This is a genomic window from Dyadobacter flavalbus (genome assembly GCF_006149045.1).
Classification (GTDB): Bacteria; Bacteroidota; Bacteroidia; order Cytophagales; family Spirosomataceae; genus Dyadobacter; species Dyadobacter flavalbus.
On sequence record NZ_VBSN01000027.1, the window covers coordinates 288,357 to 749,729 of the forward strand.

379 protein-coding genes, 2 tRNA genes, 2 pseudogenes and 1 riboswitch (2 of these 384 running past the window's edge) are annotated in these 461,373 nt (G+C 44.1%); of the genes and pseudogenes, 209 read left to right on the forward strand and 174 right to left on the reverse strand.

Annotated features, from left to right (window positions below):
• The 4 genes from FEM33_RS06535 to FEM33_RS06550 form a co-directional block, all read left to right on the forward strand.
• On the forward strand, positions 1-1,754 hold the 3' portion of the coding sequence (locus FEM33_RS06535; RefSeq protein WP_139011273.1) for a sensor histidine kinase. It extends 64 nt beyond the left edge of the window; only the last 1,754 of its 1,818 coding nucleotides appear in the window; its start codon lies off the left edge, out of view; the stop codon is at positions 1,752-1,754.
• Between the two features lie 81 nt (positions 1,755-1,835).
• Entirely contained in the window at positions 1,836-4,478 is a 2,643-nt protein-coding gene (locus FEM33_RS06540) for a valine--tRNA ligase (RefSeq protein ID WP_139011274.1), read from the forward strand.
• A 166-nt stretch (positions 4,479-4,644) separates the two neighbouring features.
• Positions 4,645-5,982, forward strand: a complete 1,338-nt coding sequence (locus FEM33_RS06545; protein WP_139011275.1) for a DEAD/DEAH box helicase — start codon at positions 4,645-4,647, stop codon at positions 5,980-5,982.
• Positions 5,983-6,048: 66 nt separating this feature from the next.
• On the forward strand, positions 6,049-6,789 hold the full coding sequence (locus FEM33_RS06550) for a tetratricopeptide repeat protein (protein WP_139011276.1): 741 nt from the start codon (positions 6,049-6,051) through the stop codon (positions 6,787-6,789).
• 66 nt (positions 6,790-6,855) lie between these two features.
• Here FEM33_RS06550 and FEM33_RS06555 read toward each other — a convergent pair whose 3' ends face one another.
• Together FEM33_RS06555 and FEM33_RS06560 are read right to left on the reverse strand one after the other, a co-directional pair.
• Entirely contained in the window at positions 6,856-7,935 is a 1,080-nt protein-coding gene (locus FEM33_RS06555; RefSeq protein WP_139011277.1) for a YncE family protein, read from the reverse strand.
• A 15-nt stretch (positions 7,936-7,950) separates the two neighbouring features.
• Positions 7,951-9,834 (reverse strand): TonB-dependent receptor plug domain-containing protein, encoded by a 1,884-nt coding sequence (locus tag FEM33_RS06560; protein ID WP_229214118.1) that lies wholly within the window; start codon positions 9,832-9,834, stop codon positions 7,951-7,953.
• 108 nt (positions 9,835-9,942) lie between these two features.
• Positions 9,943-10,146, reverse strand: a riboswitch (cobalamin riboswitch).
• 189 nt (positions 10,147-10,335) lie between these two features.
• On the opposite strand from FEM33_RS06560, the gene FEM33_RS06565 reads away from it, so the two are divergent.
• Positions 10,336-10,860 (forward strand): thioredoxin family protein, encoded by a 525-nt coding sequence (locus FEM33_RS06565; RefSeq protein ID WP_229214119.1) that lies wholly within the window; start codon positions 10,336-10,338, stop codon positions 10,858-10,860.
• Between the two features lies 1 nt (position 10,861).
• Here FEM33_RS06565 and prfA read toward each other — a convergent pair whose 3' ends face one another.
• Positions 10,862-11,935, reverse strand: a complete 1,074-nt coding sequence (prfA, locus tag FEM33_RS06570; protein ID WP_139011280.1) for a peptide chain release factor 1 — start codon at positions 11,933-11,935, stop codon at positions 10,862-10,864.
• A 143-nt stretch (positions 11,936-12,078) separates the two neighbouring features.
• Here prfA and FEM33_RS06575 point away from each other — a divergent pair, with 143 nt between their 5' ends.
• A complete protein-coding gene (locus tag FEM33_RS06575; protein WP_139011281.1) occupies positions 12,079-12,663 on the forward strand; it encodes a hypothetical protein in 585 nt (194 codons plus the stop codon).
• A gap of 103 nt (positions 12,664-12,766) precedes the next feature.
• Positions 12,767-13,378 carry a M48 family metalloprotease gene (locus FEM33_RS06580; protein ID WP_139011282.1) on the forward strand — a complete coding sequence of 204 codons (612 nt, stop codon included), beginning with the start codon at positions 12,767-12,769 and terminating at the stop codon, positions 13,376-13,378.
• Here the strand turns inward: FEM33_RS06580 and FEM33_RS06585 are convergent.
• The 3 genes from FEM33_RS06585 to FEM33_RS06595 all read right to left on the reverse strand — a co-directional run bounded on the left by FEM33_RS06585 (position 13,373) and on the right by FEM33_RS06595 (position 16,275).
• Positions 13,373-14,893 carry a GH3 family acyl-acid amido synthetase gene (locus FEM33_RS06585; RefSeq protein WP_139011283.1) on the reverse strand — a complete coding sequence of 507 codons (1,521 nt, stop codon included), beginning with the start codon at positions 14,891-14,893 and terminating at the stop codon, positions 13,373-13,375. The two genes, FEM33_RS06580 and FEM33_RS06585, sit on opposite strands and share 6 nt — an antisense overlap.
• A gap of 110 nt (positions 14,894-15,003) precedes the next feature.
• On the reverse strand, positions 15,004-15,888 hold the full coding sequence (locus tag FEM33_RS06590) for an aldo/keto reductase (protein WP_139011284.1): 885 nt from the start codon (positions 15,886-15,888) through the stop codon (positions 15,004-15,006).
• Between the two features lie 30 nt (positions 15,889-15,918).
• Entirely contained in the window at positions 15,919-16,275 is a 357-nt protein-coding gene (locus FEM33_RS06595) for a DNA gyrase inhibitor YacG (RefSeq protein ID WP_138283602.1), read from the reverse strand.
• A gap of 746 nt (positions 16,276-17,021) precedes the next feature.
• Between FEM33_RS06595 and FEM33_RS06600 the strand changes: the two genes are divergently transcribed.
• Together FEM33_RS06600 and FEM33_RS06605 are read left to right on the forward strand one after the other, a co-directional pair.
• Positions 17,022-17,588: a Panacea domain-containing protein gene (locus FEM33_RS06600; RefSeq protein WP_139011285.1), complete on the forward strand. Its 567-nt coding sequence runs from the start codon at positions 17,022-17,024 to the stop codon at positions 17,586-17,588.
• Positions 17,530-17,850, forward strand: coding sequence for a hypothetical protein (locus tag FEM33_RS06605; protein ID WP_139011286.1), 321 nt, complete (start codon positions 17,530-17,532; stop codon positions 17,848-17,850). The genes FEM33_RS06600 and FEM33_RS06605 overlap by 59 nt, the downstream gene beginning before the upstream one ends.
• Here FEM33_RS06605 and FEM33_RS26290 read toward each other — a convergent pair.
• The 3 genes from FEM33_RS26290 to FEM33_RS06615 form a co-directional block, all read right to left on the reverse strand.
• Entirely contained in the window at positions 17,847-17,987 is a 141-nt protein-coding gene (locus FEM33_RS26290; protein ID WP_161597075.1) for a hypothetical protein, read from the reverse strand. The two genes, FEM33_RS06605 and FEM33_RS26290, sit on opposite strands and share 4 nt — an antisense overlap.
• A gap of 3 nt (positions 17,988-17,990) precedes the next feature.
• The gene (locus tag FEM33_RS06610) at positions 17,991-18,902 is read right to left on the reverse strand and encodes an IS1595 family transposase (RefSeq protein WP_139011287.1); all 912 of its coding nucleotides are present in this window, start codon (positions 18,900-18,902) and stop codon (positions 17,991-17,993) included.
• 671 nt (positions 18,903-19,573) lie between these two features.
• Positions 19,574-20,242: a hypothetical protein gene (locus tag FEM33_RS06615; protein ID WP_139011288.1), complete on the reverse strand. Its 669-nt coding sequence runs from the start codon at positions 20,240-20,242 to the stop codon at positions 19,574-19,576.
• 419 nt (positions 20,243-20,661) lie between these two features.
• Here FEM33_RS06615 and FEM33_RS06620 point away from each other — a divergent pair, with 419 nt between their 5' ends.
• Positions 20,662-21,000 (forward strand): single-stranded DNA-binding protein, encoded by a 339-nt coding sequence (locus FEM33_RS06620; RefSeq protein ID WP_139011289.1) that lies wholly within the window; start codon positions 20,662-20,664, stop codon positions 20,998-21,000.
• Between the two features lie 353 nt (positions 21,001-21,353).
• Here the strand turns inward: FEM33_RS06620 and FEM33_RS06625 are convergent, their stop codons facing one another.
• A complete protein-coding gene (locus FEM33_RS06625; protein ID WP_139011290.1) occupies positions 21,354-22,841 on the reverse strand; it encodes a xylulokinase in 1,488 nt (495 codons plus the stop codon).
• Positions 22,842-23,131: 290 nt separating this feature from the next.
• Between FEM33_RS06625 and FEM33_RS06630 the strand changes: the two genes are divergently transcribed.
• The 3 genes from FEM33_RS06630 to FEM33_RS06640 all read left to right on the forward strand — a co-directional run bounded on the left by FEM33_RS06630 (position 23,132) and on the right by FEM33_RS06640 (position 26,145).
• Entirely contained in the window at positions 23,132-24,595 is a 1,464-nt protein-coding gene (locus FEM33_RS06630) for a M20/M25/M40 family metallo-hydrolase (protein ID WP_139011291.1), read from the forward strand.
• A 44-nt stretch (positions 24,596-24,639) separates the two neighbouring features.
• Complete coding sequence (ispE, locus tag FEM33_RS06635; protein ID WP_139011292.1) at positions 24,640-25,449, forward strand: 4-(cytidine 5'-diphospho)-2-C-methyl-D-erythritol kinase; 810 nt, start codon at positions 24,640-24,642, stop codon at positions 25,447-25,449.
• Positions 25,450-25,533: 84 nt separating this feature from the next.
• Positions 25,534-26,145: a cytochrome c oxidase subunit 3 gene (locus tag FEM33_RS06640; RefSeq protein WP_139011293.1), complete on the forward strand. Its 612-nt coding sequence runs from the start codon at positions 25,534-25,536 to the stop codon at positions 26,143-26,145.
• Between the two features lie 62 nt (positions 26,146-26,207).
• Here FEM33_RS06640 and FEM33_RS06645 read toward each other — a convergent pair whose 3' ends face one another.
• The 4 genes from FEM33_RS06645 to ettA all read right to left on the reverse strand — a co-directional run bounded on the left by FEM33_RS06645 (position 26,208) and on the right by ettA (position 31,693).
• On the reverse strand, positions 26,208-27,758 hold the full coding sequence (locus FEM33_RS06645) for an OmpA family protein (protein ID WP_229214120.1): 1,551 nt from the start codon (positions 27,756-27,758) through the stop codon (positions 26,208-26,210).
• A 79-nt stretch (positions 27,759-27,837) separates the two neighbouring features.
• Positions 27,838-28,434, reverse strand: a complete 597-nt coding sequence (locus tag FEM33_RS06650; protein WP_139011295.1) for an LOG family protein — start codon at positions 28,432-28,434, stop codon at positions 27,838-27,840.
• A 35-nt stretch (positions 28,435-28,469) separates the two neighbouring features.
• A complete protein-coding gene (locus tag FEM33_RS06655; RefSeq protein ID WP_139011296.1) occupies positions 28,470-29,855 on the reverse strand; it encodes a UDP-N-acetylmuramate--L-alanine ligase in 1,386 nt (461 codons plus the stop codon).
• Between the two features lie 170 nt (positions 29,856-30,025).
• Positions 30,026-31,693 (reverse strand): energy-dependent translational throttle protein EttA, encoded by a 1,668-nt coding sequence (gene ettA, locus FEM33_RS06660; protein WP_138283593.1) that lies wholly within the window; start codon positions 31,691-31,693, stop codon positions 30,026-30,028.
• 70 nt (positions 31,694-31,763) lie between these two features.
• Between ettA and FEM33_RS06665 the strand changes: the two genes are divergently transcribed.
• Entirely contained in the window at positions 31,764-33,044 is a 1,281-nt protein-coding gene (locus FEM33_RS06665; RefSeq protein WP_139011297.1) for a DUF349 domain-containing protein, read from the forward strand.
• Positions 33,045-33,047: 3 nt separating this feature from the next.
• Here FEM33_RS06665 and FEM33_RS06670 read toward each other — a convergent pair whose 3' ends face one another.
• The gene (locus FEM33_RS06670) at positions 33,048-34,079 is read right to left on the reverse strand and encodes a LacI family DNA-binding transcriptional regulator (protein ID WP_139011298.1); all 1,032 of its coding nucleotides are present in this window, start codon (positions 34,077-34,079) and stop codon (positions 33,048-33,050) included.
• Between the two features lie 280 nt (positions 34,080-34,359).
• Between FEM33_RS06670 and FEM33_RS06675 the strand changes: the two genes are divergently transcribed.
• The 5 genes from FEM33_RS06675 (at position 34,360) to FEM33_RS06695 (ending at position 39,665) form a co-directional block, all read left to right on the forward strand.
• Positions 34,360-34,971, forward strand: a complete 612-nt coding sequence (locus FEM33_RS06675) for an RNA polymerase sigma-70 factor (protein WP_139011299.1) — start codon at positions 34,360-34,362, stop codon at positions 34,969-34,971.
• Positions 34,972-35,146: 175 nt separating this feature from the next.
• Positions 35,147-36,337 (forward strand): mannonate dehydratase, encoded by a 1,191-nt coding sequence (gene uxuA, locus FEM33_RS06680; RefSeq protein WP_139011300.1) that lies wholly within the window; start codon positions 35,147-35,149, stop codon positions 36,335-36,337.
• Between the two features lie 27 nt (positions 36,338-36,364).
• Positions 36,365-37,792 carry a glucuronate isomerase gene (gene uxaC, locus FEM33_RS06685; RefSeq protein ID WP_139011792.1) on the forward strand — a complete coding sequence of 476 codons (1,428 nt, stop codon included), beginning with the start codon at positions 36,365-36,367 and terminating at the stop codon, positions 37,790-37,792.
• A gap of 148 nt (positions 37,793-37,940) precedes the next feature.
• The gene (locus FEM33_RS06690; protein WP_139011301.1) at positions 37,941-38,936 is read left to right on the forward strand and encodes a sugar kinase; all 996 of its coding nucleotides are present in this window, start codon (positions 37,941-37,943) and stop codon (positions 38,934-38,936) included.
• A 63-nt stretch (positions 38,937-38,999) separates the two neighbouring features.
• Positions 39,000-39,665, forward strand: coding sequence for a bifunctional 4-hydroxy-2-oxoglutarate aldolase/2-dehydro-3-deoxy-phosphogluconate aldolase (locus FEM33_RS06695; protein ID WP_139011302.1), 666 nt, complete (start codon positions 39,000-39,002; stop codon positions 39,663-39,665).
• Positions 39,666-39,753: 88 nt separating this feature from the next.
• Here the strand turns inward: FEM33_RS06695 and FEM33_RS06700 are convergent, their stop codons facing one another.
• Entirely contained in the window at positions 39,754-40,299 is a 546-nt protein-coding gene (locus tag FEM33_RS06700) for an RNA 2'-phosphotransferase (protein ID WP_201747713.1), read from the reverse strand.
• Positions 40,300-40,520: 221 nt separating this feature from the next.
• On the opposite strand from FEM33_RS06700, the gene FEM33_RS06705 reads away from it, so the two are divergent.
• Positions 40,521-41,240 carry a DUF3784 domain-containing protein gene (locus FEM33_RS06705; protein ID WP_139011303.1) on the forward strand — a complete coding sequence of 240 codons (720 nt, stop codon included), beginning with the start codon at positions 40,521-40,523 and terminating at the stop codon, positions 41,238-41,240.
• Positions 41,241-41,245: 5 nt separating this feature from the next.
• Here FEM33_RS06705 and FEM33_RS06710 read toward each other — a convergent pair whose 3' ends face one another.
• From FEM33_RS06710 to FEM33_RS06740, 7 genes are all read right to left on the reverse strand, one after another.
• Positions 41,246-42,757, reverse strand: coding sequence for a tagaturonate reductase (locus FEM33_RS06710; protein ID WP_139011304.1), 1,512 nt, complete (start codon positions 42,755-42,757; stop codon positions 41,246-41,248).
• A gap of 120 nt (positions 42,758-42,877) precedes the next feature.
• The gene (lon, locus tag FEM33_RS06715) at positions 42,878-45,394 is read right to left on the reverse strand and encodes an endopeptidase La (protein WP_139011305.1); all 2,517 of its coding nucleotides are present in this window, start codon (positions 45,392-45,394) and stop codon (positions 42,878-42,880) included.
• Positions 45,395-45,526: 132 nt separating this feature from the next.
• On the reverse strand, positions 45,527-46,042 hold the full coding sequence (locus FEM33_RS06720) for a DUF6702 family protein (RefSeq protein WP_139011306.1): 516 nt from the start codon (positions 46,040-46,042) through the stop codon (positions 45,527-45,529).
• A gap of 4 nt (positions 46,043-46,046) precedes the next feature.
• Complete coding sequence (rseP, locus tag FEM33_RS06725) at positions 46,047-47,363, reverse strand: RIP metalloprotease RseP (RefSeq protein WP_139011307.1); 1,317 nt, start codon at positions 47,361-47,363, stop codon at positions 46,047-46,049.
• A gap of 159 nt (positions 47,364-47,522) precedes the next feature.
• Positions 47,523-49,340, reverse strand: coding sequence for a MutS-related protein (locus tag FEM33_RS06730; protein WP_139011308.1), 1,818 nt, complete (start codon positions 49,338-49,340; stop codon positions 47,523-47,525).
• Positions 49,340-51,151 (reverse strand): ABC transporter ATP-binding protein, encoded by a 1,812-nt coding sequence (locus FEM33_RS06735; RefSeq protein WP_139011309.1) that lies wholly within the window; start codon positions 51,149-51,151, stop codon positions 49,340-49,342. Before FEM33_RS06735 ends, FEM33_RS06730 begins: the two co-directional genes overlap by 1 nt.
• Before the next feature lie 204 nt (positions 51,152-51,355).
• The gene (locus FEM33_RS06740) at positions 51,356-52,429 is read right to left on the reverse strand and encodes an acyltransferase family protein (protein ID WP_139011310.1); all 1,074 of its coding nucleotides are present in this window, start codon (positions 52,427-52,429) and stop codon (positions 51,356-51,358) included.
• Between the two features lie 184 nt (positions 52,430-52,613).
• On the opposite strand from FEM33_RS06740, the gene FEM33_RS06745 reads away from it, so the two are divergent.
• The 5 genes from FEM33_RS06745 to FEM33_RS06765 are packed head-to-tail and all read left to right on the forward strand — an operon-like array spanning position 52,614 to position 56,652.
• A complete protein-coding gene (locus tag FEM33_RS06745) occupies positions 52,614-53,183 on the forward strand; it encodes an RNA polymerase sigma factor (RefSeq protein ID WP_138283577.1) in 570 nt (189 codons plus the stop codon).
• The gene (locus FEM33_RS06750; RefSeq protein WP_139011311.1) at positions 53,164-54,615 is read left to right on the forward strand and encodes a PorT family protein; all 1,452 of its coding nucleotides are present in this window, start codon (positions 53,164-53,166) and stop codon (positions 54,613-54,615) included. Before FEM33_RS06745 ends, FEM33_RS06750 begins: the two co-directional genes overlap by 20 nt.
• Before the next feature lie 49 nt (positions 54,616-54,664).
• Positions 54,665-55,165 (forward strand): QcrA and Rieske domain-containing protein, encoded by a 501-nt coding sequence (locus FEM33_RS06755; protein ID WP_139011312.1) that lies wholly within the window; start codon positions 54,665-54,667, stop codon positions 55,163-55,165.
• 13 nt (positions 55,166-55,178) lie between these two features.
• A complete protein-coding gene (locus FEM33_RS06760; RefSeq protein ID WP_139011313.1) occupies positions 55,179-56,069 on the forward strand; it encodes a DUF5777 family beta-barrel protein in 891 nt (296 codons plus the stop codon).
• A gap of 34 nt (positions 56,070-56,103) precedes the next feature.
• On the forward strand, positions 56,104-56,652 hold the full coding sequence (locus tag FEM33_RS06765) for a YceI family protein (protein WP_229214121.1): 549 nt from the start codon (positions 56,104-56,106) through the stop codon (positions 56,650-56,652).
• Positions 56,653-56,698: 46 nt separating this feature from the next.
• On the opposite strand, the gene lacZ is transcribed toward FEM33_RS06765, so the two are convergent.
• Positions 56,699-60,073, reverse strand: coding sequence for a beta-galactosidase, LacZ type (lacZ, locus tag FEM33_RS06770; protein ID WP_139011315.1), 3,375 nt, complete (start codon positions 60,071-60,073; stop codon positions 56,699-56,701).
• A 179-nt stretch (positions 60,074-60,252) separates the two neighbouring features.
• On the opposite strand from lacZ, the gene FEM33_RS06775 reads away from it, so the two are divergent.
• The gene (locus FEM33_RS06775; protein ID WP_139011316.1) at positions 60,253-61,020 is read left to right on the forward strand and encodes a type III pantothenate kinase; all 768 of its coding nucleotides are present in this window, start codon (positions 60,253-60,255) and stop codon (positions 61,018-61,020) included.
• 10 nt (positions 61,021-61,030) lie between these two features.
• On the opposite strand, the gene FEM33_RS06780 is transcribed toward FEM33_RS06775, so the two are convergent.
• On the reverse strand, positions 61,031-61,429 hold the full coding sequence (locus tag FEM33_RS06780) for a gamma-glutamylcyclotransferase family protein (RefSeq protein ID WP_139011317.1): 399 nt from the start codon (positions 61,427-61,429) through the stop codon (positions 61,031-61,033).
• 153 nt (positions 61,430-61,582) lie between these two features.
• Between FEM33_RS06780 and FEM33_RS06785 the strand changes: the two genes are divergently transcribed.
• A complete protein-coding gene (locus FEM33_RS06785) occupies positions 61,583-63,043 on the forward strand; it encodes a TonB-dependent receptor (protein WP_139011318.1) in 1,461 nt (486 codons plus the stop codon).
• Between the two features lie 176 nt (positions 63,044-63,219).
• On the opposite strand, the gene accC is transcribed toward FEM33_RS06785, so the two are convergent.
• The 9 genes from accC to FEM33_RS06830 form a co-directional block, all read right to left on the reverse strand.
• Positions 63,220-64,563 (reverse strand): acetyl-CoA carboxylase biotin carboxylase subunit, encoded by a 1,344-nt coding sequence (gene accC / locus FEM33_RS06790; protein WP_139011319.1) that lies wholly within the window; start codon positions 64,561-64,563, stop codon positions 63,220-63,222.
• Between the two features lie 34 nt (positions 64,564-64,597).
• Positions 64,598-65,083, reverse strand: a complete 486-nt coding sequence (accB, locus tag FEM33_RS06795; RefSeq protein ID WP_139011320.1) for an acetyl-CoA carboxylase biotin carboxyl carrier protein — start codon at positions 65,081-65,083, stop codon at positions 64,598-64,600.
• 89 nt (positions 65,084-65,172) lie between these two features.
• Positions 65,173-65,739 (reverse strand): elongation factor P, encoded by a 567-nt coding sequence (efp, locus tag FEM33_RS06800; protein ID WP_139011321.1) that lies wholly within the window; start codon positions 65,737-65,739, stop codon positions 65,173-65,175.
• A 40-nt stretch (positions 65,740-65,779) separates the two neighbouring features.
• Positions 65,780-66,769, reverse strand: coding sequence for a beta-ketoacyl-ACP synthase III (locus tag FEM33_RS06805; RefSeq protein WP_139011322.1), 990 nt, complete (start codon positions 66,767-66,769; stop codon positions 65,780-65,782).
• 88 nt (positions 66,770-66,857) lie between these two features.
• Entirely contained in the window at positions 66,858-67,796 is a 939-nt protein-coding gene (gene plsX / locus FEM33_RS06810) for a phosphate acyltransferase PlsX (protein WP_139011323.1), read from the reverse strand.
• Positions 67,797-67,928: 132 nt separating this feature from the next.
• Complete coding sequence (gene rpmF, locus FEM33_RS06815) at positions 67,929-68,123, reverse strand: 50S ribosomal protein L32 (RefSeq protein ID WP_139011324.1); 195 nt, start codon at positions 68,121-68,123, stop codon at positions 67,929-67,931.
• A 102-nt stretch (positions 68,124-68,225) separates the two neighbouring features.
• Entirely contained in the window at positions 68,226-68,780 is a 555-nt protein-coding gene (locus FEM33_RS06820; RefSeq protein WP_229214122.1) for a YceD family protein, read from the reverse strand.
• 74 nt (positions 68,781-68,854) lie between these two features.
• The gene (locus FEM33_RS06825) at positions 68,855-69,487 is read right to left on the reverse strand and encodes an acetyltransferase (protein WP_139011326.1); all 633 of its coding nucleotides are present in this window, start codon (positions 69,485-69,487) and stop codon (positions 68,855-68,857) included.
• 112 nt (positions 69,488-69,599) lie between these two features.
• Positions 69,600-70,247 carry a hypothetical protein gene (locus FEM33_RS06830; RefSeq protein ID WP_139011327.1) on the reverse strand — a complete coding sequence of 216 codons (648 nt, stop codon included), beginning with the start codon at positions 70,245-70,247 and terminating at the stop codon, positions 69,600-69,602.
• A gap of 107 nt (positions 70,248-70,354) precedes the next feature.
• On the opposite strand from FEM33_RS06830, the gene FEM33_RS06835 reads away from it, so the two are divergent.
• Complete coding sequence (locus FEM33_RS06835; protein WP_139011328.1) at positions 70,355-71,821, forward strand: M61 family metallopeptidase; 1,467 nt, start codon at positions 70,355-70,357, stop codon at positions 71,819-71,821.
• A gap of 13 nt (positions 71,822-71,834) precedes the next feature.
• Here the strand turns inward: FEM33_RS06835 and FEM33_RS06840 are convergent, their stop codons facing one another.
• Entirely contained in the window at positions 71,835-72,749 is a 915-nt protein-coding gene (locus FEM33_RS06840; RefSeq protein ID WP_139011329.1) for a TIGR01777 family oxidoreductase, read from the reverse strand.
• Between the two features lie 29 nt (positions 72,750-72,778).
• Positions 72,779-73,594, reverse strand: coding sequence for a lysophospholipid acyltransferase family protein (locus FEM33_RS06845; RefSeq protein WP_139011330.1), 816 nt, complete (start codon positions 73,592-73,594; stop codon positions 72,779-72,781).
• A gap of 225 nt (positions 73,595-73,819) precedes the next feature.
• Here FEM33_RS06845 and FEM33_RS06850 point away from each other — a divergent pair, with 225 nt between their 5' ends.
• Positions 73,820-75,295 (forward strand): M48 family metalloprotease, encoded by a 1,476-nt coding sequence (locus tag FEM33_RS06850; RefSeq protein WP_139011331.1) that lies wholly within the window; start codon positions 73,820-73,822, stop codon positions 75,293-75,295.
• Positions 75,296-75,910: 615 nt separating this feature from the next.
• On the opposite strand, the gene FEM33_RS06860 is transcribed toward FEM33_RS06850, so the two are convergent.
• From FEM33_RS06860 to FEM33_RS06875, 4 genes are all read right to left on the reverse strand, one after another.
• Positions 75,911-77,092, reverse strand: a complete 1,182-nt coding sequence (locus FEM33_RS06860; protein ID WP_139011332.1) for an ATP-binding protein — start codon at positions 77,090-77,092, stop codon at positions 75,911-75,913.
• 108 nt (positions 77,093-77,200) lie between these two features.
• Complete coding sequence (locus tag FEM33_RS06865; RefSeq protein ID WP_139011333.1) at positions 77,201-77,566, reverse strand: DUF1304 domain-containing protein; 366 nt, start codon at positions 77,564-77,566, stop codon at positions 77,201-77,203.
• A 91-nt stretch (positions 77,567-77,657) separates the two neighbouring features.
• A complete protein-coding gene (locus tag FEM33_RS06870) occupies positions 77,658-80,138 on the reverse strand; it encodes a glutaminase family protein (RefSeq protein ID WP_139011334.1) in 2,481 nt (826 codons plus the stop codon).
• 140 nt (positions 80,139-80,278) lie between these two features.
• On the reverse strand, positions 80,279-82,414 hold the full coding sequence (locus FEM33_RS06875; protein ID WP_139011335.1) for a protein-disulfide reductase DsbD family protein: 2,136 nt from the start codon (positions 82,412-82,414) through the stop codon (positions 80,279-80,281).
• A gap of 151 nt (positions 82,415-82,565) precedes the next feature.
• On the opposite strand from FEM33_RS06875, the gene argB reads away from it, so the two are divergent.
• The 3 genes from argB to FEM33_RS06890 all read left to right on the forward strand — a co-directional run bounded on the left by argB (position 82,566) and on the right by FEM33_RS06890 (position 88,435).
• The gene (gene argB, locus FEM33_RS06880) at positions 82,566-83,351 is read left to right on the forward strand and encodes an acetylglutamate kinase (protein WP_139011336.1); all 786 of its coding nucleotides are present in this window, start codon (positions 82,566-82,568) and stop codon (positions 83,349-83,351) included.
• A 134-nt stretch (positions 83,352-83,485) separates the two neighbouring features.
• Complete coding sequence (locus tag FEM33_RS06885) at positions 83,486-86,812, forward strand: SusC/RagA family TonB-linked outer membrane protein (protein ID WP_139011337.1); 3,327 nt, start codon at positions 83,486-83,488, stop codon at positions 86,810-86,812.
• A gap of 159 nt (positions 86,813-86,971) precedes the next feature.
• Complete coding sequence (locus FEM33_RS06890; protein WP_310588818.1) at positions 86,972-88,435, forward strand: SusD/RagB family nutrient-binding outer membrane lipoprotein; 1,464 nt, start codon at positions 86,972-86,974, stop codon at positions 88,433-88,435.
• Between the two features lie 213 nt (positions 88,436-88,648).
• Here FEM33_RS06890 and FEM33_RS06895 read toward each other — a convergent pair whose 3' ends face one another.
• Entirely contained in the window at positions 88,649-90,856 is a 2,208-nt protein-coding gene (locus FEM33_RS06895; RefSeq protein WP_139011339.1) for a phage head spike fiber domain-containing protein, read from the reverse strand.
• Positions 90,857-91,814: 958 nt separating this feature from the next.
• Positions 91,815-92,252 (reverse strand): hypothetical protein, encoded by a 438-nt coding sequence (locus FEM33_RS06900; RefSeq protein WP_139011340.1) that lies wholly within the window; start codon positions 92,250-92,252, stop codon positions 91,815-91,817.
• 160 nt (positions 92,253-92,412) lie between these two features.
• Here FEM33_RS06900 and FEM33_RS06905 point away from each other — a divergent pair, with 160 nt between their 5' ends.
• On the forward strand, positions 92,413-93,102 hold the full coding sequence (locus FEM33_RS06905; protein WP_229214123.1) for a hypothetical protein: 690 nt from the start codon (positions 92,413-92,415) through the stop codon (positions 93,100-93,102).
• Between the two features lie 42 nt (positions 93,103-93,144).
• On the opposite strand, the gene FEM33_RS06910 is transcribed toward FEM33_RS06905, so the two are convergent.
• Positions 93,145-94,857, reverse strand: coding sequence for a PQQ-dependent sugar dehydrogenase (locus FEM33_RS06910; protein WP_139011342.1), 1,713 nt, complete (start codon positions 94,855-94,857; stop codon positions 93,145-93,147).
• Positions 94,858-95,047: 190 nt separating this feature from the next.
• Positions 95,048-96,220, reverse strand: coding sequence for an AIR synthase-related protein (locus FEM33_RS06915; RefSeq protein ID WP_139011343.1), 1,173 nt, complete (start codon positions 96,218-96,220; stop codon positions 95,048-95,050).
• A gap of 252 nt (positions 96,221-96,472) precedes the next feature.
• Between FEM33_RS06915 and FEM33_RS06920 the strand changes: the two genes are divergently transcribed.
• The 3 genes from FEM33_RS06920 (at position 96,473) to FEM33_RS06930 (ending at position 100,026) form a co-directional block, all read left to right on the forward strand.
• The gene (locus tag FEM33_RS06920; protein ID WP_139011344.1) at positions 96,473-96,979 is read left to right on the forward strand and encodes a C40 family peptidase; all 507 of its coding nucleotides are present in this window, start codon (positions 96,473-96,475) and stop codon (positions 96,977-96,979) included.
• A 132-nt stretch (positions 96,980-97,111) separates the two neighbouring features.
• Positions 97,112-98,449: an argininosuccinate lyase gene (gene argH / locus FEM33_RS06925; protein WP_139011345.1), complete on the forward strand. Its 1,338-nt coding sequence runs from the start codon at positions 97,112-97,114 to the stop codon at positions 98,447-98,449.
• Positions 98,450-98,451: 2 nt separating this feature from the next.
• Positions 98,452-100,026 (forward strand): FG-GAP repeat domain-containing protein, encoded by a 1,575-nt coding sequence (locus FEM33_RS06930; RefSeq protein WP_229214124.1) that lies wholly within the window; start codon positions 98,452-98,454, stop codon positions 100,024-100,026.
• Between the two features lie 300 nt (positions 100,027-100,326).
• On the opposite strand, the gene FEM33_RS06935 is transcribed toward FEM33_RS06930, so the two are convergent.
• The 4 genes from FEM33_RS06935 to FEM33_RS06950 all read right to left on the reverse strand — a co-directional run bounded on the left by FEM33_RS06935 (position 100,327) and on the right by FEM33_RS06950 (position 109,818).
• On the reverse strand, positions 100,327-104,154 hold the full coding sequence (locus FEM33_RS06935; protein ID WP_161597076.1) for a malectin domain-containing carbohydrate-binding protein: 3,828 nt from the start codon (positions 104,152-104,154) through the stop codon (positions 100,327-100,329).
• A 948-nt stretch (positions 104,155-105,102) separates the two neighbouring features.
• Positions 105,103-106,737 carry a hypothetical protein gene (locus FEM33_RS06940; RefSeq protein WP_139011347.1) on the reverse strand — a complete coding sequence of 545 codons (1,635 nt, stop codon included), beginning with the start codon at positions 106,735-106,737 and terminating at the stop codon, positions 105,103-105,105.
• 137 nt (positions 106,738-106,874) lie between these two features.
• Complete coding sequence (locus FEM33_RS06945) at positions 106,875-107,894, reverse strand: T9SS type A sorting domain-containing protein (protein WP_139011348.1); 1,020 nt, start codon at positions 107,892-107,894, stop codon at positions 106,875-106,877.
• Between the two features lie 25 nt (positions 107,895-107,919).
• The gene (locus tag FEM33_RS06950; protein WP_139011349.1) at positions 107,920-109,818 is read right to left on the reverse strand and encodes a hypothetical protein; all 1,899 of its coding nucleotides are present in this window, start codon (positions 109,816-109,818) and stop codon (positions 107,920-107,922) included.
• A gap of 484 nt (positions 109,819-110,302) precedes the next feature.
• On the opposite strand from FEM33_RS06950, the gene ypfJ reads away from it, so the two are divergent.
• Positions 110,303-111,151 (forward strand): KPN_02809 family neutral zinc metallopeptidase, encoded by an 849-nt coding sequence (ypfJ, locus tag FEM33_RS06955; protein WP_139011350.1) that lies wholly within the window; start codon positions 110,303-110,305, stop codon positions 111,149-111,151.
• A gap of 21 nt (positions 111,152-111,172) precedes the next feature.
• Here the strand turns inward: ypfJ and FEM33_RS06960 are convergent, their stop codons facing one another.
• Positions 111,173-111,571 carry a response regulator gene (locus FEM33_RS06960; RefSeq protein ID WP_139011351.1) on the reverse strand — a complete coding sequence of 133 codons (399 nt, stop codon included), beginning with the start codon at positions 111,569-111,571 and terminating at the stop codon, positions 111,173-111,175.
• A 642-nt stretch (positions 111,572-112,213) separates the two neighbouring features.
• Here FEM33_RS06960 and FEM33_RS06965 point away from each other — a divergent pair.
• Together FEM33_RS06965 and FEM33_RS06970 are read left to right on the forward strand one after the other, a co-directional pair.
• Entirely contained in the window at positions 112,214-113,200 is a 987-nt protein-coding gene (locus FEM33_RS06965) for a ligand-binding sensor domain-containing protein (RefSeq protein ID WP_139011352.1), read from the forward strand.
• A 12-nt stretch (positions 113,201-113,212) separates the two neighbouring features.
• Positions 113,213-113,605, forward strand: a complete 393-nt coding sequence (locus FEM33_RS06970) for a LytR/AlgR family response regulator transcription factor (RefSeq protein WP_229214125.1) — start codon at positions 113,213-113,215, stop codon at positions 113,603-113,605.
• A 156-nt stretch (positions 113,606-113,761) separates the two neighbouring features.
• Here FEM33_RS06970 and FEM33_RS06975 read toward each other — a convergent pair whose 3' ends face one another.
• Positions 113,762-114,022: a DUF3072 domain-containing protein gene (locus tag FEM33_RS06975; RefSeq protein WP_139011353.1), complete on the reverse strand. Its 261-nt coding sequence runs from the start codon at positions 114,020-114,022 to the stop codon at positions 113,762-113,764.
• A gap of 153 nt (positions 114,023-114,175) precedes the next feature.
• Here FEM33_RS06975 and FEM33_RS06980 point away from each other — a divergent pair, with 153 nt between their 5' ends.
• From FEM33_RS06980 to FEM33_RS06990, 3 genes are all read left to right on the forward strand, one after another.
• Positions 114,176-116,920 (forward strand): sensor histidine kinase, encoded by a 2,745-nt coding sequence (locus FEM33_RS06980; protein WP_139011354.1) that lies wholly within the window; start codon positions 114,176-114,178, stop codon positions 116,918-116,920.
• A gap of 18 nt (positions 116,921-116,938) precedes the next feature.
• On the forward strand, positions 116,939-117,343 hold the full coding sequence (locus FEM33_RS06985; protein ID WP_139011355.1) for a response regulator: 405 nt from the start codon (positions 116,939-116,941) through the stop codon (positions 117,341-117,343).
• A 246-nt stretch (positions 117,344-117,589) separates the two neighbouring features.
• Positions 117,590-119,206, forward strand: a complete 1,617-nt coding sequence (locus FEM33_RS06990) for a M81 family metallopeptidase (protein WP_139011356.1) — start codon at positions 117,590-117,592, stop codon at positions 119,204-119,206.
• Positions 119,207-119,370: 164 nt separating this feature from the next.
• Here FEM33_RS06990 and FEM33_RS06995 read toward each other — a convergent pair whose 3' ends face one another.
• The 3 genes from FEM33_RS06995 to FEM33_RS07005 form a co-directional block, all read right to left on the reverse strand.
• Positions 119,371-119,874, reverse strand: coding sequence for a PRC-barrel domain-containing protein (locus FEM33_RS06995; RefSeq protein WP_139011357.1), 504 nt, complete (start codon positions 119,872-119,874; stop codon positions 119,371-119,373).
• Positions 119,875-119,925: 51 nt separating this feature from the next.
• Entirely contained in the window at positions 119,926-120,546 is a 621-nt protein-coding gene (locus FEM33_RS07000; protein ID WP_139011358.1) for an OmpA family protein, read from the reverse strand.
• A gap of 90 nt (positions 120,547-120,636) precedes the next feature.
• On the reverse strand, positions 120,637-121,548 hold the full coding sequence (locus tag FEM33_RS07005) for a YsnF/AvaK domain-containing protein (protein WP_139011359.1): 912 nt from the start codon (positions 121,546-121,548) through the stop codon (positions 120,637-120,639).
• A gap of 667 nt (positions 121,549-122,215) precedes the next feature.
• Here FEM33_RS07005 and FEM33_RS07010 point away from each other — a divergent pair.
• The gene (locus FEM33_RS07010) at positions 122,216-123,730 is read left to right on the forward strand and encodes a T9SS type A sorting domain-containing protein (protein WP_139011360.1); all 1,515 of its coding nucleotides are present in this window, start codon (positions 122,216-122,218) and stop codon (positions 123,728-123,730) included.
• Positions 123,731-123,954: 224 nt separating this feature from the next.
• Here the strand turns inward: FEM33_RS07010 and FEM33_RS07015 are convergent, their stop codons facing one another.
• From FEM33_RS07015 to FEM33_RS07025, 3 genes are all read right to left on the reverse strand, one after another.
• The gene (locus FEM33_RS07015; protein WP_139011361.1) at positions 123,955-124,575 is read right to left on the reverse strand and encodes a T9SS type A sorting domain-containing protein; all 621 of its coding nucleotides are present in this window, start codon (positions 124,573-124,575) and stop codon (positions 123,955-123,957) included.
• Positions 124,576-124,586: 11 nt separating this feature from the next.
• Complete coding sequence (locus FEM33_RS07020; RefSeq protein WP_139011362.1) at positions 124,587-126,824, reverse strand: phage head spike fiber domain-containing protein; 2,238 nt, start codon at positions 126,822-126,824, stop codon at positions 124,587-124,589.
• Positions 126,825-127,655: 831 nt separating this feature from the next.
• Positions 127,656-130,058 carry a TonB-dependent receptor gene (locus FEM33_RS07025; protein WP_139011363.1) on the reverse strand — a complete coding sequence of 801 codons (2,403 nt, stop codon included), beginning with the start codon at positions 130,056-130,058 and terminating at the stop codon, positions 127,656-127,658.
• A 772-nt stretch (positions 130,059-130,830) separates the two neighbouring features.
• On the opposite strand from FEM33_RS07025, the gene FEM33_RS07030 reads away from it, so the two are divergent.
• Together FEM33_RS07030 and FEM33_RS07035 are read left to right on the forward strand one after the other, a co-directional pair.
• Positions 130,831-132,012 (forward strand): acyltransferase family protein, encoded by a 1,182-nt coding sequence (locus FEM33_RS07030; protein WP_139011364.1) that lies wholly within the window; start codon positions 130,831-130,833, stop codon positions 132,010-132,012.
• 387 nt (positions 132,013-132,399) lie between these two features.
• Positions 132,400-133,710 (forward strand): T9SS type A sorting domain-containing protein, encoded by a 1,311-nt coding sequence (locus tag FEM33_RS07035; RefSeq protein WP_139011365.1) that lies wholly within the window; start codon positions 132,400-132,402, stop codon positions 133,708-133,710.
• A 39-nt stretch (positions 133,711-133,749) separates the two neighbouring features.
• On the opposite strand, the gene FEM33_RS07040 is transcribed toward FEM33_RS07035, so the two are convergent.
• From FEM33_RS07040 to FEM33_RS07055, 4 genes are all read right to left on the reverse strand, one after another.
• Positions 133,750-134,469 carry a hypothetical protein gene (locus tag FEM33_RS07040; protein ID WP_139011366.1) on the reverse strand — a complete coding sequence of 240 codons (720 nt, stop codon included), beginning with the start codon at positions 134,467-134,469 and terminating at the stop codon, positions 133,750-133,752.
• Between the two features lie 10 nt (positions 134,470-134,479).
• Positions 134,480-135,196 (reverse strand): hypothetical protein, encoded by a 717-nt coding sequence (locus FEM33_RS07045; protein ID WP_139011367.1) that lies wholly within the window; start codon positions 135,194-135,196, stop codon positions 134,480-134,482.
• Between the two features lie 361 nt (positions 135,197-135,557).
• Positions 135,558-135,992 (reverse strand): GNAT family N-acetyltransferase, encoded by a 435-nt coding sequence (locus tag FEM33_RS07050; protein WP_139011368.1) that lies wholly within the window; start codon positions 135,990-135,992, stop codon positions 135,558-135,560.
• Between the two features lie 24 nt (positions 135,993-136,016).
• On the reverse strand, positions 136,017-136,397 hold the full coding sequence (locus tag FEM33_RS07055; RefSeq protein ID WP_139011369.1) for a hypothetical protein: 381 nt from the start codon (positions 136,395-136,397) through the stop codon (positions 136,017-136,019).
• A 153-nt stretch (positions 136,398-136,550) separates the two neighbouring features.
• Here FEM33_RS07055 and FEM33_RS07060 point away from each other — a divergent pair, with 153 nt between their 5' ends.
• On the forward strand, positions 136,551-137,453 hold the full coding sequence (locus FEM33_RS07060; protein ID WP_139011370.1) for a manganese catalase family protein: 903 nt from the start codon (positions 136,551-136,553) through the stop codon (positions 137,451-137,453).
• A 269-nt stretch (positions 137,454-137,722) separates the two neighbouring features.
• On the forward strand, positions 137,723-138,568 hold the full coding sequence (locus tag FEM33_RS07065) for a CE1 family esterase (protein ID WP_310588808.1): 846 nt from the start codon (positions 137,723-137,725) through the stop codon (positions 138,566-138,568).
• Positions 138,569-138,673: 105 nt separating this feature from the next.
• Here the strand turns inward: FEM33_RS07065 and FEM33_RS07070 are convergent, their stop codons facing one another.
• A complete protein-coding gene (locus FEM33_RS07070) occupies positions 138,674-138,916 on the reverse strand; it encodes a hypothetical protein (protein ID WP_139011372.1) in 243 nt (80 codons plus the stop codon).
• Positions 138,917-139,496: 580 nt separating this feature from the next.
• Between FEM33_RS07070 and FEM33_RS07075 the strand changes: the two genes are divergently transcribed.
• The 9 genes from FEM33_RS07075 (at position 139,497) to FEM33_RS07115 (ending at position 150,185) form a co-directional block, all read left to right on the forward strand.
• Positions 139,497-140,039, forward strand: a complete 543-nt coding sequence (locus FEM33_RS07075; protein ID WP_139011373.1) for an RNA polymerase sigma-70 factor — start codon at positions 139,497-139,499, stop codon at positions 140,037-140,039.
• Positions 140,040-140,212: 173 nt separating this feature from the next.
• Positions 140,213-140,773, forward strand: coding sequence for a FecR domain-containing protein (locus FEM33_RS07080; RefSeq protein ID WP_139011374.1), 561 nt, complete (start codon positions 140,213-140,215; stop codon positions 140,771-140,773).
• On the forward strand, positions 140,760-141,986 hold the full coding sequence (locus tag FEM33_RS07085) for a hypothetical protein (protein WP_139011375.1): 1,227 nt from the start codon (positions 140,760-140,762) through the stop codon (positions 141,984-141,986). Before FEM33_RS07080 ends, FEM33_RS07085 begins: the two co-directional genes overlap by 14 nt.
• A 57-nt stretch (positions 141,987-142,043) precedes the next feature.
• Complete coding sequence (locus tag FEM33_RS07090; RefSeq protein WP_139011376.1) at positions 142,044-142,823, forward strand: class I SAM-dependent methyltransferase; 780 nt, start codon at positions 142,044-142,046, stop codon at positions 142,821-142,823.
• 85 nt (positions 142,824-142,908) lie between these two features.
• Positions 142,909-143,463, forward strand: coding sequence for a GtrA family protein (locus FEM33_RS26975; protein ID WP_139011377.1), 555 nt, complete (start codon positions 142,909-142,911; stop codon positions 143,461-143,463).
• Between the two features lie 482 nt (positions 143,464-143,945).
• Positions 143,946-144,323: a hypothetical protein gene (locus FEM33_RS07100; RefSeq protein ID WP_139011378.1), complete on the forward strand. Its 378-nt coding sequence runs from the start codon at positions 143,946-143,948 to the stop codon at positions 144,321-144,323.
• Positions 144,324-144,444: 121 nt separating this feature from the next.
• Complete coding sequence (locus tag FEM33_RS07105) at positions 144,445-145,527, forward strand: efflux RND transporter periplasmic adaptor subunit (RefSeq protein ID WP_139011379.1); 1,083 nt, start codon at positions 144,445-144,447, stop codon at positions 145,525-145,527.
• A gap of 25 nt (positions 145,528-145,552) precedes the next feature.
• Positions 145,553-148,759: an efflux RND transporter permease subunit gene (locus FEM33_RS07110; protein ID WP_139011380.1), complete on the forward strand. Its 3,207-nt coding sequence runs from the start codon at positions 145,553-145,555 to the stop codon at positions 148,757-148,759.
• Complete coding sequence (locus tag FEM33_RS07115) at positions 148,749-150,185, forward strand: TolC family protein (protein WP_139011797.1); 1,437 nt, start codon at positions 148,749-148,751, stop codon at positions 150,183-150,185. Before FEM33_RS07110 ends, FEM33_RS07115 begins: the two co-directional genes overlap by 11 nt.
• 136 nt (positions 150,186-150,321) lie before the next feature.
• On the opposite strand, the gene FEM33_RS07120 is transcribed toward FEM33_RS07115, so the two are convergent.
• Positions 150,322-151,047 (reverse strand): NUDIX hydrolase, encoded by a 726-nt coding sequence (locus tag FEM33_RS07120; RefSeq protein WP_139011381.1) that lies wholly within the window; start codon positions 151,045-151,047, stop codon positions 150,322-150,324.
• A gap of 342 nt (positions 151,048-151,389) precedes the next feature.
• Here FEM33_RS07120 and FEM33_RS07125 point away from each other — a divergent pair, with 342 nt between their 5' ends.
• Positions 151,390-151,773 carry a hypothetical protein gene (locus tag FEM33_RS07125; RefSeq protein WP_139011382.1) on the forward strand — a complete coding sequence of 128 codons (384 nt, stop codon included), beginning with the start codon at positions 151,390-151,392 and terminating at the stop codon, positions 151,771-151,773.
• Positions 151,774-152,039: 266 nt separating this feature from the next.
• Here FEM33_RS07125 and FEM33_RS26675 read toward each other — a convergent pair.
• The 5 genes and pseudogenes from FEM33_RS26675 to FEM33_RS26980 form a co-directional block, all read right to left on the reverse strand.
• Positions 152,040-153,410, reverse strand: a pseudogene (locus tag FEM33_RS26675) (nucleotidyl transferase AbiEii/AbiGii toxin family protein).
• Entirely contained in the window at positions 153,407-153,691 is a 285-nt protein-coding gene (locus tag FEM33_RS26680; protein WP_229214126.1) for a hypothetical protein, read from the reverse strand. Before FEM33_RS26680 ends, FEM33_RS26675 begins: the two are co-directional and overlap by 4 nt.
• A gap of 951 nt (positions 153,692-154,642) precedes the next feature.
• Positions 154,643-155,179 (reverse strand): putative antibiotic biosynthesis monooxygenase, encoded by a 537-nt coding sequence (locus tag FEM33_RS07150; protein ID WP_139011384.1) that lies wholly within the window; start codon positions 155,177-155,179, stop codon positions 154,643-154,645.
• A gap of 1,174 nt (positions 155,180-156,353) precedes the next feature.
• Positions 156,354-156,779 (reverse strand): hypothetical protein, encoded by a 426-nt coding sequence (locus FEM33_RS07155; RefSeq protein WP_139011385.1) that lies wholly within the window; start codon positions 156,777-156,779, stop codon positions 156,354-156,356.
• Positions 156,780-156,896: 117 nt separating this feature from the next.
• Positions 156,897-157,016: a transposase gene (locus tag FEM33_RS26980; protein WP_139011386.1), complete on the reverse strand. Its 120-nt coding sequence runs from the start codon at positions 157,014-157,016 to the stop codon at positions 156,897-156,899.
• A gap of 83 nt (positions 157,017-157,099) precedes the next feature.
• Here FEM33_RS26980 and FEM33_RS07165 point away from each other — a divergent pair, with 83 nt between their 5' ends.
• Positions 157,100-158,137, forward strand: coding sequence for a hypothetical protein (locus FEM33_RS07165; protein ID WP_139011387.1), 1,038 nt, complete (start codon positions 157,100-157,102; stop codon positions 158,135-158,137).
• 785 nt (positions 158,138-158,922) lie between these two features.
• Here the strand turns inward: FEM33_RS07165 and FEM33_RS07170 are convergent.
• Complete coding sequence (locus FEM33_RS07170) at positions 158,923-159,738, reverse strand: S1 family serine peptidase (protein ID WP_139011388.1); 816 nt, start codon at positions 159,736-159,738, stop codon at positions 158,923-158,925.
• Between the two features lie 297 nt (positions 159,739-160,035).
• Here FEM33_RS07170 and FEM33_RS07175 point away from each other — a divergent pair, with 297 nt between their 5' ends.
• The 4 genes from FEM33_RS07175 to FEM33_RS07190 all read left to right on the forward strand — a co-directional run bounded on the left by FEM33_RS07175 (position 160,036) and on the right by FEM33_RS07190 (position 162,722).
• Complete coding sequence (locus FEM33_RS07175) at positions 160,036-160,419, forward strand: Imm50 family immunity protein (RefSeq protein ID WP_139011389.1); 384 nt, start codon at positions 160,036-160,038, stop codon at positions 160,417-160,419.
• Positions 160,420-160,669: 250 nt separating this feature from the next.
• Positions 160,670-161,059: a tetratricopeptide repeat protein gene (locus FEM33_RS07180; RefSeq protein WP_139011390.1), complete on the forward strand. Its 390-nt coding sequence runs from the start codon at positions 160,670-160,672 to the stop codon at positions 161,057-161,059.
• Positions 161,060-161,182: 123 nt separating this feature from the next.
• The gene (locus tag FEM33_RS07185) at positions 161,183-161,473 is read left to right on the forward strand and encodes a helix-turn-helix domain-containing protein (RefSeq protein ID WP_139011391.1); all 291 of its coding nucleotides are present in this window, start codon (positions 161,183-161,185) and stop codon (positions 161,471-161,473) included.
• Position 161,474: 1 nt separating this feature from the next.
• Positions 161,475-162,722 carry a type II toxin-antitoxin system HipA family toxin gene (locus FEM33_RS07190; RefSeq protein ID WP_139011392.1) on the forward strand — a complete coding sequence of 416 codons (1,248 nt, stop codon included), beginning with the start codon at positions 161,475-161,477 and terminating at the stop codon, positions 162,720-162,722.
• Between the two features lie 238 nt (positions 162,723-162,960).
• On the opposite strand, the gene FEM33_RS07195 is transcribed toward FEM33_RS07190, so the two are convergent.
• The 3 genes from FEM33_RS07195 to FEM33_RS07205 form a co-directional block, all read right to left on the reverse strand.
• Entirely contained in the window at positions 162,961-164,361 is a 1,401-nt protein-coding gene (locus tag FEM33_RS07195) for an RNA-dependent RNA polymerase family protein (RefSeq protein WP_161597079.1), read from the reverse strand.
• 1,072 nt (positions 164,362-165,433) lie between these two features.
• Entirely contained in the window at positions 165,434-166,708 is a 1,275-nt protein-coding gene (locus tag FEM33_RS07200; protein ID WP_139011394.1) for a relaxase/mobilization nuclease domain-containing protein, read from the reverse strand.
• Complete coding sequence (locus tag FEM33_RS07205; RefSeq protein WP_139011395.1) at positions 166,696-167,085, reverse strand: plasmid mobilization protein; 390 nt, start codon at positions 167,083-167,085, stop codon at positions 166,696-166,698. The genes FEM33_RS07200 and FEM33_RS07205 overlap by 13 nt, the downstream gene beginning before the upstream one ends.
• Before the next feature lie 1,149 nt (positions 167,086-168,234).
• On the opposite strand from FEM33_RS07205, the gene FEM33_RS07210 reads away from it, so the two are divergent.
• The 3 genes from FEM33_RS07210 to FEM33_RS07220 are packed head-to-tail and all read left to right on the forward strand — an operon-like array spanning position 168,235 to position 174,086.
• Positions 168,235-169,683: a DNA methyltransferase gene (locus tag FEM33_RS07210; RefSeq protein WP_262711979.1), complete on the forward strand. Its 1,449-nt coding sequence runs from the start codon at positions 168,235-168,237 to the stop codon at positions 169,681-169,683.
• On the forward strand, positions 169,676-172,252 hold the full coding sequence (locus FEM33_RS07215) for an ATP-binding protein (protein WP_139011397.1): 2,577 nt from the start codon (positions 169,676-169,678) through the stop codon (positions 172,250-172,252). The genes FEM33_RS07210 and FEM33_RS07215 overlap by 8 nt, the downstream gene beginning before the upstream one ends.
• A 13-nt stretch (positions 172,253-172,265) precedes the next feature.
• Positions 172,266-174,086 carry a hypothetical protein gene (locus FEM33_RS07220; protein WP_139011398.1) on the forward strand — a complete coding sequence of 607 codons (1,821 nt, stop codon included), beginning with the start codon at positions 172,266-172,268 and terminating at the stop codon, positions 174,084-174,086.
• 185 nt (positions 174,087-174,271) lie between these two features.
• Here FEM33_RS07220 and FEM33_RS07225 read toward each other — a convergent pair.
• From FEM33_RS07225 to FEM33_RS07265, 9 genes and pseudogenes are all read right to left on the reverse strand, one after another.
• Positions 174,272-175,359 (reverse strand): annotated as a pseudogene (locus FEM33_RS07225) (IS481 family transposase).
• A gap of 460 nt (positions 175,360-175,819) precedes the next feature.
• Positions 175,820-177,040, reverse strand: coding sequence for a site-specific integrase (locus FEM33_RS07230; RefSeq protein ID WP_139011399.1), 1,221 nt, complete (start codon positions 177,038-177,040; stop codon positions 175,820-175,822).
• Between the two features lie 251 nt (positions 177,041-177,291).
• Positions 177,292-177,367 (reverse strand) — tRNA-His (locus FEM33_RS07235).
• A gap of 98 nt (positions 177,368-177,465) precedes the next feature.
• Positions 177,466-178,074, reverse strand: a complete 609-nt coding sequence (locus tag FEM33_RS07240) for a superoxide dismutase (RefSeq protein ID WP_139011400.1) — start codon at positions 178,072-178,074, stop codon at positions 177,466-177,468.
• A 61-nt stretch (positions 178,075-178,135) separates the two neighbouring features.
• The gene (locus tag FEM33_RS07245; protein ID WP_139011401.1) at positions 178,136-178,588 is read right to left on the reverse strand and encodes a nucleoside deaminase; all 453 of its coding nucleotides are present in this window, start codon (positions 178,586-178,588) and stop codon (positions 178,136-178,138) included.
• An 82-nt stretch (positions 178,589-178,670) separates the two neighbouring features.
• The gene (locus FEM33_RS07250; RefSeq protein ID WP_139011402.1) at positions 178,671-181,100 is read right to left on the reverse strand and encodes an Ig-like domain-containing protein; all 2,430 of its coding nucleotides are present in this window, start codon (positions 181,098-181,100) and stop codon (positions 178,671-178,673) included.
• 76 nt (positions 181,101-181,176) lie between these two features.
• Positions 181,177-184,239 (reverse strand): serine hydrolase domain-containing protein, encoded by a 3,063-nt coding sequence (locus FEM33_RS07255; RefSeq protein WP_139011403.1) that lies wholly within the window; start codon positions 184,237-184,239, stop codon positions 181,177-181,179.
• A 180-nt stretch (positions 184,240-184,419) separates the two neighbouring features.
• Entirely contained in the window at positions 184,420-185,127 is a 708-nt protein-coding gene (locus FEM33_RS07260; protein WP_139011404.1) for an ATP-binding cassette domain-containing protein, read from the reverse strand.
• Between the two features lie 38 nt (positions 185,128-185,165).
• Positions 185,166-186,281, reverse strand: a complete 1,116-nt coding sequence (locus FEM33_RS07265; RefSeq protein ID WP_139011405.1) for an acyltransferase family protein — start codon at positions 186,279-186,281, stop codon at positions 185,166-185,168.
• 232 nt (positions 186,282-186,513) lie between these two features.
• Here FEM33_RS07265 and FEM33_RS07270 point away from each other — a divergent pair, with 232 nt between their 5' ends.
• A complete protein-coding gene (locus tag FEM33_RS07270; protein WP_139011406.1) occupies positions 186,514-186,921 on the forward strand; it encodes a hypothetical protein in 408 nt (135 codons plus the stop codon).
• A 15-nt stretch (positions 186,922-186,936) separates the two neighbouring features.
• Here FEM33_RS07270 and FEM33_RS07275 read toward each other — a convergent pair whose 3' ends face one another.
• The 5 genes from FEM33_RS07275 to asnS form a co-directional block, all read right to left on the reverse strand.
• Positions 186,937-188,604, reverse strand: a complete 1,668-nt coding sequence (locus FEM33_RS07275) for a complex I subunit 4 family protein (protein WP_139011407.1) — start codon at positions 188,602-188,604, stop codon at positions 186,937-186,939.
• Positions 188,605-188,640: 36 nt separating this feature from the next.
• A complete protein-coding gene (gene nuoL, locus FEM33_RS07280) occupies positions 188,641-190,590 on the reverse strand; it encodes an NADH-quinone oxidoreductase subunit L (protein WP_139011408.1) in 1,950 nt (649 codons plus the stop codon).
• A 63-nt stretch (positions 190,591-190,653) separates the two neighbouring features.
• Positions 190,654-191,865 (reverse strand): serine hydrolase domain-containing protein, encoded by a 1,212-nt coding sequence (locus tag FEM33_RS07285; protein WP_139011409.1) that lies wholly within the window; start codon positions 191,863-191,865, stop codon positions 190,654-190,656.
• 93 nt (positions 191,866-191,958) lie between these two features.
• Positions 191,959-193,098, reverse strand: a complete 1,140-nt coding sequence (locus FEM33_RS07290) for a T9SS type A sorting domain-containing protein (protein ID WP_139011410.1) — start codon at positions 193,096-193,098, stop codon at positions 191,959-191,961.
• A 67-nt stretch (positions 193,099-193,165) separates the two neighbouring features.
• Positions 193,166-194,602 (reverse strand): asparagine--tRNA ligase, encoded by a 1,437-nt coding sequence (asnS, locus tag FEM33_RS07295; protein ID WP_139011798.1) that lies wholly within the window; start codon positions 194,600-194,602, stop codon positions 193,166-193,168.
• 195 nt (positions 194,603-194,797) lie between these two features.
• Here asnS and FEM33_RS07300 point away from each other — a divergent pair, with 195 nt between their 5' ends.
• The 3 genes from FEM33_RS07300 to FEM33_RS07310 all read left to right on the forward strand — a co-directional run bounded on the left by FEM33_RS07300 (position 194,798) and on the right by FEM33_RS07310 (position 196,395).
• A complete protein-coding gene (locus FEM33_RS07300) occupies positions 194,798-195,436 on the forward strand; it encodes a hypothetical protein (RefSeq protein ID WP_139011411.1) in 639 nt (212 codons plus the stop codon).
• Positions 195,437-195,456: 20 nt separating this feature from the next.
• A complete protein-coding gene (locus FEM33_RS07305) occupies positions 195,457-196,233 on the forward strand; it encodes an enoyl-CoA hydratase/isomerase family protein (RefSeq protein WP_139011412.1) in 777 nt (258 codons plus the stop codon).
• Positions 196,234-196,321: 88 nt separating this feature from the next.
• Positions 196,322-196,395: transfer RNA gene (locus FEM33_RS07310), tRNA-Arg, on the forward strand.
• Positions 196,396-196,865: 470 nt separating this feature from the next.
• Here the strand turns inward: FEM33_RS07310 and FEM33_RS07315 are convergent.
• The 3 genes from FEM33_RS07315 to FEM33_RS07325 all read right to left on the reverse strand — a co-directional run bounded on the left by FEM33_RS07315 (position 196,866) and on the right by FEM33_RS07325 (position 199,496).
• Complete coding sequence (locus tag FEM33_RS07315; RefSeq protein WP_139011413.1) at positions 196,866-197,282, reverse strand: helix-turn-helix domain-containing protein; 417 nt, start codon at positions 197,280-197,282, stop codon at positions 196,866-196,868.
• 165 nt (positions 197,283-197,447) lie between these two features.
• Positions 197,448-198,212 carry a type I methionyl aminopeptidase gene (gene map, locus FEM33_RS07320; RefSeq protein ID WP_139011414.1) on the reverse strand — a complete coding sequence of 255 codons (765 nt, stop codon included), beginning with the start codon at positions 198,210-198,212 and terminating at the stop codon, positions 197,448-197,450.
• A 288-nt stretch (positions 198,213-198,500) separates the two neighbouring features.
• Complete coding sequence (locus FEM33_RS07325; protein WP_139011415.1) at positions 198,501-199,496, reverse strand: TolB family protein; 996 nt, start codon at positions 199,494-199,496, stop codon at positions 198,501-198,503.
• 539 nt (positions 199,497-200,035) lie between these two features.
• On the opposite strand from FEM33_RS07325, the gene FEM33_RS07330 reads away from it, so the two are divergent.
• Together FEM33_RS07330 and FEM33_RS07335 are read left to right on the forward strand one after the other, a co-directional pair.
• Complete coding sequence (locus tag FEM33_RS07330; protein WP_139011416.1) at positions 200,036-202,198, forward strand: CBM96 family carbohydrate-binding protein; 2,163 nt, start codon at positions 200,036-200,038, stop codon at positions 202,196-202,198.
• Between the two features lie 461 nt (positions 202,199-202,659).
• Positions 202,660-203,181, forward strand: a complete 522-nt coding sequence (locus tag FEM33_RS07335) for a VOC family protein (protein WP_229214128.1) — start codon at positions 202,660-202,662, stop codon at positions 203,179-203,181.
• Between the two features lie 177 nt (positions 203,182-203,358).
• On the opposite strand, the gene FEM33_RS26835 is transcribed toward FEM33_RS07335, so the two are convergent.
• Complete coding sequence (locus FEM33_RS26835) at positions 203,359-203,490, reverse strand: hypothetical protein (protein WP_262711976.1); 132 nt, start codon at positions 203,488-203,490, stop codon at positions 203,359-203,361.
• Positions 203,491-203,906: 416 nt separating this feature from the next.
• Here FEM33_RS26835 and FEM33_RS07340 point away from each other — a divergent pair, with 416 nt between their 5' ends.
• On the forward strand, positions 203,907-204,332 hold the full coding sequence (locus FEM33_RS07340; RefSeq protein ID WP_139011417.1) for a response regulator: 426 nt from the start codon (positions 203,907-203,909) through the stop codon (positions 204,330-204,332).
• A gap of 465 nt (positions 204,333-204,797) precedes the next feature.
• Here the strand turns inward: FEM33_RS07340 and FEM33_RS07345 are convergent, their stop codons facing one another.
• Positions 204,798-206,435: an ABC-F family ATP-binding cassette domain-containing protein gene (locus tag FEM33_RS07345; protein WP_139011418.1), complete on the reverse strand. Its 1,638-nt coding sequence runs from the start codon at positions 206,433-206,435 to the stop codon at positions 204,798-204,800.
• Between the two features lie 148 nt (positions 206,436-206,583).
• Here FEM33_RS07345 and FEM33_RS07350 point away from each other — a divergent pair, with 148 nt between their 5' ends.
• The 4 genes from FEM33_RS07350 (at position 206,584) to FEM33_RS07365 (ending at position 211,560) form a co-directional block, all read left to right on the forward strand.
• Positions 206,584-206,832, forward strand: a complete 249-nt coding sequence (locus tag FEM33_RS07350; RefSeq protein WP_139011419.1) for a hypothetical protein — start codon at positions 206,584-206,586, stop codon at positions 206,830-206,832.
• Between the two features lie 989 nt (positions 206,833-207,821).
• Positions 207,822-208,667 carry a ThuA domain-containing protein gene (locus tag FEM33_RS07355; protein WP_139011420.1) on the forward strand — a complete coding sequence of 282 codons (846 nt, stop codon included), beginning with the start codon at positions 207,822-207,824 and terminating at the stop codon, positions 208,665-208,667.
• Between the two features lie 503 nt (positions 208,668-209,170).
• Positions 209,171-210,358, forward strand: a complete 1,188-nt coding sequence (locus FEM33_RS07360) for a glucuronyl esterase domain-containing protein (protein ID WP_201747705.1) — start codon at positions 209,171-209,173, stop codon at positions 210,356-210,358.
• A gap of 269 nt (positions 210,359-210,627) precedes the next feature.
• Entirely contained in the window at positions 210,628-211,560 is a 933-nt protein-coding gene (locus FEM33_RS07365) for a D-2-hydroxyacid dehydrogenase (protein ID WP_161597081.1), read from the forward strand.
• A 26-nt stretch (positions 211,561-211,586) separates the two neighbouring features.
• Here FEM33_RS07365 and FEM33_RS07370 read toward each other — a convergent pair whose 3' ends face one another.
• Positions 211,587-212,000 carry a DUF6157 family protein gene (locus FEM33_RS07370; RefSeq protein WP_139011422.1) on the reverse strand — a complete coding sequence of 138 codons (414 nt, stop codon included), beginning with the start codon at positions 211,998-212,000 and terminating at the stop codon, positions 211,587-211,589.
• A gap of 596 nt (positions 212,001-212,596) precedes the next feature.
• Between FEM33_RS07370 and FEM33_RS07375 the strand changes: the two genes are divergently transcribed.
• Entirely contained in the window at positions 212,597-214,963 is a 2,367-nt protein-coding gene (locus tag FEM33_RS07375) for an ATP-binding protein (protein WP_139011423.1), read from the forward strand.
• Between the two features lie 181 nt (positions 214,964-215,144).
• Positions 215,145-218,336, forward strand: a complete 3,192-nt coding sequence (locus tag FEM33_RS07380) for a PAS domain-containing protein (RefSeq protein WP_139011424.1) — start codon at positions 215,145-215,147, stop codon at positions 218,334-218,336.
• 141 nt (positions 218,337-218,477) lie between these two features.
• On the opposite strand, the gene FEM33_RS07385 is transcribed toward FEM33_RS07380, so the two are convergent.
• The 3 genes from FEM33_RS07385 to FEM33_RS07395 all read right to left on the reverse strand — a co-directional run bounded on the left by FEM33_RS07385 (position 218,478) and on the right by FEM33_RS07395 (position 221,418).
• A complete protein-coding gene (locus FEM33_RS07385) occupies positions 218,478-218,903 on the reverse strand; it encodes a VOC family protein (RefSeq protein WP_139011425.1) in 426 nt (141 codons plus the stop codon).
• A gap of 214 nt (positions 218,904-219,117) precedes the next feature.
• The gene (locus FEM33_RS07390; protein ID WP_310588809.1) at positions 219,118-219,882 is read right to left on the reverse strand and encodes a ThuA domain-containing protein; all 765 of its coding nucleotides are present in this window, start codon (positions 219,880-219,882) and stop codon (positions 219,118-219,120) included.
• A 660-nt stretch (positions 219,883-220,542) separates the two neighbouring features.
• Positions 220,543-221,418 (reverse strand): hypothetical protein, encoded by an 876-nt coding sequence (locus FEM33_RS07395; RefSeq protein ID WP_139011426.1) that lies wholly within the window; start codon positions 221,416-221,418, stop codon positions 220,543-220,545.
• Positions 221,419-221,857: 439 nt separating this feature from the next.
• On the opposite strand from FEM33_RS07395, the gene FEM33_RS26535 reads away from it, so the two are divergent.
• A complete protein-coding gene (locus tag FEM33_RS26535) occupies positions 221,858-222,031 on the forward strand; it encodes a hypothetical protein (protein WP_171036600.1) in 174 nt (57 codons plus the stop codon).
• Between the two features lie 20 nt (positions 222,032-222,051).
• On the opposite strand, the gene FEM33_RS07400 is transcribed toward FEM33_RS26535, so the two are convergent.
• From FEM33_RS07400 to FEM33_RS07415, 4 genes are all read right to left on the reverse strand, one after another.
• Positions 222,052-222,996: a D-2-hydroxyacid dehydrogenase gene (locus FEM33_RS07400; RefSeq protein ID WP_139011427.1), complete on the reverse strand. Its 945-nt coding sequence runs from the start codon at positions 222,994-222,996 to the stop codon at positions 222,052-222,054.
• A 198-nt stretch (positions 222,997-223,194) separates the two neighbouring features.
• Positions 223,195-225,576 carry a M1 family metallopeptidase gene (locus FEM33_RS07405; RefSeq protein ID WP_139011428.1) on the reverse strand — a complete coding sequence of 794 codons (2,382 nt, stop codon included), beginning with the start codon at positions 225,574-225,576 and terminating at the stop codon, positions 223,195-223,197.
• Positions 225,577-225,604: 28 nt separating this feature from the next.
• A complete protein-coding gene (locus tag FEM33_RS07410; protein WP_139011429.1) occupies positions 225,605-226,228 on the reverse strand; it encodes a HupE/UreJ family protein in 624 nt (207 codons plus the stop codon).
• Positions 226,229-226,466: 238 nt separating this feature from the next.
• Positions 226,467-227,957: a M14 family zinc carboxypeptidase gene (locus FEM33_RS07415; RefSeq protein WP_139011430.1), complete on the reverse strand. Its 1,491-nt coding sequence runs from the start codon at positions 227,955-227,957 to the stop codon at positions 226,467-226,469.
• 380 nt (positions 227,958-228,337) lie between these two features.
• On the opposite strand from FEM33_RS07415, the gene hisH reads away from it, so the two are divergent.
• The 14 genes from hisH (at position 228,338) to FEM33_RS07485 (ending at position 240,999) form a co-directional block, all read left to right on the forward strand.
• Positions 228,338-228,925: an imidazole glycerol phosphate synthase subunit HisH gene (gene hisH / locus FEM33_RS07420; RefSeq protein ID WP_139011431.1), complete on the forward strand. Its 588-nt coding sequence runs from the start codon at positions 228,338-228,340 to the stop codon at positions 228,923-228,925.
• Between the two features lie 18 nt (positions 228,926-228,943).
• Positions 228,944-229,666: a 1-(5-phosphoribosyl)-5-[(5-phosphoribosylamino)methylideneamino]imidazole-4-carboxamide isomerase gene (gene hisA / locus FEM33_RS07425; protein ID WP_139011432.1), complete on the forward strand. Its 723-nt coding sequence runs from the start codon at positions 228,944-228,946 to the stop codon at positions 229,664-229,666.
• 3 nt (positions 229,667-229,669) lie between these two features.
• Entirely contained in the window at positions 229,670-230,443 is a 774-nt protein-coding gene (hisF, locus tag FEM33_RS07430; RefSeq protein WP_139011433.1) for an imidazole glycerol phosphate synthase subunit HisF, read from the forward strand.
• A gap of 95 nt (positions 230,444-230,538) precedes the next feature.
• On the forward strand, positions 230,539-231,168 hold the full coding sequence (hisIE, locus tag FEM33_RS07435; protein ID WP_139011434.1) for a bifunctional phosphoribosyl-AMP cyclohydrolase/phosphoribosyl-ATP diphosphatase HisIE: 630 nt from the start codon (positions 230,539-230,541) through the stop codon (positions 231,166-231,168).
• A gap of 13 nt (positions 231,169-231,181) precedes the next feature.
• Positions 231,182-231,517, forward strand: a complete 336-nt coding sequence (locus FEM33_RS07440) for a phage holin family protein (RefSeq protein WP_139011435.1) — start codon at positions 231,182-231,184, stop codon at positions 231,515-231,517.
• Positions 231,518-231,577: 60 nt separating this feature from the next.
• Positions 231,578-231,916 (forward strand): phage holin family protein, encoded by a 339-nt coding sequence (locus FEM33_RS07445; RefSeq protein WP_139011436.1) that lies wholly within the window; start codon positions 231,578-231,580, stop codon positions 231,914-231,916.
• 97 nt (positions 231,917-232,013) lie between these two features.
• Entirely contained in the window at positions 232,014-232,421 is a 408-nt protein-coding gene (locus tag FEM33_RS07450) for a hypothetical protein (RefSeq protein WP_139011437.1), read from the forward strand.
• A complete protein-coding gene (locus FEM33_RS07455) occupies positions 232,418-233,203 on the forward strand; it encodes a phosphoglycerol geranylgeranyltransferase (protein WP_139011438.1) in 786 nt (261 codons plus the stop codon). The genes FEM33_RS07450 and FEM33_RS07455 overlap by 4 nt, the downstream gene beginning before the upstream one ends.
• A gap of 137 nt (positions 233,204-233,340) precedes the next feature.
• On the forward strand, positions 233,341-233,541 hold the full coding sequence (locus tag FEM33_RS07460; RefSeq protein WP_139011439.1) for a hypothetical protein: 201 nt from the start codon (positions 233,341-233,343) through the stop codon (positions 233,539-233,541).
• 585 nt (positions 233,542-234,126) lie between these two features.
• The gene (locus tag FEM33_RS07465; RefSeq protein WP_139011440.1) at positions 234,127-234,321 is read left to right on the forward strand and encodes a hypothetical protein; all 195 of its coding nucleotides are present in this window, start codon (positions 234,127-234,129) and stop codon (positions 234,319-234,321) included.
• A 68-nt stretch (positions 234,322-234,389) separates the two neighbouring features.
• A complete protein-coding gene (locus tag FEM33_RS07470) occupies positions 234,390-235,004 on the forward strand; it encodes a SprT family zinc-dependent metalloprotease (RefSeq protein WP_229214129.1) in 615 nt (204 codons plus the stop codon).
• Positions 234,982-238,380 (forward strand): type IX secretion system sortase PorU, encoded by a 3,399-nt coding sequence (gene porU, locus FEM33_RS07475; protein ID WP_139011441.1) that lies wholly within the window; start codon positions 234,982-234,984, stop codon positions 238,378-238,380. The genes FEM33_RS07470 and porU overlap by 23 nt, the downstream gene beginning before the upstream one ends.
• A gap of 102 nt (positions 238,381-238,482) precedes the next feature.
• Positions 238,483-239,634 (forward strand): type IX secretion system outer membrane channel protein PorV, encoded by a 1,152-nt coding sequence (gene porV / locus FEM33_RS07480; protein ID WP_139011442.1) that lies wholly within the window; start codon positions 238,483-238,485, stop codon positions 239,632-239,634.
• A gap of 84 nt (positions 239,635-239,718) precedes the next feature.
• Positions 239,719-240,999, forward strand: coding sequence for a M16 family metallopeptidase (locus FEM33_RS07485; RefSeq protein WP_139011443.1), 1,281 nt, complete (start codon positions 239,719-239,721; stop codon positions 240,997-240,999).
• Between the two features lie 11 nt (positions 241,000-241,010).
• On the opposite strand, the gene FEM33_RS07490 is transcribed toward FEM33_RS07485, so the two are convergent.
• The gene (locus FEM33_RS07490; RefSeq protein WP_139011444.1) at positions 241,011-242,333 is read right to left on the reverse strand and encodes a cryptochrome/photolyase family protein; all 1,323 of its coding nucleotides are present in this window, start codon (positions 242,331-242,333) and stop codon (positions 241,011-241,013) included.
• Between the two features lie 110 nt (positions 242,334-242,443).
• Here FEM33_RS07490 and FEM33_RS07495 point away from each other — a divergent pair, with 110 nt between their 5' ends.
• Positions 242,444-243,298: a 3-keto-disaccharide hydrolase gene (locus tag FEM33_RS07495; RefSeq protein WP_139011445.1), complete on the forward strand. Its 855-nt coding sequence runs from the start codon at positions 242,444-242,446 to the stop codon at positions 243,296-243,298.
• Positions 243,299-243,392: 94 nt separating this feature from the next.
• Here the strand turns inward: FEM33_RS07495 and murA are convergent, their stop codons facing one another.
• From murA to FEM33_RS07515, 4 genes are all read right to left on the reverse strand, one after another.
• A complete protein-coding gene (gene murA / locus FEM33_RS07500) occupies positions 243,393-244,700 on the reverse strand; it encodes a UDP-N-acetylglucosamine 1-carboxyvinyltransferase (RefSeq protein WP_139011446.1) in 1,308 nt (435 codons plus the stop codon).
• 43 nt (positions 244,701-244,743) lie between these two features.
• On the reverse strand, positions 244,744-245,484 hold the full coding sequence (locus FEM33_RS07505; RefSeq protein ID WP_139011447.1) for a DUF4290 domain-containing protein: 741 nt from the start codon (positions 245,482-245,484) through the stop codon (positions 244,744-244,746).
• A gap of 101 nt (positions 245,485-245,585) precedes the next feature.
• Positions 245,586-249,497 carry a putative type IX secretion system sortase PorU2 gene (porU2, locus tag FEM33_RS07510; RefSeq protein ID WP_229214130.1) on the reverse strand — a complete coding sequence of 1,304 codons (3,912 nt, stop codon included), beginning with the start codon at positions 249,495-249,497 and terminating at the stop codon, positions 245,586-245,588.
• A gap of 25 nt (positions 249,498-249,522) precedes the next feature.
• Positions 249,523-250,029, reverse strand: coding sequence for a dihydrofolate reductase (locus tag FEM33_RS07515; RefSeq protein WP_229214131.1), 507 nt, complete (start codon positions 250,027-250,029; stop codon positions 249,523-249,525).
• Between the two features lie 231 nt (positions 250,030-250,260).
• Between FEM33_RS07515 and FEM33_RS07520 the strand changes: the two genes are divergently transcribed.
• The 3 genes from FEM33_RS07520 to FEM33_RS07530 all read left to right on the forward strand — a co-directional run bounded on the left by FEM33_RS07520 (position 250,261) and on the right by FEM33_RS07530 (position 253,982).
• Entirely contained in the window at positions 250,261-250,635 is a 375-nt protein-coding gene (locus FEM33_RS07520; RefSeq protein ID WP_139011448.1) for a PadR family transcriptional regulator, read from the forward strand.
• 29 nt (positions 250,636-250,664) lie between these two features.
• Complete coding sequence (locus FEM33_RS07525) at positions 250,665-253,217, forward strand: PspC domain-containing protein (RefSeq protein WP_139011449.1); 2,553 nt, start codon at positions 250,665-250,667, stop codon at positions 253,215-253,217.
• Between the two features lie 63 nt (positions 253,218-253,280).
• Positions 253,281-253,982 (forward strand): head GIN domain-containing protein, encoded by a 702-nt coding sequence (locus FEM33_RS07530; protein WP_139011450.1) that lies wholly within the window; start codon positions 253,281-253,283, stop codon positions 253,980-253,982.
• A gap of 57 nt (positions 253,983-254,039) precedes the next feature.
• On the opposite strand, the gene FEM33_RS26295 is transcribed toward FEM33_RS07530, so the two are convergent.
• On the reverse strand, positions 254,040-254,180 hold the full coding sequence (locus FEM33_RS26295; protein ID WP_161597082.1) for a hypothetical protein: 141 nt from the start codon (positions 254,178-254,180) through the stop codon (positions 254,040-254,042).
• Positions 254,181-254,399: 219 nt separating this feature from the next.
• Between FEM33_RS26295 and FEM33_RS07535 the strand changes: the two genes are divergently transcribed.
• The 6 genes from FEM33_RS07535 to FEM33_RS07560 all read left to right on the forward strand — a co-directional run bounded on the left by FEM33_RS07535 (position 254,400) and on the right by FEM33_RS07560 (position 259,084).
• Positions 254,400-255,242 (forward strand): outer membrane beta-barrel protein, encoded by an 843-nt coding sequence (locus FEM33_RS07535; RefSeq protein WP_229214132.1) that lies wholly within the window; start codon positions 254,400-254,402, stop codon positions 255,240-255,242.
• A gap of 17 nt (positions 255,243-255,259) precedes the next feature.
• Complete coding sequence (locus tag FEM33_RS07540; RefSeq protein ID WP_138282699.1) at positions 255,260-255,775, forward strand: acyl-CoA thioesterase; 516 nt, start codon at positions 255,260-255,262, stop codon at positions 255,773-255,775.
• A 55-nt stretch (positions 255,776-255,830) separates the two neighbouring features.
• On the forward strand, positions 255,831-256,199 hold the full coding sequence (locus tag FEM33_RS07545) for a Rid family detoxifying hydrolase (RefSeq protein ID WP_139011451.1): 369 nt from the start codon (positions 255,831-255,833) through the stop codon (positions 256,197-256,199).
• A 141-nt stretch (positions 256,200-256,340) separates the two neighbouring features.
• The gene (gltX, locus tag FEM33_RS07550; protein ID WP_139011452.1) at positions 256,341-257,891 is read left to right on the forward strand and encodes a glutamate--tRNA ligase; all 1,551 of its coding nucleotides are present in this window, start codon (positions 256,341-256,343) and stop codon (positions 257,889-257,891) included.
• 108 nt (positions 257,892-257,999) lie between these two features.
• Positions 258,000-258,251, forward strand: coding sequence for a hypothetical protein (locus tag FEM33_RS07555; protein ID WP_139011453.1), 252 nt, complete (start codon positions 258,000-258,002; stop codon positions 258,249-258,251).
• 53 nt (positions 258,252-258,304) lie between these two features.
• Complete coding sequence (locus tag FEM33_RS07560; RefSeq protein WP_139011454.1) at positions 258,305-259,084, forward strand: TIGR00266 family protein; 780 nt, start codon at positions 258,305-258,307, stop codon at positions 259,082-259,084.
• A gap of 118 nt (positions 259,085-259,202) precedes the next feature.
• On the opposite strand, the gene FEM33_RS07565 is transcribed toward FEM33_RS07560, so the two are convergent.
• The 3 genes from FEM33_RS07565 to FEM33_RS07575 all read right to left on the reverse strand — a co-directional run bounded on the left by FEM33_RS07565 (position 259,203) and on the right by FEM33_RS07575 (position 265,840).
• Positions 259,203-260,774: a RagB/SusD family nutrient uptake outer membrane protein gene (locus FEM33_RS07565; RefSeq protein WP_139011455.1), complete on the reverse strand. Its 1,572-nt coding sequence runs from the start codon at positions 260,772-260,774 to the stop codon at positions 259,203-259,205.
• A 36-nt stretch (positions 260,775-260,810) separates the two neighbouring features.
• Positions 260,811-264,038 (reverse strand): SusC/RagA family TonB-linked outer membrane protein, encoded by a 3,228-nt coding sequence (locus FEM33_RS07570; RefSeq protein WP_139011456.1) that lies wholly within the window; start codon positions 264,036-264,038, stop codon positions 260,811-260,813.
• A 710-nt stretch (positions 264,039-264,748) separates the two neighbouring features.
• Complete coding sequence (locus tag FEM33_RS07575; protein ID WP_139011457.1) at positions 264,749-265,840, reverse strand: Gfo/Idh/MocA family protein; 1,092 nt, start codon at positions 265,838-265,840, stop codon at positions 264,749-264,751.
• 219 nt (positions 265,841-266,059) lie between these two features.
• Here FEM33_RS07575 and FEM33_RS07580 point away from each other — a divergent pair, with 219 nt between their 5' ends.
• The 8 genes from FEM33_RS07580 (at position 266,060) to FEM33_RS07615 (ending at position 277,784) form a co-directional block, all read left to right on the forward strand.
• Positions 266,060-268,096: a DUF3858 domain-containing protein gene (locus FEM33_RS07580; RefSeq protein ID WP_139011458.1), complete on the forward strand. Its 2,037-nt coding sequence runs from the start codon at positions 266,060-266,062 to the stop codon at positions 268,094-268,096.
• 14 nt (positions 268,097-268,110) lie between these two features.
• Entirely contained in the window at positions 268,111-270,045 is a 1,935-nt protein-coding gene (locus FEM33_RS07585; protein ID WP_139011459.1) for a DUF3857 domain-containing protein, read from the forward strand.
• Positions 270,046-270,168: 123 nt separating this feature from the next.
• Positions 270,169-271,107 (forward strand): dihydrodipicolinate synthase family protein, encoded by a 939-nt coding sequence (locus FEM33_RS07590; RefSeq protein ID WP_139011460.1) that lies wholly within the window; start codon positions 270,169-270,171, stop codon positions 271,105-271,107.
• 381 nt (positions 271,108-271,488) lie between these two features.
• A complete protein-coding gene (locus FEM33_RS07595) occupies positions 271,489-272,970 on the forward strand; it encodes an aldehyde dehydrogenase (NADP(+)) (protein ID WP_229214133.1) in 1,482 nt (493 codons plus the stop codon).
• A 115-nt stretch (positions 272,971-273,085) separates the two neighbouring features.
• Entirely contained in the window at positions 273,086-274,087 is a 1,002-nt protein-coding gene (locus FEM33_RS07600) for a 4-hydroxyproline epimerase (protein ID WP_139011461.1), read from the forward strand.
• Between the two features lie 141 nt (positions 274,088-274,228).
• Positions 274,229-275,488 (forward strand): NAD(P)/FAD-dependent oxidoreductase, encoded by a 1,260-nt coding sequence (locus FEM33_RS07605; RefSeq protein WP_139011462.1) that lies wholly within the window; start codon positions 274,229-274,231, stop codon positions 275,486-275,488.
• A 206-nt stretch (positions 275,489-275,694) separates the two neighbouring features.
• A complete protein-coding gene (gene tnpA / locus FEM33_RS07610) occupies positions 275,695-276,153 on the forward strand; it encodes an IS200/IS605 family transposase (protein ID WP_139011463.1) in 459 nt (152 codons plus the stop codon).
• A gap of 215 nt (positions 276,154-276,368) precedes the next feature.
• The gene (locus FEM33_RS07615; protein ID WP_139011464.1) at positions 276,369-277,784 is read left to right on the forward strand and encodes an APC family permease; all 1,416 of its coding nucleotides are present in this window, start codon (positions 276,369-276,371) and stop codon (positions 277,782-277,784) included.
• Between the two features lie 256 nt (positions 277,785-278,040).
• Here the strand turns inward: FEM33_RS07615 and FEM33_RS07620 are convergent, their stop codons facing one another.
• Both FEM33_RS07620 and FEM33_RS26900 read right to left on the reverse strand, forming a co-directional pair.
• Positions 278,041-278,511 carry an SRPBCC family protein gene (locus FEM33_RS07620; protein WP_229214134.1) on the reverse strand — a complete coding sequence of 157 codons (471 nt, stop codon included), beginning with the start codon at positions 278,509-278,511 and terminating at the stop codon, positions 278,041-278,043.
• 137 nt (positions 278,512-278,648) lie between these two features.
• On the reverse strand, positions 278,649-278,852 hold the full coding sequence (locus tag FEM33_RS26900; RefSeq protein WP_310588810.1) for a hypothetical protein: 204 nt from the start codon (positions 278,850-278,852) through the stop codon (positions 278,649-278,651).
• A gap of 237 nt (positions 278,853-279,089) precedes the next feature.
• Here FEM33_RS26900 and FEM33_RS07630 point away from each other — a divergent pair, with 237 nt between their 5' ends.
• The 3 genes from FEM33_RS07630 to FEM33_RS07640 all read left to right on the forward strand — a co-directional run bounded on the left by FEM33_RS07630 (position 279,090) and on the right by FEM33_RS07640 (position 282,615).
• Positions 279,090-280,490 carry a S8 family peptidase gene (locus tag FEM33_RS07630; protein WP_229214167.1) on the forward strand — a complete coding sequence of 467 codons (1,401 nt, stop codon included), beginning with the start codon at positions 279,090-279,092 and terminating at the stop codon, positions 280,488-280,490.
• Between the two features lie 237 nt (positions 280,491-280,727).
• Entirely contained in the window at positions 280,728-281,756 is a 1,029-nt protein-coding gene (locus FEM33_RS07635; RefSeq protein ID WP_139011466.1) for a hypothetical protein, read from the forward strand.
• Positions 281,757-282,006: 250 nt separating this feature from the next.
• Positions 282,007-282,615 (forward strand): DUF6985 domain-containing protein, encoded by a 609-nt coding sequence (locus FEM33_RS07640; RefSeq protein WP_139011467.1) that lies wholly within the window; start codon positions 282,007-282,009, stop codon positions 282,613-282,615.
• 112 nt (positions 282,616-282,727) lie between these two features.
• On the opposite strand, the gene FEM33_RS07645 is transcribed toward FEM33_RS07640, so the two are convergent.
• From FEM33_RS07645 to FEM33_RS07680, 8 genes are all read right to left on the reverse strand, one after another.
• A complete protein-coding gene (locus tag FEM33_RS07645) occupies positions 282,728-284,113 on the reverse strand; it encodes an aminopeptidase P family protein (protein ID WP_139011468.1) in 1,386 nt (461 codons plus the stop codon).
• A 45-nt stretch (positions 284,114-284,158) separates the two neighbouring features.
• Positions 284,159-285,730 carry a glycoside hydrolase gene (locus tag FEM33_RS07650; protein ID WP_139011469.1) on the reverse strand — a complete coding sequence of 524 codons (1,572 nt, stop codon included), beginning with the start codon at positions 285,728-285,730 and terminating at the stop codon, positions 284,159-284,161.
• A gap of 66 nt (positions 285,731-285,796) precedes the next feature.
• The gene (locus tag FEM33_RS07655; protein WP_139011470.1) at positions 285,797-286,960 is read right to left on the reverse strand and encodes an NRAMP family divalent metal transporter; all 1,164 of its coding nucleotides are present in this window, start codon (positions 286,958-286,960) and stop codon (positions 285,797-285,799) included.
• Positions 286,961-287,091: 131 nt separating this feature from the next.
• Positions 287,092-290,853, reverse strand: a complete 3,762-nt coding sequence (locus FEM33_RS07660; RefSeq protein ID WP_139011471.1) for a hydantoinase B/oxoprolinase family protein — start codon at positions 290,851-290,853, stop codon at positions 287,092-287,094.
• A 54-nt stretch (positions 290,854-290,907) separates the two neighbouring features.
• Positions 290,908-291,786 carry a helix-turn-helix domain-containing protein gene (locus FEM33_RS07665; RefSeq protein ID WP_139011472.1) on the reverse strand — a complete coding sequence of 293 codons (879 nt, stop codon included), beginning with the start codon at positions 291,784-291,786 and terminating at the stop codon, positions 290,908-290,910.
• 107 nt (positions 291,787-291,893) lie between these two features.
• A complete protein-coding gene (locus FEM33_RS07670; protein WP_139011473.1) occupies positions 291,894-295,658 on the reverse strand; it encodes a PVC-type heme-binding CxxCH protein in 3,765 nt (1,254 codons plus the stop codon).
• On the reverse strand, positions 295,655-296,131 hold the full coding sequence (gene tnpA / locus FEM33_RS07675) for an IS200/IS605 family transposase (protein ID WP_139011474.1): 477 nt from the start codon (positions 296,129-296,131) through the stop codon (positions 295,655-295,657). Before tnpA (FEM33_RS07675) ends, FEM33_RS07670 begins: the two co-directional genes overlap by 4 nt.
• Positions 296,132-296,350: 219 nt before the next feature.
• Positions 296,351-297,475, reverse strand: a complete 1,125-nt coding sequence (locus tag FEM33_RS07680; RefSeq protein WP_139011475.1) for a Gfo/Idh/MocA family protein — start codon at positions 297,473-297,475, stop codon at positions 296,351-296,353.
• A gap of 237 nt (positions 297,476-297,712) precedes the next feature.
• On the opposite strand from FEM33_RS07680, the gene FEM33_RS07685 reads away from it, so the two are divergent.
• Positions 297,713-298,267, forward strand: coding sequence for a GNAT family N-acetyltransferase (locus FEM33_RS07685; protein WP_139011476.1), 555 nt, complete (start codon positions 297,713-297,715; stop codon positions 298,265-298,267).
• Between the two features lie 146 nt (positions 298,268-298,413).
• On the forward strand, positions 298,414-299,856 hold the full coding sequence (locus FEM33_RS07690) for a glycoside hydrolase family 125 protein (RefSeq protein WP_139011477.1): 1,443 nt from the start codon (positions 298,414-298,416) through the stop codon (positions 299,854-299,856).
• Between the two features lie 97 nt (positions 299,857-299,953).
• On the opposite strand, the gene FEM33_RS07695 is transcribed toward FEM33_RS07690, so the two are convergent.
• From FEM33_RS07695 to FEM33_RS07705, 3 genes are all read right to left on the reverse strand, one after another.
• Positions 299,954-300,814: a pirin family protein gene (locus tag FEM33_RS07695; RefSeq protein WP_139011478.1), complete on the reverse strand. Its 861-nt coding sequence runs from the start codon at positions 300,812-300,814 to the stop codon at positions 299,954-299,956.
• Between the two features lie 120 nt (positions 300,815-300,934).
• On the reverse strand, positions 300,935-301,771 hold the full coding sequence (locus tag FEM33_RS07700) for a sugar phosphate isomerase/epimerase family protein (RefSeq protein WP_139011479.1): 837 nt from the start codon (positions 301,769-301,771) through the stop codon (positions 300,935-300,937).
• A 376-nt stretch (positions 301,772-302,147) separates the two neighbouring features.
• Positions 302,148-302,576, reverse strand: a complete 429-nt coding sequence (locus FEM33_RS07705; RefSeq protein WP_139011480.1) for an META domain-containing protein — start codon at positions 302,574-302,576, stop codon at positions 302,148-302,150.
• Positions 302,577-302,882: 306 nt separating this feature from the next.
• On the opposite strand from FEM33_RS07705, the gene FEM33_RS07710 reads away from it, so the two are divergent.
• Entirely contained in the window at positions 302,883-303,743 is an 861-nt protein-coding gene (locus tag FEM33_RS07710) for an AraC family transcriptional regulator (protein ID WP_139011481.1), read from the forward strand.
• A 47-nt stretch (positions 303,744-303,790) separates the two neighbouring features.
• On the opposite strand, the gene FEM33_RS07715 is transcribed toward FEM33_RS07710, so the two are convergent.
• Genes FEM33_RS07715 through uxuA (FEM33_RS07730) form a run of 4 tightly spaced genes read right to left on the reverse strand, consistent with a single transcriptional unit; the run spans position 303,791 to position 308,147 of the window.
• Positions 303,791-305,224, reverse strand: a complete 1,434-nt coding sequence (locus FEM33_RS07715) for a Gfo/Idh/MocA family protein (protein WP_139011482.1) — start codon at positions 305,222-305,224, stop codon at positions 303,791-303,793.
• Positions 305,225-305,251: 27 nt separating this feature from the next.
• Positions 305,252-306,091 carry a ThuA domain-containing protein gene (locus FEM33_RS07720; protein ID WP_139011483.1) on the reverse strand — a complete coding sequence of 280 codons (840 nt, stop codon included), beginning with the start codon at positions 306,089-306,091 and terminating at the stop codon, positions 305,252-305,254.
• 16 nt (positions 306,092-306,107) lie between these two features.
• A complete protein-coding gene (locus FEM33_RS07725) occupies positions 306,108-306,893 on the reverse strand; it encodes an SDR family NAD(P)-dependent oxidoreductase (protein WP_229214135.1) in 786 nt (261 codons plus the stop codon).
• Between the two features lie 21 nt (positions 306,894-306,914).
• Entirely contained in the window at positions 306,915-308,147 is a 1,233-nt protein-coding gene (gene uxuA / locus FEM33_RS07730; RefSeq protein ID WP_139011484.1) for a mannonate dehydratase, read from the reverse strand.
• Positions 308,148-308,374: 227 nt separating this feature from the next.
• Between uxuA (FEM33_RS07730) and FEM33_RS07735 the strand changes: the two genes are divergently transcribed.
• On the forward strand, positions 308,375-308,770 hold the full coding sequence (locus tag FEM33_RS07735) for a Uma2 family endonuclease (protein WP_229214136.1): 396 nt from the start codon (positions 308,375-308,377) through the stop codon (positions 308,768-308,770).
• A gap of 24 nt (positions 308,771-308,794) precedes the next feature.
• Positions 308,795-308,929, forward strand: coding sequence for a hypothetical protein (locus tag FEM33_RS26840; protein WP_262711977.1), 135 nt, complete (start codon positions 308,795-308,797; stop codon positions 308,927-308,929).
• Positions 308,930-308,958: 29 nt separating this feature from the next.
• On the opposite strand, the gene FEM33_RS07740 is transcribed toward FEM33_RS26840, so the two are convergent.
• The 4 genes from FEM33_RS07740 to FEM33_RS07755 form a co-directional block, all read right to left on the reverse strand.
• Entirely contained in the window at positions 308,959-310,290 is a 1,332-nt protein-coding gene (locus tag FEM33_RS07740; RefSeq protein ID WP_139011485.1) for a DUF3748 domain-containing protein, read from the reverse strand.
• 54 nt (positions 310,291-310,344) lie between these two features.
• The gene (locus FEM33_RS07745) at positions 310,345-312,576 is read right to left on the reverse strand and encodes a hypothetical protein (RefSeq protein ID WP_139011486.1); all 2,232 of its coding nucleotides are present in this window, start codon (positions 312,574-312,576) and stop codon (positions 310,345-310,347) included.
• Positions 312,577-312,627: 51 nt separating this feature from the next.
• On the reverse strand, positions 312,628-313,815 hold the full coding sequence (locus FEM33_RS07750) for a sialidase family protein (protein ID WP_139011487.1): 1,188 nt from the start codon (positions 313,813-313,815) through the stop codon (positions 312,628-312,630).
• A gap of 262 nt (positions 313,816-314,077) precedes the next feature.
• On the reverse strand, positions 314,078-316,003 hold the full coding sequence (locus tag FEM33_RS07755; protein ID WP_139011488.1) for a PfkB family carbohydrate kinase: 1,926 nt from the start codon (positions 316,001-316,003) through the stop codon (positions 314,078-314,080).
• Positions 316,004-316,565: 562 nt separating this feature from the next.
• Between FEM33_RS07755 and FEM33_RS07760 the strand changes: the two genes are divergently transcribed.
• Positions 316,566-317,102 carry an RNA polymerase sigma factor gene (locus FEM33_RS07760; RefSeq protein WP_139011489.1) on the forward strand — a complete coding sequence of 179 codons (537 nt, stop codon included), beginning with the start codon at positions 316,566-316,568 and terminating at the stop codon, positions 317,100-317,102.
• Positions 317,103-317,172: 70 nt separating this feature from the next.
• Here the strand turns inward: FEM33_RS07760 and FEM33_RS07765 are convergent, their stop codons facing one another.
• A complete protein-coding gene (locus tag FEM33_RS07765) occupies positions 317,173-317,781 on the reverse strand; it encodes a hypothetical protein (RefSeq protein WP_139011490.1) in 609 nt (202 codons plus the stop codon).
• Positions 317,782-317,845: 64 nt separating this feature from the next.
• Positions 317,846-318,685 (reverse strand): prolipoprotein diacylglyceryl transferase, encoded by an 840-nt coding sequence (lgt, locus tag FEM33_RS07770; protein ID WP_139011491.1) that lies wholly within the window; start codon positions 318,683-318,685, stop codon positions 317,846-317,848.
• Positions 318,686-318,735: 50 nt separating this feature from the next.
• Here lgt and yidD point away from each other — a divergent pair, with 50 nt between their 5' ends.
• Positions 318,736-318,945 carry a membrane protein insertion efficiency factor YidD gene (gene yidD, locus FEM33_RS07775; RefSeq protein WP_139011492.1) on the forward strand — a complete coding sequence of 70 codons (210 nt, stop codon included), beginning with the start codon at positions 318,736-318,738 and terminating at the stop codon, positions 318,943-318,945.
• Here yidD and FEM33_RS07780 read toward each other — a convergent pair whose 3' ends face one another.
• Both FEM33_RS07780 and prmC read right to left on the reverse strand, forming a co-directional pair.
• Positions 318,946-319,899 (reverse strand): AAA family ATPase, encoded by a 954-nt coding sequence (locus tag FEM33_RS07780; RefSeq protein WP_139011808.1) that lies wholly within the window; start codon positions 319,897-319,899, stop codon positions 318,946-318,948.
• A gap of 66 nt (positions 319,900-319,965) precedes the next feature.
• Positions 319,966-320,826, reverse strand: a complete 861-nt coding sequence (prmC, locus tag FEM33_RS07785; protein ID WP_139011493.1) for a peptide chain release factor N(5)-glutamine methyltransferase — start codon at positions 320,824-320,826, stop codon at positions 319,966-319,968.
• Between the two features lie 91 nt (positions 320,827-320,917).
• Here prmC and ribD point away from each other — a divergent pair, with 91 nt between their 5' ends.
• On the forward strand, positions 320,918-321,997 hold the full coding sequence (gene ribD / locus FEM33_RS07790) for a bifunctional diaminohydroxyphosphoribosylaminopyrimidine deaminase/5-amino-6-(5-phosphoribosylamino)uracil reductase RibD (protein ID WP_229214137.1): 1,080 nt from the start codon (positions 320,918-320,920) through the stop codon (positions 321,995-321,997).
• Here the strand turns inward: ribD and FEM33_RS07795 are convergent.
• A complete protein-coding gene (locus FEM33_RS07795) occupies positions 321,983-322,756 on the reverse strand; it encodes a shikimate dehydrogenase family protein (RefSeq protein ID WP_139011494.1) in 774 nt (257 codons plus the stop codon). The genes ribD and FEM33_RS07795 overlap by 15 nt on opposite strands.
• A 252-nt stretch (positions 322,757-323,008) precedes the next feature.
• Between FEM33_RS07795 and FEM33_RS07800 the strand changes: the two genes are divergently transcribed.
• From FEM33_RS07800 to FEM33_RS07815, 5 genes are all read left to right on the forward strand, one after another.
• Positions 323,009-328,390: a S8 family serine peptidase gene (locus FEM33_RS07800; RefSeq protein ID WP_139011495.1), complete on the forward strand. Its 5,382-nt coding sequence runs from the start codon at positions 323,009-323,011 to the stop codon at positions 328,388-328,390.
• 123 nt (positions 328,391-328,513) lie between these two features.
• The gene (locus FEM33_RS26685) at positions 328,514-328,834 is read left to right on the forward strand and encodes a nucleoside hydrolase (RefSeq protein WP_229214138.1); all 321 of its coding nucleotides are present in this window, start codon (positions 328,514-328,516) and stop codon (positions 328,832-328,834) included.
• Position 328,835: 1 nt separating this feature from the next.
• Positions 328,836-329,495, forward strand: coding sequence for a nucleoside hydrolase (locus FEM33_RS07805; RefSeq protein WP_229214139.1), 660 nt, complete (start codon positions 328,836-328,838; stop codon positions 329,493-329,495).
• A 139-nt stretch (positions 329,496-329,634) separates the two neighbouring features.
• A complete protein-coding gene (locus tag FEM33_RS07810; RefSeq protein ID WP_139011496.1) occupies positions 329,635-332,241 on the forward strand; it encodes a family 20 glycosylhydrolase in 2,607 nt (868 codons plus the stop codon).
• Between the two features lie 26 nt (positions 332,242-332,267).
• On the forward strand, positions 332,268-333,515 hold the full coding sequence (locus tag FEM33_RS07815; RefSeq protein WP_139011497.1) for an MFS transporter: 1,248 nt from the start codon (positions 332,268-332,270) through the stop codon (positions 333,513-333,515).
• 277 nt (positions 333,516-333,792) lie between these two features.
• On the opposite strand, the gene FEM33_RS07820 is transcribed toward FEM33_RS07815, so the two are convergent.
• The 8 genes from FEM33_RS07820 to FEM33_RS07855 all read right to left on the reverse strand — a co-directional run bounded on the left by FEM33_RS07820 (position 333,793) and on the right by FEM33_RS07855 (position 343,974).
• A complete protein-coding gene (locus FEM33_RS07820) occupies positions 333,793-335,835 on the reverse strand; it encodes a M13 family metallopeptidase (RefSeq protein ID WP_139011498.1) in 2,043 nt (680 codons plus the stop codon).
• A gap of 38 nt (positions 335,836-335,873) precedes the next feature.
• The gene (locus tag FEM33_RS07825; RefSeq protein WP_139011499.1) at positions 335,874-337,364 is read right to left on the reverse strand and encodes a peptide MFS transporter; all 1,491 of its coding nucleotides are present in this window, start codon (positions 337,362-337,364) and stop codon (positions 335,874-335,876) included.
• 159 nt (positions 337,365-337,523) lie between these two features.
• Positions 337,524-338,432: a DUF8428 domain-containing protein gene (locus FEM33_RS07830; RefSeq protein ID WP_139011500.1), complete on the reverse strand. Its 909-nt coding sequence runs from the start codon at positions 338,430-338,432 to the stop codon at positions 337,524-337,526.
• A 153-nt stretch (positions 338,433-338,585) separates the two neighbouring features.
• On the reverse strand, positions 338,586-339,365 hold the full coding sequence (locus FEM33_RS07835; protein ID WP_139011501.1) for a TPM domain-containing protein: 780 nt from the start codon (positions 339,363-339,365) through the stop codon (positions 338,586-338,588).
• Positions 339,366-339,372: 7 nt separating this feature from the next.
• Positions 339,373-339,813 carry a TPM domain-containing protein gene (locus FEM33_RS07840; RefSeq protein WP_139011502.1) on the reverse strand — a complete coding sequence of 147 codons (441 nt, stop codon included), beginning with the start codon at positions 339,811-339,813 and terminating at the stop codon, positions 339,373-339,375.
• A gap of 87 nt (positions 339,814-339,900) precedes the next feature.
• Complete coding sequence (locus tag FEM33_RS07845) at positions 339,901-340,482, reverse strand: LemA family protein (protein ID WP_139011503.1); 582 nt, start codon at positions 340,480-340,482, stop codon at positions 339,901-339,903.
• Between the two features lie 132 nt (positions 340,483-340,614).
• Positions 340,615-341,814 carry a deoxyribodipyrimidine photo-lyase gene (locus FEM33_RS07850; protein ID WP_139011504.1) on the reverse strand — a complete coding sequence of 400 codons (1,200 nt, stop codon included), beginning with the start codon at positions 341,812-341,814 and terminating at the stop codon, positions 340,615-340,617.
• 135 nt (positions 341,815-341,949) lie between these two features.
• The gene (locus FEM33_RS07855) at positions 341,950-343,974 is read right to left on the reverse strand and encodes a CHU_0125 family OmpA-like outer membrane integrity protein (protein ID WP_445438727.1); all 2,025 of its coding nucleotides are present in this window, start codon (positions 343,972-343,974) and stop codon (positions 341,950-341,952) included.
• Between the two features lie 345 nt (positions 343,975-344,319).
• On the opposite strand from FEM33_RS07855, the gene rpsL reads away from it, so the two are divergent.
• From rpsL to FEM33_RS08050, 39 genes are all read left to right on the forward strand, one after another.
• The gene (gene rpsL / locus FEM33_RS07860) at positions 344,320-344,733 is read left to right on the forward strand and encodes a 30S ribosomal protein S12 (protein WP_026631225.1); all 414 of its coding nucleotides are present in this window, start codon (positions 344,320-344,322) and stop codon (positions 344,731-344,733) included.
• Between the two features lie 117 nt (positions 344,734-344,850).
• On the forward strand, positions 344,851-345,318 hold the full coding sequence (rpsG, locus tag FEM33_RS07865; RefSeq protein WP_138282754.1) for a 30S ribosomal protein S7: 468 nt from the start codon (positions 344,851-344,853) through the stop codon (positions 345,316-345,318).
• A 370-nt stretch (positions 345,319-345,688) separates the two neighbouring features.
• Positions 345,689-347,809 carry an elongation factor G gene (gene fusA, locus FEM33_RS07870; protein ID WP_139011505.1) on the forward strand — a complete coding sequence of 707 codons (2,121 nt, stop codon included), beginning with the start codon at positions 345,689-345,691 and terminating at the stop codon, positions 347,807-347,809.
• A gap of 141 nt (positions 347,810-347,950) precedes the next feature.
• Positions 347,951-348,256, forward strand: coding sequence for a 30S ribosomal protein S10 (gene rpsJ / locus FEM33_RS07875; protein ID WP_026631228.1), 306 nt, complete (start codon positions 347,951-347,953; stop codon positions 348,254-348,256).
• A gap of 278 nt (positions 348,257-348,534) precedes the next feature.
• Complete coding sequence (gene rplC / locus FEM33_RS07880) at positions 348,535-349,155, forward strand: 50S ribosomal protein L3 (RefSeq protein ID WP_139011506.1); 621 nt, start codon at positions 348,535-348,537, stop codon at positions 349,153-349,155.
• Between the two features lie 5 nt (positions 349,156-349,160).
• On the forward strand, positions 349,161-349,790 hold the full coding sequence (gene rplD / locus FEM33_RS07885; RefSeq protein WP_139011507.1) for a 50S ribosomal protein L4: 630 nt from the start codon (positions 349,161-349,163) through the stop codon (positions 349,788-349,790).
• Between the two features lie 2 nt (positions 349,791-349,792).
• Positions 349,793-350,080 carry a 50S ribosomal protein L23 gene (gene rplW / locus FEM33_RS07890; protein WP_025764313.1) on the forward strand — a complete coding sequence of 96 codons (288 nt, stop codon included), beginning with the start codon at positions 349,793-349,795 and terminating at the stop codon, positions 350,078-350,080.
• A 41-nt stretch (positions 350,081-350,121) separates the two neighbouring features.
• Complete coding sequence (rplB, locus tag FEM33_RS07895) at positions 350,122-350,946, forward strand: 50S ribosomal protein L2 (protein WP_139011508.1); 825 nt, start codon at positions 350,122-350,124, stop codon at positions 350,944-350,946.
• 9 nt (positions 350,947-350,955) lie between these two features.
• On the forward strand, positions 350,956-351,234 hold the full coding sequence (gene rpsS / locus FEM33_RS07900) for a 30S ribosomal protein S19 (protein WP_138282760.1): 279 nt from the start codon (positions 350,956-350,958) through the stop codon (positions 351,232-351,234).
• Positions 351,235-351,284: 50 nt separating this feature from the next.
• A complete protein-coding gene (gene rplV / locus FEM33_RS07905) occupies positions 351,285-351,674 on the forward strand; it encodes a 50S ribosomal protein L22 (protein ID WP_138282761.1) in 390 nt (129 codons plus the stop codon).
• A gap of 18 nt (positions 351,675-351,692) precedes the next feature.
• The gene (gene rpsC, locus FEM33_RS07910) at positions 351,693-352,529 is read left to right on the forward strand and encodes a 30S ribosomal protein S3 (protein WP_139011509.1); all 837 of its coding nucleotides are present in this window, start codon (positions 351,693-351,695) and stop codon (positions 352,527-352,529) included.
• 42 nt (positions 352,530-352,571) lie between these two features.
• Positions 352,572-353,003 (forward strand): 50S ribosomal protein L16, encoded by a 432-nt coding sequence (gene rplP, locus FEM33_RS07915; RefSeq protein WP_139011510.1) that lies wholly within the window; start codon positions 352,572-352,574, stop codon positions 353,001-353,003.
• Between the two features lie 35 nt (positions 353,004-353,038).
• The gene (gene rpmC, locus FEM33_RS07920) at positions 353,039-353,233 is read left to right on the forward strand and encodes a 50S ribosomal protein L29 (RefSeq protein ID WP_139011511.1); all 195 of its coding nucleotides are present in this window, start codon (positions 353,039-353,041) and stop codon (positions 353,231-353,233) included.
• A gap of 15 nt (positions 353,234-353,248) precedes the next feature.
• Entirely contained in the window at positions 353,249-353,512 is a 264-nt protein-coding gene (rpsQ, locus tag FEM33_RS07925; RefSeq protein WP_139011512.1) for a 30S ribosomal protein S17, read from the forward strand.
• Between the two features lie 2 nt (positions 353,513-353,514).
• On the forward strand, positions 353,515-353,883 hold the full coding sequence (gene rplN, locus FEM33_RS07930; RefSeq protein ID WP_026631237.1) for a 50S ribosomal protein L14: 369 nt from the start codon (positions 353,515-353,517) through the stop codon (positions 353,881-353,883).
• 47 nt (positions 353,884-353,930) lie between these two features.
• A complete protein-coding gene (gene rplX, locus FEM33_RS07935; protein ID WP_139011513.1) occupies positions 353,931-354,272 on the forward strand; it encodes a 50S ribosomal protein L24 in 342 nt (113 codons plus the stop codon).
• 67 nt (positions 354,273-354,339) lie between these two features.
• On the forward strand, positions 354,340-354,900 hold the full coding sequence (gene rplE, locus FEM33_RS07940) for a 50S ribosomal protein L5 (protein ID WP_139011514.1): 561 nt from the start codon (positions 354,340-354,342) through the stop codon (positions 354,898-354,900).
• 25 nt (positions 354,901-354,925) lie between these two features.
• Positions 354,926-355,195, forward strand: a complete 270-nt coding sequence (gene rpsN, locus FEM33_RS07945) for a 30S ribosomal protein S14 (RefSeq protein WP_138282768.1) — start codon at positions 354,926-354,928, stop codon at positions 355,193-355,195.
• Positions 355,196-355,270: 75 nt separating this feature from the next.
• Entirely contained in the window at positions 355,271-355,669 is a 399-nt protein-coding gene (gene rpsH / locus FEM33_RS07950) for a 30S ribosomal protein S8 (RefSeq protein WP_031528740.1), read from the forward strand.
• Between the two features lie 21 nt (positions 355,670-355,690).
• Positions 355,691-356,248, forward strand: coding sequence for a 50S ribosomal protein L6 (rplF, locus tag FEM33_RS07955; RefSeq protein WP_139011515.1), 558 nt, complete (start codon positions 355,691-355,693; stop codon positions 356,246-356,248).
• Between the two features lie 45 nt (positions 356,249-356,293).
• Positions 356,294-356,647, forward strand: a complete 354-nt coding sequence (gene rplR / locus FEM33_RS07960; RefSeq protein ID WP_139011516.1) for a 50S ribosomal protein L18 — start codon at positions 356,294-356,296, stop codon at positions 356,645-356,647.
• Positions 356,648-356,661: 14 nt separating this feature from the next.
• Entirely contained in the window at positions 356,662-357,177 is a 516-nt protein-coding gene (gene rpsE, locus FEM33_RS07965) for a 30S ribosomal protein S5 (protein WP_138282771.1), read from the forward strand.
• Between the two features lie 29 nt (positions 357,178-357,206).
• Positions 357,207-357,386, forward strand: a complete 180-nt coding sequence (rpmD, locus tag FEM33_RS07970; protein WP_139011517.1) for a 50S ribosomal protein L30 — start codon at positions 357,207-357,209, stop codon at positions 357,384-357,386.
• A gap of 13 nt (positions 357,387-357,399) precedes the next feature.
• Positions 357,400-357,846, forward strand: coding sequence for a 50S ribosomal protein L15 (gene rplO, locus FEM33_RS07975; protein ID WP_139011518.1), 447 nt, complete (start codon positions 357,400-357,402; stop codon positions 357,844-357,846).
• A gap of 55 nt (positions 357,847-357,901) precedes the next feature.
• Complete coding sequence (secY, locus tag FEM33_RS07980; protein ID WP_139011519.1) at positions 357,902-359,215, forward strand: preprotein translocase subunit SecY; 1,314 nt, start codon at positions 357,902-357,904, stop codon at positions 359,213-359,215.
• Between the two features lie 6 nt (positions 359,216-359,221).
• Positions 359,222-360,016: a type I methionyl aminopeptidase gene (map, locus tag FEM33_RS07985; protein ID WP_139011520.1), complete on the forward strand. Its 795-nt coding sequence runs from the start codon at positions 359,222-359,224 to the stop codon at positions 360,014-360,016.
• Between the two features lie 15 nt (positions 360,017-360,031).
• A complete protein-coding gene (gene infA / locus FEM33_RS07990; protein WP_015813810.1) occupies positions 360,032-360,250 on the forward strand; it encodes a translation initiation factor IF-1 in 219 nt (72 codons plus the stop codon).
• Positions 360,251-360,287: 37 nt separating this feature from the next.
• The gene (ykgO, locus tag FEM33_RS07995) at positions 360,288-360,404 is read left to right on the forward strand and encodes a type B 50S ribosomal protein L36 (RefSeq protein WP_015813811.1); all 117 of its coding nucleotides are present in this window, start codon (positions 360,288-360,290) and stop codon (positions 360,402-360,404) included.
• 5 nt (positions 360,405-360,409) lie between these two features.
• Positions 360,410-360,787 carry a 30S ribosomal protein S13 gene (gene rpsM, locus FEM33_RS08000; protein ID WP_138282776.1) on the forward strand — a complete coding sequence of 126 codons (378 nt, stop codon included), beginning with the start codon at positions 360,410-360,412 and terminating at the stop codon, positions 360,785-360,787.
• A gap of 46 nt (positions 360,788-360,833) precedes the next feature.
• Positions 360,834-361,229, forward strand: a complete 396-nt coding sequence (gene rpsK, locus FEM33_RS08005) for a 30S ribosomal protein S11 (RefSeq protein WP_138282777.1) — start codon at positions 360,834-360,836, stop codon at positions 361,227-361,229.
• A gap of 82 nt (positions 361,230-361,311) precedes the next feature.
• Complete coding sequence (gene rpsD, locus FEM33_RS08010) at positions 361,312-361,917, forward strand: 30S ribosomal protein S4 (protein ID WP_138282778.1); 606 nt, start codon at positions 361,312-361,314, stop codon at positions 361,915-361,917.
• Between the two features lie 126 nt (positions 361,918-362,043).
• The gene (locus FEM33_RS08015) at positions 362,044-363,033 is read left to right on the forward strand and encodes a DNA-directed RNA polymerase subunit alpha (RefSeq protein ID WP_026631251.1); all 990 of its coding nucleotides are present in this window, start codon (positions 362,044-362,046) and stop codon (positions 363,031-363,033) included.
• Positions 363,034-363,105: 72 nt separating this feature from the next.
• Positions 363,106-363,669 (forward strand): 50S ribosomal protein L17, encoded by a 564-nt coding sequence (rplQ, locus tag FEM33_RS08020; RefSeq protein ID WP_139011521.1) that lies wholly within the window; start codon positions 363,106-363,108, stop codon positions 363,667-363,669.
• Positions 363,670-363,816: 147 nt separating this feature from the next.
• On the forward strand, positions 363,817-364,920 hold the full coding sequence (gene carA, locus FEM33_RS08025) for a glutamine-hydrolyzing carbamoyl-phosphate synthase small subunit (protein WP_201747706.1): 1,104 nt from the start codon (positions 363,817-363,819) through the stop codon (positions 364,918-364,920).
• 274 nt (positions 364,921-365,194) lie between these two features.
• Positions 365,195-366,466 carry a phosphopyruvate hydratase gene (gene eno / locus FEM33_RS08030; protein ID WP_139011522.1) on the forward strand — a complete coding sequence of 424 codons (1,272 nt, stop codon included), beginning with the start codon at positions 365,195-365,197 and terminating at the stop codon, positions 366,464-366,466.
• A gap of 54 nt (positions 366,467-366,520) precedes the next feature.
• Positions 366,521-366,853, forward strand: coding sequence for an FtsB family cell division protein (locus FEM33_RS08035; RefSeq protein ID WP_138282781.1), 333 nt, complete (start codon positions 366,521-366,523; stop codon positions 366,851-366,853).
• A gap of 48 nt (positions 366,854-366,901) precedes the next feature.
• On the forward strand, positions 366,902-368,434 hold the full coding sequence (gene gpmI, locus FEM33_RS08040; protein WP_139011523.1) for a 2,3-bisphosphoglycerate-independent phosphoglycerate mutase: 1,533 nt from the start codon (positions 366,902-366,904) through the stop codon (positions 368,432-368,434).
• Positions 368,435-368,677: 243 nt separating this feature from the next.
• Complete coding sequence (locus FEM33_RS08045) at positions 368,678-369,139, forward strand: hypothetical protein (protein ID WP_139011524.1); 462 nt, start codon at positions 368,678-368,680, stop codon at positions 369,137-369,139.
• A gap of 390 nt (positions 369,140-369,529) precedes the next feature.
• Complete coding sequence (locus tag FEM33_RS08050) at positions 369,530-370,411, forward strand: DUF8428 domain-containing protein (RefSeq protein WP_229214140.1); 882 nt, start codon at positions 369,530-369,532, stop codon at positions 370,409-370,411.
• 102 nt (positions 370,412-370,513) lie between these two features.
• Here FEM33_RS08050 and FEM33_RS08055 read toward each other — a convergent pair whose 3' ends face one another.
• From FEM33_RS08055 to FEM33_RS08070, 4 genes are all read right to left on the reverse strand, one after another.
• Entirely contained in the window at positions 370,514-371,407 is an 894-nt protein-coding gene (locus FEM33_RS08055; protein ID WP_139011526.1) for a polyphosphate kinase 2 family protein, read from the reverse strand.
• A gap of 30 nt (positions 371,408-371,437) precedes the next feature.
• The gene (gene rdgB, locus FEM33_RS08060; RefSeq protein WP_139011527.1) at positions 371,438-372,016 is read right to left on the reverse strand and encodes an RdgB/HAM1 family non-canonical purine NTP pyrophosphatase; all 579 of its coding nucleotides are present in this window, start codon (positions 372,014-372,016) and stop codon (positions 371,438-371,440) included.
• 80 nt (positions 372,017-372,096) lie between these two features.
• Positions 372,097-373,005 carry an FKBP-type peptidyl-prolyl cis-trans isomerase gene (locus FEM33_RS08065; RefSeq protein WP_139011528.1) on the reverse strand — a complete coding sequence of 303 codons (909 nt, stop codon included), beginning with the start codon at positions 373,003-373,005 and terminating at the stop codon, positions 372,097-372,099.
• 53 nt (positions 373,006-373,058) lie between these two features.
• Positions 373,059-374,093 carry a DHH family phosphoesterase gene (locus tag FEM33_RS08070; RefSeq protein WP_139011529.1) on the reverse strand — a complete coding sequence of 345 codons (1,035 nt, stop codon included), beginning with the start codon at positions 374,091-374,093 and terminating at the stop codon, positions 373,059-373,061.
• A 201-nt stretch (positions 374,094-374,294) separates the two neighbouring features.
• Between FEM33_RS08070 and FEM33_RS08075 the strand changes: the two genes are divergently transcribed.
• The gene (locus FEM33_RS08075; protein ID WP_139011530.1) at positions 374,295-374,714 is read left to right on the forward strand and encodes a nucleoside-diphosphate kinase; all 420 of its coding nucleotides are present in this window, start codon (positions 374,295-374,297) and stop codon (positions 374,712-374,714) included.
• A gap of 51 nt (positions 374,715-374,765) precedes the next feature.
• Here FEM33_RS08075 and FEM33_RS08080 read toward each other — a convergent pair whose 3' ends face one another.
• Entirely contained in the window at positions 374,766-375,278 is a 513-nt protein-coding gene (locus FEM33_RS08080) for a fasciclin domain-containing protein (protein WP_139011531.1), read from the reverse strand.
• A gap of 95 nt (positions 375,279-375,373) precedes the next feature.
• Here FEM33_RS08080 and FEM33_RS08085 point away from each other — a divergent pair, with 95 nt between their 5' ends.
• The 8 genes from FEM33_RS08085 to FEM33_RS08120 all read left to right on the forward strand — a co-directional run bounded on the left by FEM33_RS08085 (position 375,374) and on the right by FEM33_RS08120 (position 385,359).
• The gene (locus FEM33_RS08085) at positions 375,374-376,009 is read left to right on the forward strand and encodes a 3-keto-disaccharide hydrolase (protein ID WP_139011532.1); all 636 of its coding nucleotides are present in this window, start codon (positions 375,374-375,376) and stop codon (positions 376,007-376,009) included.
• A gap of 294 nt (positions 376,010-376,303) precedes the next feature.
• On the forward strand, positions 376,304-377,701 hold the full coding sequence (locus FEM33_RS08090) for a histidine kinase (RefSeq protein ID WP_310588812.1): 1,398 nt from the start codon (positions 376,304-376,306) through the stop codon (positions 377,699-377,701).
• A 2-nt stretch (positions 377,702-377,703) separates the two neighbouring features.
• The gene (locus tag FEM33_RS08095) at positions 377,704-378,486 is read left to right on the forward strand and encodes a LytR/AlgR family response regulator transcription factor (protein ID WP_139011534.1); all 783 of its coding nucleotides are present in this window, start codon (positions 377,704-377,706) and stop codon (positions 378,484-378,486) included.
• 313 nt (positions 378,487-378,799) lie between these two features.
• Positions 378,800-379,552, forward strand: coding sequence for an undecaprenyl pyrophosphate synthase (gene uppS, locus FEM33_RS08100; protein WP_139011535.1), 753 nt, complete (start codon positions 378,800-378,802; stop codon positions 379,550-379,552).
• Positions 379,553-379,558: 6 nt separating this feature from the next.
• Positions 379,559-382,153 carry an outer membrane protein assembly factor BamA gene (bamA, locus tag FEM33_RS08105; protein ID WP_139011536.1) on the forward strand — a complete coding sequence of 865 codons (2,595 nt, stop codon included), beginning with the start codon at positions 379,559-379,561 and terminating at the stop codon, positions 382,151-382,153.
• 52 nt (positions 382,154-382,205) lie between these two features.
• Entirely contained in the window at positions 382,206-382,847 is a 642-nt protein-coding gene (locus tag FEM33_RS08110) for an OmpH/Skp family outer membrane protein (protein ID WP_139011537.1), read from the forward strand.
• An 11-nt stretch (positions 382,848-382,858) separates the two neighbouring features.
• The gene (locus FEM33_RS08115; RefSeq protein WP_138282797.1) at positions 382,859-383,512 is read left to right on the forward strand and encodes an OmpH/Skp family outer membrane protein; all 654 of its coding nucleotides are present in this window, start codon (positions 382,859-382,861) and stop codon (positions 383,510-383,512) included.
• 251 nt (positions 383,513-383,763) lie between these two features.
• On the forward strand, positions 383,764-385,359 hold the full coding sequence (locus FEM33_RS08120; RefSeq protein ID WP_139011538.1) for a hypothetical protein: 1,596 nt from the start codon (positions 383,764-383,766) through the stop codon (positions 385,357-385,359).
• Positions 385,360-385,378: 19 nt separating this feature from the next.
• Here FEM33_RS08120 and FEM33_RS08125 read toward each other — a convergent pair whose 3' ends face one another.
• Positions 385,379-386,122, reverse strand: coding sequence for a lipoprotein signal peptidase (locus FEM33_RS08125; protein WP_139011539.1), 744 nt, complete (start codon positions 386,120-386,122; stop codon positions 385,379-385,381).
• 49 nt (positions 386,123-386,171) lie between these two features.
• The gene (locus tag FEM33_RS08130) at positions 386,172-387,374 is read right to left on the reverse strand and encodes a proline dehydrogenase family protein (protein ID WP_139011540.1); all 1,203 of its coding nucleotides are present in this window, start codon (positions 387,372-387,374) and stop codon (positions 386,172-386,174) included.
• 179 nt (positions 387,375-387,553) lie between these two features.
• Here FEM33_RS08130 and FEM33_RS08135 point away from each other — a divergent pair, with 179 nt between their 5' ends.
• Entirely contained in the window at positions 387,554-388,648 is a 1,095-nt protein-coding gene (locus tag FEM33_RS08135) for a chorismate mutase (RefSeq protein WP_139011541.1), read from the forward strand.
• Between the two features lie 61 nt (positions 388,649-388,709).
• Here the strand turns inward: FEM33_RS08135 and FEM33_RS08140 are convergent, their stop codons facing one another.
• Positions 388,710-389,312, reverse strand: a complete 603-nt coding sequence (locus FEM33_RS08140) for a thymidine kinase (protein WP_139011812.1) — start codon at positions 389,310-389,312, stop codon at positions 388,710-388,712.
• A 102-nt stretch (positions 389,313-389,414) separates the two neighbouring features.
• Here FEM33_RS08140 and FEM33_RS08145 point away from each other — a divergent pair, with 102 nt between their 5' ends.
• Positions 389,415-390,524: a DUF8457 domain-containing protein gene (locus FEM33_RS08145; RefSeq protein WP_139011542.1), complete on the forward strand. Its 1,110-nt coding sequence runs from the start codon at positions 389,415-389,417 to the stop codon at positions 390,522-390,524.
• A gap of 29 nt (positions 390,525-390,553) precedes the next feature.
• Here the strand turns inward: FEM33_RS08145 and FEM33_RS08150 are convergent, their stop codons facing one another.
• Positions 390,554-391,408 (reverse strand): hydroxymethylglutaryl-CoA lyase-like TIM-barrel protein, encoded by an 855-nt coding sequence (locus FEM33_RS08150; protein WP_139011543.1) that lies wholly within the window; start codon positions 391,406-391,408, stop codon positions 390,554-390,556.
• A gap of 154 nt (positions 391,409-391,562) precedes the next feature.
• Positions 391,563-392,624: an NAD-dependent epimerase/dehydratase family protein gene (locus tag FEM33_RS08155; RefSeq protein WP_139011544.1), complete on the reverse strand. Its 1,062-nt coding sequence runs from the start codon at positions 392,622-392,624 to the stop codon at positions 391,563-391,565.
• A gap of 246 nt (positions 392,625-392,870) precedes the next feature.
• On the opposite strand from FEM33_RS08155, the gene FEM33_RS08160 reads away from it, so the two are divergent.
• Genes FEM33_RS08160 through FEM33_RS08170 form a run of 3 tightly spaced genes read left to right on the forward strand, consistent with a single transcriptional unit; the run spans position 392,871 to position 398,821 of the window.
• Positions 392,871-393,602, forward strand: coding sequence for a hypothetical protein (locus tag FEM33_RS08160; protein WP_229214141.1), 732 nt, complete (start codon positions 392,871-392,873; stop codon positions 393,600-393,602).
• A complete protein-coding gene (locus tag FEM33_RS08165) occupies positions 393,599-396,370 on the forward strand; it encodes a TonB-dependent receptor (protein WP_139011545.1) in 2,772 nt (923 codons plus the stop codon). Before FEM33_RS08160 ends, FEM33_RS08165 begins: the two co-directional genes overlap by 4 nt.
• 48 nt (positions 396,371-396,418) lie before the next feature.
• Complete coding sequence (locus FEM33_RS08170; RefSeq protein ID WP_139011546.1) at positions 396,419-398,821, forward strand: hypothetical protein; 2,403 nt, start codon at positions 396,419-396,421, stop codon at positions 398,819-398,821.
• Positions 398,822-398,843: 22 nt separating this feature from the next.
• On the opposite strand, the gene FEM33_RS08175 is transcribed toward FEM33_RS08170, so the two are convergent.
• Positions 398,844-399,305: an Lrp/AsnC family transcriptional regulator gene (locus tag FEM33_RS08175; protein ID WP_139011547.1), complete on the reverse strand. Its 462-nt coding sequence runs from the start codon at positions 399,303-399,305 to the stop codon at positions 398,844-398,846.
• Positions 399,306-399,473: 168 nt separating this feature from the next.
• On the opposite strand from FEM33_RS08175, the gene FEM33_RS08180 reads away from it, so the two are divergent.
• On the forward strand, positions 399,474-400,427 hold the full coding sequence (locus FEM33_RS08180; protein WP_139011548.1) for an NAD-dependent epimerase/dehydratase family protein: 954 nt from the start codon (positions 399,474-399,476) through the stop codon (positions 400,425-400,427).
• 107 nt (positions 400,428-400,534) lie between these two features.
• On the forward strand, positions 400,535-401,719 hold the full coding sequence (gene kbl, locus FEM33_RS08185; RefSeq protein WP_139011549.1) for a glycine C-acetyltransferase: 1,185 nt from the start codon (positions 400,535-400,537) through the stop codon (positions 401,717-401,719).
• Between the two features lie 95 nt (positions 401,720-401,814).
• Here the strand turns inward: kbl and FEM33_RS08190 are convergent, their stop codons facing one another.
• Positions 401,815-402,615 carry a transglutaminase-like domain-containing protein gene (locus FEM33_RS08190; RefSeq protein ID WP_229214142.1) on the reverse strand — a complete coding sequence of 267 codons (801 nt, stop codon included), beginning with the start codon at positions 402,613-402,615 and terminating at the stop codon, positions 401,815-401,817.
• 187 nt (positions 402,616-402,802) lie between these two features.
• Here FEM33_RS08190 and FEM33_RS08195 point away from each other — a divergent pair, with 187 nt between their 5' ends.
• From FEM33_RS08195 to FEM33_RS08215, 5 genes are all read left to right on the forward strand, one after another.
• The gene (locus tag FEM33_RS08195; protein ID WP_139011551.1) at positions 402,803-403,336 is read left to right on the forward strand and encodes a YceI family protein; all 534 of its coding nucleotides are present in this window, start codon (positions 402,803-402,805) and stop codon (positions 403,334-403,336) included.
• Positions 403,337-403,501: 165 nt separating this feature from the next.
• Positions 403,502-404,854 carry a neutral/alkaline non-lysosomal ceramidase N-terminal domain-containing protein gene (locus tag FEM33_RS08200; RefSeq protein ID WP_139011552.1) on the forward strand — a complete coding sequence of 451 codons (1,353 nt, stop codon included), beginning with the start codon at positions 403,502-403,504 and terminating at the stop codon, positions 404,852-404,854.
• Positions 404,855-404,857: 3 nt separating this feature from the next.
• Positions 404,858-405,943, forward strand: coding sequence for a Gfo/Idh/MocA family protein (locus tag FEM33_RS08205; protein WP_139011553.1), 1,086 nt, complete (start codon positions 404,858-404,860; stop codon positions 405,941-405,943).
• A gap of 25 nt (positions 405,944-405,968) precedes the next feature.
• Positions 405,969-406,538 carry an acyl-CoA thioesterase gene (locus tag FEM33_RS08210; protein WP_374756423.1) on the forward strand — a complete coding sequence of 190 codons (570 nt, stop codon included), beginning with the start codon at positions 405,969-405,971 and terminating at the stop codon, positions 406,536-406,538.
• Positions 406,535-406,954, forward strand: coding sequence for a DUF2141 domain-containing protein (locus FEM33_RS08215; RefSeq protein WP_161597083.1), 420 nt, complete (start codon positions 406,535-406,537; stop codon positions 406,952-406,954). The genes FEM33_RS08210 and FEM33_RS08215 overlap by 4 nt, the downstream gene beginning before the upstream one ends.
• 48 nt (positions 406,955-407,002) lie before the next feature.
• Here FEM33_RS08215 and FEM33_RS08220 read toward each other — a convergent pair whose 3' ends face one another.
• Positions 407,003-408,562, reverse strand: a complete 1,560-nt coding sequence (locus tag FEM33_RS08220) for a helicase HerA-like domain-containing protein (RefSeq protein WP_139011556.1) — start codon at positions 408,560-408,562, stop codon at positions 407,003-407,005.
• Between the two features lie 218 nt (positions 408,563-408,780).
• Here FEM33_RS08220 and FEM33_RS08225 point away from each other — a divergent pair, with 218 nt between their 5' ends.
• From FEM33_RS08225 to FEM33_RS08240, 4 genes are all read left to right on the forward strand, one after another.
• A complete protein-coding gene (locus FEM33_RS08225; RefSeq protein WP_139011557.1) occupies positions 408,781-409,800 on the forward strand; it encodes an alpha-E domain-containing protein in 1,020 nt (339 codons plus the stop codon).
• A 62-nt stretch (positions 409,801-409,862) separates the two neighbouring features.
• Positions 409,863-410,705, forward strand: a complete 843-nt coding sequence (locus FEM33_RS08230) for a transglutaminase family protein (RefSeq protein ID WP_139011558.1) — start codon at positions 409,863-409,865, stop codon at positions 410,703-410,705.
• Between the two features lie 109 nt (positions 410,706-410,814).
• The gene (gene glmM / locus FEM33_RS08235; protein WP_139011559.1) at positions 410,815-412,218 is read left to right on the forward strand and encodes a phosphoglucosamine mutase; all 1,404 of its coding nucleotides are present in this window, start codon (positions 410,815-410,817) and stop codon (positions 412,216-412,218) included.
• Between the two features lie 123 nt (positions 412,219-412,341).
• On the forward strand, positions 412,342-413,490 hold the full coding sequence (locus FEM33_RS08240) for a cysteine desulfurase family protein (protein ID WP_139011560.1): 1,149 nt from the start codon (positions 412,342-412,344) through the stop codon (positions 413,488-413,490).
• Positions 413,491-413,508: 18 nt separating this feature from the next.
• Here the strand turns inward: FEM33_RS08240 and hemH are convergent, their stop codons facing one another.
• The 6 genes from hemH to FEM33_RS08270 form a co-directional block, all read right to left on the reverse strand.
• Positions 413,509-414,579 (reverse strand): ferrochelatase, encoded by a 1,071-nt coding sequence (gene hemH / locus FEM33_RS08245; RefSeq protein WP_139011561.1) that lies wholly within the window; start codon positions 414,577-414,579, stop codon positions 413,509-413,511.
• A 93-nt stretch (positions 414,580-414,672) separates the two neighbouring features.
• A complete protein-coding gene (locus FEM33_RS08250) occupies positions 414,673-415,620 on the reverse strand; it encodes an N-acetylornithine carbamoyltransferase (RefSeq protein ID WP_139011562.1) in 948 nt (315 codons plus the stop codon).
• Between the two features lie 74 nt (positions 415,621-415,694).
• Entirely contained in the window at positions 415,695-416,831 is a 1,137-nt protein-coding gene (locus tag FEM33_RS08255; RefSeq protein WP_139011563.1) for an aspartate aminotransferase family protein, read from the reverse strand.
• A gap of 39 nt (positions 416,832-416,870) precedes the next feature.
• Positions 416,871-417,878 (reverse strand): N-acetyl-gamma-glutamyl-phosphate reductase, encoded by a 1,008-nt coding sequence (gene argC / locus FEM33_RS08260; protein ID WP_139011564.1) that lies wholly within the window; start codon positions 417,876-417,878, stop codon positions 416,871-416,873.
• 11 nt (positions 417,879-417,889) lie between these two features.
• Entirely contained in the window at positions 417,890-419,092 is a 1,203-nt protein-coding gene (locus tag FEM33_RS08265; protein WP_139011565.1) for an argininosuccinate synthase, read from the reverse strand.
• A 132-nt stretch (positions 419,093-419,224) separates the two neighbouring features.
• A complete protein-coding gene (locus FEM33_RS08270) occupies positions 419,225-419,929 on the reverse strand; it encodes a GNAT family N-acetyltransferase (RefSeq protein WP_139011566.1) in 705 nt (234 codons plus the stop codon).
• 337 nt (positions 419,930-420,266) lie between these two features.
• Here FEM33_RS08270 and aat point away from each other — a divergent pair, with 337 nt between their 5' ends.
• The 5 genes from aat to FEM33_RS08295 all read left to right on the forward strand — a co-directional run bounded on the left by aat (position 420,267) and on the right by FEM33_RS08295 (position 425,242).
• A complete protein-coding gene (gene aat, locus FEM33_RS08275; protein ID WP_139011567.1) occupies positions 420,267-420,878 on the forward strand; it encodes a leucyl/phenylalanyl-tRNA--protein transferase in 612 nt (203 codons plus the stop codon).
• Between the two features lie 127 nt (positions 420,879-421,005).
• Positions 421,006-422,037: a glutamate 5-kinase gene (gene proB, locus FEM33_RS08280; protein WP_139011568.1), complete on the forward strand. Its 1,032-nt coding sequence runs from the start codon at positions 421,006-421,008 to the stop codon at positions 422,035-422,037.
• Entirely contained in the window at positions 422,037-423,287 is a 1,251-nt protein-coding gene (locus tag FEM33_RS08285; protein ID WP_139011569.1) for a glutamate-5-semialdehyde dehydrogenase, read from the forward strand. Before proB ends, FEM33_RS08285 begins: the two co-directional genes overlap by 1 nt.
• Complete coding sequence (locus tag FEM33_RS08290; RefSeq protein ID WP_139011570.1) at positions 423,281-424,363, forward strand: M20 family metallo-hydrolase; 1,083 nt, start codon at positions 423,281-423,283, stop codon at positions 424,361-424,363. The genes FEM33_RS08285 and FEM33_RS08290 overlap by 7 nt, the downstream gene beginning before the upstream one ends.
• A 51-nt stretch (positions 424,364-424,414) precedes the next feature.
• Positions 424,415-425,242, forward strand: a complete 828-nt coding sequence (locus FEM33_RS08295) for an enoyl-CoA hydratase/isomerase family protein (protein WP_139011571.1) — start codon at positions 424,415-424,417, stop codon at positions 425,240-425,242.
• A gap of 24 nt (positions 425,243-425,266) precedes the next feature.
• On the opposite strand, the gene FEM33_RS08300 is transcribed toward FEM33_RS08295, so the two are convergent.
• The 3 genes from FEM33_RS08300 to FEM33_RS08310 form a co-directional block, all read right to left on the reverse strand.
• Positions 425,267-426,829, reverse strand: coding sequence for an Rne/Rng family ribonuclease (locus FEM33_RS08300; RefSeq protein ID WP_201747707.1), 1,563 nt, complete (start codon positions 426,827-426,829; stop codon positions 425,267-425,269).
• Between the two features lie 264 nt (positions 426,830-427,093).
• Positions 427,094-427,936: a tetratricopeptide repeat protein gene (locus tag FEM33_RS08305; protein WP_139011572.1), complete on the reverse strand. Its 843-nt coding sequence runs from the start codon at positions 427,934-427,936 to the stop codon at positions 427,094-427,096.
• A gap of 29 nt (positions 427,937-427,965) precedes the next feature.
• Entirely contained in the window at positions 427,966-428,271 is a 306-nt protein-coding gene (locus FEM33_RS08310) for an HU family DNA-binding protein (protein ID WP_015813879.1), read from the reverse strand.
• A 138-nt stretch (positions 428,272-428,409) separates the two neighbouring features.
• On the opposite strand from FEM33_RS08310, the gene mutY reads away from it, so the two are divergent.
• From mutY to guaB, 4 genes are all read left to right on the forward strand, one after another.
• The gene (gene mutY, locus FEM33_RS08315; RefSeq protein ID WP_229214143.1) at positions 428,410-429,510 is read left to right on the forward strand and encodes an A/G-specific adenine glycosylase; all 1,101 of its coding nucleotides are present in this window, start codon (positions 428,410-428,412) and stop codon (positions 429,508-429,510) included.
• Positions 429,511-429,664: 154 nt separating this feature from the next.
• A complete protein-coding gene (locus FEM33_RS08320; protein WP_139011573.1) occupies positions 429,665-430,138 on the forward strand; it encodes a single-stranded DNA-binding protein in 474 nt (157 codons plus the stop codon).
• Between the two features lie 142 nt (positions 430,139-430,280).
• Entirely contained in the window at positions 430,281-431,597 is a 1,317-nt protein-coding gene (locus FEM33_RS08325) for a transporter associated domain-containing protein (RefSeq protein ID WP_139011574.1), read from the forward strand.
• Positions 431,598-431,715: 118 nt separating this feature from the next.
• Positions 431,716-433,191, forward strand: a complete 1,476-nt coding sequence (gene guaB, locus FEM33_RS08330; RefSeq protein ID WP_139011575.1) for an IMP dehydrogenase — start codon at positions 431,716-431,718, stop codon at positions 433,189-433,191.
• Positions 433,192-433,430: 239 nt separating this feature from the next.
• On the opposite strand, the gene FEM33_RS08335 is transcribed toward guaB, so the two are convergent.
• A complete protein-coding gene (locus FEM33_RS08335) occupies positions 433,431-434,087 on the reverse strand; it encodes a DedA family protein (RefSeq protein WP_139011576.1) in 657 nt (218 codons plus the stop codon).
• Between the two features lie 41 nt (positions 434,088-434,128).
• Complete coding sequence (locus FEM33_RS08340) at positions 434,129-434,923, reverse strand: phosphosulfolactate synthase (RefSeq protein WP_139011577.1); 795 nt, start codon at positions 434,921-434,923, stop codon at positions 434,129-434,131.
• A 181-nt stretch (positions 434,924-435,104) separates the two neighbouring features.
• On the opposite strand from FEM33_RS08340, the gene FEM33_RS08345 reads away from it, so the two are divergent.
• Genes FEM33_RS08345 through FEM33_RS08355 form a run of 3 tightly spaced genes read left to right on the forward strand, consistent with a single transcriptional unit; the run spans position 435,105 to position 437,099 of the window.
• Positions 435,105-435,572 carry a PaaI family thioesterase gene (locus FEM33_RS08345; protein WP_139011578.1) on the forward strand — a complete coding sequence of 156 codons (468 nt, stop codon included), beginning with the start codon at positions 435,105-435,107 and terminating at the stop codon, positions 435,570-435,572.
• 16 nt (positions 435,573-435,588) lie between these two features.
• Positions 435,589-436,422 (forward strand): nucleoside triphosphate pyrophosphohydrolase, encoded by an 834-nt coding sequence (gene mazG, locus FEM33_RS08350; RefSeq protein WP_139011579.1) that lies wholly within the window; start codon positions 435,589-435,591, stop codon positions 436,420-436,422.
• Positions 436,423-436,433: 11 nt separating this feature from the next.
• Positions 436,434-437,099 carry a thiamine diphosphokinase gene (locus tag FEM33_RS08355; RefSeq protein WP_139011580.1) on the forward strand — a complete coding sequence of 222 codons (666 nt, stop codon included), beginning with the start codon at positions 436,434-436,436 and terminating at the stop codon, positions 437,097-437,099.
• Here FEM33_RS08355 and FEM33_RS08360 read toward each other — a convergent pair.
• The 7 genes from FEM33_RS08360 to FEM33_RS08390 all read right to left on the reverse strand — a co-directional run bounded on the left by FEM33_RS08360 (position 437,094) and on the right by FEM33_RS08390 (position 450,744).
• Positions 437,094-438,734: a M1 family metallopeptidase gene (locus tag FEM33_RS08360; RefSeq protein ID WP_139011581.1), complete on the reverse strand. Its 1,641-nt coding sequence runs from the start codon at positions 438,732-438,734 to the stop codon at positions 437,094-437,096. The genes FEM33_RS08355 and FEM33_RS08360 overlap by 6 nt on opposite strands.
• A 145-nt stretch (positions 438,735-438,879) precedes the next feature.
• Positions 438,880-439,860 (reverse strand): Kelch repeat-containing protein, encoded by a 981-nt coding sequence (locus FEM33_RS08365; RefSeq protein ID WP_139011582.1) that lies wholly within the window; start codon positions 439,858-439,860, stop codon positions 438,880-438,882.
• A gap of 142 nt (positions 439,861-440,002) precedes the next feature.
• The gene (locus tag FEM33_RS08370) at positions 440,003-441,379 is read right to left on the reverse strand and encodes a glucoamylase family protein (protein ID WP_139011583.1); all 1,377 of its coding nucleotides are present in this window, start codon (positions 441,377-441,379) and stop codon (positions 440,003-440,005) included.
• Positions 441,380-441,406: 27 nt separating this feature from the next.
• Positions 441,407-443,071, reverse strand: a complete 1,665-nt coding sequence (locus FEM33_RS08375; protein WP_139011584.1) for a glucoamylase family protein — start codon at positions 443,069-443,071, stop codon at positions 441,407-441,409.
• Between the two features lie 95 nt (positions 443,072-443,166).
• The gene (locus tag FEM33_RS08380) at positions 443,167-444,660 is read right to left on the reverse strand and encodes a RagB/SusD family nutrient uptake outer membrane protein (protein ID WP_139011585.1); all 1,494 of its coding nucleotides are present in this window, start codon (positions 444,658-444,660) and stop codon (positions 443,167-443,169) included.
• 12 nt (positions 444,661-444,672) lie between these two features.
• Entirely contained in the window at positions 444,673-447,705 is a 3,033-nt protein-coding gene (locus FEM33_RS08385; protein ID WP_139011586.1) for a SusC/RagA family TonB-linked outer membrane protein, read from the reverse strand.
• A gap of 168 nt (positions 447,706-447,873) precedes the next feature.
• Positions 447,874-450,744 (reverse strand): triple tyrosine motif-containing protein, encoded by a 2,871-nt coding sequence (locus tag FEM33_RS08390; RefSeq protein WP_229214144.1) that lies wholly within the window; start codon positions 450,742-450,744, stop codon positions 447,874-447,876.
• A 113-nt stretch (positions 450,745-450,857) separates the two neighbouring features.
• Between FEM33_RS08390 and FEM33_RS08395 the strand changes: the two genes are divergently transcribed.
• Positions 450,858-452,234, forward strand: a complete 1,377-nt coding sequence (locus FEM33_RS08395; RefSeq protein ID WP_139011588.1) for a hypothetical protein — start codon at positions 450,858-450,860, stop codon at positions 452,232-452,234.
• Between the two features lie 438 nt (positions 452,235-452,672).
• On the opposite strand, the gene FEM33_RS08400 is transcribed toward FEM33_RS08395, so the two are convergent.
• Complete coding sequence (locus FEM33_RS08400; protein ID WP_201747708.1) at positions 452,673-455,474, reverse strand: TonB-dependent receptor; 2,802 nt, start codon at positions 455,472-455,474, stop codon at positions 452,673-452,675.
• A gap of 163 nt (positions 455,475-455,637) precedes the next feature.
• Positions 455,638-456,564 carry a malate dehydrogenase gene (gene mdh / locus FEM33_RS08405; protein WP_139011589.1) on the reverse strand — a complete coding sequence of 309 codons (927 nt, stop codon included), beginning with the start codon at positions 456,562-456,564 and terminating at the stop codon, positions 455,638-455,640.
• A 190-nt stretch (positions 456,565-456,754) separates the two neighbouring features.
• On the opposite strand from mdh, the gene FEM33_RS08410 reads away from it, so the two are divergent.
• The 5 genes from FEM33_RS08410 to ruvA all read left to right on the forward strand — a co-directional run.
• The gene (locus FEM33_RS08410; RefSeq protein ID WP_229214145.1) at positions 456,755-457,186 is read left to right on the forward strand and encodes a YkvA family protein; all 432 of its coding nucleotides are present in this window, start codon (positions 456,755-456,757) and stop codon (positions 457,184-457,186) included.
• 68 nt (positions 457,187-457,254) lie between these two features.
• Positions 457,255-457,455: a Sec-independent protein translocase subunit TatA/TatB gene (locus FEM33_RS08415; RefSeq protein ID WP_026631334.1), complete on the forward strand. Its 201-nt coding sequence runs from the start codon at positions 457,255-457,257 to the stop codon at positions 457,453-457,455.
• Positions 457,456-457,545: 90 nt separating this feature from the next.
• Positions 457,546-459,003 carry an Asp-tRNA(Asn)/Glu-tRNA(Gln) amidotransferase subunit GatA gene (gene gatA / locus FEM33_RS08420; RefSeq protein ID WP_139011590.1) on the forward strand — a complete coding sequence of 486 codons (1,458 nt, stop codon included), beginning with the start codon at positions 457,546-457,548 and terminating at the stop codon, positions 459,001-459,003.
• Between the two features lie 276 nt (positions 459,004-459,279).
• On the forward strand, positions 459,280-460,842 hold the full coding sequence (locus FEM33_RS08425) for a lytic transglycosylase domain-containing protein (protein ID WP_229214146.1): 1,563 nt from the start codon (positions 459,280-459,282) through the stop codon (positions 460,840-460,842).
• A gap of 33 nt (positions 460,843-460,875) precedes the next feature.
• Positions 460,876-461,373, forward strand: partial view of a Holliday junction branch migration protein RuvA gene (gene ruvA / locus FEM33_RS08430; RefSeq protein ID WP_139011591.1) — the 5' portion only. 93 nt of this gene lie beyond the right edge of the window; only the first 498 of its 591 coding nucleotides appear in the window; the start codon lies at positions 460,876-460,878; the stop codon falls past the right edge of the window.

A 461,373-nucleotide genomic window follows, 5' to 3' on the forward strand; every position in this document is an offset into this window, starting at 1 on the left:
CTTTTCAATGGTACTGGATCCGGGAAGCAATTGATATACGCAATGATCAGTTCAATCAGAAAGTTTCCGAGTCGGTTCAGGAAGTTGTGCACCGTCTGGAAAAACAGGAAATGATGTATCTTTTGCAGCGGCGGATCGATACAGAGCAGCAGAAAAGCAAGCTGGACCGCATTGCGCAGCTCAGGAACATGCCTTTTAAAAGAACGGCAGCGGCCAAGCAGCAGACCGTGCAGGAAAATGTGCCGCGTGCAAGGCCCAAATTTGAAGTTGTCATCGGGCCAAACGGCGAGGAAATTCATTATCAGATTATTACCGAGGCCGTTCCGACCGATGTACTGAGCCCGAATTTCAGGGTTATGGTGGATCATCAGCGGCGGATCATGGAAGAGTTTTTTCAGGCGCAGCAATACGGTCTTTCCGGAATAGACGAATTTGTGAAGAGGCGAATGGAAGATGAACAGCGTCTCGGAAATGCGTTCCGCGAAGTTTATAACCAACAAAATGCAAAACAGAACAATAAAGAAGTCAACAGTCCCGGAAACGATTCTGTAAACCGGCAAACGGCAAACAGACAGCTTGTCATGAACGGCAGGAATAAAAGTAACAGGGCCGTGATCAGTTCAGCCGATCTGGACAGAGCCGATCTTCTGAAACAGGTAATGCAGGATCTTATTTATACAAAAAGGCCGATTGAGCAGCGTGTAAACCGCTTTTTACTGGATACTCTACTGAAGAAACAACTGGTACAAAACGGAATAACATTGCCCTACGAATTTGCAGTGCGCGGCGAAAATACGAACAATCTGATTTTTTCCACGGCAGATTTAAAACCTTCGGAATGGGAAGAAAAATCGTATAAAGCATCCCTTTTTCCAAACGAAACCCTGAATGCACAAAATGCATTGTACGTGTATTTTCCGGATCAGAAAAAGTTTATTCTCAGCAACATGGGCGTGATGTTCGGCGGCTCGGGCGTGTTGATTCTGGTGATTATGGCTTGTTTTTACATGGCCGTAACCACGATCCTGCGCCAGAAAAAGCTTTCCGATATCAAGAATGATTTTATCAACAACATGACGCACGAGTTCAAAACGCCCATTTCCACAATTGCTCTTGCTGCGGAAATGGCGCAGGAAAACTCGGTGAAATTACAGCAGGCGGATGCCAGCCCCCGATTAAGCCGGTATCTTGGCATAATCCGGGAAGAAAATAAACGTTTGGGAACGCACGTCGAGAAAGTACTTCAGATGGCGCTGCTGGATAAAGGGCATGTAAAACTGAAAATCAGCGATGCAAACATCCATGATCTGATCGGCAACGCCTTGAATGCGCAAAGTGTGCAGATCGAGCAAAAGGACGGAGAAGTCGTTCTGGACTTTGAAGCGGATCAGGAAATTGTGTCCGGCGATGAAGTGCATATTTCCAACATACTTAATAACCTTGTGGATAATGCAATCAAATATTCGCCGGAAAAACTGTACATCGCCATAAAAACACAAAACGAAAATAACGGGATAGCCATTGCCATTTCAGATCACGGAATTGGCATGAGCCGTGAACAGCAGAACCGGATTTTTGATACTTTTTACAGGGTTCCAACCGGCAATGTGCATGATGTAAAAGGTTTCGGGCTTGGCCTGAGCTATGTTAAAAAAATGGTCGAGGCGCACGAGGGAACGGTTACCGTCCAGAGCAAACCCGGCGAAGGAAGTACTTTCACCGTATGGCTGCCTTTGCGTAAAGAAGAACAATAGTTTAGAAATTTCGCCTGCAACGCCTAACTTGCCTTCTTTTTAAGATAGTCAACGCTGGTTTCAGCAATTTCTGGTACTCGAATGATTTCCAAAACATATGCCCCGCAGGAAATAGAAGACAAATGGTATTCCTACTGGCTTGAAAACAGGTATTTTAATTCAAAGCCTGATCCTGACAAAGAACCTTACACGATTGTCATTCCGCCGCCCAATGTCACCGGTGTGCTGCATATGGGGCACATGCTGAATAATACGATTCAGGATATACTCGTCCGTAAGGCGCGCATGGAAGGAAAAGAGGCATGCTGGGTTCCCGGCACCGACCACGCTTCCATTGCTACCGAAGCCAAGGTTGTAGCCATGCTGAAAGAACGCGGAATCAGTAAAAAAGACCTCTCGCGGGATGAGTTTCTGGAATATTGCTGGGAATGGACGCACAAGTATGGCGGTATCATTCTTCAGCAGCTCCGCAAGCTCGGCGCGTCCTGCGATTGGGATCGTACGCGCTTTACAATGGAGCCTGACCTGTACGATTCCGTTATCGATGTTTTTATTGATCTTTATAACAAAGGAAAAATATACCGCGGCCACCGCATGGTAAACTGGGATCCGCAGGCGCGCACAACCGTTTCGGATGAGGAAGTAATTATGAAAGAGGTAAATCAAAGGTTGGTTTATCTCAAATATCCGTTGGTGGGGGAGAATGGAGAAGGGACGATGGAGGAAGGCGTTGTTATTGCTACGACGCGGCCGGAAACGATTATGGCGGATGTGGCGATTTGCGTGAACCCGAATGACGAACGTTATCAGCACCTCATCGGAAAGCAGGTTTCCATTCCGCTGATCCATCGGGCGATCCCGGTTATTGCCGATGATTATGTGGAAATGGATTTTGGAACGGGCTGTCTGAAAGTAACGCCTGCGCATGATACCAACGATTACGAACTGGGAAAAAGGCATAATCTTCCGATTATTGACTTGCTTAATGAAGACGGTACGCTGAATGAAAAAGCACAGATCCTGATCGGAGAAGACCGTTTTGCGGCGCGCAAAAAAATCATTAAGCTGCTGGAAGAGTCCGGAAATCTGGTAAAAGTGGAAGAATACAGGTCAAATGTCGGCCATTCCGAGCGTACGGATGCGGTGATTGAGCCGCGGCTTTCGGAGCAATGGTTTCTGAAAATGGAGGAAATCAGCAAGCCTGCTTTTGAGAACGTCATGAACGACACTATCCAGCTCATTCCTGCAAAATTTAAAAATACATACCGTCACTGGATGGAAAACGTCCGCGACTGGAATATCAGCCGCCAGCTTTGGTGGGGTCATCGGATTCCGGCCTTTTACCTGAACGACGGAACGATGATCATTGCGAAGTCCAAACGCGAAGCATTGCGGAAAGCGCAGCATGAATACCAGCTTTTTGCATTGACGGAAGAAGATATTACGCAGGACCCGGACGTGCTGGATACCTGGTTTTCATCGTGGCTGTGGCCGATTTCGGTTTTTAACGGGATAAAAGAGCCTGAAAATGAAGACATCAAATATTATTATCCGACCAATGACCTTGTTACCGCTCCGGAAATCCTGTTTTTCTGGGTGGCGCGCATGATCATTGCCGGTTATGAATACAAAGGCAATTATCCGTTCAAGAATGTTTATCTGACCGGAATCGTCAGAGATAAACTGGGCCGTAAAATGTCCAAGTCGCTCGGCAATTCGCCCGACCCGATTGATCTGATTGCACAGTATGGCGCGGATAGCATCCGGACGGGTATGCTGTTCAGTTCGCAGGCGGGAAACGATTTGCCTTATGACGAAAAGCTTGTTGAACAGGGAAGAAATTTCGGCAACAAAATCTGGAATGCATTCCGGCTTGTCAAATCTTTTCAGGTTTCACAAAATACAGAACAGCCCCAAGGCTCGGCGCTGGCCGTACAATGGTTTGATAGCAGATTAAATCAGGTTTTGGCAGAAGTACACGATCATTTTTCCAAATTCCGGATTTCCGATGCGCTGAATACGGTTTACAAACTGATATGGGATGATTTCTGCTCGCAGTTCCTGGAAATGATCAAACCCGGTTTTGAGCAGCCTATTGATGCAGCGACATACGAAGCCACACTTGATTTTTATGATCGTCTGATGCGGCTGCTTCATCCGTTCATGCCGTTTATTTCAGAGGAAATCTGGCAGAACATCCGTGAAAGAAAAGAGAAAGATTCCATTTGCATTGCAGCTTTTCCGAAGCCGAAAGAAACAGATCAATCTGTAATCAATGATTTTGAAATCCTGTTTGAACTTGTTTCCTCGGTAAGAAACCTGCGCAATGCGAAAAACATCAGTCCAAAAATTACATTGCCGCTTGCTGTCCGGACAGAAATGCAGGAGCGTTATCAAAAGCTGGAACCATTGATCCGGAAACTCGCTAATGTGGAAGCGCTTGTCTATGTGAACGAAGAAGGAGAAGGAACTTCGTTCCGTGTCAAGTCGGATGAGTTTTTTGTAAACCTGGCCGGTGAAGTGGACGTGGAAACAGAGCGCGAGAATCTTCAGAAAGAGCTGGATTATACGCTGGGTTTTCTGGAATCTGTAAAGAAAAAGCTTTCCAATGAGCGTTTTGTACAGAATGCAAAAGGAGATATCGTTGAAAAAGAACGCCTGAAACAAGCCGATGCCGAAGCCAAGATTGAGACGTTGAAAGAGGCGCTTGCAAGGTTAGTTTAACTGCATTGGGACTTAAAAAGTGATGTTTCAACTTTTTTGAAGAGCGTGTAAAACAGTTCCGGTTTATCAATAAATTGATTTGAATACAATGGCTTCATCTGGATTACGGATGAAGCCATTTATGCATAATATCGGTGACTGCATTTAGTTTTTGTACCTTTGCAGCATGCAAACTACGCAAAACAATTTTGAGCAATTCAAGCTTAACAGGCAATTACTCAACGCCATTGAAGAAGCAGGTTATACAGAACCTACTCCGATACAGGAACAGGCCATACCGCTGGCCATTGCCGGACAGGATATATTAGGCATCGCACAAACAGGAACCGGTAAAACGGCAGCCTATACTTTGCCTTTGCTGATGCGGATCAAATACGCGCAGGGCGAACATCCGCGGGCGCTGATTCTTGCACCTACTCGGGAACTGGCCATGCAGATTTCCGAAACAATCATACAATTAAGCAAATATACTGACATCCGTACGGTTGTACTCTACGGCGGAATAGGACCGAAAGCGCAGACAGAAGCCATTCGCAAAGGTGTGGACATTATTGTAGCAACGCCGGGCCGGTTTATGGACCTTTACTTTAAAGAAGAAATCATCGTAAAGCATCTGAATGTGATGATTCTGGATGAAGCGGATAAAATGATGGATATGGGTTTTATGCCGCAGATCCGCAAATTGCTGGAAATCATTCCGCGTAAAAGACAGAACATGCTTTTCTCGGCAACTTTTTCAGAAAAAGTGGAACGTTTGTCTTACGAATTTCTGGAATTCCCGACAAGAATTGAAATTACACCGCAGGCTACAACGGCCGAAATGGTGGCGCAATCCATGTACGAAGTACCCAACTTCCGGACCAAGATCAATTTGCTGACGAGCTTATTGAAAGATAAGGAAGTTTTTAACCGCGTACTGGTTTTTACACGCAGCAAGGAAGTAGCCGGGCTTGTGCACGAGCATTTGCTGGGCCGGGTTGTAAGGGAACAGGAACTGCGTGTAATTCATGCCAATAAAGGACAGAATACACGTATAAACGCCATGGAGGCATTCAGAGAAGGTTCTGTGCGGGTTATGGTGGCAACGGACGTGGTTTCCAGAGGGATTGATATTACCGAAGTAAGCCATGTCATCAATTTCGACGTTCCGCTGATTTATGAAGATTATGTGCACCGTATCGGACGCACGGGCCGGGCGAATAAAGTAGGCGAGGCCATTACTTTTATTACCATGGCCGACGAATATCATATCCTGAAAATAGAAAAAATGATCCGGATGACGATTCCGAGAAAAGAATTGCCGGAAGATGTTGAAATTGCGCCAACACCTCACAATGAGCGTCAGGATATGTTAAGGGAAATTGACAATCAGAAAAGGAAAGAAGATCCGACCTTTCTGGGTGCTTTTCACGAAAAGAAAAAAACCTTTCATCAGGCTCCGAAATCTGCCGGAAAAACGCATCAAAACCGCCGGAATGCAACAGGAAGAAGTAAAAGGCGGTAACGCAATACAATTTCAATTAATCCGTTTAACTTGGACAATAGAAAACCTGTTTCTATTAAATTTGTTATGAAAGAATCTGTTGTTTTTTGGATTGCAGTTTTGTTACCTGTTTTAGGATTTGCCCAGAACACGCATCTTGCAAGTGCCAGCCCGAATACCGATGCGAATGTTGCTCAGAAAAAGCCGCTTGAACTAAAAGAAAGACGTGTACTTCCGCTTTTTGGGGAAGCAGGCAAAACCTCCGAGCAGATTGATCACGAAATCAAGTTTCTGAGTGAATGTGACAGATCATTTTCAAGCCGGACCGAAGCCAGTAATTTCTTTGCGGCACGTGCCTGGGAATATCTTCAGGAAGGTGCGCTGGATACGGCCTGTTACCGTTTCAACCTTGCGCATTTGCTGAATGATAAAAATGTAGAGGCTTACTGGGGATTGGGCGTAGTTTCCTATCAACGGGAAAACTGGACGGATGCCAAACGCATGCTCAGCCGGGGTATCAACATTCAGAATGATAATGTTGCGCTGCTTGTGGATTTGTCTACAGTGGATTTGAAATTATATGCGCTTACCAATCGTAAAGAAGATCTGGATGAAGCCGGGAAATTGCTGAAACATGCAACGGAATTGGACTCAACTTATGCGCTGGGACAGTATAATCTCGCCTTGCTGCATTATAACCTGAACGAACCGGAAAAATCCTGGGAATATCTGCATCGGGGAAGAGCGCTGGATTTTTCACTGATGAATCTGGATTTTGTTGAATTGCTGAAAGCCAAAATGCCTGATCCTCAGGGATTTTTCAAGTAATAAATTACTCTTCAAACGAAAAAGGTCTCCGCGGAGACCTTTTCGTTTTTATATGATTCCTGAATATTACTTGAAGAAAAATCCGGTAGGAGCAACGCCTACTTTTACAGAATCGACAACACTTCCGTCCGTACGATAGCGAACTGCATATCCGGCCTGCGCGTACGAAGGCGTAACAGCAGCGTAAATCAGACCTTGTGAAGGATCGACGGACAAGCCGGTGAATATCCTTTTGATAAAGGGCGTGTTCACATCAATCTGTGCATCCGTAATGCCGAATTTGTACGTTTCACCGTGGCTTACGTAATTGGCATCGCTGTAAGAAAGTACAAAGAAAATCGTCTTGCGGTCGGAGCTGAAAGCGAAATTGCTGGCCGATTTTTTCTGGTCTGTACCGATTGCCAGCGTTGCTTCTGCCGCATTGGTTTCCGTGTTCATGCGGATGGCCTGCGTGCCGGCACTTACCCAAAGTTTTCCGTTTGCATCAATTCCGATCGGAGCAGGTGCTCCGTTCAGAGCAATGGTTTTTTCGATTTCGTCCGTGGATGTATTGATAACCGTGAGCGTTTTTCCTCCGCCGTAAGAAACAGTTCCTACGTAAAGTTTTCCATTGTTGTAAACCAGATTTTCAGGGCCCGAGTTAATGTTGATTTTTTTAACAAACCGGTTGGACGGAAGTTCTATAACAGCGATGTAACCCGTTTTGTAAGAATAATCCGCGTTACTTCCCCAGCAGGAAATATAAACCTTGTTACCGGCTGCAACAATTTCGCGTGGATTATCAATTTCCGAAGCTCCGATGGTCGTTACCGTTTCAAAAGTATTGCTGTTTACAATCACCGCTTTATCCAGTCCCGATCCCGAATTGTCAACAAGTACAACGCCGCGGTCGCCGATTTCGGCATAGCCCTGTACGCCGCCGTTAAGCGGAGCATTATTGACCGTCGAGAAAATATCCGCTTCCGCAGTAGTCTGTTCTCTTGTGAAAAAAGAAACGGCACCGTTATTCTGTGAAAAATTTCCTTCATTGATAACAAATACCCCCTGCACATAATTGCCTTTCGGAGTCGGGTCGCTCTGGTTACAGGACCACAGGAAAGAGGACAAAGATGCTGTTACTGCTAATCTGATTAACTGTTTGTTCATTTTTGATTGGATTTATTAAAAGTATTTTATTTTGGCCGGCTGATCATAGCTGATAATCAAACTTAATGCAAAACTTCTTCCGGGCATGGCATTGTTCCGTACATTCAGATAAAACGTATCGGAAATATTATTGATCTGTCCCTGAAAACGTATTTTGGCTTTGTTCAGGTGTAATGTCGTTTCTGCAAGCAAATTGGCAAGCATATAGCTGTCCAGGTGCTGCGTGTTGTCAAAAGTAGCAAAACGTTTGCTGGTTGTCTGGATCTGGGCAGTAAGCCGTGTGCTTTTATGCTGTATAAATGCAATGAAACTGCCGGTATGAACCGGAACAAACACAAGCTGCTTGCCAATAATATCGAGTGAATAAGCGTCATAAGCTTTTTCCTGCGTGCTTTTATTCAGTGCATAATTAAGATTTGCTCCCGATTTCCATTCTGCGGAGCTGTTTTTCCAGCCGGCCTGCAGTTCGATTCCTTTTGCAAGGACCTGCTGCAAATTCTCCACACGGTAATTTCTGGAAGCATTCCAGTAAGTCCAGTCTTTGATGCGGTTGTGATATGCAGTCAGAGAGGCAGAAAACGAATTGCTGTTATCCGGCAAATAATTCTGTTCAAAACCGATTTCCTTGTTCCAGCCATTTTCGGGTTTTATGTCCGGATTGCCGAGATCTTTCCAGAAACGTTCATTTAAGGTCGGAACGCGATAGCTTTTTCCAACGGAGCCTTTGAATTTCAAATTGTAATCCGGATTTCTGACCAGATAATATTCAGTGCCCAGTGAAGGCGTGAACGGCGGATTGTACCTGGTTACAAAAGCCTGACGCAGATTGACGGAAACAAGCAGGCAGGAAGTTGCCTGAAAACGCGTGAGCACGTAAAGGTCGCTCCGGTTTTCCGAATTGACCGGCGAAACGTAGCCTGCGACCTGCGCGCGGTAATGCGTCCATTCTCCGCCGGCTTTTACCTGAATGCTGCTGTTGTTGCCAAATGTACGGCTGAAATCTTTTTCAATCCGGTTCGAGAATTTGTCCGTAACTGCATGATCCGGCCTGGAAAGATCACCTTTGGCATAATCGATGATATCACGAACCCACGAAGTCCGGAAACTGAACGCTTTTTGCTGATACCGGATCATGGTCCGGTATGCTTTGGTAAAAGTCTGTTCCCTGCCGGCGGTATCTTCCGGAGTTAAAGTAAGGTTGTTTTCGGTCAGCCAGACATGCGCCGACAATTCCCTGCCGTTTGCTGACTGGAAAAATAAATCCTGAACCAAACCCCGCTGAAATGTTTCCGAAGGCAGTATGGCATATTTTCTTCGTTCGGTATACGGATAATCATTTTTGATGCGGCCATCGTACACGCTGGTTTTTCCGGAAAATGTATATTTTGGATGAATGGCTTTTCCGTATTGTGCCGTCAGCTGCGTCTGGCTATTGTTAAAACTTTCCTGCTGCCTGCCGATGGATAAATGCAAGGACTGGGCAGGCGCTGTGCTTCCGAGCAGAATGCTTCCGCCGACTGCATCCGAGCCTACAATGCTGGCCGCAGAGCCATACTGAACCGAAAGTTCATCAAATCCTGCAACAGGGATCGTTGAAAAATCCGTTTGTCCAAGAATAGGAGAGTTGATATTCAGTCCGTTCCATAAAACTGCCGTATGATTAGCCGACGTTCCGCGGAAGGAAACAGTATTTAATTGCCCATGGCCATAGTTTTTGAAAGCCAGCGGCGTGTACAAGGAAAGCAGATCGCTGATGTTCTGAAAACGGAAATTGTTCCGTGCAGCCGAATCCATTTTCTGTACTTTAAGCCCGCTCATAAACCGTTCCGGCGCAAATCCGCGAATGGTTACGGTTTCAAGCCCTACGCTGTCACTTTGCGCCTGAACATTTTCAGACACAAAAAAGCCGGCAGTGACAGAAAGAATCAGAAGAAGCTTCCGCTTGTTAAACACACAAAAAGGATAATGAATGAGCAAATGCTTTCCGTTCTTCCTCCGAAAACGTACAAACAGTAATTGGTTCCGGCAGGTCTCCTGGCTTGTCCTGCTGATTCCGGCGCCTTCCCGTTTGTCAGAACAGTGGCAATGCAGATAGAATCAGCGTTTGTGGACTTACAGTTGCGGGGACAGCTCCCGAATAAAACGGGATTCCCTATTAAGCCTTACTGCTGCATAAAAGCAGTGTTCGGCACCAAAACGCTGCAAAGGTAGGAAAATGAATTGATTTATGACGCCGGCTTGTTCTTCGTAAGTCGATACCCGACTTTTTCTGTTGGCTGTAATGGGTTGATATGTGGAGAAACTTAAATTCTTTGCCGGAACTTTTATACTTGTGTTTAACTTTATTCTGGCAAATAACTTCTTATGAAAAATTTGTTCAATTGCGTTCTTCCGGTCTTAGTGATTCTAATTTGCTTAACCGGTTTCCAATCCGACAAATCGGTTTCGGGAGCGCAGGGAATTCAGTGGCTGACAATTGAGCAGGCTTATGCCAAAACCAAGACGGAACCAAGAAAGATCTTGATTGATGTTTACACGGATTGGTGCGGATGGTGCAAAGTAATGGACCGCGAAACCTTCAGAAACAAGGCAGTAATCGATTACGTCAATAAAAAGTATTATGCAGTAAAGCTTGATGCTGAACAGAAACAGCCGATCATGCTGGATAATACAAAATTCGAGTTCATTGCAGAAGGCGGCAGAGGAATTCACCAGCTTGCGCTGGCATTAACGAATAATCAGCCGAGTTTCCCGACTACGGTATTTCTGGATGAGAAATTTCAGATGATACAGCCTTTGCCCGGGTACCTGAAAGCAAAGGAGTATCATCAGGTAATTACTTTTATCGGAGACGGATATTATAAAAAGGAAGCCTTTGAAACGTATAAATCAAAGACCTACAATGCCATTTACGCTTCCAGGTAAATTAAACGGTTTCTCCTTCCTGCATTCTTTCCGCGTTTTCGGCAATCCTTAATTTCTCAATGAATTCACCGATATCGCCTTCCATCACAGCCGGAAGGTTATAAACCGTATAGCCGATGCGGTGATCTGTAATGCGGCTCTGCGGATAGTTGTAAGTACGGATCTTATCGGAACGGTCGCCGCTGCCGACCATGGATTTACGCTGTGAACTGATGGCGTCGTTATGCTTTTTAAGCTCGATTTCGTACAATCTGGAACGCAGCACGCTTAATGCACGATCTTTGTTTTTCAATTGAGAACGTTCATCCTGGCAGCTTACGACAAGGCCGGAAGGGATGTGCGTAAGCCTTACCGCAGAATAAGTTGTGTTTACCGACTGTCCGCCGGCTCCCGACGACTGAAAGGTATCCACGCGGATGTCATTCATGTTGATCTGCACATCCACTTCTTCTGCTTCGGGCAACACAGCCACCGAAGCCGCGGAAGTATGGATTCTGCCCTGTGATTCGGTCTGAGGAACGCGCTGCACGCGGTGTACGCCGGATTCGAACTTCATTTTACCGTATACATCTTCGCCTTCCACTTTACAGATAATTTCCTTGTAACCTCCGTTGGTGCCTTCCGTAAAATCCATAATAGATGAACGCCAGCCCATTCTCTCAAAAAAGCGCTGATACATCCGGAACAGGTCGCCTGCAAAAATTGCCGCTTCGTCGCCGCCGGTTCCTCCTCTTATTTCCAGAATTATATTTCTGCTGTCATTCGGATCTTTCGGGATCAAAAGTTCTTTTATGGATTGTTCCAGTTCTTCCAGTTTCGGAGTGAGCTCGTCCAGTTCTTCTTTGGCCATTTCCCTCAGTTCCTCATCTTTTTCGGTTGCAATGAGCTCTTTGGTACCGGCAATGTCTTTCTGGATTTTCTGATAAGCATTATAATATTCAACAATACGGCCTAGATCTTTGTATTCCTTGCTAATTTTGGAATAGCGTGCAGAGTCGGATACAATTTCCGGCTGTATAATCTGTTGCGAAACTTCTTCGAAACGTTCTTTTATGGCTTCTAATTTATCAATCATCTCGGTAAAAATCTTTGGCATTACCCATTCGGGGCACAAAGATAGGCAATTTAGATAAAAGGAACGTTTTTAAGGTGTTCGCCGTATCTTGTGAATTTCACATTGTTACATAACGTTATCATAAAGTATAATTTAAATAAAAGATGAAACTGAAACTGTTTTATGCCGCAGCCTTGCTCTGCTTTTTATCAGCATGTGATATGGGCGGCCGTGTTGAAAATACAAAAGAACTTTCCCGGGAAATTAAAGCTTCACAAATCAAAAGGGTTACGAATACGCAGCTTGTTTATACTGCCGACGAATGGGGAAAAAAAATCGCTCAGATTGCCGAAAAATCGCTTAAAAACCAATTGGGCAAAACGCCTGAAAAAGCCGGCGAACTTTGTAAAAACCTTTCGTCCATACCTGTGGTTGAAGCTTTGCAAAAGGAATACGGCGTACGCGTGTCACTGGTGGGAAAAGAAGATATCACAAACACCGGTTTGGCTGCCAAGGAACGTGAAGTACTGGAAGCTTATCTGTACAGCGCCGAAAAAAAAATGACCGCCAACGATAACATTCAGCAATTGAATGACACGCTTCTGGTTTACAATGCACCCGTTGCAGCGGAAAGTCCGGTATGCAGAGTATGCATGGCGGGTTCGGATACTTCTTTTGCCGTATGGCGTTTGGTGTTTAATAAAAAGGATATAATCAGGAAGCTGGATGCCAAACAATTGAAAGATTAGCGTAGCAGAATGTTCGGTTAAGTTGTAAAGAAATTTCGTCTGTAATCTGGAATAATTTTTTTAACTTGACCCTGATCTGATACTTTTAAATCAGAACATTGCTATGTCAGATTTATTGAATAACCCGTCAGCATCTGATGAATTCGATCAGTACAAAATAAACAAGATTATCCCAAAAGTTCTTGAAAACGAGATTTTAAAGGCGCTGTCCTTTTATCCTGAATTAAAGGAAACGCACATCGATTTTGTTTTTAAAAAGAATATAAGGCGTTCGGTAATGCAGGCGCAGCCCAAGGTGCTTTCCATATTTGGCAAACAGCGGGCTTACAACATCAATATCAGCGCATTGTTCAGACTGAAAACGTCGGCCATTCCCATTCATCAGCTTCCGCCGAACATCATCATCGGCTGGATCGGACACGAACTGGGCCACATCATGGATTATGAAAACCGGAATATGCCGGGCATGATCCGGTTTGGCGTTGGCTATCTGCTTTCTTCAAAATACGTACGCGAGGCCGAACGGGCAGCAGACACTTTTGCTGTAAATCACGGGCTTGGAAAGTATATCCTGGAAACCAAGCATTTTATACTGAACAACGCAAATCTGTCAGAAAAATACAAACAGAAAATAGCCCGTTTGTATCTTTCGCCAGACGATATTATGGAACAGGTTATGAAGCTGGAAACCGGACAGAACGGAAAAAGCTCATAGGTTTTTTTCTGCAAAGCCGGCAAATTCAAGGAAATCTTCTTCTTTCATGACACGCGGAATTTTTACCTGTCCTCCAAGCTTTTTGGTTTCTTCACTCCATTTGTAGAAAATTTCTTCAGGTATGAGTTCAACTTCTACACCTTTGAGTGCTCTGGTTCTGGCGACGTTGTAATTCTTGTTGTTTTCTTTCAGGGTTTTGTCGAGTGCTTCTGCAACCTGAACTTTATCGAGTGACTTGTCGCAGCTTATGAACCACTTATGTATGTACTCTTCGTTTCTGTGAACAGCGGCTACAATGAATTCCTTCATGATGGTATCGTACTCTTTTTCAAGTACACGCAAAGCGTCGTTCATCTGATTTACAGAAAGCTGTGAACCCACTACATTAAGGAAATGCTTTGTGCGGCCGGTAATTTTTATTTCTGCTCTTGCCTTGTCCGTAATTGTAACGGTATCGCCGATCATGTACCGCCATGCGCCTGAAACCGTAGAAATCAGTAAAACATATTCCTTGTTTTCTTCTGCGTCATCCAGTGAAAATACCTTTGTGCCGGGTTTTACAAGTCCGTTTTCATCCACATGGTCGCCATCAAAAGGTACGAATTCATAAAAAATCCCGTTGTCCGGAAAAAGCGCCATGGAAGTTGTATCCGGCCGTTTTTGTATGGCAATAAAGCCTTCGGATGCAAGGTACGTGTCAATGTAGATAAGCGGATGCGCCAGTAACTGTTCAAGGCTTTTCTTGTAAGGCTCAAAGGCTACGCCGCCTGTTGTATAGACCATCAGGTTCGGCCATATTTCATGAATATTGCTGAGCTTGTGATAACTGATAATTTCTTTCAGCATCAGTTCTATCCAGGCCGGAATACCTGAAATGCAGCCTATATCCCATTTCGGAGCTTCTTCGGCAATTTTCCTGACACGTTCGTCCCAGTCTGAAATGTCGGCAATTTCACGTCCGGGTTTGTAAAATCCGCCAAACCAGGTTGGAAGGTTACTGGCGGAAATCCCGCTGATCTCGCCTTCTTTGTGGTCGTCTTTCTCGATCAGGCTTGTGCTGCTTCCCAGCATCAGGATTTGTTTGGTAAAAAAATCACCGGGCAGGTTGAATGCACTCAGACTGGCAATTTCCTGAATTCCTGCTTTTCGGATCGACTCGAGCATGGCATCTGTTACCGGAATGTGCTTGCTGTTGCTGGTTGTTCCGCTGCTGAGCGCAAAATAATTCTGTCCGCCCGGCCAGGTTACATTCTGATGTCCTTCCAGCAAATAGTGCCACCATTCGGCATGCATTTTATCATAGTCGTGAACGGGAACTTTGCTTTGGAATGCAGCAACGACATCTTCGCTTTCAAGAATTTCTGTAAAATGATAAGCTTTGCCAAACGCCGTAAGCCGTGCAGTTCCAAGCAGATTTTCAAGTACTTTTTTCTGTGCTTTTACAGGATCCGGATCGCTCATGATCATACCCGTAAAATCAATCGCTTTTTTGATAAGCTCGCCAATAACTGCCATTTGAACGTGGGATAAACTTTAAGAAATATTTTCAGCTGTATACGCTGTTTCAAAAAGTCATGCCGAAACACGTCTGCAATGCTCAGGCTTGTTCTGGATTTTACAGGTGATCAGTAAACTTTGTTTCCGGCAGCATGATATATTTCATACCAGTCTTCATTGCTCAGCCTGATTTCGGATGCACTTGCCGCATTTCTGATCCGGGATTCGGAAAGGGAACCGATAATCGGCAAAGTGCCCAGTTTCATCAGCCATGCCACAGCAGTCTGTTCTATGTTTGCATGGTAGTTCTTTCCGACTTCTTCCAGTTTGGCGCGCAGCCTTACTACTTTTTCATCGGTACCGTTCAGAATTTTACCTCCTGCAAGCGGCGCCCATGCAAGCGGTTTGCTGAAATTCTGTTTGATAAAATCAATCCGGCCATCTTCAATCGCCGTTGTGTTCATCAGGTTCAGCTCGATGTGATTGGTCACAATCGGGATTCTTAGATAAGATGCAAGCAGCTGGTGCTGAAAAACAGTGAAATTGGCAACGCCGATATGCTTGGCCTTTCCGGATTTTACAATTTCTGCAAGCGCCCCGGCCGTCTCCTCAGGATCGGTCAGAAAGTCACTTTGGTGCAGCAGAAAAATATCTACATAGTCGGTTTTAAGCCTTTGTAACGAGCCGTTGATGCTGTTGATAATGTGATTATGCGAAGTATCGTAGTAAGTCAGGTAACCGTTTTTAGATTTTCTTATCCCGCATTTGCTGAACAGGACAATATCGTCCCGTTTAAAAGATTTGTTCCGGATAATTTTTCCAAAGTGTTCTTCAATGGTAAAATCACCGTAAACATCCGCGTGATCAAAAGTGTTTATGCCCAGATCCAGGCAAAGGTTAACTGTTTTCTCGATCTGAGAAGTGGTTTGAACACCTTCATCGGTCCATCTCCAGAAACCATAAACTGCTTCGGACACTTTCGGGCCGGAATCGCTAAGACTTACTTTTTTCATTCGTGCGGAATTTGAATTTTTTGCAAATATCTATTTATCCAATCGTTTATCTTTTACAATCAGATAAAAATCATTTTCGAGGTCAAGATATCCATAATCGTAAACAAAATAATAGATACTGCCTTTCAATGTAGGGCGGACGCTGGTTATAAGGTTGAAGTCAAAGCCTTTGTTCACAAGAATGCTTTTGGTCGTTTTGGATTTTTCTTCCGGGCACAGTTCTTCCAGAATCCTGCGGTTTTTGCGCAGTTGATTGTTCATGTTCCGGATTACATTATAGGAATCTGAATTCAGCCGGTTGTTGTAGCTGTTCCGGCACATATCGGAGCAGAACTTTTTATCTACCCTTCCCATCAGAGGTTTCCCGCATTCAAGGCAATTCTTCATTCATTGTACTGGTTTAATTTGAATCCGTTTGCAGATTCAAACAGTGTGTATATATAACGACTCTTCGCGCAATATAGTAAAATTCATTTGTTCCGGGCAACCAAAAGCGCTTTTTCCGTTTGCAAACGACTGCAAATGTTTTTATATGACTGTAAACGGCGACTATATACGACTTGGGACAAGAGGGAAACAAAGGGCAAAGCCCTAAAAGTGGGAAGATTCAGAAAGTTGTAATTCATTAGTGTCAATACACTTAGGCTTTCTCATAGCCTGAATTACACTTTTAATTTCAAAGAGCGGATCAATCCCCTAATAGCATATACTGATCAAGTAAAACTCCTAGGGTACGGTCAGTACCGAGATTGCAAGAATTTCAAAAATACACTATGGCTTAGTACTTAGCAAATTTATAAATATGATATTAATAAAATCAAAAAATTGATATTAAAAATATCTTTTAACAAAAAAATTATTATATTTGAACCTATTTTAAGCCTAAAAGAACCCATTTTTTGTTAGTATGTACTTTAAAAGGAGTTTCTACAGTAATAATAGGTGATTATCAAGCACATGAACCAAAATATTTTTACTTTGTTTTGGTTCGTATATTTTATATCAATACTTTTAGTTTCTAAAATACCGTCTTTATTTATTATGAGTATCAACGCTTCCTTTTTCAACGTACTATTAAAAGGTTGACGATCTTATAGTTCCTCTTTAATTAATCTATTAAACTTTCATATACTATGATTGCAGCCAACAAAACAAATTCAGTTACTGAAAAAACTAGGGAGCTGTTAATATATATTGCCAATCAACTTCAGGACAAGCCAAATTATGGCGCAACACTCTTGAATAAAGCATTTTATTTTATTGATAGCGTTTCCTATTTGAAACGAAGAGAGCCTATTAGCTCTTTTTTGTACGAAAAACAAAAAAATGGGCCAACTCCTAAACCAAGTCAATTATTAAGTTTAAGAGATGAGCTATGCGAAAACGGAGATATTACTATTGTAGAAAAAGAACGGTTTGGGTTTATTCAGAAAAAACTTATTGCTAAGCGCCCATCAAATAATGAATTATTTAGTAAGGATGAAATCATTTTAATAGATGAAGTCTTGAAAAATATTTGCGATATTAGCGCTACGGATATAAGTGACTTCTCTCACCAGTTTATGGCATGGAAGTACGCGCGTGATAGAGAAGAATTGCCTCTTTTCACATATCTGTTAACTTATAAAACAGCATCTGAAAATGACAGGAATTGGGCGAATTCAAAACTTAACCAGCGAGTCACTATGTCAAATTATTAGAGAGAAAGAGTTTGACGAAAGCGTAAAAGAGATTTTAAAGGAATTTGATCGAATATTTGAACTTGATTCTGCGATAGATTGGGTTTTATCCCGAAATCCAACACCAGAAGAAATAGAAAAAATAGATGAGCTTGGTCATTATTTGTGGGTTACAGAAGATTTTACAAGATTTGGTATTCCATCAGTAAGAATTCTGTATAACTATGACGAGATTGAGAGAATTGTAACTTTGATCGGCATTGAAAAAAGCAGTTCAGATTAATCTGAACTGCTTTTTTTAGCCTCCTTCTTTCTTGGCTTTAAAGCCGCAGCAATCATATCTTCAAAGGTGCCTTTTACAGACACCTTTGTTTCATATTTATCAGCCCTCTTTTTTGGCTCTTTCTTTTTTTCTTCCATAACCTACTTCTTTATAAGGTCGGTATATCTTAATCTTTTACCTTCTGCACGTCCAACTGATAGCTCAAAACGGGTAGTGTCCTTAATCTTTCTGCTATTATAACGAAATCCGAATTCATTACAATATCTATGAAGATGTTTTGGGCTAACATTGTGGTATATACCGATAATACCTCTTTTTAGCAGGCTCCAGAAGTTTTCAATGTTGTTTGTATGGAAAACCCTATCAATAACATACTGTCCTTCTGAATGCTTAACAGCAGTATGTTTGTAATCTTTGCCTAATCCTACGTAGGATTTGTAAGAATCAGTTATTAAAGTAGCTGATGTACTTACTTTTGCCCTCATAATGCCTTGAAGTACTTCTCCTGTTGTTTCTTCAACAACATAAGTACTAACATTTCCTTCTCTTTCAAGAACACCTACAACAGGCGTTTTATCCTTTTCGCCTTCTTTTGTTTTCTTATTAGCGTGACGGTTTTTGTTTTTACCGCCTACATAAGTTTCATCAACTTCAACAGTTCCTTCAAGCAATTCTGGTGCATTTTCAGTCAGCATTTCACGTATACGATGCAAAACGAACCAAGCAGTTTTCTGAGTAATATTAAGATCTCGGCTTAATTGCAAGCTACTGATACCTTTTTTGTGGGCAGTACATAGGTACATTGCGGCAAACCAAGTGCGAAGGCCAATCTTTGTGTTTTCAAAGATAGTGCCGCTAATTACTGTGAATTTCTTATGGCATTCTTTGTTGCCACACTTGTAACCACGATTAGTAGTGTACACCTTTTGGCATCCGCAATGAGGGCAAGCAGGGGTGTCTCCCCAACGCTTTTCAGCTAAATAGTTTTTGCAGGTTTCTTCATCCTTGAAGAAGTCCAGAACTTGTAGTAAACTGTTGAATTGAGAAGTCATTTTTGCTTGTCCGTTTAACTTGTACAAATATACAAATTAATAACTTAATGGGACAAGGATTTACAAAAATATTTACAAAAACATTTACAAAAATTTGATTATATGCTTGTCTTTAATCAACTAAATTAGTACTTTTGTCTTGTAATGCAGATAGGTCGACTACAAATGAATGTAATCGACCATATTTGATACAAGTGAGACCGGATATATTTTCGAATCTCACAGGATTTCAAAAGACTAGTGGGGGAGCGACCCCTCTTTTGGCTTTAGCCAAGTCTAATTGAAATAATTTGAAATGGTTTCCATTACTCCCAATGGCTTACCATTTAATGTTCAGAATTACGATCTTTTGATCGTGATTGTTCTTTTTACAATAACACGTACTGGAACTATAACAGTGCGTTTAATTGAAATCGAACGGGTTGTGCGCCTTATCATCGTTTTAACCTGTTTAATTTGAATAGATAGACTCCCATCCTTTTAACGACGTGGGCGATTTATCACCGATTATCTGCAATTGTTAATCTTGAACATTAATAATTGCGAAAAATAATGTGGAGGGCGCGAGAGTCGAACTCGAATGTAGACAACGCCAATTGTTACCCGCGACCTTTGCGTCGCCCCCCTATTTCTTTCAAAAGCACCTGCTTAAACAGGTGCTTTTGTTATATTCACCTGCCATTTGGTGGATATATTTCCTGGACATTAAATTGATCAAAATTTAACCTTAGCCTTTTTTGAAGACTTTTTAATGACTCAGGCTTAGGTTGCGCCTTTTCAAATATCAAAGCAGACCCATAGTATCTGCCTCTCTCCCCTAAAATCTGTATTGCGCCAACTTCGCCTCGTTGATGGAGTGTTGTTAAAGCATTACTAATGCTTGACTCTAAGCGTTTCCTTTCTTCCTGATTACTTTCACCCATGCCATCTAAAAAGTCACTAAGTGATAAAAACTCCCTTGAGTTATCTAAAACACTTTTAGTATACTCCCGCCAACCTGGAAAACCTTGTTCTCGCCAAAATTTATTCTGTATTCGATAACTTGAATTTGATTCCGGAACCCTAGTTTCAATTCTTAGATTTCTATCTCCTGAATTTATTATCTCTGCATTATCTAGTAACTGCGAGCCAGATGTAAGAGCGTGGTAATTACCAGTATTAACTAGATGTTCATCCATAGCTAATTCCAATGCTCTTTGCGCTTCACTAAGCCTTAGTTGTGCTAAATGCACTTTATGCTCTGATTCATGTAACCTCTTTATAACAATAGATGCAAATTCGTCCGCTAAGGACTTATTTACTACTACTTGAATTGGCTTATGATCTGAAATAATTTTCATACAACAAAATTTCTATTACAATAGTACGAGATATGTTTATAAACTCCAAATGTTTTAAGAAAATTATCTAATAATTTGTAGACGTTCTCTAATTTGGGTCAATTTGTTAGTGATAACGTTAGAATACGTATATACGTTTCATTGAATATAATAGTTGTACAGCAGCACATTGTTTCACGTCTTTATCCGTTTGCAAGCGACTACACCCGACTATAAGCGATTATTACCCGAATCATATTTCTTCAATCCTGCACCTTTGTATCGCAAATCGGAGCAGGAAAAGTGTTTGTCCCAACTGCTATATAGTTGCCCTGTAAACAGTTAACAACCGAATCACTTTCCGACAATCCGCTTCATTTGCATTGTCGATTCACAATAAACGGATTAAAACAAACATTCATCATAAGTCTTTTATAAACATGAACACAGTGAAACTAATCGGAAACGTTGGCCGGGAAATTAATGTAAAGGAATTTGAAGGCGGAAAAGTGGCTACTTTCTCCCTAGCTACCAATGAAACCTACATCAACAGAAACAAGGAAGAAGTAAAAAATACGGCATGGCATTCGATTGTAGCATGGGGCCAGCTTGCGCAGCGCTGCGAAACGTTACTTGAAAAGGGGAAAATGATTGCGGTCGAAGGGCGTCTTAATTACCGTCAGTACCAGAACAAGGAAGATCAGACGGTAAAAGTAGCTGAAATTGTTGCATTCAGAATTGAGGAAATTGTCAGAGAACAACAGGAAATGAGGGCCTGATCTGATCTGGCGGCAACATTGGACCGGATAAAAAAGCAACTGATCAGAAGCATGCCGCTTGTATGTAAAAACCAGACAAACAGCATGCTTCTGATATAGGCTCAGACTAACAGTTAATGTATTATAAAATAATCGCAATCGCTTAAAATCAACTGAAGTCCTTGGCCTTGGTAATTTGCTTTGTATGCAAATTCTGGCTTTATGAAAGCTTTTAGCCACTATCCATCAGCGACAGCCATCAGCTGCTCGAATGCACATATACGGGTAATAACCAATAGCTAAATCCATTTGCCGAAACAATCCATTTTTTTATTTTCCGGCAGTCAACAGCTATCAGCTAAAAGCAAGAACATTCAGGCCAGGTTCTTTGCAAGTGCCAGTTTCCAGTTTTCATATGCTTCCTGTGTTGTTTCCTGCAGTATCGGATCCGGTTCAATGGTTTTGACAGCCGATAAACCTGTAAAAGCTTCATTCCGGTTCTTGTAATATCCAAGTCCGAAACCGGCTGCGCGTGCTGCCCCTTGTGCGCCGTCTGTATTGTAAAGCTCAACCGTTGCACCTGAAATATTGGCAAATGTTTCCCGGAATACGGGACTTAAAAACATGTTTGCTTCTCCGGCGCGTATACGCTTCAGAGCAACACCGACTGTTTCCATGATTTCCATTCCATAAAACAATGCAAACACAATGCCTTCCTGCGAAGCGCGTGCCCAGTGGCTTAATCCATGACGGCTGAAATGCAGTCCTTTAAAACTGCTGCCCGGATCCTGATTTTCCAGCATGCGTTCTGCGCCGTTTCCGAAAGGAAGACAAAGCAGCCCGGCTGAGCCGACCGGTGACTGTGCTGCAAGATGATTGATTTCAGGGTAAGACAAGTTTCCGCTTAATAACGCGTTTCGCATCCATCCGTTCAGGCTTCCGGTTCCGTTCACACAAAGCAGAACACCGTAACGCGCAGCTTCTGATAATGGATTTACATGTAAAAAAGTATTGACTCTGGATTTCGGGTCAAACTTGATCTGATCACTTACGCCGTAAACAACCCCGGAAGTTCCGGCCGTTGCAGCTACTTCACCGGGTTCCAGAACATTCAGTGAAAAAGCATTGTTTGGCTGGTCTCCGGCTCTGTAAGTAACGGGTATTCCGGCACGTAATCCAAGTTCAGCAGCAGCAGTTACTGTTACAAAGCCCTGTTCACTGAATGTCGGCAGAACTTCCGGCAGGATCTGCGGGTCAAACCCGAAATGGCTGAACAGGAAATCTGCCGGTCTTTTATTGATATAGTCCCAGAAAATGCCTTCGGAAAGTCCGGACGGCGTTGTTACAATATGGCCTGTCATTCTGGCTGCAAGGTAATCACCTGGAAGCATGAACTTGTGCACTTTTGCATACACTTCCGGTTCATTCTGCTTTACCCATCCCAGTTTGGAGGCTGTAAAGTTCCCCGGTGAATTCAGCAAATGCGGTAAAATGTATTCTTCTCCCAATGCTTCCATAGCCTGATTGCCGACTTCCACTGCACGGCTGTCGCACCAGATAATGGAAGGACGCAGTACATTCATATCTTTATCAACTACAACAAGGCCATGCATCTGGTACGAAATCCCGATCGCACCGACTTCTTCCGGAGCAACTGAAGACTTATTCATGACAGCCTGTGATGCCAGGCAGGCATTTTCCCACCATAATTCCGGCTGCTGTTCGGCAAATCCGGGTTTTGGAGCGGAAATGGTCATTTCCCTTTCAGGATAAAAGGCAGAAGCGACGACTGAGCCGGAATCTGCGTGAATCAAACAAGCTTTAACTGACGAACTGCCTAAATCAAATCCAAGGAAATACATTTTGAAATGCTTTAATTGTTTAAATATAAGTGCTGAAAAGTACAAAATTGATCAAATAATTTCATAAAAAATATTGTTAAGTGTAATATTTACACTTATCTGACTTTCAGAAATCTGTCAAATTTGAGTTTATTTTTCTCCCGCCATTTTCTTGTAGAAAAGATTCTGTATTTTAATTAACACATTGAAACCTTTGGAATCATTTTAGGACCTAATTTGTGTTTATCTTGCAGTAACTTCCATATAGTTTTCAAAAATTAATAAGTAACACGCGTCCTTAATCGGGTATTATGAAAAAAGTTGTACAAATCTTTTTATTTAGTGGATTTATTGTTTTGTTCGCCGGGTTCCGTGTCAGTGATAAAAATTGGGAAAAGCAATTTTCAAGAATAGATAACGAAGTCAGAAAGAACAGCAAAGCTTACGCCACGCTGGGCGAAGCAACCAAAAGCATCGGGCACCGCCTGACGGGAAGTGTCAACGGAGAACATGCAGAAGATTATGCATTCAAGCTCCTTAAAAGTTACGGGTTTAAAGATGTCGTTTTTCAGCCTTTTGAAGTGGAGGCATGGATGCGCGATACGGTAACTTTGTCCGTTGCACCCGGCAGCAGCGATAATTTCCGGGAAGTTCCTGTTGTTTCACTGGCGCACTCTCCGGTAGAATCCAATCTTCAGGGTGAAATCGTAGACGTTGGCAATGGTCTGGAAGAAGATTTCGAGGCCGCAAAGGAGATGGTAAAGGGCAAAGTTGTACTCGCCAATATCAATCTTGTCGGCGTTACGGACAGGAAAAATCTGCACAGATCAGAAAAGACAGCATTGGCTATTAAATATGGTGCAACCGGCGTGATTATGGTCAACGGTGCCCCGGGCAAAATCCTGCTGACCGGAACGGCTTCCGTAACAGGTGCAATCATTTCCATTCCTGCCGTTTGTATTTCCAACGAAAGCGGCGCAGAGCTCAGAAAATGGCTGAAAGAAGAAGGCCCGCTGGAAGCACATATCAACATGCATAACATTTCGAAGCCCATCAAGGCCAGAAATGTCATTGCAACGCTGAAAGGAAAATCAAACGAAAAAGTTATTATCGGAGGCCATCTGGATTCGTGGGACCTGGCGACAGGCGCTATTGACAACGGAATCGGTTCTTTTGCCGTTCTGGACATTGCAAGAACGTTTAAAGCATTGAAAGTAAAACCGGAGCGCACGATCCAGTTTGTGTTGTTCATGGGAGAGGAGCAGGGCCTTCTGGGATCCAAGCATTTTGTGAATGAACTGAAAAAATCAGGGGAAATTGACAAGGTAAGTTACATGATGAACCTTGATATGACCAACGATCCGAAAGGTGTGAATGCTTTTGGAAGAACGGAAATGAACGAATTCTTTACAAGCGTTGGCAATGCCATTCATCAGGTTGATCAGAGTTTTAAAAATGAAGCAGCGAACCGCGCCGGGCTTCATAGTGACCATCAGCCATTTATGCTGGAAGGCGTTCCGATTGCCGGTCTGTCGGGGCATCTTGACCCGGAAGTTCTTCAGTGCTATCATGCAGATTGTGATGATTTTAGTCTGGTGAACAAGGAGCAGTTTGAAAATACGGTCCGGATTGCTTCCATGTATCTGTATGCACTTTCCAATACGGACAAGCTGGCTGTCAAAAAGCTTTCGGACGAGAAGACGCGTGATTTCCTGATTTCGCAAGGGCTGAAAGAGGAACTTGTAATTGGTCAGGAATGGCGCTGGGAGCAGTAGTTTTTATTTAAAACCTCTAAATTGCAGTCAAAATCTTGACTGCAATGATTGTATTTCCAAATGCAAAAATCAACATTGGCCTGAACATTGTTGAGAAAAGACCGGACGGTTACCATAATATTGAATCCTGCTTTTACCCGGTCGGTTGGTCGGATGCGCTGGAGATTACGGTAGCCGATCATTTTGATTTTCAGTCTGACGGAATTGCCATTCCTGGAAACAATGCGGATAATCTTTGTGTGAAGGCATATAACATGCTTGCAGCGGATTATGCGCTGCCGCCCGTTCAGATGCACTTGTTGAAAGCCGTTCCGATCGGTGCAGGGCTGGGCGGCGGTTCATCGGACGCCGCTTTTGCCATTAAAGCTTTGGATCAGCAGTTTAACCTCAAAATTTCTTTTGAAAAACAACTGGATTACGCACGTAGATTAGGAAGCGATTGTGCTTTTTTCATTCTTAACAAACCGGCATATTGTTTTGAAAAAGGGGACCGGTTTGAGGAAATTGATCTGAAACTGCAGGGAAAATGGATTGTGATGGTAAATCCGGGCATACATATTTCAACAATTGAAGCCTATGCAGGAATAAATCCGCAACCTGGCCGTTCAGATTTACGTAATGTATTGCAACAGCCCGTATCAAAGTGGAAAGATCAGGTTAAAAATGATTTTGAAGCAACGCTTTTCTTAAAATATCCTCTTTTACAAAAGATTAAAGACGATTTATACGAATCCGGTGCAGCTTACGCAGCCATGAGCGGCTCCGGCTCAACACTTTACGGGATTTTTGAGAAGGAAAAAGATTTAGAAAAACATTTTAGTAAATTTAAAGTCTGGCAAGGTTTTCTAAGCTGAAATGGCGCTCTGGCCAGGTGAAAGCAGAACAAAGTTAGAAAAATGGCCAGTTGTTTAAACTTGCTTAAAAACGGAAATAAAAAAATGAGCTTAAAACCTACAACTAAAACAAAGGAAAATCCTTTTACAAAGCGGCGTGAGCCTCTTGGCTTCATGCTTTGGCTGGGCGTTGCGGGCAGCTCACTTCTGTTTACTTCTATTTTCATCATTTTCCTTGTCCGCATGCACAAGGAAATCGGCCATCTGATTGTACTTCCCGATATGTTCTGGCTGAGTACGCTGGTGATTTTATTCAGCAGTATCACGCTGCATGAAGCCAATCTTGCCTTTGTAAACGAGCGGTTTCTGCATTACCGCGTTTTTCTGGGCATAACGCTGCTTTTAGGCATAACGTTTATTTTATTACAGGCCGGCGGCTGGGCGGAAATGATTAATTCAGGTGTTTTTAACAACGCCAATACTTCTGCCGGTTTTATATATCTGCTTACGGGACTGCACCTTATTCACATTGCGGCCGGTGTAATTTATCTGCTTCACCTGTTCCGCAAAGCCATTAAAAACAGATCTTATGTGGATTCGTTCGTATACAGCGTAAATCCTCCCAACCGACTGCGTATCAAGCTGCTTACGCGTTACTGGCATTTTACCGGTGCGCTCTGGCTTGTCGTTTTTCTTTTTATTATTATTATTTACTGAGGTTTCCGGCTTTTGATTTCGGGTTACTGAAATAACAGATCATTGATCGGTATTTACTTGACTTATTTTTTCAGAATCTTGAATTCCACACGCCGGTTGCGCTGCTGGCCTTCGGGTGTATCATTTTTGGCTACAGGAACCGTTTCACCATAACCTTTGCTGGCCACGCGGTCGGGTTCAATGCCTTTTCCAATCAGATATTCCCTTACCGAATCTGCACGGTCCTGAGAAAGTTTCAGGTTGAATTCGTCGCTGCCGGTATTATCCGTATGTCCGCCCAGCTCGATGGTCAGCGTTTTATTTTCTGTCATGGAAAGCGCAATGCGGTTCAGTTCCGGAAATGACTCGCTGTTTAACGTGGATTTTCCTGTTGCAAAGAAAATATTGTTGAGCCTTACAATCTGGCCTTCTTCAATCGGGATCAGTTTAAGCGATTTGTTCGCAATCTCCTTGAATCCTTTTTCCCCGTTGTTTGTTGAGTCCGTCAGGTCAATGTTTTCTCCTTCCGCAATAAAATCCGGCGCAACGGCCCGCCAGCTGTATTTCTGGCCATAAGGGAGTACAATTTTGTATTCTCCGGTAGCCGGGTTGGTCGTTGCAGTTCCAACTTCTTCACCGTCCGCCAGGTTTTCATAAATAATGGTTGCTTCCACAGGCTTTCCTGTTTTGGAGTTGATCACTTTTCCGCTGACCATCACAACGGGATCAGCAGTTGGAACGCTGGCAACCGGTGCTTCGGTAGAATCCTCCGGGGCCGGTTTCGGGCTGAGATTGTAACGGACAACATCGCCTTTTCCCTCGGTTTCTTTAAACGAAGTCATATAAGCATAATCGCCCAGTGCAGAAATCGTGTAATAAGCGTCATATCCGTCCGAATTGATGGCCGGGCCGAGATTAACGGGCTTGCTCCATCTTTTCCATGTTTTATCAATCCGCTTGCTGAAATAAATGTCATTGCTTCCCAATCCGCCTTTACGGTCGCTTGAAAAATAAATCGTTACGCCGTCCGGCGCCAGAAAAGGCGTTGTTTCGGTAAATTCTTCGGTATTGATTTCCGGACCGAGATTCAGCGGTTTCGTCCATGTTCCGTCTTTCTGTTTGAAACTGACATACATATCATCGACCTTGCTGTTCTTTTTTTCACTAAAAGACATCACCAGCACTTTTCCATCGGTTGAAAGGTACCCACAGTCAAACTGGCCTTTGCTGATTTTGGAATAGCCCGGAATATCCAGTTTGTTGGGCGCGCCCCAGCCGCGCGACGTTTTTTTACTCGTCGAAAATCCTCTGGTTTCATAAACTCCGTTCTTGTACGCACCTTTAAGCAAAAGCGTATTTCCATCCGGCGTAATGCTGTAAAGGCTGTTATAATCCTCTTTGTTGAGCGGAGGCGGAAGCCGGCGGGCCGGAGTCCATTTGTCGTTTTTAAGCTCCGAAAACCAGATATCCTGGCTTCCTTTGGCTCCATGCGTATTCTGCGGATGGCTGATCCTTGAAAAATAGATCGTTTTCCCGTCCGGAGAAATGATCGGGCTTATTTCATTGAATTCCGTATTTACTGTTTTTCCCAGATTTTCCAGCTGCGCATAAACGCGTGCAGAAAGGAGAAACATACAAGTTAAAAGTAATGAAATACGCATTGCTTTGGAAGAGTATTTTAGTGTGGAGAAGCGGCTGTCAATGCTTCGTTAATTATTTATTGTCTATGTATAACGAGTTATCCAGCGGCTTATTTTCCGGACTTGCAAGTCGGAAAGCTTCCATTTTTTCCAGCAGTGTTACCGGATCAGCAGCCACGACCAGAAGATCACGGTTTGCTGCGTGCAAAAATCCTTCTTCAACCATTTTGTCCAGTTGCAGAAGCAGCAAATCGTAATAGCCGTTTATGTTCAGCAAGCCGACCGGGCCATTAAAAATACGCAGCTGCGACCAGGTAAGAATTTCAAACAGTTCATCAAACGTGCCGTATCCGCCCGGAAGCGCTATGACACCGTCGGATAAAGAAACCATTTTAGCTTTGCGCTCGTGCATGGTATCCACAAAATGAAGCTCGGTCAGAGTCTTGTGCGCTACTTCCAGCTTGGCCAGAAAATTGGGTATAATGCCCGTAACCGAGCCGTTGTTGACCATGGCGCCGTCTGCAACGCGTCCCATCAAGCCCATGTTTCCGCCTCCGTAAACAAGTTTTATATTTCTTCTGGCAAGTTCTTCACCAAGTGCATACGCGGATTCTGCATAAACCGGCTTGTTTCCGTGGTTTGAACCACAATATACTACAATAGATTGCATGAAATGCTTGTTTGAAGTGGAATATAGGGCATATATCAGAATGCAAGAATTTCTTCGGAAAGTTTTTTCAGATCTGTATCGCCGAATGTGCCTGAACTCATCATCAGCAAATTGGCATTTTCCCATTTGAGAGATTTAAGAAAATCGGTCAGTTCTGCCGAGTCTGTAAATACTTTCAGGTCATCTCTTTTAAAAGCTGCCCGGATTTCTTCTTCGGTAATGGATTCAAGCCGTTTGTGTTCCAGTGTCTGAGGATTGTAATAAACAACCGCGATATCGGCAGCATTCAGCTTTCTGCGGTATTGTTTTAAAAATGTCTTGTTCAAACTGCTGAACGTATGCAGTTCCGCGCAGGCAATCAAAGTCCGTTCCGGAAACTGCTCTTTCAACGCACCTGTTGTCGCCTCCACTTTGGAAGGCGCATGCGCAAAGTCGCGGTAAATATTCACAGTAGCTTTGCTGCCGAGCAGTTCCAGCCTTTTGGAAGCGCCTTTGAAAGTTTGTATAGCCGAGTAAAATTCTTCATCCGTAATGCCGAGGCGTTCACAAACGGCCCGTGCACCGCTGATGTTTTTCATATTATGGTTCCCGAAAACAAGAACCGGCACTTCACCGAGTTCGGCTGTAACAAGAATTGTCTTGCCGTCAACAACTTTATAAGGGTGCGCGTTATAGGAAGTACTGACTACATCCGGCCGTTCTTTCCGTCCGATTACGTCCAGCATATCGTCTGTTTCATCAAAAATGATGGCTCCCGCTTTCGGAAGCGAATCGGCCAGCAGTTCAAACTGCTTCACATAAGATTCCCACGTCGGGAACACATTGTAATGATCCCATGCAATGCCGCTGATGAGTGCAATATGCGGTTGATAATGCATGAATTTCGGCGTCGGGTCTAGCGGAGAAGTAAAATATTCGTCGCCTTCAATCACGATCAAAGGTGCATTTTCCGATAATTTCACCATGTTGTCAAATCCTTCGATCTGAGCGCCCACCAGATAATTAAACACACGGTTGTTGTAGTTCAGTACGTGGAGGATCATGGAAGTAATTGTCGTTTTTCCATGACTTCCGGCTATCACCACGCGCTGTTTATGCTGGCTTTGTTCAAAAATATATTCCGGATAGGAATAAACCTTGATTCCGAGTTCTCTGGCTTTTGCAAGTTCCGGATTATCCTGGCGTGCATGCATTCCAAGGATTACCGCTTCCAGATCGGCCGTTATTTTTTCAGGAAACCATCCGGTAATGGCCGGAAGAAGATCATACTTGGCAAGGCGGCCGGCAGAAGGCTCATAAATTTCATCATCGGAGCCGCTGACCAGAAACCCTTTCAGATGAAGTTCAATGGCAAGGTTATGCATGACGCTGCCGCCAATAGAAATGAAATGTATTTTATGCAAAGATGAAATCTGACCCATTTATAAAGTTTAGCTGTTTCCGGGCGAAAGTTAGCAAGAATTGATCTTTAGGCAAATTACGCGGTACCCGCTTTTGATATTGTCGGGCTTGTATAAAGAATAAAGGGATATGAAACCAAATGCGCCGGTATATGCATACAGGCGCATTTGACAAAAATTCTTTTGACGGCTTATGCCAGTTTTTTGTACTTGATTCTTTTCGGGGTTGCATCCGTTCCAAGTCTTTTCCGGCGGTTTTCTTCGTATTCCGAAAAGTTGCCTTCAAACCAGTAAACCTGCGAATCGCCTTCAAATGCCAGTATATGTGTAGCTACGCGGTCCAGAAACCAGCGGTCGTGGGAAATAATGACGGCACATCCGGCAAAGTTTTCCAGACCTTCTTCCAGAGCACGTAAGGTATTTATATCCAGATCGTTCGTAGGCTCATCCAGCAAAAGCAGATTGCCGCCTTCTTTCAGCGTCATGGCCAGATGCACACGGTTCCGTTCTCCGCCCGAAAGCGTTCCTACTTTTTTCTCCTGATCTCCGCCGCCGAAATTAAACCGGCTTACATAAGCCCTTGCGTTGGATTGCTTTCCGCCGATCATGATCCAGTCGTTGCCGTCTGCAATGCTTTGGTAAACGGTTTTGACCGGATCTAGGTTGTCGTGTTCCTGATCCACATAGGCAAGTTCGACCGTTTCACCTACATCAAAATGACCCGTAAGTGGTTTGAGCTGTCCGGTTATCAGTTTGAAGAGCGTTGTTTTCCCTGCTCCGTTCGGACCGATAATTCCGACGATGCCGTTGGGCGGCAAGGCAAAACTCAGATTTTCATACAACAGCCGGTCGCCGAATCCCATGGAAACGTTATGCGCTTCAATAACCTTGCTGCCAAGCCTCGGGCCGGCCGGGATAAAGATTTCCAGTTTTTCCTCTTTCTCTCTTGCTTCTTCACCCAGAAGCCGCTCGTAAGCACCAAGGCGTGCCTTGGATTTTGCCTGCCTGCCTTTTGTGCCCATGCGAACCCATTCCAGCTCACGTGCAAGTGTTTTCTGGCGTTTTGATTCGGTTTTTTCTTCTTTTTTCAGGCGTTCCTGTTTCTGTTCCAGCCATGAAGTATAATTTCCTTTCCACGGAATGCCTTCGCCGCGGTCGAGTTCCAGAATCCAGCCTGCAACGTTATCCAGAAAGTAACGGTCGTGCGTAACGGCAATAACGGTTCCTTTGTATTGTCTCAAATGTTCTTCCAGCCAGAGTACCGACTCGGCATCCAGGTGGTTTGTAGGCTCGTCCAGAAGCAGTACGTCAGGCTGGCGCAAAAGCAGCCGGCACAATGCAACCCTGCGCTTTTCACCGCCCGATAAAGTTGACACCAGCGCATCCGACGGCGGGCAGCGAAGCGCGTCCATGGCTACTTCCAGACGGTTGTCCAGGTTCCATGCATCGGCAGAATCCAGTTTTTCCTGCACTTCCCCCTGGCGTTCAAGCAATTTATCAAAGTCAGCATCCTCTTCTCCGAATGCTTCGTTTATCTGATCAAATTCTTTTAAAAGATTAACAATTTCCTGAACGCCTTCTTCCACTACTTCCCTTACCGTTTTGGAAGGATCCAGCTTCGGTTCCTGTTCCAGCATGCCTACAGAGTAGCCGGGCGAGAATACAACTTCGCCCTGAATATCCTTGTCAATGCCGGCTATAACGCGTAAAAGTGTAGATTTACCTGAGCCGTTCAAACCTAGAACCCCGATTTTTGCACCATAAAAAAAGGATAAATAAATGTTCTTGATAATATGCCGGTTGGGAGGAATGATTTTGTTAACCCCCGACATTGAGAAAATAATGGTTTCGTTACTCATTTTTTAGTTAATTTGTGCGTAACAAATATCGTTATATATCCCTACACTTAGCAGATAAAAAATTGAAAGAATGGAAAATGCCACATTGAATGATGAATACGGCTACGTTAAAGACAGCAAGGTATTTTTAAAGGGGTATTTGAATTTCCCCGACCGGCAAATTGGAGAAGTAAAGAGAACAGAGCAGGAAGCGATCGATTATTTTAAAAATCGCTTTAACATTGTTCTGAACAAAGTGGAACAACTGGAACAGGAAATTGATGAGGCGCTTAACAAAGGTTCTTATCTGACCAAGCTGATCCAGCTGCAACGTAAGCTGACCGGCTTTGATGCACTCGGGGATTTTGTCCCTCTGCTGCGCCGGCTGGAAGAAAAAGAAGAATATCTGAAAGGCTTGATAGAAGTCAATCAGCTGAAAAACCTTGAAATCAAGCGGGCACTGATTGAAGACGTGAAAGTGGCGGCAGCCATTCAGGATTATACCGTTGCAACGGACCAGATACAGGAAATAAAAGCAAAATGGATCCGTACGGGCCCGGTCGAAAAGGAATATCAGGAAGAAGTGGAAACTACTTTTCAGCAAATCCTGGACGATTTCTTCCAGCGCCGCCGTGATTATTTCGATGAACAGAACAAAATAAACCAGCATCGTATCGAAGAATATGAAAAGCTGATCAAAATAACCAAGACGCTGAGCTACTCACGCGATCTGGATGATGCATACCAGAAAGCCAGGGAAATACGCAATGCCTGGAACAATGTCGGTGAAGTGCCTCCAAAACGTTTCTTCAAGGTAAACAAAGCGTACAGGCATTTTCTGAAACTGTTTTACGATAAGTATAACCTTGCCAAAGGCATTGAGCCAAAAGTACGTGTAGATCCGCGTATCCTGGAACAGCAGAAACTGCTGCAGCAAGCCGAACATCTTTTGCGGCAGCCTGATATCGTTGAAGCTTCGCAGGAAGCAAAAGTATTGCTGAGCAAGTGGAAAGAAATCAAGATTCCGTTCAAAATGGCGGACAAGGAACTTGCCGAGCGTTTCCGTATGGTCTGCGACAAGATTTTTGAACTAAGTTATCTTGCACGCGTCATCAGCAGAAAATATCCGGCATTTGAACTGAAAAGCCCGGAAGAGCAGCTCAGAACAAAATACCGCGAACTGGAATGGCTGGCCAAACGTGAAAAAAGCGATCTGGAATTTGCCATCCTTGAATTTGACCGGACAGCAACCGGCGATCCGGAACAGGACAAACAAGCCGCCGGAAGGATCAATATCCAGAAACGCAAAGTCCAGATGAAAGAAAAAATCCTGTCCGAATTTGAACGAAAACTGAAAACGATTACGGGATAACGCTCATAAGTTAATTTCTTTTAAAGAGGATTTGTTGATAACAAGATTAGACTGAAGTACCCTGGTTTCGAATGCAGCCGGGGTACTTTTGCTTTCAATCAGATCCAGCAAAAGGGAAGTAGCCTGCTGCCCCATTTCAAAAGACGGCTGCGTAACAGAGCTTACCGGAGGATCAAGCAGTGAGGACATGGCCAGGTCACAGAAACCCACCACGGCAACATCGTCGGGCATGCGGTAGCCCAGCTGGCGCAATGCCCAGTGGATGCCCATTGTAATCCGGTCGCTGGCCCCGAAAATCGCATCCGGCCTTTCGCGCAGCGCCATCAACTGATACGTCCGTTCCGTGCCGCCTGCCTGCGTAATTTCACTGTGCAAAACCCATTCTTCCTGAAATGCAATGCCGTATTTTTTAAGCGCATCCTTGTAGCCTTCCAGCCTGAAACGCGTGATGGAAACCGGCTTGGGCCCGGCAATGTGCGCAATGCGTCGGCAGCCTCTTTCAATAAGGTGGCTGGTTGCCTCAAAAGCACCTTTGTAATCATCTACCCGGACTTTATGCGTTTGCATGGCTTCACTTACGCGGTCAAAAAATACCACCGGAATTCCCTGCTCCTGCAATTGCACAAAATGATCAATGTTCTCGGACTGGCTGGAAATGGCCACTACCAGTCCGTCCACCCGGCGGGACGCAATGTGCCGCGATGCTGCAAGTTCCCTTTCCAGCAACTCGTGACTCTGATAAATCATTGTATGATAGCCGCGACTGTATGCAATATCTTCCACGCCTCCGATTGCAGAGGAATAAAAACGGTTTGCAATATCCGGCACGATGACGCCAATGGTCTGCGTGCGGTTTTTAAGCAGACTGATGGCAATCGGGTTCGGGTAATAATGAAGTTTTTCTGCCAGCTCGATCACCTTCTTTTTGGTGTCTTCACTGATTTCACTGCTGTCCCGGAGCGCGCGCGAGACCGTGGATTTACTGACATGGAGCTGCTTTGCAATTTCTTTGATTGTAACGGAAACTTTTTTCATCTGCTGTTATTGGAATATTGCAAATTTGACTTTTTACTTAAAAAAACGAAACCGGAACTGTTGTTGCACCAATTACTTTACAATCTCCGATGTTCCGGGAAAAATTGCAAAACGGGAACGGTTCCGGGAACGGTTGCGTAAATTTATAGCTTTTTTTCAAGATTAATTTTTGCGAATCAACGAATCTATGTTTAAACTAGATTCCATATGGACGCAATTACTCCTGCTTTCACCACTACATTTCCAGGAAATTTTCTATAATTAACTCATCCCAATCTTAATGGAAGCAACATCTTTTACCAGCTCATTGCCGCCTGTTTATACACAGAAAAACATCATGGAAATTTTGTTTGGCAAGGTCGTAACATCCGGGGATTACAATGCTTTTCGGGAGTTGTTTACCAATCATTACAGATCGCTTTGTAATTATGCCATGCGCGTTGTAGTCAGCCGTGAAATTGCGGAAGAAGTTGTTTCGGATGTATTTGTAAAACTCTGGAAAAATCGGGAGCAGATTGAAGTTCATACCTCTTTCCAGGCTTACATTTACAGGGCCGTACGCAATCAGGCGCTGGATTACCTGAAGCTTCGGATTCACCGGCAGCATGAGCGCGAATCGCTGGATTCGGTACAATGGAACACCATGCATGCAGATCATTTTTCACCTGTTGACGAACTTTCGTTCAACGAGTTTTTTGATCACGTGGAAGGCTGCATTCAGGCTTTGCCGCGGCAGTGCCAGATTATTTTCAGGCTGAGCCGGGAAGAAGGGCTTCGTTACCGTGATATTGCAGAAAAACTGGAAATTTCGGTCAAAACAGTAGAAACGCAAATGAGCCGGGCCCTGAAAGTACTGCGTGAACGCGTTCCGGAACACAGGCTGGTGGCGTAGAGCTGTTGGCTGTTGGCTGTTAGCTATTGGCTACTCGCAGCTAATTATTAGCTCTTAACTGACTTCTAACTATAAAATTTATAAATTAATAATTCTGATATAAAGGCGATTGCCAAAAGCTAGCGGCTAAAAGCTAACAGCTAGTCGCTAACAGCTAATCGCTAAAAGCAAAAATATGGCATTAGAACAAACATGGCGCTGGTTCGGGCCGAATGATCCCGTTTCATTGCAAGATATCCGTCAGGCCGGCGCAACAGGAATAGTAACGGCACTGCATCACATTCCCAATGGAGAAATCTGGGAAAAAACAGAAATCCTGACGCGCAAAGCCCTTATTGAGCAGGCCGGACTTACATGGTCCGTAGTGGAAAGCGTTCCGGTTCATGAAGCCATTAAAACAAGAACCGGAGATTGTGAAACTTACATTCTGAATTATCAGCAGACATTGCGCAATCTGGGTGAATGCGGCATAGATACGGTTTGCTACAACTTTATGCCCGTGCTCGACTGGACCAGAACAGACCTTGACGCGCCCATGAAAGACGGCTCCACAGGTTTAAGATTTGATGCCGCGCAGTTTGCAGCGTTTGATCTGTATATTCTGAAAAGGTCTGAAGCCGAGCATTTGTATACTTCCGAGCAGAAGCAAAAAGCGAAAAGCTGGCTGAATAACGCAACGGAGGAAAATGTCAATAAGCTTGTCAGAAACATCATTGCCGGACTGCCGGGCTCGGAAGAAAGTTTTACAATTGAGGAATTTAGAAAAGTGCTGGATACCTACCGGAATGTAGGCGATCTGGAACTGCGTACGCATTTGTACCAGTTTATTCAGGCCATTGCGCCGGTGGCTGCAGAAGCCGGTATCCGTCTGGCCATTCACCCGGATGATCCTCCGTATGCGATACTGGGGCTTCCGCGTGTCGTGAGTACTGAAAATGATGCCATGCTTTTACTCGAAGCTTTTGACCATACTGCAAATGGTATATGTTTCTGCACAGGATCTTACGGCGTACGTCCGGATAATGACCTGAGCGGAATGGTTGACCGGCTCGGAAACCGCATTCATTTCATTCATTTACGCGCAACAAAGAGAGAACACGACGGAAGTTTTTATGAAGCCGATCATCTGGACGGCGACGTGGATATGTACAGCGTGATGAAAGCATTACTGGCGGAGCAAAAGAAGAGAGCAGCCGAAGGAAGGGCCGATCTGAGGATGCCTTTCCGGCCCGATCACGGGCACCGCATGCTCGATGACCTTTCTGCAACCAAAATAACAAACCCCGGCTATACTGCGATCGGGCGGCTGCGCGGCCTTGCGGAATTGCGCGGTCTGGAATATGCAATAGAAAGAAGCGGGTTATAAACATCAAATCAATTGTGATTCAGCATGATGGAAACGACAGGCACAGCCGTACAAAAGACCTTTATTACAGACGATTTTCTGCTGCGTTCGGAAACGGCGCGTACGCTTTATCATGATTTTGCAAAGGAAATGCCGATCATTGATTACCACTGTCATCTTCCGCCGGACCAGATCGCCGAAAACAGGCAATTTGAGAACCTGACGCAAATCTGGCTTTACGGCGATCATTACAAATGGCGTGCAATGCGGGCCAATGGCGTAAATGAAAGGTATTGTACCGGAAATGCAAGCGACTGGGAAAAGTTTGAACAATGGGCTGCAACAGTGCCGTACACGATGCGCAACCCGCTGTATCACTGGACGCATCTTGAATTGCTGCGTTACTTTGGCATTGATATTCTGTTAAATAAAGATACAGCTAGAGAAATTTATGACGAATGTTCGGCCAAACTGAAACAGCCTGATTACTGCGTACAAAGCCTGCTGGACAAGATGAACGTGAAAGTTGTGTGTACGACGGACGACCCGACGGATTCGCTTGCATATCATCAGCAGATCAGCGGCAGCGGTTTCAACATCAAAGTGCTTCCTACTTTCAGGCCGGACAAAGCCATGCTGCTGATTGATTCACCGGATGCATTTCGGGAATATATCGCAAAGCTGGAAAACGCTGCCGGAACCGGGAAAATTGATTCTTACGAAAGTCTGCTGAATGCCTTGCGTAACCGACATGATTTTTTTGCTTCGTTGGGCGGCAAGCTTTCCGATCACGGTCTGAACCATATTTATGCAGATTTTGATGAAGAAGCGGCGAAGCAGGCCTTTCATTCAGCTGTAAATGGCGGGTTGCCGACCGAAGCGCAGCGGAACGCGTTCAAGTCTGTTTTGCTTTATGATCTTGCCAAACTGGATCATGAAAAATCATGGACACAGCAATTTCACCTCGGCGCACTCCGGAACAACAATTCGCGCATGCTCCGGGAACTGGGCCCGGATACAGGCTGGGATTCCATCGGCGATTACAGCCAGGCGGAGGCGTTGTCCGCATTTCTGAACAAACTGGATTCTACGGATCAGCTTGCCAAAACCATACTTTACAATCTTAATCCGGCCGATAATGAAGTAATTGCCACGATGACCGGAAATTACAATGACGGAACTGTTGCCGGAAAAATGCAGTTTGGCTCCGGCTGGTGGTTTCTGGACCAGAAAGACGGCATGGAGCGCCAGATCAATGCACTTTCCAACATGGGTTTGTTAAGCCGCTTTGTAGGAATGCTTACGGATTCGCGCAGCTTTTTATCTTACCCACGCCATGAGTATTTCCGTCGCATTCTTTGTAACCTCATCGGAAATGACGTTGAAAACGGCGAGTTGCCCAACGACATTCCGTGGCTCGGAAAGCTTGTCCAGGATATTTGCTATCATAATGCGCGCAATTACTTTGGATTCTGAAAGCGGTTTTTTGCTTTAAAAAACTTTATAAAAATAGCCCTGATGAATAATGAGGGCTATTTTTGATATAAAACGTTTACTTTTACAATTATTCAATTTTTCAGGTTACGGGTCAAATTTCTAATCTGCCCGGCCAATAGTTCAGGATATGGCTCAGATCGTTTCTTTTGGAGAAGTCCTTATGCGGCTTTCCACCCCTGGTTTTTCCCGCTTCGAGCAAGCACGCCAGCTTAATGTTACGTATGCCGGCGGTGAGGCAAATGTTTCCACGGCACTCGCTTACTGGGGGCATCATACGGCGCACGTCACGCGTTTCCCGGATTCTCCGATTGGCCGGGCGGCTGCGCAGTATCTTCATTTTCATGGTGTTGACATTTCGCATATTATTTATGGCGGGCCCAGAATGGCCGTTTATTTTCTGGAAACCGGCGCTGCCATGCGCGGAAGCCAGATTGTATACGACCGTGCCAATTCTTCACTGGCCGAAATTGACCCGAAGGAAATTGACTGGGATTCGATTTTGAAAGATGCCAAATGGTTTCACTGGGCCGGCATCACGCCTGCATTGTCGCAGGGAGCTGCCGACGCGCTTCTGGACGGGATCAAAGTAGCAAGAAAGTACGGGATAACAGTTTCTGGTGATATTTTTTACCGGGCCAATTTGTGGAAATACGGAAAAAAACCATCCGAAATTTTGCCTGAACTTACCGCCGGAACGGATATTGTGATCGCGAACGGTGAAAATATAAAAGAGATATTCGGCATCGAAGGAAACGATTTTGTTGAATCCAGCGTCAATTTACAAAAGGCTTATCCGCAGGTCAGTAGGGTTGTGGACACAAAAAGAACGTCTTTGAGCGCTTCGCACAACCTTTTACGCGCTTATATGTGGAACGGAACCGAACTGCTGGAAACCGCAGACATTGAAATCAATCCGATTATCGACAGGGTAGGCGGCGGGGATGCTTTCATTGCCGGTCTTATTCACGGCCTTATTTCTTTTGATGATCAGCAGAAAGCACTGGAATTCGGCGTTGCGGCTTCTGCATTGAAACATACGATTGAAGGTGACGCGCTGATCTCGACCGTTGCGGAAGTGGAAGCAATCCGACAAGGCGAAACTTCCGGAAGAATACGGCGGTAATTCGTTATAAGTCAGGAAAAGAGAAAGAAATTAACCTAAACATAAAATTAACAGCAAGTAATCATGGACAAGGATACCATATTGATACTTTTGAACGAAGTCGGGATTTTACCGCTGTTTTATCATGCTGACATTGAAGTTGCCAAAGAAGTAATCAATGCAAGTTACCGCGGCGGCGCAAGGGCGTTTGAGTTTACAAACCGCGGCGACAATGCCTATCATGTTTTTACTGAGCTGGTCGCGTACACAAAAGAAAGCCTGCCGGGCTTAGCCATGGGAATCGGGACTATTTATGATGTGGAAACAGCACAGAAATTCATTGAAGCCGGAGCTGATTTCATCGTTACACCTTGTCTGAACCCGGAAGTTGGCCGTGCATGCGCCATTGCAAATATTCCCTGGATTCCGGGTGTGTCTACGCTGACCGAAATTTACAATGCCCAGCAGGCAGGCGCAGTCGTTGTGAAATTGTTTCCGGGCGATGTAGTGGGTTCTGCCTTTATCAAAGCAATCCGCGGACCCATGCCAAAAGTAAAAATCATGGTTACAGGCGGCGTTCAGCCAACGCGTGAAAGCATTAGTGAATGGTTTGGAGCGGGTGCATATGCCGTTGGCCTGGGCTCCAATTTATTTCCGAAAGACGTTATTGCAGAAGCAAACTATCCGTGGATTGAGCAGAAAATTGCAGAAAGCATTGCATTGGTGAAGGAATTCCGCAGCAGTAACTGACATTAACCGGATTATTCCTTTGTTCAGATTCAGAAAGGTTATATAGGCTGGCTGAAGAAGACAGAAATATAATTTTACAGCCTGTTTGTCATCTCTTCAGGTATTCAGAAGGAACATGATCCGTCAGCCATACTCCGTTTTCAGACAAGTAAAAACTGTATTTGTCTGAAAACATTTTTCCTGCAAGTACTTCAAATACAAAAGGTTTTCCATGCCTTGAGCCAACTTTTACAGCTGTATCCATATCAGCACTCAGATGAACATGATGCCTTTCTCTTTTTAAAATACCCTTTTCCAGAATACTTGCTCTGAATTTTTCGGCTGTTCCGTGAAACAGGATTTCAGGCGGGATTTTAGCTTCATAGCCGAGATCAACTTCAACGGAATGTCCCTGATTTGCCCTGATCCTGTCAAAAGTATCATTGAAGGCAAAACGCTTTTTCGAGTTGGTTTCAACAATATGTTTCAGTATTTCAAGGTTCAAAGTCACATTTGCCTTGTTTACCTTTTCGATCAGTATTTTTACATCCGTCCAGCCATTTTCATCCAGTTCTATCCCGGCTGCTTCGGGCTTGTGGCGAAGGATCAGACTAAGAAATTTACTGATTGTGGTATTTTCTTTTTCACTGATCATTGGATTTGAAAACTGCATTGAAAAAATCGTGTACCGGTATGTTCAACGGAATAATCATGATTACTTATTTTTTATAAATATAACCATATCGCCAGTTCGGCTAACAGATTTTTGCCTATCTTTTACGGCGGTAGCGGAAAATTATGTAACTTTTATGCTGGAAACAGTAGGTTATAATTTAAGTTCCGATTGCAGAATCCAGAATTTTAAGCTGTAAATCAATGCTTGTTACCGCTATTTTTTTATCACTGGTCTTCATTTTACTGGGCAGTATCGTTACTGTCAATAATGCAAAGTACATCTTGTCCGGCTACAACACCATGTCCGAATCGGACAGGGCAAAGATGGACGTTGCCGCATACCTCCGGTTTTTTAAAAAGTTTCACCTGTTTCTCGGTATTTCACTTTTAACGGGATTTCTGATCCTGACACGCCTGAATCATAACTGGGCAAGTGCATTCATTATTCTGTATCCTTTGGTAGCTTATGCATTTCTGATTGCACGCGGAAATGTTTATTACCGCGGTACAAAAGGGCAGAAAGCAGGAACTTACGTCGGGATTGCAATCCTGCTTGTCATTGCCATCGGAACCGGAACAACACTTTTTTCCAGTTTCAGAAACAGTAAAATCCGGCTTGCCGATGATCACCTGATTATAGAAGGCATGTATGGTTTTAGAATAGAAAAAAGCCAGATTACGGAACTGAATCTGGCTAAGGATACTCCCAAAATTTCTGTCAAGACAAACGGTTTTGCAGCGGGAGATTATGCAAAAGGAAGTTTCAGAACAACAGACGGACGCAATATCAAGCTGTTTGTCAATAAGACGGTCAGTCCGTATTTACTCATCCGTACAAATTCTGAAGAAATATATTTCAGCTCGGACGAAGTATCTTCTGCCGAGATGTACCTGAGGATAAAGTATTGGACACGCGAGTAACCTGCTTATTCGCTTGATTCCTGATCAAAACCGGTTATCTTGATTTCCTCTACGGATTCTGCCATATTTTCTTTGACTGCATCTGCAAATCCCGGCAATAACGTAAGATCCGTATCCCAGAGCGAAGTATCGCTTAAAACCTGCTGTGCAAGATCAACCGGCGAAGCTGCATTCTTCCATTTTTCGTCAAAATAAGCAGCCGAATCACAGCGGATGAGATATAGTTTTCCGTCACGGTCGCCAAAATAACTGCCTTCTTTATGGAAAACAGGCTTCATAAATTTCAGATAAGCGGCAAATCCTCTGGCAAAAAGCTGCGGTGCCTTTTCGGATTTTTTGTAATGATGAAGCAAAGTCGGAATGTTGCGCATTTTCATCTTAGCCGTATACTGAACCGTAATATCAATCAGCTGATGGCGTATAAACGGATTTCTGAACCTGTCAAGCACCTGATTTCCAAATTCCAGCGCTCGGTTCAGATTCAGTTCATAAGGGATTGCAGGGGCAATTTCATTCAGCATCAGATTAGAAACGAAAGCGGAAGTTTCCGGGTCTGTCATGCTTTCACTTACCGTATCGTGCCCGTGCAGAAAATTTATTCCGGATGAAAGCGTATGCGTTCCGTTCAGCAAACGCAGTTTCAGCTCGCGGTAAAGATCAATGTTCGGTTCGATAATGACACCGTTATCGGCATCTGCAAAACGCAGTACCGAGCGTACATGCGCATCGCCTTCAATGGCCCATAAACGGTAAACTTCGGAGACGATCTGCAGTTCGTCGGTAAAACCCTGCCTTTGCGACAATGCATTTATTGTTTCGGAATCAGGCTTTCCCGGAACGATCCTGTCTACAAGTGAACTGCAGAAATGATTATGATTTTCCAGCCATTGAACAAATGTTTCTTCCAGATGGTGCCTTCTGGCAAGTTCCAGCACGATTGAGCGCAGTTTCAGGCCGTTATCAACGATAAGTTCCGTGGGAACAATCACCATTCCTGCGTCCGGAGCGCCTGCAAATGCCTTGTAGCGTTCATACAAATAGGCAGTCAGTTTTCCGGGAAAAGAAGCGGGCGGCAAAGCGAAAATGTCATCGTCTGTCAATTGAATCCCGACTTCTGTTGTATTTGAAATTACTATTTTCAGTTCAGGATTTCTCGCGCATTCCAGAATTTCCGTCCAGCTGCTGCTTGCCGCCAGTGTTCTGCTAATGGAACTGTTTATTACAAATTCATCTACATTACGACCGTTTTCAATTCCCCGTATGACATGTGAAAAAAGGCTTTTCTGCGTTTCAAATGCATCCGTACCGCCTTGATTTGTTGATTTTACAACGACGATCCGCCCGTTAAAAATCCCTTGCTGATTGGCTTTATTGACAAAATAATCGGGAAGTCCGCGCAACAGAACGCCGGTTCCAAACTGAATGATTTTTTCCGGTAAAGCAAGTAGTTTCCGGTGTTCGGGCAAAAGTTCCGGACGCTCGTCCAGTAATTCGGGTGAAAGCTGCGGTAAAGACATTTGAAAAAATGATAAGTTATGATTACTGACGAGATTAAAGAATTAAAACCCTTAAGCAAAAAAGACGCCAGATGGCGTCCTTTGCTTATGATATTGCATTTTTATTTACAGCCCGACGGATCAGACACCCAGCGAAACATACCCGCTCTCTTCTTTTTCCTTCTTTTCATCAGGAAAAATGAAATTGGTTGCATTTCTGACTTTTTCGGGCAAAAGCGCAATGCCCAGTACTTCATCAATCTGATCTACATAATGGAATGAGAGATCTTTGATATAGTTGGCAGGCACTTCTTCCACGTCTTTACGGTTTTTAACGCAAAGGATAATTTCCTTGACACCCGCACGGCGTGCTGCCAGTATTTTTTCTTTAACCCCGCCAACAGGAAGCACTTTACCTCTCAAGGTTATTTCACCCGTCATCGCAATGTAAGGTTTTACACGGCGCTGCGTAAAAATGGAAGCCATGGAAGTCACCATGGTTACACCCGCCGAAGGTCCGTCTTTCGGAACGGCACCTGCCGGAACATGCACATGCAGATCGTAGTGATTGAAAATCCTGTAATCAATTCCCAGACGGTCGGCATTGGCTTTCAGGTAAGATAAAGCGGCAACGGCAGATTCTTTCATCACATCGCCCAGCTGGCCGGATAAAGTAAGGTTTCCCTTGCCGCGGCTCAGACTTGTTTCAATAAAAAGAATTTCTCCTCCGACCGAAGTCCAGGCCAGACCTGTAACCACGCCTGCAAAATCGTTGTCCTGATATAAATCCTTGTCAAATATTTCTGCGCCCAGATATTTCTCGATCAGTTCCGGTTTTACCGTTTTAGGATAATCCTGCTCCATTGCAACGGATTTGGCAATCTTGCGTACAACCGTCCCGATTTTCTGTTCCAGGTTTCTCACGCCGGATTCACGCGTATAACCTTCAATAATGCGTAAAAGCGAAGTGTCGTCCAGTTTTATATCGCCGGATTTCAATCCATGGTCCTTGCGCTGCTTTGGAACCAGGTACCGTTTTGCAATTTGTAATTTTTCTTCAATCGTATAACCCGTCATTTCGATAATTTCCATCCGGTCGCGCAGAGCCGGATGAATGGTATCCAGTGAATTCGCCGTGGCTACGAACAGTACTTTTGAAAGGTCATACTCCACTTCAAGGTAATTATCCGTAAAGGAAGAGTTTTGCTCGGGATCGAGTACTTCCAGCAGTGCCGAAGAAGGATCGCCGCGGTAATCCGAACTTACTTTATCAATTTCATCCAGAATGAACACCGGATTGGCGGATCCCGCTTTCTTGATGTTCTGAATGATTTTGCCCGGCATGGCACCAATGTACGTTTTTCTGTGGCCGCGAATTTCAGCTTCATCATGCACACCGCCCAGCGCCATGCGGATGTATTCCCGGTTCAATGCCTTTGCTATGGATTTTCCCAGCGACGTTTTCCCGACGCCTGGAGGTCCGTACAGGCAAAGGATCGGTGCTTTCAGGTTGCCTTTCAGCTTCAGTACAGCGAGATACTCGATAATGCGCTCTTTTACTTTTTCCAGCCCGAAATGGTCTGCATCAAGAACTTTCTGCGCTCTTACAAGGTCAAAGTTATCTTTGGTATATTGTCCCCAAGGCAAATCGACAAGCGTTTCCAGATAATTCATCGTAACCGGATATTCCGGCGCCATCGGATTGATCCGCTGAAGTTTGTTCAGTTCCTTGTCAAAATGAACGCGAACGGCATCCGACCATTTTTTCTGGCTTGCTTTCAGGCGGATTTCGTCCAGATCACGTTCCGGGCTGTCCATTCCGAGTTCATCATGAAGGACTTTGATCTGCTGACGAAGAAAATAGTCGCGCTGCTGCTGGTCTATATCCGAGCTGGCCTTTGTCTGGATTTCTCTTTTCAGTTCCAACATTTCAATTTCCCGCATCATGAATTCAAGCAGAAGCGTAGCCTGCTTGTGGCCGACTCTTTCTTCCAGAAGCTTCTGTTTGTCTGCCACTTCCACATTGATGTTGGAAGAAAGAAAATGAATCAGAAAAACCGGACTTTCAATGTTATCAAGCGCAATCCTTGCTTCCTGCGGAATTTCGGGGTTCAACCGCATGATTTTATGCGCTCCGTCCCGCAAAGACTGCAGAAGTGCCTTTGATTCTTTTTTGGTAGAACCCGTAAAGGAATCTTCTATGGCGCGTACTTCGGCGGTAAGATAAGGTTCTTCGCTGATGATGTTCTTGATCTCGAAACGCTGTCTTCCCTGCACGATTATAGTCACATTGCCGTCAGGAAGTGTGATCATTTTCAGGATCTGCGCAACTGTTCCGACGTTATAAAGATCTTCCGCGGTAGGGTCTTCCTTATTGGGAACAGCCTGTGTTACAGCGCCGAGAATTCTAAGATTGATGTCAGAATTTCTGTATATTTTTTTTACCAGCCGAATGGCTTTCTGGCGAACAACGGTAACAGGAATCACCATTCCTGGAAAAAGTACTGTTTGCCTGATCGGCAATATAGCAAGTTCATTCGGGAGTTCAAGAGGCTCATCGGAGCCATCAGGGCCACCAAGAGGGACAATTTCAAGGCTATCCATATCCGAATCGGACATAAGCAGCCGACTATACAAGTCAGAAGGTTCAAATTTCATAGGCGTTCTGTCAAAATGACAGATAATCTTTTCCCAATATATAAATAATGACTTTCAAAAGAAAGAGAATATATAAACAAAATAGCTATGCCACAATCCTTTGTGTCAGCTTTTCAGTCTGCAGAAATTCTTTTAAAGCGCATGCACTGTCTGCCCTTTTTTAAACAAGAATGTCTTTTTTTCGGAAGCAAGTTTTACGTTGGTCATATTGACCTGATCATCAAATACTTCCATTAATGTACTGTTTTGCAGTTTATAACCGCTGAGCGAGCTGTGAAAAGGAATTTCAAGGTAAACCCATGTTGCATCTTCTTCCTGCTCTTTTCCGATGTATTTGATTGCCAGCGGCTTTTTGCTGCTGTCTGTAATCAGAAACGATTTCAGGATATATTTTTCAACCAGAGGATCATTCTTATCGTCATTCCGGATCACTATACGCTTGTTGTTATTTTCAAGGGTCAGCCCTTTTTCAAGATCATCTGTAAAAATCCGGATGCTTACTTCAAATGCTTTTACCGCCGGATTGTATTGCATCTGCGTTACACTTACATGATAATCGTGAACCGAAGAAGCCAGCAGAAAAGCGGAAGAAAATGCAAGGAAAATCAATAAGAATCTTGTTTTCCCTTCCGTCTTTCTGTTGTTCATACTTTTAAAAAACGGCTTTCCAGACATCATTGAAGATAGCAAAGGCCATAAGACCAAGTAACAGAACCATTCCGACTTTCTGCGCATTTTCAAGGAATTTATCAGATGGCTTACGTCCTGAAATGATTTCGTAAGAAAGAATAACAGCATGTCCGCCGTCCAGTGCAGGAATCGGCAACGCGTTCATGAATGCCAGTACCATGGAAAGAAGGCCGGTCAGATACCAGAACCTGCTCCAGTCCCAAACGCCGCCAAACATGCGGGCAATCCCGATCGGGCCGCTCAGTGCTTTGGACGGAGAAACTTCACCCCGGAATATTTTGCCAAATCCTTTGATATTATTGTAAACGACGGCGAATGCGTCCTGTGTCCCCACAGAAATGGCCTGGCCCAATGAATATTCAACAGCTGTATAGTTCAGCAGACTTTCCGGATAAAAACCGATTGTGCCTTCCGGTGCAACACCCACCGTAAGTGTTTTTTGCGCGGCTCCGCGCTGCACAACAAGGTTAATCTTTTTGCCTTTCAGCTGCTGCAATTCGGCCTGCATCTCGTTAAAGAACCGAACCGGTTTTCCGTTGATCGAAACCACTTTGTCACCCGTTTCCAGACCTGCTTTTTCGGCAGGAGAAGCCGGAACAAGTTCTCCGATTTTAAAAGGTTCAAGCGGGCGGATGAAGTTTCCTTTTTCCTCCGGATCGGAAAGCTTTTCGATAAAGTTATTGGGAATATCAATATCAATTTCCTGACCGTTGCGGTTAACGGTGTAAGAACTGTTGCTGCCCAGAAATACATCCGAACTTACAACGTCATTAAAATTGGAAAACGGCTTGCCATTTACTTTGACAATTTTATCACCGGTTTTAAGGCCGATTTCCTGCGCAAGGTTTCCGGCAACAATACCGTATTTGTTTACTTCTGCACTGGAAAGAAATTTATCGCCTTCGTTGTATGCAATGAGGATAAAGATAAAAATTCCGACAACTACGTTGACAATAATACCGCCAAGCATGACGATCAGACGCTGCCAGGCCGGTTTGGAGCGGAATTCCCAGGGCTGAGGTTCTTTGTTCATCGCCTCTGTATCCATGGATTCATCGATCATGCCTGAAATTTTTACAAAGCCGCCAAGCGGAATCGCGCCGATTCCGTACTCTGTTTCACCTTTCTGAATACTGAATATTTTAGGAGGAAAACCAATGAAATACTTTTCAACTCTCATCCCGAACATTTTCGCGGCAGCCATATGCCCCCACTCGTGCAATCCAACCAAAATGGACAAGCCCAGTATGAGCTGTCCCGCCATTATTAATACTTCCATTCAGGTCTTGTATAATCGTTATTTGTTATTTAAAAATACCCGGCACTACTAAAAGGACTCGTTATAAATTTCAAAGTTAAAAACGTAAATGTAATCAGTAAAGTTACGCAAATCCGCCGATATCCTTACAAATGCCCGTTTGGGCTGTTGTATGGCCGTTTATTTATTTAAATCGATTTCGATTCCCATCATCCGCATAAGTTCCGAAGCATTGAAACTCCGGCATATTCCCTCATGAAGCTGATAATCGAATTTCAACTTGCCATTCTCAACGTCGGAGCGGAAATGGAAATTATGAACGTAGTTTTCATCAGCGCCCCACTCGCCGAGTTCCAGATCATGCGTGGAAACCAGCCCGGCAGATTTCTTTTCATGCAATTGCCGGATCAGTGCTTCCGCGCCTTTGTGCCGGTCCACCGAATTGGTCCCTTTCAGAATTTCGTCCAGCAGATAAAAAACAGGCGTTTCATTGTTTTCATTGGCAAGATCCAGCAGCTTTCTTAACCTTTTGAGTTCGGCGTAAAAGGATGAAGTGCTTTCTTCCAGCGAATCCTGCGTACGCATGCTGCTGAAAACCCGCACGGGTGAACAGCTGAACCCGGATGCACTTACGGCAGCACCCATTTGCGCCAGCACCAGATTCAGTCCGATTGTTCTCAGGAAAGTACTTTTGCCCGACATATTTGAGCCCGTAACCAGAATCGTATGCCCGGTTCCCCGCATGCTGAAATCGTTGCTGATTCTTCTGTCCGCAGGAATAAGCGGGTGGCCCATGGATGAAGCATTTATAAAAACTTCGTTTTCCTGCGCCACTTCGGGTAAAATGTAATCCAAATTGGCAAATGCATGTCCGCCAAGACTGTTCATGGCTTCGATATCCGCAAGTACATTCAGCCAGTCGTTCAGTTTGCTATGATTGCTTTTTTTCCAGTTTTCAAGTCCGGCGAGGCAATGCAAATCCCAGAGCGTGGGTATTCCGGCAAAAAGGAAAAAGAACGGATTGTTTTTATAGTCCAGTTTTTCAAAAAGACTGCCTACACTTTTCAATGCAGCCGAAGACCCCTGAATCAAAGCTTTTCGGGCAAGCCACCATTGTGAGTGATAGGAAGTGGATTCTGCAATGGCCAGCAAATCGGAGTAAGCGGTAAGCGTTTGCCCAAGTGCCGTGGTTTTATCCGTAACCTGCTGAACTACAACTTGAAATCTTCTCAGAATAACCAGATGTACGCCAAGGCTCAATAAAAGCGGCCAGTAAGGAACAATGCCGGCAAACACAAGAACTGCAATGAAAGCGGTAACAAGCGGCCACCAGCGTAGCCGTAACGTGGAAGCGAGTTCTGCCGGGAGCGTTTCTGCTGCCCATAAACGAAAAGAGCTGATCTGTTTGGCGGCATGTTCGTGCAGTAAAGCCGTTGCTTCCCATAACTGGATAACGTCGGGGTTTTTTTTGAACTCTTCGGAGGCCTTCTGGCGCAATCGTATTTCTTCGGGAGAAGCATGGTTTTTAAGCCAGGAAGCAAGCCTTCTTGCGCCTTCTTCTGTCCGGGTGCGGTTCAGTAATTTATAAAGAGAATATTCGCCGAAAATGTCCAGATCGGTGGAATATGCATGATCTTTTTCCTGAAACGGAGTGCCGGTATCGGTGCGTTTGAACCGGAACTGCAGTCTTTCCAGTTCATCTTCATTAACGGTCTGAAGGTTGCGCTGAAAATCCCGGCTTCGGCGTGCCGCCTGCTGGCGCCGCATCAGAACCAGAAATACAATCAGCAGAACAAAAAGCCCTGAAATCCATAAAACCCCGCCGTTTTTGTTCCATAACCAGCCAAGAACAAGCATTCCGGCAAAAACAGCAAGCCTCGCAACGGCCAGAAAATTAAACTTTCGCTGTGCTTCCGCTTCCGCTGCACGGGCTTTTACAAGCTGATTTTCGAAAAAATTCTGTGAAGCCGTTTTAACAGATTCCGTAGTGTTTTCCATTAATTGGTTTCAGCGTTTTCAAACTGTAATTTAATAAGATTTGCATAAAGGCCGTTGTCCAGCACGGTAAGTTCCTGATGTGAACCCGACTCGGCTATACGTCCTTCCCGGATTACATAAATCATATCCACTTTGCGGATGGTGGCCAGCCGGTGCGCGATGACAATCGTTGTACGGTTTTTCATCAGTTCATCCAGCGCAATCTGGACGAGCTTTTCCGATTCCGCATCCAGCGAACTGGTGGCTTCGTCGAGTATCAGGATTTTCGGGTTTTTCAGAATAGCCCTTGCAATGGCAATGCGCTGACGCTGGCCTCCGGACAGTTTTACGCCGCGCTCGCCGACAATCGTTTCAAATTTTTCAGGAAACGAATCAATGAATTCAAGCGCATAGGCTCTTTTTGCTGCATCGTAAATTTCATCGCGGGAAGCATCGGGTTTTCCGTAAGCAATGTTTTCATAAATCGTGCCGCCAAAAAGCATTACTTCCTGCGGAACAATCGCAATATTTTTACGCAACTCCGAAAGCCCGTACGTATGAAGCAGTTTGCCGTCAATCCTGATTTCTCCGGACTGATAATCATAAAACCGCATCAGTAATTGTACAATCGTTGATTTTCCTGCGCCGCTGTACCCGACAAGCGCAATTTTTTCACCTGCATTGATCTGAAGTGAAATCCCTTTTAAAACCGGAAGGTCTTTTCGGGAAGGATAGGAAAAGTGAACATCATTGTAAACGATTTGTCCTGAAATCGGACTTGCAACGGCATTTTGTGCAGATTCCAGCGTTAACTCCGGCGTTTCTTCCAAGATTTCAAAAATTCTTTCCGAAGCGCCGATTGTTTTATTGATCTGCGCGTACAAATCGCCCATTCCGCTGATGGAAGCGCCGATGAATGTCGTGTAAAGTATAAAAGTAAAAAGGTCTGAAAGCCCGAATTCGCCTGCCTGAACCAAACCCGCTCCATACCAGATCACACCGACGATCCCGCCAAACAGTGCAAAAATGATGAATGAAACAAATCCGCCGCGGAAAGTGGCCGCATACAGCGAAAGGTCCACAACTCTTTTCAGAATGGTTTTGTAACGGTTTACTTCCAGGGGCTCGTTTGTAAATGCTTTCACCACATTGACGGATTGCAGCGTTTCTTCAACAACAACATTGGCCGCGGCCAGTTCGTCCTGCGCCTTTCTGGAAAGCCTGCGCATATGCCGCCCGAAAAACACGGATGCAATCACCAGAACCGGAAAAGTGGCAAGCATAAACAGCGTCAGCTTCCAGGAAGTGTAAAAAAGGATGGAAATGCCGATCACCATCGTGGCAATCTGACGAAAAACCTCGGCAAGCGTAAAAGACAACAAACCCTGCAACTGCGAAACGTCTGAAGTAATCCTGCTTGTGAGTTCACCGACCCGCCGCTGTTCCAGAAACGCAATGGGCAGCGTAATGATCTTGGTAAAAACATCGGACCGGATATTGGTCATCGCCAGCTCGCTTACTTTGGTGAAAAGATAAATCCGGAAGTAGGAAAATATAGCCTGGCAAATCAGGATGAAAAAAAGGAACAGCGTAATCTGGTTGATTGTATACCTGGATTTGCCTTCAATTACTTCAATAATGCTTCCGATAAGTTTGGGAAAAGCCAGGGAAGTACCGGTGGAAAGCGCCAGAAAAACAAGTCCGATGAAGAAAGTAACGCGGTACGGTTTCATGTACCGGAAAAGGCCCAGCGTGGTTTTGAGCCCTTGCCAGCTGATTTTCCTTACTGCAAAAGGAGAGGGTTTGTCGGTATTGTCGTTGCGGTCAGCCATTATGAATTAATATAGTGCATTCAAGCCGTCAGCCGGCTATCCGGTTTAAAATGTCAGGCAGCAAAAGTAATTAATATTATCAAGTAAGTGATGCTGCGGAACAAGGCGGAAAAGAAAGCGGCTTTCGGGTTTGATACAAGCATTAATATTTTGCCGGGAATCGCCGCAGCAATAGTGCTGTTTTATGCTGACGTGCACAGCTCATCATGCAATGGTTTGCTGTGCATGCAGTTTTTTGCCGAGCCGGTTTTTATACCATTTCCGGATCAGGTCATTGGACGGGATTTCGATAAAGAAATTTACGATATAAGCCAGAAAGATAGAAATGCCAAGCGCAAGAACAATAGCGAGGTATATATTAAAATGCAGGATTTCCGTAAAAGTTGAAATCAAGTGAAGTCCAACGTATTGATGGATCAGGTAAAGGCAATAGGAAATTTTACCAAGCTGAATAAGCAGCATTTTATCCAGAAAACGCAGCTTTCCGTAAATAAACAAGGTGAAAACGATATAATAAAAGGCAAGTATGAAATAGTGTTTGGTAGCTGAAATGTAATACAGTGATTTTCCTCCTTTGCTGTGCAGGTAACAGGAAGCCATCAAGCTGAAAATTAGTAATAAAATGTTTTTAGTCGTTTTCTGACCTTTAAAAAGCTGATAAAACAAAATGCCGGAATAAAACAGCGGAAAGTGATTTACAAGCTGGACTTTACTGGCAACGATTTGATGCAGGCCGGCATAGTTTTCCGAGAAAACATGAAACACAATGATCAAAACAAGAAAAGCGAAGCCGATATCTTCAATGCGCTTTAAAGTCCCGGTCATATAAACGGCCAGAATCCATAGATAAAAATTAATTTCTACCAGTAAGGTCCAGTACGATCCGTCCAGATCTTTCTCTGAAAAATAAGCCGGCAGCATCGTTGCGTTAGCGAGAAATTGGCTGATGCTCAGGTTTTCAGGTTCGTAAACCAGCATGAAAATCGCAGTCACGAGCATGCAGCACCAGAAAGCAGGATATAACCTTGCAAAACGAAAAACGACAAAGTCCTGCCAGCGATGGATTTTCTGAATGGTAAGAAATATTACAAACCCGCTGATCATAAAGAAAATATCAACGCCTGTAACGCCAAACCTGAAATCCCAGCCCAGCAGATTCTTGTTACTGCCGGAAAAGTGAAAAAGTACTACACTCAGTGCCGCAAGCCCGCGCAGGGCATCAAGTTCGGGTATTCTGTGAAAGCTCTGCTTCTGAGGGGCAGCGTGCATCGGGAACATGAAGTAATGGAACTGCCGCCAATTTAAAGATCATATTCTTTAAATGTATTGTTTTACCTTCAGTTATGGAAAATTTGTTCTTAAAAGTCTTAGAATAAATTCTGTAAAAAAATATTAAATTTTATTCAGCTATCAAGCAACCCTTGCTTTGCAATGATCGTATAAGTCAAAAAAAGCGAATAGCATGCCCGAGTATACCTCCGCCGTTCTTCAAGAACTACTCGACGGCTGTTTACAGAGAAACCGTCGTTGTCAGGAGCTGTTGTATAAACAGTTTTATGGCTATGCTATGAGCATTTGTCTGCGCTATACACGCAACCGGGAAGAAGCGAAGGAAATTCTCAACGACGGATTTATGAAGGTTTTTACAAAGCTCGAAAGCTTTGATCCCAACCGTTCATTCAAAACGTGGCTGACGAGGATCATGATCAATACGGCGCTGGACCATTACAGGCATGAAGTCCGTAACAATGTGTTTGATGATGTGGAAACAGCAGATCAGGTTTCGGTGGATGAAACGGTGATCAGCAAACTCTCGCACGAAGAACTCATCGGTCTGATCCAGAAACTGACGCCTTCTTACCGCCTTGTTTTCAGTTTATCAGTTATTGACGGCTATACACACGAAGAAATTGCAGAACAACTGAATATTTCGGTTGGAGCGTCCAAGTCAAACTTGTCGCGTGCAAGAGAAAAACTCAGAGAAATGTTATCCAGAATAAACATTGACAATTATGACAGAGTTGCCAGATGACGAACTGGACAAGCTCTTCAGAAAGTCATCCGAAGAGCTTGATCCGCAATTTGATCCTTCAGACTGGATCAGCCTGAAAAAACGTCTGGATCAGCAGGACGGCAAAACGCCGGCTGCCTGGTTCCGGAAGTGGTGGCCGTTTGTACTGCTTGCCGTGCTGATTCCGGCTGGAATTGCAATTTATTCTCTGAACCGGAAACCGGAGGTAAATGAATTGGTGCGTGAGCGGGAATTTGAGAGGAAGGGAGAAAAGGAGGAAAGGGAGAAAGGAGGAAGCGGGATGGAGAAAGGTAGCCGGGATGTTGGGAAGGATGAACGGGTTTCCGGGATTGATACGAAGGAAGAAAGCAGGACGGAGGAAAGGGATGAAGTGGTTAGCGAACCATTGATCTCGAAAAGCGGAAATTCTGAAATTACGGTGAAAGATCAATTAAAAATATTGCCCCGGCGCCGGTCTAAGACAGGCGGAGTGTACTTAGAGCCTGACCGCTCAGGAGGGAAAGGAGGCGACGGGGCTTTTTTTAAAAATGGAGGTAAAGCAACTAAGACTGAAACACGTGCCTTGCAAGCGGGTAATAAGAGCAGGCCAACAATAAATGCGGTTACGGAAAATACGGTTGCGGAAAAAAATGATCCGGTTCCTGATAAAAGTTACAAGACTGACTTAACCGAAACCCAGCGTACAGCAGAACTTGCCGATAAAGAAGCAAGAATGGCTTTTTCAGTTAAAGAGCTGGGCAAAAAAGGGTTGTCATGGAAAAAGCCGGATGAGATTGCTGTCGTTATTCCGGAGAAAACAGACTTTGTACAACCTCCGCCGGCTTCTGGTCAAAATCAGGATTTGGCAAAATGGGCGGTACGCTTCGGGTATTCGCCGGATCTGAGTTCAGTTGGTTTAAAGAATTTTTCAAAACCCGGCTCGGCAGTTTCGCTGATGGTCGAATATGCAGTTTTAAATAGAGTTTTTGTACAAACCGGTGTCGTAAGAAGTGTAAAAGAATACAATGCAAAATCCGGAGAATACATTTGGCCATACAAATATCCACCGAAAGTATATCCTGACAATGTAGACGGAACCTGTAACATATTCGAAGTGCCTTTAAATTTCCGTTACGATTTAGCTCTGAATGAAAAGTCGCGATGGTTTGCCGGCGCGGGTTCTTCTTCCTATTACATGCAGAAAGAAAAATACATTTACAACTATCCGCCGCATACCTATGGTGTAAGTCCCGGATGGAAAGGAAAAACGGGATGGTATCTGTTCAGCCATATCAATGCATCCGCCGGGTATGAACACAGGTTATCAAAAAAGCTTTCCCTGCTTGTCGAGCCGTATGTAAGGATTCCTGTAAAGAGGGTTGGTTACGGAAAAGTCAATCTGTTTACAACAGGAATCTGGATTTCTGTTCGCTACACGCCCGTGTTCAAATAATGCATAACATACCTAACCGATTATTTTTTACTCGCCAACCAAAACCACTATGAGAGCATCGAAAGAAGAAGGAATGAAAAGAGGGGAATTTCTTAAAAGTCTGGGCCTGAGCACTTCCGCATTGATGGCATTTTATTGCCTCGGAACTGCAATGACTTCCTGCGGTTCCAGTACGGATCCGGAACCTGAACCGCAGCCTGGCTCCGGAACCGGCCTTTCGGGAACAACAACCGGAAGCGGAATCAACTTTAATATTGATCTTACGCATGCCACTTACGCACCGCTGAAAACAGCCGGCAATTATAAAATCATCGGAGATGTACTGGTGGCATTTACAAGCGCAAGTTCTTATGCAGCACTTTCCAAGATTTGTACGCACCAGGGAGCCGAACTGAGATACAGAAAAGACCTGAATGATATTTACTGTGATTCTCATTCTTCAGAGTTTACATTAACCGGAGCTGTAAAAAAAGACCCGGCCACAACACCGCTGAAGGCTTATAAAACAACGCTGTCCGCAGACGGAAATACATTGACCGTTACCGCTTAAACCCTCCTCTATCATGAAATTACTCCGCCTGGTAATTGCTTTTGTTTGCTCCGCCAATTTCCTGTATGCGCAGGACGATTTGCTTGGAGAACTGTCCAGACAGGATAGTCTTGTATCATTTCCGGTAACGGCTACTTTCAAGTCTACAAGGATTGTAAACGGCCATTCTGTGGAAACCATGAAAAAAAACCATCTCGATTTTCGTATTTCACACCGTTTCGGAAGGCTTAATTCAGGCGCTTATCAGCTTTTCGGGCTGGATCAGGCGACGATGCGAATGGGGTTTGAATACGGGATTACAGACCGGTTTATGGTTGGTGTCGGCCGGAGCACGTCCCAGAAGGTTTATGACTTCTTTGGCAAACACAAGCTGCTTCAGCAAACGACGGGAGCAGGAAATATGCCGGTATCGGTAACGCTTTTCGGAGGTATGGGCATTGCTACGGTTAACAGGGAACTGGAATTTCAGGATAAAATCTATTATTCAGCACAGGTTCTTATCGCCCGGAAATTCGGTGAACGCTTTTCTCTTCAGCTTTCACCTTCTTATCTGCACCGCAATCGCCCGGAAATTGCAGGCGATGAGAAAATCCTGCTAGCCATGGGTATCGGCGGAAGGTACAAGCTTTCCAAACGCGTTTCGCTGAACGGAGAGTATTTCTATACGGCCCGCGAAAAAAATACAGTTACGGCTCCATACCATGATTCCATGTCTTTCGGCGTGGATATCGAAACCGGTGGCCATGTTTTTCAGCTGCATTTCACCAATTCGCTGGGCATGATCGAAAAGCAGTTTATCGGAGAAACGACCGGAAGCTGGGGCAAAGGCGATATTCACTATGGCTTCAACATTTCCCGGACATTCAGCTTTGACAAAAAAAGTAAAAGAGAAGCAGCCAACTGACCATTCACAAACTATGAAACTGCATTTTTCTCGCATGGTTATCATAATCGTGCTCAGCACCGCTTTGCCTTTCGGGCGCGCATTTGCACAAACCGGAATGTATGCGACAACAACCGGCAATACGCGTTTTTCTTCAGAAACGCCTCTGGAAAATATCAATGCGGAGAACAAAAAGTCGCAGGCTATTCTGAATACGGCCAATAACGAGCTGGCGATCCGCATGAACATGAGGGATTTTGTCTTTCCGAACAAGCTGATGCAGGAACATTTCAACGAAAATTACATGGAGTCGGAAAAGTATCCGACGGCAACGTTCAGCGGCAAGGTTGACAATGCGCCGGACTATTCCAAAGACGGTCAGTACGATGTTTCGGCCACGGGCAAGTTTACCGTTCACGGCGTAACGAAGGAAAGGACGATTAAAGGAAAGATGAAAATAGAAGGCGGGAAAATTACAGTGAATTCGGATTTCGACGTTGCGCTTGCGGATCACAAAATTGACGTTCCTGAAATTGTCTTTGTTAAAATCGCGCAGGTTATCCGTGTAAAAAGCCAGTATGTGCTGGCGCCTTATAAAAAATAAAAAATGCAGGCTTGCCGGCTTTTCCGAACCGGCAAGTCTGTGAAATTTATCTTCTTCTCCTTCTTCGTGCAGGTTTTCTTTTGCTAACTGTCTTTTTACGGACCGGCGCTTTTTTTACCACTGCTTTTCTGACGGGTTCTGCGATTTCCGCTTCGGTTTCATCATCGGCTTCGTTCAGTTCTGTTTCGCTGCCGGTTGCTTCTGAAATCGCATTTCCATCGGTATAAGGCAGCTTTGATGCCAGTATTTGCTCCATGCCCGAAGTTTTATCAACCGCTTTCAGTCGGAAAGAATAGGAATATGTCCTTGCCGGAAGCAAGTATTCTTCATGAACCCTTGGCGACCAGCTATCGTCGCCTCCAAGCCCCATTTGTGCAAGATCCAGATTCACGTAAGTGCCCGAACCGCGTACAAGCGTCGCAGCACGTTTTTTGGCTGCCAGCAATTCCTTGTCCGAGTAATCATGAACATTGAAATTAAAAACAGAATCGCTGATCATCAGCAGTCCGGTTCCTTCCTGATTGGAAACCAAAGCCCAGCGTACATCCGTTTTATTTCCGTTTTCCTGCGGTGTAATGTACGGAAAATGCTGTTCGGCTACTGTTCCGCTGTATAACCCTGTTCTTCCGCTTGTTTTGCGGTCTGCATAGGTTTCATGCGGGCCGTTTCCATACCATTGCACTTTACTGAAAGCAGCCGGCATTTCGAACTGCATTCCTACTTTGGCAAAAAGCGGCCATTCGCCGTCCGGAACAAACGTGTTGCTAACATGAATGTCGCCGGAAGCAAAAACAGTGTAAATGGACTGGGTTGTAATTTCTCCTTTTTTGCTTTTGAGCGTTTGCTTTTGTGTAACCTGATATGCCTGCGAGCTGATTCGCCGGCTTTGCAGCTCGCTTGCCGTTTTTTCAAGAGAATCCAGCCCGGCCTCGCGCCACTGGGCTGCAAAGCTTTTTGGACCGCCGCCTTCATCATTATCTGTCGGAACCCGCCAGAAGCTGGCATGAACCCCGTCTTTAAGCATTTCTTCTCTTTTATTTTTGAAGGAAATCATGCCTGCTTTTTTATCAATGGTTACAGAAAAATCCTGGCCGCTGACCATTACGCGTCCTGAATTCACCTGCGTAATCCGCAATGGCTTTTCATCGGAAAGGCTGAGTTCAGGAACCGCCGCGTGCGGGACAGCTAAGGGAATCTGGCTCCATGCTACTTCAAACCCTTTTGGCGCCCATGCAGCAGCTTCTTTTAACCGGATAGAAATATTCAGAAAATACTCGGCATTGGGTTTCAGGTTAGCAGGCAGTTCATAAGGAACGGAAACCTGTCTTTTCTGCGAAGCCATTACGTTAAGGTCCGGTATCGTGCCGCCTTTGCCCAATAATTTCCCATTTTCCTGCAAGGTCCAGACCAGTTCAAAGTTACTGAGCGTCTGAAAGTCGTATTGGTTATGAACCGTTATCAGTTTGCTGCCGGGTTTCAGAGTATCCGGCGTTTCAAATTTTACGTATTGATAAACCTTTTTAACCTCGTTCAGCTCCGGCTGAGGAATCCGGTCGGGGTTAATGAGTCCGTCTCCGGCATTTGCTCCGTCCATGTAATTGAAATAATCCCAATACAAAGTGCCGTCGGGTTTTTTCAGACGCAAGCCCTGATCTACCCAATCCCAAATAAAACCGCCCTGCATGGTCAGGTTGCTTTCAATCACATTCCAGTAATTCTGAAGGTTTCCGATGCTGTTTCCCATTCCATGCGCATATTCACACAGAATAAGCGGCCTCGATTTGTCTTTTCTGACGAGCTCAATCATATCCTGTGTAGAAGGATACATAACCGAAATGATGTCAAAACTGCTCAGCGAAGTGGGTTTATAATCTTTCCGGCCTTCATAGTGAATCGGTCTGGTCGGATCGGCGAGATGTATAAAATCGGCCATATCCACAAAGTTCTGCCCCATTCCGGATTCATTGCCCAGCGACCAAATGATAACCGAAGGATGATTTTTGTCTCTTTCCACCATCGCGTTCCCTCTTGCAATAAAGGCTGATTTCCAAACCGGATTATCGGCCAGAATGATGTTCTTGCTCCACAGTTCATGGCTTTCAATATTGGCTTCATCCATGACATATATTCCGTATTGATCGCAAAGGTTATACCATTCGGAAACGTTGGGATAATGTGAAGTCCGGACGGCATTGATGTTATGCTGTTTCATGAGCATAATGTCTTTCAGCATCGTTTCACGGCTGATCACACGTCCGGTTTCAGGATCAAATTCATGCCGGTTAACGCCTTTGATCGTGATCGCTTTTCCGTTTACAAGCAACTGGCCGCCTTTCACTTTTACATCTCTGAACCCGATTTTCTGACTGGCCGCTTCCAGCACTTTGCCGTCAGAATTCATGAGCTGAATCGTAAGGGTATATAAATAAGGGGTTTCCGCATTCCATTTCGCAGGCGACGGGACCGGAATTTCCAGTCTGACGGCTCCTTCCTTAAATGGTGCCAGCGTACCAACCATCTGGCTTACGGGCGTAACAACCACGGATTTTGCTGCGTCGTAAAGGGTAAATAAAACCTGATGGGCGCGGATTTCTTCGTTACTATAGTTTTTTATAAAAGCACTTAACTTTAAAGTCGCATTTTCATAATCTGCATCCAGGTTTGTACGGACGGAAAAATCGGTCAGAACCACTTTGGGTAAAATCAGCAGATTGACATCCCGGTAAATTCCCGACAACCGCCAGAAATCCTGATCTTCAAGATAGCTTCCGTCCGACCAGTTAATTACCTGAACGGCCAGATGGTTTGTTCCGGCTTTTACATCCTGCGTTATATCAAATTCAAACGGCGTCATGCTGTCTTCATGATACCCGATTGCCACGCCGTTCAGCCATACATAACAGGCTGACTGCACGCCTGCGAAATGCAGGAAAACTTCCTTGTTCTTGATATCATCTGTAAAATTGAAAGTAGTTCGGTACATGCCTACCGAGTTCGTATCTGCGTCAATTCTCGGCGGATTTGCCTTAAACGGATATTTGATATTGCTGAAAATAGGCCGGTCGTATGCGCGTCCTTGTCTGGCCCCGAAAACCTGCCAGTTGGACGGAACCGGAATATTGTCCCAGCTTGCATCCGGCAAGGCAGGGTTGAAGAAGTTCGGCAGCGCTCTGGAAGGATGAGAAGCCCATTTGAATTTCCACTGTCCGTTCAGTGAGCGTACAAGCGGCGTATTTTTATCACCTGCAAGCGCACTTTTTTCGTCTGCATAGGGTATGAAATCAGCATGCGGCTTTTCTGTATTGATGCTGATAACCTGCGGGTCCTGCCATTCCGGTACGGTCTGCGCATGCCCGTAAAACAGGTTGCCAGTCAGAAAGTAGAACAGTAAAATAAGTCCGCAGCGAACAGATATATGCATATACAACGATTTAAAAGCAGATTTTTATCAAATACTGGCTTCATCCGGATGTTACCTGAACGCGCCGTTTTTTTGCTAAAATTATGTATATTCAAAAATAAACTGCTGTGAAATGAATATCCGGATGAAGTTTTATTGAATATTGCCGTTGATTTTTTTGCAGATGTAATTTCTTGATTATGCTTTTAGCTGTTGACGTTGGCAATACGGATACTGTTTTCGGGCTTTACCAGTCCGGAGATTGGGATTATATCTGGCGTATGCAATCGCTTGTCCACGAGAATGAATCGTATTTTGAGTCAAAGCTCAGGCTGCATTTTCTGGAAGCAGGACTTTGGTACGGCGACGTGGAAACAGTAGTTTTAAGCAGCGTTGTTCCGGACCTGACGCCGGTAATCCACAGAATGCTGCGTGCGCTGTTTGGAAATGATGTTGTTCTCGTCGGTCCGGGTGTTTTTCCTGAACTGGATATTGCTATTGATCATCCGCATGAAATCGGTGCAGACCTAATCGCCAATGCCGTTGCCGTAATGACGCGGTATGAGCAGAATTGTGTCGTTGTGGATTTCGGTACGGCGCTTACTTTTACTACGGTTTCCAAAAACAGGCAAATCCTTGGCGTTGCCATTCTGCCCGGACTGGTCACTGCGGTAAAAGCACTTTTTGCAAATACAGCCCAGCTTCCCGAAGTGCCGCTGGTTTTGCCCGAAAGTGCCATTGGAAAAAACACGACGCATGCTATTCAGGCTGGCATATTGCTGGGTTATGAAGGGCTTGTCAAATCCATGCTGCAGCGTATCCGTACAGAGCTGGGCGGAGATTGCATTGCCGTTGCCACGGGCGGCCTGTCTTCCATTATTGATACGCTTCAGGACGAGTTTGTGGAAATAGACCGGAAACTTACGCTGGACGGCCTTCGGATAATCGGTGAACGTACAAGAGCATAATGCGGCTTCCTTACAAAGAAAATTTTCTGAAATCACCTTCCGGGATGACTGGCAAATCATGTACTTGCTGATTGTAAAGGTATGCCCAACAATGGATTATTCCTCCGTTTGTACGCGTTACGGGAATCACTTTCCGGAGATATAGGCTGTCTTTTTCATTTTCAAAAACGTCTTCATATTCGTCAAGTTGTTTCAGCAGCTCTTTCTGTTCGGACAATCTGTATATTTCTCCGTATACTTTGGACGGATTTTCTTTGAGATAAACCGCACCCGGATACCAGCTTACAAGGTACAGCAGGCCCGGGAAATGGCCATTTCCGTCATACTCGGAAGCATCCTGAAGTATCCTGGCAAAAGGATTGTCAAAACCTTTCATCAATGTGCCGTATGTAAAAAGATATTCGGACATGCTGCTGACGGGCCTTTGGCCGGAAACAATTTATCGTACTGATAATTTAGAATTTTCCGTTTATAACTATTATCAGTTAACTCCGGTTATAGTTAAAAGTGGTATTTTTCTTATATTTACAAATAAAGCTTTTCATCTTATTAATATAAAGTTATGTACGAAAAGAATCTTGGTACAAAACAAAAAGCGTTGAGAATCAATCTGGACCGCCGTATTTACGGTTCGTTTGCAGAAATCGGCGCTGGACAGGAAACGGCAGCGTACTTTTTTAAAGCAGGCGGAGCATCGGGCACAGTTGCCAAAACCATGTCGGCTTATGACATGACTTTCAGCGACGCCATTTACGGAACAGAAGAGGGTGGAAGATATGTGGTGGAATCCCGCCTGATGAAAATGTTGAACCGGGAATATAATCTGGTTGAAAAGCGCCTCTCGGAAAAACGCGGTGCCGACAGTCAGTTTTTTGCATTTGCCAATACGGTTGTTGCGCTTAATTTTCAGAAAACAAATGAATCGCACGGCTGGATCGGTCTGCAGTTTCAGCTTACGCCGATGGGCCCTACAAATTATGTGGTAATCCATGTGCGCATGCGTGACGATGAAAACATTCTGCAGCAGCAGGCTCTGGGAATTATTGGCGTTAATCTGATGTATGGCTGTTTTTTCTATTATAAATCGCCTGAAATTCTGCTGATGTCGCTCATGGACGATCTGACGACGGATCGCATCGAAATCGATATGGTGCGGTTCAGCGGACCGGATTTTGCCAAGGTTGATAACAGGCTGATGAGCCTTCGTCTGGTTAAAAACGGCTTTACGGATGCTGCCTTGTTCGGCAGTGACGGCGGTGTATTGCAGCCTTCTGAAGCTTTGTATAAAAAGCATATCCTGATGATGCGCGGACGTCTTCGGCCCATTACCAACGTTCACATTGATCTGATCAGCAATGGTCAGAAGCAGTTTCTGGCAGAGCCGGATGTGGATGAATCCAAAGTGGTCCTTATTTCCGAGCTGACGCTGCATAATCTGAAAGGCGGCGACCGTGATATTGATGAAAAGGATTTTCTGGACCGGGTCGATATCCTTTGTTCTCTGGGACATATGGTGATGATTTCCAACCATCATGAATATTACCGTCTGGTGGCGTACCTTTCAAGGCTTACCAAACTGAAAGCCGGCTTGCTCCTCGGAAGTCCGAGTTTGCAGGATATTTTCGAAGAAAAACATTACGAATTTCTGCCCGGCGGTATTCTCGAATCGTTTGCAACGCTGTTCAGCCGCAAGGTGAAATTATTCATTTACCCGACTTTACAGCCAGACGGCTCCGTTTACAGCTGTGAGAATTTTGTAGTGCCGGATCATTTGCGCCCGCTTTTTCAGTACCTCATCATCAATGACAAAATTGAGGATATCCGGAATTTCAATAAAGAACACATGCATATTACAACAGACAGTGTTCTGGAAAAAATAAAAAGGGGTGAACCCGGCTGGGAAAAACTGGTGCCCGAAAACGTTGCACAAATTATCAAGGAAAAATCTCTTTTCGGCCTTCCAAACGAAGATAATTATGTGGATACGGTCAAGCAGATTCATCAGGCGGTTGGCAATTTGTGATAGCTTTTGTGCATGGAAGTGAAGTTTGATTCGTGTGGATTGGTGTATTCGTGGCTTGAAAATGACAGTATTTTCAACTGTAACCATTTTTCTGAAACAATATATAATCAAAAGGAGCTGCAAACATACGTTTGCAGCTCCTTTTGATTATATACCTTTAAATTCCTGCTTTGAAATCAAAGCGTTGTAAAATCAAATGTTTCAAGGTACTTGGTCGTGAAGTTTCCGGATTTAAATCCCGGATCATCCATCAATTTAATATGAAACGGAATCGTTGTTTTAATTCCTTCGATGACAAATTCCTGTAAAGCACGCTTCATACGCGTAATTACTTCTTCCCGTGACTGTCCGCTTACAATCAGTTTTGCAATCATGGAATCGTAATTCGGCGGGATCGTATATCCGCTGTAAACATGGCTGTCAATACGGATTCCGTGTCCTCCCGGAAAATGCATATTGGTTATTTTGCCCGGCGAAGGTCTGAATCCGTTGGCTGGATCCTCAGCATTGATGCGGCATTCCATGGCATAAAGCTTCGGCGTGTAATTAACACCAAGAATCGGCTCTCCGGATGCAACCTTGATCTGTTCCTTGATGAGGTCAAAATCAGTTACTTCTTCGGTTATAGGATGCTCCACCTGAATACGGGTGTTCATTTCCATAAAGTAGAAGTCACCGTGCTTGTCAACAAGAAATTCAATGGTTCCGGCACCTTCATAGCCGATTGCCTGAGCACCTTTTATAGCTGCCGCTCCCATTTTCTCACGAAGCTCGGGAGTGATAATCGGAGAAGGGGTTTCTTCAACAAGCTTCTGATGCCGGCGCTGGATCGAACAATCCCGTTCCGACAAGTGGCAAACTTTGCCAAACTGGTCTCCGATAATCTGGATTTCAATATGTCGCGGCTCTTCTACAAATTTTTCCAGGTAAAGGCCGTCATTTCCAAATGCCGCCGCAGATTCGGTGCGGGCATCATTCCAGGCTTTTTCAAATTCGTCCGGCTTGTTGATGATACGCATTCCGCGTCCGCCGCCACCGGCTGTCGCTTTTACAATAACCGGATAGCCGATTCCTTCTGCAAGTTTTTTTCCTTGTTCTACCGATTCCAGCAGGCCTTCAGAACCCGGAACAACGGGAACGCCGGCTTTGATCATGGTTGCTTTGGCTGTGGCTTTATCGCCCATTCCGTTAATCTGAGCCGCAGTTGCACCAATGAATTTAATGCCGTAATCAGCACAGATTTGAGAAAATTCAGCATTTTCAGACAAAAATCCGTAGCCGGGATGGATGGCATCTGCTCCGGTAACCTCTGCTGCCGAAATAATATTCTGAATGCTCAGATAGGATTGTCTGCTGGGAGGAGGCCCTATGCAGACTGCTTCGTCGGCAAAGCGGACGTGCAAACTGTCACGGTCGGCAGTGGAATAAACTGCTACTGTTTTGATCCCCATCTCACGACAGGTTCTTATTACGCGCAAGGCGATTTCTCCTCTATTGGCAATGAGTATCTTTTTAAACATGTACTGGATGAAGTTTTACAGATCGTTCATTGCATTATGCAGGCTCAACAAGAAACAATGGCTGATCAAATTCAACCGGAGTTGCATTTTCAACCAGTATTTTTACAATTTTTCCGGAAATTTCAGATTCAATTTCATTGAAAAGCTTCATGGCTTCAATAACGCATACTACTTTTCCCGGCTTGATTTCATCTCCAACGTTGATAAAAACAGGTGTTTCCGGATTGGAAGCCCTGTAAAAAGTACCGATCATCGGAGATTTTATTGTGACTAAATTGCTGGAAGCCGGCCCGGCAGTAATTACCGGCTCAGCAGGTGCCGATTGTGTAACCGGTGCAGTCGGAGCCGGTGTTGCTATGGAAGGTGCAGCACTTACCGGCGATGCGGAAGTTACTGATGCCGTAGGAGCAGAGCCATAACGCTTTACCTTGATTTTCAAATCTGTGGTTTCAATATTCACTTCATCAAGACCGGACTGGGCAATGAAGTCAATTAATTTCTGAATTTCTCTGGTTTCCATTTAGTCGAATTTAAACTGTGGGGATTGATCCGCTGAGGCCTGATTATAAGCTTCTTGAAAAGGCCATTTACCTCTCACAGATAACAATATTATGATTTTACTCTTTCAACGTAATCGTAAGTGCGGGTATCAACTTTGATTTTTTCTCCTTCCTGAATGAACAAAGGAACCATAATTCTTGCACCGGTTTCCACTTCAATGGCTTTTTTCGGGGAATTTGCAGTATCACCTTTCAGACCTGGCTCCGAGTAAGTCACCACGAGTTCAACGAACGGAGGCAGTTCACATAAAAGAGGGCTGTCATTTTCCGTATTGATCAGGATTTCCACTTCCTGGCCTTCTTTCATCAGATCGGCGTTGGTTATCAGTTTGTCATCAATCGAAACCTGATCGAAAGTTTCAGAATTCATGAAATTGAATCCGGCTTCATCCTTATATAAAAACTGGAATTTATGTCTTTCAACGCGTACCGGTAAAATCGTAGCGCCGGATGAAAATGTATTGTCAAGCACTTTGCCCGAAGTAAGGCTTTTTAGCTTTGTGCGAACGAAGGCATTTCCTTTTCCTGGCTTGACATGTTGAAATTCAATTACCTGAAAAAGGTCGTGATTGAAATTCAACACTAACCCGTTACGCAAATCTGCAGTAGTTGCCATTTTATAGTAATTAATTGTATTTTCTAACAGAATTTCAGGCTCAGTAAGCCCATTTTAAATAGATTGATCCCCAGGTAAAACCACCTCCGAAAGCAGCAAGCACAAGATTATCGCCTTTTTTAAGCTGTGATTCATAATCCCATAAACAAAGCGGAATCGTTGCTGAGGTTGTATTTCCGTAATTCTGGATATTCATCATGACCTTGTTCATCCCGACGCCCATGCGGTTTGCCGTGGCTTCTATAATACGCTTGTTGGCCTGATGCGGAACCAGCCATGCAATGTCATCGCCTTTCAGACTGTTTTTTTCCATGATTTCCGCAGAAATGTCAGCCATGTTGGTTACTGCAAATTTAAAAACCTGCGAGCCGTCCTGATAAACATGATGCCATCCCATGTCAATGGTTTCATGCGTTGGCGGGTACCTGCTTCCTCCTCCTTTCTGGTGAAGATACGGCTGGCCTGCTCCGTCCGAACGGATAATGGAATCAATAATGCCATTTCCTTCGGTATTTGGTTCTAGCAAAACGGCACCGGCGCCGTCTCCGAAAAGTACGCAGGTCTTGCGGTCTGTATAATCTACGATTGCGGACATTTTATCCGTTCCGACAATGACGATCTTTTTGTATTTGCCGGTTTCAATAAACTGGGAGCCAAGTGTAAGCGCATATACAAATCCCGAACAAGCTGCCTGAATATCAAAGCTTCCGACATTGCGGATACCGACCATATCACAAATCAGATTGGCAGTACATGGAAAAATAAAGTCGGGCGTAGTAGTGGCGCAGATCAGCAGATCTATTTCATCAGGACTTGTATTGGTTTTGGCCAGTAATCCTTTTACAGCCTCGGCGCCCATATGTGAACTCCCCAAACCTTCACCTTTGAGTATATGCCTTTCCTTGATCCCCGTACGGCTGACAATCCATTCGTCGTTTGTCGCAACCATTGTTTCCAATTCGGCATTTGTCAAAATATAATCAGGCACATACCCTTGTATTCCTGTTATAGAGGCTTTTATATGGGTCATGATAAAGTTAACTATTCAAAATCCGGAAAGATTTTGGTAAAAAGGACAGTATCGTTTTATTCATACAAGCAGTTTTAAGCATTCAGAATCAATTTAATGCCTGCGTAATATGTAAATATGCTTTTGACTTGACTTGCTTGTAAGCCCAGCCGATCATGTTTTTTATGGCCAGCGGTGACGATATCCCATGGGCAATCATAACATTTCCATTCACACCGATAATCGGGCTTCCACCAATGGATGCATAGTTCGTCTGATCCACAAAATCATCTTTGAAACCTCTTGTTTTTGAAATTTCATAAAAAGATTCGCCCAGTTTGAACAGCACATTGCCGGTAAAACCATCCGTCACAATTACATCTGCTTTATTGGTAAAGAGATCTTTCCCTTCAATATTTCCGGTAAAGTTAATTCGTTTGTTTTGTTTTAGCAGCGGATAAGTTGCCTGAGATGTTAAAGAGCCTTTCTGCTCTTCTTCGCCGATGTTCATCAATGCAACACGCGGGCGGTCAATCTGGAAAGTATGTTGGGCAAAAATAGATCCTATTTCGCCAAATTGGGCAAGTACTTCCGGTTTGCAATCTGCATTTGCGCCAATATCCAGCATGATTGCGTATCCTCCTCCGACCTGCGGAACAAGTCCGGCAATGGCTGGCCTCAGCACACCTTCAATCGCTTTTATACTGAAAAGGGCGCCAACATGCATGGCTCCGGTATTACCGGCACTGCAGAATATATCGACTTCTTTTTCTTTCAGAAGCTTGAAACCGGTTCCAATGCTGGAATTAGGTTTTTGAGAAAGCGCTTTTGTCGGATGTTCACCCATTTCAATAACATCCTCTGCATGAACGATGTCAATGTTAACAGGCTTAAAATCTTTCTGGTTAAAAATATCCCAAATTACACTTTCCCGGCCGATTAAAACGATTCTCGCCTCGGATGGTAGTTCAGAAGCGGCATCAATAACCCCTTCAACAATTGCCTGTGGAGCTAAATCTCCCCCCATAGCATCTACCGCAATTTTCATTTACACGCTGTTATTTTAGACAAATAAGTTAGAAATCGAAGGTGTAAATTTAGCAGATGTACCGTAGTAAAAAAGAATTTCGCAACAACTTTTATACGGCTGCTGCGAAATTGATATGCTCATCGACTGAAACTAAACCGTTTTCGTATAGTTTTCAACTACAACTTTACCTCTGTAAACCAGGTTTCCCTCGTGAACGTGTGCACGGTGAAACTGGTGGATTTCACCTGTTGAAGTGTCTGTAGCTAATTGCTTTCCGGTAAGGAAGTCATGCGCTCTGCGCGAATCGCGACGGGAAGTGGAATGTCTCCGCTTAGGATGTGCCATGATGCTTTATGTTCTGTATTGTTTATTTTATTGTAAATCTTTTATTGTTAAGGCAGACTTCAAAACTGTTTTCAGATCTGATTTAACAGGTAACTTGTTTTATTAATGATCGCCTTTCAGCTTTTTTAATGCTTCCCAGCGTGGATCAATCTTTTCTTCCTCTTCTTCCACATCATCCTCGGAAGTATCTGAAGAATAAACTAGAATGCCGTCTTCTTCATCCAGCAGGTCTGTTTCGTCTTCTTCCGTGCGTAGGCTCGGATGTATTTTTTTTATCGGAAGCGATAAGGCTATAAAATCAAAAAGATAACGTGCTACGTTTATTCTTGTCGTATTTCTGTTTATAATCTCGATTTCCTCCGTAAGCTCTTCATCATGATCGCCGAACTTCAGGATAATCCTTTCATTTGTATCAATGGGCTCTTCAAACGGTTCAAGGCTCCGGTCACAAATTAAAGTTACAACTCCTTCCGTATGAAAGTTGAGTTGGATCATGGTTGCCGATTTGTTGAGAACAATATGCGTTTTGAAATGGCCTTGCTCAATCAGGTCCTGCTCCAGTTCCTGAAAAAAAGCATCGCCGGATTCCATGTCATATTCATACTGTTTGTCCTCCAAACCGTAAATGTCTATGTTGTATTTACTTAGCTCTTTCACTTTTTCTGTCAAAAGGATTGCAAAGGTAGTGTCTTTCGGTTTAATAAAAAAACTATGGATAAATTTTATTGGCTTCAGATCTTTCTGGCAGGGTTGCCAAAGTACGTGGTACCCGCCGGAACATTTTCCACTACGACGGAACCTGCACCGATCCGTGCATTTTTTCCTACTTCAATGCCGGCTACAATAATTGCACCTGAGCCCACAAATACGCCGTCACCCAGTCTTACGCGGTCATTGATCAGAGCGCCGGTTCCGATTGTGACATAATCCCCGATCAGGACGGAAGTATCCACGACCGAAGCCGTTTGTACAAGGCAATGATGTCCGATTACCGATCTCGCTCCGATTGTTACACGGGCTGCAATCAGGTTTCCGTGGCCGATAGAAGCCATATCCGAAATAACGGCTGTATCATGAATGGCGTTTACAGGCATTTTTTTGCATTCTTCCAGCAGCGTTTCTACAAGCCGTTCACGTACGGAGCGTTCGCCAATGGCTACAAAAGCCTCACATTTTGATCCGATAATATTGAGAAATCCGGGATCATCGGTATTTCCGAGAACACTGGTGTCGCCAAATTCTTTTCCGTGCAGTTCCTTGTGGTCGTCAAGAAGTCCATAAACCAGTACGTTGTTACGCCTGAATATGTCCAGAGCCTGAACGCCAAGATCGCCTGCGCCAAAAATTAATACGGGATTTTCCATATATGGTTGTTTATATACTCAGTTTTGCTTTGTCGCAAAGTTTTTTGTGAAGACTAAAAAATCAAACCACCGGCGGAATGTGAGTTTTTGCGGAATATTCCATCTGAACAAATCAGAGAAATGTGACCCGAAAAACGAACGGGCTTCCGTAAGGTGAAAGGTTCTGCCGGCTGTACGGATCAATCTGGGTGTTGTAGCTGAAATTGTATAAACCTGTAAAATGGACTTCTTTGATAAACCTTCCGCCGATTGGCATGGAGTAAGCCGCGCCGGCCATCGGAGAAGCGAGCCACTGCCGTTTCTGATAGGAACCTTCCACATTCAGGGCTTCAAATTCTGCAATGATCTTGACTTTGGGAACAACAGAATACATCAGAAAGCCGCGCCCGCCGTAATATGCGGTATTGATGTCATAATATTTATATCTGAAATACATTAAGGTAGGGCCCAGGCCGGCAATCAGCTTTTCCGTCAGTTCGTAACCCGCCATGGGCGAAAGATTGATGTTGGTGACCGTTCCCAAGCTTAAACCAAAGCTTCCGCCAAGCCTTAGCCTTTCCAGAAACGGCAATTGGCTGAATTCCACATCTTTCTTTTTCTCAACCGGTTTTGGTGCTTGTACCGGCTTTTCCTCGGTTTCCTGCGGGTTTTCGTTCCGAAGCGAATCCGGACGGTAATATTCATCGTTCTGCGCCATTAATGTCGGGCATGCCAGAATCATAAGCAGCATTGTGCAAAGCAGGAGGATTTTATTTTTCATCTGAAAGTCGTTTATTTATAGTATTGCAACTAGTAACGTAGAAATCCGGAATTTTGGTTTATCTGTGCGCCGCGGTTTCATTTTGCTTTTATAACCTGTTAAAATCCATGCATTACGCTATTTCTGTACCTGATCCGCAAACCCGTTTACTGCACATTATTTATACAATCCCGGGCATTGAAACAGACTTTATTGAAGTTCAGCTTCCGGCGTGGAGGCCGGGCCGGTACGAAATTCAGAACTTTGCCAAAAATATTCAATTTATCGAAGCCGTTTCAGCAACAGGTCAGAAATGCGATTTATACAAAGTAACCAAAGACCGCTGGCGGGTTGGAACGGCTGGCGAAAATGAAGTACAACTCCGGTACACGTATTATGCCAACGTCAGGAATGCCGGAACCAGTTATGCGGATGAGGAACTCTGGTATCTGAATTTCATCAATTTCTGCATGTATACTGAAGGCCGCATTTCGGAAGCTTACACGATTGATCTTGATTTGCCCGAGAATTATACAATTGCCTGCGGCTTGTCCTCAGCAGGTAAAAATAGCTTGTACGCAAAGGATTTTTATGAACTTGTAGACAGTCCTTTGCTGGCGTCGCAGACTTTACAGAAAATTGAATATCAGGTTGAAAATGTACAGTTCTCGGTCTGGATGCACGGTAACATTCGTCCGGACTGGAAACGCATCGAGCATGATTTCCGGCGTTTTTCTGCCGAACAGATTGCTACAATGGGCGAATTTCCCGAAACGGAATATCATTTTCTGAACCTCATTCTGCCGACAGCATTTTATCACGGCGTGGAGCATCATAATTCTACGATGATCGTACTCGGGCCGGATGATGAAGGCGAAGGCATGTACGCCGATCTGCTGGGCGTAAGTTCGCATGAACTGTTCCACGCCTGGAATATTATCCGAATTCGCCCGAAGGAACTTTTGCCGTACGATTTTACTAAAGAAAATTATTTCCGGACGTGTTTTGTGGCAGAAGGCTGCACAACGTATTACGGCGATCTTTTCCTAAGGCGAGCCGGCGTTTTTGACGATGCGGCTTATATAAAGGAACTGGAAGTTTACATGAAAAGGCATTTTGAACACAGTGCAAATGCCACGCAGTCGCTTGCCGATTCCTCGTTTGATTTATGGCTGGACGGCTACGAAAAAGGCATTCCCGACCGTAAAGTTTCCGTATACCATAAAGGTGCGCTGGCTGCGCTGATCCTTGATCTTTATCTGAGAAAAATATCGGATCACAGGCAATCCATTGACGATGTAATGCGCTTGTTATGGGTTCGTTTCGGCAAGCCTTTTATCGGTTATGCATTACAGGATTATATAAATGTAGTCGAAGAAGTTGCCGGAGAATCGCTGGAATGGTATTGGAATGACTGTATTTTTACCGCCGAACCGCTTGAAACAAGACTGAACGAAGCCCTTGAATTTGTCGGATTGCACATGTCAGTTTCTGATGATGGCCATATTCAGTTGAATGTAACGGAAGATCCGGATGCCAAAATACAGCGGGACAAATGGCTGTCTTCTGTTCAGGTTTCTGAATCTGAAGAATAAAGATTCTTCGTATTTACTTACTGAATACTTCTTTCAGAGCCTCGGATAGATCAGGATATTTATACTGAAAATCGGTTTCTTCCGCAATCCGTTTGTTAACAAGATAACTGCTGCCGAGCACCACGTTGGCCATTTCTCCGAAAACCATTCTTAGTGCAAAAGCAGGCACATTAGGCAAAAACTGAGGTTTGTCCAGTGTTTTGCAAATCTGTTTTGTAAGTTCTTCGTTTGTAACCGGTGGGCTGGCCACTGCATTGTAGGCTCCGTTCCACGTTTCCTTTTCCATGGCATCGATATACATTTGGCAAATGTCGTCAATATGAATCCACGGAATCCATTGCTTGCCCGAGCCCAGTGGTGCGCCGAATCCGAAACGCGCCGGCGATGCCATTTTCGGAATTGCTCCGCCTTCCATGCTCAGCACAATGCCAGTTCGGAGTATGACGGTACGGACTCCAAGCTTGGCAACGGCGCCGGCTGCTTTTTCCCATTCTATAGTAACGTGTGAAAGAAAGTCGTTGCCGGGAGGCGAGCTTTCGGTATGCCGGATGTCGCCGGTGTCTTCACCGTAGTAGCTGCTTCCGGAAGCGGAGATGAAAGCAGCAGGTTTGATGTTTTTTTCCTTTAGTTTTTGCGCAATCAGCAGAATGCTGTCGGTACGGCTGGAAATAATGGTTTTTTTACGCTCTTCGGTCCAGCGTTCGTCTGCAACGCCGGCACCGGCAAGATGGATCAGAAAATCGGTATTTTCCAGTGCATTTTCTTCGATGTATCCTTTCGCAATATCCCATTCAAAAACCTGAACAGACTTTATATCCTTCTTCTTCCGGCTCAGATAAGCAACGTCGTAATTTTTTTCAAGAAGAAGTTCGGTAAGGCGTTTGCCGATTACGCCGGTTCCGCCTGTGATCAGTACTTTTTTGCCCATAGAAAAATACTTTAAAAAAGCATTCCATGTCAGGATGCAGCAGTTGCCATTCCGTCTTTAGGAGCTTCCTGCTCAATGGCTTTTGTAACCCGTTCAATCATGCTTTCAATGGACTCATCGGGTAAAAAATGCATCGGCGCTTTAAACTGCACCGTAAGTTTTGTGTTCCGTTTTTTAAACCGTAATCCTTTCTTGTCAAATGCACGTCTGAAGCCATTGATCACAACCGGAATGACAATCGGCTGATGTTCCTTGATCAGATGCGCCGTTCCTTTTCTTACCGGCGCAAACGGCTTTGTTGTACCCTGCGGAAAACTGATTACCCAGCCATGCCCAAGCCCGAGTCCGATTCGGTCCTGTGCGGAATTGTCGAGCTGCCTTTGTACATTTTCTCCGTTGGCGCGCCAGGAGCGTTCAATCGTAATGGCGCCGCCCATGCTGAACAATCTTGGCAAAATTCCGCCTTTCATCGTTTCGGCGGCTGCAACATAATAACACCTGGCGCGCGGAGAAAATAGATAGAACGGAGGCGAAATCGTGTCCTTATAACCCCATTTGGCCGCACAGAAAATATGGTAAAACGCAATGACATCGGCAAAGTAAGTCTGGTGATTGGAAAGAAAAAGCACGCCGTGATCGGGAAGATCAAGCAACTGGTCGCTGCCGATGATCCTGATTTTATTGACAGCCGTATAGCGGTAATAAGTAAACCAGCCCAGCACAAAGATGAAAAACCTTTTGATGATCAGATAATTGCCGAAAGGATCTTTTTCGAAAATGCCCATAAAGTCAAGCCGGACCAGCCATGACGGTAAAAGACTGTAATTACTTTTTTCTGAATTCATCGTGTAAATGTATGCTCTGCTTTGCAGCTGAACCGGCAACTTTGTAGTAAAATGAAAATCTGCATCCTATTCCGGCGTAATTTATGTAATAAGCACAGTTAATGTAAATATATTTTTTGCACAAAGTCCGGCGTACAAAGCTCTGTTCAATTTGGCATGATTCTTTCGTAGAATTCCTTACGATTTCAATTATTATTTCCTTAGTAACATTCGATTTTTGGTTTTATGAAAATAAAATTTCAACTACACATTATTACAAGCTTTATAGTAGCTGCCGGCTTCCTGACAGGATGTTCCAAAAATCCGGTTACCGGAAAAAAGGAGCTTATTTTTATGTCGCAGGAAAAGGAAATTGCGCTTGGAGCTGAATCGCATCCGTCCGTAGTGGCCACCATGGGGATTTATGATGACAAAAACCTGCAGGCATTTATCAATGAAAAGGGAAAGGCCATGACCAAAATTTCGCACCGGCCCGATCTTCCTTATCAGTTTTTTATAGTTGATTCTCCCGTTGTGAATGCTTTCGCTGTGCCGGGCGGTTACGTATACTTCACAAGGGGAATCATGGCACATTTTAATAATGAAGCGGAATTTGCAGGTGTACTCGGTCACGAAATCGGGCATATTACGGCACGCCATTCGGCACGTCAGCAAACTTCGCAGATTCTGGGGCAGGTTGGGTTAATGGCCGGAATGGTGCTTTCCGAAACGGTAAGAGGCCTTGCCGATCAGTCGCAGCAGGCATTGGGATTATTGATGCTGAGTTACAGCCGTGATCATGAAACGGAGTCGGACAAGATTGGTGTGGAATATTCCAGCAAAATCGGTTATGACGCACACCAGATGGCCGACTTCTTCGGAACGCTGAAAAAACTGAGTGAAAAAAGCGGACAAAGCATTCCTACTTTCCAGTCTACGCACCCCGATCCGGGCGACCGTATGAACAAGGTTGAGAAACTGGCAACCCAATATCAGACGGAGCATCCGGCCAAATACAACGTAAACCGAGATACTTATCTTCGCAAAATAGACGGCATTGTGTACGGAGAAGATCCGAAGCAGGGTTTTGTTGAAAATAACGTTTTTTATCATCCCGAACTCAGACTGCAGTTTCCGGTTCCTAGCGGCTGGCAATATGAAAATACACCGATTCAGTTTCAGATGGCTGCAAAAGATGGAAAATCGATGATGATGTTCATGATGGCTGAAGGAAAATCACTGGAAGCGGCAGCGCAGGCAACTGTCAAGAATTACAGTCTGCAGGTTCTGGAAAATACTAAAACGACGATCAACGGCAATCCGGCAATCGTGATGGTTTCAAAGCAAGTGGCGCAGTCTGAAAACGGCCAGGCGCAGGCACAGTCTGCGGAAAGTACGATTCAGGTTGCAACATGGCTTATTCAGTACGGGGGAAATATTTATGCCATGCATGGCGTTTCGGCAGCCGGCAATTTTGACAGCAGCCTGAATCAGTTCCGGTCCGTAGCGCAAGGTTTCAAATCGGTTTCAGACCAGAATATACTGAGCAGAAAACCGGACCGTATCCGAGTAAAATCGGTTCAGCGTGACGGCACTTTACGCGACGCTCTGAAAGACAATGGCCAGCAGGATAACCGTCTGGACGAACTGGCAATTATCAACGGCATGGATTTAGGTGAAAAAGTTACTAAAGGAATGCTGATCAAGACGTTGGGTAAATAAGTAAAGAGGCATTAAATCAAAAAAGCCTTTGTTATGGAATCATAGCAAAGGCTTTTTTACATTTTGATCAATCGAATAACTTAGTAAAACATCTCTAGATTCTTATTTCATTGCCTCAATCCGACTGCAAAATAACATTAGTTCCCTGAAAGTCAGAAACAGATTGGCCTGGCGGGGATTGTAGCCGGTTTGTTTTTCAAAATTGACGAAGCCGCTGTAAATCTCCCATAAATTTTCGACCATTTCGGCCGGACTGCTCAATTCAAATAATGCTTTTACTTGCTGGCCATAAGCCAGGCATAGCGAATCCGAAAACTCGAGAGTGTGTGTTTGTTGTTTCGTTTTCGTGTTTTTAGGAAATAAAAAGCCCTGTCTAAGGTGTCCTAATGCACACGAAACGAGGCATCCGGGGGGCTTTCGCCGCACCCGCACCATAACAGGGCAGATCGTCTAAGATTTTTCATTGTTTCGCGTTTTTATTAGGAATGCGAATATTCAGAAAGTGTTAGGAGAAATGCAAATGGGGAGTTTGCCTTTGAATAAGTGGAAGATGCCGATGGCTAATTGAGACAGAACTCCGGTTTAAAAAGAATCTTTTCTGCAATCTGAAATGCATTATTCAATATCTATAATCTTACGAATCACATCCATCATTTCAATCAACGGAACAACTTTAACATCGCCAGAAATCATGTAACTGTTTTTTCCGGGAAAAACAAAATACTTGTGCGTAGCCTGGATATCTTCACAGCCAGTACTGAATCCTTTGCTGACAGCAGGTGTCAAAGACCTTTTAATTTCAATGGCAATTCTTGTCTGATGATTAATTTCTAAAACAAGGTCTATTTCTGCTCCGGCTGCGGTGCGGTAATAATAGGGAATAACCCAGTCCGGCAGAACAGAAAGCAGATTTTCAATAATAAAACCTTCCCAGCTTCCACCCAGAACCGGATGCCCGAGCAAGTCGTCCTGATTTCTTATTTTAAGAAGAGTATGCGTAATACCGCTGTCACGAATGTAAATCTTGGGCGTACGAACAAGCCGCTTTCCTGCATTTACAGACCAAGGTTGCAGTTTGCGGACTAAAAATAAATCTTCCAGCAGATCCAAATAACGGTTAGCTGTCGGAACACTTATTCCAAGACCGGCTGCAATACGGCTCATGTTTGAAATACCGCCCTGAACATTGGCGAGCATTGTCCAGAAGTTGCGCAAAACAGCAGCGGAAATTCGAAAGCCTAACTGCGGTATATCGCGTTCCAGATAAGTTGTGATCAGGTTTTGGCGCCACTCAAAACTGCTGCTATTATTTTCAGCAAGGAAACTTTCAGGGAATCCGCCTCTCAGCCATAATTTATCAATATTATCCTTATCGATTTCCGTTGCTTTCAAACCCGTTAACCTGATGTAAGCAATTCTTCCTGCCAAGCTTTCGGAAGATTGTTGCAACAGATCGAGCGATGCAGAACCTAATATCAGAAACTGTCCTGATTTTTGGCCTGCTCTTCTTCGTTTATCAATAACTCCTCTTAAGACGGCAAATATTTCCGGAGTCCGTTGAATTTCATCCAGAATAATAGTCCGATCCGAATGTGAGTTAAAATAGAGTTCAGGTTCGCTCAGCTGTGCAGCATCCGAAGGCGATTCCAGATCAAGGTAAATGGGTTCAGGAGAAATCTTTTCTGCAATCTGAAATGCAAGCGTAGTTTTGCCAATTTGCCTCGGCCCAAGAATGCCAACAGCAGGGAATTGCTTCAATAAATTGAATATGTCGTTTTGTGATTCTCGTTCTATCATCCTTGTAAATTTAACGCTCGATGTTAAATTTACAAGGATAAATTCATTTCAGCTCTAAAAAGTACTATTTCATTATTAGAAAGTACATCTTCTGGTTTTCGGATTTTCTCACCTGAGATGTAATACAATCAAGGCCACAATCGCCGGCAGCGCTTGTACGAAAAATATCTTTCTACTTGCAGTTAATGCTCCGTAAATGCCAGCTACAATAATGCAGGTCAGAAAGAAAACAGCAATGTAAAATGCCCAGTTGTGGTCCGTAATAAAAAATGTCCAGATTAATCCTGCGGCCAGAAACCCGTTGTACAAACCCTGGTTTGCAGCCAGTACTTTTGTCGGCCTGAACAGCTCCGGAGCCAGCGAACCTTTAAACGTTTCCTTGCCTTTTGTTTCCCATGCAACCATTTCGATGTACAAAATGTAAAGATGTTCAAGCGCAACAAGGCCGACGAGGATTTTTCCAAGCATTTCCATTTGGTTCGGATCGGTTAATTGAGAAATGTTACAATGCTTTTTTTTAATGTAAATGCAGTTGCCGGATTTCCGGCAACTGCATAGCAATAGTTTACTTCATTTTCTCTTTCAAAACTTTCATCCAGTACCCGCCGACAACGGACCGCGCACGAAATCCTACTGACTTCCCGTCCACCGTTTCGTGCCAGTCGGAAAGTGGAATGCGGTCGGGCGTTTCCATGGCGTATTTGTAAACCGGCTTGATAAGAGCGTCAAAGTCGTTTTGATTTTGGGCCAGTGTTGCCGTCCATACGATCCAGTCTGATTTGGTATAGGTTTTGCGGCTGTCGAGCGGCAGGCCGAAAAGCTGCTGTCTGGTGAGGTAATAGTTGATTTCCTTTTCAGCAACTGTTTCCGGAAAAACGTTTAGTGCAAGAAGCTCATCCCAAACCAGATTATATTTCTGGCTCCACGAATCCTTATTGTCGAAAGTAAGGGCATAATGATCGCCGCTGTCGGCAAGTTCCATCCACTTTGCTGCGAATTCTTTAACTAATGCATTTACTTCTGTGGCTTCCTTGCTGTCACCCAGCTGCTCGGCCATTTTTGCATAAGAAGCCAATCCCATAATCGCCTTAATGGACAAGTTCGCGTTCCGGGCCAGATGTCCGGCAAAATCATCGGTACAAAGCTGGTTAGCCGGATCAAAACCTTCTTTTTTCAGATAATTGGCCCAGGTTGTAAGTACTTTCCAGTGCTTTTTGGCATAATCAATATTGTTTTCAGCTTTACAAATTGCATACGTCAGAATGAGCATGTTACCCGATTCTTCCACCGGCATGTCTTCGCCGTAAGTCTGGCCGTTGGCCTGCGGATACGTTCCGACGTCGTGCGCTGCAAAAGGCTTTGTCCATTTTCCGCTTTCGGAATAGTAAAAGATCGGTTCCATCATTCCTTTCAACAAAACCGGATTGTAAAGCAGGAACAAAGGCGCAGAAGGATACGTAATGTCCACCGTACCAATAGAACCGTTACTGAAATTCTCTTTGGAAAAAAACAACGGTGTGCCATTCTGATCGGCAACCAGCTTATGCGCTGCAATTACCTGACGATAAGCCAATACGCAAAGTTCGGCATATTCTTTTCCGCCGGCCTTTAATGCATCTTCATAAATCGTTTTGTCAGTTTCTGCACACATTTCAAGAATTTTGGTAAAATCGTCTTCTGCATTTTTCAGCTCGTTCTGAATCGTGTTGTTTCCATCCTTATTCCACCAAGGACGCAGGTTTTTGCCAAAATACTGAACCGAATAGCCATCGTCATACCCGAGCATGGCATGAAGCGATTTGTTTTCAGCGCCCACTTTGCCGGCATCCAGAACTACTGCCATGGATGTGGAAGCAGCATTTCCGTCTGTTCCGGGTTTATTATTCAAAATACCATTTGTAGTAAAGGATTTTACAAGATCCGTTGAAGCGCCTGTTGCAAAGCTTTTTGCAATGTTTGAAGGTGCGGACAAGTACGCTTGTCCCCAGTCAATACGGACGTTGTCTCCTTTGCGGGCAAGTAATTTCTGTTCTTTGTTAGCCAGAGAGAGCATCAGCAATCCGTTTGCATTGGCAGTTTTTCCTGTAACATCCTGGCTGTAATCATTCACTGCCCACAAACCTGAAACCGCATTCAATATCTGAACGTCATGCGTTTTGCCGTCGCTGGATTTTACGTCATATACAACATAATTTACCGGTCTGGAAAGCAGTTCGAGGTTGCTCATAATCAGCGGCGCTACAAACTTTGCGGTCAGATGAACAGGGCCGGCTTCAAATTCGTAAATCGTTTGCGTAGCTTTCATTTCAAAGCCGCTTTGCTTTGCCGAAAGAATTATGTTGCCGCCTTTCGATGCTTTTTCATCCACAATGCCGATATCAATATAACCGGGACCAGCACCGTTCTTGCAATAAGCAGCCAGCATGTTCTTTCCTTTTTTAAGCGATTTGCGGGCTGCTTCGCTGATTGGTTTTAATTCATAATCGCCCGTGAAGCAAGGAGCACATTCGTAAGCCGGAACGCCGTTGATAAATACTTTTACATCATCGTCGTGAAAAATATTCAGGCCCGGTTTTTCCAGATCGGTTTCGGCCAATGTAAACTCACGTCGGTACCATACTTCATTCGGAAATATGGTGCCGGTTTTCAGCATGTTATCGTTACGCTCTTTGGTGCCGAACGGCGCTTGCCCGCTTTTCCATGCAGCCGAATTGTAACTTTCTTTAAACCAGTTTTCACCAGGGTTAGAAATCGTATATTTTGCCGTATAGCCCGTTTCTTTAGCTACCGGAACAAGGATTTTCAGCTCAGGACTGGCGGCTCCAAGAAAGCGGTATGTTTTGCCGTCCACGCGGATAAGGCCATCCATGGGGTGTGGTTTTCCGGTCCAGTGCTTGGTTATGGAACCATTGAGCGCATCGCCAAATGACCATACGCTGGTATAAGGATCAACGGTAACAAGCGGAACAGCGGGCGGACGGAAGTTTTGTGCAACTAATGTAAAGGAGGAAAAAAGAAGAAATGCGAGCGACCAAAATTTTGCCATCGGTTTTCAAACGGGTTTATAAGAAGATCATAAAGAACCTTCAAATAAGCCATAATCCTGCAAAATATATTGGCATTTAGTAAATGCTTGATAAAAAAATAACATGCTGTGAAGACACAGGTGTTATTTTTTATGCCAAACTACATCGCTTTCTCAAATGCAGCCTTGCCGGTATCCAGAAACGAAGCAAACTTGGCTGGATCCAGATCGTAATTCTTTGGAGCCACAAGCAGGTTTCCGTTATGGTCCACAAGGCAGTAATGCGGCTGCGCATTGTTGTTGTATTTTACAATCTGAAGATCCGCATTCTGCGCACCAATTGTCTTTTTGACCTTGTTGTCGTATTTGGAAGTATACCATTGCGATTCAGGAAGTTCTGTTTTGTCATCGACATAAAGCGCAACGATCACGTAATCATTTCTCAGACGTTGCTGTACGGCAGGATCCACCCAGACGCGCGCTTCCATTTCACGGCAATTGACGCAGCCATGACCGGTAAAATCGATAAATACAGGCTTGTTAACCTTTTTTGCATAGGCCAGAGCATCTTTGTAATCGAAAAAACCTTCCAGTTCATGCGGCAAATGAAAAAGATCGGAATACTTGCGGGCTTCACCGGAAACAGCGAAAGGCGCAACGCCGGCCGTTCTTTTTCCAAGATCAAAATCCAGCGTGGACTGCGGCGGAAGATAACCGGCCAGTGCTTTCAGTGGCGCGCCCCACATGCCCGGAATCATGTAAACAACGAATGTGAACGTGACAATGGAAAGCAATAACTTGGGAACGCTCACTTTTTCCACAACCGAATCGTGCGGCGTCCTGATTTTACCAAGAAGATAAAAGCCCAGCATTGAAAAGATTACAATCCAGAAAGCAAGGTAAATTTCCCTGTCGAGCAGCCGCCAGTGATAAACCTGATCGGCAATGCTCAGGAATTTCAATGCAAGAGCCAGTTCCAGAAAACCCAGCACAACCTTAACGGTATTGAGCCAGCCGCCGGATTTCGGCAAAGATTTCAGCCATTGCGGGAAAAGGGCAAACAAGGTAAACGGAATTGCAAACGCCGAAGAAAACGCAGCCATTCCGATAATCGGTTTTACAACCGCGCCGCCCGCAGACGCCACGAGCAAACTGCCGACGATCGGGCCGGTGCAGGAAAACGAAACCAGAACCAGCGTAAAAGCCATAAAGAAAACGCCTGCATAACCGCCGCGATCCGCACGTGCATCCATTTTGTTTACAAAACTGCTTGGCAGAACAATTTCAAACAGCCCCAGAAAAGATAACCCGAAGACAAAGAATATGGCAAAGAACAACAAGTTCGGCAGCCAGTGCGTACTCAGGAAATTGGCGAATGCAGGGCCGTTGAGTCGTGAAACCACGGTTCCGATCAGGGTATAAATCAGCACGATGGAAATGCCGTACATAAAAGCTTTCAGCTTTCCTTTTTCCTGATTGGTAAAATAGCTTACCGTCATCGGGATAATCGGGAAAACGCATGGCGTAAGCAATGCAACAAGCCCGGAAAGAAATGCAGCCAGCGCAAATCCCAGCAATGAATTTCCCGCAGCAGGATCTTCGGCGGTAAGGGAAACATTGGCTGCCGTGTTGATTTCAGGTGCATTGGACGAAGTATTTGCCTCAGACGAAGCTGTATCCATTGTTGCTGCCGATACTTTTTCAATGGAATCAGCCGAGCCGCTGGAAGTAGAAATGGCCGGAGAAGTTGTGTTTTTATCCGCCGGCGCCGTAGCTCCGACAGCCGGTGCTGTATTGTTATTAACCGGAGCGGAAGCAGCAACAACTTTTAATCCTGTAAACTCAAAATCATCGTTTCCCGGAATGCACAAACCGGTAACGTGGCTGCAAGTCTGGTATTCAGAACTTCCCTTTATAACCGGATTGTCGGCCAGAACTTTGATAGTCTGCTTGAAAACGCCTTTTTTCTCAAAATAACGAACATTGCCGCCCCATACTTCTTCAAATTTCGTTTTCGGGTTCTGCGGTTTCAGTTTGCCGACCACTTCAAACGTGTTGTTCTTTTCAAAATTGAACGTTGTAAGCATCGGGCCCAGATCCGGATCGAAATCCGATGAGTACATATACCAGTCTTTGTCAATAACCGCAGTAAAGATGAGATCCACGGTTTCCCCTTTTCGGACTTCATTTTTGGAAAATGAATAAGTCCAGTGCGCTTTGGCTTTTTGTATCTGTGCAAAAACGGTATTTGTAAAAAGGAGATAAATACCTACTAATAAGAATATACTGCGTTTCATATTGCTGTTCGGAAAATAGGCTGAAGGCGTCAGCTTTGGATAGTCAACGTAATTTTGCCAAAAAAATTCACGAATTAAAATTCCCTTTCTCACCGAATCCCGTTTCTGTTACCTTTGTCGGCTTAAATTCAGAAAAGTAAATCTTATTTCAATGTCCCAGGCTCTTTACATTATAAAAATAGGCGGCAACGTGATTGATAACCCCGCGGCATGTTCCCGGTTTTTGAGCGATTTTGCCAAACTGGACGGACACAAAATTCTGGTGCACGGCGGAGGGAAAATCGCCACGCAAATCGCTGCTGATCTTCAAATTGAAACGCAAATGGTGGAAGGAAGGCGGATCACGGACAAGCCGATGCTGGACGTGGTTACAATGGTATACGGCGGATTGGTGAACAAAAATCTGGTTGCGCAGCTTCAGGCATCCAACTGCAATGCCATCGGCTTGACAGGCGCTGACGGCGGCATCATACGTTCGGTGAAAAGACCTGTGAAAAATATTGATTACGGATTTGTCGGTGACATTGAGGCTGTAAATAATGCGCAGATTGATGCATTGCTGAACAGCGGCCTTGTTCCCGTGATTGCTCCGCTTACTTACAGCTCGGAAGGTTTGCTGCTGAACACCAATGCGGATACAATGGCTTCCGCAACGGCAGTTGCCATGTCAGCCGATTATAATGTAAATCTTGTGTATTGCTTTGAGAAAAAAGGAGTCCTTTCTGATCCGGAAGATGACGATGCCGTTATTTCCACATTGAACCCGGAATCGTATGCAAATTACAAGTCAGCCGGCGTTATAAACAAAGGAATGATCCCGAAGCTGGACAATGCTTTTGATGCCCTTCATCATGGTGTCAGGAACGTAATCATCTGTCATGCCCATGATGTGCTTGCATCCGCAAACGGCAGTGCAGGAACGCTTATTACTTTATAATCATGTACATTTAATTTGGCTTTTTAGCTTTTTGACAATAAATTAATAATTTTTTTTAAGAAGTAGGGCATATTTAAATAAATTAATTGTTAAGATTGTATTAAATTTTAATACCTCAAATTAATCAACCACTCATGGGAAAAATTTTACAAAGACTTATTGTCATGCTGATGATGGTAAGCAGTCCTGTTTTCGCTCAAACGATTACAGGAACCGTTAAGTCGGGCTCCGATGGCCAAGCCTTACCGGGAGTTTCGGTTCTGGTTAAAGGTACCACCAATGGTACGACGACGGATGCTGACGGAAAATTCAGTATTGCTGCTTCTCAGAACAGTACACTTGTTTTTTCATTTATCGGTTACAAATCGATCGAAGCACCGGTAGGAAACAAGACAACACTGGACGTCGTTCTGAACGAAGATGCGTCGCAATTGAATGAAGTAGTAGTAACGGCACTTGGGATTTCCAAAGAACAACGTGCACTGGGTTATGCCACAGCAATCGTAAACAACGAAGCTTTAATCAAAACGGCTTCGCCAAACTTTGCAACGGCACTTTACGGAAAAGCACCGGGTGTGACGATCAATGCAACGCCGGGCGGAGCTACTTCTGGTGTAAGTATCAACATCCGCGGTTTCAGCTCCATTACAGGTAATACACAGCCCCTGATCGTTCTGGACGGTATTCCGATTCGTAACGGTGAGGCTCGCAACGGTGACTTCTGGGCGGATCAGCGTTTGCGCGGAAACGGTCTTCTGGATTTGAACCCTGCTGATATCGAGAACATTTCGGTATTGAAAGGTGCTTCTGCTGCTGCATTGTATGGCTCGGAAGCTGTTAACGGGGTTTTGCTTGTAACTACCAAAACTGGTAAAGGTAAAAAAGGCCTTGGAGTTGATTTTAACGCCAGCTACAATGTTGATAAAATTGCTTATTTGCCACGTTATCAAGATGTAAGAGGTCCGGGTTATCCGTTGAACTACAACAATGGTGGTCAGGATGCAGCAGGTTTTATCTACTACGATACCGACGGTGACGGCGTTAAGGAAACAAGAGGCTTACTTGGTGCAACAGTTAACTTCGGTCCTAAATTTGACGGACAGCCAGTAATGGCTTGGGATGGAAAGATCAGACCTTATTCTCCATCCGGTAACAGCTATGCCGATTTGTTTGAAAATGCGAGCAGCTCAAACATCAATCTCTCTATTTCAAAGGCAACTGACAATGCAAATATCCGTTTTTCATTTACCCGTCAGGACAATGGAATGATTAGCTATAAGTCTAAAAACAGCAAGAATATCGCTAACCTAAATGCGAGCTTCAACCTGAACAAAAAGCTGAAAACGGATTTAATGGTTAACTATGTAAACCAATATACTTACAACAGACCTTTTAAAGTGGATCGTATGATCAACAACTTTACGGGTATGATGAACCGTTTTGAGTCAGCTGACTGGTACAATGACAAATACCAGACAAGTCTTGGCTATAAATTTGTAACTGGTGCAGGAACGCAAAGCTTGACTCCAAATGAGAACATTATTTACAATGGTTTCAAAGCAGATATTGCGGATTACGTTTGGAACACGAGAAAGAACCAGTATTTTGAGTACACAGACCGTGTAATCGCAAGTATTACCCAGCACTGGGACATTCTTGAAAGTCTGAAACTAAGAGGCCGTATCGCAACTGACTGGACCAGCGAAAGAATGGAAAACCAAGAATACAGTTCATTACCGCTTGCATTCGGATACTCAGGTAATTTTGGAATGGATAACAACTTGTACAATAATGTTTACGGTGATTTACTTTTGACCTATACAAAGAAATTTGGTGAGGATGTAACATTATCTGCGCTTGGAGGTTATACTGCAAACAGAACACTGAATACCTTTATTCAAAGATCAACTAATGGTGGGTTGAGCACTGAAAACTTCTTCGACCTTGGTGCAAGTGTAAACTTCGCCAATGGCAAGCAATCCAGAATCAGATACTTGCGCGATGCTTACATGGGAACACTTAATTTCGATTACAAAAGCCTTTTCTTTGTTGAAGGAACAATCAGAAGAGACCGTACTTCTTCATTGGCACCTGGTAACAATGCATTTGTTTACCCTTCTGTTAATGCCAGCTTTGTGTTCTCTGACGCATTTAGTCTTCCAAAGTTTTTCAGTTATGGTAAATTGAGAGGTTCGTTCGGGATTGTGGGTAATTATCCTGAAATCTATCGTGCTAACGTAGCATTTGGGCAAGGAAATCTTAGTGTACAGGAAAGAGGAGGTGCTTCGGTACTTTATACTAACATGAGTGCAGATCGTGGTAACGACAGAATTCGTCCGGAGCAAAAACGTGAATTTGAATTTGGTTTGGAAACTAAATTATTCCAGAACCGTATCGGATTAGATATTGCTTACTACAATGCACAGATCGTAGACCAGATACTTCCGCTGAACATTGCAGCTACTACAGGTGCAAGAACCATTCTTGCCAACATCGGTACTTTAAGAAACCAGGGTGTTGAAGTTGCCTTTAATGTAAGCCCGATCAGAGCTACCAGCCTGAATGATTTCAACTGGGATCTTACTTTGAACCTGGCAAAAAACGCAAACAAGGTAGAAAAGCTTACAAATAATTCAACAGAGCTGCTGCACGCTGATTACGATGGAAATGCTGCACAGGTAAGATCAATTGTTGGTCAGCCAATGGGAGATATTTTTGCGCATGGTATTCTTAGAAATGCGCAGGGGCAAGGTATAGTAGGACCAAATGGTTTGTATCAGTTAGATGGAGACAACTGGATTAAAGTAGGTAATGCGATGCCAAAACTTACCGGAGGTTTACTGAATACTTTCAGCTATAAAAACTTCACTGTTGATGCGGTAATTGACTTCCGTGTAGGCGGACATATTATGCCAACAGGTATTAACTGGATGACATCAAGAGGGTTGACCAAGGAGAGCCTCAATTATATGGACAAGGAGCATGGCGGACTTTCTTACTACGTAGATGAGAATGGTAAAGGTGTTCAAACATCGGAAGCAGCAGGGCCTGCAGGACAGCCGGTGTACAATGATGGTATGCTGATGGACGGTGTAACTGCATCGGGTGAAGTGAATACAAATGTGGTTTCACAGGCGGTTTACTACAATTCAACTTATAACTGGGGAGGACCTCAATACGGTAATGCGCGTTACGAACTGTATGTTCAGGAGAATACTTACTTTAAAATGCGTGAGCTTTCACTGGCTTACCGTCTGCCTTCCAACATCGGAAGAAAATTGGGTGCCCAGAACGTATCACTATCAGTGTTTGGACGTAACCTTTTCTTCCTGTACAGGACTGTAAAAGATCTGGATGCAGAGCAAACGAACATCAGTTCAAGATGGTATGAAAACATCAGCAACGCAGGTAGCAATCCATCTTTCCGCACTATGGGTGTAATGCTGAGAGCCAGCTTCTAAATTTTAAAATTGATCATGACAATGAAAAAAATATCATCATTCTTATTGGCAGGACTTATGCTGGTGGCTGCGTCTTGTCAAGAATCCGAGTTTACTAAAAGGTATGCGGATCCTGCAAAGATTTCCGAAACAACTATCGAAAAGCAGTATACCGGTATTATGTACACAAACCGGGAGTATATACTGCCAGGTTATGGAAACTACTTTGTTACTTTGAGAACCACGCTGAATCGGTACAATCAGGCAGTAGGTTGGCCTTTCGAATCAGGTAATTATGTACCAGGTTCAGCCGGTGTACAGGAGGTTTGGTACAACTACTACAATACCTTGTCTCAATTCCGGGAATTAGAAAAGGTTTATGCAAGTAAATCCGCTGAAGAGCAAGCTAACAAAAAGATCTTTATGCTAACAGCCAGGGTCTATTTGTACGATTATACACAACGCATTGTTGACCTTTTTGGAGCAATTCCTTTTACAGAAGCAGGTATGGTAAGCGCCAACAATGGCGATTATGTACAATCAAGTGCCAAATTTGATTCACCAGAATCTATTTACACATTAATGCTTGATGACTTAAAGTCAATTGCAACTGAATTGAATGGAACCACATTGAATGCAGGTTATCAGAAATCTTTTCAGACTTCTGATTTTGTGAACAAAGGAAGCATTGATTTGTGGAAACGTTATACCAACTCGCTTCGTCTTCGTATGTTGATTCGCGTATCTGCTGCGCCTGACTTCAAAGCGCGTGCAACTTCTGAAATCGGTGAGATTCTGGGTAATACTACTACTTTTCCAATTGTTGAAAACAACGATCAGAATATTCAAATCAATGTTTTTGATATCAATACAGATATCAATTCAAAAGGATTTAAGGATGGTATCGCATCTGGCGGTGATTGGTTTGGAAACACTGCAAGCAAGAAAATGATCGATCACATGAATACCAATGCAGATCCACGCTTGAAAATCATTTTCGAACCTGGTCAAAAGGCGAACGGTGTTTATGCTGGTATCGACCCGCTTGCAACTTCGGCTCTGCAGACAACCATGTATCAGAATGGACTGGTTTCAATTTACAACCGATATACATTGAGTAACAACCAATTCTTTCCGGGTGTAATTATCAATGCAGCTCAGGTAAACTTGATCAAAGCAGAATATTACCTGAACAATGGAAATGAGGCTTTGGCAAAAACAGCTTATGAAACTGCAATCGCGCAATCTGTTGATTTCTATAATGATATTCTTGCTGTGACTAATGCAACAGGTATTACGGATGCAACTATTCCTGATCCGGCAACTAGTGCGCAAGTCACTGCTTACATTGCAAAAGATGCTGTCAACTGGACAAAAGCGACAACGCCTGCTGCAAAACTCAGCCTGATTGCTACTCAGAAATGGCTGCATTTCAACATCGTTCAGGCTTATGAAAACTGGTCAGAAATCCGCAGACTCGACATGCCAACATTGCAGTTCCAGGTGGACAATGCCAATAACCAGACTACGCCTCCTGTAAGATGGAACTATCCGGGTAACGAAGTAACTTACAACCCGACCAATTATGCGGCTGTAAGGGAAAATGACAAACTTACAACCAGGCTTTTCTGGGATGTAAAATAATCGGAAACGGTAATTTACGGTATTGCAAAACGGGCCGGCATTCATGCCGGCCCGTTTTGTTTTTTATCGCCAGAGGTTACTGCTGTTTGCAGGAAAGTACCTTGGTAAAACAGAAATACATAAAAGCAAAATGGCTGAAATACTTGCATAACAAGCAATTTCAGCCATTTATACAGATTGAATTTTTTTGATTTAAAAACTCAATGCAGGTAACTAGACAATCAGTAAAGGCTGTGCGATGCGTGACCGAAGGGAATTGTCGTACGAAAGTTCCATATTGGCGTACTCAATGGTAAGTGTCTGCGGCATCGGCGAACGGTAAATTCCGAATTTCCAGTATGGTCCGATTCTATCAGGATAGCCGATCTCAATACCCGACAGATCAATCACTTCTTCTCCGTTTTTCCACCATTGCAGTTGCCCTCTTGTAGTTGAAAATCGCGTGCGCATTACAATCTTGTGCCAGACTCCACGCGTAAACTGACTGCTTCCTCTGAGTACTGATTTCGGACTTTGCCTGTGCGGATTGTTAGGCGTTGAGCAGGTGAAAACATTTACGGTATCCAGACCATCCAGCCGCAAGGCAAGAATTGGCGGTGAAGGAACATCGTGCTCGTCAGGACTTGCATGAAACTGGCCAATGTAGCAGAATTCAGTAGGAGCCAGATTAAGTGCATCGCCCTCTGCTATGCGCATGGAAAATGAAAGCCAGATGTCCTGATCAAAAGGAAGATCTGAATTCTTCATGTAAAACTCCGAACGTTCCCGGTTCTGGTTATTTATATCACCGTACCAGACGTCTCCGCTTTTGACCTCAAAGCGATAAATAGGGGAGGATTTATTAATGGCTTTCAGCAACGACCATCTTTTATTGGCATGCTGTGCATTATACATTCTTTCGAAAAAAGTAATCAGCGTGCCGCTTTCCCCAACTTCTGCATATTCCTGCGGAAACAGGTTTTGTGCCGTTTCTTCCTTGCTGATGATACTGTCGTCCGTATCATAAAAGTTGATAACCTGCGTTACGCTTGCAGAAGTCGGTATTTCATAGTTGCCGTCGATCTTGCTTGTCCATTTTCCGCCATCCATTCTTTGTATAAATACATCATGCAGACCGCTGTTTTCGGGTTTGATCAATGTCACAACATCCGCGGCACGTTTGACCGGCCTTTCATTGGTACGGATGTAACTGGTTGCCGTCAGACCTTTCTCCACTTGTACGCCCCAGGCATAAATTCCGCTTGATCCGTCGCCCTTGTAAAACTGGCGGCCATTCTGTTCTTCCAGTCCGATAACTGTGAATGTGTAAGGAAGGTAAGTGATAAAAGTAGCAATGCATCTGAACCAGCCGTTGTTTACTTTCTGAACCAGTGCCGAGGAGAAAATACTGCTTTTGTTTCCAACAATCCCTTCGGTCAGGTCAAAATGGACAGTCAGTCCGTTCACATTAAAGTAAGCCCATTTGCGCTCGCCTGCTTTCAGATAGGCGCTCATGGTGTAAGTTCTTCCTATTTCCGTAGCGATAATCGGACTTGGAACAATATAATGTGAAGTAAATGAGGTATTTTCCTGAATTCTGTATGCCGGGTTTTCACCATCCGGGGATTTCCTGCCGCTTTCTTCAACGGTAGCATACTGCTTCCGCCAGTTGCTGTTGATGAGTGTCTGTGAATACGGAACAAGGTTTATTGCTGCCGGTTCAATAAGCACGCCTTCAAGTAATGGATTGTTTGCCGCAACATTGTAATTGTACCGCAGAGGGTAACCGGTAGAGTTGCCGCCTTGTTCCAGCAGGCTGCCTGATATGTAAAGAAATTTGTTTTCCCGGCCTTCATAATTTATTGAATCGCCGTCGCTCAGAAGGTAAACGTGCAATCCTGAATTCGTATCCAGGTCGGGCATTCCGGTAATGGAAAGTTTCCACCAGCCATTTTCCTGATAAGCGTATTTGAGGTCGATCAAATTGGAACTGGCGGAGATGACTGAACCGGTTTCAAGATCAAATTTGACGCTCGGGTTTCCTCCGGTATAACTTGCAGAATTAGCAAAACTGAACTGAACACGGCTTGCGGTTGCGGCTTTAAGGTATACGCTGATGGTAACCAGTTCTCCCTGAACAACCGTTGCATTCAGTGAAAGCCGGTGTTCGCCCGAACCTTCGGTCTCGAACAGCTTCATCGCATTACCGGGCCTGTCAATGGCAGAAACATTTTCGGATGCAATGGCGACGGCTCCTACTTTAATCCAGGCGCTGCTGTCTAAATCCTCATTGATGGTAAGGCCCTCTCGTCCTGGCTCGGTAAAATGCAGATAACCGTCTGATCCGTAATATGATGCCTCACTTTCTCTTGAACTGGAAAAATCGTTGCTTACATATGCAGGCTCCTGCCTGAAATCAAAAACTTTTATAGGTGTTAACATCTGCCAAAAAAATAATAAAATTATAAATCAGTATACAGTACAGAGTTATAGAATATATTTTACTAAATGTTAAGTTGAAAAGTGTAGTTATACTCATCCGAAGTTCATCATAAATGCGCTGTCAGTCATCAATGCCTTTCGTTGAATTTTGAGAAAGACACTTGAAGCAACACTTGATAAATAACTTAAGAATCTATATACAGCCCGGCATTCAAACAACAATCCTGTACTGAATATTGAATTTTCTTACCCAAACTTAATTGAAATCTGATGAAATTCAGGAAAAACCTGAAGTGTGCGTGTCCGTTATAACTAAATGGATTACAAAAATATTGCTTATCTAACTTTGCTAAACAATATAACCGGTTTAAGCCAAAATTAAACTATTTTCTTTTTTTAATATACCGAAATCTTTAAAAAAGAATGAAAAATATGCAGAACCGATGCATTAACATACAATCGTACAGAAGTATAACGAAAGTTCAAAGGCTTATATACAAGCAGAACCAAGGTCGGTAAATATGATTATAATAATTTTTTTTCCGGCATTTTCATGTAAATGCATTCCCTGGAATATGTTATTTTAAAGGGAAAGTATCGATTGATCAAACCGCATTCGCTGCATTGTCAAAGTGGTTTAGAATTCTGTAAACCATCCGGAAATGACCAAGTATTTTTCAATTTAAAGGTGAATTATTTCTACCGTACCAGACAATACGAAGGCTTTTTTTGGGGTATAATCAGCTCGTTGCAATTAGCTTTCTGCGATCAGAAATGCAGCAGTTAAAAAGTAAATTGTACAACCAGTTATTCAATCGATTTCAAGTAATTATTTGTCAGTAAAATAATAAATTCGGAATCCGTCTTTTTACTCTTGCTTTGATACAATCATTCCCGGACATTCGAATCAGGGATACAAATGCCGGGAATATATGATTTGCTTACGTTTCAGAAAACCTTATTTATTTGTTCCTTTAATCACCAGAGCAGTTACCAGTCCACCGACAAGATACCAGGCGACTGTCAATGCTTTTGTTGTGTTTGTACGGTTTACAGGCGCATCGTTCAGGCCGAGCGGTTTTGTGAGGGTTAATGCGCCGATTCCTGCCGCAAGCCCGATTCCGGCTCCGCGCAAAAGCACATTCTCCTTTTTTCCTGCACCGATCAGACTGTAATACAATGCATTGCTTACGACGTCAGCAGCCAGTGTGGCAGCGTACAACGCATTGCCTTTCGGAGGTTCTATGCCTGCACTTTCGAGGATGCCGGACAGGGCTTCTTCTCCGACCAGATCAACCCTCGGAGCATTCGGGAAAAAACGTTTTGCACTTTCATGCAGGATATTGAGCACAACGGCACCTGCAAGCCCGGCGGAAATATTGTTTATTGCTTTCATATTGGATTTTTAACTGAATTTATTCCAATATTTAAAATATTGTGCCCTGCCAAAAATCATGCGTTTTGTGTTCCGTGTGGATAAATCCGGTTATTTTATAAATTACATGCGTATTAACAGAACTTTTATGATCCGTTTCAGAGCCTTAATGCTGTTGCTTTTGACTTCAATTATAACTTTGTTCGGGTGTAAGGGCTTGAAAGACAATCCTAAATTTGCTTTTGCCGACGGCGTTTACCATTCCCGGGTACAAGGCAAAAAGGCGCAGGTTTACATTGAAAATACCGAAGATTCCGTTATCGTCTATGCGCTGAAAAAAGGCTGGCAGCGGCTTTCCCTGAAAGCTTCCTCGCTTCCGAAACAAAGCTATCCGCAGAAAGCAAATGCAGAAACCATTCGTGCAAACCGCTATTGGCAAAATGGTTTTGATGTCGATATCCTGACTATTCCGCTCAAATTCCGGCCTTCCGCACCATCATTTCCCAGACAGTTCAGCAATAATCTTAATGGTGCGGTTTATCTCGGTTTCCGAAACGATACTTACCGGCTTTCCTATGACAGAAACCCGATTGGACAGATCAATCAGAAAATTAAGCATTACGGTATTTCCGCCGGTATCATCACCGGACTGGGTGCTACCGCCATGAATCCCTATGTTACCAGTAATCAGATTGCCATTGAGTACGACGGCATGATCTGGTCAAAAGGCGCTGCGGTCATTATGGGGATCGACAATTTTACGTTCGGCATCATAGGCGGCATCGATCATTTGCTGGATAAAAACAGTGTATACTGGCTTTATAACGGCAAGCCTTATCTCGGCCTCGCTGTTGGTCTGAACCTGAACTGAAATGCTTTTCAGTTCAGGTTTTTACAACATTATAAAAAGTGTTTATTCCTTTACAAGTACTTTCTGCTGAACGACTTTGTCCGCTCCGGCCATACGGACTGTATAAATCCCGGAAGCCAGGGTTTTCAGAGGAATGCTTACAGCACCGTTTCTGCCGGAAATCTCTTCTTTCTGTGAAATCTGTCCTTTTGTATTAATCAGTTCAAACGACTGAAACGGCTCGTTAATAACTAGATTGATCATGCCGTTGCTGATTATGGAAGGCCTTACAAAGTTTTCGCTGAACATGCCGGTCGTGTTAACGGTAATCATTCGGGAGTATTGGAAAGTATTGTCCGTATCAATCATTTTCAGACGGTAGTAAAAGCTTCCTTTTTCTGTGTTCCGGTGAAAAAAGGTATAATCGGAGCCGGATGAAGCATTTGCGGCCAGTATAGTTCCTGCTTTTTCAAAACGGATCGCATTGTTGCTGTATTCTATCTCAAACTCGCGGAAATTTCTTTCTTCGGTAGTTTGCCAGGCTAATCTTACACCTTCATTGCCGGCAGAACCGGAGAAGTCAACTAACGTTACCGGCAGGCCTTCTTCGGTAAAAATGCTGTACACCGCATTGCCTGCAACGGCATATAGTTCACCGCTTTCATCTTCGCCAATGTCCACAACGCCGGCCAGCGTGGAAGTCTGGTATTCTTTTACAGAGCCATCGGCAAGTATCTTGTGAATGTCGCCCGAATAATAATCCATTCCGATATAGTAGCCATACATCAGCGGGTTTTTCCGGCCTCTGTACACCACGCCGCCGATTACCGATTTTCCTCTTTCGGTACTGTTCGGGTAAGTATAAACCGGTATGGTATAATTTTCTGCCGGTCCGCAGCCGGTTCTGTCCGCACCTGGCGTTGCCACATTTCCTTCATAGCATTTCCATCCGAAATTGGCACCATTTATGCTTTCATCAGGTAAAAAATTGATTTCTTCCAATGCACCCTGGCCTACATCGCCGATCCAGATACCGTGTTCTTCCCGGTCAAAGCTCCAACGGAACGGATTTCTCAGGCCTGTTGCAAAAACTTCATTTCCGTACGGATTATCAACCGGTATTTTATAACTGCCCGTTTCTCCTGCCGGCATATTGACATCAATCCTCAGTATTTTCCCAAGCAGGCTGGATATGTTCTGGGCATTTCCGGGAACATCGTTGGCACCGCCGCCATCGCCTGTGGACAGATACAGAAAGCCGTCGTTATACCCGAAGTGAAGTTCTCCGCCGTTATGGTTTCTGTTTACGGGATGCGGTATTTTCAGGATTTCAAAACGCGTATCTGCATTGACTGTATTAGCCGGGGAAGCTGCGGCAGTATATCTTGCCAGAACCAGATCGCCGGCCAGATCCGTATAATAAGTGTAAATGTAGCCGTTCGTTGCAAAATCGGGGTGAAATGCAATACTCAGCAAACCGCCTTCGCCCTGCGCACCAACCGTTGAATCCGGCAAATTCATATTCAGATAGGTGGCAGGTGAAGCCAGTGCATTTGCTTCAAAAACTTTCACAACGCCTCTTCTTTCAGCAATAAAAATCCGGTTGGAACCATCGCCGGCATGTACGATCTGCATCGGTGCTGTGAGGTTTGTCATCACAGGCGTCATGTTGATTTTAACGTCAGGAGCCTGTGAAATGGCCTGGCCGGCAAGCATTATGGAAAAAAGCAGCAGCAGAAAATTTCGGGAAAATCCAGTAAAGTCAAGATTTTTCATAAGCCGGAAGTTTAAGATGATGAAGAATGTTTAAAATAGTTCTACATGCTCATCTTATAACATTGTGCCAGTAAAATCCGGACTCCTTCCATGGCTTTGATATTGCAAAAAAAAAGTATAATGCTGAAACAGAGAACATAAAAAAGCCTTTCAATCTGCTGACTGAAAGGCTTCAACTGCTTTGCAGAAATTAGTTATAGTGATATTCGCCGGATTCGTTCCGTATGGTCAGTTTCTTCACAGGAGATTCTTCTACTCTTCCGATCACCTGCGCATCTATTCCAAAGGATCTGGAAATGCTTATGACCTTTTTTGCATGTGCTTCGGGCAAATAGATTTCAAGCCTGTGGCCCATGTTGAAAACTTTGTACATTTCCTGCCAGCTTGTTCCGCTTTCCTGCTGGATAAGCCTGAACAAGGGCGGTATGGGCAACAAATTATCCTTGATAATGTGAAGGTTATCAACAAAATGTAGAATTTTCGTCTGAGCGCCGCCGCTGCAGTGCACCATGCCGTGAATGTGCTGGCGCATCTTGTCGAGCAATGCTTTTGCCACCGGTGCATAAGTACGCGTCGGGGAAAGGATCAGCTGGCCTACATTCAGCGGACTGCCTTCAACGGGATCTGTCAGTTTTCTGGTGCCGCTGTAAATCAGATCGTCATTTATTTCAGGATCAAAGCTTTCCGGATATTTCCCTGCCAGATATTTTCCGAGTACGTCGTGCCTTGCCGATGTAAGCCCGTTGCTTCCCATTCCGCCGTTGTAGGCATTTTCGTAAGTTGCCTGTCCGTACGATGCAAGTCCTACAATCACGTCGCCGGCTTTGATATTGGCATTGTCGATTACTTCGGACCTTTTCATGCGTGCAATCACGGTACTGTTTACGGTAACCGTCCGCACAAGGTCACCTACATCCGCCGTTTCGCCGCCGGTACTGTATATTTCAACGCCGTAGCTGCGCAGCATTTCCAGGATTTCTTCGGCTCCGTTGATTACCTCGGCAATGACTTCGCCCGGAATGCGGTTCTTGTTTCTGTCAATCGTGGAGGAATAAAGCATCGGGCCGGTTGCGCCCACACACAAAAGATCGTCCGTATTCATTACAATGGCATCCTGCGCAATGCCTTTCCAGACTGAAATGTCACCGGTTTCTTTCCAGTACAAGTACGCCAGAGAAGTTTTGGTCCCTGCGCCGTCCGCGTGCATTATGGTGCAGTATTCGGGATCGGCAGCAAGCATATCGGGGACAATCTTGCAGAAAGCCTTTGGAAAAAGCCCTTTGTCTATTTTTTCAATTGCCTTATGTACATCTTCTTTGGATGCCGAAACGCCGCGCTGGAGATAACGGTCGGTTGTTTTCATCTGAACCTGTTTATTGGTTTTAATCCTTTTAAAGGCACAAAAATAGGCAAAAAGGTGCTTAAACCTTTACTTTAATGAAGATCACATTTCTTCAGATCAATCAATAACTTACAGAAAGTATTGAAAATTAATCAAAATATAGAATTAGATATGCTTATAAAAAGTCCTAGTTTTACAAATATCAGCTTAAAATAGTAAAAGCAATACAATCTCCTGTTCATGGGTTTGGATGCCGGATTAAAACCATTTTTCATGCAATTTTTAAGTCGTTCCTTTGTCTCCTTTGCCTTATTACTAACTGTTACTTCCACTTGCAATCTAGCACTGGCCAATTCCGGGGCAGCAAGGCCGGCGCCTCCCGACAGCCTTCATGCAGTACAATCATTGGTTTCCTTTGCAACAAAGCATCTGCATATTCCATACCGTTCGGGCGGGGCTTCCAAAAAAGGTTTTGACTGTTCAGGATTTGTAAGATACTGTTTTGACAAGTGGAATATTTCCCTGCCGCATTCCAGCTCCGCACAGGCAGAACACGGCGAAACCGTCAAACTGGATGATGCAAGGCCGGGCGATCTGATTTTCTTCAAAGGCAACAGTGCGGCAAGCGAGCGCATCGGGCATGTCGGGATCATCACCGAAGTAGCTCCGGGCTATGTGCGTTTTATCCATTCTGCATGGAAAGGCGGCATTCGCTACGATCTGCTGAATGCCAGTTATTATCAAAAGCGCTTTGTGGCAATCAAAAGGTTAATGGATTGACAATGCTTTAAATTAAAATCCTTTTACTTGTTTTAAGGCAGCAGAAATAAAGGCTTAATCCTGATTTCTTCCCGATTGCTTGTAAATTTGCCGGATCAAAATGATCTTTTACATTACTTATTTTCAAGTATTTTGAAACTCTGGCAAAAGGAAAATACCGTAACTTCTGAAAAAATCGAAAAATTCACAGTCGGAAAAGACCGTGAAATGGATCTTCATCTGGCTGAATTCGATGTGCTGGGAAATCTGGCACATGCGGAAATGCTTCAGACCATCGGCCTGCTTACTGCTGACGAACTGGAAGCATTGCGCGGTGAACTGAAACAGATTTATCAGTTAATTGAAAATGGCGGGTTTGTCATTGAAGACGGCGTCGAAGATGTTCATTCGCAAGTGGAGCTGATGCTTACGCGAAAACTGGGCGACACCGGGAAAAAAATCCATAGCGGCCGCTCACGCAACGATCAGGTGTTGGTGGATATGAAATTATACACGCGTGCGCGCCTGTTTGAGGTTGTTCAGGCAACAGAAAAACTGTTTGACGTACTGGCAAGCCGCTCCGAAGAACATAAAAATGATCTGCTGCCCGGCTATACGCATCTTCAGATTGCCATGCCTTCGTCTTTCGGCTTATGGTTCGGTGCTTATGCAGAAGGATTGATTGATGATGTTATCCAGCTAAATGCTGCTTACCGCCTTGCCAGCCGCAATCCGCTTGGCTCCGGTGCGGGCTATGGTTCTTCTTTTCCGCTGAACCGGCAGCTTACGACCGATTTACTGGGATTTGAAGGCATGCATTACAATGTCGTGTATGCGCAAATGAGCCGCGGCCGTACGGAACAGGCTGCTTTAACGGCGATTTCTTCACTGGCCGCAACCGTTTCCAGACTGGCGATGGACGTTTGTCTGTACAACAGCCAGAATTTCAGTTTCATTACTTTGCCCGATGAACTGACAACCGGAAGCAGCATTATGCCGCATAAAAAAAACCCGGATGTGGCGGAATTGTTACGGGCGAAAACCAACCGCATGAAAGCTTTGCCGATGGAAGTAACGATGGTTCTGAGCAATCTTCCTTCCGGATATCACCGTGATATGCAGCTGTTAAAGGAAATTCTGATGCCGGCTTTTGACGAAATTCTGGAATGTCTTGATATTGCTGCTTTTATGCTGGAAAATATGAAAGTAAAGCAAAACCTGCTGGACGATCCCAAATATGATCTGCTTTTCAGCGTGGAGCGTGTCAATGAACTGGTGATTAACGGCGTGCCTTTCCGTGACGCTTACCGGCAGGTCGGAGCCGAAATCGGTGACGGAAGTTACACTGCACCGCGCGAACTTAAGCATACGCACGAAGGCAGCATCGGCAATCTGCAGACGGACAAAATCCGTGAAAGAATGAAGCGGGAAATTGCTGTGTTTGAATATGACAAGGTCAAAAAGGCTCTGCAAGATCTGATTCGCCAATAAGTATGATGCCGTCAGCAAAATTATGCCTGCTCATTGCTTTTTCAGTATGGATGATGAGTTTTACGGTAAATACCGGAACCTCAGACCGCACTTCTGTTTTGCTGGCTGATAAAAAGCTGATTGTATCCGATTCCGCTTCGCAAGGAAAGCAGCTGGCGATGCAGTATTGCCAGCGCTGCCATCTTTTTCCCGAGCCTGCTTTGCTGGATAAAAACACGTGGGCAAATAGTGTATTGCCAAATATGGGACAACGCCTTGGAGTAAAATTTCCGGGTAAAGACCCGTTTGCAGACCTGCTTCCGGAGGAGGAAAAAGAAATCCGAAGGCTCAATATTTATCCGGATGCCGCGCAACTTTCGAATGCGGAATGGGAGAAAATTGTAAAATACTACACGCAGGAGGCTCCTCCGGAGCCGCTCCCGCAAAAGCCCCAGCCGCCGGTTTCAGATCAGCTTGCCTTTTTCAGTGCAAAGGAAATCACAGTTAGCGACAATGCGGTTCCTAAAACCACGCTGCTGAAATACGACCGGACTTCTTCCCAACTATATGTTGGCGATGCGCAGAATGCATTGTATGTGCTGGACAGCGCATTTCAGCTCAGCGATACATGGTGGCTTGATACGCCGCCGACAGATATGGATTTTCCAAAAAATGCGCCCCCGTCCTTGCTCACAATCGGGGTTTTTGCGCCTTCCGAACAGAAGCTCGGACGACTGATGTCGCTGGAAAAAACGGCTGGCCCGGCCGGAACAAGTTTGAATATTCAGCTTCTGCCACGGCCTGTACAGTTTGCATCCGCGGATTTAAATATGGACGGGAAAAATGATGCAGTAATCTGCGGTTTTGGAAACCATTCGGGAAAATTATGCTGGCTAGATAATTTCCAGCCTGAAAAAGAGCATGTTCTGAAAAATCTGCCGGGTGCAAGAAAAGTAGAGATTGCAGATTTTAACCACGACAAAAAACCGGACGTCATCGCGTTGATGGCGCAGGCCAAAGAAGAAATTTCTGTTTTCTATAATCTTGGAAACGGGAAGTTCAGGGAAAAAGTAGTGCTGCAATTCCCCCCTTCTTATGGAATGAGCTACTTTGAACTTGCCGATTTTAATAAGGACGGTTTTCAAGATATTCTGCTGACTAACGGCGACAATTGGGACCTTTCTCCGATAAAGAAGAATTACCACGGTGTAAGGATTTACCTGAACAACGGCAAGGACAGTTTCAAGGAAGCCTGGTTTTACCCGCTGTATGGCGCCAGCAAAGCCGTAGCAAGGGATTTCGATCAGGATGGTGACCTCGATATTGCCGCAACTTCCTTTTATAATGACCTGGATAATCCGGCACACGGGTTTATTTATCTTTCCAATGAAGGTAAAATGAATTTCAAGGCATGTTCCACGCCTGCTGCTGCTCCCGGCAAATGGCTGACGATGGAAGCTGCGGATTTTGATAAAGACGGCGACGTCGACATTGTGCTGGGTTCCTATTTTCACACAGTCGGCGAAGTTTCCAAACTTGTTTCACACGGCGTTATGTCTTTCCCGCAAATGCTGCTGCTTACGAATACGAAAAAGTAAGTTTATGATATGGATATCAGCAGCTGTTAGCCATTCGCTTGCAGCTTTTGGATGTTCGCTTATAGCTGTTACAAAGGTGAAACGCTTGATGAAAGCAATAGACGGAAATTCATAATCCTGATTGATTTTCTAGTTACTTACTGCAAATCCGGGAGTTGATTTAGAGAATAAGCCGGACATTTATTTTCTCCGAATACTTTACAGTTCCGGTTTGAATTTGCTTTAAAACAAAAATGCAGCAGCCGGTTAAAGCTGCTGCATTTTATAAAGCTTTCCGAAAAAGTCCGGAAAGCTTTTTTGTTATTCAACGATCAGTTTGGATCGGGTGATTCCGGATTCGGAAGAAACACTGATGATGTAAATTCCTTTTTCGGCATCATTTCCTAATTGCAGCGAAACATTTGCATTTCCTGTATTGTCCGCAGACACTGTTTTGCTCTGCAGTATTCTGCCTGAAATGTTGATGACAGAGAAAGTTACTTCTTCATTTGCACCGAAATTCTTTGCATCAATATTGATGTTGCCGCCGAAATTCGGGTTAGGGAAAACGTTGATTTCTCTTTGCGTTATTTCAGGTTCCAGACTGATTTCTGCTTCCTCAACGCCGGTACGCTGATTGTTGTTATTGACTTTAAAGATTTCAATTCCCGCAAGTGCAAGCCTGTTGACATTAGGAGCATATTGAATGTTCAGTACGCCATCGCTAACCGTTGTGTTGAAATCTTTAACCAGTGCCGTTCTGTAACCAACTTCTTTGAAAATATCGAAATCGGATATGATTTTCTGGTTTTCCATCGTCGCACTGAATACACGCGCGCCTTGTTCCGACCAGTAATTTTCCACAAAGTGCATTCGGATCATATAATTTCCATTCGCAAGCGGAATATTGTATCCGGTTGAAGCCAAGTCAGTCGAAGCCGACAAGTAAGTCTGGTAAAGCACATCAATGTCTGTTCCTTTTACGTCGCTTAGCGTTACCTGCTTGTCAAGTCTTACAGATCCCGTGCGGTAGTTAACGTCATTTTCATAAACATTTCCGCCAATCGTCACATTGCTGTCCGAGCCGCCTTTGATCCTTTTCACAACGCTTACCGTAGAAGTGCTGTTGTTTCCGATTCCGTAAAGCGGGATGCGGAGCGGCGTATTTGCATTGTTGTAACTGATCAGCAACTCTGCATTCTTGATTCCGACGCTGTTCGGGCTGAACTTCACGCTTACAGGCGTTGTACCTTGTGCCGAAAGTGTTGTTGTGCCCGGCGCTCCAACGGAGAATTCACTGGCGTTCGGACCTGAAATTTTCACGCTTTTGATATTAACCACAGGATCGGTTGTGCCGTTGGAATACGTTGTTCCTGTATTTTTTAGCGTAACATTTACAGATGCACTTGCGCCCGTTAGCGTCGCATTGAAATTGACGGCAGAAGTTGAACTGGCCAGGTCAGAGTAATTCACTGTTCCTGATTCCGGTTTCACGTTTTCAATGTAATAGATAAGATCCTGATAATCGTAGTTGGTCGCCGAATTGTTGATGTAGTCCACATTCACAAAATAGGCATTCGGGACAACATTTCCGTTGCGGTCAATCACTTTCAAGAACCGGATACCAATCAGATTACCCGTGTTTTTTGTTCTGTCAGACCAGGATGTAGAACCGATTTTGATACCGAAAGAACCGGACGGCGTAAATGAAGCCTGTGCCAGTTTGGTAGCAGAATTTCTGATTCTTGGAGACAAAGATTGTCCGTCAAGTTCACTGTGCGTAAACAAAGTCGTCAATGTGCCGCTTCCTTTGGCATGGTACCTGAACGATTCAACCGAGGCGCAGCAGCCATGGTATGCAGCCATCTGATACACAGTAACAGGCTTGCTTTGATCCGCTCTTACAAAGTAAGAAGCAGGAACTTCATGAGAACTTGGTACGACCGAAGTTCCTTTGATCGTTCCGTCATTGGCCGTATAACCCGTTTTGGACGTAAACCCGAATGCATTGATGATTTCCTGTGCATAAGGCTCGTTCTTGCCTTCACCGGCTTTCTGGTACAAACCGTGAAGCACTACTTTTTTCACCGGCGCATCCTTGTCATTGCTGTTGATGGTCAATGTATCATGAAAGACTTTAACCCTTGTCGAGGCATCTTTGGCAATAAACTGAACCGTAACATCGGCATAATTACCGCTGCTGATATTTACCGGATAGGAAGGCGAAGTGCTCGTATTGACAGCAGCGATTTTCCATGCGGAAGTATTGGACAAAGTCAGGCTGCTGATGACAAGCTGGGATGCTCCTTTGCTGTTTATCCTGAGTTTTACCTTGTCATGGTTGGCATTGTAGGCTGTTGTATCCGGGCTTGTTCTTCTCCACGGTGTCTGGATCAGTGAAAAAGTAAGCTGGTCGTTGGCCGGGAAGTTATCCAGGTTTTTCAGGACCATATAGCCATTGCCCGACGGAGCAGGCGGTGAATAGATACTGAAAGTGTAAGTGTTGGAAATAGTCTGGTTGTTGTTGCCATCCGAAGCTTTTACTGTGAGGCTGTAATTTCCCGGTGTATTTACTGTAAAAGGCACTGTGTAATTTGTGTAGGCACCTCCGTTTATTGCATACTGGAAAGTTTTCAGGCCCGATCCGCCCGCATCCGAAGCAGTCAGGAATATTTTTGCTTCTTTGTCGTACACGCCGGCAGATCTCAGCGTTCCCGTTATTCTCGCACTTGCGGTCGGAGCCGTTGCATCCGTTACAGTAGTAGCCGGTACAATTGTAACATAGTTTATTTTACTGTTTACAGCCCCTTTTGCATCAATGGTCAGCCGGCCGTCGCTAACTTGTACAACAGCCGTTGAAACCCGGAATTTGTTGGAGGAAGAAGGCCTGAAATCAGTTATTGCAGGCAATCCTTCAATATTGATCTGATGATTGCTGTCGTAATAATTGTTGTCACCTGCACTCACCGTTACGCGGTAAGTGCCATTGGCAATAACATATTCCCAGTAGCCCGGATCTGTATTATTGGCCGTTCCGTTCATAATCAGCAATGAAAGTTGGCTTGCCGTAACGGTTCCGGTTCTTAACCGCGTATTGGCGGTATAATCAGCAGGCTGTCCGCTAACCGATGAAAACCAGCCGTAACCGCGACCTGCGTCAAATGGCAAGCCGTTATCCGCCTTGTAGCCGGAAGGGGCAGCAGTGCCCTGCGGACGAAAGTTGATGCTTGCAGTTTGTGCTGCTGCTGCGAGTGAAACCGCGGCAAAGTCATCAAATGTATAGGTTACCGCCGAAGAGCCATTGCGGTAAGTTGCAAATATTCCTGCGTATAAATCCCCGCTTGTCAGGTTCATTTCACCGATGCTCAGAGAAGAGGATGCATACTGGGTTCCGGTGCTGGCAAAAGTTACGCCGTCAGTAGAGTAAAAGCCTTCTACGGTTTCAGCCTGCGTATCGATCACCATTCGCAGCGTTACAGTTTGGGAGTTCAGGCCACTGATGGTTTCTGTTCTGCGCTGGTCGGGATTGGCCGTGCCTGAAAGAGTGCTGGATACATCGTTGGTCTCTTTTCTGAGTTCAACCTTGTTGCCGGTAATTCCGAGTTTAATGAAAGTCTTGTCATTGAGCCCGTACCAGAGTCCGGCCTGCTGCGACTGCGTACCGTTGTATGGATTGACAAGTTTTACCTGAAGCTGGATTTTTGAAGTCGGGCTGATCTTTGCACCCAGCACGTTCAGCTGGTTGTTGTTGGTCAGGTAATCAATTCCTTTGCCTGCAACGATCTGCAGGCGGCCGCTTGCAAGTGTAATTTTGGACGGTTCATAGCCCGGCACCGATGTGTTGGACGGCGAGCCATCTACGGCAAGGCGGGTTCCCGAGTATGCGTTAACCGTTGTAAAACCGGTTCCCTGTCCGTTTTTATCTGCAATCGTTCCGGAAACAGCCGAGTTAAAGGACAGTGAAAACGGCAGGTTAACGTTAACCGCAGTGCAGGCCAATGTACTTACCGGCGAGCAGCCGTCTGCGAGAAGTTTGTTGTTTTCCGTGGCAGACTTGCTTTGCACGGCAGAAAAAAGCACAAATGACAGGATGGTCATCAAATGCATTTTTCTGAGCGGGGCGAGTAAATAAAAGGGTTTAATGTACATACATTTTGTCATAATTTATTATTTTGATTTTGATGAGTAATAATGCATTAGATGTAATTCCGGGCAATTTTTAAGTAAGGTAAATTCCATTTAAAAGGGCAAAGTGTAAGAATGAAGAATTGGATTGAATATTTTAGGAATTGTTTAAAATTGAAACTTTATACAGTTTTGTTCATCGAAATTAAAGGTTTGAATATATCATAATTCCAAACCGTGCACATTGACAATTCCTGATACTTAAACGATATTTTATATACGCCGGTTGCTTTGTCAAAATATTTATTTTTCCCGTTCTGAAACATCTTTTTATAGGTAATCCTTGTTAACTCTCTGATCTGTAAAGAAAATATGATTTAAGAATTTGAAGTATGTTATGCCGGGATTAAACATGATAAATATTTGAAGAAGATGGCAGCTGATTATTAATCCTTTGAAGTACTTGAAAGAATGGCTGGCAATGCAGTAAATTATCAATGAACTTTTTACTGTTTATCACTTTACAAATATAAACCTGTTAAGTTTAATCAATTTTAAATGATAACAAAAATGCTTAAAAATTATTATACGGATTGGAAATATCTGCCGGAATGGACAAAATAAAATGTAAGACGGACAATAGCATCTTTTAATTTAAATACCTTTCAGCCATCGTTTTAATTATGTGAAACTTATTAGAGAAACATTAAAATTACTGACATGCAATATTGTACATTTCCGCAGTGAATTCGAACAGAAATCAAGATGATGCCCTGATTAATATTAAGATGCTGCATAAAGTATGTGAAAATGTTGTGTGAAGATGCTTGTCAGGCTGTACAAGCCTGCATATTGGTTAAGGTGCTGAAAGCTTACAAACGTGTTTCAAGTGAATACAAAAAAAGGCCGTCCCGATTTACCCGGGACGGCCTTTTTTTGTAACAGACTTAATTAATAATCACATTTGGAAGCTTAGTTCGCGCTAATGGCAGTAACAACAGTATTATTACTGATATTGCTTTCACCGCCACCAATTTTAAGAAGTGTTGCAGTGACTTTCCGGGTTTCACCGCTAGCCAAGGTTGTCTGCCTTTGCAGTGTAAAGCCTAATATTGCATTGCCTAATGCCCCAATGGTAACTCCGGGTTTTGAAGTTATAAAAACATGTTGTGAGTCCTCGATAATATCCCAGTTACTATTTTGGTTAGCCTTTCCACCCAATACTTGCGATATTGTATTGTTTGTTTTCCATGTAATATCAAAGCCGGCTGGTTTGGTAATTGCAAACCTGACGGGTTTGTAAGTAGGCTTGCCTTTAACTTCCCATATGGTTACTATAAAATCCCTGAGCTGTGCAGCGTTGAAGTTCTGCTCATCGATATCAATGGTCGGTGTCAAATCCGGTTCGCAAAGGGAATTGTTAACGGCTACAGTTACTTTTGCTGTAGAATTGCCCGTATTGTAGCACTGGTTCAGCGGGTCGTAAAAGAATGCATAGTAAGTGCCGGCAGCAGCAGCAGACGGGTTAGCAATTGCCGCACCTGTATGTGAAGCATTATCAAACCATACCAATGAAGTCCCTGGCTTGGCAGGCAGATTGCCGTTAAAGGCATCGCTTAAATTTGCCGTATTGATGTCACAACCGATATTTAAAATTTTTACAGGTATTGTAATCTGAGCATTTCCAGCCCAGCATGGCGGAGCGCAAGCTTTAATGTTTACTTTAACCTCATAGGATGGATTACTCCAGCATGCAGCATTGTCAGACTCGAAAAATGCATAATAACTTTTGGAGGTGACAATAGCAGATGGGTTAAGAACGGTGCCGCCAGTATGATTTGGGTTATCATACCACACTACCTTGCTACCCGCAGGCGCGCTGGTCCCATTGGTTAATACCGAATTAAGATCCACAGTCAATGCAGGGCAAGTATTTTCCAAAGTCTTATATGCTTGCTTTGGATCCGGCTCAATTTGAGGAGCTTTAGAACCTGCTATACATAAATCTACAACAGCATTTTCCCCAATATCTAAACTGGCAGCTCCATGAAGGGTGGAACCCTGAATAAAATGGGCAGTAAAAGTAATTGTTACCGAATTACTTAGAGCAGTGAAAGGCATCTCCATTTTGATCCACTTATCTCGATTGGCAGCGGTAAATGTAATATTTTGCTGTGCAGAAGTCGCCTCAGTTGGATCTAAAACAGCTTTAAAAGAACCTGCATAATCACCCATCGGCTCCTGTGGGCTTGAATACCGGGTGGTCAGTATAGAGTAGGTCAGTTTATATTGATGGCCCGGTACCAAACCATCAATATTAGTGGTTACTCCCTTGTCAGAAGCATATTGATAATGGGTGTTGATGGAAAGAAAATTACTTGCTCCTGATGGCAAAGCAGGTATGGAAGTCTGCCAGGGATAGTCTGGGGCTCCTCCCAAATGGGTTTGTGTCGAAACATGGATTCGGTTTGGGTCATTGTTTAAGGCAAAAAAACCGAAAGAAGTCTTACCCAAGCCAGGTTTATCGTCAGTCTTATACACATGTTGGGCCGTTGCAAACTCAAAGCTTGCCAACACTATAAATAATAGGAAAAATATCTTTTTCATTTTTAATAAATTAAATCATTCAAGAAATGATACTAAATGTGTTGAAGTTACTTCTAAATGAGGACAGGCCATGTTGGTATAAGGGGGACTAGTGGGTGTAATCCAGCTAGTCCCAGATGAGTCCTTAAGTTGTTTCCTTATTTTGTAACAATTAATTTATAGCTGTTAATTGTCCCTCCGGTGAAAGTGATCTGCACCAGGTAGATTCCTGCCGGCCAACCTTTTACATTGATGTTCTTTTCAAGGCTTCCTTGTGATTTGTACACGGACCTTCCCGCTGTATTGGATACGCTGATAGCTGATACTTTTGACCAGTCAGCCATATCAATGCTCAACATATCCGACACCGGGTTAGGATAAAGTGCTATAGAAGCCAGAGCATCAAAGTATAGTTTACGTATACGGCTATACGCGCTGGTTCCGTCTTTATCAATCATGTGCAAACGATAAAAGTTCTCGCCGGCAAAAGGAGCCTTGTCCACAGCCGAATAGGAAATCAGAGACTTGCTTTCACCTTGCGCAGCAACGATCTGGAAAGTCTCCCATTTCTTTCCGTCTGCACTTTTTTGCACTTCAAACCGGTCACTGTTGGTTTCTTCTGTTGTTTCCCATTCAAGCAAGGCAGTTGCTTCTTCTTTTTGAACCCTGAAATCTGTAAGTGTAACTGGCTGGGGCTCTTCAATTACTTCCATGCCGGTTGTACTGTTATCATTATCAGGATGGTTGCCTACTGTTTGCGGGCCATTGAAAGAGAGCGATGCGGTTATTGTGGAAGACACAGGAGCCAGAATTGCTCCTTTCACTATAACACGAAAAGTCTTCGCCTGACCGGCTGCAAGATCGATGTTATACAGCAGCTTTACACTGTGTAAATTTTGTAAAACGATTGATAATCCTGTCAGAGGCGTACCATCATCGTTGGTAACATCAATAATATCCAGATACTCTGGAACCGAGATGGTTGGCCGCAGTTTGTTAGCCGGTGCGCTAAGCCCGCCAAACGACTCATTCAATAGCTTTACTGCTATATATCCTTCCTCATTTTTTATTAGTTTATTAGGCTGACCAAGTATATTGATACTTACATCTTGTGCGCTAAGTTGCTGGCAGAACATCATGCTGGCAAGCAGAGCTATATTGACAAATGAAAATTTCATTTCGTTAAATTTAATATGTTAATGACTAGTTATTAGCGTCTACGGATGTAACGGTATTGTTGTTCAGGTCGTTAAGATCACCACCTGTACCGGCTACAATCGTTGGCGTAATGTTTTGGGTTGTATGAACAGGCACACCATCTTTCCTTTTGATATGAAAACCGATTAATGCCTGGCCATTGGCCGGAATTATTACGCCTGGTTTGGATTTAACAAAAATCAGATTGTCATTTTCAGAAAATTCCCAATTGCCATTTTCATTAGGTGTACTGCCCGATACGTTTGAATTTCCGCTAAAAATCGGATAGGTTATATCAAAGCCGCTCAATTTTGTGATCGTAAATTCAATTTGCCCCGAAGTAGCTCCTCCATTGATTTCAGTAAGTTTAACAATAAAGTCACGGTCGGCACCCGCATTAAAGCTGCGATCATCAATTTGCATGCTCGGTGTCAAGTCTGTACAAGCCTTGATAGTTACTGTTACACCATTTTCTGACAAGTCCGTGTTGTAGCAGTCCATAACGGGATCCCAGTAAAATGGATAGTACACGCCTGCGCCGACTGCTTCCGGATTTGCAATTTTGGTAGGATTTGTATGCGTAGGATTGTCAAACCAGACAATAACTGTGTTAGGCAATGGATCCAGTGACTCTAATGCATCGTTCAGATTGACTGTATTTGAATTACATACGTTGGTAAGGTTTTTAGTAGTAATCTGAACTTCACGTGTGCCATCAATGGAAGCCGCACAGAAGCAGTCATCTTTTACCAGCACACTGGCTTCTGACTGGTTCGTATTGTAGCAGTTCATAGCTGCATCATAATAAAAAGCATAATAGGTACCCGGGCCTACCGCTTGCAGGTCAGCACCGCTGATTTGCTTTGGATTGGTGTGCGTTGCATTGTCAAACCAGACCAGCTCAGTTCCTGCCGGTTTATTGCTTACCGTAATTGTTGAAAGATCAAACTTCAGATCCGGACAACTGGCCGAAACCGAAGTTTGGCTTAGAATAGCCTGTGCGGTGCCTGCTTTACAAACCGGAGGAGGAATACAGATGATATTATCCACCGTAACTGCTGCAGTAGAGTTGTTGGTATTAAAGCAATCATTTCCTTGATCATAAAAGAAAGCATAATAAGTTCCTGCCGGTGCTTTTGTTGGATCTGCGACCCAGGTTCCCGGATCATGCGTAGGAGTTGTATACCAAACCAATTCAGCACCTTGTGGAATGTTGCCTGTAAAAGCGCTCGTAAGATCACCTGTTTTTACAGGGCATACTGGTGTAATGGTCGTTGAATTTAAAACTACTTCATTAATGCCTGATTTACATAGATCTTTTATGGTAGAAACCTGAAAGTTTAAAACCGTATTAGTTAACGTGCTTGCATGAGGGGCAACAACTAGCCATTCATCCGATTTGGTTGCTTTAAAGGTCAAGGTTTTAGCGTCGCTCCAACTATCAAAACTAGGTGGAAAAGTGGAAGCTAGGGATTTTCCTTCAAGACCGATATTAAAACCTGGAAGGTAGTATTCAACAATTTCTTGAGGTACCTTGTTTATCCTGTACCTGCTAGTCATTGAGCGATATATTATTTCATATGGATGTCCAATAACCAATCCGGTAATTGCCGTTTTTACATAGGGGGAGCTGGGGTAAGTGGGCTTAGCAAACATAGATAAAAATTTACTTGGCCCAATAATTGTTTGTGGTGACCCAGCTTTAACCCATGTATACAATGCATTTCCTCCAAGGTGAGTTTGGCTGGAAACGGCTGTCTCCATACTCGGCGATGCTAGCCAGTCGGTAGGAAGTTTATTCAAGCCATAATCACCTTGATCCGTTGGAGCAATCTTTGGCTGAGCGAACAGAAGACCATAACTGCATAGCAGCATGGTTAAGATCAGTGTAATTTTTTGTTTCATATGATTTTATTTTAGTTTTTAAACGCTGAAGTGTGATCAGCTAAATCCATTTTCCTGCAATGATAGGATGTATAAATTTGTGATAATTACGTACTTACCAACGGGCGTATTCTGGTTACCAAATGGTCATTCTTGTAGCGTATCTGGGAATTGAATCGGGTAAGCTGAGGCAGATTAGTGGCAACAGGAGCTGAAATATCTGTGATACAACTGTCTGGTCAGAAAAAGCAGGTATTTACAAACTTTGACGGCCGGCCTGACAAATCCGGTGAAGAACTGTCTTGTTCAACTTGCAATAATCTCAGAAAGCTGCTTTTCAGATACAACAGTCTATCGATGGATTTGCGGATATACGCACACCCACAACAAATCTTTGTAAAAGCAGAATAAATTTATTGTCCCGCGAATGTTTTGTGTACGGGGACTTAAACTATGGCACGTTATTTACATAAAAATTTACAGTAGCAATTAAACTGTTTAATGTATGCGTTGGCAGGATTTACGAAGAAGTGGAAATGTTGAAGACCGCCGCGGAATGTCCGGTGGCGGCAAATTTGCAATAGGCGGAATCGGGGCAATAATCATGCTGGCAATCGGTCTACTGACCGGCCAGGACCCCGGTGTGATATTATCCAATATACAGGGAAACCAGACAACCGAACAGGCACAAACCCGCCCTCCCGGCCCGCGCCCGGATGACAGGACTGCTGATTTTGTTTCCGCTGTTCTGGGAAGTACGGAGGATGTTTGGACCGAGATTTACGCGGCCAATGATGCACAGTACGAAAAACCGACTTTGCAGATATTTGAAGATGCCACGCAGAGCGGCTGCGGAGGAGCATCTTCGGCAATGGGGCCGTTTTACTGTCCGGCTGATCACAAGGTTTATATTGATCTTGACTTTTGTAATGAACTCAGAAACAGGTTTAAGGCACCGGGGGATTTTGCAGTCGCCTATGTCGTTGCGCATGAAGTAGGCCATCACGTACAGAATACAATGGGCATTTCCGAGCAGCTTCAGAGGCAGCGCGGACGCATCAGTGAGGCTGAGTACAACAAACTTTCGGTCAAGCTGGAACTTCAGGCTGATTTCCTTGCTGGCGTATGGGCAAACCACGCACAGCAAATGAGCAACATTCTGGAACCGGGCGACCTTGAAGCTGCGCTTACTGCCGCCAATGCGATCGGTGACGACAAGCTGCAAAAGGAGTCACAGGGATACGTCGTACCGGATGCATTTACGCACGGTACTTCACAGCAACGAATGTACTGGTTTAAAAAAGGTTTCGAAACGGGCGACCTCAATCAGGGAAAATACGAGGATATAAGATAACAACCCGAAGCCGGATAATATTTACTGTCCGGCTTCTTTTATAGCTTTGAAAAGCTCGTCGGAAAGGGATTCTATGGAAGGCTGTTTTTTAAGGATTCTTTTAATTCCCAGATCGTTAATCGTTTCCTGCGTAATCAGTGGCTCTATTCCGGACAGAATGAATATGCTGGTTTCTTCCAGTTCCGCAGCGTTCCTCAATAGTGGAATGCACTCATTGGCATCCATATAAGGCATATGCCAATCCATGAAAATATAGTCGGGTATTGCATAATGATCGTCTTTCAAGATATTGACTGCTTCCGGGCCACTGGAAGCAAACGTGCAGTTGACATCCGGAAAAACCTGTTTCAATGCATACTGAAACAACTCCTGATCGTCTGCATCGTCATCAATCAAAAGACAAGTTACATTTCCTTCCATGGCATTATGCTGTTTAACTGTCAATATGCATTGGTTCCACAATTTTTATGCCTTGAAAGCCTTTTTGCAGCCATTTCAAATAACAAACTTTTCAAAAGGGCAAATTAACTGATGCTTCGGTGCCTTGCCGTAAACAGAAGCTGATCTGAACAGCCGTACCTGTATGAAAGCCGGCTTTTTTACATTATCCGGAGGAGAGAAAATTTTTCCGCAAATCAGAATTTTTTAATCCGTTATACCTCAGCTTCGTACCGGGCTCTTAATGTTGAAAAAACCTGCCGCATACCGGTCACATGCCAAAAAGTAGACTTGGGATGTCAAAAATTACATTCGGGACAACTTGTGTTTTACAATGCCTGGCGCAAACATCAAATTTGTATCACGCTGTTAAACGAGGCACTTCACTCACAGCAGGATAAACTAAATCTGTTAGCCATGAAATTGTATTCTATCCCAGAACTTCCGGCTTTCATGCTGAGGAAAGTTGCATGTTGCTATAAAGAAAAATCCGGCATATTCCTGCGCTGAAACCAGCCATGCAAAACCTGAAAACAAAAATGAACGAAGGGTTGTAATGGCCATGCGCGTATAATTGCTTCCGTCAGCCCCGTGATAAATCCCAACCGAATTTTATATTCTGTAATGAAACGTTTACTAAGTGTGCTTTTACTGATTACCGGAATGCTGGAAGGATGTAAAAACAATCCGGAAAAAATTACTTTCCAGTCTCCGGAACCGGAATGGGTTATCTACAATGCTGCCAATTCCAGGCTGCCCGACAATCAGGTTAACGCCATTGCCATTGATACAAAAGATGTTAAATGGATCGGAACAGCAAACGGACTTGCCCGGTTGGAAGGCACCGGCTGGACATTGTACAATCCTGAGAATTCCGGCTTGCCATCAGCCGTTATACAGGCGCTGGCCGTGGAAGAAAACGGCGCGGTCTGGGCGGGAACAAACAAGGGGCTTGCAAGATTTGACGGAGCAAAATGGACGGTTTACAAAACAGATAACAGCGCGCTGGAAGCAAATGCCATCACAAGCATTGTGCATGACAGCAAACGCCATATAACCTGGATCGGTACGGAGAAAAATCTGGCAAAATTCGACGGCAGCAAGTGGGAAAGCCTCGATCTCGCAGATAACATGATCATTTCTCTGGCCGTTGACAAAAACGGGGCAATTTGGGCGGGTACTTTCAATCACTTTGCTTTTATCGGAGGAATCAGCAAGTACGATCAGGGGAAATGGACGGTTTCCCGGCTTGACCTTAAAGGCTATCCTTCCACTTTTCCGTTTGCTCTGGCAGTTGACAATCAGAATGCCGTGCTGGCCGTACTGGGCGGAACTTCTGTAAAAAGCGTGGTCCGCATCAGTGACGGTTACTGGCAGGAAGTGAGGCAGCCGGAAAAAGCAAGCGGTTTGAAAACCATCCTGCTGGAAGGCGATAAAATCTGGGTGGGAGGAAACACACTTGCACTGTTTGGCAATCCCGGCGCCGAATGCCTGACCGTACCCGAATCAGGTTCCAGTATCAGTGCAATGGCCCTTGACAGTAAAGGCAGAAAATGGCTGGGTACCGTTTTCGGAGGAATTGCAGTTTATCAAACATCATTAAAACAATAAATTATAACAGCCATGAAAACAACAGTAATGAATCCATTTTCAAGAGTAATTACACTTGCAGGCAGCAACACCGCCAACCTGGTGCCAGTATATACCCCGGGCAAAGTGCTCTGGCTGGCGGCTCACGAAATAACGCATCTTCAGGGTGAAGGAAATTATACTTACATCCATACGCGCCAGGGCAAGAGGCATATAGTTTCCAAAACGCTGAAAAATGTTCAGGAAATATTGTGTGCGGACTTTTTACGGGTGCATAAATCTTACGTGATTAACCCGGAATACATAACAGCCCGCCTGGATGCAGATATGCTGCTGATGAGCTGCGGACATAAAGTTCCTATTGCAAGAAGAAGAATCAGAGAAGTTCAGGAACGGATATCCATTGGTTATCTGGCCGTAGGATAGAATTTCCTGCCGGAACCCGAATAAATAAAATGACCAGGAACAACTATTTCGTTTCTGGTCATTTTGATTGTCCGGGCATTTTTCCCGGACTTTGATGCGTTTGCTGCTGATGAAATTTGTTTTTCTGACGGTAAGTCAAAGTAATGGTTCAAAAGATTAATTGTTCAGTCCTCTTCCTGTTTTGTGCTGAAGTTCGTCAATGCGCTTGGATGCATTGGCTTTACTGAGGTTTTCATCAAATTCAACACCCGCTTCGTCAGAAAGTGTTTTAAGATACGACTTCTGAGCACCAGTCATAGGCTCGTCGCCCGTAGTCCATTCGTCCGGATCTTTAACTGTATTGGAACCTTGTATATCCTGGTTTTTGTTTGCAGAATCTCCCTTCTCATCAAACAATTCTTCATTTTTATTACTCATTTATTATAAACACCAGGATGGAAATGATTGTTCCTGTTATTCTGGTCTAAAAATTGTAAGATTCCCCGGATTAAAATAATTGGTTCTGGATTAGGTATAAATTCGCCTAAAGATTCAAAATAAGTGTATATTGAATATGGAAGCCGAACAACCATGACAACCGTGAACGAGGAAGTTAAAAAAAACGGGATTTTTGATCTGATACCGCCGTCTGTTGATCAGGGTCATATCATATGCAAAGTTTTGTATAATGAAAATGATGATGCCTGTGATCTCCGTTTTCTGGATTTTTATGCAGTGCCCGAATCGGAAAGCGCCGACGCGGTACCGGAAATAGTTGGAAAGACAGTCCGTGAACTTTATCCCGAAACGGCATCCTGCTGGATTGAGAAAGCAGATCATGCAAGCCGCACAAAACAGCAGACGTATATAGAGTATTATACCAATGCCTTAAAGCACTGGTTTGATGTTTACTTCCTTTTTACCGGAAGCAAAGATGAAGATCATGTTTCGGTTATTTTCAGGAATGTAACCGGACAAAAGCAAAATGAAGCGGTGAATGCTTTTTTGCTGGAAGTTCAGGACAGCATGGCAGGGCAGGATACAGCAGAGAAAATCGCGCACACGGCAGGGGAGAAAATCGGCTCGTTTCTGGATGTTGCATTTTGCCAGTTTTTACATATAGAATATACCCTTGCAGAATGGGAGCTTCTTTATCAATGGCATACAGAAGACGGACAGGTAAATCACGAAATCATATCCATGCCGTACTGGCGGGACGAAGCATTCAGGCATGCGGCACGCGCCGGCAAAAGTATTGTATTCCCAAAGCAGGGCAACGAGCCGGAAAAGGCTGAAAGTGCAGACACAGCCGGAAAGGAGTTATCTTATGTAGCTGTTCCGTTTCACCGCAATGATGCGCTGACATTCGTTCTGATCGTCGGAAATCCGGGCCTTCGGAACTGGCAGCCTTTTGAAATAAAACTGATTGAAGAGTCGTCTGCCCGGGTTTTCCCGCACCTCGAACGTGCGTTGGAAAAAACGGCTATGAAAGAAAAGGAAGCACTTACGCAAATTGTAGTTGACACTACAGAACTTGCAACATGGGAATGGAACCTGATTGTAGATGAAATAAACTGGAACAAGCAGCATTTTGAACTTCTGGGCATGGAACCGAAGGATGAACGGGTCAAATCGGAGGCTTTTCTGAACCATATTTATCCAGACGACAAGGAATTCGTTACCGCAGAGCTGGCAAAGTCGGTTCACGAAAATCTACCTTTCAGTGCAGAGTTCCGTATTGTCCGCGACGATAATATCATCAGGTGGATGAGTGGCTACGGCCGGGTTACGCAGCAAAAAAACGGGGTTACAACGCATATGAGCGGCGTAATGCTGGATATTACCGAGCGTAAACAGACTGAAATAACACTGCGCAACAGCGAGGAAAGGCTGCGGAAGCTTATCAATGATGTTAAGGATTATGCTTTGTTCATGATCAGCACAGATGGTATAATCATCGAATGGTCGCCAGGTGCGGAAAAGATCAAGGGGTACACGGACGAGGAAATTATCGGAAAGCATTTCTCCATCTTTTATACACCGGAAGAAATAGCTGACAGTCAGCCTGAAAAAGAGCTGGCAAAGGCTATGGCCGAAGGACATGCTGAAACGGAGGGCGTGCGCGTGCGTAAAAGCGGAGAACGTTTTCTGGCGAGTGAAGTGGTGACGGCTGTTTATAATATCAACGGCAAGCTGACCGGCTTCAGTAAAATAGCCCGCGATATTGGAAAGCACAGGCAAGTACACCGGTTGCCAAAACAGCCTGCGGAACAATTTAGAAGTGTAGTTAACAGCATATCGGAATATGCCATCATTATTTACGATACCGGCAATTACATAACCGACTGGAATCCCGGCGCCCAGATTATGTTCGGCTTCACTCCCGAAGAAGCAATCGGGCAGTTTGCAGATATTATTTATACAGATGAAGATAAAGCAGCAGGCATTCCGGAAAAGGAAATTCTTGCTGTCCGGAAGGAAGGACGTGCGGTTGACGAGCGTTATCATGTGCGTAAAGACCAATCGCAGCTGTATGTTTCCGGCATCATGTCGCCGCTGTACAATAAGGACGGAAAGCTGGCCGGGTATGTGAAAGTCGCACGTGACCTGACGGAGCGTAAAAAAATGGAACAGACCCTTAAAGATGCAGACCGCCGGAAAGATGAATTTATGGCCATGCTGGGACACGAACTGCGCAATCCGCTGGCACCGATCCGGAATATACTTCAGATCCTGAAACTGACCCACCAGAACGACGAAGCGCTGAATTCTTCTGTTGATATGATGATGCGGCAGGTGGATCACATTGTTCATCTGGTAAATGACCTGCTGGACATGAGCCGTATCAACAATGGAAAAATAAATTTTCGTCCCGAACGCACCGACCTGGTTTCGGTTACAAAACGTGCAATAGAGATGGCCAGGCCAATGTTTCAGGCCGGAAACAGGGTTTTAACAGTTCATTTGCCTGAAGAATCTATTTACATTGACGGAGATATTACACGTATTATTCAGATTATTAATAATTTGCTGAGCAATGGCGTTAAATATACTTTGGCAGAAGGCCGGGTAATACTTACTTTGGAGCGTGTAGAAGATGAAGCCGTGCTGAGTGTAAAGGACAATGGCGTAGGAATTGCCAGAGAGCATCAGAATGAAGTTTTTGAAACCTTTGTTCAGATCAATGCAACAATTGACCGATCCATGGGCGGCCTCGGACTTGGGCTTTCTATGGTCAAGCAGCTGGTCGGGCTGCATGGCGGATCTGTAAAAGTGATTAGCGCCGGGCTTGGTACAGGAAGTGAATTCATAGTAAAATTTCCTGTAATAGATTAATAATTAACCAACATACAAATGTCAACTCCACAGATAAAAGAAAAGGACGAGCGCCGGCGCATACTGGTTATTGATGATAATCATGATGCTGCCGATACCTTGGCCATGATGCTTCAACTCACAGGCAATGAAGTAAAAACCTGTTACAACGGACTGGACGGCGTGGCAGCTGCCGAAAGTTTTCAACCGGTAGCCGTTATGCTGGACATCGGAATGCCGGATGTCAACGGATACGAAACCTGCCGGATGATCCGGGAAAAGGAATGGGGAAAATCGATCGTTATCATCGCACTGACCGGCTACGGGCAACAGGATGACATTCAGAAAAGCAAGGAATCCGGGTTCAATGCACACCTGGTGAAACCCCTGCATTTGCCTGATCTTACAAAACTTCTCGATATACTGCTGCCAAAAGCGGAATAGCCTTACTTCACGCTATCAAAAACGGATACCTTGCCTGAAACAAACCGGAAATTTCATTTTCGACAAGATCGTAAATGCCGGCTTGTAAAGGCTTGCCGTTATTCCGTTTTTTGCAAAATTTGATTTATTGGTTAATAAATAGAAGTTAGCAAACATCCTCGGAAAGTTTTGTTTCAAATTTACAGCAGTCCTGGGAAGTTGATTATATTTAAAATAATCTATTGTTTATTTCCTAAAACTCAAAATATGAAACTGGTATTTTCCCTGATTGTTTCTTTTTACCTGATGACTGTTCAGGCGCTTTTCCCTGAATATAACAAGAAAGCTGCTCCGCCCGTACAAGCAGGCAGGCAAACGAACAAGCAACCACAAACAAAGGAACTTCCGAGAATTGCCATCGCCGGACTGGGCATAGAATCCAGTACATTTTCGCCTGCACTCACCAATGAAGAGGCTTTTCATGCAAAGTACGGAGCTGAAATATTTACTTCGTACCCTTTTTTAACAGCCGATTCGCTGGACCGGAAACGAGCCAACTGGCTTCCTGCGCTGGTCGGGAAATCATTGCCGGGCGGTGCAGTTACAAGAGAAGCTTACGAATCGCTTGTAAAACAGACGCTTGATCTGCTTAAAAGGAATGGTCCTTATGACGGTCTTTTCTTTGATATTCACGGGGCCATGAGCGTTGTGGGCCTTGATGATCCCGAGGGCGATCTGATCGTAAGAATCCGGGAAGTTGTCGGTAAAAAGACGGTTATTTCAACTTCCATGGATTTGCACGGAAATGTTTCATGGCGGCTGGCACAAAATACGGATCTGATCACCTGTTACCGCATGGCGCCGCACGAAGATGCCATGCAGTCGAAGAAACGTGCTGTTGAAAATCTGTTGGCCAGAATCGAAAGCGGAAAGGGCAAGCCTGCATACAAAGCCTGGATTCCGGTTCCGATATTGCTGCCGGGTGAAAAAACAAGTACAAGAATTGAACCTGGAAAAAGCCTTTACGCGAAAGTTGCGCCTGCATCGGTACAGCCGGGAATTGTGGATGCGGCAATCTGGATCGGTTATGCATGGGCCGATGAACCCCGCAATCATGCCGTAGTAATGGTGACCGGTGATGACAAGGAGAAAGTAACCAGCACGGCTGAACAGCTTGCATCAAGTTTCTGGAAAGTACGTTCGGAATTCGGGTTTGTGGCGCCTACGGGCACGCTGCAGGAAAGTCTTGACAAGGCCATTGCCAGCCATAAACACCCGTTTTTCATCAGTGACTCAGGCGATAACCCGACTGCCGGAGGCGCAGGCGACGTGACCTGGACGTTAAAGGAAATTCTTGCACGGCCTGAATTCAAAGCAGAAAACGGGCCTTCTTTGATATATGCTTCCATTCCCGGGCCGGAGTTTGTAAAAAGCGCCATTGCTGCCGGGGTAGGAGGAAAGGTGGACGCCTATGCAGGTGCGAAAGTGGATGCACGGTTTGCTCCGCCGATCAGACTTGCGGGCATTGTGGAATCCATTGAACACGGCGACAAAAATGCAGAGACCGAAGTAGTTGTGAAAGTCGGGAGCGTGCATGTGATTGTAACGCAAAAACGCAAGCCTTATCATAAAGAAAACGACTTTACAAGACTGGGCCTCAATCCCCGGAAATCAGATATTGTTGTGGTCAAAATCGGTTACCTTGAACCCGAACTTTATGCCATGCGGGCAGACTGGATACTGGCGCTTACGCCCGGCGGTGTAGATCAGAATCTGGAAAGACTGCCGTATAAAAGGATCAAAATGCCGATGTTCCCGTTCAGCAAAAACATGGCCGATCCGGATCTTTCAGCCAAAATCGTTCCTTCGTCGGATGGTATATAAGTTTGATGAGTGCAAGTAGCTGTTGGCTTCTGGCTGTTAGCTTCTGGCTTTTAGCTTTTACTTGTTCAACTTGAATTGAACAGCTAAAAAAAGACCAGCTGTAAAACATTGGATTTAGATCCTTTGTTTTACAGCTGGTCTTCTGCTTTGTATATTATTAAAACTTACTGATTCGTATTCCAGCGATTGCCGTAAAAGCGTTTCTGATTAAAATGCTCATGCTCGTAAAATCCTTCCGGATGGCTTTCGTAAGAAGTGGCGCCTGCTGCTACTGCCGCTGCCAGCCCTGAAAAAGTATTCCGGATAGCAGACTCGGTTGCCGGTGTTATGTTTCCTTTTTCGTATTCAGGCAATCTGTAAACCTGTCTGGAAGCCAGCTCGGCAATAATTACTTCGTCGTCACTTTCATGCAGCGTTGCCAGTCCGATTGGTAACAGGACGTTCTTCGAGCTGGAGTTCACCTCGTTTGCATCCAAATCCATAACGATATACAACACCTTGCGGGATACTTTATCAAAAATCAGTTCCTGTACTTCTCCGATTTTATTGCCCGATACATCTTTGACTTTCCAGCCTTTGATATTGGGTTGTCCGTCTGCTATCTCGAAATCACTTCCGCCCAGTTCTTCAAGGCGGTTGTTATCTGTTGAATTTTCATTGATGGCCATTGTTGTTTCATTTAAGGTTTTAACCACTTTCTGCTAAGTCAAAATGCGGTTTTACTTTTGTTTCATCACTACAATTTCAACCCTGCGGTTCATTTGTCTTCCTTCCGCAGTTGAATTGGATGCAACCGGGTCATTCTGCCCTTTGGATTCAACAGAAATCTTGTCGTTGGAAATGCCGGCATTTTTTATCAGCCAATCTTTAACCGATTCTGCGCGCTGCTTGCCAAGTTCGGCATTATGGCCTGCTGAACCGGTTGAATCTGTATTTCCGTAAACAGCTACCGAACCTCCGGTAAAACGCTTCTTGAGGGAAGCCGATATTTGCTGAAGCTGTTTTTCAGCACCGGACTGAATGTTGGAATCATCCGTTGCAAACAGTACATTTTCACCCAATCCGTAAATGGTGTAATTATCGTTTCCTCTTACTGTAATGCTTGTATCCGTTATTTCTTCATAAGATGCATTCGGGGCATTAAAGTCGATATTGCCCCAGTCAGGAACGGTCACCGCTTCAATTTTTGCAGAACTGTCTTCTGTTACAACTTCTGTTTCAGCTACATCATCTTTGCCGCAGCTTCGGAACAGGAAAATAAGAGCGAGGATAACAAGTGCAAGAATAAGCCATATCCACCATGGCGATTGTTTTTTAGGTTGTACGTCGAGTTCGGCCATAACTATTTTAAAAACGGTTGTTATAAATTAAAAATAAAGGCTTCAGCTTCTGCTGAAGCCTTTATCACTGACTTCTGAAATGAAATTGAATTACAGATCCAGACCTGATTTTCTCAGTCTTTCCTCATCTGTAAGATCTTCAACCTCAACTTGAGTACTGCGTACGGTATCGCTGATCACTTCTTCTCTTTCGTCCACATCTTTTACAAGACTTACTTCTTCAACCACGCGTGCTTCTTTGGATACAACCGGAACTTCGGCATGCTCGATTACTTCGATTGTTCCTTCTTTGAATGTTGTAAAATCAGCTTCTGTAGCAAGACGGTCAACGGATGTTCTTTCTACGGATACAAATTCTTCTCTCAAACGGATGCTTTCCTCAACAGGGCGGTGTACAATACGGCTTTTCAGTCTTACTCCGCCAGTTTGTACTTCACGTTTTCCAACATGCAGTTCTTCTTTAATAACAGGTATAGCGCCGGTGCCGGTTACATTATCGCCGACAGTTGTTCCGGTTGAAAGCGTTGAGTCCGTCAAATCGGTTGAAAGCGGAGTACTGCCTGTTACGCCGGTTAAGGTCGGATCGACATAAGCTGTATCTGTGGTCAGCGTGGAACCTGTCGCCAGCGTGGAATCGCCGTATGATGATTTTGAAGTATCTTCATCAATATCAACTGCTCCGTAATTGTCCAGAATCCTGGCTGCTTTTTCAGCTTCGTCTGCTGTTCTTGCATGTACCGTCAGGATGGTTCCTCTGCGGCCTGCTTCTGTATACCGGTCCAGATCATCATCATCGTCACCGAACAGGTTCCTGAAGAAGTTTCCGATTCCATCGGATGATTCATCTTTTCTGTGCGAATCTGCTGTGTAATCAGTACCTGTTGTTGTCGAAGATGTTTTTATATCAACATTATCGCTTGTAAATCCATTTGCAAGCAGATACTTCTGAGCTTCCTGTGCTTCACTTGTATATTCGAAAATTCCTACTACTGTACTTGACATGATCTTGGTATTTTAGGTTGTGGAATGATTAATTGTAATACGGAGTGCTCATAAAATTTTTGTGCCAGCCGGAATTCATTGTGCCGGCTGCTGCTGCTCAGCAATCATTTGCCGGATCCGGAGTCTGCCCATGCTGTTGAATGATAAAATTGCTTTCACAGCAGTATAAAGCGCGTATAAACCCTCGGTGCATTTACGCCGAAACAGCGGTTCAGGAGCTTTGTACCGTCTATATTATATATGTTTTGAAATGCTGCGGAAATTCCGGTTTCTGCCTTTCGTGTTTACAGTTGAGGAATGATACTCCCATTTTGCGGCTTGTTGTACTTGAATATCTTCGATTAAATCCCTGTTTTACAGAGCTGATCATCAGAAATCAGTCATGCCAGAACTTAAAAGTTAACAAACGCTTTACATTGGAATTCAGGATTCGCCAGTGCAGTTGAAACAAAAATCCGTACAGAAACCCGGATGTGGTTTTATGTGTAAAAGTTATTCCGATTCGTATGTGCCCGTTTTATCAGAATTACAATTTGTACCGGTAAGTAATCCGGTCCGGCCATTGGATTGATCGATTCGCTTTCAAAATGTGCTAAGCCATAATATTGAATCACTATTTATCTGCGGGCAAAGTGATCAGAATTGAATTAACTCCATTTAAAAAACCATGAAAAGAAAATTATTACACACAGCAGCTTTGATGTTCTCCTGCTTTGGTCTGGTGCAGGCACAGTTTCTGCCGAAAGTAAATACGCCGGCATGCTTGTCCTGCGTACCGGCTGGCTGGCACGGCTCCAGTGTTCCCGCAGGTCACATGCCGTCGGTTTCCAAGAACCTTTATTACGGAAGTCCTTACAAACTGGATAACTTCACACAAGTGGACTATTCATTTGCTCCGACATTGCCTGCTGCCCCTTCCGGGAAGTCTACTTTCTTGAGTATCAATAACACAAAGGATATTCAAACGTCGGCATTTTCAGTAATTACCGGATTGGTAAAACACCACCGTTACAAGGTAAATTTCAGTCTGAGTACGGCCAGGATTCATTATAATCACAAGAAAACGGGCAACCAGATGAACTATGCCGTTTCAGGCTACGCCAAATCTGCAAAGGTAAGTCTGAGCAATGGTGCGTTCGGATCGGAAGAAGTTGTTTTTACGCCGGGTACACACACGGACAAATGGGTTCCGGCCAGCATTACATTTACAGCGCTTGACAAGCAAGCAGACCTGCATTTTACAGGTACCGGCAGCAATGCCTCGCCGGGAATTGCAAACCTGGATTTCCCGGCGGCACCAGTTCAGCCATTGTGCAGTGCGACTCCGAAGCAGATTGCTCTGAAGACAAACAAGGTCAATGCATTTTATTCCAAAACTTTTGATCTTGCAAGTTCCAAAAACATTGCGCAGCTTCCTGTCGGTACGCCGGACAATATTCCGGACGGATTTTCTGTGAAGGTTTTTGACAATCCGAATCACACGGGAAGCCCTGTAAAAACGATATCAAAAACCGGAACGTTTTATTACTTTTTCTATGACGAAGTATTTGGCTGCTATAATACAGACCATTCCACAGCCAAACTGACGGTTGAATACATGGCAGAAGTTCAGGTGCCTTTAAAAGCTTCCACGCTGACAAATACATGTCCGCAGAATACAGCCAATCTTAATAATGCCGTTGCAACATTTAACGGAAGCAGCTACCCGGTTGTATGGTTTGACAATCCGACGCACAGCGGCCTGAGAGTAAGAACGCCGGAAGCAGCAACGACCGGAACTTACTATGCTTTCTTTTACGATGTTGAAAAAGGATATTTCCTGACGGACCATTCCGTTGCGAAGGTAAAAACACTGCAGTGCGTAACGCCGGTTCTGAACATCAATGCAAGAACTGCGGCAAACGAAGCACCGGAAAATAGCGGAATTCAGGATACGGATGTAACATCGGAAATAAATGTTTATCCGAATCCTGTATCTGATTTACTGAATATTGAATCAGCAGACTGGGAAAATGTTTCTGCTGTTCAGATTTATAATGCAAATGGCAAGCAGGTTTACCAATCCGGTTCAAAGCCTGCAAATACGGTAGACACCAAAAATCTGCCTGCCGGTACTTACCGGGTAAAAGTATCCGGAAAAGACCATTCTGTCCATAATTCCAGAATCCTGATCGTGCGATAAAAAGCAGCGTTTATGCTGAAATGAATGTGACGGCCCGCAGATGTCAAGGTACATTCAGTCAGCCTGCAAGTAATCCTTACTGGTACCAATGGATTTTGCATCTTCCTTCCCGGACATTTTCGGGAAGGTTTCTTTATTGTTACGGTTGTATACAGATCTCAAAACAAAAGAGAACCTGAAAATGCATTCAGGTTCTCTCCATATGTGGTAAGATGCTTTTGCGCTTAATTGCCGTGCATCACCTTTAACGTTTTTGTAAATTCTTCGCAGCTTACTTTAACGAGCAGCATTCCTTTTGCATATGGTTGTACATCAAATGTAAACTGATCCGTAGTATTCGATTTGGTTACTTTCTCTTTAATGAGCGTATTTCCGCGGATGTCAAAAATTTCAACTTCAGGAGTGGTATTTGCCGGTCCGGTAATGCTGGCAACTACTTTTCCGCCGCGTATGGGGTTTCCTAAAAGTACTGCGTCCCATTCCAGTTCTGCTTCTACATCTTTGGATGGCATTCCCGGATGCAAATAGGAGTCGGTTGTTTCATGATCAATGTAAACCGATAATTCTGTGGTTCCGTCTTCACCTGTGTACTCAATAATGCATGAATGATCAGGAATCTGTAAATTTCCCTTTTCGCCGGTAATACTGATAACCTGCTTTTTCCCGTCTACCAAAAATTGATATTTTCCATCAGGAGTGGGCATGGTTATGCTCAGTGGCCTTGTGCCCGGACCAAGCGGCTGAATCTGTTTCTGCTTTGCGAGAGACGGCAAAGCGATTCCCGACATGACAGTAGCCAATCCCATGGCTGTCATCTGAATAAATTTTCTGCGTTCCAATGTCATTTTTGATTTACTTAGGCGATTGCTAAAGGTTTTGAAACCCTGGAATAAAGGGATGATGATTTAGTGATTTCCATGTTGGCAAATTCAATGGCAAGACTTGCCGGATGCGCATTGCGGTAAATACCGAATTTCCAGTAAGGCCCTATCTCGTCCGGATAGCCGATCCCGATGCCTGAAAGGTTGATTAATTCCTTTCCGTTTTTCCAGAACTGCAGCTGGCCTTTGGTCGGTGAGAACCTTACCCGCATTACTATTCGGTGCCATTCACCTCTCGGAAGCTGCGTAGTGCCCCGTAGTACAGCTTTCGGGTTTTCTCTGTGCGGATTGGCTGTAGTTGCGCAGGTATAAACAGTCATCGTATCTGTACCTTGCAGCCTGAGTCCGAGCACAGGGCTGGAACTCACATCCCTGTCGTCCTCGCTGGCATGAAATTGTCCGATGAAACAAACCTCTCCTGAATCATAATCAAGCGCTTTGCCGGGTAGAATCCGAATGGAGTAAGAAACCCAAATGTCCTGATTGTGCGGAAGGTTTGCATTCTTTTGGTAAAATTCCGAACGTTCCTTCGGCTTTGTACTGTTTGCATCTCCGGCCCATCTGTCGCCCGAGTTGACCTGTACACGAAATATCGGAGCCGTTTTGTTTAAGGCCTGCTGAAGAGACCACGATTTATTAGGCGTCTGTGAATTGAACTCGTTCCCCAGAATCATGACCCGCGTGTTGGTTTCGCCGACACTTGCGTAGTCCGGAGGAAAAAGCTGCTGAGCTGTTTCGTCCTTCAGTTCCAGAGGCTGGTTTGGCTTGTAAAAATTAACAACTTGTACGGCATTTTCAGAAGCGTCAATTTCAAAATTTTCAGACTGGTTAACCAGCCATGTTCCGCCGTCCTTGCGCTGTACAAAAATGTCATTTCGCTCTGCACTGGCCGGTTTAGGCAAAACAACTTCATCTGCTGATCTTGTGGCCGGACTTTCTTTTGTACGGATGTAGCTGGTCATTTTTTCACCTTTTTCCAGCTGGATTCCCCATACAAGAATTCCGCTGTTGCCGTCTCCCCGGTAAGATGGCGTTGAGTTGGAAGGCTCAGGTCCTATTTTGGTAGAGGCAGAACTGCCGGCTTTGAATGTAGCAGAGCAACGGTACCAGCCATTCCCTGCGCTTTCCATAAAGACGGCAATGTAACTGGGATTGAAAGTTCCTACTTTTCCATTGGCGAGGTCAAAATGTGCTGTGGATCCGTCTATGTTGAAATAGGCCCATTTACGTTCGGATGCTTTCATGAATGCACTGAAAGTGTAAGTGCTTCCCGAGGACGTAGAAATTGAATTAGCTGGTGAAATATAGTGTGACGAACTATTTCTATCTTCTTTGAGCTTGAATGCATTCAGAGTTCCGTCCGGAGAGCGGGTACCTGTAGTGACAATAACCGAATACTGCTTCCGCCATGAGGAATGATCAAGCAACTGAGAGTACCGGATCAGGTTTGTTGCTGCTGCTTCAATAAGTGCACCGATCAAAGTAGGCGTGCCTTCCAGGTTATAATTATACCTTAAGCCAAGATTGGTGACTACCGTATTAGGTATATATGTAGTCGCACTGGAGCCTTGTTCAAACTGTGCGCCCCATGCATAAAGGTATTTGTTCTCATTTCCTTCATAATTGATAGAATAACTGTCATTTAACATATAAATATGCAATCCGGATGATGTTCCGAGATCCGGATTACCTGTTATTTTCAGTCTCCACCAGCCGTCACCGCTATTACTTGCCTGATAACTAAGTACATTTGAGCTTGTAGAATAAAATTTACCGGTTGAAAGATTAAATTTAACACCCGGGTTTCCACCTTTGAAAGCCGATCCGTTCAAAAAACTGAACTGTACTTTGTCGCATGTTCCTGCTTTTACATATATGCTGATCGTAAGTGGCACGCCTTTTGCTACTGTTAAAGAGCGGGAGATTCTGTGTTCCCCCGAACCGCTCTTTTCCTTGATTCTGTTTGCCGACTTAGAGCCGTCGATTGTTGAGATGGTGCCGGGTATGGATGCCGTTGAACCTACGCGCATCCAGTCGCTGGTTGTAAAATCCTCACTGTGTGTCAGCATGTTACTGCCTTGTTGGTCAAAGTGAAGATAACCGTCGGCTCCGTAAAATGATGCTTCGCCCTTTCTGGAAAAAGTCAATGAACTGTTCAGGGATGCACCTTGTCTGAAATCAAATTCTTTTAGTGGGGATAATATTTCTGCCATAATTTGTGGAACATTATTTTATTTAACAAACAACAATACTGGGGTACGTTGAAATGGAATAAATTTTTAATCGACTTGTATAGCTTTTGAATAGGCACAAAGTTTCCGGTACACAAAAGTTTCCAATCAAGGTTACTCAGTGTCCTGATTTAAAAAAAACGTCTATTTTTTAACATTGTAAGGGGTTAACTGCAAACAGGAAACGACGTTTTCGTGCCTGTCGCAGTATTCTCATTCAAGTCATTTCCGAATTTGAAAACGCGGAAACAGCCTGACAGCAAATCCGAAAACTTACTGTGAAAAATTATTTAATGTACTTTGTTGATGACAGATAATTCAAACTTTTTATTTTTTCAGGTGCATCACCATAACTGGCTTAACCGATGCTGATAGTTAGATAATCCAACAGGTTATCTATATAGAGGAGTAGACTTATGATACAAACCTATTAAAAAAATTTAATAAATAGGTTGTCATGACAAATAAAATTTGAAAAATATCCGGAAAACGTGCCTGTTTTTCAAACTTGAAATACAATTTTTTATTTAGATAATACAAGTTCTGATTTCGGCATTTTTGCAAGCATTTAATTTGCAAGTTACTATAAATCAAACAGTTAAATTTACAAACAGAAGATTGCATTTCTATTGTTAGTCTACTGTATTTATATACTATGTATGCAACTAAAACAAGGCAAAAATTTTTTTAAATTATTTAAAAAAATTCTAGAACCTGGATATTTTTCGATGTAGTGTGTTGTCAAATTTCGTTGTAGAAGGATATTAAGTTTTATAAGTCCGTAAACCTAGTTTGTAGATTAACTTCTTCATTTTAGCCCTCTTCTCCCTCATCCGAACCACTGTTTCTTTCTTTTTCCTTAGCGCGATTGAGCCGGTAAGAAAATGTAACTACAAACTGCCGCGTACGCCACAGCGATTCGGAACTTGAATAATAGCCTGCGTTTTCCGTAATGCTGCGCTGCTTCCGGCTGTTGAGCAAGTCGCGTACGCTTGCTGTAACCGTTGCTTTTCCTTTCAGCACATCCCGTGCGAGGCCAAGGTCAATAGAATACTGCGCCAGATTTTTTCCCTGTGTAGTTTTTCTTGGTGCCCGATAATTCAGCGAAGACTGAAAATCTACATTTTTGAACAAAGTAGCTCTGGAAGAAACCCGGCTTGTCCAGGTATATGTATCGCTTTTGAGAATAATATCATTGTAAATGCCCTGATTTACCGCCCTGAATATGTTGGCATTGGCTGTCCATTTCCACCAGCTGAAAGGATCGTAGGTAAGGTTGAATTCAAAGCCATAAGAATCGCCTGTGGATAAATTGACAGGAGTAATTCTCGTAAATCCGGTAGAGTCCACGGAAGTTATATTTTCAACAACACCAAGCCTGTGCCGGTAATAAATGCTTGATAATAAGGTTCCTTTTTCCATATTGAGCAGATGTCCGGCTTCAAAGGAATGCGTATATTCGGGGTTCAGCAATGGATTTCCAGCCCTGAAAACACGTGAATCGCTGAAATTGGAAAACGGAAGCAAATCCCGGAAACCCGGCCGGCTGAGCCTGTAACTGTAACTGAGTTGTAAAGTCTGGGAATCTTCGAGCTTGTACGAAAGATGAACGCTGGGAAACAAATTAAAATACTTCCGGTGACTTGTAAGGCCGGTTTTTTTCAGTTCTGTCAGAATATCGGAATACTCGCCGCGTAAGCCTGCCTGTATGAAAAACTTGCCGAACTGATTGCTGGCCATAAGGTAAGCTGCATGTATTTTTTCATTGTATCCGAGCCTGTTATCAAAATCCGGAAGGATGATCCAGTTCATATTTTCATTCTGCTGATGTACAGAAAAATCATTGTCCAGCAAGCGTACGGAGCTTTTCAGACCGGTTTCAACTTTGCCGCTTTTTCCGAAAGGATGAATGTAGTCCAGCTGAAAAAGCATGTTTTTCTCATCTTCTGTATTAAAGGAGCGTTGATGAATGCTTGCCGTTTCGCCGGCTGTACTTTCATTGAACCGGGAAGATTCTGTTTCATCACTCAGAATGTATTTTGCAACAATAGCCAGACTCTGATCTTTTCTTTCAAAAGTTTTGCTGTAATCAATTGTAGCTTCAAAATTGTTCCTCGGCTCGGTTTCCCTTTCTGTGCGGAGTACCGTCCGGGTAAGAATATTATTAAAGTCAAAGTCCCGGTATTCCAGCAATGACTGATTGGTATTGCTGGATCTTCTGTAAGATACACTTCCTGTGAGCGTATTGAAGTTGTTTATGAAATAATCCATTCCAGCCGTAAAGTTGTTGGAAATGCTGCTGCGGTTTCGTTTGCTGGTCTGCTCATATACGAAACTTGTATCTGCGCTGTTGTATTCCTGACGCGAATTACCTCTTCCTGGCCCTTCGCGGTACATGTTTCCGTAACTGGCAATCAGGTTTACCTTTCTTTTTCTGTAATTGATATTGAACGAGCCGCCAAAGTTGTACGGATAACCGCCCGTAGCTGTAAATGAGCCGTTTAGTCCATATCTGATGTTTTTCTTCATGATGATATTGAGAATTCCGACTTCACCTTCCGCATCATATCTGGACGAAGGATTCGTAATGATTTCAATGCTTTCAATGAGGTCGCCGGGGATCTGCCGCAATGCATCGGCCGGATTCATGCCGATCATTCCGGATTGTTTTCCATCAATCAGAATTCGTACGTTCTGGCTTCCGCGCAATGCCACGTTGCCTTCGACGTCTACAGTGACAGACGGCATGTTGTTAAGGATGTCAGAAGCGTTGCTGCCAATGTTGCTCAAATCCTTTCCTACATTGAAAACGCGCTTGTCAAGCTGCAGATCCATCTGGCTTTTTTCACCTTTTACCACCAGTTCTTCCAATACCTTTGCATTGGATTTCAGGGAAATTATTCCCAGATCAATACTTTGGCCAGCAACGTTGACATCGGGAACGATCTTCTCATCCAGTGTTAAATAACTGATTTTGAGGAAATAATTTCCAGGTTTTGCCGGGATTGCAAATCTGCCGTTTTCATCCGATGCAATGCCGCCGGAAAGAACCGAATCTTTGGATGTATAAAGCGCTACATTGGCAAAAAGAACAGGCTGTTTGTTCCCGTCTTCAAGCTGCCCGCCGATTACATATTCATCGGCGGCCTCATCCTGGGCAAAACAAGGTGAGATCAGGAAAACTGACAAAGCCAGTATTAACGACAAGATTTTCATAGCAGCATTGATTTGAGTAGCCGTTGTACAAGGTTTGGGCAAATGGGGTCCGATGTTATATACCAGCTGGCAAAAATCTGTGCCACAAATATTTATCTATGAAGTTAATTGCTGTAAAAGGCAATCGGCCGTAAGTTGAAATCCTGTTTTCCGGAAATTACAGAAAGAATGATCTGATCACTTTTTTGCTGAAAACTTCCCTCAGCCATAAAAAAAATACTGCCACGCTTTAATTTAAAATTATTCGTACCGTTTAAACCGACTTAATGGATTTAGATCGATCAAAGTACTTGAAGGTTCAGTAAAGGATTGAATATGAAAGATTGCTGCCCCAATCTCTATTTAGTCCTAGCATATCTTTTCAGAAAGCACGCGTGTTGTCTAATTGGTTTGCACACGCCGGTCAAATGATTTTGAGACGGAGATCGTCAGTAATTCCACTCTCAAAGTTGTGGATTTCTCTTTTTTCTCCCAATTTGCAGCAGCCGGTGAGAAACCGATGATTACCTTTCAATAAATGAGTATCACCTACTGCACATTGGCTTTTGAAAGCAAAATCGTATCGGATAGTATTGCAGAAAGAAGTTTTTCTGTGAAAGTAAAGGTACAAAGGCATAAAGGTTACAACGTAAGGGGTGCGGCGAGAGAAGTTTGCTTCAGGAATACAAACGTTGGCGGTCCATTCAAAAATTAACCTGTTCCGCATTACTGATTGTAAAGGGCTGGAAAACACACACCTGATCAGGAAAAATAAATTTATAGTCTTCTGCTGATGATTGAAAATGTTACACAGCCCCAAACAGGAATTTCGCACAAAGTCCAGCGCATTTTCGGATTAGACCTGATGCGGGCTTGTTCTATATTAATGGTGTTTCTTGCGCATTCCATACCTATAAATCCCTTTGCAAACCTGTTTCCTTTTGATTATCTGTTCATTGGCGTGGAGGCATTCTTTGTGCTCAGCGGATTGCTGATCGGACGTATCATCCTGAATACCATCTTCAGGCCCCGCATCAGCTGGCGATCTATCCGGTCTTTCTGGGTGAACAGATGGCTGCGCACCTTTCCGGCTTATCTGCTGACCTTTGCAATCCATTATTATATATATAGTCCGTCACCAAACAGGTTATTTTATTTGATTTTTGTACAGAATATAGTTACTCCGCCGCCCGGTTTTTTCCCGCATTCATGGAGCCTGGCTGTTGAGGAATGGTTTTATCTGCTTTTCCCGTGTTTGCTTCTGGCAGCAGCGTACATGCTGGGAAATTACCAGAACCGGCATCGCATTTACCTGACCGGCATTGTGTTCGTGATCTTGCTCGGATTGCTTGCAAAGCTTGGGTACCATTTGTTGTACTCGCAACATTTTATCCCTTATCTGCTTGAAAATAAGATGCTTTTTCCAGGCTGGAAGGTTTTTGATTCACCTGCCGGCAACTGGGACAATATGCGGAAAATGGTTCCGTTCCGGATTGATTCCATAGCATACGGATGCCTGATCGCATATATTCTTGAAAAATACAGCTTGTCTCAAAAAACCAGGGTTTGGCTGCTCGTGGCAGGAATCATCGGCATTGTATGCTGTTTTCCAATTATCAAGCATACGATTGCACAAGGGAAAGCCAATTTTTTTACGGATGTTTTCCTGCTTCCGTTCTGTTGCTGCTCTTTCGCACTGATGCTGCCGTATGCGGTATCCTGCCCGCGTCCGGGAAAGTGGGCCGTTAAGCTGGTGACAACCATCAGCCTCACATCCTATTCTTTTTATCTGATCCATGTTTTGATACTTGAACGGGCTATAAACCTTTATCAAAACAATTCCACAGAAGCATTCGCTCCAAAATGGGCGGTTTTTGCTGGTGCATACGGCATCATATATCTGGTATCCTTGCTGATGTATAATCTGGTGGAATTGCCTTTTATGAATTACAGAAAGAAGCTCTCTCCGAATTGATCTCTCCATCTGAATTTCTTCCATTACCGACTTTCTTCTGAAAACCGGGTTTTCTCAACTTGTAACTCCAAAATGTAACTTATGGTTATATACGTTAGCTATTTTCTTATGCAATCGTTTGCATTCTGTATTTAGTTCAGCGAATAAAGCTGCGTGGTTACTTCAGAAGGATTATATCTGACTTTTGCAGGATGCATTTTTTTGTTTTTGTAACCAGGTGTTGAAAGAGGATGGTTCTGTAAAGCATTTTTTCTTTTACAATCATGCATATGGAGCAAATCCCTTCGGGATTTTTCTTTCATATTAATGCTGGATCCACATTTAAAATGTTGATTAAATTCGATATATTGGCTTGGTTATAAGCACAATTCCTGACCACGAAAATCCATGAATCCAACACGTCTTTTTAGCGCCGGAGCAATCATTTTTACAGCACTGGTCTTGCCTGTATATGGTCAGCAGGCAAGCCGGGGAAACTTGTATATTTTTGGCGGCTCGCAAATGACGCTTACTGGTTTTCATACTTTTAAGAACAGCAAGAAAGGAATGTTTCCGGGCGTTATCATTACAGACCGGCAGGCACCGATAAGCATTCTCAATTTTGCAGATAATACATCTCATGCCGGTGCAGGAGAAAATACGCATGTTGATGGCTACGTCCAGAAATATGGCCATACACCGTTTATTTTTCCGGTTGGTGACAACGGATTTTACGGGCCTTTTGCTGCTTCCGGCGACGGTACTACGGGCGCTTACTATCATGCCAATCCTTCCATAGCCGTTACAAGCAATATAACAGGCGGCAATTATCCGGCACTTCCGGCCGGCGCTCCTTTTCCGGTAGAAGCGAAAGCCGATACACTTCAAGCAGTGAGCACGGTGGAATACTGGGATATTGACGGTACCAATGCAACTCCCTTAACACTGACGTGGGACCCGGGCAGTAACCTGGCTGCATTGACGGGCTCAAAGCTGAGCCTTCTGACAATCGCTGGCTGGAACGGAGAAAAATGGACTGTAATTCCGTCGGCTGTGGATTTTACTTCTGTTTTGGGAATCGCCAGTAATTTGTCCAAAGGTTCCATTACGTCTACGGTAGCCATTGTTCCGAACCAGTATAAAGCTTACACATTTGCTGCGCGTATTGAAAACTACCCGGGATCTGTAATCCGGTTCTCGGCGGAGCCAAAAGATAATACGGCCGTTTTGAAACTGAATGAAAGTGAAAAACCCGATGCTGATTTGATTGAAATAGAACGCAGCGTAAAAGGTGTAAACTGGGAAAGAATAGGCAAGTTTGAAGCCTCAGCCCTGAATTCAGAGGTAAACAGCTATTCTTTTATTGATGATAAAACGGTCATCGGAGAAAACCTTTACAGACTCCGAACTGTAAACCATGACGGCACTTTTACATACAGTCCGGTCAAAAGTGTAATGATGGAAAGAGGCGTTGAGGAAATAGCTGTTTTCCCCAATCCTGCTTCGGACCGATTGAAAGTAAGTCTGAAAAATGAAGTCAGATGGAGCCAGGTCAAAAGCTTTAAAGTAAGCAATGTCAAAGGCCAGGATTTTACAGATCTGGTTAAGGTACAGGATGAAGAACTTAACCTGAACGGACTTAGTAATGGAACTTACATTATTTCAGTGACCGGGCAATCGGGCAAAGTTTCACATACCAAGTTTGTTGTTGCCAGATAAAGTTGGATTTTCAGATTGCCAAAGTTGATTTTTAAACAATCAATTCTGATAAATCAGACTAATATATCCCGCAGTAACTTTGGTAGTGCAGCCAGGCTGAGGATTTTTAATGTCTGCCCTGATAGAAAACCCGACCCGGTCATAAGATGAAATTACAGCCGGAACGGAAACATTATAGACAAAATTTTCGGCATACACCGGCGAAAGTCTGTCGCGCGTTCCGGAATTTTCAATTACAACGCCGTTTCGCACCAGATCTACAGACAAGCTCATTAAAGAAGTGCCCGTACAGCCACTGCTGTTCACCATTTCAAGTCGGGTCCTTACATCATAGTTTCCCGGCTGGCCTACAATAAATCCCTTTTCATCGAGAATCCATACTCCGCCGCTAAATAGTCTGAAATTTGGATACGGAATAATTTGTACACTATCATCTTGTAATTCAGTTGTATGTGCCCCGTCGCAAATTCCTCTTGCAAACGGGCTCAGGCTGTTGGGAGTTATCAGCTTCCAGCTTGCTCTTCCCTGCGCATCGCTTGTAAGTACCCGGCCGTTTCCTTGCGATCCGTCCCGGATCGTAATCTGGCCGGTGGATTTGTCTATCCGGAACCTGCGGCCGTTGGTTACGCCTTCTACTTCCAGACTGGCATTGGGATCGACTTTCGTAATGTTATTCCCGATTTTGAATTGTGCAAATGCAGCTTCGGAAAAGACAAGCATTGCGAAAAAGTACGAGCAGAACAGGAATGTTTTTTTCATCAGACGGCCATTAATTTTGATAAACCATCTGAAAACTTCCGGCTACGACTTTGGTTGTGCAGCCCGGTTGGGGATTTTTTATATCTGCCTTAATGGAAAATCCTATGCGGTCACCACCCAAAGCACCACCCAGAACGGAAACATTGTAAACGAAATTTTCAGCATATACCGGTGCCAGCCTGTCATCCGTGCCGGAATTTTCCAGTACAACGCCATTTCGTATCATATTTACCGATAAGCTCATCAGAGAAGTGCCCGTACAGCCGGCGCTATTCACCATTTCCAGTCTGGTTCTGATATCATAATTTCCTGTCGTGCCGACTATTAATCCAATCGGATCAACGCTCCATTCTCCAATTAAAACAGAAATATTAGGATATATAATCGTTTGCGCAATGCCATTTTCCAGTACATCTGTGTATGCACCATAATAAATTGCTCTTGAAAAAGGAGCAAGGCTTGTTGAATAAATCTGCTTCCAGCTTGCTCTTCCCTGCGCATCGCTTGTAAGTACCCTGCCGTTTTCCTGCGATCCGTCCCTGATCGTAATCTGTGCTGTAGATTTGTCTATCCGGAACCTGCGGCCGTTGGTTACGCCTTCCACTTCCAGACTTGCATTGGGATCGACTTTCGTAATATTATTCCCGATTTTCAGTTGTGCAAATGCAGCTTCGGAAAAGATGAGCATTGTGAAAAGGAACGAGCAGAACAGGAATGTTTTTTTCATTATGAACATGAATAAGGACGATTATCAAGGTTTGCTGACAGCTTTTTACAGCATGAAATATTGTATTCAATTTGATGAAAATAATTGGATTTACAAGTGTATTTCCTGCAAACTGCATACAACAATCCGTAATTTTTAATACGTCGTTTATTCAGATTCTGAAATCTTCAGAAACAAGTTTATTTGTTTGTTTCACTGTCATTTATATACTAAAACTAATTGCATGAACATGCACGCATGAAGCTGCAGTTATTCTGTGAATACCTTGCAAATAGTTGTATTTTCAAGTCTTTGCAAAGCAATTTTCAGGATTGGCTTATTCAGCCTGAATGATTTGGCAAAAAGAAAAACCCAGCATTGTTTATTCGAAAGAAAGCAAAAAGTAAAAGCCGTCTTCCGACTCGCCGTTGCCGGTAATAATCCAGCCTTGCGACCGGTAAAAGTTTAAAGCTCTTTCGTTTTTCTGCAGACATTTGAGTGTAGCCGGCCGGGCCATTTTATCCAGACAAGCATTCAGGAGCGATTTGCCAATGCCTTTGCCGGTGAAAGAAGGATTTACAAAAAGAGAATGAATGAAATTGTCAGGCGGCCACCATGCAATGAACCCGACGGGTATGTTCTGACTTACGGCCACAAGCAAAGTTTCATCTTCAGTTACCGCATCAAAATCGTGCAGCTGAAAAGTGTCAGGGCCAATCCAGGGAAAAGCAAACCGGCGCGCCTGCATATAAACCTGCCGCAGTTCCTGCGTATGCTGCGGCGTATATTCCAGAATGGTGAAGATCGGATCTTTCATGTGTGTACAGCTCTTTTAGGATGACTAAAATAAAACATTTGTTGGTATTTTATCAAACATGATTTTACCGGAATGATCAAAGGGAGCAGCTGTATCGTGCACGGGTGGCTGCCTGCTACTCATCGTCACTGATGAAAACAGGAACATAATGTGGCTGTCCTTGCAGCAGTTTGAGCCGCCACGCAGCGTATATTGGTAGCGGTATGCAGCAGTTAAGGGTGAATTCCGGAAAGTGCTTATTGAAAAAGTGTAAATCGAGGTCAGCCAAAGAAGAAAATTGAAGCAAACTGGCTGTGATTCAGGATAATCTTTACGAATTGGCTCGGAACCGGCATATTCAGTCGTGGGTATATGCAAAAATTGTTCCTTCTGTAATAACAACCGATAAATAACTGAAATGTGCATGATTAATGCCATTATGGTGACAAAATTGTGGAAGTAATTCAGCTTTGATCCAAAATACTTGTGAAATTCTGAAAAACTTACGGGAATGACATTTGTTGAGTACTGTCTCTTGGTATCAATAACAGTAATAACAATTCAAACTCATGTCAGATTATGATTCTAAGAATGGACCGGCTGCCTATTGAGCTGCCAACACCTACCAATCCATCGCCCAACGACGCAGCAGCTATTCAGGAGTTGCTGGGAGGAAAATTTGGAGAGATGTCGACCTTGATGAATTACACGTTCCAGTCATTTAATTTCCGTGGACGCAAACGCCTCAGACCCTTTTATGACCTTACAGCAAGTATAGCAGGCGAGGAGTACAGCCATATTGAAGTGGTATCTTACGCCATTAATCTCTTATTGACCGGAACAACAAAACGTGGGTTTGATCCGGAACCGGGCCCGCTGAAAGAAAGCGTGAATGCCCGTCTTTCCCGTCACTTTATTGCCAGCGGACAAGCTTCTTTGCCGATGGATTCCATGGGCGACTGGTGGACAGGCCAGAACGTGTTCAGCAGCGGTAACCTGAAGCTGGATTTGCTGCATAACTTCTTTCTGGAGTGCGGAGCAAGAGCAAACAAAATGCGCGTTTATGAAATGGTCACAGATCCTACCGCACGTGAAATGGTTGGGTTCCTGCTTGTTCGCGGCGGTTTGCATGTTGTTGCCTATGCAAGAGCACTGGAAATTCTGACCGGCGTGGCGGTTACCAAACTGGTTCCTGTTCCTGACCTGAGCAACAAAGCTTTTCCGGAAACACGGAAGTATGAGGAAAACGGCGTTCACAGAAAGCTGTATACATTCAGCAAGGACGATTATCAGCAGGCCGGTCTGGTTTTCAACGGGCCGCATCCTGAAGACGGATTGCCTCTGGAAGTAGTTTTCGGTTCACCTGAAGGCGTGCCGATGCCGGACCTGGAAGAAGAGCCGCAACTGAACTCGCCGGGCGCAGACGGCATCGATCCTGAAATGTTCCGTGACATCGCCATGAAGCTGGGTATTAAATTCTGATTTCTGGTTAATAATATTTTTATAGCGGACAGGAATTTGCTTTCCTGTCCGCTATTATTTTTTCGGCAAATTTTATAATGGACGTTACAGTCGCATTGACAAATCAACAATTGTTGATTGCTCCATATCAAACTGCCACATTAATTATCCTTCGGTTGAAAATCATTCCGGTTTTTAAAATGAAAAACAGAAGTTAAATGTATCTTGCCTGAAACATTCAGCTATTCTTTTTCAGCATGTCCGGAAATTTTCTTTCAGCACTTTTATTATTGTTTTGTATAACAGCGCAAGCGCAGCTTGTATCGGATTCGCTGCTGATTGAAGGACGGCAACGGAGTTTTTTATACAATAAACCGAAAGCCGTCAAACCCGGCGCAAGCCTTGTCTTCATTATGCACGGCTCGGGCGGCGATCCGCAAAGTATCGTAAGTCATGCCACGAAGCTGGAAGCCAGATCCGAAGCTGAAAACCTGATCATTGTTTATCCTGCGGGTTATAAAAGATACTGGAACGAATGCCGGAAAGCTTCTACGGCTTTGACGAATGTTGAAAATGTGAATGAAGAAGCCTTTTTTGACGGCATGATCGCCTATTTTAAAAGCAAATTCAACATCAATGAAGCGCATGTTTTTGCCAGCGGTTTTTCCGGCGGCGGTCATATGGCCTATAAACTCGCTTTGACAATGCCCGGAAAGATTAAAGCCATTTCTGCCATTGTAGCCAATTTGCCGACGCAGGAAAATATGGATTGCACGCCTATGAACGTACCCATTCCGGTGATGATCACCAACGGCACAGCCGACCAGACAAACCCTTATAACGGCGGCGAAGTCAATACGCCGGGCGTAACGCTGGGCACCGTTCGTGCGACGGAACAATCGTTTCAATACTGGGCAAAGCTGGATGGACATGATGGAAATCCGGCCAAAACGATGCTGCCGGATGCAGACAAGAACAATGATGTTACAGTTGAAAAATACACGTATCAGAAAAAAGGAAAACCCGAAGTCACGCTGCTGAAAGTAATCAACGGCAAGCACGAGTTTCCAACTGATTTCGATGTTTTCGAAGAATCCTGGGCTTTTTTCAAAAGGCAGATTACGGCAGAAAAATAAGCATTCAAGGAACGTCGGTCCTTTTAAAGCAACTGAAATCTTTTTTGTATAAATAGAGTAAAGAACCGTTTCGTCCTTCGTCCTTTACTCCATTTTCCCTTTATGCTACTTTCCAATTTTCTCAAGGCGCTGGAAGAAAAACAGCAACTCCCTGAAAGAAAGAAAAATGTCATGCATACGTGGATTGTGGCCGGCTTCCTTTTGGAATGCCATGAAATCGCTGTAAATCATCCAGAGATCATTTGTCCAGGCTGCTGGACTGCTTACTGCAAGTAATTCTTCCACTTCTTGTCCATAAGCGAGAAGTCTTAAATCCGAAGATTGCGAAGTGTGCGTGTTTGTGTTCATTTCTTTTACGAATTAAAGGATAAAAAAAGCCCTGTCTAAGGTGTCCTAACGCTCGTAAAAACGTTCGGGGGACTTTCGCCGCACCCACACCATAACAGGGCAACTCTTGCAAGATCATTCATATGTTTACGAAATTAGGAGCGCCAAGATTCAAAATATTTCAGGAAAATTGCAAATGCAGATAGTGAAAGACTTACATTTTTATGATGTAAAAAACAACTTTTAGGCGTAAGCAAATTTGGTTGAAGCTAAAACGCAGTAGAGCATTAGCATGACTAACAATTCAGCAAAAGTGCCTTGTCTTAGGTGTCCAAACGCTCATAGAAGCGCTTAGGAAGCTTTCGCTGATCCTCACCATAACAAGGCAATGCTTTTGAGTTTTTTCTGCTCAGGATTTCAAAATGCAAAGTTCCGGAAGGTTTTACAGCAATTGCAAATTTAAAAAACAAAAGAATTATAAAGGTTCAGTAAACCCGAATGTACAGTTGTAAATTACTTAGCATCCAATGCGAAGCTTCGTAAGGGTATGATCCTGATTCTGTGTCTCGTGCCTGAGGGTATTTATAATCAGGTGTAAAGAATGAGTAAACAGGATATCTTGATAAAAGCAATTGCGCAGGCTTTTCACGAGCATTATGAAGCTTTACACCGATATGCATACACGATTTTAAGAGAAAATGAGACGGCAAAGGATGTCGTGCAAAAGGTATTTCTGTCACTTCTGGAGCGAACGGACAAGCTTGAAATCAAAATTTCCCTTCAATCTTACCTTTTTAGATCCGTTTATAACCATTGCATCAATCATCGGAACAGAACACCAAAATTTGTGGATCTGGATCAGGTTTCAGATGAATTCAGTAGTGGCAGGAATAGCATTAACCAAGTAGAAGTGAATGAAGTACAAAAACAAATCAGTGCGGCCATTGAAAAATTGCCGCCTCAATGCAAAATCGTGTTCCTGAAGAACCGTGAGGAAGAAAAAACCTATTCTCAGGTGGCATCAGAAATGGGAATTGCGGTTAAAACAGTAGAAGCACAGATGACAAAAGCACTAAAAATTTTGCGTATAGAGCTGGCAGAATTTCTGTCCTGTCTAGTGACCATGATTAACCTTTTTAATTAAAAGAAATCGTGACAGACATACAACCTTTACTCACTAGGTATATTTCGGGTGAAGCAACACCGGATGAAGCCGAAGTTATTGAAGCGTGGATCAATGAATCTGCGCAAAACCACAAAGAATTTCAATGCCAATGGAAGATTATCGAACTGACATTCGCAGGCGGAAATCACCAATTGCCGGATATAGAAACGGAATGGAAAATAACAGAAAACAAGTTAAAGAAATGGAACGGAATCTCTGCAGATGCAAATGCCTGGTATAAACTATTTTTTTATAAGTTACTCGTAATGGGAGTTATCACAACCATTGTAACTGCCATTTTCGTGTTAAACCCTTTTGATAAGGAAGCAAAAGTTACAGAAAAAGCGGATAAAGACAGCCTATTGCTTTCCGGTAAAAAGGAGTTAAGTATTCCTAATGACGAACCGGTAAAAATGAGTAAGCGGGAAAGGAATAACATCAGTGAAACGTATACAAGTTTAACCAAATACAACAGCATTGTCTTTGATTTCAGCGATATGCCATTAAATAAGGTTGCAGGTTCTCTTGAAAAAGAGTATGGGGTTTCAATCATACTGGAAAATCCGGATGCAGGAAATTGCAGAATTACTTCACGTTTTGAGCATAAAACATTAACAGAAATATTGGACATCATGGGATTTACACTTGGGTTCAAATACAAATATTTACCTGAAATAAATCGTATTCTGATACTGGGAAATGGGTGTAAATAAAACTTGTTTTTTGTTACTATTAATTATTATTATAACCGTACTGAATCATCAAGGTTATTCACAAAGAAAGACAAATAGAAATTTGTCATTAAGGTTGCAACTAAAAGGCAAGATTTCCCTTGATTCACTTACCCGGTATGTACATTTGCACACAAGAATCCGATTTTCCTATAATTCAGAAAAAGTCAGCAACAACTTAATAATCACATTGCCTAGAAAGCAATATTCTCTGGCAGAATTACTAAAACACATTACTAAAACGACTTCGTTAACCTATCACATTCTTCATGAATATGTTATATTCCAAAGTAAACCGGATTTAAAAAATCATCTAATTTCAGGCATAAACCATACGGATAAAAAATCGGAAAAGAATAGTAATCAAAAATTAACAGGTAAATTTCAACAATATAATCATGTAAAGGGTAGGAAACTGAAATCTTTAAAATTCGCGCAAGTCAATCCAAATACAGATGAAAAATTAGTTAACGTTAGACAACATAAAGAAACTGATTTTGATATTTGGACAAGCAGGATCTACGAGATGAAGCGAATCGCAAAATATAGTGAAAAACCAGTTAAAGGTATTAATTATACTTTAAGAGGTTCCCAATCAATCGGTAAGCTGAATAGTACGATACAGATGACAGACAAATTTTCAAAACCTGCTTCTGTGTTCAAATGGCATATTAATGCCGGTATGTACGCTTCGGAATTGTCTTATGCAAATATTGCGTATGAGGTTGGTTTCAAGCCAATCCATTTGTTTTCTTCTGTGGGTACTAACTTTAAAATTGCCAATTGGCGAATTGGCCTTGGTGCTGTGTTGAAAGATAAAGTCAAATCACAATATCAAATAAGCGCTACTGTCGGGTTTTTAAGACAAAAGGAGTCGTTTGGTTCTGGGCAATCAAAAGAAAATACATTGGTGAATGGAATATTATACACAGGCGCTATGTCGTGGAATAAAAAACTAACCTCAAAGTGTATTTTAAAGATAGGGCCTACTTTCAATATTCTGAAAACAAGGTATTTTATTAATGACAAACCGGCACTTGTCCGCAACTTTCCATTCGGAACAAAGTGGTATGAAAGTGAATTAAGTCTGATTGATCCGCCTTTTTTACTGCAAAATACGTATTCCATAGACAAGTCATCCTGTGTTAAAAAATGGATTGGACTATCAATGGGATTTTATTACTGTTTTTTATAATATATAATAAGGGTGTTCAATGCTATTTGTGACTTACTTAAAACATGTAAACACACTATGATAGCATTATTGAATACAGCGGAAAGGATTAATGATTCGTATCAGATAAACAGCTATGTTTTTCAGCGTCATGTATTTGCCTATAAAGCAGCAATAAAGTATCTGAAAGGTCTTGTTATTGAGCTTGGTTGCGGTACCGGCTACGGGCTTGAAATATTATCTCCTTATTGTGACTGGATTGCAGGAGTGGACAAATATCAGCCCGATTATAAATGCATTAATTCTAAAAGTGCTGTTTTCAGGAGTTATTTACCACAGTTGAATAACATTGGCAGTAATTCATTTAATACCGTAATTTGCTTTCAGGTTATTGAGCATATTGAGGATGATGTCCTGTTGCTAAATGAAATCCACCGGATCCTTAAACCAGGTGGAAAAGTCATTCTTACAACGCCCAATAAACTCATGTCATTGACACGGAATCCGCATCATATAAGAGAATATACGCCTGAAACAATGAAAGAACTGGTTGCTTCCAATTTTAAAATATATGATATCAAGGGAGTCTATGGGAATAGTTTGGTTATGCAGTATTTTGAATCAAATAAAATAAATATAAGAAAATTCAGCCGTCTAGATATCTTTAATTTACAGTATCGATTACCTGCTGTTTTATGGAAAATTCCTTATGATATTGCAAATAACATTAACCGATTTTTGCTCTATCAGCAAAATGCCATTATTTGTGATTGTATCAAATGGAATGACTATTATCTTGATCATGTTGGAAATGAATGCCTGGATTTTTTCGTAGTAGCTGAAAAGGACATTAATTAAAAAAAATATCGTTTAAAATTAAAAACAACTTTCAAAAGATAGTTAATGAAAAAGATAGTTAAAAGTAATTTGAGTAAACAGGCGGATGAATATAATTGATTTGGTTTACCTGCCATTTAGACGAATCTTTTCAATACAGACTTTCAGATATGTTTGCTGTGGCAGCTTCGTCACAGCATTAGGAATTGTTGTATACTATTTTAGTTATCATTTTTTACTTGATTGTTTTTTTACAGAAAAAATAATCAATGGACAATATACAGAGCAGATTGTAATAGGCCGTTTTTTACTTACTAAATACCTTTCAGCATACCTTGTATCTCTGGTCGTTAGTTTCCCTTTGGGATTTTACTTGTCCAGATCTGTTGTATTTCAGGATTCTCAACTTACAGGCAAAATACAGCTGCTTCTTTACGTATTGTTGCACCTACTGAATGCAATCCTGAATTATTTTCTACTCTATTTTCTTGTGGAGTATTGCGGATTTTGGGTAACTCCGTCCCAGTTCATCGCAACAATAGTAATTGCCGGTTTCAGCTATTACTTTCAAAAACACATTTCTTTTTACAGGCAAAGGCAGCCTGTTCTTTCTGCGAAACTTTTTACTACGCAGGAAAACAGACAGCGTCATAAAATCTGATTGCCATTGATTAATCAGCCTCAAATTTTAATCCATAAAGTAGTCTCGCTATTAGTTTGAAATACCCACCTTATGTATATAGCTCACATAAGGTCTGCAAAAAAAGTAACTAAAATTGGGGCAGCATTGTAGTTAAAAAAACAGACCCTGTGTTTTTTATGACAAACGAAATATAATTTTTTATAGAAAAGGCCGGCCGAATGCATCGTGCGAAAACGAGTGGATTTACGAAGAAAACATTTATACGCTATTGATTTGTAATATTCGTATGGTTATAATTTATCCTAATTGATTCATATAGAAAAAGACAATAGGAATATTTAATGTTATTTTAATTTGGATTTAATGCCATGCTAACCAACGTTGGCGCTATTTGTGACCAAGTTTAGACCGGAGCTCAATATTTTACACCTCGTCTTTATACGGTTTTGCCGCCAATGATAAAGTTGTTCAGATTCTACTTTTCAATTTGTATCCTCCTGTTGACTGCATTTGTTCAACGCCATGGAGGTGCAGATGAGTCTGTTTACCTTTCTTCATTTCAAAATTTCAACGTTTCGGCACTTCCCGGCAATGGTGTTTTAACCAGTAACCTGCATCTGAACTTCGAGGCAGACCATTCCGGTAAGGAAAGAAAAAGTGCTGTAAGTGTTGCCGTGAATGCCGAAGAAAAGGAAGATGAATCAGTTGCTTCCAGAAAGTACATTGCCGTAAGCAAGGGCCTTCATGCTGCCTTATGTACGCAGACTGGCAGGCAACTCTGCCATCATATCAGCAGAAGCATATTTTACTTCAGGCATTTTACTTATTCTGCAACTTACAGGTTGCTGTATCTCAAACTGAAAGTCTTCCGGATCTGATACCAAATCCTGAACAGGCGCAGTCGCCTGTTTTTCCCGGCACGCCGCACCTATTGAATGCGGCACATAATGCTGAAACAAGAATTATCAAGAAAACCATATTGTATTAACTAACAAAATAATGAAGAGGATTCTCATGGCCATGAGCTTGTGTGCGTTGTTGTTCGGCACAAGCTGTGAATCAAAAAAAGAGGAGAAAGAAGAAGAAGTGGAATATTCGGTGACAAGTCCTTTGCAGAAAGATACGCTGGTTACCAAAGAATATGTCGCTCAGATTCATGCCATCAGCCACATTGAGCTGAGGGCTCTGGAAAAAGGTTATCTCGAAAAGATTTATGTAGACGAAGGTCAGTCGGTAAAGAAAGGTCAGCTGATGTTCCAGATCATGCCGATGATTTATGAAGCTGAAACAAAAAGGGCGCAGGCAGAGGCCAACTTTGCTGAAATTGAGTACCAAAACACAAAATCACTTGCGGACAGCAATGTGGTTTCCAAAAATGAGCTTGCTCTGGGCAAAGCCAAATTTGACAAGGCAAAAGCAGAACTGGGATTGGCGCAGGCGCATTTGAGCTTTACGCAGATCAAGGCTCCGTTCAATGGTATTATGGACCATTTTCAGGCAAGGCTCGGAAGTCTTGTGGATGAAGGCGACTTGCTTACAACCTTGTCGGACAACAGTAAAATGTGGGTTTATTATAACGTACCCGAAGCTGAATACCTGGATTACAAAACGCAGATCATCAAAGACGGCGCACTGAAAGTAGGACTGCTGATGGCCAACAACAAGATGTTTGATTATCCCGGCGTGGTTGAAACCATTGAAGCTGACTTTAACAATGAAACGGGTAACATTGCTTTCAGAGCTACATTCCCGAATCCGCAAGGACTTTTGAGACATGGCGAAACGGGTAATATCGTAGTGAAGATGCCATTTAAGGATGCGCTGATCATTCCTCAGAAAGCTACCTTCGAGGTTCTGGAAAAGAAATACGTTTATGTGCTGGATAAAAATAATGTGATCAGATCCAGGGAAATTACCATAGCAGCCGAGCTGCCGCACATTTTTGTGGTTAAGTCCGGTTTGAACAAAGACGACAAAATACTTCTGGAAGGCTTGCGTCAGGTCCGCGAAAACGAAAAGATACACTCCAAATTCGTGCAGCCTGATTCTGTAATCTCCAATTTAAATCTTTATGCCGAATAACCGGGTATTCTAAAAACACAAAGACATGTTCAATCAATTCATAAGAAGACCTGTATTCGCTATTGTGATTTCGATCATGATCGTCTTTATAGGCATCCTGGCAATTGAGAAATTACCCATTTCCCAGTTCCCGGACATTGCCCCGACAACCGTAAATATTTTTATAGCTTATCCCGGAGCCAGTGCCGACGTACTGGTGAAATCCACGCTCATTACGCTGGAACAGGCGATCAATGGTGTTCAGGACATGCGGTATATCGCTACCGATGCAACCAGTGCGGGGGAGGCGACGCTCAGGATCATCTTTGAGCCCGGGACCGACCCCAACGTTGCCGTTATCCGTGTAAAAACAAGGGTGGACCAGGTTATGCCGCTTTTGCCGGAACTTGTACAGCGGGAAGGGGTTATTATTTCGCCGGTTCAGCCGAGTATGCTGATGTACGTCAACCTTTATTCCAAGGAAAAAAGCATTGACGAAAAATTCCTGTTCAACTACGCTACGGTTAAAATGATTCCGGAAATCCAGCGGACCAAAGGGATTGCCAGAGCGCAGATCTTGGGTAGCCGCAGGTATGCCATGCGTCTTTGGCTAAACCCGGAGCGTATGCGTGCGTATAATGTCTCTACGGAAGAAGTAATGAAGGCGGTAGGAGAACAAAGTATCGTAGGCCGGCCGGGCCGGATCGGGCAAAGCTCGGGTATCGCTGCACAATCGCTGGAATATGTACTTACTTATAAAGGAAGGTACGATAAACCGGAAGAGTATGAAAACATCATTATCCGGGCAAATCCGGCGGGTGAAAGCATCCATTTAAGGGATATTGCCAAAGTGGAACTGGGAAGTGAATTCTTTGATATTTATTCCAACCTGGACGGGCATCCTTCGGCGGCCATCGTATTGCGACAAAATTACGGCAGTAACGCCAGTGATGTAATTGAAGAAGTAAAGAAGAAGCTGGATGTAATGAAAGCGTCCTTTCCTCCGGGCGTGGATTACAAAATCAGCTATGACGTTTCCCAATTCCTGGACGCGTCGATCGAGCAGGTTATTGATACATTGAGAGATGCGTTTATCCTTGTTGCGCTTGTTGTTTTCGTATTTCTTGGCGACTGGCGTTCTACTTTGATCCCGATCCTTGCTGTTCCGGTATCGTTAATTGGTGCGTTCTTCGTGATTCAGGGTTTCGGGCTTTCCATTAACCTGATTACGCTTTTTGCCCTTGTACTCGCCATTGGTATTGTGGTCGATGACGCGATTGTCGTCGTCGAGGCCGTGCATGCGAAGTTTGAAGAGGAGCCGGGCATATCGCCTTACAATGCGGTGAAAAAAGTACTTGCCGAAATCAGCGGAGCCATTATCGCGATTACAGCCGTTATGGTGTCTGTATTTCTTCCGATCTCTTTTATGTCGGGCCCGGTGGGTACTTTCTACCGCCAGTTCTCGATTACCATGGCGAGTTCCATTGTAATCTCGGCCTTGATCGCCCTTACGCTTACTCCGGTGCTCTGCGCCATGCTGCTGCAAAATCATCATGGTCATGCGAAGAAGAAAAACGTACTTACCAAAGCGTTGGATAGCTTTAACCGGATTTTTGACCGGCTTACAGGAAGATACGTAGGCTTGTTGAAAAGAATTGTCAGCCGCAGGGTTGTTACCTGGGCCGTATTGCTGCTTTTCTGCGCCGGAATTGTATTTGTGAACAAAATTCTGCCGTCCGGATTTATCCCGAATGAAGACCAGAGTACGATCTATGCGATTATCCAGACACCTCCGGGTTCTACGCTGGAAAAGACCAACGAAGTTTCCCGCCGTCTTCAGAGAATTTGTGAAGAAGTGGGCGGAATTGAATCGGTATCTTCTCTGGCCGGTTACGAAATCATGACCGAGGGTAGGGGTTCCAACGCCGGTACCTGTCTGATCAACCTGAAACCATGGCATGACCGTGACAAGAACGTGAAGGAAATCATGGAAGAGCTGGAAGCCAAAACAAGAGGGCTTGGAGCCGTGGTCGAATTCTTTGAACCGCCTGCCATTCCTGGTTTCGGTACTTCCGGCGGTTTCTCCATGCGTTTGCTGGATAAAACATCCGATACGGACTATGCCGAATTCGACAAGATCAACAAGAAATTTATGGATGATCTGGCTAAGCGTCCGGAGCTTACGGGTTTGTTCACCTTCTTTGCCGCGAATTACCCGCAATACGAATTGCAGATTGACAATCAGCTGGCCATGCAGAAAGGCGTATCGATCGGAAAAGCGATGGACAACCTCAACATCATGATCGGTAGTACGTACGAGCAGGGTTTTACAAGATTTAACCAGTTTTTCAAAGTGTACGTGCAGTCTGACCCGAGTTTCAGAAGGCTTCCATCGGATCTTTTAAAGCTTTTTGTAAAAAATGATGCAGGTGAAATGGTGCCTTATTCTTCCTTTATGACATTGAAGAAAGGGCAGGGGCCAAACGAGATCACCCGTTTCAACCTTTATAATTCAGCAGCCATCCAGGGTCTTCCGGCCAATGGCTATACGACTGCGGATGCCATTCAGGCTATTCGGGAAGTTGCGGCCAAAACATTGCCGCAAGGATACGACATTGCTTTCGAAGGTCTTTCTTACGATGAGTCGATCCGTGGAAATGAATCGCTTGTTGTATTCATGATCGTACTGGCATTCGTATACTTTGTACTGGCAGCGCAGTATGAAAGCTTTATTATTCCGTTTGCAGTCGTGTTATCGCTGCCGGTCGGGGTATTCGGTTCGTTCCTGCTGCTGAAAATGATGGGCCTGGAAAACAACATCTACGCACAGATCGGATTAATCATGCTTGTCGGTTTGTTGGGTAAAAATGCCGTACTGATCGTGGAGTTTGCCGTTCAGAAGCGGCAGCAGGGAGAAACAATCCTGAACGCAGCCATTGAAGGTGCCAAAGTCCGTTTCCGTCCGATCCTGATGACTTCGTTCGCCTTCGTTGCAGGTTTGATACCGTTGATTATTGCAACAGGCGCGGGAGCGATCGGCAACCGTACAATCGGTGCCTCGGCCATGGGCGGTATGTTGTTCGGGACTATTTTCGGGGTTATCATCATACCCGGGTTATACTATATATTTGGCAGCCTGGCCGATGGCAGAAAAATGATCAAAGACGAAGAAGACAGCTCATTGTCCGAAGGCTTCGTTCATGCGATCGACACTTTCCCTCAAATACAAGAAACTCAAAATGATGCGCAATAACAGAATATTGAATTGGGTCGGGGTGGCTTTCATGGCCCTGGCTTACAGCGGGTGCAATGCGCCGTCACTGGTTCAGAGAACGCCTAATAAATCAGCAATCCCTGCGAGTTACAACAACTCGCAGGACACCACCAACTCGGCCAGGCTGCGGTGGAAGGAATATTTTACAGATCCGAACCTGACTGCACTGATCGATACTGCTTTGCATAATAACCAGGAACTGAACATTACATTGCAGGAAATCGAGATCTCGAAGCAGGAAATTCGTGCAAGAAAAGGAGAATATCTTCCTTTTGTAGGATTACGCGCCGGAGCCGGAATTGAAAAAGCAGGCCGCTATACGCAGGTAGGTTCCAGCGAAGCAACTACGGAAATCAAGCCGGGAAGAGAAACGCCTGAGCCGCTGCCGGACTTCGTTGTAGGTGCCTATGCGCGTTGGGAAGTCGATATCTGGCACAAGCTGCGGAATGCAAGAAAAGCAGCAGTAAACAGGTATCTGTCGTCTGTTGAGGGTAAAAACTTTATGGTAACCAACCTGATTTCCGAGATTGCCAATTCGTATTATGAACTGCTGGCAATGGATACACAGCTGGCCATTGTTAATCAGAACATCCAGATTCAGAATAATGCGTTGCAGATCGTGAAAATGCAGAAGGAAGCTACCCGTGTAACGGAACTTGCCGTTCGCAGGTTTGAAGCACAGGTACTTAATACGCAGAACCGGCAGTATGCCATTCGTCAGCGGATTGTTGAAACAGAAAACAGGATCAACTTTTTGCTGGGCCGTTTCCCGCAGCCTGTTGCACGAAACAATCAGAATTTTGACACCATGATGCCGCAAATGATCCGCGCCGGGATTCCGTCGCAATTGCTGGAAAACCGGCCGGATGTAAGGCAGGCGGAACAAAATCTGGCAGCTGCCAACCTGGATGTACAGGTGGCACGTGCAAATTTTTATCCTTCACTGGGTCTGAATGCAGCTGTGGGTCTGCAGGCTTTCAATCCGATTTATCTGGGAAATGTACCCAAATCGCTAATGTCCACGCTGGTTGGTGATCTTGCAGGGCCATTGATCAATAAGAATGCGATCCAGGCTACTTATTACAGCGCCAATGCAAGACAAATCCAAAGTATCTATGATTACGAAAGAACGGTCCTGAATGCTTATATCGAGGTTGTAAACCAGCTTTCCAATATCAGTAATCTGGAACAGAGTTACAGTACCAAATCCAGGGAAGTGCAGGCACTGAATGAATCGACCAACATTGCAAACCGGCTTTTTACATCAGCAAGGGCCGATTATATGGAAGTACTGCTTACGCAGCGGGAGGCATTGGAATCCAAATTCGATTTGATTGAAACCAAAATGCAGCAAATGAACGCTACGGTGAATATTTACCGGGCACTGGGCGGCGGCTGGAACTGACAGCACCGCATTGCTGTGTAAATAATTGCTTTCAGGTAATTATTTAAAATACACTAAAAGGGAGTAATTGGAGGGTAGAAAACTCTTTCAATTACTCCCTTTTTGTTGCAGAACCCTTTCAGGACGTTTAAATAGATTACTTCTTAATGCGGTACAGGAACGGGGCTTTATTTGCCGCGCCTGTAAATTTCTTATCCAGCCGTTCCAGCACGTTCAGGTCCAGAATTTTTTTCTGAAAATTGTTCCGGGCAAAGGGCTTGTCAAAAACCGTTTCGTAAAGTTCCTGAACTTCCTTCATGGTGAAAGTTTCCGGAAGCAGGTTAAAAGCAATCAGTTTTTCGTCCAGGCTGAGCCGCAGCGTATCCAGCGCTTTTGCAACAATCGCATTGTGATCCATGATCATGGCCGGAAGTTCCTTTATGTTATACCAGTGGATCGACTCATCAAGATCCGTTTTCTGAGGCGTCACTTTGTTGATGTCCACAAGCGCATAGTATCCGACCGAAACAAATCTCCGGGTAAACCAGTCGTATTCTTTCCGGTTGAGGCCGTTGCCGGTCAGCCTTTCAGGATTAAGCGAAATCAGTTTATCTATAAATTCCAGACTGTTCCTGGCGGCTTTCCCGAAAACGTAAAACTGTTCCAGATAAATTTCCGAGATCCCGGTCCGCTCCTGAAGAATTCTGTTTGCAGCCGCGTCCATGTCTTCACTCTGATAAACAAAACCGCCCGGTACCGCCCAGAAATCTCCGTTGAAATCAAGTTTGGGAACCAGTACTTTCAATTGCTTTTCATGATAACCGAATATGACGCAATCTATGGAAAGCTGCTGAATGTAGTTCTGTTCACTGGGATGATGCATAGGGCAAATTTAAAAAATGAATGTAATTAAAGATTTCTCTTTCTTCTCGGCAGTAAAGATAAAACTGTACCGGAAGCCAAAATTTTAACCATTAATCCCACCGGCTGTATTACTATTCCTATGTTGGTACAATGCAAATGAATAATATAAAAATAATTATTGTCTAAATTATAGACAATAAAATAATTAATGATAACTTTATCCGGTCATCAACGGATAAGCTGCTTGAAACAAAAGCATGAATCAGTTATAATCAGAATAGCATATTCCGGTTTATGGCCTGCAATTTATTTTTAAGTGCAAGTAACCCTGAAAAGCATTTCAATTTAACCAACCATAACAATGAAAAAAGCAAGCATTCTTTTCATCTTATTGCTGACGGCAGTTGTCTTCAAAGGCTATTCCCAAACAGCTGCTACAAATGATTTCTTTGCAGGAAAATGGGAAGTTTTAGTTGTTGGCACACCAAACGGTGATTCCAAGCTGGTTACTGATCTTGTCAGAAAAGACGGTAAACTCACAGGCGAACTGAAAGATCCGACAGGCCAGAATCCGGAGGTACTTCCGATTACGAGCATTGTAGAAGAAGGGAATAAAATAACCCTTTATTTTACTGCACAAGGAACCGACGTAAGCCTGGATCTTGCAAAAGTAGACGACACACATCTGAAAGGATCCGTTATGAGCGGAATGTTTGATGCCAGCGCAGTACGAATTAAGGAGTAGTTTTGGGATGAAGGGAGGGAGAGTTGAGGGAGAAAGGATTAAGGGAGGAAGGATTAAGGGAATAGGGTTTCTTGACGATAGTCCGAAGCTGATCTGGTTCTCCTTCCAGCATCTTTTCAAGGCCAAGTTTCTGCAACCTGCCAGGAAAGTCATTAAGCGCGTCACGGCTCATGAACTGCTTCAAAAATTCATCTGTTCAGAGTTTGGGAAATGCCTGTGGTTTTTGGCGGTGATAACTGCGATTTTATTGCGCGTTTCGAACTTGCTTATTTCGGAGGTAGAAATTCAACCTTCGGTTTAGGTATGTAAAAAGTTGGATACAAAAATGGGCCGCCACCATCTTTATAAATAGTAACTCTTTCGCCGCTCTTTACGTAGGTCCAGGCTGCTTCGCCATCGTGAGTATTTGCGAACTTCACTTCCATGGTATCATAAGGAATATTTACCAGAAACTCTTCCGTGCCATCATAATAGAAGAATGGGACTTCTTTTATCTTGATAGTTCTTCTTCTCGGGTTTTCTGTGAAATATCGTCTGTAAGCTGATTTGGTCTGAACCGTAATAATCGTGCTATCTGGCAAAATCTTGTCAATTGTAATTGAGTTTAAGGCATCCTCACAATGAGTCTCTGCAATGAAACTTTCGACGAAGTGTGTTACTGAGCTGTCAAGCTGGATTGACGTGTCAGATTTAGGCTTTTCGCTTTCTTGACGACAAGCACCTATTGTAACTATAAGAATACAGATTATCACGTATTTCATCAACTGCATTATAAAAGCTCGTTTAAAATCGACTTTCAGTTTTGACACAAGATCATGAAAATACTGCGGACTCCAAATATCCAAAACACTGGCATTTGGTATAAATCTCCGAATATCATCCTTGATTCGGTGGAAGTTAACCGCATCTATTCTCTCATTCAGCAAGTCCCGAAACTCAGCTTCACTGATATTTTCTTGCTCCCAATCTCCGCTATCTTTTGCACGTAGCGCGAAGTGCTTAAGATTCAATGGAACACCTTTTCGGATATACCATTCCATATCATACCAGTCGCGTCCTTTCACATTGTCTTTCCATTTCCTGAAAAGCAGCGCATGCATCTTTCCGGCGAAGAGGTCAGAAATGCTGAAACACTTCACATAAAAAGAGAATGGTTAGAGTAAAAGCTTTTCTTCGGTATCAAATCCCGTGGGCGGCATGGTATCGACTTCCAGTTTGATCTTTATGCTGGCTGTTTGCCCAAGCCCTTGCTGCGGCACTACGCCTTCTAGAACCAGTTCCCGCCAGATCGTCTCCGACTTTAAAAATGCGGAATCAATGTTCGTCTTAACCGCTTTCTGTTTTTCCTTGATCGATACATGCATTCCCAGCGCCTCAAATTCATTGATGATAGCAGGTATGTAAGTGTTGATCGAAAAATCAGGGTCAACTTCGAGCAGTGAGAAGTCAAGATCCTCAGAAAATCTGTCAAGGCCGTAAAAAATGCGGAGTGCTGTTTCGCCATAAAATGCAGCCCTTTCAAAGAAGCCTTTGCGATATAGTCCAGCCAAGGCAACTTCCTGCATAATTTCACGCAAAGCCTGAGTTGCATCATCCTTGTTGACGGGATTATAGCTCGCAAGCCAATCTTTGATCATAGGTCCTCAATGAATTTAACGATTTGCGCCAAGCTCTCGCGTTTAGGAGAATCCGTTAGCCAGGCTTCCATTGTTCTTATATCGAGCTGCTGCAACTGATCTTCATCTATTCGCAAGTTTTCAACCAGATAGTCACTGGCTGCAATTTTACTGCGCAGCTTCAAGCCCGCTGTATTGATTATTTTGTCAAATAAAGCTTTCTCTGGGGACGCAATAAGTGCATTCTGATCTTTCCCCATCGCCACCTGCCGTATCCCGAAGCTGTAATAAGGTAGCGGCATTCGTGTAAAACTGAATGCGCCGGTAGGCGTATCAAATCGCCGCGAAGCCTTTGTCGTAGCGGAGGAAACTTAAAACACTCGCTCGGGGATCAATCCGTAGTACGATAGTGCACTATCGAAAGACACATAGCTAGGGCCCAGCATGTGGTTTGCGAGAAGAAATGGCTCTGTACGTGTTTCTGAAAGTTTTGTAGATGGTAAGTATAAGCCTTTCTTGACTGGTTCGATAATTCCTGCAGAGATCAGCTCATGGATTTTATCGTTTGGGCGTTTGTAGTCCTTCAACAGCGAGGTGAGTAACTGATGCGTTAATGGCTGGTTGGAAAGGTTTCTTATGCTTTGGGATAGATCCATGTGTTAATTTAACAAGATAATCGGGAATACTCCGATTATCTTGCAAGAAAAGCACATTAAATGAAGGGAATTTCTTTTCCATTAATTAGCATTGACATTCACTTCGATCGACGTAGGTTTTATTTCCGTTGGAATTGATGTAGTAGCACCCGCCCCTTGGTCCCTTATTTAACTGTTGACCGTTGTGTGTACCACACGGAATAACCTCACCACAAGAGGCAAAGGCACTAAAAGTAAAGATAAGGAGGAGACCGTAAAGAACTTTTTTCATGTTAAATGGAGGAAGTAGTTGTGAAATACAACCAGAAGTTTTTCGTCCATTGGTCTTACTTGGGAAACTTATTTAGCGGTAAACCCTATGTGCATATCGCTTTTACTCATTTTCAACTCAGCGCAATCGCCTTTATTACTCAAAGCTGAAAGTGACGGGGTTTACCCCTTGACTGCAAATTCATGCGGCAGTTTAAGGAGCGGCGAGAGCCGGAGGGCGCCTAGCCGCGGTAAATAGCGCCTAGGCGGCCCCCTTTGGATTTGAAGTCGTCAATTTTTGCTTTGTATCTATCGTTGAGCTGAGGTGCAAAAGCGATACTGGCAATCTCATTTATCATCCGACGAACGTTCAGAAAGCCAAGGTTTCAGCACCTTTGTAACCTGGGGCATCACAACCCATGTCAGCAGCCCTACCATGCACCCAGCCACAATCAAAGTCCTGAATGCAGGATGGAGTCCCTGAATGTGCGGGCCAAGTACATAAGTCAGAAACAAACTGGCAGGATATACACCACAAAGCGTAGCCACCGCCATCTTCCATCGCGGTGGAGGAACAGGTGAACGGAACCAGGCTTCCAGGCCAGTAAGCTCCCGGTAGACCGGTTCTTCTGTCAACGTCGATGCATAGGCTTCCCAATCTTTGAAAAGCTTCGAATTGTAAAATGCATCCCGCTCGGCCTGATCGGCAAAAGTCCTTAATATGCCAATTTCCGGGCTTTCGCTGCCAGGCAAAGCAGTCATCATTGCGGCGCCGTGCACACCGCCATGCAAAAATGAATCGCCAAGAAAACGCCGAAGTGCATCTTTGAACTCCTCTTCTTTTCCTGGAAGGACTTTGCGGGTAATAGCGACGTGAATAGCCATAGGAGCGTTAATACGATTTGCGAGTGATAAGCGTAAATTTATAAAATACCCGTTGTTTCCGGCATCCATAACGGTGTGGACATTCAAAGACTTTGAGAAAACTGCTTTCTCTTCCTCCGCTTAGAGCTTCTGATTTGACCTGGCACGTAACCGTCATCCTTACCGGTGACAGTAGAGCATGAGTTAGTGACTGAAACTAGGTGCTGATCCGAATTGTGAATCTAGTCTATTGAAATGAGATTTACCTATCCTGTGTAAATTTGCCTTAGGATCAAAGTCTTCTGTGGTTGTTGATAGGCTGTTTGAAAGAAGTCGAGTTTGGTTGAAAAAGTTGAGTTTGGTCGGAAAGATATTTCCCCGAGGCGCAAATTGCTAGATGTCCAAGACTAGCTAACTTTAAAGCTAGTCTTAAATACGTCAGTACATTCATAATTGGGGGGCAACAATTGTTTGATGGCTTCTTCTAACGTGTGGATTTGAGTTTTCCGAACAGTTCGATGAAATCTGCTTTTGTTTTTACATCTCTAAAACCAACAATCAAACAGTGATCCTTTGTTTCCTGGCGTTACAATCCAACTCCTCTGTGTGCCGCGAATGTTCTTTAATGAGACCTTATTGGGGAGATGGCCATCGAACCAATTGCTGTCGATTAGTCCTTTGCCGCTGACCCTGAATTTAATAACCTCCTGGACAGTTTACAGTCGACCGTTTCTGCACTTACACCCACTTCCAGTCGATCGATTGAACTTTTGCCTGATGCTTGGGAAAATTGAAAATTTCCCGGTTTAAAGTTTGAATTATCCCGAACCAGTGGTTTGTGGGGTTCGAGCGGCACAAACCCTGACTTGGGAAATAAGCCAATATTTTCCGGTGTGGTTGCTGGTTTAGAAATTTGAGAAAATCACGAAAATCCGCATGGAACTATAAAGGAGAGGATTAGTATCCAGTTGTTACCGGCCATTAGTTCCATTCTGCAAATGGTTAATCCACAATGTGTTTGCAATGACATAATAAAACAAATGCACATATGGAACGGCGTAATTTTATAACGGCCAGGTTGACAACTTCACCTTTATTACGGATAAACATAATAGTTGGTGGCTCAAAATGATTCCTAAGGTGAAAAAGGAAGTTCACCAACAAATAACTTCTAAGAAACGCGGTTCTTAGAAAATTACCGTCTGTAAATCTTGTTATTCATTTTTGAAGTATTGTATTCACTCTTGATGGTGATATCATAATCAAGAGTGTTATTTATAAGTTTTGCTTTGCCAATGATGCTGTACTCCAACTGATCTGTAACAAATAGGTTGTTGAAATCCAGAACATTATTGTCAGAAACGGTTATGTTAGAAATGTAAATATCGTACTTAGATCGTGTAACGCTTCCATCCGGGTAAGTATTCGTAAAGAAGAAAACAATATTTACATGATTTAGATCTTGCTTAGTTATTTTCCACGTTTCGGTTGTATTTCCGGTACTGTCTTTTTTGGAGCCATAATATTCACCTACGAATTTTTCTGCCAAATCTGGCTCAGGGTTTTTTCTGCAAGAAGTTAATGTGCAAAATAAAAGAAACAGTAGAACTATGTTTTTCATTTAGAAAAGATTATAGTTTACAGGGATTGAAGCCTTACCCTAATGAGGATAGTGGACGTTTAAATTTATTTATTTCTAGTTTCTTGGTAAATGTTGCGGTGCTAAGTCAGCCAGTGCTTAGTGCGGATGAAATCTAGGTTTTTTTCGCCAGTTAAACAAGGTAGACTTGAAGATGTCGTATTCACGGCAAACGTCCATTGCTTCTCGGCTACCTTCATATTGTTTAAGGATCGCCACGACCTGGTAGGCGTATAGTTACTTTGCTAATTGTGCTGATGCACGTATCTTTGGACGTAATAGATCTTTGTGTAATCATACCTGTGAAAAAAGTATATATTTTTGCCATTTTTTTTCTTTGTCTATTCTGTCTGTCTTGCAGAAAGAAGTCAAAATCGGATATAGATCCTCTTGTACCGGCAGATGTCTATGTAACCTTATCAAACACCTATAGTAGCTATGGCCAATATTGGAAAAATGGTGAAATGGTAAATCTGGCTACTACTAATTCTTTCGCGAATGCCAGAGCAATTTTTGTATCAGAAAACGACATACACGTTGTGGGGGACGCTTCCGCGACTTCCAATATCGTTTTTTCTCCATTTACTGGACAATATTGGAATAATGGTGCTGTATCAAATGTCGATGGTGGTATACCTGCTAAGCTGTTATATGATGTTGTAGTTTCTGATGGAAATGTGTATATCTCTGGTGATGGGCTTAATACTATGCAACTCAAAATGCAAGCGGCCTACTGGAAAAATGGCGTCGCAATACCGCTCGATGAAGCTAATGTTAGAGGCTCGCGTGCGCGAGGAATTTTTGTGGCTGGGAAAGACGTCTATGTAGCAGGTTCACTTAACTTTCAGAATGAAACCGCTGTTTATTGGAAAAACGGAATAGTTGTAAGTTTAGGTGATCCTCTCAACACTTCCTTCGCTAACTCAGTTGCTGTATCCGGAAAAAATATTTATATTGTTGGTAGTGAAGGATCTAATGACGGGTCTAGGGCCAGATATTGGAAAAATGGGGCAGGAAACTATCTTACAGATGGCTCAGAATACAGTTCAGAAGCAGTTGATATAGCCGTTTCAGGCAAAGACGTGTATTGTATTGGGAACCTACAGTATTACGACAATACCAGAGTCGCAAAACTTTGGAAAAATGGAATATCTCAGAGCCTTCCCGGGGCCACTCGGGTTTCCAGTATTTTTGTGTTTAACAATGACGTATATGTAGCAGGTGAAGGTTTTGATAACGCAGTGAAGAGCCCTATGTATTGGAAAAATGGAGTACCGACTATATTGCCAAATAATGGTAATGGAGCTTTTGCCAGTTCAATATTTGTTAAAAAACAATAACTACTATCTTAATGGAGTAGTAGGATTATACCAGTGTATTTCTAAAAACCTTGTGACATTAAATAATGATGGACTACTTGTCTATTTGTTGAGATAGCGCCTAGCAATACTTGCCATGTGCGTAATTTTTCATAAATCCATTCCGATGTAGATTAGACAGGATGTGCACCATGCATACTTGGGTTAGAGAAGCTTATCCACCCTTCAACCGCTCCCTTAACCCCTTCATGTCCTCATAATCTTCACATCCAAAATCTTAGCATAAATCATCGTCTGCTTAGAAGCATTTTCCAATGTCTTTTTTCGTAAAACGTCGAACTACACGAATGACGCTGGAAAACATGAGATTTTTTGCATTTTCTAATACTTTCTGAAAAACAAAATGCCCGCAAATCATTGATTTACAGGCATTTTTTTGGGTTTTGGCCTTATTTCAAGGCGGCCACCGCGTGGGAGGGAGACGGGTCTCGAACTTTGCATTTAATCGGCTCGTATTCAAGGTTTTGTCTCCTTTAATTGAGATGAACTACACGAAAGACTCACTATTTTTTATACATATAGTACAACAGTATATTTGTTATGTATAATTCTTTTAACGAAAATTGAGTTGTTTGACGTGTGATTTTCGCTGGTTTTGAGGTGAGTTATTGGGTGGTTTTTGGTGTTCAAAGTTTGGAAAATGCCTGTGGATTTTGGCGATGGTAACTTCGGTTTTGCTGGAAGTAAATTTACAAAATATTTCGAAGATCCTGCCAATAACTATGGGTCAAAATTAGAATGTGTTTCTAGCTGTTTGCTTGACCAAATCTCACCTGAAATGCACGTCTTGAACACTCTTCGATACCTTTGAATACGTGTGAAATATTTGTAGCAGATAAGGTCAGGTATTTACCATTTATCTTCTCGGTGAATATTCCAATTAAGAGATAAGATAACTTCATTTGTTCTTCAATTATTTCATATGAGATCAGCCATAGCCCACAGCCACTCATTCCCCGCGGAGATTTTGCCTTGTAGGGATTTCCATGATTGTTTAATGTCTTGCCATGCATGTTAAGGAGATAATAATCCGATTTTGGCCGGTCATAGTAGTTGTAAACTCGATCAGGAGAGGATTGTAGCAAGTAAGTATTGCAGGCTAGTTTTAGTCTGTTCCCTTTGTGCCTGACTCTTGCTCCCGGAAATCCAACTAAGGCATATCTGTTAACTCTTACTGGTTGATGGTTTAGTAAAAAGCCGTCTTTACCTACTGGATTATATTGTAAGCTTAAGAATGCTCCTAAGTTGTTAGATAGCAATATGAAGGCAACGTCTAGCTTATTGTCCGGATGGTAATAAATATAGGCATCCGGGACGCTGAGATAGATCACTCCTGCCGGTCCTTGAACCAGTAGTTCGGGATAGTCCTTCACGACGTGAGCAGCAGTGAAGATAAAGTACAATCCTTGGTCATGGAAAAATACTCCTGATCCTAATGGCCTGATTATCCCATTGCGGGCAGACATTAGTGCAATGGTATGTCGGTTGATATGGCTCTCGGAGATTTCAAATAGTTTTCTATGATATTCATTGAATACTTTGTTGGCGTCTGAATCTGTCATTTGCTTGGCACAGGTTGAGCTTGTTATGAATTAGAGATCATTTGTATTTACGAACTGCGATAATCCGCCTCCTTTATATCATCCATAATGAATTCCCAATACTTCCTTCTTAAACAGCTTGGGTTGAAATCCTCGTAGCGTTGCTCTTGAACAACAAGCATTGTGTCAATGCTGTACTTCGGCAGGAGCTCATGCAGATTCTGAGAAGGTAATTTACCATGTTTTTGGAAATGTAATACGAAGTGATGTACATTACCGAGAGCTCATTAAAATCGGCGAACATGTGGCTGTCACTAATTGAAAAAAAGCGAAGCATTACAAGCGATTTACCGCGATAAGATCCCGCCGCTTGACGATGTTACATTGCATGAAATCAAAATTTTACCTGGTGAAGATACGATTATCACGATAAAAATTGATATCACCACGCTGCCCAGGGAGTTGCCTAAGAAGTGGCAGGCAAACGAAATAACTACTGTCCAACTGACATTTGATCTGATAAGGGCCAGAATCGAGAAGTTCGATTTGGACTCACCAGTGTCTACGGTAAACCGAGTAAGCATACTTGAAGATAGTGGTAGCAAAATAATGACTCTTGCCAGTAGTTCGGATGCGCAAGTGCTTGTAATACGTTCGAGCTGGATATATCTTCAATCAGTAAGTGCATACCAAAATGCTTAAAGGCAAGTTCCGAATACCCTTGATTTTTGGTAGTGTCAACAGCAATGTTGGCAAGTGGCACATTCAGCTTTCGGTTATATTTTCGTTAAGCGGAATTTTGATTGGCCGGATTGTCGGAAATTCCTGATAAGTTACACCTGCCAATATTAATCTCAAATTTATGAGTCTTCCTGTTGCAAAGCAGATCGCCTAGATTTCGTTGCTTCCTCAGCTAGGTTTCATGGCCTTTCTAACAGCAGTTTATTATGTAATGAGAACTCATCAGTTTGTGATCTTTGGGGCAGGTACTTATCTCGTAATATCCAATTTGCTCCGATTCCTTGCATTGGAGGATCATAATCAAGCTGTTAAATTTATCAAAGCCGTTGATTTTAGGAATGCAATTCCCAGGTTTCAATCTAGCTATGACTTTTTGGATAGCTATCTTTGGATTGATAAGTACCGGTATTTGACCCTTCTAAGCTCCTCTAAAATTTCGTTCAGAGAAATGGCATTGAACAATATTGCCTTCTGTTACAGTCAAATCGGCGAAGGAGAGAAAGCGATATCCTACTTTAAGCGAATGCTCGCAGAATACCCTGACAGCGACCTTGCAAAGGCAGCACTAAATTTTATTGCTGCGGTTCAAAAGGAAAATTGAAATTATTAGAGCGGAGAATCTCATTCAACATTTCTTCAGAGATAGACCTTTTGAATTGACGAGCAATATTGTCAATTGACAACATTATTGCTATTTTTGTTGATAATAGTCAACATTAAGACAATGAAAAAGCAAGTCCTTCTACCTAGATTCTTAAAAGTCCTAGAACAGCTGGGTGAAAACATCAAACTAGCCCGCAAGCGGCGGAAACTCACGACCATTCAGGTATCTGAGCGGGCGGGTATTGATCGTACCACACTGTATCACATTGAGAAAGGTAACCCGAGTGTATCAATAGGGGCATATTTCAATGTTCTGCGTGTCCTGGGTTTGCAAGACGATTTTCTCAAATTGGCGGCTGACGATGAGTTGGGAAGGAAATTACAGGATTTGAAACTGATTGGCAAGTCTTAGTATGGCAGACCGGACGGACATTTATATTTATGCAGATTGGATCAGCATGGCGGGGCCAAAGCTGATCGGGACGCTCTCCGCGCAACAGGCGAAGGGCAGAAAATCATTCAGCTTCACATATAATGGAGGGTGGATCGCTTCTCACGAACAGTTCCTGCTCGACCCAGACATCGCCTGGTTTGGCGGAGCGCAGTATCCTAACCAAAAAGAGAATTTTGGCGTGTTTCTAGACTCTATGCCGGATAACTGGGGGCGCACGCTTATGAAGAGACGAGCGTCCATCCTGGCAAAGCAAAATGGAAAGCAGGCATCTACCCTGTATGATATAGATTTTCTATTAGGAGTTCATGACGAAAGCCGAATGGGTGCATTACGGTTTAAACTTAATCAGGACGGCCCATTTTTGGACAATGATCCTGTCTCGCCTACGCCGCCATGGGCGACAATCCGCGAACTTCAGCATGGAGCAGAGCTCATAGAATCCAATGAAGACACTGCTGAAGTGAGGAAATGGCTGGCGATGTTGATGGCGCCGGGCTCCTCTTTGGGTGGGGCGAGACCGAAAGCCAACATCCTTGACGAGAAGGGGCAGCCCTGGATCGCTAAATTCCCTTCAAAAAACGATACAATCGATCGGGCGGCATGGGAATACCTGGCTTATCGATTGGCGATAAACGCAGGAGTCGAGATGGCTGAAAGCAAATTGGAGCATGTGGCGGGTAAGTATCATACTTTCTTTACCAAGCGATTCGACCGGGAAAAGAGCTCGCGAATCCATTTTGCCTCCGCCATGACCATGACAGGTAAGAATGAGGAACTGATTCGCGACGACATCCCTTCCTATCTCGATATAGTTGAATTTATACAGTTTTCAGGAGCCAGCGTGGTCGAAGACCTAGCCCAGCTATGGCGACGAATGGTATTCAATATACTCATATCCAATACGGACGACCATCTGCAGAATCATGGTTTTTTGCTCGAATCCACCGGGTGGAGGCTTTCGCCAGCTTTTGATATCAATCCCTCGATTGATAAGGATGGACTTGCGCTGAATATCGATATGGACAGCAACCAACTTGATTTAGATCTGGCTAAGCAGGTTGGAGTCTACTTTCGCTTGGCCGAAAAGGATATGGATGGTATTATAGATCAGGTGAAATCAGCAGTAGCCGATTGGCAGAAGTTGGCAAGTGAAATTGGAATAAGTCGTGGCGAGCAGACATTGATGGCTGCGGCGTTTCGGCTTTAAATGTCGTTTGACGCAAATTGATAGCGGCTTAATTGCTGTTTGTTAGGTTGAACCTACGGTATGCCTAGAAATTCAAGGCACATAGTTTCTTTGACGGTAAGGTTCAATGTCGGGATGTACTTCTCTCAACACTGGCGGGAGTTTTGCTGCCGCAAGCTAGATTGCGACGGTGGTTTTGAATGGATTAAATGCGTAGAAGATAATCATTATGCCGGCTATGGAAGGCTATTAATTTCTTCTACTTAGTATAACGAGTTGCTTTTGGAGCTTTCGGTAAATTATATGCCGTCTCAAATTTTTTAATTTCCCTCGTGACAACCTTCCAATGGTTCTTCATTTGTTTATTAATTCCAACTGACGCTTCATTTCCCATAATTCGTGCAGCGGTATGAGCATACGATATGTAATTCCCCCAAAATACTTTGCCGTTAACTTTTTTTCTAGCTGCTCCTAGATGAGTTTTTCCTCTAAAAATCCCAGCTCTAAAAAGCCATGCATCTTTCTTAATTTCAGCTGACTTGTTTTTTGCAACCTGGACTCGGGCATAGAATGCTCTACGTCGAATTGCTCTTTTCAAGCTACGATAATATTTGGAGATACTACTATTTCGAATTCTTATATTTTTTCCATCGAAGTCAAATCCTAGATAGCTAATTGGCTTATCCATAACGCAGTTTTGCCAATCACACACCTTTATGTTCCAAGGCAAGTCAATATTTTCACGACTTAAATGAGCAGAAATTGTTTTTTTATCTTGTAATTCTAACCAAAGGTCATTTTCAATAATTTCCTTGATTTTGCAAATAGCCCAATCAATATGCTCAGTAGGCAACACCAGTAGAATGTCATCAGAGTAGCGTCTATATAGCCCTTTGACCGTACTAGCCATTTTGGTAATCTCGATATCGGCGTTTAAAAAATATAGATTTGAAAGAGTCGCACTTATTGGCGTTCCTTGTGGAATTCCTTTTTTTTCATTTTTTGAATCGTATCTTCTTAATAGTTTGTGTTGATAAATAATAGATCTGAATTGAGGAAATGTTTTGAACAGTGACTTGTATTTAGAATTTTTTAACAGAGTAACTTTCTGTTTGTCAAAATCTGGTATCAATGGAATCAGCTCTTCTAAATCTACATAACTAGCATTAGTAACTGCCCTGAAAACTTGATAATGATCAATATCTAAAATATTTTGATCGAACAATTTACCCCAACTTTGTTTTAATTTTTTGTGATCCAGGTTGTCAAAAAAACTTGTAATGTCCAAGCAAACCACCGACAGCTCACAGGCTTCATTGGTAGATATGAAGTCGAATACTTCTTTTGCGAAATCTATTGTGCATTTGTTCCTATGTTCGTCAAATCGAATTGCTCGATAGCCAATTACAGAGTTATTTAGATCAACATTTGATTCATAAATTGGATTTAGTTTTTTTTCAATTAGATGTGAGTAATAGGCGAAAATTTGAGCATCTAAATGGTTGGGATAATATATTGGCCTAATCTTAGCCTTGTAAGATCTTCCAACTTTTCCGCCTTCTATAATATTGTTTTTGTCGCGCTTGTACCTGTGATCAACAATTTTGTAATGTAGTAGGGGTGAGAATCGATGTGCAGCTATATTTTCTTTTTTCTTCACATAGGACGAAATGTAACATTTCGTTGCTTTAAGATTCTTCCCACCCAGCCGTGGTGATATATGTAAATATGGTCTCAATCGGAGCCAATCTTTCATATCCATAGATTTAAAAATGTTGGTTGGTTAAAAATCGACGCTATCCTTTATTCATAAATGAATGCAGCCAGTTCGTGTCTTAACGCCCAAAAAAGGGCACGTCTTTTGGAAAATGAACATTGTTATTCACATAGACACCCAAATAATCCTGAGCAACATGATAACCGTTTCGCTTTACATCATAACGGGCACTCCTGTGTGGAACCCAGATGATATTTGCACCGCCTACCTCATTTAGATAGGGTATCTCCTCTTTGCAGAGAAGCAACTCAAACACTGTACTGCGGACTTAACCAACCAACAATGCAATTTACCAACTACTTCGAACCAGGTCAATAAGTTTTACCACAGAAAAATCACTCTTCACCCCAAAATCAATTCTTTTTATTAACTCTCCCAAAATGGTTGTCGCGAGAAGCATTTGTGTCTGCTCGTTTCAGATTAAAATATTCTCCTGCTAATTGAAAACGGCGAATCTTCTGCGGCTTCACAGGTGACGGAAATATTTGGAAATTCCGCTTGAAATTTGAATCACTGAGGTGACGCATCAATCCCATAAACGGTTAAAGCTTGATCTATCAGAGCCTCCTAAATTGGGTCCCCCATTACACAACCTATATCGAGAATTGTCGCACATAGAGGTATTGACTTTGCCCAGAGCCGAACTGGCAGCGTACCGATTCATTCAACACCTTTTGAGCGACAGCAGATGAATGTCGTAGCGTTGTCCCCGTATCCGTTTGCAGATGGGTCAAGATTTGTAATGATCTCAGAATCCAAACACAATTATTTTTCACCTCAGCGCAATCGCTATCCTCACTCAAAGCAAAAAGTGACGGGGTTCACCCCTTGACTGCAAATCCATAAGGTGGTTTAAGGAGCGGCACAGCCGCGGTAAATAGCCTTATGGATTTGGCGGTCGTCACTTTTTGCTTTGTACCTTTCGTTGCGCTGTGGTGCAAACGCAGATTTCAAATCAAAACCCCATCGAAAACCCTTTCTGCTTCTTCCGTTTTGGCTTCTTTAACGGATTCGGTATATACTCGCCATCCTTAACAGGAGACAACAAAGAATCAAGAGACTTATCATTCTCCAACGAACTACCATTTCCGACAAGATAAACATTACCCGCACTAGCAGCTTGCCCAACATCCATACCTATCTTTTGAGACTTTTGCTGATGAAGAGAAAAAGGATCCTCAATGCATCGCTCAGTGATTCCTTTCGCGCTGTACTGCTTACCTAATGTACTCCCATTGAAAACACATTTTGTACGATGGTCTATGTAAGTAATCCCATAAAGCAGCCCTTCTTCATTCTTTCGGGTTACCGTATCGATCCCGTCTTTTTGAAGAATATTGATAAGCTTGGGCAGTGACACATTGTGCTTACCAAGTAGAGTCAAATCTATACTATTTTTAACCCGTAATGAATCCTTGCTACAAGTAAGATGCATTTCATTGGCCTGAAAACACACTTGCAGATGCCGGTACGTCGGCTTGAAATGAAAGTCACTTGCCTTGATGGGCACCCCGACCCGCTTGCCATCCTTATCTAGCACCCGGTACAAGATGCCATTGTGCTTTCTGATTCTCGAATGTTCCGAGCCAATATCCGCAGCGACATTGAATTGATTAAGAACCGCATTTAATTCGCCGATCGTTGTGAACTTGTATTCTTTCAGAACGATATCGAGCACATTGGCAATGGCTTTCTTGGTTTCTGACTTTCCATACTCTGCTTTGACGCTGACCGGCTTCAAAGTAAACTCCTGCACTTTTCGATCTTGTGCCTTCACCAAACCAAAATCTATCTCAATCTCTTTCCTGGTTTTTTCCGATTGATTTTTGCCTAGGTTGTGCAGTGAGATCCGACTACCATCGGCTTTGATGTTGGTCGTCACAATATGCACGTGCGGGTGACCGGCATCCCGGTGCTCGTATACGAGAGCGGGTTGCTTCTCAAATCCGATGCCTTTCAAATAGGCTTTTGAAATCTCCGCAAGCTGTTCTTTGCCCAGCTTTTCCGACGGATCAAAGTTCAGGGACACATGAACCGTATTGACCTTTGTCCTTTTGTTCAAAGCCAGCTGCCGCTGAATCCGGTTTAGCTTTTGATCAAAACTCAGCGCATCCGCATCCTTGGGGTAGTTGATAGCCGAAATGCATTCTGCATGTCCCTGTTCCAGCTTTTTCTCATTGTATTGCAGCACAGCCCGTAGCCTACTGCTGGTGTGAATCACTGCAACCATCGGTCTGCCAATTTATCGGTTTGCGATTTGATCTTGTCCAGGACTGAAAATAGGAATGTCTTTTCAGCTTCGTAGCTGGCAATCCAGTTTCTGAATTCTGAAATTTGGTTGACGGCGTTGAGGCGTTTCGTCGCCTGGTTGAAGTTGTTGCCAAGTCGGTTAAGTTCTTCCCGCAGCTCCGACAATTCTTCGATCATTTGATCTTCCGAACCGTTCCTTTCGATCACCGTTACCGGTCGGTTGAAGATTAAGAGCCGTAAAAATTCACTTAATTTCCGACACGTTGTGCGGCCACGTTTGGCTTCCAAACTGGCGTATTCTTTGGGTGTTAACCGGAAGATTACAAGCTTTGTCTTGTTCGATCTTTCTTCTTTCATCACGATCCTATCTACACTTTCAAACATTAAAAACTCCTTCAAAAACCTGAACCGACTTTGGAGGGGAAGGCCAGATCGGGTGCGCAGCAACCGGCGATTGTATTACAATCGTACATCTGGCCAGACGCGCAAAGCAGGCGGCTCATTTGGATTTCAAAGTCTCTGAAACCAGGTACTGAGCTGAGTTGTGAATCTAGTTTATTGAAATGGGATTTGCCTATCCTGTGTAAATTTGCCTTAGGATCGGCAGAGGAAATCTAAGATTATGAGACCAAAGTTATTAGCCTGATAAAATCATTTGGTATACTATAATTTGTAAATCAATTATTCCTAAAATACCTAAATCAAGGTAAATCATCTTTATTGTACCGTATTCCCTTAGATTTGTCTGATTGGAAAAGAAAAATAACATTTCCTTAACTCATCGTAAAGGCTGTTTTGTGAAAGAAAAATTTTTCTTATCGGAAGTGTCCGCCGCAATTCGCTTAATAATAAATTGTCAAACAACTTACGTGTATCTTGTGGACAATCTGGCCGAAGCAGAATAAGACGTAGTTTCTCAAAAACGTCAAAAAAGACAATTTCAACTCCGCGAGATTAATTAACCTGATCATACAGCTTTGCGCTTAGGTAAGTGATGGCCTGATATGCATGCGGATTTGCCAGACTAAGGTTGCATTAGGCTTATTTGAAATCGGCTTGATCATACCGCTGGATTGAAATTTTTATCACACGCAACTCTATGGACTGCAAACTCTCAGAAGGCAGTAAACTTTATTTGAGTAAAAAATGAACAATCTCGGTTCATGTTTTAAAGTTTTTTTGAAAGATAAGGATATCGTCCCCTCAACGGAAGACTTCGTTCGGAATAAAAACTGCAATGTGAGAGGTAGCACATATGGAAGAAATCAATAAACTTGCAAATATGCGCATATCAAGGCATACCTTCGGCAATATTCTGAATAGCTGATGGTTTGAACAAAGTCTTAGGACACTTATGATGACTCGCAATGCAGATGTCAACCTAGATTTCGCATGTACTTATAGGACTTACTGGCCGAAAGAACGCAGTAACAGACTTGTCTAGAAGGGTAGCCAGTCAATCCCATAGACGGGAACTTGTATTATATTTGTATTATTGAAGAAATTTTGCATAAAGCAAAAACGCATAAACACGTAAACCACATGAATTCTGTACATTCTAGTCAAAAGGACGAAAATGCTTCTCTAGCATCGATAAGCTTACCGCCTCGACCTGAGACCATCGACGACAGGATAAGGTTTCAAATTGAAAAGCTGACGGAGGAAAATAGCTCGGTTTGGACTTCACCTGATTACAATCGTAGAGAATACCTTCACAGTTTCTTTCAATACCCCGCAATGATGGTTCCTGCTGTGCAGCGGCTAGTTGTAAATATAATTCAAGCGTCCAAGCCAGGCATCAAAAACGTGGTCGACCCATTTATGGGATCCGCGACGAGTCTGGTCGCGTGTATGGAAAATGGCCTTAATTGTTACGGCCAGGATGTTAACCCATTAGCTAAATTAATAGCCGAAACGCGCACAGGTCCATACTATGTAGAAGCCATAAAGGAAAGGAAGCTGCATCTTTTGGATGCAATATCCAAAGACGATGCAGTAAACATTGAGGCTAACTTTATCGGCTTGTGGAAGTGGTTCAAAACAGATGTAGCAATAGAATTGTCCAAAATAGTAAGGGCAATTCGAAAAGAGCAACGGCTCGCAATACGGCGGTTCTATTGGGTTAATTTGGCAGAAGTCGTCCGAATCAGTTCCAATGATAGAACGTCAACTTTCAAACTGCATGCAAGACCTATAGAAGAGATTAATGTCAGGAACATTTCTCCAATTAGAGAGTTTAAGAATCGTCTGAGTAAGAGCATAGAAGATTTAGAACGATTCCGAGATTTTTTGGCAGCTAATGGAAGACTGTCAAAAGGTTCGTACAAAGGAATAAAAAAAATTACCCTTCAGGATTCAACCAAGCGGATTGTCACTCCAAAAGGGCAAAAGGATTTTTTCGATTTGCTAGTGACTTCACCTCCCTATGGAGATAATAAGACGACTGTTACCTATGGACAGCATTCATTTCTACCTCTGCAATGGATTGATCTGGAGGACATCGACGAATCCGCAGGCAACGGGTTTTTAAAAACAACAATGGAAATTGATAGCCGATCACTTGGTGGTCGCATAAAACATTTATCGGATCTCCAGCTCGAGTCTTTATTCATCAAGTCGCGAACTTTTGAGATGGTTTACAAACAACTTTTATTTACTACTAATGAAAGGCTGAAAAAAGTCATGATCTTCATACAAGATCTGTTTAGCGTGGTTGAACAAATATCCTATGTTATGAAGCCAAATTCATATCAAGTTTGGACCATTGGTAACAGAACAGTGGGTGGAGTCGAAATACCAAATAATCAAATTCTTAAGGAGTTTATGTCACATGTAGGCTGCAAGTTAGTTGCCGAAATCGAACGTGAGATTATAAATAAGCGCATGGCTAGGAGAAATGGAGACTCGGTACTTATGAATGTTGAAGATATTTTAATTTTTAGAAAAGTTGGCTGAGAACGAAAAACCTCATTTTGATATAAGTGCAGCTGTTATCCGCCAACTAGGTGAAGAGCTAGTTACGGATGAAGTGACGGCTATCATGGAACTTATTAAAAATTCCTATGATGCTGATGCAGACTGGGTAAAAGTAGAAGTTAACTTGTTTGATTATTATTCGGATGAAAGGAAGTTTTATAAGGACTCTGCGCGGGGATTTATTTTAATTGAAGACAACGGATTTGGAATGTCTGATACCGATATTGCCAACAGTTGGATGAAGATTTCACTATCCGCCAAGAAGAAATTCAAAGAGGAAGGTAGATCGACACTCAAAGGTAGAACGCCGTTGGGAGAGAAGGGTGTCGGTAGATTGAGTACTCAAAGATTAGGCTCTCGGTTAGAAATGTTTACCGGGCAAGTGAATCATACTTCGCTAAGCCACGTAGCTTTTGACTGGGCTCTGTTTCAGGATGATACTTTACTCACTTCAGTTCCCGTACACATCGATAGTTTTCCGAAGAGACCAGAAAAGAAGGGCACATCACTGGTTATTACTAATTTAAAAGAGACAAATAAATGGAAAGGCGATTCCTGGGACAAATTTAGGGGACAGATTTCGCAAATGATTTTTCCGTTTAAAGAAAGACGTGCATTTGATGTTTATTTAAAGCTAAATGGAGAGACTGTTGACTTAGACGAAGTAAATCGCCAGGTGCGAAGCAATTCAGTGGCGCAGTATAATTTCCGTTTAGACGAACAAACTGCTTTTATCGAGGGAAAAATAAAGCTTCAAAAATTAAGTGGGGGTAATAAGAGGGACGATATAGCATTTTTTGAAGGCCAAGTGTTGCCTGACCAAGGAAGTGATTTTTTCCATTTCTTGACAGATAAAAAAGAAAACAAACAGCATTTTTTGTCTGACATCATCTATTCTGGGGAGGATGGAGTATTCTTCACATTCAGAAGGGAGGTTGAACTTTCAATGTTATCAAAAATCGCTTACATTGAGATTGATTCCCTTACTAGTCAAGATATTATTGATCATGAAGGCCTGATACCCTCGGAAACTTCTTTAAATGATCACTTAGATGACACCGCCTTGTTAGAGATTGCAGATCCCGGAAACTTTGAAGGAGAGATAAGCGATTTTAATTTTAAAGAGACAGATGAAATTGAAAAGGCATTCGACACCTTTTCCGAGTTCAAACGTCTAGTTCAAAATCAGGTAGGAATTCGCATTTTCAGAGATGGATTTGGTATAAAACCCTACGGCATCGATGGTCAAGATTGGTTAAAACTCTCGGGGAACCAAACCTCTGGCGGTTCATTTTACGGATTGAGACCTGGCAATGTCGTTGGATACGTAACCATCTCCGCAAGTGAAAATAGAGATTTGAAAGAAAAGACAGACAGAGAAGGGTTTGTTGATAGTGCTTACTCGCGGAATTTCTTTCGCATAATGGAATACTTTGTCGACGAAATAAATACTGTTCTAGAAAATACTCGCCGCAGTTTTAATAAGTATCGGTCGAAGAGAGCTCAGGCAAATTTAGGTATTCAGAGTATTTCGGACTCATTTGTAAAGCTCAGGGGTGCTTCGGAAAAGGCGAAAAAAAGTACTGCACGTGCCGCAACAGTTCGCTTTAATCTTGCCAATGTTACGAATCAGATAAAAGAGATTGTCGAAGAGAAGTCACAAGCCGAGGGTTACGATGCAGGTACTAATGAAATACTCGTTAAAGTAAATTCTATTCTTCAAGAGGCCGAGTTGTTATTAACAGAGGTTGAAAGTATTTTGGGTGATGCACGGATTTTAGACCAGCATGTTGAGTTTTTGCAGCCTCAAATAACGAACTTGGAACAGCAGTTATCTGATTTTGCACAGTTGGCTGGATTGGGGTTAACTGCCGAGGCACTATCTCACGAACTATCGAATATTGTAGACAGGATTCTTTTTGAGACAGACCGAATTTCGCAAAATTTAAGGTTGAGGATGGAGCCGGACTTCTTACCTGTGAAGGTCTATATCGAACATATTCGTAATGCTAGTAAATCGTTCAGAAAGCAATTGAGTCATCTAGCCCCGTCGCTTCGATTTGTAAGAGATGTGAAAGAAGAATTTGCCATTACAGAGTTTCTAGCCGATCTGGAAAGCTATTATGTTGAGCGCTTTGCTACAAAGATTCGGTTTAATGTACAGGTCGTGGGAAGAGGCTATATGGTTAATATGAATAGAGGGAAGCTCACTCAAGTACTTGATAACGTTATTCTCAACTCTGAGTATTGGTTAAATGAAAGAAGGCGAGGGGAACCCAATTTTTATCCGGAAATCAATATCGTCGCGCAAAGTCCATTCTTGCGAATATATGACAATGGCTTCGGAGTAGACCCTGCTGTTCAAGAACAGCTTTTTCAACCATTCGTAACAGCAAAGCCGAAAAATAAGGGAAGAGGGCTAGGTCTGTTTATTACTCAACAACTACTTGAAACTGAGGGATGTGAGATCCATTTACTAAATGTGAAGAATGATTTCGGAAGACGTTATATTTTTCAGCTAAATTTTTCAGCAGCAATTTCGAATTAAACACTACCCGCCAATGGAAGAACATGTAGACCCTCAACAAAAATCTGAAAATTCGCCTGTACAAAGACTTGAAGAATTGTTCAAGGTTTTGAACATCAAGGAGGCCTATTACGTAGATGACTACAACAATATTGATTTCTTGCCGACCGTCATTTCGAATACCAAAAGATTGTTTTTGGAAGACCGAGCTGCTGAAATAGATATAATATACGAGAAAAGGTTGGAATTGAACGTACCCGATGAGGATGCTTTGGGAGATCAGTTAATTGCGGTCTGGGAGGCCATGGAGGAACCAGATAAGCTAGTAGTGTTGCATCGAACTTTTGAGGCTCTGCAGCTAGACTTCAATGCTTCGGATTTTGAATACACAACACAACTTAAAAATAGCTTTCCAAACGGTTTTCTAAAATGTGTGAGTCCTGACGAGTGGTCCGAGCTCGTTAATGAGATTAGTGCTAATCCAGAGGAAAAGGTATTAATTTTATTTGACCAGGATTTGACTCACGCTCAAAATGAACGATTTAAAAATGGCACCACGAAGGGTCAAAACCTTATCGTTGAAGTCAAAGCGTCTGATATTCGTGAAAACGTGTATTGTGCACTTATCACTCATATTATTAAAGATACTTCGAAAGAATTGGAAGAGCGCGATCGGATAATAAATGACGCGGACAGCAGGTTGATAAAAAGTGATTTTTTAGCATTAGCTAAAGAGCGAATAAAGGATCCAGAATTGCTGTGCGATGGCATAAAAAAGACTTTGCTAAACGGCTTTTTCGAAACCGTGAAAGAGCGCTCCTTAAAGGTGATAGAAGAGGCCCGAGAGAAGGCCAGAATCTCATTTGAAAGATTAGATACATATGATTTTGATACGACCATATTGAGAAGCTCTTATAGTGAGGGAGTTTGGGAAGCCAATACAATATTTAGGATTACTGACAACTTTTTCGAGGAAGAGGTTAAGAGGCTAATGATTGAATCAAATTATCCAAAGGTAATTAATCCAATATTGAAAACATCTAAGCGGATTAGTGATATTCATTTTTCGTTTGATCAGAATAGTCAGCCATACAAGGAAAAATTTAAGCTCATGCACCTAGACACCTATTCTGCTGGTGATCAGATAAATAGACTGCATTCACCAATAGAGAACGGTGACATTTTTCAAATTACCGAAGGGAAAGGCACTGGATATTATATTTTGATCGGACAGGAGTGTGATCTCATGATGCGGACTGATCCACTTGGTTCACGAGGTAGTACCAAAGTTGCTACGTTGGCAAAGGTGAAGGTGATGTCTCGCGATGATCTTCAGAAAAAAATTGATAGTAAATCTGGCCACTTTTTTGCAAATAAGTTTAAATTAGATTATTTCATCGAAGGTTCTAGTGATGTAGGGTTAATATCATTTTTAGAGACTTTTAGTGTGAGTTTGGATGCCTTGGATCTTTGTGTCTTTCACCATGATGGACTATCGTCTATTAATGTTGCTGAGCCTGTATTCGATGCTGATTTGGTAAGTTCCGCATGGGAGGCTAGATACAATAAGCTTTTAGCAAGTTATAGAAAGGATGCAGTCACCTTAGATGCACTACTTGGTCAGGTTGAAAAGGTAGATCAAGCACAAAGAGAGCAAATGAAGGTAAGGCTTTACCCAAAATTATGTTTTACTGAAAGCCTAGGTATGGGTACATCATATAGTAAAAACGTATTCAATTTTGGGATAAAAAGGATTTTGCACTTGAAGCCTGATGGGGCCGATTATCTTCTTGAGAGATTTTATCGACACATGGCAAGAACGGCAGAGCAGCATGACTTTGCAACTCCAGTGTAATATGCATAACATGTACTAGCTACTACTTGATCTGACAGTGGTGAGTTATCGGACATTGATCAGACAACAACTTCACCTTTTTTCTATAATACAAAGATATGCCTTTGGTCTTCTCTGTCAAGGGTAAATGAACGGCTCATTCTTCGCCGCCCTTGACAGCTTCGCCCGTCGGCATTGGAAAAGTATTAAGAAGAAAAGGCTTTCGATGAATTTGATGTTTCAACTGACTGGCCTAATAACCTGATTCTGGCCAGATGCAATGAATCCATAAATGTTTGATACGGCGTTTTTCCATTGCAATACCGCCCGGAATGTGGTCTTTCTTTGTTGTATTCTTCCAGCCAGGAATCCAAGTCCTGCTGTATCTGCTCCAAAGAGTTATAAACTTTCTTGCGGAAAGCTATACTGTAAAACTCTTCAAGAATTGTTTTATGAAAGCGTTCGCAAATTCCATTCGTTTGAGGACTCTTTGCTTTCGTTTTTGTATGATCTATATCTTCTATTGTCAGATATAGCTGATATTCATGATGTTCTCTAGAGCCGCAATATTCGGTGCCACGGTCAGTCAGTATTCTCATTAATGGAATATCGTACTGCTGAAAAAAAGGCAATACTTTATCATTAAGTGTATCTGCTGCTACCAAGGCGTTTTTACGATCATAAACCTTTGCAAAAGCAACACGGCTATAAGTATCAATGAATGTTTGCTGATAGATTCTGCCTACACCTTTAATTTGCCCTACGTAGTAAGTATCCGCGCGGCGGCCGCCTGAGCTCCAAGATATCCCGGATGGTAAGTTTCTATTTCTCCGTGCGCCTCTTTCTCCTGTTTTGCTTTTTCCAGTGCTACAACTTGTGCTTCTGTTAGAATTAGGCCTTCCTTGGCGACCTTTGCCTCTAATGCTTTAAGACGCTTTTTAAATATTTCCAGATCATGTCGTAACCATACTGAACGCACCCCGCCAGGTGAAATAAATATTCCCCGCTTTTTTAGTTCGTTGCTTACACGCAGTTGACCGTAAGCGGGGGTGTCGATTGCCATTTTAACAACAGCTTGCTCAACTTCATGATCTACTCGGTTGGGTGGCAGTGGTTTTCTTCGGCTGATTTCCTTTAGAGCTGCTTCTCCGCCTGTTTCATACAAATCTTTAAATCTGTAAAAGCTATCTCGGCTATAGCCCATAATTTTGCAGGCTTGTGAGACATTACCTAATTGCCTGGCAAGTTCTAGTACACCAAGCTTGGGTTTGATGATCTTTTCGTTCGTGCTCATGACTTAATTGGTTTAGTTGAATTTAATAAAAATCTATTCAACTGTCAGATTAAGTCTTAACTATTACAGCATAACATGTTCCCAGACCCAGTACTCGTAGTTGTCCAGCCTGTCTCGGTTTGAGCTACACATCAACTAGAAAAGCCGCGTTTTCCATGTCATTTTTTGATAAAGTGATGTAATCCAACTTGCTCATTAGTAGGATCAAGATTATAGACGTTTGCTTATCATCCATACGTCAACCTGATAATGATGTTGAATTGCCATTAAAGCCGTTACGTAACGTCACCGTAGTATGGTTTCTGAAAATTTGTCACAGGCTAATTAAAATGTATAGAGGTGTCGTGTTATCGAAACGGCAATTAACATTGTGTTGTATGACAAAGTCCTATACTAGGTATACTTGTTTTCGGTAAGCGAAACGCCAAGCTGCCTAACTTGACGTTTCGCGTCCGCTACCCTACATCCCCTTCAACCTCTCCCGCAACCCCTTCATATCCTCACTAATCTTCACATCCAAGATCTTAGCATAAATCATCGTCTGCTTCAAAGACCGATGCCCAAGCATTTTCGAAACCGTCTCAATCGGCACCTTATTACTTAGCGTCACAGTCGTAGCAAACGTGTGCCGCGCAATATGAAAAGTCAGCGTCTTGGAAATGCCGCACAGATTGGCAATCTCCTTCAAATAAGCATTCATCTTCTGATTACTCAGAACCGGCAGCACAACACCAACAGCACAGCATTGCGGATAATCCTTATACTTATCAATAATTTCCAGGGCCGTATCCAGGAGGGGAATACGTGTAGGCGCATCCGTTTTCTGCCGCGTGGTGTCAATCCACGGCTCGCCGTCCATCCCAACGACAATGTCCGTGGTTTTCAATTGCTTCACATCGACGTAGGCCAACCCGGTGTAGCAGCAGAAAAGAAAGATGTCCCGCACCTGGCTGATCCGTTCAACTTCAAACACTTTCTCAGTAAGTCGTTTCAGTTCGTCCCTGGATAGTGGGTTCTTGACAACTTCCTTCTTCGTCAGTTTGAAACCTTGAAACGGATCTTTTTTCAACCATTTATTATTGACACAAATCAGCACAACCTTTTTCAGATTGCTCATGTACTTGATCGCTGAGTTATGATTGCAGCCTCGTGCGCTCCGGAGCCAAAAGTTGAATTCAGTAATAAATTCAAAGTTCAGGTCTTTGATTGCCATATCATCCTTCTTGTATTTCCACTTGATGAAGGATGCAGTGTGCTCCTTAGCCGTCTTGTATCGTTTCAAAGTGAGTGGTGCGAACTCCTGACCGACGAGTGCTTCCATCTGCTCGTTATGATGCTCGAAGACTTCCAGAATGGTGCGGGTTTCATTGCTCTTGCCAAGCAATATGTTTTTCAAGCCTTCCGCAGAAATTTCTTTGTCATCTTCGGTAAGAATCTTTTTAGCCTGATAGACTTTGGCAGTGAGCATGTCCAAATACGCATTAAGCGTCTTGGCGTCTTCCTTGTTACCGGCTGGCCGTCCGACTGAGGAATTCCACCTTTCGGTATTCCATAGCTTCTTGGTGGATAGCTCGGCGACCTTGCCGTCGACCGTAATTCGCAGATAGATGTAGCGGACTGTTCCTCTTTGATTTCTGGCGGGCTTTAAATAGAAAAGCAGGCCGAATGTTTTCTCCAACATAACACAAGCGTTTAAAAGTGGTTAAATATCGAGTTACCACGCTTGCCAATCAAGATGTTTACGACGTAAACAGGTTGTCTATCAATTTGTTATGCCGTTTCCAGTGAGTCTTCTTCTCAAAGTGAGTGAACTACACGAAAGACTCACTGAAAACATGAGAATTTTTGCATTTTTTGATAGGATCTGAAAAACAAAAATGCCCGCAAATCATTGATTTACAGGCATCTTATTTGACTTTGAACTATTTTCAAGGGAGGGAGACGGGTCTCGAACCCGCGACCTCCAGAACCACAATCTGGCGCTCTAACCAACTGAGCTACAACCTCCGTTTTGAGGACACAAACTTATAAAAAGGTTTACAGCTTGCAATGACTTTATTCAAATATTTTTGCAAGCTGTAAACCATGCTGTTCAGCTTTTAACGCTTACTTCGATGCAACATAAAGAGCGTCAGCAGCTTTCCAGTCTACTACGTTCCAGTAAGCATCGATATAATCCGGGCGCTTGTTCTGATATTTCAGATAATATGCATGTTCCCAAACATCCAGTCCGATGACCGGAGTGCCTTTTGCCTCTGCAATATCCATTAAAGGGTTATCCTGATTTGGTGTTGATGTGATGGCAAGTTCACCGCCGTCTTTTACGATTAACCACGCCCAGCCTGAACCGAAACGACCGGTCGCAGCTTTTTTGAACTCATCTTTGAATGCTGAAAATGAACCGAATTTGGAATCAATGGCTTTTGCCAGTTCACCCGTTGGCTCTCCGCCGCCGTTTGAAGAAAGGCTTTTCCAGAAGAATGAATGGTTCCAGTGGCCGCCTCCGTTGTTGCGTACCGGAGCTGGTGCCTTGCTGATGCCGGCAAGCAGTTCTTCTATGCTTTTACCTTCCAGTTCAGTGCCTGCAACCGCTGCATTCAAATTGGTAACATAAGCCTGATGATGACGGTCATGATGTATTTCCATTGTCAATGCATCAATATGTGGTTCCAATGCATTGTTAGCATAAGGTAAGGGATCAAGTGTAAATGCCATTTCAGTGTAGTTTAATGTTTGAAAAATATACGTAACAGTTGGCTAACAGCAGAAAAAAGGTTTATGTTCTTAATTGTCTAAAAAATTTAAGAAGCAGCTCCTGCGATTCCCCGGCAAGAATTCCGCGTGTCAGCATGGTTTTCGGATGCAGGATATTCTCACGAAGTCTGGAATAACCGCGTTTTTCATCCACAGCACCAAATACGACTCTCTTCATCTGCGTCCAGTAAAGTGCCCCTGCGCACATGACGCAAGGTTCAAGTGTAACATACAATGTACATTCCTGCAGGTATTTTCCGCCAAGATTGTCCGAAGCGGCCGTAATCGCAAGCATTTCGGCATGTGCAGTTACGTCGTTGAGTTTTTCCGTCTGATTGTACCCTTTTCCGATGATGCGCTCTCCGATCACAACGATTGCTCCGACCGGAATTTCACCTTCTTCGTACGCGAGTTGTGCCTGGCGCATGGCCTCGGCCATAAAAAAATTGTCAAGGATATCTGCCTGAATATTCATTTTTCAGAATTGTGTAAACATGAAAACGGGACATTTATATCTTGCAACAAATGTCCCGTCCGATTTATTATTAAGAAATCTTTCAGCGCTTCATAATACGTTTGACAGTATTAAGATTGCCGTTCCGGATGCGCAGCAGATACAATCCTGAAGGAAAGCCTGAAAAATCCATTTCCGTTGTTTTCTGCCGTATTGTTTTGACCATTCTGGAGCGGCCGTTCAGATCAATGATTTCCACATTTGCTCCTTTTGCAGAAATGGTCCCGGAAACTTCCACCGTACACTGCGATGCAATAATGGTAGGATATACATTGACCCAGTCTGCGCTAACAGGCGGTTCAATGCCCAGAATCGGATCAACCTGGATTCTGGCAGAGCCTGCACCTTTGCCAGTTCCACAGGCATTTGTAACCTTTGTGATGGTATAAAATGTCGTTGTTCTTGGTGAAACCCTGAAATTATAAGGCGTTACTGCCGCAGTGATCAATGAATCTTTCGCTCCGTCATTCAAGGTAAATGTCCAGGGTGCGTTGCCCGTAGTTATAACTTTAAGGTTTGCGCTCTGGCCAGCTAAAATGGATTGTGTTCCCGACAACGTCGCAACCGGCAACGGATTGGCCGTAATTGTTATCGCACTTACATTTCCTTTTACGATAAAATCCTCATTGGCTGCCGAACTGATCACTCTTACAAAATATCGTCCGCCCGCCGTGGTGTCCGGCAATGTCGCAGTTACAACGTTGGAAGTTGCAACCGACGGAATAGTATAAAATCTGCTGTCTTCATTAACTGCTGAAATCTGTACGCTGAATTTATTTTCTGCCGGAAATTCTCCGGATTGCTGAAACGGCACATTAAAGGTTTTTCCCGAACAAACTGCCGAAACAGAAGGATTTCCCGAGCTTATCATTGGAACCTTTACTGTAACAAGCGCGCTTCCGATCGGAATTCCTTTTCCGCAATCGTTAGAAACTTCTGTAACCAGATATGTAGTTGTAATGCTTGGCTTAACAGTAATTGTGTGCGTAGCCTCGTTTGTAGTATCCGTTGTACCATTTGATAATACATAAATCCACGGTCCGTCGCCTGTAAATCTCAGTGTAACTGATGCAGTCTGGCCAAGATCAATGCTTGCATTTCCGGATATGGTTGCAGAAGGCAATGGCTTGATGTGGATCTTGATTTCTTCTTTAGGACTTTCACATCCGTTTGCACCTGTCTGTGTGACGTAAAATGAATAATCCTGTACTTTCTCGGTAAACGGAGTAAACGGCACGCCTTGGAATTCGCCGCTGTTTGCTTCCCGGTACCATTTTAAAACAGATCCGGTTGCATCCAGAATCGGCGCATTTTCATTCTGGCAGTATGCAAGGTAAGTAGTCGTTTTTGGCTTAGGGGTCGTATTGATTTTTACATCAATTTTAGCCAGATTGCTTGTGCATCCTTCAAGCGTTTGTGCTACATAATAAGAAGTAGTTCCGCCTTCTGCTGTTGAAGGAACAGGGGCTGATTTCAGTTCGTCTGCTCCCGTCTCGTCCGTTTCATACCAGCTCAATGTCGCTTTGGAAAGTGCTTTGGCTGTCAATGGCTTTGCCTGTGTAAACTGGCAGTATTCAATGACAGACTTTTCAATTACAGGCGCAGCCGGTAAGGCGTTTACAACAACTCTCTGAACGGTTCTCTTTGCACTTTCGCAGCCTTTGGCGGTTTCCTGTGTTGCGTAAAAAACAAATTCGTCGGCTGTTTTCAGGCTGATGGAAGGAGCGTCGATGTTTGAACCGCCGGTTAGTGCAGTGTACCAGTTTACCTTATTTCCGGCTGCCTGTTTGGTTGAAAAAGTGTAAGGCTTGGCTTTGCTGTCCTGACAAACCGAATCGGAAATTACAAGTAAATTAGCTGGTAAGGAATGGACTGTGATGGTTATTTTTCCTTTTAAAACCGGGCTTTCGCACTTGTTTGCCTCCGTTTGTGTAATGAAGTAAATGGTCTCACCTGCTTTCTCCGTTGAAGGAACCGGCGCTTTGGCAAGTTTATTTCCGTCTTCATCATACCAGTTAATTTCTGTTCCATCGGCAATTAATGCAGAAGCTTTTTCGCCTACACAGTAGTCATCTTTTGAAACCAGGTCGGGCACTGCTGATAAAGCGTTTATGTTCAAGTTTGAACTGGCTTTTCCGGTTACAGCAGGAGATTTGGTGATAACTCTTACTTTATAGGCAGTTCCTGCGGGTGCATCAGCAGGAATATCCACATTGATCGGTGATTTGGTTCCTATTCCCAGCTCCTCGGGCGTTGCCGGAAAAGCGCCTTTTGCATCCGAAAGCTGTACGGTAAAAACAGTTCCTGCTGCAAAGGTTCCTGTCGTTGTGAAAGGCACTGAAATTTCACTTCCGGCACATATTGTAGCCGGACTTACGGTTCCGGTAGTAATGGTTTGGGCTATGGATGAAACTACTGCTGAAAGAATCGCAACGCAAGTAAAGAACCCTTTTCTAATAAATGTTATTTTCATGAAATCGTGTATATATCTTTTCACTTACCAGTTTAACTGTAAAGTTAGAGATATTTTTCCAATACACTTCCAACCATTACGGGAGCTCGCTCTTCCTTTCCGTCAGTGAACTATAAACAATGTCATGAATTTTTCTTCGCGTACGCTGCGTAGTAATACTTGTATTTTCAGCATCGGGATTTACACGGTTGGAAAGAAACACGAACAGCAGATCTTCTTCCGGATCCATCCAGACCATTGTACCCGTAAATCCGGTATGGCCGAAGGAATTCATGGAAGCCTGCGGGGACACATACGAACTGTTTCCGTCGCCGGGCGCTTTGTCCCAGCCCAGTCCGCGATGGTGCGATTCATCGTAAATCCTTGAAAAGAATGGCACTGTTGCAGCTTCGTAATACCTTTTTCCGGCATAACTTCCTTTCCACAGGTTCATCTGAAAAAGAACCGCAAGGTCTCTTGCCGTACCGAACAAACCCGCATGTCCGCTGACGCCGCCCACAATGGCCGCCATCTGATCATGAACAGTTCCCTGAAGCAACTGGCTGCGGAAACGGTAATCCTGCTCGGTCGGCGCAATCTGTTTCTCTGAAAAACGATGCAGTGGATTGAAACCCAGATAAGCCAGTCCGAGCGGCTCGTAAATGTTGGAAGAAACAAAAATGTCCAGCGGCTGTCCGCTTACTCTTTCCACGATCTTTTGCAGGGTCAGGAAACCAAGGTCGCTGTAAAGATAACCGTAACTGCCTGCCCGATCCCTTCTGTTGTTCATCGGCGATTCCACAACCCATTTCCATACCGAATCACGTAACGCGCCTTTTGCATACAGTTTTGGCGCAACCTGAAGATAATAGGCCGTGTCGGACTTGGAACTGTAATATTCGGGCAGCAATCCGCCGCCACCCGTTTTGGTCCGTTCCCACAGCGAAGGATAAAACGAAATCAGGCCCGACCGGTGTAAAAGCAAGTCACGGACTGTGAAGTTCTGCTTGTTCGTTCCGGCGAGTTCCGGCAGGTAAAAAGAGGCTTTCTGATCCAGCTCAATCTGTTTCCGGTCATACAAAAGCATTACTGCCTGCAAAGTAGCGGAAACTTTTGTGAGCGAAGCAAGATCGTAAATTGTTTCGGAAGTAACTTTTTCCGGCGTTCTGTAATTCAGCCCGCCGAATTGTTTGTCATAAATGATTTTTCCTCTTCTGGCCACCAGCACTTCGCAACCCGGAAATACATGGTTACTGACGGCCGCATTGGAAATTTCATCAATTTTTTTGAGCATCTCTCCATTCATTCCGACACTTTCCGGCGTTCCGAAAGCGATCCGGTTAATGGCTGTCGTGCTTACGCCGCTTCCGGATTTATAGGAAAGAACCGAAACGGGTAATTTGCCCTGCGAGCGCATCGCGCCAAAAATAATCTGCGGAACAATTTCCTGCTGATCTTTTCCGTCCTGGTTTGCACAGATGAGGACGTCGGTCTGCGGAAAAAACGGAATGCTGTAAGGCGTTCCGAACAGGCAAAGAATTACTTTTTTATTCCGTTCTTTCAGTTGTCCGACAAAATTCGCCATTTCAGCCGTTACGCCATAGTTCCTCCGCGGATTGGATGCGATCCCGTGTACATCTACGATAACCATATGGTAAGGCTCCAGATAACCGAGCATTTCAGTGATCTGCTCCTGTGACGACGGGCCTTCGTAAAAAGTATAGGAACGCATGGGCTTGTAAGTGGACAGCATTTTCTGAAATGCTGCGCTGCTTCCTTCTCCGATGCTCACCGAAGCCATTTTATCATCCATAACCGAGCCGATCGGGATCATATCATTGTCATTCCGGACTACCGTAACAGATGCTTCACAGAGTTCCCGGTACAATTCCTTGCTTCCTTCACTGTTCAGGTCTGCATACAGATTGTTGGTATCAACGGGTTTGTACTCGCTCAATCCGGCCCAGTACTTGGCCTGCAGAATCCGTTTTACTTTGTCATCAATAATTTTTTCGCTGATAATTCTGCGATTGATTGCGTCTTTGATCTTTGCAACCGTTTCTGCAATACTTTCGGGATAAAGCAATACGTCATTGCCCGCGATAAGCGCTTTCAGGTTTACTTCCGCAGCTTTGCCCGTTTTCAAAACACCTTTCATATTCATGGCATCCGTAAAAACCAGTCCGCGAAAACCAAGATCTTTACGTAAAAGGCCCGTAATGACTTTTTCTGATAGCGAACTTGCCAGATTAGGCGTGCTGTCCAGCGCAGGAATGTATAAATGTCCGCTCAGAACACCCATCAGACTGTCCGCGATCATGGCGCGGTAGGGGTAAAGATCGGTTTCGGTCAGTTGCTCGGGAGAATGCGTAAGTACGGGCAGTGTAAAATGAGAATCTGCATCCGTATCGCCGTGTCCCGGAAAGTGCTTGGCCGTGGCAATAACTCTATTATGCTGCATCCCTTTCATGTAGGCAACGGCTTTACGCGTTACATTCTCCCGGTCTTCACCAAATGAACGTATACCGATCACCGGATTGGACGGGTTGCTGTTGATGTCCGAAACCGGCGCAAAATTGATCTGGATTCCCAGACGGCTGCATTGCTTTGCAATGTCGGTGCCCATTCTGTAAACAAGCGCATCGTCCTGAATGGAACCAAGTACCATTTGTTTAGGAAAAGAAATCGTACTGTCGAGCCGCATGCCAAGTCCCCATTCCCCGTCAATGCCGATGAAGAGAGGAACTTTTGTCTGCGACTGATACCGGTTCGTCAGCTGGGCCTGCCTTACCGGCCCGCCCTGAAAGAAAATCAGGCCGCCGATATGATATTCATTGATCAGCCGGTCGATATATTTGTAATGCGATTCGTCGCGGTTGGAAAAAGTAGCGACCATAAACAGCTGACCGATTTTTTCCTCTATGGAAAGGGCGTTCAATGTGCTGTCAACCCATTCGTTTTCAGGAAGCACCAGAACAGGGTCCAGCCTTTTTCTGGCTTTTTTGGCAACAACCTTTTTGGCAACAGCAACTTCGGGTTTTACCAGAAAGCTGCTCCGGACTGCCATAAGTTTCCACGCAACGGAAACCACCGAGCTTAAAATAACCAGTACAATTATGCTAAGTACAACACGAAACCGGCTTAACCACCAATTTTTCATATTAAAAATCACTGAACTTTATAGAGGGAGAATTTAGATAAACGGAATGCAGCATTACAGATCCAGGTTTAACCATAGTTACAAAAATAACAATTTTGTGTGATCTTTAAATCCAAATAAATGTAGTTTTAAGGCAATTCTAATAATTGCTTTACTTATTATTTGACTGGCAACTATACATTAGCTCGTAAGCCTTCTGAAAATTTCTTCCAGTGAATTTCCGGTATTTCTCAGTTCCTGCAGCGAGCTGTCGTTCACTACTTTCCCTTTATTGATAATGATCACACGGTCGCACAATGCTTCCACTTCCTGCATGATATGCGTGGAAAAAAGCACCGTTTTATCCTTGCCCGCCGTACGGATCACATCTCTTATTTCCTGAATCTGATTGGGGTCTAGCCCGGTTGTCGGCTCATCCAGGATCAGCACCGAAGGATTGTGTAAAAACGACTGCGCCAAGCCGACGCGCTGGCGGTAACCTTTGGAAAGCTGCCCGATTTTCTTGCGTTTCTCCGTTTCCAGTCCGCACAGGACAATGACTTCCTCCACGCGCGATTGCAGCGAAGCACCTTTCATTCCGTAGAGTTTTCCCGAAAAAAGAAGAAATTCCGTTACGTACATATCCGTATACAACGGATTGTGTTCAGGCAAATATCCGATCGATCTTCTTGCCGGCATCGGTTCTTTGAAAACATCAAAGCCGGATACTTTTGCAATGCCTTCCGTAGCCTTGAGATAGCCCGTCAGGATTTTCATGGTTGTGGATTTGCCGGCACCGTTCGGGCCCAGAAAACCAACAATTTCTCCTTTTTTCAAAGAAAATGAAATGCCGTCAACGGCGCGCTGACTGCCGTAAACCTTGGCCAGATTGGTAACTTCAATGGACATTTCTAATGTGTGGATTTGGGATGAAAAACCTGATATGGTTATACTTTAAGGAAAAGCCTGTTCCGGAACAGCAGATACATAAATGCCCACTGAACCATAATAAATGCGATAATGGCACCCATTTCTTCAACCGGCTCCGGAAAATAGCTCAGGATTCCCCCGAACAATGCATGCGCGGTATAAAAGAAATCGATAAACCGGCCGATCATGTAAATGACAATGGAATTCATACCGATCACTACAAAAAACAACGTCCATTTACGGAAATTGAGAACATCGATAAACCAGTAAAACAAAGCCAGCAGCAATGTGCTGAAACCGCCGGCACAAAGTACAAACGAGCTTGTCCAGAGGTTTTTGTTGATGGGAAAAAAGTAATCCCAAACAAGGCAAAGCAGCAGGCTTACAATACCGGCAGCAACGAGATAAACGACTTTATTGTTCCGGTGAATAATTTCATCATTGACCCTCAGAAGTTCTCCTGCAAAAATGCCCATCAAACCCGTTGCAATGGCTGGAAAAGTAGACACAAGCCCTTCCGGATCGTGGATTGTAAGATGCAGACGGCCGGGAATAACCATTCTGTCGATGTAACTGGCCGGGTTGCATTCCATAGTCAGCAGGCCGGCGCCGCATCCCGGAACGGGATAAAATTTCATAAACAGGTAATACGTCACCAAGATTACTGCAAACAAAATCCATCTTGTTTTTTTTCCGGTATACAGGTAAATAATCTGCGCAAACATTCCCGCCAGACCAATCCGGGCCAGAACGCTCGGATAACGCATTTTTTCCCATTCTGTCTGGAAAATACCGTTGTTATAGATAATACCCAAAATGACCAGAATAATGCCGCGCTGAACTACTTTCCGGAGGAGCTGGGAAGCGGGAACGCCTTTGTCCAGCCGGCTGCCGAGAGAAAACGGTGTGGAAACGCCCGCCATAAACAGGAAAGTAGGAAAGATAAGGTCATAAGCGCGGAAGCCGTTCCACTCGGGATGCGTCAACTGATGCGCGATCAGAATGGCCCAGGACCAGCCTGTCACTTTTGCAAGCACTGCGAAGACTTCTTCGCCGCCTGAAATCCAGAACATATCAAAACCACGCAGCGTGTCGAGTGACAGCAGCCTGTGCGACGTAGAACTATCTTTCATTTGATAAAAAAGGGAATAGGGAAATAAAATTTGGAAAAAGAGGCATAATATGAAATAAAAACCAATCTAAATTACAGTAAAGTTGGGTAAAAAACCTATTGATACTTTCCCGCAAAAGTACATTTATTTAAATAAACATATTAATCTTATGGATAATGAAAGAATATATATTTCTCAAAAGCCTGCCTGCGTTATAAGGGTCCATTATTTCTTTACAAAAAGATTTTACTCCATGAAAAAATCCCTGATGCTGTATTTTCTGTTCGCAGCACTTTGTTTCACCAGCTGTGCAACTTCCAATACTTCGCGCAATGATGATGATGAAACGTACCGTACGGAAGAAACGGCCGTAAACAGCAAGCTGAACAACCGCAGGCCGGAAAAAAACATGAGCCGTTTCTCGGAAGAACTCGACTTGTCGAAGCGTCAGCAGAAACAGCTTAAAAAAATTGACCGGAGATATGCCCGCATGGAAAGAAAGCTTTCCAGAAATGACGATGCCAAACGCCGTGACCGCAAACGGCTGGCAGAAGAAAAAAGGCAGGAAATGATCGAGGTCCTGACCGCAGAACAGCAGCAAAAACTGGAATCCCTGTCCAAAAAAGGAAGGTTCAGCTTTGATCAGCTGTTCGGAAAATAACGGTTTTTCAAGGATTTATCTCAATCCTTCCAGCCATGCCTGCACAGTCGGCCCCGTCATATCAAACAGGATTCCCGGCAATATTCCGAGGAGAACCGTAAGGAATACAAGCGGAAGAAGCAGCCCGGTTTCACGCACGGTAAGGTCGGTCAGGACATGGCTGTTTTCATTTTTATACCAGAATTGCCCAAAAAACATACGCTGGTATGTCCACAGAAAGTAAGCCGCTGCAAGCACAATCCCAAGCGTCGACAGCGCCGGTATCCATACAGGCAGCGCATTGGACTGAAATGCGCCCATCAGCGTAAAAAGCTCGCCTACAAAGCCCGAAAAGCCGGGAAGCCCGAGCGATGCAAAAAACGCAATGCCGGTAATAATCGTAAAACGCGGCATGACGCCGATCAGTCCGCGGTAATGATCAATGTTGCGGTCATGCGTTCTGTCGTATATCACGCCGGTAAGCAGGAAAAGCATGGCAGATAACACGCCGTGACTGACCATCTGATAAATAGCGCCGTTAATTCCTTCTGCCGTAAGCGCCGAAATTCCCAGCAGCACAAAACCCATATGCGAAACGGAAGAGTACGCAATCATTTTTTTCAGATCACTTTGACCCAATGCATTGAAGCCGCCGTAAACAATGGAAATCATGCCCAGTACCGAAAGCGGGATCATGTTGTATTGCGCTTCAACCGGGAAAAACCCGTCCACAATCCGGATGAATCCGTAGCCCCCGATTTTCAGAAGGATGCCGGCCAGTACAACAGAAACGGGTGTCGGAGCTTCCACGTGTGCATCCGGCAACCAGGTATGCACCGGTACAACGGGTAATTTTACAGCAAATCCGATGAACAGAAACCAGAATGCAAGCAAACGAACCGGCATGTTTCCGATCAGATATTGTGAAGCCGCGTCCAGCAATGAGCCGGGAATGTAGTTTCCGGGATCAGCAAGAAACGCGAAACGAAAGGTGTGCACGAGTTGCTCGGGAGCAATTTTGCCGTCAACAAGCCATTGCTGAATCTGCGGAATAAGGTCGGGATGAACGGCATCTTCCATGCCAAGTATGCCCACGACCCGCGCTGTTTCCAGCGGATCAATGACCGAAAGATACAGGCAGATCATCACAATCAGAATGAGCAGCGATCCGAAAAAAGTGTAAATAAAAAATTTCAGAGCCGCATATTCCCTTTTTGGTCCGCCCCACAAGCCGATGAGAAAATACATCGGCAACAGCATAAATTCAAAAAACAGATAAAACAGGAAAAAATCCTGCGCAAGAAAACAGCCGATTACACTTCCGGTGAGCAGCAGGTACAGCGCAAAATAAGCCCTTGTTTTCTGCATGATATTCCATGAACTGATAACGCCCGCAAAAAGAACGACTACCGCCAGCAGAACCAACGGGAAACTGATTCCGTCCACGGCCAGCGCATAATCAATGGAAACAATTCCCAGCGAACCCACCGGCAGTGTTATCCAGTCCGAAACTTCACTCAGCTGATAACCGGGATTTTTATTATTGAAAGACAAATACAGATAAACAGAAACCAGCACTTCCAGTACAAGCGCAACAAGGGCAATGATCCGGTAATTTTCAGGGCGGTGAGATGGCCAGACAGCTACTGCCGCCGCGCCCAGTAATGGAATTGCAATTAATAAGGTGAGTATATGGTCAATCATCAAAAATTAGGTTAAATAGCCGGGCAAATGCAGCATTTACATGACAACCAGCCACAATATCAGTAAAAATACGCCTGCTGCCGTTACAATGTAATAAGACTGGATTTTTCCGTTTTGTATACTCCGGGCAGCCTGTCCTGCCAAGCGAATAATATATACAACGGAATTCACAATGCCGTCAACAAGATTTCTGTCAATCCAGCTTATGATATGCCCGAAAATCACACTTGCTTTTGCAACAGAATTGACCCATGCATCAATGTAATTTTTATCGAACACTTTCAGCCACTTTGTAATCCATGAAAATGGAATGATGAAGAAATGCTCATTGGAATAATCCCTGAGCCAGTTCCAGCCAGTTTTTGAAGCACTATCGGTTAAAGCTGTCTTTACATAAAATGGATCATTGCTTTTAACTTCTCTGTAAGCCAGGAAAATGGACAGGAAAGTGACAAGGCCTGCAATAACCGGAACCCATACCAAATGAACCGATTCCGCATAGCCGACAAATGACAAAAACCAGCCCGATGCATTAAACGGGTTCCACGAAAACCAGATGAATAACGACAATGCGGAAAGTACGGCCATCGGCAGCCACATCAATGCCGGCGATTCATGCGGATGAACAAAGGATGAGTATCTTTTTTCACCAAAGAAAACCAGCCAGACTTGCCTTGTCATGTAATAAGCCGTCAAACCGGCAGACAGGATAATGACAACCGGAAAAATGTAATATAGGGCTCCATGTTCAGCAGCCCACAAAAATCCTGCTGAAATAACCGCATCTTTTGACAAAAAACCTGAGAAAAAAGGAAGTCCGGCCAATGCTGCCGCACAGATTGTAAAACAGATAAAAGTAATCGGCAATGCTTTGCGCAATCCGCCCATTGTACGCATATCCTGCGGATCAAAAGGTTTATCCTTTTCGGAAGGCGTTACGGCATGAATGACTGAACCCGCAGAAAGAAACAGGCCCGCTTTGAAAAATGCATGTGTGGTCAAATGGAAAAAAGCCGTCTGCCAGCTTCCGAACCCTGCCGCAATTACCATCAATCCGAGCTGCGACATGGTTGAATAGGCAAGAACCCTTTTGATATCCCACTCACGGGTTGCTTTAATGGCTCCTGTGAGCATGGTGATGGTTCCTATGATCGCAATAACCAGCCGTGCGTCCGGCGTAAGCAAAAAGGAAATTCTGGCCAGTAAAAAAATACCCGCTGCAACCATGGTAGCCGCATGGATCAGTGCGGAAACGGGCGTAGGACCTTCCATGGCATCGGGCAGCCAGCCCGAAAGAGGAAACTGCGCCGATTTTCCCATGCAGCCTCCGAAAAGGCACAAACCGATTGCTGTTAAAATACCCGGACTGATTGAACCGGTTTCCAGGGAAAGTACTTCAAGATCAGAAGTTCCAACGTAATAAAACAGCATTAAAATTCCCGTCAGAAATGCAGCGTCGCCGATCCGGTTCAGTACAAAAGCCTTTTGCGCAGCCCATACCGCACGCGGCCTGAAATACCAGAAACCGATCAGCAGGTAAGAAGACAGGCCCACGAGTTCCCAGAATATGTACATGACAAGCAGACTTTCCGCCAGCACAATCCCAATCATGGAAAAAAGAAACAGCTGGATAAATGCAAAATACCGGTTCAGATTTTCGTCATCGTGCAGATAAGCCATGGAATACAGCTGAACAAGCAACGCAACCAAATGCACGACCAGCAGCATGATGCATGTAAGCGTATCGAAGCGGAAGGAAATTTCAATGGAAGTATTGCCGATCGCAATCCAGTTGAACCGGACAATATGAAGCATTTCCGGATCTGCATATTTCAGACTGATGATCAAACCTGCGGCTGTAACAAGTGCCCCGATCCAGCCGGCAAGCTTGTTAATATTTTTACCTCCAAGCCATAATAATATGAAAACCAGAAACGGCAGCCCCAACAGCAGAAAAGCAGGTAAAAGGTATGCGGAATCGGGCATGAGGAACTGGAATTCGTTTGTTTCCGGCAAATATCCTGAATTCGTGTTCGAATTCAAACAATGCTAGATCTCTTTCTCAATATCTTCCATTTTGGAAGGGCCATGAATGACCTGAAGAATTTCTTTTAAATCGTAAGTCGAGCGGTTGTAAGTATTGCCCAGAACAATAATCACGGCTTCATCTTCCGGACAAACCCAGAGCATCGTATTATACCCTTTCCACCAGCCGCCATGATAAATAAAACGAGGAGTATTGTCTTCTTTGATGTGCATCCGGAAACCATATCCGTAATTGCGTATGCCGGCACGTTCAAAACTTCTTGGCTTGAAAGCCTCATCAAGCAGTTTTTTATCAAGCAGCAGCCCTTGCATCAATCCGTTGTAAAAACGATAAATATCGCCCGTTGTCGAATACAAACCTTTGTCGCCCACAACGTCGTCGTAATAATCTTTTTCAAGCCGGCGGCCGTACTGATGCCCGGCGGTACGGTTTTGCATGGAGGCTTCGGTCGTATCGGTCACCAGAAAGGTATTCATCATGCCGAGCGGCAGCAGGATTTCACTGGAAAGATATTTTCCAAAATCGTCGCCGGTCACTTTTTCAACGATTGCCGCCAGCACACAATAATTGGTATTGCAGTAATTGAATGATCTTCCGGGACGGTTATAAGGCGCCGGCGTAGGCACTACTTTGGCGTACCAATCCATGATATCGAGGTTGTCAGGATATTTTTTTCCGTGCCGTACGCTGTCGTTAAATGAATAGATGTAATTCGGAAGCCCGCTGCGGTGACTTAAAAGCATGTCCACTTTTACGCCGTGGTAGGGGAAATCAGGAAAAAACCGCTGAATGGAATCGTCCAGACTTACACGTCCTTCCTGCACCAGTTTGAGCATGGCAACAGCCGTAAACGGTTTGGAAAGGGAAGCAAGCTGAAACCTTGAATTGCTGTTCAGTGAGTCCTTTTCCTTTATATGCGCATAGCCGAAAGAATTCTGGTAAAGAATTTTCCCTTTCTGGACAATCAGCACATTTCCGTTGAAGCCGGCATTCTTTTTCCTGCGGAATATATCTTCAATCCTGGATACTTTAAGCGCGGTTGCTGCATCCGGATTTTTCAACGGAACGGGATCAAGTACAGAAATCACTTTTCCGTCAACGACTCTTTCGCCCGGTGTAGACTTTGTTTTCCTGACAAGGCCCCAGGAAATCAGAAAAATCAGAACAGCTCCCACCGCTATCCACCAAACCTTCGGCTGCACTTTTTTTAACATAGGCTTTTGGCCATTAAATTTCATACGTTGCTATGCTGACAAATAAATCACAGGCATTTCTTATCTTCTGCAATACAAATTAAGCACATTAAATTATGGAACTAACACTTTCACATGTTCTTTACGCGCGTTTTTTTCGTAAGTCAAAACGTATAATCCGGACGGAAGAAGCTGTAAAGGAAACAGGTTGATGAAGTTGCTGGAATCCGCCTGAATGTGAAAAGGGATTTTTTTACCCGAAGCGTTAGTAAGGATCAGAAACTCAGGATCCACATGCGGCGCGTACAGCCGAATCCTGTCCGGCGCAGCCGGATTCGGTGATGCGGCAAGCAAAATCTGGTCCGGAAATGCAGTTATGTCCAGCGTTTTTGAAAAGGAAAAATCATTGTTCATATCCGTCATGCGCAGGCGGTAATATGCCGTTCCCGGCAGAGGCCCGTTATCTGTAAAAGTATATTGCGTGCGACCGGAAGCAATGCCCGCTGCATCCATATGGGCAATGGGAAAAAATTCCTTCATATCCGAACTGCGTTCGACGATAAAAGATTTGCTGTTCTTTTCCCAAGCCGTTTCCCAGGAAAGCTTCACCTTTCCTTCATCCGAAACCGCCTTGAAACTGGTAAAATCGACGGGAAGAATAATTGGTAAAACTTGACCGTTTATAATGATTTCGTCAAACCATAAAACACCAAATGTAATATGGCTTGCATTGTAGCCGTAAATTCTGACTGAAAAAGTACTTTCAGTCAGGTTGTTAAAAGTGACAGGCTGGCTGAAAGGATAAAAAATATTGAAATTCGGCAGGGAAGCCGCCGTCAGGTCCGAAGTGAAACCATCGAGGCTTGTACGCATTCTGATCTGTTTCGGCCCGGTATCCGACCTTCGGAGGCGAAATGCAATGGACGTGATGTTGTATTTGAAGGAATTGGCAGTAAATGTAAATTCCATGTACCTCGAACCTGAATTTGCAGCCGGCCACGGTCTTACGATATAAGCCGCTACAATCGCTTTATCTGTTGCGTAAATACTTGGCAACGCATACGTATTGGCGCCGCCGGCAAGCTTGGCATTGGCAGGCGTAAAATTCGCATGACTGGAAACGCCTGCCTGCGTATAATCCATCGTCCATTTTACCTGAAAATTCTCCTGCGCATGAGCTGTAAAAACAAAAGACAGTACCGCTGACAAAATCAGCAAAGTACTGTCTCTTAAGATATTGAAGTGCTTTTTCAAAAGTGTGTCTTTTAGAACTCACATGATTTACACTATCAATACGTAAAATTTCAAAAAGGTAACAAAATCAGAATTCAGCGCTTTTCGGGTAACGCGGGAACGGGATCACGTCGCGGATATTTCCCATGCCTGTCACAAACTGCACCAGACGCTCAAATCCAAGCCCGAAACCGGAATGCGGTGCTGTTCCGAACTTGCGCGTTTCCAGGTACCACCACAGATTTTGCGGATCAATGCCTACTTCATGCACTCTTCCAAGCAGTTTTTCATAATTTTCCTCCCGCTGGCTGCCGCCGATAATTTCGCCGATTCCCGGAAACAAGACGTCCATGGCACGTACCGTTTTTCCGTCATCGTCCAGTTTCATGTAAAATGACTTGATTTCTCTCGGGTAATTCGTCAGGATAACGGGTTTTTTAAAGTGTTTTTCAACAAGATACCTTTCGTGCTCGCTGGAAAGGTCAATTCCCCAGCCGACCGGATACTGGAATTTCTTTTCCTTATGCGGTTTTGATTTAAGCAAGATTTCAATGGCTTCAGTATAAGTCAGCCGTTCGAACGGATTGTCCACAACAAAGCTCAGTTTTTCAAGCAAAGGAAGCGAACGTTCATTCTGGGGCTTGCTTTTTTCTTCTTCGGCCAAGCGGTTTTGTAAAAAGTTCAGATCATCCTTGCAGTTTGTCAAAGCATAAGTAATCACCTTTTTTACAAAATCCTCGGCAAGATCCATGTTGTCTTCGAGTTCAAAGAAAGCCATTTCCGGCTCAATCATCCAGAATTCGGCCAGGTGCCGGGTTGTATTGGAATTTTCTGCGCGGAAAGTGGGCCCGAACGTATATATTTTGGAAAGTGCCATGGCACCAAGTTCGCCTTCAAGCTGTCCGGAAACTGTCAGGTTTGCTTCACGGCCGAAAAAATCTTCCTTGAAGTTGATATTTCCCTCTTCCGTTCTCGGCAGTTTGTTCAGGTCCAGCGTTGTAACCCGGAACATTTCTCCTGCGCCTTCTGCATCGGACGCCGTAATAACGGGCGTATGCAGATAGAAAAAACCTCCGTCATTGAAGTACTGGTGAACAGCAAAAGCCAGTGCATGACGTATCCGCAGAATCGCGCTGAACGTATTGGTACGCGGACGCAAATGTGCGATTTCCCGTAAAAATTCGAGTGAATGTCTTTTAGGCTGCAAAGGATAAGTATCAGGATCGGCAGTTCCGTAAACCAGAATATCGTCAATTTTGACTTCCACCGTCTGGCCGGAGCCAAGCGATTCCACAAGCTGGCCTGTTATTTTCAGACAGGAACCGGTTGTAACTGTTTGCAGCAATTCCGCAGAAAACTGGCCCGGCTCGGCTACTGCCTGTATATTATGAATGGTCGAACCGTCATTAAGTGCAATAAAAATTGCGTTTTTGCTTTCACGTTTTGTCCTTACCCATCCTTTTAGCGTAACGGTTTGTTTCTCAGGAGAAGTGTTTAATAGTTCTTTGATCTGCAACGGTCCCATTTTAATCTGATTCAAGCTGTGATTTCCTGTTTATTTTACTTTATCCGGCTTCCCGAACAAGGCGCAAAATTACAAATTACGCCACGAAAACCTATTCCGGTACACGAACTTACTTTTCTGATGGAACTGTGCGTTGCAGAGTCTGGTTTTCAGCTTAATTTTGTTTCTTGTAACCTGCATTAAAGAATCCCTGTTTTGAATAACCGCATCGCCATTATCCTGTCAGTCCTGTTTCATCCGCTGATCCTATCCACTTACCTTTTTGCAATCCTGTTTTTCCTGACACCGGAACTTGCAGGTGTCAGTGCGTTCGGGTTTCCGGCTCTGGGCAGCATTTTACTGCTTTTATTCCTGAACACGTTTATTGCGCCGGCTGTGGTGATTTATTATTTTCAGAAAATGGGCCTGATCAGCTCCCTGCATGTAGATGATCTTGCAGAACGCCGCCTGCCTTATCTGGCGAGCACCCTTATATATGCCATTGCCACTTATCTTTTTGGCTGGCACTTGCAGCCGGTCAGTGAACTTGCGCCGCAGATTTCCATTATTCTTGGAAGCGTAACCCTTTCACTGGTTCTTGTAACCGTCATCAGTCTGTTCTGGAAAATCAGCGCGCATGCCATCGGGGTCGGCGGAGCAATCGGGATGCTTTCCGGATTGCTTGTGCGTTCGGGCGAAAACGGGCTTCTCAATCCGTTGTTGATTGCCATTCTATGCGGCGGCTGGCTGCTGAGCGCACGGCTGCATCTGAATGCACACACACCGAAGCAGATTTTGGCCGGGTTTCTTTGCGGGATTCTGGTGAGTAGTATAACTGTTTATTATTTCTTTTGATATAAACACCTCATACGGTTATGTATCAGAACCTTTTATCTGAAAGTAAAAACGGCATTGCAACCATTACACTGAACCGTCCGCAGGTTTATAATGCGCTAAATGCTCAACTGCTGACTGAGATCACCAATGCAGTGCAGGCAGCCGCAGATGACAATTCCGTCAGAGTACTGATCTTAACCGGTGAAGGCAAAGCATTCTGTTCGGGAGCGGACCTGAAAGAAGCGTCGGAGTCTGACAAAAGTGCCGGAGAAATCCTGAATGATTATTACAATCCGCTGATCAATGCCATTCGTAACATTCCAAAGCCGGTCATTTGCAGGCTCAATGGGCTGGCAGTCGGAGCCGGATGTTCCCTGGCACTGGCGTGTGATATGGTTATTGCGAGTGAAGAGGCATATTTAAGCCTGCTTTTTGTACAGATTGGTTTGATGCCGGATGCAGGCGCGACTTTCTTTTTGCCCAGACTGGTCGGCATGGCGCGGGCTTTTGAACTGGCGACTACGGGACGCCGCATTTATGCACCGGAAGCAGCGAGCATCGGGTTGATTTACAGCTCCGTTCCAGCTATTGACCTTGACAAAAATGTAGCAGAAGCAGCTGCATATTACAGCACCGCACCGACTTTGGCCATTGGCGCCATCAAGCAGGTTTTTAACCAGTCTTTTCATTCCGATTTGTCGCAAATGCAGCAGCTGGAAATGATTCATCAGGAAAAACTGTTGAAAAGTCATGATGCAACGGAAGGAATTTCTTCTTTTCTTCAAAAGAAAAAGCCTGATTTTCAAGGTAAATGAAATGATTCAGAACTTTATTGACATTTTTAACGTCAAGAATTTGGACTGAAAGAAAGCATTCAATATCTTTGCAGTCCAATTCGGAAATGGTTTCGTAGCTCAATTGGATAGAGCACCTGACTACGGATCAGGAGGTTTGGGGTTCGAATCCCTACGAGACCACAAGCAAAGCGCCTTTCGCAAGACTGGCGCTTTTTTGTTATGTTTTGACTACCTGATTATAAATCAGGGGTTTAGCAAACAACTGTTCCTTCGGTAAATTACTTACAAGTAAAAGAAGTATAAAAGCCGTATTTTGTAAATCTTGTTAAAAAAAGGGACCTATTGAATATGGCGTTTATATGTTCCTTTGATAACAGTGTTTTTTCTCTGCTTGTGGTTCTTATATCGAGTTCAAGGCCATTTATACCGGTATTTTATGAAACAAGCCTAATGCCCAATCCTTTTTTCAGCCGCAGAGTGGCTTGCTGCTTGTAGAAAAGGTAAAAGAACGAATCCATTGCTTTGGCCTTGGTGGGGCCTACTGATTAATCGCGTGCTTACAGGCGGCTCCGCCGGAGCCGGATAATGTTGGACAATGCATCTTGCGATAAACTGATGGCTCCGCTAATCTATTTTGTGCCAGACTGGCTTTATCTTTCTCCGGTTAATCGCTCCAACCGCACCATCATATCATCCTTTTCCTTCAACATCCGTTCATATAAAGCAACTTTCTCTTCGTGAAGCTGAATAATCTTTTCAATCGGATGGAAAACGGGATTGTTATTTACCACAGCAGCATTGTTATTGAATGTGCTTGAAATAACGGTAATTGCCTGATCCTCATTAAAATTCCGAATTGCCTCAGCCGGAATTTTAAGAATTGCCGCAACCTGCTCCAAAAGCTCAGAATCGATTTTTTCTTTTTGTTCGAGTAAAGATATTTTTTGCTGATTCCAATCTTCGCCAAGCTCAAACGCCAATGCGTCCTGCTTGATCGAGAGCATTTCTCGAAAACGTTTCAAATTGCGGCCTTCATGAATTTTTGAGTTGGAGGTAGTATGTGTCATGCGGAAAGGTTTTACGTACAAAAGAATGCAAAAAATAAATAGTACACTCCAGACTCTGTTATCCGGAATGTTTTGGGAATCAGTTCAGAAAACGTTTCCATTATAATTAAACTTTTGTCATTGACCAAAGTCCGATAGGTTGTATTTTACAGCTTCGTTAAAACGTCAGTTGAAAATTCCGTTCATTTCCGTCAGTATCAGCGGTGCTTTATCGGTTACAACTATTGTATGTTCGTGCTGAGCCATAAATCCGCCTTTATTTCCTACCATTGTCCATCCGTCGCTGAGCTGGGCTGCGAAAGATGATGTTGTTGAAATAAATGTTTCAATCGCAACAACGGCGTTTTTCTTGAACCGCCTGTGGTCAGATTTGTTTCTGAAGTTCATCAATTCATCCGGCTGCTCATGAAGCCCTCTGCCGATGCCGTGGCCTGCAAGGTTCCTGATGACTTTAAAGCCGTGCTTTTTAGCCTCCGACTCCATCAGATAACCAATATCTGCTATTTTAACACCGCCTTTTATATGGTTGATAGCCTTGATCAGAATTTCCCTGGATGCATTGACAAGCTTCTGATGATGATTGATATCCTGTCCAAGTACAAACGAGCCGCCATTATCGGCCCAGAATCCGTTCAGCTCTGCCGAAACGTCAATATTAACCAGATCGCCTTCCATCAATTTCCTTTTATCCGAAGGAATCCCATGGCAAAATTCATTATTCACGCTGATGCAAGTCCATCCGGGAAATCCGTATGTGGTGAAAGGGGCTGATTTGGCACCGAATTCAGTCAGTAATTTTGCACCATACTCGTCAAGCTCTTTTGTCGTCATTCCAGGCTGGGCGTAGTCTGTCATTTTCTTCAAAGTGTATGCTACCGCCTCACTTGCTTTTTGCATTCCTGCTAAGTCGGACTCTTTTGTAATGGACATAAATCGGGTCGTAATGTTGAACAGCTGAACATCTTTATGCCAAAGTACCCGAAAGTAACGGTTACCTGACAAGGATGTTTTGATTTTGCAAAAATACGCATTTTTCTCTTTTGCCTGTTTGCGAGTCCTGGCTCGCCATGTATTACAGAGTAGATTGAAGACAAGCCAAATCCAAAATCAGGAGTTCTGAACACGAAATTTCTGCGCTCTATTGATAAATCATCGGAACCGTAATGCGCAAGAATTCCGGCAATGCAGTTCAGACGAACAGAAATGATTTTTTAATGGCTAATACCACTTTTTCATCAGCCCCGTCATGTAAAGGTCATAGCCCCCTTTGCCGCCCGGCCTGTCTGACGAGAAAATCATCAGATGATAATTGAAGTTATCCATTACTGGTAAAATGGGCCGGTATTCATTGTGGGGAGTATTGATCCGTTTTCCAGCATTCACAGGCGTGCCCCACTTTCCGTTTTGAAAAGTGGCATAATAAATGTCCTGACCACCTTCGCCGCCGGGCCTGTCCGACACAAAAACCATTGTTCCGTCATAAAAGGAAGGACACTTATCATCGTACGGACTCGACAACTCTTCCACTTTACGCAGTTTATAGGTTTTGGGATGAAGAAGGCTTTCAGGTGTGACCTGCTCACTTTCTGTTCTTAGAATGCTGAGCTCGTAAATGTCGAAGTTGCCGTCGCGGTTTGAGCTGAAATATATTTTATCTCCGAGATAGGAAAAACTGGGATAACCATCATCCTTGGAAGAATTCAGAATGTCAAAATCATAAGGTCCTTCGATGCCTTTACTGCTGTTCCGCATGTATTTGATCTGCATGTCACCTTTGGAATCGTCGGCATAAAACAGAAAAAAATTTTTTTCCGTTGTAATACCCTGAATATCCCGGTCAAAAAGCAAAGTCTTGGGTCCATATACGTTGAAATTGCCGTTCGCGCGGTTGATCATGCCTTCCAGGCCACCGTAGTCGGCAAACAGCGTGCCCTGCCATCCGCCAGACTTGTACATCTCTATGCCCAGTTGTTTGTCATATGTAAATACCGCTTTAAGATGGACAAGGTTAAAAACGTCTTTCCTGTCTCTTTTGGAAGAAAATGTCAGATACGTGTATCCGGATTTGTTATAATGCAAGTCTGAATTGTAATCATCAGACTCCGAATTGAACTCGTTCAGACTGACTACTTCTTCCAGAAAGTCACCGTCTTTTTTGCTCACAATTGGCCAGCAGCTCTGAAGCGCCAGCGCCATAACTATCAATTTCTTCATTTCAGATCGTTTCTTTTGCAGAAGACTCCTGAATTGGTTGTTTGGTTGTTTTTAGAAAGGTCACTTCCGCCTATTTTCCGATATTAGTCAATGCGCATATTTTATAGTTTAACATTAATTACGACTGTAAAATGTAATCTATAATAGTGATATATTCTTAGGTAAATGACGTGAATTAATTTTAACGCACACCATTTATTTTACCGTTTAATAAGTTTTTATAGTCTATTTCATTTACCCTGTAAATGCTTGCTCAGAGATAAGTAATTATGTATTTCGTAACTCTTTACTTACTTGTATTTACTTGACACTTTAACAAATTTTTATGCAGAATCGCTCACTTCATTACTACTCCCGATTTTCACTTTCTTTTTATGTACTAGCTTGATATCAAAGACCTAATTGGAGTTGAGCGACTGAGCATAAATAAAGCTTACAATTTCCCAAACAATCATTTTTTTGAATTTAGACCTATATTGTTTACAGCTAATAAATTTCCCTGTAATTGATTTTGTCGTTAACTAAAACAGTTTAAGCATATGAAGAAATTTTTACAAACCGTAATTGTCTTTGCACTTTCAATAAGTGCAGTATTTTCTCAGACTTGTAATGTAAATAGTTTAAAGACCCAAGCTGACATTGATAATTTTCATGTCACATATCCGGGCTGCAAGGTTATAAATGGCGATCTGAATATCATTTCCAGCAGTATTAAAAATCTGAACGGGCTGCTTGATATTACGAAAGTTGTTGGATCAATCAGAATCAATGACAATTCAGAACTGACAAGCATCGCTGGCCTAACCTCATTGGAACAAATAGACGGTGAAATCAATATTGAGAATAATGACAAACTGCCGTCTCTGCACGGACTTGAAAATCTCACCCGTCCCATGGGAAATGTTCGGGTTGTTTACAACGAAACGCTTACCAGCATTTCAGCTCTTAGTGGCCTGTCAACAATTCCGGGCTTTTTGTCAGTTGGTCAAAACGTATCTTTGACCAGCCTGACCGGATTAGAGAACCTAACCAGGATCGAAGGAGCTGTTTCAATTGCTGGAAATACCAAACTTGTTGATTTAAAAGGAATTGGTAACCTTACCTTTGTTGGTAGCTTTTTTTACCTCGGGTTTAATTATTCTCTTAAAAATCTCATTGGACTTGATAAACTGAAAAGTGTAGGCGAACGGCTCGAAATTACAGGCAATAATTCCATCACCAGCCTGTCAGGAATAAATCAACTTGAAACCGTAAGTGTAATTATTGCCACTTACAATCCAATGCTTACAGATTGTGCAATCCAGAATGTATGCAGCAGGATAAAAACTTACAATGTAAGTGTACACGACAATGCACCAGGCTGTAATTCAACTGAAGAAATATCCTATAACTGCTCCTTGCCGACAGCTCCGGTCCGGATCAATGCAGGCGGAGGCACTTTTACTACTGCTACAAAAAAGGTGTTCAGCGCAGATCAGTACTACTCAGGCATTGACCGTATCAGTGCCGCTGTAAGCGGTGACATTCTCAACACATCCAATGACCCGCTTTACCAGACAGCACGCTGTTCGCCTGCTTTCAGCTACAACATCCCGGTTGCGAACGGCGAAGTAAGCGTATACCTGCACTTTGCCGAGACTTACTATGGCGCTCCGGGCAAGAAAGGCGGAGCAGGCAGCAGGCAGTTTCATGTCAACATGGAAGGCGTTCGCAAACTGACCAATTATGATATTTTTGCCAAAGCTGGAGGTGCCATGCGTGCTACGGCAGAAACTTTTACAGTTAATGTAACAGACGGTATGCTCAACATTGATTTTCTTACCGGAGCAGCAGATCTTCCAAGAGTCTCAGCCATTGAAGTGATTAGGACAGGCCTCACTTTGCAACCCAATGCGGATGCCTACATCCGCGACGGCATTTACAACAATACCAATTACGGCTCTGAAAGTAATCTGGACATCAAGAATATAGCCGGTGAACTTTCGCCAAAACGCTCATCGTACCTCCGCTTTCAACTGCCGGCAAATACGGGTATAACTTCTGCCAAATTGCGTGTTTATGGCCATAATCATGAAAATTCAAAGGATATTTCTATCCATGCGTACGGAGTAGATGACGATAGCTGGACAGAATATGGTATTGTCAGAAGCAATGCTCCGGTGGTATCAACGCTTTCGCTGGGCTATGTTGCTGTCAACAGCGTTTACAAATATTATGAAATAGATGTCAGCAGCTATGTAAAAGCACAGCAGCAGGCGGGTGATGCACAAGTAAGTTTTCTTTTGGCCGACCCGAACAACCGCAATACAAGGATTGTTTTTAACAGTAAGGAAAACGGCTCTTTTCCGCCTCAGCTGATCGTTCAGACTACATTGCCCGTTGCAAACAGCAATACAAGGTTAAACCAGGAAATAGTGACCGTACAATCGGAAATGCAGGACAGCCAGGAATCCACTGTTTATCCAAACCCGGTAAAAAAACAGTTTACGGTTGGGATTTCCATGAAGCATGCCGGCCGGATTTCCCTGGAACTGATTAACGAGTCCGGAAAAGGATATGTGATCCCGGTCGCTGACAATATCCGGGCAGGTGAAAAAACCGATGTGGACATTTCCGGTTTTTCCCTGAATACAGGCATTTATCTTTTGAAAATAAATTCGGATGCCGCTGCGGAAGTTGTTAAAGTGCTGGTGACGGAGTAGGTCTGAAAAAAGGAGGAAGGGAGAAGGGGATAAGAGTTGAATGTGATATGAACAAGAAAGCCGCCATAGGTAAATGATGCGCGGCTTTCTTGTTTATTTAATAAGGCAGGTTACAGATGACACTATTTGACTAAAATGAAACAGGGAAAAGGTTCCATACAGGTTGTTGCGTCATGTTTTGCTGTTTGTTTCATTGTACTGGTTATCATTAACAGGCAACCACAATTTACCGGGCCGGTGCTGACGACATCCGGATTGGTCTTGTACTGATGTCCAATATTTTGTTTTATACCAATATATACTGATAGGTCCGGACAAAGCTATTTTGATATACCTGAACGAAGATCAGGCTCGGCTCATTAAGTTCAGATTTACAAAAATCTTCCCCAAATTCAAGTATAATTCAGGCCATCACGTATTATTATCCGTTAAACATCTGTACAATTAAAATTTTGGATTAAATGCAACTTAATGGAATTAAAACCCTGATGATCGGGTGCGGCGTGTTGTTAAGCGGTTTGGCTTTTTCTCAATCAAATTTCAGAAGTTCACAAATCGGTATGGGAGTGGTTGTTTCAGATATGGAACGCTCGCTGGATTTCTATGTGAATGGGATTGGAATGGTCCAAACCGGTAAGTTTACGATTAATGGCGAGTTTGGGAAAAGGGGCGGCTTGACCGGCGGAGATTCTGTTCAGGTCCAAATCCTGAAATTGGAAAACAGCCCGCAGGCCAGTGACTGGAAGCTGATGAGTTTTGGTAAGAAAGCGGCACATTCCAAGCCTAAATTTATCCAGGACGATACGGGAGTGCAGTACATTACCATTCAGGTGAAGTCATTAAAAGGAATTATTCAAAGACTGAAAGAGCGAAAGGTTACATTCCTGGGCAGTTCGCCAACGCCATTGAACAAAGATGCACATTTCTTGCTGGTACAGGATCCGGATGGCACTTTTGTTGAGCTGATTGGATCACTCGAATAATGAATGGGCCTGTTTGTCCAATAACGATTGTATATTCTGCTTTTTAGGCCAGAATACTCCGTTACGAGCACTTTGGTAACTTCCCAAAGCTCTTTGAGCTGGACTTTCAGGAAATATATATCCGCTGGCAACTTGTCGGGTAAGCCTACTTTCAGTCTGAATGAGTCGGCTTCGGTCTCAGGACGCTGCAACTGGCTGCCTGTCATGTTTGTCAGCTTCAAATCCGCTTCCCTGCATCCTGACAAATTCAGTCACATCCATTTCTGCATACGCCCATTCACCCCGCATACGTGCAGGCGACCTTTGCATAGTCCTCATCATATTGTGGGCATTGGCACAGGTAAGTCCCGTTTGGGTCCATGCATCATTCAATACGCCCCGAGCGGTGACCACGTATGCAAGCGGTGATTCATGATTGTGTCCAAAGACGCCTCTTTATGAGCTGATATCAAGAAGCTATGCGATATCGAAGTTAGAATTTCTCAGCCGGGCAGCCTGCCGTAAACAAGAAGAATGCAAAGACGTTCAATACCTATCCGGACATGCTCAATGCCAAAATTTGCCTATGTACCTCATGTCAGATATTTACCGCTAAATAAGTTTAAAATTAATTGTTGTGAACTGTAAGTATTATTTTATATTGGCTGTCTTTAGTAGCCCTTTGTAGCTTGCATTCTTGAAATCTCAAAGGAGTAAAGAGTTCATGTACAATTCAAACTAAACTTATGTCAGTTTCAGGACCAATATTAATAGTAGAAGACGATAAAGACGATCAGTTTATTACCTTGGAAGCTTTGAGAGAGTTGGGAGTTAGTAACCAGGTACTTTTTTTTGAAAACGGGCCGCAGGTAATTCAGTATTTTAGCTCAACTACCGAACAAGCTTTCCTGATTCTTTGTGATGTGAATTTACCATTAATGAACGGCATAGAGCTCAGAGATTACATTGACAGTTCTCCCGAACTGAAGAAGAAAGCCATACCATTTGTTTATTTTACAACATCCGGAAGCGCAGGAATGGTTAATGAGGCATATAAAGGTTCAATACAGGGTTATTTCCAAAAGCCTCAGAACTACGGTGAGCTGAAAGGCCGGTTATCTTCCATAATCGAATACTGGAAATCCTGTTTGCATCCCAATACTTTCCGATAGTATCTTCATAAGTAAAGTATCCGGCGTAATGCTGTAATTTCAAAACCGGCAAAGCCAGCCGTTGATACACAGCGGCCATTTCCGTTTTATATAAAATATTTTAGCATTTCAGATCTCTTCACCGGAAAATGCATACGCTACTTTCTAGAAAATAAAAATAATGTTAAAAGGCAAAACGGGCATGATGTAGCAGAAAAGGTGCCGCGTTGAACAGATAACACTTTATGCCGTATACGGAAAATGGCCCGGATTTGGATTGGGGAATATTTATGAGACTGGGCTTCAAAAACGGTTAAAAACCAAAATCAATGCGGTAAATTTTTGCGGATCAAGGCTGGCATTCGGTAACTTATACTGAATGCCAGCGTTTTGAATATTTTGAATCCGCAGTATTTTTATGATTGCGGGCAAAATTGAAAGCCAGCCCTTGAAGTGACATCTTTACTTAGAGCAAGGGATGAAATGCTACTTTGCAAGCTGCAGATCTGCTATACTTTTGATCCGGTTACGTTCCAGAAATGCATCAATCGTTTCAAAATGCTCGATTACACGTTTGTCTTTAAATTCGAAGACTTTCTGGGACAAGCCTTGTAAAAAATCACGATCGTGAGAAACCAGCACCAGCGTTCCGTCAAAGTTTCTGAGTGCTTCTTTCAAAACATCCTTGGATTTTAAATCCAGGTGGTTTGTAGGCTCATCCAGAATCAGCAGGTTTACGGGTTCCAGAAGCAACTTCACCATGGCAAGACGCGTTTTTTCTCCACCCGACAATACACTTACTTTCTTGTCGATATCTTCGCCCTGAAACATAAAGGCTCCCAGAATATTTTTAATCTGGGTTCTTACATCTCCTTCTGCGACTTCGTCTACCGTCTGAAAAATGGTCAGATTGGGATCCAGTAACGATGCCTGATTTTGCGCAAAATAGCCAACCTTTACATTGTGTCCAAGCTGACAGGTTCCATCCACATCGATCTGGCCCATGATGGCCTTGATCATCGTAGATTTTCCTTCACCATTCCGGCCTACAAACGACACCTTTTCGCCTCTTGAAATGGTCATGCTGGCATTTTTGAACACAACATGATCACCGTACGATTTTGACACATCTTTCACAGTAACCGGATAGTCGCCGGACCGTGGCGAAGGTGGAAAACGAAGCTTCAGAGCTGAATTGTCGACTTCATCAATTTCAATAATTTCCAGTTTTTCCAGCATGCGTTCGCGGGAAGAAACCTGATTGGTTTTGGAATATGTGCCGCGGAAGCGTTCGATGAATTGCAGGTTATCAGCGATCATTTTCTGCTGTTCCTGATATGCCTTGATCTGATGAGCCCTGCGCTCCTCGCGCAATACCAGATAATGTGAATAGTTGGCTTTATAGTCAAAAATCCGCCCCATAGTCACTTCAATCGTACGGTTGGTAATATTGTCGATGAAAGCGCGGTCATGAGAAATGACCATTACTGCATTTGACTTATTTATCAGAAAATCTTCCAGCCACATCACGGATTCAATGTCGATATGGTTTGTAGGCTCATCCAGCAAAATAAGGTCCGGCTTTTGCAACAGTATTTTGGCAAGCTCAATGCGCATACGCCATCCTCCGCTGAATTCGCTGGTTTGCCGCTGAAAATCTTCCGGCCTGAATCCCAGTCCCTTCAGGGCTTTTTCGACCTCCGCGTCATAATTGACTTCTTCCAGCTGGTAATATTTTTCACCCAGTTCAGTAACCTGTTCGATGATCGCCATGTATTCATCGCTTTCGTAATCTGTGCGGGTTTCGAGTTCAAGATTCAGTTTTTCCATTGCGTTACGCATTTCAAAAACCTGCCTGAATGCTTTGGCCGCTTCCTCAAAAACAGTGCAGTTGTCTTCGGTAAGTAAATGCTGCGGCAAATAGGCGATTACTGCATCTTTGGGTGCACGTACATGGCCACGATTGGCTTTTTGTTCACCAGCAATAATCTTCATCATGGTGGATTTTCCCGCTCCGTTCTTACCCATCAGGGCAATTTTATCAGTCGGATTAATCACGAAGGAAACTTCACTAAAAAGGGCAGAACCGCTAAATTCAACGGCCAAATTTTCAACTGTAATCATCTTCTCATTTTTTGAAGCCGCAAAGGTACGATGATACGGTTGAAAGAAACGAAAAAAGTCATTGAACCAATTGTTAATTAGCAGCGTATCCAGGTCAGGACACTACGTTCTACTTAATCATTTTACAAGCAGATAATCAACTAAAAATATGGACTTACGTACGACATTATCAGTAAATGAGAGCTTTATGGAAATGCTGTCCGATTGCAAAAACCGCGGAGCCAAAGCAGAGATGATTCTGGACATCAACGGACTGGAACGGGCTGAGGGAATAATCCAGCAAATTTTTTCAGATGATCCAAACCCCTACATTGAACTTCAAGATGGTAAAAAGATTGCAGAAAAAACAATCATTGCCCTCAATGGCATTTTCAGGCCTGAATATTCCGGATGCTGATTCGTGTGCATTTAAATCAGAAATTTGAAGTTAGCAAGACGGCAAAATCCAATGTAATATTATTCAATAATTGACCTTTATGTTATAAACAGGGAGCCGCTCTGCGGCTTTTGCTGCATGAAAGTTCTTGTCGAGATGCATTTTTGAACAGAAATACTTCTAAGAAGCAGATAATAAAAAAGCTCCAGAGCTAACTGTTTATAGCAGAAAAGCATTCAGCAAAGGATTATGCGGCTCCGGAGGAGCCTTCTTATGATCGGCAAACAGGCGGCCCCGCCGGGGCCTAACCATGACAATGCTTGATTTGTGGCTATAAACAGGGAGCCGCTCTGCGGCTTTTGCTGTATACAAGTTCTTGCCAAATAGCACTTTTGAGCAGAAATATATTCGAGAAGCAGGCAGAAAAAAGCTCCGGAGGAGCTAACTGTTTATAGCAGAAAAGCATTCAGCAAAGGATTATGCGGCTCCGGAGGAGCCTTCTGGTAATCAGTAATGAGGCGTCCCCCGCTGGGGCCTAACCATGACAATGCTTGATTTGTGGCTATTAACAGGGAGCCGCTCTGCGGCTATTGCTGTATGCAAGTTCTTGCCAATAGCACTTTTGAGCAAAAATATATTCGAGAAGCAGGCAGAAAAAGCTCCGGAGGAGCTAACTGTTTATAGCAAAAAAGCATTCAGCAAAGGATTATGCGGCTCCGGAGGAGCCTTCTGGTAATCAGTAATGAGGTGGCCCCGCTGGGGCCGATATTATTCAATGATTGATCTTTATGGCTATAAACAGGGAGCCGCTCTGCGGCTATCGATGTTCGGGAATACAGTCAGATTGCACGTTGGCGTTAACAAGTGTGAAGTTCCGGAATACGTAAACAGACAGCAGATTAAAATACCCTGATTGATCCATTCATTAGTATAAAGTAGTCCTGATATCTCTTCTCAAGGTATTTGTCGGAAGTTACTTGCATTGCAATGTTACTCTTTTACAAACAGGTATGAAAAGGACGATTAAAATTACTTTACGGGTTTTACTATGCATCATCCTCTTTGCAGGAGCAACAACAGCAATATTCCTTTATAAAATCAAGAATGGTTTTCCTGTGTCGTATGAAACAGAAAAGCCAGCAATAAATTTTCCGCCCAACCAACCGGCTATCCTGATTTTTTCCAAAACAACCGGCTTTCGTCATGCAGAATCGATTAAAGCGTCATTGCCGGTTTTTTCTGAAATAGCACGAGAAAATAACTGGTTTATTTATCAGACGGAAGAAGGCGGCATTTTTAATCCTGAGCAATTGAAACGTTTCAAGGTTGTTGTTTTCAATAATTCTACCGGCAGAGTTCTTAACGATGAACAACAAGAATTTTTGAGCCAGTATGTAGAATCAGGCGGTACTTTACTGGGCATACATGGAGCAGGAGATGATTCCCATCACTGGCCGTGGTATGAAACTCATTTACTCGGTACAAGATTTTCACATCATCCGCTCAATCCGCAATTCCAGAAAACTGCAGTGCATGTAGCGCTTGATGTCGATTCAACATTGACCCGTAATTTGCCTGCCGTCTGGACCAATGAAGATGAATGGTATGTTTTCTTCAGCCAGCCCGAAGGCATGCGGATCGTATCTTACATCAACGGAAATAAAATCATTCCCAATGGCAATTTGCTCTGGATCAGAGATAAAAATTTTGGTATGGGGCAAAATCATCCGGTTGCCTGGTATCGAAACGTCGGTAAAGGCAAAACTTTTTATACTTCCATGGGTCATAGTAAAGAAGTCTGGCAAAATAAAAATTTCGTCCAAATGATCGAAAATGCCATCATCTGGTCCGAGTAACAGGCATTCAGAAATATACAAACAGGCGGCCCCGCCGGGGCCCAACCATGACAATGCCTGATTTATGGCTATAAACAGGTAGCCGCTCTGCGGCTGTTGCACGAATGTTCTTGCCAAGGAGCAAGTTTAGTTTGCGACAATAAAGAAGCAGACACGAAAAGCTCCGGAGGAGCTAACTGTTTATAGCAAAAAAGCATTCAGTAACACATTATACGGCTCCGGAGGAGCCTTCCGGTTACTATTGACAATGCGTAATTTATGGCTATAAACAGGAAGCCGCTCTGTGGCTTGTGTGCTTATTACTTAAATTTTTTACCTGAAATTATCTAATACTTGGCTTCTAAAAGTATTCCGGACTAGAACCATGCTTATAAGAGGATTAGAAAAGGTGACAAAATAGGTACTTCCTTTCTCAATTCTTTATGGAAATAATAAGATAAACTGCATTGAAAGAATAAGGATTTAAGTATATGAAGCCTGACTAAAATGAAATGAAACTGATTATGATGAGAAAAATATTTATTGTTTTACTGGCTTCCGTGCTTCTTTCCTTTGAGCTGATTGCGCAAAATTATGACGAATCAAAAGTGCCTTCCTATATTTTGCCTGATGTTCTTGAATCTCAAAACAAAATGAAAATAGCCAATGTAAAAGATTGGGAAAGCATTCGCCGGCCGGAAATCCTGGCTCTTTTTGAAGAAAATGTTTATGGTATAATGCCAAAAAAATTTGATAACTCAAATTTTAAAATAAAGAATGAAAATAAGCTTTCCATGAACGGAAAAGCTCATTTAAAAGAGCTGGAAATAAGTGTCAGCAATAATAATCAAACTGTAATTATCAATCTGGTTTTGTTTGTTCCGACACGCGCGAAAAAGCCGGCAGCAACTTTTTTATTAATCAACAACCGGGGTAAAAATAATACTTCTCCGACAAGAGACACAATCAGCGGTTTCTGGCCGGCCGAACAGGTTATTGATGCGGGTTATGCCGTTGCCGCATTTCATGTAAATGACGCGGCTCCGGATGATAAAAATAATTACAGGAATGGAGTTCTGCGGTTATACCCCGAGCAGCTGAAAGCAGACAATGGGATGAAAGCCATCGGCGCATGGGCGTGGGCAGCCAGCAGGATAATGGATTATTTCGAAAAAGATAAGGACGTAGATGCTTCAAAAGTTATCCTGACAGGCCATTCGAGGGGAGGAAAGGCGTCATTGTGGGCAGCTGCACAAGATACCCGCTTTGCAATGTGCGTCACCAATTGTTCGGGAAATACCGGTGCGGCTTTGTCTCGCCGTCGTTTTGGAGAAACTGTAAAAGTTATCAATACTACTTTTCCGCATTGGTTTGCTGACAATTACAAGAAATTCAATGATAACGAAAGCGCATTGCCGCTGGATCAGCATATGCTCGTTTCTTTGATTGCGCCAAGGCCTGTTTACGTAACCAATGCTTCCGAGGATTTATGGGCTGATCCGGTCGGAACGTTCAAGTCTGTAAAAGAGGCTGAAAAAGTATATGAACTTTATAATGTAAAATCAGGTTTGCCGCAGTCAATTCCAGCGATCAATATGCCTTTTGTCAAACCTCCTCTGGCATATCATATTCGCGAAGGAAAACATGACATGACGTTTTACGACTGGGCTCAGTTTATTAAAACTGCTGATCTTTATTTTAACAGACAATAAATCTGATATTGAAAATGCTCGTATAAAAGGCCGTTAAGTATGGAAGATTTGGTCCTAATATGAACGTATATGGCCTTGATTCATTTTTATATTCAATGGTAAATATCAAGGCAGATACCCCTATTTGTTTGACGGATTATATTAGCAGCAATGCAGTTTGCTTATGCTGTTTTTAAAGCTGAAAATATTTTAGTCAAATTAAAAATCCGGATTTCTCTTTTATGGAATGGTATTTGTTCGATGGTATTCAAACAAATCATTTCAATTACATGAAGATCCTTTTATACGCCAAGCTGGAAAAAGAAATGCAATCGGAGTTAAAGAAGCATTTGCCGGATGATGCAGAAGTAATACTTGCATCTGATATTTCAGAAGAGGAAGTAAAAAGTGCATTGCAGTCTGCTGAGATATTAATCGGAAATCCGCCCGCAGACTGGTTTGGAAAAACTCCCGGCACATTGAAATTCTGGCAGCTTGAAAATGTTGGTTTTGAGCAATACAAGGATGTCGATTATAAAGGAAAAGCTGCTAATGTAGGTGATATATCTGCCGTACCCTGCGCCGAAACCATCGTGAGCGGAATTCTGGCATTTTACCGCGGCATCCATAAAATGGTCAGAAATCAGGTCAAAAAGGAATGGGTAGGAGAGAAGTCAAGTAATGAACTTCAAATTTTAAGTGGCAAAAAGGTCATCATCCTGGGTTCCGGAGCCATTGGCGAGCATGTTAATAAACTTCTGAATGCGTTTGGCTGCAGCATTCAAATGACTGCTAAAAGTGATCCGCAGGCGGAAATTCATTCATTTGAGCACTTATTGCAGCAATTGCCTGAAACAGATCTGGTTGTAAATACACTGCCGGGAAATCTTGACAAATACGTATCTCAGGAATTCTTTAATGCCATGAAAAAAGGAAGTCTTTATGCCAATGTGGGCCGAGGAAACACAACGGATGAAGCTGCGTTGATAAATGCGCTGGAAAGTGGCAGACTGGCAGGTGCTGTCCTGGATGTTTCGGAAGCAGAACCGCTTGATGAAGACAGCAAATTATGGGAAATGGAAAATGTAATTTTATCGCAGCATACGGGTGCAGAGCATGAAGGCAGAGACCGGGACAAGGTTGAAAAGTTCATTTCCAACATCAATAAGTATCTTAATGATGAAGAAATTGAAGATGAAGTTGAGCTTTCAGAAGGTTATTAGAAAAGGACGAAGTGGTTAATCTGCAATTACTTGGCTGACTTCATTGCCTTTATCGTCTTTATTTCTTTATCATTTATAAAGCGATTGTACTCGTCGGTTTCATTGCCGTACATAGCAACTTTGCCGTTCTGGTCGCAGTGTATTCCCCAGCCGTAACGCTTTGTTAAAGGCGAGGCACGCAGGCAAGGCTGACCTTTGGAAAAAAATTGTTTTCTCGCTTCTTCAAGTTCGCTTTCCGTCAAATCGTTCCGTTTGGCATAAACCCTGAACAATATATCATCCGAGGTATATTTATAAGGGTTTTTGCTTATCATATCGTGCTGTATGCCGGCAACTGTTTCTGCATTACCCTTCATTGGCGGTACTTCTCCTTTTGCAGCCGGACAGTCCTCCGCAACTTCAATAAATGTATTGGTATAGTTGGTTGGGTGAATTTTCATGCCAATCAGTATTAGGATCTTCCCTTGCGAAACCGGATAATTCATAAATATAGAAAACCGGGTGATTTTAATTGTCCTGTTACCTCATTGAACAGGCTCTTTTCAATAATTATGGTGTCACAAACCATGGCTTTATCTCATATTTAATATGGAGTCACGAAACGGCTCGAACCATGCAGGTGACTTTCATTGTCATGTCTAATGAAACGCTGAATTGTGTCTTTTGCCTCATAAAAGCTGTCAATGCATTTAAATCCACTCACTTTATGCTTATAAATGCTGTGAAAGTACAGCGCCGGCAGCCCGTTTGATAGGAGAGTTCTCTTCTGATGCTGCTACATGCATAAACTCTTGGTTTACTTCCGGATTTTTGTCCATCGTTGTTTACTTATGATTCCCAAATTAAATGGACTAAGCTTTTTTCAATTTTGTTCAACTGTTCAGAGGGCCAGGACATTCCTTTGCCGTTATACAAAGCGCTTGCCTGACTGCATTCCTATTCCTCGTTCGGCACAGTATTTTCAATATATTGCCTCTTAGTCAGCGTTGGTTACATATACAATCAGTTACACCTTAACATTACGTCTTTTACCAGAATGAGCCCTGCTGATATGCAATCCACATCGCCTTTTGCATCAGTATACGATACCGCATTTGCCAAAATGGACCAAGGCTTTTGCATCCTTGAAAAGGTCGGTAATCCGGCAGATCACCCTGTTGATTTCCGTTACCAAATGGTGAATCCTGCTTTTGAAAAGCATACGGGTTTATCAAATGTGACCGGAAAAACCATTTTGGAAGTAGTTCCGGAAGCTGACCAAAGTATTATGGATACTTACAATCAGGTTGCCGCTACAGGGCAGTCTGTACAATTCAAAGCTTATGTTACCGCATTAAACCTGTGGATAGAAGCCAGTGCCTTCCGCATTAGTGAACAGCCAGTCCTGATTGCAGTATTGTTTACCAATATTACCGAGCGAAAGCGTAACGAAGAAGCACAGGAAATATCTGAATTGAAATACCGTACCCTGTTTGAGACCATGGATCAGGGTTTTGGAATCGGTGAAATATTGCCTGCTGACAAGGAAGCCGGGACGCCTATCGACTGGCGCTGGCTGGAAGTAAACCCGCAGTTTGAGCGGCTGACCGGCCTGCCGCGCGACCTGGTGCTTACCCAGACGACGCGCCAGCTTATTCCCGGTTTGGAGGATACATGGTATGACGGCTATGCGCACGTTTATGAAACCGGCGAAACGGTCAGTTTCGAATCATTTTCGCCGGTGCTCAGCCGCTGGTTCGACGTGTACGTATTTGCCCTGGGCACGCCCGACACACGTCGTGTAGCTGTGCTTTTCAGCAACACCACCGAAAGCAAACGTCAGGAAAAACGGCAGACGCTGTTGCTGACGCTTTCCGATGCGCTCAGACCCCTAACTGACCCAGGTGTGATCATGACAACAATCAGTGAACTGGCAGGACGCTTTTTCGAGGCAAGTTGCAGCGGGTTTGCAGAAGTTCAACCGGCTCACAACCAGTTAACGATTGAATGTGAATGGAGCAACGGTAACATGCCGGGCAGGCAGGGATCACATCCGCTATCCAACATCAGCGACGAGACAATCCGGCAATATCAGTCGGGTCAAACGGTTGTTCTGAAAGATGCACTTTCCAGTGTTTGGGTCCCACTCATGAAAGACGGCAATTGGGTAGCGTTGTTTTTTGTAGAAGATGAAAGGGACCGTCCCTGGCCGGAAGCCGATGTGAAGTTGCTGGAAGAAATCGCCGAACGCAGCTGGGCAGCGGTAACCCGGGCAAGAGCCGAAGAAGCATTGCGTGCTGCGGACAGGCAAAAGGACGATTTCATGGCGATGCTGGGGCACGAGCTGAGAAACCCTTTGGCTGTCCTTTCAAATACACTGATGTTTCTTCAACTGTCGAAAGGGCAGCATCCGGATATGCCCTACGAACTGGGTATAGACCGGATGAGCTCTCAGGTAAAGCATTTGGGCCGTATGGTAGATGACCTTCTGGAAGTAAGCCGCATCCGGTACGGAAAAATCAGACTCGAACGTAAGCCGATCGACCTTGGCCAACTGGTTGGGCAGACTGTCGAGACTGCGAAAATGCTGTTTGAAGACCGGGGCCGCACCATTGAATTTATCCAGCCGGCTTCTGCAATCTCCGTCAACGGCGATGCTACGCGCATTGCGCAGCTGATCATGAATTTATTGGGAAACGCGTCAAAATACACAGCCGAAGGTGGCCATGCCTGGGTCACGCTGGACGTTGAACAGAACAATGCCGTTATCCGGGTAAAAGATGACGGAAAGGGAATCCCACAGAATGAGCTGAAATCAATTTTTGAGGTATTTGTGCAAGGTGAAACGTCTATCGACCGACCGTATGGAGGTCTGGGATTGGGACTGGCTGTTGTCAAAAAGATTGCCGAAGGTCATGATGGCAGTGTGGTGGCTTACAGCGCAGGTGTCAATAAAGGGAGCGAATTTGTTGTAAGAATTCCTGTGATTGCCGAGCAGCAAACCAAAGCTGAAACCGGAGCTTACGGACCTGCGGCATCAACCAATGCCATTCGGGTTCTGCTTATTGATGACAACCAGGAGCTGGTCGATCTGATGGGTATGCTCATGCAGGTATCCGGCTATCAGGTGCACATTTGTTACAATGGAAAGGATGGCATTGCCGCTGCCGGGAAGTTACGCCCGGACGTGGTCATACTCGACATTGCCATGCCCTATATGGACGGGTATGCCGTATGCGAACAAATCCGAAAGCAGCCATGGGGAGAAAAACTGCCGGTCATTGCGCTGTCCGGCTTTGGCCGTGAGGCAGATAAGCAACGGAGCCGGGCAGCGGGGTTTGACGAACATATTTTAAAACCTGTTGATTATAACATATTGGGTGAAAAGATTTCTCAGCTTATTGCAGAAAAGAAAGATTTGTAAGTTGAACTGCTTGTCCTCGAAAGTGCTCTTCAGCAATAATACCCTAAGAATAACCGTCAGTCCGGCAGTGGTTGACCATTCGACATTTTTCGCCATAAGCCTGGCACGGATTTTTCTGTACTTCACAGCTTTTTACAAATGATTAAACGCACGGATCCCGGAAAACTTTCGCATACATTTAATGACCATGACCACGGATCTTGTTGATGCTTTTCTAATAGATGAATACAAACAACTTGTTGAGCTGTTTGCCCAGGCTGTCTGGGAAACTGACGCGCACGGTCAGGTAGTAGCTGATTCCTCTTCCTGGCGGGCTTATACCGGACAATCAAAACAGGAATGGCTTGGCGAAGGCTGGGTGGGAGCAGTCCACCCGGAAGATCGCGGCTATGCGCTTGATCAGTGGCAAAAGGCTGTCAGTAGCCAAACGCCCGTCAACGCCGAGTTTCGCCTGCGTAGTCCTGGTGGTGGCTGGCGATGGACGAATGTGCGGGCTACCCATATTCTGGATGCGGATGGATCTGTAAAAAAATGGGTGGGCCTCAATATTGGCATTGAAGAAAAAAAGAAAGCGGAGCAACTCTTGCAGCAGGAGCAAATCCGCCTGCAGGAAGAAGTCAGTGACCGGACCAGCGAGCTCGCATCCAGCCGGCAATTGCATCAGGCCATCCTGGATAGCACGCTGGAAATGATTCAGGTTTTTACGGCTGTGCGCAGTGAAGATGGCCAGATCATCGACTTCGTCTGGCGCCTGAACAACCATGCTGCCGAGCAGCATTACGGTGATGTAATTGGCACAAGCCTGCTTTCTAACAACCCAGGAGTAATTGAGACAGGCATTTTTGATACCTTCAGACAGGTTGTCGAAACAGGTATTGCTGACAAGTCGGAACGCCATTACAACAATGAGCAGTTCGAGGGATGGTTTTATCAGTCAACCGTAAAGCTGGGTGACGGGGTGGCCACTACCACCACAGACATAACCGCCCTGAAAAAAGCCGAAGAACAAACCAGAAGCAGCCAATTGCTACTGCAATCGGTCATCGACAATTCGCTGGATATCATTCAGGTTTTTAAGGCAGTCCGCGATGAAACCGGTCAGATCATTGATTTCACCTGTGCGGTTAACAATAAGAAAGGGATTGAACAGAATGGGGATGTGATTGGCCGCAGTCTGCTGCAAGTAAACCCGGGTGTGGTCGCCTCAGGAGTTTTCGACCGTATGGTGAAGGTAGCCCAGACTGGTGAGCCCCAGCAACTCGAACAGTATTATGCCCATGAGCAGTTTGATGTATGGTTTTATCAGATGCTGGTAAACACCGTTGACGGTGTCGCCATGATGACGCGCGAGATCACCGAGCGCAAACAAAACGAGCTTAGGCGGGACTTTCTGCTCAGACTGAATGATGCGATTCGCCCGTTGGCTGATCCGGTAACCATACAGGATACAGCCGCCAGGCTGCTTGGTGAGCAGCTTGGCACGGACCGGGCTTATTATGCCGAGATGGATGAGACGTCTGGTAATTGTGCCGTCGTTCGGCAATGGCACCGCCCCGGTACAGGCAATGCCCGGAGCTATTCACTGGCTGAATGGTCAATGCCCGGACTGATTGATGGCCGGACGCGGGTGGTGCGGAACACGAATTCCGATCCTGCCATCGCTGATGACCAGCGTGAACCACTCCAGAGAAATCAGATCGGCGCAACCATTGTCGTACCGCTGGTTAAGGAAGGCAGACTGGTTGCCAAATTTGTTACTCATCAGCGGGCACCCAGGAACTGGACTGCGACGGATGTATCGCTGGCTGAGGAAACTGCGGAACGCACCTGGGCCGCGGTGGAACGGGCAAAGACAGTGGAGGCCTTGCGCCAAAGCGAAGAACAATTCCGGCTTTTAGGAGTAGCTTCTTCCGATAGCATCTATAAAATGAATCCCAACTGGACCCGGATGCGCTTGCTGAGCGGGAAGACATTTCTGGCCGACACCAATGACCCAGGCTCTTCATGGATCCAGACGTATATTCCTGCTGAAGATCAGCCTTGGGTACAACAGGTAATCCAGGAGGCCATCCGCACTAAAAGTACTTTCGAACGCGAGCACCGCGTCAGGAAAGTTGAGGGCGGAACCGGCTGGATATTTTCAAGTGCCATTCCGGTGTTCGATAAAAAGGGCGATATACAGGAGTGGCTGGGGGCGGCCAGTGACATTACCGCCCGGAAACTGGCAGAAGAAAAGCTCCATGACTCCAGCCGGCGCAAAGACGAATTTCTGGCCATGCTGGCCCACGAACTGCGCAACCCCATGGCAACGCTTCGTAACGGTGTGAGCATTCTTGAACTGACCAGCACGGAAGAGCCGGCCCGTTCCACGGTTGAAATGATGAGCCGGCAAAGTGACCATTTGGAACGCATGCTGGATGATCTGTTGGACGTGAGCCGCATCAGCAGTGGCAAGATTGAGCTGAAAACCGAGCGTGTCGATCTGGTAAGCCTGGTTGCGCAAGCAGTTGAATCGATGCAGTCGCTATTTCAGAAACAAGGACGGTCATTGAAGGCCGATTTACCTGCAACGCCTATTTACCTGGCAGGTGATGCCACCCGTTTGATGCAGGTGGTGACCAACCTGCTGACCAACGGGGCCCGCTATACCGGCGAGCAGGGACAAGTATGGCTGCGCCTGCGTGAAGAGCAGATGCAGGCTGTGCTTGAAGTTGGTGACAACGGCATTGGCTTACCGGCTGATCAACTTTCGTCTATTTTTGAGCTGTTTGTGCAGGTGGATAACTCCCTGGCACGCTCGAAAGGAGGCCTGGGCCTGGGATTAGCGTTGGTCAAGCGGCTCGTTGAGCAGCATGGCGGACGGGCCGAGGCCCGAAGTGAAGGCCTGGGGAAAGGTAGTGTTTTTACCATCTATTTACCAACTTTAATGTTACCAGCCATGCAAACGCCTACACCAGAACATCAGGCCTCAGAACCATTGGATTCCCGGCGCATTTTAGTTATTGACGACAATGCTGATTCTGCCCAGACAATGGGCATGCTCCTTAAACTGAAAGGATATGAAGCCCATACCCGGAACAGTGGCCAGGCCGGCCTGGAAGCAGCTGAGCAGTTACTGCCTGCGGCTATCCTGCTGGATATAGGTATGCCCGGCTTGGATGGTTATGACACATGCCGGTTAATCCGTCAGCAATCCTGGGGACAGAATATGCTGGTGCTTGCCTTGACGGGTTACAGTCAGCACGAAGACCGGCGTTTAACGAAAGAGGCGGGCTTTGATGAGCATCTGGTCAAGCCGGTCGATTTGGAAGTGCTGATCAACTTACTGAAAACAATGTTGGACAGGAACCATAAGATCACTAAACTGAAATAGCCATATATACGGAAAAAATCCGGATTTAAGATTTGTAAGACATGAGCGAAAATGACGTTTCATGTCATTTGTGAAGACACAAACAAGGCAATGCAATCATGTTTGTGTCTTCACAAACAAAGTGAACAAATTTGATTTTTGTCATGCATTCTCAAGTTTTTCAATATCCAGCTTCTTCATCTGCAGAATGGCCTGCATTACGCGTTGCCCTCTTTCGGGGTTCGACATCAGTTTGCTGATTATTGTCGGAACTACCTGCCATGAAAAGCCAAACTTATCCTTCAGCCAGCCGCACTGATCTTCCCGGCCGCCATCGGCAACAAGCTTTTCCCAATAGTAGTCAATTTCATCCTGCGTGTCACAGTTGATAACAAAAGAAACCGCTTCGCTGAATTTGAATTTTGGTCCGCCATTAAGACCCATAACTTTGTAGCCGTTCAGTTCAAAAGTGACTACAACCGGATTTTCATGCAGGATTTTTGAATTTTTGAATACAGAGCAGTAAAATTCAGCTGCAGCTTTCGCATTTCCGTCAAACCACAAGCAAGGATGTATGGAGCTGTTCATTGGAATAAAGTAAATTTGGATGGAAAGTAATTGGATACAAGTTTACTAAACCCTCAGCGGTTCGAAAGGGGGCTGCTGCGACTTTTAATGGGGTATGTTGCGACAGCTTCGGAACAAATCACGGCTTTGCCGCTAGCAATAACAGAAAAGGAGACAGATGCTGTTATCCGTCTCCTTTCCCGCTATTTGTTTGAAAGATGTATCTTCTTTGCTTTTACTTCACACCCTTTCCGGTTGCTGCCCAGTAAATGCCACCATAAAGATGATCCAAGAAAGTCTGGTCGGAATAGACAAGCCCGATATGGCCGAGGCCGGTATAAAAGGCTCTGCCTCCGTCATAATTATGGTACCAGGCAATCGGATGAAAATCGCCCATTCCTACACTTTTATTATCGGTGCCCCAGCTGGCTTTCGGGTCATAGCTTTTTTCATCAACGCCGATCAGGAATTTAAGATCGTCCGATTTATACGGTTTCTGGTATTCGTACCATTCATCGGTCCAGAGCATTCTTTTTGGAAACCGTTCCATGCCGGGAAAGTTGCTGTTTACGACATCAAGATAAGCGGTTTGCTGTTCCGGATGAATTTTAAACATCATTCCGGCCATTTTTGTATACCACGGCCATTCGTATTCAGTATCTGCCGCGGCGTGAATGCCAACCCAGCCTTTTCCCGACTGAATAAACTTTTCAAATGCAGTTTGTTGCTCTGCATTCAGGATATCGCCTGTCGTATTCAAAAAGATGACAGCATCGTAATTTTTAAGCTGTTTTTCATTGAAAACAGAAGCATTTTCCTGCCAGTCAACGGTGAAATTGTGCCTTGCTGCAAGGTTTCTTATGCCAGACACGCCTTCATGAATGGAAGTGTGATGAAATCCGGCCGTTTTGGTAAAGAGTAAAACTTTAAACTGTTGCGCATACGATGAGGCTGCACTTGCAATTACAAGAAACAGAACGAGTAATTTTTTTAGCATCATAAATTTTAATTCAAGTTTTTTGGTAAAAGTAACTTTGCAATGCGGATCTGCCAGATTCAGGACCGGCATATTATCAATAGTATTAAGGCATCGTTATAGCCGAATATACTTTTGATTAGCCTGCTTTTAATGTCTTCCTTTTAGAAATGTCTTTGTAAACGGAATCTTTTGCGGATGTTCAAGATCCGTGTTTTCCCGTAAATCCATATGATTTGAGATTTTAAAACCGGTTTTGCAAAGAACAGCCAGACCGGCAGCGCATATGTCTGGCCGGTGACGGTTGCTTATATTATTTATGAATTTCCGGTTTTTCTGGGCAGGATTTATTTCCCGGAACTGTCAGTAACATTCTTGCCGGCAGTTGCATACAGCTTATTATTTTCTTGCGGGCTGAAAATGAACAAGCTTGCACTGAATCAGTTACTATCAGTCTGTTTTGTTTCGATCGAGATTTTTCTGTCTTTCACTGCATGCAACTTCTATAATACAGGAATCCCGTACAAACGCAGCAATATAAATATCCGCCAGGTCTGTACAAAGTTCTGCTCAGGTATTACAATAAAAGAAATGAAGTTCATTGAGTAGCATACAAAAGCAAAGGATGTAACAGACAACTTAGCTGTTACATCCTTTGCTTTTTTGTGATTATATGCTAATCAATCAGCGTACATCGTGCTTTACATCGCCATACCTGACAAAACCATCCTGTGTTTTTACATACGGACGATAGTAAATTTCGGTATATGGAAAGTTAAGCAGGTACGAAAACTCATCCTGTTTCAGGTACTCGCCGGGAGCATAATTTGTTTTTACTACCAGCTTTGTATCATTGGTTAAGGTTGGTTCTTTATGAATGCTTCCGATTGCTTCCTGTTTGTAGCTGATAACGAAGCCATGTTCAACAGCCGGGCTGGAACCAACATCCGTTACCTGGGCTTTTAAAACATCAAAAGTCTTAACACGGTTTACTACATTCCAGGCCGTTGTTTCCGGCTGCCATTTATTACAAATCGTATGCATTACTTCTCCGTAAATCACGGCATTGTTCTCAAATTTCATGTAAGTGCGGTAATATACTTCCTTGCAGCTGAAGGTTCTGTAAATCTTGTAAGTGCGAGCTTGCATTAAGGCAGTTCCATTCGATACACTTACAATGTATTTCCTTACAAGCGGATCAGCTTTAAGCAATGGAACCGGGTTAATCGGCTGGCTGTCATTCGTTCTTGAACTTACAATAAATCCAAATTCAACCTTTTGTTTCACAGTACTGACTTTATCAATACTTCCTACGAAAAAATCAGGATCGGTATAAGGCGGAATAAGCAGCTGCTGCATGCCCTTAGTGCTGATTTTGAAATCCTGCATATTTCCACTATTGCTCGGAAGAAGCAATGAAGTTCGCGATCCGGCATCGGTACTGGAAGTTTCCGGTTGCGGTAACTGTTCATTTTCCTTTGTGCAGCTTCCCGCAAAAAGCATTGCTGATAAAATCAGCGTTTTCATTGATAAACCGGACAAGCGTAAATAATTTTTCATGACTGTTTGTATATGAATATTTTGACTCCGGGCACTTGATGCCGCAACAAATATGGCTTAAAAGCGGAGGTATCCGAAGTATAGCTTTTGAACGGCTTATCGGAATTATTTTACGGTTTATACAAGTACATACAGGGCAATAACTTCATTGCAACTTTATACGAAAAGGGATTTATATAACCGAAAAATAATGAAGAGTACATTTCAGGGTTCCCGCAGGAAACGCGTACGCTATTCAGATTGGTAAGAACTGACTTAGGAAATGCTGCTCCAAGACAGTTTTTTTAAGGTTCAGAACGGATTACAATGAGAGATGAAAGCGGAATGAATTACCGGAATCATTGAATTGCAATTTCAGGAACTTACAAAAGTGCTCCTTGCATACACAAAAACAGGCCGGGCATAATAATTGAGATATTCAAATAAAAACCTCAATAACATGGCTAAGGCAAAAAGCAAAACCGCAACGAAAAAGAACAAACTGGGCGTTAAAAATTCATTGGTCAACAACATCAATGCACGCAAGAAAAAAGGAATTTCCAAACCTAAAAGTGAAAAAACGGTCAGCAAGGAATCCTACGAAGACATGAAAGAAAACTGGGACAAAAAGTAAAACTTTGATTTCAGGACAAGTTAAACTACGTTCTTCTTGTCGCCATGCATAAAGCCTTCCAGGTTATCCGAAACGATCTGCAGCAACCGTTTTCTGGCTTCAAACGTCGCCCATGCAATGTGCGGCGTTATGACGCAATTCGGTGCAGATAACAAGGGATTGTCGGACCTGGGCGGCTCCGTTGACAGAACGTCAAGTCCGGCGCCGGCAATTATTCCTTTTTTCAATGCATCCGCAAGGTCGGTTTCCTGGATCAGCGGCCCGCGTCCTGTGTTAAGAATTACTGCATTCGGTTTCATTGTTGCAAGCCGTTGCGCGTTTATCATTTCTTTTGTTTCTTCTGTCAACGGGCAGTGCAGACTGAGCACATCACTGTTTCTGAAAACGTCTTCCAGCGTTGTCATTTCCACTCCGTTTACAGCAGCCGGATGTTTCCGGTAGGCAATAACTTTCATTCCGAGTGCGAGCGCAATCTGAGCTACTTGCGAACCGATATCCCCGAATCCGACAAGACCCATTGTTTTTCCTGCAAGTTCGGTCAGCGGCGTTTTGGTGTAACTGAAATCCGGCGAGTTTACCCATTCGCCTTTAAAAACGCTCTGGCTGTGTGTTTCAATCCGGTTTACAAGTGAAAGCAGCAAGGCAAAAGTGTGTTGCGCAACAGACGCGGAACTATATGCTTTTACGTTGGTTACCGTTATGCCCAGTTTTCGGGTAGCAGCAATATCAATGTTATTGAATCCGGTTGCCATCACGCCGATGTACTTTACATTTGGAAGCTGACTTAATATTTTTTCAGAAAGAACAACTTTATTAACAAGTACGGCATCTGCTTCTTTTGAACGCTCCACAATCTGATCTTCATCGGAACGGTCGTATATGGTTACATTTCCCAGTTTGTTAAGCGGGTTCCAGTCAAGGTCGCCGGGATTAAGCGTGTAGCCGTCAAGGATTACGATGTTCATTTGGTGTCCGGATTAAAGTTCAAAAGCTGTTTTTTGTTAATGATAAACCCGAATGCTGCAATTCCGGGTTGTAATTCAGGCCTTTGGATTATTTGTAATTCAAAGGATTTTGTCAAAGTAAGCTTATTCTGGATTCAGACAAAAAAAGCCTTCCGGAATATTTTCCGGAAGGCTGCCATGATGCATTTTCGGGGGTTGTTAGTTCTTGGGATCGCTGCTGATCTTTCCGGCACCGGCTCCTTGCATTTGCATCGGGTTCGGAGCGCGTCTGAGCTGCTGCTGCTTGAATAACTGAAAGCGTGTCGGCTTCGCAATCCGCGGAAAGGAATTATTTTCGGTATCAATGTCGGCAATCTGGAAATAAGGGTCCAGTGTCCATTGCGTCACTTTTTTATTGGTTGTTATAACCTTGCTGATTTCCTGATCATTGAAGCGCCATATTTCAGCAGGGAAAGTTGCTACGGAATCTGTTCCGTCTTCAAATTCCATTTTAACAATGACCGGCATTGGCAAGCCGCCTTTGTTTTTCAGCGAAAGCGTATAAAAATTGGTATTGTTCTGGATCAGTTCCTTGTCGCTTTCGGATAATCCGGCCAGATACTGCTCATACTTCTGACGATCGGCATCCGTAACTTTATAAGGATCGTAACGGTTATAAAAATCGGCCATGGTCGAATCTTGTGCTACAACCGTTTCGCCTTTTGTCTGCGCATCACGGATTTTGCTGATCGTGGCCTGTCTGCGGGCTGCTTCTTTCCGGGCCAGTTCTTTCTCAATTTCCGGGTTCTGGGTATCGATGCTAAACCAGTCAACACTTACAAGATCCTGGTCAACAGGTTCAACTCCGTAAAACCATCCTTTCCAGAACCAGTCAAGATCCACGCCCGAAGCATCTTCCATGGTGCGGAAAAAGTCGGCAGGCGTAGGGCTTTTGAATCTCCACCGGTTTGCATATTCTTTGAACGCATGATCAAAAAGTTCACGGCCCATTACCGTTTCACGCAGAATGTTCAGTGCCGTTGCAGGTTTTGCATAGGCATTCGGCCCCAGACCGATTACGTTTTCAGCAGAAGACATGATCGGGGAAAGTACGGATTTGTCGGAAGACATGTAATCGGTAATCTGGTTAGGCTCGCCGCGTCTGGTAGGAAAGTTGAAATCCCATTCTTTTTCGGCAAGATACTGGCAGAATGTATTCAGTCCTTCGTCCATCCATGCCCACTGCCGTTCATCGGAATTGACGATCATCGGGAAAAAGTTATGTCCGACTTCATGAATAATCACGCCGATCATGCCGTATTTTACGGCTTCGCTGTACGTTCCGTCTTCTTCCGGACGACCGCCGTTGAAACTGATCATCGGATATTCCATGCCGCCGCCAGCAACGGAATGGCAGGAAATGGCAACCGGATAAGGGTATTCGAATGTACGTGCGCCGTAGGATTTCAGCGTATGCGCCACAGCACGGGTGGAATATTGCTCCCAAAGCGGATTTCCTTCTTTCGGGTAAATAGACATGCACCAGATTTTGCGGCCGTCTTTGTAAACGTCGGTCTGCATGGCATCCCAGATGAATTTACGGCTGCTTGCAAATGCAAAGTCACGAACGTTGTCGGCTTTGTAAATCCAGGTTTTCTTTCCCGGCGACTTGTTCTCACGTTTTTCTGCTTTTTCCGCTTCGGCCTGCGTTACAATGATAACCGGCGTTTTGGAAGTTTCGGCTTTCTTAAGGCGCTGCTTTTGTGTTGCTGTAAGTACTTGTGCGTAGTTCTGGCATTCGCCGCTGGCTGCGACAACATGGTCTGCAGGAACGGTAATGGCTACTTTGTAATTCCCGAAAATCAATGCAAATTCTCCTTGTCCGAGAAATTGCTTGTGGTTCCAGCCGTTTACATCATCATAAGGTGCAAGGCGCGGAAACCAGTGTGCAATGAAGTAATTGGCATTGCCGTCTTTCGGGAAATATTCGTATCCGCTGCGGCCGTAATATTCGGTAATGTAATAACTCCAGTCTACACTGAAAACCACGTTTGTGCCGGGTTTCATGGCAACCGGAAGGTCGATGCGCATCATGGTATTCACAATCGTGTAGGGCAAGGCTTTGCCGGCTTTGTCCTTTACGGCCGCAATCTGGTATCCGTATTCTTTTTTCGGGTCAAGTGATGAGCCTCTTCCGTTGTTCATTGCCTCAAGCTGCGAAGTACTCATGCCTTTTTCACTGATCGTGCCCGTTCTGGAAGTCGCTCCGATGCTTTCTTTTTTGAAAAGGTTCTGGTCAAGCTGCATCCAGATGTATTTCAGTTCGTCCGGAGAGTTATTGAAAAAAGTAATCGTTTCCGAACCGGTGATGCGGCGGTTATCGTCGTCCAGCTCTGCTTTGATGTCGTAGTCGGCACGCTGCTGCCAGTACTCACGGCCCGGCGCGCCGGAAGCAGCGCGGTATGAATTGGGCGTCGGAAGCATCGTGCCCATTTGTTCAAAACGGTCATTGGCCTGATAATTCGGTGATTTCGGCAACTGCTGCGCCATCGTGGCCACAGAAACCATTAAGATCAGTAAAGGGAGCAGTACTTTTTTCATATATATTGGTGATTGGATATAGGTTCTTTTAATTGACAGACAAGCCTGCAAGATTTCTGAAGAATTCATTGTTCAGGATAAGCGAAAGCGACATACCGACAATGATTCCGGATAAAATATTGATCCAGTTCATTCTCTGCACTTTGAACAACTCGATTACAACAAAGGCAATGGACAGAACAACAAATACGATAATCAGCTGGCCAAGTTCCAGCCCGACATTAAAGCCGAGCAGCGGATTGAATATTTCTGCTTCCTTTCCGAGCAATGCCCTCAGATAATTGGAAAATCCCAGACCGTGAATGAGTCCGAAGAACAACGCAAACGGATACCTCAGGCCGGAGACCTTTTCCTGGCGGTTGAAGGAAGCAGCCGGAACCTTGTAAAAGAAGTTCAGTATGGCTGTAATGATGATCGTAACCGGAATCAGAAGCTCAATCCAGTCGGGGTTAACGCTGACAAGCCCGGTTGTGGCCAGTGCAAGTGTTATCGAATGCCCGATGGTAAAAGCAGTTACCAGAATAATTACTTTTTTCCAGTCGATAAGCGTATAAACGGAACAGAGCGCCATGATGAAAAGAATATGGTCATAGCCATTGGAATCTGTTATATGGTCGAAACCCAATTGAAGATAAGCCTGGAATTCGGACATTAAACAGTTTTAGGATTTAGGATCACAGGAATAAATTAATTGTCAAGACAAAAAAACAAAACCGAAGATATTCTATTCGCCGCAGGAAAGCAACAACAAAAAGCATAAAACAGCCGCGTTCCGGGAACATTGTTGTTCTTTAAAAGTTAAATGCTGTTTCGGAGGGTTTTGGTTTTTTGAGTAAAATGTAAAATGTGAAATGTAAGATGTGAAATGTAAGAAGTAAGATGTGGGAAGTTTATTCGATTATTCCCTGACCTTTTGCGGCTGAGTAATTTTCCATGTCGTATACAAAGCCGTTTACGACTGCATATTTTACTTTACTGCCTTTTTTCAGAACAAATGTAGCCGTATTTCCAAGTCCGGGCGTTCCGGTCGGTGTCGGCTGTCCGCTCCGCAGCACATGCAACGGCGATGCAGTGAAATACAGTCCGAGCGAACGTGTTCCGGCATCCGGAGCCAGCCTGATATATGTATAGCCTTCTTTCAAAAGGTTGAATGCATTGAGCTTGCTGATTTCACCGAGGTTTTTGTAAGTCGTTGGATATACTTTTCCTTTTTCAACGGTAAGTCCGGCTGCATCTATTTCCTGGCTGCCGTATTGCGGGTGCAGATCGCCGAAATCCTCGATTTTGCTGTAATAAAAAAACTTGCTTGCATTGGCATAGTTCACTTCATTGCGGTTGATGCCCAGATCGGCTGTGAAACTTTTGCCGGATTGCTTCACTACTGCATTTCTGACCACCAGATCATAAAGCCAGCGGCCGTTTTCAGGGATGTCGTAATAATTGTCGCGTTTTTCCTTCGTCAGCGAATTGTCTGCAATTTTGTCCAGCGCGGAAAGGATTGCCATGAAATTAAGCTTTCGGATATATTGCTTTTCCGGATCGCCCACATAACCTCCCGACTCGATAAGCACAAGCGTGGTTCCCCATTTCTGGACATTGTCGCCAAATCCGCGCGGCTCATGGTCGTCGCTGTAACGGGCAACCTGTCCGGGAATATACTTCTGCAGAATCTTGTTCATGCCCACAATAAGCTGCATGGAACGTTCGCGAACCGCATTGATGGAAAGCTCATAATCGTAGGAAGTAGCCAGAAAAGAAATGGCCGCCGTTTTGGGGCTTCTTCCGGCCGAATACCTCGGGCTTTGGTCGTGCAGGTTAAAGCCGAAATCCGGTTTGAGCTGATCCACAAGTCCTTTTAGGATTACGGCTTCCGGCGTTTGGCGGGCCGCTGCATCGCGGTTCATATCAATACCCTGCACGGTTCTGCGCTGGTACCGTTCGGCACCGTCGGGATTGAGCATGGGAACAAAGTACAAGGTTGTTTTTTCAAGCAGTTCCTTGCGGAAATCGTCAAAGCCGTCGTTTTTGCCTTCCAGAAAATTCAGGATATCGAAAGTGGCCATGGTTGCCGTGGGTTCGTCGCCGTGCATTTGCGTCCACAGCAACACTTTTTTCTTTCCTTTTCCGGCCGTGATCATCTGAATAGAACGTCCTTCAAAGGAATCGCCGGCTTTTTCAATGATATAAAGCGGATTTCCCTGCCGTTTGGCAATGAGCGGAAGAATGTCCTTTTGCTTGAAGCGGCGTTGTGTCAGTGTGCTTTCCTTATAAGTTTCATGCGCATTGTAAAGCCGGTCCGCCAGTTCGCCCGACTGTGCTTTTGATTCGACAGTTGTCAAGATAATGAAGAAAAAAAACAGTTGTGAAATAAATAGCTTCATGAATTGCGAAAATCCTGTATGTGACTGCAAGGTACGAACAGAATGAATTGTAAATAAAACAACTGACTCGAAATCATCCAAAAGCGCCGGATCAAAAAGTAAAAGGAATCATGGCAGTTCAGGACCCGGTTTGCAAAATCTTCTAATCAAATTTTAATATAATATTTAAAGAAGCACTTTCACATATACGTAGAATTCCTTATATTTGTAGCATGTTAATAGCTGAAACATATCATCGTTTTCATCAAAGCCATCTGGCTTCCGGACGTCTTGGGTGATGTGTTTTTGCAAGTAGTGTTGTAATAAGGTTGAATACATAGTATCCCAGAAGCCCGATTGATAAAATCGGGCTTTTTTTGTCTCAATCCCGAACAGATCGAATGAAAACAGTTATAATCAAATACAACGCCGGAAACGTGCAGTCCGTCATGTACGCGCTGGACCGCATCGGAGCGAGCTATCTTTACACTGATAACGAGGAAGAAATCCGTTCTGCAGACAAGGTGATTTTTCCCGGCGTGGGCGAGGCCAGCACAGCCATGAATTACCTTCGCAAAGTGGGCCTGGATAAAGTAATTCCTTCGCTGAAACAGCCTGTGTTCGGTACTTGCATCGGTATGCAGCTGATGTGCCGTTTTTCGGAAGAGAACAATACGGAATGCATGGGGATTTTCGATGTGGATGTAAAACGTTTTCCGGCTGTCCCGGGCATGAAAGTGCCGCATATGGGCTGGAACAATATCATGGATTACAAAACGGTTCTTGCCGGCGACCTTCCCGATAACGCTTATGTTTATTTTGTTCACAGCTATGCGGCGCCGGTTTGTGAGTATACGGTGGCAAGTTGTGAATATGTACTTCCTTTCAGTGCCATGCTGCAGAAGGACAATTTTTATGCAGCGCAGTTTCATTGCGAGATCAGCGGAAATGCAGGGCAGAAGATCATGGAAAATTTTTTAAATATCTGATAAAACCGGCATATCGAAATGATTGAAATTATACCAGCAATAGACCTGATCGAAGGAAAGTGCGTCCGGCTTACGCAGGGCGATTATGGGCAGAAAACAATATACAATGAAAATCCGCTTGAAGTGGCCCTTCAGTTTGAAGATGCGGGTTTGCGGCGCTTGCACCTTGTTGATCTGGACGGAGCAAAGGCGAAAAAAGTGGTCAACTGGAAAGTGCTGGACAAAATTGCATCCAGAACTTCCCTGCATATCGATTTCGGCGGCGGCGTCCAGTCGGAGGATGATCTGAAAATCGTGTTCGAAAACGGTGCGAAGCAGGTGACCGGCGGAAGTATCGCCGTAAAGCAGCCGGATCTGTTTCAAAACTGGATCCGTGTTTATGGCGGTGAGAAAATCATTCTGGGTGCTGATGCAAAGAAAGAAAAAGTAGCAGTCAGCGGCTGGGAAGAAGGCACTGAAATATGGGTTTACGATTTTGTAGAACAATATGTCGAAAAAGGCATTCAGTACGCGATCAGCACGGATGTTGCTAAGGACGGTCTGCTGCAGGGCCCGTCTTTTGACCTTTACCGGAACCTTCAGGATAAATGTCCGGATCTGAAAATCATTGCCAGCGGAGGCGTAAGCGGGATCGGAGATGTGGAGAAGCTGGCCGAAATGAACATTTACGGAGTAATTATTGGGAAAGCCATATATGAAAACAGGATCAGTCTCGCCGATCTTCAGCGTTTTTCAAATTAAACTATGCTTACAAAACGAATAATCCCGTGTCTGGACGTAAAAGACGGCCGGACGGTAAAAGGCATCAACTTTATAAATTTGCGCGATGCAGGCGATGCCGTGGAACTCGGTGCCATGTACGCCGAGCATGGAGCCGACGAATTGGTTTATCTGGATATTACCGCCACGATTGACGGACGTTCCACATTCATAGAACTGGTGCGCAGGGTTGCGCATACGATCAATATTCCTTTTACCGTCGGCGGCGGAATTTCTTCCATCAGCGACGTTTCTGCCTTGCTTCATGCCGGAGCGGATAAAGTTTCCATCAATTCGGCAGCCGTCCGCAATCCTGATCTTATCAACGAACTTTCGCTGGAATTCGGGAGCCAGTGCATTGTGGTTGCCATTGACACGCGTTATACGCTGACGGAAAACGGACACGAACACCTTGTACATACACACGGCGGCCGCAAGCCTACGGAAATCCGTACGATTCCCTGGGCAAAGGAAGTGGAGGAACGAGGGGCCGGAGAAATCCTGCTTACTTCCATGGATACCGACGGTACCAAAAACGGATTTGCGCTGGAACTGACCGCAACGGTTTCGGGCCATGCGAATATTCCGGTAATTGCCTCGGGCGGCGCAGGCAACATGGATCATTTTTATGATGTATTTACTACGGGAAAAGCGGATGCGGGACTTGCAGCCAGTATTTTTCACTTCCGAGAAATTGATATACCCGATCTGAAAAAGTATCTGAATGAAAGAAATCTGCCGGTAAGGATGACCAAATAGGAGATTTTACGTACGCTAATTTCAGAGAATGCAGAATTATTTCAACTGAATTTACCGGAAAGAATGCAACTTTGCCAAAATGATCAAATTGTAAAATGAGCGATACTTTTTCAACAATAGATTTTGATAAATCTCCGGACGGGCTTGTGCCGGCTATTATTCAGGACGTGCATACCAACAAGGTTCTCATGCTTGGATATATGAATAAAGAAGCACTTGAGATCACAAAAAGCCAGGGAACCGTAACCTTTTTCAGCCGCAGCAGACAGAGTTTGTGGACAAAAGGTGAAACCTCGGGCAATTTCCTTTTTGTAAATGAAATTGCAGCGGATTGTGATGGTGATACGGTCCTGATAAAAGCCACGCCCGCGGGCCCAACCTGTCATACCGGCTCGGATACATGCTTTGGGGAAAAAAATAGCCAGGATACACGAATCGGGGAAGCTTCCTTTCTCAATTATCTTCAGAAAGAAGTCATACGGGAAAGAAAATTAAACCCGTCGGAAGAGTCCTATACAAGTAGCCTGTTCAGAAAAGGCATTAATAAAATTGCCCAGAAAGTAGGCGAAGAAGCAGTTGAAGTTGTCATTGAGGCAAAGGACGATGACAAGGATCTTTTTAAAAATGAAGTTTCGGATCTTCTTTTTCACCTGCTTGTGCTTCTGGAACAGAAAAACATTGACTTAGATGAGGTAATTAACGTACTTCGCAGCCGTCACCAATAAAAACGGATGTAGTATGAAGTTATTAATACGTCTTATAATCAGCACATTGGCTATCATTGTCGCGGCTAATGTAGTTCCGGGCGTTGCAGTTGCCGGCACCATGACAGCGGTGATCGTGGCGATTGTGCTCGGAATCCTGAACACTTTCCTGAAACCCGTACTTCAGATACTGGCGCTGCCCATTACGATTCTGACGCTGGGACTTTTCTACATCGTTGTCAATGTATTTATCATTTATCTGGCAAGTTATCTTGTTGACGGATTTTCAATAAGCGGATTCCTGTCCGCATTATTTTTCGGTCTGGTGGTCTCCATCGTTTCCGGCATTCTTGGTATGTTTTTGGATTAGTGTAAAAATCTAGCTCGAAGTGAGTTTAAATAGATATACATGATTTGATAACTACTGCCTATGTTAAGTCAACTAGAGGAAATCAAGGACACGCTCTTTAAGTATTTCGAAACCCGCATCGATTTATTTAAAATCGAAACAAGGGATAAAATCGAGCGTGCAGTTGTAATGGCGGTATATGCCGCAATTTTGCTTTGTATTGGCCTTACAGTGCTTATTTTGGTAATTATCCTGCTTGGGACATTCCTGAACAAATGGCTGGACAGCGATTATCTCGGTTATGTGATTTTACTGGCATTCTTTGCTTTGCTGCTTACAATCTGTATTGTTCTTAAGGAAAAGATTATTGAATTTATCCGCGGAATCATCGTCCGTGTCATGCATGCAAAGGAGGATTAATAGATTTGAAATAGTAATTTGGGGAAAAATACACTCAAATTACTATTTTTGAATTCCTCTTTAAAATTTTCGGGTCATCATTAAACAAGACAATGAAATGAGTTCTCCAATAGATTCTTCTGTAAAGATTACCAAACCATTTTCTTCCGACACGGATAAAGATAAACAGGATTTGATGCTGGATGCTGATCTTTATCGTGACAAGCTTGAACTTCAGTGGAACGATCTGAAAAGTGATGCAACACAATACAGCAAGCAGGCTTTAATCATTGGAGGTGTACTTGTAACATCCATCGTATTGCTGAAAGCGGTCCTTCCAAAAGGCAAAAAAGGCAAAGAATACGAGGAAGATTACTTATTTGAGGAAGAAAAAAAGAAAAAATACAAAAAGAAGAGCAAATTTGCAGTTGGACAAGCTGTCCAGAGTTTAGCATGGACGTTAGCAGTAGGATGGGCGCGCCAGAAGCTTAACCATATAATTGCAGATGAACGTAAAACTGAATGAAAACAGCGAATCATAAAATCGCAGACCTCCTTTCAACAAGAAAGACAGAAAAAAGGAAATCGTTTGCTGTTCTCTTAGATCCTGATAAAGTAAATTTTTCTACGTTTCCGACATTCCTTGAATATGCGGCCGGGCATGGTGTGGACTTTTTTTTTGTAGGAGGAAGCCTGATTACCAATTATGCCATTGACCAGCTTATTTCCGCAATTCACCAAAATACAAACATTCCTGCTATTCTTTTTCCCGGCAGCAGCCTTCATATTGATCCATCTGCAGATGCCATTCTGCTGCTTTCATTGATTTCCGGCCGTAATGCGGATTTGCTGATCGGGCAGCATGTAATTGCTGCGCCACTTTTGAAGCAAAGCGGCATTGAAGTATTGCCAACCGGCTATTTACTGATAGAAAGCGGCCGGCTTACAACGGTTTCCTATATAAGCAACACCATTCCTCTACCCCGCGACAAGCCCGGCATTGTTGCCTGCACTGCTCTGGCGGGAGAATTTCTGGGATTAAAAAATATATTTCTGGATGCCGGAAGCGGAGCACAGTTCCCTGTAACGGCCGAAACAATTGCAGCAGTTCGCCAGGCTGTCGATACGCCCATTATTGTTGGTGGCGGAATTGATTCCTATGAAAAAGCAGACAATGCATTAAATGCCGGTGCGGATGTCATTGTAGTAGGAAATGGAATAGAACAAAATCCGGATTTACTCCCTGAAATAGCAGCTTGTGTAAAGGCATTTAACCGGAAGTCGGATAAAATTTTGGGTCGTTTGTAGATTTAATTATACAAAATCAAGAATTTTAAGCTTTTTTTAAGGAAATTTTAAGTTCTTGGAAAAATACAATACCAAAGTTTGGGAATATTCAGATTAATCCTGTTACATTTGTACCGAACCTTAATTACACCCAAGAAATGAAAAAAATATTTGCACTAGCGTTCGTTGCCGGGATGGTAACTTTCGCTGCTTGTACAAGCAAACCTGCTGACGAATCTGCCGGCGATACTACATCTGCTGCAACAACTGAATCTCCAATGATGGAGTCAGATTCATTGGCAACTGATTCAACATCAACAATGTCAACGGATTCAGCTTCTTCTGATTCTGTTAAGTAATCAGCAGTACAAGCTAGGATTTCTGAAAAGCTCTATGCAAATAGAGCTTTTCTTTTTTTATAAAGGAAGTAAATACGCTGCTTCTTTCATCTGCAAATAATACTTGCTCACGCAAGTTACTCCATTATCAGTACGTTCTTCTTTTCGCACAGCTGTGCAAAATTTAGCCGGAAAGGTTAATAGTATCACCCGAATATACATTTTCAACAGGACCGGAAGGCAAATTATCCTTTTAAAGATCCGGATTCTCTATAAAATACAATTAGGAAATAGAACTATTTCGCAATTCAGTCTTAAGAACAGGTATTTTTCAGGTTTATAAAGCTAAAAATACCTTCGTCTGGCTCTGTTGGACCCTTTATTTCTATTGATTACTCGATGCTGTTTTCTGTTTAAGTTACAATTACTTATTTGTAAATGTATAATTTTTGCCGGTTTTGTCATGGAGAATTGGATGCAAACCTTTTGTATGTGAAACAGGTTTTCTAAGGAAATTTTAAGTTCTTGGGAAAATGCAATCGTGAAGTTTGAAATTTTCGGATTAATCCTGTTACATTTGTATCAAACCTTAATTACACCAAAGAAATGAAAAAAATATTTGCATTGGCTTTCGTTGCCGGAATGGTAACTTTCGCTGCTTGTACAAGCAAGCCTGCTGATGAAGCAGCTGATACTACAACTGTAACTTCTGTAGAAACTCCGACTGTAGACACGACAGCAGCAGCAACTGATTCTACTACAATGTCAACGGATACTGCAGCTTCTGATTCCATCAAGTAATCAGCAGTACAGGCCAGAATTCAGGAAAAGCTCTATGAAAATAGAGCTTTTCTTTTTTTATTTAATGAATGAAAGACACATCCTTTGGCCTCCACGTTCCGCAGGCAGCCATTCCTTATTGTGAAGAATTATTTCATACCTATCATTTCAGCTTTGCTTTATCGCGTCCGCGCAGAACGCGGCTGGGCGATTTTACCGTAAAGCGCGGATATGTTCCCCGAATAACGGTTAATGCCAACCTTAATCCATACCATTTTCTGATAACTTATATCCATGAAGTTGCGCATTGTGCCGTACATGAGAAATATAACAGCCGGCTGAAAAAGCGCGTGGCGCCGCATGGAAAAGAGTGGAAATACGAATTCGGGATGCTGTTGCAGCCTGTACTGAATGAAAATATCTTTCCGGCAGACATTCTGAGTGCGTTGGTTCGTTATGCAAAAAACCCTGCGGCTTCTACCGGAGGCGATCAGGTTTTGTATAATGCAATACGTAAATATGATGAGCATGCATTGCATTCCGGCAAAACCACGCTTGTGCAGCTGAATGAAGGAACTGATTTCGTTTTTCAGGACAGGTTGTTTGTCAGAGGCTCGTTACGACGGACGCGTGTGCTTTGCAGGGATAAAAAATCACAACGTCTTTACACAATTCCGGCAAATGCATTGGTTGAAGCCTGTTGATCTGCGCAGTTTCCTTGTTCATTCAGTCATAAGCTGTTTTGGATTGTTGTTCGGTTATACCTCATCTGCTCAGCAGTCGTCTGTTTTATCAAGTGGAAACTGGTACAAGCTGGCTGTAAACCAGACCGGCGTTTACCGGATTGATACGGACTTTCTGCGTAAAATGGGTATTGATCCTCTTTCTGTTACCCCGGACCAGATCCGTATATTCGGAAATAAGGGCGGAATGTTGCCTCAGAAAAATGATCCTGCGTTTTCAGGTCATCTGGAAGAAAGCGCCATTTGGGTACAAGGTGAATCAGACGGGAAATTTGACAGCAATGACGCGGTGTATTTTTATGCCGAAGGGCCGAACGAGATTATTTTTGATTCATTAAAAGCAGAGTATCGGCATCAGAAAAATTCCTATACGGATACAAGCTATTACTTTCTGAACCTTGGACAAAGCAACGGGCTGCGGATAAAGAAAACAAATGTGGCTGCCGGCGTATCCGGAAAAACAGTCAGCCAGTTTGAAGATTACTGGTATCACGAATCGGATGTTTCCAATCTGCTTAAATCGGGCAGAGAATGGTGGGGCGAATATCTGGAATCAGCTCCGTTAACGATTGAAGCAAATATACCCGGCATCGTTCCTGGTTCCGAGATCAAACTTCGCACTTCTGCTATCGGCAGCGCACAGGTTACAACACGGTTTTTGTGGCAGATTAACGGAAAACAGATCGGTGAAAACACGATTGGAACGGTAAGTACGAATACTTATGATATCAAAGGCAGGCGTTCGGATGCGACTCATACCGCCAATGCCGGCGCTTCTCCTCCGAATCCGGTTACAGTCGGGATCGGTTATGACAAAAATGGACAGAGTACAGCGCAGGCTTATCTCAATTATGTTGCATTGCATGTAAAAAGAACGTTGCGTTCTTACGACAACCAACAGCTTTACCGTTTTTTGCCTGAAAATTCAGACACGGTAACGTATCATTTTCAAGACCTCGCTTCCGGCTGGAACCTGTGGAATGTTACCGATCCTGCCAGTCCGGAAATCATGGCTGAAAACACGACAAGTGCTTCTTTAGCAATTGCTGCGCGGAATGGCAAAGGTACCCGGCAACTGCTTGGATTTAGACTTGACCAAGCTTTTACGCCCATTTCATGGCAATCCGTAAAAAACCAGAATATCGTCAGCTCCAACACGCCCGATCTGTTGATTGTCACGCCTGCTGCCTGGGAAATTGAAGCGAAAAGATTGGCAGAATTCCGGAAAGTTAATGACGGCCTTGAAGTTGTAGTGGTAACCACTGAGCAAATTTACAATGAATATGCCGCGGGCAAACCGGATGTAAGTGCAATCCGGAATTATGCACGCGCGCTTTACAGGAAGAAAACGGGCAAACTGAAATATCTGCTTTTGTTCGGGGATGCTACTTTCGACTACAAAAACCTTTTAAACAACCAAACGCAATTACAGCGCAACAACTGGGTTCCGGTTTATGAAAGTTATGAATCGCTGAATCCGGTTTACACCTTTTCTTCCGATGATTATTTCGGTTTTATGGAAGATGGCGAAGGCGAATGGACCGAATCGGCTGCGGGCGATCATACGGTGGACATAGGTGTCGGAAGGCTTCCTGTAAAATCATTTGCAGAGGCGCAAACTATTGTAAACAAACTTATTAATTACAATTCTGCTGAAAGCAAGTCAGGAAGCTGGAAGAATTCGATCCGTTTTGTGGCCGACGACGGAGACGGAAATATTCATCAGTCTCACGCAGACCAGCTTGCCAGACTCGTTCAGAATGACTTTTTGCCTTCCCGTTTATTCATAGATGCTTTTCCTCAGGTTACAACGGGTGAAGGCCAGAAAGCTGCACAAGTAAATAATGCAATCAGGAAAAGTATTGATGAAGGAACGCTGATCCTTAATTATACCGGGCATGGCGGCGTAAGCGGCTGGGCTGAAGAACAGGTTTTGACACTGGCAGATATGCAATCGGTACGCGGCATGAACAATCTGCCGCTGCTGTTTACCGCAACGTGCGACTTTGGCCGGTATGATGATCCGGGAATTGTGTCAGGTGCTGAGTTGATGGTTTTAAGCCCGCGAGGAGCTGCTATCGGAGCCATCAGTACTACGCGGCCGGTTTATTCTAGCACAAATTTCACGCTCAGCAAAGCTTTTTATGAATCGCTTGTAAAAGCCGGTTCGCGATTGAAAGCCGGCGACATTTTCAGGGAAACCAAAAACAAGGCGCTTTCAGGCAGTCTGAACCGAAATTTTACGTTGCTTGCAGATCCTTCCATGCAGTTGGCAAAAGCTCAGAAGCAAATCCGCTGGACCTTGCAACCGGATACTTTGCGTGCCTTGCAGAAAGTAAGCCTGCAAGGTGAAATTTACAATCCGGCGAATGGATTAACCGACAATCTTTTTACGGGAATTGCAAGTATAGAGATATATGACAAGCAGTCTGCTTTCAAAACGCTGGGAAACGAAGGCAATCCGGAAAGTTATGCAGAGTTTCGTACCCGGTTATTCAAAGGCAGTGTGAAAGTTGTAAACGGAAAATTTTCCTGCAATTTCACAATGCCGAAGGATATTGATTACAGAACAGGAACGGGCCGCGCAAATATCTATGCATATCAAACAGGCAATACGTTTTCCGATGCCGCTGCGCAGCTGAATGTCATTGTAGGAGGAAGTGTACAGCCGGCGGCTGACCGTACGCCGCCGAAGCTGGCAGCGTATCTGGATCATGAAAGTTTCAAACCGGGCGATACAGTAGGTCCGTCCCCGGTTTTGTATGTAAACGTCAGTGACGAAAACGGGATCAACATTTCAGATGCGGGAATCGGGCATGGCATCACCTTAACGATCAATGACACGCTCACAATGACGCTGAATGACTATTTTACTGCTGATCTCGATGATTACCGTTCGGGAACCGTACGCTATCCGCTGGAAAACATGCCCGCCGGAAAATATGTTATTCGCTTAAAAGTATGGGACAGTTATAATAACTTATCTGAAATTGCGTTCGATTTTCAAGTAGGCATCCTGAAAGGAATCCGATTCAATGCGCTGACAATTTATCCTAACCCGTTTCATGAAAATTTTTCATTCGAACTTATTCATGACAGAATAAATGAAGATGTAGAAATAATTTTTAGTATATTTCTCAATAATGGGCAGCGTCTGAGTACATTTCAAAAACAGTATTATAATAGTGAGCCAATGTTGAAGGAAATCCTGAGTACTCCCGATCTTGGAGAAAACCGGATTCCGTACAATGTGCCGCTGTTGTATCAAATGCAGATCAGATCATTGAAAGACAATTCTTCTGACCAGCGATCCGGAAAACTTATTCGCAGTCCCTGATATAATAATCTTGAATTTTTAGTAATAATTATCTTTCATTGTATTTTTGACACCTTAAAAAGAAGCTGATCCAAAGGACTTCCTATCGCAAATCCAATTTCTATGAGACTATTTTTTGTTAGTTTATCTTCCTTATTAATTTCAGTAACCGGTGCAGCATTTGCCCAGACTACACCCACATCAAGAATCCCTTACTCACCACTTTCATTTTTAACGTTTGCGCCGGATGCAAGAAGTGCTGCGCTGGGAGAAGCAGGTGTGGCTTTAAGTCCTGATGCCAATGCAACTTACTGGAATGCTGCCAAGCTTCCTTATAACACCAAAGATTTCGGGGTGTCCGCATCTTACACGCCATGGCTCCGGAACCTCGTTGATGATATGTGGCTTGGTTACCTGAGTGCTTACAAAAAACTTGGAAAAGGACAGGCAGTTGCTTTATCCGTCAATTATTTCAACAACGGTGAACTGGATCTAAGAACCGCGACCGGTCAGCAGAACGGTTATTTTACTTCCAGGGAAATGGCTATCAACGGAACATATTCACGTCAGCTTGGACGGAACTTCTCAATGGGCTTAACGCTGAAGTATATTTCTTCCAACCTGGCAGGAACTGCGGTAATCAATGGAATTTCACTGAACCCGGCACGCGTTGCAGCGGGTGATATCAGCGCTTATTACCGCAAAGAACTGAGAAATGAAGAAAGCGGCAGCGAACTGGCATGGTCGCTTGGAGCTGTGCTTTCCAATCTGGGTGGTAAAATCAACTACGGTTCAGGAACAGATTCCGAAAACTTTATCCCTACCAATCTGAAAGTAGGAGCCGGACTTTCATTCACAGGCGACGGCCGCAACCGCTTCAATTTCGTTGTGGACGCAAGAAAGTTAATGGTACCGACTCCGGACGGAACAGATTTTAATACCCGCCCGCTTCTGCAAGGAATATTCGGATCATTTTCTGATGCTCCAGACGGCTTCAAAGAAGAATTGCAGGAAATCGGTATTGCTGCCGGTGTTGAATACTGGTATAACGACATCTTCGCAGTACGCGGCGGTTACAATGCTGAAAACAGGAACAAAGGCAATATGAAGTATTTCACAGCTGGTGCAGGCGCCCGTTTTATGGATAAATATGCTTTTGACTTTGCTTATCTTTTCCCCGTAGCACAAGGAAGCCCATTGGCTCAGACACTCCGCATTACACTTTCGCTTGGACTGAACAAGGCGGAAAAACTGGATGTTGGCGATACGGAATAACGAAGTGAATCAACAAGTTTAAATTTTTGAAAACGAATGACGTTATTGCAGCGTCATTCGTTTTTTTTATACTCATTGCCGAATATGTCACTCGACCGTACCATAGCACCCGATTTCAAAGTCATTCATTCTATAAACCTGCCGGAACCGGGAACCCGTACGCTGGATAATGGTCTTACATTGCATACAATAAACATTGGTGATCAGCCGGTGATCAGGCTGGAATGCATTTTTGAAGCCGGAAACTGGCAGGAAAGTGAAATCGGGGCGTCTTATTTTGCTATAAAAATGTTGCCGGAAGGAACCGCCGGCCTTACTTCGCAGGAAATAAGTGAAGCCTTTGACAAAGTGGGTGCATTTACCGAGATGACTCATTCTTCCGACCGCATCGGGATTGTTGTTTATTGCCTTTCGCGGTTTCTGAATGAAGTTTTGCCAATCGTCCGAGAATTGATCAGAAATGCAGCTTTCCCGGAAAAGGAACTTCAGGAATTAAGGAATATAACCATCCAGAACCTGAGGGTTAACAAAGAGAAAAATGCTTTCCTTGCCAACGCAGCGTTCCGGGCAAAGTTGTTTGGCAGCAATCATCCTTATGGACAGAGCCAGGAAGAGGACAATATTTCAGGATTATCGCTGGATGCAATAACCGGGCATTACAATAAATTTATCAGGAACGGAAAGTTTACCGTTGTGCTGGCCGGCCAGATTGAAGAAAAAGATATTGAAGCAGTCAATAAATATTTAGGTGCCGAGCCGGTATTCAATAATTCTGATGAAGCCGGTTACACACCCGAAGCTGCATATCAAAATTCGGAAGTCGTTGTGGAAAGGCCGGAAAGTGTGCAGTCTTCCATTCGCATGGGCCGTATTTTGTTTACAAGGCATCATCCGGATTATTTCAAAATGCTGGTTACCAACGAAATTCTGGGCGGATATTTCGGTTCCAGGCTGATGAAAAATATCCGTGAGGAAAAAGGCCTGACTTACGGCATTTCCTCGCACCTGATTACGCTGAAGAACGAAGGCTATTTTATGGTTGCAACGGACGTGAAAAAAGAATTTACGCAGCAGACTATAGACGAAATCAAAAAAGAAATTTACAGGCTGCAGACCGAACCCGTTGGTGAGAATGAGTTGCAGACCGTTAAAAATTTTATGGCCGGCGAATTTGCAGGATCGCTCAATACTGCATTTGAAGTAGCCGACCGTCAGAAAATACTTCTGCTTGACGGTCTTCCGTCTGATTTTTTCAACAGATACATCGATCAGATTCATGCTACAACCAGTGAGGATGTGCTTTCCATGGCTTCTTTGTATCTCAACCCTGAAGATATGGTGACGGTAATTGCCGGAGGGAAGTAAAAGTCCGGCGATTACTTCTGGTCCAGTGCTTCTTTGTAGGCTCTCAGGCAGCGGTCTCTTGCAAACCGGTGATCAACAATCGGTTCTGGATAGGCATCCGTTCCAATTTCCGGAACCCATCTTTTAACATATTCACCTTTGGCGTCGAAGCGCTTTGCCTGCGCCTCGGGATTGAATATCCTGAAATAAGGCGCCGCATCCGTTCCCGATCCTGCTGCCCATTGCCAGCCGCCGTTATTGGCTGCGAGGTCATAATCCAGCAGTTTGTCAGCAAAATAAGCTTCGCCGAGACGCCAGTCAATCAGTAAATGTTTGGATAAAAAACTGGCTGTAATCATTCTCAGGCGGTTATGCATAAATCCGATTTCATTCAGCTGCCGCATTCCTGCATCCACAAGCGGATAGCCTGTTTTGCCTTCACACCATTTTCTGAAATCTTCCTTGTCATACCGCCATTTGATGCGGTCATATGCTGCCCGGAAAGCTTTGCCGGTTCCTACAAAAGGAAAATTCCAGAGAATCTGCTGATAGAAATCACGCCAGATCAGTTCACTCAGGTAAACAAGGCTGTTTTCTTCTGCTTCTCTGGCCAGTTCGCGGATACTTACCGTCCCAAACCGGAGATGTATGCCGATCCGGCTGGTGGATTCCATGGCCGGAAAATCTCTTTCTTTTTTATACCTCTGAAGTAATTCTGCCGGAACAACACTGGATGGGAAGTTATAATCCGATTTCCTGAAGCCCATTTCTTCCAGTGAAGGAAAGTCCGGCGCCTGCCATTTATACAAGTTATCAAAGTACTTTTCAGTTGGATAAGAAGACAGATAAAAACGGTTGCATTTACTTTTCCATGCGCGGCTGTAAGCTGTAAATACCGTGTACGGCATATTTTTCTGGTTCAGGATTTCGTTTTTTTCAAAAATAACCTGATCCTTATATGTCTTGAAAATGCCGTTCTTTTTCTGAATAATCTGCGCTACTTCATTATCGCGGTCTGTTGCGTAAGGTTCGTAGTCGGAGTTTGTATAAACTTCCGCGATAGCATATTCTTCACTGAGTTTTTTCCATATATCCACCGGGAAGCCGTAATGCACAAGAATATCGGAGCCGCTGGTTTTCAGTTCTTTCTGAATCTGAAGTATGGCATTGTAAATAAATGTGAGGCGGCTGTCATTTTTATCTTCAATATGGTCAAGAATATGACGGTCAAATATAAACAGCGGAATGACCGGGTAATCCGATTTCAAAGCGCGGTAAAGACCTGCGTTGTCGTGTAAACGAAGATCCCGGCGAAACCAGAACACGGCTATTTTTTCTTTTGCTTTTGAACTCATGAATGTATTTAATGAAAGTTCCGATCGTATATTTACTTCAACGGCAGCTTCGGATACAATGCCAGATAAAAAAATTGCTCCAAACCAGTTCATTTAACCAACCTTTATTCATGAAATTACAATTGACAATACTTTTCAGCCTGTTTTGCTTGTTTGCTTCTGCGCAGGAAAAGAAAGACAGGCAGGAATGGAAACAGCTTTTCAACGGAAAAAACCTGGATGGCTGGGACATCAAAATCCGCGGTTATGAACTGAACAACAACTATGGCAATACATTCCGGGTTGAAGACGGCAAAATGGTGGTTCGTTACGACAAGTACGATGATTTTGCGCAGAAATACGGTCATATATTCTATAAAGGGGATTTTTCATATTACCGCATTGCCGTTGAGTATCGTTTTGTAGGAGAACAGGCCCCGAAAGGCGAGGGCTGGGCATGGCGAAACAGCGGCATTATGGTACACGGGCAGCCTGCTGCTGCAATGGGGAAAGATCAGGACTTTCCTGCTTCCATCGAAGTGCAGCTTTTGGGCGGTGACGGCAAGAAGCGCACAACGTGTAACCTGTGTACGCCGGGAACGAATGTCGTAATGGATGGCAAGTTGATTACGCAGCACTGCGTTACTTCCAGGTCAAAAACCTATAACGGTGACCAGTGGGTGAGGGCGGAAGTGCTTGTGCTGGGCGATTCGCTTGTTCAGCATTTTGCCAACGGAGAAATGGTGCTGGAATACAACAAACCTCAGATCGGCGGCGGAAATGTAAGCGGCCACGATGCGTCTCTACTTGTGAACGGAAAGCTGCTCGATCATGGCTCCATTTCCCTGCAAAGCGAAAGTCATCCGGTGGAATTCCGGAAAGTGGAAATTCTGGACCTGAAAGGCTGCATGGACCCGAAAGCTTCCAATTACAAATCCTATTTTGTAAAAGCGGATAATAGTCAATGCATTTACAAGAAGAAGTAATTTTTACAGGTGTTATAAATGATAAAGTCTTACTACAATGCAGCTTTGCCGTAGTAAGACTTTATTTTTAGTATAATACGCCTGAATATAACGCTTACAGCCTTACGATTTCAGCACCGATTGCATTCAGCCGCACATCAATGTTCTGATATCCGCGGTCGATTTGTTCGATATTATCGATAATACTGACTCCTTTTGCGGACAAAGCAGCGATCAGCAACGCAACACCTGCACGGATATCCGGTGAAGTCATGCGGATTCCGCGAAGCTGCGTTTCACGGTTGTGGCCGATTACAGTCGCTCTGTGCGGATCGCAAAGAATGATCTGCGCGCCCATTTCAATCAGTTTGTCAACAAAGAAAAGCCGGCTTTCAAACATTTTCTGGTGAACAAGTACGGTTCCCTGTGCCTGCGTAGCGGTAACGAGAACGATACTCAGCAAATCCGGCGTAAAGCCCGGCCACGGTGCATCGGCAACGGATAACGTAGAACCGTCAAGGTAATTTTCAATACGGTAATGTTCCTGTGCAGGAATAAAAATGTCGTCGCCGCGGAATTCCATTTTGATCCCGAGCCTTTGAAAAACATCCGGAATAATGCCCAGTTGCGGAATCTGGCAATTCTTGATCGTGATTTCAGACTGCGTCATGGCTGCAAGACCGATAAAACTTCCGATTTCGATCATATCCGGAAGCATGGTATGTTCGGTTCCGTGCAGTTCGCTTACACCTTCCACAACAAGCAGGTTGGATGCAATGCCTGATATTTTTGCGCCCATTCTGTTCAGCATTTTACACAATTGCTGAAGATACGGCTCGCAGGCTGCGTTGTAAATCGTTGTTGTTCCTTCCGCCATTACGGCTGCCATCAGTACATTGGCCGTTCCGGTAACGGAAGCCTCATCCAGCAGCATATACGTGCCTTTGAGATTCGCGGCATCCACTTTGTAAAAACCGCCGTCTGCTTCATCATAACTGAATTCCGCACCGAGTTTTTCAAAACCCAGAAAGTGGGTATCCAGCCTTCTTCTTCCGATCTTGTCTCCGCCCGGACGCGGAATTCTTCCTTTCCGGAACCTTGCAAGCATTGGTCCGAGCAGCATGACAGACCCGCGAAGGGCAGCTGCCTTCTGGCGGAAAGCATCCGATTCAAGGTAATCAAGATTGACATGGCTGGCTTCAAAACGGATGGACAGATCGCTCAGTCGGGTACAAGTGACACCGAGGTCGCCCAAAAGGCTGATAAGCTGATTTACATCACGGATATTTGGAATATTATGAACAGTTACCGGTTCTTTGGTTAAAAGTACAGCACATATAATTTGTAATGCCTCGTTTTTAGCGCCTTGTGGTACAATTTCACCTTTCAGGCGTTTATCTCCGGTTATTTTGAATGAAGCCATATTTGAGTTTGGGCAATGGACTGGATAAAATTAAACCTGGAAGTCAGACTCCAGGTTTTTTGCGATTATTACGGTTGTTGTTGTTATTATTGTTTGTGTTGTTGTTGCGGCCTGAAAACTTGTTGTTCGGCCGGTTTCGGTTCGGGTTGCCGTTCCCCTGATTATTGCCGCCCTGCCTTTCGGGATTGTGGCCGGTTTGTACCTTGAAGCCGGCACCCTGATGGTTTCCCCGGTTCCGTTCCTGGTTGTTGTTCCGGTCTTTCGGAGCTGCTTCTACGGGGCCGTTCTGGCGTATGTAATCAATTTCTTCTTTCAACTGGCCTTTGCTGAGCTGTTCCAGCTGCACAAGCAGCACATTGTCTTCCGGGTTATCCTTGTTCCACGTATTGAAAAAAGAACGCATCAGACGGAAAATGTAAGATACAAATGCCAGCTTGTCTTCCTTGTTCTCAGTCTGTATTGCCTTTTCAAGCAGCAGGTCAATGTTGCGGCCATAATGCCTGTAAGTAAGGTTTTGCTGGTTATAACCTACTTTAAGCGGCTTTTTACCCAGTGCTTCCTTGGACGGCGGCGGAAACGGACTGTCCACATCCAGCTGGAAGCCGGATATAATATACAGGTCGTCCCAGAGTTTGTTGGTATAATCCTGATTATCCCGCATATTGGGATGGATTTGCCGCATAAGTTCAATCAGAATGTGCGCGTAAAGGTTGCGTTTTGCCTTATCTTCCATCTTTACGATGTGATCGGCAAGTTTTTGTACGTTACTACCGTATTCTTTCAAGAGTATGAATTATTTTATTATTGACAAAAATAAGAAGTTTTTGTGGAAAGAAAAGCTGCAAATAAAATCCGGAGTTTGAATGAAACCTGTAATTATGCTCATTAACGTGCCCGTATCAGTTTTCCGCGCATGGCCTTCCTTGCTTTCTCCGAAACCGACCACTTCTTTTCATTCAGTTCCAGTGAATAAATATATTGCCCCGGGGGCAGGCTCTCTGAATTCCAGAACCACTCGTTTTTTCCTGAATGCGCATTCAGGTCTGTTTCTGCAATTTTTGTTCCTGAAATATGATAAACGCAAAATTTCACTTTTTCAGATGCAAATGACCCTGCAAAGTTCATACTGATCCGGATATTTTCGTTGAACGGGTTTGGTGAAACAGCAACATCCGCTAATTTCAGCAAGTCGCCCACGGTGAAATGGATGTTGTAATCCGGAGCAAAGTTGCCGCTTAAATCCTGCGCCTGAACAGAAAGCATGTATTCGCCCGGTTCCAGTTCAGGAAAATCCAGGCTCAGGAAAAAATTATTCGGCGCAAGACTTTTCAGCCGGGCATTCCGCAAGTAAATTCTTTGTTCGGTACAGCCCGTACATTTCTTTTTGAGCCACAATGCAATTCCTGAAGTATCGCTGCGGATCAGAAACCTGTTTTCATCAAAAAGCTGGATTTCAACAACCGGTTTGCTGGAAACATAGTCATGATCAGACAATTGCCTGCCGTCTGCATGCACGATCAGAACCGGCGGAATCTGATCCGGAATTACACGGTAAGCATAACGGACTGAATTGTTTGTGTAAATTTCTTCCGGTAAATGCGAAGTATTGAATTCAACCGTTACTTCATGATTTCCGGCTTCCGCTGCCGTTTGAAAACTGTTTTTATATTCCTGAAGTTCATTTGCTTTCAATGCCGCAAGTTTTACAGTTTCAGTACTTGTTCCTTTCGGACTTTTATGCGTAATCCGCACAGCAACAGAATCTTTGAACGGAATGTTTGTAACATTCTGAAAAGCGGCTTTCAGCTGAAATGCATTGCCTTCTTCCACATCCGTCTTTCCGGTATTTTCTGAATAAACAACACATTCAGGCAATTGTGCAGGATTTTGAAAATCAGGGTTGTAGATGATACTGCGGCTGTGCGGAGGAAACGCCGGTTTTTCATAAGGATATACGCGCCAGTAAGTTTTTCCCGGATCAATACGGATCAGATGCCGCGCCGTCAAATGAGAAGCGATAACATATCTTTTATGACTTGCATGAAAGTTTTCATTATCCGCCCATTCAAAAACAACTTTGATATTTTCGTTTTCCGGAGAAACCCGTGCCACCAGTTCTGTCATTTGCTTTGCGGTTACAAAGCCGGCCACAGGAAGAAGCGGCCATGCGCCCGTTTCTGTTAATTTAATTTCACTGGATGCACTGTTATTGGCCTTGTTTTCTTCCGGAAGCACATTTTCAGGGTCAATCTGAAATGTCCAGTTTTCTTTTCCCGCAGTCTGAAGTTCATTTGAAAACCTGAATTCCAGCGTGTCAGCGTCCGGCATTGCGGCATGCATCGATTTGGATGCGCTTATAACTTTTGAATCCCTGATCCTTTTTATCCGTAAATCATAATTTTCTTTCCGGAAGCGGCCATTGTTTAAAATAACAATTCTGATCCTGATGCTGTCACTTCCGGCAGTGAGCTTTTTTCCGTATTGATCCGAAAATTCAACAGCGCTAACGTCCGGCATGTAATCCGGAAGTGCAGCCGGAAATAGCCTGATCGCCGGATCTCCGTGCAGGTTCATCTGCTGAGCCGTAATTACATGATACAAGCCCGGATTGCTTTTCACATTGCGCCGGATTGCCTCCACTTGTATGCTGCCGAAAGGTTTATCTGTAAATGCAGAATCTGACAATACTTCGTAAAAAGTTTCCGTATAGTTTTTCAATGTAGTGGAAACGCCGTTGAAAGTATGCGCAAGAAAAAGAACGGCACCGCTTTCTTTTGCAAATATCCAGTTGCTGCTGAGCGTATTGGCGGAATAAAAAATACTTCCCGACGCGCAGCCGTTTACAATGACAGCCGGATAAAAAGGTTTGTTTTTATACTTTCCGTTTGTTGCAGATCCAATATCAATGTCGGTAACATCGAGGCTGGAATGGCCAAATAAAGTTACAAGCGCAACGCCTTTGTTTACGGTATTGTAAATGGGAAAATGCTCCACCGGATCATCGGTTTCCTTTGAAATCGTTTGAACGCGGGCCGACAAAGCCGAGCCGGCAATTTTCTTTTCAAATGATTTGACATAATCTCTGAAAGTCGCAAGTTCGTCTCGGGACCTTCCTCCGCTGAGGTGCAGCATGTTTTTACGCCACGCGGCAGACGAAGGCTCGGCTTCCATAGCTTTTACTTTCTGCAGATAATCGGACACATCCTGAGAAGTGAATGCATTGATCCTTCCTACTGAAACCATCGGAAAGCCATCCGGCCGCATGGCCAGCGCAAGATCGGAACCCGGCCAGCCTGCATTTGGAACCATATCTATTTGCCTTGCACCGGATAATCTGCGCGCTGTCTGTGGATCAGCGGATCTGCCGATCAGAAGTACAAATTTCAGCTTGCCATTTTCATGCATCCATGCAATCAGGTTTTTTATGCCAAGCGGGCCGGGTTCTCCGTAATTAAACCGGTCGTATATCTCTTCAATACTGATAATTAAAGGTTTGTAATTTCCTCCTTTGGCGGATGCACGGTAAGCTGCATATTCCAGAACCGGGTCTTTGTTCCCGACCGGAACGTGCATAAGTGGATGCGTTATGATCAGATAATCCGTTGATCGCGGATCAATATTGCTGAACTTTACCATTTTCAGGTTCTGTACTTTCAAGGGTTTGCTGACGCGGATAACTTTCCGGGCACGGCCGAGCAGAATTCCTGAACGGGCTTGGTTCAGCTTTCGAAGGTTGTATGCGTCGGAGCAATTGTAAAATTCGGCATCTTCTGTATTGCGGTTTTTCCAGAAACGCGCTTTTTCAGCGTCATCAAAAAAGGATGTTTCCTGCGCATTTCCGGTTGCTGAGAGCGTTTGCTGCGGATATTTTAACCTGAAAAATGAAACGGAAATACTGCCTTCCTTTTTTGCCGGCAAGAGTGTAAGATTTACTTTGCCGTCGTCATGGAGGTTTTCAGGTTTTAGAAACAAATGAATGCGTGTGGAATTGTAATCTTTCAGCTGAAACGAAGTCAGTTTTTCAGCAAGATTGTTTTTGTCGCCCGACCAGATTTCAAAAGCATGGTTCCCGGCAGATCGTCCGACTGCAATCAGTTCAATTTCAGCTTTACTGAAAAGGTTCCGGGCTGCATTTTTCGTATTTTCTGAAATGGTAAAAGGTTGGTCCTGCCTGATTTCCGGTCCCGTCCAGCCTTCTCCAAAATCATAGTCTGAAAGCGCCGAGCCGTTATCAAAGCTGCTTCCTGCCGGATAGAAACTGCCGGGTGCATAGTGTGAATGGAGAATATGCGTAATTTCTTCAAAATGGTAATCAACCGTATCCACAGCTTTTTCAGTTACTGCCGTCGTTATCCTTTTTCCGGTTTTGCCGTCCCGGTTCCAGGTTAAAAAATAAGCGGCCGTGTCCGAATAGAGGCTGTAATGCGGATGCGGCATCGCAGTGGGCGAAACGTAAAGTGAAGAATCCAGTGCGCCGTCGTTCCGTTCTCCGTAAAAAGAGACAGAACCTTCATAGCCAAGCTTTTCCGGTTCCTTACTGTGAATTTCAATGGCAACTTCTTTTCCCCGGCGGAATAGCTGCAATGCCGAAGAAGCAACCGAATCTGCGGGAAATCCTGCTGCAATAAGTTCACGACCCGTTATGCTGTAAAATCCGGTTTCGGTAACCGAAATACGAAGATAGGTCTGCGCCGGATGGATCCATTCATTCCCGATATTTTTCTGAGCTTTCAGCGATGTTGAAAAAGCCGTTACAAAGCAAATCAGATATAAAGTGTGTGTTAATAATCCGGGCATCAGGTCATTTGATTGCAAGTTGTATTCATCCGGCGGCTTTTCTGATGTACAGGTTCATTGAAAAAGCATACTGATGTTTATGGTCTGTATCGTGGAATTCCGAACTCGCAAGAACCCATTCATCCGGATCGAAATCCGGGAAAAAAGCATCTCCTTCCACCTGCGTATGCACGATTGTGAGATAAAGTCTTTGAGCCATCGGAAGCATTTCCCTGAACACCGTTGCGCCGCCCAATACAAAGACTTCGTTTTCGCCAGAAAGTAACGCAAGCGCTTCGGAAATATCTTTTGCATATTCCACATCCAGTTCTGTCTTTTCCGGTTTTTGTGAAGAGAGAATGACGTTTCTGTATGCGGAATGAAGTGCGTCCGGTGCTTCAAAACTCTTGCGGCCCATCAGAAAAGCTTTGCCTTCAGTAACTTTCCTGAAATGCTTCCACTCGTCGGGAAGATGCCACGGAAGCCTGTTTTCAAGCCCGATAACGCGGTTTTCACTCATTGCAGCAATCATGTATAGTTGTGTCTGACTCATAAGTATTTGCAGGGATTTAATTGTATTTTATCAGTAACGTAAATTACGGCAGGAATGTCACATGAATTTTCAACCGGTTAACCTGCATGGCAGCCATTCATCCCGGAACAAATATTTTTCTAACATGGTACCTTGCATCACAAAGTACCTGTGTATACCTTTGTATGGTAGAAGGTATCAATCCTGTCTATTAGCCATGAACTTATTCATTTAATAAACACATGAATCCACATGAATATTGAAAATGCCCAGGTGCAGATGCGAAAGGGAATTCTTGAATTCTGCATACTGCATATCATATCCAGAGGCGAAGTGTACGCTTCGGATATGTTGGATGAACTGACGTCTGCTCAGATAATGGTTGTGGAAGGGACATTGTATCCGCTGCTTACAAGGTTGAAAAACTCGGGCTGGCTGGATTACAAATGGGTGGAATCGTCGTCCGGGCCTCCGCGGAAGTATTACGTTCTGACCAATGAGGGAAAAGTATTTCTGGATGCCATGCAGGCTACATGGTTCGAGCTGGCGCAGTCGGTACAAACCATCATTCACCGGACAGAAGAACTAAGCAATACCGATTCAACGATTCTTCCGGACCCTAACTGATCATTAAGAGACATTCGATTTTTACCATCATGAAAAAGACAATCAGCATAAATATAGGCGGCATCATCTTCCATATCGAGGAAGACGGCTATGAGAAACTCAAAGGGTACCTTTCGTCGATACAGAAGTACTTTTCTTCATTTGCCGACAGCAAGGAGATACTTTCAGACATTGAAGGAAGGATTGCAGAAAGATTTCTCAACAAGCAGAAAGCAGAGGCCAAACAGGTTATTTCACTTTCCGACGTTGATGAACTGATCGCTGCCATGGGAACCGTTGCCGACTTTGAAGCCATCGAACAGTCTGATGATATTTTTGCTGATCCGCTGGAATCGGTATCTGCAAAAACCCATAGCGCACCGGCACAGGAAACTTACACTTCTTCTTCGTCATCTTACAGCGCACCAAAAACGGAAACAGCACAAACTGCTGCGCCCAGAAAACTGTACAGAGACCTTCGCCGCAAGCTGATCGGAGGAGTTGCCGCAGGATTAGCCCATTATTTTACCATTGATCCGATCTGGGTCCGTCTGGCTTTTCTGTTTGCAGTGATTGGCTTGCCGGCGGGTTCGGGCATACTGAATCTGAATATCGAAGATGAACTGGGTCCGCTTTCCGGTTTTATGGTGCTGGTTTACATTGCCATGTGGGTTGCATTTCCGGGAACAACCACGCTTGAAGAAGATACCAAGATCAAGAAATTCTATCGTGACCCCGACCGCAAGGTAGTCGGCGGGGTAGCGGCGGGTGTCGCTTCCTACTTCGGAGTGGATCTGGGTGTAGTGCGGTTTCTTTGGGTATTGTCCATTTTCGTGTTTGGAACAGGTGTCATTATTTACATCGTCCTTTGGGTAATTGCCCCGGCTGCTAACACGCTTACGGAAAAAATGGAAATGCAGGGCGAACCCATTACGCTTTCCAATATTGAATCCAATATCAAGCAAAGCCTCAATCTGGACGAAAAGGGCGGCGAAGAGCATGGCCTGACGAAAGTCCTTCTTTTCCCTTTCCGCGCCATTGCGCTGATCATCGGTGCTTTGGGAAAATTGCTCAGAAGCTTTGGGCCCATCGTCCGGATTCTGATCGGTGCCATCCTGATTGCGATTGCGGTACTTTCCCTGCTTGGACTTGTCATCAGCGGCGGAGTGGCACTCGGCGTAACCAATGCTGCGCCGTTTGAAAACCTGCCGGCACCGTTCCGGATTTTTCAGGAACTTCCCGGCATCCTGATTCTGTCCGGACTGCTTGTCGCTGCGATTCCTTTTATAACTTTTTTACTGCTTGGCCTTACGCTTTTGTCCAAGAAAAGGATTGTAGGAAGTTCGGTATGGCTTACGTTGCTGGGTTTGTGGATCGTCGGGATTATCGGAAGTACAGTCGGAGGAATATCGTATCAGAGAAATTTTTCGCGCCGCAGTGAGGTGCAGCAAACGGCTTACTATGCTTTACCAAAAGGTACGCTGACACTCGATCATGAAAACATGGACGATGAAGATAACGTTCGCGTTGATATCAGGCTGGAAGGATACAGCGGAACGGACAGTATCAAGCTGGACAAAACACTTTTTTCCCGCGGTAACTCCCGCGAGAACGCGCGTCAGAATGCCGAAGCTCTGAAGTATGACATCAGCATAAGGGATTCCGTATTTACTTTTAATGACGGCCCGTCGATTGGCAAAGGCGGATATTTCCGGGACCAGCAGATTGACCTTACGCTGAACATTCCTTATAACAGACCGTTTCATATGACGCGTGATTTTTATTATTCGCTGTCACACTGGGGCGATAACTTCCGGAATGTACAACGCTATGATCTGGACAATGAAGAAGTGGTATGGAACAAGCTCATATGGACTGTTAAGAGTGACTCCGGGCTGATTTGTGTTAATATTCCTGCCAAATTTATCCGACAAGAAAACGAAGGCAGCAACAATCCGGATTACTCGTTCGAGCTGAACGGCGATGATAACAGCAACATTGATCTGGGCGAGCGCGGCAATTACATCAAGCAATTTCCGGCAGGCAATTTTACAAAAGTCGATATCGGCGGCGCTTATTCCATCCTGATCCGCGAGGGAGCCGAATTTAATATTTCGGCAGACAGTGAAAGTCAGGAAGATGTGGACGACCTGAGAGTAGTAACGGACGGAGAAACGCTGCAGATAAAACGCGAGTCTGAATTAAGTATATTCGACAGCAACAAATGGAAAAGAATCGGGCTGATCATCACCATGCCGAATGTGGAAAGTGTGTCACTTTCCGGAGCAAACAAAACAAGGATTACGGGTTTTAAAGGACTTAAAAAGCTTGATATCGATATCTCGGGTGCAACCCAGACTGAAATAGATGTTGAAACGGACCAGCTTACACTGGGAGTTTCGGGTGCATCCAAAGCCTATCTGAAAGGAGCGGCACGTTCGGCGGATCTTGATGCCTCCGGAGCATGCAAAGTGACTGCAACAGAAATGAATATCGAAAATGCAAAGGTAGAAGCATCCGGCGCATCCAGAATAGAACTGGGCCGGATACCAAATCTGGAAAGAAATGCCAACGGCGCCAGTAAAATTAATGTACAGGAATAATTCCTAACCAGTGCAACATTTATTGCATACCGGTCATCTTTTAAAAAATCTAATTGATTACTTATGAAAAAGTTATTTTTATCTCATTTGGCTGCTTTGCTGGCTTTGTGTTTATCCATTAATGCTTCGGCGCAGGAAACCCGCGGCTTCAATGTTTCCGGTTTCAACAAACTGTCCATGGGCAGTGCATTCAGAATCGAAGTCAAGCAAGGTAACAGGTTCAGCGTATCGGCAAGCGGACGCACCGAAGATCTGCAGGATCTGGAAACTTCCGTAAAGGATGGCACGCTGCATCTGGGTTATAAAAGCAAAGGCTGGAACAGAAACCGGAAAACGGTAAACGTTCAGATAACGATGCCGGCTCTGGAAGCTGTTGATTTTTCAGGAGCGTGCAAGGCGAATGTGGGCGATTTTACGGGAGTTAAAAGTATGGATATTGATGTTTCCGGCGCTTCGCAGGTTACAATGAGTTTTTCGGCCCCGAAAGTAAGCTTTGATTTGTCCGGCGCATCGTCACTGGTGCTTTCCGGCAAAGGCGATGTTCTGAACGGAGAAGTTTCGGGCGCATCTTCATTCAAGGGAAGAGATTTTTCCTGCAAGGTCGTCAACATTGATGCATCCGGCGCAAGCAGCGCAGCAGTTGTTGCCAGTTCATCGGTGCGTGCAGACGCCAGCGGCGCAAGCAGTGTCCGATACTCGGGAAATGTCCGTGATAACGAAGTTCATTCCAGTACTTCGGGCGCCAGTTCTGTAAAGAGGGACTAGATTACAAGCACATTCCGGTTTCAAGTAATATTTTATAACAAAAAAGGCTGTCATTCTTTATGGCAGTCTTTTTTGGTTTTCAGGACATAGATTTATTTTATTGACATCATTTGCCAAAGAAGACAAATCCAGATCCGGACCGACTTCAATCTGACTAAGTTTTGTACGAAGTATTTCAAATTCTGCAAATACTTCCATTTGGCCTGCATTTTCCTTCTCCCTATTTTTAATTACAATCCGGAAGTTACTTCACCATTTCATTTTCCGACATTTCACTTTTCACATTTAACTTAATACATCTTGCTTCAGATCCCGCTATTATACTGGCAAGAAGTTTGTGGACATTTCCTGTGTTTGGCATAAATTCATTTCCTTTACAAATTGCAATTTCTCATTAACAAGAATACAGGCCGTGCCATGATGAAAAATAAAGCATTACTACTGGCTATGCTGATCCTGACAGCCATGCAAGTATGCGCGCAGGGAAAGTCCCGGTTCGGCAATCGTTACATTAATCCTTTCGGGGTTCTGAGTCTGACGGGCGGAGTCGGCGTTGCCTATTACATGGGTGATCTGAAAGACGGCGTGAATATGAAGCATCTCGGACTAGGGCCTTCAGTTTCAATCGGCGCATTGTACCGGCTGTCGGAACATGTGAGTGCACGCGGAGAACTGCGGTTTTATCAGGTGTCCGGCGACCAGAAGTATGCCAGAAACTTTCAGAACAATCTTTCTTTCAGGACTTTTAACCCGGACATCAATCTCGGTATTCAGGCTGATCTTTTTTCATATAACCGGCAGGCCCGCATTAATCCTTATCTGATGGCAGGCGCAGGGTTTACGCTGCTGAATCCAAAGGCAAAGCTGGATGGCAAATGGCACAAACTCGCGCCGCTTACAACGGAAGGAGTTAAATATAACCGTCTGCCGCTTGTATTTACTGCCGGAATCGGTACTTCTTTCAAAACTTCCGAACGTTTGAGCCTGGGTGTGGAGCTTTGTAATAACTTTGTGAATTCCGACTATCTGGATGACGCAAGCACGGTATACCCGAATCCCGACCAGCTGCCAAGCGATCTGGCCAGAAGACTTTCCGACCGTTCTGCCGAAATAGGCCAGGAACCGCGGCAGCCCGGATGGAACAGGGGAAGTGCCAAGAGTAAAGACAGTTACCTTTTTCTGCAGATGCGCGCTACTTACCTGATCGGTAACCGGATGCAGGCGCAGGAAAGAAAGAAAACCCGTTGCCCGAAATTTTAATCTCTCATCATAACCACATGTTAAAGCCCAAGCATCCGCATCAGTCCGAAGTCACCATGACAGAAATGGTTCTTCCCAATGATACCAATACTTTAAACAATCTGATGGGTGGCAGGCTTTTGCACTGGATGGATATTTGCGCCGCCATTGCCGCGCAGAAACATTCCAACCGCATCGTAGTCACGGCTTCTGTTGACAATGTTTCCTTTACCGAACCGATCAAGCTGGGCAATATCGTTACCATGAATGCCAAGGTAACGCGCGCTTTCAATTCTTCGATGGAAGTTTTTCTGGAAGTGTGGGCCGAGGATATTCCTGCCGGCGTGCGCGTAAGTACAAACCGCGCCTTTTATACTTTTGTTGCCGTGGATCAGAACGGAAGGCCCATTGAAGTTCCGCACCTCGAACCGGAAACGGATGATGAAAAAGAACTTTATCTCAGCGCACTCCGCCGCCGTCAGCTGAGGCTTGTTCTGGCCGGCCGTATGAATCCAGCCGAAGCAACGGAGCTTAAAGCGCTTTTTCAGGGCTGATAATTTAATCCGCACATCATTTTTGGTAATTTTACCAAATCAATTTATCCATTTTATGCCAAAAGAAATTATATATTCAGAAAAAGCGCCGGCTCCGATCGGGCCTTACAGCCAGGCTGTTAAAGTAAACGGAACGCTTTATGTTTCAGGTCAGATTGCAGCAGAACTGGCGACTTCCGGCGATATCAAAGCAGAGACAGGCGTGGTCATGCAGAACATCGGCCATATTCTCGGAGCAGCCGGGCTGGGATTTGCCAACGTGGTTAAGTCGAGCATATTCCTGAAAGATATGAATGACTTTGCAGCGGTAAACGAGATTTACGGAAGCTTTTTTACCAGTGAACCGCCGGCGCGCGAAACCGTACAGGTTGCAAAGCTGCCCAAAGATGTGAATGTAGAAATTTCAGTAATTGCAGTAGAATAGCACGCCCGCACCAGGATTTGTTGCCACATTCTTAAAAGCTCATCCAAATCATTTGTGACTACTAATGACCATCAATGACCATTAGTTTCCATCCATGACAAAAAATGACTTTCAAAACCAGAATTTAATAGTCAAGAATAAATGAATAATCAACCCGTCCGAGTAAGATTTGCCCCCAGCCCGACAGGCCCGCTTCATGCAGGCGGTGTCCGCACCGCTTTGTACAATTATTTGTTTGCGCGCCAGCAGGGAGGCCAGATGTTGCTTCGTATTGAAGATACCGACCAGAACCGCTACGTTCCGGGTGCAGAGGAATATATACTGGAAGCACTGGAATGGCTGGGTGTAAAAATCGACGAAGGCCCGCAGCAGGGTGGCCCGAATGCACCTTACCGCCAGTCGGAAAGAAAAGAAATGTATATGGAATACGCAGAAAAGCTGATCCGAGAAGGAAAAGCCTATTATGCTTTCGATACGGCCGAAGAACTGGACGAAATGCGCAAAAGACTGGAAGCTGCAAAAGTGGCAGCCGCGCAGTACAACGCCATTACACGCATGGAAATGAAGAATTCGCTGACTTTGTCTGCCGAGGAAACCAAGTCCAGGCTGGAAAGCGGAATGCCGTATGTCATCAGGATGAAAATCATGCCGAAGGAAGACATCCGTTTCAATGACCTGATCCGCGGCTGGATTGTTGTTCACTCTTCACAAATAGACGATAAGGTGCTGATGAAGTCCGACGGCATGCCTACGTATCATCTTGCCAATATTGTGGACGATCATCTGATGGGCATAACGCACGTGATCCGTGGTGAAGAATGGCTTCCTTCTGCTCCTTTGCATGTTTTACTGTATCGCTACCTTGGCTGGGAAAGCACCATGCCACAGTTTGCACACCTTCCCTTGCTGCTGAAACCGGACGGGAACGGCAAGCTCTCCAAGCGGGATGCAGACCTCGGCGGATTTCCGATATTTCCGTTGCAATGGACCGATCCGGTTACGGGCGACAAGGCAAAAGGGTTTCGCGAAGAAGGCTATCTGCCGCAGGCAACGGCCAACTTTCTGGCACTGCTCGGATGGAATGCCGGAACGGAGCAGGAGCTTTTCAGCATGGAAGAAATGATCCGGACTTTCAGCTTTGACCGGGTACATAAAGCCGGAGCAAGATTTGATATTCAGAAAGCCAACTGGTTTAATCAGCAATACCTGAAACAGCTTGACGATCAAGAAATCATTGCGCAGCTGAAACCGCTTTATCAGCAAAAATCAATTTCCGTCAATGAAGACCAGATTGCACAGATCGTTCATTTGCTGAAAGACCGTGTGCATTTTGTGCGCGAAATTGCGGATGAATCCGTCTTTTTGTTCCATGCGCCGGAGACCTACGATCAGGATACGGCAGTGAAAAAATGGAATGAAGAAGCTGTAAATGCCATTTCAGGATTTAAAGATGCTTTGGCCGGATTTGAAGGCAGTTTTACCGCTCATGACATCAAGGATAAACTTTCAGCCACAATGGAAAATCTTGGCGTTAAAATGGGCAAAATTATGCAGGCACTGCGGCTTGCGGTTACCGGAGCAGGTGCCGGCCCGGATCTGATGATCATCATGGAAATTCTTGGAAAGGAAGAAGTGATCAGAAGGCTTGAAAATGCACTTGACCGTTTACCGGCACAAATTCGCCTGGCATAGTTGTATTATAACCACAGGATCAATTTCAGATATTAACTGAATATTTATTGCATATTTTCGTAATCATTGAACAACGGACCGTTCCAACGTTCCACTGCTATCAATCACATGGCTAAAAAGAAACAAACCGATATAGCAAAGCCGGATGCGGAAAAACCCCGCGTTCATAAAGATCTGGACGGCTTTGACATTCAGATTAATTCATTCGGTGAAATCACGACGAGTTTTGATATGGACCGCATCAATGAATTTCTGAACAAGAATGTGGATGACAAAAAGCTTCGTGACCGGGAAGATATTCCGGGCCGGAAAACACGGAAATCGAAGAAAAAGAAAACCAGTGAGGAAGAAGAGGAGTAAGAACAGAGTCCGTTAAAAGTTCACAGCGACTATTCAAAATAAAATGTACGAAGATGATCTCACACGAAATTGACTACAAAATCATTGGCGATGATATCCAGGTTGTGGAAATCGAGCTGGACCCCAATGAAACTGTCATTGCAGAAGCCGGTGCCATGCTTTTTATGGAAGACGGCATTCAGTTTGAAACCAAAATGGGCGACGGCTCCGAAGCGAATCAAAGTATTATGGGCAAGATTTTTCAGGCTGGAACAAGGCTTCTGACCGGAGAATCGCTGTTTATGACGCATTTTACAAACAGAGGAATCGGAAAAAGAAAACTTGCCTTTGCCGCACCTTATCCCGGAACGGTCATGCCTATTGACTTGTCCAAAATATACGGCAATGAGCTGATTGTTCAGAAAGACGGTTTTCTTTGCGCTGCGATGGGAACAAGCATGAAAATCCATTTTAACCAGCGCTTCGGCTCAGGCTTGTTTGGCGGCGAAGGGTTTATTCTTCAGAAACTGAAAGGCGATGGAATGGCATTTGTGCATGCCGGCGGTGTAGTGATGGAACGTCAGCTGAACAATGAAACACTGCGCATTGATACGGGTTGTGTAGTTGCTTTTGAACAATCGTTAAGTTTTGATATCCAGCGGTCCGGCGGATTGAAATCCATGGTATTCGGCGGAGAAGGCATGTTTCTGGCAACCTTGCGCGGCACGGGCCGTTGCTGGATCCAGTCCATGCCTATTTCCAAGCTCATTCAGCGACTTGCCATCGGCGGGCCTAATTCCAGAAAAGAAAGCGGTTCGGTCATCGGCGGTCTGGGCAGCTTGTTTGAAGATTAAATTGTTCTCGCAATATCAAAAGGACGTTTTTTCATAAGTCCTCATAAAATATTTCCCAATAAAAAAGTCAGCTCCCGTGCACATGCACCGGAGCTGACTTTTTTATTCAATCAAGAAATTAATAACCGGGATTCTGAGGAGTCAGGTTTGGGTTATTTTTCATTTCCTGAACTCCAAGCGGGAACAGCAAATGTTTTTCCTGCAATGCTACGCCGGAACCTACGTTCAGGTTAAGATGGCCTACGAAGTTGTCAAATCCTTTTGTTTTTTCGTTGAACACCTTACGCAGACGCACCATATCGAACCAGGTGATGCCTTCGTAAGCGAACTCATACCAGCGCTCTCTCCATACGGCTTCGCGGAAAGATGCCTGTGTGAAAGTTCCCAGCGCAGGCGTTGCAAGCTTGGCTCTGTCTCTTATCCTTTTGTATGCGTCATATGCTTCCTGAGTTGGCCCGCCAACTTCATTTTGTGCTTCTGCATAGATAAGCAGCACTTCCGCATAGCGGATCAGCGGAACGTTCAGGTTATTGTTACGGGTGCCCGGTACGCCTTGTGTGCCATTTGCGGTTATGTTGAAATGCTTGAAAACATAAGGTGCACCAAGGTTAAACCTTGCACCGTCACCGTTTGTAAAGTAAGTGGTGTAAAACCATCCTTCCTGATCAACCGTACGAAGGTCGCCTTTTTCGTAGGAATTGTAGAAAGAAAGCGTTGGAACCGTACTTCCCGTTCCGCCCGGACCTGAATAAGTAACAGGTTTGAAGTTAGGATAATAATCTCCAAGCGGGTTGCCTGCTACCGAAATGTTGTACTGGATCATGAAGATATGTTCCAGACGGTTTTTCAGGCTTTCCTGATGCACTTCCTTGTACGTATTGAAAAGGTTTAGCTGAGTCGGGTTTGCCTTGGAGTAATTGATTACTTCCAAAGCCTTGTCGGCAGCCAGTTTGTAATGCGATGCGCCTTTGCTTAGCGGAAATCCGGCCATTGTCAGGTATACTTTTGCAAGCAATGATTTGGCAGCAATGGTTGTAGCGCGACCGCTTACGTCTGTCATAGGAAGGCCTGCAGATTCAGCAGCCAGCAAATCTTCAACGATCAGGTTGTATACATTTTCCTGCGGAGCGCGGGACGGAAGAAAATCTTCGGAATTGGCAGTTTGTGGTTTTGTGATCAACGGAACATCACCCCAAAGTCTTACTGCATAGAAATAAGCCCATGCGCGTAAGAAACGGGCTTCTCCCAGCAATCTTGTTTTCTGTGCTTCTGTTGCCGGAGCCAGGAAAGGAATGGTCGGAATCTTGTCCAGTGCAAGATTTGCATTGGCAATAATCCGGTACAAACCATTGTACCAGTTGTTGACATGCGCCGTGTTTCCGTCATACGTCAGCGAGTACAGGTTGTTCAAATCCGAATTCTGACCGGTTTCTGTGGTTGCTGTTCCGGTTACGGCTTCAAGCATCTGCCAGTTTGCGGAAAAGATACCGGCCCCGTCACCATAAAAGCGAAGGCCTGCATAGGTTGCAGCTACGGCAGCTTCTGCGTGATCGGGAATCGTGTAAAAGCTTTCCGGCGTCAGGTTGGACGGATCTTGTTCGTCAAGGAAGTCTGAGCAACTCGTCGGGCCAAGCAAAATGGACCCGCAGAGCAATACTTTGGCTACATTTTTTAAACTATATAACTTCATAATCAATGTTTTTATTAAAATAAATGAATTGGCTTGTTAAAATGCGATCTGTAAACCTGCCATGTAAGTAGTTGGTTTCGGATAGCCGTGCCAGATCATACCCTGAGAGAAAACGTTGCTGTTCTGATCTCCGTTTGTAGGTGTAACTTCCGGATCGCCGTGCGGGTACTTGGTAAGCAGGAAGAAGTTCTGGGCAGAAAGATAAACTCTCAGTTTGCTGAGTTTGATTTTGCTGACCACATCGGACGGAATGTTGTAGCCCAGCAAAAGGTTTCTTCCGCGCAGGAACGATCCGTCGAAAATCCAGTGCGAATCTACGTTTGTAACATATCCTGCTCTTGTTTCACGAATCTGTGCAACCGGCGTGTTCTGGTTGGTTGGCGTCCATGCATTCAGAACGGTCGTGTAGCTGTTGGCAATCGAAACACGGTCTTCGCTCGGGTGAAGCGTCATGTCCATGACGTCGTTACCGTATGAATACTGTACATCAAAGGTAAGATCGAAATTTTTGAAACGAACGGTGTTGGAGAAGGTACCCCATGCTTTCGGGCTACCGTTTCCGATAATTGTACGGTCAGCATCTGTAATAGCACCATCGCCGTTGATGTCGCGGTATTTGATATCGCCCGGAAGCATCGTCAGGTTATTGCGGTAGCTGGTGAATTTCGCAGCCTGATCTCTTTCCGCTTCGCTCCATGTTCCTTCACGGATAAGTCCCCAGAACGATCCAACCGGCTCACCGATGCGGATAATACCCGTCTGGTTTGTAAAGTTAGGACCGCCCACACCGAAAATGTCGGAAGGTGTTGCCAGTGAAAGCACTTTGTTTCTGTTCAATGAAATATTGAAGCTTGTGTTCCAGGTGAAGTCACCTCTTTCAATGTTCGTTGTGTTCAGAGTAAATTCAAACCCTTTGTTCTGCATGGAACCGATGTTCTTTCTGATTACAGCATAACCGCTTGAACGTGGTACCGGCGCATCCAGAAGCATGTCCGTGGTTTTTCTGTAATAAAAATCGGCTTCAACAGAAATTCTGCCTTTCAGGAAACTGATTTCAATACCCGCATCGGTTTGTGCCGTTTTTTCCCATTTCAGATCAGGGTTAGCCAATCTGTTGATACCCGTTCCGCTTACTCTTGCATCGTTGTAAACCGTAGCGTAGGTAGAGCTTAGCAGAGACAAGGAGGAATACGGAGGAATTTCGGAGTTACCCGTCAAACCGTAGCTTGTACGAAGTTTCAGACCGGAAATGACGGAATTGCCTTTCAGGAATTCTTCGTCAGATACTTTCCATGCCAGGGCAGCAGAAGGGAAAAATGCGAATTTATGGTTATCCCCGAACTTGGAAGATCCATCCGCACGACCTGTAAACGTAACGAGATACTTGTCAAGCAAGGTATAGTTGACACGTCCAAAGTACGAGTTGAATGCAAAGCTTTGTGCACCTGAGTTTACACCCGGCAGTGTGGCACCTGCACCCAGGTTTTCGTATCCGAAATAATCCGTTGAGAAGTTACGAACGCTTGCAGCTGTGGTTGCAACATTCGTTTTTTGCCATGAAATACCCGCAAGTGCGTTAAATGCATGAATGCCGACTGTTTTGTTGTAAGTCAGGTAGTTTTCCCATGACCAGAAAGTTTCTTTTCTGGCGTCTTTGCTGGCTGTACCGAATTCGGATATGGCCAAAGTACGTGTCTGCGATTGGTTTACTTCCTGGTTAACAACGTTTATACCTAAAACAGAACGTAGTTCCAGGCCTTTTGCCAGCGTAAGATTGCCGTACAAGCTACCCAATGTAGTAGCCGTGTTCACAATGTATTTACGTCCGGTTAACCTGTGAATCGAGCTGAATGAGCCTTCTGCCTGAGGGTAATCCCTGTTGTTGGCAAAAGTTCCGTTCGGGTACCGTACAGGTAGAAAAGGGAAATCTTCAACCATCTGGCGAGGCACGGCATCGTTGATGTCCACTAGGTTTTCACTCTGGTTGTTATAGCTCAGCGTTGCTCCGATTTTAAGCCATTTTTTAACCTGATCGTCAATGCTGAAACGCGTTGAATAACGATTCAGGTAAGATTCTTTCAGTAAACCCTGATCATCGCGGTAGCCAAGAGACAAAGCGTATGTTGTTCTTTCATTACCGCCGCTGAAACCCAGCTGATGGTTTTGGGAAATTTTATTCTGCGTTGCTTCTTTGAACCAGTCTGTATCATAGTTTGGCTTGTAGCTGCCATCCGGCGCCAACGTAAATACATCCGGGTGCTGCACTGAAAAGTCTCTTCTGCGCGTTTGCGGGTTCAGGTTGGCATATTTTCCGGAAGCCCAGCCCGCAGGGTCAAACTTTTCGATGTTTGCATAGGCAAGATCCTCAACATCCAGATACTGCTGTGCATTCAGCGTATGCGGTCTTTTCGGCCCGATCGTCGGTACGCTCACATCTACATTGTAAGTAATGACTCCTTCGCCCGATCTTCCTTTTTTGGTCTGGATAAGGATTACACCATTGGCACCTCTTGCACCGTAAATAGCCGTTGAAGATGCATCTTTCAGTACTTCCACCGATACGATGTCATTCGGGTTGATATAGTCAATCGCCGAGCTGTACTGGTTTTGTGTTCCCTGCGGAAGCATGACACCATCCACAACGTACAACGGGTTGTTGGAAGAGTTGATGGAGCTGAAACCACGGATACGCACATTGCTTCTTCCGCCCGGACGTCCGGAGTTAACGTTCACCTGAACCCCGGATACTTTACCCTGCAAAGCCTGGTTCAGCGAAGGAGCCGGACGTTCTTTCAGTTGTTCTTCTTTAACGGAACCTACCGCGCCGGTCAGATCCGATTTTCTGGCGGTACCGTAACCGATAACGACTACTTCACTCAACGCTTTGGAATCGGACTCAATGGCCACATCCAGTTCGCTGCGGTTGCCGACGGCAATTTCCTGGCTTATATAACCCACAAAGCTGAAAACAAGCGTGGCGCCGTTGTCCGGAACTGAAATCGTATAATTTCCGGTTCCGTCCGTAGTTGTTCCCGTGCTTGTACCTTTCACCACGACGTTCACGCCGGGAAGGCCTTCGCCGTTTGTCTTGTCTGTTACTTTTCCTTTTAATGTTTTATCTGCATTGATGACAGCAGCAGGACCGGATTCAATCTTGTTATGGGCAACTGCCATAAGCGAGCATGAAAGTGCAGGCAGCAGACATAAAGAATTCCGGATATTCCTCATTCGGAACATCCATTTTTTGGTATCGGTATTTTTCATCTAAGGTCTGTGTTAGTTAAACGTTCTTCATTGAATAATGGAAATTGTAAGTACTTTTTTGTTTTAAAGATTTAAGTCAGTCAGGTTGTTTTTTCATCATAAGCCAGGTTTTAAGTTACGTAACATGAAAGAATGTTTATTGCTGGATTTGTTTAACTTATTATTAATATGCTTATAGTCAAATATTAATACAATTTATCTCAAACTACTTCTGGCCAGGAAAGTCAGTTAACTATTAATCCGGAAAGCAGAATAATTAAAAAGCAACAATGCTGCCGTTTATGAAGGGGTTATTGAATATTAACTTTTCCGGCATTTCAGCCCTGGTGACTGGTTTGGGTTTTATTATGCCAAATCTGGAATTAATTAAATCGCTTAAAAACATGTTGCAATATTATAATATTTAACAAGAATATTTAAATGGCGTCCAAAGAAAAACATAAATATTTGTGCAAACGTTTGCAGAAATAATAGTTCATAAAAGTGTTCATTCCATGTAATCAGATACTTAGCTCCATTCCTGTATAAGAAAAGTAGCTGCGGCACGTATTCATACTATTTCTGAATGTTAAGTTTGGATGATCTTTTTTACCGCAGAAAGAAGTCTAAACAGCTGTACAGATACTTATGGCCGGCAAAGAAAAAAGCCCATCAAACCAGCCTGTGTCCGGCTGGTCTGATGGGCTTTCGGGTTCCTTGAAGTAAGGAGGTTAAACAAGGTCTACGGTACGGCCTGTTTTAACAGATTCATCGCATGCAAAAGCAATCTGCAGACTGGTAACGGCATCCTGAAGATGGTCCGTAAGATCCAGGTTTTCTGTAATTGCTTTCAGGAAATAACGCTGTTCACGGTTGCAAAGCTCCTGATGATCCGGTTCGTCTTCCAGATTGATCCACGTATCCTGATGTACGAATTCATCCTGCTCGTTCAGTTCGGCATGATGCACGCGGATGGATTCGGTTTTTGTATGCGCTTCAACAGAAGACGATTTGCCGCTTCCGCCTGCATCTTTGGCCACGATGGAAGCGGAGCCCTTCGGTCCGATCACATCCTTTACAAAGAATGCAGTTTCACTGATCATTGGTCCCCAGCCGGCTTCATACCAGCCTACGGAACCATCTTCAAACCAGATCTGAAGCTGGCCGTAATTGTAATTTCCTGCCGGAATATCTTCCGTCATGCGTGCGCCGATGGCATTCACACGCAACGGCTTCGAGCGTGTCATCTGGCACATCACATCAATGTAATGAACGCCGCAGTCTACAATCGGGCTCAGGCTTTTCATCAGATTACGGTGAACGCTCCACATGTAGCCATGGCTCTGCTGATTCAGGTTCATGCGCATGACAAGCGGCTTTCCGAGATTCTGTGCTTCGGCAACGAAACGTTCCCAGGAAGGATGCACGCGCAGAATATAGCCTACTACAACTTTCTTGCCGGCTTTCTGCGCAGCTTCAACAACTCTTTTAGCACCTTCAACAGTATCTGCAAGCGGTTTTTCTATAAAAACATGCGCGCCATGCTCCAATGCCATGACAGCAAAGTTTTCATGCGTATCGGGGTAAGTGGAAATACAAACGGCATCCGGCCTGGTTTCTTTCAGCGCCGTTTCGTAGTCGCTGAACAGGCTGTATCCGCCGCCAAGCTTTTCATTCAGAACTTCCTTGCTTTTGCCGGTAGAGACGATCCCGCAAATCTCGAAACCGTCAAGTAGCTGATAAGCAAACGCATGGGATGCACCCATATTACCACAACCAACGACCAGAACGCGTAGTGGATTTCCATTTTGTGAAGATGACATAATAAAATAGGTAGTGTTAATGATTTTGGGTTTTCAGGAACAGATGACTGCAGAACAAACAGAAGTTCATTTTTGTGTCAAAAATAGGCATTTTAATCTGTTTTTACCCCTGGACACTTTTTACTGAAAAAAAATATACAATCTGTTGTAGTAAAACTTTGAAAATTAAGAATATCTGCAAAATTTTGTATTAAAATCTACCCTCTATCTATTTGTTGTATGTCAATTTGTTTACTTGGGCGCAAACTGTCCTGCGCTGTCCAAAGGAAGGCTGTTGCCTTTGCTTTTTTATCCTTCATTTCTTTTAATGCTTTTTCCCAGGAAGACTTCAAGCCAAAGTTCAGCGTTGTAGACCATGCTTCTCTGGAAATGAACGCCTATCCCGGCGACAGTACCGCCGATGCAGTTTATCTTTATGATTACGGGGATGTGACCTTTTCCTATGACAAGCTCAGAGGAATAATGATCAACATGGACACCTGGGTCAGGATCAAGATCCTGAAAGAATCCGCGCTGGACCGCGCATCTGTTTCGCTGCCGTATTATGACGGTTCCAGTGTAGACAAAGAGGAAGTTATTTCAGACCTGAGAGGATTTACCTACAATCTGGAAGGAGGAAAAATAGTTGCCTCCGCACTGGACAAAAAGTCGGTGAAAAGAGAAAAGGTATCCGATGTGAATTATGTTCTGAAATTCAATTTGCCGAATGTAAAAAAAGGTTCTGTTATCGAGTATGCTTACAGCCGTACAACGCCGCTGAATGTCAGGGACAAACCGGATACATGGCGTTTTCAGGGCTCCATTCCTTCCAAATGGAGTGAGTACCGCATTGTCATTCCCCATTTTCTCAGTTACAAAACGACAATGAGCGGTTACCTTCCGCTTTATATCAACAAACAGGAACAAACGGTTGTCAATGTAGGCCACAGCAGATTTGACGGTCAGGGAATTGCATACCGGTTTGTGGTTAAAGATGCTCCGGCTTTCGTAAATGAGCCTTATATTACAACAGAGCTCGATTATCTTTCCAAAATCAACTTCGAACTGTCAAGCCTTTATATACCCGGAGAAATGACAAAGCATTATTCCCAAACCTGGAGTGATGTTGAAAAAACACTGGATGAAGTAAACTGGTTTGGCGGTGAACTGCGGAAATCATCTTACCTGAAGGAAAAAAGGGACGAAATTATAAGGGCTGCAAAAACGCCTGAGGAAAAAATGGAAATGGCTTATTCCAGTATTCAGAATTACATGAAATGGGACGGGTACGCCGGTCTGGGTTCTAATGGCGGCGTCAGGAAAGCTTATGACAACAGAAAAGGAAATGCCACGGAAATCAATCTTGTACTTACAACTTTGCTCCGGGAGCTTGAACTGGAATGTAATCCTGTACTTCTCAGCACACGTTCACACGGACAGATTTACAAGGAAATTCCATTGCTTGAAAGTTTCAATTATGTAATCAGCCATGTGCAGATCGGCGAAAAGGAGTATTTGCTGGATGCAACACAGCCTTATGCAAAAGCCGGCCTGCTGCCCGAACATGCACTGAACGGTTCTGGAAGACTGATCCCCAGAAAAGGAGCGGGACGTTTTCTGGACATCGTCCCGAAAGATAGTCAGAGCAAACTGGAAATGATCAATGCAGAAATTATTCCGGAGGAAGGAAGTGTCAAAGGTAATTATACCATTTCCTACGGCGGTTATGAAGCCCTTCGTTGGCGGGGAAAATATGTGAATGAACCGGAAAATGTGTTTCATGAGGATTTGAAAAAGCAGGCTCCGGAATGGACGATTCAGAATATCGCTGTCAAAAATGCAAGTGAAGACCTGAAAAGTACTGTCAACGTAACCTGTGACTTTGAACTGCTGGATGAAAATTCGTCTCCCGATGTATTTTACTTTAATCCAATGATGGCCGGAAGATGGGCAAGCAATCCGCTGAAGTCAAAAGACCGGATTTATCCACTGGACCTTACAAGCGGAATCGCACACTCCTATATCGGCAACTTCAAACTGCCGGACGGATATATGCTGGAAGAAATTCCAAAGCCGGAAGTAATCGTGCTTCCTGAAAAAGCAGGAAAATTTGCTTATCAAATCCGTCAGACAGGAAACGTAATTCAGGTTAACAGTTCATTGCTGGTCAATAAAACCCGCTTTCTGCCGGATGAATATCATGATCTGAAAGAGTTTTTTGAAAGAGTCGTTCAGAAACATGCACAGCCGCTTGTCATCAAGAAAAGAGTCAACTGATCACACTATACAACATGAAAATCAAATTTCTGATATCCTGCATGCTAGTGCAGGTGTACATTGCCTTGTCGTCCAGCGTGTCCGGACAATCCTATGACGTCAGCAAGATCAGTCCGGAACTGATGAAAGATGCAGATGCTGTAATCCGGCTTGATGAAACTTTCTGGGAAATAGAATCCAAAGGCGAAGCCAGGCTGCACAGCCGCACCGTAGTAACGGTACTGAATGAAAAAGGAGAGGAGGAATATAGCCGGCTAATGGTTGGCTACGACAAATTCACCAAGATTACGGATATCAGCGGAAGCCTGTATGCTGCCGATGGAAAGCTTGTGAAAAAGCTTAAAAACGCGGATATTGATGATTACGGATATGGTTCCTCGGGTGATGATATTACGGATGCAAGGGTAAAACTGGCGGATTTCGGCAAGAAAAGTTATCCTTACCCTTATACAATCGAGTACAGCTATGAGACCAGAGACCGGAATATGATGTTTTATCCGAAATGGATGCCGGTTGCAAATGTGCATGCTGCGGTTGAGCATGCCGAATACAAAATCAAGGCGCCGGCTGGATTCAAGTTCCGTTACAAAGAATACAACGGAATTTCACCGGTTAAAAAATCGGTAGCGGATGGCGCTGATGTATATCTCTGGACGATTGAAAACTATGCAGTAAATCCAAAACGAGACTTGTATCCATTGCCGCTCATGGAATTTACGCCGATGGTGATGGCGGCTCCGTCCGAATTCGAGATACAGGATTACAGGGGGAACTTTGACAGCTGGGAAGATTTAAGCCGGTTCTATTATACGTTAAATGCCGGCAGGGATGTGCTTCCGCCCGCGATTGTTTCTGAAATAAAAACATTGGTCAAAGATGTCAGGTCGGAAAAGGAGAAAGTGCAGCGGATTTACAAGTGGATGCAGTCCCGTTCCAGATATGTAAGTATTCAGCTTGGCATCGGCGGCTGGCAAACCATAGATGCGCTCACTGTTGCAAACAAAGGTTACGGTGATTGCAAGGCGCTGACCAATTTTACACTTGCGGCATTGCGGCAGGCAGGAATAACCTGTTACCCCGCACTGATCAGAGCAGGTGAAGGGGCTCAAATGAAAACAGATTTTCCGAGCAGCCAGTTTAATCATGTAATTGCCTGCGCCATAGCCGCAAAGGATACCATGTGGCTGGAATGCACCAGCCAGACAACACAACCTGATTTTATGGGTACATTTACCGGCAGCCGTCATGCACTGCTGGTGATGCCGGAAGGCGGAAAACTGGTTTCAACGCGCGATTACAAATCCCATCATAATATCCGGAACAGCCGTACAAGCGTAAACCTGGAAGAAAGCGGAAATGGCCAGGTCGAAGTGCATGCATTGTATGCCGGCCTTCAGCAGGAATCCCGCAACCGTCTTTTACATAACGGAAATAAGGAGGAACAAAGGAAATGGCTGATGAATCATATAAACCTGCCAAGTCTTGATTTGCAGCAGTTTGAATTGATGGAAGGGAAAGATCAGGAGCCAACCATTACCGAAAAGCTGAGCCTGAATATAAGAAACTGCGCAACGAAAGCGGGTGCACGTTTATTCGTCAAGCCCAATTTGCTGAGCCGGCCCATGGAACTGCCTGTCTTGACGGAACGGACTACTGATTTTTATCTGCCTTTTTCAGAGTACAATTTTACAGATCTGGATACGGTTTCTTACGTAATTCCTGCGGCATACAAGCTGGAAACTACATTGCCTGCCTATCAGATCAGTTCATTGTTCGGTACCTATGAATCAAAAATAAGTTATGCGGATAACAAACTGGTTTGTTCCAGAAAACTGGTGCTCAACGGCGGACGTTATGAATCAAAGGATTTTGCTGCGTGGATTGATTTCCTTAAAAAGATCCGCAAGGCAGATCGGGCACAGGTTGTATTTGTGGAAAACAAGCCATAAAGACAATTGTTTGTCAAAAGGTTAAAATCTGTATATTATTGATTAAATCCAGCGAATATTCATAGCTTGTCAATCATTTACCTTTGACAAAAAAGATATACATTATCCTAAATATAATTCAGCATGAACAAAGAATCGTGGCAGGGTATTTTTCCCGCATTGGTTACACCTTTTAAATCAGACGATACAATTGATTTTGAAATGTTCCGTAAAAATCTGGAAGTTCAGATTGAGGCGGGAGTTACCGGCGCTATTGTTTCGGGTTCATTGGGCGAGGCAAGTACGCTTACAAGAGCTGAAAAAATGGAGCTGATCAGGTTTGCCAAACAATTTGTTCCGGCCGGTTTTCCTGTTGTCCTGTGCATCGCAGAACAGTCCACAGCAGAGGCGGTCAGTATTGCAAAGGAAGCAGAATCCATCGGAGCAGACGGCTTGATGGTTTTGCCGCCCATGCGTTACAAAGCAGATGATCTTGAAACTGTTACCTATTTCAAAACCATTGCACAAAGTACTGCTTTGCCGCTGATGATTTACAACAATCCGGTTGATTACAAGATTGAAGTGACGCTGGATATGTTTGAAGAGCTGGCCAAAATCCCGAATGTTCATGCTATCAAAGAATCCACCCGTGATGTAAGTAATGTGACAAGGTTGTTTAATCGTTTCGGGGATCGTTTCCGGATATTCTGCGGTGTTGATACATTGATTATGGAAGAAGTAATGCTTGGGGCAGACGGCGTTGTAGGCGGATTGGTGGATGCATTTCCAAAGGAGACGGTGGCAATTTTTAATTTTGTAAAAGCAGGCATGTATAAAGAGGCATTGAGCGTTTACCGCTGGTATCTGCCGCTTCTGGAACTGGATATTCATCCCAAGCTTGTACAGAATATCAAGCTTGCAGCAGCCGTTGCGGGAATCGGTTCAGAATATGTGCGTGCGCCCAGGCTGGTTCTGGAAGGTGCGGAAAGGGAAAAAGTTCTTGCCATTATCAACAAGGCAATCGAAACGCAGCCTGCATTGCCGGATTATTTGAATTTAACAATAGATACGCCGGTTGCATAGCAAGGAGGCTCCTCCGGAGCCGCGCTATGCCTTGAAAAGAATGTCGACTTTCTATAAACAGAGGGCTCCTCTGGAGCCGCTTGTGCGAACAGGCAGCATGCAACCGCAGAGCGGTTTCCTGTTTGTAGCAAAGAATGGTTAAATTTAAAATGTGCATATTGTTTCCATAAACAAAAGGCTCCTCCGGAGCCGTTTGTGCGAACAAGCAGCGTTCAACCGCAGAGCGGTTTCCTGTTTGTAGCAAAGAATGGTTAAATTTAAATATGCATATTGTTTCTATAAACAGAGGGCTCCTCCGGAGCCGCTTGTGCGAACAGGCAGCATGCAACCGCAGAGCGGTTCCCTGTTTGTAATCATTCATCGACTGCTAACCCATAAAATATGAATATTACAAAAGAAGAATTGGAAGCTGTATTGCAGAAATCGCTTGAAGCTTTTATTACAATCAGAAAATATACGGTTCAGAAGCGGATTGCATTGATGAGAGCAATTGCTGATGAAATAGAAGCGCTTGATTCCGATTTGATTAAAACAGCTCAACGGGAGTCCAACTTACCGGAAGGACGTCTTACCGGAGAAAAAGGCAGGACGGTATTTCAATGGCGGAGCTATGCAGAAGCACTTGAAAAAGGATACTCATTTGATGCAAGCATAGATACTGCCAATCCGGACAGGGTACCGCCAAAACCGGATATCAGGAAAACCAATGTGCCGCTCGGACCAGTTGCTGTTTTTGGAGCAAGTAATTTTCCTTTTGCCTTTTCAACTGCAGGCGGAGATACAGCCAGTGCGATTGCAGCGGGCTGTACGGTTGTTGTAAAAGCACATCCGGGACACCCTGAAACATCACGGATCATGGCGGATGCCATTATGCGAGCCGTTCAGAAAAGCGGTTTTCCGGAAGGAACATTTTCGCATGTATATTTTGCAACCCACGAAGAAGCACAGTTTCTGGTAAGTCATCCGATTGTTAAAGCTGTTGGTTTCACGGGGTCTTTCCGTGGCGGTATGGCTTTGGCCGAAATTGCTTCCAAACGGGAAGTACCCATTCCTGTTTTTGCCGAAATGGGAAGTGTGAATCCGGTTTTTGTACTGGAAGGAAAGCTAAATACCTCCGCGCCGGAACTTGCCAGGCAGTATGCAGCTTCCCTTACATTGGGAGTAGGACAGTTTTGCACCAATCCCGGGTTGGTTATAGCTATTGACAGCGAAGCACTTGGGCAGTTTACAGAAGCTTTGCAGGCAGAAATCGTGCAAGTAGCGCCATCGAATATGCTCAACGAAATGATTGCAAGCAGCTATATTTCTGCAAGTCAGAAAGTGATGTCGCAATCGGGTGTAGACGTGCTTGCCGTGGCTGCAACAGAGGCAGAAGAAGGTCAGGGATCGGCTATGGTTGCTACTGCAACCGGAGAGAATTTTCTTAAAAATAACACATTGCAGCAAGAAGTTTTCGGCCCTTTTGCATTGATTATCAAATGCCAGGATGCTGATGAAATGATTTCTGTTGCAGGAAAAATGCACGGACAGTTAACCGCAACATTTCTGGCAACCAGTGAGGATCTTGCCGGGAATGATGAATTGCTGGAAGTAGTGCAGGACAAATGCGGAAGAATTCTTCTGAACAACTTCCCGACGGGCGTAGAAGTTTGTAAATCCATGCATCATGGCGGGCCTTTTCCTTCGTCGAGCAATGTGCAATTTACTTCCGTAGGCCCGGATTCGATCAAACGGTTTGTACGTCCGCTAAGTTTTCAAAACTGGCCGGATGAACTTTTGCCGGAAGAACTGCAAAATGCGAATCCGCTTGGAATTTTCAGAACTGTTGATAACGAAATTACAAAAAAGTCCATCGGCATCTAGCCGTTCATTATAAAAAACAATAAGCCCGGCAATCAAGTAATTTCATACTTCACAAAGCCGGTTAAAAGCCAGAAGCAAACAGCTAATAGCCAGAAAGCTAACAGCTAAAAATCATATGCGTAAAACTTTTTTTTGTATTGATGCTCATACCTGCGGAAATCCGGTGCGCGTCGTTGCTGGCGGCGGCCCGCTGCTGCAGGGTAACAGCATGATGGAGCGCAGGCTTCATTTTTTGAAAGAATACGACTGGATCCGCAAAGGCCTGATGTTTGAGCCGCGCGGACATGATATGATGAGCGGCAGCATTTTGTACCCGCCCGTTGATCCTGCTAATGACATAGGCGTACTTTACATTGAGACGAGCGGTTGTCTGCCCATGTGCGGTCACGGAACAATCGGAACTGTAACGATTGCCATTGAGGAAGGACTTGTAACACCTAAAATTCCCGGAAAATTACGATTGGAAACACCGGCCGGGCTGGTATTGGTGGAATACGTTCAGGAGGGCAAAAAGGTGAAATCCGTTAAGCTGATCAATATAAAATCTTTTCTTGCCGCAGAAAATTTACAGGTTGAATGTCCTGATCTGGGAATGCTGACGGTGGATGTTGCTTACGGCGGAAATTTTTACGCCATTGTTGATCCTCAGGAAAATTTCAAAGGCATTGAAAACTATACCGCAGACCAGCTGATCAGCTGGAGCCGGGTTTGTCGGAAAAGAATGAACGAGCAGTACACATTTGTACATCCCGAAAATGAGCATATCAATGGCCTGAGCCATTTGTTATGGGCAGGAGCGCCGCTTGATCCGACATCAACAGCGCGAAATGCCGTTTTTTACGGTGACAAAGCCATTGACCGTTCACCATGCGGAACCGGAACTTCCGCACGGATGGCGCAATGGCATGCCAAAGGAAAATTAGGCAAAGGGGATCAATTCATTCACGAAAGTATTATTGGTTCCAAGTTCATCGGTACTGTTGAAGATGAAGTTCATATTGGCAATAAACCGGCCATTATTCCCGGCATTGAAGGCTGGGCGGTGGTTACAGGTTACAATACGATTTTTATAGACGACGAAGAGGACCCGTACGCATACGGATTTCAGGTTTTATGATAAGCAGTTGGCCGTTAGCTTTTGGCTGCCGGCGGTTCGTTTTTTGTCAATAATCCGTAACCGAAAAGTCATCAGTCAACAAGCCGGCATCTCACATTTTTCGGCCCACATTTAACAAATTCAATGAACACTGCATATAAAATGAACACTGCATATAAAGGGAATGCCACAATAATCGGCGGCGGAATAATGGGATTGACCTCGGCTTATTACTTGCTGAAAAGCGGTTGGAAAATAACGTTGATTGATAAGGGAGACCTGGCGGATAACTGCTCGCAAGGCAATGCCGGAATGATCGTTCCCAGCCATTTTATTCCGCTTGCTGCGCCGGGCATGATTTCTAAGGGTATCAAATGGATGTTCAACAGCCGGAGCCCGTTTTATGTAAAACCTTCGCTGGATCTGTCTTTGCTTTCGTGGGGATTGAAATTTATGAAAAGTGCAACACCGGCAAATGTGGAACGCGCTGCACCTTTTTTGAGAGATTACCATTTGCTTAGCAAGCAACTTTACGAAGATCTTGCCAGGGATGGCTTTGATTTTGGTATGGAAAACAAAGGCATTTTAATGCTTTATAAAACCGAAAAAGCCGGCGAAGAAGAAATTCATGTAGCAAAAGACGGGCAAAAGCTCGGATTGGAGATTGAGATGCTCAGCAAGGAGCAGGTGCAGGCCATCGAGCCCGGAATAAAGCTGGATGTAATGGGGGCCGTTCATTATCAGTGCGATGCACATTTGTATCCGTCAGCATTGTTTTCGCAGCTTCTAAATGCTGTCAAGTCAAACGGAGCGGAAGTTGTTACCAGTGCAGAGGTATTGAATTATGAAATCCGGAATGGTGAAATCAAAAAGGTAAATACCTCGAAGGGATCTTATGAAGGAGATATTGTTATTATGACCGGAGGCTCCTGGCTGCCCCAGCTTTCCAGAATGGCTGGTTTGTCCATTCCGGTAATGCCGGGAAAAGGATATTCATTTATGGAGCCAAATGCCGAGCATCCAATCAGAACACCGGCACTGCTGATTGAAGCACGCGTGGCCGTTACGCCAATGAACGGACAGGTTCGCTTTGGCGGAACCATGGAACTTGCGGCTGTAAACGATCAGATCAACTTGAACCGTGTAGAAGGAATCGTTCATTCCATTCCGAAATATTACCCTGAGCTGAATGTAAAAATGCCTGCAAAGGAAAATATATGGTATGGTTTTCGTCCCTGCTCTCCGGATGGATTGCCGTATCTGGGATACAGCAGCAAGCTGAAAAACCTGATTGTAGCTGGCGGTCACGGCATGATGGGAATCAGTCTGGGGCCGGCAACCGGAAAAGTTGTATCAGAACTGGCAAATCGGCATTCATTATCGCTGAATATAGAATTATACAACCCGGAACGGTATAATTAAATTGGCAGATTTCCTGCCAGAAAAATTGTCCCGTCAGGGACAAAACATCGCTAGCACAGATATTGCGATTGATAAACGGATTTTTTCGTGCCGTTAGGTACGGGATATATTTCCGTTTGATTTCAATGGCCATTTTTTGAAAATTTTAGGTTTTCAAATGCTTTTGCGACATTGCATTTGCATTAATAATTTATACACACATCAAAATGGCCAACACATACACACAGATTCATTTACAAATCGTTTTTGCCGTTAAACACCGCCAATGCCTTATTCATCCATCGTGGAAAGATGAGCTTTTCAAATATATGACGGGCATTATTCAGAACCATAATCATAAGGTACTTCAAATTAATGGAATGCCGGATCATGTTCATATCCTGATTGGAATGAGGCCAACGCAGGCATTATCGGATTTAATGAAAAAGGTAAAAGGAGAATCTTCCGAATGGATTAATAAAAATAAATTCATCAATACAAAATTCAGCTGGCAGGAAGGATTTGGAGCATTTTCCTATTCGCAGTCCCAATTACCGACAATCATCAATTACATCAGGAATCAGGAAGTACATCACAGCAAGAAATCGTTTCGAAAAGAATATCTAACAATGCTGGATAAAAATGACGTGCAATACGACGAACGATATGTATTTCATGATGTCTGAACGATCATGTAAACAAACATTGCGTGCCTGACGGCACGCGGCATCCCGCGAACATTGCCATGTTCTACCAAGGTTTGATCCCTGACGGGATTGTTTGCATTTGTTTCAAATGCTTGTTAGAATCCTATGTGCGTTTGCGTGCTTCAATTTCATTGTTTCGAATAAATACGTAGATTACAGACCAAACACCTGAACTCCTATTAATTTAAGCCCTTATGCCAGAAGAAAGCACGTCCTTTAAACCCTCATTAGGTCTCGTAGATGCAACCATGCTCGTTGCCGGCAGTATGATCGGATCGGGCATTTTTATTGTCAGTGCCGATATAACCAGAAATACAGGAAGCGTTGGCTGGCTGATGTTTGTCTGGCTGATAACCGGTTTTATGACGCTCACGGCTGCGCTCAGTTACGGTGAGTTAAGCGCCATGTTTCCAAAAGCCGGCGGTCAGTACATTTATTTGAAGGAAGCCTATAACCCGTTGGTCAGCTTTCTGTACGGATGGAGCTTTTTTACCGTAATCCAGACGGCCACTATTGCTGCCGTAGCTGTGGCATTTGCCAAATTTACCGCCTATCTGCTGCCGCAGTTCAGCGAAGATATCGTTGCACTGGACCTCGGTTTGCTGAAAATCTCACCGGCTCAGTTATTGTCCATTGTCGTTATTGTTCTGCTGACGTTTATCAATACACGTGGAGTAAACAGCGGAAAAATCATTCAAACTACATTTACGCTTACAAAATTGCTGAGCCTGCTCGGGCTGATTGTATTCGGGTTGATTTTCATGAAGCCTGAAATATGGAGCATGAACTGGGATTCCACAGCAATGTGGGACCTGCACAAGCTGAATATCGACGGAAGTGTTGAATCTTATACTACCATTGCAGCTTTCGGTGCCATTGCTGCTTCCATGGTCGGTTCTATTTTCAGCAGCGATTCCTGGAACAATGTCACTTTCATTGCAGGGGAAATTAAAAATCCGCAGCGTAATATCGGGTTAAGTCTTGCACTGGGAACCATTATTGTTACCGTAATTTATTTGTTAACCAATGTCATGTATACGGGCGTTTTGTCTCTGCAGGAAATTGCCGCTTCGGATAAGGACCGCGTGGCAGTAACGGCTTCGCATGTGATTTTTGGCAGCGCCGGAACCATTATTATTGCCGTCATGATCATGATTTCCACCTTTGGCTGTAACAATGGGCTGATCATGTCCGGTGCAAGGGTTTATTATTCAATGGCCAAAGACGGTTTGTTTTTCCGGAAAGTAGGAGAATTAAACAAAAATGCGGTTCCGGAATTTGGTTTATGGATCCAGTGCGTGATCGCATCTTTATGGGCACTCAGCGGTAAGTACGGCAATTTGCTGGATATGATCTCCTTTGTTGTAGTTGTATTCTACATGCTCACCATTGCAGGAATATTTATCCTGAGGAAAAAAAGACCGCATGCAGAAAGGCCTTACAAAGCATTCGGATATCCGTTTTTGCCAATAATTTACATCATTATGGGCATTGCATTCTGCGTTTTACTTATCATTTACAAACCCGAATACACATGGCCCGGGCTCATCATTGTACTGCTCGGCATACCGGTTTATTATTTTATCGGTAAACGACAAATCGTTGCCTGAGGTTTTAAACTACTATTCTGCTCCTTTGAAATACCGGCTGCATTATTGCTTTGTTGGTCTGATATTTTATTGTGCACTTTTTTCAGCTTGTGCAAAAACAGTTGAACCTCTGAAATATGTGGTTTTAAAGAAAGATCCTGCAACACATACTTTTCATGTTTCACTTCGCTACAATCCGGAAACTGCAGATAGTATTCAGTTCCTTAATCAAATGCACTGGCTATTGATTAAGGAACTTTTTGAATCTGTCTAATCATTAAAGCAGTGCATCCAGGTTTTCGAGTGCAGCTGTAAAGCCTTCTTGAAAGCCCATTTTGATATGTGTTTCCAGGTCTTCGAGTTTTTCAAACTGTATTTCTACGGCAACCAGCGTCATTTCTCCTGATCCGGAAAATGAATTATTCCAGCTTGCACTCGCAATGGCGTTGGTCGGATTGCCGTCGCTATCACAAAAGTTATCTTTGGCAGTATAGTTTTTCAAAGGCGTTACGGATTGGAAATCAGCTCTTGCCCAATGCTCCGTACCATCCGGGCCAATCATTGCATACAGCCAGTGACCGCCTTCGCGGAAATCCATTTCTTTGGTTCTGGCTTTCCAGGGTTTTGGCGCCCACCACTGATCCAGAATTTCACTTTCCGTAAATGCAGCCCAGACTTTTGCTACCGGAGCTGCAAATTCTCTTTCGACTTTGATCTTGCTTTTTTCCTTGTCTACGGAAAAATTCATTAACAGGCTACTTTTCATTTTTATCTGAATTTAGATTGATTAATACTTGATCCAATTGATTAAAGCGATCTTTCCAGTGCTTTTTGAATTGTGAAAGCCAACGGTCTGCTTCTTTCATTTTCTGTGCATTAAGAATGCTAATGTATCTCGCGGCCAGCATTATTCTGCGTCAGCAATTCATAAGCTGCCGGTACTTTTATGTGCTTTGACACGGCTTGCCGGGTAGTGTCAAAATGTTCTGCAAGTGCATTCGGCATCATTCCCTGCGTTGCAGTCAGCACCGGAACCGCTCTTCTGGCCGGATCAGCAATCGGCTGAATATGGCTTGTTTCATCCTTCAAAAACTGTTGCGCAACTTATTGGTTGCAAATATATGCAACTTTTTGGTTGCGAAAAATTTTAATCCGATATTTTAAAATAATTATTTCACACGATTGCATTATTCTAATAATACGATGGTTGGCAAATGTAGTGATACTACTATACGTAAATTGAAATATGTTGATATGAATTTTTTAATTCAGTGTTTTCTACTTTACTTTAGAATGAAAAATCGCACCTTTAAATTTTAAAAAATGATGAAGAAAGTATACACGTTCTTGACTTCGGGAACAATGAAAATGGCTGTTGCTGCCACCTTTGTAATGTTTGGTTGCAAGGAAGTGGAAGTTGAGAATCAGAATTCACCTGCATCTGTTCTTTCGGATAACAACCTGAAGCTGAATGCAGAAGGTCAATTTGTTGAAGGCGAATTGCTTATCCAGTTTTCAGAAGGAGCTACGGAAGCTGTTAAAAAAAGAGCATTTGATAAGGTAAAAGGGCAGCCGTTTGAGAAAATCCTTACCAAAGCAATGCAGCGTGCGGGTAAAAAAGAGGGCGTATTGCTTGTGAAGGTTAACAAGAAAGTAGCCGAGGCAATTGCCGATCTGAAAGGTGCAGAAGGAGTGGATTTTGCAGAGCCGAACTTTATCTACAATCATTCCGCCGTTTCGGTTGATTCATACTTTACAAACGGATCGCTCTGGGGAATGTACGGTGCCGGAACTTCACCTGCCAACCCGTATGGCAGCAATGCAGCAGCTGCATGGGCAGCAGGAAAAACCGGGTCCGCTTCTGTTTACATCGGAATTATAGACGAAGGCATTCAATTTACACATCCTGATTTGGCCGGGCAGGTTTGGGTTAATCCGGCAGATCCTGCGGACGGCGTAGACAATGACGGAAACGGGCTGAGTGATGATGTAAATGGCTGGGACTTTGCCAACAATGATGGCACCATTTACGACGGAGGATCAAGAGGAACGCTGGATAATCATGGTACGCACGTTGCAGGTACAATCGGTGCCAAATCAAACAATCAGGGCGTTGTGGGTGTCAACTGGAACGTAAAGCTTATTTCCGCCAAGTTTCTGGGACGCAAAGGAGGTACAACCGCCAATGCTGTTAAGGCTGTCGATTACCTGACAAACCTTAAAAGCCGGGGCATTAATGTAGTGGCAAGTAATAATTCCTGGGGTGGCGGAGGTTATTCACAAGCGCTTTTTGATGCAATCAGCCGTGCAAACAATGCCGGGATCATGTTTATTGCAGCTGCGGGCAATGCGGGAACAAACAATGATGTTACGGCAAGTTATCCAGCCAACTACAACCTTCCGAATGTAATTTCGGTAGCAGCCATTGATAAAAACGGCGCACTTGCCAGTTTTTCTCAATACGGTGCCGCTACGGTTGATATCGGTGCACCGGGCGTTGCCATCAATTCCACCACTGCATTCAATACCTATTCTTCTTACAACGGAACTTCCATGGCTACGCCGCATGTGTCGGGAGCTGTTGCGCTTTATGCATCCACCCATCCCGGCGCTACCGTGGCACAAATCAGAAATGCAATATTATCAAGTGCTGTGCCGACGCCATCCCTTGCAGGAAAAACAGTAACGGGCGCAAGGCTGGATGCAAATGCAGCATTGAGCAAATAGCCGGATGAATAAATTTTCAGGCGTTGAATTTCAGCTTGAAAGCAATTTTGAATTTACTAGTTAATAACTGACTGCTCCATGCCCGGCTTGTTTTAATATGCAGCCGGGCATGGTGCCGTTTTTTTAATAAATTTCAACAGATCAAGTTGGGAAGAACGGAAAATGAAAGTTGATGCAGAATATTAATATTTGTAATGACCCGTGTAAATTGCCTGAAACTCTCTCAAATTAATTTTTATGAAAATTATCTACACGTTGCTTTTTACACTTCTTGTCCATTTTTGTTTGCCTGTAAATGTTAACTCACAATCGGTGAGCGATGCACAATGGATTTCAAGGGATACAACGGTTGGATCCATTGACGTAATTGCATATTGGAACAAAGGCGAAAAGAAGAAATTTCGTGCATATAAAGTTACCAAAAATTTCAAGGCAGACAGCTTACTATCAGAGAAGACAGAGCTGGACTGCATTGTTCAGTTTACAGTAACCGATTCTACCGAAAAGTCATATGGCATAGAATATACAATGCTTGAAAACAAGCGTGATACGTCCAAAGACCCGGCAATTCCTTATGAAAAATTGAATTTGACCAACGATGATTTGACACTTCGTTACACAACAGATGCAAACGGCGCCCTGACGGGCTATACCAACCGTGAAGCAGTGGAAAAGAAGCTGGATGACCTGGTACAATTAATGAGTAAAAAGGCACAAAATGATTTTAAATCGAAAGATGAAGCAGAAAAAAAGGTCCTGAGCACAGTAATGGAAAAACTGGTAAATGGGAAAGTGCTGTTTAGCTCGGTTTATGAAACGTTTATTAGTCATTTCCATAATTTTCATGGCTATCATACCGGCTTGAACGACACGCTTCGTTTTACCGAATCTACTCCGCAGGCATTCACATCAACACCAATTAAATATGATTGTTATATCTACCTTTCCTCGCTGGACTCCTTGAATGAAGCTCGGTTTGATTTGGAGAAATACGCAGATATGAGTGGGTTTATCAAAGAATATGGTACTTATTTAAAGCAGGTTGGTGAAAGTGCAGGAGCCAAGCCCAATGAACAAATGCAAACAGAACTGGCTGCGCTGGACATGAAATCGGAGATGTACACCACCACTTATATCGATTTGAATACTGGCTGGCCTGCCTTTATAAAGGTTACCAGATCAATTATAACAAAGGATCCGAAAACAAACTCCACCTTTTTCAAGGATGAAATCTGGACATTGACAAATGACTTGTCAGACCAGTAATTACCTTTTTTGTGCCGGCGTCAAGCATAAGGTTGTTGCAGAACTTTCCGGTTCTGTTTTCTGGCTATTTCCAATCATTAATTAATGATTGGTTTCTGTTATTAAAAAGCTACCGGTAATATATTCAAATCTGCTTTGATTTGAATAATACTTTTGTTCTTTATAAAAGCATAGTAGGTTTACATACAACGAGCACATTCAATATCAATGTTCTTCATAATTGTATTATAATAGTTTGATGTAAGTAAATATGACCATTGAGTCAGGTGTAATTGGAAAGTTAAAACAACATAGAAGTTTTTCTGATTGGTGGGAAAGCAAGTTTGTGGAAATTCCGTTATTTGGTAACCAAGAGCTTATTGTTTATTTCATTCATTTTAATCCTGAAAATGATAAAAGCTTTATTCCTGAAGCGGATGAGGCTCTTAGGAATTTCTTGAAGCTAGATAGTAAGGACAGAAACGATATATCAGAGTTAGTCTATAAAAATTGTATTGATTACTTTGAAATTACAGGTTTTGATCTGGAGGTAGTTGAAATGTTTAAGCAAATTAAGAATCCGGAGACTTGGCATTTACATAATATCCGCTTAGGAAAATTACTTCATTTAAAGGATGTAAATGGAGTTTGGGATTTTGTAAAGCCCAAAGAAATCTACGTTAAAAGACGACAGTATAATGAAAAGGATATTTATGTTGTAATTACATGTCAATGCGATTGGGAAGATGAACACGGCCTTCAACTTGTATACAGACAAGGTAAGAAATTAACCAGAGTTAGTGCTGACGACGACGATTTGACTGATGCAGATGCATATAACATTCCTGACAATGAGGATGAAATGTTATCTAAATTTTAATCATTAAAGCATTTTACATACAACAACAGCGTTAAATATAAACTTTTGCTACAATCAGGAGTATTTTTCTCGTTTGTAGCAAAAGTTTTCAGGTAAGAATTGAATATAATTTTCATCCGCGCAACGCCTCCACTTCCGCAGTTTCCTTCACCAGTTTCTTCCCAAGAATCCGGTTCCCGCTTTCCGTAATCACCAAATTGTCCTCAATCCTTATGCCTGTAAAATCTCTGAACTGTTCCAGTCTGTTGTAATCGATAAACTGTGAAAGTTTGTTTTCAGCTTTCCAGCGGTCAATCAAAGTTGGAATAAGGTAAAGGCCGGGTTCCACGGTAATGACAAAACCGGGTTCCAGTGCACGGCCAAGCCGCAGGGATTTCCAGCCGAATGCAGTTCCTTTTTTCAGGTCGTCCGTGTAGCCAACGTACTGTTCGCCGAGGTTTTCCATGTCGTGTACATCGAGTCCCATCATATGTCCGAGTCCGCATTGGAAGAAAAGGGTATGCACGTCATGAGCCAAAGCTTCGGCCGGGTCACCTTTGATAATTCCGACTGATTGAAGTCCTTCCAGCAGTTTCAACGATGCTAATGCATGAACGTCTTTGAACAAAGTCCCGGGTTTGCAGGCTTCAATGGCCGCTTTCTGCGCACGCAGCACAATTTCGTACATTTCTTTCTGGATCGTTGTAAACTGCCTGCCCATCGGAATCGTGCGGGTAAGGTCACCGCAGTAATGCATGGCTGTTTCGGCACCGGCATCACAAAGCGCCATTTGTCCTTCCTGCATAGGCAAGTCGCGTGCATGTGTATGCAGAATTTCACCGTTTACCGTCAAAATCACCGGATATGCAATGTCACCGCCTCTGGCGATTGCCATACTTTGCAGCTTTGCAGCAACTTCCTTTTCAGTCATGCCGGGCCGGGTTGCCTGCATAAATTCAAGATGCATATCCACCGAAGTATCCACTGCTTTTTCTATTTCAGCGATTTCTTCGGAAGATTTATACGACCGCATGGAAACAACGGCCCTGACCAGCTTTACAGAAACTTGTTCCGAAACCTGTGCAGGCGAGTAGCCGAGCCATTCCTGCAACTGTAAGGTATGTTCTGAACGGTAAGGCGGCAAATAATGTACTTCCTGCTTTCGGGACATTGCATTGTTTAAAAATCCTTCCAATGCAGCCAGCGGCTTTACCTCGGAAATACCGATTTTTCCTGCCTTTTCAGCCAAAGCTTCTTTGGGCCCGGTCCAGACAATGTCATCGATCGTCAGTTCATCGCCAAAGATGATTTCACGGTCATTATCAATGTCAATTACAGCATGAAGTGAAGCGACATCCAGACCGAAATAATACAGGAAACTGCTGTCCTGCCGGAACGGATATACATTGTCACGGTAATTCATACCCGTTTCCAAGTTGCCCAGTAAAAGGATAAGGCCGCTGCCGACTTTCTGTTTAAGCTCGTTACGGCGGGAAATATAAGTTTGTTTAGAAAACATGTTTGTTACAGTTTTTTGCTTTAAATCGTTGAAGAACAAGACATCCTACTTCCTTTCAAACACAATGGTCATCATGGATCTTGCCGGCATTTTTATTCCGTTCTTTTCATTTTTGACTTGGCTGTGCAGCATATTAACGTCTTTCTCGGCAGTAGTCAAATACGTTTCCATTGTATTTTTTATCTTGAAATTCGCCAGCTCCGGCTTCAATGTCTGTTCCTTTTCCGTGTAATTGACTGCCACAAGCACGACTTGCTTTTCGTTGCTATACGCGGTTACCATAATGTTTTGGGCAATTTGAACCGGCGTCAGGCTGTCATTTCTTCTGATTTCCAATCGGTGCATGCCGGGACGTACGAAGCGGCTGTAATGGCCCAAAGCCCACAACGTTTTGGTTGCGGTAATGCTGCCGTCGGTATATTCTTTGTTTGCCGGGTTCAGCGCAATGAGGAAATAACGCGTATCAAAATCAGGGCTGCCGGGTTCCCAGCTGTTCCAGAGCTGCCAGGCTTTTGCATTGCCGTAAACGAGATCGTCATGAATTACTTTGGATAAAAACAATGCACAGTCAATAGCCGGGATCTTTCCGGTTCTGCCCTCCTTGTAACCGTCTGCAAGCATGGAATATTCCGTTTGCCAGAAGTCTGCGCCGTACTTGCGCGTGGTGTCGGCTACGTTTTTGCGGATTGCGATCCGGCTGCTGTCGCCTTTGTCCGTAAAGTAGCTGTGGCCGCCGATGATGGCCGGCATGTGTTTGAGCCTGCTGAGCTGCAACGGACTTTTTGCTCCGAAAAAATGTTGTGTCTGCTGCGCGGCTCCGCCGGTTTTGCCGTATAAATAATCCAGTTGTCCGGCTTCGGTAATCAAGATTCTGGAAGTTGATCCGGTTAATGTTAGTGTGCTGTCGAGGGCACGGGCTACTTTTGCTATATCTTCATTTCGCCACGGACTGCCTTCCTGCGAGCCTTTCCCAAAAGGATGAGACCAATCCCACTGCGGCTCATTCACCGGACTGATGTAGTTGAAATGCAATCCTTCTTTGTCAAAATGCGCCAGAACATCGGCCAGGAAACGGGCATAATCGCCGTATTTATCCGGTTTGAGGTTGGTCAGATAATCTTTTTCGGTTTTATAACCCAATCCGTTTTTTGTAAACTGGACAGGCGGCGTATTCGAGAACGCAATCAGGTTTTCAACACCGTACTCCGCCGCTTTTTTTGTAAACCATATATAACCCGCCTGTTTTGACCAGTCGTACGTGCCGTCCGGTTTAAGGAAACATTCCACGCGTTTACGAAAATCAATGATGCCGCTGCTGTCGCCTTGCTCAGCCGTGCCGCCGCCAATGTTGAACCGCCATGCCGACAGCCCGATTCCTTTCGGGTTTCCGTTTTTATCCAGTTCCTTGCTGAAAAGCCATTCAGCCATTTGCTCGCGCTTGTCCGCCGGCCAGTTTTTACCGATCCCTTCCGAAAACCATGCACCTGCTGCTCCGAAGTTGTCCATTTGCTGTGCGCGTTTATCGGGGTCAATGTGTATGGTTAATACAGCGGATTGCTGGGCATTGGAGTAAAAAGGAAAGACAAAAAAGAGTACAAAGATCAAAAAGCGCATCATGATGCCCGGGTTCAGTTTAAAAAAAGCAATATCCTGATTTATTAACCGTATTTCCAACAGTTTTCTTTATTCAAAAATAGCCTTGATCGCCAGCCCCGACATAATCAGGACCATTAACCAGCCTGCAACCTGCAAGAAAGCCGAATGCCGGTATGTTCCCATCAGCCTCGACTTGCGGCTGATCAGCAGCAAAATCGCAAGCGCAACAGGAAGTACAAAACCATTTAGTGTACCGACAAAAACCAGCACTTTCACCGGCCTTCCGACTGCCAGGAAAATGATTGTGGAAACAAGAATGAAAACGATAGTCAATGCGGTATGGTGCTTTTCCAGAAAAGGGTGAAACGAACGCAGAAACGAAACGGAAGTATAAGCCGCTCCAACCACGGAAGTAATGGCTGCACACCAGATCATGAGCCCGAACAGCTGCTTGCCGGATTGTCCCGCCGCATTTTCAAAGACAGATGCAGTCGGATTTTCAGGATTGATGTGCGCCCCGGCCAGAATAATGCCCAGTGTGGCAAGAAAAAGCAGATAACGAATGACGGACGTCAGCAATATGCCCGTTGCAGCACTCCGGTTCACTTGCGGCAGTGCAGCCTCGCCTTTGATGCCCGAATCCAGTAACCTGTGCGCTCCTGCAAAGGAAATATACCCGCCCACTGTACCGCCGACGAGCGTTATAGTGGCAACGGCATCAAACTTTTCGGGTAAAAACGTGTGCTTGAAAGCCGTCATCAGCGGCGGATGCGATGTGTAGGCAACGTACAAAATCAGAAGGATCATCACAATGCCCAGTATTTTGGTAAAAATATCCATGACCTTGCCCGCATCTTTGAACAGGAAAATACCGATTGCAATGGCAGCGCTTGCAACTGCACCTGTTTGTACAGGAATGCCTGTCATGGCTTCCATGCCAAGGCCGGCTCCGGCCACATTCCCGATGTTGAATGCAAGTCCGCCGGTGACAATAAGGAAAGCCAGTAAATAACCCAATCCCGGAAAAAGGTCATTGGCAAGATCCTGTGCCCTTTTTCCCGAGACGGTAACAATCTGCCAGATATTGAATTGAACGCAAAGGTCGATAATGACGGAAATCAGGATAATGAAGCCAAAGCTCGTCGCAAGCTGTTCTGTAAAAACAGTAGTCTGCGTAAGAAACCCCGGCCCAACCGCAGAAGTAGCCATCAGAAAAGCTGCACCCAGCAGCGCATTGTACTTGTGACCCATATAGTGTGCCTACGGCACCAGTTTATTGCATGTAAGTTAAAAGTCCCATCGGGACAAAACCCCGGTAGAAAAATGATATCCATGCAGTTTGTTTTCGTGCCGGCGGTACGATATATAAAACATGCAGTATGTCATTTACCATATCCGCCGCCGCCCGGTGTTTCGATCATCAAAATATCGCCCTTTTCAACAGGAAAATTACAGATGCCCGGCAATTCCGCAGCATTCCGGTTTTTGTAAAGCGTATGTTTACCGCATTGCCCGTCATTTCCGCCATTGATGCCGTAAGGTGCATACTTGCGATGTTGTGCCAGTAACGTCACCTGCAAAGGCTGCAAAAACTGTACTTTCCGGATCATGCCATTGCCGCCATTGAATTTTCCTTTTCCACCTGAATTTCGACGGATGCCAAATTCCAGCAAGCGAACGGGATACTTGCGTTCCAGCTGTTCGGGATCGGTAATGCGCGTGTTGGTCATATGCTGGTGCACCGCCGATCTTCCGTGAAAACCTGGCCCGGCTCCTGCGCCCCCGCCGATCGTTTCATAATAGCCAAACTGTTCATTGCCAAAAAGGAAATTGTTCATCGTTCCCTGACTGCATGCCGCCAGACCGAATGCCTTTAAAAGCGTGTCCACAAGCCGCTGGCTTACTTCCGTATTGCCGCCAACGACGGCCGGACATTGCAGCGGATCGTCTGAAAAGTCAGGATGTAGAAAGCTGTTTTCAGGCAGTTTGATCTCCACATGCTTCATTAATCCGTCGTTAAGCGGAATTTCCTTGTTGACCAAAAGACGCAGGACATACAATACAGCGCTGTACAGAATTGAAATATTTGCATTAAGGTTGTTGGGATGAACGCTCGATGTTCCTGTAAAATCAAAAAGCTGCTTATCTTCTGAAATGGAAATGCTGACCTGTATTTTGTGCCCGTCATCGAGGAATTCTGTTGCGTGGAAGGTTTGTCCGGAAATCGGGACAAGCGCTTGTTTCAGCTGGATTACGGCACTTGCTTTCAGTCGCTGCATGTACTTTTTTACCTGCGCCAGGCCATGCATATCCGCAAGTTTCAGCAGTTGTGCACTTCCTTTTCGCAAAGCAGACAATGCAGCCATTATATCGGCTTCATTGGACAAAAACGAGCGGGTAGGATAGGGGCCTTCATTGAAAAGACTGCGGACCGTTTCCCATTGAAATACATTATTCTTTATCAGATATTGCGGTAAAATCACAACGCCTTCTTCGGCCAGACAAACGGCGTCCGGCGGCATGGAGCCCGGCGTTTTTCCTCCGATTTCAGCATGATGCGCGCGGTTGATCACATAGCCGATGCATTCGTTTTCTGATGTAAAAACACCGGATAATAAGGTAATATCGGGCAGGTGAGAGCCGCCGTAACGGGGATGATTGGTAATAACGACATCGCCGGGACCAATCTCGATCGCTTCTTTTACAAGCCTTCCGCATATGCCCATACTTCCGAGGTGCACGGGAATGTGCTGTGCATTCACAAGCAGCTCGCCTTCTGCGTCCAGAAGTGCACACGAAAAGTCCAGCCGTTCCTTTACATTCACCGAAAATGCCGTACGTTGCAGCTGAACGCCCATTTCTTCTGCTATGGCCTTGAAACGGTTGGTAAAAAGCTGTAAGGCAACTTCTTCGCTTTGTTCACCGGACAATGTTTTTTCATCCAGTATTTTGAATGCAATGGCATCTCTGTTTTCCTGAACAACAAGCTTCCAGCCTTCGGGAATGTAGGAAGTGGAGGTATTATTGAGCAAAACAGCAGGTCCGGAAATTTGTTCGCCAGTGCTTAACTTGTCCCATTCGTACAAGTCAGCCGAATTGCCGGTTCCCGTTGCAAGTAAAGGTGCAACTTTTCTGATTGGCGTGGCGGGTTTGCCGTTTTTTATGCAGTTCAGGACTTTGGGCTTTTCTGCCTTTTCGCGCAGCATCAGTTTTAGGCTTTCCAGTTCAATTTCCAGGTTTTCAGGATAATAGCCGAATTGGGAAGTATAAATTTTTTCAAAAGACTGAATGGTTTTTTCCCCGTCGTAAGCAACTTCTACGGTGTTTTCCTGTCCGGCAAATCGCAGGTATACATGGCAGAAAGCTTCATCAAATGCATCGACTCCTTGAACTTTCAATTCATTCGCAGCAGCTTTAATCAGTTCATTTTTCCAGGTTTCAATGCTGTTTTCCGCTGTCTGCCACGGAAGCAGGATTTGTCTGGACACAATCGTGCTGATCAACGCTTCGCCCATACCCACCGCGCTGAAAAGTCCGGCATCGTAAGGAATGATAACGATTTCCATGTCGAGCAGTTCGGCCAGCTGACAGCTATGCAGGCCGCCGGCACCGCCGAAAGTGATCAAAGCGTATTCAGCAGGGTCAATGCCTTTTTCAACGGAAATCCTGCGGATGGCATCTGCCATTTTCTCATTGGCGATGCGTTCAAATCCGCTAAGTAAAGCAGCATATGTCAAAGCATTTCCTGTTTTTTCAAGAATGGCGTTTCTCAGCTTTTCCAGTTCTTCAACGGCTGCTTCAGGGCGGACCGGAATTCCGAATCTGGAAGCATCGAGCTTGCCGGACAGCAGGTTGATGTCGGTGATGGCAAGCGGGCCGCCGGCTCCGTAGCAGGCAGGACCGGGCGAAGCGCCTGCACTTTCCGGACCTACTTGCAGCGAAAACCCGTCGAACCAGCAGATGGAGCCGCCTCCGGCCGCAACGGTTTCAATGGCCAGCGTGGGATTGTGAAATTCAATGCCGTCAATTTCAGTAATGTATTTCAGCTCGGGCCGGCCGTCAATTAGCGCCGTGTCCGTGCTCGTTCCGCCCATATCGAAGGTGATGGCTTTGTCAAAGCCGAGTCTTTTTGCTGTATTTGCCGCAGCCACCATGCCGCCTGCCGGGCCGCTTAGCAGACTGTCTTTGGCATGAAAGCCAGCCGCTTCCGCCAGACTGCCCGTACTCGTCATTACTTTCAGGCCGCCTGTTTGCAGGGCATTTTTAATGTTGGTTAAGTACTGATCCAGAATCGGGTCGAGGTATGCATTGACAACGGCCGTTTGTGTTCTGCGGAGGTAATGGGAAAATGGAAAAAGAGATGAAGATGCCGAAACATACTTGCTGCCGTTTGCCCTGAAAAACGTTTCAAGTTCGTTTTCATGTGCGTTGTTCTGATAAGAATGCAGCAGTGAAATGGCTATCGACTGAAAGCGTTTACCGGTTTTTGATAAATCAAAATCACCTATCTGAAAAGGCGTGATTACATTCCCGGCTGCATCCAGGCGTTCATCGGCTTCAATGACTGTGTCGTAAAGCAATGCGGGTTCGGGAATATCCAGCTGAAACAAAGAAGGACGCTGCTGATTGCCGATGTAAAGCAGATCTCTGAAGCCTTTGGTAACGATCAGTAAAGTCTTTGCGCCTTTTCGTTCAAGTAGTGCGTTGGTGCCTTTTGTGGTTCCGAGCCGCATTTCCATGTTCGGCAATGCCGCATTTACAGGTGTATTTGTAAGCAGCCTCGCCGCCAGAACAGGTGCTTCTTCTGCGGTATTTATTTCAAAATCTGCGTTTTCAGCGATAAAAAGATCATCGTCTAGTGTCAGTATTTTACGGGCATGATCAATGGAAGTTACTTTACTTGTCAGGTCAGATGCATTGATTTTAAAGTAATATCCGGCCAAAAGATCATTGTCGAAATTCCAGCTCGCCTCAAATTCATATATTCCGGGTGCAGTTTTCCTGATAATCCGTCCTCTCAGACAGCTTGAACTCAGAACTTTAATCCGTGTCTTGTTTCCCGCCGGATCAATCGCAAGACAGTCGGTAAAAGTCCCGCCCGTATCGATCCATATTTTCCAGGCGGGATGGTTATTTGGTTTCAAAATACAGCTTTTAGATTTGGTATGGAAGCAATTTAACGGCTATTTGGCATGCAATCAAGCAAGCCTGTCGCGAAACTCCTTGTAATATTCGCCCGGCGACTTCCCGATTGTTTTTTTGAATACACGGTTGAAATTGGTGACGTTATCAAAGCCCGTTTGATAACTGATGTTCGAGAAGCTGTCGAAACGGCCGGAGAGGATGATCTTGCAGGCTTCGTTCACGCGCACTTCGTTCAGGAAACTGACAAAGGTTTTGTCCGTATGTTTCTTGAAATACCGGCAAAATGCCTGCGGCGTCAGATTGGCTACTTCCGAGATTTCAGTTAATGAAATGTGCTGCTTGTAATTGGTGACCAGATACTGGAAAATCTGATCCATACGGATTCCTTCGACTTCTGAAATAAGCTGTTCACTGTTGCTGCTTGCAAGCGGTTTCATGTCGCGTGTGACCGAAAACAGGTGCATCAAAGAAATAAATGCGGCTACGCGCTGGCTGTCTTTGTTTTCCCTTACTTCGAAAATGATTTTTTTAACGGCGTCACTTGCTGCTGCCGGAATCTGGAATCCGTTATGCAGGCTTTCCACAAATTTTCTGATGCCGGCCATTTCAGGCAGGCTGAACAGGTTTTGGGAAAGTTGATGCGGGTCAAAAAAGATGGAAATGGAATGAACCTGTTTTTTCCCTTCCGGATCAAAGTAAGCCTCGTCGTTTTTAAAAATATGTGACTGGTTGGCGCCTATAATATAAACTTCCCCTGCCTCAAAACGCTGCATGTAATTTCCGGCGATCAGGATTCCCGAGCCTTCCACAACCCACTCGATCTGTACTTCGCGATGCCTGTGCAAATGGTTGTAATAATGCGGCAGAATGTTTTCCTGCACCACAATGGTGTTCTCTTTCGAAACCGGAATGGTGAACTGAACAACTTTCATACAAACAAAAAATGCATTTTACGGGATTTGCAATATAAAAAAATCCCGGGTACAGCTTGGTTGTGTACCCGGGATCAAGATTAACTGGGAATTTGCTTTTTTAAAAATTATTTATTCAAAAGAGCCTGTTCCTTTACTACTTTCATGACACCTTTCATCAGTCTCCAGTGACCCGGGAAAGTACAGACGAAAGGATAATCGCCGGTCTGATCCGGAACTACGAATTTGAGACGGAAAGTTTGTCCCGGATTTACAAGCGGCGTGGCAGCCAGAACCTGCGGTATGTTCGGCACATAATTTTTCTCGGCACCGTCTTTTGCGGTAATCATTTTATCGGCAGCTGTGCCAATGGTTTCGTACGATTTCGGCTTTCCTACTACTACGTTATGCTGCATGGCATCCGGGTTTTCAAAAACCAGTTCAACGGTTTTTCCGGCAATGGCAGTGAATTCAGTCAGGCTGAACTTCATTTCTTCACGTATCGCCTTGATCTGTACAACCTGAACATTCGGATCAGCCGGCGTTTCATCTTTTATACCGTATGATTCCAGAAATGTAAGGTATCTGCTGTTCAGGTCGTCCGGAATATTGTTTTTCACCGATGCCAGCAAAGTCTTTGTTTCGGCGGAAGCCGTTTCTTTACGTTTCGGGTTCCATGCACCAAGGATTCCTTTCATCACGGCATTGCGGCCCTGCGGATCAAGCGACTGTGCTTTTGTAAGCAGCGTAACCACTTCATCACCTTTGGCATAGGATGTATATCCGCGTGTAGCGCGTTCCAGTGCAAAGTCCGAAAGACGGTCAAGACGACGTACTTCAAAAGTTTTGCTCATCGTATTGTTCTTGTTCTCCTCTTTTTCAGGAACCACATTGTCAACGTCCACAGTAGCCGTAACGCTTACTTTGCCGGCCTCATCGGAAGTAAAGCCAAAAGCAGTTTTCCACGGACCGTTGTTTCCTTCAACCAGTTTTACCGTTTCGCCGGGCGCAATGCCGTTTGAAAGCTGGCGGCTGATGTAATTCGTATTCAATGAACGGCTTCTGATTCCTACATTGACAACCGGCACCAGTTCTTTCGGAACGGCCACACTTCCCTGATTAGTAATTTCAATGACTACCCGCGCATATTCCCGTACATAAGGTGTTACGGGTTCAATAGTGATGTTGGTTATAGCTAGATCTGCCGAACCTTGCACGGTTACTTTATTGGCAGCGTGCGCGTCGTGGTTCATCGTTGAATGATCCATTGCTTTGGCTGTTTCCGTTTTTTGTGCAGAAGCATTGGAAGAAGAAGCCTTGCTGATGCGCTGTGCCAGATATTTTTCGCGTAAAGTACCGTTATGCGAATTCAGGATTGCTGCAAACGCATCCGGCATCCAGCGGTCGTCCGCCTGTGAATAGCTGTCAAGCAAACCAAGAACGGCATTTTCGATTTCCGGTGTAAACGGAATTTCAGAAAAGGCAAGCAATGTATTCATCACCACCAGCGGCTCTTTGTCGTGCAAGGCATCCGTAGTCAGCAATGCAATGCCGGTTGAGGCTGTGCGGGGCAATACTTTCACGGCTGTTTTACGAACGTCACCGGAAGGATGTTTCAAAGCTTCGGTAACAGTTGCAAGAACCTGCGGATCTTCCATCGCATTCAGTCCGTGCAAAGTCCACAAGGCATGAATAGCCGGTGCATTGATCCCGATTTCATCTACTGATTTGTCTTTAACCAGATCAAGCAGTTTGGAAACAACGTCTTTTTGTCCGCGTTCCACCAGCAGGCGCTGTGCATGCCGGCGCCATAGCATATTGGTGTTTTTCAAAGTAGCCACCAGTTCATCCGGACGGTCTTTGCTCAATGAAACCGGCTTGTACTCCGGCGCGTTTTTCCATGCAATGCGGTAAAGACGGCCATGTGTATAATCACGCAGATCGGTTTCATACGCATTTCCTTTTCCGTTTTCCGATCCTTTTGGCGTCGGGTTATGCTGAATGATAAAGCTGTACCAGTCTGCAACCCACACGGCGCCGTCTGGCCCGACTTCTGCAAAAACAGGAGAAACCCATTCGTCCGCTCCGGCCAGCAAGTTGAATCCAAGTACATCTTCAAAGTCAGTGCCTTTTTTGGCCATTACATTCTGGTGCAGAATATGTCCGGTCGGCTCGGAAACAAACGCAACTCTGTTCCAGTAACTTTTCGGAAACGCTCTTGCAGTATAGAAATTATGTCCGGCTGCGGCTGTAAATCCGCCGAATACGTCCACCTGACGAACTTTCGGCGTAATTGGCTGCATGTCTTTATGCGTATCGGTACTGCGGCTTCCGTTATCCACTTTGCTGTTGCCAAAGTAACGGTTCGGAATCGCACTATACCAGCCGTGTGAGTTATTTGCCGTAGAGCCAAACAGGTCGCCCGTTTCATTAAAGCCGAGTCCCCACGTGTTGTTGGATGTTTTGGCCACAATTTCCATATTCGATCCGTCCGGCTTGAAACGGAACAGTGCCTGTCCGAAATCCAGTGAATCGCTTTGACCTACTTTTCCTTTGAAACCCGAGTAGCCGACTGATCCGTAAACCCAGTTGTCAAATCCGTAATGCAGATTGGAAGGCCCGGCATGTGTGTCACCTGTTCCGAATCCTGAGAAAAGGATTTTCTTCACGTCCGCTTTGTCATCGCCGTCTGTATCCTGCAGGAAAAGCATGTGCGGTGCCTGCGAAACGATTAATCCGCCGTTGGCAAAAACGAGGCCGGTCGGAATGCTGAGGTCGTCGGAGAACTTGGTGAATTTGTCTGCTTTTCCGTCCTTGTTTGTGTCTTCACAAATGAGGATGTAATCGCTTCCGCCGGTGTCTTTGCGCTCATTCGGATAATCTTTTGTGATCAGTACGAACAACCTGCCTTTTTCATCCCACGTCATCGCAATCGGGTGCATAACGTCAGGCTCGTGCGCGAAAACATCCAGTGTAAAATCAACCGGAATCTGAATGTGCTTTACGGACTCTTCAGGTGAAAGCGGCAATTGCTGCAACTGAGGACCGGGGCGCTGTTCGTAGTTGGGAAGTTTGGCTTCGCGGTATTCAAATGGCTTTGGATTCAATGCTGCCAGCGATTTTCTGGCGTCATCATTAACCGCCCACAAAATTCCTTTTTCCAGCAGATCCTGAAATCCCTGAACCGCCCAAGTGCGCTCGTCATGGCCGTAAGCGGTATAAAAAACACGTCCTTTTCCATGTGTCCTTACCCAAGTATAGGGTTCTTTTGTTTGTCCGGGCTTGTCATTTTCCTGATCTTTCTGGATCGTGCGTTCGGTAAGAACTATGTTATCCGGTTCCAGCAAAGTGTGCAGATATGTTTCATCTACGGTTTTAAAAGGTTTTACACCCGCAATGGCAGGATGGTCAGGCTTGGACCATACCGGCTGAATGGTGTCCCACGTATGTCTCCAGAACTGGCCGCCGATGAGTTTTACAACTTCCGGATTGTTCCTGAAACAATAAGAGGCACAGTGCACCGGAATAAAGCCTTTGCCGCTCGCAACGAAATCGAGCAGTGATTTTGCCTGTTTCGGAGCAATGGAATCCCAGTTTGCGAAAAGCATCAGTGCATCGTATTTGCCTAACGTTTCCGGGTTAAGGTCGTCCAGATTATCGGTATAAGTGAAGTTGAAGCCTTTTGGCCCCAGCGCCGCCATAATCTGCGGAACACGTTCAGCGGGTTTGTGATGACCTTCTTTGTCACCCATAAACAGGATTTCAAGGCGCCGTGCCCTGACGGTTTCATTCTTCGAGGACGCGCTTTTGACCGAGGCGTTCTGTGAAGTTTGTTTGACGGCACAGCCCAGCAGGACTATGCCAAGTAAAAAGGATAACGCTCTGGCTTTCATTTGCTTGTTATTACGTTTTCTTCAAAATCAAAAAGGTATTCTTCCTTGTAATCTATACCAAAATCATTCAGGATTCTGATATACTCTTGCTTGAATGTTTTTGTCAGGTGATGTATTTCCTGATTTCCAATGTACTTAACGACACGATGGATATGAGAGCGGCTGTATGAAAATGCGCCATATCCTTTTTGCCAGTTAAATGCAGAAACTGAATAATTGTCTTTGATAAATTTATTCGAGGATGTTTTAATTTCCTCTACCAGTTTTGCTACGGAAACAGCAGGGTTGTATCCGAAAAAGATATGAATATGATCCGGCATTCCGTTTATGGCAAGCGGCTTGCATCCCTGTTTTGTTAAAATGCCGCCGATGTAAGCATAAAGGTCACTTTTCCATTTCATGCTGATCAGATTTTCTCTCCCTCTTACCGCAAAAACGACTTGAATGTATAGCTGTGTGTATGTATTCGCCATGGATTAATGTGTGTTATTGTTTGTTACGGTGCGCTGCACCTGACATTTGTGCATTAACGCTGATTTCTACTACAATTGTTGCGGTGCTCCGCACCTTCAAACAAACAAGGTGCAACGCACCGTAACATTTGTAGGTGCAGCGCACCGGAATAAAATTCAATTGCAATTATTTCAATTTACAAATTTATCTAACGTGATATTTTTGTTTGATTTCTCATTTCAGACATTCTTGAAATCCGGCAGCTGGATCAATGCGCCGCCTTGCAATGCCGATTCATGTGCCAGAATTCCCACGCTTGTCCAGTTTGCCGATTGTGCTGCATTCGGGAAAGGATCACGGTCTTCAATCAATGCGCTGATGAATTCATGTGCAAGGTGCGGGTGCGAACCACCGTGGCCGCCGCCCTGTACAAACGACAAATGGGCGTTGTCATCCAGGTTATAAACGCCGTGACCGGTAAAGTGACGTATTTCTTCCGGAAGATAATGTGCATAATCGGGCGTTGTCACGCGTTCTGCAATTTCGTGCTCCGGCTTTTTGGCTGTATGGATTACAGGATCTTCGCCTTCGATCAGCGGCCATTCAAATGATTTCTTGCTTCCGTAAACCTCAAAGCTTTCGCGGTACTGACGCGCCACATCAAATAATGAACGGTAAACATAAGCCGACAAATCGCTGTCTTTGAATTTAATATGCGCGGATTCAACGGCAAACGGCGAGTTGTGGATCTTTGCAAGATCTTCACTGATCGTTCCCGATCCGAAACACGAAACATATTCGGCTTCCAGTTTCAGCAAACCTGCAACGGGACCTACGCAGTGCGTTGCATAATGCATCGGAGGCAATCCGGGCCAGTAATCGGGCCAGCCTTCCATATCCTGCTGGTGACTTGCTTTCAGGAACTGCACTTTGCCGAGTTCTCCTTTTTCGTACAGTTCTTTTACAAACAGGAATTCCCGTGCATATACCACGGTTTCCATCATCATATATTTTTTTCCGGATTCTTTGGTAGCTTTTACAATTTCCATGCAATCTTCCACGCTTGTTGCCATGGGTACCGTGCAGGCAACGTGCTTTCCGGCGCGCAGGGCTTTCAGTGTTTGTTCGGCATGATTCGGAATTGGTGAGTTGATATGTACAGCATCTACATTCGGGTCATTCAGAAGGTCATCGTAACTGGTGTAGCGTACATCAATTCCGTACTGATCGCCGACAGCATTCAGTTTGGATTCCGTACGCTGGCATATTGCATACATATTGGCATTGGGATGCTGCTGATAGATAGGAATAAATTCGGCTCCGAAGCCCAGTCCGACAATAGCAACATTAATTTTTTGAGACATATTTATTACAGGTTAATGATTCGGTTTACAGGTTTGAGGAAGCAGATGACAAGGTAATTTCCTCAACGAAAGAACATAGGATTGACAATACAATTTTAAAGCAAAATAATACTAAAAACTTTACGTCTTTTGATTAGTACTGACTGTATTTTGATCTTTTTTTAATTGATGTGAAATTTAATTGCAAAATAATGCTTGAAATTACTGCTGTCATCCATAACTTTTAACTTAGTTCCTATGATACGTTCCGCTTTACCCGAAGATGCGCCTGCTGTGGCTCCGTTACTTGTTCTTGCAATGGACCATATTGCAGGCATTTTTGCCGGATCAGCAAATTATACGGATGCAATTCCTTTCTTTCATGCGTTTTTTGAAGCGGATAATAACCAGTACAGTTATACCAATACGCTGGTTTTTGAAGATAGAAAAATGGTAATCGGCTCTGTAACGGGTTATGACGGAGCAAGGCTGCATGAACTGAGAAAGCCGGTTGTGGACAAATTACGTGAATCAAATCCTGAATTTACGCCCGAAGATGAAACCGAAGCCGGTGAATTTTACATCGATTGTGTTAGCGTTCATCCGGAACATCAGGGGAAAGGAGTTGGTAAAAAGCTGATCCTTGCCATTTGTGACAAAGCTGCTGCATCAGGATTTGAACGTGTGGGCCTGATTGTCGATCAGGTAAATCCGCAGGCAAAAAGGCTGTATGAAAAGCTGGGTTTTGAAGTGGCCGGAGAAAAGGATTTTCTGGGTCACCGGTATTTCCATATGGTTAAAAAAGTATTGTAACTGAACTCTGATAACCGGAGTCTGTGATTTTGTCTGTTCTATCCAGAAACCGGAATGCAGGTTTGAGCTTCTTAAAAGGATGTGAAGGAAATTTACCTAAATTGCTTCTTTAAATTTTTTAAGAATTCAAATTTTTACCTGAATCCATGTTTCAAAGAAGAACATTCATAAAAACCGGTGCACTGGCAGTGGCCGGAATCGCTGCTTCGCAGTGGTCATTTGCCAAAAATGCTGCAGACTTTCCGGTTGTACGGATTCCTGCGGACAAGCGCAGTTTTACAAGTCCGGCGGTGGAAGCAACGATAACCCGGATGAAAAAGGTGATCAAAGATCCGGAGCTGGCCTGGCTTTTTGAAAACTGTTTTCCCAATACGATTGATACAACTGTTCATTATAAACCGATTGACGGCAAGCCCGATACCTTCGTAATCACCGGCGATATTGATGCCATGTGGCTGCGCGACAGTACGGCGCAGGTATGGCCGTACTTGCCTTTGCTGAAAGAAGACAGCAAACTGAAAGACATGGTGGCCGGCCTGATCAACAGACAGACCAAATGCATCAACATTGATCCTTATGCCAATGCATTTTATGACCGGCCGAAAGAGAGCGAATGGACAAAGGATGCCACGGATATGAAACCGATGCTGCATGAACGCAAATGGGAGCTGGATTCACTTTGTTACACGATCAGGCTGGCTTATAATTACTGGAAAATAACGGGTGATACGAAGCCTTTTGATGCGGACTGGCGAAAAGCAATGGGACTGATCCTGAAAACCTGCAAAGAACAGCAGCGGAAAGACGGTCCGGGTCCTTACAAATTCGGACGCGTTACTTCATGGTCGACGGATACGGTTCCCGGAAACGGATACGGAAATCCGGTTAAGCCGAACGGCCTGATTGCAAGTACTTTCCGACCGTCGGATGATGCCGCGATTTATCCTTTTTTCATTCCGTCCAATTTCTTTGCAGTGGTTTCTTTCCGTGAAATAGCCGAGCTGCTGGAAAAAACGGGCGGCTCCGCAGGAGGGCAGGATGCCGCGCTTGCTGCCGATTTCCGGGCACTGGCGCTGGAAGTTGAAAATGCATTGAAAAAATACGCCGTATATCCGCATCCGGAATTTGGTAAAATCTATGCTTTTGAAGTGGACGGCTTCGGCAACTATCTGCTGATGGACGATGCAGGTATTCCGGGTTTGATCAGCATGCCGTATCTGGGCGCCATGCCGGTGAAAGATCCGATCTATATGAATACCAGAAAGTTTGTGCTGAGTGACTCCAATCCTTATTTCTTTAAAGGAAAAGCAGGCGAAGGGCTGGGCAGTCCGCATACTTTGGTCAATCAGATCTGGCCGATGGGAATCATTGCGCGTGCGATCACATCAACGGACGACAAGGAAATTGAAGCGCAGCTGAAATTGCTGAAAACAACGCATAATCATACGGGTTTCATGCATGAATCCTTTGACAAAGACGACCAGTCCAAATTCACCCGTAAATGGTTTGCATGGGTAAATACCTTGTTCGGAGAGCTGATTCTGAAACTTGAAAAAGAAAGGCCGCATTTGCTGGCCAAGGTTTACTGAGCCATTTTGTTACAGCTTATCACTGAATTGAAAATGCATTTAACGAAAGAAGCCGGAATCGCATGATTTCGGCTTCTTTTTATTGTAAATCAATTGCCTAATGCTTCCAGCTCCCGAACTTTCCGCGCTGATAATCCTGATAAGCCTGTTCGATTTCATATTCCGAATTCATGACAAAAGGGCCTTGCGCAACAACCGGTTCATGGTTCGGCTTTGCATGACCGATCAGCAGCAGGCTGTTTTCTTTGGCTTCGACCTGGATTTCCCCGTTTTCTGTATCAAATTCAACCAGTTCCAGTTTATTTACTTCTTCATTGTTTACGTTCAGTTTTCCCTGAATTACATAAAACAGAACCGTACGTCCTTCGGGAATATCTACATTGATTTTGCCGCCTTTCTGAAAACCGATTGTGGCAATGTGTACATCCGCAATGGATTGCAGGCTGCCTTTTTGTCCAAACCATTCACCGGAAACAGCATCAGCAACAACTTTGCCTTCATCCAGCGCAATATGCGGAATGTCATCTTTTTGCAAACCCGTATAGGCCGGTTCCGTATTTTTCAGATTGGCCGGCAGATTAACCCAAAGCTGAAGAATTTCCACGTTCCCGCCATTGGCCAGGAATTCTTTCGAAGAATTTTCAGAATGAATAATGCCTTTTCCCGCAGTCATCCATTGAATTCCTCCGGCCTCGATCTTGCTGTTATAGCCGGTACTGTCCGTATGAACAATGTCTCCTTCCACGATAAATGTAACCGTTTCAAAACCTTTGTGCGGGTGAGGTCCGAAAGGCAAACCTCTGTTCCGGGAAGGATACGTCTGCGGCCCGTGATGATTAAGAAAAAGAAACGGTTCGAGGTCATCAATGGCGACTTCCTGCGACGGCATAACGCGATAGGTTACAAGTCCGCCCATGTCCGCCCGGACGGCCCTGAATATATTTTTAATCGTTTTCATAACTATGTTTTTATACTTCTTTCAGACTTTAATGTAATCTGAAAGAAAATAGTTTATGTACGGACTATTCAAAAGTATAGCGGTCAATTGTTGCCGCTATAGATTAATTTGACTATATTCTTACTGGGCTCCCGAAATGCCGGATTTGATAAAAGCAAGTCCGTCGCGCATCAGCTGTTCTTCGGATTCAAACATTTTCCGCCAGATATTCGCAACCGGAAGTTTGGGACTGAATGCCTCGATACTGATCCAGCCGTCGTATCGGATGTCTTTTATTGCCTGAAAAATTCCCGTCCAGTCCACGTTTCCTTTTCCCGGCGTAGACCTGTCGTTTTCAGAAAGCTGGATAAATGAAATCCGGTCGCCGGCCTTGCGCATGGTGTCGCCGATGTTTTTCTCCTCAATATTGGCATGAAAAGTATCGAACATGATTTTGCAGTTGGGATGATTTACTTCATCCACAAAGCGGATCAGTTCATCGCCGCAGCTTGTAAGATACAGTTCAAAACGGTTCAGGTATTCCAGCCCGAGCGTGATGTCCAGCGATTCGGCATAATCTGCAACTTCCCGGATGCCTTCAATTCCCCATTTCCATTCGTCTTCTGTTGCCGGCTTGCCCGAAAATACGCCTAATGCCGAATGGTAAGGGCCCATTAATTTGGTTGCGCCCAGAACAAGCGAGCAGTCAAGCGCTTTCTTAAGATGTTCAACGGTATGTCTTCGCATGGCGGGATCAGCGCTGATGAGATGCTCGTCCGGGCCGCAGATGGTATCCGTTTCACAGGCAAGTCCGAGATCGTCGAGTTTCTTTCTGAAATTAAACCAATGCGCAGGATCGGTATTGAAAATCGGAACTTCCACGCCGTCAAACCCTATTTCCCTGATCAGTTCAAGCGTTGGGAAAAGGCTTTCGTCTATTTGATTTCCCCAAAGCAGGAGATTCATGCTGTACTTCATTCAAATTGGTTTTTGCCGTTCAATCTTTACAATTGCCCGGATTGATAATAAAAATATTCAGATCAAATATGCTGTTACAAGTGGCTGCCGGCCATTGGCTTCAGGTTTTCAGAAAGATCAGGTTCTGGCAGAGAGCAAGTTGTAAAAACGGAAACGCTCAATCGCTTTCAGGCAAATACCCGGATCGAAATGCGTACAATTTTACAATAAAAAAATACAGTGTTTTTATTCGCTTTTGATTAGTACTGACTGCATATTGATATATTCTGTAATTGTAAATGAATACCGGAACAAAATAAAACCGTTTTTGGAAAGCGTAAAAAAAGGCAGTTTCCGATCATAAACGAAACTGCCTTTTTGCATTATTCTGTTTTATCTACTGCACCCGGCTGAAAATCATCTGATTGTTATTTTCGTAATATAAAACAAGCTGGTTTGTTTTTAAATCGTATAAATTGACATTAGGTAAAGCATTGATGAACAAATTTCCCCAGGATGTTTCCGCTCTTTCCGTTCCGCCTCCACCGATCTGGATTGTATTTTGCTGCGCTGTTTCGTAAAAGCCGGTCAGGAAATTGGTTGAAGTCGTTCCTTCCAGTTCTCCTTTCTCCTTGAAATTCAAGACAATATCCATTGCACCTTTGGGTGGGTTCGGTTTTTTGATCGTGTCGGATTCCTGCACGATGCTTTCCAGCTTCCATGTTCCGGTCAGTTCCAGATTACTGCTGATTGTGGTGGTTTTTCCACAGCTGACTGTCAGGGTTGTAAACAGTACGAATACTGTCCTATGTATCAGATTTTTCATTGTAGTTATTATAACAAGATGAGGATTTAATATAAATATTCCAATAGGCATTTGCGTTTGGCCGAAACAAGCATCATTCCTGAAAATATTATACCGGATTTAACCTGTAAAAGCACTCCGGACCGTTTCATTTAACGCGTTTATTACAACGAATTTCAGGTAAATTTTCTTTCGCCGTTTGCTAATTCCTCTCGCATGAAACTGACCTTTCTTTTTGCTGTAAGCACAAAAAGAAAAGAATTACTGACCTTATTTTGACATTTATATTCACATTTGATGATATTTGAAGGTAAAATAAGGTAAGAAATGAAGGCGCCAATTCATAAAAACATCGAAAGTCAGGTAAGAACCGTAACCATACAGGAACTAAAAGCCGCTTATTTTGACCCAAACTGGCATTTTCATCCGCATTACCAGCTTTTTACGGTTCTGGAAGGAACCGGCAAGCGGCTTATCGGTGATTCCGTACAGACTTTCGGCCCGGGCGATACCGTGTTTCTCGGACCCGACGTTCCGCATTTATGGCGCAGTGACCCGGCTTATTTTGAAAACGATTCTGCGTTGTTTACGCACGGGGTTGTACTGTATTTTCAGGAAGATTTTCTGGGCAGGGATTTTCTGGAAAAACCTGAAATGCTTGCCTTGCGGCAGCTGCTGCTGGACAGCAAAAGAGGAATCGAATACAAAGGCTCGCTACGCGAACACATTCGCTCCGAGTTGATGTCTTTGATGCATCAGGAAGGTTTTCAAAGTATTATTCAGCTGCTTGCCTTGCTGCACAAGCTTGCACATGATCCGGGCGGTTCGCCGATTTCCAGTTACGGTTACGTGAATACCTACAAAGTTTCGGAAACCGAACGCATGCAGAAAGTTCACAATTATGTACTTCAGCATTTTGCACAGGAAATAAGGCTCGGCGATGTCGCGTCATTGGCCGGAATGACGGAAGCTGCTTTTTGCCGTTATTTCAAGGCAAGGTCAAACAAGACGTTCATCGATTTTGTAAATGAAATCCGGATCGGGCATGCCTGCAAATTGCTGCTGGAAGACAAATGGACCATTGCCCAGATTGCCTACGACAGCGGGTTTGATTCTTTGTCCAATTTCAACCGGAACTTCAAGCGTTACATTGGCCACACGCCAAGGGAGTACAAAGGAAATTATTGATTAAAAGGGTTTTTGTTGAATCATTTAGCTTTTGTTCTGCTTATTTATCAGCCTTTTACATAATTCGTTCCGTAAGGCGCTCTTTGCGGCCTTGAAAGCATGGCGTTTGCTTCGGCGTCACCGATATACTCTTCTTTTTCCGGGTTCCATGTAAGTTTTCTTCCCAGTTTCATTGCGGTATGTGCAATCAGACATGCGGAGCAGGAACGCTGTGCAATTTCGGCATGACTGATGGTTTGTTTGCCGTTCTGAATGCATTCCAGCCAGTTCTGATGCTGTTCAGGGCTTTCATATAAACGAATTTCATCGGGCTGAATAACGGAACCCAGAATTTTGCTGTCGCTTGCATAAAACGCCTCATTCTGTTTGGCCGATTCAGCAGCACCGGGATCGGATGCAGTTACACCGACATTGCCTCTTGAAACAAAAATCCAGCCGTCCGTTCCTTCGAACTTGATCCCGTTCGGATTGGTGCCGCCGATTTCCATTTCCACGCCGTTTGCATACTTTGCATTCACCAGAAAATCGCCGTGAACGTTCCACAAGCCCGAGCCTGCCGGCGGGAAAGTGGCCTTGCCTTCAATTTCAATCGGACCGGTGAGTTCGGTATCCATGCCCCAATGCGCAATATCCAGGTGGTGAGAACCCCAGCCTGTGATCATGCCCGCGCCAAACTGTTCCAGACGAAGCCAGCCCGGACGGTCGTTGATGTTGGTCTGCGAATGCACACGGTCGAGCGTATAATAAATCTCTGGCGTGGAGCCTAGCCACATGTCGTAATTCAGATTGGCAGGAACAGGCATTTTTTCAGGATTGCCGCCGGCAGGATCGCCCGGCAGGCCGACGTACACTTTTTTAAGCTGCCCGATGCGTCCATTTCGTACCAGTTCACAGGTTCTTTTAAACTGCGGCCACGGGTTCATGGAACGCTGCTGACTGCCGAGCTGGAAAACAACTTTCTTTTTCTTGATCATATCCGCCATTATCCTGCCTTCCTTGATGGTAAGCGACGTCGGTTTTTGCATGTAAATGTGCTTTCCGGCCACGGCAGCTTCCATCGCCGGCTGTGCATGCCAGTGATCGGGCGTACTGATGATAACGGCGTCTATTTCCTTGTTGGCCAGCAACTCCTTGTAATCATCATACGTTTTGACATTTACATAGTCGGCTTTACCGGTTTTATCCGCGTATTTCTTTTCAATCCATAGTTTGCCTTGTGCAAGCCGGTTTTTATCAACATCCGCCACAGCCATCACATGCGCAACTTCGTTCTTCATCACTTCGGGCAAATCATGCGTGGTTGCTATGCGCCCGATCCCGATCTGTCCGATCTGAATTTTATTGCTGGGTGCATTTTTACCGAAAACACTTGCCGGAACAATGGCCGGAAACATGGATGCTGCAAGGATGCCGGCTGTACCGGAAGCGGCAGTTTTAAGAAAGGATCTTCTGTCCTGGTTATTTTCGCTGTTGTTTTTCACCGGATTCAGGATTAATGTTTTTCAGAATTACTTTTTGCGTACTTCATCGTTCGGGCTTGTAGCGTAAGCCTTACTGTAATTTCTTGGTTTCTGTGGACCTATTGCCCATTCAATTCCGCCAAGAATATGCTTTTTCAAATCTTCTTTTTCATAATCTTCTTTCTGGTGCCCGAGCGAAGTATAAAATGCGCGGCCTCCGTCGTACTCATGCCACCAGACGGAAGGAAATACAGTGCCGAAAGTGTCCAGCGCTTTTCCTGCCGGTTTCTGAATCGTTGTATGGTCATTTACGGCCAGCACATGCAGGTTAACGGCCATTTCCTTTACAAAATAGAATTCGTCCGTTTCGCGCTTCCATTCTGCGGGCAAATGCGCAAGTGCAGGGTTTTTATTGTCAAGAATTTTCACCGTAAAACTTTGACCGGGTTCATGCCAGAAGAACGTTCCGCCGAGCATATCTTTAAACCACCGCCATTTTCGCTCCGTACCCGAGGCAGAATGCAGCCCGACAAAATTTCCGCCGGCCTGCATGTAGCGCATCAATGCAACGCGCTGTGCATCGGTGTCGAACACGTCGTTATTAGTATTGGAAAAAACAAGTGCATCATATTGTTTGAGATTGTCATCGGTAAAAACGGCAGGATCATCCGAAACGTCAACGGCAAATCCGTGCTGCTTGCTTAGCAATTGTATGGCCGTTACGGAACTTGCGAGGTTATCATGCACGTAGCCTTTTCCGTTTTTGGTATAAAACAAGATTTTTACCTTGTTCCACCTGATTTTCTGTGCGTATGAATGATTTGAAGCAAAAGTGCAGAAAATCAGCAGGAAACAAACGGAATAAGCCAGACGGTTTACTTTTTTCATTTTATCCATATTCGTTTTAAAATCCGATTGAATTGCCGCCGTCCACCGGCAGCGAAACGCCGGTAATGAATTTGGCTGCCGGCGATGCCAGAAATACAGCCGCCCAGCCCACATCGTCCGGTTTTCCCCAGGTTCCCATCGGCGTGCGGTCCATGGCTTTGTCACGTCTTGCCGGATCGCCGTTCATGGCGGTCAGCATCATGGGTGTTTCTATAAAACCCGGAGCGACGGCATTTATCCTTACATGATGCGGAGAAAATTCTGTGGCCAGTGCACGCACCATTCCGGCAACGGCCGATTTGGAAGCTGAATAAGCCACCACGCGGTCAATTCCGTACAATGCAGCCATGGAAGTAATCATGATAATGGAGCCTTGCCTGCGTTCCGTCATCCGTTTGCCGCATTCGCGAGTGATGGCAAATACCGCATGCAGGTTGGTTTGAACAATGCGGTCAAATTCCTGATCGGTTACCTCAACGGCATGTTTTTTCATATTGATTCCGGCATTGTTGACCAGAATATCAATCGGGCCTTCTCGGGTTTCAATGTCTGCGATGAGTTCCGGAATGGTATCCAGCCTTGTAATGTCATTGACAAAATACCTTGAATTCGGTCCGAGCGTTTCGGCTGCTTCTTTCAAAACCGTTTCGCGTCTTCCTGTGATAACAACCTTTGCGCCTGCACGGATCATGCACTGAGCAATGTAAAATCCGATCCCGCTTCCGCCGCCGGTAATGAGCGCCAGTTTTCCCTGAAGTGAAAAGACATCGTGTAATATTTCCTGTTGAGCAACTGGCATCATTTGACTGAAAGTAATTTTATATTAAAGCTGGTTTGCAAAAGATAAGGCATGGGTTTCAGGATAAAAAGTATACGTGATTCCCATTTCCAGGCCACGCAGCTCAGCCAGTCCTTTCAGGCGGCCAATGGCAGAATAGCCCGGATAGGTTCTTTTATGCAGATCGTCCAGCATCTGAAAACCATGGTCCGGGCGCATCGGCAGTTGCGGATCGCTGATGCCGGCTATTTTCCGCTTTTGTTCTTCCTGAATCAGCGCTTTTACAACTTCATACATGTCCACGTCTCCGTTCAGATGCGGCGCTTCATGGAAATTTCGGGTACCTGCTTCTCTTTTTGTCGTTCGCAAATGCACAAAATGAATCCGGTCGCCAAACTGTCCGATGATTTTTACAAGGTCGTTGTCTTCTCTTACGCCCAGCGAACCGGTGCAGAAAGTAATGCCGTTGGCTCTCAGCGGGCATGCGTTCATTAACTGCAGAAGATCGTTTTCTGTACTTACAACCCTTGGAAGCCCGAGCAGCGATGCCGGCGGATCATCGGGATGAATGCAGAGGTTTATGCCGCATTCCTGCGCAACCGGTGCAATCTGGTTTATAAAATAATACAGGTTTTCACGCAGCTGTCTGTCATCAATATGCGCATAAGCATCGAGTAAATCCTGAAATCCGTTCAGGTCAAATGCTTCTTCCGAACCCGGAAGCCCGAGCAAAACCGTATTGGTAAGCAGCGTCATCTCTTCGGCTGTCATGCTTTGAAATTTGTCAAGTGCTGCCTGCCGGATTTCCGGTTCGTAATCATTTGCGGCATTCGGTCTTTTAAGAATATAAAGGTCAAACAACGCAAAATCTTCCCAGACAAACCGCAGCGTTTTATGTCCTTCCGGCAATGGATAGTCCAGTGCCGTACGCGACCAGTCAAGTACGGGCATAAAGTTGTAACAAACCGTTTTCAAGCCACACGCAGCCAGGTTCCTGAGTGATTGCCTGTAATTTTCGATATAAAGTTCCCTGTCCGGAAGCCCTTTTTTGATGTGTTCATGAACCGGAAGACTTTCCACTACGAGCCAATTCAGATCAGTAAAATGCCCGTTATCCGCTTCAATAAGGTTTTTTCTTTCCCTGATAGCGTCAATTGTCCATATTTCCCCGACCGGAACCTGATGCAACGCGCTCACTACTCCCGAGCATCCGGCTTGCCGTATATCCATCAAGGAAACCGGATCATTCGGTCCAAACCAGCGCATGGTATGAATCATAAAATTTGTAAGATTAATGCATAAATACCAGACGCAATCCAACTGATTTCCCCCTGACAGCCGGCAGAATTATTGTCTTTTATCAAGCTACGGAATTGGATTTGTCTTACCGTATGAAAACAGATTTTTGTCATTTGCAAAGTATTCGGGTATTATGGAAAGTATGCCTGATGACTAGTCTGAAAATATTGCAAGAATTGAGTATTCTTGAATAAAAGCAGATTATTATGGAAGCTGTTGCCGAAAAACTTTATACTCTGGAAGAATACTTTACCTTCTGCGAATCGCATGAAGGGCGCTTTGAATATGTAAACGGAGATATTATAGAGATACCGGCAAAATCCGTTGCTGCTAACCAGATTGCTGGAAACATACACTTTTACATTCGCGGGCTTCTTGAAGACCAAGCATATTTATTTGTTCAGAATGCCGTAAAGCTTCAGGTTAAGGAAGGAAAAGTTTTTCGTATTCCGGATTTCCTTATTTTTAAGGAAAGCGGCAATCAAATAAAATATGCTACGGAGCCTGTTTTAATTACTGAAGTCATTTCAGTAAGTTCCGAGAAAACAGACCGCACTACCAAACTGAATGAATACTTATCTATTCCGTCTTTGCAGTATTAACTGATTGCAGAACAGGAAAGCTGTTTGATTAAAATTTACATTCGGGAAGGCGAACGCTGGTATGTGGAGCTTTACAGCAAAATGGAAGATGTTATTCCGCTGTCTTATTTCAGCATTGAAATTCCGGTGAGTGCCATTTATAAAAAAGTAGCTTTTTAGCCTGAAAACAATACAGTGCTGATTTGATACTACTTTATTTTCACCAGAAATATCTGCTGCGTGGCGTTGCCGTTCTTTTCAGGTTTTACTAACCGGTTATAAGCGATTGTTTTTCCATTCGGTGACCATACTGTATTGGTTGGAGCCGGGCTGGTGGAATCGGTTAATGCAAGGATTCGTTCTGTAAAGGGCTCTTTTCCTACTTTGCACAATATAATGCTTCCGTTCCAGACATAACTTACGTGCTTTCCGTCCGGATGCCACCTTAAACTGCCGGTTATATCGGAACCATGTTCAGTTAATTGTTCCGGTTCGCCGCCCTCGGGAGATATCCGGAAAACCTGTTCAACGCCGGTTCTATCTTTGGCAATAAAGGCAATTGAACTTCCGTCCGGTGAAGAACGCACAATGCCTCTGCATCCCGGATACCGAAATTTTGCGGTGAAAGTCAGCCTTCTTTGCACCGCACCTTCGGGAGGCATCGGGAAATCGTCAGCAGTTCCTTCGAGTGGCCCGTGTATGCCGGGCTGCGTAATGTCATCGGGAATGTCAACGATAAAAACCTCATTAACTTCGTTGCCGTGTTCATCTTTCACTGTTCCGATAAATGCCCTTGCAATTTGCCTTTTTCCATTCCGGCGTACATAACCGTTTGTTCCGACCCAGCTGTCACTGGCCGCATGGCTGATTTCGTCGGACCCCGGCACAGGCTCAGGTACCACGCGGACTACAAGTACACTGAACCAGCTGCCGGAAACGTTTTCCTGATTTTTATCTACAATAACCTGTTTTATTCTTTTGGAAACGCCTATTGTCCGAAGGTTTCTTTTCTTTCCGGTTGCATCTTCCAGTGCTTTCAAAATGGCGTCATTGTATGTAAATCCGATCCATTGTCCGTCGCCGCTCCATTCATGACGGTGCGTTCCGCCGCGCAATGCTCCGGGCGTAAATGGAAAAGTTACATCGCGGGCATCCATATACACGGGAGTGCCGGGACTGGATTCGTAAATGATAACTCCGGTTCGTCTCCATTGCTGATACGGGTTTTCCTTTGTGCTGCCGGCAAGCCCGTGAATAAAAACGATCGCATTTTTTTTCGGGCTGTAACTGACTGCACCCACACCCGGACCCCATGCCTGGTTATTTTTTATTTCAAAAAGGACCTGCTTTTCTCCATTGCCTACATTTACTTTTTCAATTTTTGAAGATTCGGCAATGCCGCCGGAGTCTGTTCTGGTATCGTAAACGAGCCATTTTCCATCAGGGGAAAAGTTATCGTTATTATCCAGGTCGTGATGATAACCCGGATCGTTCGTAAGCTGTATTTCTTCAAAATGTTGTTCGGGCCGGCAGAAAAGCATAACGTGCGATATCAGTAAAGCCGTAAGTTTAATACAAAGTGTCCGCACCGGCAATTATTTCCGGGGTGAAGTAATGACACCCAGAAACCTGCCCATCCAGTAAGGTAAAAGCCAGATGTCCCCTGCACTGTATTCCGATCCGCCATTATTGCCGTTTTGGTCCAGGCTAAACATGTTTGCATTGTGCCGCTGTACAGGACGTTCATCCGGCGGCAGCACTTCTTTTATCGTTTGTTTGCGGAAATTATCCGGAAGGCTTTCAATGTCTTTCCGATGGCTGTTTTTTACATTCCAGTCGATCAGGTCCAGCGGGTGTTTCTGTAAATACCAAACTGCTTCGTTCAGGTCAAAATCTTCTGTTCCTGTAAGCGCGGTGAAAATGTTCCATGCACCTTCTTTTTCGGGCCTTTCTATTTGCCAGTGGTCAAGAATTGTTTCTTTGTATTTTGCTTTAAGCGTATCGTTGAAGGCATAGCGGTAAAGGCCCCAGTAACCGATAAAGTACATTTCGTCATCGGAATGGTTCCAGCCGTCAGAAATCAGCCTGGCATGTTCATTTGCATTTTGAGGTGCCTGGCCGATTCCTTGCATCGGCCGCATCATATTCTCGAGATAGCCGTTTTTAGTCATCAGTTCAAAAGCCTTTGACTTGTACTTTTCCTTTTTTGTAAAATGGTAAGCAGTCTGCAGCATGGCAATAATATTGGAAGAGTTCAGTTTCCGGTCTCCGACATTAACCGGAAATGAATTTACATATTCGGGGTTCCATTTGCCCCACAGGGTCGGCTTGCTGTCAAAATCAATGAGATAAAGGTTGTTTTTGATGATGTTTGACATCAGTGTATCAATAAGTATGATTGCACGGCTTTTTATTGCGGGCTCATCAATCAGTTCGGCCATGGCGCCGAATGCAAAAATATGCCCGATCGCTTCATCGCTGCTGGTTGTCGTTTTCCAGTCCCATTCGGGATCCTTTGCATGTTGCCAGCGCTCATTATCATTCAGTTCCTTCATGTGGCCGGAGCGTTCGAATGATCTTGCAGGGAACCCGGGAATGGAAGTGACGGTATACAGCCGTTCCATGGCATCGAGCGATTCACGGCAGTTTTGCAAAGCTTCCGGATCTTTGGTAACGGCATACCTGAAAACTTCCCCGCCCAGATACATGGAAGTCCACAAGCCATCGTTGTCCGAATCTTCCATGTAGCCCGTTGTGAGATCGCCATGATGAATATTGACGAGTGATGCATTGAAGCCGTTTCTGATATGTCTCAGCCGCACCTGCTCTTCAAAAATCAGGGCCTTTTCTTCCAAGGTGATGTTTTTGAAAATAATCTGTCCAAGCCCTTTGGTTGTCAGAATGAGTGCCGAATTTTCAGGGCCGGCTGCGATGTCTGTAACTACATTTCCGGGCAGCCATCGTTCGCCGTAATAGTAATCAAATTTGCCGTCCGGCCTGAGTACAAATGCGCCCTGATCGGTTCCGAACCAGATTTTTTCATTGATTTCCTTAACAGCTGTTATTCTGGTGGCAGGAAGTTTTTTAAATGTTTCTCCGATCTGTTTTTTTGTTGCTATATCAAATTCAATATATCCGTCAGAAGTGCCTATAAATATTTTTCTGTTCTGACCGGCTATGTCAAAACAGGTGAAATTGCTGCCGTCCAGAACCTTGGTCAGCTGGTTGTTTCCGGGTGTGAAAGTATAAAGGGATTTGCTGCCCAGAATCCAGAACTGATCTGTACTTTTCTGAAATCTGATTTCAGAAACGTCATCGTCGGGCAGATTGCCGCTCCACAGCATTTCGGAATTCCGGATCAACTGAAGGGTTTTTCCATCTGAAACCAGAAACGAGAATGCGGTTCCTCCGGCAAAACAGCGGGCTTTCGGAAGACTGTGTCTGGAAAACAAATTTCCTGCCCATGCATTGCTGAAAACAACTGAATCGGTAAGATATACGAACTGGTTTTCATAGTTTTCCAGTGCTGCTATCTTTTTATCTTTCATAAACCGGTAAGAATGGTCGGCTGTAATTATTCCGGGACATTGAAATTTTCCGTTGGCAGGTTTTATCAGTCCGTTTTTCGAGCATATGCTGATTACTCCGTTGCGGTCTGTGCGTACTTTCAGTAAATCATGCTTTGAGGTGTCGGCATAGAATTTTATGCTGTAATCCTGCAAAAAAGGCTCATCCTGATAAATATGCTGTGCTGCTGTTTCAATGCTGAAAAGTACTGCGGCAATTATAATCCAGGATAAAAGCGGTAATTGTGATTTCTTGTACATTAAAGTATGGTTTAGGGATTTATCTCGGGCGGGATGCCTTGCCGTTTTATACTAACTTCCGTTGAGTGTAATTTGCGCCGGATCAACAACAACATACCGTATCGATTTTTTCTGCTTTTCGGGATGCCAGGAGTAAGTCATATGCAAAAGTCCGTCAGCCGTTTGTATCAGGGAAGGATACGAGTAGCTTCCTTTTCCGGCAGGGTCGTTTTCAATAAACTGTTTCCATTTCCACGATTTTCCTTCATCATCTGAAATACGGAGGCTCAGCTGATAACGTCCGCCAGCTATGTCATTTCCCAGAAAAGCCCATTTCCCATCTTTTAAAACCAGTAGTTCCACGCTCGCGGTATTGGGGATTTCGGTTTTCTGTGACGCTGTCCAGCTTAGTCCTCTGTCTGCCGATTCGCTGACATGTACCCGTTCCGGGCCGTCTCCGCTGTCACGCATGTAAGCCACCAGATTGCCGGTTCTGCTTTGTATAATTGCCGGCTGTATCGGCCCGCGTCCAACTATGGGCAGGCCGGGTTTCCATGTACTGCCATGATCTTCTGAAATGGCCGTTATAGAAAAATTGTACCCGTCAGAGTAGAGCGGCAGTACAATCCTTCCGTTTTCCATCAGCAGCGGTTTGATGCGCGTCATCCAGCCAATGCTTCGTTTCCGGGCATCTTTGCTTGCTTCTATAATCATCTGATCATATTTTGGCGCATATCCCGCCCAGCCCAGCGTGCTTTCAGGAAGTTCTTTAAATTTCTTTTCTACTTCTTCTGCAAAACGGTCGTCTGGCTTCAGCAGGATATTGTCCTGCCAGTTCCAGCGGGGTGCTTCGCTGTTGCTGTAATCTGTCGAGGTACGAAAGCGCAGGATGGATTGTTCCCATGCATTGGCCTGTACTGCAATCCAGACCAGAAACAGTTTTTTGTCCGCATTCATAAAAAGTACGGGATTGCAATCGGGAATGCCCGGAGTGTCGGCCATTACAAATGGTTCACTCCAGTTTTTGGATCCTTTTCTCAGTCTGGATCCCATAATCATGACATCGTCTGCTGTACGTTCGCCGCTTCCCTGAAACCATGCCACTAGAAAATCGCCATTCGGCAAGCTGACCAGACTGCTTCCGTGTACGTGTTTTTCCTGCGGAGGAAATACAAGCATCTGGTTTTTAATGACTTTTTCCTGCGCAAATGTGCTGATTGTAAACAGAATCAGGACCGCTGTAAATACTATTTCCTTCATTTAACCGACAAGGTTATTTGTACTTTCCAATCAGCCACGAATACACGAAAAAGGCACTGATATTTTTGTTCGTGTTGATTGGTGTATTTGTGGCTTTATAAATTATTCCGAAATCATTTCAAAATATCCTGTTCCAGCCAGGATGCTTTTGTCTGATGAACAGTCTTTTCCAAAACAGCACTTTTCCCTTTTTGGCAGGAAAAAAGAATCCGAAGTGTGGACAAGAGAACTAACCTGCAGAAAACGCTGGAAGAAGAGCCCGTCATGCTTTGGCATAATTTACATTTTCCTGAAAAAGCAGGGCTACAAGCTTTTGATGCTGGGAAAAATCCGGGATCAATACATGTGCGCCGGCTCGGATCAGCCTCGGGCGCTTGGCCGGATTATGACCAAAACGCTGCACTTCATTGCTGGCAATTCCCACAGCAATACCGCCGGCACGTCTTCCTTCACGGATTTCATCAGGCCCGTCACCAAAAACGGCAAGTTCATTTCCATGAAGTTGATTGTCATGAATGATCTTTTCAATGACCATTTTTTTGGAAAATCTGGTGTAATCCTGCATTGCACCGAAAATGCCGCCGTCAAACAAATCTGCATAACCAAGTATTTGCGCCTCATTTTTGACATCTTCAGCATCCGTACCGCTGGCAAGATACAAGGTTACGCCTCTTTCTTTCAGCGCATTTAAAAAAGCAACGGCACCTTTTATGGTATAATCTGCACTATCGAGTTCGCCGGCTCTCAGCTTTTCAATGCGGTTGCGGACCATTTCCAGCAATCCTTTATTGTAAAGCGATTTATACTGGAATTTGTCAAGAATTTGATCTTCCGGAACGTAGCCATGTTCACGCACCATCTGAACAAGCCCTTCCATCTGGTAAATGGTCTGGATTCCGGTTGTTTTATGTATAAATTCCCTGACCTGCAGCTGGATATTGCAAAAAATTGCTGAATCAACTTTATGGTAATGATCGCCCAGTATGGCCTGCATGATAACAGGTTCCATAATATTTTCCCAGCCATGACGCAGTGTACTGATGGTTCCGTCGTGGTCAAAAACCGCGTGGCGTATATGTCCTGTTTTTTCCAGGATTTCCGATGTACAGATTTCAAATTCCGTTTCAGGAATAAATACCGCACTTCTATCATTTTGGGCCAGATCTGCGTTGTAAATAAAATCCGGCTCTTTGCTGATGCTGATAATTTCCTGTCCGTTTGCCGTGCCGGTCGTAAACAGCTTTTGCACCGTTACGGCAGCTGCAAAATTGGCAAATTGTGCCGATTCTCTTGGTGAAATGCCGGCCGCCAGGCATAATGTCAGCGCACTGACTGCCGTATCTCCGGCACCAACCGTATCAAGTCTGCTTTTAAGCTGAAGGCCCGGCACTTCATAGCTGCCCGTTTCGTCAAATGCAATGATCCCTCTTTCGCCGCAGGTTACAAAAACAGGTTTCCGGGACTTTTCATAAACAGTCCTGCCGTATTTCCTGACATCTGCAATCGGGATATTTTCTTCCGGGCTGATATACAATCCGTTTAAGGAAGCAATTTCGCGGTCATTCGCCTTCAGATACGTATTTTCTATCCGGTGATTGAAATGCCGTGAATCAAGCATGATGATTTTATTACTGTACTTTTCAAAAAGCCGGTTAACCTGTTCAATAAAGGATTCATTATTGATGCTTCCGGTAACCTGCTGGTTAAAAATCAGCGCGTCACATTCCTGTAAGGCAGCTTCAATCGCAGTCAGTATATGCCGGTCGGTTTCAACGCTTCTTTTGCTGTAAACGCCAAAGTCAATCCGGGGCTCTTCGCGGCCGTTTACAAGTCTTTTCAGATAGCAGTAAGTGCTGAAATCCTCTTTCTGTATAAAGAATGCTTCGGTATCGGCGCCAAGTGATTTCAGCTGTGCGGCCAGTTCCCTTCCGTGCATGTCATCGCCGGCCACACCGATTACCCTGATCAAAGCAGGGTTCAGGGCCGAAAGATTGGCGACAACATTGGCTGCTCCGCCGGGAGAATAATAATCCCGGGCAACAGCTTCTGCCTTAAGGCTTGTTTCAATGGAAATTTCTGAGCCTCGTTCATCCATAATCCAGTATGCATCCAGACAGAAATCGCCATACACGGCCACTTTGACGTGTGCTATTTTTTCCAGAACAGAAGAGATACGACTTTGAAGCATGACCATGAAGCGACCCGATTACGTATTGTTCGTACTTAACTTGATGTTTTCCCGATTATATACTTCATGAGTAACCTGTCGGGCTATTTGTTTTTACTTTATTCAAATAAATAGTTGAAAATTATGTTACCAAAGCCTAAAAAACACGTCTAAATTATATTTACGCTCAGTTGAAAGCGGTTGTCCGAAAGCAAACAAAAAGGCCGGGTTTAAATAATTGTTAAGTATAAGTTAACCTGGCCGGAATTGCCGGAATAAAAAATAATTTTACGCAATTGTTTTTATTCCGTAAAAATGGAAGCGCAGATTTAGTGAACAATAGCAGTAATACAGTCCGTAACAGCGCTTTATATCATAATCCTGCAAAAGGCAATCACTGCATTTTGCCAGGATTCCGAAGCTTGCATAATGATGAATTTCCGGGGAAAAAGTTGCTTGGATAAGCAGCCTGCATGGTAATCAGGTAGTGATGCATGAGATTTATCCGGAAATAAAAGTTACGCCGGCTTTTATCAGGCAGAATATAAACCTAAATCTTTACTATCGATAAATTTTTACAACTGTGACCTGTCCCGACGAAAATACGATCAGAAAAGCGATACAAGGTGATGCCGTTGCTTTTGCCAAATTATACAACCATTACAAAACGCCGGCCCTGCGCTTTACGGTTTCATTGCTGAAAGATGAAGAAGAAGCAGAAAATATGGTTCAGGATGTTTTTGTCAAAATCTGGGTGAAAAGAGCGCATATCAAACCCGAGTACAACTTTAATTCCTATCTTTTTGCCTGTCTGCGCAATATGGCGTTTGATCATTTCAGGAAACTGGAAAAAAGCGAACAGATGAGAAGGTATTATACCGAGGCGGCAAGGCTGGCAGAAGATGAAAAAGAGGAAAGTGAAAGGCGGATCAGCATGGTGCAGGCGGCAGTGGATTCTTTATCCATCAAAAGGAAACTGATCCTGAAATTGAATGTTGAAGAAGGCAAGTCTTATCAGGAAATTGCAGAATTTTTAAGAATTTCGAAAAATACGGTTAAAAACCAGTTGGTAAAAGCCAAGCAGATCTTGCGGGACAAAGTTGATTTTGCTGCGGTTTAAGCCTTTTTTCCTTAAACCTAATTGGGCCAGGTTCCGGAATGAAACTTCCTGGCATTACTGATCAGGATGATTACTTCAGATTGTTCAGTTTCGACAGGTTAATGGCGTTTATGACGTCTTTTAACTGGTTTATGGAAATATTTTCCCCTTCCGCATTAACCAGAAAACGTTCTGCAACCATTACATTCAGCACACCGGTTTTACTTGTATTGTCGTATTTTTCAAAAGCTTTATGCCCTTCTATGTCAGTCGTTTTTTCATGGCCCGAAGCAGTTTCACTGTTGATTCCGGCCATTGCACGGGAAGCAAGCGTCATCGTGGAAGTGCTTGCAATTCCTCCGGTATCAATAATTTCGATTCTGATTATCTGATCATTTTTCCCTTTGTAGCGGGCTTCTGCTGTTGAAATCAGGAACCCGGCCGCTCCGGATTTTTCGCCTTTTATCTGGATCCGGCTGAAGTTACCCAGTTTTTCAGCAAGCAGCATTTTAAGTTTGCTGATTTCAACCGGTTCGGAAGTCTTGCCGTTTTTCAGTTTTTTGACATTTTCTGCAATGGCCTGAATGGTACCGACGGGTTTTTTATTGCTGCCTGCGTTGTTTTCCCGACTGTTATCGGTGCAGCTGCTGATAAAAAGCAGGATGATGAATGCAAGTGACCGGACAGCTGAAGTGCTCATATAGCGAAGGTTAAGTTTTGATTTCAGCACTTCGGCTACGAGAAACTGTATCAACAGCAGCAACTCATCGGTTATGGACCGGTTCCTGTATTCGATGCTGTCTTGACCTTACGATAAAGTACACGCCAAGCAATACAGCAGGAATACTGAGGATCTGGCCCATGTTCAGTGCATAGTTATCCTCAAATGCTTCCTGATTTTCTTTAAGAAACTCATAAAAGAAGCGCAGCGTGAAAACCCATACAAAAAACACACCAACCATCAACCCGCGCGGCGTTGCGGCTTTGTACTTATTCCAGATCCACAGCAGGACAAAAAAGAGTATAAAGCAGGAAATGGATTCATATAACTGCGCCGGATGACGCGGAATCTGCCTGAATTCAAGATTTTTCATAAAAATAAATCCCCAGGGGACATCCGTTGGCCTTCCTACAATTTCAGAATTCATCAGATTGCCAAACCGGATAAATGCACCGCCCAAGGCAACGGTTATTACCATGCGGTCGGCAACCCAGAAAAACGTTTGTCCGGATGCGGCCCTCGAGCGGGAATACAGCCATAAGCCGGTAATAATTCCGATCACTGCGCCGTGACTTGCCAGACCTGCATAGGGCGGCAAAATAACTTCAAGCGGGTTTTTGAACAGAACCTCAGGCTCATAAAAAAGAAAATGCCCGATCCTTGCACCCAGGACTGTTGACAAAACCATATAAAGGGTCAGTGAATCAATATCTTCCAGCGGTTTGCCTTCTTTTTTGAAAATATGGATCATGATTTGCTGCCCGATCAGGAAACCGGCTGCAAAAAGAAGCCCATACCAGCGTACAGGAAAAGGGCCAAAGCCGGAAAATTCAGGAATGGTAAAGATTTCGGGACTTGCATCCCATATAATAAACGAAATCATGCCTTTGTGATGTTAATTGTCAAATATACTATTTTGATACAACAAGAGAAATGAAAACTTTGCTCATAGGACTGGTGCGGATATATCAGGGTGTGCTGTCGCCTTATTTGCCGAATTCCTGTCGTTACACGCCTACTTGCTCGCTGTATATGATTCAGGCCATACAGAAACACGGCGCTGTAAAAGGTACCTGGCTTGGCCTTAAGCGCTTTTCCAGGTGCCATCCATGGGGCGGGCACGGCCATGATCCGGTGCCGTAATCAGCCGATTGCTACTTTGCGCAGAATGGAATCAATAATGGTGGTAGTCCGGATACCGTCAGCCTCGGCTTCGTAATTCAGCAAAATGCGGTGATTCATGATGTCCGGCGCCAGTTCCTTGATATCTTCCGGCAGCACGTAATCTCTTCCTTCCAGGTAAGCCAGTGCTTTGGCCGCCCGGTTCAGGTAAATAGTTGCTCTCGGAGAAACGCCGAACTGAATATACCGCGCTTCGTCCCGCAAGCCGTAATCCAGCGGACGTCGGGTGGCAAATACAAGTTCAATGATGTACCTTTCCAGCGTGTCGGAAATGTTTACTTTGTTGACGTTCTCGCGGATGGCAAAAATGTCCGCTTTGTTCAGGATCGGCCGGATTTCATAATCGTAGTTGATGTCCGACATCCGGCGCATGACTTCCAGTTCTTTTACCTTATCCAGATAATCAACGTAAACTTTCATCATAAACCGGTCGATCTGCGCTTCGGGAAGCGGATAAGTTCCTTCCTGTTCCACCGGATTCTGGGTGGCAAGAACAATAAAAGGGCGGTCGAGAAGGTAAGTTTCGTCGCCGATTGTCACCTGTTTTTCCTGCATGGCTTCCAGCAGGGCCGACTGCACTTTTGCAGGCGAGCGGTTTACTTCATCGGCCAGAATAATATTGGAGAAAATAGGTCCTTTTTTAACCTCGAAATCACCGATTTTCGGCTTGTAAATCATGGTTCCGATCAGGTCGGCAGGTAAAAGGTCCGGTGTAAACTGAATTCTTTTGAAATCAAGATGCAGTACTTTGGACATGACATTGATCGTCAATGTTTTTGCCAGGCCGGGAACTCCTTCCAGCAGCACATGGCCGCCCGTGAACAGTCCGATCAGCAGCCGGTTCAGCAGTTTGTCCTGGCCGACAACCACTTTGCCCATTTCATCAAGTACCTCTCTTATTTTTTCTATATACATTGATTTGTATTCGTTAATCATAGCGGCCGGCAGTATGGAACAACCGGCGCAAGGAAAATGCAGCAGTTATTCCCAGATGGCTCTTACAAAACGGTCTTTGCCATTGATATCACGCAGGATTTCTACATTTTTATAATTTCTGTCTTCAAAAACCTGTCTGGTTTCTGCGCCGAAATGTTCATTGATTTCAACATAACATTTACCGGCCGGTTTCAGATAATGCGTGCCGAAGTCTGCAATGGCCTTGTAAAAAAGCAAAGGATCGCTGTCCTCGACAAACAAGGCTTCATGCGGTTCGAAGCGGAGTACATTGGGCCGCATATGCTCTGCTTCAGAGTAAGTTACATAAGGAGGATTGCTCACAAGGCAATCAAACTGGATAATGTTTCCCGGCAATGGAAACGTTACGTTCAGCATGTCCTGCTTGGCAAAATTCACGTCTGCAATAAGCTGGCGGGCATTTTCCCGTGCTACGGCAAGGGCTTCATCCGAAACATCCCAGGCATGAACGGAAACATGCGGGAGAAATCTGGCGAGTACAATGGCGATGCAGCCGCTGCCGGTTCCGATGTCCAGTATGGAAATATTCTTGTCCGGCTCGGCATAATCGCGCGTAACCATTCTGACGAGTTCTTCCGTTTCCGGGCGCGGGATCAGAACGGAGGATGAAACCCGGAATTCGAGTCCGCAGAATTCGGTGGAGCCGATGATATGTTGTACGGGTTCATTATTGTTCAGGCGCGAAATGATGCTTTCCCAGTCGGGCTGGGCAGAAGTTTCAGGAATCGGCCTGTCAACAAGCACATCAATGTTGCGTAAACGCATGTAATGTTCAAGCAGCATAAAAGTGATGGCTTGCGCTTCTTTTTCAGGATATACTTTAATGCCTTTTACAATGTATAGATATAGCTGGCGTGCAGAAGTCATTTTCAGATTATTTTATTGCAATGTCGGAAAGTTAGCAAATTATAGGAACTCACGAAAGTTGCATTTAAGAAGAGGTTTGTATTTTTGCTTCATGGACGCAAATAATCAATGGATGCAGCGGGCACTGCAGCTTGCCGCATATGGTCGCGGAAGCGTAAGCCCCAACCCGATGGTCGGATGCGTTATTGTATATGAAAACCGGATTATAGGCGAAGGTTGGCACCGGAAATACGGCGGTCCGCATGCGGAAGTAAGGGCCATTGAAGATGCAGGAGAAAAAGAAAATGCGGATTTGCTGGACAAATCCACGGCGTATGTGACGCTGGAACCCTGTTCGCATTACGGCAAAACGCCGCCATGCGCCGATCTGTTGATCCGGAAAAAGATCAGAAAGGTTGTCATCTGCAACGACGACCCGAACCCGCTCGTTTCAGGAAGCGGCATAAAACGCATGTTGGAAGCGGGCATTGAAGTAGAAAGCGGCATGCTTGCCGGTGAAGGCGAGAAACTGAACAAACGGTTTTTTACCGCCATGCGGCAGAAAAGGCCCTATGTTATCCTGAAATGGGCTGAGAGTGCCGACGGTTTTATAGGCCATGCTGCTGGTCCTCCGGTTCAGATCAGCGGGTCGTTATCCAATATGCGCGTCCACAAATGGCGTACCGAAGAAGATGCCATTCTGGTGGGATTCAAAACGGCATTGCTGGACAATCCAAGGCTTAACGTGCGGAACTGGCATGGAAAAAACCCGGTGAGAACAGCGTTGGACAGATTTCTTCAGCTTCCTGAAAAGCTTAACTTTTTTGACGGTTCGCAGCCCACCATTATTGTAAATCATCTGGAACAAACCATTGTGCCGACAGATCCGGAACGGTATGCCGAAAATCCTGCAATTGCTTACGTACAGGTTGAAGCCGGCCAAAATGAAATTCAGCAGTTGCTTGCGAAGCTGCATGAACGCAAAATCCAGTCGGTTTTCGTAGAAGGCGGTGCTACGGTGATCAATGCGTTTTTGCAGGCTGGTTTATGGGATGAAATCAGAAAGTGCCAGGGGCCGAAAATAATCGGAAGCGGAGTCAAAGCGCCGTTGGCAGAAGGAATCCTGACGGATTCCGAAAAGGTTCAGGATGATCTCTGGACATTTTATTCCAGAAGTTCAGACACTCCATAAGTTTTCCTCGTTCGTCCAGATTTCCCAGGCTTTTTCAGCCTGAAGTTCCAGCATTTTGAGCCCGTTCTGCACAGCCGCTCCTTTTGCATGTCCGTTTTTGAGGAACACCGTTTCGGCCGGATTATAAACCAGATCGTACAGATAATGCTTTTTGGTTACCCATTGAAAAGGTATGGCAGGACATTCTTCTGTTTTCGGGAAAGTGCCCAGCGGCGTTGTATTGATAATCAGCAGGTGTGAGCTCAGTATTTCTTCCGATAATTGCTCGTACAGAATGGAATCGTCGCTTTTCTGGCGCGATACAATCTGAAATTCCATATGCAGGTCCTGTAATGCGACTTGTACCGCTTTTGCCGCACCGCCGTTTCCAAGCACGAGTGCTTTGAAGTTGCTGCACGATTCACCCCGTTTTTCCAGCCATTCGGTCAGTGACTGGCGAAATCCGTAATAATCCGTATTGAAGCCCTTTGTGCTTCCGTCCGCATAGATTTTAATGGTATTCACGGCTCCGATCCGTTCCGCGGAGGCATCGTCCAGATCATCAAGATAAGCGATTACGTCTTTTTTATATGGAATTGTGACGTTCAGTCCTCTCAGATCCGTTTTCTTTTTCAGCAAAGCCGGCAATTCGTCCAGCGTTTTCATTTCATAAAGCTCATAACTGCTTTCCTTGATTTTCTCGCGTATGAACTTGTCTGTAAAGTAACGTTTTGAGAATGAATGTGTCAGCGGATAACCGATTAAACCGTATAAATTCATATTTTCTGGTCGGCTTGAACGACTTTGTTTAGTGAGACTGGATTTCGGGAAAGTAGCCGATTTTTCAGACAATTCATACAAATACACCGGCACTTTCTCCGGCTGCTAAGTTAACGCTGTGAGATGCATTTACAAAAACTTGCAATCCTCGGCTTTTTTTATCCGGTGAAATCAGGCGGTTCGGAGGCTCATTTTATTTGTAAATCTTTGAAAAATAAAGTACAATTACTCTTTGTATTTAGTTGATTCTTTATGAAACTGAAAAACGTTTACCACACACTTGTTTTCTTTCACCTTGTTTCATTTTTTGCCTATTCACAGGAAGCAAAAGATTACAGGATTCTTCTGAAAAGCGGCTCTTTTACGCCGCAAAAAAATATTTCATCCGGTAAAAGCCATCCGGTCAACGCAAAGCATTCGGCCGTTGATTCAAAAGAATTTGTAATCATCCAGTTTGAGGCTGTTCCCGATCAGAAAACCAGAGATCAGCTGAAACGGGAAGGCATTGAACTGCTCGAATACATTCCCAATTACGCCTATACGGCAGTCATTTCCGGTTGCTCTGCAAATGTACTGGCCAGAATGGGCGGCCGGTCTGTCATTACATTGTCTCCCGAACAGAAAATGCAGCCTGCGCTGGCAAGAGGTCCTATTCCTGCTTATGCCGTACGACGTGCAGGAACCGTTGATGTATGGATCAATTATCCAAAGGCATTTCAGTTTAAAGAAGTAACGGATCAGTTGAAAGAACGGCATTTTGAAATACTTTCCGATCAGTTCAAAGATCATCAGGTGCTTTCTTTGAGGGTTGCGGCTGAAAGACTTACGGAGCTGGCTTCGCTGCCATTTATCCAGTATGTGCAGGCGATTCCGCCGGATGACCAGGCATTCAATGATAAAAGTACGGTTAATGCAAGGGCCAATATGCTGCATTCTGCACTGAACGGCCGACCGGATCTGTCGGGTAAAGGCGTTACCGTCGGGGTAGGGGACGAGTCCAATCCTTTGCAGCATATTGACTTTTCCGGACGCATTATTAACCGGACGCCTGCCAAAGAAGGTTCGCATGGCCTGCATGTCATGGGAACGCTCGCCGGCGCAGGAATCATGAATGAGAAATACGCGGGTTATGCCCCGAAAGCAAAGCTGGTCGTTCAGGAATATTCAAAAATCCTTGCCTATGCACCGGTTTATGTAAAGGATTTCGGAATGGTGATTACCAATAATTCGTATGGCGGGGATGTCAACAATTGCGAAACCTTCGGCACTTACGACCTTTATTCACGCATTCTGGATGAGCAGGCTTTTCAGATGCCTTATCTGCAGCATGTATTTGCTTCGGGAAACAGCGGTTCTGTGGCATGCAGTCCGTACCCGACGGGTTTTGCCAATGTACTGAGCGGATACCAGACTGCGAAAAACGTGATCAGTGTAGGAAATACGTCGGCAATCGGTTTAATTGCCAGCGGTTCCAGTCGCGGGCCTGTCAGAGACGGCCGCATCAAACCGGAAATCACTGCGCAGGGCTCGGCTGTAATTTCCACTGTTCCGGTCAATAATTACGGCAATGCAACGGGAACCAGTATGTCTTCTCCGGCAGTGGCAGGCGGTCTGGCCCTGTTATATGAACGTTACCGGCAGCTTCACCAGAACCTCAATCCGAAAAATGCCTTGATGAAAGCGCTTGTGTGCAACGGCGGAACGGACAAAGGAAATGAAGGCCCGGATTACAAATACGGATTTGGCTGGCTGAACCTGGAACGTTCAGTTCAAATGCTGGAAAACAATCATTACAAAAATGATTCGGTAAGTCATCAGAATACAAAACTGCATACGATTGCAGTTCCTGTAAATACAGCCGAACTGAAAGTAATGCTGTACTGGAATGATCCGGCGGCAGCTGTTCTTTCCGCTCAGAACCTTGTCAACGATCTCGATCTGAGCGTAACAGATCCTTGGTCGGCAGTAACTTTGCCCCGGCTTCTGGACCCGACGCCGGCAAACGTGAACAATGTGGCCGTTACGGGAGTTGATAAAATCAACAATGCAGAACAGGTCATAATCCAGAATCCGGCGGCGGGCAATTATACGATTTCGGTGAAAGGAAGTTCGGTGGGCCAGAATCCGAATCAGGAATATTTTGTGGTATACGATATTATTCCGAATTCTGTTCAGCTTACTTATCCGATCGGCAATGAACGGCTGAAAGACGATGAGGCCATTTCCGTAAGCTGGGATTCCTATGGAAATCCGTCCACTACATTTACGGTTCAGTATTCGCTGGACAACGGCTTGCAATGGAGCAATATCGCGCAGAACCTGGCTGCCAATGTGCGGCAGTTTTCCTGGACCGTACCGGCCGCAGCAACTACGGATAAAGCCAGAATAAGAGTTATTCAGAACAGCACCGGAATAGAAAGTGCAAGCGAGCCTTTTACGATTCTGGGGATTCCGGTTGTAAGCCTGTCCGCAGTGCAGTGTGAAGATTACATTTCGCTGGACTGGACGCCGGTTACAGGCGCTACCGATTATGAAGTCATGCTTTTAAAAGGAGATGAAATGATTTCTGCCGGCACAACTTTATCCACGAATTATGTGCTCAGCGGCATGAACAGCGACAGCACTTATTTCCTTTCCGTACGGGCGCGGTTAAACGGACATCCCGGCCGAAGAGCACTGGCTGTTTCACGCAGGCCGGACAGCGGAACGTGCGTCGGAACGATTTCTGATAACGACCTGAAAATCGAGGCAATCCTTTCACCTGCGCGTTCGGGAAGAAAAAATACTTCCACGCAGTTTACCGGAAATACGCCTGTTAAAATCAGGATCAGAAACCTGGACGATACGGATTCTAATGTACCGTTTAACGTTGGCTATACTTTAAACGGCGTTTCTTCATCTTTGGAAACCATTAGCCCGGTTATTGAAAAAGGTAAAACGTACGATCATACTTTCAGTGTTGCAGCAGATTTGTCCAATGCCGGCGATTATGCCCTGACTGTTTTTCTGAGCAAGGCCAATGACAAAGTAGTTGCCAACGATACGCTTTCAACAACAATCCGTCATTCATCTAATGACCCTGTAACACTGCCGTTTACCGACAATATGGAAGCATTTCCGGTTCAGACCGTACATGCTGCTCCAAACGAAATTTCCGGAATGGGCCGTTATGATTTCAGTTCCACATCGGATGCAGGACGTTTGAGGACGTTTGTAAATTCAGGCATAGCATTTTCGGGTGAAAAGGCACTTACGCTGGATGCAGACCGGTATTTTGCCAGCGGAAACATCAATTTTCTGGATGCTACATTCAACCTTGCGGCTTATGATATTGCAAGCAAAGACATTCGCGTAAGTTTCCGTTATAAAAACCATGGCCAAAAAGCGGGCATCGGCAATAAAGTATGGATCCGAGGCAAAGAAACTGATCCGTGGATAGAGGCATTCGATCTTGTTGAAAATCAGAACCTGCCGGAAAATGGCTACAAAATGGCTCCGGCAATCGAAGTCAGTAATCTGCTGCTTGGTAACAACAAAATCCTGACGTCCGGATTTCAGGTGCGGTTTGGACAGAACGGAAATACAATAGCGGCCGATTATACCAGCGGTGCAGGCTATACTTTTGATGATATCAGCATTTTTACCGTCACGGACGACATTCAGGTGCTTGCTTTGGTTGCGCCACTGGCCGAAAACTGCGGTTCGGGCAATCAGGAGCCGGTTACGGTTCAGGTAAAAAACAGCTCGTCCGGTGACATGACGAATATTCCGGTATTTTATCAGCTCAACAACGGCGCTGTGATCAGCGAAGTAATTCCGTTTATCCAGAAAAAAACGACTTTAAACTATACTTTTACAAACAAGGCCGATCTGACAACATTCGGAACTTACAACCTGAAAGTATGGACGGCACTCGCAAGCGACAGTTATCATTTAAATGACAGTCTGAAAACCGAACTTCACAATGCTCCCGTAATCAGTACTTTTCCGTATCTGCAGAATTTTGAAACAAACGACGGATTCTGGTATAGCCACGGAACGAACAATTCGTGGCAGTACGGCGTTCCGGCTTCTGCCCGGATCAGCCATGCTGCAAGCGGCAAAAAAGCCTGGAAAACCAATCTGGCAGGAAATTACAACGATAAAGAAGATTCGTATCTGTATTCTCCGTGCTTTGCCGTTTCGGGGCTTGCTGCGCCGGCACTGAGTTTCAGCGTAGCCCTGGACCTGGAAGTTTGCAATCCGGATGCATGTGATTTTGTATACATTGAATATTCAGGAAACGGCGGTCAATGGACACGCCTCGGGGCTGCCGGGCAAGGCACAAACTGGTATAACAAAATATATTCAGGACAAAGCGTATGGAGTGTTCAGGATTATTCCAGATGGCATGTCGCCAGCATTCCGCTGCCCACAGGATTCACTGATCTCAAACTGCGCTTCGTCATGCATTCCGATAATTTCACGCACCGCGACGGCATCGCTGTTGACGACATTCACATTTATGATAAAATAAACAGCATTTATGACGGCGCAACGATGAGTACTGCCGTAACGCAAAACATTCCTGCAAACAACAACTGGGTGCATTTTACGGAAAATGGAAAAAGGATTGCATCCGTTAATTCCAACGGCCAGAATCTGGGAAATACCGAAGTACAGGCTTACATTCATGCAGGAACGGTAAGAAATGCAAATGGCCAGTATTATCTTGACCGGAATATTTCTATAAAACCGGCAAACGGAAACCTGACGGATTCTGCTTCGGTAAGGCTGTATTTTCTGGACAAAGAGTCGGAAACGCTGATCAATGCGTCAGGATGTAACGATTGCGAAAAGCCGTCGGAAGCATATGAACTTGCCGTTTCAAAATACAGCCATACGGATCAGTCCAAGGAAGACGGAAACCTGGATAACAACATGGCAGGAAACTGGAATCTTCTGGCTTCTTCCAAAGTGACCAAAGTGCCTTTTGAGCAGGGTTATTATGCCGAGTTCAAGGTGAAGGATTTTTCTGAATTCTGGCTTGCAAGAAAGTTTGTCGGCCCGGCGGGTGCCTTGCCGGTGGAGCTGGTTTGGTTTACTGTCGAGAAAAATGAGCAGGACGGCGCATTTCAGGCGATTATTGCATGGGAAACAGCTTTTGAAGACCATTTTGACCACTTTGAAATAGAACTTGCAAAAGGAGATGAGGCTTACCGTCTGAACCATTTTACTTCGTTAACATCCGTTCCGGGAAACGGTACGCTGCATACAGGCCGAAAATATACGTTTACCGACGGGAATATTACCGAAACCGGCATCCGGTATTACAGGCTGAAAATGGTGGATGCGGACGGAAGCTTTCAGTATTCGAGTGTAAAGGCTGTTATTTTTGATGGAAAAATCAAATGGAACGTTTACCCGAATCCGTCTTCGGGCATTTTCAACATCACATATAAAGCCGAAAAAGGGCAACGGATAACCTTTAAAATATACGATCTGAACGGCCGGTTGTGCAACAATACAAGCTCGGAAGCGACAGGGTCGGTACAAAAGCAGTCCGTGGATTTATCGGAGCAAGCGCGTGGCCTGTATTTTATTGAAGTAAAAACAGAAAAAGAAAAGCAGGTTTTTAAGGTTGTGAAAGAGTAGTTCCAGAATGCGCCAAAGTTTTGTAACCGGATATTTAACAATTTTCTGCCGCACTGCATCAATTCTGAATGATCATACGAATATATTACCGGTTTTATGGTTCAAAGCTTTTTATCCATTGTTATGCACAAGTTTTTTCTGCTGTTTTTACTTTTTACTTTTTCTTCTGCAATGGCCCAAACGGGCGGCAGACAAGCCAATGCAATCATTCTGGATACGGATATAGGTCCGGATTATGACGATGTGGGTGCCATGGCGGTCATGCACGCACTGGCCGACCGCGGTGAAGCAAAGCCGCTGGCTGTTATTTCCTGCAACAAAAACGAACTCGTCGTTCCCACAATCGAGATAATCAATACATTTTTCGGACGTCCTGAATTGCCGACCGGCGCCCCGAAAGGAACTGCTGCACCCGATCAACGGCGCTTTTCAGAAATGGCCTGAAATGCTGACGGAAAAATACCCGCACAAAATAGCCAGAACTTCCGACGCACCGGACGCCGTGGAAACCTATCGTAAAATCCTTGCAAAGCAGCCGGACAAAAGTGTAACCATCATTACAATCGGTTTTCTGACAAACCTTGCCGGTTTGCTGGATTCCCAAGCGGATGCCAGTTCGCAGCTTTCCGGTGCAAATCTGATCCGCAAAAAAGTGAAATTACTGGTTTCCATGGCTGGCGCATTTCCGCAGGGAAGAGAGTATAATGTGCTTGTGGATTCACTGGCTTCACAAAAGGTTTTTTCGGAATGGCCTACGGATATTGTCTTCAGCGGATGGGAAATAGGGGAAAAAATTAAAACAGGCTTGAAAGTCATTGCAAACGAGCAGTTAAAAAGCCCGGTCAAGGATGTTTATCAACTGGCCATGCCGAAAGCCAAAGAGGATGCAAACGGCAGAATGAGCTGGGACCAGACTGCTGTTCTGGTGGGTATCCGCGGCGTTCAGCCCTATTTCGGCCTGAAAAAAGGCAGGATCATTGTCGAAGGCGGAAATAACAAATGGCAGGATGATCCGATGGGCCCGCACGCGTACCTTACGCAGCAAATGCCGGCCGGCCAATTAACGGAACTGATCGAAGGCCTGATGATGTGGGAAGGGAAATAATACCGGTATTTTCAAGTCCTGACAAAGATTCTTCTGTAAAAAAGAATATCAGCCAAAATAAGATTGATGCCTGTAAAAAGCAATGACTTTCATTGTTTCGTGCGTTATTTGCAGCCTTGTTTTAATATTTAATTTACTTATGAAAAAGATTGTTCTATTTCAATTGGTTGTACTCAGCATTATACTTTTGGCCGGATGCGGGCAGTCGGGCGGAGTATCAAAGGAACAGGCGGAGAAAATCGGTATTTCCTGGAAACTGGTCAGCAATTTTGTGGAGCCGGCCGGCACCTTCGAAGCAAAATTCACGATCCGCAACGGAAGTGACTTCACAATGGACGGCAGCAACTGGGCATTGTTTTTCAATATGTCGCCGAGGCCGATACAGACCAATAAAACGCCTCAGCCGGCAACAGTCGAGCACATCAATGGCGACTGGTATAAAATGGTTCCGTCAAAAGACTTCAAACTGAATTCCGGAGATTCGATTGTCATAAATTACAGAGGTACGGATGCGGTTATCAAAGAAACGGATGCGCCGCTCGGGCTGTATTTTGTTTTCTACGACAAAGAAGGAAAGGAAAAAGATATTGTTCAGGTTGCAGATTACAGCATTGAGCCGTTTACAACCAAAGAACAGATTCTGAGAGGAAAAAATGACCGCAGACAAATCCCGACGGCGGAAACACGTTACAAGGATAATCTGGCTTTTACTAAAATAGGAGCGGAGCAGCTGCTGAAAATCATTCCAAGTCCGGTTAAAATAAATGCGGGCAGCGGAACATTCGCACTCAGCAGCAAAAGTCACATTTTTTATCAGGAAGGTCTGGAAAATGAAGCCCGGTTTATGGCTGCAAAGCTGAAAACCTTATCCGGAACAGACTTCACAATCAAGAACGGCTTGCCGGCAAACGGCACGGCGGATTCTTCGGCCATTGTTTTGAGAACGGATAAAATAACGGTTAACGGCATTGCAAAAGAAGCATATCATCTTGGCATTGATCAGAAAGGGATTACGATCAGCGGAAGTGATGCGGCGGGTGTTTTTTACGGCATACAAAGTCTGCTGCAGCTTGTTCCGACTGCAAATTACCAGAAAGCAGGAAACACAATTAATCTGGGATATGTACAGGTGGAAGATGCGCCGAGGTTTCATTTCCGGAGCCTGCATCTGGATGTAGCCAGAAATTTCCAGACGAAAGAATCCGTCAAGCGAATTCTGGATTTGTTGGCGTCTTATAAAGTAAATCATCTGCTTTTTTATATAACCGAAGATGAAGGCTGGCGGGTAGAAATTGACGGTTTGCCTGAACTGACCGAGATCGGCTCGCAACGCAGTCATACTGCAGGGATGAATGTATCGGCTTTGCACCCGAGCTATGGTTCCGGTCCGGTGGCTAATGACGAAGGCAAATACGGAAGCAGCCATTATACCAAAGCCGATTTTATCGAAATCCTGAAGTATGCGAATGAAAGGCATATCAAAGTAATTCCCGAGCTGAATTTTCCCGGACATGCACTGGCGGCCATCAAATCCATGGAAGCACGTTATGACAGACTGATGAAAGAAGGCAAGGAAAAAGAAGCCAATGAATACCGGCTGATTGATCCGGAGGATAAATCGGTATACATTTCAGCGCAGGGTTATAAAAACAACGTCGTGAGTGTTGCGCGGGAATCTACTTATCATTTTTATGAAAAAGTAGTGGATGAAATAGCCAAATTGTACAAGCAAGCGGGTTTGACAATGGATACGTTCCATACCGGCGGTGACGAAGTAGCCGAAGGCGTCTGGACCAAATCGCCCATGGCAGCCAAACTGATGAAGGAAAACCCGAATATCAAGGATGCAAAAAACCTGCAGTCCTACTTTTTCGGAAAGCTGCTGCCAAGACTGGAAAAACGCAATCTGAAAGTACATGGCTGGGAAGAAGTTGCGCTTACCAAAACGCCCGAAGGCATTTATCTCCCCAATCCGGAATTTGCCAAACGGCCCGTTGTTCCTTATATATGGAACAACATCTTTGATGTGGACCTTGGCAACAGGCTTGCCAACGCAGGTTATCAGGTTGTGTTCTGCAATGTGACCAATTTCTATTTTGACATGTCGTATAACAATGATCCGAAGGAACCCGGATTATATTGGGGCGGATTTGTGGATACACGCGATAACTGGGCATTTGCGCCGTTCAATATGTTCAGGACAACAGAGGAAAATGCATTGGGAAAACCTTTGAAAGAAGAATTCGTCGGAAAACAGCTGCTGAAACCGGAAGCAAGAAAAAATGTACTCGGTATTGAAGCGCAGCTATGGAGTGAAACCATAAAAGGCCGCGATATGATGGAATATTCTGTTCTGCCAAAGTTGCTCGGATTTTCAGAAAGTGCATGGTCGCCTGAACGCAAATGGGAGAACGTCGCGGACGCAGCAGCAAGAGGAAAAATGATTATGGAAGGCTGGAATATTTTTGCCAACTCGATTGCCCAGAAACATCTTCCGAGACTGAAATATGTAAACGGCGGTTATAATTACCGTTTGCCGATGCCGGGAGCAGTTGTTGAAAACGGTATGCTGAAAGCAAATGTAGAACTTCCGGGCCTGGATATTCGCTACACGACGGATGGTTCCGAACCCACTACGACATCTCCGGCTTATGCCGCGCCGGTGAAAGTTTCGGGTACTGTCAAATTGAAAAGCTTTGATCTTGCCGGACGATCAAGCCGGACGAGCGTTGTAACTGCAAATTAATCAGGCATTGAATCCGGGATTTTCTTATGCAAAGAAATGCGTTTATAGTTGTTCTTATTCTGCTTATCTTTTTTGTCATCTCGTTTCTGACCAATATTCTCGGCCCGATTATTCCGGATATTGTCAAAAGTTTTGACCTGAGTATCGGGCTTGCGGGCTTTCTGCCGTTTTCGTTTTTTGTTGCTTACGGCATTATGTCCATTCCGGCCGGGCTGATGGTTGAGAAATACAGAGAGAAGAACGTGCTGATCATTGCATTTACGCTGGCTTTTGCCGGCGCGCTGCTGTTTGCACTGATTCCCGGATTTGCAGTTGCCTTGTTATCGCTGTTTATGATCGGGATCGGCATGGCGATGCTTCAGGTCGTTATTAATCCGCTGATGAGAGTGTCCGGCGGGGAAGAGAAGTTTGCATTTTATCTGGTTTTGGCGCAGCTCTTCTTCGGTGCAGCTTCTTTTCTCAGCCCGCTGCTATACAGTTATCTTGTTTTGAACGTGCATTCTGGGAAGCCGGGGTTTTTGATTGATATACTGAACAACCTTGTTCCGGCATCGCTCAAATGGGTTTCATTGTACTGGGTTTTTGCTGTGATTTCCTTTGCGATGGTTGTCGTTATCCGGATGGTGAAGTTCCCGAAAGTGGTTCTGCTTGAAGATGAGCGAATGGACATCGGCAATTCCTTTAATGAACTGATCAGAAACAGAACAGTTTGGCTTTTTTTCATTGGAATGTTTTCCTACGTTGGAACCGAACAGGGAATTGCCAACTGGATTTCACAGTTTTTACAGACTTATCACGGCGTTGATCCGGCCACTACGGGCGCATCCGTCATTTCGTATTTCTGGGGTTTGCTTACGGTCGGGTGCATTCTGGGGCTGATTCTTCTGAAACTGCTCGACAGCCGTAAGGTTCTGATCGCATTTACGACCGGTGCCATTATCGCTTTATTATCCGCTTTGTTTGGCTCTGCTGAAACTGCGTTGTATGCTTTTCCTGCGACCGGCTTTTTTGCCTCCGTGATGTATTCTGTTATTTTTTCGCTCGCGCTTAATTCAGTGCCGAGGCATCACGGAACATTTTCCGGAATCATGTGCACAGGAATTGCCGGCGGGGCAGTTGTACCGTTAATCATCGGAGGATTGGCAGAATTGTTTGGTCTGCAGCTTGCCATGCTGTTTCTTTTCATTCCGCTTGGCTACATTCTAAGCATTGGATTATGGGCAAAACCTTTGATCAATAATGACCGGATTACAAGTATAAAGGAGATTTTTTGACTGACGGTTTGGGAGGAGGTGTGTGGAGTTGTAGACTGTTATTTTTAGACATGGGTTGTTATTTTTAGACATGGGTTGTCATTTTTAGTCATGGGTTGTCATTTTTAGTCATGGGTTGTCATTTTTAGTCATTGATTGTCATTTTTAGTCAGGAGGTTGTTGTGCCTGAATGTAAAAATGTCCTGCTGAACGGGTTTGAAGCATGGTGCTTTGATTCCGCTTGGCAGGACATTTTTTATTTTTGATACAGCTTCTTATGCGAAAAGCTGCTTTCTGGTTACCAGATTACGATTCTGGCTGAATCCGGCAGGATCATTTTGCTTCCTGCTCCGCAGTTCCATGCTGCCTGAAACTCTTTCAAATGCGGCATTGGGCCGTTAATGCGTTCTTTTGCAGGAGAATGCGGATCTGTCTGGATCTGATTTCTCAAAGCTTCATCCGTTGTGTTCATATGCCAGACCTGCGCCCAGCCCAGGAAAAACCGTTGCTTCCAGTTGAAACCGTCAATAGGCTTCGGCTCGTCTTTGCCTTGAAGTGATTTTTCAAGAGCATAGTAGGCGAGTGTTAAACCGCCGAGGTCAGCCACATTTTCACCGATTGTAAGCGCACCGTTGACTTTGAATCCGGGCAATGCTTCAATGCCGCTGAAATAGTCAATATACCTTTTGGTCAGTTTGTCGAAATTGGTTCTGTCTGCCGCAGTCCACCAGTTTTTCAGGTTTCCTTCATAGTCAAACTGTGAACCCTGATCGTCGAACCCGTGTGTGAATTCATGACCGATTACGGCAATGATACCGCCGTAATTGATGGCGTCATCCGCATCGCGGTTGTAAAACGGAGGTTGTAAAATACCCGCAGGAAATACAATTTCATTGTTGGACGGATTGTAGTAGGCGTTAACCGTTTGGGGCGTCATCAGCCATTCCTTTTTATCCACTTCCTTGCCAATTTTCTTTACTTGTTCCTCGTGTTCAAAAAGCGATGCTTCAATGACATTTTCAAAAAGCTTGTCATCTTTGATTGTGATGGCAGTATAGTTTTTCCACTTGTCGGGATAGCCGATTTTGTACGTGAATGCTTTCAGCTTTTGATGTGCTTTTTCTTTGGTTGAATCGCTCATCCATTTTAGTTTGTCGATCCTTTCGCCATATACTGTGCGTACATTCTCGATCATTTCTGAAACTTTCTTCTTGTCCTCTTCCGGGAAATATTTCTTGGAGAACAGTTTTCCCAGTGGCATGCCGAGCAAAGCGTCCGTTGAACGGATTGCTCTTTCTGTACGCGCCCGCTGCTGTTTGGTGCCGCGCATCACCGTAGCAAAAAATCTGAAATTTTCCTGATCAATGCTTTTTGGAAGATAACCTGCAAACCGTGTAAGCAGCTGCCATTTGGTATACAGTTTCAAAACGGGCAGCGGCGTTGCCTTTAATAAGGTGTTCAGATTCTGAAGATAAAGCTTGTTCTGAACAATGATCGTATCGGCCTTGATGTCCTGTTTATCCGCAAAAGCCTTGAAGTCAAAATCTGGCGTCAGCTTCTGGAAGTCTGCAAATGCCATTTTGTTGTAAGTCTTAACATTATCGCGGAGCTCTACGTTGGTAAGCTGTATTTTGGCAAGCCTGGTTTCAAAGTCCAGAACGGTTTTTCCCGGATTTGCTTCACTGAAACCGGCGAGGGAAAACATTTTGTCCACATGGCCCAGGAATTCCTTGCGTACCTTTACCGTGCTGGAATCCGTACGTTCATAGTAGCTTCTTTCACCCAGGCTCAGCCCGTCCTGTCCCTGGTACAAAGCATTCATTTTACTATTGCGCAAATCGCCGTCCACATAAAATCCGATGACAGAAGAAACGCCCGTTTTCTGAAGTTCGCCCGTAACCTTGGCCAGATCTTCCAGGGATTTCACATCTTCTATTTTATCAAGATACGACTTCAGCGGCGAAAGGCCGCGTTTTTCTATGGTAGCAGTATCCAGAAAGGATTGATAATAATCGGCAATCTGCTGTTCTTCGGAACCTGTTTTATGATCTTTTTTACTGGCAATTTCTTCAATAATCCCTTTCAGCCTTACTTCTTTATTTTCCTTGTCCAGAACATTGAATGCACCCCAGCGGCTTTCTGTGCCGGGAATCGGGTTTTTCTTTTTCCAGCCTCCGTTTGCATAACTGTCGAAATCATCACAAGCTTTGAAAGAAGAGTCAAGTGAACTCAGTTCAAAGCCCGGCACTTTCTGATCAGCGTTGTTTTCACTTTCTTTTTTGCACCCTGCTGCCATGATGGTCAAGGCAAGCACCGGATAGCGTAATGCGGCTAATTTCATCTTTTTATTGAATTCGTTATTTGTAAATTAAAGGTATGTTAATGAATTCCGCCCATCCAGCCTTTTACCGGTTTCCAGAAAACCAGCAGCAACAAGCCGAATGCAGTTGTAATAATGGCAACCTGATTAAACAAAGCAGGCATTTGCATCACATTTTCTTCATCAAAGCCGCCTGCAAAAATCCCGGCGATCAGATTTCCAAGTGAAGCGCCTACAAACCAGATTCCCATCAGCTGACTTACGTAGCGTTTCGGAGCCAGCTTGGTATAGGAACTTAATCCGACCGGACTTACGCACAATTCACCGATAGTATGAAGGAAATAAGTAAATATTAGAAAGAAAGGAGAAGTAAGATTGCCCTGAACAGCAATATTGGATGCAGCAACCATGACAAAAAAGCTCAGTCCGAGCAGTATCAGTCCGGCAGCAAATTTGACGGGAATAGAAGGATTGAGGCTTTTGGAAGATAAAAAGATCCACAGACTTGCGAGTACCGGCGCAAAAATAAGCACGAAAGTCGGCTGAAAGTTCTGGAACCAGCTGGAAGGAACTTCCCATCCGCCAATCACTCTTTGCGTATGCCGTTCGGCAAATATCTGCAAAGACGTGCCTGCCTGCTCATAACCTGCCCAGAACAAGGAAATGGCCAGAAACAAAATGATCAGAACCAGAACACGTTTCTGTTCCACGCGTGTCAGTCCTCCTGCAAACAGAATGTACAAGAAATAAGAAGCCGAAATAATGACAATGATGACGCCGGCCCCTTTTGCAAGGCCTTGTGCGGTGGTCATATCTATGGTGCCGGAAAATTGCAGAATCGCCAAAAGTGCAATAAGCACAATGATAAGTCCATAACCCAGCATTTTGTTCGTGCCGGATTGCGCATCGGTTTCCGGCGTTGAAAATCTGGCGGGAGGAACTTCACCCAGGCCTTTCAGGTGACGCGCGCTGCCAATCCGGAAAACGATCAGACCGAGCAACATTCCGATGGCCGCAGCGCCAAAACCCATGTGCCAGCTTACTTTTTCGCCCAGATATCCTACAATGGCAATTCCCAGGAATGATCCGAGATTGATGCCCATATAAAAAATGGAAAATGCCGCATCGCGCCGCGCACCGCCTTCCGGGTAAAGTTCACCGACAATGGAGCTGATATTGGGTTTCAGCAAGCCGGTTCCTACTGCAACCGTTGTAAGTCCCAGAAAAAAAATCGCTGATCCGGCAGGAATTGCCAGTATAATATGCCCGATCATGATAACAATGCCTCCGTACCAGATCGCCTTTTTCTGACCCAGAACATTATCGGCCATCCAGCCGCCGGGCAATGTCAGCAAGTAAACCGATGCCGTATAGATCCCGTAAATTGCAGCTCCCTCGGCCGCGTTCATCGACATTCCGCCTTTCACAGTATCAATTAGAAAAAGAAGCAGGATTGCACGCATACCATAATAGCTGAAACGCTCCCACATTTCGGCAAAGAACAATACGTACAATCCGGTAGGATGTTTTTGTGAAATCTGTGAAGGCATATTCAAGAAGTTTTTTATTTGGTATTTCAGGTAATTGAGTTGATTATTTTATCGCGCAAGATAGGGAATATGAATAAATATTTATTGAGTTATAAAATAAAAGCGGTAACCCGACTGTATGTCGGTTACCGCTTTCAGGATGTTTAAAAGATAGTACGGCTACTTGACGGAAAACGAGCCTTCGCCGATTGGAAAACCTTCGGAATAAAGTTCAATCTTGTAATTTCCCGACGGAAATGCAGCGTTTCGGTCGTACAAAATGCTTACATCCTGATTATTGTTGCTGTAAGTGACTTCCTTGCTGATCGTGAATCCCTGTTCCTGGCCATTGTAATCAAAAACGCCGGAACCGGTTTTTGTATCCGATATGGTCGCACCGGAAGGATCAATGATCCGCATGTAAACCGTTTTATTATCCAGTGCAGTCAGAGGATTCTTTTCCAGAATAAAGTCAACCCTGATCTTGTCTATTTTTCTGGATTTTACGTTTTCACCTTCCCGCACTTTGCCTTTGGAAGAAATAGCATATATCTTGACATTGCGTGCTCTCAGGGCTGCTGCCGTTGTGACTTTTGATTCCAGCTCGGTATTTCTGGAGATAACACCGCTAAGCGAATCACTGATTGCCTGCTTGCTGGTTTCCAGTTCGGTTTTTGCCTGCACCAATGTTTCATTCTGACTGATAAGCTGCTGGTTTTCTTCTCTGAGCCGGGCAATTTCTTCGTCTTTCTTTGTCAGAAATGCTTCATACTCCCTTACTTTCCGGCCTAGTGTAACATTGCCTTTGCGAAGTGCAATGCGGTCATTTTCCAGTGAAGCTCTTACTTTTTGTAACTCTTCAATATCGCCGCCGAGTCCCTGTACTTCCAGAATTCTAGCATCCAGTTGTTTTGAAATAGAATCCAGCTTTATTTCGGCATTTGCCAGTTCTGTAACGCGTGTTTCCAGATCGGTTGCCTGCTTTGCATTGATACTTCGTTCATTATAATACAGGTATCCGAAAACAGCGGCCAGAATTGTCATTACGATGAGGCCGACCAATAAACCGGTATTGTTTTTCTTTTCCATAAAGTTGTTCAGGTTATTTGCTTGCTATCAATGCACTGGTCAAAAAATTATGCCAGCTATATACGTTTGAAATACAGCGTCAGAAGCATAAAAAACTCCATTGCCAATGAAGGGCAATGGAGTTTTTTAATATTGTCAAGCTGAATCGGATGGCTAGTAATCACCGCCGGCGCCACCGCCTCCGAAACTTCCGCCTCCGAATCCGCCGAAGCCACCTCCGCCTCCGCCGCCTCCGCCCCAGTTTCCTGAGAAACTGCCGCCGCCGGTATGTGTAGTATAAGGCCAGAAGATTGGTCCTCCAAAACCTCCGAAACCGCCTCTTCCGCCTCTTCCGCCACCGCTGTTACGGTTCCGGAACATCACGATCAGAATAATGATAAATATAATTATGAAAATATAGGACGATGGGAAAGAATCCTCACTATTGTTTTCACGCGGATCTGCCTTGTATTCTCCGGTTGCATACTTGAAAATCATATCAACACCTTCACTCAGGCCCTGATAATACATGGCATTTTTGAAGCGCGGGGCAATTACCTGTGATATGATCCGCTTGGCTACGGCATCCGGAATCGCGCCTTCCATTCCGTAACCGGTACTTATATAAATTTTCCTGTCCGTAGATGCCCACAGCAACACAATTCCGTTGTCTTTATCTTTTTGTCCGACGCCCCATTCCCGACCGATTTTAAAAGCGTAATCAGCAATAGGATAATCGCCGGTTGTCGGAACAACAACAATGACAATCTGGGAAGAAGTAGAGTCATTATATGCAACAAGTTTTTGTTCAAGCTGCGCTTCTTCGGTTGCATTGAGCTGATTTGCAAAGTCATTGACCAGTTTTGGCGGCACCGGCCTAGGCGGAATATCCTGGCCAACGGCTTTTATCAGGACAAAAGATAACAGGAAGGTATAAAAGAGGAATTTATTCATAGATTCATTAACCAAACGAAATATCGTCCGGCAGTTCGTTGATGTCATTCGTGCTGTAAGGGAAATGCTTCTTGAGTTGTAATCCTGCTTCTTCTATTCCCAGACAAAGTCCGTCAAGAAACAGACCTCTTGAAAAATGCTGGCGCAGCAGTTCCTTTGTGCTGTCCCAAAAACCCGCCGGGACTTTTTCATTAATACCTTTATCGCCAAGCACGGCAAACTTGCGGTCTTCATAAGCGAGGTAAAACAAAACACCGTTTCGTTCACTTGTCTGATCCAGTTTCAGCAGCAGAAAAACCTGTTTGGCCCTTTCCATTACATCCGTTGTCTGACATTTTTTTTCAATATGCAATCTTATTTCACCTGAAGTCTGTTTTTCAGCTTCACGAATTGCTTCTATTATGCGTTGCTGTTCCGTTTCTGTCAGAAAAAGTGATTCGGTTGCCATCGGAAATGTAAGATGTTTGAACAGAAAATGTAATCTGCCGGGTTGTAAAGCGAATCTCCGGAACAATGTCCGGAGATTCAGTAATTGTTAAAACTGTACGGACGGAGCTCTTTCCGAACCAGCTGCCGCAGTAAAATAACCTTTCTGTGCAAATCCGAACACGCCTGCAAACAGGTTTGTCGGGAATGTGCGTACTTCCTGATTGTAATCTTTTACGACGGTATTGAAATCATTTCTGGCGACTGTAATCCTGTTTTCTGTTCCTTCCAGCTGCGCCTGAAGTTCCAGAAAGTTCTGATTGGCCTTCAATTCCGGATAACGTTCTACGGATACAAGCAACCGCGAAAGTGCTCCGCTCAGCTGATCCTGCGCACCCTGGAATTTTGCAATGTTTTCAGGCGTAAGGCTGCCTGCATCAATGGTCGTTTGTGTCGCTTTGCTGCGCGCTTCAATGACTGCCGTCAATGTACTTTTTTCAAAGTCCGCAGCTCCTTTTACTGTATTGACCAGGTTCGGGATAAGGTCTGCCCGGCGCTGATACTGACTTTCTACTCTTGCCCATGATTCTTTTACAACTTCATCCTTTTGTACGAGGCCATTATATTTACCGCAGCCAACAAACCCAAGAATAATAGCTACGACTATAACTGCAATCAGTCCTTTTGACATTTTGTATTTAGTTTAGAATTAATGAATTGTACTGTTCAAAGTTGTCCAAAGCTAGCGAAATCTTTAAAAATTATTACACTGCCGGTAATTAGCCGATTTCTGCCGCATTTAAAACTTATAGCCGGAAAAAAGTCATTCCACGCCAACGCCTGCGACATTATTCCATCTTCCCCAGTTTACAGAAACCTCATAATCCATAAGATGGCTCTCGAAGTACATGGCGCCCCATGTCCAGTTTACGCCCCAATTGTTGACAAGATAGCTGGCTGCATGTTCTCTTTCTGACAAGGTAAGGTATCCTTCCGAAATCAGCTTTTTCATAATGGCATTCACCTGTTCATCATCCGTTTGCCCGTTGATCCATTTTTCATAAAGATCATTATCATTGGCCCATTGCTTGCTGAAATCGTGTTTTATACCGCTTGGTTTGAACAACCTCGGACCGTAACGCAGTAAAGTCCAGTGAAAATAATCCCTCGTCAGCAAATTGTTTATTGTCGCTTCAATTTTCAGCGAATCGGCCTGAGCACTTTTGATGTGATGATAAATGTAACGTGCGGAAATACTGCCGACAGACAGCCAGTCCGAAATGCGTGAATCGGTAATGGAATCGTTTGTTCCCGGATTTTTGTCGTTAAGAATGTAATCTTTTATAAATTCGTCAAATACCTTTAATGCAGCCGTTTCGCCGCCAAAAGATATCTTTGATTGATCATCTGAAACAGGAATTTCATTTTCGTTAATTCCCAGGCCGGATACTGTTGGAATGAAGCCGGCATCATATTGTGCCGGTAATGTAATCTTGCCGATTTCAGGAAACGGTTCTGTAACTCTCAGGTTATCTTTGATCTGACTGACAAAACCGGCATAATCAGCGGGAAGTTTTGATATCGGAAAGGGTAAGTCAACAGCATGAACCAAAGTGTCCATCCAGAACAGTTTGATATCAATATTGATCAATTTCAGGTTTTTGCTCAGTTGGGATTCTACATTTGTTTCCTGAGGCGCAATTTCCTTGCTTGTATATACATATTCGGCATTGTAATCTTCTGCCAGCTGTGAAACGATCTTTTCAGGATCGCCGATCCTTACCAATAGATTTCCTCCTTTTTTCTGAAGATTATTTCTGAGGTCCGTTACAGAATCGATCAGAAACTGAGCGCGCAACGCGCCCGTACGACGGAAGCCAAAGCGTGTATTTTCAAATTGCCTCGGATCAAAAACATAGACCGGGACAATTTCTTTGGCAGATTCGACTGCGGAACACAATGCTTCATTGTCCTGTAACCGCAGATCATTTCTGAACCAGTAAATAATGCGTTGTTGAGCCATTTATGTAAACTTGTATATGCTGAAAGCCTGAAAATAAAAGCTGCAAGTATACAAAATTTGGCTTTGGCGTTAATCAAAAAGCCCGTTCCCGGGATTTTTTACCTGAAAACGGGCTTTTTAGAGCAATGTACTTTGTCAGTAACTCAGAATTGTAAATTCCGTCCTTCTGTTACGCTGATGTTCCTCTTCGGTTTTGGCATTCGGAACAATCAGTTCTCTTTCGCCATAGCCTTTTGCAATCATCCGATCTGCATCAATGCCTTTTGAATTCAGGTAAGAAACGGCTGATTCCGCTCTGTTTTGGGATAAAGTCATGTTGTAGGCGTCCGTTGCACGTGCATCCGTATGAGAACTGAGTTCAATTTTCATGGTCGGGTTATCTTTCAGGATCTGGACGAGCTTATCCAGTTCAACAGCAGCATCCGGACGAATGTTGTATTTATTCAGATCGTAGTAAATATTTTCGAGAACAAACGTCTTGTTAAGTTCCAGTTTGTCAAGGCGGATCGTTACATTGAAAGTCGTATCCGTAAGTTCTTTGGTCAGGAAAATAGGCGGTATGGCGCGTCCGTCCATGGAAAACGGCTCTCTTTTACTGATAAAGCCTTTTCTCTGCACAAGCAAAGTGTAAGATTTGCCTTCTTCAACGGATTGTTTGCCGAATTTTCCTTCTGCATTCGTAGGCAACTCGCTGATCTGAATATCCGAAGTATCCGGAAGGATGCGTACGGTTGCTGAATCAATTGGTGTAAAAGCCTGATCGTTGGCCACTACGTTTCCTGCAAGGAAGTATCTTACAACCTTTGGCTTTCCATTGATGTATTTCGGATTATTCGGGTTAAGCGGATCGTTTGGATCCGAGTTTTTTGCAATTGTCGTAGTATCTTCTTCTTCCGGTGCAGCAAAATAATAAATATCATCGTCACCTTTTCCGCCTTCGCGATTAGAAGAGAAAAACCCTTTGTTCTGATTCTGATAAAACACCAGCCCGAAATCATCCTGCGGACTGTTGAACGGCAATCCCAGATTTTCAATGGAAATGACACCTTGCGAGCGTGTGGCTGAAAAAAGGTCAAGCTTGCCCAGGCCGGGATGTCCGTCAGAAGCAAAGTAAAGCTTGCCGCCTTCCGCTACATACGGAAACATTTCATCGCCAGCCGTGTTGATGTCCTTGCCCATATTTACAGGCTTGCTGAAACGTCCGGAAGCATCCATATTGGTACGGTAAAGATCAATTCCGCCTGCACCGCCGGCCCGGTTGGAAGCAAAATAAAGCGTTTTGCCATCGCGGGAAAACGCAGGCGATCCGTCCCATGCCAGGGAATCGTTGATAGGCAGAATAGCCGGAACAGTCCACTGTCCGTTTACATTACGGCTTAGATAAAGATCTACGTCTGCAGTTCCTTTCTTTTTGCCGGTGTTTCCGCGTGCAAACACAAGCGTTTTGCCATCCGGAGAAAACGCGGGCGAACCTTCATTTGCATCCGCATCAAAAATATCCTTACTTAATAAAACCGGCGTTCCCTGCGTTGATCCTGCATTTTCCGAGATGGATACTTTGTACAAACCGAGCATGGGCTGACCGTTATTTTTATATATCTTTTCTTTTTTGGAGGAAGAAAATACAAGTTCATTTCCCAAAACAGCCGGTGAAAACTCGGATGCGGCCGTATTAAGCGGGATGCTTTTCAGTTCCACGTTGGTTTTCTCGGTTTTCAAACGATCTACAATTTTAAGAACTTCAATTTCCCGTGTTGCTCTTTCCTGCAGATTCTGGGGAACGTTAGTCATTTTGGACAGCAACGCAAACTGATTTGCGGCTTCGTCATACTGACCGGCAGTTTTCAGTGCATAAGCATACTGGAACTGTGCATCAAAGTTATTTAAGCCGCCTTCCATTGCTTTTTTGTAATAAGGAATGGCTTCCTTGAAGCGGTTTGAAAGCCTGTAGGACTCTGCAATCAGATAATTGGTTTGTACAGGTTCAACATTTTCCTCAGCTGCCTTTTGAAACCCTTTTATGGCCAGATCATATTCTCCGTTGGCAAATTTCTTTTGTCCGTCTTTGTAGGCTTGCATCGCCGAATTGCAGCCGGACAAGTAGATACTGATGGTGAAAAGATAAAATACGAGGGTATAATTACTCCGTAAAAGTTTCATAATGTAAAGTATAAAAACAAACGATTCGACGCGTATAAGGGCTTTGAATGACAATACTAATAAACTAACGTTTGGAAATAAAATTATGGATATGATGCACCAAGATTTTTATTATGTCAAATAAACATTTACGGCAGGTATCCGGTTTGGCCGTGCAGCAAGCAATATAGGAGTTTACAACAGTTTTTAATCAATATCCCGTTGGTTTCAGACTTTCTTGTAAAAAAAAATACTAACGTTTTGTAAATCAAGCTCAGTCTGTTACTTTTGCACTCCGATTTTTCGGGAAAACTGTTTATAGAACAATAGACTGGTTTATTAACCAAGTCAAAATCAATTTGTTAAATGCCAACTATTTCACAATTAGTCCGTAAAGGTAGAGAGACCATTACATGGAAATCAAAGTCGCCGGCTTTGGATTCCTGCCCTCAGCGTAGGGGTGTATGTACCCGCGTGTACACGACAACGCCAAAGAAACCGAACTCGGCGCTTCGTAAAGTTGCCCGTGTGCGTCTTTCAAACAATAAAGAAGTTAACGCATATATTCCTGGAGAAGGTCACAACCTTCAGGAGCACTCGATCGTATTGATCCGTGGCGGCCGTGTTAAGGATTTGCCGGGTGTTCGTTACCACATCATTCGTGGTGCACTGGATACTGCAGGTGTAAACGGACGTAAGCAACGCCGTTCGAAATATGGTGCCAAGCGTCCGAAGCCAGGACAGGTTGCAGCAGCGCCAACAAAAGGTAAGAAAAAATAAAAAGTAACTCTCTCTGCTTTTATTAAGGAATTAATCTGATAAAAGGGAAGTAATCCCGGAGTTTGTCCGGGGTGAATAAGTTGCAAAACGAAACCTCGTGTAAATATTTAAGACAAAATGAGAAAGTCGAAACCAAAGAAAAGATATATCCTTCCTGATCCGAAATTCAGGGACGTACAGGTTACAAAGTTTGTTAACAACCTGATGTTTGAAGGAAAGAAAAGCATTGCATTTACCATTTTCTATGATGCACTGGAACTTGTTGAGAAAAAAACAAGTGAAAACGGCCTGGAAACATGGAGAAAAGCACTTAACAATGTAACTCCTTCTGTGGAAGTAAAAAGCCGTCGTGTAGGTGGTGCTACTTTCCAGGTCCCAACCGAAGTACGTCCGGAGCGTAAGCAGTCTCTTGGAATGAAATGGTTGATCAACTATTCACGCAAGCGTGGAGAAAAAACAATGGTTGATCGCCTTGCAGGTGAAATCATTGCAGCTGCAAAAGGTGAAGGAGCTGCCGTTAAAAAGAAAGACGATACCCACCGTATGGCAGATGCAAACAAAGCATTCTCGCATTTCAGGTTCTAGGAACTACGGGTTATTCATATCAAGCCGGATTCTGCAATACAGAATCCGGCTTTTTTATATAGCATCACAAAACAGCACTGAAGATTTAAGTTGCATCAAGCATTGAAACGGCAGTGAATCGATAGCTGACATACAACCTGCTGTTATGCTAATTAAGAAGTCAGCATTGAAAAGTTAATTCAATTGAAGTAAAGTTTTTGTAATTCAGCGGATTTATGAAAAAAATAACTTTTACAGAATTGTTTTTGTAACTAATAATTAATACTTTTGCGCTCTGAATTTTTGAAAGTGCTCAGTTGAATTGCTTTCAAAAGTTCATGCTTCTGATTGAATTGCACATCGAATATAATATAACACATCACCATCTGTCATGGCACGTGATTTAAGATTAACAAGAAACATTGGTATTGCTGCGCACATTGATGCGGGTAAAACGACCACAACGGAGCGTATCCTTTATTACGCAGGGGTAAGCCATAAAATTGGTGAGGTACATGATGGTGCCGCAACAATGGACTGGATGGAGCAGGAGCAGGAGCGTGGTATTACCATTACATCTGCTGCAACAACGGTTAACTGGAACTATCGTAACGAGAAGTATCATATCAATATCATTGATACGCCTGGTCACGTGGATTTTACTGTTGAAGTAAACCGGTCACTTCGTGTATTGGATGGTCTTGTTTTCCTTTTCAGCGCTGTTGATGGTGTTGAGCCGCAGTCGGAAACCAATTGGCGTTTGGCTAACAACTATAACGTAGCACGTATCGGATTCGTAAACAAAATGGACCGTTCCGGTGCTGACTTCCTTAAAGTTTGTACTCAGGTAAAAGAAATGCTGGGCAGCTACGCTGTTCCTCTTCAATTGCCTATCGGTGCAGAAGATTCCTTCAAAGGTGTTGTTGACTTGGTTAACTTCCGTGGAATTGAATGGAACGAAGCTGATAAGGGAATGACTTTTACCGAAGTTCCTATTCCGGATGATATGGTTGAGGAAGCAACGATGTGGAGAGAAAAATTGCTTGAAGCAGTTGCTGAATTCGATGATACATTGATGGAGAAATATTTTGAAGATCCGAACTCCATTACAGAAGATGAAATTCTTGCTGCGTTGCGTGCTGCGACCATTAGCATGAAAATTGTTCCTATGGTTTGTGGTTCTTCTTTCAAAAACAAAGGCGTGCAGACAATGCTTGACTATGTGATGGCTATTTTACCATCTCCTCTGGATCGCGAAAGCATTATCGGAACAGATCCTCGTACAGGCGACGAAATTAGCCGTCAGCCTTCTGAAAAAGATCCTTTCTGTGCATTGGCATTTAAAATTGCAACGGACCCATACGTAGGACGTCTTTGCTTTATCAGATCTTACTCAGGCGTATTGGAATCCGGTTCTTACGTTTTAAACAACCGTTCAGGAAACAAAGAACGTATTTCACGTATATTCCAGATGCATGCTAATAAGCAAAATCAGATTGATAAGCTGGAAGCAGGTGACATCGGAGCTGTGGTTGGTTTTAAAGATATTAAGACCGGAGATACATTATCTGATGAAAAAGCACCAATTATTCTGGAATCAATGGTATTCCCGGAACCGGTAATTGGTTATGCTATTGAGCCTAAGAAAGCTGCGGACAGCGATAACTTTTCTAAGGCTATTACAAAATTGATCGAAGAAGATCCGACACTTCAGGTTGAAAGTAACGAAGAAACAGGTCAGACGATCATTAAAGGAATGGGCGAGCTTCACCTGGAAATTATCATTGACCGGATGCGTCGTGAATTTAAAGTTGAAGTAAACCAGGGAGCTCCACAGGTTGCTTACAAAGAGATTTTGACCAAGAACTTTGAGCACCGTGAAGTTTATAAAAAACAAACTGGTGGCCGTGGTAAATTCGCCGATATCGTTTTTGAAATCGGACCACGTGACGACAATGAAGAAGGAAAAGAACCAAAAACCGGTTTGCAGTTTGTAAATGAAGTCGTGGGTGGAGCTATTCCCCGCGAATTTATTCAGCCTGTTCAAAAAGGCTTTGAAGCAGCAATGATTAACGGTGCTTTGGCTGGTTATCCATTGGATTCAATGAAAGTTCGTTTATTCCATGGTTCATTCCACGATGTCGATTCAGATTCACTATCTTTTGAACTTGCTGCTAAATTAGGTTTTAAAGAAGCTGCCCGTCATGCAGGATCTAAACTAATGGAACCGATTATGCATGTTGAAGTTCTTACTCCTGATGAATATACCGGACCTATCACTGGTGACCTTAACCGTCGCCGTGGTATCATGAGAGGAATGGATTCTCGTAATGGTGCACAAGTTATCAAAGCCGATGTACCTCTTTCTGAATTGTTTGGATATGTGACTGACCTTCGTACAATGTCTTCAGGTCGTGCAACTGCATCTCTGACATTTGCTTACTACGAGATCGTTCCTAACAACATTGCTGAAACGGTAATTGAAAAGGCAAAAGGTTTAGTTAAAGCGTAAATGAAATGATTTGCCGTTGGTTTCATACTGACAGCAAATCATTTTTATATAGAGGCTTGCGAAGTAAATGGTTCTTTCGCAGGCGGATTGTCGAAACTTGTTTCGTTCAAATGTTCTCAGAACCGGAAATAATAAAATAAGATGAATCAAAAAATCCGTATTAAGCTTCGCTCTTTTGACCACAATCTGGTTGATAAGTCAGCTGAGAAAATTGTTAAGGCTGTAAAGGCAACTGGTGCCATTGTCAGCGGTCCAATTCCTTTACCAACAAAAACTGAAAAGTTCACAGTTCTTCGTTCTCCACACGTTAACAAGAAATCACGTGAGCAATTTCAACTTTGTACTTACAAGCGTTTGGTAGATATTTTTTCTACAAGTGCAAAAACTGTTGATGCATTGATGAAGCTTGAATTACCAAGTGGTGTTGATGTAGAAATCAAAGTATAGTCAGCAAGGGTCTATCAATTAGACCAAAAATATAAATTGGATGAAGGTCCTTTCCGGAAACCACATCTGAGCTCAGAGAAACAATTGAATGCATGTGCTTCATTGCGCATTCAACAGTTATTCGAATCCGAGGTCAGATGGTTCAAATCATCTGACCTTTTTTGCTGATTATCAGCGAGAAATATTTTTGTACTGTTAGGATGCTTGAATTTGATTTCATACCTTTGCAGTCCGTTTTAAAGAATAAGGGTTTTACCTGCTAATTTTAATTTCAAAACATGTCTGGTTTAATTGGTAAGAAAATCGGAATGACTAGTTTGTACAATGCTGACGGGCAGGCTCTGGCATGTACTGTAATTCAAGCTGGTCCTTGTGTTGTAACACAAGTTAGGTCCGAAGATAAGGATGGCTATAAGGCTATTCAATTAGGTTTTGGAGAAAAGAAAGAAAAAAATTCTTCTCAACCGCTGATTGGCCACTTCAAAAAAGCCAATACAACTCCCAAGCAAAAACTGGTTGAGTTTAAGGAGTTTGAAGTGGAACATGAACTTGGAACTTCATTATCTGTTACGGATATTTTTGAAGAAGGCGAGTTTGTTGACGTTGTGGGTTCTGCAAAAGGCCGCGGTTTTCAGGGTGTTGTAAAACGTCATGGATTCGCCGGGGTGGGAGGTCAGACGCACGGTCAGCACAACAGAGCGCGTCACCCAGGTTCGATTGGTGCTTGTTCATTCCCGTCACGCGTATTCAAAGGTATTCGCATGGGTGGACGTATGGGTAACAATCGTGTAAAAATTCAGAATTTACGTATTCTGAAAGTTATTCCTGAGCAAAATCTATTAGTTGTGAGTGGCTCAGTACCTGGTTCAAAGAATTCTTTTCTAATCATTGAGAAATAGTACCAATGGAACTATCCGTAATTAATATTAAAGGAGAAGATACCGGTAAAAAGGTAAATGTGTCAGAAGAGATTTTCGGCATAGAACCCAATACCCACGCGATCTATCTCGATGTGAAGTTATACCTGGCTAACCAACGTCAGGGAACACACAAATCAAAAGAGCGTGCAGAAGTTAATCATTCAACACGTAAAATCAAACGTCAAAAAGGAACAGGTGGAGCTCGTGCCGGTAGCATTAAATCTCCGGTATTTGTAGGAGGTGGCCGTATATTCGGACCAAGACCACGTGACTATGGTTTTAAAGTTAATAAGAAAGTAAAGGCATTAGCTCGTAAATCTGCATTTTCAGCCAAAGCTAAATCTGATGCTATTTCAGTTCTAGAAGCATTTACTTTTGATGCTCCAAAGACTAAGTCGTACCTAAATGTTTTAAATTCACTTGCATTGGTGAATACAAAAACATTACTGATTCTTCCAACTGTTGACAGCAATGTTTATCTGTCCAGCCGTAACATTCCAAAAGCCAAGGTTACGACGGTTGATGCAGTAAATACCTATGATCTAATGTATGCGGATCGTCTTCTGATAAGCGAATCTGCACTATCTATTTTGGAAACCCAATTGAACAAATAACAATGAGTGTACTGAAACGTCCGATAATAACCGAAAAGGTAACGGCTCAGGGTGGTCAAGGAAAATACGCTTTTGAGGTGTCTCTTACTTCTAATAAAGTAGAGATTAAAAAAGCTATTGAGAAACTGTTCGGGGTTACTGTAGAAAGTGTACATACAATGCGGAGCATTGGTAAAAGCAAATCCCGTACATCGGGTGGAAAATTTGTAAGTGGAAAGACTTCAACTATCAAAAAAGCTATTGTAACTGTAGCTGAAGGTGAAATCATCGATATCTACGGTGAAGCATAAAAATAGTTGGGCGATCAAAATCTTTGAAGAGATAATAGCAAATGGCAGTTAAAAAATTAAAACCAACAAGTGCTGGTCAGCGTTTTCGCTCAGCTCCTACATTCGAGGAGATAACTACTGCGAAACCTGAAAAGAGTCTTCTGGAGACCATCAAAAGAACAGGTGGTCGGAATAGCCAGGGACATCGTACCATGCGTCATATAGGAGGTGGTCATAAAAGGAAGTATCGTGTAATTGATTTTAAAAGAAATCATTTTGATGCACCGGCTCAGGTCTTGACTATTGAGTATGATCCAAACCGTTCTGCCCGTATCGCGCTAGTGCAGTACGAGGATGATGAGAAAAAATATATCATTGCACCTAATGGCTTAAAAGTAGGCCAGGTAATTGTTTCAGGAAGCTCTGTAGCTCCAGAAGTAGGAAATGCGCTTCCTCTTAGTGCTATGCCTATTGGTACAATCGTACATAACATAGAATTAACTCCTGGCAAAGGTGGTCAGTTTGCACGTAGTGCAGGAGCTTATGCTCAGCTTGTGGCACGTGAAGGTAAATATGCGGTTTTGAAAATGCCTTCTGGTGAAATGCGGATGATCCTTTCTACATGTATTGCAACAGTAGGAACAGTTTCCAATGCAAGTCACATGAATGTAGCACTTGGAAAAGCAGGTCGCAGACGTTGGTTAGGTCGTCGTCCACGCGTTCGTGGTGTTGCAATGAACCCTGTTGATCACCCGATGGGTGGTGGTGAAGGCCGTTCTTCAGGAGGTCAGCCTCGTTCTAGAAATGGTCAATTTGCAAAAGGTCTTAAGACACGTGACCGCAACAAGCATTCCGAGAAATTGATTATCAGCCGTCGTAAAAAATAATATAATAACATGGCACGCTCATTAAAAAAAGGACCATATATAGATTTTCGTCTGGAAAACAAAGTTCAGGTCATGAACAGCGCATCCCGGAAATCGGTAATAAAGACTTGGTCTCGGCGCTCAATGATATCGCCTGATTTTATCGGGCATACATTTGCAGTACACAATGGAAATAAATTCATACCTGTATATGTTACGGAAAACATGGTAGGTCATAAACTGGGTGAATTTTCTCCTACACGTAATTTCCGTGGTCATACTGCTAAAAAAGATAAAGGAAGAAAATAATTAGTCGTCTAGAGCTGGTTCTTAAAGAACAAGCCTATATCTGAAAGAACATGGAAGCAAGAGCTATATTAAAGGATGTACCTACTTCTCCTCGCAAGATGAGACTAGTAGCCGACATGATTCGCGGACAGAAGGTCAGCAAAGCACTAGCGCTTTTGAAGTTTCAACCAAGAGCTTCTTCGCCTGTTTTGCATAAAGTTTTGCTTTCTGCAGTTGCAAATTGGCAACAATTAAACGAAGATGCTAAGTTGGAAGACTCTGATCTCGTTGTAAAAACCATTTTTATAGATGGTGGACGTATGTTAAAGCGTCTTCGCCCTGCTCCTCAAGGTAGAGCACATAGAATTCGCAAGCGTTCAAATCATATTACAATAGTTATTGATGATGCATCGACTGCTATTGTAAGTGAAGATAAACAAGCAGTTAATACTGAATCATAAGTAAACGATCTATATCGAATGGGACAAAAGGTAAATCCTATAGGTCTGAGACTAGGAATTGTTAGAGGTTGGGAGTCAAGTTGGTATGGAGGCAAAGACTTCTCTGACAAGCTGGTTGAAGATGAAAAAATCCGAAACTACATCAAAGCACGTATCCCAAAAGGATCAATCTCCAAAGTAGTTATTGAAAGAACTTTAAAGCGCATTACTCTTACTATACATACTGCCCGTCCAGGTATAGTAATTGGTAAAGGTGGTAGTGAAGTTGATAAAATTAAAGAAGAGCTTAAAAAGATTACAGGAAAAGACGTTCAGATTAATATCTATGAAATCAAACGTCCTGAAATCGATGCCAAGTTGGTAGGAGAAGCAATAGCGCAACAACTACAAGCTCGTATTTCTTACCGCAGGGCTATGAAACAATCCATTGCTTCTGCTATGCGTGTGGGAACTCAAGGAATTAAAATTCGTCTTGCTGGCCGTCTAGGTGGTGCTGAAATGGCTCGTACAGAAGAGTACAAAGAAGGTAGAATTCCACTTCATACTTTAAGAGCAGATATTGACTATGCAATTTCTGAAGCACAAACTATCTATGGAAAAATAGGTATTAAGGTGTGGATTTTTAAAGGTGAGTTGTACGGTAAACGTGATCTTACTCCTAGTGCTGCAACTGCAGCATCTGACAGAGCGGAACGTGGCGGAAACGAACGTAATGCTGGTCCAGGTAATGATCGTGGAGGCAGAGACAGAAGAGGCGGAGGCCGTGGTGACGGTGCGCGCCCAGGTGGTGGCGAAGGTGGTGGAGGCAACAGCGAAGCTGATCGTCGCAAAAGAAATAAGAACAAGAAGAAGTAATCAGACATTTTCCTGTTTTACAGGTATAAATAGATTTGAATCATGTTACAGCCGAAAAGGACAAAATTTCGCAAGCAACAAAAAGGAAAGGGGTCATATAACGGTCTGGCAACTCGTGGACATGAAATCGCATTCGGATCATTTGCTATTAAAGCATTGGAACCAGGTTGGTTAACAGCACGCCAGATTGAAGCAGCCCGTATCTCTGTAACTCGTGCTATGAAACGCGAAGGTCAGGTTTGGATTAGAATATTTCCTGATAAACCGATTACAAAGAAACCTGCTGAAGTTCGTATGGGTAAAGGTAAAGGTGCTCCTGAGTATTGGGTAGCTCCTGTTAAACCCGGAACGATCATATTTGAAGCAACAGGTGTTGCACTGGATACAGCAAATGAAGCATTGCGCTTGGCTGCACAAAAGTTGCCAATCAAAACAAAGTTCGTGGTACGCAGGGATTATCAGGAACAGAGTTAGTCCTTAAGTATTAAGAACATTAATTATTTTAAGCAATGACTAGTAAAGAAATAAAGGATCTATCGCAAGATCAGCTCAAAGAGCAGATTGCGCAAGAGAGAGAACGCTTATTAAGGTTGAAATTTGCACATGCAATTTCACCAATTGAAAACCCTTTGCGTATTCGGACTTCGCGTAAGGAAATTGCAAGACTCTTAACCGAGCTGTCGGCTAAAAGTAACCAACAGTAAATCAGTTTAGAAACAATGGAGGCAACAGTAAGAAATTTACGTAAAGAAAGAATAGGCAAAGTAGTGAGTAACAAAATGGAGAAATCCTGTGTAATCACTGTTGAACGTAAAGTGAAGCATGCCAAATATGGTAAGTTTATGACTAAAACTACCAAATTAATGGTGCATGATGAAACCAATCAGGTTGGGATAGGTGACACGATTCGTGTAATGGAAACACGTCCGCTTAGCAAGAACAAACGTTGGAGATTAGTAGAAATCCTTGAAAGAGCGAAGTAATTATGGTACAGCAAGAATCAAGACTGTCAGTAGCGGATAATAGTGGTGCCAAGGAAGTACTTGTAATACGTGTACTTGGTGGAACCGGCAAACGTTATGCATCAGTAGGCGATAAGATCGTCGTTACAGTTAAATCTGCTCTTTCTTCGAGCAACATGAAAAAAGGAACAGTATCCAAAGCTGTTGTAGTAAGAACTAAAAAGGAAGTTCGACGCAAAGATGGTACATATATCCGGTTTGAAGATAATGCTGCAGTTTTGTTAAATAACAATGATGAGCCACGTGGAACCCGTATATTCGGCCCTGTCGCAAGAGAGCTGCGTGAGAAGCAATTCATGAAGATTGTTTCATTAGCACCTGAAGTGTTATAAGAAATAAAGATATTAAGTATTTCTTTAACTGATAAGAAATTACCTCAATGGAAAGTAAAAATAAAAAAGCACCTGCAAAATTGCATGTTCGCAGCGGAGATACAGTTAAGGTAATTTCCGGAAATGCAAAAGGTGAAACAGGAAAGATCAAGAAAGTTCTTGTTGAAAAATTAAGAGCTACAGTGGAAGGTGTAAACATGATTACCAAACATGTAAAGCCAAACGCACAAAACCCGCAAGGTAGCATTGAAAAACGCGAAGGAGCTATACACATCAGTAACCTGATGGTTGTGGATCCAAAAACCGGTGAAGCAACAAGAACTGGCCGTAAAGCGGACGATAAAGGCAAATTGCAAAGATATTCCAAGAAAACCGGAAATATTCTTTAATAATTAGCTAAGCTTTAAGAATTATTATTTAAGGGTGGGTCGGTAATCCACGATAACAATTTTGAAAATGGCACAGCCAAGATTAAAAGAAAAGTATTTAGGAGAAATTGTTTCTCAGCTGAAAGACAAGTTTCAGTACAAGTCAATTATGCAGGTTCCGCGATTGACAAAAATCGTTATTAACAAAGGTATCGGAGCTGCTGTTGCAGATAAGAAATTAGTGGATATTGGCGTTGACGAATTAAGTCAGATAACTGGTCAGAAAGCTGTTGCTACCATCTCTAAAAAGGCTGTTTCTAACTTTAAGTTAAGAGAAAACATGCCTATTGGTGCAAAAGTAACATTGCGTGGAGACAGAATGTATGAATTTCTGGACCGCCTTACGTCAATAGCTATGCCTCGTGTTCGTGACTTCAAAGGTATTAGCGATAAAGGTTTTGATGGAAGAGGTAATTACACATTCGGTGTAAAAGAACAAATTATCTTTCCTGAGATCAGTATAGAAAAGGTAAGTAAAATTACCGGTATGGACATTACGTTTGTTACATCAACAAACTCGGATGAAGAAAGTTACGAGCTGCTAAAAGCGCTGGGTATGCCTTTTTCAAACGCGAATAAACAAGGATAATATTCAATATAAGATATTTATCGAAATGGCAAAAGAATCAGTTAAAGCAAGGGAGAGAAAAAGACAAGAGTTGGTAGTGAGATTTGCTGAAAAGCGTACGAAATTGAAAGCTGCCGGTGATTGGATTGGATTAGATAAACTACCTCGTAATTCTTCACCTGTTCGTTTACATAATAGATGTAAAATTACTGGAAGACCTCGTGGTTATATGAGAAAATTCGGAATTTCAAGAGTTTGTTTCAGAGAAATGGCTTCTGACGGAAAAATTCCAGGTGTTACAAAATCAAGTTGGTAGGAATACTTTCAATTCTGATTTCAATTACTTAACTTTGCACTCCCGTTTCAGGGGGTGTTTAAACTAGGCATAAAAATGTTAACGGATCCCATAGCAGACTATCTGACTAGACTCAGAAACGCTATCAAAGCGAAGCACAGGGTTGTTGAGATACCTGCATCCAACATAAAAAAAGAAATAACTAAAGTACTTTTTGATAAAGGGTATATTCAGAGTTATAAATTTGACGAAGTAGGTCCTCAGGGTACAATCAAAATTGCATTGAAATATAACCCTGTGACTAAGCAATCTGCAATTGTCAAATTGGAGAGAGTTAGTAAGCCTGGACTTCGTAAATATTCAGGTTCATCAACGCTCCCACGTGTTCTTGGCGGTTTAGGAACTGTTATTATTTCTACTTCCAAAGGAGTAATGACAGATAAAGAAGCTAAGACGCTTAATGTAGGTGGTGAAGTGTTATGTTTCGTGTATTAATATTTTAAAGTTATTCAGGAAATGTCACGAATAGGAAATAAGGTTATAATATTGCCAAGTGGTGTATCTGTTTCAGTTGCAGATGGCAATGTAGTCTCTGTTAAAGGGCCTAAGGGAACACTTTCTCAAGTTGTCGATAGTGATATCAGCGTTGAGATTGAAGGTAGCGAGATCAAAGTAAAGCGACCAACGGAGCAAAAGCGGCATAAAGCATTGCATGGTTTGTACAGATCATTGATCAATAACATGATCATTGGTGTTCATGCAGGATATAAAAAAGAGCTAGAAATTATTGGTGTAGGTTATAAAGCCAGTGCAGCCAATAATGTTCTCGAGTTGCAGTTGGGATACTCCCATAATATTTTTATGGCGATTCCTGAAGAAATTAAGTTATCAACTACTTCTGAAAAGGGACAAAATCCAAAAGTAATTTTAGAGGGAATCGATAAGGAGCTGATAGGTTCTGTGGCTGCCAAGATCAAATCACTACGTAAAGTTGAACCTTACAAAGGTAAAGGTATTCGATTCGTTGGCGAAGTGATTAGACGTAAAGCTGGTAAGTCAGCTTCTAAAAAATAGTGCGTAGCCACTAAAATGTTATAAACAAATTAGATAAGATTAAAAATGGCTACCGTTAAAGCAGACAGAAGACAGCGATTAAAATACCATATTCGTAAGAAAGTTAAAGGAAGTTCAGAGCGTCCAAGATTATCTGTATTCCGATCTAACACTAGTATTTATGCGCAAATTATTGACGATATCAATGGTGTTACTCTAGCAAGTGCATCATCCGTTGATCTTGGAGGCAGAAAAGAAAACTCAAATATTGATGTTGCTCTTCAAGTTGGAAAGAAAATAGCTGAAAAAGCACAACAAGCAGGTATTCAAACGGTTGTTTTTGATCGTAACGGATATTTGTATCATGGTAAAGTAAAAGCATTGGCCGAAGGAGCTCGTGAGGGTGGCCTGAAATTCTAAGTATAACAAAGACTATGTCTACAAATACAAAACCTTCTAAGGTTAACGAATCTGACTTGAAAGAACGCGTTGTAGCAATCAATCGGGTAGCAAAAGTAGTAAAAGGTGGTCGTCGTTTTAGCTTTTCCGCTATTGTCGTAGTTGGTGATGGAAATGGAGTAGTTGGTTACGGCTTGGGTAAAGCGAATGAAGTTACGGATGCCATTGCTAAAGGAATTGATGATGCCAAAAAGAATCTTATTCAGATTCCAATGTTGAAGCACACTGTTCCCCATGAAATGGAAGGTAAATTTAGTGGTGGATTTGTTCTTATCAAACCTGCTGCTCCGGGAACAGGAGTTTTGGCAGGAGGTCCGATGCGGGCTGTTTTGGAAAGTGCGGGAATCAAAGATGTCCTTGCAAAATCAAAAGGATCTTCTAATCCGCATAACGTTATTAAGGCTACTATTGATGCACTTTTAAAAATGAGGGCACCTCATCAGATAGCTTTTCAACGAGGCGTTAAATTGGAAAAAGTGTTTAACGGATAATCTTGGGATTTCCTTTATTTAAAGTAATTATGTCAAAAGTACGCATTACACAAATCAAGAGTACCATTGATCGTCCTGAAAGACAAAAGCTGACTATCAAGGCACTAGGATTGGGCAAGATAAATCGTTCAGTTGAAAAGGAAAACAGCGATGCTATTGCGGGTATGATCCGTAAAGTTAGCCATTTGGTCAAAATCGAAGAAATTTAATAAACTTATTAACATGAATCTTAGTTCATTAAAACCGGCTGCCGGCTCCATTAAAGTTGGAAAGCGAGTTGGACGTGGTCAGGGCTCCGGAAAAGGTGGTACTTCAGCACGTGGACATAAAGGAGCTCAATCTCGCTCAGGTTACAGCCGTAAGGTAGGTTTTGAAGGAGGTCAAATGCCACTTCAGCGCCGCTTACCTAAATTCGGTTTCAATAATATTAACCGGGTTGAGTATAAAGCACTTAATCTTGATGCGATACAGTCTTTAGCACAGAAATTAAATGTTAGTGTAGTTACTATGGATTTAATTCGTGAAAATGGCTTGTGCGCAAAGAACGATTTAGTTAAAATCTTGAATCGTGGTGAAATCTCTATGGCAGTAGAAATACAGGCAAATGGTTTTTCTGCATCTGCTATCGAGTCTATTGAAAAAGCAGGTGGGAAAGCGGTTAAATTATAATCGTGCTTTCCCTCAACATGAGATATAGTTTACAAAGCTAATGTAAGCCCACGAAATGAAGCGATTTTTAGATACTATAAAACACATATTTGCAATTGAGGAATTGAGAACTCGTATTCTCAATACTCTTTTGTTTATAACGATTTTCCGTTTGGGATCTTACGTAGCTTTACCTGGTGTTGAACCCGATCAAATGAATGTTTCAACTCAGGGGTTACTAGGGTTATTAGATACCTTTCTTGGTGGAGCTTTTAGCAAGGCTTCCATTTTTGCATTAGGTATCATGCCTTACATTTCTGCTTCTATTGCAATACAACTTTTGACTATGGCATTGCCGTATTTTCAAAAGATGCAGAAAGAAGGAGAGTCAGGCCGTAAAAAGCTTAATCAGATAACACGAGTACTTACAATTATTGTAACACTCGTACAAGGTACAGCATACCTAAATACAACAGTTCCCGATGAGGCGCTACTTGTATCTAGAAGTTTGTTTTCTATTTCTTCTGTTTTCGTACTTACAGCAGGAACCATGTTCTGCATGTGGCTGGGAGAAAGAATTACAGATAAGGGAATTGGCAACGGTATTTCAATGTTAATTATGATTGGCATTGTTTCAAGGTTTCCGGGTGCTATATATAAGGAATTTGTTTCCAGAGGCAGCGGACAGATTTTGTTGTTTGTATTGGAAATAGTTGCATTGTATTTTGTAATAATGGGAGCAGTGATGCTTACCCAAGCAGTCCGGAGGATTCCAATTCAGTATGCAAAACAAGTTGTTGGCAACAGGGTTATGGGCGGGCAAAGGCAATATCTTCCTTTGAAGCTTAATGCAGCAGGAGTTATGCCGATAATCTTTGCTCAGGCTCTTATGTTTATCCCGTCCTTAGGAGCATCCTATTTTGCTGAAAAAAGTGACTTTGCAAGTAATGTTGCTACGATTTTTGCTAATTATACCACTTGGCAGTATAATCTGCTTTTTGCTGTACTGATTATAATATTCACCTTTTTTTATACGGCTATTTCAGTTAATCCGCAACAGATTGCTGACGATATGAAAAGAGGAGGTGGTTTTATACCAGGAGTTAAGCCCGGTCAACAAACCTCGGAATATATAAGCTCTATATTGGACAGAATTACTTTCCCTGGTTCTTTGATGTTAGCCATAGTTGCAACTTTACCAGCTTTTGCAAGCCTACTTGGAATTTCAACAGATTTTGCTCACTTCTTTGGAGGAACTTCCCTTTTGATTATGGTTGGAGTTGTTCTTGACACTTTGCAGCAGGTAGAAAGTTATTTGTTGATGCGTAGATATGAGGGATTGATGAAGTCCGGACGAGTAAAGGGAAGGACTGAAAGTGTTGCTATCTAATAGGTCATGATTTATCTTAAGACTGAAGGAGAAATAGATCTTATAAAAGAAAGTGCCCAAATTTTGGGTAAAGCACATGCAGAAGTAGCTCTTTGGGTTAAACCGGGTGTTGCTACAAGTAAACTGGATGCAGTTGCTGAGGAGTATATCAGAGATTACGGTGGTATTCCTTCATTTAAGGGCTTCAATAAATTTCCGGCTTCTCTTTGTATATCCGTAAATGAAGTTGTTGTTCATGGAATTCCTGGTAATTACAGTCTGAAAGAAGGCGATATAGTATCAATTGATTGTGGTGTAAAGCTTAATGGCTTTCATAGTGACAGTGCTTACACCTATCCAGTTGGAGAAGTTTCAAAAGAAGTGATGGATCTTCTCAGCACGACGAAAAAATCTCTTTACAAAGGAATTGATCAGGCAATTGACGGTTTACGTATGGGAGATGTTGGACATGCAGTCCAAAGTTATGTTGAAGAAAGAGGTTATACTGTTGTTCGTGAACTTGTTGGCCATGGTGTTGGCAGAGATCTTCATGAAGGCCCTGAAGTACCAAATTATGGCAAACGGGGAAAAGGTATCAGACTAAAAGAAGGAATGGTTCTGGCTATTGAGCCAATGATCAATCTGGGAAATAAAACGGTAATGCAGGAGCGTGATGGCTGGACTATCAGAACAACAGACAGAAAACCGTCAGCTCATTTTGAACATACAGTTGTAGTGCGAAAAGGTAAAGCGGAAATACTTACAACTTTCGATTACATTGAAAAAGTAACGGCCAATACAAGTTTGATGGTCGAAGTATAGCAATTAAACCTACGAATGGCAAAACAAGCATCAATTGAACAGGACGGAGTAATTTTAGAAGCACTTTCTAATGCAATGTTTCGGGTAGTTCTTGAAAACAAGCATGAAGTAATTGCACACATATCTGGAAAAATGAGGATGCATTACATTAAAATTCTGCCAGGTGACAGAGTGAAGTTGGAAATGTCTCCGTACGATTTATCAAAAGCAAGAATAACTTACCGTTATAAGTAATTTTAGGTTATAGAAAGTAACATATAAGTATATAGAGATGAAAGTCAAAGCATCAGTAAAAAAACGCAGTGAAGACTGCAAAGTTATACGCCGCAAGGGTAAAGTATATGTGATCAACAAGAAGAACCCACGGTATAAACAAAGACAAGGTTAATTATTATGGCACGTATTTCTGGAGTAGATATTCCCGATCGTAAAAGGGGCGAAATCTCACTAACTTATATCTTTGGTATTGGACGTAGTTCTGCCAAAAAAATACTTGATAAGGCTGGTGTAGATGTTGATAAGAAAGTCATTGACTGGTCTGATGAAGAATCGGGTGCAGTTCGCGCAGTAATAGCAGGTGAATACAAAGTAGAAGGTGCTCTTAAATCTGAAGTGCAGTTGAGCATCAAACGTTTGATGGATATTGCTTGTTACCGTGGTCTTCGTCATCGTAAAGGACTTCCGTTACGTGGTCAAAGAACGAAGAACAATTCTCGTACACGTAAAGGCAAGCGTAAAACAATTGCGAACAAGAAAAAGGCTACTAAATAAACAATGAGTGGTGGTATGCTGAATGCCACACCTTATTCAACAAGCAATGGCACAAAATAAAAGAAAAGATAAGGCAAAAAAGAGAGTTGTTGTAGTTGAGCCAGTTGGCCAGGTACATATCAAGGCTTCCTTTAACAATATTATTATTTCTATTACTAACAGCAACGGACAGGTTATATCCTGGGGTTCTGCCGGTAAAATGGGATTTCGCGGATCTAAGAAAAACACTCCTTATGCAGCTCAGACTGCAGCACAAAGCTGTGCACAGGTAGCTTTTGACCTTGGTATGCGTAAAGCGGAAGTTTTTGTTAAAGGTCCGGGTTCCGGCCGCGAATCTGCTATTCGTACAATACAAAATGCGGGTATAGAAGTTACTACTATCCGGGATATTACTCCGCTGCCACATAATGGCTGCCGTCCTCCAAAACGTCGCAGAGTATAGTTATTCGGCATAGTTCCCATTCGTAATTTGGACACTGGGGTTACTGAATGGTTTTTTAATTATTAATAATCAAAATGTTTTAATGGCACGTTATACAGGTCCCAAATCAAAAATTGCAAGACGTTACGGTGAACCCATCATGGGACCCAGCAAAGCTCTTGCTAAGAAAAATTATCCTCCCGGAGTACACGGAAAGGGTCGCCGTTCCAAGAAGTCGGAATATGCTTTACAGCTTATGGAAAAGCAGAAGGTGAAGTTTATTTACGGTATACTTGAAAGACAGTTCCGTAATTTGTTTGAAAAAGCTTCTGTAAAAGAAGGTATTACAGGTGAGAATCTCCTGAAATTTTGCGAAGCTCGTTTAGATAATACTGTTTACCGCCTGGGTATTGCTCCTACAAGACGTGCTGCACGTCAGTTAGTATCTCACAAGCATATACTTGTAGATGGTGAAATTGTAAATATTCCTTCTTATTCTTTACGTCCTGGCCAGGTTGTAACTGTACGTGAGAAATCCAAGTCTCTTGAAGCAGTTGCTGACAGTCTTGCCGGACACAGCTCCAAAGGATTCAACTGGCTCGAATGGGATGGTCAGCAACTGACCGGAAAGTTCGTAACTTTTCCAGAACGGGAACAAATTCCTGAAAATATCAACGAGCAGCTTATCGTTGAATTATATTCTAAATAATATCTTCTCATTACGGCGCGTCTGGTTTTCCAGACGTGCTTTTGGCCGGAAACGGCTTTTTTGCGATCGCAAAGGTAACGGTAGCGTGATCAACTATCATTTACTACTATAAAAGGAGCAAGGACTATGTCAATATTAGCTTTCCAAATGCCTGATAAGGTCGTCATGGAAAAAGCAGACGACTTTCACGGGTTGTTTGAGTTTAAGCCTCTAGAGAAAGGATACGGTGTAACAATTGGGAATGCGTTGCGCAGAATACTTCTTTCTTCTCTGGAAGGTTATGCCATTACGAGCGTGAAGTTTCCTGGTGTTCTTCACGAATTTTCATCTATCGAAGGTATCGTTGAGGATGTTACAGAAATCATCCTGAACCTCAAAATGGTTCGTTTTAAAAAAGTTTCTGATCTGAACGAAAGCAGAATCGTTGTTAACCTTAAGAATGTCTCTGTTATTACTGCAGGTGATATTGGTAAATTTACAAATGCATTTGAAGTTTTAAATCCAGATCAAGTTATTTGTCATATAGATGACCAGAAAGAGTTCGAAATGGAACTTCTTTTGGATAAAGGCAGAGGATATGTTCCAGCTGATGAACCACGTGCAAATGAATTGCCATTTGGTTACATAGCTGTGGATTCTATTTACACACCTATCAAAAATGTAAAATATAGTGTTGAAAATACACGTGTTGAGCAACGTACAGATTATGAAAGGCTCTTGATTGATATTCAAACTGATGGTTCCATCCATCCGGAAGATGCATTGAAAGGTGCTGCAAATATTCTGATACAACACTTTATGCTGTTCTCTGATCAGACTATGACGTTTGAAAAGCAGAAAGCTGAAGAAGATAACCAGGTGGACGAAGAGATGTTAAGAATGAGAAAACTTTTGAAAACTTCTCTTTCCGAACTCGATCTTTCCGTACGTGCTTACAACTGCTTGAAATCCGCAGATGTTAAGTCACTTGGGGATCTGGTAAGACTTGAAATTTCGGATATGATGAAATTCCGCAACTTCGGAAAAAAATCATTGACTGAGCTTGAACAGCTTGTAGCTGATAAACAGCTCACATTTGGAATGGACGTTGCCAAATATCGTTTGGACGAAGATTAATTAAATATTCCATAATAAGTATGTATTCTGTAGCGCGCTGGCCGCAGCTCGAAGCAACTAAACAACAAAACAATGAGACACGGTAAGAAAGATAATCATTTAGGAAGAACAGCATCTCACCGCAAGGCAATGCTTTCCAACATGGCTTCCTCTTTGATTCTTCACAAAAGAATTGAAACAACACTTGCAAAGGCAAAGGAACTGCGTAAATACGTTGAACCCCTGCTGACACGTGCAAAAGAAGATTCAACACACAACAGAAGAATTGTATTTTCATATCTGAATGATAAAGAATCTACAAAAAAACTTTTTGGTGCTGTTTCTGATAAAATTGCAGCTCGTCCGGGCGGTTATACGCGTATTATCAAGCTTGGGAACAGACTTGGTGATGCTGCTGAAACAGCTTTAATCGAGTTGGTTGATTTCAATGACGCATTACTGCTTGCAAATGCTGACAAACCTGCAAAAACCCGTCGCAGCAGAAGAGGCGGAAGAAAAGGCGAGGGAACTGAAGAAGGCGTTGCAGCTGTTAAAAAGGAAGATCATCCAATTGTTGCAGAAACTGAGCCTGAAGCAGAACAGCCAAAGACAGAAGAAGGCACTACCGAATCATCTGAAAATGCTGATAAAGAGTAAAATTTCTGGTGATTATATTACAATATAACTAAAAAGGGTTAAACGTTTTCGTTTAACCCTTTTTTATGGGCATAATTAATTAATTTTGCACCCGGTTTAACAAACCGAATTATTTGTCAAATAGGAAGATAAAAAGATTTGATAATTATGAGTCAAAAAAAGGAAGCTCTGCTGTTACTTGAAGACGGAACCGTATACAAAGGTCTTGCTTTGGGAAAAAGCGGAACCACAGGCGGCGAAATATGCTTTAATACGGGTATGACAGGCTATCAGGAAATTTATACTGACCCTTCATATTATGGACAGATTATTGTAAATACCAACTCACACATTGGTAATTACGGCGTTCAGCTTGAAGATGAAGAGGAATCTGCATCGGTTAAGATCCGTGGAATGGTTTGTAATACATTCTCGCCTATTTATTCCCGCCACACTGCAGATTTTTCCTTACAGGAATACTTTGAAAGAGCAAATATTGTAGGTGTTAGTAATGTAGATACTAGGCATCTTGTTCGCCATGTAAGGCAAAAAGGTGTGATGAACGCAATCATATCATCCGAAATCCTGGATGAGAAACTGCTTATGGAAGAACTTCTCAAAATTCCATCTATGGACGGGCTGGAGCTTTCCTCAGAGGTTACAACGGAGCAACCTTATTTTGTAGGAGAAGAAGCAGGCAGCCAATGGAGAATCGCAGTTATGGATTATGGGATCAAGAAAAGCATTCTTAAAAATCTGACATCCAGAGGTTGTTACTGCAAGGTTTTTCCTGCAAAAACACCTTTTGAGCAAGTAATGGAATGGCAGCCCGATGGATTCTTTATCTCAAACGGGCCAGGAGATCCGTCTGCAATGCTTTATGCCGTAGAAAGCGTAAATCAGATGATTAAAACAAGCAAGCCGCTTTTTGGAATTTGCCTTGGTCACCAGCTTTTGGCTTTGTCCAGCGGAATCAATACCTATAAAATGCATCATGGGCACCGTGGGCTGAATCACCCGGTTAAAAATCTTGTAACCGGACTTTGTGAGATTACATCCCAGAATCATGGTTTTGCAGTTGATCCGGATGCAATAGCAAGTCACCCCGATATAGAAATAACGCATGTCAATCTGAACGACAAAACGGTTGAAGGAATCCGAAGAAAAGATTATCCGGCATTCTCCGTGCAGTATCACCCGGAAGCATCGCCGGGACCACATGATTCCAGGTACCTTTTTGATGAATTTATAAAGCTTTTAAGAGCCAGTTAAATAAAAATCCCTCCTTTAAAGAGGGATTTTTATTTATAAGAGTACAAACAAAACTTGCCGGAATAATCTGTTGGATACCTACCGGTAACCGGAAACAGGTTTGATGCAGAAAAGGGAAAACCGTTTGAAAACACCAGATTTATTTTCCTTCGTACGATCCCGTTTACAGCCGTGTAAATTTCAGCTAAAGTGAATTGAGGTTTATGTATGACAATTTTTTTGTGTTATTTTGTGGCGTTAACATATTCAATTCTAATCAAACCGCAAGCTGCAAATGAGTACGATTCAATCAGTACATGCAAGACAAATTCTGGATTCAAGAGGAAACCCAACAATAGAAGTAGATATTCGTACCGAAAATGGTTATTTAGGACGCGCTGCTGTTCCATCTGGTGCCTCCACCGGAAAGCATGAAGCCGTTGAACTTCGTGATGATGATAAAAGTGTATATGTTGGAAAAGGAGTTTTAAAAGCCATTGAAAATGTAAATGACATTATTTTCCCTGAACTTATAGGCTGTTCCGTTTTTGAGCAAAATCTGATTGACAAAATCATGCTCGAACTTGACGGTACTCCAAACAAAGCAAAATTAGGCGCGAATGCTGTTTTAGGCGTTTCACTGGCTGCTGCCAAAGCGGCTGCACTGGAAGCAAATCTTCCTTTGTACAGATACGTTGGCGGCACGAACGCAAATACGCTTCCTGTACCTATGATGAATATCCTGAACGGCGGTAGTCATGCGGATAACTCAATCGATTTTCAGGAGTTCATGATCATGCCTGCCAAAGCAGATACTTTTTCACAGGCGTTGAGAATGGGGGTGGAAGTTTTCCATACGCTGAAAACCGTTTTGAAAAGTAAGGGATATTCTACAAACGTAGGAGATGAAGGCGGTTTTGCACCCAACATCAAATCCAATGAAGAAGCGATCGAAGTAGTACTTCAGGCTATTGAAAAGGCAGGATACAAGCCGGGTGAAGAAATATTCATCGCAATGGATGCAGCTGTTTCTGAATTTTATGAAGATGGATTGTACCACTTCAAAAAATCGGATGGCCGTAAACTCAGCTCCGATGAAATGGCTGATTACTGGACACAGTGGGTGAGCAAATATCCAATCATTTCGATTGAAGACGGAATGGATGAAGATGACTGGGCAGGATGGAAAACATTGACCGATTCTATCGGTAAAAAATGCCAGCTTGTAGGCGACGATTTATTTGTAACAAACGTAACACGTCTTCAGCAGGGAATTGAATCTCAAATTGCAAACTCGATTCTGGTTAAAGTAAATCAGATCGGATCACTGACCGAAACGATCAATACAGTGAACCTTGCAAAAAGAAACAGCTATAAAACGATCATGTCGCACCGTTCAGGTGAAACCGAAGACGCAACGATTGCGGATTTGGCAGTAGCATTGAACACAGGCCAGATCAAAACAGGTTCTGCTTCACGTTCGGATCGTATGGCAAAATACAATCAGTTGCTGCGTATTGAAGAGGAGCTTGGCGAAAGCGCTTATTTCCCTGGACTAAAATTTTAATCAACAAAGAATAACCGGAGCCAAAAGCTCCGGTTTTCGTTTCCGGGCAAGCTGATGAAAAACGGATCATTCTGGACTTTGCAATCTTTGAAAAATTTCTATATCGCCACGCTTCTCGCATGGCTGGTCTGGATCTTGTTTCTTGACAATAACAACATGCGGATTGTCATGTCGAACAGAATGAAAATGAAAGAGCTGGAAAAGGAAAAAAGTATTCTGTTAACCAAAATCCGGCAGGTCAAAAAGGAAAGAAACGAAGTTTTTGGAAACCCGAAAATGCTTGAAAAATGGGCGAGGGAAAAGTTTATGATGCGCAAGCCCAATGAAGAGGTTTATGTCATAGTAGACGAAAATAATCAGCCTGTTGAGAGTAAAAAAGACGAGTAGCTTTCTGAAAACTTTCAACATCAGATCATATTTAATTTTCATAAAACATTGAGCAAGAAAGTAATTCTCATAATCATGGACGGCTGGGGCATCGCCAAGTCCGGTGAAGAAAGCCGGTCAGCTGTCATTGCTGCAAATACGCCTTTTTACGATAGTATTTTGCAAAAATATTCACACAGCAAATTGGAAGCCAGCGGTTTGGCAGTAGGTTTGCCGGACGGCCAAATGGGTAATTCAGAAGTAGGCCATACCAATTTGGGCGCAGGACGGGTCGTTTATCAGGATCTTGTAAAAATCAATCTGGCCGTTTCAGAAGGAACGCTGGGCAACGAACCTGTACTCGTCAATGCACTGGATTATGCTAAAAGTAACGATAAGAAAGTACACTTTATCGGGCTGGTTTCCGATGGCGGTGTGCATTCTCATATTGATCATTTAAAAGGACTTTGTAAAATCGCTGCTGACAAAGGACTGCCCAAGGTTTTTGTTCATGCTTTTACAGATGGAAGAGATTGTGATCCGAAAAGCGGACTCGGCTTTCTGACAGAACTTCAGGAATCCATGTCACTGACCAGCGGACAGATAGCGAGCATAACCGGGCGGTATTACGCCATGGACCGGGATAAAAGATGGGAGCGTGTCAAACTTGCTTATGACGCCATGGTGCATGCGGAAGGAAAGCATGTTCCGGCTGAGGACATTCTGAATACCATCAAGGAATCGTATGAAGAAGGCGTAACGGATGAATTTATATTGCCTATTATTGCAACAAACCATGACGGAACGCCGGTAGCAGTGATTGAGGACGGCGATGTTGTGTTGTGCTTTAATTTCCGTACTGACCGCGGAAGAGAAATAACAGAAGTGCTTACACAGCAGGATTTTCATGAACAGAACATGCATAAGCTGAACCTTAAATATATCACCATGACCAACTATGATGATACTTATAAGGGCGTTGATGTTATTTTCGACAAGGATAATCTTAATAATACCTTGGGTGAAGTGCTGGAAGCAGCCGGTAAAAAACAGATCCGGATTGCAGAAACTGAAAAATATCCGCATGTTACTTTCTTCTTTTCCGGCGGCCGTGAAAAGCCCTTTGAAGGAGAAAGCCGTTTGCTTTGCCCGTCACCAAAAGTTGCCACTTACGATTTGCAGCCTGAAATGTCTGCATTTTGTATCCGGGATATCATCATTCCTGAGCTGGTAAAGGAAGAAGTTGATTTTGTTTGTCTGAATTTTGCAAATCCGGATATGGTCGGCCATACGGGTGTTTTTGAAGCAGCTGTAAAAGCTTGCGAAACAGTTGATCAATGTGTGCAGGCTGTTGTTACAACAGGGCTGGAACACGGGTATTCTTCCATAATCATTGCAGATCACGGTAATTCCGACTATATGACCAATGACGACGGCTCGCCCAATACTGCGCATTCTCTGAATCTGGTGCCTTGCATTCTGGTGGATGAAACGTACCGGAATCCTTTGAAAAACGGAAAACTTGCCGATGTTGCACCGACTATTTTGCAATTAATGGAAATTTCCCAGCCGGCAGAAATGACAGGAACAAGTATTTTGTAAACTTAACCGTTTCAAATGATGTTGATTTCAGAGAGTCCGTTTACGGGCTCTCTGTTTTTTTAGTTGATGTTCACAATTGAAGTTTAATTGCACATAATGTACCGTATACACAAGAACGCTTTACCAAACCTAGCTTTTAAGCACTGTATAACATTAATCATTCTTGTCCTGAGTACTTTTATTTTCGCATGTAGAAACAAGGAGGAAGAAAGGACGGCAAATACCTATTTTGATTTAAAGGGATTGATCGAGAATCAAATTGTTTACCTGAGTGAAAGAAAGCCGAAGGTTACAAAAACGATTGTACTGAACGGCAAAAAAGAAGTAAGTTCAACCGCGAGCATAAATTGGCAGAAAGAACTTGAATTGTTTATGCAGGCCGACATCAATAAGCCCGCATTCAAGAACAGTTATTCCACTGTTAAAAGAAGCGAATCGGAATTGGAATATGTGATCAGGAACGGAGAAGACCTGAATGTACGCTTTCTGAAGATCAGGATGGATACCTTGCAGAAACAGCCTTACTTCATTCAGGCGCTGATTAAATCTGAAAACAAGATATATAATTCTGAAAAATACATTGAATTAACTTTTGCGAATAAAAATAATGAATGGCATCCAGTTTCCTACTCGGTAAAAGGTCATCAAAAACTGTTAATGATGGATCCGAAGTCATTTGATATTTCTGCAAAAATAGGATTATAACAGGTTTGATTTTTGTGAATGATTGTTCTGTTGCTCCATAGATTGGGGAAACTTTACCCAAAACAAATTGCATAATATAATTTTACGATGCCGGGTTCCAGAATTTTTTGATTCAGCCTTTTTATCAGGAATAAGCCAAAGTACAAGGTTATGCACATTTGTAGTATTGGTTTTATGCCGGTTTATGGCACTTTGGTTACATCTTTTCTCATCTTTATTTTAACAGGCATAAATTTAGAAGCTAAGTTGGTACAGTCATGAGACTTGAAGTGTTTCTTTTAACATGTAAACCAAACCATTAAGTAAATCTTTAAATCAATGCAACCAGAACAAAAAAATAAGCAAAGTATAGCATGGGCAATGGTAGTTGTCCTTGGATTAGCAACAGCTATGTTCGGCTATTTGTTTACCACACAAAAAAGTGAACTCACACAGCAGGAATCATTGGTTGTTGAAAAAGCCAGAGAATTGGCTGTGACCAAAACTAAACTTGATTCTATTTCAACCGTTCTTGATTCCAAAATTGCTGAGATCGAAAGACTTGGCGGTGACGTAACGGAGCTTACAAAGGTTAAGGAGCAACTTGAAAAAGACAAGCTGGCGTTCAGCAGAAGCAAGAAAGTCGAAACAAACAAATACCTTGGAAAGATCAAGGAATACGAAAAATTCCTGGCTGAAAAGGATGAAATGATTGCGCAGCTGAAAGCTGAAAATGAGCATCTGGTTGCTTCCAACGATTCGCTTAGTACGCATGTAGGAACACTTACAAGCGAGCGTGAAAGACTGGTTCAGCGCCAGGCAGAATTGACTGATTCGGTTGTAACTTTTACCGAGGCAAATAAAGAGCTTAGCGCCAAAGTAAGCAGAGCAGCAGCTTTGAAAGCACAGAACCTGAAAATCCTTACTGTAAATTCAAGAGGAAAAGTAAAGGAAAAGGACGAATACAAATCCAGCCGTGTTGATAAAATCAAACTTGTATTTAACCTTCCTGAAAATGACCTTACTGCACAGGAAGCAAAAGATATCTATGTAAGAGTACTTGATCCGGAAGGAGCTGTCCTTGCAGATAATGCAACTGGTTCAGGAGAATTTGAAATTGATGGAGCGCCTTCAAAATTCACAGCACGTGAATCCGTAGCTTTCCAGAACAACAACCAGAAAGTTGAAATGTTATATGATAATTCTTCCCAGTTCCGTCCGGGAAAATATAATGTGGAACTATATGCAGAAGGTTATAAAATTGGTGGCGGAAATTTCACCATCAAGAAATAAGGAATAACTTCACACCATGCATAGCTATCAAAGGCAACTGACCAGTTCAGTTGCCTTCTTTGTTTTATATGAACAGTGCAATTTGCTTAGGTTTATGCATTGTTAGGAAGCTTCATTCTGCTTATTGATGACATCGATATATGTCCTTAACTCTTTGGCTCTTTCAGGGCCGACATCCGGAAATGACATATCCATTTTTTTGAGTTCTTCCACAATAATTTTGGCAACTGTCAGGCGCATGTTCTTTTTGTCATCTGCCGGAATTACAAACCATGGCGCCTTCTTTGTAGCCGTCTGGTTGATACAGTCTTCATAAGCCTGCATATATTCATCCCATTTATCACGGATTTTCACATCCTGTTCTTCGAATTTCCAGTTTTTGGAAGGGTCCTCAATTCTTTCAATCAGTCGTTCGGCCTGTTCTTCCTTCGAAACATTCAGAAAGAACTTGATGACCCGGATGCCGTTTCTATAAAGGTATTTTTCAAGGTTCCGTATATCAGAGTATCTGTTTTTAAAAACCTTTTCAAGATCGTCGGTAAGTTCGGCCGGAAGCCTTTGCGCATTCCGAAGGATATCCGGTTCTACTTTAACAACCAGTACTTCTTCATAATAGCTGCGGTTGAATATGGTTATTGTACCTCGCTGCGGCATCACAAGATTGGTTCTCCATAAGAAATCATGGCTGAGTTCCGTTTCGGTCGGACGCTTAAAAGAATGGATTTTAATTCCGACCGGATTTACGCCGGATATTACATTTTTGATCGTTCCGTCCTTACCGGATGCATCCATCGCCTGAAAAATGACCAGCAAACCGTAGCGGTTATGTGCATACATCATACTTTGCAGCTCATCCATTTCTTTTGCCGATTCAATCTGCATTTCTTCGTACTCTTCCCTGTTGTCGTAAAGATCCTTGAACCTTGTTTTGGCTTTCTTAATGTCGAATTTTTTTGTTCCGTCAATCCGGTACTCGTCTATATCAAAATGGGCCATAGTTTGTTTGTTTAATGATGTAAATTTTGCCTAACGGACTTGCATCAAAAAGCCTACCAGTTTTGAAAATGCAAGTCCTCTGTGGCTCAATGCCGACTTTTCCTGCATACTCATTTCTGCAAAAGTCCGGTCAAAACCATCCGGAACAAAAATGGGATCATACCCGAAACCGTTTGTGCCCCGCCTTTCAGAAATAATCCGGCCGTTTACAACGCCTTCAAACTGATGATAAACGCCGTCCAGCACAAGTGTAATTACCGTAACAAACCTGGATGCGCGGTTATCATTATGATGAAGTTTTTCAATCAGTAGATCCATATTGTCATCGGCATTCCGCTGAGGTCCGGCATAGCGGGCAGATTTTACACCCGGTTCTCCGTTCAGTGCAGCAACTTCCAGCCCGGAATCATCCGCAAAGCAACTGATACCAAAGTTTTTCCAGACAAACTCGGCTTTGGCTTTTGAATTTTCAGCAATGGTTTCATAGGGTTCGGGAATATCCGTATTGCAGCCGATTTCGGATAAAGTTACCAGTTCGAACTGATTGCCGAGTAAAGCCTGTATTTCTTCAAGTTTATGAAGGTTATTTGTCGCAAAGCAGAGTTTCATATCTTTTTATCAAAATGTTTTACACAAAAAAACGGCTGCTTTTGTGAAGCAGCCGCATAAAGTAATATTTTTAATCCGTATTATTTTGCGGGAGGAGCAATTTGCGGTCCGGCAGCAGGCGTAGCTGGTCCTTTGCTGAAATCGATCAGTTCCATTTCAAACTGCAATACAGAATTGCCCGGAATCGGTCCGTAAGCCTCAGGTCCGTAAGCAAGCCCAGAAGGAATGATCAGTAATCCTTTTTCTCCTTTTTTCATCAGCATAATGCCTTCTTCCCATCCAGGAATAACCATTCCGGCACCAATCTGCAGGTCAAGCGGTTTTCCCTGGTTTTTTGAGCTGTCAAATTCTTTTCCATCCAGAAATTTGCCTGTATAATGAACTTTGACGTTATCGCCGGCCACAGGGCTTGGGCCGGAACCTTCAACCTGAGGGATATAGTACAAACCGGAGGCCGTTTTGCGTGCTTTTGCTTTCAGATTGTTTTTGGCAAGATAATCTTCAATTACTTTGGCATCAACTCCTTTTTGCTTGCCGCTGGCTTCCGACTGCTGTTTCTGGAATTCTTCGGAAGTAAGTACGCTCAGAACTTTTACTGTAAAGCTGAGTTCAGATCCTTTTTTGATCATCGGCGGCATCGGCTGCATCATTTTTGCAAACAAGGTATCCGCATTGATCAGGAATTTGGCGCTGTCTCCGGCAGATAACATGGCCAGTCCTTCTTCAAAGCTGCCTTTGAACGGCGGTGCCTGTAAAACCATTTTTACTGGATTGCCTTCTTTATATGTATCGCGGAGTGTGGAATCGCTTCCATTTTTCAAAACCAGATGGAACGACATGATATCTCCCAGCTTCGCTTTTCTTGAATCATCTTCGTGTTCAAAAACCTGATATTTAAGGCCGTTTTCAGTAACCTGCGTACGATATTTGTTGCAAGCGGCTGCGAGAATAGTTATGCCCATCGCATAACCGATTGTTTTAAGATTCATTGGATTGTGTTAATTAAAAAATATAGGTTAGATTTTGAAGTTATAATATAAGTTTAGTCAACGTTTAAAAGAGCTTCCTGGTATAAAGGCAGAATATTTAAAAAAGTTGCAACCGTTTCATTTACTGTTTGTTCCGATCTTCCGCCCGAGGCATTTTTATGCCCGCCGCCGTTGAAATAACTGCTTGCAAGATCTCTTACCGAGAATGTCCCGACCGAACGGAATGAAATTTTCACTTCTCCTTTTCTTTCAATAAACATGGCGGACATGACAACATTTTCAACCTGCAGTCCGTAATTTACAATTCCCTCGGTTTCGCCGGTACTCGAATTGAACCTTTGCAGTTCCGATTCGGTCAGGACCATGTATGCAGTCCGGTACTCAGGAAGCACAACAAGCTTTTGAGAAAGTACATAACCCAGAAACTGAAGACGGGAAAGCGGCGCATTGTCATAAATCAGCCTGTGAACACGGCTGGAATCAAAACCCGTAAGCATCAGATCAGCAACCGCCAGATGAACTTGCGGGGTTACATTTCCATGCCGGAACGAGCCGGTATCCGTCATAATGCCTGCATACAGGCATTCTGCCATCGGAATATCAAAAATCACATCAGCCGGCTTGTTGCCTTCCAGTTCTTTAATCAGCGCATATACAAGCTGTGCAGTTGCCGCCGCCGTTGTATCCCAGAACATCCATTTGGCAAATTGCTCCGGTTCCAGGTGATGATCAATCATCATTTTGGGCGCAGCAGCTTCCTGAACGACTTTTCCAAGATCTTTGAGACGCGAAAGGGCAGAAAAATCAAGGCAGCAGATCAGCGTCGCCTCTTCAATTCTTCTTTTGCATTTCACCTGATCGCCGGCCTTTTCGTAAACAAGCACATTTTCAATACCGGAAAGCCAGCGCAGATTGGCCGTGTACTCGGTCGGACTGATAACCGTTACATAGTGACCTTTTTTGATTAAATAACTTGCCCAGCCCAACGAAGAACCCAATGCATCTGCATCCGGATCACGATGCGTCGTAATTATGATTTTTTGGGGAAGGGATAAAAAAGAGCTTAACTCCTTAAAGGCTTGATTCACAATTATTTAATTCAAAAGGAGAATTTATTGTTTTCATTGAGATCCCAAAATTAATAAAACTGTTGGGATTTGCTCAATGTTAAACACTAAAGGCTGGTTATCAGTATATGTTTTATACCGCAGAACGGTTAGTAATGAAAGGATCGGGAATATAAATTGAAAAATTGTAGTTTTGCATCCAAAATAAATTTAGCAGATCTTATGCCGACAAATAAAACTTTTACCATGATTAAGCCGGATGCCGTTCTTGACGGTCATACGGGTTCTATTATTAAAATGATCGAGGCAGCCGGGTTCCGTGTTGTTGCTCTGAAGAAAACACAGCTTACGCCGGAACTTGCCGGGAAGTTTTATGAAGTGCATAAAGAACGTCCTTTTTACAACAATTTATGCAAGTATATGTCTTCCGGGCCGATCATTCCGATTATTCTGGAAAAAGAAAATGCGGTTGCTGATTTCCGTACGCTGATCGGCGCTACAAATCCTGCCAATGCAGAGGAAGGCACAATCCGTAAACTGTATGCAAAGTCTATGGAAGCCAATGCCATTCACGGTTCGGATTCAGACGAAAATGCTGAAATTGAAGGGAATTTCTTTTTTGCCCGTACCGAGCAATTCTGATTTTCAAACATATAAAAGAGGGCCGGACTGATTTTCAGTCCGGCCCTCTTTTTAATATCTGACCACAACGCTGTCTATAACATGGATGATGCCATTGGCTGCATTCACATTTCTGATTATAATATCCGATTTGTTGACGGAAAGCGTGCTGTCCATTCGGGTAATTGACAATGTATTTTTATTCAGTGAAACCTGAGAGCCGGGCGTAAGCTGTGAAAAGCTGAGCCTTTGTTTGGGTATGATATGGCTTTTGAGAAATGAACGTACGGAATCTTTCGGCAACCCGGTCACTGCATCCGAACTGAAAATGCCGGCCTTTCCGAATGAATTGTTATTTGGCGCGAAAACCGTTAATTCGTCCGTCCTCAAAGCGTCGCTCATTTCTGCATAAAGCATAATATCCCGCAGAATACTGAACTGCTCGTTTTCCAGAATAACATCGGTAATTGTTTTGGGTTTTATTCTGTCGTCGTCACCTTCTTTGCAGGAAAAAACAGCTCCTGAAAACAGGACAGCAATTAAAAAAAATGTCAGATAACGCTCTATGCAATGGTTTTTTTTCATAGCTTTCCAATTGATAAATTTCTGTAAATCTAATGGAAAATGTATCCTGGCAGAATTTCTGACCTGAATTTTTTAATCCTAATCCCAAAAATGTTATGTTGAAATTAAGGCAATTGGTTGTCGTTTGTGCTTCCATTTTATTCATCAATTCGGCTTTTCTTGCCGTCAGGGAACCAGCAGCCGGGCCGGAAAAAAAACCGGTAAAACTCTTTAACGGAAAAGACCTGAAAGGCTGGAAAATCAACGGTACCGAAAAATGGTACGTGAAAGACGGTGAACTGGTTTGTGAGAGCGGCCCGGATAAAAAATACGGTTATCTGACTACCGAAAAGTTTTATAAGAACTTTGACCTTTCCCTGAAATTCCTGCAGGAAGCGAACGGTAACAGCGGCGTATTTTTCAGATCGACCGTGGACGGCACGAAGGTTTCAGGATGGCAAGTGGAAGTTGCGCCGCCAAACCACGATACCGGCGGTGTTTACGAATCGTACGGACGCGAATGGCTTGTAAAAATTCCGGATGAAAAAGAAGGGTTTCTGAAAATGGGCGAATGGAATACCTTACGTATCCGCGTGAACGGCGACAAAGTACAGACCTGGCTGAACGGAAATGAAATGGTTGATTTCAATGACGAAAAAATCGGTGCTGCCAACGGTTCCATTGCATTGCAGATTCATGACGGAGGCGGAATAAAAGTACGCTGGAAAGACATTATGGTCGAAGAACTATAAAAAAGCATACACTTTCACTCCGAAAGAAAACAGGTTCATTCCGGTGAAACCTGCAGTTCGTCGGAAATGATTTCGCTGCGGGCTTCATAGCTGATAGATTTGTGTTAAAAAAGCACATATGCTGTCAGTTATGAAGCCTTTTTGTTTTTAAATCCTGTCAAATCCGTAAAAAATAACAATAAGATACTTTCCTGAATGTGTCTTTATCAAGAACCGAAATGAGCCCGGATGCAATGTTGATCAGTAACGCTTTATCAGTATAAAATGGAGGACAAGGGAACAAAGCGGTTGCGTATGAAGGCTTCCTCACTGGACGGACGGGATTTCAGCAATATGGATCTGGAAAATGCAGATTTCAGTTTTTCCAGTTTAAAGGATATCAACTTCGATGGCGCCAATCTCAGAAATGCCAAACTTCGTTTTTCAGCGCTGGACCGGGCTACGTTCAGGAATACGGATCTCAGAAACGCAGACCTGAGTTTCAGCAGTTTGTCGGATGTGGATTTATCGGAAGCCATGGTGGAAGGAGCGAATTTCAGTTTTACTTCGCATCAGAAATCTTTGAACAAGCTGGATTTCAATCTGATCGGAGCCATACAGAATCAGGGCTGGATCGGAACGCTGATCGCCATTGTGCTGGGTGCAATCATATTGTACGGGATCAATGCCATTGCCTTTTTCACCGCGGAAATTTACTATACGCACGAACCGGTAAGGATCAAGTTATACCAGTACCTCGTTTCGCAGAATATCATAGCCGGTGTTTTTACGATTTTGTTTACCCAGCAATTCACCATGTGGCTGGATATGCTCCTCGACAAGGTTTACATCAAGCACTTGCTACTTTCCCTTGCCATTCTGATCCTGAATAATGCGCTGAGTATTGCAATCTACTTCTTTTTTGGCATCAATATCGTTCGTAAGTACAGGATTATGTACCCGAGCGAAGCCGCTCAAAATGCACCTTGGTACTGGTATATGTGGGGCGCCATTATCGTTGCCAATACATTTTATTATTTCAGCCGGGCCGGAAAGCAGATTTCGAGGAAAATTTCCGATCAGGAATATCAGCTGCTGAATCTCGAAAAACTAAAAACCCGCGCGGAACTCGATGCATTGCAGGCGAGGATCAATCCGCACTTTCTGTACAATTCATTGAACAGCATTGCAAGCCTTGTGCATGATGATCCGGACAGGGCCGAGGAAATGACTTTACTGCTTTCCAGGCTTTTCAGATACACAACGGGCCGCAAGACGAACGATTATTTCGATACCATAGAAAATGAACTGGAAATGGTGGATACTTATCTGAAAGTGGAAAAGGTAAGGTTTGGCGACAGGTTAAAGTTCAATGTGGAAGTAACGGTTGCAGCGCTGAAAGTTTTACAGGTTCCAAAGTTTATCCTGCAGCCCATTGTCGAAAATGCAATCAAGCACGGCATTTCGAAAATGGCCGAGCAGGGAAATATTGTTGTAAAGATTTACGAAAAAGATAATTGGCTGCATCTTTGCGTCAGTGATAACGGGCCGGCATTTCCGGAAAATATGGGAGCCGGTTACGGAATCAAAAGCATTCAGGACAAGCTGAAACTGCTTTATGGTGAAAATGCCAGGCTCGAACTGCACAATGATCCCTGCAAATCCGTCAATATTTCCATCCTGAAAACTGCAATCGACACTTCCCTGAACTGATCATGAACTTTCCGTTAAAAACAATACTGATTGACGACGAACCGCTTGCGCTGAGCCGCCTGCGCAGATTACTGGAAAAACATGCAGACATTTTTTATATCGTATCGGAGGCAAGAAACGGAGCGGAAGGACTGATCGAGATCAACAGGTTTGATCCGGACATTATATTTCTGGATATTGAAATGCCGCTGCTGAACGGATTTGAAATGCTTTCCAAGCTGACCAAAATGCCTTTGGTCGTATTTTCAACGGCTTACGATCAGTATGCAATCCGAGCTTTTGAAGAAAATTCCGTAGACTATCTGTTAAAACCGGTGGAAAATGAGCGGCTGATCAAAACCATTGATAAAATAAGGAATATCATAAATGCCGGGATCAATGCAAACGGAAACGTGAATCCGTATTCTGAAAATCTGATCCGGTTACTGGAAGAAATGAAGCCCAAAAAAGAAATATTTTCACTGTCCGTAAAAACAGGAGACCGCATTCTGCTTATTCCGTTAACGGAAATCACGCATTTTGAAGCCGAAGAAAAATACGTTTTTCTCAATACGCTCGACGGACAGAAATATCTGCTGAATTACACGCTTACTTCGCTGGAAGAAAAACTGCCGCAGCATTACTTGCGCATCAGCCGGGCAGGAATCGTCAATTCACACCATATCAAGGAAATTCAAAAGCATTTTAACGGCAAGTTTATGGTTATTATGCGCGACCGCCGGGCATCCCAGCTCGCCAGCGGCAGTACTTACGGAGAAGTCATCCGTCATCTTCTTGATAATTAATTCGGTTACAGGATCTTCAGCATGAAAATAATGATTTTGATGCCGTAATACTTATTCCTAAATTGCGCCCTGATTTTAAATTCCATTATCATTTTAAGGTTAATCTACTGTTCGTCAGAAGGTTTAAGTTTATTCGGCGCACATTGATTTCTGGAATTTTCCTAAATTCCGTAACAAAATGGGTTCAGACTGCGTATCGGTGAGAGACAAAGTGATTCCTGAAATGCCATTGTGATAAAAATTCCTCAGAATTGGTAAAAGCCTGAAATATTGTTCAATTGTTTGTTAAAAAAGGTTAAAGAGGTCAGGAATAATGAAGGAGCTCATTGATACGGGCAATCTGCCAAAGCACATCGCCGTTATCATGGACGGTAACGGAAGATGGGCCAAAAACCAGGGAGCAGCACGCATATTCGGCCATCGCAATGCGATCAAGGCCGTAAGAGAAGTAACGGAAGGTTGTGCAGAACTTGGAGTTTCATTTTTGACACTCTATGCGTTTTCTACCGAAAACTGGGCACGTCCCGAGTTTGAAGTAAGGGCTTTGATGGAGTTGCTGGTTCAGTCAATCCGAAACGAGCTTCCTACCATGCTCAAAAATAACGTGAAACTGGATACGATAGGAGATACCGAAAGTCTGCCGCGCAGTTGTCAGATACAATTGAAAGAAGCAATTGACGCCACACAGCAGAATACCGGTCTCAACCTGATTCTTGCACTGGGTTACAGCGGTAAATGGGACATTACAAGAGCTGCGAAAAAGATTGCGGAGGATGTTCAGAAAGGAATCCTGCTACCTGAAGAAATCAATGAAGATGTTGTGGCTGCAAACCTTTCAACAAAAGAACGACCTGAAGTGGATCTGATGCTGCGTACCGGCGGCGACCACAGGATCAGCAATTTTCTTTTATGGCAGCTTGCTTACGCCGAACTGTATTTCTATGAAGATCTTTTCTGGCCCGACTTCAGACGTGAACACTTATATGAAGCAATTTTGTCCTACCAGAACAGAGAACGGCGTTTTGGAAAAACAGGTGAACAAATAAAGGAAAACAGTGCCAAGTAGAACAATATGAACCTTGTGAAAAATTTGAATAAACCATTAGCACATCTTAAAGGTACTCTGGCCGTGTTGATGCTTTGCTGCTGTTTCTCGGCACATGCACAGCGTGTTGGCCTGGGCGCTTCCACAAAGCCTGCTGCGCCGGTGGCCAATATGGGAATTGACCCGGCAAACCCTAAGGAATATACCATAGCGGAAGTAACGGTTTCAGGAACGCAGTTTCTGGATCCGAATTCCATGATTTCCATTTCCGGACTGAAACCGGGAGATAAAATCAGGATTCCGGGGCCGGCTGTAACTTCATCCATCAAACGTATGATGGATTTCGGAACGCTTGATGATGTGGAAATCTTGGCTACCAAAATTCAGGAAGAGAAGGTATGGCTTAACATTCATATCAAGGAAAGGCCAAGGCTTTACAAAGTATCTTTTTCAGGAATACGCAAAGGGGAAAGAGAAACGCTGAACGACAAGGTAAAACTGATCAAAGGAAGAGTAATAACACCGACGGTCATTAAAAATACCCAGCTTGTCATCAAGAAATACTATATGGATAAAGGTTTCTACAACACCAAAGTGAAGGTGCTGCAGATTCCGGATTCGACAAGAGGACAGGCGACGCTGAACTTTACAATAACGAAGGGCAAAAAAGTTAAGATTGAAAAAATCAATATTGAGGGAAATACGGCGATAAGTGATAAAATACTTAAACGCAAGATGAAAGGAACGAAGCAGAAAAGAATCGGCCGGCTTTTCAATCCTTCCAAATACATTCCCAAAAAATACGATGAAGACAAGGAAAAGCTGATTGCATATTACCGCAAAAACGGTTACCGGGATGCTACCATAGAATTCGATTCAATCCGTAATGGCGATGAAACCATAAGCATTGACCTGAAAGTGGATGAAGGTTCCAAATACTTTTACCGTGATATAACCTGGTCTGGAAATTATCTTTATACGTCCAAATACCTTGGTGAAAGGCTCGGTATCAAAAAAGGGGATGTTTATAATCCGGAAGAACTTGACAAGAAGATCAACGGTATTCCCGGAGGAGATGTGAGCTCCATTTATATGGACGATGGTTATCTGTATTTCCGGATCGAGCCGACTGAAAAAGCCGTTGAGGGTGATTCAATTGATGTTGAACTCCGGATGTTTGAAGGAAAACAGGCAACAATCAACCGCATTCTGCTGAACGGAAATACCAAAACCAGCGACCGCGTTGTGTTAAGGGAACTTTTTACATTGCCTGGACAGAAATTCAGCAAGACGGAAATTATCAATACGCAGCGTCAGTTGTCCCAGATGGGCTATTTTGATCCTGAGAAAATCCAGATCAATCCGATCCCGAATCAGGCAGACGGAACGGTTGATATTGAATATACCGTAGAGGAAAAACCTTCTGACCAGATTGAATTGTCCGGTGGATGGGGTGGTTACATCGGTTTTGTAGGAACGCTTGGTTTGGTATTCAATAACTTCTCTTTGAAAAATATCCCGAATCGTGAAACATGGAGACCTTTGCCTTCCGGCGACGGACAAAAACTTTCATTGCGTTTTCAGGCAAACGGTAAGCAATACCAGACGTATTCGCTTTCATTCAGCGAGCCGTGGCTTGGAGGAAAAAAACCGATCAACTTCGGTGTTTCCCTTCAGCGTACTGTTTACAGAATGACAGATTATAATTCTATTTACACAACCGGGCTGAATGGCGGAGGCCTGAACTACCGCGGCGGATATTTCAACAATGGAATTACCTTATCGCTTGGCCGCCGTCTTAAAGAACCGGATCGTAACCTTGTGATGACGCACTCGCTTTCATATCAGCGGTACAGGCTGGATGATCTGGATATTTTCAGGATCGGATACAGCAACGGTGTGTCAAATAACATTTCGTTTAATACCACCATTTCGAGGAACACGCTAAGTGATTTCCAGTTTCCGAGAAGCGGAAGCAATATTTCTTTAAGCGGAACATTTACGCCGCCTTATTCAGCTTTAAGGAAAAAGGATTTTGTAGACAAAACCGATACTTACCGCTGGGTTGAATACCATAAATGGATGTTTGATGCCAGTTACTATGCAACAATTACCGGAAAGCTTGTGTTAAGTGCACGTACGCACATGGGTTTCCTGGGCGCATACGGCGACAAAGTAGGGTACAGCCCGTTCGGACGTTTTATTGTGGGTGGTTCCGGACTTGCCGGTCAGGGTTCGTTCTCGCTGGCTGACCAGGATATCATCGGCCTTCGCGGTTATCAGGATCAGAAAGTGGGCCCTTTGGCAGCAAACGGTTATCCGGCATCCGGTGGCGGTATTGTTTATAACAAGTATGTAATGGAACTTCGTTATCCGGTTTCACTAAACCCGCAGGCAACGATATTTATTCTCGGATTTGCCGAAGGCGGTAACAACTGGGGAACATATAAGGAGTTTAACCCGTTTGATCTTAAGCGTTCTGCGGGTGTCGGTGCTCGTATTTTTATGCCGGCGTTCGGTCTGCTGGGAATCGACTGGGGATACGGATTTGACAGAATACAAGGCGAGTCGAAACGAAGCGGTCCTCAGTTCCATTTTACCATTGGACAACAGATCAGATAATATCCGGGCCAGAAGTTTCGTTAAGAAGTTTGCAAATTGTTACCTCTCTGCCATGAAGAAGTTTTTTATTTTACTAGTTTTGTCAATTCTATGTGGATCAGCGTCATGGGCGCAGAAAATTGGTTATACCGACATGGAATTTATAACCAGTAAAATGCCTGAGTATCAGTTGGCCCAAACGGAAATGAAGAAGTTTTCCGAAAAGTGGGCAAAAGAAATTCAGGATAAATTTGCTGAAATAGACCGGATGCAGCGGGCTTATATGGCCGAAGAAATTCTGCTGACTGAAGATCTGAAAAGAACAAGGCAAAATGAAATAAAGGAAAAAGAACTGGAAGCCGGAGAATACAACAGTAAAATCTTTGGTATGGAAGGTTTACTTTTTCAGAAGAAGAAAGAACTGATGAAACCTGTTCTTGAAAAAGTGCAGAGAGCAGTAACCAAGGTTTGCAGCCAGCGGCGTCTTGACTTTATGTTTGATAAATCCAGCGACATCGGTATGCTCTACACAAATCCCAAACACGATTATTCGGATTATGTAATGGAAGAACTGGGGATTGATCCCAAGAACAACAAATCCGGAAATGAAGAAAAGGTAAGCAGAACAGATGAACCGGAACAGACACAGACAAAAGTACCAACACCAACACAGAACTCACCAAAACAAAAAAGTAGAACCAGTAAACTTAAATAAGTAACAAAGCAATGAAACAACGATTGATAGCTTTTATGGTCTTGATGGCCATTGTCACAACTCCTCTTTTAGCTCAAACAACCCCTGCAAGCGGACTTACAAAAATCGGTTATACAAATGTTGATTATGTAATCAGCAAACTTCCCGAAAGCAAAGTAATGCAGAATCAGCTGGAAGTTACAAAGGCGCAGTTGGACAAAGCACTGGGAGAGACATATAAAGAAGCACAGGAAAAATATGAAGCGTACCAAAAAAACGGTGCGAACATGACTGATGTAATCCGTGCGGACAAAGAAAAGGAATTGCAGAATCTGCAGACCAGAATTCAGGAAATGCAGAACAACGCACAGACTTCTCTGCAAACCAAGCAACAGCAACTTCTGGAACCGATCCTGACAAAAGTGAACAACGCCATTCAGGAAGTTGGTAAAGAAAGCGGTTTCCTTTACATCCTGAACATGGATGCAGGACAGGGAACAACACCGATCATCTTGTTTGCAGCATCGGAAGAAAACAATGCAACCAACCTGATCCTGAGAAAACTGGGTGTAGATCCTGACAAAGTAGAGGCAGCAGCACCAGCAGCAACTGCACCGGCAAAGCCGGCAACTACTCCGGCAACAACAGCTCCGGCTACATCTACAACAACGCCTAAGAAAAAATAAACAAAGGCGTATTGAACTTAAAATACCGGAGAGCAGTCATTGATCAGGCTGCTCTCCGGTATTTTTGCTTTGTAGCAGATTGTATAAAGGTAAGGCCCTGTTTTGACAGGAAGCATTTCTTTTAAGGGGAAATCTTTTCCGGGCCGGATTTCAATTTTTAAGTAATCACAATGCTTTTATATAGGATTTGTTAGTTTTGCGTTAAGATCAAAGTATTCTTCACCCTTAGAATTAATTATATTTTTTGCGTTATGATTATCAAACACCTTCATAAAATACTGATACTTCTGACCACATTTCTTTTATTTACAAAGGTTCAGGGACAGGATAATATGAAAAGTTCTGTAGCCGGTCCTTTACAAATTATTTTTCCGGCCGAAACCGACTGGAATGTATTGCAAGAGGGAAAAGAAATCAATTTTCATTTACAGACAAAAGGTGGGAAAAGCGATTCCGTTACTTACAGCATCAGCAGCGGGCAGATCAAGGAAATGAGTTTTGATTCAGCGGGACATTTTGTGTGGACGCCTTCCTTTGATATAGCGGACCGTATCAATACTTCGAAATCATTCCCGATTGTGTTTGAGGCGCAGACTTCTTCCGGTGAAAGTGCTTCGCGCGAAGTCGTGTTCAAGGTAATGCATGTAAACCGCGCTCCTCAGGTTGATGAGCTTAAACCGTTTTATGTGCAGTACAAAACTCAGAATATTTATAAAATAGATATAGGATCCATTCGCGACCCAGATGGCGATCCCATTGTATTTATCCCGATTCTGGAGGAAATGCCGGAAGGAATGAAGCTTACTGCTGCCGGAGAAATTATATGGGAACCTTCAACGAATCAGTTCAGCACACTGAAAAAAAGTCCCAGATATATAGAATTCTATGTGGAAGACCAGCCTTCAAAGGCAAGGGCAAAAGGCCGTCTGAAGCTGGATATCACGCAAATGGACCTTGCGCCTGATTTTACGATCATACCTCAGAATTCGGTTATAAACAGTGCTGAAAACAACCGGATCAACCTGAGATTTACATTGTCCGATCCAAACGGAGAAGACGATATTGTTACTTTCAACTTTATTTCCGAAAACAAGAAAGTGCCTTCCGAAGCATTGGTGAAGAATACAGCTACAAGCTATGAATTCATTTGGGAGCCGGGTTATAATTTTGTTAAAGATCCGTTTGATACGCTGGCTTTTAACATTACTTTTTATGTACTGGACAAAGCGCAGAATAAAAAAGAGCGCACGGTCCATTTTGTAATCAAGAATACAGTGGATGAAAGTGTGCGTGACAACTATGTTTATAATTTGTACCGCGGTGCTTTGGTAAATGCCTGGGGACTTCTGGAACAAATGACAGAGAAAGAAGGAGAATTGAAAAAGGCTTATTCCAAAGCTAAAAAAGGCAAAAGAAGCCGTTCTCTATTGAATGCTTCGCTTGGTGCAACAACCGGTCTGGCGCCGGTAGTTGCAACGGATCAGAATGTAAGAGGTTACATCACTACAATCGGTGGAACAACGGTGGCAACGGTCGGAACGCTGGAAGCAACCGAAGTAATCGGTAAATCCGTTAACGGGTTACTGGACCGGTTCAATTATGTCATGCAGAAAAAGAATGAACTTCAGAACAAAGGAGATGTATTCGCAAGAGAGTATTCACAGAAATCGGCAAGACGACAGCCGGACTTTATCCGCAAACTCGATGAATTCAAGTCTCTGATGAATCTGAGCGGTTTGGTTGCGCTGGAACTGGATGCAAACTGGGAAAACAAAAAAGAAGCTACGGACACCGCAATCAAGAAGGCCTTCAAGGATTTTATTCCGCTGACCAAGGATGACAATTAGGTTAAGGTAAAAAGAGAGCTTACAAGCTCTCTTTTTTGTTTTCGTCGCTTTCGTTTTCTACGGCAGGAGTCGAAATCTGGGAAGGATTGATCTGATCATCTGCGGCTGTTATTTGCTGGGATTCATCCTGCGAAACTTCGTCTTTATGCTCGTTATTATCTTCCTGTTCAGAATGGCTTCCCGTTGAATGAAAGCTGCCCTGAAAAATCAGAATGCTGCATACACCAATGAAAATACAGGAATCAGCAATGTTGAAAATCGGCGTGGAGTAATATTGCCCGCCCCAGACCGGAACCCAGTCCGGAATGAATCCTTCCCAGAAATCAACAAAAATCATATCTATAACCTGGCCGTGGAACCAGGGTGTCGGAGATCCGTATGGTGCATTTTTTAACAAAACACCATAAAAAGTGCTGTCAATCACATTTCCGACAGCGCCGGCAAGGATCAGGGAAAGTGCCCAGAGCAAGCCTTTTGTAGCACCTGATCGGGCCAGATGTACAAGATACCAGCCAATTGCAAACATGGCAATAAGACGGAAAAGCGTAAGAAACAACTTGCCGTATTCATGTCCGAGCTGCATGCCGAAAGCCATGCCCGGATTAAGCACATAATGAAGTTTCAACCAGTTTCCAATCAGTGAAATCTGACCGGAAAACCCGGGTTCCATATAGTAATGAACCAAAAGCTTTGATGCCTGATCTATAATTATAAGCAGTAAACTCAGAAGTAAAAACGGGGCCGGATTTCTGGATTGATTCATTCTGTTTTATAAACAATTGAAATTTGATAACGCGAAAGTAATAAGATAGCTATAAAGAACCACTTCTCCTCCGCTTCAATTCACTTTTAACCAGCAAAAACTCACGGCTGCTCTGGCCTGCAATGGATGTATTTTCTTCTGCACGGCGTATCAGATAAGGCAATACGGCATCAATCGGGCCGTAAGGTACGTATTTGGCAACATTATATCCGGCTTTGGCAAGATTGAAGGAAATGTTGTCGCTCATGCCGAGCAGCTGTGCAAACCAGATTCTGTTGTCATTCTGACTGATTCCCAGCTTTTTCATTTTCAGTGCGCAGTACTGTGAGCTGTACTCATTGTGTGTGCCGAGGCATATGGAAATGTGCTCGACATGATCCAGACAGAAATCAATGGCGGAGTTATAATCTTTGTCCGTAGCCTCCTTTGTAGCATGAATCGGGTTGAAATATTCGTTTTCCCTGGCCCTTAGCTGCTCTTTTTCCATATAGGCACCTCTGACCAGCTTTCCGCCAAGGAAATAGCCTTTCTGGCGCGCCATCAGAAAAGCCGTTTTCAATGCATCCAGCGTTTCATGGCGGTAAAGCTGATAAGTATTGTAAACAATTGCCTTTTCCTTGTTGTATTTCTGCATCATTTCATAGGCAAGATCATCGATGACACCCTGTATCCAGCTTTCTTCAGCATCAATAAAAATGCGTACATCTTTCTCTTTGGCATAACTGCAGAGCCGTTCAATGCGCTGCCTGACCAGCGTATAGGCATTTTGTTCCTGCTCGGACAGGTGCTCGTCCCGCTGGATTTTTTCCAGAAGTTCCGCCGAGGCGATGCCCGTGACCTTGAATACAGAAAACGGGATTGTGTTTGATACCGAAGCCTTGTCAATGGTTTTCAGGATTTCCGCTGCCGTTGCTTCAAAGCTGGTTTCACTTTCTTCTCCTTCAACGGAATAATCCAGTATGGTTCCGATGCCTGAGTTGCCAAGCATTGCAATGGTGTCATCACAATCGTTAATCGTCTCACCACCACAGAATTGTTCAAAAATGGTGATACGGATAAGATTTTTTATAGGTAAGTTGAGTTTTAGTGCAAGCTTTATAAAAAAAGTGCCTAAATTTACCACTCGAGCCTGATTCATAAGGCTGAACAACCAGTAAGTTTTCCTGAGACTGTCGTCCGATTTGGATGCAAAAGCGACGGAAGTGTCTTCGAAAAATACAGGGATATGGTCTTTGGGTGAGAGATATGTCATTTTATTGAAAGTTTTTCTTACGTGAGCTTTTGTCGTAATTGTTAATTCACAATAAGAAATTAAAAGGCACTTGAAGTTTTTGCTTTTAGATATCAAATGTACGGTCAATCCCAGAAATACACATAATACCGGATCAAAATATTACAGTTATCAATTTTTATTAAGGACAGTTTTTGAATATGAATGCTTCTTTAGATATCCTTCCGTTAAGCAGTTGGATCAATACCGAAGGTAAGCCTTTGGTAATCGCCGGGCCTTGCAGTGCAGAGACCGAAGAACAAATGTTGGAAACCGCAACCCAGATCAAGGAAGAAGGCTTTGCGCATGTGATCCGTGCGGGAATCTGGAAGCCGAGGACTCGTCCGGGTAGCTTTGAAGGTATGGGTGAAGCAGCTTTGCCATGGCTGCAGGCTGTTAAGAAACAGACAGGATTGCCCGTGGCGGTTGAAGTAGCAACGCCGCAGCATATTGAACTGGCATTGAAATACGGAGTGGATATTCTCTGGATTGGTGCGCGTACAACGGTGAACCCGTTCAATGTTCAGGAACTTGCTGATGCCCTGAAAGGAATTGATGTTCCTGTTCTTGTAAAAAATCCGGTAAACCCTGACCTTCAGTTATGGGTTGGTGCGCTGGAACGCCTGAATCAGGCGGGTGTAAAAAAACTGGGTGCAATCCACCGCGGATTTTCAAACGCGCAGGAAACAAAGTTCCGTAACTCTCCGATGTGGAACATTGCCATTGAATTAAAGACTATTTTCCCTGAATTGCCTGTAATCGGTGATCCAAGCCACATGGCAGGAAAACGCGCTTATTTGTATGAACTGGCGCAACGCGCACTGGACTTGCACTATGACGGTCTGATTATCGAATCACACCGCGATCCGGACAAGGCATGGTCGGATGCTTCCCAGCAGTTAACGCCTGCTTCACTGAGCCAGATGCTGCATGACCTGCATGTCCGCAAGGAATCCTACGGAAGCGATTACCAGTCACAACTGGAAATCATTCGCGGAAAAATAGACAACCTGGACCGCGAATTGCTAGAAACACTTGCTGCGCGTATGTCTTTCGTTGAAAAACTGGCTGAATACAAGCGTGACAATAACGTTGCTGCTTATCAAGTGGATCGTTTCCGCGAAGTACTGGAAACACGTGCCGGATGGGGAAAAAGCATGAATCTGTATCCGAACCTTGTTGACGAACTTTTCAAGCTTGTTCACATGGAATCCATCCGCAAGCAAACCGAAGTAATGAATCAAGTGAACGTATAAAGTTCATTTCATTAAAATATATCAGAGGCCGTTTCAAAAATACTGAAACGGCCTCTTTGTTTTATGACCGGAAACGGTCGGCATTTTCTCCAAGATTGAAGCAGCGCCGGCACCGGGCTTCATACAAGTCGGTTTCGCCCAGCAAAACTCTTTCATTGGACGGCGAAAGCCGGTAAGAATACGATGCCACTTCGCCGCAGACCATGCATATCGCATGTACCTTGGTCACAAATTCGGCAACGGCCATGAGCTGCGGCATGCATCCGAACGGCTTTCCGGTATAATCCATATCCAGCCCGGCCACAATCACGCGCTTTCCGATATTGGCAAGTTCATTGCAGACTTCCACAATGGCTTCATCAAAAAACTGTACTTCGTCAATGCCCACCACTTCACTGTTTTTGGCAAGTGTCATTATTTCGGAAGAAGCATGGACAGGAACGGAGCGTATGGAATTGTCGTTGTGCGAAACAATGTTCTCCTCATGATAACGTTTATCGAGAGCAGGTTTAAAAATCTGTATTTTCTGACGTGCAATTTTGGCGCGGTTGAGCCTGCGGATTAATTCCTCGGTTTTCCCGGAGAACATGGAACCGCAAATTACTTCGATCCAGCCGGTTCGGGGGTTAATATTTTCTTTTCTGTGTAATGGTTCTATAAACATGTTTGACGCAATACTGACTTTCTGAACAGTCATTTTTCTTTATCTTTACAAATCAAACATATTTTCTTTAAACACAATCGTTATCAAAAGCTCATATTCGTTATGCCGGATAATTTAAACATAAATGCACTTAACCAATATGCCGCGAGGTTTACTACAACTGTTTTAAATGAAGTATACCGGACGCAGGATATAATTACCGGAGCGGGTTTGCTGAAACTTACGCCGGTCAGACAGGTAAATCTGGGGATTTTAAACAAGTTGTTTGAAGAATGGAAAAACAATGCGGAAACATTCCGGAGCCCGTATTTTGATTATGCAAATGAAGAAGTAAGGGAAGCACTCGAGGCATTTATGAACACGGCATCGCAGCATATTGCTGTAAAACGTCAGGATCTTGAACCTTTGCTGACGGATTCCGTAAAGGAATCACTGAAATTGCTGTTTACACCCATTGCTTATTTTGAAGAAAAGATCAGGGCTACGCCGGATTCTGAATTTACCCATGAAAAGGCACAGCAGCTTTTAAAATATACACAAATCCATAAAGGAATTGCGGAAGCAATGCTTGGCCGGCTTACCGACAGCGGCTCCGTCTCCGTTTATCAGACGCAGGCCGTTAGCTGGTTATATGAAATCAAGGCCAATCCGGATTTGCTGGACGATACTGAACCTTATGTATTGCAGTTTTCCGATATATTCCCGCTCAATCTGAATGAACTCAGGCCGAAAGAAGCTGGAAAACCGGTTCAGTCCAATATGAAAAATGAGTCGAAATCCTTTTTTGATTCTGCACTGAATGAACTGGAGCCTTCAACCGTAAAGCCGGGAGCTTCCCGCGCTGAACCTGTTTCTTCCGTTATCAGCGAGATCGTTTCCAAGACAAACACTTCGGAAAGGGATTCATTGAACAACCGTTTTAAAGTTGATATTCCTAAGCCGGCCGAAGACAAATCCTACGGAAGTGTTCCCGTCAAGGTAGAAAGCATTGCAGGTTCCATTCCTTTAGGCCAGCGATTTATGTTTGTAAATCAGCTTTTTAATAAGAACAGTGAACATTTTGATAAAGCAATTTATGAACTGGATATGGTAAAAAGCTTTGAAGAGGCACAAAACCTGATCTGGCACCGGTATGCGTCCAAATATGCGTGGGATGTAAACGGTGAAGCGGTATCAGCGTTGCTTGCAATTGTAAAAAGAAAATTTGCCTGAAAGTTCAGGCTGAAAGTCCGGTTTTAAACTTACGAATACATATTGGCTAATTGCAGGAACATTTTCTGCGCATTTGCAAGAGCTTCTGAATCCAGTTTCAGAAGCTCTTTCTTTTCTTGGGCAAATGCAATCAGCTGATCCGTCGATATATTTCCTACCAGTTTATCCTGTGCCATCGGGCAGCCGCCATAGCCGAGCAGCACACCGTCGAACCGCCGGCAGCCTGCTTTGTAGGCGGCATTTACTTTTTGTATCCAGCTGCCGGGCTTTGAATGAAAATGGGCACCGAATTCCAGCTTTGGATAAGCTGCAAAAAGTTGTGAAAACAGGCTATGGATATCATCTTCCCGGGCAATTCCGATTGTATCGGCAAGAGAGAATTTTGTAATCCCCATTTCGGCAAGTTCATGTATTTTATCCAGCGTATAAGCTACATTCCAGAAATCACCATAAGGATTGCCGAATCCCATGGAAACGTAAATCACAAGTTCTTTGCCATTTTCCATGCACAATGCTGCAATGCTTCTGGTTTTCTCAAAAGATTCCCGGATTGTGGCATTTGCATTCCGCAGCTGAAAAGTTTCCGAAATTGAAAAAGGATAGCCCAGGACCTGAATCTGCTCAAACCGGCAGGCTTCCGTAGCACCTCGTTCATTGGCAACAATGGCAAGCAGCCGGGAAGCAGTTCCCGAAAGTTCCAGATGATTCAGCAAACGGGCCGTATCGCTGACCTGCGGCATTGCTTTGGGCGAAACAAAGCTTCCGAAATCAATCGTGTGAAATCCGACTTTCAGCAATTGATTAAGGTAAGCGGCTTTCTGCTCCGTCGGAATAAAATGTGGAAAGCCCTGCCATGCATCCCGCGGACATTCGATGATTTTCATGTCCTTTCTGTAACCGTTTTATAAAATCACTTAAGTAATTTCAAAAAACAAATCGAGATTACAAATTCTTGCAACCTGATCTTTATCAAACAAATTTTTCACTAAAAGCTAAAAGCTAAAAGCTAAAAGCTAAAAGCCAATAGCCAAAAGCTACTTATTTCAGAATCGGGGCAAGCTCCTTTTCATTTTCAGCCAGCCATGCTGTAATTTCCTCCACAATCTGCCGGATGCCGATCTGCGGTTTCCAGCCTGTAAGCGCTGTAACCTTGCTGTTATCGGTAACATAAAGACGTATATCCGCAGTACGGTTTTCCGGAACAACTTTGATCGGAATGGTTTTGCCGGTTACTTCCTGACAAATTCGGGTGAGTTCCTGCAAAGAAGCACTGCTTTCCAGCCCGCCTCCGGCATTAAGGATTTCGCCGTTAACCTGATCCAGATTGTGAAGCTGCCAGTCAATCAGACGATACAGATCCGCCACATGCAGCATATCCCTGATTTGTTTTCCGGTACCGCCGTAACCGAAATAACCAAGCTGCTGTTCAAAATAATGCTTGGCAATCCACAGCACCATAACGCCCTGATCTACTTTTCCCATTTGCCACGGACCGGTAATGACGCCGCAGCGGTTGATCACCGTTTTCAGGTTGTAAAATTCATTGTATTCCTGAATAATCAGTTCCGAGGCAAGTTTCGTAGTACCGTACAAAGAGCGTGCGCCATTCAGCGGAAAGTCTTCGGCAATTCCTTTTGCAGAAACACCGGCAACCGGCTGCTCGTCCGACAGGGCAAACCGTGTTTCTTCTTCAATGAAATTCAGTGTTTCAATTGTTTTTATCGGATAAACCCGGCTTGTGGAAAGAAAAATAAAGCCTGCCTTATGTTTCAGTGCATAATTCAGGCAGTTGACAGTCCCGACAAGGTTTGTATTGATCAGATAATCCGGCGTTCCGTCCAGCCCGGCAAGTACCGAAGGTTCCGCCGAAGCTTCTATTACCGTATCCACCGCAGGAATGGAATCAAAATCTTCTTTATTACGAATATCGCCGTGAACAAACTCGACGCCTTGCTTTTTCAGCCTGCTGAGGTTCAGCTCGGAGCCGCGCCTTTTGAGATTATCAAGTGCATAAACCTGATAATCAGGATAATTTGTTTTAAGAGCAATGGCCAAAGCAGATCCTACAAATCCTGCGCCTCCGGTAATTAAAATTTTCATAAAAGTTTAAAAAAAACTAGAATGTGTGAATAAATGAAAAGTCAAAGGTAGGAGATTCTGCAAGAACAGGTATGAATGCGTATAACATTTATATTATCCCGTTAATACATTTGAATTATTATTTCTGAATAAAATAAATATTTTTGAAATGAAGTATGTAACTCATGCTCACAACTTTAATTGTCATCCCCGGACTGCATCCAGTCAGCTTGTTTTATTTGTGTTGAACAAAAACTTTCACAATACATGCGCTTTTACACTTCTTTCCTTATTCTGTCGGTTTGTATTGCCGTAAAATCTTTTGGCCAGAACGAACTTACAAATGCATCTTCGGCCAGGGAAACAATAGCGTATCCGGTTGCATTGTACAAAGCGGCCACTTCACAGTCGCAGAACTTATATAACGGAAGGCAGTATTATATGTATGATTCCAGATCCGAAGAGCACCAGTTCTTCCTGGACAGAAAATGGAAAAAAGGCAGTGTGCTGTATGACGGCCAGTTATTCGACAGCATCCCGATGCTTTACGATATATTCCAGGATGAGCTTGTGATCAAACATTTCAATGGCGATGATCTGCTGCTGCAATCTGAAAAAACGGATTATTTTGAGGTAAACGGACATCGTTTTGAAAGAATGGAAGCCGGCAAGAATATAGATGCTCAAATGCGGACCGGATTTTACGATGTTTTGTACAACGGAAAAACCCGCACGCTTGTCCGCCGGTCCAAACAGCGGCAGGAAACGATTCAGGATAAAAGGGTGACTGCGCTCTTTCCGCAGAAAGATTTCTTTTATATCAGCAAAAACGGGCGTTACAATGCAGTTCATTCCAGAAAATCGGTTTTCAGCTTGTTTCCCGAACATAAAAAAGAATTGCGCAAGGTGCTGAAAGATCAGAAAATCAGGTTCAAAAAGAACCGTGAACTGGCTATTGCCAGGATTGTTGCAGCTTATGACGAATTAGCCAGATTATGAAAATAACTTTACTTCTGACCGTTTTCCTTTGTTCGCTTTTTTTCTCTGCAAGTACATATGCGCAGCAGACTGCTGAAAAGAAGTTGACCATGCGCCTTGATTCTGCACGCTTCGATGATTTTGTAAATCAGGTGGAAACGCAGACGGGTTACTATTTCTATTACGATGCCGCCCGTTTCGACAGCCTTACGCTGGATCTTGACGTAAAGGATTTGTCTGTACGCGAAGTACTGGATCAGGTTTTCAAGGGTTCGGAGTTTGAATATGCCATTGATGCCCGGAAAAGGATTTACATCACGCAGGGAAAGAGAATCATTACGCAGCTTACGCCGGGCCTTTTTGAACCTGACAAAACGGATGATACGAGTGCAGTTGCCTATTATGGTCCTGAGAGCAACGCAAAGGATAAGCTGCTGTCAACGGCTGAAAGCAAAATCCATGAAATCGGGATCAAAAAGCACCGGATCACGCCCGGGAATTCGACCATAACCGGATATGTACGCAATGCGGTCACGGGCGAGCCGGTGATCGGTGCGGCTGTTTTCATCGATTCGCCTTCAATCGGTGTCTCCACCGATGCACTCGGATTTTACTCGCTGACAATTCCGCGCGGCAAGCAGCAGGTCAAAATAAAAAGTACCGGTATGCGTGAAACCCGGCGTCAGGTTGTACTTTATTCCGACGGAAAACTGGATATTGAAATGCGTGAAAGTGTCATTGCATTGAAAGAAGTAGCGGTAAAGGCCGGAATGGACCGGAATGTGGTCGGAACGCAGATGGGAACTGTAAAACTGACGATCAAAAACCTCAAACAGGTTCCGACGGTGTTTGGAGAAACGGACCTTTTAAGAACCGTACTTACGCTGCCGGGCATCAAATCGGTAGGAGAGAACAGTACCGGCCTGAACGTACGCGGAGGTTCTACGGACCAGAACCTGATTCAGTTCAATGACGCAGTCATTTACAATCCGTCCCACCTTTTCGGCTTCTTTTCGGCATTCAATCCCGACGTGCTGAAAGATGTGGAAATTTATAAAAGCACGATCCCTGCAAAGTTCGGCGGAAGATTGTCTTCGGTACTGGACATTAACAGCCGCGACGGAAATAAAAAGAAATTCAATGCTTCCGGCGGAATCGGCTTGGTGACGGGACGGCTTACGCTGGAAGGCCCGCTTGTAAAAGACAAAACCTCCTTTCTGATCGGTGGCCGTTCCACTTACTCCAACTGGCTTATCAAAACGCTGGACAATGAGAATTTTAATAAAAGTTCGGCTTCCTTTTATGACGTTAACCTGCATGTAAGTCATGAAATCAATGAAAAAAACAGCCTTTTCCTGACGGGATATATCAGTGACGACCGATTCCGTTTATACGGCGATACGCTTTATACTTATCAGAACCAGCTGGCTTCATTGAAATGGAAACATACTTTCAATGCAAGGCTTTACAGCGTTTTTACCGCTTCGCACAGCAAATACCAGTATGCAATGGGCGCAGCAGGTTTGCCGCTCAACTCCTTTGACCTGAAATTTGATATCAATCAATCCAGCTTCAAGGCGGACCTCAGTTACATGCTGCATCCGAAACATACAGTTGACTTCGGTTTCAGCACGATTTATTACAAATTACATCCCGGCTCTTTCCAGCCAAAAGGAGCCGAGTCGCTCATTGTTCCCGATGAACTGGAACCCGAGCAGGGAACCGAAAGTGCCTTGTACATCGAAGACAAATTTGAAGTAAGTCCGCGCCTTTCCATAACTGCCGGCATCCGCTATTCATTTTTTCAGTACCTGGGGCCAAGAAATGTAAATACCTATCTGCCGGGATTTCCGATCGACTACATTTATCAGGAAGGTGTCCAGAAGTATGAAGCCGGTAAAAAGATCAAAACCTACGGCGGTCCTGAGTTCCGCGCTTCGTTACGTTACAGCATTTTTGACAACTTGTCGCTGAAAGTCAGCTATAATACTTTACGCCAGTATATCCATTTACTTACGAACACGATGACCGTTTCGCCGACAGACATCTGGAAACTGAGCGATACGTACATCAAGCCGCAGATCGGTGATCAGATTTCCGTCGGTCTTTACAGAAACCTGCGGGGCAATAAAGTGGAAGTTTCACTGGAAGGATATTACAAGAACATTCAGAATTTTCTGGATTACAAAGGCGGCGATTCCCTGATCATGAATCATAATATTGAAGCGGCCGTAATCACGACCAAAGCCAAAGCATACGGAATTGAATTCATGATCAAGAAAATGACCGGAAAGCTGAACGGTTGGCTTGGCTACACATATGCACGCACACTTTTGAGAGCAGTTGACCGCGAGTCGCCCGATGCGCCGAACGGCGGTAATTTTTACCCGAGCAACTACGACAAGCCGCATGACCTGACGCTGATTTCCAATTACCGGTTTTCGCACCGCGTCAGTTTATCGTTCAATTTTACATACAGTACGGGCCGGCCGTATACGCCGCCGATCGGGAAATACATTATTGACGGTGCACAGCGGGTTTATTATGCAGACCGCAATCAGTTCCGCATTCCGGATTATTACAGGACCGACGTTGCCATGAATATTGAAGGAAATCACCGCGTGAAAAAACTGGCGCACAGTTCATGGACGTTCGCTGTGTATAATTTACTAGGCAGAAAAAACCCGACTTCCGTTTATTTCCAGACCGTTGGAGGAAAAGTCAATGGGTATCAGCTGTCGATTTTTGGCCGGCCCATTCCAACGGTTACTTACAATTTCAGGTTTTGATCCGGAAAAGCCGTGAAGAAGATATGTTCATTGTTTACAAATATTGCCATGAAAGCCAGAATTGCTGTTTTTTTCATTTTAATGATTTCTGTTTGTTGTTTCCATGCCTATGCGCAGGAAGATGCCATGGTCAAATCCATTCAGCAGCGATTTGAAATATATGCAGAAAACAGGATCCAGGAAAAAATGTACGTTCATCTGGACCGTCCGTTTTATCTGATCGGGGAAACCGTCTGGTTCAAAGCTTTTAATCTGGGCGGTTCGTTGCATCGCTTTCTGGACATGAGTAAAGTGGCTTATTTTGAAGTGCTCGACGCAGAAAACAATGCATTGATGCAGACGAAATTTGCCCTTTCGGAAGGCAGGGGAAACGGATCGCTTCTTATTCCGTCTACTTTGGTGAGCGGCGTTTACAAAGTCCGCTGTTATACAAACTGGATGAAGAATTTTGATCCCGACTATTATTTCGAAACATCCGTTTCCATCGTCAATCCGTTTGTAAGGTTTGATCCCGACCGTACTGTAAAAGAGGAAGGAAAGTATGATCTGCAATTTTTCCCGGAAGGCGGACATCTGGTCAAAAAGATCAGGAGTAAAGTCGCATTCCGCGCCACCGGTCAGGATGGGCTTGGAATACATTTCAAAGGCGTATTGCTGAACAATCAGAACGATACGTTGCAGACATTCAGCCCGCAGAAGAACGGAATCGGATTTTTTATGCATACGCCGCAGGACGGCAGTTATAAAGCAGTTATTACGGACAGCAAAGGTCAGCAATACGAATACCCGTTGCCGCCCGCAGCAGAGCAGGGTTACACGATGCAAGTAACCGATTCTACAAATAACATTTTAAAAATAACCGTTTCCGGAAATGTAGAATCCGACGAACCATTATATGTGTATTTGCTCGGCCATACGCGCCAGGCCAACCTTGTAGCCGAAAGAAAGTTTCTCAACAAAGGCCGTGCCGTGTTCCTTTTGGATAAAAACAAACTCGGTGAAGGCATTTCGCATCTGACTATTTTTAACGAAAAAACAAAACCCGTCTGCGAACGCTTATACTTCAAACGGCCTCAAAAACAGCTTTCCATAGAAGCACAGTTAAATAAATCGTTTATAACGAGAGAAAAAGTCAGTATGGAACTGTCGGCAACTGTGGCAGCTGCGGCTCCTGAAATGACGAACATGTCCGTTGCCATTTACTTGTCGGATTCCATTCATGCGCAGCCGCAGCAGGATATTTCGAGTTATCTGTGGCTGACCTCCGATCTGCGCGGTCATGTGGAAACGCCTGAATACTATTTTCAGAATACTTCCCGAGAAACGGATCAGCAGCTTGATAATCTGATGCTGACGCATGGCTGGCGCAAGTTCCGGTGGGAGAACGTTTTTGTAAGCCAGGCTGTGCAGGCCGAATACCTTCCGGAATATGACGGCCATTTTATCCATGCAAAAATCCTGAACAAAGCCGATGACTCGCCGGTAAAAGGAGTGGAGGCATTTTTGGCAGCGCTGGACGTGCCGGCAAGATTGTACGCTGCGCAAAGTGACGAGAATGGCAAGGTCATGTTTGAAGTCAGGAAATTTACAGGGCCGAAAGAAATTACCCTGCAGGCAGACCACAACCGGAGTACTGCTTACCGTTTTGAAGTCGCCAGCCCGTTTTCAAAGCAGTTTTCAGCCGTAATGCTGCCGCCGTTTTATTTTGATAAAACATTGGAAAACCAGTTGCTTACGCGTTCGATCAACATGCAGACGGCCAATGCTTTCCAGCCAACGGTATTTACACAGCACAAGCCATTGTCAAGTGATTCGCTTGCATTCTTCGGCGTACCGGATGAAAAGTACATGCTCGATGATTTTACAAGGTTTCCGACAATGGAAGAAGTGCTCCGTGAATACGTGAGAGGTATTCTTGTAAGAAAAAGCCAGAAAGAATTTCATTTCCGAATGGTGGACAAGTTGCTGCCGAACACGTTTTACAAAACAGATCCGTTGATTTTGCTTGACGGAATCCCTGTTTTTGATGCAGATAAAATCATTGAATTTGATCCGCTTAAAGTAAAAAAGATCGAACTCATGAATGCACGCTATTATCTCGGCCCGGCAACTTTTACAGGAATTGTCAGTTTTTCAACTTACCAGAATGACCTTGCAGGCTTTGAACTTGATCCGGATGTTCTGGTTATGCCATACGAAGGAATCCAGGCGGAAAGAGAATTTTATTCACCAAAATACGATTCCGGCAACGCTGCAAGCCGGATCCCCGATTTCCGGAATCTGTTGCACTGGGCACCGGACGTTACAACGGATGCTTCCGGAAAGGCATTGGTCGAATTTTATACTTCGGACCAGACCGGAAAATACGACGTAATAATCCAGGGAATTACATCCGGCGGAATCCCAGGCAGCAAAAAACTGTCCTTCGAGGTCGGAAAAAGAAATTTCTGATATTCTATAATTCAGAAAATGCTCAGATATAAAATTCTGACGTGTGCTTTATTTCTTTAAGTACAAAAGTGCTGTTCAGTACGCCGATATTATCAATTTTGGAAAGCTTGTATTTTACAAAATCATGGTATTCGTCCAGACTGGCTACGTTGATTTTCAGCAGGAAGTCCACCTGGCCGGCCATATGATAACATTCCTGTACTTCTTCCAGATTCTGAACTTCCTGCTCGAATTTTTCTATAAACGCTTCATTATGGTAACGCATGGAAACCTGACAAATCGTAGTGATATGTCTGTTGATCAGTTTTTTGTCCAGAATGGCAACGTACTGTTTGATAAATCCCAGACTTTCCAGCCGGCGGATTCTTTCATAAACCGGAGAAACGGTCAGATTGAGCATGTTTGCAATTTCTTTGGTTGTCTTTTTGGCATCTTTCTGAAGAATGCGCAAAATCTTCGTATCGATTTTGTCCAGTTGTTCCATATTTAAATAATAGTTACTTGATAAAGCGGTAATTTCGGCGAATACAAGCAATTTTTCTGGCAAGATCGTAATAGTGCAGTAAAATTTGTTACGGAAAGCTTGAAATCTTGAACTTTATAGTCTTAAATGCCAAATTGCAAGTGTTTTATGCTTTATTGACATGCTGTTATGGTATATGAATACGTATTGATTACAGGTGCAAACGGACAGATCGGATCCGTACTGACAGAATACCTCCGGGGAATTTACGGCAGTGATCATGTGATTGCTTCCGACCTGAAATTTCCTGAAATCCGGAACGGCCGCTTTGAAATACTGGATGCAACCGATGCAGCGGCACTGGCTGCAATGGTCAGGAAACACAAGGTTACGCAGATTTATCATCTTGCTGCCATTCTTTCGGCAAAAGGCGAGCAGAACCCTTTGGAAACGTGGCATATCAATATGCAGACGTACTTCAATGTGCTGGAAGCAGCCAGAGAAAACGGCGTTAAAAAGATTTTTTACCCGAGTTCCATCGCTGTTTTCGGAGAGCATGTCGGTGATGAAGCCGCACAATGGTCTTACCCCGATCCGGCAACGGTTTACGGAATCAGTAAATCGGCGGGTGAAAACTGGTCCAATTATTACTTCAAAAGATACGGGCTCGACATCCGTTCGTTAAGATATCCCGGGATCATTGGTTACCAGTCCATGCCGGGCGGAGGAACTACGGATTATGCCGTGGACATTTACCATAAAGCGGTGAAAAACGAGGTATTTGAGTGCTTCCTGCAAGCAGATACGGTGTTGCCGATGATTTATATCAGTGACGCGATGGACGCCACAATCCGTCTGATGGAAGCGCCTCAGCAGAAAATTACAGTACGCACAAGTTATAATCTGGCCGGCATGAGCTTTTCACCGGAAGAAATTGCCGCAAGCATCCGCAAAATAATCCCGGATTTCAGCATCGTTTACAAACCGGATTTCCGACAGAAAATAGCGGATTCATGGCCCCGTCAAATAGACGATGCGCAGGCAAGAAAAGACTGGGCATGGCGACCGGCTTACAGTCTGGATAAAATGACGGAAGAAATGATCTCGGAGCTTAAAAAGAAATATCAGGCTGTCAGTAGATAACAGCGTACATTTTCATAAACAGCTGTTGGCGATTAGCTTTAAGCTGTTATAGGAATAAATAAGCCAGTTAACCTCAACTAATTTTTGGCAAATACTTATTTGAAATTATGAACCAATCAATTCAGGAAGAACTTCAAAAGGAGCTGGAAAGTATCAAATCAGCCGGATTATATAAAAAGGAACGTGTTATTACCACGCCGCAGTCGGCAAGCATTGCAACGGACGGAAAAGAGGTACTGAATTTTTGCGCCAACAATTACCTCGGATTGTCATCGCATCCGGAAGTAATCAGCGCCGGGATTGAAGCAATCAATACGCATGGTTTCGGAATGTCGTCCGTACGTTTTATCTGCGGAACGCAGGATATTCACAAAGAGCTGGAACGGAAAACGGCTGAATTCCTGGGCATGGAAGATTGTATTCTGTACGCAGCTGCTTTCGATGCAAACGGCGGTTTGTTTGAACCGTTGCTGAATGAAGAGGACGCCATTATTTCGGATGAACTGAATCATGCGTCTTTGATCGACGGAATCCGGCTGTGCAAGGCGAAACGTTTTCGTTACAAGCATAACAGCATGGAAGATTTGGAAGTGCAATTGGCTCAGGCAAAAGGAAGCCGTCGTATCCTGATTGTAACGGATGGCGTTTTTTCCATGGACGGAACCATTGCACAACTTGATAAAATCTGCGATCTGGCCGACCAACACAATGCAATGGTGATGATCGATGAATGCCATGCAAGCGGATTCATGGGAAAAACCGGACGCGGAACACATGAATTCCGGAATGTAATGGGCAGGATTGACATCATTACCGGAACGTACGGCAAAGCACTTGGCGGAGCTTCCGGTGGTTTTACGGCTGCAAAAAAAGAGATCGTTGAAATACTGCGCCAGCGTTCACGGCCTTATCTGTTTTCAAATACGCTTGCGCCTTCCATTGTCGGAGCGTCCATAAAAGTACTGGACCTGCTTTCTACATCTACAAATCTGCGCGACAAACTGGAAAGAAATGCAGCTTATTTCCGCAAAGAAATGACCAATGCGGGTTTTGACATTCTTCCCGGCGAGCATCCCATTGTTCCCGTTATGCTTTATGATGCGAAGCTGGCGCAGGAATTTGCTTTGAGATTACTGGAAGAAGGCATTTATGTAATCGGGTTCTTTTATCCCGTTGTACCGCAGGGCAAAGCCCGGATCAGGGTTCAGATTTCCGCCGGACATGAGCAGGAGCATCTTGAAAAGGCAGTTGCCGCATTTACAAAAGTAGGACGGGAGCTGAATGTGATCTGATGAATAAAGGGTTTATATATTAAATAAAGTAAAAGGCCATTAAAGGAAATTCTTCCGGTTAATGGCCTTTTTGTATAAATGTAAGTACTCAATTCTTACTGTGCAGGCTCAGGTTCCAGCAATTCGGCCTCCACATGCAGGGATTGGAGCGTTGCATTTCCATACTGCGTAACCATGGCTACATCCGCAGCATCGCGTCCATGCGCAATTTCAATGCGGTAACCATCGGTTTTTTCCTGAACTGCGTCGAAAGTATACCATTCTCCGCCAATATAAACCTCAAACCAGGCATGGAGATCCATTACTTCCAGTCTGTCGAGATAACCAACGGTCATACGCGTAGGAATGCACAAGTTCCGGCACAATGCAATGGCAAGGTGTGTAAAGTCACGACAAACCCCTATACGGTTCCGGGCAACGTCCAGCGCCGTTGTACTGGCATTTGTAACGCCGTACTGATATTTTATATTCTGGTGAATCCATGTTCTGATGGCTTCCACCTGCGCGTAACCGGGCGTAAGATTTCCGGCTATTTCCATGGCAAGCATGTTGATTTCATGCAGATCCGACTGGCAGTAGCGGCTAGGCAGAATATAATGCATGACATCATCGGGCAAATCGCCGACCAGCATGTATGCTGGCGCCGGGTCCGGAATCGGTTTGGTCGGATTTACCTGCGCCTGTACTTCGGTTGTGATGGTTACTTTTCCTACGGGTAAAATGGTTCGCTGGCATGGATTGCCGTACAAATCCGTGTACTCTGTAAAAGTAACGGAAGGCTCGATGTTGAATCCTTCCATCATAATGGACTGTCCTTCCTGACGTCTCGGGCGTAACATGGTCGTTACTGTAGTGGGGGCATACACGTCGTACGTAAATATGCTTCTTCCCTTCATTTTCATGTAATGTTCGATTTTAATAAGCTTTGCAGATCTTGTTATAACATGTAAATAAAAAATTACGTGCCATGATCCGGGATCACATTTACAGCATCCGGGATTAAAATATTTTAATGAGCGTTTGTCATACAGGAATATTAATTTCAGCCCATATAAGCATTGTGAAATCCCTAAATCAATTATTATGTCAGTCACAAAATGGATAGTAGACCCGGTACATTCTGATGTACAGTTCAAGATCAAGCATCTTGTAATTTCCACAATTACGGGTTCCTTTAATAACTTCGAAGGCGGGGCGACTTCGGATCTGAATAATTTTGAAAATGCAGAAATACATTTTTCGCTGGACGTAAACAGTATTGATACCAATGTGGACAAGCGTGACGAGCACCTGAAATCGGCTGATTTCTTTGATGCCGAGCAATATCCGCATATTACGTTCCAGTCCAATTACTTTCACAAGGTGAAAGGCGACGCCTACAAGCTTTCAGGACTTCTGACCTTGAAAGGAATCACCAAGCCCATTGAACTGGATGCAGAATACAACGGCTCCGAACGTGATGCAGAAGGGAATATACGCGTTGGTTTCGACGTGGAAGGAAGGATCAGCAGACAGGAATTCGGCCTGAACTACATGCAGCTTACCGATGCCGGCGGACTTGTAATCGGTGAAGATGTAAAACTGATTGCCAGCATACAGCTGGTAAAACAATCCTGATTCCGGATAATTTTTGATATTGTCATGGAAACCCGGCAGCTTTTCAGAGCTTTGTCGGGTTTTTTGGTAAGAACCGGCGTTACAAAGACTTCACTTTTTTATTATCATTTTTATTCAGGCCGTTTTTTTATCTTTACGTGAATAACCTTCCAGAGAAAAGTACAAATGAAATTTGTTAAAATCCTTTTTATTGCAATTGGTTCAGTAATTCTGCTTTTATTGCTCACTGTTGCCACCATGATCACAACCATGGACAGCACGCCTTACAGGGAAATGCCATACTATCGTCAATGGAAAAAGATTATTGGTCAGGTAAAACCTGATACTTCCGGCGCAAACAAGGAATTCAGGGCCGGATGGGCAAAAGTGAATATTACGCCGCCTTCACCGACACCGACAGCCGGATACGGCAAAAGAAGAGGAAAAGTTTACACCAGCGTACATGATTCGGTATATGTAAGAGCCATCGTGATTGACAACGGTATTACAAAAGCAGCAATCGTCGCCGCCGACCTGCTGATTATTCCTCCGACTGTTATCAAATTGCTGCAATCCCGGCTCACGGAAAAGGAAATCCCGTTTGATCAGGTCTTTTTCGGCGCAACCCACAGCCATAACAGCGTGGGCGGCTGGGGAACCGGGATTTCGTCCCTGTTTTTTTCAGGCAAATACGATCCCGAAACGGTTGAAAGGCTTGCTGATGCTTTTTATCAGGTCATTGTAAAGGCAAAAGCTGGAATGGAACCCGCGCAGCTTACTTACATGGAAGCCCTGGATTCGCTGGATATCCGGAACAGGCTTGTGGGCGAAGAAGGAGAAATAGATCCGGAAATCCGTTCGGCAGCTTTTGTGACAAAAAGTGGTAAAAAGGCCATTCTGAGTTCCTACGCGGCGCATTCCACAGTCCTGAATTCATCCAATATCGTTTTGTCGCGCGATTATCCGGGGATGCTCGTGGATTCCCTTGAAAAAGACCGGTATAATTTTGCAATGTACATGGCCGGCGCAGTAGGAAGCATGGGCCCGATAGAAAAAGGCAAGGACGATTTTGATGAAGTGAAAAACCAGGCATACGGCGTACAGCAGGCAATTCTTTCTGAAAATTCGGTAAAAGCAGAGGCGAAAGGTGCCGTTCTGGAAGCAGTGACCTTGCCGCTTCCGCTGCGCGAGCCTACGCCCCGGCTTACGATGAACATTGCTCTGCGTCCGTGGGCTTTCAAAAAAGCGTTCGGTGAATACCCCGTTTATGTAAAAGCATTGAGAATCGGAAATATGCTGATGGTCGGCATGCCCTGCGACTTCTCCGGCGAGCTTGTGGCCGGTCTGGATGCGTACGCGAAAACAAAAGGTCTCAATCTGATCGTAACCAGTTTCAACGGCGGGTACATCGGATACATTACGCACGACAAGTATTTTGACCGCGACCTGTATGAAACCAAAACCATGAACTGGTACGGGCCATATAACGGCGCTTATCTGCAGGAAGTAATTAAAGATATCATTGATAAATTGTCCTGAATTATGAAAACAGCATTGTTATTGTTTATGGGTTTGTTAAGTATAAGTACGATGGCCCAGTCGCCCGTCCGGCTTGCAGTGGCCGGCCTGAGCCATGGCCATGTAGGCTGGGTGTTCAACCGCGCCGATAAAAAAGACATTGAACTCGTCGGTATTTATGAGCCGAATCCTGAACTGGTAAATCTTTTTGCCGAAAAATACAAGCTGGATAAAAAACTGTTTTTCTCCGATCTCAATAAAATGCTGGATCAGACAAAGCCGGAAGCGGTTTCTGCATTTGGGGCGATAAATGAACACATTACGATTGTCCGCGCCTGCGCACCCCGGAAAATTCATGTAATGGTGGAAAAACCTTTGGCCACCACTTTTTCGGATGCAAAGGAAATCCGGAAACTTGCGGAACAGAATGCCATTCAGGTGATGACGAATTACGAAACTTCCTGGTATGCAAGTAATCAGTACGTCAATGATCTGGTGCAGCAGGGAAAACTGGGCGATATCAGGAAAGTAATGGTCAATGACGGTCATCAGGGACCAAAGGAAATCGGTGTTAGCAGGGAATTTTTTGAAATACTGACCGATCCGGTAAAGAACGGCGCAGGCGCATTGATCGATTTCGGGTGTTACGGCGCCAATCTGATGACATGGCTGCTGAAAGGGGAGCGCCCGGTTTCCGTAACGGCCGTTACGCATCAGAACAAGCCGGACATTTACAAGAACGTAGACGACGAAGCATCCATCATTTTACAGTACCCGAAAGCGCAATGCATCATTCAGGGCTCGTGGAACTGGTCTTTTGCAAGAAAGGATATGGAAGTTTACGGAAACAAAGGTTATGCTGTTGCCGTAAACCCGACGGTTGTAAGACAAAGGCTTAGTGAAAAATCGCCCGAAGAAACGATCAAGCTGGATCCGCGGCCTGCTCCTTATACCGATCCGTTTTCCGTTCTGGCCGACGTTGTTCAGGGGCGATTGAAGCTGGATCAAAATGATCTGTACGGACTGCCGGTCAATGTTACAGTGGTTGAAATTCTGGAAGCAGCCAGGAATTCCGCAAAATCCGGCAAAACGGTTTTCCTGAGCAAATAACTTTACTGCCCTTTACTTCATGAATATGGAACCTCGCTCCGTACGTTTTTCACAGACTACATTAACAGAACTGATGATTCCTTCCTATGCCAATTTCGGCGGGAAAATACATGGCGGAATCCTGCTTTCACTGATGGATAAAGTCGCTTATTCCTGTGCAGCGCGGCATGCAGGAAATTATTGCGTTACGGTTTCTGTGGATGGCGTGGATTTTTTAGAGCCAGTTGAAGTAGGCGATCTGGTTTCGCTGCATGCATCGGTCAACTATGTCGGAAAAACTTCGCTGGTGATCGGAATACGGGTAATTGCTGAAAATGTGCGTACCGGCGTCCAGCGGCATACCAATACGTCCTACGTGACCATGGTTGCAAAAGGAAGTGACGACAAACCAACGGTTGTGCCGGAACTGCTGCTGGAAAATGAAGAGGACGCACGCCGGTTCCTGGAAGCAATCAAGCGGAGGGAGTTGAAGGAAACATACCGCAATGCCTTTGATAATGCAAAAACCAGGCTCGCAGTAAAAGAAAATCTGGATAAACTTTCCAGTCACAGGTGTGTGATCGGATGGGAAACAAAAAACAAAGACGTAAAATGAAACTACTGATTTTATCTGTTCTGTACGCATTCCTGAATTTTGGATCAGCGCCCAAAACTACATTGAATGTAGAAATCACAAATGTAAAAAAGGCGAAAGGCAAGCTCTGGATCGGGATCTACAAGCCCAATGAGAAATTCGGCGGCGACAAACCGGGCATCTACAAGCTGATCGATGTTCAGTCTGCCGGAAATCAGAACGCTACTTTTGAGCTTGAACCCGGCCGGTACGCACTGGCCGTTTATCACGATCTGAACAACAACAATGAAATGGATAAAAATCTGGTCGGAATTCCAAAGGAGCCATACGGTTTCAGCAAAGACTTCCGTCCGAAATTCTCCGCACCGAAATTCACTGATTGTGCTTTTGATGTTCCTGCAGCCGGGCAAAAGATTTCGGTAAAAATTACGGATTAACAACGTTTATAGCCACAGCCAAAATCAACGGCTGTGGCTTTTTATCTGTTAAAACCCGAACAAGCCACCGCCTGTTTTCCTGGTTCTTGAAGTGGATTTGCCAAACAGCATTCCGAAGACGCCTCTGACAACTTCCCGGCCGATTTGCTTGGCCAACGGCGATGATAATGCTTCTGAAACAACGCTTTTTTCTTCTTTCTCTCTTCTGGGAGCAGGTTTTCTTTCCTCTTTGCTGACAACCTCCGTTCTGGCATGTTCTTCCATTCTTCGGGTCAGTATTTCATAAGCACTTTCAGGATCGACAGGATCTTTGTATTTGGCGTATAGGCTTGACTGTCTGACATGATTTTCGTAATCTGCCTGCGACATCGGACCCATGACAGACGTTGGCGGCAGCAAGTGCGTGGCAGCAACTTCCGTCGGGATTCCTTTATCGTTCAAAACCGTGATCAATGCCTGGCCGATTCCGAGCGTCGTAAGCATCTGGTCAATTTCATAGAAGCTGGATTTCGGATAGGTTTTCACCGTTTGTTTCAAGGCATCTGCATCCTGCGGTGTAAATGACCTTAGCACGTGCTGGACACGGTTTCCAAGCTGGGAAAGTACCGAAACGGGAATATCCTGCGCCATTTGAGTGCAAAAGAAAATGCCGACGCCTTTTGACCGGATCAATCTTACAACCTGTTCGATTTGGTCCATAAATGCTTTGGGAGCACCTTTGAAAAGCAAGTGTGCTTCATCGAGAAAAAATACGAGTTTCGGTTTGTCCAGATCGCCGGCTTCCGGCAGTTTCTGATACAACTCGGCAAGCAGGCTGAGCATGAAGGTGGAGAACAAGGCCGGCTTGTCCTGAACATCCGAAATATTGAGCAGACTGATTACGCCCTGTCCGTCCACCCGATCGATCAGGTCGGTAATTTCAAAAGATTTTTCCCCGAATATGGTTCCGACACCCTGTTGTTCCAGCGCAACGATTTTTCTTAGAATCGTACCCGCAGTGGAAGATGAAATGCTTCCGTAATCCGCCTTGATTTCTGCCGCGCCCGGCCCTTCTGCCAGATAATTAAGTACTTTTTTGAGGTCATTCAGATCAACCATCGGCAGATCCTTGTCGTCGGCATATTTAAAAAGAACCGACAAAACACCCGACTGCGTTTCGTTCAGCTCGAATATTTTAGACAGCAATACCGGACCGAATTCCAGAATAGTGGCACGCATCTGCGCACCTTTCTGGCCGCTCAGTGAATAAAGTTCGACCGGATAGCCCTTTGGTTCAAAGGAAGTTCCGAGTATTTCCGAGCGTTCCTGCATCGCAGCATTGGCTGTTCCCGGCTGCGCAATTCCGGACAAATCCCCTTTTATATCCGACATGAAAACGGGTACGCCCGCCGCAGAAAGCTGTTCGGCAAGCAACTGCAGTGTGCGGGTTTTTCCGGAGCCGGTGGCGCCTGCAACGAGCCCGTGCCTGTTCATCATCCGCAAAGGCAGGTTTACACGCGCTTCGGTTAATATTTCACCATCCAGAATCGCAGACCCCAAATGGATAACGGGCTTGTCTGTTTTGTACGATTTCTGAATGGCTGCAATAAATTGTTCTTTTTTTGACACAGAATAACGGGTTATGATTTAAGACCTGTTAATTTACAAAAATTAACCTTTTCAGAAAGGCCCGAAGCATTTCACCGGAAAATACCGGAATTATAATCTTTTGTGAACTTATATTACTTTTCGCATATCCTTGTATTTGCAGAATTTTATTAGGTATTTTGAATTGACTGCTTAGTAATTATTTTGATTAATCATTTTAAAGATATTACCTTTTATTTATGCTTAGCCGAGTTGCCAATTCAATTTACTGGATGAATCGTTACATGGAACGGGCTGAAAACTATGCCCGTTTCGTAGGAGTCAATTTTAATCTTGCGTTGGATCTTCCTCCGGATGTAGACGAGCAATGGGAACCGCTTTTGATTGCAACTGCCGATCATTTCCTTTTTTACAAATATTACGAAAAGCCGACCAAGGAAGATGTTATCCATTTCATGACATTTGACAAGCGGAATCCCAATTCCATTATAAGCTGCCTGTATGAAGCCCGGGAAAACGCCCGCACGATACGCGAGACCATTTCCAAGGAAATGTGGGAAAGCATCAATACTTTTTACCTTTCGATACGCGGAACTTCACCGGATCATTTCCGGAATATGGACCATATGCAATCCTACTTTACGGACATCCGTAAAAACTGCCAGCTTTTTCACGGTGTTGTGGATGCTTCCATTACACGCAACGAAGCATGGCATTTTGGCCGGCTCGGAAGGCATATCGAGCGTGCAGACAAATGTTCGCGCTTTCTCGATGTCAAATATTTTACGCTTCTTCAGGATTCCGGCACTTCGGGTTCCACGCTGGACCTGATGCTATGGACGGCCGTACTGAAATCGGTGAGTGCATATAATATGTACAGGCAAACGCACAGAGCATTGACGCCCATGAACATCGTGGCATTTCTGATTCTGGACAAGCTGTTTCCAAGATCCATTGCCTATTGTGTACGGCAGGCGGAGCTTTCCTTGTATGCCATTGCAGGCTCTATTCCCGAACGCGGCCATACCAATCCGGCGGAACGTGCACTAAGCAAAATCAGGAGCGAACTGGAATTTACGGATGTGGAAGATGTGTTCAAAATGGGCCTGCACGAATATCTGGATCAGTTTCAGGTAAAAAATAATGAAGTGGACAATGCGATTTTTGACATGTACTTCGGCCTGGATACCGGACAATCGCAAAGCCAGTCAATGGGGCAATCTTCTTCGGGACAGTTCAGGACACAATGGATGAATTAATGGTAAGACAATCGTTTTTCAGTTCCTGCCAGATTCATATCGTTTATTGTAAATAAAAATTTATGGATCTGAAAGTCCGGCATTCCCTCGAATATCAGTACGATTCCCCGGTTGTACTGAAAACGCATGTACTTTATCTTTATCCGAGGTCCTATCCGCATCAGCGATTGCTGGAATATACCCTGCATATTGATCCGTTGCCTTCCAAAACCGTAAAGAATGTGGATGCCGAAGGGAATATTCAGCATCTTGTCTATTTTTTTAACCAGCCTTGCAGCCGTTTGATGGTGGAAGCTGAAATGACGGTTCGTTCGGAGCCTGTCAATGTTTTTGACTTTGTCCTGTTTCCTTTCGAGACAAGCAGGATTCCTTTTCTTTACGATAACAGCACCTTCAAATATCTGATTCCTTATCTTGATAAAAGCGACCTGACTGCTCAGGTTGAAACCTTTGCAAGCGAAATTGCCGATCAGGTCAATGGGCAGACCATACCGTTTCTTGTAGAACTCAGCAAGTATATCAGTTCCGGGTTTACATACCGGAATCGTGAATTCGGAAGTGCTTATTCGCCGGATGAAACGCTGAACAGTCGTAGCGGTTCGTGCCGGGAATTTGCCCGGTTGTACATTAGTGCTTGCAGAAGTGCCGGCATTGCAGCAAGATTTGTAAGCGGTTATTTGTACGGAAATCCTCAGCAGGCACATGAATTGCATGCATGGGCGGAAGTATATTTGCCCGGCGCAGGATGGCGGGGTTTTGATCCGACAGAAGGCAAGTCCGTAGTAAACAGGCATATAAGTATGGGAGCTTCGGCGGATTTTGACAAGCTGGCACCGGTAATGGGTTCTTTTCTCGGTTACTCGGGCTCCGGTTTGCTGACAAACGTAAGTATAGAGCTGCTTTGACCGGCAGAAAATACACAAATCCGAATGTTGTTTTTGTTTGAAGAAAAACCGGCAGCAGAGAGGGAAATTTAGTATTTTTGCAACCAAACAAAAAGAGGAATTCTAGATCGTGACATTAATCAAATCTATCTCAGGAATCAGAGGTATTGTGGGTGGAAAATCGGGTGAGGCGCTGACTCCGATTGATGTTGTTAAATTTTCAGCGGCATACGGAACCTGGCTCAGACGTACCAATCCACAAAATACAAAAGTGGTGATCGGAAGAGATGCAAGGTTATCGGGTGAAATGATCAGCCGGCTGGTAGCAGGTACATTGCAGGGCGTTGGACTGCATGTTATAGACCTTGGTCTTTCTACTACGCCAACTGTGGAAATCGCAGTAATTGCAGAAGCAGCAGCAGGCGGGATCATCCTTACAGCAAGTCACAACCCTATTCAGTGGAATGCGCTTAAACTTCTGAACCACGACGGCGAATTCATTTCAGAGTCCGAAGGAGAAGAAGTTCTGAGAATTGCAGATCACGAAGATTTTGCGTTTGCAGATGTCAAAAAGCTGGGAAGCTACAGTTCAGATGATTCCTATCTTCAGAAGCATCTGAATCAGGTGCTTGCCCTTCCTTTGGTAGATGTTGACGCGATCAGAAATGCTAATTTTCGTATTGTTGTGGATGCCGTAAATTCTACAGGCGGAATCATCGTACCCATGCTGCTTGAAGCACTTGGTGTTTCTCCGAAAAATATAAAAAAGCTTAACTGCGAACCGACCGGGAATTTTGCCCATAATCCCGAACCGCTTCCGGAACATCTCCGTGAAATCAGTAAAGAATTAAAAGACGGCTCGTATAACCTCGGTATTGTTGTGGACCCGGATGTTGACCGACTTGCGCTGATGTGTGAAGACGGAAGCCCTTTTGGCGAGGAATATACACTTGTGGCAGTAGCCGATTACGTACTTAAAAATACGCCCGGCAATACGGTCTCCAACCTGTCTTCCACAGCTGCATTGAAGGACGTTACCCTAAAAGCCGGCGGGAAATACTTTGCTTCTGCAGTTGGTGAAGTCAATGTGGTGAATGCGATGAAGGAAAACAATGCCATCATCGGCGGAGAAGGAAACGGCGGCGTCATTTATCCTGAAAGCCATTACGGAAGGGATGCGTTGGTGGGAATTGCATTGTTCCTTTCTCATCTGGCCAAATTCGGAAAAACTGCTTCTGTGCTGCGCAGGTCTTATCCCAATTACTATATTTCAAAAAATAAAATTGAACTCACGCCTGAAATCAACGTTGATAACATATTGAGCCGCATTCAGGCGAGGTATTCCAAACAACCGCTGAATACGATTGATGGCGTGCGTATTGAGTTTGACCGGGAATGGGTACATTTACGAAAATCCAATACAGAGCCGATCATCCGGATATATTCCGAATCGGAAACGCAGACAACCGCTACGAACCTTGCCAATAAGATTATTTCTGACATCAAGGAAATTATTTCGGAACCCAAGAATTAACAGCAATCCGGTTTGATGATCGCATATTGCAAAAATACCTTCACCCGTTCCGCGGGTGATTTTTGTTAAAATGAAGTTAGACTTTGGTTTCATGCCCTTGTTTAACTTATTAAATTATTGAGTATGAAAGTTTACCTCGATAATGCTGCCACTACCCGCCTTGATCCGGAAGTACTGGAAGTAATGTTGCCCATTATGACGGAACAATATGGCAATCCGTCCTCCATTCATTCACAGGGCCGGGCAGCACGTTCGGCAATAGAAAGAGCAAGAAAGAGTATTGCAGGTATTCTGAATGCAGCGCCTGCTGAAATATTCTTCACCTCGGGCGGTACCGAAGCGGATAATACGGCGATTCGTTCCAGCATTGAAACACTCAGACTGAAACATGCCGTTACTTCCCGCATCGAGCACCATGCCGTTTTGCATACGCTGGAACATCTTCATAAAGCTGGCCAAATCGAGCTTAGTTATGTGGATATCAATGAAAAAGGAGAAGTAGATCTTGAGCATCTGGAAACATTGCTGGGTTCAAATCCGCGTTCTCTCGTTTCTTTAATGCACGGCAACAATGAGATCGGCAATCTGCTTGATCTGGATTTAGCAGGAGCAATCTGTGAAAAATATAATGCGGTTTTTCACTGTGACACGGTACAGACAATGGGCCATTACAAACATGATCTGCAGCAATTAAAGACCAATTTCATTGTCGGAGCTGCGCACAAGTTCAATGGCCCGAAAGGAGTAGGGTTTTTATACGTTAGGCCGGGCATCAAAATAGTGCCGTTTGTACACGGAGGTGCTCAGGAGCGCAACATGCGGGGCGGAACGGAAAATATTTACGGAATCGTTGGTCTCGCCAAGGCACTGGAAATTGCTTATCGTGACATGGACTCGCATGAAAAGCATATCAAAGGGCTTAAAGCACGCATGATTGAGAAACTGCGCGAGCATATTGAAGGCGTTACTTTCAATGGCAATTCGGCCGATCTTGATAAAAGCCTTTATACGGTTCTGAATGTAAGTCTTCCGCCGTCTGAAATCAGTGATATGCTGTTGTTTAATCTGGATATTGCCGGAATTGCCGTGTCCGGCGGCAGCGCCTGTTCGAGCGGAACAGAAATCGGTTCGCATGTGCTGAATGAACTGCAGATTGATCCGGACCGCGCCAACGTCCGTTTTTCATTTGGCAAATACAATACCGAAGAAGAAATAGATTATGCGGTAAATACGCTTGCGGCATTGTACCGGAAAGAAAGCATCGCTTTATAAAATCCAAATCCGGCTGTATTATACAGCCGGATTTTTAATCATATCTTCCAGCGCTTCAATCCAGATATCGCTGTCATTCAGGCTTTCTACAAGCTGCCAGTGAATGCCGCCTTCTTTTTCAAACAATTCTTTATACTCTTCGCCCACTTCAATCGTCGTTTCCAGGCAATCAGAGACAAAAGCCGGTGAAAATGCCAGTGCATTCTTTACGCCTTTTTTGGTCAGTTCAGGAATTACTTCATCCGTGTAAGGCTTGATCCAAGGATTTTTGCCCAGCCGGGACTGAAAACAGGTTGTGTATTTTCCTTCTGGAATTCCTAATCCTTTTACCAGAAGACGTGTGGTTTCAAAGCATTGGGCGCGGTAACAATGCTGGTTTCTGTGATCAAGCTGATTGCAGCAGCTTCCGAACTGACAAAAACTGCCGGTAACATCCCCTTTTGTAATCTGTCTTTCGGGCAAGCCGTGATAACTGAATACAAAATGGTCATAATCGCGTTCGGCCATGTATTTTTTGCCCAGATTCACAAAGCCCTCTATGAATTTGGGATGATCCAGAAAGCGGTTTACAAAGCGGATTTCAGGAAGCACTTCCCAGTCCTGCACAACGCGCATGACTTCCTTGTAAACCGAACCCGTTGAGGCAGAGGCGTACTGCGGAAAGAACGGAACAACAATAATCTCGGAAAGGCATTGTTTTCTTAATTCTTTCAGTCCGTTTTCAATGCTCGGACTTTGATAACGCATGGCAAGTTCTACGACATAATCGTTTCCAAGCACTTTCTGCAGTTTGTCTTTTACCGAATAGCCATAGATTTTCAGAGGAGAGCCATCCGGGCGCCAGAGCTGCTTGTAAACTTTTGCAGATTTCGGGGCACGGAACGGCGCAATAATCAGATTGATAAGCATCCATCTGTTCAGATAAGGAATATCTATAACCCTTTCATCCATCAGAAACTGACGCAAATATTTACGTACGTCAGGAACAGAAGGCGTATCCGGCGTTCCCAGATTTACAATCAGAACGCCCGTTTTATGAATTGATTTTTTAGTCGTTCTTAGAGGCTGAGTCAGTATTTCGGTACTCATTACAAGTATTTGTTTTCAGGTATTTTGAAGATGCCGTATTTCATATTAACTGCATCCTGATCTTTAAAAGTTCGTTTCCGAAAGTGTAATTCTTTATAATCCCAGCAGCACTTCGCGAAGTACAGCCTGCGCAGACCACTCGCGGTTTGCCGCCTGTTCAATAACAAGAGACCTTGGGCCGTCCAGCACTTCATCGGCAACCTTCATATTGCGCCGTAAAGGCAGGCAGTGCATGAATTTTCCATTGTCTGTCAAAGCCATCTTGGCTTCGGTAATCATCCAGGAAGGATCGCTTGTGAGTACTTGTCCGTAATGCTGATAAGACGACCAGTTTTTCCCGTACACGAAGTCGGCACCTTCCAATGCTTTGTCCTGATCGTAAATAACCTGGCCTTTTCCGACAAATTCCGGTGCCAGATCGTAGCCTTCGGGGTGTGTGATAACCAGCTCAACATCCATCGGGTTCATCCATTCGCAAAAGGAGTTGGCAACGGCCTGCGGCAACGCCTTGAAGTGCGGAAGCCACGTCAGCACGACTTTGGGACGCTGTTTGATCTTGAATTCTTCAATGGTAATACAATCCGCCAACGACTGCAGCGGATGCCTTGTGGCAGATTCAAGATTGACAATCGGAACGTCGGCGTATTTTTTAAACTGTTCGAAAACAATTTCAGAATAGTCTTTTTCCCGATCCTGAAGACCTGCAAAGGAACGGATTCCGATGATGTCACAATAGCTGCCGATTACCGCCGCTGCTTCCTTTACATGTTCCGCTTTGTCGCCGTTCATGATGACGCCTTCTTCCATTTCCAGACCCCAGCCATCCTGTCCTACATTCATCGTAATCACATTAAGTCCGAGATTTTGCGCCGCCTTTTGCGTGCTGATCCGGGTTCTTAAGCTGGAATTGAAAAACAGGAGTCCGATTGTTTTGTTTTTACCAAGCCCAATATTGACAAAAGGATCACGCTTTGCAGCGATGCCGTTTGTAATAAGCTGATTCAGGTCGGTTACGTCTTTTATGGAAAGAAAATGTTTCATCAGTTCAGATCAGTAGCAAAGTTCCGGATAGGTACCGTTCCTTTTATATCAATATTCAGGTGTAATTATTAATTTCAAACGGCAGCAACCGATACTTCTTTTCTCAATGCTTCCAGGAACATATCGGCTTCATTTTTGCCCAATGCCAGCGAAGGCAGCAAACGAATTGTATTCGCGCCGGCAACTCCTGTAAACATTTTGTGTTCAAACAGCAGTTTATTCCGTAAATCTTTCACGGCAAAATCGTATTCTATCCCAATCATCAGCCCGCGCCCTCTCAGTTCCTTGTATCCGCCGATTTCCTCAATTCCTCTAAAAAGATAGTTGCCGATTTCAGCAGCATTTTCCATCAGGTTTTCATCTTTCATGATATCCAGAACAGCAACGCCGGCGGCACATGCCAGGTGATTTCCTCCGAAAGTAGTTCCCAGCAAACCGTAGCTTGCCTTGAATTTGGGAGAAATCAGGATTCCGCCGATCGGAAACCCGTTGCCCATTCCTTTTGCCATGGAAATAATGTCCGCTTCAATTCCGCTGAACTGGAAAGAAAAGAACTTTCCGGTACGCCCGTAACCGCATTGTACGCTGTCCATAATGAGAATAGCACCGGTTTCGTCGCATTTGCTTCTCAATGCCTGTAAAAACTCGTCCGTACAAACATTGATCCCGCCAACGCCCTGAATCCCTTCTACGATAACGGCACAAACTTCATCTGTAATGCCTTGTTCCAGCGACTCAACATCGTTGAAAGGCAGGAAAGTAACGTGCTTGTTATAATTTACCGGAGCAACAATGGACGGATTGTCCGTTGCAGCCACAGCGCCTGCAGTACGTCCGTGAAAGGATTTTGTAAAGGAAACAACCTTGGTGCGTCCATTATGAAAAGAGGCCAGTTTCAGCGCATTTTCGTTGGCTTCCGCTCCCGAATTGCATAAAAACAGCTTGTAATCAGGATGTCCGGAAAGCGCACCGAGCTTTTCAGCAAGTTCTTCCTGCAAGGATATTTTAACCGAATTGGAGTAAAAGCTGATTGCATGAAGCTGTTTGGTCAGCATTTCTACGTAATACGGATGGCAGTGACCAACCGAAATAACTGCATGGCCGCCGTACAGATCAAGGTATTTGGTCCCGTTCTGGTCCCATAAATAACTTCCCTGCGCCTTGACCGGCTCTATATCGTAAATAGGGTATACATCAAATAAATGTGACATTTCCGTTTGATTAAGATGTCTTCTGATTTTATTTAACAATTAAAAAGCAGGTGCTTTCAGTCTTAATCCGGCATCTTCCGGCAATCCGAAAAGCAGATTCAGGTTTTGTACCGCCTGTCCGGAAGCACCTTTTGTAAGATTGTCTATAATGCTTGTAACCAGCAACTTTCCGTCATGCACTTCCAGGCTGATGAGGCATTTGTTAGTATTGACAACCTGTTTCAGATCAACCGGTGCATCGCTTACATGCGTAAATGGATGCGAAGCATAAAAGTCCTTATAAAGATTTTTTGCTTCTTCAATGGTGCCGCTGAAGGTGGTATAAACATTGGCCATAATGCCGCGCGTGTAATCGCCGCGATACGGAATGAAGTTGATGGCTTTGTCAAATCCATTCTGAAGCCTGCCTACGCTCATCTTGATTTCGGTCAGATGCTGATGCGTAAATGCCTTGTAAACAGACATATTGTTGTTCCGCCAGGTAAAATGTGTTGTCGGGCTCAATGCCTGACCTGCGCCTGTACTTCCCGTAACGGCACTGACATGAATTTCATCGTTAATTAAACCCGCATTGGCCAATGGCAGAATAGCAAGTTCAATACTGGTTGCAAAACAGCCCGGATTGGCAATTTTACGGGCAGTTCTGATTTTGTCTTTCTGCAATTCAGGCAATCCGTAAATAAAGCCTTCCGACTCATTGCGGAAATCGGTACTCAGGTCAATGATTTTTACAGATTCCGGAACCGTAAATTCTGACAAAAACTTTTTTGATTCTCCATGTCCGGAACAAAGGAAAATGGCATGAAGATCCGTTGCATTCAGTAATTCCTGCATATCATTTCCGGTAAAAACCAGTTCTGTATCGCCCAGAAGATCCGTATGCGTGGCATAAACCGGTTTCCCAGCCTGACTTTTACTATGTGCAAAAGCAATATTTACATTGGGATGATTAATCAGAATTCGGATCAGTTCTCCGCCTGTGTATCCCGCCGCACCAATTATTCCTATATTAATAGAATTTGCAGTACTATGTGTTAATGAGTCCATATATTAAATGATTAACTTTCTAAGGACTCACTTACTTTCTGATAAATCATTACCTGATTGGAAGCTACTTTCGAAAAACCGCGGACGTCGTCACCAGTCCAGGCATTGTTCATTTCGCCGTAGCTGCCGAATTTGGAAGACATCAGATCAAACGGCGATTCGATTCCTTCCACATGAAAACGATATGGTGCCAGAAAAACATGGACTTTTCCTGTAACATGCGATTGCGTGTCCGTCAGGAAAGTTTCAATGTTGCGCATCACCGGTTCTACAAACTGACCTTTGTGCAGCAGGCTTCCGTACCAGTTTGAAAGCTGTTCTTTCCAGTAAAGCTGCTGTTCGCTCAGCACATGTTTTTCCAGCGTATGATGCGCTTTGATAATAATCAGCGGCGCGGCAGCTTCAAAACCGACACGGCCTTTGATACCGATAATCGTATCACCAACATGAATATCCCGCCCGATTCCGAAAGGCTGTGCAATGGCGGCAAGTTTCTGAATGGCCTGAACCGGATTGTCAAAAGTTTCTCCGGCAACGGCTTTCAGTTCGCCTTTTATAAATTCAAGCGTAATGGTTTCCGGCTCGGTTTTGGAAACCTGCGTAGGCCATGCCGATTCCGGCAGGTATTGTTCAGAAGTCAATGTCTCTTTTCCACCGACGGAAGTTCCCCAAAGTCCTTTATTGATGCTATAAGCCGCTTTTGCCCATTCACGTCCGACGCCTTTGTTGGTCAGATATTCGATTTCGGCTTCGCGGGAAAGTTTAAGGTCACGGATCGGCGTAATGATTTCAGCTTCCGGAATGATGATACGAAAAGCCATATCAAAACGAACCTGATCGTTTCCGGCGCCTGTACTTCCGTGTGCAATGGCACTGGCGCCTATTTCTTTGGCATATTCCGCAACGGCAACCGCCTGGAACACGCGTTCTGCACTTACGGAAAGCGGGTAAGTATTATTTTTAAGGATATTTCCGAAGATCAGATATTTGATGCAATCATTATAATAATCGCTGGTCTTGGAAATCGTTGCATGTTTTTTTACGCCAAGAGCGTATGCGTTGGCTTCAATCGTTTTCAGTTCTTCTTCGGAAAAGCCGCCGGTATCCACCAGAACAGAATGAACTTCATAACCTTTATCCTCGGCTAAATATTTAACACAAAAGGAGGTATCTAATCCTCCGCTGAACGCTAATACTACTTTTGGCTGTGACATTATAAAAACGGGATTCTATTAAATGCTGAAAATGGAAGTACAAAGTAACAAAAAATACCTCGCTTCGGCTTGTTTTGACTGCCGGGCGAGGTATTTAAAAGATATATAAGATCTGTAAATGAATGCGGTACTTTAATGTACGAGCACGGCCCCGGCGTTTTTCTTTTTGGCGCGTTCTTCCCTTCGCAGTAAAATGCGTTGTTTGATACGCATCCAGCGCTCATAAAGGCTCGACTCTTTCAGGAAATCCCAGGAAGTTTTTTCCACTTCCGGTTTTTTCTTGTCGTCCGGGTTATACATCATGCCGGTGCAAAGACAGTGCTTTCTGCCGGTACGCGTCAAAACATCGTAATTAACGCAGCTTGCACAACCTTTCCAGAACGCGTCGTCCGCAGGAAGTTCGCTGAACGTAACGGGTTCATAGCCAAGGTCCGAATTGATTTTCATAACCGGCAAGCTCGTCGTGATACCAATGATTTTGGCATCCGGGTATTTGGTGCGTGACAGTTCAAACGCCTTTTGCTTGATTGCCTTGGCCATTCCGCTGTTGCGGAAATCAGGATGTACGATAAGGCCTGAATTCGCTACGAACTTTCCGTGTTCCCACGTTTCTATATAGCAGAAACCAACCCATTCGCCGGTTTCCGTTGTTGCAATAATTGCTTTTCCTTCCACCATTTTCTCCATGATATAAACAGGAGAACGTTTGGCTATTCCGGTACCACGCTTTTTGGCGCTCTCTTCCATTTCTGCACAGATAATTTCGGCAAAACGGAAATGATTTTCATTGGCAGTCTGAACGATAAACTTACTGCCCACTACTTCGGTATTTTTCATTGATGGCTACTCTGACAAAAATGTTCGAAACAATAATTAATATACCCAGAATAAAAACGATGGGACGTTTCAGGAATTATAAAGGAAAAAGGGGTATAAAAGCTTTACCACGTAGGTAAAAGATAATCATGCGGTCCGCGGGGACCTGAATCGGAAAGGCGTAGTATGAAGAACAGTATGTATGCCGTTGTTGTTCATTGACTTGGTTGTGTGTCGTAGTAAGGTGCAAATTTTGAAAAAAAAATTGTCACTCCAAAGAAACAGAAAATATATTTTTATGGTTCGTTTGATGCGTTAAATTCTAACAGCTGCTGATAAATTCTAACTAACTGCTTCAATGTCAGAGATTACAACCGATGATTTACTGTATGGATATATTAACGGCATATTTCCGATGGCTGAGGCAGACGGCACCATTTACTGGTATTCGCCGGATCCAAGGGCCATTATTCCCATCGAAACGTATAAACCTTCCAAATCACTTCGCCCGGTTCTGAATAAAAAGTATTTTGAGATAAGAGTAAATACAGATTTTGAAGGCGTGATGCGCGGATGTGCCGGGCCGCGGACAAACGAAACAGGTACGTGGATTTCCGAAGAAATCATTGCAACATACACATCGCTGCATCAGCTGGGTTATGCGCACAGCGTGGAAGCTTACCGGAACGGCAAGCTGGCGGGCGGGCTTTACGGTGTATCTGTAAACGGTGCATTTTTCGGGGAATCCATGTTCTCGGCAGAAAGCAATGCGTCCAAGGTTGCATTTCATTATCTGATCCAGATCCTGCGCAGAAACCGGTTTGCTCTGCTGGATACACAATTTATCAATGACAATGTGCTGCGTTACGGCGCCATCGAAATTCCAAGAAACATTTATCTTGAACTTTTGAAGCAGGCTCTGAAACTGAAAATAAAATTTGACGGAAGCGTACCTGAAAACCCTTTCTGATTCAAATAATGCCGGTATAAAGCAGGAAAGTATTCAACTTCATTTTAAATGATTTATTTTTAGCCCAAAATCGGCTTTCAAAAAGCATGTGCGGAACTTGCGGCATGCCATTATTTCAGATATTAAAGTGTCAAAACCAATATTAGTAATAAAGTTCGGTACCGCTTCTATTACACTTCCTTCCGGCGAGCCTGATATCCGGATCATTTCGGAAATAGCGCGGCAGGTCTCGGAAATTCATTCCGGCTATCGCATTATTATTGTTTCTTCCGGGGCGGTGGGTGCCGGAAAAGCCTATATTCAGGATTATAAAGGCACCATGACGCAGCGAAAAGCCGCTGCTTCGGTTGGAAATCCTTTGCTTGTCGGCTTGTATGCGAATCATTTTGCACCCAATAAAATATACATTGCACAAAGTCTCTGTGAAAGGCAGCATTTTGCAAACCGGGGCAAATTTCTGCAGTTGAAAGAAACATTTGAAGAGCTCTGGGAAAACAATATCATTCCAATTGTTAATGAAAATGACGTGGTTAGTGACCGTGAGCTGAAATTTTCGGATAATGATGAACTTGCTACTTTGCTTGCAGTCGGTTTCGGTGCGGAAATACTGATGTTTTGTACGTCTGTGGGCGGACTTCTTGACGAACAGGGGAAAATCCTGAGGAACGTATCGAATGTAAATGAAGTTTTTAAATTTGTAAGAACCGATAAATCATTCCTCGGACTTGGCGGAATGGCTTCCAAGCTTACCTTTGCCAAACTTGCGGCGCGTATGGCAATCCGGGTTATTATTTTCGGCATGAACGGAAAGGATGAACTGCTGGAAGCGCTGAAAGGAAATGCCGGAACGCTTATTCAGCCGGGGAAAAGTACGTTATCCGCCCGCAACCGCTGGCTTGGAAGCGGAGGGCTCGTATCCGGCAGATTACAGATTGATGAAGGCGCTTCGAAGGCTTTGTTAAAAAGAAAAAGTCTTCTGGCAGTAGGCGTAACCGAAGTGGACGGCGATTTTGAATCCGGAGAAATCATCGAAATTTATTCGCACGAAAAAGAAATGATCGCCGTGGCAAGAGCAAGGGAAACTTCCTCGGCCATTCGTGCAAACCTGAAAACACTGAATTTTGAAGTGGCGCATGCCAATGATATTGTTTTACTCTGATGGAATCTATCTTACCGCTTTTAAAGGAAACCAGAAATGCATCCGCCGCTGTTCGCCGGCTGACGGACGAGCAGCGTTCCGAACTGCTTGTGGCACTTTCCGAACTGGTTTTATCCAATGCCGAAAACATCATTACGGAAAACCGGAAAGACCTTGCCTTGATGGATGATGCCGATCCGAAAAAAGACCGGTTGCTTCTGAATGAGAAAAGGATCAGAGATCTGGCGCAAAGTCTGCGCGATGTAGCCGCGCTGCCCGATCCTTCCGGCGATATTTTTCCTGAAAAAACGATTGAACAAGGGCTTTCTTTAACGAAAATTGCCGTGCCGCTTGGCGTTGTAGGCGTCATCTACGAATCACGCCCGAATGTAACGATTGATGTGGCTTCGCTTTGCCTGCGTTCGGCCAATGCCTGCGTGCTCAAAGGCGGCAAGGAAGCGCATTATTCCAATACGTATCTGGTCAGTCTGATTCATGAAGCACTTGCGCAATTCGGTATTCCGGATGCGGCTGTTACGCTGCTGCCGACCGGACGTGAATTTGTAGGCGAACTGCTCACTGCCACGCAGTATGTGGATATCATTATTCCGCGCGGTTCGGAAGGACTTATCAAATACGTTAGGCAAAATTCGCTTGTTCCGACCATAGAAACCGGAGCCGGAGTTTGCCATACGTATATTGAAAAAACAGGCGATCTGGATAAAGGGGCGCAGATTGTTGTCAATGCGAAAGTGTCGAAACCGGCGGCTTGCAATGCGCTGGATACTGTTCTTGTTGATCGCGAAGTTGCAGAAAGCTTTTTGCCGAAATTAAAAGAGGGTTTTGTCAAATGGAATGTAGAGGTTTTTGCTGACGAAACTGCTTATCCGATTTTGGAAAATGCAGGTTATCCATACCTGCAAAAAGCGCAGCCGGACGATTTTGGAAGAGAATTTCTGGATTTCAAATGTTCTGTAAAAATTGTGGACGGGCTGGACGATGCATTGAAAAATATCGAAATGTACTCTTCGCGCCATTCGGAAGCCATTGTTTCCACAGACAAGCATGCAATTGAAACATTCCTCAAAGAAGTGGATGCAGCTTCGGTTTACGCCAATGCTTCCACCCGGTTTACAGACGGCGGCGTTTTTGCATTGGGTGCGGAAATCGGGATTTCTACACAAAAACTACATGCAAGAGGGCCTTTTGCACTGGAAAAGCTTGTAACTGAAAAATGGATTGTAAAAGGGGACGGACAGGTAAGATGGTAATGACTTCAGAAAATTTACAGTTGCATACGGAAGAAGCCATTGCGCTTTTGAAAGGTTTGATTGAACTGCCTTCGTTCAGCAGAGAGGAAACGCAGACTGCTGCGTTGATTTCAGATTTTTTTACAGGTAAAAATATTCCTTTTCAGACCAAGAAAAATAACATCTGGGCATATAACCGCCATTTTGATGAAAGCAAGCCTACGATTTTGCTGAATTCCCATCATGACACCGTAAAGCCCAACAAATCCTGGACGCTGGACCCTTTCAAAGCCATTACAGATGATGAAAAACTGTATGGTTTGGGAAGTAATGATGCCGGCGGATGTCTTGTTTCGCTGATAGCAACTTTTTGCCACTTCTATAATCGTAAAGATCTAAGCTATAATCTGGTTATGGCTGCAACGGCGGAAGAAGAAATATCCGGTAAGGACGGATTGGAAATAGTCATTCCCGAACTGCCCGAAATTTCATTTGCTATCGTAGGCGAGCCGACTGAAATGAACCTTGCAGTCGCTGAAAAAGGTTTGCTGGTGCTGGATTGCACGGCAAAAGGAAAATCCGGACATGCAGCAAGGGAAGAAGGAGAAAATGCCATTTACAAAGCATTGAAGGATATTCAGTGGATTTCCGGTTTCAGTTTCCCAAAAGTTTCACCGACGCTTGGCCCGATCAAAATGTCTGTTACCATCATCAACGCGGGAACGCAGCATAACGTAGTGCCCGACGCCTGTACATTCACGATTGATGTCAGGGTAACGGAACAGTATTCGCTGGAAGAAGTCATTGAAGTTATCCAGAGCAATATTCAGTCCGAGGTTTCTGCAAGATCAATCCGGCTGCGGCCGTCCAGCATTCCGATGGAACATCCCATTGTTCAGGAAGGCTTGAAACTCGGCCGGGCTGCTTATGGCTCGCCCACAACTTCCGACCAGGCTTTACTGGATTGTCCGTCGCTGAAAATGGGGCCGGGCCATTCTGCAAGATCGCATAGTGCGGATGAATTTATTTACCTCCGGGAAATAGAAGAAGGCATTGCGCAGTATATAAAAATGCTGGAACGGGTTATCGCAGGTTAAAGAAATTATCTTTAATTTAGACTGAAAGACAGCTAATTGCCTGAAATTGCCATGCGATTTTACACAGAAGAAGACGTGCAGTCATTTGATGCTGTCAGATTTTTATACATAAAAACTTCTCTGGCGGATCATATTTTCACCATCACGCTGAACCGGCCGCACAAGCGCAATGCTTTCACACCTTCCATGGCCGCCGAAATTACTTTTGCGCTGGCTTTTGCACATTATCACAGCGATGTAAGGTGCGTTATCATCAATGCAGAAGGTCCTGTTTTTTGTGCCGGAGCCGATCTGAATGCTTTTCACGATTTGTCTGCAAATACTGAAAATACCTCGTTGCCGGCTGCGCGTGAAGAAATAAGGCTCGGAGATGCCTTTGCCGGATTGTTGAAACCAAGCATTGCACAAGTGGAAGGCGCAGTTATCGCGGGAGGATTTCTGATTATTTGCGGCTGCACATTCGTGATTTGTACCAATGAATGCACTTTCAGTCTGCCGGAAGTGAAACGCGGCATATGGCCAATGCAGGTTATGGCTTCCTTGCTGAATATTATTCCGCCAAGAAAAGTACTGGAAATGGCAATAACCGGCAAAACCTACAATGCAGACGAAGCTTTTCGGGCAGGGCTTGTTACTTCAGTTACAGAAAAGGAAAGCATTGCTGAACAGGTGAAAACACTTGCAGCAGAAATTTGCCGGAATGCGCCTTTGGCAATTCAGTCGGGAATGGAAGCACTGATGAAATTAAAGCATATTCCTCAAAATGAGCAGCATGCTTTTCTTAAAGCACAACTGGATCATTTGCTTCAAACGGAAGATGCAAAAGAAGGCACAATGGCTTTCAAAGAAAAAAGAAGTCCTGTCTGGAAAGGTAAATAGCCAGACAAACTTTACAATGCCATGCTAGTTTCCGGGAACAATCTCTATTTCTTCTCCGTACTGATTATGAAATTTGAAATCCACAACACCAAGAGACGAGTCCTTAATCAGCTTAACCCAGGTTTTGTAGCGGAAAAGCCATTTCACCTGTTCTGAAATCAGTCCTTTCGTAAAATAGGAATGAAGGAACGGATGAAGTGAAATTGTGATTCCGCGTTCGTTCTGCTTGGTCAGAATATAATCCAGATTGTTCGCAATTACATCTGATACAAGAATGCTGGCCTGGATTGTACCCGTTCCGCCACAAGTAGGGCAGGTTTCACGCGTTACAATATTCATTTCCGGCCGCACACGCTGACGTGTGATTTGCAGCAGACCGAATTTTGAAAGCGGAAGGATCGTGTATTTCGAACGGTCGCCTTTCATTTCATCGCGCATGATATCAAAAAGCGTACGTTTGTTTTCCGCTTTTTTCATGTCGATAAAATCCACGACAATAATGCCACCCATATCGCGCAAGCGCAGTTGTCTGGCAATTTCCTTGGCTGCTTCCACATTCACGCTCAGTGCGGTAGCTTCCTGATCTTCTTCAGAATTGGACTTGTTTCCGCTGTTAACGTCAATGACGTGTAAAGCTTCGGTATGTTCAATGATCAGATAACCGCCGTTTGGCAGACTTACCGAACGTCCGAACAAGGATTTAATCTGTTTTTCCAGACCGAACTGTTCGAAGATCTTGTTTTTGCCGTTGTGAAGCTTGAGAATATTCTCCTTGTCCGGCGCAATGTTGTGGATGTAGGCTTTGATGTCCTCATAAACCTCTTTGGAATCCACCGTAATGCTGTCAAAAGATTCATTAAGCATATCGCGGATAATGGAAGAAGCACGGTTCATTTCACCGATCACGCGGTCGCGCGGCTTGGCATCACGAAGGTTTTTAATGCCGTTTTCCCACTTGTCAAGGCAATCCTGCAAATCCTTGTTCAGTTCGTCAACATCTTTTCCGGTTGCAACCGTACGGATGATTACACCGAAATTGGCCGGCTTAATGGAAGACATCAGACGCTGTAACCGATTTCTTTCCTGTTTGTCCGTAATCTTTTTGGAAAGGTTTACAGAATTGGAAAAAGGAACCAGTACAATATAACGGCCTGCAATGGAAATATCGCAGGAAAGACGCGGGCCTTTTGTAGAAATAGGCTCTTTGACGATCTGTACAAGAATCGGCTGATTCTTTGAAAGTACTTTATCGATTTTTCCAAGCTTTTCAATTTCAGGTTCCATTTTGAAATTGTTCAGCTTGCCCGAATTGACGCGCTTGGAAATTACATCCTTTGTAAGCTTGTTGAGAGAATTGATGTTAGGCCCTAAGTCAAGGTAATGCAGAAACGCATCTTTTTCAAATCCGACATCCACAAACGCGGCATTCAGCCCCGCGACCAGCTTTCTGACCGTACCAAGATAAATATCCCCGACGGTAAAGCTCTGATCCGGTGTTTCGACGTGATATTCTAAAAGACGTTTATCCTGCAAAAGGGCTATACGTTCTCCCTTTTGAGTAGAATTGATTAATAATTCGTTACTCAATGTTAAACCAACTGAATGGCTATATAATGTTGATAAATAACCTCCCGCTTTTCAAGAATAAAAGGGGCAATACATACGAGGTGAAGAAGGCATGACCGGATTTTTTATTAAAATCCGGTCATGATAATTATTTCTTCTTATGTCTGTTTTTTCTAAGGCGTTTCTTTCTCTTGTGAGTGGAAATCTTATGTCTTTTTCTTTTCTTTCCGCAAGGCATAACTTGTGTCGTTTATAAATAAAAAATGATTTTCTTATTTCTGTTTATCAATTGTTCATCCGATCTTCCAGTTCACCGATGGCTTGCTGGATAACCGGATCTTTTTCTTCTTTTTTGACCTCCGACAGAATCTTACGCGCTTGTTCCTTGTCACCCAGCTCAACAAGAGTCAATCCCAAGTAGAATTTCGCTTTTGTGTTGGCAGGGTTATTCGTTAAAATCTGTCTGAACCTGTCGGCAGCTTTGGAATACTGGTTGGACCGCATGGATAAAATCCCGAGATTGAACAATGCAAGTTCATTGGTGGGATCGGTATCAATGACTTCACGCAGCATCAGAATACCCTGCATCGGGTTTTCCGTGTTTACGTAAGTCATGGCCATATTGGCTTTTGCAGCCAGTAAGCCAGGATTCTGGTCAATCGCTTTCTGGTAATATTCCCGGGTTTTAGCGCCGAGATTTTTTGCTTTCTGTTCATCCACTGCAAAACCGTATGCTTCGTAATAACGATCGCCGGTTCTGACAAGATTGTCAATGGTCGGAGCTAAAAGGGTAACTTTTTCCGCATAGAAAGCGGCACTGTCAAATTTCTGAAGTTCTGCAAATTTATCGGACAACTTCAATCCGGCTGCAATTTTTTCTTTTTCGCCCGCCTGCATGAAGCCACTTCTGAGCTGATCAACTATTTTCTGCTGATCCGGTGATAAAGTGGCTCCATCATGCGACTGCGGAGACGTTTCCGGAGCAGATGTTTTTGCAGCTGCAGCCGTCTGGCTTCTCTCTTTGTCCATTTCTTTTCCCTTTGTATTCACAACAACCTTGGGAAGGCTGAAAAGCGTTCCAACCAGCGCTATTGCAAATACACATGAAAGTAAAATAGACTTTTTCATACTTTTATAACCAATGCCTTTTCAGGGAATTACTTTTCAGCGACTGCTTTCAGTTTGTCACTTTCCTTAACTTGCTCAACAAAAACTTTTGCAGGCTTGAAGCTTGGCACAAAGTGCTCATCAATAATCATTGAAGTTCCCTTCGAAATATTACGGGCAACCTTACGCGCACGCTTTTTATTAATGAAACTACCGAAACCTCTTACATAAAGGTTCTCACCATCAGAAAGGGAGTCCTTTACTACGGTGAAAAACGATTCTAGCGTTTGTTGAACATCGCCCTTGTCTACACCTGTTTTCTCAGAAATCTGTGCGATTACGTCTGCCTTAGTCACTTTGATTGTTTACTTTAAGTGGATATTATTTCATTTATTTACTTGCTCCTCTGAATTTTGGGAACACAAAGGTACGGTAATTTTACCAGAATTTAAAAGAATGGCGTTTTCATTTTTTTTCTAAATGGTTAAAAAACAGTGTATATAAGTACAAATTATATGGTACCGGATCATTTTCAGGTAATTGATTTTAATAAAAAACTTAAATCTTGGTATCTCAAAAACCATCGTCCGCTGCTCTGGAGACAAACAACTGACCCGTATAAAATATGGCTGTCCGAAATAATTTTACAGCAAACGCGTGTGGCGCAGGGAACTCCGTATTACGAAAAATTCCTGCATCATTATCCGACTGTATTCGATCTGGCCAGCGCGGACGAGCGTGATGTGCTGCGGCTCTGGCAGGGGCTTGGCTATTATTCAAGGGCAAGGAACATGCACTTTACAGCAAGACAGATTGTGAATGAATACGAAGGCAAATTCCCTGAAACGGCTGCGGAACTCTCCAGGCTGAAAGGTCTTGGAAACTACACCGCCGCCGCCATTGCTTCCTTTGCTTTCGGCGAAGCAGTTGCTGCCATCGACGGCAATGTTTACCGCGTCATGTCCAGGATTTTCGGAATTCAGTCGGACATGCTGAGCAATGAAGGTAAAAAGGAATTTGCAGCATTGGCGAAGGAGCTTGTTTCGCGCGAAGATCCGGCAACCTATAACCAGGCCATGATCGAGTTTGGCGCTATTCAGTGCGTGCCCGTTTCACCGGATTGTTCCGTTTGTCCTTTTAATGACATTTGTTTTGCTTACGAGTTCAAAATGCAGAACCAGCTTCCGGTAAAAGCTAAAAAAACGGCTGCAAAAAAGCGTTTCTTCAATTATTTTATCATTCAGAAAGGTGAAAAGCTTGCCATGAAGGAAAGAACTTCAAAGGATATCTGGAAAGGGCTTTATGACTTTTTTCTTGTAGAATCTGCAAAACCGCTTGTTTCACCTGATGATTTTGCGGATTATGAAATGCTGAATGAACTGTTGCAAACGGGCATCATCAGGGAAATACCCAAAGAATACATCCATGTACTTTCACATCAGAAGCTGCACGTGCACTTTTGGTGGATTACAGTTCCGCAGGAAAAAAATCCGGATCTGTCTGGAAACCTTGCGTTTTACTCAAAAGAAGAAGTGGAGGAACTTCCAAAACCGATCCTGATCGATACCGTTTTGAAAGAAGTGCATTATTTGTAAAAGAATCTGCATATTGTTGCGGCGGTATCATTTTCGTTTCTATGAAATATTTTTACAGGATTCATTCGTTTTAAAAATCATTAAGAGGATATAAAAAGCTTTCGGATCCGTTATCTTTAAATCTGTTTTTAATAATCATTGACAATCAGAAATCATGGCAGGAAGTGTTAATAAAGTAATTTTAATAGGAAATCTGGGAAGTGACCCCGAAGTAAGATACCTCGAAAGCGGATCGGCAGTGGCCAAATTCAACATTGCTACAACGGAATCGTATACCAACAAAAATGGCGAAAGAGTAGACAACACCGAATGGCACCGGATTGAACTTTGGGAAGGACTTGCCAAAGTGGCCGAAAAGTATCTTAAAAAAGGAAATCAGGTTTATATCGAAGGCCGTATCCGTACCGACAGCTGGACAGACAAGGAAGGTCAGCAAAGAACCGGAATAACCATTCGTGCCAACAGCATGACTTTGCTGGGAGGACCGGCCGGTTCCGGCGCAGGAACAGACCCGAATCAGGGCTATTCCCAGTCATCGGCGCCGAGAAGCAGTCAGCCTGCGCGTTCATCCGATCCGATTCCGCCGGCGCTGGCAGCAGGCAACGACGACGATGATCTGCCTTTCTGATTCATAACATTCCTGTTTATTAACCGGTTCTGCTCGGAAAAATGCTTATTTCATTTTTTAAAAACATTTGGAATAATATTTGTGAGCAGAATCGCTACATTTAAACAAATGAAAGTTTATTGTAAACTTTTCCAGATATTCCGTGAAAGAATCAACTGAAAGTGACGATCCTCTCGCCCGAACGCGTACGGGGATTTCATATCCCCGAAACTGTACGCAAGCTATATTAGCCGGAGTCATCGTACCCACTGATTTTCTGGCGCCATATGACCTCATTATTATCATTGTTTTCTTCTTTATTTCCGTTTTCCTTTCGGGAATACGTGCTGCATATGCGGCTTCCGGGGCAATGGAAAATCCTTGGGAGCGTAAAAACGAAGCCGAAAGCAACGTTCCAAGCCGGATTCAGCAACTGGCACTTTCATTGGTTCAGCGTGCGGTAACATTACTCGCATTGTTGCTGGCCGCAAGACTTTTCTGGATGCATTTTCAAAACAGCACAACGGAGCTGCTTCACTGGATTGCCATCGGAAGTATCGCTGTCTGGGTGTGGCTGGATGCCGTTGTCCGGTATAACTGTGCACGGCGAGCCAACGAGCTTATTCCCAGAATTGCAGGAACAACGCAATTTCTGATCAAAATCTGCCGTCCGCTTACCCAGCCGATCATGAACCTTGGCTATTCTCTTGGCGTGCTTACTCCGGAAGGTGCCGACATTTCAACGGAAATGCTGGAATCCAAAGCAGAAAGCGAAGAAGAAACGGACCTTTTAAGAGGGCTTGCCAATTTCAGGCAGACAAACGCCAAAAAAGCCATGCAGGCGCGGCTGCATATTACAGCTTTTGATATAGAACTGGATTTCCATGAGCTGATGGACAAAATCAATAAATCTGGTTATTCTCGCGTTCCCGTTTTCCGTGATGACCTCGACCATATTGAAGGTATTCTGAACGTAAAGGATTTACTGCCGCATATTCATCTGGACGAGCATTTTCACTGGCAGAAACTTTTACGGCCTGTTTATTTTATTCCTGAAAGCAAGCATCTCGACGATCTGATGAAGGATTTCCAGAACCGCCGTGTGCATATGGCCATTGTTGTGGATGAATACGGCGGAACCAGCGGCCTCATCACACTGGAAGATATTATAGAAGAAATCTTTGGCGATATTAACGATGAATACGACGAAGATGAAGAAGTAAATTACACGCAGGTTGATGATAATACCTACGTCTTTGAAGGAAAGGTGCTTATCAACGATCTTTGCAGAATCCTGAACCTTGAAACGGATTATTTTGATGAGGTCCGCGGAAGCAGTGAATCGCTGGCGGGGCTGCTGCTGGAATTATTTTCAAGATTGCCGCGAACCGGAGAAATTGCCGTTCACAGGGAAATCACCTTTAAAGTACAATCGGCTGACAAGAAAAGGATCAAGAAAGTAAGGGTGCTGGTTTCCTGAAATTTGCAGCTCTGAAAAAAAACTTTGCCAAGAATATTTATCGGGAAAGTGCAATTTATTTTATTTACTGCAAACTTCTTCATAATTTTGCCCGGCAAATAACAATCGTTTATTTGCTATGAGCACAGAGCTATCCAAAGTCCTCCTTGAGGCACTCACTTACGACGACGTTCTTCTAATACCTGGTTATTCAGAGATCCTGCCTCGCAATACAACAACCAAAACCAAGCTTACCCGTAACATTGAGCTGAACGTGCCGCTTGTTTCTGCTGCAATGGATACGGTAACCGAATTTGATCTCGCTATTGCCATGGCGCAGGAAGGAGGAATCGGTATTATTCACAAGAATATGAGCCTTGAAGCTCAGGCTGAGCAAGTACGGAAGGTAAAACGTTCGGAAAGCGGAATGATCCTGGATCCAATCACACTTTCGGATACTGCAACACTGGGCGATGCGCATCAGATCATGCGTGAGTTCAAAATCGGCGGCATTCCCGTAATTGACAAAGATCACAAGCTGATCGGTATCCTTACAAACAGGGATCTGCGTTTTGAGAAAGAAATGTCAAAACCGGTAACCGAGATCATGACCAAGGAAAAGCTGATTACGGCATCCGAAGGTTTGTCGCTGGACGACGCGGAAAAAATCCTGCAGGAATACAAAATCGAAAAACTCCCGATTGTAGATGCCGAGTATCGTCTTACCGGCTTGATTACTTACAAAGACATACTTAAACGTAAATCGCACCCGAATGCGTGCAAGGACGAATACGGAAGGCTGCGCGTCGGGGCAGCAGTAGGCGTAACGCATGATTTGCTGAAAAGAGTGGAGGCGCTGGTAAAAGCCGGAGTGGATGTCATCAGCCTTGATACGGCACACGGCCATTCTTTTGGCGTTATTGAAGCTTTGAAATCTGTAAAACAGCACTTTCCGAAACTGGATGTCATTGCAGGAAATGTAGCAACCGGTGAAGGTGCAAAAGCATTGGCGGATGCTGGTGCGGACGCAGTAAAAGTAGGAGTAGGGCCGGGAAGTATCTGCACAACGCGGATCATTGCCGGTATCGGTGTTCCGCAGCTTACTGCAGTCATGTGGGCAGCCGAGGCGCTGAAAGGCACAGACGTTCCTGTAATTGCCGATGGCGGAATCCGTTTTTCAGGTGATATTACAAAAGCTTTGGCCGGCGGTGCAAGTACAATCATGATCGGTTCCATGCTGGCCGGAAGCGACGAAGCGCCGGGTGAAATCGTCATTTATGAAGGACGGAAATTCAAAGCTTATCGGGGAATGGGATCGGTGGAAGCCATGGAAGACGGTTCCAAAGACCGGTATTTTCAGGATGCGGAGGATGATATCAAAAAGCTTGTTCCGGAGGGAATTGTAGGCCGGGTTCCGTTCAAAGGCAAAGTTTCAGAAATCGTTTACCAAATGGTTGGCGGGCTGAAAGCCGGAATGGGTTACTGCGGAGCCTCGAATATTACCGAACTGCAAAAAGCACAATTTGTAAAAATAACTTCTGCCGGAGTGAAAGAAAGTCATCCGCACGATGTAATGATCCAGAAAGAAGCACCCAATTACTCTTCGAAATCTTGATGAGCTGTTAGCTTCTAGCGGTTAGCTATTAGCTTTTAGTTAGCGTTCTTTCATTTGGCTAAAAGCTTTCAACAAATAACAACAAAAAAGCTGTCGGCTCCGAGCTGGCAGCTTTTTTGGTTCTGACAAAAAAAGAGCTGTCGGCTTCTGGCTAACAGCTCTTTTTACAGGAATATAAATTTAATGCTTAAAGCTAAAATAATCAAATTGCTAACAGCCAATCGCTAATAGCTAATCTCCTATGCAGCAGTCGGTTTTGTAAAACGGCTTTTGAAATACTGGAAAATCATTGGAAGTATGGAGAAGCCGATTATGCCGAAAATAACCAGTTCGAAGTTCTTTTTAACAATTTCCATGTTGCCAAAGAAAAAGCCCAGCAGTGTAAGTGTCGGGACCCATAAAATAGCTCCAATTACGCAGTAAACAATGTATTTTGAATAATTCATACTTCCGGCGCCGGCCACGAACGGAGCAACTGTACGCACAATCGGAATGAAGCGAGCCATGATTACGGTGCTTCCGCCATGCTTTTCGTAGAATGCTTCTGTTTTTTCAAGATACTCTCTTTTCAGGAATAATATACGCTCCCGTTTCTTGATTTCTCCGCCAAACTTTTTACCCGTAAAGTAATTGACATTGTCACCCAGAAGTGCCGCAATGATCAGTACGATAATAATCAGCCATACATTCAGGCCGGTTCCCTGATTGGCTGCAATGGCTCCCGCAGCGAATAACAGCGAATCGCCCGGCAGCAAAGGCATGATTACAAGTCCGGTTTCTGTAAAAACAATCAGGAACAGAATAACATAAGTAAGCGTGCCGTATTGTTCCACGATATTGAACAAATGCTTGTCCAGATGAAGAAAGAAATCAATGAACTGCGTTAGAAATTCCATAGCTAATTTAATTTAACAAGTCTGTATTTAAGTATGTGATATTATTTGGAATCGATTTTCCACTTTTGCTTGGTCTTTGTATTCAGGAAGTGATTGAAAGTATCTCCGCGCAATCCCAAACGGATTGTTTCCAGCGGAATGAGTTCACTCGGGGCAATATTCCCTAAATTCACATTGGCGCCCAGCAATTTTACAAACCAGACTTGCTGCGATTTCTGCGGCGCTTCCCAGAGCATGTCTTCAAAGGCGATTTCAGTCAGGATTTCTTCAACAAGCCCTTGCCGCACTTCACCGCTTGCCCTGAACAATCCTACATTTCCTGATTCTCTGGCCTCGCCAATTACTTTCCATGCACCCGCCTGCAGTTCAGATTTGATCAGCTGTATCCATTTGTAAGGCGGAATGATCTTGTTTTCATCCTTTGAGCCTACTTCGGAAAGCACAGTGACCTGCTTGGAAAGTGCATGAATATATTCACATTTTACATCCTGCGCCATTTCAATGGAGCCATCCGAAACTTCCGCATATTTCAGATCGTATTTATCAAGCAGCTTTCGGTAATCGTCAAACTGATTTCTTACGACAAAGGCTTCAAACAACGTCCCGCCAAAATAAACAGGAATGTTGGCGCTCTTGTAAATAGCCAGTTTTTCGTTCAGGTTCGGCGTTACAAAGGAAGTGGCCCAGCCAAGCTTTACGATATCTATATAAGGGGATGCAGTGGAAATCATATCTTCTGTTTCCCTGATACTTAGCCCTTTATCCATTACCATGGTAATCCCCTTTTCCCTGGGCTTTTCAGTACGGACAGGAACTTGCGATAACGTAAAATTCATATATGAGTATGCTTTTATCTCTGGCAAAAACTCCGGCAAAGGTAGTAATTACCTTTGATACGTAGCAATAAAATCCATGTCAATGACTGATTACCCTGTATCTTTCTGAGATAATTACTATTTTTATAATGTTGCCGTATATAACGGTGACTTTTCAAACGTGCACATATATAATTCCTTAATGGATTCTGAAAACAAAAGGATTGATTTCCTGAGACAATTTATAGGAAAGCCGGCAAGTCAGGATTTTTCACCGGTTGCCAACTGGCTGAACGGCAAGCTTATTGATGTAGGCATAAACTTTATGGAAGTGGAATATGTCGTTCGGGAAGATATGTGCAATCCGATGCGGACGCTGCACGGCGGCATTGCAGCCACGATTCTTGATGACATCGTCGGCACGATGGTTTACGCAATGGGCCGGGAATTTGCATTTACCTCTGTGAACCTGAACTGTGATTTTCTGAACCCGGCTGTTCCCGGACAGGTTATCATTGCCAAATCAAAAGTGATCCGTTCGGGCAGAAACATCGTGCATGTGGAAGGAGAAATTGTAAGTACAGAAGGAAAAATCATCGCCAAATGTACGAGCAACCTCATTCAGACTGCACTTAAAATTCCGGACGTACCCGCCGTTACATTCCGGTAACATTTACCTTTACTCTATGGACAAACAATTCAGTGACCTGCCGGAAAGCAGGCAGCAGCAGTTAATGGCATTTGACCGGCTGCTGACGATCATGGACGAACTCCGTGAAAAATGCCCGTGGGACCGGAAACAAACGATGGAAAGTCTCAGGCATCTGACTATTGAAGAAACCTACGAACTTTCGGACTCCATTATTGAAAATGACATTCCCGAAGTCAAAAAAGAACTCGGCGATCTGCTGCTGCACATTGTCTTTTATGCCAAAATAGCTTCTGAACAAAAAGAAGATAATGCTTATCACTTTGATATTAAAGATGTTCTGAACGGAATTTGTGAAAAACTCATTTCCCGGCATCCGCATATTTACGGTGATGCCGTGGCAGATTCCGAAGAAGCCGTCAAGCAGAACTGGGAAAAGCTTAAACTCAAAGAAGGAAACAAGTCCGTTTTATCCGGCGTCCCGGCTTCACTGCCCGCACTCGTAAAAGCCATGCGGATTCAGGAAAAGGCAAGAGGCGCAGGGTTTGACTGGGATGAAAAGCAGCAGGTCTGGGAAAAGGTAGAGGAAGAACTTAAAGAATTCAGGGATCATTTCAATATTGAGTCAAACGAAGTGATTGATCAGAAAGAAGCCGAAGGTGAGTTTGGCGACCTGCTGTTTTCGCTTGTCAATTATTCCAGATTTGTAGATATCAATCCGGAAACGGCTTTGGAAAGGACCAACAAAAAATTCATCAGACGTTTTCAGTACCTCGAAGAAGCTTCAAAGGCCGACGGCAAGACTTTGTCCGAAATGTCTTTGCAGGAAATGGACGAATACTGGAACAAGGCCAAGGAAACCGGAGTTTAAAAGCGCATTTCATGTCGTCGCATCATATTGTCAGAGAAAAACAGGAGCCTGCGCTCATCATTGCCAACGGCGAAGCCTGCAGCGATGAGCTGCTTGGCCAGTTGCTGGAATGGAGCCCGTTTATCGTCGTGCTGGATCAGGCCATTTACCGGGTTCTGGATCTGGGTATCAAAGTGGATGTGTGGATGGGCGACTTTGATCAGGAGCATGATTTCGAAATGATCCGTTCCAGACAGGCGCCGCTGGAAATCATCAATACGCCCGATCAGGAAAAAACAGATCTTGAAAAAGCAATTGATTTTCTGATTGAGCGGGGCTTTCCTGCGGCCAATGTCGTCTGGGCAACCGGCCGCCGGGCCGATCACGCCATAACGAACATTACAAATCTGGTCCGTTACAAGGAAAAAATCCGGCTGGTGTTATTAGATGATTATTCCAAAATTTTTCCTCTGTCCGGAACATTCGAAAAATGGTATGTCGCCGGAACGCCCGTTTCACTCATTCCGGTCGGGATTGTGGAAGGAATTGAAACAAACGGGTTAAAATACAATCTCAATAATGAAACGCTCACATTGGGGCATAGAACGGGAAACAGCAATGAAGCCGAAAAAGACGGTATGGTTCGTATTTCAGCCAAAAAAGGCGATTTATTGATTATGGAATGCTGGGATTTATAAAGAAGCCTGCTTTGTTTCTTTGGATTCTACATAGAAATTCCGGTTTATAACAAGTGTCTTTTCATTTTTCACCTTCATTGTTTGCCATTCGGTTGTCGGGTAAATGAAATCTTCCTTGCCGCTTCCAATCCTGACTTTTACAGGCATGTCAAACCCGGCAACGACATTGTTCCAGCGGTATTGAAGTCCTTTATTACCGAATGAATATTCCAGAACCGGAATGCGCACATCGCGCAGATACTGATCAAATACCTTGGAAATGTTTCTTCCGGCGTGCTCGCTCACATAATTTTCAATTTCCGAGCCGTCAACGGTTTTGTGGTAAAAAGTTTTGTTGAGGCCGCGAAGAATCTGCCGCCATTTTTCATCGTCATTTACGATCTGACGAATGGTATGCAGCATGTTTCCGCCTTTGTAATACATATCCCGCGAGCCTTCCTGATTTACGCCATGAATCCCGACAATCGGAATGTCGTTGGCAATCAGTGCTTTTGTTCCGAGTACATAATCCGAGCCGGCTTCTTTTCCAAAGTAATACTCTACATACAGGTTTTCGGAATAGTTCGTGAAACTTTCGTGCACCCACATATCCGCCACGTCTTTGTACGTGATGTTATTGGCAAACCATTCATGGCCGCTTTCATGGATGATGATAAAATCCCATTTCAAACCCCAGCCTGTTTTGGACAAGTCACGGCCGAGATAACCCATTTTGTAGCCGTTGCCGTAAGTAACGGAGCTCTGATGTTCCATTCCGAGATAAGGTACTTCCACCAATTTATAACCGTCTTCGTAAAAAGGGTAGGGGCCAAACCAGTGCTCGAATGCTTTCAGCATCTGCGGCGCCTGCTTGAACTGCTCTTTGGCTTTTTCAAGATTCTGCGGAAGCACATAATAACTCAGCGCCAGATCGCCTTTTTCACCTTTGAAAGTTTCTTTCCAGCTTACATAATTCGCCACATTCATGTTCACGCCGTAATTGTTGATCGGATTTTTTACGAACCAGTTGAACGTATGCGTATTGTCATCGTTTTCAACAACAGACCGCAGGTTTCCGTTTGAAACATCCATCATGTTTTTGGGGACTGTAATGCTGATCTGCATGCTGTCCGGCTCATCGTACATATGATCCTTGCATGGCCACCATACGCTGGAACCAAGGCCCTGGCAGGAAGTTGCAATAATCGTGTTGCCTTTTCCGTCCGGAACCCACTGAACGCCTCCGTCCCATGGTGGCCGTTTTGCCAGTCTTGGTTTTCCTGAGTAAAATACCTCGACAGATTCCAGTTTTCCGGCTTCCTGTTTTTTTACAAGATCAATAAAAAAGGCATTGCCGTCTCTTTTGAAAGTCAGTTCCTTCCCGTCCTGAATCACTTTCTCAATTTTCAAAGGTTCCTGCAAATCAATCTGCATGGACTGGCCGGATTTCAGTACTTTATAATACACCTGCGTGCTTCCCGACAAAGTGCTGTCCTGTGCATTCGGGCGTACATGCAAATGATAATAAGTAAGATCCCACCATTCGCGCTGCGGTGTGATGGAGCCCCGCAAAGTGTCTGCATGCGTGAACTTGCCGCTTTGGGCCATGCAGCCGCCGGAAATAATCAAAAAAACGAAAAGAAGTGATTTGAGCATTTTGTAATTACAGCTAAGTAATCGCTTTAAACTAGTGCAGGCTATTTGCCCGTTAATAACATTTTCAAAAGTCAACAGCTAAAAAAGCCAACAGCCATCAGCTAAAAGCCAATAGCTAATAGCCATCAGCTAAAAAACGCCAAGCTTATTTTTCCAGAATTTCCATGTCATTCAGTTCCGGGCCGCCGCCGCGATTGGCTGATCCGGCAGCAATGTAAACCTTTTTATTCAGTGAAACCGCCTGCGTTCCATGCCTTCCCTGATGCAGAGCCGGCAATTTTTCCCATTTCTGTTTTTGCGGGTCAAATGCTTCCACTTCATTGTGGGCTTCCACATGTGCATCGCTTTCTCCGCCAATGATCAGGATTTTATTGTTATAAACAACTGTTGTATTGCCGGCCCTTAAAGTCGGAAGGTTATTGGATGCATCCATTGTGGACCATTTTCCGGATTTGAAATCATACACATCCACTTCCTTGATCACCGTGTTCAGAACCTGGTTAATGCGCGCAGTGGAAAGCCGTCCGCCTGCCACGTATAGCTTGTTGTCCAATACCGCCACCTGCACGTGATCTCGCGGGCGCGGTGCATCCGCCAGCGTTTTCCATTGATTGGTTTCCGGATCGTATTCATCAAACCACGTAACCTGTCCGTCCCAGTGCCCGTCCTGAATTCCGCAGACCAGATAAATTTTATCGTTCAGTACAAAAGCGCCGGCTGCCCCGCGGCGTCGGTTTTCCGGTATGGAAGCACCTTTTCGCCATTCGTTTTTGACGGGATTGAAAATATAAATGTCCGGAATCGGAGTTTCGTGCGGATATCCGCCGGTAAAAGCGCCCACGACATATATTTCGTTTTTATAGGTTACAGCCTGAAAATGGCTCATTTCCAAAGGCGTTTTGCTGAGGCTCGTCCAGGAATCCTTTTTGAAGTCGTATTCATCCACCGGCTTGATGCCCCGGCCGCCGAGCAGATACAATTTCCCGTTGGCGGTAGCCATGGCATTTTCATGGCGTTTTTCAGGATTGTTTTCCGGTTCGGAAACGTTCCAGATTTGCCCGGAAACAGATGTAGACAAAATACTGAGCGCAAGAAGCAATGCACCGGTTTTGAAAAAAGGTTTCATTTTGTCAACGTTTGGTAAGGAATTGGAAAGTCTGCTGAAATCAGCAGCTCATTTAAAAACGCCTTTAAGGTACAATTATATTTTATAAAACCGAAAGGCCGGTACAATGCCGGCCTTTCAATTGTTTTTTCAGGATAAAAGATCAGTTATTGCCGGAAATTTCCAGTGCAGGACTTTCAAATCCAAGTTTCTTCAGACCATTTTTTACATCGGGATCTTTCATAAATAGTTTCCATAAAAGACCCGTACGGTAGTTTTCAATCATGACAATGATCGGACCCTGATCAATGGCCAGATGTGATTTTGCATACCAGTTTTGTGATTCATTAAAGGCGTCCGTAAACCCGTATTCGCTCCATATCTTGTCACCAAGTTCATCATAAAAATACCGCAGTGCTTTCATGGATTGCTCCGGCGTGTACGGAAAGGACGACAATGCGGCCGTCGGCGTGATGGTTCCGAAATCATTTGTCGGAGAATGTGCGTTGTAGCCGTTGTACGTATCGCTGGCCGTAAGTCCCCAGTTGTTTTCGCCATAACCTTTGAATTTGCCGGGATTGGCCACACAATGCTTGTAATTGATCATCGTATGGTTTACGTTTTGTTCCCAGTAATCGGCATACTGATCTTTGAGCTTGCGCGGATCAAGGCCGACGAATGAATAATGCGCAAAGAATAACGGCCCGCCGTAATCAAAACCAAGCGGAAGTTTAACGCCATAAAATTCCTTGCCGTTTTTAAAATGGTCACTTTGCGCCCAGCATTTGTTGTAAACCTGAGCCGTAATCGGATAGCGCGGAGAAGCAGCGCCCAGAATGTACGTGATAAGCGTTTCATTGTAACCTCTCAGTTCAAAGTTCATGGCCCAGCCGTTGTTCGGGCTCCAGTGCCAGTAAAGCTGGTTCGGGTTTCCTCTTGTATAAAAATCCCATTCGGCTTCATTCCAGAGCCATTGAATCCGGTTTCTTAAATCCCTTTCCAGATCGTTATCCGCATCAAAATACTGCCGTACTGCCAGCAATCCCTGAAAAAGAAAGGATGTTTCGACAAGGTCGCCGCCATCGTCTTTACGGCCAAACGGAATGGTTTTTCCCGTAGCGCCATTGAGCCAGTGCGGGAAAATGCCGTGATAATGATCTGCTTTGGACAGGAACTTGACCATTTTCAGCAGCCTTGCCGCAACGGAATCGCGCGGCTGCCATTTTCTTTCTGCCGCAACGACCATGGCCATGACGCCAAAGCCGGTTCCGCCGATTGTCACCACTTCGTCACCGTAATCATAAGCGGTATTGCTTCGTTCGCGCGACATGCCGCTGACCGGATGCCCGAAATCCCAGAAATATTTAAAAGTCTGTTTTTGCACCAGTTCCAGCAAAGCGGTATCCGAAAGGTTTCTGGGCCGGTCAGCAGGATTAAAAACAGCGGGTTTGTTACTGGTATTTTTCTTTTTCTGTGCAAAACTTTCTGCGGCAAACAGAAGCAGCGTAATGCAAACAAGGTAACGGAACGTTATTTTCATGACGGATTGATTAAAATTTTAACTGACTTAATTCAGGTGCGGACTTGTAAAACCCAGCTTTTTCATACCTGTTTTTACTTCCGGGCTGCTCATAAACAGGTTCCACGGCAGACCGCTTCTGTAATTTTCGATCATGATGACGATTGGGCCCTGATCAATGGCGAGATAGGAATCTGCAAACCAGAGTTCATCTATGGAAAAGGAATCGTGAAAACCGTATTCACCCCAGATTTTGTCACCCAGTTTGTAATAAAAAAACCTGAGTGCTTTCATGGATTCTGCCGGCGTATAAGGAAAGGAAGAAAGCGCGGCAGTCGGAGCAATTACCCCTTTGTCATTGCTTGGAGAGCTGGCGGTATAGCCATCCGGAATGTCGCTTGCCGTAAGTCCCCAGCACTGGTCGCTGTATCCATTTAAACCCAAAGGATTGGCTTTGCAGTAATTGTAATTGATTAATGTGTGGTTTTTATTCTGGGCAAAATAATTGGCAAAACCATCCGACAATCCCGTCGGGTTCAGGCCCAGAAAAGAATAATGTGCAAAGAAAAGCGGGCCGCCGTAAGGTTCGCCCAGCGGAAGTTTAAGTCCGTAATATTCCTTTCCATTTACAAAATTCCCGTTATCTGTCCAGCCCGAATCATAAACTGACTTGGGAATGGCATGTGTCGGTGAAGAAGCAGCCAGCACGTAAGTAATCAGGCATTCGTTCCAGCCTTTGATCGGATGATTCATTTCCCATTCATATTCCGGGCTCCAGTGCCAGTAAAGTACGTCTTCATTATTTTTCCGGAACCAGTCCCATTCCACGGCTTCCCAGATTTTATTGATGTCGTTCCTTAAAGCAGTTTCAGCCGTTCCGGAATCATTGAAGTACTGACGTGCCGTAAGCAAACCCTGGATCAGAAAAGAAGTTTCCACAAGATCAGCGCCGTTGTCTTTTGTACTAAACGGCACCGCGGCCCCGGTTGCGCCATTGATCCAGTGCGGAAAAGCGCCATGGAATTTTTGGGTTTTGTCTTTCAGGAAACCGGTGATTTTCTGCAATCTTTCAAGTCCCTGCGCCCGGGTGATAAATTTTCTTTCAATGGCTACGGGAATGGTCATAATCCCGAATCCGCTTCCGCCGGAAGTTACAACGTCCCCGGAAGTGTTCCGCTCGCGGGCAAGTCCGCTTACCGGATGCCCGAAATCCCAGAAATACCTGAAAGTCTGTTTCTGAACCAGATCCAGCAATGCTTCGTCGGATAGTACAGGAAACTTGTCAGTAGAATCAAGCTGTGTTTTGAGGCTGACTTTTACTTCTCCGGGCAAAGTGCCGTTAGCAGCAGATTTTAAAAAATTTGTAGCCGTAACGATGTAAGAATTCAGACCTTTTAGAGTGGCAGCAGGCTCAATAACAACCGAGCTGTCGCCATTTTCCAGCGTTCCGGAAAAAGCAACGATTTCTCCCGAACCGGTTTTAAAAGTAAACCCGTTTTTAACGGAAGTACTGTTCAAAGCAGTTGAAAACGCAAATCTGATCTTTGGCCTCAGACTTACATTTTCATACTCAAAACCGCTGTTGATTTCATTGACCTTGACGCTTTTCAGAACGAAAGCAGAAGGTGCTGACGGCCCGGGATCCTTTTCTGATTTACAGGAAATCCCGAGCCACATCAGCAGGCAGATAAGAAACAGGTTTTTACAGGGCATTTTTTCCTTTTAATACCTTATTTCAAAATTTCAAAACAGGCCTTTGTTGCAGATGAGAACAGCGCTACTTACTTGTTCAGCTTCAATCCCGGAGATTAATATCCGGGATTTTGGGTCAGCGTACCGCCGCTCAGGTCAATTTCAGTCTGCGGAATCGGCCATACTTCATTTTTATTTGGTTTCCATCCAAGCGGTCCAAAAATTTCAGCTGCTCTTCCCTGACGGATCACATCAAAGTAGCGGTCGTATTCAAGCGCAAGTTCCACATGGCGCTCGTGCCAGATTGCAAGGCGCAATGCAGCTTGGTTTGTCGTGGTTATTTTTGGAAGAACCGTCTTGCTTGTACCTCTTGCGCGTGCTCTCACCATTTCCAGCGAAGCAAGTGCCTGTGCCGTATTTCCCAGTTCATTGGCAGCTTCAGCGTTCATCAGCAGCACTTCCGCATAACGGATCACTCTGATGTTCTGCTGCGAACCTTCATTAAACCCAGTTATGTACAAGTTGTACGGAACATAGGATTTCTGATTGTACATCGGATTGTCGCCTTCTTTGGGAATTACGTCACCTGCAGGTGTCGTTTCACCACGGAATATGATTGTTGCGTCCATTCTCGGATCGCCCGTTTCAAAAGAATCTATAAGCGCTTCTGTTGGCGTGTTAAAGCCCCATCCGCCACCGACAACACCGCGTACGCCCTGAACCTGGGAATATTGTGAGTTGGATGCATCCTTGTTCGAAGGAATCAGCTCATTCTGTATTTCAAATATGGATTCAACGGAGTTTTCATTTTGTACCCGGAAAAGTGCTTCAAAGTTTGGGAACAACGAGTATTGCCCGGAAGTCATCACCTGATTGGTGAGATCAAAAACCTGCTGCCATTTCTGCTGGTACATGGCTACTTTTGCATGCAATGACATGGCAGCGCCTTTGGTTGCACGGCCAAGGTCAGTCGCACCGTATTTCAGAGGTAAAACGGCGGCTGCATCTGTCAAATCCTGTTCAATGGCCGCATAAACTTCTGCTTTCGGCGAACGCGGAATATTGTATTCAGTGGCATCTTTCGGAAGTGTAAGCCGCAATGGAACGTCGCCGAATGCTCTTACCAGTCTGAAATAAGAGTAAGCACGTATGAATTTCGCCTCTCCGATATAACGCGCTTTCAGGGCTTCATCCATGCTGATCGCCGGAATGTTCGTAATCACCTGATTCGCATAATTGATGTTCTGGTATTGTCCCGACCAGAAGTCAGCCAGCTGTCCGTCACTGGAACCTACAGTGAACCGGTCATATTCGTTAAAGAAAGTGGCGTCAGAAGGCGTACTTCCTTTTTCAGTATCATCCGAACCCACGCTTTCCACGGCAATAGCGGCAAATGCCGTATTTCTCCAGCTGCGAAGATTGGCGTACATGGCATTAACTGCTTTGGTTGCATCCGCTTCGTTGGTCCAGAATACAGTTCCGGCCTGCTTTCCCTGCGGGTCTGTTTCCAGAAACTCCTGCCTGCATGCAGAAGGAACCATGAGCATGGAAATCAATCCAGCACAAACGCCCGCTTTTTTCAAGTTATTTTTAAAATCTATATTTTTCATTTTTATTGAATCTTAGAAAGTAACATTTATACCAAAGTTGTAAGTCGCCGAAATCGGATAAACGTTGGCATCAATTCCCGCCTGCGTAGGCTTGTTCTCATTGGCTCTTACCTCCGGAGAAAGTCCTTTGTACTTGAAGAAATTGAGTGCATTCTGGGCATTGGCGTACAAACGCAGTTTTCTGATTTTCAGTTTTTCATTCACAGACTGCGGGAAAGTATAGCCAAGCTGGGCATTTCTTACCCTGAAGTAGCTTCCGCTCTGAACAAAGAACGTATTCGGAAGATAGTTTGTACCTCCGCCTATGTTTGCCGAAGGATACGTATTGGAAGTACCTTCTCCATGCCAGCGGTTATCGAAAAAATCTTTGGTGAAATTTTCGTTTCCGTAGCGCCAGCCCATATTTGCATTGTAAATATCTACTTTGGCCACACCCTGGAAATCAAGTGTCAGATCAATGGTTTTGTAATTCCAGCTGGTGTTGATACCGTAAGTATATTTCGGGTTCGGGTTTCCGATTACCTGACGGTCAAGACCTGTAATGGCTCCGTCCGGTGTGCCGTTTGTGCCGCTGATGTCACGGTATCTGAAATCACCCGGCTTGGCATTCGGCTGCGCCGACTTGCTTATTTCGTCCGCATTCTGGAAAATGCCGTCTACAATCAATCCATAAAACGAGCCGATCGGGTCACCGACTACAGTACGTGTTGCCAGCGCGCCGCTTGTAAGTCCCACGCCGCCGTCATAAATCGGATTGGAGCCGGAGGATACGGAAAGAACGGTATTGTCATTGATGCTTCCGTTTAAGCCAATGCTGTAAGTAAGGTCTTTCCCGATTTCATCTCTCCATGTCAGAGCAGCTTCAAAACCTTTGTTCCGGAAATTAGCCTGATTGCCCACAATCCTGCCGCTTTCGGTACCGATGGAAGTCAAAACCGGAATGTCAAAAATGGCTCTTTCCGTTTTCTTGCTGTAATAGTCCAGTTCCAGGGAAAGTCTTGAATCCAGAATGGCTGCTTCAAGACCAACATCCGTTCCTACGCCGCGTTCCCAGTAAGTTGTCGGTGGAATAATTGTGTTGATGCTTGCACCGGTATTTAACTGACCGCCAAAAACAGCTGCCAGGCCTCCGCCGGTTGCAACCGTAAGTGTGGAAAGGTTGGAGGGCACGGATGCATTACCGATTTTACCCCAGCTTCCTCTGATTTTCAGATTGTCAAAAAACTTCTGGCTTTCCATAAAAGGCTCATTGCTGATTACCCAGCCTGCGCCCACAGAAGGAAAATAGCCCCATGCATTGCCGCCCTGGAAAAATTTGGAAGAACCGTCAGCACGCAACGATGCGTTCAGAAGATAACGGTCTGCAAAGGAATAATTTACTCTTCCAAAATAAGATGCATAGGTTCCCAGATCGCCCTGATCCGTTACGTAACGACTGTCTGCGTTACCCAAAGTAAGATAAAGGTCGCCTTCACTGGAATACGGAACGTTCAGTGCACTTGCCGTAAGCTGATAGGATTGGTCGCGCTGAGCCGATTGTCCGATTAATGCCGTGAAGTTGTGATTGCCGAATTCTTTGGTATAAGTCAGTGTATTTTCAAAAATCCAGTAACGTGTCTGCGGACGTACAAACTGCAGAACGCTTGTTGTATTCTGCTGTTTTAGGGTTGCAGCATATTGCGGCGTATAACTGCGCGTTTCGTCCTGCGAATAGCGCCCGCCCAGGCTTGTACGGAAAGTCAGCCCGTTCAGTACATTCAGTTCCGCGTAGGCGTTGGCAGTCAGCAAAGTTCTTTTTGTATTCTGGTTATAGAAATCAATGGTGACCTGGGGGTTGAAGTTATTGGCATCGCCCAGACCGAAATCGTTGGGATCACCATAACTTCCGTCTGCATTGTAAACCGGTACAACCGGTCCGGCCGCATACAATTGCCTGAAAATACCGCCGGCTTCATCCTGCGATTTGCTGTAAGATCCTGTTGCCGTATAACCTACTTTAAGGCTTTTCAGAACCTGAAAATCGTTTTGCAGTCTGGCTGTATATCTTTTGAAGTTATTCTTCTGCACAACCCCTTCCTGATTCAGGAATCCGAGTGAAAGGTTGTAAGTCGATTTTTCACCGCCGCCGCTGATGGAAAGCTGATGATTGTTCACCTTTGCAGTTCTCAGTATCTGATTGTACCAGTCGGTACCTTCGCCGTATTGCGAAGGATCAAGGATATTCGGTTTGCCGTTGATGTTGCTCAGTTCATTCACCATGGTGGCATATTCTCTGGCATTGGCCATTTCAATCTGATTGGTAACCTTCTGGAAGCCTGCAAAACCGTTATAATCTACAACTGCCTTTCCGGATTTTCCTCTTTTGGTCGTAATCAGCACCACGCCGTTGGCAGCACGCACGCCGTAGATAGACTGGCTGGATGCATCTTTCAAAATGTTCATGCTTTCGATATCGGCTGAATTAAGAAAGCTGATATCATCAAACCATACGCCGTCCACGACATAAAGCGGATTGGCGCTTCCGTAAGCAGTTCCGACACCGCGAATACGGATTTGCGGCGCTTCACCCGGCTTTCCGGAGTTGTTGATCTGCACACCCGCTACTTTTCCCTGCAGACCGCTTACGGCATTCATGGAAGGCTGTCTTGAAATTTCCTCACCTTTGATCTGTGCCACGGAGCCGGTTACATCCAGTTTGCGCTGCGTACCGTATCCGACTACAACGACTTCATTCAGAGATTTGGCATCTTCTGCCAGTGCAGCGTTGATTACCGTCTGCGTACCCACCGGAATTTCCTGGGCAACCATACCAATCATGGAAAAAACCAGAACAGATTCCGATGAAGGCACCTGAATGGTGTAGTTGCCATCAATATCGGTTGGAACACCTGTTGTTGTTCCTTTTATGAGCACACTGGCTCCCGGAAGTGCCGAGCCGTCAGAGCCGGAAGTGACTTTTCCTGTTACATTTATTCCCTGTGCAAAGGATACAATACTGCAGAACAGGAAAACATGCATGTACAGAATTCGTACAGTAGTTTTCATTGGCTTTAAATTAGTTGATAGAATTATTGTAAGAATTTATTGACTTCAAATTTAAGTTCCAGAAGCAGCAGCAATCAAATAAAGCGCTACATCACCACTACATCAATGAGAATAATGCAAGGTTTTGGAGCCTGAAAGAAGGTTTTATAGAGAATTAGTACAAGAAGGTTAAATATCCATCATATACTGGACAAGGTTGGCTTCCACGCTTAATCCTAGTTTTTTGCGCATTCGGTAACGTTTAATTTCCACACCGCGGATAGAAATTCCCAATACGGGAGCCATTTCTTTAGTGGAAAGATTCATGCGAAGGCATGCCGCAAGCCGGAGTTCGGAAGGAGAAACAGAAGGGCAAATCGCTCTCAGCCTTTTGAAGAATTGTTCATGGACTTCATCAAAGTTCTGCTCGAAAAGTACCCAGTCATCTTTGCCGGCAACATTGCGCTCAATGCTGTGCAGCAGTTTCTGGTAATGAATGTTCGGAAGCTGCTGTCCCATTTCCGCTTTCACCTGCTTGAGTTCGTCTCTGATTTCTTCTAGGATTTCATTTTTTTTGACCACATTGATTGCCACATTGCTCAGTTGCTGGCTTTTGTTCTGGATCTCGCTCTGAAGTTTTTCATTCTGGATCTGCATGATCTGCCGTTCGCTGGACAGCCGCTGCTGGCGCAGCTTTTCTTCCTGTTCCCGGATCAGTTTGCTGCGATGCCTTGCAAGTCGTTTTTCCTGATAAATGATCAAGCCGATGAATGCGGCCATCAAAGTCACTGCAAGAAGAAAACGGGCAAAAAGCGTTTCACGCCAATACGGTTCAATACTGAAATCGTAAGAAGCCATTTTGTTGTTCAGACTTGTTTTTAACTCAAAGCGGTAACTGGCCGATTCCAGATTTGTGAATTCAACGAAGTTCTGTTCAGTCCACTCCGACCATTGATCTGTAAGTCCTTTCAGCCGGTATTTATATTGTACATGCCGGCCATAAACTGGCAAAGCAAACATGATCCGGATCGAACGCACATCGGATCTGAGCGCAGGTTTGCCCGAAATACTGAAAGTTTCCGCAAGGTTGCGAAGATTGGCTACTTTACGGATCATGGGAGATGCAGCAGTTTCCGAAGTGTTCTTGTCAGAAAGTCGGTTGTACAATGCATAGCCGTTGTCCAGGCAAAAGAAATAGTATTCCCGTGAAATCGGAATAATGGTTTCACTGTTCCGTACGAGCGTAAGCGGCAGGTTCAGGACTTTATTGCCTGAGTAGTAAGCAACCCGATTGATATATACTTTAAACCAGTCCTGCGAAATGCCTGTTCGTAACTTGAACGGCTCTTCATCTTCCACTCTGAATAGATTTTTGCTTGGCTTCAGTTTGCCCGCTGCATCCGGTTCCAGAAAACGGCTGGCAGAATGTACATAAACCCGGTTGTTCCATTTGCCAAGCTCCACCGAGAATTCTCCCGGCAGATCCTGCGGTGCCCTGTATTCCTTCCATTGCAAAGCCGAGTCGAGCCGAGGCGTAAGTTTTACCCTGAAAAGACCTTTGTAAGCATGTCCGAGCCAGAAAGAACCGTCATGATCCCGGATAATCTGCCGGATCGGAATCGGCAGCACGCCTTTTACAGCATATGCGTACGTCCACAAATTTTGCTTGTTCCGCTTATAAACATGCAGCCCGTTGTAAGCTCCCTGCAAAAGCAGCGTGTCATTACCGGTTTTGATCGGAATGATGACCCAACCGCCATTTATATCTGAAATTCTGGTAATGCCGCTTTCTTCAATCCGGTAAGTTCCGTCATTGTGTCCACACAATAACTGATTGCTGATTACTTTCAAATTCCACGTCTGGCCTTCCAGCCCCGGCACCGGGCTGAATGGCTCGGAAGAAAGCCATTTTTTTACAAAAACACCTTTATTGGAGCCGACATACAATTTTCCATGCCATAAAGCAGCTGCATACGTTGAGCCGAGCGGATTGTCATTGGTCTGATAAGAAATAACCGGTGAAGACATTTTGATCAGGTCGATTCCCTGATCCAGACCGATCCAGAGCTGTTTGCGGCTGTCTTCGGCCAATGCGAGCACCGTATTGTTCTGCAGTCCGGTTTCTTTGTTGAAACGGTATTTCAGACTGCCGTTTTTTGACAGAATGTAAACTCCGTTCTGTATGGTTCCGAAAACAAGGCTGCTGTCCTGACTTAAAACAAGCGCCCGGTTGATGATATTTGTTTTCAGTTCCTCCGCCAACGGAATGTTCCAGCTGGACAAAATGCCGTTTTGCCAGAGAAAAAGGCCCTGTTTGGTGGTTGTGATTAAAAGTTTGCCGCCGGAAAAAGGTAAAACAGAAGAAACAATCGCTGTGGCAAGGCCCTCTGTTCCCTTTAACGGAACAAACTTTTCATCTTTCAGCTCAAAAAGGCCTTTCCCGATGACCTGAACCAGAATTCGGTTTTGTACATACCGTAAAAACATAAAGTTGCCGGACGTATTGATTTCCGTCAGATTTTTGCCGTCGTACCGGTAAATACGGGAAAAGGATTGAAAATAAATATACTCAGGCGTTTTCAGAATGTGCCAGATTTCTTCGGTTTTGAGGCTTGCGAAATGTACTTTTTTGCTCAGGGAATAATATTTCAGCTGGCCGTCCGGTTCTTTTTTCCAGTAACCGAATTCAGAATAGCCGCCTGCATAAATTCTTTGCTCTTTTTGCCTGTTCCGATTATAAACTTTGCCGGAAGGAACGTTAACCTCAGCTTCATCATATAATATAGTCCTGACGATTTGTCCGTCCGGCAGTAAATGCACTTTCCAGGATGCACCGTCAAATTCCAGCAGCCCGTCGGAATTGGCTGTATATACAATATCATTTTGATCATGATCAATATCCCAGTTCTGATTGTGCGCCTTGTAAACTGACGACGCATAATTGACCAGCGGAGGCGTTTCCTGCGCCGTGACGGCCCGGAAAACAGAAGCGAAAAAGAGTATAACAGTAAGCGTTGCCGCCTTATCTTTGCCAGCCTTCATGATGGGAAAAATGTGCATAAGCTGTTTTACTGTACAAACAAAAATCATTTCAATAATCTTTTGGTAATGCTTCAACGCATCTGGAAGGGTTTGATACGCTCTTTACCAGTGAAACATAATAACGTTAGTAAATGAAAAAAGTACTTGCAATTCTTTTGCTCACCGCTTCGGCTTCCATGGCGCAGGTCAGGCATTCTGATGACAATACGAGAAACGACATCCGTTACAATCTTAATGAGTCCGGCTCACATTATGTAAAATTTACATTTACGAATCAGACATGGCTGCGCTGGAACGACAATAACCCGGGAACTACTGTGCTGGGCGATCCGAAGACAAATACGTTTGACATCGGACTGCGCCGTACGCGTGTTCAGCTTTTCGGGCAAATAACGGATCGTATTTTCTTCTACACACAATTCGGAATGAATAATTTCAACAAACTGAGTGCATTTCCTGCTTACAATACGAATGGCACGCCGAGCAACAGAAAAGTAGCAGCCTTTTTTCATGATGCACTCGGTGAATACGAAGTTCAGCGGAAAGGAAACAGTTTTGTCAGGTTCGGAGGTGGCCTCACAGTTGTAAACGGCCTTTCGCGTTTCTCCCAGCCAAGTATCGGAACCATTATGACGATGGATGTTCCGGTTTTTGCACAGGCGACGGTCGACCAGACGGATCAGTTTGCCAGAAAGCTGAGTATTTACAGCCGCGGCCAAATCGGTAAAGTTAATTATCGTCTGGATGTAGCCGATCCTTTTCCGATTGAAACAAATGGTTCCGTTCCGGCCGCCATCAGCGTAAATTCCGCATTTGCGCAGCGCAAAAACCACAAGCAGTTTCAGGCATTACTGATCTACAATATTTTTGATACCGAGGACAATACAACGCCGGGTTACATGACAGGAACATATCTTGGAAAACGCAGGGTTCTGAATCTTGAAGCCGGCATTATCTCACAAAAAAATGCAACATGGCGCAGGGAATCCGTTGATACGGTTTATAATGATATGAACTTGTGGTCTGTTGCTGCATACATGGACATGCCGGTTAATAAAAACAAGAGTACCGCTGTTTCTGCCTACATCGGGTATTTCAATACAGATTATGGCAAAGGATATCTTCGTTATAATGGCATTATGAATCCTGCTACGGGTACTACGCAGTCCATTGCCGGCGCAGGCGGAACGCAGGGAAATGCGTATCCGATGTTTGGAACCGGAAGGGTAATTTATGCTCAGGCCGGTTATAAGTTCAAAGATGGCCTGCTTGGAAGCCAGGGAACATTAATGCCTTATGCTTCTTTGCAGCATGCTGATTATCAAAGGCTGGATAACGGGATGAATGTTTATAATCTCGGTGTTAACTGGCTGATTAAAGGTCATAATGGCAAAATGTCGCTCAATTTTGAAAACCGCCCGGTTTACAAGGCAAGTGCTGTTCCGAATGAACTGGCTTCTCATGGAAGAAAAAGCGCGTTTGTGCTTCAATATCAGATTTCCATTTAAAAAGCGTAAAATTGCCTGGTACAAGTCTCCGACGGAGCCCCCTGTTTGTAGAAGAAAAGCATTGCAATTATCAGGCGGCTCCGCAGGAGCCTCCTTGCAAGCTCAATTTACCAAGCAACCGAGTGCTACAAACAGGGTGCCACGCTTTGGCAGAATTCAATCTGCTACGGAGTAGCACCCTGTTTGTAGAAAATTCCAAAAAATGTACACTGCAAGGCTCCGACGGAGCCCCCTGTTTGTAGAAAAAGCATTGCAATAATCAGGCGGCTCCGCAGGAGTCTCCTTGCAAGCTCAATTTACCAAGCAACCCAGTGCTACAAACAGGGTGCCACGCTGTGGCAGAATTCAATCTGCTACGGAGTAGCACCCTGTTTATAGAAAATCCCAAAAAATGTACAATGCAAGGCTCCTTCGGAGCCCCCTGTTTGTAGCAATCATTTAGAAATTGAAATTCAGCCTTGCGAAAATATAGCGTCCGTTAAAACCCATTTGCTGAACACGTCTCGAATAAACAAAACGTCCAAGGCTGATATTGCCGGAGTGCGCTTGCAGTTCCGGATAAACATCAAACAAATTGTTACTGCCAACGGAAAGGTTGATTGCTTTCGTAAGATCATAATTCAATGCAATGTCTGTCACAATTCTTGCATCGTAAACCTGATCCAGCGTTTCCCTCTGGCCTGTTAATGTATTTACCGGCCAGGATTCAGGTTTTGTCGGGTCAATGGTCGCATCCCAGTAAGCGACTTCACCAAAGCGTACGGCCCGGAGCATCACACCGAATTTTCCTGCTTTGTAATTGATCATCAGGTTCTGCTTGTTTCTCGGGCTGGCGATTTCAAAACGGCTGAGGTCTTCCCGGTTAAAATAAGTATTCACCTGATTGGTTGCCACAAGAATATCGGATGCATGAATAATCGGTTTTCCGCTTGCATCTTTCTTCACCCTGTTCTGAATAAATGTCCCCGCCAGCACTGCGCGGAAAGACTGGTTTCCTGCAAATCTTGTGTTGTAAGATAAGACGCCTTCCAACCCTCTCGAACGCGTATCCACCGCATTTGCAAAGAAATTGGCAGCCGTTGCATTGGCCGCTGCAAGTTGTGCTTTCAGTGCGGCATTGCCTGCATCTGTAAAATTGTTGGTCAGTACAATCCGGTCGTCAATGTCGATCTGATAGGCGTCCAGCGTCAGTTCAAATGCGTTGTTGATCTGGATTGTTGTCCCAATTGTAAAGCTCTGGGAAGTTTCCTGTTTCAATCTTGGAATACCCAGAATTTCTGCCGGTCTGCTGTTATTTGTAAAAGTGCCGCTTTCCTGCGGGACCTGCTGTCCGTTTTGTGTTACGAACAAGGTATTGGTTCTCGCATAATATTTCTGCTGAAGCGAAGGAGCCCGGAAGCCGCTGCTGGCGGAAGCGCGTAATGCAATGCCGTCTGTAATTTTGTAGCGGGTAGAAACCTTGTAATTAAGCGTATTTCCAAAATCGGAATAGTTTTCAAAACGAAGCGCCGCACTCAGCACCCATGCGCGCGTCAGATCCTGTTCAAGATCAACATAACCGGCTACGCTGTGACGGGAATGCGTTCCTGCATTCTGCGGAAAGAATCCGGCAAATACCTGTGAACCGGATGCAACTCCCGAAGCAATATCGTAATTCTGGTAAGATGATTCCTCACCCGCTGTAATGGTGTATTTATCTGTTCGTTGTTCTGCTCCAACGGCTACATTCAGCCCTTGCAGCACATTAAACTTGCGTCCCAGGTCAAGATTGACTGTGTTTTGTGAAAACCCGTTGCCGCCGGCATTGAAAGTCGTCTGGAAATTGCTGGTGGAAACAGCCTGCGTATAATTGACGGAATTCGCTATTTCGTAGTCAAAATCATTTTTGCCGAAAGTATTGCTCAGGTCAAATTTCCATTCTCCGAGCTTCCCTCTGATTCCGGCTGCAACAGAAATATCCGTAACGTTACTATTGATTTCCGGCAGGAACCCGTTTGGATATACGGCAAAAACATTTGTTCTTACAATGGCCGGAACTGCGTTCGGGTAACGGTAAAATCCGGCTGCATATCCTTTTTTATTGTTATAGCCGCCAAACGCATATACTTCCAGATTCGTAGTAACAGGAATACTGGCATTCAGAACCACACCGCCGCCTTTTACTTTTGAGTTGCCGATACGCATGTCAAAGTTATTGCGTGTAAGTCCTCGCTGTGATAAAATTTCCTCATCTGCTATTTGTCCGTTCACGGCCGGAAACAGCTGGCCGGTGTAGGTGCCGGTCCGGTTCGTTGGTTCCCGGTTTACATATTCTCCGGTGATATTCACAAATCCTTTTTCTCCGACTTTCAAGCCATAGTTCAGTCCGACCTGCGTGGTTCCACCGTCCGTGACGTTGACAGACGGATCTTTTCCGGTTCCGTTGTTGATAACATAATTTTTATCATAACTCGTCACATTCTGACCATAGGATACATTGCCGCTCAAACCGGTCCGGGTTTTCAGGATGATGTTGATTACGCCTGCAATGGCATCCGATCCGTACTGGGCCGAGGCGCCGTCTCTCAGGATTTCAATCCTTTCTACGGATGTTGCCGGAATGGCGTTCAGGTCCGTTCCTACCGTTCCGCGGTTTACGGTTCCATTTACGTTGACAAGCGAAGACTGGTGCCTTCTTTTTCCGTTTACCAGAACAAGCACCTGATCCGGACCAAGGCCACGAAGCTGAGCCGGGTCAATATGATCGGAGCCGTCGGAAATAGTCTGCCGTGTTGACTGGAAAGAAGGTGCAATAAAAGTCAGGATCTGGTTAATATCCACCTGGCCTACATTGTTTGTAATCTGTGCAACCGGAATTACATCAACAGGAACGGGAGAATCTATACGCGACCTGCCGCCGCTTCGTGTACCGGTCACGACAATTTCACCCAAAAGCTCCGAGGACTCGGCAAGGGAAACATCCAGTGAAACCGTTTCACCTGCCTTGATGACTGCCGGAACGGTTTTTGAAGTGTAACCTATAAATGAAACAATGAGATTGTAAGAACCTGCGGCTGCATTCAGTTCAAAATTTCCGTTTGCATCGGTTACTGTTCCGTTGTTCGTACCTTCAACGAGTATGGAAACGCCCGGCAGGGCAGAACCGTTTTTTTCATCTGTTACTTTTCCTCTTATTCCCTGCGCGAATAATCCGGATGAAATCAGAAGCGTAACAAAAAGTACAGTTAGTGATTTTCTCATAAAAAATAAGTTTATGTTCGTCAGTAAGCCCGCTTAGCAAATGCAATGCCGGAACTTAACTTCATTACGTATTTTTTATAAAACAGTCACAAAATATTTGCAAAAGCACAAAGGCTGGCCCGAACAAACGGGCCAGCCTTTGCCGTAATATCTTTAAATACAGTTATGCGTTCAGTGCGCCATTCATGGATCTGACAGCTTCTGCCGATTTCTCAAATGCCGCTTTTTCAGTTTCGTTCAGTTCCAGATCAATGATTTTTTCCCAGCCATTTTTTCCTAAAACAACGGGCACGCCCATGCAAATGTCGTTTTGGCCATATTCGCCTTCGAGGTACACGCTGCATGGAACAATGCGTTTCTGGTTCCGGACTATGCTTTCCACTAACAGCAAAGTGGCTGCTCCCGGTGCATACCACGCGGAAGTCCCGATAAGTTTTGTAAGCGTGGCACCGCCTACCATGGTATCCGCGGCTACTTTTTCCAGCTCTTCTGCAGAAAGGAAATTGCTGACGGGAATGCCGTTATAAGTTGCAAGTCGGGTCAAAGGGATCATGGTTGTATCGCCGTGGCCTCCGACAACCATTCCGTGAATATCCAGCGGGGAAACGTCCATGGCCAGCGCAAGGTACGTTTTAAAGCGTGCGCTGTCCAGCGCGCCGCCCATTCCGATCAGGCGCTGTTTCGGAATTCCCGCTTCTTTGAATGCCAGATAAGTCATGGTATCCATCGGGTTGGACACGACAATGATAATGGCGTCCGGAGAGTATTTCAGTATATTTTCAGTAACTCCTTTTACAATCCCAGCATTTATGCCGATCAGTTCTTCGCGGGTCATGCCCGGTTTGCGGGGCAGTCCGGATGTAATGACTACAACATCAGATCCTTTTGTTTTTTCGTAATCATTGGTGCAGCCGATCGGTTTGGTATTGAAGCCAAGTAAGGCGGCAGTCTGATATATATCCAGCGATTTTCCTTCGCTTACACCTTCCTTGATATCAAGCAGTACCACTTCCTCAGCCAGTTCACGACGAATAATATTATCTGCAGTCGTTGCACCGACGGCACCCGCACCTACAACAGTAATCTTCATATAAATATGGTTTATTGTATAGAAATTAATGCTTTTTGAATTTTGTTCTTAAAGTAGAGCACATAATTTGTTTAAACCAAGAGGAATGTGATTTTTTGCCTGAAAAGTACGGGTCATGATCCGAAATGCAATTTTTTACGTAACTTGATAGTTATATTGGCATAATTAATCACCTTTCCTGCTTTGCATAATGAGTAACGAGTCAATGATAGCACGGGTTTTGAAATCCATTTTTTTCAAAAAGGCGCAGGGGAAAGCAAGCCGTTATGCGACGAATTCAGCTAAAATGTTCGAGCTGGCAAAAGAGGTTATCAGCAAGATGCAGAAAGTTGGATTCCGCGAAAACATGTCGGACTTTCAGACCAATGTGCAGTTACTGATCAGAATGATCCGTGCTTATGCTTCCGGTGAATACAAAGGTTTGCCCTGGAAAAGCATCCTTTCCATTGTTGCTGTTCTTATCTATTTTGTTTCTCCGATTGATTTGATTCCTGATTTTCTGCCTGTAATTGGTATTACAGATGACGTAGCACTAATTGTATGGCTTGTAAAAACCTTTGGGAGTGATATTCAGAAATTTAGTGAGTGGGAAAAGCGAAAAAAAACAATTAATATAGGATAAAACAGCACAATGTTGCAGCTCTTATAAAAAGAATAATTATTTTTGTAAACATTAAAAAAGAAACAGATATGGAATCAGTAACCGTTTTGGCATTTATGGGATTGGGTGGACAAGAAATCTTTTTGGTTGCCTTGTTCGTTTTACTTTTCTTCGGTGCGAAGAAAATTCCTGAATTGATGCGCGGTTTGGGGCAGGGTATCAATGAATTCAAGAACGCTACCAAAGACGTTAAGGAAAATATTGAAAAAAGCATGGAAGACCCCAAATAACACTTCCATCTTGTCACGGGTATAACAGAGCCTTTAAGCATAAACTTATTGGCTCTGATTATTTATTTACAATCCAATAAATTATCTGCTTTGAAACAATATCTGACGCTAGCTGAAATTCAGGAAGATTTGAGTGAAGGCAGTTTGACGTGCGTCAAGTTAGTTGATCATTATCTTAGTAAAATAGCCTCCGCTTCCCATCTGAATGCCTTTGTTGAAGTGTATGCCGACGAAGCAAGGCAAATCGCAGCAGCTGTAGACCAAAAGATTGCGGACGGAACAGCAGGCAGGCTTGCAGGCCTTGTGCTCGGACTTAAAGATGTTCTTTCGCACAAAGATCATCATCTGCAGGCCGGAAGCCGTATTTTACAATCCTATACGGCACCTTATACGGCTACGGCCGTTCAGCGCCTGATTGATGCGGATGCAATCATCATTGGCAGGCAGAACTGCGATGAGTTTGCGATGGGTTCATCCAATGAAAATTCCTCTTTCGGACCGGTTTTAAATGCAGCGGACCATTCCAGAGTAGCCGGCGGTTCTTCAGGCGGTTCGGCAGTAGCTGTACAGGCCGGTCTTTGCCATGCGTCACTCGGCAGCGATACGGGCGGTTCGGTCCGGCAGCCTGCTGCATTTTGCGGCGTGGTGGGTGTGAAGCCTTCTTACGGACGGGTTTCAAGGTATGGACTGATTGCTTATGCTTCATCGTTTGACTGCATCGGGCCGATAACCAAAAGTGTGGCTGACGCTGCACTGATCCTGGAAATTATGGCCGGTCCGGATGATTATGACAGTACTGTTTCCCGTAAGGAAGTGCCGTCCTATTCTTCTTCTCCGAAATGGACAGAAAAAGCGAAAATCGGGTATATTGCTGAGACGATTGATAATGAATCCATTTCTTCTGATATTCGTCAGCACACACTGGATGTGCTGAATCGTCTCCGGGCTGATGGCCATGAAGTGACGCCGGTTAAAATGCCTTTGCTGGATTTTTTATTACCTACTTATTACATACTGACAACGGCCGAAGCAAGCTCCAATTTATCCAGGTTTGACGGTGTTCGTTACGGATTCAGAAGCTCAGAATCAAAGGATTTGGAAAGTTTATACAAAAAAACGCGTACTGAAGCTTTTGGTGAAGAGGTGAGGAGAAGAATCCTTTTAGGTACTTTCGTACTCAGTGCTAATTATTACGATGCATACTATACCAAGGCGCAACGCGTTAGAAGACTGGTGCGGGAAGAAACAAACCGTTTTTTCGAGCAGTTTGATTTCCTGATTTCACCTGTTACGCCTACAACAGCCTTTAAGATCGGAGAAAAAACCGAAGATCCGATTCAGATGTATCTGGCTGATATATTTACAGTTCAGGCGAATGTAGTAGGCAATCCTGCGATTTCAATCCCTGCAGGAACAGACGAAAATGGCATGCCTGTCGGAATTCAGATTATGGCGCCATATTTTGAAGAAGACAAAATGCTGGCTTTTGCCGATTATATTTCGAATACAAACCAAAATGTTTCAATGGAATTTAACCTGAATCAGTAAATTTTTTACCAGGATATTTTCAGATCAGTCCGGAATATACACTTTGTTAAAAGAAAATAATCGTGCCAGGAATTGCAAATCATTCCGGGAAAAGTTACTTCGGATGATTTTATTTAGGCCAGGTATAATGTGTTAGAGATTATTCTAATTCATCAGGCAGATTTCCAGACGTTGAAATAAGCTGGAAAAAAGGGATTTTTTATCTGTGTTGCATTAATGACAGGTACTAGCCATTGAAAACCGGGAATTGATTAACCTTCAAAAAACATTCTATTGATGAAGATTTCAAAAAAAGTATTGTGGCTCGGAGCCATGTGTGCAGGATTATGGAACGCGCCGCTCATGGCGTTCACTCCACAGGAGACGTTGGCATTCGAGCCGGATACCGCAAACACCGTTGCAGAAGCAGAACAGGATTTGATGCCTTATCTGCCGGAAGTGGAAGAAATAGGGCCTAACCCGGCCATTCCGGAAGCACTTTTAAGGGCCCGGTTTGCAAAGCTGGAAAAATCCATTCCGCTGACTTATCACAAGTCTTCCCACGAATTTGTTGAATACTTCATTTATAAAAAGGCGAATTTCACAAAGTCCATGATGGAGAAAATGCCTTTGTATTTTCCCATTTTTGAAAAGACATTACAGAAATACGGGCTGCCGGTTGAGCTGAAATATCTTTCCATGATTGAATCCGGGCTGAATCCCACCGTTATTTCACATGCCAGCGCAGGCGGACTGTGGCAGTTTATGCCGGCAACCGGCCGTGAGTTCGGGCTTTATCAGGACCGTTATATCGACGAAAGGTTTGAGCCTGTGAAAGCAACCGAAGCAGCATGCAAATACCTGAAACAGCTTTATAATATCTTTGGTGACTGGGAACTGGCACTGGCTTCCTACAACACCGGCCCCGGAAATGTAAAGCGTGCCATGCGCCGTTCGCACGGAACCACTTTCTGGACGATATACAATGTACTTCCGAGAGAAACACGCTCTTACGTTCCGCAGTATGTTGCCATGAACTACATGATGAATTATGGCAGTGACCACGGGATTTTTCCGCAGAATACAGAATTTCCGATTCCGAACGATACCATTCACATCAATGGCTACATTGATTTGCTGACGTTCTGCCAGCAGGCAAATATCGATTTTGAGGAACTGAGAAAACTGAACCCGCATATTACCAAAACGTCGCTTCCTGAAAAAACGGCCGATTTTGTGCTTAAAGTGCCAAGTGTACGGTTTACTTATCTTGTAAGCAACAGAAGCACCATCATGGATTCCTGCACAAGGAAATTCCTTCCGGGCCAAAGCATGATTGCAAAGGCAGACAGTACGGCAACGGATTCTCTTGGTCAGCGTACAGCATTCCCATATGCAACAGTCGCTTATGCCGTCAACGATTCGGAAGAAGAGCCCGAAGTGGAAGGAACAGAAGTACAGGTACGCAGCAAAACAAAAAAATCAACGCATACGGTACGCAGAGGTGAAAACCTGCTTTCTATTTCCCGCAGGTACCGCGTTTCTGTTTCAGACCTTAAAAGATGGAACCATCTGCGCCGGAGTTCAATAAACAGAGGACAAAGACTGGTCATTCTGAAAGAAGTTAAAGTAAAAGAAACTGTTTCTTCAGAACGCGTTTCAGTTGCTTCGGCACATACTGAAAAAGTAACGGCCCACAAAGACCGGCATACAAGAAAACGTTATCATACCGTTCAGAAAGGAGATACCTTATGGATTATTTCACAGCGGTACGGTCTGGAAATCGGCCAGTTGAAAAAGAAAAACAGAATAAGAGGCAATGCCATCAAACCCGGACAAAAACTTATTATTTCCGCTTAGTGAACAAGAGTCAGAAACACACATACTATTTCTATGATTGCCTACGTTAACGGAACTGTAGTCTACAAAGATCCGGCATTCACCATTATTGATGTTAACGGGTTAGGCTATGAAGTTCGAATATCCCTACAAACATATACCTCACTTCCCGAATTAGGCGAACGTTGCAAACTGGTAACGTTCCTTAACATACGGGAAGATGCCCATGTCCTTTATGGATTTTGGGGGAATGATGAAAAAAAGCTTTTTCTAGATCTGATCGGTATTTCCGGCGTCGGTCCTTCGACTGCATTGGTGATGCTTTCATCATTCTCTGCGTCAGAAATCCGTCAGGGGATTGTAGATGAAGATCTAAGGCTGATACAATCTATAAAAGGCATCGGTTCCAAAACTGCACAGCGCGTAATACTGGAACTGAAAGATAAAATCCGCAAGGAAGATATGCTTTCCACAGGTATAAAAACACCGGAAAGTTCTTCGGGTACTATTAAAAATGAAGCATTGGCTGCGCTTGTTACACTGGGAATTCCA

Coding starts and splice junctions, on each gene's coding strand:
- FEM33_RS07460 (WP_139011439.1), top strand. CDS start 233,341: ATGAAAAAAATATTTGCACTAGCGTTCGTTGCCGGGATGGTAACTTTC.
- FEM33_RS06730 (WP_139011308.1), bottom strand. CDS start 49,340: ATGGAAAACACTACGGAATCTGTTAAAACGGCTTCACAGAATTTTTTC.
- FEM33_RS06930 (WP_229214124.1), top strand. CDS start 98,452: ATGATGCCGTCAGCAAAATTATGCCTGCTCATTGCTTTTTCAGTATGG.
- FEM33_RS07640 (WP_139011467.1), top strand. CDS start 282,007: ATGACCATTGAGTCAGGTGTAATTGGAAAGTTAAAACAACATAGAAGT.
- FEM33_RS07375 (WP_139011423.1), top strand. CDS start 212,597: ATGAGCCCTGCTGATATGCAATCCACATCGCCTTTTGCATCAGTATAC.
- eno (WP_139011522.1), top strand. CDS start 365,195: ATGAGTACGATTCAATCAGTACATGCAAGACAAATTCTGGATTCAAGA.
- FEM33_RS06705 (WP_139011303.1), top strand. CDS start 40,521: ATGCTTGTTACCGCTATTTTTTTATCACTGGTCTTCATTTTACTGGGC.
- FEM33_RS06805 (WP_139011322.1), bottom strand. CDS start 66,769: ATGACCCATATAAAAGCCTCTATAACAGGAATACAAGGGTATGTGCCT.
- FEM33_RS07620 (WP_229214134.1), bottom strand. CDS start 278,511: ATGAATTTTTCCGTAGACAAGGAAAAAAGCAAGATCAAAGTCGAAAGA.
- hemH (WP_139011561.1), bottom strand. CDS start 414,579: ATGAGTACCGAAATACTGACTCAGCCTCTAAGAACGACTAAAAAATCA.
- FEM33_RS08055 (WP_139011526.1), bottom strand. CDS start 371,407: ATGGCCCATTTTGATATAGACGAGTACCGGATTGACGGAACAAAAAAA.
- FEM33_RS06935 (WP_161597076.1), bottom strand. CDS start 104,154: ATGTACATTAAACCCTTTTATTTACTCGCCCCGCTCAGAAAAATGCAT.
- FEM33_RS26835 (WP_262711976.1), bottom strand. CDS start 203,490: ATGCAAAGGTCGCCTGCACGTATGCGGGGTGAATGGGCGTATGCAGAA.
- FEM33_RS07545 (WP_139011451.1), top strand. CDS start 255,831: ATGCCAAAAGAAATTATATATTCAGAAAAAGCGCCGGCTCCGATCGGG.
- porU (WP_139011441.1), top strand. CDS start 234,982: ATGCATTGGTTGAAGCCTGTTGATCTGCGCAGTTTCCTTGTTCATTCA.
- FEM33_RS08320 (WP_139011573.1), top strand. CDS start 429,665: ATGGCAGGAAGTGTTAATAAAGTAATTTTAATAGGAAATCTGGGAAGT.
- rplQ (WP_139011521.1), top strand. CDS start 363,106: ATGAGACACGGTAAGAAAGATAATCATTTAGGAAGAACAGCATCTCAC.
- FEM33_RS07180 (WP_139011390.1), top strand. CDS start 160,670: ATGAGAACTCATCAGTTTGTGATCTTTGGGGCAGGTACTTATCTCGTA.
- FEM33_RS08290 (WP_139011570.1), top strand. CDS start 423,281: ATGGTAATGACTTCAGAAAATTTACAGTTGCATACGGAAGAAGCCATT.
- FEM33_RS08400 (WP_201747708.1), bottom strand. CDS start 455,474: ATGAGAAAATCACTAACTGTACTTTTTGTTACGCTTCTGATTTCATCC.
- FEM33_RS06550 (WP_139011276.1), top strand. CDS start 6,049: ATGAAAGAATCTGTTGTTTTTTGGATTGCAGTTTTGTTACCTGTTTTA.
- FEM33_RS07390 (WP_310588809.1), bottom strand. CDS start 219,882: ATGATGCTAAAAAAATTACTCGTTCTGTTTCTTGTAATTGCAAGTGCA.
- FEM33_RS08305 (WP_139011572.1), bottom strand. CDS start 427,936: ATGAAAAAGTCTATTTTACTTTCATGTGTATTTGCAATAGCGCTGGTT.
- rplN (WP_026631237.1), top strand. CDS start 353,515: ATGGTACAGCAAGAATCAAGACTGTCAGTAGCGGATAATAGTGGTGCC.
- FEM33_RS08375 (WP_139011584.1), bottom strand. CDS start 443,071: ATGCCCTGTAAAAACCTGTTTCTTATCTGCCTGCTGATGTGGCTCGGG.
- FEM33_RS08380 (WP_139011585.1), bottom strand. CDS start 444,660: ATGAAAAATATAGATTTTAAAAATAACTTGAAAAAAGCGGGCGTTTGT.
- FEM33_RS06700 (WP_201747713.1), bottom strand. CDS start 40,299: ATGATCAGTGAAAAAGAAAATACCACAATCAGTAAATTTCTTAGTCTG.
- FEM33_RS07075 (WP_139011373.1), top strand. CDS start 139,497: ATGAGTAAACAGGATATCTTGATAAAAGCAATTGCGCAGGCTTTTCAC.
- FEM33_RS06545 (WP_139011275.1), top strand. CDS start 4,645: ATGCAAACTACGCAAAACAATTTTGAGCAATTCAAGCTTAACAGGCAA.
- FEM33_RS07330 (WP_139011416.1), top strand. CDS start 200,036: ATGAAGAAATTTTTACAAACCGTAATTGTCTTTGCACTTTCAATAAGT.
- FEM33_RS07740 (WP_139011485.1), bottom strand. CDS start 310,290: ATGCTTTTCTGCCGGCCCGAACAACATTTTGAAGAAATACAGCTTACG.
- FEM33_RS07840 (WP_139011502.1), bottom strand. CDS start 339,813: ATGGCAACCGAATCACTTTTTCTGACAGAAACGGAACAGCAACGCATA.
- FEM33_RS08265 (WP_139011565.1), bottom strand. CDS start 419,092: ATGTCACAGCCAAAAGTAGTATTAGCGTTCAGCGGAGGATTAGATACC.
- FEM33_RS06765 (WP_229214121.1), top strand. CDS start 56,104: ATGGTTATCATAATCGTGCTCAGCACCGCTTTGCCTTTCGGGCGCGCA.
- FEM33_RS08250 (WP_139011562.1), bottom strand. CDS start 415,620: ATGAAACATTTTCTTTCCATAAAAGACGTAACCGACCTGAATCAGCTT.
- FEM33_RS07040 (WP_139011366.1), bottom strand. CDS start 134,469: ATGAAAAAAACATTCCTGTTCTGCTCGTACTTTTTCGCAATGCTTGTC.
- hisF (WP_139011433.1), top strand. CDS start 229,670: ATGCTTACAAAACGAATAATCCCGTGTCTGGACGTAAAAGACGGCCGG.
- FEM33_RS06975 (WP_139011353.1), bottom strand. CDS start 114,022: ATGAGTAATAAAAATGAAGAATTGTTTGATGAGAAGGGAGATTCTGCA.
- FEM33_RS08225 (WP_139011557.1), top strand. CDS start 408,781: ATGCTTAGCCGAGTTGCCAATTCAATTTACTGGATGAATCGTTACATG.
- rpsE (WP_138282771.1), top strand. CDS start 356,662: ATGTCTACAAATACAAAACCTTCTAAGGTTAACGAATCTGACTTGAAA.
- FEM33_RS07455 (WP_139011438.1), top strand. CDS start 232,418: ATGAAAACAGCGAATCATAAAATCGCAGACCTCCTTTCAACAAGAAAG.
- FEM33_RS07035 (WP_139011365.1), top strand. CDS start 132,400: ATGAATCCAACACGTCTTTTTAGCGCCGGAGCAATCATTTTTACAGCA.
- rplD (WP_139011507.1), top strand. CDS start 349,161: ATGGAACTATCCGTAATTAATATTAAAGGAGAAGATACCGGTAAAAAG.
- asnS (WP_139011798.1), bottom strand. CDS start 194,602: ATGGGACCGTTGCAGATCAAAGAACTATTAAACACTTCTCCTGAGAAA.
- fusA (WP_139011505.1), top strand. CDS start 345,689: ATGGCACGTGATTTAAGATTAACAAGAAACATTGGTATTGCTGCGCAC.
- FEM33_RS08215 (WP_161597083.1), top strand. CDS start 406,535: ATGAAACTACTGATTTTATCTGTTCTGTACGCATTCCTGAATTTTGGA.
- FEM33_RS07750 (WP_139011487.1), bottom strand. CDS start 313,815: ATGAAGGAAATAGTATTTACAGCGGTCCTGATTCTGTTTACAATCAGC.
- FEM33_RS08365 (WP_139011582.1), bottom strand. CDS start 439,860: ATGAAACCTTTTTTCAAAACCGGTGCATTGCTTCTTGCGCTCAGTATT.
- FEM33_RS07585 (WP_139011459.1), top strand. CDS start 268,111: ATGAAAATCAAATTTCTGATATCCTGCATGCTAGTGCAGGTGTACATT.
- lgt (WP_139011491.1), bottom strand. CDS start 318,685: ATGATTTCGTTTATTATATGGGATGCAAGTCCCGAAATCTTTACCATT.
- FEM33_RS26975 (WP_139011377.1), top strand. CDS start 142,909: ATGAATATAATTGATTTGGTTTACCTGCCATTTAGACGAATCTTTTCA.
- FEM33_RS07825 (WP_139011499.1), bottom strand. CDS start 337,364: ATGCCTTCACAGATTTCACAAAAACATCCTACCGGATTGTACGTATTG.
- FEM33_RS06690 (WP_139011301.1), top strand. CDS start 37,941: ATGGCTCAGATCGTTTCTTTTGGAGAAGTCCTTATGCGGCTTTCCACC.
- FEM33_RS07565 (WP_139011455.1), bottom strand. CDS start 260,774: ATGAAGTTATATAGTTTAAAAAATGTAGCCAAAGTATTGCTCTGCGGG.
- rplC (WP_139011506.1), top strand. CDS start 348,535: ATGTCTGGTTTAATTGGTAAGAAAATCGGAATGACTAGTTTGTACAAT.
- FEM33_RS07265 (WP_139011405.1), bottom strand. CDS start 186,281: ATGAAAGATAGTTCTACGTCGCACAGGCTGCTGTCACTCGACACGCTG.
- FEM33_RS06990 (WP_139011356.1), top strand. CDS start 117,590: ATGAAACTGGTATTTTCCCTGATTGTTTCTTTTTACCTGATGACTGTT.
- FEM33_RS06740 (WP_139011310.1), bottom strand. CDS start 52,429: ATGTTCCCGATGCACGCTGCCCCTCAGAAGCAGAGCTTTCACAGAATA.
- FEM33_RS06735 (WP_139011309.1), bottom strand. CDS start 51,151: ATGGCTGACCGCAACGACAATACCGACAAACCCTCTCCTTTTGCAGTA.
- FEM33_RS07590 (WP_139011460.1), top strand. CDS start 270,169: ATGAACAAAGAATCGTGGCAGGGTATTTTTCCCGCATTGGTTACACCT.
- FEM33_RS06940 (WP_139011347.1), bottom strand. CDS start 106,737: ATGAAAAAGATATTTTTCCTATTATTTATAGTGTTGGCAAGCTTTGAG.
- FEM33_RS06850 (WP_139011331.1), top strand. CDS start 73,820: ATGAAAATAAAATTTCAACTACACATTATTACAAGCTTTATAGTAGCT.
- FEM33_RS06540 (WP_139011274.1), top strand. CDS start 1,836: ATGATTTCCAAAACATATGCCCCGCAGGAAATAGAAGACAAATGGTAT.
- FEM33_RS07845 (WP_139011503.1), bottom strand. CDS start 340,482: ATGTCAAAAGGACTGATTGCAGTTATAGTCGTAGCTATTATTCTTGGG.
- FEM33_RS08360 (WP_139011581.1), bottom strand. CDS start 438,734: ATGCTCAAATCACTTCTTTTCGTTTTTTTGATTATTTCCGGCGGCTGC.
- FEM33_RS08415 (WP_026631334.1), top strand. CDS start 457,255: ATGGAATCAGTAACCGTTTTGGCATTTATGGGATTGGGTGGACAAGAA.
- FEM33_RS08015 (WP_026631251.1), top strand. CDS start 362,044: ATGTCAATATTAGCTTTCCAAATGCCTGATAAGGTCGTCATGGAAAAA.
- FEM33_RS07485 (WP_139011443.1), top strand. CDS start 239,719: ATGTCACTCGACCGTACCATAGCACCCGATTTCAAAGTCATTCATTCT.
- rpmC (WP_139011511.1), top strand. CDS start 353,039: ATGACTAGTAAAGAAATAAAGGATCTATCGCAAGATCAGCTCAAAGAG.
- FEM33_RS06605 (WP_139011286.1), top strand. CDS start 17,530: ATGACAGGAATTGGGCGAATTCAAAACTTAACCAGCGAGTCACTATGT.
- rplV (WP_138282761.1), top strand. CDS start 351,285: ATGGAAGCAAGAGCTATATTAAAGGATGTACCTACTTCTCCTCGCAAG.
- rpsQ (WP_139011512.1), top strand. CDS start 353,249: ATGGAGGCAACAGTAAGAAATTTACGTAAAGAAAGAATAGGCAAAGTA.
- FEM33_RS08160 (WP_229214141.1), top strand. CDS start 392,871: ATGCGCTTTTACACTTCTTTCCTTATTCTGTCGGTTTGTATTGCCGTA.
- FEM33_RS07115 (WP_139011797.1), top strand. CDS start 148,749: ATGCGCAATAACAGAATATTGAATTGGGTCGGGGTGGCTTTCATGGCC.
- FEM33_RS06675 (WP_139011299.1), top strand. CDS start 34,360: ATGGAAGCAACATCTTTTACCAGCTCATTGCCGCCTGTTTATACACAG.
- FEM33_RS07835 (WP_139011501.1), bottom strand. CDS start 339,365: ATGAATAAATTCCTCTTTTATACCTTCCTGTTATCTTTTGTCCTGATA.
- FEM33_RS06655 (WP_139011296.1), bottom strand. CDS start 29,855: ATGGGTCAGATTTCATCTTTGCATAAAATACATTTCATTTCTATTGGC.
- FEM33_RS07045 (WP_139011367.1), bottom strand. CDS start 135,196: ATGAAAAAAACATTCCTGTTCTGCTCGTTCCTTTTCACAATGCTCATC.
- accB (WP_139011320.1), bottom strand. CDS start 65,083: ATGGAAACCAGAGAAATTCAGAAATTAATTGACTTCATTGCCCAGTCC.
- infA (WP_015813810.1), top strand. CDS start 360,032: ATGGCAAAACAAGCATCAATTGAACAGGACGGAGTAATTTTAGAAGCA.
- FEM33_RS08285 (WP_139011569.1), top strand. CDS start 422,037: ATGGAATCTATCTTACCGCTTTTAAAGGAAACCAGAAATGCATCCGCC.
- FEM33_RS07850 (WP_139011504.1), bottom strand. CDS start 341,814: ATGGCTCAACAACGCATTATTTACTGGTTCAGAAATGATCTGCGGTTA.
- FEM33_RS06650 (WP_139011295.1), bottom strand. CDS start 28,434: ATGCAATCTATTGTAGTATATTGTGGTTCAAACCACGGAAACAAGCCG.
- hisA (WP_139011432.1), top strand. CDS start 228,944: ATGATTGAAATTATACCAGCAATAGACCTGATCGAAGGAAAGTGCGTC.
- rpsN (WP_138282768.1), top strand. CDS start 354,926: ATGGCAAAAGAATCAGTTAAAGCAAGGGAGAGAAAAAGACAAGAGTTG.
- rplX (WP_139011513.1), top strand. CDS start 353,931: ATGGAAAGTAAAAATAAAAAAGCACCTGCAAAATTGCATGTTCGCAGC.
- FEM33_RS08295 (WP_139011571.1), top strand. CDS start 424,415: ATGCGATTTTACACAGAAGAAGACGTGCAGTCATTTGATGCTGTCAGA.
- FEM33_RS07595 (WP_229214133.1), top strand. CDS start 271,489: ATGAATATTACAAAAGAAGAATTGGAAGCTGTATTGCAGAAATCGCTT.
- rpsH (WP_031528740.1), top strand. CDS start 355,271: ATGTTAACGGATCCCATAGCAGACTATCTGACTAGACTCAGAAACGCT.
- FEM33_RS08110 (WP_139011537.1), top strand. CDS start 382,206: ATGAAGAAGTTTTTTATTTTACTAGTTTTGTCAATTCTATGTGGATCA.
- FEM33_RS06875 (WP_139011335.1), bottom strand. CDS start 82,414: ATGAAACGCAGTATATTCTTATTAGTAGGTATTTATCTCCTTTTTACA.
- FEM33_RS07170 (WP_139011388.1), bottom strand. CDS start 159,738: ATGACAGATTCAGACGCCAACAAAGTATTCAATGAATATCATAGAAAA.
- FEM33_RS08165 (WP_139011545.1), top strand. CDS start 393,599: ATGAAAATAACTTTACTTCTGACCGTTTTCCTTTGTTCGCTTTTTTTC.
- FEM33_RS08355 (WP_139011580.1), top strand. CDS start 436,434: ATGTCGTCGCATCATATTGTCAGAGAAAAACAGGAGCCTGCGCTCATC.
- FEM33_RS06750 (WP_139011311.1), top strand. CDS start 53,164: ATGACAGAGTTGCCAGATGACGAACTGGACAAGCTCTTCAGAAAGTCA.
- uxuA (WP_139011484.1), bottom strand. CDS start 308,147: ATGATTCATACCATGCGCTGGTTTGGACCGAATGATCCGGTTTCCTTG.
- ribD (WP_229214137.1), top strand. CDS start 320,918: ATGGACGCAAATAATCAATGGATGCAGCGGGCACTGCAGCTTGCCGCA.
- FEM33_RS07275 (WP_139011407.1), bottom strand. CDS start 188,604: ATGATTGACCATATACTCACCTTATTAATTGCAATTCCATTACTGGGC.
- FEM33_RS07615 (WP_139011464.1), top strand. CDS start 276,369: ATGCCAGAAGAAAGCACGTCCTTTAAACCCTCATTAGGTCTCGTAGAT.
- FEM33_RS06785 (WP_139011318.1), top strand. CDS start 61,583: ATGTACGAAAAGAATCTTGGTACAAAACAAAAAGCGTTGAGAATCAAT.
- FEM33_RS07645 (WP_139011468.1), bottom strand. CDS start 284,113: ATGTTTTCTAAACAAACTTATATTTCCCGCCGTAACGAGCTTAAACAG.
- FEM33_RS06985 (WP_139011355.1), top strand. CDS start 116,939: ATGTCAACTCCACAGATAAAAGAAAAGGACGAGCGCCGGCGCATACTG.
- FEM33_RS07185 (WP_139011391.1), top strand. CDS start 161,183: ATGAAAAAGCAAGTCCTTCTACCTAGATTCTTAAAAGTCCTAGAACAG.
- FEM33_RS07735 (WP_229214136.1), top strand. CDS start 308,375: ATGGAAGCTGTTGCCGAAAAACTTTATACTCTGGAAGAATACTTTACC.
- FEM33_RS06695 (WP_139011302.1), top strand. CDS start 39,000: ATGGACAAGGATACCATATTGATACTTTTGAACGAAGTCGGGATTTTA.
- FEM33_RS07190 (WP_139011392.1), top strand. CDS start 161,475: ATGGCAGACCGGACGGACATTTATATTTATGCAGATTGGATCAGCATG.
- murA (WP_139011446.1), bottom strand. CDS start 244,700: ATGGCTTCATTCAAAATAACCGGAGATAAACGCCTGAAAGGTGAAATT.
- FEM33_RS08120 (WP_139011538.1), top strand. CDS start 383,764: ATGATTATCAAACACCTTCATAAAATACTGATACTTCTGACCACATTT.
- FEM33_RS07780 (WP_139011808.1), bottom strand. CDS start 319,899: ATGTATATAGAAAAAATAAGAGAGGTACTTGATGAAATGGGCAAAGTG.
- FEM33_RS07745 (WP_139011486.1), bottom strand. CDS start 312,576: ATGTACAAGAAATCACAATTACCGCTTTTATCCTGGATTATAATTGCC.
- FEM33_RS06970 (WP_229214125.1), top strand. CDS start 113,213: ATGAAAACAACAGTAATGAATCCATTTTCAAGAGTAATTACACTTGCA.
- FEM33_RS08205 (WP_139011553.1), top strand. CDS start 404,858: ATGAAAACAGCATTGTTATTGTTTATGGGTTTGTTAAGTATAAGTACG.
- mazG (WP_139011579.1), top strand. CDS start 435,589: ATGGACAAACAATTCAGTGACCTGCCGGAAAGCAGGCAGCAGCAGTTA.
- FEM33_RS08075 (WP_139011530.1), top strand. CDS start 374,295: ATGCCGACAAATAAAACTTTTACCATGATTAAGCCGGATGCCGTTCTT.
- FEM33_RS08180 (WP_139011548.1), top strand. CDS start 399,474: ATGGTATATGAATACGTATTGATTACAGGTGCAAACGGACAGATCGGA.
- rplW (WP_025764313.1), top strand. CDS start 349,793: ATGAGTGTACTGAAACGTCCGATAATAACCGAAAAGGTAACGGCTCAG.
- FEM33_RS06670 (WP_139011298.1), bottom strand. CDS start 34,079: ATGAAAAAAGTTTCCGTTACAATCAAAGAAATTGCAAAGCAGCTCCAT.
- FEM33_RS06780 (WP_139011317.1), bottom strand. CDS start 61,429: ATGTCCGAATATCTTTTTACATACGGCACATTGATGAAAGGTTTTGAC.
- FEM33_RS08085 (WP_139011532.1), top strand. CDS start 375,374: ATGTTGAAATTAAGGCAATTGGTTGTCGTTTGTGCTTCCATTTTATTC.
- accC (WP_139011319.1), bottom strand. CDS start 64,563: ATGTTTAAAAAGATACTCATTGCCAATAGAGGAGAAATCGCCTTGCGC.
- FEM33_RS06645 (WP_229214120.1), bottom strand. CDS start 27,758: ATGTTTCTCCTTTCTGCACGCGTTTATGCGCAGCTGGAAAATCTGGGA.
- FEM33_RS07815 (WP_139011497.1), top strand. CDS start 332,268: ATGCAAAGAAATGCGTTTATAGTTGTTCTTATTCTGCTTATCTTTTTT.
- FEM33_RS07240 (WP_139011400.1), bottom strand. CDS start 178,074: ATGGCATTTACACTTGATCCCTTACCTTATGCTAACAATGCATTGGAA.
- FEM33_RS06965 (WP_139011352.1), top strand. CDS start 112,214: ATGAAACGTTTACTAAGTGTGCTTTTACTGATTACCGGAATGCTGGAA.
- FEM33_RS07575 (WP_139011457.1), bottom strand. CDS start 265,840: ATGTCATCTTCACAAAATGGAAATCCACTACGCGTTCTGGTCGTTGGT.
- FEM33_RS08385 (WP_139011586.1), bottom strand. CDS start 447,705: ATGAAAACTACTGTACGAATTCTGTACATGCATGTTTTCCTGTTCTGC.
- rdgB (WP_139011527.1), bottom strand. CDS start 372,016: ATGAAACTCTGCTTTGCGACAAATAACCTTCATAAACTTGAAGAAATA.
- FEM33_RS07580 (WP_139011458.1), top strand. CDS start 266,060: ATGTCAATTTGTTTACTTGGGCGCAAACTGTCCTGCGCTGTCCAAAGG.
- ettA (WP_138283593.1), bottom strand. CDS start 31,693: ATGAGTAACGAAACCATTATTTTCTCAATGTCGGGGGTTAACAAAATC.
- FEM33_RS07380 (WP_139011424.1), top strand. CDS start 215,145: ATGACCATGACCACGGATCTTGTTGATGCTTTTCTAATAGATGAATAC.
- FEM33_RS08145 (WP_139011542.1), top strand. CDS start 389,415: ATGCCGGATAATTTAAACATAAATGCACTTAACCAATATGCCGCGAGG.
- FEM33_RS08090 (WP_310588812.1), top strand. CDS start 376,304: ATGAAGGCTTCCTCACTGGACGGACGGGATTTCAGCAATATGGATCTG.
- rplE (WP_139011514.1), top strand. CDS start 354,340: ATGGCACAGCCAAGATTAAAAGAAAAGTATTTAGGAGAAATTGTTTCT.
- prmC (WP_139011493.1), bottom strand. CDS start 320,826: ATGACTTCTGCACGCCAGCTATATCTATACATTGTAAAAGGCATTAAA.
- FEM33_RS07725 (WP_229214135.1), bottom strand. CDS start 306,893: ATGATGCCAGTTGCTCAACAGGAAATATTACACGATGTCTTTTCACTT.
- efp (WP_139011321.1), bottom strand. CDS start 65,739: ATGGCAACTACTGCAGATTTGCGTAACGGGTTAGTGTTGAATTTCAAT.
- secY (WP_139011519.1), top strand. CDS start 357,902: ATGAAGCGATTTTTAGATACTATAAAACACATATTTGCAATTGAGGAA.
- FEM33_RS07805 (WP_229214139.1), top strand. CDS start 328,836: ATGCTGACGGAAAAATACCCGCACAAAATAGCCAGAACTTCCGACGCA.
- FEM33_RS08050 (WP_229214140.1), top strand. CDS start 369,530: ATGTTCGGCTATTTGTTTACCACACAAAAAAGTGAACTCACACAGCAG.
- FEM33_RS07360 (WP_201747705.1), top strand. CDS start 209,171: ATGATGAGAAAAATATTTATTGTTTTACTGGCTTCCGTGCTTCTTTCC.
- FEM33_RS08335 (WP_139011576.1), bottom strand. CDS start 434,087: ATGGAATTTCTAACGCAGTTCATTGATTTCTTTCTTCATCTGGACAAG.
- FEM33_RS06825 (WP_139011326.1), bottom strand. CDS start 69,487: ATGGAAAATCCCGTATTAATTTTTGGCGCAGGCGATCTTGGCGTTCAG.
- ispE (WP_139011292.1), top strand. CDS start 24,640: ATGATTGTATTTCCAAATGCAAAAATCAACATTGGCCTGAACATTGTT.
- kbl (WP_139011549.1), top strand. CDS start 400,535: ATGAACCAATCAATTCAGGAAGAACTTCAAAAGGAGCTGGAAAGTATC.
- FEM33_RS06830 (WP_139011327.1), bottom strand. CDS start 70,247: ATGAAAAATAAAATCCTCCTGCTTTGCACAATGCTGCTTATGATTCTG.
- FEM33_RS07710 (WP_139011481.1), top strand. CDS start 302,883: ATGAAGGCGCCAATTCATAAAAACATCGAAAGTCAGGTAAGAACCGTA.
- FEM33_RS07440 (WP_139011435.1), top strand. CDS start 231,182: ATGAAGTTATTAATACGTCTTATAATCAGCACATTGGCTATCATTGTC.
- mdh (WP_139011589.1), bottom strand. CDS start 456,564: ATGAAGATTACTGTTGTAGGTGCGGGTGCCGTCGGTGCAACGACTGCA.
- FEM33_RS08195 (WP_139011551.1), top strand. CDS start 402,803: ATGTCAGTCACAAAATGGATAGTAGACCCGGTACATTCTGATGTACAG.
- FEM33_RS07570 (WP_139011456.1), bottom strand. CDS start 264,038: ATGAAAAATACCGATACCAAAAAATGGATGTTCCGAATGAGGAATATC.
- FEM33_RS06885 (WP_139011337.1), top strand. CDS start 83,486: ATGGGAAAAATTTTACAAAGACTTATTGTCATGCTGATGATGGTAAGC.
- map (WP_139011414.1), bottom strand. CDS start 198,212: ATGTCCATTACAAAAGAGTCCGACTTAGCAGGAATGCAAAAAGCAAGT.
- FEM33_RS07400 (WP_139011427.1), bottom strand. CDS start 222,996: ATGAACATCGTAATCCTTGACGGCTACACGCTTAATCCCGGCGACCTT.
- FEM33_RS06600 (WP_139011285.1), top strand. CDS start 17,022: ATGATTGCAGCCAACAAAACAAATTCAGTTACTGAAAAAACTAGGGAG.
- FEM33_RS08065 (WP_139011528.1), bottom strand. CDS start 373,005: ATGAATCTTAAAACAATCGGTTATGCGATGGGCATAACTATTCTCGCA.
- rpsM (WP_138282776.1), top strand. CDS start 360,410: ATGGCACGTATTTCTGGAGTAGATATTCCCGATCGTAAAAGGGGCGAA.
- FEM33_RS07020 (WP_139011362.1), bottom strand. CDS start 126,824: ATGGCAGAAATATTATCCCCACTAAAAGAATTTGATTTCAGACAAGGT.
- rplR (WP_139011516.1), top strand. CDS start 356,294: ATGGCTACCGTTAAAGCAGACAGAAGACAGCGATTAAAATACCATATT.
- rplP (WP_139011510.1), top strand. CDS start 352,572: ATGTTACAGCCGAAAAGGACAAAATTTCGCAAGCAACAAAAAGGAAAG.
- FEM33_RS26295 (WP_161597082.1), bottom strand. CDS start 254,180: ATGGAAGTATTTGCAGAATTTGAAATACTTCGTACAAAACTTAGTCAG.
- FEM33_RS07050 (WP_139011368.1), bottom strand. CDS start 135,992: ATGAAAGATCCGATCTTCACCATTCTGGAATATACGCCGCAGCATACG.
- FEM33_RS08255 (WP_139011563.1), bottom strand. CDS start 416,831: ATGTCACATTTATTTGATGTATACCCTATTTACGATATAGAGCCGGTC.
- FEM33_RS07680 (WP_139011475.1), bottom strand. CDS start 297,475: ATGTCTCAAAAAATTAATGTTGCTATTGTCGGACTGGGCTTCGGAGCC.
- FEM33_RS08155 (WP_139011544.1), bottom strand. CDS start 392,624: ATGAAAATTTTAATTACCGGAGGCGCAGGATTTGTAGGATCTGCTTTG.
- tnpA (WP_139011474.1), bottom strand. CDS start 296,131: ATGGCGAATACATACACACAGCTATACATTCAAGTCGTTTTTGCGGTA.
- FEM33_RS06710 (WP_139011304.1), bottom strand. CDS start 42,757: ATGTCTTTACCGCAGCTTTCACCCGAATTACTGGACGAGCGTCCGGAA.
- rpsK (WP_138282777.1), top strand. CDS start 360,834: ATGGCACAAAATAAAAGAAAAGATAAGGCAAAAAAGAGAGTTGTTGTA.
- uxaC (WP_139011792.1), top strand. CDS start 36,365: ATGGAAACGACAGGCACAGCCGTACAAAAGACCTTTATTACAGACGAT.
- FEM33_RS07315 (WP_139011413.1), bottom strand. CDS start 197,282: ATGACACATACTACCTCCAACTCAAAAATTCATGAAGGCCGCAATTTG.
- FEM33_RS07705 (WP_139011480.1), bottom strand. CDS start 302,576: ATGAAAAATCTGATACATAGGACAGTATTCGTACTGTTTACAACCCTG.
- FEM33_RS08200 (WP_139011552.1), top strand. CDS start 403,502: ATGAAATTTGTTAAAATCCTTTTTATTGCAATTGGTTCAGTAATTCTG.
- FEM33_RS08140 (WP_139011812.1), bottom strand. CDS start 389,312: ATGTTTATAGAACCATTACACAGAAAAGAAAATATTAACCCCCGAACC.
- argB (WP_139011336.1), top strand. CDS start 82,566: ATGTCCCAGGCTCTTTACATTATAAAAATAGGCGGCAACGTGATTGAT.
- rplB (WP_139011508.1), top strand. CDS start 350,122: ATGGCAGTTAAAAAATTAAAACCAACAAGTGCTGGTCAGCGTTTTCGC.
- nuoL (WP_139011408.1), bottom strand. CDS start 190,590: ATGCCCGATTCCGCATACCTTTTACCTGCTTTTCTGCTGTTGGGGCTG.
- FEM33_RS07150 (WP_139011384.1), bottom strand. CDS start 155,179: ATGGCTATTCACGTCGCTATTACCCGCAAAGTCCTTCCAGGAAAAGAA.
- FEM33_RS06665 (WP_139011297.1), top strand. CDS start 31,764: ATGGAAAATGCCACATTGAATGATGAATACGGCTACGTTAAAGACAGC.
- FEM33_RS07755 (WP_139011488.1), bottom strand. CDS start 316,003: ATGCTTCAAAGTCGTATCTCTTCTGTTCTGGAAAAAATAGCACACGTC.
- FEM33_RS07370 (WP_139011422.1), bottom strand. CDS start 212,000: ATGAAAATTCACCCAACCAACTATACCAATACATTTATTGAAGTTGCG.
- ypfJ (WP_139011350.1), top strand. CDS start 110,303: ATGCGTTGGCAGGATTTACGAAGAAGTGGAAATGTTGAAGACCGCCGC.
- FEM33_RS06590 (WP_139011284.1), bottom strand. CDS start 15,888: ATGAAAAAAGTAAGTCTTAGCGATTCCGGCCCGAAAGTGTCCGAAGCA.
- tnpA (WP_139011463.1), top strand. CDS start 275,695: ATGGCCAACACATACACACAGATTCATTTACAAATCGTTTTTGCCGTT.
- FEM33_RS08345 (WP_139011578.1), top strand. CDS start 435,105: ATGGATTCTGAAAACAAAAGGATTGATTTCCTGAGACAATTTATAGGA.
- yidD (WP_139011492.1), top strand. CDS start 318,736: ATGAAAACTTTGCTCATAGGACTGGTGCGGATATATCAGGGTGTGCTG.
- FEM33_RS07385 (WP_139011425.1), bottom strand. CDS start 218,903: ATGAACAGCTCCATACATCCTTGCTTGTGGTTTGACGGAAATGCGAAA.
- FEM33_RS07465 (WP_139011440.1), top strand. CDS start 234,127: ATGAAAAAAATATTTGCATTGGCTTTCGTTGCCGGAATGGTAACTTTC.
- FEM33_RS07325 (WP_139011415.1), bottom strand. CDS start 199,496: ATGAAGAAATTGATAGTTATGGCGCTGGCGCTTCAGAGCTGCTGGCCA.
- FEM33_RS08210 (WP_374756423.1), top strand. CDS start 405,969: ATGGAACCTCGCTCCGTACGTTTTTCACAGACTACATTAACAGAACTG.
- FEM33_RS06840 (WP_139011329.1), bottom strand. CDS start 72,749: ATGGGCAAAAAAGTACTGATCACAGGCGGAACCGGCGTAATCGGCAAA.
- FEM33_RS07700 (WP_139011479.1), bottom strand. CDS start 301,771: ATGAAGTACAGCATGAATCTCCTGCTTTGGGGAAATCAAATAGACGAA.
- FEM33_RS07830 (WP_139011500.1), bottom strand. CDS start 338,432: ATGGAAAAGAAAAACAATACCGGTTTATTGGTCGGCCTCATCGTAATG.
- hisH (WP_139011431.1), top strand. CDS start 228,338: ATGAAAACAGTTATAATCAAATACAACGCCGGAAACGTGCAGTCCGTC.
- FEM33_RS07665 (WP_139011472.1), bottom strand. CDS start 291,786: ATGAAAGTTGTTCAGTTCACCATTCCGGTTTCGAAAGAGAACACCATT.
- FEM33_RS06945 (WP_139011348.1), bottom strand. CDS start 107,894: ATGAAATTTTCATTTGTCAATATAGCTCTGCTTGCCAGCATGATGTTC.
- FEM33_RS08095 (WP_139011534.1), top strand. CDS start 377,704: ATGAACTTTCCGTTAAAAACAATACTGATTGACGACGAACCGCTTGCG.
- FEM33_RS07000 (WP_139011358.1), bottom strand. CDS start 120,546: ATGGCCGAACTCGACGTACAACCTAAAAAACAATCGCCATGGTGGATA.
- aat (WP_139011567.1), top strand. CDS start 420,267: ATGTCAGAGATTACAACCGATGATTTACTGTATGGATATATTAACGGC.
- carA (WP_201747706.1), top strand. CDS start 363,817: ATGAGTCAAAAAAAGGAAGCTCTGCTGTTACTTGAAGACGGAACCGTA.
- FEM33_RS07230 (WP_139011399.1), bottom strand. CDS start 177,040: ATGTTGGAGAAAACATTCGGCCTGCTTTTCTATTTAAAGCCCGCCAGA.
- FEM33_RS07650 (WP_139011469.1), bottom strand. CDS start 285,730: ATGATGCGCTTTTTGATCTTTGTACTCTTTTTTGTCTTTCCTTTTTAC.
- FEM33_RS07250 (WP_139011402.1), bottom strand. CDS start 181,100: ATGAAAATAACATTTATTAGAAAAGGGTTCTTTACTTGCGTTGCGATT.
- FEM33_RS07530 (WP_139011450.1), top strand. CDS start 253,281: ATGAAAAAGTTATTTTTATCTCATTTGGCTGCTTTGCTGGCTTTGTGT.
- prfA (WP_139011280.1), bottom strand. CDS start 11,935: ATGATTGATAAATTAGAAGCCATAAAAGAACGTTTCGAAGAAGTTTCG.
- FEM33_RS07335 (WP_229214128.1), top strand. CDS start 202,660: ATGCAACTTAATGGAATTAAAACCCTGATGATCGGGTGCGGCGTGTTG.
- bamA (WP_139011536.1), top strand. CDS start 379,559: ATGAACCTTGTGAAAAATTTGAATAAACCATTAGCACATCTTAAAGGT.
- FEM33_RS08170 (WP_139011546.1), top strand. CDS start 396,419: ATGAAAGCCAGAATTGCTGTTTTTTTCATTTTAATGATTTCTGTTTGT.
- FEM33_RS07120 (WP_139011381.1), bottom strand. CDS start 151,047: ATGCATCATCCCAGTGAACAGAACTACATTCAGCAGCTTTCCATAGAT.
- FEM33_RS07540 (WP_138282699.1), top strand. CDS start 255,260: ATGTTAAAGCCCAAGCATCCGCATCAGTCCGAAGTCACCATGACAGAA.
- FEM33_RS07260 (WP_139011404.1), bottom strand. CDS start 185,127: ATGTCCATTGAAGTTACCAATCTGGCCAAGGTTTACGGCAGTCAGCGC.
- rplO (WP_139011518.1), top strand. CDS start 357,400: ATGAATCTTAGTTCATTAAAACCGGCTGCCGGCTCCATTAAAGTTGGA.
- FEM33_RS07685 (WP_139011476.1), top strand. CDS start 297,713: ATGATACGTTCCGCTTTACCCGAAGATGCGCCTGCTGTGGCTCCGTTA.
- FEM33_RS07490 (WP_139011444.1), bottom strand. CDS start 242,333: ATGAGTTCAAAAGCAAAAGAAAAAATAGCCGTGTTCTGGTTTCGCCGG.
- FEM33_RS06960 (WP_139011351.1), bottom strand. CDS start 111,571: ATGGAAGGAAATGTAACTTGTCTTTTGATTGATGACGATGCAGACGAT.
- FEM33_RS06950 (WP_139011349.1), bottom strand. CDS start 109,818: ATGAAACAAAAAATTACACTGATCTTAACCATGCTGCTATGCAGTTAT.
- FEM33_RS07810 (WP_139011496.1), top strand. CDS start 329,635: ATGAAAAAGATTGTTCTATTTCAATTGGTTGTACTCAGCATTATACTT.
- map (WP_139011520.1), top strand. CDS start 359,222: ATGATTTATCTTAAGACTGAAGGAGAAATAGATCTTATAAAAGAAAGT.
- FEM33_RS06995 (WP_139011357.1), bottom strand. CDS start 119,874: ATGGCCATCAATGAAAATTCAACAGATAACAACCGCCTTGAAGAACTG.
- FEM33_RS07105 (WP_139011379.1), top strand. CDS start 144,445: ATGAAGAGGATTCTCATGGCCATGAGCTTGTGTGCGTTGTTGTTCGGC.
- ykgO (WP_015813811.1), top strand. CDS start 360,288: ATGAAAGTCAAAGCATCAGTAAAAAAACGCAGTGAAGACTGCAAAGTT.
- FEM33_RS08190 (WP_229214142.1), bottom strand. CDS start 402,615: ATGAAGGGAAGAAGCATATTTACGTACGACGTGTATGCCCCCACTACA.
- FEM33_RS07470 (WP_229214129.1), top strand. CDS start 234,390: ATGAAAGACACATCCTTTGGCCTCCACGTTCCGCAGGCAGCCATTCCT.
- FEM33_RS06720 (WP_139011306.1), bottom strand. CDS start 46,042: ATGAACAACAGAAAGACGGAAGGGAAAACAAGATTCTTATTGATTTTC.
- FEM33_RS06630 (WP_139011291.1), top strand. CDS start 23,132: ATGAAAAAAGTTGTACAAATCTTTTTATTTAGTGGATTTATTGTTTTG.
- FEM33_RS08270 (WP_139011566.1), bottom strand. CDS start 419,929: ATGAAAAATACCGAAGTAGTGGGCAGTAAGTTTATCGTTCAGACTGCC.
- rpsG (WP_138282754.1), top strand. CDS start 344,851: ATGAGAAAGTCGAAACCAAAGAAAAGATATATCCTTCCTGATCCGAAA.
- FEM33_RS06915 (WP_139011343.1), bottom strand. CDS start 96,220: ATGAAAACAACCGACCGTTATCTCCAGCGCGGCGTTTCGGCATCCAAA.
- FEM33_RS07800 (WP_139011495.1), top strand. CDS start 323,009: ATGAAACTGAAAAACGTTTACCACACACTTGTTTTCTTTCACCTTGTT.
- FEM33_RS26685 (WP_229214138.1), top strand. CDS start 328,514: ATGCACAAGTTTTTTCTGCTGTTTTTACTTTTTACTTTTTCTTCTGCA.
- porU2 (WP_229214130.1), bottom strand. CDS start 249,497: ATGCCCGGATTATTAACACACACTTTATATCTGATTTGCTTTGTAACG.
- FEM33_RS07200 (WP_139011394.1), bottom strand. CDS start 166,708: ATGGTTGCAGTGATTCACACCAGCAGTAGGCTACGGGCTGTGCTGCAA.
- FEM33_RS07285 (WP_139011409.1), bottom strand. CDS start 191,865: ATGTTAAAAAAAGTGCAGCCGAAGGTTTGGTGGATAGCGGTGGGAGCT.
- FEM33_RS08395 (WP_139011588.1), top strand. CDS start 450,858: ATGAAAAAAGTACTTGCAATTCTTTTGCTCACCGCTTCGGCTTCCATG.
- hisIE (WP_139011434.1), top strand. CDS start 230,539: ATGAGCGATACTTTTTCAACAATAGATTTTGATAAATCTCCGGACGGG.
- FEM33_RS07605 (WP_139011462.1), top strand. CDS start 274,229: ATGAACACTGCATATAAAGGGAATGCCACAATAATCGGCGGCGGAATA.
- FEM33_RS06860 (WP_139011332.1), bottom strand. CDS start 77,092: ATGATAGAACGAGAATCACAAAACGACATATTCAATTTATTGAAGCAA.
- FEM33_RS06910 (WP_139011342.1), bottom strand. CDS start 94,857: ATGAAAAATCTTGACTTTACTGGATTTTCCCGAAATTTTCTGCTGCTG.
- FEM33_RS08370 (WP_139011583.1), bottom strand. CDS start 441,379: ATGAAAATAACGTTCCGTTACCTTGTTTGCATTACGCTGCTTCTGTTT.
- FEM33_RS07655 (WP_139011470.1), bottom strand. CDS start 286,960: ATGGGTCACAAGTACAATGCGCTGCTGGGTGCAGCTTTTCTGATGGCT.
- FEM33_RS07010 (WP_139011360.1), top strand. CDS start 122,216: ATGAAAAGAAAATTATTACACACAGCAGCTTTGATGTTCTCCTGCTTT.
- FEM33_RS07345 (WP_139011418.1), bottom strand. CDS start 206,435: ATGATTACAGTTGAAAATTTGGCCGTTGAATTTAGCGGTTCTGCCCTT.
- plsX (WP_139011323.1), bottom strand. CDS start 67,796: ATGAAAATTGCGGTAGATGCTATGGGGGGAGATTTAGCTCCACAGGCA.
- FEM33_RS07415 (WP_139011430.1), bottom strand. CDS start 227,957: ATGAAGCTATTTATTTCACAACTGTTTTTTTTCTTCATTATCTTGACA.
- FEM33_RS07515 (WP_229214131.1), bottom strand. CDS start 250,029: ATGAGTCAGACACAACTATACATGATTGCTGCAATGAGTGAAAACCGC.
- FEM33_RS08125 (WP_139011539.1), bottom strand. CDS start 386,122: ATGAATCAATCCAGAAATCCGGCCCCGTTTTTACTTCTGAGTTTACTG.
- rpsC (WP_139011509.1), top strand. CDS start 351,693: ATGGGACAAAAGGTAAATCCTATAGGTCTGAGACTAGGAATTGTTAGA.
- FEM33_RS07855 (WP_445438727.1), bottom strand. CDS start 343,974: ATGAAACTTTTACGGAGTAATTATACCCTCGTATTTTATCTTTTCACC.
- FEM33_RS07005 (WP_139011359.1), bottom strand. CDS start 121,548: ATGTCAAGTACAGTAGTAGGAATTTTCGAATATACAAGTGAAGCACAG.
- FEM33_RS07365 (WP_161597081.1), top strand. CDS start 210,628: ATGAAGATCCTTTTATACGCCAAGCTGGAAAAAGAAATGCAATCGGAG.
- FEM33_RS07085 (WP_139011375.1), top strand. CDS start 140,760: ATGGGTGTAAATAAAACTTGTTTTTTGTTACTATTAATTATTATTATA.
- FEM33_RS06575 (WP_139011281.1), top strand. CDS start 12,079: ATGAAACTGAAACTGTTTTATGCCGCAGCCTTGCTCTGCTTTTTATCA.
- FEM33_RS07405 (WP_139011428.1), bottom strand. CDS start 225,576: ATGAAAAAAGTACTGCTCCCTTTACTGATCTTAATGGTTTCTGTGGCC.
- FEM33_RS07255 (WP_139011403.1), bottom strand. CDS start 184,239: ATGAAAAATTGGTGGTTAAGCCGGTTTCGTGTTGTACTTAGCATAATT.
- FEM33_RS08080 (WP_139011531.1), bottom strand. CDS start 375,278: ATGAAAAAAAACCATTGCATAGAGCGTTATCTGACATTTTTTTTAATT.
- FEM33_RS08135 (WP_139011541.1), top strand. CDS start 387,554: ATGAATGCTTCTTTAGATATCCTTCCGTTAAGCAGTTGGATCAATACC.
- FEM33_RS07090 (WP_139011376.1), top strand. CDS start 142,044: ATGATAGCATTATTGAATACAGCGGAAAGGATTAATGATTCGTATCAG.
- FEM33_RS06775 (WP_139011316.1), top strand. CDS start 60,253: ATGCTTTTAGCTGTTGACGTTGGCAATACGGATACTGTTTTCGGGCTT.
- FEM33_RS08390 (WP_229214144.1), bottom strand. CDS start 450,744: ATGCACATTTTTCCCATCATGAAGGCTGGCAAAGATAAGGCGGCAACG.
- FEM33_RS08115 (WP_138282797.1), top strand. CDS start 382,859: ATGAAACAACGATTGATAGCTTTTATGGTCTTGATGGCCATTGTCACA.
- lacZ (WP_139011315.1), bottom strand. CDS start 60,073: ATGCATATATCTGTTCGCTGCGGACTTATTTTACTGTTCTACTTTCTG.
- FEM33_RS26290 (WP_161597075.1), bottom strand. CDS start 17,987: ATGGAAGAAAAAAAGAAAGAGCCAAAAAAGAGGGCTGATAAATATGAA.
- FEM33_RS07270 (WP_139011406.1), top strand. CDS start 186,514: ATGAAAAAATCCCTGATGCTGTATTTTCTGTTCGCAGCACTTTGTTTC.
- FEM33_RS06625 (WP_139011290.1), bottom strand. CDS start 22,841: ATGTATTTCCTTGGATTTGATTTAGGCAGTTCGTCAGTTAAAGCTTGT.
- FEM33_RS07720 (WP_139011483.1), bottom strand. CDS start 306,091: ATGAAAAAAGTAAACCGTCTGGCTTATTCCGTTTGTTTCCTGCTGATT.
- porV (WP_139011442.1), top strand. CDS start 238,483: ATGAGACTATTTTTTGTTAGTTTATCTTCCTTATTAATTTCAGTAACC.
- FEM33_RS07205 (WP_139011395.1), bottom strand. CDS start 167,085: ATGAAAGAAGAAAGATCGAACAAGACAAAGCTTGTAATCTTCCGGTTA.
- FEM33_RS07820 (WP_139011498.1), bottom strand. CDS start 335,835: ATGAAATTAGCCGCATTACGCTATCCGGTGCTTGCCTTGACCATCATG.
- FEM33_RS08230 (WP_139011558.1), top strand. CDS start 409,863: ATGGATCTGAAAGTCCGGCATTCCCTCGAATATCAGTACGATTCCCCG.
- FEM33_RS07690 (WP_139011477.1), top strand. CDS start 298,414: ATGTTTCAAAGAAGAACATTCATAAAAACCGGTGCACTGGCAGTGGCC.
- FEM33_RS07110 (WP_139011380.1), top strand. CDS start 145,553: ATGTTCAATCAATTCATAAGAAGACCTGTATTCGCTATTGTGATTTCG.
- FEM33_RS07125 (WP_139011382.1), top strand. CDS start 151,390: ATGAAAAAAGCAAGCATTCTTTTCATCTTATTGCTGACGGCAGTTGTC.
- FEM33_RS06640 (WP_139011293.1), top strand. CDS start 25,534: ATGAGCTTAAAACCTACAACTAAAACAAAGGAAAATCCTTTTACAAAG.
- FEM33_RS07055 (WP_139011369.1), bottom strand. CDS start 136,397: ATGCACATTTCAGTTATTTATCGGTTGTTATTACAGAAGGAACAATTT.
- FEM33_RS06835 (WP_139011328.1), top strand. CDS start 70,355: ATGCATTACGCTATTTCTGTACCTGATCCGCAAACCCGTTTACTGCAC.
- gltX (WP_139011452.1), top strand. CDS start 256,341: ATGAATAATCAACCCGTCCGAGTAAGATTTGCCCCCAGCCCGACAGGC.
- FEM33_RS07340 (WP_139011417.1), top strand. CDS start 203,907: ATGTCAGTTTCAGGACCAATATTAATAGTAGAAGACGATAAAGACGAT.
- FEM33_RS07355 (WP_139011420.1), top strand. CDS start 207,822: ATGAAAAGGACGATTAAAATTACTTTACGGGTTTTACTATGCATCATC.
- FEM33_RS08175 (WP_139011547.1), bottom strand. CDS start 399,305: ATGGAACAACTGGACAAAATCGATACGAAGATTTTGCGCATTCTTCAG.
- FEM33_RS06845 (WP_139011330.1), bottom strand. CDS start 73,594: ATGAATTCAGAAAAAAGTAATTACAGTCTTTTACCGTCATGGCTGGTC.
- rplF (WP_139011515.1), top strand. CDS start 355,691: ATGTCACGAATAGGAAATAAGGTTATAATATTGCCAAGTGGTGTATCT.
- FEM33_RS06890 (WP_310588818.1), top strand. CDS start 86,972: ATGTACACAAACCGGGAGTATATACTGCCAGGTTATGGAAACTACTTT.
- FEM33_RS07450 (WP_139011437.1), top strand. CDS start 232,014: ATGAGTTCTCCAATAGATTCTTCTGTAAAGATTACCAAACCATTTTCT.
- FEM33_RS08150 (WP_139011543.1), bottom strand. CDS start 391,408: ATGAAAATCATCGAATGTCCGCGGGATGCATGGCAGGGCTTTCCACAT.
- FEM33_RS08130 (WP_139011540.1), bottom strand. CDS start 387,374: ATGACATATCTCTCACCCAAAGACCATATCCCTGTATTTTTCGAAGAC.
- FEM33_RS07495 (WP_139011445.1), top strand. CDS start 242,444: ATGAAATTACAATTGACAATACTTTTCAGCCTGTTTTGCTTGTTTGCT.
- FEM33_RS08425 (WP_229214146.1), top strand. CDS start 459,280: ATGAAGATTTCAAAAAAAGTATTGTGGCTCGGAGCCATGTGTGCAGGA.
- FEM33_RS07630 (WP_229214167.1), top strand. CDS start 279,090: ATGAAGAAAGTATACACGTTCTTGACTTCGGGAACAATGAAAATGGCT.
- FEM33_RS07765 (WP_139011490.1), bottom strand. CDS start 317,781: ATGAGCACTTCAGCTGTCCGGTCACTTGCATTCATCATCCTGCTTTTT.
- FEM33_RS07555 (WP_139011453.1), top strand. CDS start 258,000: ATGGCTAAAAAGAAACAAACCGATATAGCAAAGCCGGATGCGGAAAAA.
- FEM33_RS07030 (WP_139011364.1), top strand. CDS start 130,831: ATGATTGAAAATGTTACACAGCCCCAAACAGGAATTTCGCACAAAGTC.
- FEM33_RS07410 (WP_139011429.1), bottom strand. CDS start 226,228: ATGTCCGAATTCCAGGCTTATCTTCAATTGGGTTTCGACCATATAACA.
- FEM33_RS07445 (WP_139011436.1), top strand. CDS start 231,578: ATGTTAAGTCAACTAGAGGAAATCAAGGACACGCTCTTTAAGTATTTC.
- FEM33_RS08035 (WP_138282781.1), top strand. CDS start 366,521: ATGAAAAACGGATCATTCTGGACTTTGCAATCTTTGAAAAATTTCTAT.
- FEM33_RS08340 (WP_139011577.1), bottom strand. CDS start 434,923: ATGAATTTTACGTTATCGCAAGTTCCTGTCCGTACTGAAAAGCCCAGG.
- FEM33_RS07015 (WP_139011361.1), bottom strand. CDS start 124,575: ATGACATTGGAACGCAGAAAATTTATTCAGATGACAGCCATGGGATTG.
- rseP (WP_139011307.1), bottom strand. CDS start 47,363: ATGGAAGTATTAATAATGGCGGGACAGCTCATACTGGGCTTGTCCATT.
- FEM33_RS26680 (WP_229214126.1), bottom strand. CDS start 153,691: ATGCCGCTACCTTATTACAGCTTCGGGATACGGCAGGTGGCGATGGGG.
- FEM33_RS07025 (WP_139011363.1), bottom strand. CDS start 130,058: ATGAAAATCTTGTCGTTAATACTGGCTTTGTCAGTTTTCCTGATCTCA.
- FEM33_RS06610 (WP_139011287.1), bottom strand. CDS start 18,902: ATGACTTCTCAATTCAACAGTTTACTACAAGTTCTGGACTTCTTCAAG.
- FEM33_RS06585 (WP_139011283.1), bottom strand. CDS start 14,893: ATGGCAGTTATTGGCGAGCTTATCAAAAAAGCGATTGATTTTACGGGT.
- rpsS (WP_138282760.1), top strand. CDS start 350,956: ATGGCACGCTCATTAAAAAAAGGACCATATATAGATTTTCGTCTGGAA.
- FEM33_RS07070 (WP_139011372.1), bottom strand. CDS start 138,916: ATGAACACAAACACGCACACTTCGCAATCTTCGGATTTAAGACTTCTC.
- FEM33_RS07520 (WP_139011448.1), top strand. CDS start 250,261: ATGAATATTGAAAATGCCCAGGTGCAGATGCGAAAGGGAATTCTTGAA.
- rpsL (WP_026631225.1), top strand. CDS start 344,320: ATGCCAACTATTTCACAATTAGTCCGTAAAGGTAGAGAGACCATTACA.
- FEM33_RS07305 (WP_139011412.1), top strand. CDS start 195,457: ATGTATCAGAACCTTTTATCTGAAAGTAAAAACGGCATTGCAACCATT.
- FEM33_RS07600 (WP_139011461.1), top strand. CDS start 273,086: ATGCGTAAAACTTTTTTTTGTATTGATGCTCATACCTGCGGAAATCCG.
- FEM33_RS06900 (WP_139011340.1), bottom strand. CDS start 92,252: ATGAAAGCAATAAACAATATTTCCGCCGGGCTTGCAGGTGCCGTTGTG.
- FEM33_RS06595 (WP_138283602.1), bottom strand. CDS start 16,275: ATGAAGAATTGCCTTGAATGCGGGAAACCTCTGATGGGAAGGGTAGAT.
- FEM33_RS07155 (WP_139011385.1), bottom strand. CDS start 156,779: ATGAAAAACATAGTTCTACTGTTTCTTTTATTTTGCACATTAACTTCT.
- FEM33_RS06980 (WP_139011354.1), top strand. CDS start 114,176: ATGACAACCGTGAACGAGGAAGTTAAAAAAAACGGGATTTTTGATCTG.
- rpmD (WP_139011517.1), top strand. CDS start 357,207: ATGTCAAAAGTACGCATTACACAAATCAAGAGTACCATTGATCGTCCT.
- FEM33_RS07245 (WP_139011401.1), bottom strand. CDS start 178,588: ATGAATATTCAGGCAGATATCCTTGACAATTTTTTTATGGCCGAGGCC.
- FEM33_RS07525 (WP_139011449.1), top strand. CDS start 250,665: ATGAAAAAGACAATCAGCATAAATATAGGCGGCATCATCTTCCATATC.
- guaB (WP_139011575.1), top strand. CDS start 431,716: ATGAGCACAGAGCTATCCAAAGTCCTCCTTGAGGCACTCACTTACGAC.
- rpsD (WP_138282778.1), top strand. CDS start 361,312: ATGGCACGTTATACAGGTCCCAAATCAAAAATTGCAAGACGTTACGGT.
- FEM33_RS07535 (WP_229214132.1), top strand. CDS start 254,400: ATGATGAAAAATAAAGCATTACTACTGGCTATGCTGATCCTGACAGCC.
- FEM33_RS07560 (WP_139011454.1), top strand. CDS start 258,305: ATGATCTCACACGAAATTGACTACAAAATCATTGGCGATGATATCCAG.
- FEM33_RS06895 (WP_139011339.1), bottom strand. CDS start 90,856: ATGTTAACACCTATAAAAGTTTTTGATTTCAGGCAGGAGCCTGCATAT.
- rpmF (WP_139011324.1), bottom strand. CDS start 68,123: ATGGCACATCCTAAGCGGAGACATTCCACTTCCCGTCGCGATTCGCGC.
- FEM33_RS08240 (WP_139011560.1), top strand. CDS start 412,342: ATGAAAGTTTACCTCGATAATGCTGCCACTACCCGCCTTGATCCGGAA.
- FEM33_RS06745 (WP_138283577.1), top strand. CDS start 52,614: ATGCCCGAGTATACCTCCGCCGTTCTTCAAGAACTACTCGACGGCTGT.
- FEM33_RS07220 (WP_139011398.1), top strand. CDS start 172,266: ATGGAAGAACATGTAGACCCTCAACAAAAATCTGAAAATTCGCCTGTA.
- FEM33_RS07635 (WP_139011466.1), top strand. CDS start 280,728: ATGAAAATTATCTACACGTTGCTTTTTACACTTCTTGTCCATTTTTGT.
- FEM33_RS06615 (WP_139011288.1), bottom strand. CDS start 20,242: ATGAAAATTATTTCAGATCATAAGCCAATTCAAGTAGTAGTAAATAAG.
- FEM33_RS07795 (WP_139011494.1), bottom strand. CDS start 322,756: ATGAATTTATACGGTTTAATCGGTTATCCGCTGACACATTCATTCTCA.
- FEM33_RS06865 (WP_139011333.1), bottom strand. CDS start 77,566: ATGGAAATGCTTGGAAAAATCCTCGTCGGCCTTGTTGCGCTTGAACAT.
- FEM33_RS07060 (WP_139011370.1), top strand. CDS start 136,551: ATGATTCTAAGAATGGACCGGCTGCCTATTGAGCTGCCAACACCTACC.
- FEM33_RS06870 (WP_139011334.1), bottom strand. CDS start 80,138: ATGGCAAAATTTTGGTCGCTCGCATTTCTTCTTTTTTCCTCCTTTACA.
- argC (WP_139011564.1), bottom strand. CDS start 417,878: ATGGACTCATTAACACATAGTACTGCAAATTCTATTAATATAGGAATA.
- FEM33_RS06580 (WP_139011282.1), top strand. CDS start 12,767: ATGTCAGATTTATTGAATAACCCGTCAGCATCTGATGAATTCGATCAG.
- FEM33_RS06755 (WP_139011312.1), top strand. CDS start 54,665: ATGAGAGCATCGAAAGAAGAAGGAATGAAAAGAGGGGAATTTCTTAAA.
- FEM33_RS07350 (WP_139011419.1), top strand. CDS start 206,584: ATGGACTTACGTACGACATTATCAGTAAATGAGAGCTTTATGGAAATG.
- FEM33_RS08410 (WP_229214145.1), top strand. CDS start 456,755: ATGAGTAACGAGTCAATGATAGCACGGGTTTTGAAATCCATTTTTTTC.
- uppS (WP_139011535.1), top strand. CDS start 378,800: ATGAAGGAGCTCATTGATACGGGCAATCTGCCAAAGCACATCGCCGTT.
- FEM33_RS06620 (WP_139011289.1), top strand. CDS start 20,662: ATGAACACAGTGAAACTAATCGGAAACGTTGGCCGGGAAATTAATGTA.
- FEM33_RS07670 (WP_139011473.1), bottom strand. CDS start 295,658: ATGAAAGCCAGAGCGTTATCCTTTTTACTTGGCATAGTCCTGCTGGGC.
- FEM33_RS07695 (WP_139011478.1), bottom strand. CDS start 300,814: ATGAAAACGATTAAAAATATATTCAGGGCCGTCCGGGCGGACATGGGC.
- FEM33_RS06760 (WP_139011313.1), top strand. CDS start 55,179: ATGAAATTACTCCGCCTGGTAATTGCTTTTGTTTGCTCCGCCAATTTC.
- uxuA (WP_139011300.1), top strand. CDS start 35,147: ATGGCATTAGAACAAACATGGCGCTGGTTCGGGCCGAATGATCCCGTT.
- FEM33_RS06555 (WP_139011277.1), bottom strand. CDS start 7,935: ATGAACAAACAGTTAATCAGATTAGCAGTAACAGCATCTTTGTCCTCT.
- lon (WP_139011305.1), bottom strand. CDS start 45,394: ATGAAATTTGAACCTTCTGACTTGTATAGTCGGCTGCTTATGTCCGAT.
- rpsJ (WP_026631228.1), top strand. CDS start 347,951: ATGAATCAAAAAATCCGTATTAAGCTTCGCTCTTTTGACCACAATCTG.
- FEM33_RS26535 (WP_171036600.1), top strand. CDS start 221,858: ATGGCTAAGGCAAAAAGCAAAACCGCAACGAAAAAGAACAAACTGGGC.
- FEM33_RS07395 (WP_139011426.1), bottom strand. CDS start 221,418: ATGAAAAATTATTTACGCTTGTCCGGTTTATCAATGAAAACGCTGATT.
- FEM33_RS06920 (WP_139011344.1), top strand. CDS start 96,473: ATGCAATTTTTAAGTCGTTCCTTTGTCTCCTTTGCCTTATTACTAACT.